Origin of the sequence: Halorientalis marina (assembly GCF_023028345.1) — an archaeon.
Taxonomy (GTDB): domain Archaea; phylum Halobacteriota; class Halobacteria; order Halobacteriales; family Haloarculaceae; genus Halorientalis; species Halorientalis marina.
The window spans coordinates 1,324,761-1,777,691 of sequence record NZ_CP095487.1 but is presented as its reverse complement, the minus strand read 5'-3'; the positions used below and the strand labels follow the sequence as shown (position 1 = coordinate 1,777,691).

General features: G+C 64.1%; 424 protein-coding genes, 4 tRNA genes and 9 pseudogenes (2 of these 437 running past the window's edge). 249 read left to right on the top strand and 188 right to left on the bottom strand.

From position 1 onward, the window contains the following. Together MUG96_RS08910 and MUG96_RS08905 are read right to left on the bottom strand one after the other, a co-directional pair. Window positions 1–398, bottom strand: partial view of an RNA methyltransferase gene (locus tag MUG96_RS08910; protein ID WP_246988486.1) — the 5' portion only. The gene continues 364 nt to the left of window position 1, outside the view; the window shows 398 of its 762 coding nt (coding positions 1–398); it begins with the start codon at window positions 396–398; the stop codon falls past the left edge of the window. Beyond that, window positions 398–925 carry a DUF8114 family protein gene (locus MUG96_RS08905; RefSeq protein WP_246988484.1) on the bottom strand — a complete coding sequence of 176 codons (528 nt, stop codon included), beginning with the start codon at window positions 923–925 and terminating at the stop codon, window positions 398–400. The genes MUG96_RS08910 and MUG96_RS08905 overlap by 1 nt, the downstream gene beginning before the upstream one ends. Before the next feature lie 115 nt (window positions 926–1,040). Here MUG96_RS08905 and MUG96_RS08900 point away from each other — a divergent pair, with 115 nt between their 5' ends. From MUG96_RS08900 to MUG96_RS08890, 3 genes are all read left to right on the top strand, one after another. Further along, window positions 1,041–3,212 carry a PAS domain S-box protein gene (locus MUG96_RS08900; RefSeq protein WP_246988482.1) on the top strand — a complete coding sequence of 724 codons (2,172 nt, stop codon included), beginning with the start codon at window positions 1,041–1,043 and terminating at the stop codon, window positions 3,210–3,212. Between the two features lie 48 nt (window positions 3,213–3,260). Beyond that, entirely contained in the window at window positions 3,261–4,409 is a 1,149-nt protein-coding gene (locus tag MUG96_RS08895) for a dihydropteroate synthase (protein WP_246988480.1), read from the top strand. 190 nt (window positions 4,410–4,599) lie between these two features. Beyond that, on the top strand, window positions 4,600–5,286 hold the full coding sequence (locus MUG96_RS08890) for a 6-hydroxymethylpterin diphosphokinase MptE-like protein (protein WP_246988478.1): 687 nt from the start codon (window positions 4,600–4,602) through the stop codon (window positions 5,284–5,286). 134 nt (window positions 5,287–5,420) lie between these two features. Here MUG96_RS08890 and MUG96_RS08885 read toward each other — a convergent pair. After that, window positions 5,421–6,091: pseudogene (locus MUG96_RS08885) on the bottom strand (DUF7509 family protein). A 111-nt stretch (window positions 6,092–6,202) separates the two neighbouring features. On the opposite strand from MUG96_RS08885, the gene MUG96_RS08880 reads away from it, so the two are divergent. Continuing rightward, window positions 6,203–6,595 (top strand): winged helix-turn-helix domain-containing protein, encoded by a 393-nt coding sequence (locus MUG96_RS08880; protein WP_246988474.1) that lies wholly within the window; start codon window positions 6,203–6,205, stop codon window positions 6,593–6,595. Between the two features lie 36 nt (window positions 6,596–6,631). Here MUG96_RS08880 and MUG96_RS08875 read toward each other — a convergent pair whose 3' ends face one another. Beyond that, window positions 6,632–7,603, bottom strand: a complete 972-nt coding sequence (locus MUG96_RS08875; protein WP_246988472.1) for a quinone oxidoreductase family protein — start codon at window positions 7,601–7,603, stop codon at window positions 6,632–6,634. A gap of 270 nt (window positions 7,604–7,873) precedes the next feature. On the opposite strand from MUG96_RS08875, the gene MUG96_RS08870 reads away from it, so the two are divergent. Further along, entirely contained in the window at window positions 7,874–9,415 is a 1,542-nt protein-coding gene (locus tag MUG96_RS08870) for a methyl-accepting chemotaxis protein (RefSeq protein WP_246988470.1), read from the top strand. Then, on the top strand, window positions 9,412–10,452 hold the full coding sequence (locus MUG96_RS08865) for an ATP-binding protein (protein ID WP_246988468.1): 1,041 nt from the start codon (window positions 9,412–9,414) through the stop codon (window positions 10,450–10,452). The genes MUG96_RS08870 and MUG96_RS08865 overlap by 4 nt, the downstream gene beginning before the upstream one ends. A gap of 86 nt (window positions 10,453–10,538) precedes the next feature. On the opposite strand, the pseudogene MUG96_RS08860 reads toward MUG96_RS08865, so the two are convergent. Next, window positions 10,539–10,814 (bottom strand): annotated as a pseudogene (locus MUG96_RS08860) (alpha/beta hydrolase family protein); the annotation flags it as partial. 328 nt (window positions 10,815–11,142) lie between these two features. On the opposite strand from MUG96_RS08860, the gene MUG96_RS08855 reads away from it, so the two are divergent. Then, complete coding sequence (locus tag MUG96_RS08855) at window positions 11,143–12,567, top strand: FAD-binding oxidoreductase (RefSeq protein WP_246988464.1); 1,425 nt, start codon at window positions 11,143–11,145, stop codon at window positions 12,565–12,567. Between the two features lie 353 nt (window positions 12,568–12,920). Here MUG96_RS08855 and MUG96_RS08850 read toward each other — a convergent pair whose 3' ends face one another. From MUG96_RS08850 to MUG96_RS08830, 5 genes are all read right to left on the bottom strand, one after another. After that, window positions 12,921–14,618, bottom strand: a complete 1,698-nt coding sequence (locus tag MUG96_RS08850) for a thiamine pyrophosphate-binding protein (RefSeq protein ID WP_246988462.1) — start codon at window positions 14,616–14,618, stop codon at window positions 12,921–12,923. A gap of 97 nt (window positions 14,619–14,715) precedes the next feature. Next, a complete protein-coding gene (locus tag MUG96_RS08845; RefSeq protein WP_246988460.1) occupies window positions 14,716–16,164 on the bottom strand; it encodes an ATP-binding protein in 1,449 nt (482 codons plus the stop codon). Window positions 16,165–16,260: 96 nt separating this feature from the next. Further along, window positions 16,261–16,923: an SdpI family protein gene (locus MUG96_RS08840; protein ID WP_246988458.1), complete on the bottom strand. Its 663-nt coding sequence runs from the start codon at window positions 16,921–16,923 to the stop codon at window positions 16,261–16,263. 47 nt (window positions 16,924–16,970) lie between these two features. After that, complete coding sequence (locus MUG96_RS08835; RefSeq protein WP_246988456.1) at window positions 16,971–17,972, bottom strand: TIGR04024 family LLM class F420-dependent oxidoreductase; 1,002 nt, start codon at window positions 17,970–17,972, stop codon at window positions 16,971–16,973. 103 nt (window positions 17,973–18,075) lie between these two features. After that, window positions 18,076–18,849: an SDR family NAD(P)-dependent oxidoreductase gene (locus MUG96_RS08830; protein WP_246988454.1), complete on the bottom strand. Its 774-nt coding sequence runs from the start codon at window positions 18,847–18,849 to the stop codon at window positions 18,076–18,078. Between the two features lie 267 nt (window positions 18,850–19,116). Between MUG96_RS08830 and MUG96_RS08825 the strand changes: the two genes are divergently transcribed. From MUG96_RS08825 to MUG96_RS08805, 5 genes are all read left to right on the top strand, one after another. Continuing rightward, on the top strand, window positions 19,117–20,103 hold the full coding sequence (locus MUG96_RS08825) for an MBL fold metallo-hydrolase (protein WP_246988452.1): 987 nt from the start codon (window positions 19,117–19,119) through the stop codon (window positions 20,101–20,103). Then, window positions 20,100–20,843 carry an HAD family hydrolase gene (locus MUG96_RS08820; protein WP_246988450.1) on the top strand — a complete coding sequence of 248 codons (744 nt, stop codon included), beginning with the start codon at window positions 20,100–20,102 and terminating at the stop codon, window positions 20,841–20,843. Before MUG96_RS08825 ends, MUG96_RS08820 begins: the two co-directional genes overlap by 4 nt. A gap of 91 nt (window positions 20,844–20,934) precedes the next feature. Next, entirely contained in the window at window positions 20,935–21,711 is a 777-nt protein-coding gene (locus tag MUG96_RS08815; RefSeq protein WP_246988448.1) for an SDR family oxidoreductase, read from the top strand. 125 nt (window positions 21,712–21,836) lie between these two features. Next, window positions 21,837–22,472: an IS6 family transposase gene (locus MUG96_RS08810; RefSeq protein ID WP_246988446.1), complete on the top strand. Its 636-nt coding sequence runs from the start codon at window positions 21,837–21,839 to the stop codon at window positions 22,470–22,472. Window positions 22,473–22,534: 62 nt separating this feature from the next. Continuing rightward, the gene (locus MUG96_RS08805) at window positions 22,535–23,089 is read left to right on the top strand and encodes a response regulator (RefSeq protein WP_246988444.1); all 555 of its coding nucleotides are present in this window, start codon (window positions 22,535–22,537) and stop codon (window positions 23,087–23,089) included. Between the two features lie 7 nt (window positions 23,090–23,096). Here MUG96_RS08805 and MUG96_RS08800 read toward each other — a convergent pair whose 3' ends face one another. Together MUG96_RS08800 and MUG96_RS08795 are read right to left on the bottom strand one after the other, a co-directional pair. Beyond that, window positions 23,097–24,071: an LLM class flavin-dependent oxidoreductase gene (locus MUG96_RS08800; protein WP_246988442.1), complete on the bottom strand. Its 975-nt coding sequence runs from the start codon at window positions 24,069–24,071 to the stop codon at window positions 23,097–23,099. A gap of 57 nt (window positions 24,072–24,128) precedes the next feature. Beyond that, on the bottom strand, window positions 24,129–25,295 hold the full coding sequence (locus MUG96_RS08795; protein ID WP_246988441.1) for a CaiB/BaiF CoA transferase family protein: 1,167 nt from the start codon (window positions 25,293–25,295) through the stop codon (window positions 24,129–24,131). Between the two features lie 127 nt (window positions 25,296–25,422). On the opposite strand from MUG96_RS08795, the gene MUG96_RS08790 reads away from it, so the two are divergent. From MUG96_RS08790 to MUG96_RS08780, 3 genes are all read left to right on the top strand, one after another. Next, complete coding sequence (locus tag MUG96_RS08790) at window positions 25,423–27,042, top strand: long-chain fatty acid--CoA ligase (RefSeq protein ID WP_373222111.1); 1,620 nt, start codon at window positions 25,423–25,425, stop codon at window positions 27,040–27,042. Between the two features lie 75 nt (window positions 27,043–27,117). Further along, window positions 27,118–28,344: an acyl-CoA dehydrogenase family protein gene (locus tag MUG96_RS08785; protein WP_246988439.1), complete on the top strand. Its 1,227-nt coding sequence runs from the start codon at window positions 27,118–27,120 to the stop codon at window positions 28,342–28,344. A gap of 69 nt (window positions 28,345–28,413) precedes the next feature. After that, window positions 28,414–28,863, top strand: coding sequence for a universal stress protein (locus MUG96_RS08780; RefSeq protein WP_246988438.1), 450 nt, complete (start codon window positions 28,414–28,416; stop codon window positions 28,861–28,863). A gap of 267 nt (window positions 28,864–29,130) precedes the next feature. Here MUG96_RS08780 and MUG96_RS08775 read toward each other — a convergent pair whose 3' ends face one another. The 3 genes from MUG96_RS08775 to MUG96_RS08765 form a co-directional block, all read right to left on the bottom strand. Next, window positions 29,131–29,379 carry a DUF7385 family protein gene (locus MUG96_RS08775; RefSeq protein WP_246988437.1) on the bottom strand — a complete coding sequence of 83 codons (249 nt, stop codon included), beginning with the start codon at window positions 29,377–29,379 and terminating at the stop codon, window positions 29,131–29,133. Between the two features lie 81 nt (window positions 29,380–29,460). Continuing rightward, entirely contained in the window at window positions 29,461–29,697 is a 237-nt protein-coding gene (locus MUG96_RS08770) for a DUF2249 domain-containing protein (RefSeq protein WP_246988435.1), read from the bottom strand. A gap of 188 nt (window positions 29,698–29,885) precedes the next feature. Next, window positions 29,886–30,182 (bottom strand): Htur_1727 family rSAM-partnered candidate RiPP, encoded by a 297-nt coding sequence (locus MUG96_RS08765; RefSeq protein ID WP_246988432.1) that lies wholly within the window; start codon window positions 30,180–30,182, stop codon window positions 29,886–29,888. Window positions 30,183–30,353: 171 nt separating this feature from the next. Between MUG96_RS08765 and MUG96_RS08760 the strand changes: the two genes are divergently transcribed. Continuing rightward, the gene (locus MUG96_RS08760) at window positions 30,354–31,616 is read left to right on the top strand and encodes a helix-turn-helix transcriptional regulator (RefSeq protein WP_246988430.1); all 1,263 of its coding nucleotides are present in this window, start codon (window positions 30,354–30,356) and stop codon (window positions 31,614–31,616) included. Window positions 31,617–31,648: 32 nt separating this feature from the next. On the opposite strand, the gene MUG96_RS08755 is transcribed toward MUG96_RS08760, so the two are convergent. Then, window positions 31,649–32,008 carry a hypothetical protein gene (locus tag MUG96_RS08755; RefSeq protein WP_246988428.1) on the bottom strand — a complete coding sequence of 120 codons (360 nt, stop codon included), beginning with the start codon at window positions 32,006–32,008 and terminating at the stop codon, window positions 31,649–31,651. Window positions 32,009–32,130: 122 nt separating this feature from the next. Here MUG96_RS08755 and MUG96_RS08750 point away from each other — a divergent pair. The 5 genes from MUG96_RS08750 to MUG96_RS08730 all read left to right on the top strand — a co-directional run bounded on the left by MUG96_RS08750 (window position 32,131) and on the right by MUG96_RS08730 (window position 35,868). Beyond that, window positions 32,131–32,205: transfer RNA gene (locus MUG96_RS08750), tRNA-Glu, on the top strand. Window positions 32,206–32,399: 194 nt separating this feature from the next. Next, on the top strand, window positions 32,400–33,503 hold the full coding sequence (locus MUG96_RS08745) for a tyrosine-type recombinase/integrase (RefSeq protein WP_246988426.1): 1,104 nt from the start codon (window positions 32,400–32,402) through the stop codon (window positions 33,501–33,503). Between the two features lie 119 nt (window positions 33,504–33,622). Beyond that, on the top strand, window positions 33,623–33,892 hold the full coding sequence (locus tag MUG96_RS08740; protein WP_246988424.1) for an AbrB/MazE/SpoVT family DNA-binding domain-containing protein: 270 nt from the start codon (window positions 33,623–33,625) through the stop codon (window positions 33,890–33,892). An 11-nt stretch (window positions 33,893–33,903) separates the two neighbouring features. Next, window positions 33,904–34,383: a type II toxin-antitoxin system VapC family toxin gene (locus MUG96_RS08735; protein WP_246988422.1), complete on the top strand. Its 480-nt coding sequence runs from the start codon at window positions 33,904–33,906 to the stop codon at window positions 34,381–34,383. Between the two features lie 300 nt (window positions 34,384–34,683). Next, window positions 34,684–35,868 (top strand): hypothetical protein, encoded by a 1,185-nt coding sequence (locus MUG96_RS08730; RefSeq protein WP_246988420.1) that lies wholly within the window; start codon window positions 34,684–34,686, stop codon window positions 35,866–35,868. Between the two features lie 258 nt (window positions 35,869–36,126). Here the strand turns inward: MUG96_RS08730 and MUG96_RS08725 are convergent, their stop codons facing one another. Further along, window positions 36,127–37,335 carry a tyrosine-type recombinase/integrase gene (locus tag MUG96_RS08725; protein ID WP_246988418.1) on the bottom strand — a complete coding sequence of 403 codons (1,209 nt, stop codon included), beginning with the start codon at window positions 37,333–37,335 and terminating at the stop codon, window positions 36,127–36,129. A gap of 210 nt (window positions 37,336–37,545) precedes the next feature. Continuing rightward, window positions 37,546–39,360 carry a hypothetical protein gene (locus MUG96_RS08720; protein ID WP_246988416.1) on the bottom strand — a complete coding sequence of 605 codons (1,815 nt, stop codon included), beginning with the start codon at window positions 39,358–39,360 and terminating at the stop codon, window positions 37,546–37,548. Between the two features lie 426 nt (window positions 39,361–39,786). On the opposite strand from MUG96_RS08720, the gene MUG96_RS08715 reads away from it, so the two are divergent. The 3 genes from MUG96_RS08715 (at window position 39,787) to MUG96_RS08705 (ending at window position 41,866) form a co-directional block, all read left to right on the top strand. Next, a complete protein-coding gene (locus tag MUG96_RS08715) occupies window positions 39,787–40,656 on the top strand; it encodes a ParA family protein (RefSeq protein WP_246988414.1) in 870 nt (289 codons plus the stop codon). After that, on the top strand, window positions 40,653–41,138 hold the full coding sequence (locus MUG96_RS08710) for a DUF8115 family protein (RefSeq protein WP_246988412.1): 486 nt from the start codon (window positions 40,653–40,655) through the stop codon (window positions 41,136–41,138). The genes MUG96_RS08715 and MUG96_RS08710 overlap by 4 nt, the downstream gene beginning before the upstream one ends. Before the next feature lie 575 nt (window positions 41,139–41,713). Continuing rightward, entirely contained in the window at window positions 41,714–41,866 is a 153-nt protein-coding gene (locus MUG96_RS08705) for a DUF7837 family putative zinc-binding protein (RefSeq protein ID WP_246988410.1), read from the top strand. Between the two features lie 433 nt (window positions 41,867–42,299). On the opposite strand, the gene MUG96_RS08700 is transcribed toward MUG96_RS08705, so the two are convergent. After that, a complete protein-coding gene (locus MUG96_RS08700; protein ID WP_246988408.1) occupies window positions 42,300–43,610 on the bottom strand; it encodes a hypothetical protein in 1,311 nt (436 codons plus the stop codon). A gap of 623 nt (window positions 43,611–44,233) precedes the next feature. Between MUG96_RS08700 and MUG96_RS08695 the strand changes: the two genes are divergently transcribed. From MUG96_RS08695 to MUG96_RS24210, 6 genes and pseudogenes are all read left to right on the top strand, one after another. Further along, window positions 44,234–45,121: a hypothetical protein gene (locus MUG96_RS08695; protein WP_246988406.1), complete on the top strand. Its 888-nt coding sequence runs from the start codon at window positions 44,234–44,236 to the stop codon at window positions 45,119–45,121. Window positions 45,122–45,123: 2 nt separating this feature from the next. Then, window positions 45,124–46,044, top strand: a complete 921-nt coding sequence (locus MUG96_RS08690; protein ID WP_246988404.1) for an AAA family ATPase — start codon at window positions 45,124–45,126, stop codon at window positions 46,042–46,044. Between the two features lie 177 nt (window positions 46,045–46,221). Beyond that, window positions 46,222–46,974: an ABC transporter ATP-binding protein gene (locus tag MUG96_RS08685; RefSeq protein WP_246988402.1), complete on the top strand. Its 753-nt coding sequence runs from the start codon at window positions 46,222–46,224 to the stop codon at window positions 46,972–46,974. Continuing rightward, entirely contained in the window at window positions 46,967–48,205 is a 1,239-nt protein-coding gene (locus MUG96_RS08680) for an ABC transporter permease (protein WP_246988400.1), read from the top strand. Before MUG96_RS08685 ends, MUG96_RS08680 begins: the two co-directional genes overlap by 8 nt. Then, window positions 48,202–49,428, top strand: coding sequence for an ABC transporter permease (locus MUG96_RS08675; RefSeq protein WP_246988398.1), 1,227 nt, complete (start codon window positions 48,202–48,204; stop codon window positions 49,426–49,428). Before MUG96_RS08680 ends, MUG96_RS08675 begins: the two co-directional genes overlap by 4 nt. 352 nt (window positions 49,429–49,780) lie before the next feature. Beyond that, window positions 49,781–50,084: pseudogene (locus MUG96_RS24210) on the top strand (UTP--glucose-1-phosphate uridylyltransferase); the annotation flags it as partial. Window positions 50,085–50,162: 78 nt separating this feature from the next. On the opposite strand, the gene MUG96_RS08665 reads toward MUG96_RS24210, so the two are convergent. Beyond that, window positions 50,163–51,143 (bottom strand): GDP-mannose 4,6-dehydratase, encoded by a 981-nt coding sequence (locus tag MUG96_RS08665; RefSeq protein ID WP_246988396.1) that lies wholly within the window; start codon window positions 51,141–51,143, stop codon window positions 50,163–50,165. A gap of 113 nt (window positions 51,144–51,256) precedes the next feature. Next, entirely contained in the window at window positions 51,257–52,276 is a 1,020-nt protein-coding gene (locus MUG96_RS08660; protein ID WP_246988394.1) for a glycosyltransferase family 4 protein, read from the bottom strand. 140 nt (window positions 52,277–52,416) lie between these two features. Here MUG96_RS08660 and MUG96_RS08655 point away from each other — a divergent pair, with 140 nt between their 5' ends. The 5 genes from MUG96_RS08655 to MUG96_RS08635 all read left to right on the top strand — a co-directional run bounded on the left by MUG96_RS08655 (window position 52,417) and on the right by MUG96_RS08635 (window position 58,298). After that, on the top strand, window positions 52,417–53,379 hold the full coding sequence (locus tag MUG96_RS08655; RefSeq protein ID WP_246988392.1) for a glycosyltransferase family 2 protein: 963 nt from the start codon (window positions 52,417–52,419) through the stop codon (window positions 53,377–53,379). Window positions 53,380–53,481: 102 nt separating this feature from the next. After that, window positions 53,482–54,591: a glycosyltransferase family 4 protein gene (locus tag MUG96_RS08650; protein WP_308220120.1), complete on the top strand. Its 1,110-nt coding sequence runs from the start codon at window positions 53,482–53,484 to the stop codon at window positions 54,589–54,591. A gap of 166 nt (window positions 54,592–54,757) precedes the next feature. Then, window positions 54,758–55,978 (top strand): sulfatase-like hydrolase/transferase, encoded by a 1,221-nt coding sequence (locus tag MUG96_RS08645; protein WP_246988388.1) that lies wholly within the window; start codon window positions 54,758–54,760, stop codon window positions 55,976–55,978. A 395-nt stretch (window positions 55,979–56,373) separates the two neighbouring features. Then, a complete protein-coding gene (locus MUG96_RS08640) occupies window positions 56,374–56,691 on the top strand; it encodes a hypothetical protein (RefSeq protein ID WP_246988386.1) in 318 nt (105 codons plus the stop codon). 212 nt (window positions 56,692–56,903) lie between these two features. Next, the gene (locus MUG96_RS08635) at window positions 56,904–58,298 is read left to right on the top strand and encodes a hypothetical protein (protein WP_246988384.1); all 1,395 of its coding nucleotides are present in this window, start codon (window positions 56,904–56,906) and stop codon (window positions 58,296–58,298) included. Between the two features lie 159 nt (window positions 58,299–58,457). Here MUG96_RS08635 and MUG96_RS08630 read toward each other — a convergent pair whose 3' ends face one another. Then, window positions 58,458–59,567 (bottom strand): glycosyltransferase, encoded by a 1,110-nt coding sequence (locus MUG96_RS08630; RefSeq protein ID WP_246988382.1) that lies wholly within the window; start codon window positions 59,565–59,567, stop codon window positions 58,458–58,460. A 167-nt stretch (window positions 59,568–59,734) separates the two neighbouring features. On the opposite strand from MUG96_RS08630, the gene MUG96_RS08625 reads away from it, so the two are divergent. Continuing rightward, window positions 59,735–60,781, top strand: a complete 1,047-nt coding sequence (locus MUG96_RS08625) for a Gfo/Idh/MocA family protein (protein WP_246988380.1) — start codon at window positions 59,735–59,737, stop codon at window positions 60,779–60,781. Continuing rightward, the gene (locus MUG96_RS08620) at window positions 60,778–61,686 is read left to right on the top strand and encodes an NAD-dependent epimerase/dehydratase family protein (protein ID WP_246988378.1); all 909 of its coding nucleotides are present in this window, start codon (window positions 60,778–60,780) and stop codon (window positions 61,684–61,686) included. Before MUG96_RS08625 ends, MUG96_RS08620 begins: the two co-directional genes overlap by 4 nt. Window positions 61,687–61,856: 170 nt before the next feature. Here MUG96_RS08620 and MUG96_RS08615 read toward each other — a convergent pair whose 3' ends face one another. Further along, the gene (locus MUG96_RS08615) at window positions 61,857–62,657 is read right to left on the bottom strand and encodes a formyltransferase family protein (protein ID WP_246988376.1); all 801 of its coding nucleotides are present in this window, start codon (window positions 62,655–62,657) and stop codon (window positions 61,857–61,859) included. A 34-nt stretch (window positions 62,658–62,691) separates the two neighbouring features. Here MUG96_RS08615 and MUG96_RS08610 point away from each other — a divergent pair, with 34 nt between their 5' ends. The 3 genes from MUG96_RS08610 to MUG96_RS08600 all read left to right on the top strand — a co-directional run bounded on the left by MUG96_RS08610 (window position 62,692) and on the right by MUG96_RS08600 (window position 66,776). Then, window positions 62,692–63,759, top strand: coding sequence for a glucosamine inositolphosphorylceramide transferase family protein (locus tag MUG96_RS08610; RefSeq protein WP_246988375.1), 1,068 nt, complete (start codon window positions 62,692–62,694; stop codon window positions 63,757–63,759). Window positions 63,760–64,002: 243 nt separating this feature from the next. Continuing rightward, entirely contained in the window at window positions 64,003–64,854 is an 852-nt protein-coding gene (locus MUG96_RS08605; RefSeq protein WP_246988373.1) for an FkbM family methyltransferase, read from the top strand. A gap of 482 nt (window positions 64,855–65,336) precedes the next feature. Beyond that, window positions 65,337–66,776: a flippase gene (locus tag MUG96_RS08600; protein ID WP_246988371.1), complete on the top strand. Its 1,440-nt coding sequence runs from the start codon at window positions 65,337–65,339 to the stop codon at window positions 66,774–66,776. 139 nt (window positions 66,777–66,915) lie between these two features. On the opposite strand, the gene MUG96_RS08595 is transcribed toward MUG96_RS08600, so the two are convergent. The 7 genes from MUG96_RS08595 to MUG96_RS08565 all read right to left on the bottom strand — a co-directional run bounded on the left by MUG96_RS08595 (window position 66,916) and on the right by MUG96_RS08565 (window position 76,884). Next, window positions 66,916–67,749 (bottom strand): IS5 family transposase, encoded by an 834-nt coding sequence (locus MUG96_RS08595; RefSeq protein ID WP_246988369.1) that lies wholly within the window; start codon window positions 67,747–67,749, stop codon window positions 66,916–66,918. Window positions 67,750–67,811: 62 nt separating this feature from the next. Continuing rightward, complete coding sequence (locus tag MUG96_RS08590) at window positions 67,812–68,603, bottom strand: FkbM family methyltransferase (protein WP_246988368.1); 792 nt, start codon at window positions 68,601–68,603, stop codon at window positions 67,812–67,814. 117 nt (window positions 68,604–68,720) lie between these two features. Then, entirely contained in the window at window positions 68,721–69,533 is an 813-nt protein-coding gene (locus tag MUG96_RS08585) for a polysaccharide deacetylase family protein (protein ID WP_246988366.1), read from the bottom strand. Further along, window positions 69,530–71,011: a sulfatase-like hydrolase/transferase gene (locus MUG96_RS08580; protein WP_246988364.1), complete on the bottom strand. Its 1,482-nt coding sequence runs from the start codon at window positions 71,009–71,011 to the stop codon at window positions 69,530–69,532. The genes MUG96_RS08585 and MUG96_RS08580 overlap by 4 nt, the downstream gene beginning before the upstream one ends. Window positions 71,012–71,458: 447 nt before the next feature. Further along, window positions 71,459–72,994 (bottom strand): alkaline phosphatase family protein, encoded by a 1,536-nt coding sequence (locus MUG96_RS08575; protein ID WP_246988654.1) that lies wholly within the window; start codon window positions 72,992–72,994, stop codon window positions 71,459–71,461. A 40-nt stretch (window positions 72,995–73,034) separates the two neighbouring features. Further along, complete coding sequence (locus MUG96_RS08570; protein WP_246988362.1) at window positions 73,035–74,678, bottom strand: alkaline phosphatase family protein; 1,644 nt, start codon at window positions 74,676–74,678, stop codon at window positions 73,035–73,037. Beyond that, the gene (locus MUG96_RS08565) at window positions 74,671–76,884 is read right to left on the bottom strand and encodes a DUF2206 domain-containing protein (protein WP_246988360.1); all 2,214 of its coding nucleotides are present in this window, start codon (window positions 76,882–76,884) and stop codon (window positions 74,671–74,673) included. The genes MUG96_RS08570 and MUG96_RS08565 overlap by 8 nt, the downstream gene beginning before the upstream one ends. Window positions 76,885–77,018: 134 nt before the next feature. On the opposite strand from MUG96_RS08565, the gene MUG96_RS08560 reads away from it, so the two are divergent. From MUG96_RS08560 to MUG96_RS24485, 8 genes are all read left to right on the top strand, one after another. After that, window positions 77,019–77,468 (top strand): DUF1616 domain-containing protein, encoded by a 450-nt coding sequence (locus MUG96_RS08560; RefSeq protein WP_246988357.1) that lies wholly within the window; start codon window positions 77,019–77,021, stop codon window positions 77,466–77,468. A 39-nt stretch (window positions 77,469–77,507) separates the two neighbouring features. Next, window positions 77,508–78,044, top strand: a complete 537-nt coding sequence (locus tag MUG96_RS24490; RefSeq protein ID WP_505465476.1) for an OB-like fold-containing membrane protein — start codon at window positions 77,508–77,510, stop codon at window positions 78,042–78,044. Then, window positions 78,037–78,549, top strand: a complete 513-nt coding sequence (locus tag MUG96_RS08555; protein WP_246988355.1) for a metal-dependent hydrolase — start codon at window positions 78,037–78,039, stop codon at window positions 78,547–78,549. The genes MUG96_RS24490 and MUG96_RS08555 overlap by 8 nt, the downstream gene beginning before the upstream one ends. Window positions 78,550–78,596: 47 nt before the next feature. Further along, window positions 78,597–78,827: a hypothetical protein gene (locus tag MUG96_RS08550; protein WP_246988353.1), complete on the top strand. Its 231-nt coding sequence runs from the start codon at window positions 78,597–78,599 to the stop codon at window positions 78,825–78,827. 13 nt (window positions 78,828–78,840) lie between these two features. Further along, a complete protein-coding gene (locus tag MUG96_RS08545) occupies window positions 78,841–79,986 on the top strand; it encodes a glycosyltransferase family 4 protein (RefSeq protein WP_246988351.1) in 1,146 nt (381 codons plus the stop codon). A gap of 7 nt (window positions 79,987–79,993) precedes the next feature. Then, window positions 79,994–80,932 carry an NAD-dependent epimerase/dehydratase family protein gene (locus tag MUG96_RS08540; RefSeq protein ID WP_246988349.1) on the top strand — a complete coding sequence of 313 codons (939 nt, stop codon included), beginning with the start codon at window positions 79,994–79,996 and terminating at the stop codon, window positions 80,930–80,932. Next, window positions 80,929–82,197, top strand: a complete 1,269-nt coding sequence (locus MUG96_RS08535) for a sulfatase (protein ID WP_256465440.1) — start codon at window positions 80,929–80,931, stop codon at window positions 82,195–82,197. Before MUG96_RS08540 ends, MUG96_RS08535 begins: the two co-directional genes overlap by 4 nt. Before the next feature lie 62 nt (window positions 82,198–82,259). After that, window positions 82,260–83,141, top strand: coding sequence for a hypothetical protein (locus MUG96_RS24485; RefSeq protein WP_505465475.1), 882 nt, complete (start codon window positions 82,260–82,262; stop codon window positions 83,139–83,141). A gap of 238 nt (window positions 83,142–83,379) precedes the next feature. On the opposite strand, the gene MUG96_RS08530 is transcribed toward MUG96_RS24485, so the two are convergent. Next, the gene (locus tag MUG96_RS08530) at window positions 83,380–84,621 is read right to left on the bottom strand and encodes a glycosyltransferase family 2 protein (RefSeq protein WP_246988346.1); all 1,242 of its coding nucleotides are present in this window, start codon (window positions 84,619–84,621) and stop codon (window positions 83,380–83,382) included. A gap of 382 nt (window positions 84,622–85,003) precedes the next feature. Here MUG96_RS08530 and MUG96_RS24250 point away from each other — a divergent pair, with 382 nt between their 5' ends. The 4 genes from MUG96_RS24250 to MUG96_RS08515 all read left to right on the top strand — a co-directional run bounded on the left by MUG96_RS24250 (window position 85,004) and on the right by MUG96_RS08515 (window position 89,031). Continuing rightward, a complete protein-coding gene (locus MUG96_RS24250) occupies window positions 85,004–85,216 on the top strand; it encodes a helix-turn-helix domain-containing protein (protein WP_373222096.1) in 213 nt (70 codons plus the stop codon). 129 nt (window positions 85,217–85,345) lie between these two features. Beyond that, on the top strand, window positions 85,346–86,941 hold the full coding sequence (locus MUG96_RS08525; protein ID WP_246988345.1) for a transposase: 1,596 nt from the start codon (window positions 85,346–85,348) through the stop codon (window positions 86,939–86,941). A gap of 136 nt (window positions 86,942–87,077) precedes the next feature. Next, a complete protein-coding gene (locus MUG96_RS08520) occupies window positions 87,078–88,349 on the top strand; it encodes an RNA-guided endonuclease InsQ/TnpB family protein (protein ID WP_373222095.1) in 1,272 nt (423 codons plus the stop codon). Window positions 88,350–88,464: 115 nt separating this feature from the next. Beyond that, on the top strand, window positions 88,465–89,031 hold the full coding sequence (locus MUG96_RS08515; RefSeq protein ID WP_246988343.1) for a metal-dependent hydrolase: 567 nt from the start codon (window positions 88,465–88,467) through the stop codon (window positions 89,029–89,031). A gap of 156 nt (window positions 89,032–89,187) precedes the next feature. Here the strand turns inward: MUG96_RS08515 and MUG96_RS08510 are convergent, their stop codons facing one another. After that, entirely contained in the window at window positions 89,188–89,433 is a 246-nt protein-coding gene (locus tag MUG96_RS08510) for a DUF1616 domain-containing protein (RefSeq protein ID WP_246988342.1), read from the bottom strand. Window positions 89,434–89,502: 69 nt separating this feature from the next. On the opposite strand from MUG96_RS08510, the gene MUG96_RS08505 reads away from it, so the two are divergent. Beyond that, the gene (locus tag MUG96_RS08505; RefSeq protein WP_246988341.1) at window positions 89,503–90,621 is read left to right on the top strand and encodes a transposase; all 1,119 of its coding nucleotides are present in this window, start codon (window positions 89,503–89,505) and stop codon (window positions 90,619–90,621) included. Window positions 90,622–90,810: 189 nt separating this feature from the next. Here the strand turns inward: MUG96_RS08505 and MUG96_RS08500 are convergent, their stop codons facing one another. After that, window positions 90,811–91,977, bottom strand: a complete 1,167-nt coding sequence (locus tag MUG96_RS08500; RefSeq protein ID WP_246988340.1) for an RNA-guided endonuclease InsQ/TnpB family protein — start codon at window positions 91,975–91,977, stop codon at window positions 90,811–90,813. Window positions 91,978–91,979: 2 nt separating this feature from the next. Next, the gene (tnpA, locus tag MUG96_RS08495; RefSeq protein WP_246988338.1) at window positions 91,980–92,369 is read right to left on the bottom strand and encodes an IS200/IS605 family transposase; all 390 of its coding nucleotides are present in this window, start codon (window positions 92,367–92,369) and stop codon (window positions 91,980–91,982) included. A gap of 895 nt (window positions 92,370–93,264) precedes the next feature. On the opposite strand from tnpA, the gene MUG96_RS08490 reads away from it, so the two are divergent. The 3 genes from MUG96_RS08490 to MUG96_RS08480 are packed head-to-tail and all read left to right on the top strand — an operon-like array spanning window position 93,265 to window position 96,175. Then, entirely contained in the window at window positions 93,265–94,704 is a 1,440-nt protein-coding gene (locus MUG96_RS08490; RefSeq protein ID WP_246988335.1) for a DUF58 domain-containing protein, read from the top strand. After that, window positions 94,701–95,291 (top strand): DUF8163 family membrane protein, encoded by a 591-nt coding sequence (locus tag MUG96_RS08485; protein ID WP_246988333.1) that lies wholly within the window; start codon window positions 94,701–94,703, stop codon window positions 95,289–95,291. The genes MUG96_RS08490 and MUG96_RS08485 overlap by 4 nt, the downstream gene beginning before the upstream one ends. Then, complete coding sequence (locus MUG96_RS08480) at window positions 95,288–96,175, top strand: DUF7982 domain-containing protein (RefSeq protein WP_246988331.1); 888 nt, start codon at window positions 95,288–95,290, stop codon at window positions 96,173–96,175. Before MUG96_RS08485 ends, MUG96_RS08480 begins: the two co-directional genes overlap by 4 nt. A 52-nt stretch (window positions 96,176–96,227) precedes the next feature. Here MUG96_RS08480 and MUG96_RS08475 read toward each other — a convergent pair whose 3' ends face one another. The 5 genes from MUG96_RS08475 to MUG96_RS08455 form a co-directional block, all read right to left on the bottom strand. After that, the gene (locus tag MUG96_RS08475; protein WP_246988329.1) at window positions 96,228–98,234 is read right to left on the bottom strand and encodes a hypothetical protein; all 2,007 of its coding nucleotides are present in this window, start codon (window positions 98,232–98,234) and stop codon (window positions 96,228–96,230) included. A 101-nt stretch (window positions 98,235–98,335) separates the two neighbouring features. After that, complete coding sequence (locus tag MUG96_RS08470; RefSeq protein ID WP_246988652.1) at window positions 98,336–99,439, bottom strand: AAA family ATPase; 1,104 nt, start codon at window positions 99,437–99,439, stop codon at window positions 98,336–98,338. Window positions 99,440–99,500: 61 nt separating this feature from the next. Further along, window positions 99,501–100,577, bottom strand: a complete 1,077-nt coding sequence (locus MUG96_RS08465; RefSeq protein WP_246988326.1) for a DUF4350 domain-containing protein — start codon at window positions 100,575–100,577, stop codon at window positions 99,501–99,503. Next, entirely contained in the window at window positions 100,577–100,852 is a 276-nt protein-coding gene (locus MUG96_RS08460) for a DUF8044 family membrane protein (protein WP_246988324.1), read from the bottom strand. The genes MUG96_RS08465 and MUG96_RS08460 overlap by 1 nt, the downstream gene beginning before the upstream one ends. Window positions 100,853–100,916: 64 nt before the next feature. Further along, window positions 100,917–102,056 carry a hypothetical protein gene (locus MUG96_RS08455; RefSeq protein ID WP_246988321.1) on the bottom strand — a complete coding sequence of 380 codons (1,140 nt, stop codon included), beginning with the start codon at window positions 102,054–102,056 and terminating at the stop codon, window positions 100,917–100,919. Window positions 102,057–102,227: 171 nt separating this feature from the next. Here MUG96_RS08455 and MUG96_RS08450 point away from each other — a divergent pair, with 171 nt between their 5' ends. The 4 genes and pseudogenes from MUG96_RS08450 (at window position 102,228) to MUG96_RS08435 (ending at window position 108,645) form a co-directional block, all read left to right on the top strand. Then, complete coding sequence (locus MUG96_RS08450; RefSeq protein ID WP_246988319.1) at window positions 102,228–104,183, top strand: PGF-CTERM sorting domain-containing protein; 1,956 nt, start codon at window positions 102,228–102,230, stop codon at window positions 104,181–104,183. A gap of 119 nt (window positions 104,184–104,302) precedes the next feature. Next, window positions 104,303–104,568 (top strand): annotated as a pseudogene (locus MUG96_RS08445) (IS6 family transposase); the annotation flags it as partial. Window positions 104,569–106,043: 1,475 nt separating this feature from the next. Then, window positions 106,044–106,967 carry a histidine kinase N-terminal 7TM domain-containing protein gene (locus tag MUG96_RS08440; protein WP_246988317.1) on the top strand — a complete coding sequence of 308 codons (924 nt, stop codon included), beginning with the start codon at window positions 106,044–106,046 and terminating at the stop codon, window positions 106,965–106,967. Continuing rightward, on the top strand, window positions 106,951–108,645 hold the full coding sequence (locus MUG96_RS08435) for a PAS domain-containing protein (protein ID WP_246988315.1): 1,695 nt from the start codon (window positions 106,951–106,953) through the stop codon (window positions 108,643–108,645). Before MUG96_RS08440 ends, MUG96_RS08435 begins: the two co-directional genes overlap by 17 nt. A 575-nt stretch (window positions 108,646–109,220) precedes the next feature. On the opposite strand, the gene MUG96_RS08430 is transcribed toward MUG96_RS08435, so the two are convergent. Together MUG96_RS08430 and MUG96_RS08425 are read right to left on the bottom strand one after the other, a co-directional pair. Beyond that, window positions 109,221–109,580 (bottom strand): nitrilase-related carbon-nitrogen hydrolase, encoded by a 360-nt coding sequence (locus tag MUG96_RS08430; RefSeq protein ID WP_256465439.1) that lies wholly within the window; start codon window positions 109,578–109,580, stop codon window positions 109,221–109,223. Window positions 109,581–109,590: 10 nt separating this feature from the next. Beyond that, on the bottom strand, window positions 109,591–110,547 hold the full coding sequence (locus tag MUG96_RS08425; protein WP_246988311.1) for a haloalkane dehalogenase: 957 nt from the start codon (window positions 110,545–110,547) through the stop codon (window positions 109,591–109,593). Window positions 110,548–110,650: 103 nt separating this feature from the next. On the opposite strand from MUG96_RS08425, the gene MUG96_RS08420 reads away from it, so the two are divergent. Both MUG96_RS08420 and MUG96_RS08415 read left to right on the top strand, forming a co-directional pair. Next, on the top strand, window positions 110,651–111,286 hold the full coding sequence (locus MUG96_RS08420) for an IS6 family transposase (RefSeq protein WP_246988309.1): 636 nt from the start codon (window positions 110,651–110,653) through the stop codon (window positions 111,284–111,286). Window positions 111,287–111,464: 178 nt separating this feature from the next. Continuing rightward, entirely contained in the window at window positions 111,465–112,910 is a 1,446-nt protein-coding gene (locus tag MUG96_RS08415) for an amidase (protein WP_246988307.1), read from the top strand. Window positions 112,911–113,619: 709 nt separating this feature from the next. Here the strand turns inward: MUG96_RS08415 and MUG96_RS08410 are convergent. Further along, window positions 113,620–114,107: pseudogene (locus tag MUG96_RS08410) on the bottom strand (RNA-guided endonuclease InsQ/TnpB family protein); the annotation flags it as partial. A gap of 433 nt (window positions 114,108–114,540) precedes the next feature. Here MUG96_RS08410 and MUG96_RS08405 point away from each other — a divergent pair. Beyond that, window positions 114,541–114,615, top strand: a pseudogene (locus MUG96_RS08405) (hypothetical protein); the annotation flags it as partial. Window positions 114,616–115,111: 496 nt separating this feature from the next. On the opposite strand, the gene MUG96_RS08400 reads toward MUG96_RS08405, so the two are convergent. Together MUG96_RS08400 and MUG96_RS08395 are read right to left on the bottom strand one after the other, a co-directional pair. Beyond that, window positions 115,112–115,909, bottom strand: coding sequence for an enoyl-CoA hydratase/isomerase family protein (locus MUG96_RS08400; protein ID WP_246988306.1), 798 nt, complete (start codon window positions 115,907–115,909; stop codon window positions 115,112–115,114). A gap of 1,151 nt (window positions 115,910–117,060) precedes the next feature. Then, window positions 117,061–117,828 (bottom strand): IclR family transcriptional regulator, encoded by a 768-nt coding sequence (locus MUG96_RS08395; protein WP_246988305.1) that lies wholly within the window; start codon window positions 117,826–117,828, stop codon window positions 117,061–117,063. A 756-nt stretch (window positions 117,829–118,584) separates the two neighbouring features. Between MUG96_RS08395 and MUG96_RS08390 the strand changes: the two genes are divergently transcribed. The 4 genes from MUG96_RS08390 (at window position 118,585) to MUG96_RS08375 (ending at window position 123,575) form a co-directional block, all read left to right on the top strand. Further along, on the top strand, window positions 118,585–119,379 hold the full coding sequence (locus MUG96_RS08390) for an IclR family transcriptional regulator (protein WP_246988304.1): 795 nt from the start codon (window positions 118,585–118,587) through the stop codon (window positions 119,377–119,379). 530 nt (window positions 119,380–119,909) lie between these two features. After that, the gene (locus MUG96_RS08385; protein WP_246988303.1) at window positions 119,910–121,052 is read left to right on the top strand and encodes an acyl-CoA dehydrogenase family protein; all 1,143 of its coding nucleotides are present in this window, start codon (window positions 119,910–119,912) and stop codon (window positions 121,050–121,052) included. 145 nt (window positions 121,053–121,197) lie between these two features. After that, window positions 121,198–122,169, top strand: coding sequence for an LLM class flavin-dependent oxidoreductase (locus MUG96_RS08380; protein WP_246988302.1), 972 nt, complete (start codon window positions 121,198–121,200; stop codon window positions 122,167–122,169). 236 nt (window positions 122,170–122,405) lie between these two features. Next, the gene (locus MUG96_RS08375; RefSeq protein WP_246988301.1) at window positions 122,406–123,575 is read left to right on the top strand and encodes an MFS transporter; all 1,170 of its coding nucleotides are present in this window, start codon (window positions 122,406–122,408) and stop codon (window positions 123,573–123,575) included. A gap of 72 nt (window positions 123,576–123,647) precedes the next feature. Here the strand turns inward: MUG96_RS08375 and MUG96_RS08370 are convergent, their stop codons facing one another. From MUG96_RS08370 to lpdA, 6 genes are all read right to left on the bottom strand, one after another. After that, on the bottom strand, window positions 123,648–124,610 hold the full coding sequence (locus MUG96_RS08370) for a branched-chain amino acid ABC transporter permease (protein WP_246988298.1): 963 nt from the start codon (window positions 124,608–124,610) through the stop codon (window positions 123,648–123,650). Then, window positions 124,607–125,494 (bottom strand): branched-chain amino acid ABC transporter permease, encoded by an 888-nt coding sequence (locus tag MUG96_RS08365; RefSeq protein ID WP_246988296.1) that lies wholly within the window; start codon window positions 125,492–125,494, stop codon window positions 124,607–124,609. Before MUG96_RS08365 ends, MUG96_RS08370 begins: the two co-directional genes overlap by 4 nt. Window positions 125,495–125,496: 2 nt before the next feature. Continuing rightward, window positions 125,497–126,195 (bottom strand): ABC transporter ATP-binding protein, encoded by a 699-nt coding sequence (locus tag MUG96_RS08360; protein WP_246988293.1) that lies wholly within the window; start codon window positions 126,193–126,195, stop codon window positions 125,497–125,499. Further along, on the bottom strand, window positions 126,195–126,947 hold the full coding sequence (locus MUG96_RS08355; RefSeq protein ID WP_246988291.1) for an ABC transporter ATP-binding protein: 753 nt from the start codon (window positions 126,945–126,947) through the stop codon (window positions 126,195–126,197). Before MUG96_RS08355 ends, MUG96_RS08360 begins: the two co-directional genes overlap by 1 nt. 15 nt (window positions 126,948–126,962) lie before the next feature. After that, window positions 126,963–128,225, bottom strand: coding sequence for an ABC transporter substrate-binding protein (locus MUG96_RS08350; RefSeq protein WP_246988290.1), 1,263 nt, complete (start codon window positions 128,223–128,225; stop codon window positions 126,963–126,965). Between the two features lie 298 nt (window positions 128,226–128,523). Further along, on the bottom strand, window positions 128,524–129,939 hold the full coding sequence (gene lpdA / locus MUG96_RS08345) for a dihydrolipoyl dehydrogenase (RefSeq protein ID WP_246988288.1): 1,416 nt from the start codon (window positions 129,937–129,939) through the stop codon (window positions 128,524–128,526). A gap of 209 nt (window positions 129,940–130,148) precedes the next feature. On the opposite strand from lpdA, the gene MUG96_RS08340 reads away from it, so the two are divergent. Continuing rightward, entirely contained in the window at window positions 130,149–131,165 is a 1,017-nt protein-coding gene (locus MUG96_RS08340; RefSeq protein WP_246988286.1) for a thiamine pyrophosphate-dependent dehydrogenase E1 component subunit alpha, read from the top strand. Then, window positions 131,162–132,142, top strand: a complete 981-nt coding sequence (locus MUG96_RS08335; RefSeq protein ID WP_246988284.1) for an alpha-ketoacid dehydrogenase subunit beta — start codon at window positions 131,162–131,164, stop codon at window positions 132,140–132,142. Before MUG96_RS08340 ends, MUG96_RS08335 begins: the two co-directional genes overlap by 4 nt. Here MUG96_RS08335 and MUG96_RS08330 read toward each other — a convergent pair. Then, a complete protein-coding gene (locus tag MUG96_RS08330) occupies window positions 132,139–132,879 on the bottom strand; it encodes an SDR family NAD(P)-dependent oxidoreductase (protein ID WP_246988282.1) in 741 nt (246 codons plus the stop codon). The two genes, MUG96_RS08335 and MUG96_RS08330, sit on opposite strands and share 4 nt — an antisense overlap. A 102-nt stretch (window positions 132,880–132,981) precedes the next feature. Next, on the bottom strand, window positions 132,982–133,749 hold the full coding sequence (locus tag MUG96_RS08325; RefSeq protein WP_246988280.1) for an enoyl-CoA hydratase/isomerase family protein: 768 nt from the start codon (window positions 133,747–133,749) through the stop codon (window positions 132,982–132,984). A 171-nt stretch (window positions 133,750–133,920) separates the two neighbouring features. On the opposite strand from MUG96_RS08325, the gene MUG96_RS08320 reads away from it, so the two are divergent. Next, entirely contained in the window at window positions 133,921–135,372 is a 1,452-nt protein-coding gene (locus MUG96_RS08320) for a dihydrolipoamide acetyltransferase family protein (RefSeq protein WP_246988278.1), read from the top strand. On the opposite strand, the gene MUG96_RS08315 is transcribed toward MUG96_RS08320, so the two are convergent. Together MUG96_RS08315 and MUG96_RS08310 are read right to left on the bottom strand one after the other, a co-directional pair. Further along, window positions 135,369–136,445, bottom strand: a complete 1,077-nt coding sequence (locus MUG96_RS08315) for a zinc-dependent alcohol dehydrogenase (protein ID WP_246988276.1) — start codon at window positions 136,443–136,445, stop codon at window positions 135,369–135,371. The genes MUG96_RS08320 and MUG96_RS08315 overlap by 4 nt on opposite strands. A gap of 105 nt (window positions 136,446–136,550) precedes the next feature. Beyond that, window positions 136,551–137,570 (bottom strand): alcohol dehydrogenase catalytic domain-containing protein, encoded by a 1,020-nt coding sequence (locus MUG96_RS08310; RefSeq protein ID WP_246988274.1) that lies wholly within the window; start codon window positions 137,568–137,570, stop codon window positions 136,551–136,553. A gap of 100 nt (window positions 137,571–137,670) precedes the next feature. Between MUG96_RS08310 and MUG96_RS08305 the strand changes: the two genes are divergently transcribed. Then, entirely contained in the window at window positions 137,671–138,507 is an 837-nt protein-coding gene (locus MUG96_RS08305; protein WP_246988272.1) for an enoyl-CoA hydratase/isomerase family protein, read from the top strand. Here MUG96_RS08305 and MUG96_RS08300 read toward each other — a convergent pair. Both MUG96_RS08300 and MUG96_RS08295 read right to left on the bottom strand, forming a co-directional pair. After that, window positions 138,504–140,093 (bottom strand): long-chain-fatty-acid--CoA ligase, encoded by a 1,590-nt coding sequence (locus MUG96_RS08300; RefSeq protein ID WP_246988270.1) that lies wholly within the window; start codon window positions 140,091–140,093, stop codon window positions 138,504–138,506. The two genes, MUG96_RS08305 and MUG96_RS08300, sit on opposite strands and share 4 nt — an antisense overlap. Before the next feature lie 57 nt (window positions 140,094–140,150). Beyond that, window positions 140,151–140,582: an acyl-CoA thioesterase gene (locus MUG96_RS08295; RefSeq protein WP_246988268.1), complete on the bottom strand. Its 432-nt coding sequence runs from the start codon at window positions 140,580–140,582 to the stop codon at window positions 140,151–140,153. A gap of 84 nt (window positions 140,583–140,666) precedes the next feature. Here MUG96_RS08295 and MUG96_RS08290 point away from each other — a divergent pair, with 84 nt between their 5' ends. Further along, the gene (locus MUG96_RS08290) at window positions 140,667–141,467 is read left to right on the top strand and encodes an enoyl-CoA hydratase/isomerase family protein (RefSeq protein WP_246988266.1); all 801 of its coding nucleotides are present in this window, start codon (window positions 140,667–140,669) and stop codon (window positions 141,465–141,467) included. Between the two features lie 95 nt (window positions 141,468–141,562). Here MUG96_RS08290 and MUG96_RS08285 read toward each other — a convergent pair whose 3' ends face one another. Further along, a complete protein-coding gene (locus tag MUG96_RS08285) occupies window positions 141,563–142,624 on the bottom strand; it encodes a 2,3-butanediol dehydrogenase (RefSeq protein ID WP_246988264.1) in 1,062 nt (353 codons plus the stop codon). A 108-nt stretch (window positions 142,625–142,732) separates the two neighbouring features. Between MUG96_RS08285 and MUG96_RS08280 the strand changes: the two genes are divergently transcribed. The 8 genes from MUG96_RS08280 to MUG96_RS08245 all read left to right on the top strand — a co-directional run bounded on the left by MUG96_RS08280 (window position 142,733) and on the right by MUG96_RS08245 (window position 150,856). Continuing rightward, on the top strand, window positions 142,733–143,485 hold the full coding sequence (locus MUG96_RS08280) for an SDR family NAD(P)-dependent oxidoreductase (RefSeq protein ID WP_246988262.1): 753 nt from the start codon (window positions 142,733–142,735) through the stop codon (window positions 143,483–143,485). Window positions 143,486–143,567: 82 nt separating this feature from the next. Beyond that, window positions 143,568–144,719 (top strand): acyl-CoA dehydrogenase family protein, encoded by a 1,152-nt coding sequence (locus MUG96_RS08275; protein WP_246988260.1) that lies wholly within the window; start codon window positions 143,568–143,570, stop codon window positions 144,717–144,719. Window positions 144,720–144,822: 103 nt separating this feature from the next. Then, window positions 144,823–146,469, top strand: a complete 1,647-nt coding sequence (locus MUG96_RS08270; protein WP_246988258.1) for an AMP-binding protein — start codon at window positions 144,823–144,825, stop codon at window positions 146,467–146,469. Between the two features lie 98 nt (window positions 146,470–146,567). Next, the gene (locus tag MUG96_RS08265; RefSeq protein WP_246988256.1) at window positions 146,568–147,476 is read left to right on the top strand and encodes an alpha/beta fold hydrolase; all 909 of its coding nucleotides are present in this window, start codon (window positions 146,568–146,570) and stop codon (window positions 147,474–147,476) included. 100 nt (window positions 147,477–147,576) lie between these two features. Next, window positions 147,577–148,353: an SDR family NAD(P)-dependent oxidoreductase gene (locus tag MUG96_RS08260; protein WP_246988254.1), complete on the top strand. Its 777-nt coding sequence runs from the start codon at window positions 147,577–147,579 to the stop codon at window positions 148,351–148,353. Window positions 148,354–148,496: 143 nt separating this feature from the next. After that, on the top strand, window positions 148,497–149,261 hold the full coding sequence (locus MUG96_RS08255) for an enoyl-CoA hydratase/isomerase family protein (RefSeq protein WP_246988252.1): 765 nt from the start codon (window positions 148,497–148,499) through the stop codon (window positions 149,259–149,261). 166 nt (window positions 149,262–149,427) lie between these two features. Then, the gene (locus MUG96_RS08250; protein ID WP_246988250.1) at window positions 149,428–149,733 is read left to right on the top strand and encodes a putative quinol monooxygenase; all 306 of its coding nucleotides are present in this window, start codon (window positions 149,428–149,430) and stop codon (window positions 149,731–149,733) included. A 133-nt stretch (window positions 149,734–149,866) separates the two neighbouring features. Continuing rightward, window positions 149,867–150,856 carry an MBL fold metallo-hydrolase gene (locus MUG96_RS08245; RefSeq protein ID WP_246988248.1) on the top strand — a complete coding sequence of 330 codons (990 nt, stop codon included), beginning with the start codon at window positions 149,867–149,869 and terminating at the stop codon, window positions 150,854–150,856. A 40-nt stretch (window positions 150,857–150,896) separates the two neighbouring features. Here MUG96_RS08245 and MUG96_RS08240 read toward each other — a convergent pair whose 3' ends face one another. Together MUG96_RS08240 and MUG96_RS08235 are read right to left on the bottom strand one after the other, a co-directional pair. Next, a complete protein-coding gene (locus tag MUG96_RS08240; RefSeq protein WP_246988246.1) occupies window positions 150,897–151,874 on the bottom strand; it encodes an alpha-ketoacid dehydrogenase subunit beta in 978 nt (325 codons plus the stop codon). After that, entirely contained in the window at window positions 151,875–152,855 is a 981-nt protein-coding gene (locus MUG96_RS08235; RefSeq protein ID WP_246988244.1) for a thiamine pyrophosphate-dependent dehydrogenase E1 component subunit alpha, read from the bottom strand. A 109-nt stretch (window positions 152,856–152,964) separates the two neighbouring features. Between MUG96_RS08235 and MUG96_RS08230 the strand changes: the two genes are divergently transcribed. From MUG96_RS08230 to MUG96_RS08215, 4 genes are all read left to right on the top strand, one after another. Further along, window positions 152,965–154,623 carry a dihydrolipoamide acetyltransferase family protein gene (locus tag MUG96_RS08230; protein ID WP_246988241.1) on the top strand — a complete coding sequence of 553 codons (1,659 nt, stop codon included), beginning with the start codon at window positions 152,965–152,967 and terminating at the stop codon, window positions 154,621–154,623. Window positions 154,624–154,729: 106 nt separating this feature from the next. Continuing rightward, window positions 154,730–155,866 (top strand): acyl-CoA dehydrogenase family protein, encoded by a 1,137-nt coding sequence (locus MUG96_RS08225; RefSeq protein ID WP_246988238.1) that lies wholly within the window; start codon window positions 154,730–154,732, stop codon window positions 155,864–155,866. Between the two features lie 223 nt (window positions 155,867–156,089). Then, window positions 156,090–156,893 carry an alpha/beta fold hydrolase gene (locus tag MUG96_RS08220; protein WP_246988236.1) on the top strand — a complete coding sequence of 268 codons (804 nt, stop codon included), beginning with the start codon at window positions 156,090–156,092 and terminating at the stop codon, window positions 156,891–156,893. 551 nt (window positions 156,894–157,444) lie between these two features. Continuing rightward, complete coding sequence (locus tag MUG96_RS08215; protein ID WP_246988234.1) at window positions 157,445–158,515, top strand: phosphotransferase family protein; 1,071 nt, start codon at window positions 157,445–157,447, stop codon at window positions 158,513–158,515. A 121-nt stretch (window positions 158,516–158,636) separates the two neighbouring features. On the opposite strand, the gene MUG96_RS08210 is transcribed toward MUG96_RS08215, so the two are convergent. Together MUG96_RS08210 and MUG96_RS08205 are read right to left on the bottom strand one after the other, a co-directional pair. Next, entirely contained in the window at window positions 158,637–160,241 is a 1,605-nt protein-coding gene (locus tag MUG96_RS08210; protein ID WP_246988232.1) for a class I adenylate-forming enzyme family protein, read from the bottom strand. A gap of 1 nt (window position 160,242) precedes the next feature. Further along, window positions 160,243–161,010, bottom strand: coding sequence for an IclR family transcriptional regulator (locus MUG96_RS08205; protein WP_246988230.1), 768 nt, complete (start codon window positions 161,008–161,010; stop codon window positions 160,243–160,245). 506 nt (window positions 161,011–161,516) lie between these two features. On the opposite strand from MUG96_RS08205, the gene rdfA reads away from it, so the two are divergent. Both rdfA and MUG96_RS08195 read left to right on the top strand, forming a co-directional pair. Then, the gene (gene rdfA / locus MUG96_RS08200; protein ID WP_246988227.1) at window positions 161,517–162,116 is read left to right on the top strand and encodes a rod-determining factor RdfA; all 600 of its coding nucleotides are present in this window, start codon (window positions 161,517–161,519) and stop codon (window positions 162,114–162,116) included. 96 nt (window positions 162,117–162,212) lie between these two features. Next, the gene (locus MUG96_RS08195; RefSeq protein ID WP_246988226.1) at window positions 162,213–164,147 is read left to right on the top strand and encodes an archaea-specific SMC-related protein; all 1,935 of its coding nucleotides are present in this window, start codon (window positions 162,213–162,215) and stop codon (window positions 164,145–164,147) included. Window positions 164,148–164,903: 756 nt separating this feature from the next. Here MUG96_RS08195 and MUG96_RS08190 read toward each other — a convergent pair. Further along, a complete protein-coding gene (locus MUG96_RS08190; protein WP_246988225.1) occupies window positions 164,904–165,239 on the bottom strand; it encodes a hypothetical protein in 336 nt (111 codons plus the stop codon). 36 nt (window positions 165,240–165,275) lie between these two features. Then, a pseudogene (locus MUG96_RS08185) lies at window positions 165,276–165,560 on the bottom strand (cbb3-type cytochrome c oxidase subunit I); the annotation flags it as partial. 362 nt (window positions 165,561–165,922) lie between these two features. On the opposite strand from MUG96_RS08185, the gene MUG96_RS08180 reads away from it, so the two are divergent. The 4 genes from MUG96_RS08180 (at window position 165,923) to MUG96_RS08165 (ending at window position 169,117) form a co-directional block, all read left to right on the top strand. Then, window positions 165,923–166,219, top strand: a complete 297-nt coding sequence (locus tag MUG96_RS08180; protein WP_246988224.1) for a PadR family transcriptional regulator — start codon at window positions 165,923–165,925, stop codon at window positions 166,217–166,219. Window positions 166,220–166,510: 291 nt separating this feature from the next. Continuing rightward, the gene (locus MUG96_RS08175; RefSeq protein WP_246988223.1) at window positions 166,511–166,816 is read left to right on the top strand and encodes a DUF5658 family protein; all 306 of its coding nucleotides are present in this window, start codon (window positions 166,511–166,513) and stop codon (window positions 166,814–166,816) included. Window positions 166,817–167,108: 292 nt separating this feature from the next. Next, a complete protein-coding gene (locus tag MUG96_RS08170) occupies window positions 167,109–167,654 on the top strand; it encodes an HTH domain-containing protein (RefSeq protein WP_246988222.1) in 546 nt (181 codons plus the stop codon). A 458-nt stretch (window positions 167,655–168,112) separates the two neighbouring features. Continuing rightward, a complete protein-coding gene (locus MUG96_RS08165; RefSeq protein ID WP_246988220.1) occupies window positions 168,113–169,117 on the top strand; it encodes an NAD-dependent epimerase/dehydratase family protein in 1,005 nt (334 codons plus the stop codon). Window positions 169,118–169,220: 103 nt separating this feature from the next. Here MUG96_RS08165 and MUG96_RS08160 read toward each other — a convergent pair whose 3' ends face one another. Beyond that, entirely contained in the window at window positions 169,221–171,362 is a 2,142-nt protein-coding gene (locus MUG96_RS08160) for a hypothetical protein (protein ID WP_246988218.1), read from the bottom strand. 295 nt (window positions 171,363–171,657) lie between these two features. On the opposite strand from MUG96_RS08160, the gene wecB reads away from it, so the two are divergent. From wecB to MUG96_RS08130, 6 genes are all read left to right on the top strand, one after another. After that, window positions 171,658–172,722, top strand: coding sequence for a non-hydrolyzing UDP-N-acetylglucosamine 2-epimerase (gene wecB / locus MUG96_RS08155; RefSeq protein WP_246988216.1), 1,065 nt, complete (start codon window positions 171,658–171,660; stop codon window positions 172,720–172,722). Between the two features lie 235 nt (window positions 172,723–172,957). Continuing rightward, window positions 172,958–174,472, top strand: a complete 1,515-nt coding sequence (locus tag MUG96_RS08150; protein ID WP_246988214.1) for a lipopolysaccharide biosynthesis protein — start codon at window positions 172,958–172,960, stop codon at window positions 174,470–174,472. A gap of 178 nt (window positions 174,473–174,650) precedes the next feature. Further along, on the top strand, window positions 174,651–175,901 hold the full coding sequence (locus MUG96_RS08145) for a sulfatase-like hydrolase/transferase (protein WP_246988212.1): 1,251 nt from the start codon (window positions 174,651–174,653) through the stop codon (window positions 175,899–175,901). Window positions 175,902–176,016: 115 nt separating this feature from the next. Beyond that, a complete protein-coding gene (locus tag MUG96_RS08140) occupies window positions 176,017–177,204 on the top strand; it encodes a glycosyltransferase (RefSeq protein WP_246988210.1) in 1,188 nt (395 codons plus the stop codon). Then, window positions 177,201–178,391 carry a glycosyltransferase family 4 protein gene (locus tag MUG96_RS08135; RefSeq protein WP_246988208.1) on the top strand — a complete coding sequence of 397 codons (1,191 nt, stop codon included), beginning with the start codon at window positions 177,201–177,203 and terminating at the stop codon, window positions 178,389–178,391. The genes MUG96_RS08140 and MUG96_RS08135 overlap by 4 nt, the downstream gene beginning before the upstream one ends. Window positions 178,392–178,444: 53 nt before the next feature. Continuing rightward, entirely contained in the window at window positions 178,445–179,428 is a 984-nt protein-coding gene (locus MUG96_RS08130) for a glycosyltransferase family 2 protein (RefSeq protein ID WP_246988207.1), read from the top strand. On the opposite strand, the gene MUG96_RS08125 is transcribed toward MUG96_RS08130, so the two are convergent. Continuing rightward, window positions 179,395–181,095, bottom strand: a complete 1,701-nt coding sequence (locus MUG96_RS08125; RefSeq protein WP_246988205.1) for a right-handed parallel beta-helix repeat-containing protein — start codon at window positions 181,093–181,095, stop codon at window positions 179,395–179,397. The two genes, MUG96_RS08130 and MUG96_RS08125, sit on opposite strands and share 34 nt — an antisense overlap. Before the next feature lie 241 nt (window positions 181,096–181,336). On the opposite strand from MUG96_RS08125, the gene MUG96_RS08120 reads away from it, so the two are divergent. From MUG96_RS08120 to MUG96_RS08110, 3 genes are all read left to right on the top strand, one after another. Next, window positions 181,337–183,085, top strand: a complete 1,749-nt coding sequence (locus MUG96_RS08120; protein ID WP_246988203.1) for an asparagine synthase-related protein — start codon at window positions 181,337–181,339, stop codon at window positions 183,083–183,085. A 263-nt stretch (window positions 183,086–183,348) separates the two neighbouring features. Next, on the top strand, window positions 183,349–184,278 hold the full coding sequence (locus MUG96_RS08115) for a polysaccharide deacetylase family protein (RefSeq protein WP_246988201.1): 930 nt from the start codon (window positions 183,349–183,351) through the stop codon (window positions 184,276–184,278). 229 nt (window positions 184,279–184,507) lie between these two features. After that, the gene (locus tag MUG96_RS08110) at window positions 184,508–185,563 is read left to right on the top strand and encodes a GNAT family N-acetyltransferase (RefSeq protein ID WP_246988198.1); all 1,056 of its coding nucleotides are present in this window, start codon (window positions 184,508–184,510) and stop codon (window positions 185,561–185,563) included. A gap of 117 nt (window positions 185,564–185,680) precedes the next feature. Here the strand turns inward: MUG96_RS08110 and MUG96_RS08105 are convergent, their stop codons facing one another. Then, window positions 185,681–188,632, bottom strand: coding sequence for a hypothetical protein (locus MUG96_RS08105; RefSeq protein ID WP_246988196.1), 2,952 nt, complete (start codon window positions 188,630–188,632; stop codon window positions 185,681–185,683). A 382-nt stretch (window positions 188,633–189,014) separates the two neighbouring features. On the opposite strand from MUG96_RS08105, the gene MUG96_RS08100 reads away from it, so the two are divergent. Beyond that, complete coding sequence (locus MUG96_RS08100; RefSeq protein WP_246988194.1) at window positions 189,015–190,424, top strand: sulfatase; 1,410 nt, start codon at window positions 189,015–189,017, stop codon at window positions 190,422–190,424. Between the two features lie 66 nt (window positions 190,425–190,490). Here MUG96_RS08100 and MUG96_RS08095 read toward each other — a convergent pair whose 3' ends face one another. From MUG96_RS08095 to MUG96_RS08045, 11 genes and pseudogenes are all read right to left on the bottom strand, one after another. After that, entirely contained in the window at window positions 190,491–192,014 is a 1,524-nt protein-coding gene (locus MUG96_RS08095) for an ArnT family glycosyltransferase (protein ID WP_246988192.1), read from the bottom strand. A gap of 256 nt (window positions 192,015–192,270) precedes the next feature. After that, the gene (locus MUG96_RS08090; RefSeq protein WP_246988191.1) at window positions 192,271–193,104 is read right to left on the bottom strand and encodes a sugar phosphate isomerase/epimerase family protein; all 834 of its coding nucleotides are present in this window, start codon (window positions 193,102–193,104) and stop codon (window positions 192,271–192,273) included. A gap of 192 nt (window positions 193,105–193,296) precedes the next feature. After that, window positions 193,297–194,946 carry a GMC family oxidoreductase gene (locus MUG96_RS08085; protein WP_246988189.1) on the bottom strand — a complete coding sequence of 550 codons (1,650 nt, stop codon included), beginning with the start codon at window positions 194,944–194,946 and terminating at the stop codon, window positions 193,297–193,299. Continuing rightward, window positions 194,946–195,458, bottom strand: a complete 513-nt coding sequence (locus tag MUG96_RS08080) for a gluconate 2-dehydrogenase subunit 3 family protein (protein WP_246988187.1) — start codon at window positions 195,456–195,458, stop codon at window positions 194,946–194,948. The genes MUG96_RS08085 and MUG96_RS08080 overlap by 1 nt, the downstream gene beginning before the upstream one ends. 73 nt (window positions 195,459–195,531) lie before the next feature. Next, entirely contained in the window at window positions 195,532–196,347 is an 816-nt protein-coding gene (locus tag MUG96_RS08075) for a hypothetical protein (protein ID WP_246988185.1), read from the bottom strand. Window positions 196,348–196,386: 39 nt separating this feature from the next. After that, window positions 196,387–197,778, bottom strand: a pseudogene (locus tag MUG96_RS08070) (glycosyltransferase family 39 protein); the annotation flags it as partial. A gap of 266 nt (window positions 197,779–198,044) precedes the next feature. Continuing rightward, the gene (locus tag MUG96_RS08065; RefSeq protein WP_246988181.1) at window positions 198,045–198,488 is read right to left on the bottom strand and encodes a GtrA family protein; all 444 of its coding nucleotides are present in this window, start codon (window positions 198,486–198,488) and stop codon (window positions 198,045–198,047) included. Continuing rightward, on the bottom strand, window positions 198,485–199,234 hold the full coding sequence (locus MUG96_RS08060; protein WP_246988179.1) for a glycosyltransferase: 750 nt from the start codon (window positions 199,232–199,234) through the stop codon (window positions 198,485–198,487). Before MUG96_RS08060 ends, MUG96_RS08065 begins: the two co-directional genes overlap by 4 nt. Before the next feature lie 134 nt (window positions 199,235–199,368). Continuing rightward, window positions 199,369–200,502, bottom strand: coding sequence for a beta propeller repeat protein (locus MUG96_RS08055; protein ID WP_246988177.1), 1,134 nt, complete (start codon window positions 200,500–200,502; stop codon window positions 199,369–199,371). A gap of 78 nt (window positions 200,503–200,580) precedes the next feature. After that, window positions 200,581–202,548, bottom strand: coding sequence for a hypothetical protein (locus MUG96_RS08050; protein ID WP_246988175.1), 1,968 nt, complete (start codon window positions 202,546–202,548; stop codon window positions 200,581–200,583). A gap of 71 nt (window positions 202,549–202,619) precedes the next feature. Continuing rightward, entirely contained in the window at window positions 202,620–203,624 is a 1,005-nt protein-coding gene (locus MUG96_RS08045; RefSeq protein ID WP_246988173.1) for a DUF1616 domain-containing protein, read from the bottom strand. A gap of 303 nt (window positions 203,625–203,927) precedes the next feature. Here MUG96_RS08045 and MUG96_RS08040 point away from each other — a divergent pair, with 303 nt between their 5' ends. Together MUG96_RS08040 and MUG96_RS08035 are read left to right on the top strand one after the other, a co-directional pair. Beyond that, window positions 203,928–204,149 carry a hypothetical protein gene (locus tag MUG96_RS08040; protein ID WP_246988171.1) on the top strand — a complete coding sequence of 74 codons (222 nt, stop codon included), beginning with the start codon at window positions 203,928–203,930 and terminating at the stop codon, window positions 204,147–204,149. Between the two features lie 167 nt (window positions 204,150–204,316). Then, window positions 204,317–205,492 (top strand): FG-GAP repeat domain-containing protein, encoded by a 1,176-nt coding sequence (locus MUG96_RS08035; protein ID WP_246988169.1) that lies wholly within the window; start codon window positions 204,317–204,319, stop codon window positions 205,490–205,492. A 21-nt stretch (window positions 205,493–205,513) separates the two neighbouring features. Here the strand turns inward: MUG96_RS08035 and MUG96_RS08030 are convergent, their stop codons facing one another. Then, window positions 205,514–206,713 carry a Gfo/Idh/MocA family protein gene (locus tag MUG96_RS08030; RefSeq protein WP_246988167.1) on the bottom strand — a complete coding sequence of 400 codons (1,200 nt, stop codon included), beginning with the start codon at window positions 206,711–206,713 and terminating at the stop codon, window positions 205,514–205,516. Window positions 206,714–206,917: 204 nt separating this feature from the next. Between MUG96_RS08030 and MUG96_RS08025 the strand changes: the two genes are divergently transcribed. Then, window positions 206,918–208,006 (top strand): DUF354 domain-containing protein, encoded by a 1,089-nt coding sequence (locus MUG96_RS08025; protein ID WP_246988166.1) that lies wholly within the window; start codon window positions 206,918–206,920, stop codon window positions 208,004–208,006. A 29-nt stretch (window positions 208,007–208,035) separates the two neighbouring features. Here MUG96_RS08025 and MUG96_RS08020 read toward each other — a convergent pair whose 3' ends face one another. Further along, a complete protein-coding gene (locus tag MUG96_RS08020) occupies window positions 208,036–209,055 on the bottom strand; it encodes a glycosyltransferase family 2 protein (protein ID WP_246988165.1) in 1,020 nt (339 codons plus the stop codon). Window positions 209,056–209,490: 435 nt separating this feature from the next. On the opposite strand from MUG96_RS08020, the gene MUG96_RS08015 reads away from it, so the two are divergent. From MUG96_RS08015 to MUG96_RS07990, 6 genes are all read left to right on the top strand, one after another. Beyond that, complete coding sequence (locus tag MUG96_RS08015) at window positions 209,491–210,075, top strand: metal-dependent hydrolase (protein WP_246988164.1); 585 nt, start codon at window positions 209,491–209,493, stop codon at window positions 210,073–210,075. 54 nt (window positions 210,076–210,129) lie between these two features. Further along, complete coding sequence (locus MUG96_RS08010; RefSeq protein ID WP_246988163.1) at window positions 210,130–211,029, top strand: polysaccharide deacetylase family protein; 900 nt, start codon at window positions 210,130–210,132, stop codon at window positions 211,027–211,029. A gap of 144 nt (window positions 211,030–211,173) precedes the next feature. Continuing rightward, window positions 211,174–212,178 carry a lipid II:glycine glycyltransferase FemX gene (locus MUG96_RS08005; protein WP_246988162.1) on the top strand — a complete coding sequence of 335 codons (1,005 nt, stop codon included), beginning with the start codon at window positions 211,174–211,176 and terminating at the stop codon, window positions 212,176–212,178. Further along, window positions 212,175–213,701 carry an alkaline phosphatase family protein gene (locus MUG96_RS08000; protein ID WP_246988161.1) on the top strand — a complete coding sequence of 509 codons (1,527 nt, stop codon included), beginning with the start codon at window positions 212,175–212,177 and terminating at the stop codon, window positions 213,699–213,701. Before MUG96_RS08005 ends, MUG96_RS08000 begins: the two co-directional genes overlap by 4 nt. Window position 213,702: 1 nt before the next feature. Beyond that, entirely contained in the window at window positions 213,703–214,995 is a 1,293-nt protein-coding gene (locus tag MUG96_RS07995; RefSeq protein ID WP_246988160.1) for an antibiotic ABC transporter permease, read from the top strand. Next, the gene (locus MUG96_RS07990) at window positions 214,985–216,103 is read left to right on the top strand and encodes a glycosyltransferase family 4 protein (protein ID WP_246988158.1); all 1,119 of its coding nucleotides are present in this window, start codon (window positions 214,985–214,987) and stop codon (window positions 216,101–216,103) included. Before MUG96_RS07995 ends, MUG96_RS07990 begins: the two co-directional genes overlap by 11 nt. Before the next feature lie 9 nt (window positions 216,104–216,112). Here MUG96_RS07990 and MUG96_RS07985 read toward each other — a convergent pair whose 3' ends face one another. Continuing rightward, on the bottom strand, window positions 216,113–216,694 hold the full coding sequence (locus MUG96_RS07985; protein ID WP_246988156.1) for an acyltransferase: 582 nt from the start codon (window positions 216,692–216,694) through the stop codon (window positions 216,113–216,115). 147 nt (window positions 216,695–216,841) lie between these two features. Further along, a complete protein-coding gene (locus MUG96_RS07980) occupies window positions 216,842–217,054 on the bottom strand; it encodes a hypothetical protein (protein WP_246988154.1) in 213 nt (70 codons plus the stop codon). A gap of 547 nt (window positions 217,055–217,601) precedes the next feature. Here MUG96_RS07980 and MUG96_RS07975 point away from each other — a divergent pair. Together MUG96_RS07975 and MUG96_RS07970 are read left to right on the top strand one after the other, a co-directional pair. Continuing rightward, the gene (locus MUG96_RS07975) at window positions 217,602–218,810 is read left to right on the top strand and encodes a hypothetical protein (protein ID WP_246988152.1); all 1,209 of its coding nucleotides are present in this window, start codon (window positions 217,602–217,604) and stop codon (window positions 218,808–218,810) included. Between the two features lie 116 nt (window positions 218,811–218,926). After that, window positions 218,927–220,279 (top strand): nucleotide sugar dehydrogenase, encoded by a 1,353-nt coding sequence (locus MUG96_RS07970; protein ID WP_246988150.1) that lies wholly within the window; start codon window positions 218,927–218,929, stop codon window positions 220,277–220,279. Window positions 220,280–220,297: 18 nt separating this feature from the next. Here MUG96_RS07970 and MUG96_RS07965 read toward each other — a convergent pair whose 3' ends face one another. After that, a complete protein-coding gene (locus tag MUG96_RS07965) occupies window positions 220,298–220,573 on the bottom strand; it encodes a winged helix-turn-helix domain-containing protein (protein WP_246988148.1) in 276 nt (91 codons plus the stop codon). A 318-nt stretch (window positions 220,574–220,891) separates the two neighbouring features. Between MUG96_RS07965 and MUG96_RS07960 the strand changes: the two genes are divergently transcribed. After that, window positions 220,892–221,098, top strand: a complete 207-nt coding sequence (locus MUG96_RS07960) for a DUF7563 family protein (RefSeq protein ID WP_246988146.1) — start codon at window positions 220,892–220,894, stop codon at window positions 221,096–221,098. A gap of 8 nt (window positions 221,099–221,106) precedes the next feature. Here the strand turns inward: MUG96_RS07960 and MUG96_RS07955 are convergent, their stop codons facing one another. After that, complete coding sequence (locus MUG96_RS07955; RefSeq protein WP_246988144.1) at window positions 221,107–221,652, bottom strand: DUF7344 domain-containing protein; 546 nt, start codon at window positions 221,650–221,652, stop codon at window positions 221,107–221,109. A gap of 374 nt (window positions 221,653–222,026) precedes the next feature. Here MUG96_RS07955 and MUG96_RS07950 point away from each other — a divergent pair, with 374 nt between their 5' ends. The 3 genes from MUG96_RS07950 to MUG96_RS07940 all read left to right on the top strand — a co-directional run bounded on the left by MUG96_RS07950 (window position 222,027) and on the right by MUG96_RS07940 (window position 225,045). Then, window positions 222,027–223,163 carry a DegT/DnrJ/EryC1/StrS family aminotransferase gene (locus tag MUG96_RS07950; protein ID WP_246988142.1) on the top strand — a complete coding sequence of 379 codons (1,137 nt, stop codon included), beginning with the start codon at window positions 222,027–222,029 and terminating at the stop codon, window positions 223,161–223,163. Further along, on the top strand, window positions 223,156–224,103 hold the full coding sequence (locus MUG96_RS07945) for a Gfo/Idh/MocA family protein (RefSeq protein WP_246988140.1): 948 nt from the start codon (window positions 223,156–223,158) through the stop codon (window positions 224,101–224,103). Before MUG96_RS07950 ends, MUG96_RS07945 begins: the two co-directional genes overlap by 8 nt. A gap of 312 nt (window positions 224,104–224,415) precedes the next feature. After that, on the top strand, window positions 224,416–225,045 hold the full coding sequence (locus MUG96_RS07940) for a DUF7344 domain-containing protein (RefSeq protein ID WP_246988138.1): 630 nt from the start codon (window positions 224,416–224,418) through the stop codon (window positions 225,043–225,045). A 76-nt stretch (window positions 225,046–225,121) separates the two neighbouring features. Here MUG96_RS07940 and MUG96_RS07935 read toward each other — a convergent pair whose 3' ends face one another. Next, the gene (locus MUG96_RS07935) at window positions 225,122–225,826 is read right to left on the bottom strand and encodes a Rossmann-fold NAD(P)-binding domain-containing protein (protein WP_246988136.1); all 705 of its coding nucleotides are present in this window, start codon (window positions 225,824–225,826) and stop codon (window positions 225,122–225,124) included. A 395-nt stretch (window positions 225,827–226,221) separates the two neighbouring features. Here MUG96_RS07935 and MUG96_RS24395 point away from each other — a divergent pair, with 395 nt between their 5' ends. Then, window positions 226,222–226,539, top strand: coding sequence for a DUF7344 domain-containing protein (locus MUG96_RS24395; RefSeq protein ID WP_443984566.1), 318 nt, complete (start codon window positions 226,222–226,224; stop codon window positions 226,537–226,539). 12 nt (window positions 226,540–226,551) lie between these two features. Here MUG96_RS24395 and MUG96_RS07930 read toward each other — a convergent pair whose 3' ends face one another. The 4 genes from MUG96_RS07930 to MUG96_RS07915 all read right to left on the bottom strand — a co-directional run bounded on the left by MUG96_RS07930 (window position 226,552) and on the right by MUG96_RS07915 (window position 229,311). Next, complete coding sequence (locus MUG96_RS07930; RefSeq protein WP_246988134.1) at window positions 226,552–226,869, bottom strand: HalOD1 output domain-containing protein; 318 nt, start codon at window positions 226,867–226,869, stop codon at window positions 226,552–226,554. A gap of 124 nt (window positions 226,870–226,993) precedes the next feature. Further along, window positions 226,994–227,287 carry a PadR family transcriptional regulator gene (locus MUG96_RS07925; protein ID WP_246988132.1) on the bottom strand — a complete coding sequence of 98 codons (294 nt, stop codon included), beginning with the start codon at window positions 227,285–227,287 and terminating at the stop codon, window positions 226,994–226,996. Window positions 227,288–227,429: 142 nt separating this feature from the next. Further along, complete coding sequence (locus MUG96_RS07920; protein ID WP_246988130.1) at window positions 227,430–228,578, bottom strand: DegT/DnrJ/EryC1/StrS family aminotransferase; 1,149 nt, start codon at window positions 228,576–228,578, stop codon at window positions 227,430–227,432. A gap of 190 nt (window positions 228,579–228,768) precedes the next feature. Continuing rightward, on the bottom strand, window positions 228,769–229,311 hold the full coding sequence (locus tag MUG96_RS07915; protein ID WP_246988128.1) for a DUF1684 domain-containing protein: 543 nt from the start codon (window positions 229,309–229,311) through the stop codon (window positions 228,769–228,771). Between the two features lie 72 nt (window positions 229,312–229,383). Here MUG96_RS07915 and MUG96_RS07910 point away from each other — a divergent pair, with 72 nt between their 5' ends. Next, window positions 229,384–230,394, top strand: a complete 1,011-nt coding sequence (locus MUG96_RS07910; RefSeq protein ID WP_246988126.1) for an alcohol dehydrogenase catalytic domain-containing protein — start codon at window positions 229,384–229,386, stop codon at window positions 230,392–230,394. A gap of 45 nt (window positions 230,395–230,439) precedes the next feature. On the opposite strand, the gene MUG96_RS07905 is transcribed toward MUG96_RS07910, so the two are convergent. Both MUG96_RS07905 and MUG96_RS07900 read right to left on the bottom strand, forming a co-directional pair. Then, window positions 230,440–230,946: a hypothetical protein gene (locus tag MUG96_RS07905; RefSeq protein WP_246988123.1), complete on the bottom strand. Its 507-nt coding sequence runs from the start codon at window positions 230,944–230,946 to the stop codon at window positions 230,440–230,442. A 62-nt stretch (window positions 230,947–231,008) separates the two neighbouring features. Then, complete coding sequence (locus tag MUG96_RS07900) at window positions 231,009–232,907, bottom strand: ABC transporter ATP-binding protein (protein ID WP_246988121.1); 1,899 nt, start codon at window positions 232,905–232,907, stop codon at window positions 231,009–231,011. Window positions 232,908–232,992: 85 nt separating this feature from the next. On the opposite strand from MUG96_RS07900, the gene MUG96_RS07895 reads away from it, so the two are divergent. Beyond that, window positions 232,993–233,157, top strand: a complete 165-nt coding sequence (locus MUG96_RS07895; protein WP_246988119.1) for a hypothetical protein — start codon at window positions 232,993–232,995, stop codon at window positions 233,155–233,157. Between the two features lie 69 nt (window positions 233,158–233,226). Here MUG96_RS07895 and MUG96_RS07890 read toward each other — a convergent pair whose 3' ends face one another. Continuing rightward, window positions 233,227–233,556, bottom strand: coding sequence for a hypothetical protein (locus MUG96_RS07890; protein WP_246988117.1), 330 nt, complete (start codon window positions 233,554–233,556; stop codon window positions 233,227–233,229). 229 nt (window positions 233,557–233,785) lie between these two features. Here MUG96_RS07890 and MUG96_RS07885 point away from each other — a divergent pair, with 229 nt between their 5' ends. The 3 genes from MUG96_RS07885 (at window position 233,786) to MUG96_RS07880 (ending at window position 235,921) form a co-directional block, all read left to right on the top strand. After that, complete coding sequence (locus MUG96_RS07885) at window positions 233,786–234,622, top strand: bacteriorhodopsin (protein ID WP_246988115.1); 837 nt, start codon at window positions 233,786–233,788, stop codon at window positions 234,620–234,622. 106 nt (window positions 234,623–234,728) lie between these two features. Continuing rightward, on the top strand, window positions 234,729–234,851 hold the full coding sequence (locus tag MUG96_RS24145) for a hypothetical protein (protein ID WP_256465438.1): 123 nt from the start codon (window positions 234,729–234,731) through the stop codon (window positions 234,849–234,851). A 68-nt stretch (window positions 234,852–234,919) separates the two neighbouring features. Continuing rightward, entirely contained in the window at window positions 234,920–235,921 is a 1,002-nt protein-coding gene (locus MUG96_RS07880; protein WP_246988113.1) for a DUF5784 family protein, read from the top strand. A gap of 6 nt (window positions 235,922–235,927) precedes the next feature. On the opposite strand, the gene MUG96_RS07875 is transcribed toward MUG96_RS07880, so the two are convergent. After that, a complete protein-coding gene (locus MUG96_RS07875; RefSeq protein ID WP_246988111.1) occupies window positions 235,928–236,422 on the bottom strand; it encodes a DUF2237 family protein in 495 nt (164 codons plus the stop codon). Continuing rightward, on the bottom strand, window positions 236,419–236,856 hold the full coding sequence (locus MUG96_RS07870; protein ID WP_246988109.1) for a DUF5796 family protein: 438 nt from the start codon (window positions 236,854–236,856) through the stop codon (window positions 236,419–236,421). The genes MUG96_RS07875 and MUG96_RS07870 overlap by 4 nt, the downstream gene beginning before the upstream one ends. Window positions 236,857–236,976: 120 nt before the next feature. Here MUG96_RS07870 and MUG96_RS07865 point away from each other — a divergent pair, with 120 nt between their 5' ends. The 4 genes from MUG96_RS07865 to hepT all read left to right on the top strand — a co-directional run bounded on the left by MUG96_RS07865 (window position 236,977) and on the right by hepT (window position 239,028). Then, on the top strand, window positions 236,977–237,828 hold the full coding sequence (locus tag MUG96_RS07865) for a shikimate kinase (RefSeq protein WP_246988107.1): 852 nt from the start codon (window positions 236,977–236,979) through the stop codon (window positions 237,826–237,828). Continuing rightward, complete coding sequence (locus MUG96_RS07860; protein ID WP_373222094.1) at window positions 237,786–238,091, top strand: chorismate mutase; 306 nt, start codon at window positions 237,786–237,788, stop codon at window positions 238,089–238,091. The genes MUG96_RS07865 and MUG96_RS07860 overlap by 43 nt, the downstream gene beginning before the upstream one ends. Window positions 238,092–238,164: 73 nt before the next feature. Further along, on the top strand, window positions 238,165–238,599 hold the full coding sequence (gene mntA / locus MUG96_RS07855; protein WP_246988103.1) for a type VII toxin-antitoxin system MntA family adenylyltransferase antitoxin: 435 nt from the start codon (window positions 238,165–238,167) through the stop codon (window positions 238,597–238,599). After that, window positions 238,600–239,028 (top strand): type VII toxin-antitoxin system HepT family RNase toxin, encoded by a 429-nt coding sequence (hepT, locus tag MUG96_RS07850; RefSeq protein ID WP_246988101.1) that lies wholly within the window; start codon window positions 238,600–238,602, stop codon window positions 239,026–239,028. Window positions 239,029–239,402: 374 nt separating this feature from the next. Here hepT and MUG96_RS07845 read toward each other — a convergent pair whose 3' ends face one another. The 6 genes from MUG96_RS07845 to MUG96_RS07820 form a co-directional block, all read right to left on the bottom strand. Next, window positions 239,403–240,083: a carbonic anhydrase gene (locus MUG96_RS07845; protein WP_246988099.1), complete on the bottom strand. Its 681-nt coding sequence runs from the start codon at window positions 240,081–240,083 to the stop codon at window positions 239,403–239,405. Window positions 240,084–240,161: 78 nt separating this feature from the next. After that, entirely contained in the window at window positions 240,162–240,539 is a 378-nt protein-coding gene (locus tag MUG96_RS07840; RefSeq protein ID WP_246988097.1) for a hypothetical protein, read from the bottom strand. A gap of 73 nt (window positions 240,540–240,612) precedes the next feature. Further along, window positions 240,613–240,858 (bottom strand): DUF7120 family protein, encoded by a 246-nt coding sequence (locus MUG96_RS07835; protein WP_246988095.1) that lies wholly within the window; start codon window positions 240,856–240,858, stop codon window positions 240,613–240,615. A 106-nt stretch (window positions 240,859–240,964) separates the two neighbouring features. Next, complete coding sequence (gene surE / locus MUG96_RS07830) at window positions 240,965–241,774, bottom strand: 5'/3'-nucleotidase SurE (RefSeq protein WP_246988093.1); 810 nt, start codon at window positions 241,772–241,774, stop codon at window positions 240,965–240,967. Between the two features lie 84 nt (window positions 241,775–241,858). After that, window positions 241,859–243,304 carry a small ribosomal subunit Rsm22 family protein gene (locus tag MUG96_RS07825; RefSeq protein WP_246988092.1) on the bottom strand — a complete coding sequence of 482 codons (1,446 nt, stop codon included), beginning with the start codon at window positions 243,302–243,304 and terminating at the stop codon, window positions 241,859–241,861. Then, on the bottom strand, window positions 243,301–244,056 hold the full coding sequence (locus MUG96_RS07820; RefSeq protein WP_246988090.1) for a prephenate dehydrogenase/arogenate dehydrogenase family protein: 756 nt from the start codon (window positions 244,054–244,056) through the stop codon (window positions 243,301–243,303). The genes MUG96_RS07825 and MUG96_RS07820 overlap by 4 nt, the downstream gene beginning before the upstream one ends. Window positions 244,057–244,140: 84 nt before the next feature. Here MUG96_RS07820 and MUG96_RS07815 point away from each other — a divergent pair, with 84 nt between their 5' ends. After that, window positions 244,141–244,932 carry a DUF7537 family lipoprotein gene (locus MUG96_RS07815; RefSeq protein WP_246988088.1) on the top strand — a complete coding sequence of 264 codons (792 nt, stop codon included), beginning with the start codon at window positions 244,141–244,143 and terminating at the stop codon, window positions 244,930–244,932. 18 nt (window positions 244,933–244,950) lie between these two features. On the opposite strand, the gene MUG96_RS07810 is transcribed toward MUG96_RS07815, so the two are convergent. After that, window positions 244,951–246,147: a M24 family metallopeptidase gene (locus MUG96_RS07810; protein ID WP_246988086.1), complete on the bottom strand. Its 1,197-nt coding sequence runs from the start codon at window positions 246,145–246,147 to the stop codon at window positions 244,951–244,953. A 124-nt stretch (window positions 246,148–246,271) separates the two neighbouring features. On the opposite strand from MUG96_RS07810, the gene aroA reads away from it, so the two are divergent. After that, complete coding sequence (gene aroA, locus MUG96_RS07805; RefSeq protein ID WP_246988083.1) at window positions 246,272–247,564, top strand: 3-phosphoshikimate 1-carboxyvinyltransferase; 1,293 nt, start codon at window positions 246,272–246,274, stop codon at window positions 247,562–247,564. Window positions 247,565–247,774: 210 nt separating this feature from the next. Then, window positions 247,775–248,977 carry a chorismate synthase gene (aroC, locus tag MUG96_RS07800; protein WP_246988081.1) on the top strand — a complete coding sequence of 401 codons (1,203 nt, stop codon included), beginning with the start codon at window positions 247,775–247,777 and terminating at the stop codon, window positions 248,975–248,977. Window positions 248,978–248,983: 6 nt separating this feature from the next. Here the strand turns inward: aroC and MUG96_RS07795 are convergent, their stop codons facing one another. Both MUG96_RS07795 and MUG96_RS07790 read right to left on the bottom strand, forming a co-directional pair. Beyond that, window positions 248,984–249,601 carry a class I SAM-dependent methyltransferase gene (locus MUG96_RS07795; protein ID WP_246988079.1) on the bottom strand — a complete coding sequence of 206 codons (618 nt, stop codon included), beginning with the start codon at window positions 249,599–249,601 and terminating at the stop codon, window positions 248,984–248,986. Between the two features lie 37 nt (window positions 249,602–249,638). Continuing rightward, window positions 249,639–249,845, bottom strand: a complete 207-nt coding sequence (locus MUG96_RS07790) for a hypothetical protein (protein WP_246988077.1) — start codon at window positions 249,843–249,845, stop codon at window positions 249,639–249,641. 104 nt (window positions 249,846–249,949) lie between these two features. Here MUG96_RS07790 and MUG96_RS07785 point away from each other — a divergent pair, with 104 nt between their 5' ends. Next, on the top strand, window positions 249,950–250,582 hold the full coding sequence (locus tag MUG96_RS07785) for a uracil-DNA glycosylase (protein WP_246988075.1): 633 nt from the start codon (window positions 249,950–249,952) through the stop codon (window positions 250,580–250,582). A 33-nt stretch (window positions 250,583–250,615) separates the two neighbouring features. Here MUG96_RS07785 and MUG96_RS07780 read toward each other — a convergent pair whose 3' ends face one another. After that, on the bottom strand, window positions 250,616–250,825 hold the full coding sequence (locus tag MUG96_RS07780; RefSeq protein WP_246988074.1) for a hypothetical protein: 210 nt from the start codon (window positions 250,823–250,825) through the stop codon (window positions 250,616–250,618). 92 nt (window positions 250,826–250,917) lie between these two features. On the opposite strand from MUG96_RS07780, the gene MUG96_RS07775 reads away from it, so the two are divergent. From MUG96_RS07775 to MUG96_RS07745, 7 genes are all read left to right on the top strand, one after another. Then, complete coding sequence (locus MUG96_RS07775) at window positions 250,918–251,673, top strand: hypothetical protein (RefSeq protein WP_246988072.1); 756 nt, start codon at window positions 250,918–250,920, stop codon at window positions 251,671–251,673. Window positions 251,674–251,713: 40 nt separating this feature from the next. Beyond that, a tRNA-Ser gene (locus MUG96_RS07770) sits at window positions 251,714–251,797 on the top strand. A gap of 120 nt (window positions 251,798–251,917) precedes the next feature. Then, complete coding sequence (locus MUG96_RS07765) at window positions 251,918–252,220, top strand: DUF5785 family protein (RefSeq protein WP_246988070.1); 303 nt, start codon at window positions 251,918–251,920, stop codon at window positions 252,218–252,220. Between the two features lie 88 nt (window positions 252,221–252,308). After that, a complete protein-coding gene (locus MUG96_RS07760) occupies window positions 252,309–252,656 on the top strand; it encodes a DUF7344 domain-containing protein (protein ID WP_246988068.1) in 348 nt (115 codons plus the stop codon). 26 nt (window positions 252,657–252,682) lie between these two features. Further along, on the top strand, window positions 252,683–253,444 hold the full coding sequence (locus tag MUG96_RS07755; protein ID WP_246988066.1) for a GTP cyclohydrolase III: 762 nt from the start codon (window positions 252,683–252,685) through the stop codon (window positions 253,442–253,444). Between the two features lie 113 nt (window positions 253,445–253,557). Further along, complete coding sequence (locus tag MUG96_RS07750; RefSeq protein ID WP_246988065.1) at window positions 253,558–254,133, top strand: CBS domain-containing protein; 576 nt, start codon at window positions 253,558–253,560, stop codon at window positions 254,131–254,133. 111 nt (window positions 254,134–254,244) lie between these two features. Further along, on the top strand, window positions 254,245–255,471 hold the full coding sequence (locus MUG96_RS07745; protein WP_246988063.1) for an ABC transporter substrate-binding protein: 1,227 nt from the start codon (window positions 254,245–254,247) through the stop codon (window positions 255,469–255,471). A 26-nt stretch (window positions 255,472–255,497) separates the two neighbouring features. Here MUG96_RS07745 and MUG96_RS07740 read toward each other — a convergent pair whose 3' ends face one another. The 4 genes from MUG96_RS07740 to MUG96_RS07725 are packed head-to-tail and all read right to left on the bottom strand — an operon-like array spanning window position 255,498 to window position 259,570. After that, on the bottom strand, window positions 255,498–256,244 hold the full coding sequence (locus tag MUG96_RS07740) for an ABC transporter ATP-binding protein (RefSeq protein ID WP_246988061.1): 747 nt from the start codon (window positions 256,242–256,244) through the stop codon (window positions 255,498–255,500). Further along, window positions 256,241–257,098, bottom strand: coding sequence for an ABC transporter ATP-binding protein (locus MUG96_RS07735; protein ID WP_246988059.1), 858 nt, complete (start codon window positions 257,096–257,098; stop codon window positions 256,241–256,243). Before MUG96_RS07735 ends, MUG96_RS07740 begins: the two co-directional genes overlap by 4 nt. Then, a complete protein-coding gene (locus tag MUG96_RS07730) occupies window positions 257,091–258,464 on the bottom strand; it encodes a branched-chain amino acid ABC transporter permease (protein WP_246988057.1) in 1,374 nt (457 codons plus the stop codon). Before MUG96_RS07730 ends, MUG96_RS07735 begins: the two co-directional genes overlap by 8 nt. After that, complete coding sequence (locus tag MUG96_RS07725) at window positions 258,461–259,570, bottom strand: branched-chain amino acid ABC transporter permease (RefSeq protein ID WP_246988055.1); 1,110 nt, start codon at window positions 259,568–259,570, stop codon at window positions 258,461–258,463. Before MUG96_RS07725 ends, MUG96_RS07730 begins: the two co-directional genes overlap by 4 nt. A gap of 131 nt (window positions 259,571–259,701) precedes the next feature. On the opposite strand from MUG96_RS07725, the gene MUG96_RS07720 reads away from it, so the two are divergent. The 3 genes from MUG96_RS07720 (at window position 259,702) to MUG96_RS07710 (ending at window position 261,460) form a co-directional block, all read left to right on the top strand. Beyond that, entirely contained in the window at window positions 259,702–260,892 is a 1,191-nt protein-coding gene (locus tag MUG96_RS07720) for a phosphoglycerate kinase (RefSeq protein ID WP_246988053.1), read from the top strand. Beyond that, on the top strand, window positions 260,889–261,374 hold the full coding sequence (locus MUG96_RS07715) for a GNAT family N-acetyltransferase (protein WP_246988051.1): 486 nt from the start codon (window positions 260,889–260,891) through the stop codon (window positions 261,372–261,374). The genes MUG96_RS07720 and MUG96_RS07715 overlap by 4 nt, the downstream gene beginning before the upstream one ends. Window positions 261,375–261,386: 12 nt before the next feature. After that, window positions 261,387–261,460 (top strand) — tRNA-Thr (locus MUG96_RS07710). A gap of 1 nt (window position 261,461) precedes the next feature. On the opposite strand, the gene MUG96_RS07705 is transcribed toward MUG96_RS07710, so the two are convergent. Further along, on the bottom strand, window positions 261,462–263,081 hold the full coding sequence (locus tag MUG96_RS07705) for a long-chain-fatty-acid--CoA ligase (protein WP_246988049.1): 1,620 nt from the start codon (window positions 263,079–263,081) through the stop codon (window positions 261,462–261,464). A gap of 164 nt (window positions 263,082–263,245) precedes the next feature. Then, complete coding sequence (locus MUG96_RS07700; protein ID WP_246988047.1) at window positions 263,246–263,779, bottom strand: HalX domain-containing protein; 534 nt, start codon at window positions 263,777–263,779, stop codon at window positions 263,246–263,248. A gap of 205 nt (window positions 263,780–263,984) precedes the next feature. Here MUG96_RS07700 and MUG96_RS24140 point away from each other — a divergent pair, with 205 nt between their 5' ends. Together MUG96_RS24140 and MUG96_RS07695 are read left to right on the top strand one after the other, a co-directional pair. After that, entirely contained in the window at window positions 263,985–264,116 is a 132-nt protein-coding gene (locus MUG96_RS24140) for a hypothetical protein (RefSeq protein WP_256465437.1), read from the top strand. A gap of 57 nt (window positions 264,117–264,173) precedes the next feature. After that, complete coding sequence (locus tag MUG96_RS07695; protein ID WP_246988045.1) at window positions 264,174–266,132, top strand: AMP-dependent synthetase/ligase; 1,959 nt, start codon at window positions 264,174–264,176, stop codon at window positions 266,130–266,132. Between the two features lie 20 nt (window positions 266,133–266,152). On the opposite strand, the gene MUG96_RS07690 is transcribed toward MUG96_RS07695, so the two are convergent. Then, complete coding sequence (locus MUG96_RS07690; RefSeq protein WP_246988043.1) at window positions 266,153–266,632, bottom strand: redoxin domain-containing protein; 480 nt, start codon at window positions 266,630–266,632, stop codon at window positions 266,153–266,155. Window positions 266,633–266,744: 112 nt separating this feature from the next. On the opposite strand from MUG96_RS07690, the gene MUG96_RS07685 reads away from it, so the two are divergent. After that, window positions 266,745–266,984, top strand: coding sequence for a glutathione S-transferase N-terminal domain-containing protein (locus MUG96_RS07685; RefSeq protein ID WP_246988042.1), 240 nt, complete (start codon window positions 266,745–266,747; stop codon window positions 266,982–266,984). A gap of 21 nt (window positions 266,985–267,005) precedes the next feature. Here the strand turns inward: MUG96_RS07685 and MUG96_RS07680 are convergent, their stop codons facing one another. Further along, the gene (locus MUG96_RS07680) at window positions 267,006–267,413 is read right to left on the bottom strand and encodes a cupin domain-containing protein (protein WP_246988040.1); all 408 of its coding nucleotides are present in this window, start codon (window positions 267,411–267,413) and stop codon (window positions 267,006–267,008) included. A gap of 58 nt (window positions 267,414–267,471) precedes the next feature. Beyond that, a complete protein-coding gene (locus MUG96_RS07675) occupies window positions 267,472–268,239 on the bottom strand; it encodes an NAD-dependent deacylase (RefSeq protein WP_246988038.1) in 768 nt (255 codons plus the stop codon). Window positions 268,240–268,375: 136 nt separating this feature from the next. Here MUG96_RS07675 and MUG96_RS07670 point away from each other — a divergent pair, with 136 nt between their 5' ends. Next, window positions 268,376–268,708 carry a hypothetical protein gene (locus MUG96_RS07670; protein WP_246988036.1) on the top strand — a complete coding sequence of 111 codons (333 nt, stop codon included), beginning with the start codon at window positions 268,376–268,378 and terminating at the stop codon, window positions 268,706–268,708. Here the strand turns inward: MUG96_RS07670 and MUG96_RS07665 are convergent. From MUG96_RS07665 to thyX, 4 genes are all read right to left on the bottom strand, one after another. Further along, on the bottom strand, window positions 268,705–268,974 hold the full coding sequence (locus tag MUG96_RS07665) for a DUF7538 family protein (RefSeq protein WP_246988034.1): 270 nt from the start codon (window positions 268,972–268,974) through the stop codon (window positions 268,705–268,707). The genes MUG96_RS07670 and MUG96_RS07665 overlap by 4 nt on opposite strands. A 426-nt stretch (window positions 268,975–269,400) precedes the next feature. Further along, window positions 269,401–270,054: a helix-turn-helix domain-containing protein gene (locus tag MUG96_RS07660; protein WP_246988032.1), complete on the bottom strand. Its 654-nt coding sequence runs from the start codon at window positions 270,052–270,054 to the stop codon at window positions 269,401–269,403. Between the two features lie 71 nt (window positions 270,055–270,125). Next, a complete protein-coding gene (gene cysK, locus MUG96_RS07655) occupies window positions 270,126–271,079 on the bottom strand; it encodes a cysteine synthase A (protein ID WP_246988030.1) in 954 nt (317 codons plus the stop codon). Window positions 271,080–271,153: 74 nt separating this feature from the next. Then, window positions 271,154–271,897, bottom strand: coding sequence for an FAD-dependent thymidylate synthase (gene thyX / locus MUG96_RS07650; protein ID WP_246988028.1), 744 nt, complete (start codon window positions 271,895–271,897; stop codon window positions 271,154–271,156). 239 nt (window positions 271,898–272,136) lie between these two features. Between thyX and MUG96_RS07645 the strand changes: the two genes are divergently transcribed. Beyond that, entirely contained in the window at window positions 272,137–272,478 is a 342-nt protein-coding gene (locus tag MUG96_RS07645) for a cupin domain-containing protein (protein WP_246988026.1), read from the top strand. Between the two features lie 12 nt (window positions 272,479–272,490). On the opposite strand, the gene MUG96_RS07640 is transcribed toward MUG96_RS07645, so the two are convergent. Continuing rightward, entirely contained in the window at window positions 272,491–273,147 is a 657-nt protein-coding gene (locus MUG96_RS07640) for an RAD55 family ATPase (protein WP_246988024.1), read from the bottom strand. 2 nt (window positions 273,148–273,149) lie between these two features. After that, complete coding sequence (locus tag MUG96_RS07635) at window positions 273,150–273,734, bottom strand: HalX domain-containing protein (RefSeq protein ID WP_246988022.1); 585 nt, start codon at window positions 273,732–273,734, stop codon at window positions 273,150–273,152. Between the two features lie 193 nt (window positions 273,735–273,927). Here MUG96_RS07635 and MUG96_RS07630 point away from each other — a divergent pair, with 193 nt between their 5' ends. Beyond that, the gene (locus tag MUG96_RS07630) at window positions 273,928–274,509 is read left to right on the top strand and encodes an MBL fold metallo-hydrolase (protein WP_246988020.1); all 582 of its coding nucleotides are present in this window, start codon (window positions 273,928–273,930) and stop codon (window positions 274,507–274,509) included. A 25-nt stretch (window positions 274,510–274,534) separates the two neighbouring features. Here MUG96_RS07630 and MUG96_RS07625 read toward each other — a convergent pair whose 3' ends face one another. The 3 genes from MUG96_RS07625 to MUG96_RS07615 form a co-directional block, all read right to left on the bottom strand. Beyond that, window positions 274,535–275,341 (bottom strand): ATPase, encoded by an 807-nt coding sequence (locus MUG96_RS07625; protein WP_246988018.1) that lies wholly within the window; start codon window positions 275,339–275,341, stop codon window positions 274,535–274,537. Then, window positions 275,338–275,610: a DUF5827 family protein gene (locus tag MUG96_RS07620; protein ID WP_246988016.1), complete on the bottom strand. Its 273-nt coding sequence runs from the start codon at window positions 275,608–275,610 to the stop codon at window positions 275,338–275,340. Before MUG96_RS07620 ends, MUG96_RS07625 begins: the two co-directional genes overlap by 4 nt. A gap of 71 nt (window positions 275,611–275,681) precedes the next feature. Then, window positions 275,682–278,720 (bottom strand): FAD-binding and (Fe-S)-binding domain-containing protein, encoded by a 3,039-nt coding sequence (locus MUG96_RS07615; RefSeq protein WP_246988014.1) that lies wholly within the window; start codon window positions 278,718–278,720, stop codon window positions 275,682–275,684. Window positions 278,721–278,870: 150 nt separating this feature from the next. On the opposite strand from MUG96_RS07615, the gene MUG96_RS07610 reads away from it, so the two are divergent. Further along, window positions 278,871–279,266, top strand: coding sequence for a histidine kinase N-terminal 7TM domain-containing protein (locus MUG96_RS07610; protein ID WP_246988013.1), 396 nt, complete (start codon window positions 278,871–278,873; stop codon window positions 279,264–279,266). Between the two features lie 234 nt (window positions 279,267–279,500). On the opposite strand, the gene sod is transcribed toward MUG96_RS07610, so the two are convergent. From sod to MUG96_RS07595, 3 genes are all read right to left on the bottom strand, one after another. Next, window positions 279,501–280,106, bottom strand: a complete 606-nt coding sequence (sod, locus tag MUG96_RS07605; RefSeq protein WP_246988011.1) for a superoxide dismutase [Mn] — start codon at window positions 280,104–280,106, stop codon at window positions 279,501–279,503. A 148-nt stretch (window positions 280,107–280,254) separates the two neighbouring features. Continuing rightward, complete coding sequence (locus MUG96_RS07600) at window positions 280,255–281,946, bottom strand: sensor histidine kinase (protein ID WP_246988009.1); 1,692 nt, start codon at window positions 281,944–281,946, stop codon at window positions 280,255–280,257. 99 nt (window positions 281,947–282,045) lie between these two features. Continuing rightward, complete coding sequence (locus MUG96_RS07595; RefSeq protein ID WP_246988007.1) at window positions 282,046–283,503, bottom strand: cryptochrome/photolyase family protein; 1,458 nt, start codon at window positions 283,501–283,503, stop codon at window positions 282,046–282,048. 111 nt (window positions 283,504–283,614) lie between these two features. On the opposite strand from MUG96_RS07595, the gene MUG96_RS07590 reads away from it, so the two are divergent. The 12 genes from MUG96_RS07590 (at window position 283,615) to MUG96_RS07535 (ending at window position 295,367) form a co-directional block, all read left to right on the top strand. After that, a complete protein-coding gene (locus MUG96_RS07590; protein ID WP_246988005.1) occupies window positions 283,615–284,382 on the top strand; it encodes an SDR family NAD(P)-dependent oxidoreductase in 768 nt (255 codons plus the stop codon). 109 nt (window positions 284,383–284,491) lie between these two features. Further along, window positions 284,492–285,286, top strand: a complete 795-nt coding sequence (locus tag MUG96_RS07585) for an enoyl-CoA hydratase/isomerase family protein (RefSeq protein ID WP_246988003.1) — start codon at window positions 284,492–284,494, stop codon at window positions 285,284–285,286. A gap of 124 nt (window positions 285,287–285,410) precedes the next feature. Continuing rightward, window positions 285,411–286,784, top strand: a complete 1,374-nt coding sequence (locus MUG96_RS07580; RefSeq protein WP_246988001.1) for an ABC transporter substrate-binding protein — start codon at window positions 285,411–285,413, stop codon at window positions 286,782–286,784. A 24-nt stretch (window positions 286,785–286,808) separates the two neighbouring features. Next, window positions 286,809–287,669, top strand: coding sequence for a branched-chain amino acid ABC transporter permease (locus MUG96_RS07575; protein ID WP_246987999.1), 861 nt, complete (start codon window positions 286,809–286,811; stop codon window positions 287,667–287,669). 4 nt (window positions 287,670–287,673) lie between these two features. Continuing rightward, the gene (locus MUG96_RS07570; RefSeq protein ID WP_246987997.1) at window positions 287,674–288,831 is read left to right on the top strand and encodes a branched-chain amino acid ABC transporter permease; all 1,158 of its coding nucleotides are present in this window, start codon (window positions 287,674–287,676) and stop codon (window positions 288,829–288,831) included. Continuing rightward, the gene (locus MUG96_RS07565) at window positions 288,821–289,624 is read left to right on the top strand and encodes an ABC transporter ATP-binding protein (protein WP_246987995.1); all 804 of its coding nucleotides are present in this window, start codon (window positions 288,821–288,823) and stop codon (window positions 289,622–289,624) included. The genes MUG96_RS07570 and MUG96_RS07565 overlap by 11 nt, the downstream gene beginning before the upstream one ends. Next, the gene (locus tag MUG96_RS07560; protein WP_246987994.1) at window positions 289,621–290,364 is read left to right on the top strand and encodes an ABC transporter ATP-binding protein; all 744 of its coding nucleotides are present in this window, start codon (window positions 289,621–289,623) and stop codon (window positions 290,362–290,364) included. The genes MUG96_RS07565 and MUG96_RS07560 overlap by 4 nt, the downstream gene beginning before the upstream one ends. A 119-nt stretch (window positions 290,365–290,483) precedes the next feature. Beyond that, window positions 290,484–292,100, top strand: coding sequence for a long-chain-fatty-acid--CoA ligase (locus MUG96_RS07555; RefSeq protein ID WP_246987992.1), 1,617 nt, complete (start codon window positions 290,484–290,486; stop codon window positions 292,098–292,100). A gap of 45 nt (window positions 292,101–292,145) precedes the next feature. Beyond that, the gene (locus MUG96_RS07550) at window positions 292,146–293,333 is read left to right on the top strand and encodes an acyl-CoA dehydrogenase family protein (protein ID WP_246987990.1); all 1,188 of its coding nucleotides are present in this window, start codon (window positions 292,146–292,148) and stop codon (window positions 293,331–293,333) included. A 154-nt stretch (window positions 293,334–293,487) separates the two neighbouring features. Further along, window positions 293,488–294,315, top strand: a complete 828-nt coding sequence (locus MUG96_RS07545) for an alpha/beta fold hydrolase (RefSeq protein WP_246987988.1) — start codon at window positions 293,488–293,490, stop codon at window positions 294,313–294,315. Window positions 294,316–294,356: 41 nt separating this feature from the next. Beyond that, complete coding sequence (locus MUG96_RS07540; RefSeq protein ID WP_246988650.1) at window positions 294,357–294,875, top strand: Lrp/AsnC family transcriptional regulator; 519 nt, start codon at window positions 294,357–294,359, stop codon at window positions 294,873–294,875. A 141-nt stretch (window positions 294,876–295,016) separates the two neighbouring features. Further along, complete coding sequence (locus tag MUG96_RS07535; protein ID WP_246987986.1) at window positions 295,017–295,367, top strand: hypothetical protein; 351 nt, start codon at window positions 295,017–295,019, stop codon at window positions 295,365–295,367. A gap of 1 nt (window position 295,368) precedes the next feature. On the opposite strand, the gene MUG96_RS07530 is transcribed toward MUG96_RS07535, so the two are convergent. The 3 genes from MUG96_RS07530 to MUG96_RS07520 are packed head-to-tail and all read right to left on the bottom strand — an operon-like array spanning window position 295,369 to window position 298,271. Next, window positions 295,369–295,812, bottom strand: coding sequence for a MaoC family dehydratase (locus tag MUG96_RS07530; RefSeq protein ID WP_246987983.1), 444 nt, complete (start codon window positions 295,810–295,812; stop codon window positions 295,369–295,371). Next, on the bottom strand, window positions 295,809–296,312 hold the full coding sequence (locus MUG96_RS07525; RefSeq protein ID WP_246987981.1) for a PaaI family thioesterase: 504 nt from the start codon (window positions 296,310–296,312) through the stop codon (window positions 295,809–295,811). Before MUG96_RS07525 ends, MUG96_RS07530 begins: the two co-directional genes overlap by 4 nt. Beyond that, complete coding sequence (locus MUG96_RS07520; protein WP_246987979.1) at window positions 296,313–298,271, bottom strand: 3-hydroxyacyl-CoA dehydrogenase/enoyl-CoA hydratase family protein; 1,959 nt, start codon at window positions 298,269–298,271, stop codon at window positions 296,313–296,315. It lies immediately after the preceding gene. Between the two features lie 164 nt (window positions 298,272–298,435). On the opposite strand from MUG96_RS07520, the gene MUG96_RS07515 reads away from it, so the two are divergent. The 6 genes from MUG96_RS07515 (at window position 298,436) to MUG96_RS07490 (ending at window position 303,406) form a co-directional block, all read left to right on the top strand. Beyond that, entirely contained in the window at window positions 298,436–299,440 is a 1,005-nt protein-coding gene (locus MUG96_RS07515; protein WP_246987977.1) for a hypothetical protein, read from the top strand. Beyond that, window positions 299,437–299,856 carry a Zn-ribbon domain-containing OB-fold protein gene (locus tag MUG96_RS07510; RefSeq protein WP_246987975.1) on the top strand — a complete coding sequence of 140 codons (420 nt, stop codon included), beginning with the start codon at window positions 299,437–299,439 and terminating at the stop codon, window positions 299,854–299,856. Before MUG96_RS07515 ends, MUG96_RS07510 begins: the two co-directional genes overlap by 4 nt. 55 nt (window positions 299,857–299,911) lie before the next feature. Beyond that, complete coding sequence (locus MUG96_RS07505) at window positions 299,912–301,069, top strand: thiolase C-terminal domain-containing protein (RefSeq protein ID WP_246987973.1); 1,158 nt, start codon at window positions 299,912–299,914, stop codon at window positions 301,067–301,069. Window positions 301,070–301,145: 76 nt separating this feature from the next. Then, window positions 301,146–302,273 (top strand): PGF-CTERM sorting domain-containing protein, encoded by a 1,128-nt coding sequence (locus MUG96_RS07500; protein WP_246987971.1) that lies wholly within the window; start codon window positions 301,146–301,148, stop codon window positions 302,271–302,273. Window positions 302,274–302,312: 39 nt separating this feature from the next. Then, the gene (locus MUG96_RS07495) at window positions 302,313–302,939 is read left to right on the top strand and encodes a ribulose-1-phosphate aldolase (RefSeq protein ID WP_246987969.1); all 627 of its coding nucleotides are present in this window, start codon (window positions 302,313–302,315) and stop codon (window positions 302,937–302,939) included. A 38-nt stretch (window positions 302,940–302,977) separates the two neighbouring features. After that, window positions 302,978–303,406, top strand: a complete 429-nt coding sequence (locus MUG96_RS07490) for a VanZ family protein (RefSeq protein ID WP_246987967.1) — start codon at window positions 302,978–302,980, stop codon at window positions 303,404–303,406. A 132-nt stretch (window positions 303,407–303,538) separates the two neighbouring features. Here the strand turns inward: MUG96_RS07490 and MUG96_RS07485 are convergent, their stop codons facing one another. After that, window positions 303,539–304,561 carry a carbohydrate kinase family protein gene (locus MUG96_RS07485; protein WP_246987964.1) on the bottom strand — a complete coding sequence of 341 codons (1,023 nt, stop codon included), beginning with the start codon at window positions 304,559–304,561 and terminating at the stop codon, window positions 303,539–303,541. A 109-nt stretch (window positions 304,562–304,670) separates the two neighbouring features. Here MUG96_RS07485 and mtnA point away from each other — a divergent pair, with 109 nt between their 5' ends. Further along, window positions 304,671–305,741 carry an S-methyl-5-thioribose-1-phosphate isomerase gene (gene mtnA / locus MUG96_RS07480; protein ID WP_246987963.1) on the top strand — a complete coding sequence of 357 codons (1,071 nt, stop codon included), beginning with the start codon at window positions 304,671–304,673 and terminating at the stop codon, window positions 305,739–305,741. Between the two features lie 3 nt (window positions 305,742–305,744). Here the strand turns inward: mtnA and MUG96_RS07475 are convergent, their stop codons facing one another. Further along, on the bottom strand, window positions 305,745–306,023 hold the full coding sequence (locus MUG96_RS07475) for a UPF0058 family protein (protein WP_246987961.1): 279 nt from the start codon (window positions 306,021–306,023) through the stop codon (window positions 305,745–305,747). A 128-nt stretch (window positions 306,024–306,151) separates the two neighbouring features. Beyond that, complete coding sequence (locus tag MUG96_RS07470; RefSeq protein WP_246987959.1) at window positions 306,152–306,370, bottom strand: ribbon-helix-helix domain-containing protein; 219 nt, start codon at window positions 306,368–306,370, stop codon at window positions 306,152–306,154. A gap of 205 nt (window positions 306,371–306,575) precedes the next feature. On the opposite strand from MUG96_RS07470, the gene MUG96_RS07465 reads away from it, so the two are divergent. The 3 genes from MUG96_RS07465 (at window position 306,576) to menD (ending at window position 310,501) form a co-directional block, all read left to right on the top strand. Beyond that, complete coding sequence (locus MUG96_RS07465) at window positions 306,576–307,172, top strand: sulfite oxidase-like oxidoreductase (protein ID WP_246987957.1); 597 nt, start codon at window positions 306,576–306,578, stop codon at window positions 307,170–307,172. Between the two features lie 104 nt (window positions 307,173–307,276). Next, entirely contained in the window at window positions 307,277–308,713 is a 1,437-nt protein-coding gene (locus MUG96_RS07460) for an isochorismate synthase (RefSeq protein WP_246987955.1), read from the top strand. Between the two features lie 3 nt (window positions 308,714–308,716). Beyond that, window positions 308,717–310,501, top strand: coding sequence for a 2-succinyl-5-enolpyruvyl-6-hydroxy-3-cyclohexene-1-carboxylic-acid synthase (menD, locus tag MUG96_RS07455; RefSeq protein ID WP_246987953.1), 1,785 nt, complete (start codon window positions 308,717–308,719; stop codon window positions 310,499–310,501). Between the two features lie 2 nt (window positions 310,502–310,503). On the opposite strand, the gene MUG96_RS07450 is transcribed toward menD, so the two are convergent. Next, entirely contained in the window at window positions 310,504–311,439 is a 936-nt protein-coding gene (locus MUG96_RS07450) for a DnaJ domain-containing protein (protein ID WP_246987951.1), read from the bottom strand. Between the two features lie 136 nt (window positions 311,440–311,575). Here MUG96_RS07450 and MUG96_RS07445 point away from each other — a divergent pair, with 136 nt between their 5' ends. From MUG96_RS07445 to MUG96_RS07415, 7 genes are all read left to right on the top strand, one after another. Beyond that, window positions 311,576–312,451, top strand: a complete 876-nt coding sequence (locus tag MUG96_RS07445; RefSeq protein ID WP_246987949.1) for a 1,4-dihydroxy-2-naphthoyl-CoA synthase — start codon at window positions 311,576–311,578, stop codon at window positions 312,449–312,451. Between the two features lie 281 nt (window positions 312,452–312,732). Next, window positions 312,733–313,680 (top strand): 1,4-dihydroxy-2-naphthoate polyprenyltransferase, encoded by a 948-nt coding sequence (locus tag MUG96_RS07440; protein WP_246987947.1) that lies wholly within the window; start codon window positions 312,733–312,735, stop codon window positions 313,678–313,680. Further along, window positions 313,680–314,702 (top strand): o-succinylbenzoate synthase, encoded by a 1,023-nt coding sequence (gene menC, locus MUG96_RS07435; protein ID WP_246988648.1) that lies wholly within the window; start codon window positions 313,680–313,682, stop codon window positions 314,700–314,702. The genes MUG96_RS07440 and menC overlap by 1 nt, the downstream gene beginning before the upstream one ends. Beyond that, the gene (menE, locus tag MUG96_RS07430) at window positions 314,702–316,219 is read left to right on the top strand and encodes an o-succinylbenzoate--CoA ligase (protein WP_246987945.1); all 1,518 of its coding nucleotides are present in this window, start codon (window positions 314,702–314,704) and stop codon (window positions 316,217–316,219) included. The genes menC and menE overlap by 1 nt, the downstream gene beginning before the upstream one ends. A 99-nt stretch (window positions 316,220–316,318) precedes the next feature. Then, window positions 316,319–317,059, top strand: coding sequence for an NRDE family protein (locus MUG96_RS07425; RefSeq protein ID WP_246987943.1), 741 nt, complete (start codon window positions 316,319–316,321; stop codon window positions 317,057–317,059). A gap of 28 nt (window positions 317,060–317,087) precedes the next feature. After that, window positions 317,088–317,432, top strand: coding sequence for a helix-turn-helix transcriptional regulator (locus MUG96_RS07420; RefSeq protein ID WP_246987941.1), 345 nt, complete (start codon window positions 317,088–317,090; stop codon window positions 317,430–317,432). A gap of 40 nt (window positions 317,433–317,472) precedes the next feature. Continuing rightward, window positions 317,473–318,138, top strand: coding sequence for a DUF8127 domain-containing protein (locus MUG96_RS07415; RefSeq protein WP_246987939.1), 666 nt, complete (start codon window positions 317,473–317,475; stop codon window positions 318,136–318,138). On the opposite strand, the gene MUG96_RS07410 is transcribed toward MUG96_RS07415, so the two are convergent. After that, a complete protein-coding gene (locus MUG96_RS07410) occupies window positions 318,135–319,661 on the bottom strand; it encodes an FAD-binding domain-containing protein (RefSeq protein ID WP_246987937.1) in 1,527 nt (508 codons plus the stop codon). The two genes, MUG96_RS07415 and MUG96_RS07410, sit on opposite strands and share 4 nt — an antisense overlap. Window positions 319,662–319,765: 104 nt before the next feature. On the opposite strand from MUG96_RS07410, the gene MUG96_RS07405 reads away from it, so the two are divergent. Continuing rightward, on the top strand, window positions 319,766–320,071 hold the full coding sequence (locus tag MUG96_RS07405) for a HalOD1 output domain-containing protein (RefSeq protein ID WP_246987935.1): 306 nt from the start codon (window positions 319,766–319,768) through the stop codon (window positions 320,069–320,071). Between the two features lie 40 nt (window positions 320,072–320,111). Here the strand turns inward: MUG96_RS07405 and gatA are convergent, their stop codons facing one another. After that, entirely contained in the window at window positions 320,112–321,401 is a 1,290-nt protein-coding gene (gene gatA / locus MUG96_RS07400; protein ID WP_246987933.1) for an Asp-tRNA(Asn)/Glu-tRNA(Gln) amidotransferase subunit GatA, read from the bottom strand. 3 nt (window positions 321,402–321,404) lie between these two features. Further along, on the bottom strand, window positions 321,405–321,680 hold the full coding sequence (gene gatC, locus MUG96_RS07395; RefSeq protein ID WP_246987931.1) for an Asp-tRNA(Asn)/Glu-tRNA(Gln) amidotransferase subunit GatC: 276 nt from the start codon (window positions 321,678–321,680) through the stop codon (window positions 321,405–321,407). Window positions 321,681–321,919: 239 nt separating this feature from the next. Here gatC and MUG96_RS07390 point away from each other — a divergent pair, with 239 nt between their 5' ends. Next, window positions 321,920–322,900 (top strand): transcription initiation factor IIB, encoded by a 981-nt coding sequence (locus tag MUG96_RS07390; protein ID WP_246987929.1) that lies wholly within the window; start codon window positions 321,920–321,922, stop codon window positions 322,898–322,900. A 45-nt stretch (window positions 322,901–322,945) separates the two neighbouring features. On the opposite strand, the gene MUG96_RS07385 is transcribed toward MUG96_RS07390, so the two are convergent. Genes MUG96_RS07385 through MUG96_RS07375 form a run of 3 tightly spaced genes read right to left on the bottom strand, consistent with a single transcriptional unit; the run spans window position 322,946 to window position 325,344 of the window. After that, window positions 322,946–323,524: a plastocyanin/azurin family copper-binding protein gene (locus MUG96_RS07385; RefSeq protein WP_246987928.1), complete on the bottom strand. Its 579-nt coding sequence runs from the start codon at window positions 323,522–323,524 to the stop codon at window positions 322,946–322,948. 51 nt (window positions 323,525–323,575) lie between these two features. Further along, window positions 323,576–324,661: an asparagine synthase C-terminal domain-containing protein gene (locus MUG96_RS07380; RefSeq protein WP_246987925.1), complete on the bottom strand. Its 1,086-nt coding sequence runs from the start codon at window positions 324,659–324,661 to the stop codon at window positions 323,576–323,578. Next, a complete protein-coding gene (locus MUG96_RS07375; RefSeq protein WP_246988646.1) occupies window positions 324,661–325,344 on the bottom strand; it encodes a PHP domain-containing protein in 684 nt (227 codons plus the stop codon). The genes MUG96_RS07380 and MUG96_RS07375 overlap by 1 nt, the downstream gene beginning before the upstream one ends. 205 nt (window positions 325,345–325,549) lie before the next feature. On the opposite strand from MUG96_RS07375, the gene MUG96_RS07370 reads away from it, so the two are divergent. The 3 genes from MUG96_RS07370 to MUG96_RS07360 all read left to right on the top strand — a co-directional run bounded on the left by MUG96_RS07370 (window position 325,550) and on the right by MUG96_RS07360 (window position 326,645). Continuing rightward, a complete protein-coding gene (locus MUG96_RS07370) occupies window positions 325,550–325,927 on the top strand; it encodes a winged helix-turn-helix domain-containing protein (protein WP_246987924.1) in 378 nt (125 codons plus the stop codon). Then, complete coding sequence (locus MUG96_RS07365; protein ID WP_246987922.1) at window positions 325,924–326,208, top strand: DUF7521 family protein; 285 nt, start codon at window positions 325,924–325,926, stop codon at window positions 326,206–326,208. The genes MUG96_RS07370 and MUG96_RS07365 overlap by 4 nt, the downstream gene beginning before the upstream one ends. Window positions 326,209–326,312: 104 nt before the next feature. After that, the gene (locus tag MUG96_RS07360) at window positions 326,313–326,645 is read left to right on the top strand and encodes a DUF7521 family protein (protein ID WP_246987920.1); all 333 of its coding nucleotides are present in this window, start codon (window positions 326,313–326,315) and stop codon (window positions 326,643–326,645) included. A gap of 36 nt (window positions 326,646–326,681) precedes the next feature. On the opposite strand, the gene MUG96_RS07355 is transcribed toward MUG96_RS07360, so the two are convergent. After that, a complete protein-coding gene (locus MUG96_RS07355; protein WP_246987918.1) occupies window positions 326,682–327,488 on the bottom strand; it encodes an SCO family protein in 807 nt (268 codons plus the stop codon). Window positions 327,489–327,648: 160 nt separating this feature from the next. Here MUG96_RS07355 and MUG96_RS07350 point away from each other — a divergent pair, with 160 nt between their 5' ends. Next, window positions 327,649–328,083 carry a universal stress protein gene (locus tag MUG96_RS07350; RefSeq protein ID WP_246987916.1) on the top strand — a complete coding sequence of 145 codons (435 nt, stop codon included), beginning with the start codon at window positions 327,649–327,651 and terminating at the stop codon, window positions 328,081–328,083. Here the strand turns inward: MUG96_RS07350 and MUG96_RS07345 are convergent. Together MUG96_RS07345 and MUG96_RS07340 are read right to left on the bottom strand one after the other, a co-directional pair. After that, entirely contained in the window at window positions 328,080–328,970 is an 891-nt protein-coding gene (locus MUG96_RS07345) for a haloalkane dehalogenase (protein WP_246987914.1), read from the bottom strand. The genes MUG96_RS07350 and MUG96_RS07345 overlap by 4 nt on opposite strands. A gap of 48 nt (window positions 328,971–329,018) precedes the next feature. After that, a complete protein-coding gene (locus MUG96_RS07340) occupies window positions 329,019–329,261 on the bottom strand; it encodes a hypothetical protein (RefSeq protein ID WP_246987912.1) in 243 nt (80 codons plus the stop codon). A gap of 158 nt (window positions 329,262–329,419) precedes the next feature. Here MUG96_RS07340 and MUG96_RS07335 point away from each other — a divergent pair, with 158 nt between their 5' ends. Beyond that, window positions 329,420–329,899, top strand: a complete 480-nt coding sequence (locus MUG96_RS07335; protein WP_246987910.1) for a universal stress protein — start codon at window positions 329,420–329,422, stop codon at window positions 329,897–329,899. Between the two features lie 63 nt (window positions 329,900–329,962). On the opposite strand, the gene MUG96_RS07330 is transcribed toward MUG96_RS07335, so the two are convergent. From MUG96_RS07330 to MUG96_RS24135, 3 genes are all read right to left on the bottom strand, one after another. Next, a complete protein-coding gene (locus tag MUG96_RS07330; RefSeq protein ID WP_246987908.1) occupies window positions 329,963–330,901 on the bottom strand; it encodes a ferritin family protein in 939 nt (312 codons plus the stop codon). Between the two features lie 116 nt (window positions 330,902–331,017). Further along, entirely contained in the window at window positions 331,018–331,656 is a 639-nt protein-coding gene (locus tag MUG96_RS07325; protein ID WP_246987905.1) for a helix-turn-helix domain-containing protein, read from the bottom strand. Next, window positions 331,653–331,787, bottom strand: coding sequence for a hypothetical protein (locus MUG96_RS24135; RefSeq protein WP_256465436.1), 135 nt, complete (start codon window positions 331,785–331,787; stop codon window positions 331,653–331,655). Before MUG96_RS24135 ends, MUG96_RS07325 begins: the two co-directional genes overlap by 4 nt. Window positions 331,788–331,802: 15 nt before the next feature. Here MUG96_RS24135 and MUG96_RS24130 point away from each other — a divergent pair, with 15 nt between their 5' ends. From MUG96_RS24130 to MUG96_RS07310, 4 genes are all read left to right on the top strand, one after another. Further along, window positions 331,803–331,928 carry a hypothetical protein gene (locus MUG96_RS24130; protein ID WP_256465435.1) on the top strand — a complete coding sequence of 42 codons (126 nt, stop codon included), beginning with the start codon at window positions 331,803–331,805 and terminating at the stop codon, window positions 331,926–331,928. A gap of 68 nt (window positions 331,929–331,996) precedes the next feature. Then, entirely contained in the window at window positions 331,997–334,366 is a 2,370-nt protein-coding gene (locus tag MUG96_RS07320; protein ID WP_246987904.1) for a DEAD/DEAH box helicase, read from the top strand. A gap of 78 nt (window positions 334,367–334,444) precedes the next feature. Further along, complete coding sequence (fdhF, locus tag MUG96_RS07315) at window positions 334,445–336,508, top strand: formate dehydrogenase subunit alpha (RefSeq protein WP_246987902.1); 2,064 nt, start codon at window positions 334,445–334,447, stop codon at window positions 336,506–336,508. Window positions 336,509–336,593: 85 nt separating this feature from the next. Next, a complete protein-coding gene (locus MUG96_RS07310) occupies window positions 336,594–337,625 on the top strand; it encodes an NAD(P)/FAD-dependent oxidoreductase (RefSeq protein WP_246987900.1) in 1,032 nt (343 codons plus the stop codon). Here the strand turns inward: MUG96_RS07310 and MUG96_RS07305 are convergent. Both MUG96_RS07305 and MUG96_RS07300 read right to left on the bottom strand, forming a co-directional pair. Then, window positions 337,622–338,842, bottom strand: a complete 1,221-nt coding sequence (locus MUG96_RS07305; RefSeq protein ID WP_246987899.1) for a TIGR04347 family pseudo-SAM/SPASM protein — start codon at window positions 338,840–338,842, stop codon at window positions 337,622–337,624. The genes MUG96_RS07310 and MUG96_RS07305 overlap by 4 nt on opposite strands. Continuing rightward, entirely contained in the window at window positions 338,839–339,066 is a 228-nt protein-coding gene (locus MUG96_RS07300; protein ID WP_246987896.1) for an Htur_1727 family rSAM-partnered candidate RiPP, read from the bottom strand. The genes MUG96_RS07305 and MUG96_RS07300 overlap by 4 nt, the downstream gene beginning before the upstream one ends. Window positions 339,067–339,447: 381 nt before the next feature. Here MUG96_RS07300 and MUG96_RS07295 point away from each other — a divergent pair, with 381 nt between their 5' ends. The 3 genes from MUG96_RS07295 to MUG96_RS07285 all read left to right on the top strand — a co-directional run bounded on the left by MUG96_RS07295 (window position 339,448) and on the right by MUG96_RS07285 (window position 342,338). Further along, window positions 339,448–341,145, top strand: coding sequence for a histidine kinase N-terminal 7TM domain-containing protein (locus MUG96_RS07295; protein WP_246987895.1), 1,698 nt, complete (start codon window positions 339,448–339,450; stop codon window positions 341,143–341,145). A gap of 220 nt (window positions 341,146–341,365) precedes the next feature. Continuing rightward, window positions 341,366–342,019, top strand: coding sequence for a GNAT family N-acetyltransferase (locus tag MUG96_RS07290; protein WP_246987893.1), 654 nt, complete (start codon window positions 341,366–341,368; stop codon window positions 342,017–342,019). A gap of 55 nt (window positions 342,020–342,074) precedes the next feature. Further along, window positions 342,075–342,338 carry a DUF7520 family protein gene (locus tag MUG96_RS07285; RefSeq protein WP_246987891.1) on the top strand — a complete coding sequence of 88 codons (264 nt, stop codon included), beginning with the start codon at window positions 342,075–342,077 and terminating at the stop codon, window positions 342,336–342,338. A 45-nt stretch (window positions 342,339–342,383) separates the two neighbouring features. Here the strand turns inward: MUG96_RS07285 and MUG96_RS07280 are convergent, their stop codons facing one another. Further along, window positions 342,384–344,084, bottom strand: coding sequence for a methylmalonyl-CoA mutase family protein (locus tag MUG96_RS07280; protein WP_246987889.1), 1,701 nt, complete (start codon window positions 344,082–344,084; stop codon window positions 342,384–342,386). A gap of 97 nt (window positions 344,085–344,181) precedes the next feature. On the opposite strand from MUG96_RS07280, the gene MUG96_RS07275 reads away from it, so the two are divergent. Further along, a complete protein-coding gene (locus MUG96_RS07275) occupies window positions 344,182–345,000 on the top strand; it encodes an enoyl-CoA hydratase/isomerase family protein (RefSeq protein ID WP_246987887.1) in 819 nt (272 codons plus the stop codon). 95 nt (window positions 345,001–345,095) lie between these two features. Beyond that, complete coding sequence (locus MUG96_RS07270; protein ID WP_246987885.1) at window positions 345,096–346,706, top strand: class I adenylate-forming enzyme family protein; 1,611 nt, start codon at window positions 345,096–345,098, stop codon at window positions 346,704–346,706. Window positions 346,707–346,738: 32 nt separating this feature from the next. On the opposite strand, the gene MUG96_RS07265 is transcribed toward MUG96_RS07270, so the two are convergent. The 7 genes from MUG96_RS07265 to MUG96_RS07235 all read right to left on the bottom strand — a co-directional run bounded on the left by MUG96_RS07265 (window position 346,739) and on the right by MUG96_RS07235 (window position 353,636). After that, the gene (locus tag MUG96_RS07265) at window positions 346,739–347,182 is read right to left on the bottom strand and encodes an acyl-CoA thioesterase (protein ID WP_246987883.1); all 444 of its coding nucleotides are present in this window, start codon (window positions 347,180–347,182) and stop codon (window positions 346,739–346,741) included. A 37-nt stretch (window positions 347,183–347,219) separates the two neighbouring features. Next, entirely contained in the window at window positions 347,220–348,017 is a 798-nt protein-coding gene (locus MUG96_RS07260; protein WP_246987881.1) for a CBS pair associated ParBc domain-containing protein, read from the bottom strand. A 90-nt stretch (window positions 348,018–348,107) separates the two neighbouring features. Continuing rightward, on the bottom strand, window positions 348,108–349,700 hold the full coding sequence (locus MUG96_RS07255) for a DHH family phosphoesterase (protein WP_246987879.1): 1,593 nt from the start codon (window positions 349,698–349,700) through the stop codon (window positions 348,108–348,110). An 88-nt stretch (window positions 349,701–349,788) separates the two neighbouring features. Continuing rightward, entirely contained in the window at window positions 349,789–350,163 is a 375-nt protein-coding gene (locus MUG96_RS07250; RefSeq protein WP_246987877.1) for a hypothetical protein, read from the bottom strand. Window positions 350,164–350,304: 141 nt separating this feature from the next. Continuing rightward, window positions 350,305–350,733, bottom strand: a complete 429-nt coding sequence (gene lrpA1, locus MUG96_RS07245) for an HTH-type transcriptional regulator LrpA1 (protein WP_246987875.1) — start codon at window positions 350,731–350,733, stop codon at window positions 350,305–350,307. Between the two features lie 76 nt (window positions 350,734–350,809). Beyond that, on the bottom strand, window positions 350,810–351,745 hold the full coding sequence (locus tag MUG96_RS07240) for a thiamine pyrophosphate-dependent enzyme (protein WP_246987873.1): 936 nt from the start codon (window positions 351,743–351,745) through the stop codon (window positions 350,810–350,812). 1 nt (window position 351,746) lies between these two features. Further along, window positions 351,747–353,636: a 2-oxoacid:acceptor oxidoreductase subunit alpha gene (locus tag MUG96_RS07235; RefSeq protein ID WP_246987871.1), complete on the bottom strand. Its 1,890-nt coding sequence runs from the start codon at window positions 353,634–353,636 to the stop codon at window positions 351,747–351,749. A gap of 232 nt (window positions 353,637–353,868) precedes the next feature. On the opposite strand from MUG96_RS07235, the gene MUG96_RS07230 reads away from it, so the two are divergent. Then, window positions 353,869–354,585 carry a DICT sensory domain-containing protein gene (locus MUG96_RS07230; RefSeq protein ID WP_246987869.1) on the top strand — a complete coding sequence of 239 codons (717 nt, stop codon included), beginning with the start codon at window positions 353,869–353,871 and terminating at the stop codon, window positions 354,583–354,585. A gap of 36 nt (window positions 354,586–354,621) precedes the next feature. Here the strand turns inward: MUG96_RS07230 and MUG96_RS07225 are convergent, their stop codons facing one another. From MUG96_RS07225 to MUG96_RS07210, 4 genes are all read right to left on the bottom strand, one after another. Then, on the bottom strand, window positions 354,622–355,770 hold the full coding sequence (locus MUG96_RS07225) for an acyl-CoA dehydrogenase family protein (RefSeq protein ID WP_246987867.1): 1,149 nt from the start codon (window positions 355,768–355,770) through the stop codon (window positions 354,622–354,624). A gap of 162 nt (window positions 355,771–355,932) precedes the next feature. Then, on the bottom strand, window positions 355,933–357,594 hold the full coding sequence (locus MUG96_RS07220) for a long-chain fatty acid--CoA ligase (protein WP_246987865.1): 1,662 nt from the start codon (window positions 357,592–357,594) through the stop codon (window positions 355,933–355,935). A gap of 90 nt (window positions 357,595–357,684) precedes the next feature. Continuing rightward, window positions 357,685–358,278 (bottom strand): chemotaxis protein CheC, encoded by a 594-nt coding sequence (locus MUG96_RS07215; RefSeq protein ID WP_246988644.1) that lies wholly within the window; start codon window positions 358,276–358,278, stop codon window positions 357,685–357,687. A gap of 128 nt (window positions 358,279–358,406) precedes the next feature. Continuing rightward, entirely contained in the window at window positions 358,407–359,075 is a 669-nt protein-coding gene (locus MUG96_RS07210; RefSeq protein ID WP_246987863.1) for an O-methyltransferase, read from the bottom strand. 264 nt (window positions 359,076–359,339) lie between these two features. Here MUG96_RS07210 and MUG96_RS07205 point away from each other — a divergent pair, with 264 nt between their 5' ends. Beyond that, a complete protein-coding gene (locus MUG96_RS07205) occupies window positions 359,340–359,882 on the top strand; it encodes a DoxX family protein (protein ID WP_246987861.1) in 543 nt (180 codons plus the stop codon). Between the two features lie 5 nt (window positions 359,883–359,887). Beyond that, window positions 359,888–360,181, top strand: coding sequence for a hypothetical protein (locus MUG96_RS07200; protein WP_246987859.1), 294 nt, complete (start codon window positions 359,888–359,890; stop codon window positions 360,179–360,181). 81 nt (window positions 360,182–360,262) lie between these two features. On the opposite strand, the gene MUG96_RS07195 is transcribed toward MUG96_RS07200, so the two are convergent. Then, window positions 360,263–360,829, bottom strand: a complete 567-nt coding sequence (locus MUG96_RS07195; RefSeq protein WP_246987857.1) for a thioredoxin family protein — start codon at window positions 360,827–360,829, stop codon at window positions 360,263–360,265. Between the two features lie 145 nt (window positions 360,830–360,974). On the opposite strand from MUG96_RS07195, the gene MUG96_RS07190 reads away from it, so the two are divergent. Both MUG96_RS07190 and MUG96_RS07185 read left to right on the top strand, forming a co-directional pair. Then, on the top strand, window positions 360,975–361,454 hold the full coding sequence (locus MUG96_RS07190; RefSeq protein WP_246987855.1) for a hypothetical protein: 480 nt from the start codon (window positions 360,975–360,977) through the stop codon (window positions 361,452–361,454). A 61-nt stretch (window positions 361,455–361,515) separates the two neighbouring features. Next, window positions 361,516–363,183 carry an acetate--CoA ligase gene (locus MUG96_RS07185; RefSeq protein ID WP_246987853.1) on the top strand — a complete coding sequence of 556 codons (1,668 nt, stop codon included), beginning with the start codon at window positions 361,516–361,518 and terminating at the stop codon, window positions 363,181–363,183. Window positions 363,184–363,195: 12 nt separating this feature from the next. On the opposite strand, the gene MUG96_RS07180 is transcribed toward MUG96_RS07185, so the two are convergent. The 3 genes from MUG96_RS07180 to MUG96_RS07170 all read right to left on the bottom strand — a co-directional run bounded on the left by MUG96_RS07180 (window position 363,196) and on the right by MUG96_RS07170 (window position 365,660). Continuing rightward, the gene (locus MUG96_RS07180) at window positions 363,196–363,648 is read right to left on the bottom strand and encodes a CocE/NonD family hydrolase (RefSeq protein ID WP_246987851.1); all 453 of its coding nucleotides are present in this window, start codon (window positions 363,646–363,648) and stop codon (window positions 363,196–363,198) included. 65 nt (window positions 363,649–363,713) lie between these two features. Beyond that, window positions 363,714–364,028, bottom strand: coding sequence for a hypothetical protein (locus MUG96_RS07175; RefSeq protein ID WP_246987849.1), 315 nt, complete (start codon window positions 364,026–364,028; stop codon window positions 363,714–363,716). Between the two features lie 72 nt (window positions 364,029–364,100). Continuing rightward, the gene (locus MUG96_RS07170) at window positions 364,101–365,660 is read right to left on the bottom strand and encodes a cyclase family protein (RefSeq protein WP_246987847.1); all 1,560 of its coding nucleotides are present in this window, start codon (window positions 365,658–365,660) and stop codon (window positions 364,101–364,103) included. 206 nt (window positions 365,661–365,866) lie between these two features. On the opposite strand from MUG96_RS07170, the gene MUG96_RS07165 reads away from it, so the two are divergent. The 9 genes from MUG96_RS07165 to MUG96_RS07125 all read left to right on the top strand — a co-directional run bounded on the left by MUG96_RS07165 (window position 365,867) and on the right by MUG96_RS07125 (window position 375,664). Continuing rightward, window positions 365,867–366,355, top strand: a complete 489-nt coding sequence (locus MUG96_RS07165) for an Lrp/AsnC family transcriptional regulator (protein ID WP_246987845.1) — start codon at window positions 365,867–365,869, stop codon at window positions 366,353–366,355. Then, entirely contained in the window at window positions 366,352–367,491 is a 1,140-nt protein-coding gene (locus tag MUG96_RS07160) for a pyridoxal phosphate-dependent aminotransferase (RefSeq protein ID WP_246987843.1), read from the top strand. The genes MUG96_RS07165 and MUG96_RS07160 overlap by 4 nt, the downstream gene beginning before the upstream one ends. Before the next feature lie 204 nt (window positions 367,492–367,695). Further along, entirely contained in the window at window positions 367,696–370,251 is a 2,556-nt protein-coding gene (locus tag MUG96_RS07155) for a type II/IV secretion system ATPase subunit (RefSeq protein ID WP_246987841.1), read from the top strand. A 3-nt stretch (window positions 370,252–370,254) separates the two neighbouring features. Further along, window positions 370,255–372,291, top strand: coding sequence for a type II secretion system F family protein (locus tag MUG96_RS07150; RefSeq protein WP_246987839.1), 2,037 nt, complete (start codon window positions 370,255–370,257; stop codon window positions 372,289–372,291). Between the two features lie 12 nt (window positions 372,292–372,303). Beyond that, window positions 372,304–372,840, top strand: coding sequence for a DUF7287 family protein (locus tag MUG96_RS07145; protein ID WP_246987837.1), 537 nt, complete (start codon window positions 372,304–372,306; stop codon window positions 372,838–372,840). 1 nt (window position 372,841) lies between these two features. Next, on the top strand, window positions 372,842–373,459 hold the full coding sequence (locus MUG96_RS07140; RefSeq protein ID WP_246987835.1) for a DUF7288 family protein: 618 nt from the start codon (window positions 372,842–372,844) through the stop codon (window positions 373,457–373,459). Beyond that, a complete protein-coding gene (locus tag MUG96_RS07135; RefSeq protein ID WP_246987833.1) occupies window positions 373,453–374,436 on the top strand; it encodes a DUF7261 family protein in 984 nt (327 codons plus the stop codon). Before MUG96_RS07140 ends, MUG96_RS07135 begins: the two co-directional genes overlap by 7 nt. Then, a complete protein-coding gene (locus MUG96_RS07130; RefSeq protein WP_246987831.1) occupies window positions 374,436–374,897 on the top strand; it encodes a DUF7266 family protein in 462 nt (153 codons plus the stop codon). Before MUG96_RS07135 ends, MUG96_RS07130 begins: the two co-directional genes overlap by 1 nt. Window positions 374,898–374,899: 2 nt before the next feature. Continuing rightward, window positions 374,900–375,664, top strand: a complete 765-nt coding sequence (locus tag MUG96_RS07125) for a DUF7289 family protein (protein ID WP_246987829.1) — start codon at window positions 374,900–374,902, stop codon at window positions 375,662–375,664. A 493-nt stretch (window positions 375,665–376,157) separates the two neighbouring features. Here the strand turns inward: MUG96_RS07125 and MUG96_RS07120 are convergent, their stop codons facing one another. Beyond that, window positions 376,158–380,126: a DUF7289 family protein gene (locus tag MUG96_RS07120; RefSeq protein WP_443984565.1), complete on the bottom strand. Its 3,969-nt coding sequence runs from the start codon at window positions 380,124–380,126 to the stop codon at window positions 376,158–376,160. 417 nt (window positions 380,127–380,543) lie between these two features. Continuing rightward, window positions 380,544–380,615: transfer RNA gene (locus tag MUG96_RS07115), tRNA-Ala, on the bottom strand. 316 nt (window positions 380,616–380,931) lie between these two features. Between MUG96_RS07115 and MUG96_RS07110 the strand changes: the two genes are divergently transcribed. The 5 genes from MUG96_RS07110 to MUG96_RS07090 are packed head-to-tail and all read left to right on the top strand — an operon-like array spanning window position 380,932 to window position 384,282. After that, on the top strand, window positions 380,932–381,501 hold the full coding sequence (locus MUG96_RS07110) for a DUF7287 family protein (RefSeq protein ID WP_246987825.1): 570 nt from the start codon (window positions 380,932–380,934) through the stop codon (window positions 381,499–381,501). Between the two features lies 1 nt (window position 381,502). Then, on the top strand, window positions 381,503–382,087 hold the full coding sequence (locus tag MUG96_RS07105; RefSeq protein WP_246987823.1) for a DUF7288 family protein: 585 nt from the start codon (window positions 381,503–381,505) through the stop codon (window positions 382,085–382,087). Continuing rightward, on the top strand, window positions 382,075–383,040 hold the full coding sequence (locus MUG96_RS07100; RefSeq protein WP_246987821.1) for a DUF7261 family protein: 966 nt from the start codon (window positions 382,075–382,077) through the stop codon (window positions 383,038–383,040). Before MUG96_RS07105 ends, MUG96_RS07100 begins: the two co-directional genes overlap by 13 nt. Then, entirely contained in the window at window positions 383,033–383,521 is a 489-nt protein-coding gene (locus MUG96_RS07095) for a DUF7266 family protein (protein ID WP_246987819.1), read from the top strand. Before MUG96_RS07100 ends, MUG96_RS07095 begins: the two co-directional genes overlap by 8 nt. After that, complete coding sequence (locus MUG96_RS07090; RefSeq protein WP_246987817.1) at window positions 383,518–384,282, top strand: DUF7289 family protein; 765 nt, start codon at window positions 383,518–383,520, stop codon at window positions 384,280–384,282. Before MUG96_RS07095 ends, MUG96_RS07090 begins: the two co-directional genes overlap by 4 nt. A 275-nt stretch (window positions 384,283–384,557) precedes the next feature. On the opposite strand, the gene MUG96_RS07085 is transcribed toward MUG96_RS07090, so the two are convergent. Further along, window positions 384,558–386,129, bottom strand: a complete 1,572-nt coding sequence (locus tag MUG96_RS07085) for a DUF7289 family protein (RefSeq protein WP_246987815.1) — start codon at window positions 386,127–386,129, stop codon at window positions 384,558–384,560. Window positions 386,130–386,426: 297 nt separating this feature from the next. Between MUG96_RS07085 and MUG96_RS07080 the strand changes: the two genes are divergently transcribed. From MUG96_RS07080 to MUG96_RS07065, 4 genes are read left to right on the top strand one after another with little or no spacing between them, the layout of a single operon-like run. Next, window positions 386,427–386,894 carry a 30S ribosomal protein S15 gene (locus MUG96_RS07080; protein WP_246987813.1) on the top strand — a complete coding sequence of 156 codons (468 nt, stop codon included), beginning with the start codon at window positions 386,427–386,429 and terminating at the stop codon, window positions 386,892–386,894. Window positions 386,895–386,897: 3 nt separating this feature from the next. Then, the gene (locus MUG96_RS07075; protein WP_246987812.1) at window positions 386,898–388,073 is read left to right on the top strand and encodes a hypothetical protein; all 1,176 of its coding nucleotides are present in this window, start codon (window positions 386,898–386,900) and stop codon (window positions 388,071–388,073) included. Next, on the top strand, window positions 388,070–388,300 hold the full coding sequence (locus MUG96_RS07070; protein WP_246987810.1) for a KEOPS complex subunit Pcc1: 231 nt from the start codon (window positions 388,070–388,072) through the stop codon (window positions 388,298–388,300). The genes MUG96_RS07075 and MUG96_RS07070 overlap by 4 nt, the downstream gene beginning before the upstream one ends. Further along, on the top strand, window positions 388,297–388,989 hold the full coding sequence (locus MUG96_RS07065) for a 30S ribosomal protein S3ae (protein ID WP_246987808.1): 693 nt from the start codon (window positions 388,297–388,299) through the stop codon (window positions 388,987–388,989). Before MUG96_RS07070 ends, MUG96_RS07065 begins: the two co-directional genes overlap by 4 nt. Before the next feature lie 159 nt (window positions 388,990–389,148). Here the strand turns inward: MUG96_RS07065 and MUG96_RS07060 are convergent. Then, window positions 389,149–389,568, bottom strand: a pseudogene (locus MUG96_RS07060) (plastocyanin/azurin family copper-binding protein); the annotation flags it as partial. Window positions 389,569–389,696: 128 nt separating this feature from the next. On the opposite strand from MUG96_RS07060, the gene MUG96_RS07055 reads away from it, so the two are divergent. The 4 genes from MUG96_RS07055 (at window position 389,697) to MUG96_RS07040 (ending at window position 397,156) form a co-directional block, all read left to right on the top strand. Next, window positions 389,697–390,416 (top strand): protein sorting system archaetidylserine synthase, encoded by a 720-nt coding sequence (locus MUG96_RS07055; RefSeq protein ID WP_246987806.1) that lies wholly within the window; start codon window positions 389,697–389,699, stop codon window positions 390,414–390,416. 57 nt (window positions 390,417–390,473) lie between these two features. Next, a complete protein-coding gene (locus MUG96_RS07050; protein ID WP_246987804.1) occupies window positions 390,474–392,246 on the top strand; it encodes a HEAT repeat domain-containing protein in 1,773 nt (590 codons plus the stop codon). A 100-nt stretch (window positions 392,247–392,346) separates the two neighbouring features. After that, entirely contained in the window at window positions 392,347–395,397 is a 3,051-nt protein-coding gene (locus tag MUG96_RS07045) for an FAD-binding and (Fe-S)-binding domain-containing protein (RefSeq protein WP_246987803.1), read from the top strand. Between the two features lie 76 nt (window positions 395,398–395,473). Beyond that, window positions 395,474–397,156, top strand: coding sequence for a phospholipase D-like domain-containing protein (locus MUG96_RS07040; RefSeq protein WP_246987800.1), 1,683 nt, complete (start codon window positions 395,474–395,476; stop codon window positions 397,154–397,156). On the opposite strand, the gene han is transcribed toward MUG96_RS07040, so the two are convergent. After that, window positions 397,157–399,067 (bottom strand): Hef-associated nuclease, encoded by a 1,911-nt coding sequence (gene han / locus MUG96_RS07035; protein WP_246987798.1) that lies wholly within the window; start codon window positions 399,065–399,067, stop codon window positions 397,157–397,159. Window positions 399,068–399,240: 173 nt separating this feature from the next. On the opposite strand from han, the gene MUG96_RS07030 reads away from it, so the two are divergent. Together MUG96_RS07030 and MUG96_RS07025 are read left to right on the top strand one after the other, a co-directional pair. Beyond that, window positions 399,241–399,732, top strand: coding sequence for a Mov34/MPN/PAD-1 family protein (locus MUG96_RS07030; RefSeq protein WP_246987796.1), 492 nt, complete (start codon window positions 399,241–399,243; stop codon window positions 399,730–399,732). A gap of 21 nt (window positions 399,733–399,753) precedes the next feature. Beyond that, window positions 399,754–400,191 (top strand): FAD synthase family protein, encoded by a 438-nt coding sequence (locus MUG96_RS07025; protein ID WP_246987794.1) that lies wholly within the window; start codon window positions 399,754–399,756, stop codon window positions 400,189–400,191. Between the two features lies 1 nt (window position 400,192). Here the strand turns inward: MUG96_RS07025 and MUG96_RS07020 are convergent, their stop codons facing one another. Together MUG96_RS07020 and MUG96_RS07015 are read right to left on the bottom strand one after the other, a co-directional pair. Then, window positions 400,193–400,708: a hypothetical protein gene (locus MUG96_RS07020; RefSeq protein ID WP_246987792.1), complete on the bottom strand. Its 516-nt coding sequence runs from the start codon at window positions 400,706–400,708 to the stop codon at window positions 400,193–400,195. A gap of 84 nt (window positions 400,709–400,792) precedes the next feature. Continuing rightward, window positions 400,793–400,942, bottom strand: coding sequence for a hypothetical protein (locus tag MUG96_RS07015; protein WP_246987790.1), 150 nt, complete (start codon window positions 400,940–400,942; stop codon window positions 400,793–400,795). A gap of 277 nt (window positions 400,943–401,219) precedes the next feature. On the opposite strand from MUG96_RS07015, the gene MUG96_RS07010 reads away from it, so the two are divergent. Continuing rightward, entirely contained in the window at window positions 401,220–403,208 is a 1,989-nt protein-coding gene (locus tag MUG96_RS07010; RefSeq protein WP_246987788.1) for a cadherin-like domain-containing protein, read from the top strand. Between the two features lie 32 nt (window positions 403,209–403,240). On the opposite strand, the gene MUG96_RS07005 is transcribed toward MUG96_RS07010, so the two are convergent. Beyond that, a complete protein-coding gene (locus MUG96_RS07005; protein WP_246987786.1) occupies window positions 403,241–404,389 on the bottom strand; it encodes a pyridoxal phosphate-dependent aminotransferase in 1,149 nt (382 codons plus the stop codon). Next, entirely contained in the window at window positions 404,386–404,790 is a 405-nt protein-coding gene (ribH, locus tag MUG96_RS07000) for a 6,7-dimethyl-8-ribityllumazine synthase (protein WP_246987784.1), read from the bottom strand. Before ribH ends, MUG96_RS07005 begins: the two co-directional genes overlap by 4 nt. Window positions 404,791–404,962: 172 nt before the next feature. Between ribH and MUG96_RS06995 the strand changes: the two genes are divergently transcribed. From MUG96_RS06995 to MUG96_RS06915, 17 genes are all read left to right on the top strand, one after another. Beyond that, window positions 404,963–406,753: a flippase activity-associated protein Agl23 gene (locus tag MUG96_RS06995; protein ID WP_246987782.1), complete on the top strand. Its 1,791-nt coding sequence runs from the start codon at window positions 404,963–404,965 to the stop codon at window positions 406,751–406,753. A gap of 161 nt (window positions 406,754–406,914) precedes the next feature. After that, window positions 406,915–408,081: a 5-(carboxyamino)imidazole ribonucleotide synthase gene (locus MUG96_RS06990; RefSeq protein ID WP_246987780.1), complete on the top strand. Its 1,167-nt coding sequence runs from the start codon at window positions 406,915–406,917 to the stop codon at window positions 408,079–408,081. Next, the gene (locus tag MUG96_RS06985) at window positions 408,078–408,719 is read left to right on the top strand and encodes an AIR carboxylase family protein (RefSeq protein ID WP_246987778.1); all 642 of its coding nucleotides are present in this window, start codon (window positions 408,078–408,080) and stop codon (window positions 408,717–408,719) included. The genes MUG96_RS06990 and MUG96_RS06985 overlap by 4 nt, the downstream gene beginning before the upstream one ends. A gap of 70 nt (window positions 408,720–408,789) precedes the next feature. After that, window positions 408,790–409,593, top strand: a complete 804-nt coding sequence (locus tag MUG96_RS06980; protein WP_246987776.1) for a hypothetical protein — start codon at window positions 408,790–408,792, stop codon at window positions 409,591–409,593. A gap of 188 nt (window positions 409,594–409,781) precedes the next feature. Beyond that, on the top strand, window positions 409,782–410,195 hold the full coding sequence (locus MUG96_RS06975; protein ID WP_246987774.1) for an NADH-quinone oxidoreductase subunit A: 414 nt from the start codon (window positions 409,782–409,784) through the stop codon (window positions 410,193–410,195). Beyond that, on the top strand, window positions 410,192–410,878 hold the full coding sequence (locus MUG96_RS06970; RefSeq protein ID WP_246987772.1) for an NADH-quinone oxidoreductase subunit B: 687 nt from the start codon (window positions 410,192–410,194) through the stop codon (window positions 410,876–410,878). The genes MUG96_RS06975 and MUG96_RS06970 overlap by 4 nt, the downstream gene beginning before the upstream one ends. Continuing rightward, complete coding sequence (locus tag MUG96_RS06965) at window positions 410,875–412,560, top strand: NADH-quinone oxidoreductase subunit D (RefSeq protein ID WP_246987770.1); 1,686 nt, start codon at window positions 410,875–410,877, stop codon at window positions 412,558–412,560. Before MUG96_RS06970 ends, MUG96_RS06965 begins: the two co-directional genes overlap by 4 nt. An 8-nt stretch (window positions 412,561–412,568) precedes the next feature. Further along, the gene (locus tag MUG96_RS06960; RefSeq protein ID WP_373222110.1) at window positions 412,569–413,636 is read left to right on the top strand and encodes a complex I subunit 1/NuoH family protein; all 1,068 of its coding nucleotides are present in this window, start codon (window positions 412,569–412,571) and stop codon (window positions 413,634–413,636) included. Window positions 413,637–413,670: 34 nt separating this feature from the next. Further along, window positions 413,671–414,132 (top strand): NuoI/complex I 23 kDa subunit family protein, encoded by a 462-nt coding sequence (locus MUG96_RS06955; protein WP_246987766.1) that lies wholly within the window; start codon window positions 413,671–413,673, stop codon window positions 414,130–414,132. Between the two features lie 374 nt (window positions 414,133–414,506). Further along, on the top strand, window positions 414,507–414,779 hold the full coding sequence (locus MUG96_RS06950) for an NADH-quinone oxidoreductase subunit J (protein WP_246987764.1): 273 nt from the start codon (window positions 414,507–414,509) through the stop codon (window positions 414,777–414,779). Beyond that, window positions 414,776–415,174, top strand: a complete 399-nt coding sequence (locus MUG96_RS06945) for an NADH-quinone oxidoreductase subunit J family protein (protein ID WP_246987762.1) — start codon at window positions 414,776–414,778, stop codon at window positions 415,172–415,174. Before MUG96_RS06950 ends, MUG96_RS06945 begins: the two co-directional genes overlap by 4 nt. Continuing rightward, complete coding sequence (gene nuoK / locus MUG96_RS06940) at window positions 415,171–415,476, top strand: NADH-quinone oxidoreductase subunit NuoK (RefSeq protein ID WP_246987760.1); 306 nt, start codon at window positions 415,171–415,173, stop codon at window positions 415,474–415,476. Before MUG96_RS06945 ends, nuoK begins: the two co-directional genes overlap by 4 nt. Window position 415,477: 1 nt before the next feature. After that, on the top strand, window positions 415,478–417,553 hold the full coding sequence (gene nuoL / locus MUG96_RS06935; protein WP_373222093.1) for an NADH-quinone oxidoreductase subunit L: 2,076 nt from the start codon (window positions 415,478–415,480) through the stop codon (window positions 417,551–417,553). Beyond that, window positions 417,554–419,086: a complex I subunit 4 family protein gene (locus MUG96_RS06930; protein WP_246987758.1), complete on the top strand. Its 1,533-nt coding sequence runs from the start codon at window positions 417,554–417,556 to the stop codon at window positions 419,084–419,086. It begins immediately after the preceding gene. Next, entirely contained in the window at window positions 419,087–420,625 is a 1,539-nt protein-coding gene (locus MUG96_RS06925; protein WP_246987756.1) for an NADH-quinone oxidoreductase subunit N, read from the top strand. It begins immediately after the preceding gene. A gap of 70 nt (window positions 420,626–420,695) precedes the next feature. Continuing rightward, window positions 420,696–421,667 (top strand): phosphomevalonate decarboxylase MvaD, encoded by a 972-nt coding sequence (gene mvaD / locus MUG96_RS06920; protein ID WP_246987755.1) that lies wholly within the window; start codon window positions 420,696–420,698, stop codon window positions 421,665–421,667. A gap of 86 nt (window positions 421,668–421,753) precedes the next feature. Next, a complete protein-coding gene (locus MUG96_RS06915; protein ID WP_246987752.1) occupies window positions 421,754–422,992 on the top strand; it encodes an NAD(P)/FAD-dependent oxidoreductase in 1,239 nt (412 codons plus the stop codon). A gap of 9 nt (window positions 422,993–423,001) precedes the next feature. On the opposite strand, the gene MUG96_RS06910 is transcribed toward MUG96_RS06915, so the two are convergent. The 9 genes from MUG96_RS06910 to MUG96_RS06870 form a co-directional block, all read right to left on the bottom strand. After that, window positions 423,002–424,138, bottom strand: a complete 1,137-nt coding sequence (locus tag MUG96_RS06910) for a chemotaxis protein CheW (RefSeq protein WP_246987750.1) — start codon at window positions 424,136–424,138, stop codon at window positions 423,002–423,004. Then, window positions 424,135–425,040, bottom strand: a complete 906-nt coding sequence (locus tag MUG96_RS06905) for a ParA family protein (RefSeq protein WP_246987748.1) — start codon at window positions 425,038–425,040, stop codon at window positions 424,135–424,137. Before MUG96_RS06905 ends, MUG96_RS06910 begins: the two co-directional genes overlap by 4 nt. Before the next feature lie 82 nt (window positions 425,041–425,122). Beyond that, window positions 425,123–426,604 (bottom strand): cysteine--tRNA ligase, encoded by a 1,482-nt coding sequence (cysS, locus tag MUG96_RS06900; protein ID WP_246987746.1) that lies wholly within the window; start codon window positions 426,602–426,604, stop codon window positions 425,123–425,125. Window positions 426,605–426,671: 67 nt separating this feature from the next. Next, window positions 426,672–427,169, bottom strand: a complete 498-nt coding sequence (locus MUG96_RS06895; protein WP_246987744.1) for a DUF7523 family protein — start codon at window positions 427,167–427,169, stop codon at window positions 426,672–426,674. Between the two features lie 49 nt (window positions 427,170–427,218). Continuing rightward, entirely contained in the window at window positions 427,219–427,671 is a 453-nt protein-coding gene (locus MUG96_RS06890; protein WP_246987743.1) for a universal stress protein, read from the bottom strand. 129 nt (window positions 427,672–427,800) lie between these two features. Continuing rightward, complete coding sequence (locus MUG96_RS06885) at window positions 427,801–430,359, bottom strand: calcium-translocating P-type ATPase, PMCA-type (protein ID WP_246987741.1); 2,559 nt, start codon at window positions 430,357–430,359, stop codon at window positions 427,801–427,803. Between the two features lie 64 nt (window positions 430,360–430,423). Continuing rightward, entirely contained in the window at window positions 430,424–431,308 is an 885-nt protein-coding gene (locus MUG96_RS06880) for a universal stress protein (RefSeq protein WP_246987739.1), read from the bottom strand. Between the two features lie 111 nt (window positions 431,309–431,419). Next, on the bottom strand, window positions 431,420–431,905 hold the full coding sequence (locus tag MUG96_RS06875) for a pyridoxamine 5'-phosphate oxidase family protein (RefSeq protein ID WP_246987737.1): 486 nt from the start codon (window positions 431,903–431,905) through the stop codon (window positions 431,420–431,422). Between the two features lie 124 nt (window positions 431,906–432,029). Then, window positions 432,030–432,929: a CBS domain-containing protein gene (locus MUG96_RS06870; protein WP_246987735.1), complete on the bottom strand. Its 900-nt coding sequence runs from the start codon at window positions 432,927–432,929 to the stop codon at window positions 432,030–432,032. A 190-nt stretch (window positions 432,930–433,119) separates the two neighbouring features. Here MUG96_RS06870 and MUG96_RS06865 point away from each other — a divergent pair, with 190 nt between their 5' ends. After that, window positions 433,120–433,740 (top strand): universal stress protein, encoded by a 621-nt coding sequence (locus tag MUG96_RS06865; RefSeq protein WP_246987733.1) that lies wholly within the window; start codon window positions 433,120–433,122, stop codon window positions 433,738–433,740. A gap of 16 nt (window positions 433,741–433,756) precedes the next feature. Here the strand turns inward: MUG96_RS06865 and MUG96_RS06860 are convergent, their stop codons facing one another. The 4 genes from MUG96_RS06860 to MUG96_RS06845 are packed head-to-tail and all read right to left on the bottom strand — an operon-like array spanning window position 433,757 to window position 437,927. Then, window positions 433,757–434,320 carry a hypothetical protein gene (locus MUG96_RS06860; protein WP_246987731.1) on the bottom strand — a complete coding sequence of 188 codons (564 nt, stop codon included), beginning with the start codon at window positions 434,318–434,320 and terminating at the stop codon, window positions 433,757–433,759. Window positions 434,321–434,368: 48 nt separating this feature from the next. Further along, complete coding sequence (locus MUG96_RS06855) at window positions 434,369–436,126, bottom strand: b(o/a)3-type cytochrome-c oxidase subunit 1 (protein WP_246987729.1); 1,758 nt, start codon at window positions 436,124–436,126, stop codon at window positions 434,369–434,371. Beyond that, the gene (locus tag MUG96_RS06850) at window positions 436,127–436,660 is read right to left on the bottom strand and encodes a cytochrome c oxidase subunit II (protein ID WP_246987727.1); all 534 of its coding nucleotides are present in this window, start codon (window positions 436,658–436,660) and stop codon (window positions 436,127–436,129) included. 13 nt (window positions 436,661–436,673) lie between these two features. After that, window positions 436,674–437,927 carry a halocyanin domain-containing protein gene (locus tag MUG96_RS06845; protein ID WP_246987725.1) on the bottom strand — a complete coding sequence of 418 codons (1,254 nt, stop codon included), beginning with the start codon at window positions 437,925–437,927 and terminating at the stop codon, window positions 436,674–436,676. 234 nt (window positions 437,928–438,161) lie between these two features. Between MUG96_RS06845 and MUG96_RS06840 the strand changes: the two genes are divergently transcribed. The 7 genes from MUG96_RS06840 (at window position 438,162) to MUG96_RS06810 (ending at window position 445,721) form a co-directional block, all read left to right on the top strand. Continuing rightward, complete coding sequence (locus MUG96_RS06840; protein ID WP_246987723.1) at window positions 438,162–438,353, top strand: DUF8131 family protein; 192 nt, start codon at window positions 438,162–438,164, stop codon at window positions 438,351–438,353. 72 nt (window positions 438,354–438,425) lie between these two features. Next, window positions 438,426–440,816: a heavy metal translocating P-type ATPase gene (locus MUG96_RS06835; RefSeq protein WP_246987721.1), complete on the top strand. Its 2,391-nt coding sequence runs from the start codon at window positions 438,426–438,428 to the stop codon at window positions 440,814–440,816. Beyond that, on the top strand, window positions 440,813–441,649 hold the full coding sequence (locus MUG96_RS06830; protein ID WP_246987719.1) for a sulfite exporter TauE/SafE family protein: 837 nt from the start codon (window positions 440,813–440,815) through the stop codon (window positions 441,647–441,649). The genes MUG96_RS06835 and MUG96_RS06830 overlap by 4 nt, the downstream gene beginning before the upstream one ends. A 78-nt stretch (window positions 441,650–441,727) precedes the next feature. After that, a complete protein-coding gene (locus MUG96_RS06825; RefSeq protein ID WP_246987717.1) occupies window positions 441,728–442,603 on the top strand; it encodes a CbiX/SirB N-terminal domain-containing protein in 876 nt (291 codons plus the stop codon). 98 nt (window positions 442,604–442,701) lie between these two features. After that, window positions 442,702–444,951, top strand: a complete 2,250-nt coding sequence (locus MUG96_RS06820) for a PAS domain S-box protein (RefSeq protein WP_246987715.1) — start codon at window positions 442,702–442,704, stop codon at window positions 444,949–444,951. 90 nt (window positions 444,952–445,041) lie between these two features. Continuing rightward, window positions 445,042–445,410: an ArsR/SmtB family transcription factor gene (locus tag MUG96_RS06815; protein ID WP_246987713.1), complete on the top strand. Its 369-nt coding sequence runs from the start codon at window positions 445,042–445,044 to the stop codon at window positions 445,408–445,410. Next, window positions 445,410–445,721 carry a DUF7521 family protein gene (locus MUG96_RS06810; RefSeq protein ID WP_246987711.1) on the top strand — a complete coding sequence of 104 codons (312 nt, stop codon included), beginning with the start codon at window positions 445,410–445,412 and terminating at the stop codon, window positions 445,719–445,721. The genes MUG96_RS06815 and MUG96_RS06810 overlap by 1 nt, the downstream gene beginning before the upstream one ends. Before the next feature lie 119 nt (window positions 445,722–445,840). Here the strand turns inward: MUG96_RS06810 and MUG96_RS06805 are convergent, their stop codons facing one another. Further along, window positions 445,841–447,055, bottom strand: coding sequence for a LolA family protein (locus MUG96_RS06805; protein ID WP_246987709.1), 1,215 nt, complete (start codon window positions 447,053–447,055; stop codon window positions 445,841–445,843). A gap of 416 nt (window positions 447,056–447,471) precedes the next feature. On the opposite strand from MUG96_RS06805, the gene MUG96_RS06800 reads away from it, so the two are divergent. Then, entirely contained in the window at window positions 447,472–448,560 is a 1,089-nt protein-coding gene (locus MUG96_RS06800) for a DR2241 family protein (protein ID WP_246987707.1), read from the top strand. Here MUG96_RS06800 and MUG96_RS06795 read toward each other — a convergent pair whose 3' ends face one another. After that, window positions 448,561–449,145: a DUF7524 family protein gene (locus MUG96_RS06795; protein WP_246987705.1), complete on the bottom strand. Its 585-nt coding sequence runs from the start codon at window positions 449,143–449,145 to the stop codon at window positions 448,561–448,563. A gap of 66 nt (window positions 449,146–449,211) precedes the next feature. Next, entirely contained in the window at window positions 449,212–449,406 is a 195-nt protein-coding gene (locus MUG96_RS06790) for a methytransferase partner Trm112 (protein ID WP_246987703.1), read from the bottom strand. Window positions 449,407–449,507: 101 nt separating this feature from the next. Here MUG96_RS06790 and MUG96_RS06785 point away from each other — a divergent pair, with 101 nt between their 5' ends. Beyond that, a complete protein-coding gene (locus MUG96_RS06785; protein ID WP_246987701.1) occupies window positions 449,508–449,903 on the top strand; it encodes a truncated hemoglobin in 396 nt (131 codons plus the stop codon). 3 nt (window positions 449,904–449,906) lie between these two features. Here MUG96_RS06785 and MUG96_RS06780 read toward each other — a convergent pair whose 3' ends face one another. Continuing rightward, a complete protein-coding gene (locus tag MUG96_RS06780; protein WP_246987699.1) occupies window positions 449,907–451,232 on the bottom strand; it encodes an adenylosuccinate synthase in 1,326 nt (441 codons plus the stop codon). A 259-nt stretch (window positions 451,233–451,491) separates the two neighbouring features. Here MUG96_RS06780 and MUG96_RS06775 point away from each other — a divergent pair, with 259 nt between their 5' ends. Next, a complete protein-coding gene (locus MUG96_RS06775; RefSeq protein ID WP_246987697.1) occupies window positions 451,492–451,797 on the top strand; it encodes a hypothetical protein in 306 nt (101 codons plus the stop codon). Here the strand turns inward: MUG96_RS06775 and MUG96_RS06770 are convergent. Continuing rightward, window positions 451,794–452,931, bottom strand: the 3' portion of a protein-coding gene (locus MUG96_RS06770; RefSeq protein ID WP_246987696.1) for a DUF7527 domain-containing protein. The gene runs 1,289 nt beyond the window's last position; only the last 1,138 of its 2,427 coding nucleotides appear in the window; its start codon lies off the right edge, out of view; the stop codon is at window positions 451,794–451,796. The two genes, MUG96_RS06775 and MUG96_RS06770, sit on opposite strands and share 4 nt — an antisense overlap.

The following is a 452,931-nucleotide window of genomic DNA, read 5'->3' as shown; positions in this document are numbered from 1 at the left end:
CAGACCTCGTCGAGGCGAGCGAGTTCGTCGTTCGTGAGGCCGACCCGTTCGCGGCCGAAGACGACGGCGGTGTCGGCCTCGACGCCCCTGAGGCTGTCGGCGAGTTCCGCCGGCGTCCGGAAGGGATAGCGGACGTGTTTGGTCGCGTCCTCGTTCGTGATGGCCGTACAGCCGACGGTGTGGTAGTTCTCGACGACGTGGTCGAAGGTCACCTCGCGGGCCTCGGGAAGTACGTCCTCGCGGGCCTGGCCGGCGAAGCCGTAGGCCTCGCCGTCGGGGTCCAGTTCGGGCGGGTCGACGAGCAACAGGTCCGTGAGCCCGAAGTTCTTCATCGAGCGGGCGATGGTGCCGACGTTGCCCGGTTCGCTCGCGTCGACGACGACGACGGTGACGCTCATCAGAGGTCCAGGTCGTCGAAGTCGACACCGAGCGCGTCCAGTTCCTCGTCGTCGAGTTTCTCGATTTCCTCCTCCAGCGTCGGGAGTTCCTCGGCGGCGTCGGGCACGTCCGGCAGATCCTCGGGGTCGGTGTTGACGTGGTCGACGCCGCCGTAGTCCTCGGGAGCGCGGCCGCCCTCGGCGAACCAGTCGTGGAAGGCGTCCTGGAGTTCGGTGTCGCCGGCGTACTCCTTGCCGCCTTCCTCCCGGAACCAGTAGAGGAAGTCGGCCTCGTGGTCGGGACAGAGCAGGACCTCGCCGATGGGTTCGCCGTAGATGACGCGGGCGACGTTGCACTGCTGGATGTCCTCGTCGCCGTGGATCAGGTAGCAGGCGTCACAGGGTTCGCCCATGCTCGAGGCCAGGCGGACGATCCGCTCGCGGGTGTCCGGCTCCATGAACTCCAGCGGGCGGAGTTCGCCCTCCTCGTCGAAGACTTCCTCCTCGTCGAACCGCCAGCCGCGGAGACCGATGTTGACCTTGCCCATAGCTGACCGTTGCCCGCTCGCAGACATAAGCGACGCGGACTAGCGTCCCGGACTCTATCGGTTGGTATTTCAATTTCGAGAACGTAGACGACGTGACTGGTCGTTCCTATCAAGAATGAGTCGGCAATTCAGTGTCCTGTACGTCGGTTCTGACAGTGACGTCCCGACCCACCTCCAAGATGGTATCGGTTCTGATACCGTGCGTGTCGTGGAGGCGCGGGCCACAGCGGAGGCGCTCTCCCAGTTGTCTGAGGCGTCGTTCGACTGCGTCGTCAGCGACGCCGACCCGCCCGAGGGAGACGGCTTCGCGCTCCATCAGTCCGTTCGGGAGCGCGTGCCGCGGCTCCCGTTCGTCTTCCTCGTCGGCGACGGCGACGCGGATCGGGTCCCGGACCTGCTCGACGACGACGCGACCGAGTACGTGCTCGTCGACGCCGAGCCAGCTCCCTACGCGACGGTCGCCAGTCGTGTCCGGAACGTGGTCGGGCACGGCCGTACGGGCGGTGGGGGGTCGGACGAACTGTCGGCCGCGCTCCTGGCGGAGACGACAGGCGCTATCTGTGTCGTCGCGGAGTCGCTGCGCATCGAGTACGCGAACCCGTCGGCCGAGCGGCTCCTGGGGTGTGGGACGTCGGCGCTGGTCGGCGAGGACGTGACGGCCTTTGTTCACCCTGACGACGCCGACAGCGCCGAGAGCCTGTTCGACGCCGTCCTCGCGAACCCGGAGCGGACGGTCACCGGCGAGTTCCGCGTCCTGGCGACGGACGACGAGCCACGGTGGGTCGAGTGTCGGTGTCGTAACCAGCTGTCGAATCCGTCCATCGGCGGCGTCGTCCTGACGCTGACGGACGTGACGGATCGGAAACGCAAAGCCCGAGACCTCCGTCGCTTCCGACAGGCCGTCGAACAGGCGGGCCACGCGGTCTACATCACCGACACCGACGGGACGATAGAGTACGTCAACCCGGCCTTCGAGGAGGCGACGGGCTACTCCCGGACGGACGCGGTCGGCTCGAATCCCCGGATCCTCAAGTCCGGCGAACACCGGCCCGAGTTCTACGCCTCGCTGTGGAACAAGATCCTCGCCGGCAACGTCTGGAAGGGCGAGGTCATAAACGAACGCGCTGACGGCCAGCGGTACGTCGCCGAACAGACCGTCGCTCCCATCGAGGACGGAACCGGCGAGATCGACCGGTTCGTCGCTATCAATACCGACATTACCCAGCGGAAAGCCTACGAACGCCAACTGGAGCGCTACGAGACCATCGTCGAGAACCTCCCGATCGGTGTCTTCCGGACGACCCCCGACGACGGCGGTGAGTTCGTGGAGGTCAACTCCGGACTCGTGTCCATCTACGACGCCTACTCGAAGTCGGAGCTGTTGCGCCGGGACGTCCGGGAGTTCTACGTCGACGGTGACGACCGCGAGGAGTTCAGCCGGCGGCTCAGGGAAAACGGCCGCGTCACCGACTTCGAGGTCGAACACGAGACGCTCTCGGGCGAGCGGATCGACGTCTCGCTGACGGCGATCCTGACAGAGGACGACGGGGACGTCTACTTCGACGGCGTTCTCAAGGACGTCACGGACCGCCGCCAGCGCGAGCAAGAACTCGAACGCAAGAACGAACAGCTCGAACAGTTCGCCAGTATCGTCACCCACGACCTGCGCAACCCCCTCAACGCCGCTCAGTCCAGACTCGAACTCGCCCGTGACGGTGACTGCGACCACCTCGCGGTCGTCGACGAACAGCTCGTTCGGATGGAGGAACTCATCGAGGACGTGCTCGCGATCGCCCGACACGGACAGGAGGTCGAGGAGACGGAGCCCGTCGACATCGGCCGGCTGGCCGAGAGCTGTTGGGCGACCGTCGAGACCGGCAACGCCGAGGTGATCGTCGACACCGACCAGACGCTCTCCGTCGACACGGGTCGACTCCGGCAACTGTTCGAGAACCTCTTTCGGAACGCTGTCGAGCATGGCTCGACAGGCAGCCAGAACGCGGAGCGTTCTGGCGACGCGATCGAACACGGGGGCAACGACGTGACCGTCCGGATCGGGACGCTGACGGACGGCTTCTACGTCGAGGACGACGGCCCCGGCATCCCCGCCGAGGATCGCGACCAGGTGTTCGACCACGGGTTTACCACCGACGAGGACGGGACCGGATTCGGGCTCAACATCGTCGCGGAGATAGTCACAGCGCACGGCTGGGAGATCAGCGTCACGGAGGGGACGGAAGGCGGTGCTCGATTCGAGATAACGGGGACCGACGCCACCCGCGAATAGACTGCCCAGAAGCACGGCGTTTTAGCCGCTGGCTCCCTTGGCCTGGGTATGCGCAACGTGGACGCGGCCGGCCTCGGGATCGGCGACGACTACCCGCCCCGCATCATGGGCGTGTTGAACGTCTCCAGCGAGTCGCCGTACAAGCCCAGCGTCTACGACGACGCCGGCGAGGCCGCAGCCTACGTCGACGAGGAACTGATCGACCAGGGCGCCGACATCGTCGACGTCGGTCTGGAGTCGGCGAACAAGAAGTTCGAGGTCCTCTCCGCGGAGGGGGAACTCGAACGGCTCGATACGGCCATCGAGACCATCGAGAGCGTCTCCGGTGACGCCGTCTTCTCCATCGAGACGCGCTACCACGAGGTGGCCGAGGAAGCCCTCAAACGCGGCTTCGACATGGTCAACGACATCTGCGGGTTCGCCGACCCGGAGATGCCACGCGTCTGTGCGGACTACGACGTAGCGGTCGGGAAGATGGCGTCACCGCCCGATCTCGAACGGCCGGGCGCGGTCGAGGACCCGGACGACATCTACGACGCGCTCGAACGGAACGGCTTCACGGACAAGACGATCCTCGATCCGGCCTTCGGCGGCTGGAGCGAGGACAAGACCCTCGAGGACGACCGCGAGACCTTCCGCCGACTCCGGGAGTTCCGGGGATACGGCTACCCGATTCTGGTCTCGATCAACCGGAAGAACTTCCTCCGAGAGATCGCCGGCCGCGACACCGAGGGGGCGCTGCCGGTCAGCCTCGCCGCCACGTCGATGGCCGTCGAACGAGGTGCCCACGTCGTCAGGACTCACGACGTGGCCGAGACGCGGGACGCCGCCCTCATCGGCGACGCCTTCGCCCGGGAGCGCGTCCGGGACGGCGCCGTCGGCGTCGAGGAACTCGACGTGACGACCGCCGGCGAGGCCTCGCGACACCTGGACCGCATCGGTGCCGACACGGCATACGCCGAGGACGCGGCGCTTCGCGTGTTCGAGCTGTCCGGTCTCGACGCCACGGCGACCGAGGCGCTGGCCGACGCCGCCGGCGTCTACGGTGCCACGGTCGCCCGTGGCGATTCGGGCCTCCTCCTGGTCGGGACAATCGGGACCCTGAACCGGCTCGCCGCCGGCTTCGAGGGGCCGGAATCCGTCGAAGCCGCACTCGATACAGTCGGCGAACGGACCCGAACGGAAGATTCCGAGTAAACAACGAGGAAAACAGACGGAGGGCGGCGGGGTGTTCGATTTCCGAAATATGTCCGACACGAAGAGAAAACTTATGCCAGATGCGCCTGAATGGACGTGTGAAGGCCGAAAGGGCACCCGGGTAGGGGTACCAGGTTGTGCCATTTCGGCTCACCTCGATTTATTTCGGGTCACTCGTTGAGCTACAGCCATGGACTTCACCACGTGGGAGCCGGTCTACGAGGCAATTCTCGCCGACTTCGGGTTCGACCGCGCCGCCGACGAGCGAGCCCGCGATATCCTGGCCGACCTCACCGGCCCGTTCGACACCTCGCAACTCCCGCTGAACGGCCGGACCGTCGCCATCGCCGGTGCGGGGCCGTCACTGCCCGCGGAGGCCGACCGCGCCGCCAGCGCGGACGCCGTCGTCGCCGCCTCGACGGCCGCAGACCGCCTGCTCGACGCCGGCGTCGACGTCGACTGTATGGTTACCGACCTCGACAAGACGCCCGGGACGGCCCGCGACCTGACCGAACGCGGCGTCCCGGTCGCGGTCCACGCCCACGGCGACAACGTGCCAGCAGTCCGGGAATACGTTCCTACCTTCGAAGGTGACTGGGTACTCCCGACCACACAGGCCGCGCCGGTCGGACCGGTGGCGAACGTCGGGGGGTTCACCGACGGCGACCGCGCCGCGTTCCTCGCGGACCACCTCGGCGCGGCAGAACTCCGGTTCGTCGGCTGGGACTTCGACGACCCCGACGTGGGACCGATGAAGCGCCGGAAACTGGTGTGGGCGGAGCGCCTGCTCTACTGGCTGGAGCGGCGGCGCGGCGAGCGGTTCGCGGTGCTCGACGGGCGACGGGACGGGATCGACACGGCGGCCGTGCCGGAGTGAAAACGGACGGGTCGAGACACAGCAGGGAGACGGGGACCTCCCGCACCGACGACGGGCCGGTAGCGCCGGTCGCCGTGTCGTCGGCGCCACGTTCGACCGAAGTCTGCCCCGGGGAGGACGCGTCCCGCGTCGACTCACCCGGTTCGCTCGTCGAGGCCCCCGTATAGTTCCCCGTTCGCGATGTGGGTACAGAAGGTCGCCGAGAGCCGGCAGAGGTCGTCCGTATCGGTGAACGTCCGGACGCTGGCGTCCCAGCGCGCGTTGACGGCGCCGAGCATCGCGCTCCGCACGTCCGGTTCCGCGGCGACCATGAGCCGGCGCGCGGCGTCCGGCGGGTCCGCCTCGGCCGCCGGCCCCGACATACCGTCGGTTCCCAGCAGGGCTTCGAGGACGCTCCCGATCTCGACACCGACGCCGAGGTTGTCACCGACCTGCGGCGCGACGAACACGACCGCGTTCGCCGCCCGAGCGAACGCGATGCTCTGTGAGGCCGCGTCCATCTCGTCGAGCGGAATCCCCACGTCTATCGCGAGGAAGGCGTTGAATCCACGCTCACGGAGACAGCCCCGTGTCTCGCGCAACAGCCGCAACACGTCGTCCTCCGAGTCCTCGCCGGCGTCCTCGTCCCACGTCGCGAACGACGGCGCCGCCGCCTCGACGTCGGCGTCGGCCGGTAGCAGCTCCTCGACGTCGAACGACCGGTACGGCCCCATCAGATAGACCAGGAACCGCTCGCAGCGTACCGTACCGAGCGCCTCGGAATCCCCACTGGACGCGGCAGGTTCTCGACGATCCGCTGGCGCATTCGGTGACTCGTTCGATCCTACCACTTATAAAAACAGGCGTTGTCAGCAAATACCTACTCGACAACGGCTAAGTGACGGCGGTCGCAAGAAGGAGGTAGAGGCGAATCACGATGGGCGAAGCCGACCGGCACGCCGGCGAGGACGTGCGTCGACCGGACCCGCCGCTGCCCGACGAGAGCGGGCTCACGCTCGAGGAGTACCTGGCGATGCAGCGGGCAATCGGCCACCCGACGCGGTTTCAGATACTCCGAACGCTGACCGAGAACGAGGAACTGAGCGCGTCGGAACTCAAGCGGGGGGTCGATGCCGAATCCCACAATTTCCACTACCACCTCAACCAACTGGTGGACGTGGGACTGGTCGACAAGCGAAAGCGCCGGACTGCGGACAGCCAGGGGTTCTACACGTACTATCGCCCGACGGCGATGGGCCGTGGTATTCTCGACCACGGCGTCGAGGAACTGATGCGGCGCGAACGCGAGTTCGACGAGGCCTACGCCTGACGAGCCTCGGGGGGCCGGGCGCCTCCGGCCGGCCGTTCAGGGCTTCAGGACGACCTTGCCGCTGGATTTGCGGTCCTCGATGAACTGGTGGGCCTCGGCGGCGTCTTCGAGGTCGAACTCGTGGCCGACGATGACCTCGAGGTCGCCGGATTCGAGTGCACCGTTCAGCTTCGGCACGGCACCGAACACCTTGCCGGGCGTCCGGAGCATCGCCTGTCCGAGGTGGTAGCCGATGACGGAGTGGTTGTTGAAGAGGAGGTCGGCGGTGTTCGGCGTGCCCGGTTCGCCCGAGGCGGCGCCGTAGGCGACGAGCCGGCCCATGTGAGTGAGCGCTTTCAGGCTCTCGGTGGTGGTTTCGCCGCCGATGCCGTCGAGGACGATATCGACGCCGTCGCCGTCGGTGATGTCGTTCACCTGCTCGACGAAGTCCACCTCGGTGTACTGGATCGGGTGGTCACAGCCCAGTTCCTCGGCCAGGGAGAGCTTCTCCTCGGTGCTCGCGGTGCCGAAGACCTCGGCGCCGGCGTTGCTGGCGAGCTGGACGGCCGCGGTGCCGACCCCGCCGGCAGCGGCGTGGATGAGCACCTGCTCGTCTTCCTCCAGGTCACCCCACTCGAACAGGCAGTTGTGAGCGGTGAGGAACTGGACGGGGAAGCCGGCACCCTCGGCGTAGGACATGTTCTCGGGGAGGTCGAACACGCCGCTGGCGTTGGCGATGGCGTACTCGGCGTACCCGCCGTGGTTGACGAAGCCCATGACCTCGTCGCCCACGTCGCGGCCGACACCGTCACCGACGGCGTCCACGACGCCCGCGACCTCCATCCCGGGCACGTACGGCGGTTCGGGACCGCCCTGGTAGTGCCCGCGGCGCTGCATGATGTCGGCGAAGTTGATGCCCGCGGCCTTCACCTCGACGCGCAGTTCCCCGTCGCCGGGCTCCGGCTTCTCGTGGTCCGTGACCTCGACCGTGCTGCTGTCTCCAAACTCTGTAATCTCAGCTACACGCATGGGTTTACAATGGTAACAACCCCTCATAAACCCAAGTGGTTCGGGGCCGGTGTCACGTGGCGGAACCGGGGGCTCGACGGACAGTGCCTCGTGTGGCAGTCGTCAACCTTCACTCCAAAAATCATTAAGGGATTTAATCGTAACCCACCATCGATTTTAATAATGCTGAATCGTGCTACCTATTCGAGAAGCATTAGAGCCAATTATGAAACGTTTGAACAGCATTAACCAGGCGGTCGGGAGTTCTCGTCACAAACGAGGAGTCGTCGAATGAGCGGCGACGCGGACGGGGCGGCGGACCGCCGGACCCTGATGAACGCACAGGGGGCACTCGAGGTGGTCCGGACGGCGTCGGAGACTGTCGACGACGAATTGGCGAGTATCGACGAACGAATGACGGTTCAGGCCGAGGAGATGCAATCGGTTCTGGGCGACGTGTCGGACCTGAGCGCGACCGTCGAGGAGATCGCGGCGAGTGCCGGGGAGATCGACGAACGGACGACACACGCCGTGGAGCGCATCGACCGTGGCCGTACCGCTACGGCGGCGGCGATGAACGGAATCGCGTCGGTCCGCGAGACGAGCGAAGCGGTGACGGCCGATGTCGAGCGACTCCAGACGCGGATCGACGAAATCGAGGACGCGCTCGCCGGGATCGACGAGATCGCCGACCAGACCAATCTGCTGGCGCTGAACGCCTCGATAGAGGCCGCACGAGCCGGCGGCGAGGGCGATGGCTTCGCGGTCGTGGCCGACGAGATCAAGACGCTGGCCGGCGAGTCCCAGGCGCTTTCGGACGAAATCGCAGCGACGCTGGCGGAGGTGCGTTCGGCGACCGACACGACGGTCGAGCGCCTCCGAACAGTAGTCGAGGAGATCGAGTCCAGCGCCGAACAGGTCGAACGGGCCGCGGACAGCCTCGACGACGTCGTCGACGCTGTCGAGGAGACGTCCGACGACGTCTCGGCAATGTCGGCCGCGACGGACGAACAGGCACGCGTCAGCGAGGCCGTCGCGGACCGGTGTGAGGACGCGGCCGACCGCGCGGAGCGGATCGAGGACCGGATCGCGGAGATACGCGCGGCCAGGGCGGAGCAGACCGGGATGGTCCACGAGATAGCGGACACCGTCGAGACGGCGACGCCACCCTTCTCGCCGGCGACTGTCGAGACCCTCCCGACGGGCATCCCGACTGTGGACGACCGGACGGCTGGGCTCGTCCTGGGCGGTCGCGTCGTGCTCCGGTATGCCGATGTCTCGGTAACTGATTTCGTGGCACAACTCTGTGCGACTGCGGTCGACTCGGGACTGGCCGTCTCGCTCACGCCACCGCCGGGTCTCGACCGGGCCGTCCTTTCGAGCGCCTTCGAGACCGACCTCCGGACGGCCCGCGAGGCAGACCGGCTGTTCGTCCTCGACGCGTTCGACGAGTGGCGAGACCGGTACAACGTGTTCGACCTCGGTTCGGAGTCGCTGTCGAGCGTCAACGGAGCGACGGTCGACCGTCGGGAGGACCCCCTCCTCGTCGTTGGAAACATCGATGCCGAGGTGCGCACGCTCGGCGAGCAGGCGGCCCGCGAGGCGCGCTACGAGAACGACTCCGGTGTCTTCGACGCCGGCGACACCGTGTTGAACGTCGTCGACGACGACGCGGTCGCGGCGACGCTCGGTGCGTTCTACGCCGGCGCTGCGGATCAGGTCCTCGAAGTGGCCTCGACGGGCGAACAGCGACGACTCCACGTCCACCAGTCACCGACCGATGATGGGAGTCGGACAGTTTCCCTTCCGGACCGTGTCGCCCCGGAACCATGATCGACTCGACACCGGAAGACCGGTTCGGGCACCTCTTCGAACTCATCGGTGACGCGGTCGTAGAGATCGAACTCGTCGACGAGACACCCATCGTTCGCTCGGTCAATCGGGGGTTTGAGGACGCGTTCGGGTACGACCGGGACGAGGTCCTGGGCGAGTCGCTCAACCGGTTCATCATCCCCGACGGCGACGGTGGGCGGGCGACCCGCTTCGACGAGCGCACGGCTGCGGGAAAACCGAACACGGCCCTCGTGACCCGGGAGACCGCGACCGGTTCACGGGAGTTCCTGTATCGCGGCGTTCCGTACCAGCGCGACGGTGCACAGTTCGGGTTCGCGATCTACACCGACATCACGGACGAGCGGCGGTACGAGCGGCACCTGGAAGTGGTCCACCGGCTGTTCAGACACGACCTCCGCAACGATCTACAGGTCATCCTCGGGACCGCTGCGCGGATCGAAACCCGGGCGACGGACCCGGAAATCGAGCGACTCGCGGCTACTCTCGTCGACCGTGCCGAGCAGATCGCCGAGGTCGGGGAGGACGCACGGATCATCGAACGGACCCTCCTCGACGACCGCGAACCCACGCCGGTGGATGTGGGGCACCTGTGCAGGCGTGTCGTGGCCGAACGGGAACGGACGGAGCCGAGCACGCGGATCGACGTGGAGGCGACTGAGGACGTCGTCGCCCTCGGTATCGAGAACCTCCGAGCGGCGATCGCGGCCCTCGTCGACAACGCGGTCGAACACGGCGGGGATTCCGTGGTCGTCTCGGCCAGCGAGACGGACGACGCCGTCGTCGTCGCGGTCGCGGACGACGGCCCGGGTATCCCGGCGGAGTTCCGTGCGCCCGTCTTCGAGAACAGCGACATCACCGACCTCCAACACAGCAGAGGACTCGGCCTGTGGCTCGTCCGCTGGGTCGTGGAGCTGTCCGGTGGACAGCTACACTACTACCGACGTGACGGGGTCACGACGATAGAAATCGAACTCACACCGGCGACGGTTCGCACGAGGCCCGGTATCGCCGAATGACCGGCTGTCGCGGCGACGGCGGACGGTCACGGGGCGACGTGGATCGGGCCGCCGCCGACGAAGAACCCGGCGAGGACGAGCGACTCCTACCCGTCGGGGTGGGCGCGTGCGCCGGCCAGCGACGAGTAGCCACCCATCGAGTGGCCGACGAGACCGACACGTGACTCGTCGACGGATTCCAGCGACCGCAGCGTGGCGAGCCCCGCCGGGCCGCCCCAGCCGTCGGCGAAAGCCGGCGGGTCGGAGGTGCCGTGGCCCGACTGGTCCATCGCCAGCACCACGTGGCCCCGGCGGGCGAGTTCCGTCCCGAAGCTTCCCATCGTGCCGCGCGACCCGGTGTAGCCGTGGACCGCGAGCACACCCGGCCGCGGGTCTCGGTCGAGGCGTCAGCTGGCAGATACACCGTTCCGTCGAGTTGGACGCCTGACGCCGTCTCGAAGGTCGTTTCCCGTGTCTCCACCTCGCCACCGGCGGTGTGTCCGTACCAGCCGAGAGCCGTCCCTGCGATCACCAGCCCGACCCCCAGTACCAGAAGAAGTGTCGTGCGACGTTCGTCCGTAGCTACCTACGCGTTAACACTGGTAGTCATTACACGAATTCCTCGCAAACAAAGGTTACGAGTCGCCCGATATGACTGGCCGTGTATCTGACGGCGTACCTTTTTGTCGGGGCGGACCCCCCGTTACGGACATGAGCCACGACTGTTCGTTCCTCACCGATGTCGTTCCGGAGGACAGGGTCTCGTTCGGCGACGCGGCACGTGACAGCCACGCCGCGGACTGGGCGGCCGACGAGGCCGGTACCGGCGTCACGCCCGACGCCGTCGTCTTCCCCGAGTCCACCGCGGACGTCTCCGCGGTTCTCGAAGCCGCCAACGACCGCGGCGTCCCCGTCACACCCTACGCTGCTGGGACTTCCCTCGAAGGTAACGCAGTCCCCGAGTACGCCGGTATCAGTCTCGACATGAACCGGATGAACTCGGTGCTGGCGGTCCGCCCCGACGACTTCCAGATCGACGTCCAACCGGGCGTGATGGGCGACGAGATCGACGACGCGGTCGCGTCCGAGGGGCTCTTCTTTCCGCCGCTCCCCTCCTCGGGGGACATCTCGACCATCGGCGGGATGATCGCCAACGACGCCAGCGGGATGCAGACCGTCAAGTACGGCGAGATCGCCGACTGGGTGCTCGAACTGGAGGCGGTGCTTGCGGACGGCTCGGTCGTCGAGGCTGGCTCGAAGGCGGTCAAGACGTCCAGCGGGTACAACCTCAAGGACATCCTCATCGGGAGCGAGGGGACCCTCGGCGTCGTCACACGGGCGACGCTGGAACTGGAGGGTATCCCCCAGCAGATTCGTGGGGGCAGAGCCATCTTCCCGACGCTGGACGACGCCGCAGAGGCGGTGTTCGACGCCGTGCGCTCGGGCGTGGACGTGGCGAAGATCGAACTCGTCGACGGCATCAGCGCGACGATGGCGAACGACTACCTCGGCACCGACCTCCCGGACGCGCCGATGGTCTTTCTGGAGTTCCACGCCAACCACGGCATCGGGGAAGAAATCGACTTCTGTCGCTCCATCTTCGAGTCCCACGACGTGGACCGCTTCGAGATGGCCGACGAGGAGGAAATGGACGAGCTCTGGCAGGCCCGGCGGGAACTGGCCTTCGCCCTCCAGACGTGGGACCCCGAGCGCGGGCCGATCCACCCCGGCGACATCACCGTCCCGATCAGCAAGCTCCCGGAGGTCATCCGCTACGCCAAGGACCTCGGCGAGGAACACGACATCGTCGTCCCCTGCTTCGGCCACGCTGGCGACGGGAACGTCCACTACACCGCGATGGTCGACCGGAGCGACCCCGACGAACTCGCCGCCGGCCAGGAGATCTACAAGAAAGTCGTGGAGAAGGCAATCGAGATGGGGGGCACCTGCACCGGCGAACACGGCGTCGGTCGCGGAAAGCGGGAGTACCTCGAACTCGAACACGGCGCCGACAGCGTGGAGGCAATGCGGAACCTCAAGCGCGCGCTCGACCCCAGGGACACGCTGAACCCGGGAAAGATATTCCCGGAGACGGCGACTGGCGAGCGCGTCCAACTGGAAGCCGACGACGACTGAGGCCCGCGACGAGCCTCGCGAGTCGCGGCCTTTTTCGCCCACGTTTTTGTGACGAGCGGTTCGCGACCATCGGGAGCGAACCCGAGGAACAAAAAGGTGGGAGACGGCGACTGGCGAGCGCGTCCAACTGGAAGCCGACGACGACTGAGGCCCGCGACGAGCCCCGCGAGTCGCGGCCTTTTTCGCCCACGTTTTTGTGACGAGCGGTTCGCGACCATCGGGAGCGAACCCGAGGAACAAAAAGGTGGGAGACGGCGACTGGCGAGCGCGTCCAACTGGAAGCCGACGACGACTGAGGCCCGCGACGAGCCTCGCGAGTCGCAAATGGGGCCGGGGACGGCGACGACTGCCGCTCAGTCGTGGACGAGCACGTCGAGCACGTCCACGCCGTCGCTGTGGAGGGCCTCCTCGAACGCGCCGGCGATCTCGTCGGGCGTCTCGACGCGGCGGGCGTCGGCGCCGTGGCTCTCCGCGTTTTTCACGAGGTCGACCGGCGGCTCGAAGTCCATGCCGACGAAGTCGTAGTCCTCGTCGGAGCCGCCCATGAGATTGACGGTGTTGTCCTTGAGGATGCGGTAGTTGCGGTTGTCCGGGATGACGACCGTCAGGTCGAGGTCGTGGCGCACGGCCGAGTAGATGGCGTGTGGGTAGTAGAGGTAGGACCCGTCGCCGATGTAGCCGATCACGTCGCGTGGGTCGTCGGTCATCGACTCCGCGAGCGCCGCGCCGACCGAGGCCGGGAGGCCGTACCCGAGGCCGCCGCCCTTGTTCGAGATCATCCCCTCCGCCTCCTTCTCCCAGCGGATCAGGAGCGGGTACTTGGCGGTGATACCCTCGTCGACGACGTACGCGTCGGGTGCAACCGACCGCAGGGAATCCACGAGCTCGGCCTTCGACGCGCGGGTGTCGCCCTCGGGCTTCTCGTCCTCGCTCATCGACCAGATGGTGTCCGAGAGCGACGCTTTCATCGTTTCCACCGTCTGGAGGCGCTGTTCGCGGGTCTCGTCGTCGAGCCGCGCCGCGACGCGTTCGGTCAAATCTTCCAGCACGAGGCCGGGGTCGCCGATGACGGCGGCGTCGGCGTGTTCGTTCTTGCCCACCTGCCAGTCGTCGTCGGAGATGTGGATGCAGGTGGTGTCGGAGTCCACGAGGTCGTCGTCGTGGCCCATCAGCGTCGTGTTGGTCGAACACCCGACGAAAATCAGGGTGTCGCTGGACATGAGCATACTCGCCAGCCCCTCGTCCGGCGGGATGTAGGAAACCCACTGGTCGTGGCCGGTCGGGAAGTTCACCTCGCAGGCGAGGATTTCGCCGTGGACACGCGCGCCGACGGTCTCCGCGAACTCGACGGCCTGGTCGACGGCGTCGGACCCGGCGCGGGCGACGTGGTCGCCGAGCACCAGGACGGGGTCGTCCGCCTCGACGAGCAGGTCCGCGGCCCGGTCGATCTGGGCGGGGTCGCCACGGCCGGCGTTGGGGATGGGACCGAGCGGTTCGATCTCCTCGGGACTGGTCTCGTCCATCATCACGTCGACCGGAAGCCCGAGGAAGACCGGTCCCGTGGGGGGTGTGAGCGCCGTCCTGAAGGCGCGCCGGAGCATCGTCGGGAGGGCGTCGACGTGGAGGACCTCGTCGCTCCACTTCGTGAACTGGTCGACCATCTCGATGAGGTCGCCGTACAGGAGGGGTTCCTCGTGGCGGAAGTCCCGCTCGTGGTTCCCGGCGGTGACGACCAGTGGCGTGCCCGCGAACTGCGCGGCGTAGATGTTCCCGATGCCGTGTGCGAGGCCGGGCGTGATGTGGAGATTCACGACGCCGGCGGGATTGATACTGTCGTCGCGGTGGCTGTGGTACCGGCGGGTGCTGGCGTATCCGGAGGCCATCCCGACCGCGATGTCCTCGTGGAGGCCGAGCACGTACTCCAGCTCGCTCCCGCTGAGTGCATTCATCACCGGTAGCTCGGTCGTGCCGGGGTTTCCGAACACGTGTTCGACCCCGTACTGTTCGAGCGCGTCCACGAACAGGTCCGCGCCCGTGTATCCGTCTGTCATATGGATACCGTCCCTGCGTGGGCCACGCTCAAAATAGTTAACCCCACGAACCGAGGCCTTTCAGCTGTTCGAGCATTCCCGACAGCGCCGTGAGTTGTTAACTGCTGCCGAACACCGACTCGCCATCGTGCGCCTTTCGCTCGTGTATCGGCAACTCGACGACGAACTGCGCCCCGCCGAGGTCGGCGTCCTCGACCCGGACGGACCCGCCGTACTGCTCGACGAGCGTGTGGACGAGATAGAGTCCGATCCCAGTGCCGGGGCTCTCCGGTCCCATCTCGCCTTTGCCGAAGATCTCGTCGCGGCGGTCCTCCGGGACACCCGGCCCGTCGTCGGCGACGACCACCCGGGCTGTCGAGGCGTCTGTCTCGGCGCGCACCTCGACGGTCGGCTCCGAGGCGTCGTTGTGGCGGACGGCGTTGCTCAGCAGGTTCCCGAACACCGAAGCGAGTAGTTCGTTCGCCCGGACCGACATCGAGGGCAGGTCGCCGTCGACCCGGAACGTCGCGTCCGCGAACGTGTCGCGTTTCTTCTCGACTTCGCTCTCGAGGACGGCGTCGAGGGCTACCGGTTCCATGTCGACCGACTCCTCGTCCTCCAGCGACTCGACGAAGTCCCGGGCGATGGCGGTCAGTTCGGCGATGTGATCACACGTATCCTGGATGCGCTGGACGTACTCCACGCCGTCCTCGTCGACGCTGCTGGCGACGCCATCGGCCCAGGCCATCAGCAGTTGTACGTCGTTGTTGATGTCGTGGCGCACGATACGGTTGATGACGGCCAGTTCCTCCGTCTTCGTCTCGAGTTCGCGCTCGTGGTGTTTCTGCTGGGTGATCTCCCGGGAGATGAACTGGATCGTCTCGTGCCCGCCACCCTCGACCAGCGGTACCGCGATGTTGTGGAAGTGACGGACGCCGATGTTGTCCTGGAACGTGACCGCGCTCCCGGCGGTGAGAGCGCGCCGACCCTGTTCGAGGCGGTTCGCGGCGACTTCCCTGGGGAAGATCTCCGATAACTGCTCGCCGATGAGATCGCCGTGGTCGACGTTCAGAGCCGTGGTGATCGCGTCGTTGACGGCCAGAATCTCGCCGTCGGTACCGACTTCGGCGATCTCGTCGGGCGTGTTGTCGAGGAGCCGTTCGTACTTCCGACTGGTCCGGTACTGGGAGACGACGTTCTCGATCCGGTTTGCCAGCAGTTCGAACTGCTCGGCGTCGACGACCGCTTCCTTCCGGAGATAGTCGTCGACGCCCGCGCTGATGGCCTCGCTGGCGACCGCCTCGTCGCCCTCGCCGGTCAACAGTACGAACGGCACGCCGAAGCGCTCGTCGACGCGCTCGTACAGCTCCAGCCCGTCCATCGCGGGCATCTGGTAGTCGCTGACGACACAGTCGACGCCACGGTGCTCCAGCGCCGACAGTGCGCCGTCCGCGTCGGTCGCCGTTCGCGTCTCGAAGCCGTGCTCCGCCAGTTTGTCCGCCGTCACGTCGAGAAAGAAGTCGCTGTCGTCGACCACCAGCACGTCTATCGAGCCTGCACGGTCCATCTCGTGTCCTCGTCGTTGACGTCGCTACTTAGTCGCAACTGCCGAATTATCGCGGCCGATAACTACCGCCGGCGCTGGACAGGGGCCGGCAACGGGTCAGCCGGCCCCGACGCTGTCGTCGCCGTCGCGGCTCGCGTAGAGGTAGTAGGAGTACGCGGTCAGGCCAAGCGCGGAGAGGACGAGTGGGCCGACGACGAGATAGATCGCGTACGGGCCGGTGAACGCACCAACGACGGCGAGCAGGCCCGAGAGCCGGAACAGCCACGCGCCGACCTCGTGGGTCCGGTTCCAGACGTTCTCGTCCGAGAGCGTCCAGGGCGTTCGGATGCCGACGACCCAGTTCTGTTCGGCCCGCCCGATCAGGGAGCCGAGATAGAACACGAGCAGCCCGACCGCGCCGAAGACCACGGTCTCGATGGGCAGGTCGTAGCCGAGATTGACTGCGAGCACGACGCCGTGCGTGAGCGCGAGGAAGGCCGCGAGGACGACCAGGAACTCGTTGTAGGCGTCGCGGAAGGCCTCGATGTTCCGTCGCTTCGGGTCGATCTTCGGCGCGAGGAAGGTCAGTGCAAGGACGCCGGCCGTGATCGCGGGGACGGCCACCTGCCCCCAGAACTTCGGCATCGTGTCGTTCGCCGTCCCGGTCGCGTCCCAGTGGGTGACCATCGTCTCCGGGAGGCGAGGCCCGACGACGAAACTCGCGGCGAACATCGCAGCGACGATACCCGCGGACAGGGCAACCGCTGGTTTCGTGCGCATATGTGAGGGTACGTGACAGCGGTCCAAAACGATACCGAAGCGTCGGGTTACTGCGGTGCCAGCGCCTCGACCGTCCGGAGGATGTCGTCCTGCTCGGCGGCTCGCGGGAACGAGATGCTCGCGGACGTGACACCGTCGATGCCCTCGAACTCGGCGAGTTTCTCGCGGCACTCATCAGGGGTGCCAGCGACGGCGAGTTCGTCGAGCAGGTCGTCGGGGAAGTCCGCGACCAGCTGTTCGCGGTCGCCGTCGTCCCAGTTGTCGTGAATCTCGTTCGCGAGGTCCTCGTAGCCCTGCCGGGCGAGTGCGTCGCGGTAGAACGTCCCCATGCCGCCGATGTAGAAGCAGATATGCTGTTTGACGAGTCGGCGGGCACGCTCGCGGTCCTCGTCGACACAACAGGTCAGCGAGAGTGTGACCTCCTGTTCGGAGCGGTCGCGGTCGCCGAGGTCGGCGCCGTGGTCGAAGTCCTCGAGGCGGTCGCGGATGCCTTCCTGCGTGAGCATCAGCGCGTGCCAGCCATCGGCGAAGCGGCCCGCGAGTTCGACGGACTTCGGCCCCATCCCGGCGGCGTCGATGGCAGGCATCGGCTCGGGCGGGTCACAGCGCAGGCGGAACCCCTGGAGGTCGTAGTACTCGCCGTCGTAGTTCACCGTCTCGCCCGAGAGGACCTCCTTGATGACCTCGACGGTTTCGCGGGTGTACTTCAGCGGGTTCGCGAAGTCCTTGCCGTGCCAGTTCTCGATGACGATGGGGCCGGAGGGGCCGAGGCCGAGCCGCAGGCGGCCGTCGGAGACCTCCTGCAGGGTCGCGGCGGTCTGCCCGATGAGCGTCGCCGACCGGGAGTAGATCGGCATGATGGAGGTGCCGATACCGATCTCCTCGGTACCGTGGGCGATGCTCGTGAGGACGGTCACGGCGTCCCGGCCCCAGGTCTCGGGGAGCCAGGCGCGGTCGTAGCCGAGGTCTTCGGCGTTCTGGGCCTGCTCGACGAGCGTCTCGACGCTTGGCTGTGCTGCGACCGGGAGGAACACGTCACGTTTGGTCATACCGACCTCGCGCGCGCCGGCGACTAATAGTTTAACCTTCCGGGTGCTGTCGCCCGTTTCTACCCACGTGGGAAAGCGTAGTGAACCGCCGTCGTCGTCCGCCTCAGATGTCGGGCGATTCGTCGATCTGCGGGACGCCCTTGGCGGTGATCGTCTCGCCGGTCATGTAAGATGAGGCCTGACTGGAGAGGAACTGTGCGATGTCGGCGATCTCCTCTTCGAGGCCGATCCGGCGGTGGGTGTCGTCGCGGTCGAGTTCGTCCGCGGAGACGCCCATCTGACTCTCGACGCCGGGCGTGGCGACGAACCCGGGCGCGATGCAGTTGACCCGGACCTGGTCCTCGGACCACTCGAAGGCCAGCGTCTTCGTGAGGTTGACGACGGCGGCCTTGGCCGCGGCGTAGTGGCTCATGTACGGCGCGCCGTTCTGGCCGGCGACAGAGGCGAAGTTGACGATGGTTCCGCCACCGTTCTCGCGCATGTGTTCGCCCGCGACCTGCGTGCAGTGGTAGGTCCCGTGGAGGTTGATGTCCACGATGGTCTTCCAGCCGTTCTCGCTGATGGCCTCGAAGTTCGCCATGAAGGAGGCGCCGGCGTTGTTGACGAGGACGTCGACGCCGCCGAACTCCTCGACTGTGGCGTCCACGAGCGCCTCGACGGCGTCGCGGTCGGTCACGTCACACTCGATGGGAACGCACTGCCCGCCGTCGCCGTCGTTGATGTCGGCGGCCACGTCGTCGACTTTCTCCTGCTCGCGCGAGCAGATGACCACGTCGGCGCCGTCGTCCGCGAACCGCGCGGCGATGGAGCGCCCGATCCCCTGGGACGCCCCCGTCACGATGGCCGTCTTTCCCGCGACACTGAACTGCTCTAGCATACTGCCACCGCGCCCGTCGTGGACGCTCGGCACTCGTAACTTACCATTGTTAACCTCTATCCCCTGCCTTCGAGAGCATCGTTAATAAAGTATGGTGTGCCGCCGGCGTCTTTTCACCCTCGTCGCGTCGTTCCCGCGGTGGGAAAGCCCGGGCGAGAGCGGCCGATACTGAAAAAGCGCCGGTTTATGCGGGCTACTGTTCGGAAACAGCGGGTTCGTGTCGCGGAAGCCCAACGCTTAACAGATTCAGGATTGTTATCCGGGACAATGAGTGAGCAGGACGCGAGAGAGCGAAGCGAGGCGGCGGTCGTCGAGCGGATCGAGGGCAACGTCGACTGGCCGCCCGGCAACGTCGCGGCGTACCTCATCGATTGTTCGGAGCCGATCCTGATCGACGCCATCATGACCGGCGAGGACGCCCGCGAGGAACTCGAAGTTGGCCTGGCCGAGCGCGATCTGACCGTCGCCGATATCGAGCATCTGGTCATCACCCACCCCCACGTCGACCACGTCGGGCAGGTGCCGGCCATCGTCGAGGAAGCCGACCCCACCGTCTACGCGCCGAAAGGCATCGACGAGCGGTTCGACCGCGACCCGGACGACCTGAGATCGACGGTCGAGCGCAACGCGACCGCGGCGGGTCTCCGCGGCGAGTACCTGGAGAAGGCCGTCGAGATGTCCGTCGAGTCCCTGGAGCGGGACAGCAGTCTCCTGTCGAGCGAGCGGGTCGACCACTGGGTGCCCCGCGGCGGCGAGATCGAGGTCGGCCCGTTCACGTTCGAGACGACGCACACCCCCGGCCACCAGGCGGACCACCTCGTCTACCGGACCGACGTCGGCGGGGAGTCGGTGTTGTTCGCCGGCGACACCGCGCTGGAGACCTTCCGGCCGGTCGCGATGCACGTCGGCTTCGACGACGGCTACGAGGAGGCCATCGACGCCTACTACACGGCACTCGACCGCCTCGCCGAGATCGACGCCGACAGAGTCTGTACCGGGCACGACCCCGCCCACACCGACCTGCAGGGCGCGGTCGCCGACGACCGGGAGAGCCTCGATCACCTGATGGCAAAGACCGCCGACCTCCTCGAGGACGAGGGCAGGACCGCGGTCGACGTGGCCTTCGAGCGCTCCGGTTCGCGGGATATGCGGTATCTCGTCATCGAGACGATGAGCGCGCTCGCCAAACTGGAGCGTGACGGCGAGGCCGAGAGCACGACAGAGGACGGCATCCGGCAGTTCACGCACGCATGACCGACGATCTCCCCGACTCGTGGGACGCGGTCTTCTACGACATCGGCGGCGTCATCGTCAACCTCCCCTCGATCCGGCAGGGCTACGCCGACTACCTCCGGGAGTTCGCCGCCGAGCACGACCTCGATCCCGACGAGGCCCTCGCGACCTGGCGCGAGGCGCTGGGCGACTACTTCAAATCCGGCGAGGGCAGGGAGTACAAGACTGCCCGCGAGGGCTACCGCCGGGCCTTCCGGGCGCTGGTCGAGGACATCGACGAGGAGGCGTGGCGTCCCGGCTTCAAGCGCGCGACCGCAGCGGCGCTGGAGCCGGAGCCCAATATCGTCGAAACCATCGAGCGACTCGACGAGGCCGGCCTCTACCTCGGTATCGTCTCGGACATCGACACCTGGGAGGCCCACCGGATGCTCGACCGGTTCGGCCTCGGCGACACCGTCGACGGCATCACCACCTCTGAGGGCGTGGGCTTCAAGAAACCCGACGAGCGGATGTTCGCGGACGCGCTCGGGAAGGCGGAGGGAGTCGCACCCGAACGGTCGCTGTACGTCGGCGACCGCTACGAACACGACATGCAGGGCGGCACGGCCGCGGGCCTGTGGACCGTCGCCTACGGCGGCACTGCGGCCGAGGAGATCACGGACGCCGAGCGCGACGGATGCTGCGTCGTCGGCGACGACGCAGTAGATTTCCACGCCGAGGACCACCGCGACCTGCTCGAAATCGTCGGTATCGCGGACTGAACGAACAGCGTCCGCAGTCCCACGAGTGGACGTGGGCCTCGCTTCTGAGGCCGAACGCTTATCGCAGAGGGGAGTGAGTGAGTCCCTTGCAATGGATTTCGGACTCGACGACAAGACGGCCCTCGTGACGGGGGGCGCAGGTCGTATCGGAAGCGAGGACTGCCGTATCCTCGCAGCGGAAGGGGCAGAGGTCGTCGTCCTCGACGTGGACGAGGACGGCGCGAAGGAGGTCGCAGACGAGATCGAAGAGGATGGCGGGGACGCCATCGCCGTCGAGTGTGACCTCACGGACCGCGACCGGGTCGCCGAGACGGTCGAGGACCTCCAGGACGAAACCGGCGGCGTCGACGTCCTCGTGAACAACGCCGGGATGGTCGACGCGGTCGGCCGCGCCGGCGACCTCTCCGAGGACCTCTGGGACCGTGACATGGAGATCAATCTCACGGGGACGTACAACATCACCCGGGAGATCTTCCCCAACATGTGCGAGCGCGGCTGGGGACGGGTCATCTCGATGTCCTCGATGGCCGGTGCTTTCGGTGGCTACGGGCAGCTCTCCTACTCGACGACGAAAGCCGGGCTCATCGGCTTCGGAAAGACGCTCGCACTGGAGGGCGCGCCGGAGGGCGTTACCTCGAACGTTATCACGCCCTCTATCGTCGTGGGCGACCTCGCCGACCTCCCGCCGGAACAGATCGACAACATCAACGAACACTGGGCGGACATCGCTCGTGCGACGCCGATGGGCAACCTCGGCCGCGAGGAGGACGTGTCGAACCTCATCGCCTACCTCGCCAGCGAACAGGCCTCCTACATCACCGGCCAGGTCATCGGCGTCACTGGCGGCGTCGACCTGTTCACGTACTGACTGGTTTGCGGTGTCGGGACCGCGGGTCGCCGGATCGGGCGGCTAGCCTCCCCGTAAACGCGGCGTCGGAGCGGTAGTGTTCAGATAAGGATGAAGAGTGAGGCGGTGTGTTTTCTGAGTGGTCTATGCCCGAAAACACACGCCTCGGCGGTAGTATCGCCCAGATCGACTTAGAGTTTGTTGAACGCGAGGCGACACCGCGACTGCTGATGAAGCTCGGTATTCAGTTGCATCTCGCTGGTCTTTCGCTTTCGAATACCGTTTCGATTCTTGAGGTATTCGGTGTCCAACGAGCGCGGTCCACCGTCCATAATTGGGTTCACAAGGCAGATCTACAGCCCGAAACTGGACGCTGCCCGGATCACGTTGCGGTCGATGAGACTGTGATCCGACTCAACAACGAGCAATATTGGCTGTACGCTGCGGTCGATCCCGAAACGAACGAATTACTCCATACAAAGCTTGAGCCGGTGAGAACAAACGCGCTCGCTCACGCGTTCTTTGCTGAACTCCGCGAGAAACACGACGTGGACGACGCCGTGTTTCTCGTCGATGGCGCAGCACCGCTGAAAGACGCCTGCCAGCGACACGGCCTCGATTTCAGATACGAACGCCACGGAAATCGGAACAGCGTCGAACGTGTCTTTCGTGAGGGAAAACGACGTACTTCTTCGTTCTCAAACTGTTTCAGCAACGCCGAGCGAGACACAGCTGACGACTGGCTCCGATCGTTCGCCTTCGCATGGAACCAGCTAATCTGAACACTACCGTCGGAGCGGGGCCGGGTTTTATTTCTGGTGGCCGACAACGAATCGAGAAATCGATGAGCCACGAGGATGGGTCAGCGCCGACGGTGCTGGTCGTCGACGACGAGGAACGGGCGGCCGACACCTACGCGAGCGTTCTCGACGCGGAGTACGACGCACGGACGGCCTACGGAGGGGAAGCGGCACTCGAACGGTTGGCGGCGACCGAGGTCGATGCCGTCCTGCTCGACCGTCGTATGCCGGAACTGTCCGGCGACGACGTGCTGGCGGCGATACAGCGCCGCGGCATCGACTGTCGCGTGGCGATGGTGACCGCGGTCAATCCGGACTTCGACATCGTCGAACTCGGCATCGACGACTACATGGTGAAGCCGGTCGGGAAAGAAGCCCTCCGCGAGACCGTCGACCGACTGCTGGCGCTCGAGACCTACGACGAGCGACAGCGGGAACTGTCGTCGCTGAAGATCAAACGCAACGTCCTCGAGATCGAGAAGCCGAACGCGGCGCTGTCGAACAGCGAGGAGTTCGCCCGCCTGGGGGCACGCATCGAGGAGCTGGAGGCCGAAATCGCGGACATGGCCGCCGAACTGGACGTTCCGGATCGGCGGTGACGAGTACTCACTCCGGCGCGAGCGCCTGGATCGTCTCCAGGGCGAGGTCCGTCGCCTGCTGTGGGACGGTCACGATGGGGAGGTCGACGATGCCGTCCTGGAGGGCGGCGAGCTGTGCACGCGCCTCCTCGGGCGTGCCGGCGACGCCGAGTGCTTCGATCATCTCGTCGGTGACGGCGCCGCGGGCGGCCCCGCGGTCGCCGTCGGCCCAGTGACTCGCGATCTCGTCGGCGGCGTCGGGGAACGACTGCGCGACGGCTCTCCGGTATCCCTCGCCACTGCCGACGTAGTAGGCGACGTGGCCGCGGATGGCGTCGCGGGCCTCCTCGGGGCCGTCACTGACGGCGGCGGGGACGTAGGGCGCGACGGTGATGTCGTCGGGGTCGCGGTCGGCCTCACGTGCCGTCTCCTCGATTTCCTCGAAGGCCTCGTCCAATCGGGTGAATGGGACGTTGTGGGGAATCCAGCCGTCGGCGAGGCGGGCGACGACCCGGCGGTTCGCGGGGCCGAGTGCGGCGTGGTAGACCGGGACCTCGGCGTCCAGCGCCGGGAAGTCCTGTACGGAGACGAGTTCGCCGTCGTACTCGACGCGGTCGTCGCCGGCCGAGAGGTAGCCCTTGGCGACGGCGATGGTCTCGTGGGCGCGCCGGACCGGCTGTTCGTAGGGCACGCCGTGGCAGTCCTCGATGGCCTTCGGCGTGCTGACGCCGGTGCCGAGGATGGTGCGGTCGCCGCCTGCGAAGTCGTCGACTGTGGCGGCGGCCATCGCGAGGACGGCCGGCGACCGCGAGAAGACGTTGGCGATGGCCGTGCCGAGCATCACGTCGTCGGTCTCGCAGGCGAGCACGCCTAGCTGGACGAAGGCGTCGCTGCCCCAGAGTTCGGGCAGCCAGACCGAGTCGTAGCCGATCGATTCCGCAGTCTGTGCGATTCCGACCGGGTCGAGCACGTCCGCCGGTGGCAGGAGCACGCCTGTTGGCATAGCTCCGGAGACGACGGCATGCTACAAAAAGTTCCGTTTGCCGGCGGGTCCGAGCCGCTACTGGATGACGCCCGCCTCGCGGAGGTCGGTACGGGTTTCCTCGTCGTAGCCAGCCTCGCGGAGGACGGCGTCGGTGTGTTCGCCGTGCCCCGGTGCCGGGCCGCCGGCGTCGGCCGGCGACTCCGAGGCGAGCGCGGGGAACCCGACGCGAGGTCCGCCCTCGCCACGTTCGACGAGGTCGCGCGCCTCGGCCCGGTCGCTCGTCAGGGACTCGGCGGCCGTCTGGACGGGTGCGACCATCGCCTCGACCTCGCCGAGTTCGTCCTCCCACTCGTCGCGCGTGCGCTCGGCGAAGACCGATTCGATTTCCTCCCGGAGCGCCGCCAGTTCCGCCGGGTCCTCGGTCATGTGCGTGTCGGTGAGGTCCGGGCGGTCGACGGCCTCGCAGAAGGTTGCCCAGAACTTCGGTTCGAGAGCGGCCAGCGTGACGTAGCGGCCGTCGGCACACTCGTAGACGTCGTACCACGGGACGCCGCCGGTCAACGGCGTCTCGCCGGGCCGCGGCTCGTCTCCGTCGAGCGCGTCGTAGGCGACCGCCTGCGAGAAGGAGTTGACCACGTCGGTCATGGCAACGTCGACGTACTCGCCGCCCGTGTTGCCGAGTTCGCGGGAGAGCAGGGCGCCGACGATGGAGAAGGCGGCGAACAGGCCGCCGGCCATGTCGCCGATGGGGTAGCCGGGAATCTGTGGCTGGCTGTCCGGGTCCTCGCGGGTGAGGTCGAGCAGGCCCGCCATGCCGACGTAGTTGAGGTCGTGCCCGACGCGGTCGGCCTCGGGACCGGTCTGGCCGAACCCGGACAGCGAGCAGTAGACGACGTCCTCGTTGACCTCGCGGACGCTCTCGTAGTCGACGCCGAGACGGTCGACGACGCCGGGGCGGAACTGCTCGAACACCACGTCGGCCGTCTCCGCGACCGCGAGGAGCGCCTCGCGGCCGCGGTCGTCCTTGAGGTCGAGCGCGACACTCTGCTTCCCCCGATTGACGGCGTCGAAGACGGCGCCGACTCCCTCGTCCGTGTACGGCGGCATCATGCGCGCGTAGTCGCCGCTGTCCGTGTCCTCTATCTTGACGACCTCCGCGCCGGCGTCCGCGAGCAACTGTGTCGCGTACGGGCCGGGCAGGAGACGCGAGAGGTCGAGTACGCGTACTCCATCGAGTCGCATACGCCCCCTGCCCCCGCGAGCGTCAAAAACCCCCCGGGCGTTCACGGTACTGCTGGCCCCCCGCCGAACCACCCCGGCAGGGGCGAAACTATTTGTTTCTTCTGTTGCATGGTATCGTACCACTATGATGGACGCGCAGTTGACGGTCGACAAGATACTGGACCGGGCGGACGAACTGTATCCGGACCGCGAGATCGTGACGAAGCGACTCGACGGGTCGCTCCACCGCTACACGTACGGGGAGATGGCGGACCGGGCGGCACAGTTGGCGAACGCCATGGACGAACTGGGCGTCGAGCGGGGCGGCCGGATCGCGACGGTCGCGGTCAACACCTATCGGCACCTGGAGCTGTACTTCGCGCCGGCGATCTCGGGGCGGAGCATCCACATGTGCAATATGCGGCTGCCCGACGACCACTTCCAGTACATCGTCAACGACGCCGAGGACGAGGTGCTGTTCGTCGCGCCCCCCTTCCTCGAGAAGGTCGAGGCGAACGCCGACGCCTTCGAGACAGTCGAGCAGTACGTGGTCCTCGGCGAGGAGGTACCCGACACCGACCTCGACCCCGTCGTCGCCTACGAGGACCTCATCGCGGACCAGCCGACCGAGTACGACCGGCCGGACCTGGACGAGGACGAGGAGTGTGGTATGTGCTACACCTCGGGGACGACGGGCAAACCGAAGGGCGTGGCCTACACGCACCGCGGCATCTACCTCCACAGCATGATGGCGAGCCACGTCGACACGACGGCGGTCAGTCAGGCCGACACGGTCCTGCCGGTGGTGCCCATGTTCCACGCGAACGGCTGGGGGATCCCCTACACCGCGACGTTCGTCGGCGCGAAGCAGGTCCTCCCGGGCGTCCACAACGACCCCGAACCGGTCGCGAAACTCATCGATCAGGAGGGCGTGACGCTCTCTGCGGGCGTCCCGACCATCTGGCTCGGGATGGCCGAGTACCTCGACGAACACCCGGAGGTCGACATCTCGAACATCGACCGCCTGACTGTGGGCGGGTCGGCCCCACCGGAGTCGCTGATCCGGACCTACGACGAGCGCTACGACGCGCCCATCCTCCAGGGGTGGGGCATGACCGAGACCTCGCCGCTCGGCACCGTCTCGAAGCTCCGCCGAGAGACCGAGGAACTGCCCCCCGAGGAGCAGTACCGGCTGCTCTCGAAAGCCGGTATCCCCGTACCCGGCATCGAGATCCGCATCCGCGACGAGGACGGCAACGAGGTGCCGAAAAACGGCGAGGACTTCGGCGAACTCGAAGTCCGAGGGCCGTGGGTGGTCGACGAGTACCACGGCCGGCCGGACGCGAACGCGGAGTCGTTCACCGAGGACCAGTGGCTCAAGACCGGCGACATCGCGACGATGGACGAACACGGCTACATCGACATCGTCGACCGGAAGAAAGACGTCATCAAGTCCGGCGGCGAGTGGATCTCCTCGGTCGACCTGGAGAACGAACTGATGGCCCACGAGGCGGTGGCGGAGGCGACGGTGATCGCCATCCCCCACGAGAAGTGGCAGGAGCGGCCGATGGCCGTCGTCGTCACCCCGGGCGATGCGGCCGTGACCGCCGACGACCTCGAAACCCACCTCGCCGAGTCGTTCCCGGACTGGTGGCTCCCCGACGAGTACCAGTTCGTCGACGAGATTCCCAAGACTTCGACGGGGAAGTTCGACAAGATGGCCCTGCGCGACCGGTTCGACGAGGTCGAACTGTCCGCCGAGGAGTGAGCGGAGCGGTCGCGGGGGTGGCCGCCACGGTCGAGAGGGGATAAATTGATACACGCTCGGTCGATTTACTGTGGTATGGCAACACAGGACCAGACGCCACAGGCCGGCGTCAGTTTCGAGACGGACGAGGAGACGCGGCTGATCCTCGACAGCCTCGACGACTTCATCGAACAGGAGGTCGAACCCCTGGAGAGCGAACTGGGGGAGACGTACGCGAACCCACGACTCCGCCACGAGCCGGACGGTCGGCTGGTGCCCGAGGTGCAGGAAGCCATCGAGACGGTCCGAAAGAAGAGCGCGGACGCGGGCTTCTACGCGATGAACCTCCCCGAGGAGTACGGCGGCGAGGACGTGTCCAACGTCACCTGGTACCGGGCGAAACGCCACGTCGCGAGCCACGAGACGGGGCTGACCGAACACGTCCTCGCGGGTCCCGAGGGGCCGAAACCCCTCCTCCTGCAGGCCGAGGGCGACCAGGTCGAGACGTACCTGGAACCGACCATCGCCGGCGAGAAATCGACGGCGTTCGGGCAGACCGAACCCGGCGTCGGCTCGGACTCGCCGAACATGAGCACGACCGCCGAGAAAGACGGCGACGAGTGGGTCATCAACGGGCAGAAACAGTGGATCACGAACGCGCCCTACGCCGACTTCATCCAGGTGTTCGCGCGGACGACGCCACAGGAGGACGCTGGCCGGTACGGCGGCATCACCTGCTTCATCGTCGAGAACGACGAGTACGAGATCGGGTCGATGAACAACGCCGTCGGGCTGGAGGGAATGCAGGCCGAGGTGCTCCTCGACGACGTGCGCGTCGGTGTGGATCGCGTCCTCGGTTCCCCGGACACGGCCTTCTACAACGCGATGGATTTCCTCTCGCTCGGCCGGCTCGAACTCGGCGCGGAGGCCGTCGGGATGGCTCAACGACTGATCGACGCCGGCGCGGAGTACGCGAACGACCGCGAGGCGTTCGGGCGCCCCATCGGGAAGTTCCAGGGCGTCTCCCACAAGCTCGCCCGCGGGCGGGCGAAGACGTACGCGGCCGACGCGGCGGGGCTCCGGCTCGCCTGGCAGATGGACGAGGGCGACCAGGCCATCGAGGAGTCGTCGATCTTCAAGTGGCTGGCGACGACGACGGCCTGGGAGATCGCCGACGACGTGGTGCAGGTCCACGGCGGCAACGGCCTCTCCGAGGACAACCCCTACATGGACAGCCTGCTGAAATCGCGCATCCTCCGGATCGTCGAGGGAACGGACGAGATCCAGCTCAACACCATCGCCAAGCAGATGGGCGTGCTGTGATAGGCGCGCAGTCGGGCCATCCTTGCCGTCGCCCCCGTGTTTATCCCGCGGGCCGCCAAAGCCCGGAGCATGACACTGCTCGTTCCGTACGACGGCTCCGATCTGTCGACGACGGCACTCGACCGTGCCGAGGAGTTCGCGGACTACCGCGACGAGCCCATCGTCGCCCTGACGGTCGTCCCCGACGACGAGGGGTTCGCGCTCGAACGCGGTTGGATCGATGCCGGTGAGGACTACGACCACGAGACCATCTGCGACCGCTTCGAGCGGGCGGTCGCCGAGCACGCCCCTCACGCGGAATTTCGGTGTGAACGACCCAGCGAGAGCGACTCGATGACCGCGACGGTCATCGACGACATCACCCGCACCATTCGAGAAGTGGCCTACGACGTCGACGCCTCCATCGTCTTCATCGGCAGCGAGAACGCGGGTCGGGTCTCGACGCCGATCTCCAGCGTCGGCAGCCCCATCTCGAAAGACCCGGAGTACGACGTTCACATCGTCCGCCACGCCGACTGACCGCACGTTTCGACCGGAGATTATTGCTGGTTCTCGTCGGTCCCGTCCAGCGGATTTCCAGCGGAAGTTCCGGGGATGCGGTGGGTCTGGGTACGCGAGAGCGACGAGTCACCCTGCCGCTGTCGGGCACCCGTTCTGTTCCGTGTGCGACAGGACTCCGGTTCTATGGGGGGCGTTTCGCCCGGAGATTCGGCGGTCCGGTCGCGGTCTTTGCGGGGAGTTCTCCAGTCGAAGACCGCGGGTCCGAAGTGGGACTGTCCAGTCGTGTTAATGCCGGAACATGAGTATCCGGTCCGGTTCGCGGACGATGCAGAACGGCGTCGCGTCGCCCGGTGTGAACGTGTTGTGGCGTTTCTCGGAAGTGAACAGTCCCTCGAAGGGCTCGCCGCAGGCGGGACAGGCGAAGGGTTCCTCGTTCGTCCAGAGGCTCGTTTCCCGGGTCTGTTTGCGGAGTTTCAGCCCGTACCGGTAGTCGTGGAGATCGATGGGGCCGTCACCGTTGCCCAGTTGCTCCATGCGGGAGGAAAGCGGTGGCTCCGTGATGAATGTCGGGGCCGTGGGGGAGCAGTGCCCGCCGACCGCCACGGCTTGAGTGGGTCACGCGTGCTCGATACGGACGTGCCACTCGTCGTCGGCGACCTCTGTGGTCTCGTGGACGAAGCCGCGACGGTCCAGCACGTCGTACAGCGGCACGGGCTCGAAACTGTTGACGAGCAGGAGTGTCTCGTCGGAACCGAGGTCGTCGAGCGCGTCGGTGATCGGGTCGAACGGCTCGCCGTCGACGGTTCTGACGTCCAGTTCGCGGGTCGGTTCCGAGTGGGGGTCGACTGCCATACGAGTGCGTTCGGCGGAGACTGGGAAGGGTATTTTCGCGATGACGTTCGGTCGAATGGGTTCGGGGAAACCGTCGATTCGCAGGCCCGTGACTGTATCGACGGTGACGGCCACGCGGGGCTGTCACGTTTCGGCACTACCGCGTTACCCGGGGCACTGGAGCCATCGCCCCGTTTTTTCCGAGCCAGTCACTCGAAGCTCCGCGGTTCTCCCTCCGTCTCGACCGCGACGGCCTCCGCGTCGCGGTCCAGGTCGTGTGTCGAGAACCGGTGGATCGGGTCCGCGGGGCAGAGCCACAGGTCGTCGGCGTACCAGGCGAACAGTTTCGTCGCCTGCTCGTACGCGACCTCGGCGTCCGGCGCAGTGATGCTCCCGACGTGGCGAAGCGGGTCCTCGGTGTCGTCGCGGACGAACACCTCCCACTCGGTCTCACGGTCGCTCCGTGGGTGATCGCCGATGCTCGCACGCTCGTGTCGTTCGACCATACGTGGATCGTCTTATCCGATGGGGAAAACGATTTCTCCGAACGGTTTCGGCCTCTGCCGGCAGGACTGCCGGCACACCGGGTGACTGACGCGAGACCGGTCCGTGACGGCCGGTCGGGACAGGGAGTAGCACAGTGTTTTTATCAATCGGGGCAGTCCAATCACGGGTAGATGTCTCGCTCGCTGTCGGTGATGCTCGTCTGTGTTCTGCTGGTCGGGACGGTGCTTGTCGGCGGATTTGCCGTGGGCATCGACCAGGCGCGCCCGACAGACGACGCCGAGGCGGGTGAGCGAGACCCCGCCGAGTCGGTGTCGCCGCCGTTGGCCGTCGCCACGCAAGGCGAGTTCGCGCGCAGCACCTTCGAGATCGAGGTGTTCCGGAACGGGTCGGCACGCTGGACCTTCCTGTTCGTGCGCCCGCTGGCAAACGACAGCGAGCGCGAGCAGTTTCGTACGTTCGCCGACCGCTTCGAGTCCGAGGAGACGGATTTCTACCGAACTTACCGTGAGCGGTCGCGAGCGCTCACCCGCACTGCGAGTAATACGACGGGTCGCGAGATGACCGCCCGGAACTTCTCCCGGAGCGCCCGCGTCGTGCCACCGGGCAACCGCGGCATCGTCGAGGTGTCGTTCGTCTGGACGAACCTGGGCGTCGTGGAGGACGACGGGGTCCGGATCGCCGACATCTTCGACGGCGGCTTCTACATCGCGGGGGACCAGTGGCTCGTGTTCGAGGCTGGCCCCGGGCTGGCGTTCGACGCCGAGCGAACCGAGCCCACGCCCGACGAGGTCTCCGGGAGCACCCTCGCCGACAGCGAGACGCTTACCTGGATCGGCGAACAGCAGTTCACTGATAACCACCCACGGGTCGTCCTCGTCCCGGCCCAGGAGACCACCGACTCGGGTGGAACCGGTCCCACGACGACGGGCGAATCGGCGGTGACACGGAACACGAGCGCGGGCGGCAACGACGGGTCCGACAGTTCGTTCCCCATGATGCTCGCGGGCCTGGTCGTGCTCGTTGTCGGGCTCGCGGCAGGTGCAGTCTGGCGGTCGGGCGCGTTCGGCTCGACCACCACGGATTCGGGATCGAGCGCCGGGGCCGCGGAAACCGCCGATGCCGAGGCGGCCGACACCGACGCGGCGGCTGCTGGCGGGGCAGCGGCCACGTCGTCCGAACCGGCAGTCCCCGACGAGGAGTTGTTGACCGACGAGGACCGGGTCCTGCAGATGCTCGAAGACAACGGCGGCCGGATGAAGCAGGCCAACATCGTCGACGAGACGGGGTGGTCGAAATCCAAGGTGAGCATGCTCCTCTCGGACATGGAAGACGAGGGCGACATCAGCAAACTCCGTGTCGGTCGCGAGAACATCGTGAGCCTGAAAGGCCACGAACCGGACGCCGCGGGCTCGCCGTTCGACGACGACTCCTGACACGCCCGGTATCGACCGGCCCCTTCTCCGGGTCAAACGTCCAGCAACGCGGCGATGGCGCGCCGTTTCAGCAAGACGGACCCGAGGAAAATGACGGCGAACCCGACCAGCGACACGGGCGCGACGTACTCGTCGAGCAGGACCACGCCCGCGATGAGGAACACCCCGGCCGCGAACACCGCGAACCGGTCGGCCTGTAGGGTCGGTAACCACTCCCGACCCGGCGAGCGGACGGACGCCGCCCCGAGCAACAGCACGGCGGCCACGTCGTCCCGGAAGGCCGTGAACAGGACGGGGAGAAGTGCCTCCAATCCGATGCTGATGGCAGGGAACGAGAACCCCGACAGCGAGGCGAAAAGGAGGAACGGAGCGACGGCTCGAATCCGGGGCACTGCCACGCGTAACGGAGGAGACGCGTTAACGCTGCTGGTCCGGTCCACGGCCTGGCACATCGCCACACGGCGGGCGCGAAACGGAACTGTTAAACATCAATCGTGGCTATCAAACGGTGTACGCTCCGATGGTGTAGTCCGGCCAATCATATTGCCCTCTCACGGCAATGACCAGGGTTCAAATCCCTGTCGGAGCACTCCTATCCCTTCGCTGTCCCGTGGTTTTTGCCTGCGACCCACTGGTGTATTCACCAATGTCAGTGACCAATGTGATTCGCAGGAATCGTGGAACCGGCTGCCGTATTGCGATTAGCGTTATTGCCAGACCATGTGGACTCGAAGGATTCAAACGATTAGTGACAAATCGCGGGTGGCCGGAGCGTGATCATGCATGACGGATCTGTCGGACTTCCCAGTCGTAACAGAACCGTCTGAATCGTATCTCAATCAGCGTCAGCTACTGGACTACAGAGAAGAACGAACGGACTGTCTCCAGTGGCTACTCACGTTCGGGAAGAATCCCGATCGGGCTGAGGGATACGCCGAGGGAACCGTCAAACCTCGATCATACCGCATGGACCAGTTTTACCGCTGGGTCTGGGACGCAGAAGGCGGATACACTGTAAATATCTCCCACGATCACGCCGATGCATGGATGGACCATCTCGCGCGGAGTGACTACAGTAACACCCACAAGACGAACTGCATGAAATCGGTGAAGATGCTGTTCAAGTGGCGCCACCACAAGCGCGGTGATGGCGAGTGGGTACCCGATTTCACATTCGCTAAAGACAAGAGTACCCAACCTCGGGATTATCTCACACAGGACGAGCGGAGTCAAATCCGGGACGCGGCCCTCGAGTACGGAAGCGTTCCGAGCTACAACAACTTACCGCCAGCGGAGCGAGAGCGGTGGAAAGAATATCTCGCCCAGCGGTTCGAGAAACCGAAATCTGATATCGCACCGTCGGACTGGGACAGAGCAAACGGCTGGAAAATTCCTTCGCTGGTCTGGACCAGCCTGGATGCTGGACTCCGTCCGACAGAGGTTGAACGCGCAGTTACTGACTGGGTGGATGTCGAGAATGCCGTCCTTCGGATTCCAAAGGAAGACAGCGCAAAGAATTGCGACAACTGGATCGTCGGTCTGCGTGAGCGAACTGCAACGTTCCTCAACCGGTGGCTGGCCGAGCGTGAGACCTACTCAGATTACGATGAGACGGATGCACTCTGGCTGACCCGCGAAGAGAACCCGTATAGCGGGTACGCATTGCGATATCTGCTCCACCAGCTTTGTGATATCGCAGGCATAGAGACGGACAACCGTCAGATGAGTTGGTACACTATCCGTCACTCCGTCGGGACATACATGACCCGTGAAGAGGACTTGGCTGCCGCACAGGCACAGTTGCGACACAAGTCGCCCGAAACGACGATGAAGTACGATCAGACACCGGTCGAGGATCGTCGAGATGCATTAGATCGGATGGGCTGAATCTCTCAAACAGCGGGTCTCATGAGTCCTCGCGCTCAGTGGGTATACGGACGTCTCGCTACTCCGTGGGCACAACAGCTTTGTATATCAGTATAGTAGTGGGTATTAGGTGATGAAAAATGGGAAAAACGTCGATCGATGGAAGCCACGAGGAAGAGCTGACACTCACCGTGGACGATAGGGGCCGAGTCACCCTCCCGAAAGAGGTCAGAGATCGGTTGGGAATCGAATCGAACGATGAGCTCCCGGCGAGGCTCGTCGGCTCCGTCCTCGAAGTCAACCCACAGCCGAGTTCGAAGCTTGAGCTAGCAACAGCCAATCGAGATGACTGGGATGAGACGACACCAACCGATGCGGGAGACGCACTCTTTGGGCCGATGGATCAGTGATCGGAGAGCCGATGACTGATTCGCTCCCGACCGAAGTAACGGTGCTCACGGACGTGAACGTCCTCGCTATCGGTCTGACCGACGATCATCCGGCGCACGACGATGTGTTTCCGTGGATCCAGAACGCTCTTGATGGGCCGAACGTCTTGCTCGTCTTCGACTACTATCCGCTCCGGGCACAGTATCTCATGACGAATAACTTCGGGGTGGACGCAGTTGCTGCTCGAAACGCAATCCAATCGCTCGTTCGGAGTCCGGCACGAATTGTTGGTGCAACCGAGACCACGCTTCTGGAGGCATACGAGATCAGCGCCGAGAAAAATCACGATGTCTACGATTCGTTCATCCTGGCGCTCGCACGGACATATGATGCTGACTACCTGATTACGACTGATGATGACTTCGACGAGTTGTGCGACAGTGAGGAGGTTTCGTACACTAATCCCATTCCGCCCGACGAGCGCAGCAAGTTAACATACATCCAGGGGTAGCGGTCCGTGGATGCTCTGTACCGAGTGGTGACACGTTCGTAGATTGAACACTTGATCTGCTCAGTGTGCCTGCCAACCTACCGCTGTCAATTCTACCAAATTGCGTTAGTGTTCTCGGAGTGCTGCTGAATATAGAGCATAGGTTCAGTAGAACAGGTGTTCTCAATCCAGTTAGTAGCTATCTACGAAAGAGTTCATTGCTGCCTTCCACTGTTTGTGGGCCGCTTGGAGAAGGACGCCGCGGTGACTTACGGGCATTCCCACCAGATTATTACTTCTTGATATAGATTAGTAAAGTAGATGCAGCCCAGTTGGACAGTTTATGGACAATTAGATCAGGATATACGTGATGAGGAGACGTTCAACAATTGTTTTGCTGACCTGGTTGATGACTCACTTGCCCTCGACGCGGGATTCCTGAATCACCTTCTCGGAAACGAAGTCACCTTTGAGGATGACGCGAAGGTGGAAGGAACCGACCTCGAACCACTTTCGTATCGAGACGAAGGCACCGATCGAAAAATCGATTTCACCATTGGTGACTCCTCGAAGATTGTCGGCTTTGAGTCTAAACGACGAGATTCCCTCAGTAAGAGCCAACTGGAAGGCGAACTGGCGAAATTAGAGCACAATGCAGACGGTCGAGAACCTATACTCATTGCAATCACCGAGGATATTCGAAGACCGTCTCTCATCAAGGAGTTATCCACGGATATTCGCTGGACAAGTTGGTTCAAAATTTCTCAGTTTGTGTTCAGCGGAGGCGGATTAGGTGAGGAGTGGCAACCAACGATTTCACGAGCAAAAAAGATGTTCAGGGAATTCGGCTACGAGGGATTCGATGGTATCGACACAGAAGAATTTCGTGTGAGTGTATGGGAACTCTGGAAACAGGCCGCCACCCAGATTGACGGCCTCGACACCGGCGAACGGTGGCCATATCAGGCAATCAAGGAGCCGAAAGGTACATCGACCGGCTGGAAACCAATCGACCCAGATTGGATGTTGCTCACGTTCAGCGATGGTGCATCTGGTGATTCGAACGAGACGTGCTATGCGATGCTATCGAATAAGCGCTCACAGGAGCTGAGAGTCGGACTTGCGATCCGACCTTGGCAGGATAAAGCTCTACAAGAGTTTCTGTGCGACAATGCAGAAGCACTCGCTGATCGGGTCATCGAGGCAGAACTGGAGGTAGTGCAGTTCCCGCTCAACTGGTTAGTCGGTCGGAAGAACCTCCCAAAGGGCACAAAAAAGGCGGTGACGGCTGATAATCCCTCATCTCGTGAGGAGTTGGTCTCGGCGTTTAGCGACCGAGCTGGAATGGAAGACGATGGGGCAAATCGCTTCGTTCTCGGGTATCCTGTCGAACTCTCAAACGCGCTTGAGGAATCAGTTACATCCCTGAAGAAGCTCCGCGACTTATTCGAGACGAATGACGGACCAGCAATCGAGGCTCTACTAAGCGAGAACCAGTCGCAGTAATCCTCATTGAAGAGGTTGGATTTACCGAGAATCCGCCTCGAACCAGCAGTAATCGAATGCCCTGCTATTGAATATTCTTAGTGCGAGACTAGCGCCCTGTATTCAGCACGCAGTTTGTGACAGATATTAGGCAGAAGGCCGTTCAACGTGATAGCTCAATCCCCTGTCCTGAGCGGGCCGAGAGAGTGAAAAACGGGTGGATGAACCGTTGTATAATACTCCCGATTGAATCAGTGAAACGTTCAGACCAGCGTCACATCAGAGATGTGATGCAGCCTGCTCTTTCATCTCCTCAGGAACGTGGACGTACCGTTCGGCAGCTGACTTCGTTTTCTGGCGGAGGACCTCGGCCACCATTTTCAGATCGCGGTATTCCTGGTAGGTGTACGTCGCGACGTAGTGGCGGAACGAATGCCAGGTAAGCTTGCGCCCATTGGGGTTGATTCCGGCCTCATCTATGAGATCGTTCAGTAGTCTGTTCAGATTTTCCGAGGAGTACGGATTGGATTCCCGGTTGAGCCAAATCTCGTCACGACCATCGTATTTCGTCTTATTTTTCCGCTGGTCAAGCCACCGCTCAAGTGTATCGGCAGCCTCGTCTGAGAGTTTCTGCCGCCACTGTACGTCATTTTTGACTGCATCCTCTCGCGGAATCACAATTACCTGCGTCTCAGGTTTGTACCACTGGATTTTCAGACGGGCAACCATAGCGCAGCGCCAACCAGTTTCCCTCGTGGTGCGAATGAGTGCGGGGATTTTCCAACTGGTATTCCGCTCTGTCCAGTGTTCCGGTGTGACATCTTCTTTAGGAATCCCCAGTTCCTGAGCGATATGAGCCTTCCAGCGGTCACGCTCCTCAGGGCCAACGTTGTTGTATGTCGGGATTGATTTGTAGTCAAGAGACGCCTGCCAAAGACGCTCCATCTCGCCTTTCGTGAACGGATCAGAATTATCTCTTGGTCCGTCAGATTCGAACGTAACTGCCGGCTCCCAGTCCTCATTGTTCCATTCAAACCAGCAACGAAGTACGTCGTTGAACTTACGTTTGGAATCGCCATCGTACCGATCCCCGTCGTTCCGTCGGATTTCATCAGCACTCAACGCGTCGATGAAGTCGTCTGCCTGATCCTGTGTGAGGTCCGTCGTTGTATGACCCTGATTTTCCCACACGTACTCGAAGACCTGTTGGATTAATCGGGCCATCGGTTTAACTGACCCCTCAGCGTAACCGACTTCTTTGTATTGGACTTTCCCCTTCTCTCGAAGGTATTCGATGAAACGCGTACGCTTCTGACAGTATATCTGCTTCTGGCGATGGTTAAGCGGTTCAACTTTCTCTTGTGAGATAAACTCGAAATCAAGCCGTGAATCAGCCGTACCTGCTGCGACTGCGTCAGTGTCAGTGCTACGATTCGTGCGATCCTCTGACTGCTCTTGGCAGTCATCGGCGTGATTTTCACTACTCATGGTGGGACCGCGGGCGCGCACCGGCCACTGGCCGAGGAGGTCGTTGGTCCTCGTCCCAGGGCGCGGTGAGAAGGCGTCACCCGCACTGCGACTCTGCTAGGGTGACGCCGCCGGGGCTGCGGTTGCTGAGTAGGTAGTAGAGTCTTCCGTAAGGATTCTACAAGAGAAATTCGGCGAGCTTGCTATAGCAACTCGTGCAGCAGTTTGAAATTAGCGGCTAAAATCCGTTACAGAGAGTTTGACTCGTGCAGTTGGAGAAACTCTGCGTAGAGAATCAGTTGCCTTCCAGATGATTCGATGCTGATCACCCTGTCTGTCGACTACCTGCTGCTCCTCTAATTCCTTCAACTGGTTTCGAACCGTATCAGTGCTGAACGGAGTATGATCCGCGATCTCACCAGTACTCGCTTCTTCACCAGACTCTAGTGTCCGAAGTACGGCCTGTTCTCCATCTGGACGTGGTTCAACTGATGCCGACTTGCAGATAGCATGCATCCATTCCGGCACAGCCGATGTGTGAACGAAGACTGTCGCACCGTCCTGGCGCCCAAATCTAAGGATCGCTTGGGCCACGCTATTTTCACGAACGTGGTTCAGATACGGTTCAGCCTCTGAGACGGGTTCACGACGACTGTAATGGTGGCCGTCCCGGGTCTCTTCCACGACTTCGGTATCGAAGATGTCACCGTTGAGTCCGGCTAACAACCGGAGTTCGTCTGGACCAGGATGTGGACTACCGATAATGACGCCAATCTGCACCTCGTCACCTTCGAATTCGTTCGATCCCTTGATGTTCCGGTAGTGACCGACCAACTCGTCTGGAATCGCAACGTCATTCTCGTCCTCGTAGCTCAGGAGCCTGGTTTTGGCCCCCTTAGTTGTGATCAGGCCGACTTGGCTGTCAGCACGACGCTGAACCTCGTGCAACAGACCCCGATCCTTCTCAAAAGAGATTCGCTTCGGTTGTGCCCCGCTATATGGTTTGACATATGACGATGTCTGGATCAGCTGGTACCCGAGAACGTCTGAAAGATACTTTTGCCGGCATTCATCGCAAAGTACCTGTACATGTGATAGCTTGTCGACGCCGAGTCGCCCTTTCCAAAGTTCTGGGGTTGGTGTCCCGTCCAGACCAACTAAAGCAGCTGTTCGCGAGAAATCAGGCGAGTTTCGAAGTGCCAATTCCCCACTCTGTGGATCGTACGCGACGACGACTGAGTCGGCCAGGTGTATGTGTTCAACATCGTTTTCTAATACTACCCGATACGTCTCAGACCCTTCCTCGAGGCCTTCTTTCTCGTCTACTGTTGGTTCCAGCAGTGCCTGTACGACGAGAGCAGCATCTACGTGCCCATGTCCACTCTGAACGATATCGCCCCCCAGATCGAACGGATCAACATCGCTAGCATACTCATGGATCGTCTCTCGTGCATCTCCGAACGTAGACTCATCCTGCCGGAGCAATTTCAATGAGTCCAGATCCTTTACTGGGAGATCATCGTCTCGCTTCAGAAACTGACCCACTAACTGGTGTAGTTCGCTCGCGCTGAATCGCGTTTGAAACGCGTCACCAGGATCCTCATCAATGATCACCACTCTCTCGTCCACAATCTCTGGTACATACGCGTGCGAGAGGTGGCCGATGAAAACGTCGCTAGATTCGTCATTGGTCCACCAGTCCAGATAAGGACACTCGGTCCCTCCACAGGGAAGTCCAATCTTCTGATTCCGGTGAAGCGAAGCCGGAGACAGGCCTTGATCGCGGAGCGAGATGAGACGACTTTGCCATCCACTTCCATGGTCACCTCGTGCTGTTGGACAATCATCCTCAAGTACGGGCAGGTGAACCATATCGGTTACCGACCCGTCACTCACATGCTGGCGGATCATTTCCTCGAACTGCTCACGGTTCGCCGTCCGATGCGTTAGATAGGTCAGCTTAGTATCCCTCTCACCCTCGCAAAGTTCAGCTGCAAACTGCGCGGCAGCACTCGTCTTTCCTATCGTTGGAATCGCGTCAACCAATGTCGGTATTGGCGTATCTGAAATGAGTTGAGAAGTGACGCTATCGTATAGAGTTTCCTTACAAGCAGATCGGGCATTGTCGACGCATTTTCCACCTTCGAAACAGCATCCCATGCTTCAAACAAGCCGTGAAATGACACGGATATCAAATTCGGTTCCGTTTCGAAGCCCGACCCGAGGAATCGGATTTAACCACGAGGTGTTTCGCCATCCTGCGATTTCCAATCTTTCCGACAGTATACCCTGATAAATTCCCGATAATTAGACCGATCTGAGTTTCTTTTTAAGCAGACCTTTAGATATTGCCTGTTTGTGTGAATGTCTGGCTGAGGTTTTTCCGTGAGATCCCCCTACTTTCAGATGATAGGTATATAGATATGAATGACAGTCTGGATACGCGATGTCCGAACAACGAGGTGACACCCCTTGAGTGAGACACTCCGGGCGGCTACCTTTATTGACAAGGGCGGCACAGGAAAAACGACCGTTGCAGCCCATCTAGGTGTCGCTGCTGCTCGCCAAGGCCATGACGTGTTGCTGGTTGATCTTGCCGGCAAACAGGGCGATCTCGCCCAGGTATTCGGGATCTGGAGTCAGTATCAGCAGGCCATCGAAGAGGATGAGGCCTGGCCGAACATTTCCACCGTATTTCAGGACGAGTGGCCAGCAATTGCAGACAGGATTGGTAAACAGCCAGTTGAGGAATTGATATACTCAACGGGTGAACTCGTGGATCTGCTTCCGGCACACCCTGGCCTTGACGGCGTCGAAGCTGAATTGGCCAGAGTCGACGATCCACAAGAGCGGTATTCCCGGTTCGCGAAGTTTCTTGACGATTACGTAGACCCGTTACGGTACGATATCGTTCTGATTGATCTCCCAGGTCACTCAGACAACATCACGTACAACGGGCTATGGGCAGCAGGCAACGTGATTGCGCCGGTAGAAATGGGCACATTCGAGGAAGGACAGGCGCAGCAACTGCGGACCGATATCGGTGCAATGCGCGAAACACTGTCGGCCGATATGGAATTGACAATGGTCGTGCCCAGCATGGTTGACATGCGGACACGGTTGGCGCGCGAGTACCTGAACACCTTCCAAGATGAGTTCTCCGAGACTATCGCACCGCGGCATATTCCGAAGAGCCAAGACATTCGAACTGCCGCTGACAGAGGTCACACAGTGTTCCGAAAGGATAGCCCCTCAGATACAGCAGAGCGTGCCCGATCTGCGTTTATTGCAAATGCAGAGGCACTCATCGAACGTCTCAAACCGTCGGTGATTCAGGCATGACTGACGCTGATGAGATGAGGTTAGACGAGTTTCGTGACCGGGCAAAAACTGGCAGCCGAATAGACCAAGCAGCAGAGAACATGGAGTCGGATTCAGGCTCTCCCTCTGAGACGAATGCTGGCGATGAACAGTCGTCGGAAGAGACACCACCTTCCACAAGCAATGATCGGAATTCGGATGAGGCCACCGAGCTGATGGATGCCCTTGATGCTCGTTTAGAAGACTTGGAAGGGAATGATAAGGTAATCAGTGTGTGGGATGAGCAATTCGCGGCAGTGTTGGACACTCTCGAGGAACATCCTGATATTGTCGGGTCTACCAGTAATGATCTACAGGAAGCACTCTCTGTACAACCGGAGGAGTCTAACTCACAGAGTGAAATCGTCCGTATCATCCTATATGCAGGCCTAAATGAAGTAGCGCCAGATGTTACATCAGCCTTGGAAGAAGTCATCAAACGTCGAGCCGTCTCCGATTTATAGCCTAGCGATACATTCTCTGAGCAAGGATCCTGTATCCATGAAACTGGGTGACTCCCACACACCGGGGAGGTGGAATTCGTGTCCAGTCTCCATCACAGACGCGGTTGATACAGGGCTCTCACTGATCGGCGAAGTCATATCGTCTGCGGAGAATCGTGTCCCTCAGTCGAGGTAGATAGTGGATGAGATCAGCCGTTGTGAGGATACCAACGAGGGCGCCATCATCGGTGCCGCGGATTCCAAGTTACCCGACGACCTATTCCGGTATCTCGTATCGAGAGAACTCGGTGTCCCCACAGTCTGGACACTCTTCGGTCCCCGGCGAGACGCTCGTTCCGCAGTTGCGACACTCAACGACTACGTTCGACCCGCCTCCGGGGAGTAGCCGAGTGAGGACTGTGCGGACCCCCATCGTCTTTCGAACTACAGGTGACAACGGATTAACTGTGGCGGACGACTTGTTTCAGTGGAAACCCGGTGTCTGTGACCGACAATCCCGCCGAAAACTTACCTTCGAGGACTCCACAGGGACGCACGGAAGGAAGGCTGTCACACGCTCCTTCCATTCCCCTTCCATGAACACCGATGAATCTGCTCTCGGTCGGTGCCCGGACTGTGGTGAGTCTATCCCCGAAGCGTGGCTACTGGTCGAGTACGAGAAGGACGACGGTACTGACGGTGTCTGGGCTGAGTGTCCGGTGTGCGAAGACGTTGTAGCGCCGGAATGAAGCCGGGTTTTGTGTCCTTTCGGGACCGCATAGATGACGACCGGCGTGGGCGAGTATTTCTCTTGGCTAACGATAGTGGTATCAGATTAATCAAAGTATACGCGAAGTGCCGTTCCCTGTTTTGAACGGGATTCTATAGAGTGTGATAGAATGTACTGGGTTTTCACAGGTAGTAGTTGAGTGATTCGGATCGGTCCTACGGCAGTACTGTAGGCACCCATACAAGGATTCATACAGCGGTTCATATATGCAAAAACATACAGTTACCGACAATTATTTTGGTCATTGGCTTAGTTTCCCGGCAAAAACCAACTGTGGAACGGGTCACACGGCTTGATATCGGCGTAGGCAGTACCGGCATAGAAGACCAGTAATACACTAGTGATGTACCCCCATTAGAGGGGGTTAGCAGTGATACTGGGAAATGGGTCACCTACCACGTGAGTGATATTACATCGTCGCGGTTGATTGTGCGGTCACTCCCGATGGAGTTGCGCCAGAGCCACTCGGTCGTCCACCAGTCTGCGATGTTACAGAACTTTGGTCCCAAGTTGTACGCAGTTTGGATCTGGTCACGGCCATCATTGATGTTGAACTCCGTGTCGAATGTCCCATGGGGGAGGATCGCGAGATCCTGATTGTGCCAGTGGTTGAGAATCTGGTAAGCTGTTTTGCGGGAGTCGAACGCGACCAGTGGTGTTCCGTGATCGCGCAGGTCTGAGAGTTTCCGATATGTCTCACGGTGTAGCTTCCAGTTGTTGTGGCCGGTCATGACCTCCACGAACTTCCGTTCGCCGGGCCTGGTTGCGACGAGATCGACATTGTAGTCACCGAACGAGACGTAGGTGTCGATGTCGTACCCCTCGAATGTGAGGTAGACAGCGGCGAGACCGACGGTCACGCGATGTTCAAGCCCTTCCATTGGGTCACCCCGGAAGCTGGGGAGGTCATCACGTGCGTTCACGAGTTTCTTTGCGGCGAGAGTGGGTGCATACCAGACCTTCTTTCTGAGGATTCTCTGTGGCTTGAGAAAGACCGATGCTTCTTTTTCGAACCAATCGTGATCGCGGAATCTCTCGATGATTTCTGGCGGCCTGCTCGGATCGGCATATAATCGGTACAGTTCGTCATCAGGGATGTCCCCGAGAATTGTCATGACATCTGGGAGTTTGTCGAAGAGAATGTGGGCGCCGCGGACTTCTCTTCCGTTGTAGAAGTTGACCTCGCGCCGAAGCCCCTCTTTTCGGTGCTTGGTGAGTTTCATCCGCGGTGCGGACGGTTTTAGTTTGACAGTTCCGCTGAGCGACCGTTTGTCTGGTTGCCTCCACCGTGGGAGGTTCTCGTATGGGACTTCCACCGCGGTGTCGTTGTATTTTGCTCGCTCAGTAATGTACTCGTCTGTGACCCACTTGACGTGTGGTATAGGGAATGCAGACATGCGACAGTTCAGGTCGTGCTTGGTGAGAGACCCGTCACCGGGTGCCCCTGGGTCATATTTTTCAATCGGCCAGAGTGACATATCGGGCCCGTTTTTATTTGGGTTAATGTCACCGAATCGTGATGGATGACTTTCTGGGACATCATACCCTCCTATCGCATACGGATCTCTGAAACAGTAGACCTCGTGCCCGTCCGCATCGACATCAAGCTCTACTGCGTGGCGCTGCCAGTCGGGAATCGGGACTGAACGTTCCTCGTACTCCTCATTCTCGCGGGGGTCAAGTTGGGGTGGAAAGACGGTCATAGGCTTTCGTACCCACACCTATTGAAAAAGGGTTAGCCCCCGGTTCGGGACCGCGCCGCTGTTGGTGAGTCACTGGAGTCCGTCGGCGCGCTGGTAGCCGACGAAGGCATCGACAACGCGCGGTTGAGTGCCTGGGAGGGCCGCAACTATCCCGACGTTGCTGCCGTCGGTGGTGAAGAGTACGCGTAGCCAATCCCGTTCACCTCCGCAGGGGTAAAGGCAGTCTTCACCAGCAGTGGGGACGGGGCCACTGACAGTGTCGATTTACTGCGACGGCCGGTGGTTACACATCGATATCTTCCTGCTTCTCGTTCTGCACACACTGCGCGAATCGGCGTGTGCAATCCCCCATTCGCGAGTATTGACGGACCTGCCCGTCGGCACGAACAGATCTCGGAAAATGAGGTGTGTCAGTGTGTGGGACGGCAGTGCATTCGCTTTCGCTACCCTCACCCGCGTTTGCAAGACTTCGCTGGTGGCAACCCACCTGCTCCTCGGCTGTTTTGCGACTTTTTATACTAGTGCAACTTCTACTCATGGGTGGAGAAGTCCGGTCCCATCGGGGCGTTAACGCCCGGGTGTTGCAGCACCCGGGCCGGGTTTCTCTCAGGAGAGATCAACCCATGCAAAACGACGTTACCTGCGCCCATCAATCGCACGGTCACGATCACAACCACGTAGTACAGAATCCAGCAGAGCCACCTGCAAATCCAGACCCGGACTACGCGATCGTCCTTGAAGAAGCAATCGACCAAGGGCGCTTCCGCGATGGTGAAGCAATCGTCCTCTGCCCGGGATGCGGCGAGACAGCAAAACGGCTGTACACCGGACTCTCCGAGGAACCGGTGCGAATCGACATCCCCTGCTTCGAGTGCGACATGCAGCTTCACCGGTGGTCCGCGGTCATCGCTCCTAACATTCGCACCGCGCCGCCGTCAGTCGAACAACTCAGAGAAATCGTCCAGGCGCATTGGGAGCACAAGTTCCGGATTGGCGTCCAAAATCTCGGACTCCCGCATACGCGTGAATTCACGGAGGAAGTCCAGGAGCTTGCCGAGGAGTGGGACTGGGAGTGGAGCGTCACGTGCCCGCTCTGTGACCGCTCCCTCGACGAGCTCAACATGGACCATCTCAGCTACCACCACTGGTCCTACACGCCCGACATCGGCACGAGCCTCTGCCTGCACTGCCATGACTTCATCCATGGCGGCGACGACGATGACCAAGCCAGCAAGCAGGACTGGCGAGCACAGAAGCTCGGTCTTCGAGATTTCAGAGACCTGGCGGTGATTCGCCTCGCACTCCGTGATCAGGAAACCCATGATGTGACCCTCTCTGAAGGCGATCCGGCGTACGCGCGCCGGCTCCGAACACGGTACAATATCCCCCTGAACGTCGATCGAATCGTTGAGCTCGTCAGTGACGTCGGAGAGAAGCGAGGCGTCCGGGAGATCATTGAGAAACACGGAACCTCTCCGACAGTTGCTGCCCACGATATCCGCCCGGTGTAACCATGACGGCAACAGACACACCGTCTCAACCCAGTGACGACGACGCGGGTGACCCCGTCGGCCTGCAATCCGAGGTCGACATCGACCTGTCGTTCCCGTGGCGGACTGCACCCGACCGCAGCTTGGACGATGTGGGTGGCCTCGACCAACTCAAACGAGAGCTTCGACGTACTGCCGTGCGTCCACTCGGTCCGAAACGCAGCGAGTATCGTCGATTCAACGTCGACGTGCCGAATCTGCTGTTCGCGGGGCCACCCGGCACAGGCAAGTCTCACTCTGCAACTGCGTTGGCCGGCGAACTCGGCTACCCCTACGTAGTCGTTACGTGCGGTCGATTACAGAGCCGGTGGCTCAATGAATCGACAGACCGCGTTCAACAACTGTTTCGCGAGGCTGCCCACATCGGGCAGCGATATGGCCACGCGGTGATTCTCGCGGAGGAAATCGACACACTGCTCCCCGCTCGCGGCGGGACCGAGCAGCACCAAGAGGATAACAAGGTCACTTCGGAATTCCTCGCATACTTGGAGCGGACCACCGAGAACGAGACACTGTTCGTGGGGACGACGAATCGCCGCGATGAGCTTGACCCTGCTGCGGTCCGAAGCGGACGCATTGACCGCGAATTCCAGTTCGCAATGCCTAGCGAGGAGACGCGTGCTGCAATCCTCAAGCAACAACTGGCCAATCGACCATCAAAGGTCCCTGCGGAAGACGTGTCGCGGATTGCAACGGAAACAGAAGGGGTATCAGCGGCCGCTCTCACGACTCTTGTCACGGAAGCCGCGCGGTATGCCGTTGAACAAGGAGACAGCGAAATCAGATCGAAACACCTGGCAACCGCTGTCTCAGAACATCTCAACGACACAAATAGCACCTTCCGAGCTTCGCAACCCGTGACTATCTGTCCTGATCGACGCTGAGGGGATCAATCCGTGGAGAAGATCCCCTAACGTATCAGGTCGAGCCCGCTTACCGATGATTCGCTGGGTGAGGACGGAGACTTCTCGCCCAAGCTGCCAACTCAAGAACTCGTTCCATCAACGGCATGGGAGTGGATTCCAAAAAGATATACCCTCGTTGTATCGATAGACTGTAGTGTGACGGAATCTCGGCCATCCGATCATCAGCCCTCCACGAGATCGATACCCGTTGTCGCCTGTGACTCGCTCGTTCGCGAGTACACCCGCGGCACTGGCTCAAGATTTTTCCGTTCGGCTGATGCGCCCGTCGTTCGCGCCCTTGACGGGGTCTCGATCAGCATTGACAGCGGCGAGTTTGTCGGGATTGCCGGGCCGAGCGGCAGCGGGAAGTCCACGCTGTTGCACTTGCTTGCAGGACTTGATACGCCGACTGAAGGCACAGTCACGCTCGGAGGCGACGATATCAGTGATTTGAGTGAGCGGGCGCGGGCACGCATCCGGCGCGACCGTGTCGGCATTGTCTTCCAGCGGTTCCACCTTTTGCCATCGTTGTCGGCTCTCTCGAATGTCGCACTCCCGCTGGTCGAACTCGGATGGTCGAAAGCGCGGCGTCACGATCGTGCGGAAACGCTGTTGTCAAAGGTCGGGCTTTCTGACCGGATGAGTCACCGTCCAGGAACGCTCAGCGGTGGGGAGCAACAGCGTGTGGCGATCGCTCGTGCCTTGGCAACTGAGCCGGCGCTCGTGATTGCAGACGAGCCGACCGGAGAACTTGACTCGAAGACGAGTGCGCGCGTGCTGGACTTACTCGAGAGTGTTGCAGACAACTGTGCGGTGGTGCTCGCGTCTCACGATCAGCAGGCGCTTGATGCGACGGAGCGACGCATCCAATTGCAAGACGGCGAGGTTATCCACGACAGTCATGGTTAAGCGCTGGTTCCATCGCACGATCGGTGTCATTGGGCTTGCAGCACGCCGCGTAGCCGGGCGGGTGCAGACGTCACCGCAACGACTGCTGTTGAGTGTGCTCGGGGTGGCAGTCGCTGTCGGGTTGATGATCGCCGTCACTGGTGTCTCGCTCGGGCTAGCATCCGAGTCGGTCATTCAGAGTGAGGGCGTCGATTACTGGATTGTCCCGGAGAAAAGCACGGTTTCGACAGTTGCGGTTTCGAGTGGCAGTGTACAACTTGGCGCGGCCCACTCGATTAGTGACCGGCTTGAGCGCGACGAGCGTGTTGATCACGTCACGCCTGTTTCACTCGAGTTAGTACCAGTCACTGATCGCGTCACTGGCGACCGCGAGTATATTTTGGCCGCGGGAATCATTCCCGCTGCGGACGCGCCAGTGTTCTCCGGCATGTCGACGCGCGGGCTTGCGCCCGGTGACCCGTATTATGCGAATGGCAGCTACAACGGGTCGTGGACTGGTGGTGTTGTTTTGAATGAGGCCGCAGCCACATTGTTGAATGCGTCCACGGGGGATACGCTCCGGTCGTCCCGCGCCACACAGAATCAGTCACTCCGGGTTCGGAACGTGACGGTGAGTGGGCTGGGTGTTGCTGGCGGGTCTGCGCCAGTGATGATCATGCATCTGAGTGAGCTTCAGGCGTTGAGTGGCGCGACGAGTGGTGACCAGGCCGATCAAATCTTGGTGAGTACGAACGACCCGAGTGTGCGGTCAGAGCTCGAGACCGTCTATCCGCAGACGACCGTCGTTACGAAAAGCGGGCTTTCGGCGCAAGAAACGTCGCTGTCGAACCTGCCGCTGGCTGTCGCCGTCGCGGCCCTCGCTGTCGGTATCGTCGTCGGCGTGCTGTTCGTCGCGACACTCATGGGCCTGGAAGTAAGTGCTAGCGAACAGGAACTCGCGGTCCTGGGTGCTGTCGGTTACAGCACACGCCATCGGATGCTCCTGATCGCCACCGAATCAGTCCTGGTCTCAATCGCCGGTGGCATCGTCGGCTCCGGATTCGGCGTCGCCGGTCTGTACGCGATCAACAACGTCATCGCGCCGCGTGTCGGTCTCGAGACCGTCGCGCGGTTTGACCTGCTCCTGCTCGGGTATGCGCTGGTCGTTGCCCTCGTTATCGGTATCTTGGGCATGATTTACCCCGCGCTGCTCAGCCGCCGCACGGACATTCTGGAGGGGTTGACCCGATGATCGGGAGCCGCTTCCGGGCTGTTATCGGCCTCTCGATCGCCGAACTCCGGCACAATCGCCGGAAAGCCGCGATCGCAATCATCGGCATCGCTATTGCCGTCCTCGGCACCACGATGTTGCTGAGTGTTGGCTTCGGGGTTGTTGACTTCGGCCAGTCCAAATTCCAGTCCTCCGGGCGCGACCTCTGGATCGTCGGCGGACCAACCGAGTTCGAACCAGGGACGGTCGGCGGCCTCAAAGGCGGCATCGTGGACTCACACGATGTCGCAGCCAGCCTGAGCACGCGTGAAGAGGTCGCCACGGCCGTCCCGCTCATGTTCCAAACTGTTTACGCCAGCCCCAACCAGTCGGAATTCAGTACGATTGTGGGCGTTGGCGGGCCGGCCCGCGGCCCAAGCGTGAATATCGTCTCTGGACGTCAACTCAACAGGTCTCGGCATTACGCGAACGGCACGTACAGCGGGCCGATGACACATCAAGTCGCGATCGATCAGCGAACAGCCAATCTCTACGGCGTCGGCGTCGGTGACACGCTGCATATCGGTGGCACGCTCGCGACTGCACGAGAACACAACTTCACGATAGTCGGCATCACGAATACGTACTCGCAGTTCGTCGGCGCACCGACGATCGTTATGGCCCACAGCGAACTACAGACCATCACCGGCAAAACCGCGAGCGACCGCGCGACCTTCATTTCGGTCCGCCTCACGGACAGTGCGTCTCCCGAGCAAGCACAGGCCGGACTTCAGCGTGCCTACCCTGAATACACGGTGCGCACGAACCAGGATCAGATCCGAGCACTGTTGCGAGACAAAGCTGTCGTCATCGCCAGCGGTGTCAGCCTAATCGGCCTTGCGGTCATCGCCGGCATCGCCCTGACACTCAATCTCCTGTTATCGATGATTCTCCAACAAAAGCAGGAATTCGCCGCAGCAAAGGCGGTCGGCGTCTCATCATGGACTCTGGCCGGAACTGTCGTCGTGCGCTCATTGCTGCTTGCAATCCTCGGCGGCGGGATTGGAGCGGCACTGACCGTACCCGGCGTGATCGCTGCGAATGCTGTAGCCAGTGCCGTGACCGGCTTTGAAGGGCTCGCGTCGGTGTCACCAGAGATTATCGCCGGCGGCTTCCTCATGGCGGTTGTTATTGGATTCTTTGGTGCGATTGGCTCTGGGATATATCTCTATCGTGGGGCGACGCTGCAACAGCTAACTGACTGAGGCCTTTGTGGCTCACTCCTGCCTCGTAGTTTCTCATCGGTGGTTGTCGGCTTAGGTTCTGGGAGGAGCCCATAGGCATGCCCGTCATGGCTGAATGGTGGTTGCTATTGAACACACTGGAGGCGTCGGGTCGGTGCAATCAGCTGTGTGGCCAGCAGTAAGTCCACCGAGTGATGTGAATCACTCTGGTACAGTTGTCCGCACAGCCTGACCACACTCGAATTCACGGTCACTCTGTTGTCCATCGAGTCTCTATTCATCGCTCGATTGCAGTAAATACCGTCGAATAGACGTCGAGAGGATGGAGTGAGGATAACCCAGGGTCGCTGCTTTCGGTCGCGGATAGGGGTTCGTGGAAGTGGTTGAAAAGCCCGACGAGCCGCCAATGAATCTCGGGATGACTGGCTTCGATACGTTCACACCTGAATCTTCCATGCCTGTCATCTGGTCCGCCCATCAGACCGGAACGAATACGAACTAAGTGACGCTATTGACCTGTTGATTCAGTCCGAACGAGCCATCAACGCGAGCGGACTGGACGGCTGACGAATTAAATCGGGTACCCAGAAGACAGGGACACAGCCGAGCAACGCCTGCAAAACCGGGACACAGCCAGCGAGAGCAAGAGCAGTACCGAAGCGGACGATAGAGCCTGACTGTGAATATTTAGCGTACTTCACTGAAAACTCATCTCTGAGTGAAAATTAGACAACACAAGCTGATAGTATCACACGTCACCTGATCAGGGGTTCGTACCAATCACGGTTGTCGCGGTACCATTCCGTGAAGCGTTCAACGCCCTCACGGATTGTTGTTGTCGGCTCGTAGTCAATAAGGTCACGGGCTTTCGACGTATCAGCGTGTGTGTGTTCTGCGTCAGCATCGTGGCGCTCGTCGTATTCGATATCCAGCTCTGGTGCGAGTTGATTGCGGACTTCCCGGGCGAGTGTTCTGATTTCGATGTTGTCGGTACTGCCGATGTTCAGGACCTTGCCGTCGGCCGCGTCGGTCAAGAGAAGCGTGCGGTTGGCCTGCACGACATCCTCAATGTAGGTGAAGTCCCGAGTCTGTGTCCCGTCACCGTAGACGACCGGTGGCTCACCGTTCAGACACCGGGAGACGAAATTCGAGATGGCCATGTTCGGACGCATCCGGGGCCCGTAAACGGTGAAATAGCGAAGCGCAACCACTGGCAGGTCGTACACGTCGCCGTAGGCCATTGTATATCGCTCGGCGGCGAGTTTCGAGGCACCGTAGGGACTGACCGGCTGTGTGGGGTGGTCCTCTTCGTAAGGCAATGAATGAGGTCTCCCGTAGACTGACGATGAACTCGCGAGGACGACCCGCTCAGTCTCGGAATCCCGCGCGGCATCAAGGACATTCAGCGTCCCGTCGACGTTAATTTCGTCGTACTTCCGGGGATTCTCCACGCTTGGACGAACACCCGCCTGTGCAGCCTGGTGGAAGACAACCTCCGCGTTCGAAACGAGGTCGTCCACGACAGTTGCGTTGCGAACGTCACCCTCAACGAGACGGTAGGAACCGTCGCCTTCGTTTGCGGCGGCACGTCCCTGTTCGACGTTGTGCTCTTTGATTCGAGTATCGTAGAACGGTTCGAAATTGTCCAGTACAGTAACTGCATGCCCGTCCTTGACGAAGTGCTCAGCGAGGTGACCGCCAATGAATCCCGCCCCACCAGTCACGAGTAATTGCATATCTGATGGGTGCTACGGTTGAATGAAAAAGGTATCTCTGTCACCTCACGAATGTTCGTGCGATAGAAGTGCTGAGGATTGACCTCGGGGACGAGGAAACGCAGTCCGATAAGTCACCGCTGCTGGATGATCTCAAGATACTGTTCGGCCACTGCAGGCCAGGACGGGAGAGAGACGGCGGATCGCTCATTCCGGTGGGTTGCAATTGCCTTCGCAATCTCAGCAGTATCGTCAGTGATGAGCGAACCGGCAGCATCGTACGTTTCGACGAGATGTCGGTGTGAGGGGATATCCGAAAGGACGACCGGAAGGTTGAACGACAGCGCCTCGGCAGTCGCAACAGGCATTCCTTCGTACGCTGAGAGGCTGGCGAAGATATCGGCATCGCTGAACCAGCGCCACTTCTCGTTCTCGCTGACGTAGCCGATTACCCGGAGCGACTCCGATGCGTGAGACGACACAGCCTCACGGAGTGGCCCATCACCGGCCATGACAACGTACGTATCGTCGAGGGTTTCAGCCGCGGCACGCAGGTGTTGCGCACAAACTTCAGGCCGTTTCTGTGGGGTCAGACTCCCGATATTGAACACGAGTGTCGCGGTCTCGGGAATTCCGTACTTTGAGCGAATTGGCTCGAAAGAGTCTGCTTCCGGCGTGAAGACGCCATTTGGGATGTAGGTTGAAGTCTCGATGCCGAATTGATTGATTTCGTCTCGGAGGTGGGGAGAGACGACGGTATAGTGTGGCCCTGCGGCGTCAATGGTCGCGAGTGACTGGTGAAAGTGTGCCTCGCCTGTTTTGGCGAGCCAGTAGTAGGGCAGCAGTCGAGTCGGGTATACTCCCTCTCGAACGAGTTCATACTCTCGGTGGAGCGTCGTGTGCGTGGTCGCGATTACCTTGTTCCAGAAGGTGCTATCGGTTGTTGGAAGTAGTGGTGCGACTGGTTGGTGCGTCCAGATCAAATCGTACTGTTGGTGGTTGGCGGCGATTTCTTTGAGTGTCCGGTACCACCAGAGAGCAATGCCGGGGACACCGATTGTGATCGTGCCGACCCGGGCAGCAGCGCCTTTAGCGAGGATGTAGTCGACATCATGGCCCAGCGCCCCCCATTCCTCGCCAACGCGTTCGGCCATCTCACGGATACCGAGTCGGTGGGGAGTGATGACAAGACAATCCATAAGATAGTCAGTGTTTGTGTCTACCTCTCGTCGGGTAAATTAGTCCTTTGACTGAAAATTGAACACATAAGTTGGAGGGTATCGTGGCCTTCGGCATGCCGAGTCTTTCCGTCGTTATTCCAACCTACAACCGCCCCGAATTTCTTGACGGGGCCATCAAGTCTGCGATCCATCAGACACACGACAATCTTGAGATTGTCGTCGTGGATGACGGATCAGAAAACGCGTACGCCAACGAGATTGTCGCGCAGTATCCCGAACAGGTTCGGTGTATCGTCCACGAAGAGAATCGGGGACTTTCCGCGGCCCGCAACACGGGTATCGAACAATCCGACGGCGAGTACATTGCGTTTCTGGATGATGACGATCGATGGCATGAAGGCAAACTTGCAAAACAGGTGAGCGCGCTAGAGGCTGATTCGGGGGTGGGGTTGGCTACGTGTCGCCTCGCTTCGATTGACGGGGACGGGAACTTACTCCGATGTGACGGCACAGTCGTAGATGGCGACCTCTCGGATGTGATTTACACACGGAATGTCATTGGAACTCCCTCACGGGTGGTCGTTCGTCGGGATGCTCTGCCTAGTGAGCGTCCTTTTGATGAGACGTTACCGACGAAACAGGACTGGGACTTCTATATCCGACTCTTCCAAGAGTGGCGTGTAGTGGGAGCCGAGGAGATTCTATGTTTTCGGACCCGTCACGGAGGGATGGCAAGCGACCCTGAAGACGCCAAAGAAGACAACATACGGGTGATTGAGAAACACCGAGAGGAGATCGAACGGCGCGGCCTCTGGTCCGAGACGATGGCAAACTACTATGAAAAAGTCGGTGTGACATACCTACTTGACGGGCAGCCCGCACCAGCCCGTCGGTTCTTACGACGTTCGATATCGTACGAGTCTTCGGTGACGAGGTTCGCGATGATGGGGCTCGGCTTTGTACCAGCTTTTGTTTTTGAGTATGTTTTGTCATTCAAACGACGGTACGAACGCACTACTAGGGGGTGTGAATCAAGCGTTGAATGGAAGCGCGTTCACGGGTTGGAGATAAAATGAAATTCGGGACTCTAATTAATCACCGAGATTCATTACCGTATTGTAACTATGTGTCTCTGAACCTCTACTGGCTTGCGAGTGAATGACAGATAAATATATAATATGAATGTGGCATTTGTAAACCGGTCTCTCGGGATGCGACGAGGTGGCGGAGAAATATGGGACTTGGAGATGGCCAGGAGCTTGCAATCTATGGGTGTGAATGTTACTATTTATACCGGAAAACCCATGACAAAAAATCTTGACAAACCCATTGATTTGCCAGTAAAGAATGTCGTGTCGCCATTTCTATACGATCTTGGATACGCTGCACCTGTCGGCGTCGGTGGTGTGATTACTGATCTTGATCGTTTCTTGTTTTATATTCGACTGACGCGCTGCCTGGGTGACGAACATGACGTGGTTCATCTCAACGGATACCCCGAACTGCTCCGAATCAAATCACGTGTTGACGTTCCGGTGACCATTAAATTGAATGGGCCACCGCACTCCCTATTTTATGATTATATACATCCCCTGAAAAGTTCGTATTCGTGGCTGGAACAGGCCGACGAAGTAATCGCGACCGGTGTGACTACTGAAGCAATTCGGTCAGAAGCTGGAATTGATGCGGTCACTATTAACCCCGGTGTGGACACTGATCGGTTCGCTCCTGAGGGACCGGAACGAGATACATCGGGTCCGACAATTTTGTGGGTGGGTCGTTTCGTTCCCGCAAAGAACCTGCTTGATCTTGTCAAAGCTTTTGAGACGATAAAAGACGAGCGACCGAACGCCAAACTGTGGCTAGTCGGAGAGGGTCCCCAGAAGAGTAGAATGAAAAACCATGTTGAGCGCCGAAACCTCGGAGACGCAGTGACTTTCTGGGGATACGTCCACAACGATAATCTTCCGCCATTCTACCGCGCTGCTGATGTTTTTGTACTTTCGTCCAAGACCGAAAACCATCCTATCGCGCTCATGGAGGCGATGAGTTGTGGCACGCCGTCTGTCGTTCCTGAGGTCGGCTGGATTCCGAAGATGTGTGACGAAACTGCCAGTTGCAGACTAATCCCTCCAGAAGACCCGGATGCGCTCGCCTGCGCGCTGGAGCGAACGCTTGAAAAAGAACCGGCAGTGGATGGTGATTCGAGACAGCGATCCGTCGAGTCATTCTCGTGGGACCGACGAGCGGAGATGTTGCGTACTGTTTTTGAGCGAGTAATTGAGTGATCGTCAAGACGGGTGGGGTAGATAAAACTCCCTGAGACGGTGGTGTAGGTGGTTGTCCAAACCACGCTGACAGCACCTTGATCTATGCAGGAGACACGAAAGTGGTCTCGCGGAACTGAACCCGGGAATCTTTTTAGACCGACCCTCATTCGCTTCTAGATAGTTCATGGATTCTCCTCTCCCTCTCCAGACACAAACCGACGCCGACACCGTCACGAATGTCGTTATTTTCATTGCCGACAGCCTTCGACGTGACGCGACACCGGATCGTGTTACGGAGCGGGGCATCAGCGCCGAGGCCATCGCTCCGAGTACCTATACCGCGTCCAGCGTTCCGTCTCTTTTGACAGGACTCTACCCGAGCGAACATCGCATCTGGGACTTTTCGGGACGGTTGTCGCAACCTCCATTGCTGTTCCGTTCGCGGGACAACGTCGGATTCAACGCCGAGACTATCTGGACACACGTCGAGGCGGCGCAGAAACCCCCATTGAAAATGCTAGGGCTCTCTCCGGGAGAGGATCTCGCTGATCTCAGCGAGCCGTTCGTCTACGTGGAACACGACAAGGGGGGGCACGCACCGTATGGCTATTCGTTCGAGGAGTGCGACTCCGTCCACGAGTTCTACGATAACCGCGTCGAGGACCCGGACGAAATCGGGGGCCTGTATCGAGAAAGCGTCGACCGATCGCTGGAGAGATTTCTCGAGGTGTTAGAGACACTCGAACGGCGCGAACTCTTGGAGGACACGCTTGTCATCTACACCTCGGACCACGGTGAGCTACTCGGTGAACGGGAGTACGGCTATATGTACGGGCATGGGTCCCCCGTGACGCCGGCACTCGTTCGGACACCGCTCGTATTCATGGGAGCAGGGCTCCCGTCAGCCGTTCAGTGTGAGCAGGTGGTATCCGGAACGGGCGTGGCGCCGACGGCACTCGGTGCACTCGGCATTGATGTCCCGCAGTACGTGTCCGGGACGGACGTCTGGAACACACGAGTCTCATCACAGGTCCATCGGTCGGAGTTGTGGACGAAAGCGAATCTCAACGGTCGACACGTCGCGACCTACAAGGCTACCTCCGCGTGGAACGGGACTGGTGGGATCGTTCGACATCGGGGGCCACGGTGGCGCCGCGCAGCGATGGGATTCATTAGTCACAATTTCGGCGCGCCACACGCCGAACTGGTCAGGGATCGGTTGTCGCCGAGGGCTCAATGGAACTTGCTTCGCTCGTACACACCACACGAAGTGAGGTACGGTGACGGGAGCTGCCCGGACCCCGGCCTCGGGGCGATCGTCGACGACTTTCAGCGAGATGGACCCGAGATGGGCACAGTTACTGCCGAGACGACAGAACACCTCGAAAAGATGGGGTATCTGTAGGAGTCGAACGTTCGGTGTTCAGCATCGACGGATCGTGACCACGGCTCAACCCACGAAATGGAACAAATTTAATCAAGAAACAGTGTCATTATGACCGGTTTTCAGAGACTGTACGTTCCGATTTGATATCGTGGCCCGATGGAGTTTGGACAGTGCTTATAGATCATACGGGAAACAATTATCGACCGATGCTGATAAAAGACTGGACTGTAGAGGTTTCGATTAACTAGTGAAGTTCTGGTATCCCCCATACACCAGAATAGATAAACGAGTGTTGGCAAAAGATAATTTACGATGACACGTAAGAGATGCCCAATTCAAGGGTGTTCCGCCATGAAGAAGACGTTCGTATCTGGTATTGCCTACAGAAAGTGACGGATACTTATAAATATTGTATGGAAACCATCCGGAAACTCACAGGTGGGGGAAAAACAGGTGAACTAAACTTATCAAGCCCTCTATTCATCGATCTAACTCGTGAATGTCATACTACTGAAAATACCGGTCTAGCACTTTTAAACGCATTGGGGCATTCTGTCTCAAAGAATGTTGGCGGATCGGTGCAGCATAACACATTCTTCAAAATTTCTGAAGTACAGTGGCGAGACCAGATGGCGTCAGGATTGGAATATAATCCGACAAATATGGTTGAAGTAGTTCTTATACAGAATATAGAACAACTCGGAGACACCAAAGAAAACTTCGAAGAATGAACGAAAATATTTATGTTCTCTCACTAATCCTCGTCGGCATTAGTCTCCGAACACTCCCAGGTATATTTCGTACTGAACGGTACGCTGCTGACGAAGCTTTTCATATCTACCTCACGGACAAGATTCGGCAAAATGGGCACCGTATTCCCGACAGACACGACCAACTTATCCCGCCGACAAGAGTGAACTATCCCAGCCTCGTTCACTGGGTCATGTCATTCTTCCCGCGAAGTATGGTGGTTTCGTTATCACCATACTTTGCTGCACTCGTGGATGGGATGCATGCTCTCGTGGTTATGATATTCACTTATTGGATATTTTCGGAATTCTCGACAGGCATTCCAACAACCCAAGCAACGCTTCTTGCCGGTGCGGTTTTCGTCCTAATGCCGAAACTGGTTACAGGTCGACCACTAACTGCTCGACTTCGACTCGGCGGGCGAGCTCCGGGTGCCTTGTTGTTGACAGTCTCTGTTATGGGGTATGTTGGATATTCTCTCACTGGACAAGTCCTGTTATTAGTAACAGCACTCGTCGGAGCAGGATTGGTTGCTCTCACGAGTTCGTTCTCTACACAGACCCTAGTCCTTCTCTACATCGCGTTTAGTATCCTGTTTTTTGACCCTGTCCCAATCGTGATATTATTCGGTGGAGGCTCGGTTGCGTTACTTCTTTCGAGAGGGAAATATGTAGGAATGTTTCAAGCTCACGTGGGCACACTACGATATTACTATAATATCCTCGAACAGGAACGTGCGGACAGATTCATAGATAAGATACAAAACATCTTTTATATCAAGGCTCGCCTTCGCAATTTTTATTTGGTCTTGCGGGAAGGCCCCCCTCTGTCTCAACTAAAGTCTAAGCTAATGAACCTGTTCCAGTACGTGTACACGCACCCGGTTGTCGGGGCATACTTACAATTGCCCATTATTATTTTTATTCCTCTCTTGGTATCACGTGACATTCAGCCTATCTGGAATCACCTATTGGTCTGGGTTCTGGTCCTTCTTGTCGTGAACGTTATCATTGCGATCCCCGGCGTGCCGGGAAAGCCTGCGCACCGATACACTGAGTACCTCGTCGCTCCCCTCTCAATTCTGGGGACGTACGCTTATTTCACTGTCAGTGGCGAAGTTTTGATTCCGTTTGTGGGGTCTGTTCCATACATATTTCTAGTGGCTGTCTCGCTTGCCCTCTACTCATTGGGTGTTATTGTGATCAATTCTGCAATAGATGTTCTCATTTCACCACCAGATAATCTCACTCACGCTATTGATTATCTGGCCAAAGTAGATGATAAATGTCACATTCTCGGCGTCCCCAGTACTTACGGCAAACGATTACTCCCCGATACTGACCACGTACAAATGCAATGTATCCATGACCACTTTGCGACAGCTGACGGCCGATGTGAATGCGGCAAGGTGTTTGCCTTTATTGGCGGGAGAGATAGAGATGATCTTCAGACTATTCATGACCAATTCAGGATTGATTATATTCTGGGTGATATACAACAGGTCAAAGAACAATTTGGAGATGAGTTTGAACTCCTCTTTGAGAGCGGCAGTATCGGTGTATACGCATACGAATCTGCTGATCAATAAAAGGGTCAAATTGCTCATATTTATACTAATACGCCTCCCAACCGTAAATTCTTAGACAGACTTGATAAAAATATAACTTATATGTGATTATTATATTGGTATGAGAGTCCCTCCCGTCAGTAACCGTCATCCTGTATTGAGAGAATAAACCTGATATTTTCATTCTGCGGCTGACGTACCAACGAGATCAGCCCACTTGGCTTTGTTTCTGTGTTTTTTGTAGGGTTTCACTGCTTTGCGTAGTTCGCTCTGAGTCGCATGAACTCCCTCTCGTTCAAAGTCTTCGACCCTATTGATCAAATTATCGACCCCAGGTTCGTACAATAATCCGTTTTCTCCTTCAGTGATAATGTGGGGTGGATATCCAATATTGGCTGATATGACGGGTGTACCAGAGGCCAGACTCTCTACGATTACACGCCCAAATGAGTGATCTGCAGGATTGATGAGTGCATTCGCGTTTGCGAGTAATTCTCGTTTCTCGTCTCCAGTCACATAACCTGTGAATTCGATCGAATCGTAACCCTCGGATTCGAGCTCTTCCTTTTGTTTCCCATCTCCAGCAATTTTTAGATGGTATGGGAGTTGTTTGAATGCACGAACAACCTCTTCGATACGGTGCAGAGCGTCGATTTTCCCCATATAGAGATAGTAGTCATCAGATGCTTTAGTCTGAAAACTGGGATCGTAGGTATCCAGAGTCATTATTGGATAAATGATTTCGTCAACCTCGATATTGTATAGACTTTGAACGAGTTCTCCCGTCCATTCCGAGTTTACAACGACGGTATCCACTGTACGTACTGAGCCCTGAATAGCTGTTCGGAAATAATGACGAATCGGTGCTATACACACCTGTTTTAAATTCGAATATTCGAGAAACTCCTCATATTTGTCTTTATGAAAGAAAAATCCACGATAGCTCCCCTCAAAATAGTGGATGTGGCGCTGGCCGATCCGCTGAACGGTATGGATAGGTTTGGGACCGCGCGTTACGAAGGTATTGTACTGTTTCGGAGGTTTCCACGTTGCGTACTGCGCATTTTTGTTAATCTCCTCAAGCGGAGTCTTGTTTATAATCAAATCAAGCAGTGATTTGCGACCGAATTCGTTGAAACGAACCCCATTATACTCTTCGGATAGTAATTTTTCCGGGCAACTCTGTGTATATATCGGGCCGTTAATTGCGTCTGCAATTTGTAGAGGGAGCTCTAGCGCAGCCTCGTTAGTAGTCTCGATTGGAGCCCAGACGAGACAAGCATTGGCCATACGATAGCCATCTCCCTGGTATATTTATTTTTTCTGAAAACGACCACCGTATAGAGGATGGGCAGGACGGCACTACATCAAGCTCTCATGTGTCGTACCAGGTTGCCAAGGCTCTCGTATAAGGGAAAAACCGGTGGTTTGAAATCGAACGCAGAGGGAGGTCAGGTATGCTCAAAGCAGGTATAGTAGGTGCGGGTGCTGTTGCAAATGGGACTCATGCACCTGCGTATACCGAAATCCCGAATGTTTCCTTAGAGGCCATTGCGGAGTTAGATGACGAAAGACGGGAACAATTCGGTCGAAAATTCAACGTAAAGCAACGATATGCCGACGCGGAGCAGATGTTCGAGTCCGCTGATCTTGACTTGGTCAGTATATGTACGCCTCCTCACATGCACGAAGAGCTAGTCATAGCTGCGGCCGATGCGGGGCTCGCGATACTCTGTGAGAAACCGATTGCAACGACGGTAGAGGCAGCGGAGAATATGCTAGATGCAATTGAGGAAGCGCAGGTAGATGCGGCGGGTGGATACTCGTTACCATACTACAAACCGTTTGAGCGAGCCAAGAAACAGATAGAAAACAATATTATTGGATCGATTCGACGTATTGATGTCTCGTATTACACCCTGAATGAGGCGGTAAAAAGCTGGCGTATGGACCCGACTAAAGCGGGGGGAGGAGTTCTAATGGACTTGGGGCCCCACGTACTTAGTGGGTTTCTACAACTGCGACGGGACGAAATTACGATCGATTCCGCGGAGGTGCACAGATTTGCTGCGCATAACGTCGAATCGGACGTTACTTTGGAAGGCCACCTGGGAGAAATACCGTTTACGATAAAAACCGGCTACCGGACCAAAGGGGGACCGACACGTATCCATTTCTTTGGGACTGATGGGCAGGTACAGATGACACGGAGCGAAGTTATACTTGATGCGCATAAATTCAATTTACAATATGCTCAGTCGGGACTGCCTAAGATTTCTTTTGCGTTGGCAGAACGAACGGTTGGACCTGATCCTGTCCCTGCACTTGAATGGTTTTCACAGTATGATGGGGACGATTCTTTTAAGCGTGTACAATCGTTTGTCGAGACTGTTGCAGAATCGGAACCGAACAGAGTGCCATTCGCTGATAGCGTTGAAATTCTTTCGGCAATCAAAACAGCGTACATGGAACTTGGAATTGATACACCTATCACACAACAATGAGAGTAGCAATTACGGGAGCGGCGGGACAGATTGGTCATCAACTTGCCCACAAACTTGTCAATGAGGGTCACTCGGTTTCGGGCCTTGTGCGGAGTGAAAACGGGGAAAACGTCCTCCCGGAGGAAGCAGATGTCCTCGTCGGAGACGTTCGAGACAAAAATGTCATCAACGAACTGGTTAGTGAGTGTGATGGCATAGCACATCTCGTCCATGCCAGAGGAAAGGTAGGTGACTCTGTTTATATCGAAGGCACGAAGATAGTCCTCAATGCAGCCAAGGAACACGGCTGCGAGACATTTGTCTTCACGAGCTCGATCACAGAGCATCCGGAATTAGTGAATACAACTGGAACCAAAGGCTCCAAATTGCGAGCCGATGAGTATATAAGAGAAAATTCTGGCGACATCTCGTGGCTGGTAATCTATCCCTCAGGAGTAATCGGACCTGGGGACTACAAAATGAACAAGTTGGCTCCGTATGTGACGGTAGTTTCAAATAAACTTGTTATTCCCCCACTTTATCGATTTGGGTATCAAAACTACGTTCACATCGACACGGTTATTGATGCTATTGTTTCGGGATTGTCTGGCGAATGTACGGGTAATGAGCCGGTATGTGGGAAAAATTTGACTGACCATGAATATCATTCTTTAATCGCAAAACACTCACCCAGAGACCACTGGATACCACGGTTATATGGGATGCAGAGACTGTTACCATCACTTTTGAACATCGCCTCGAAAATCAACTTAGTTCCGAAAAAAGATTATACCGAAATGAATACAACTGAGAACTCGTTTTCGGTTCCCGAGCACTGGCAAGACCGAAGCCCGGTTCCAAACCATGGGACAGAGAAAGCGGTGGCCGATTCGATCGAGTGGTACGAGCAGGCCGGGCTCTTGTGAATTAGAAAACTGAATATTGGTCGATTTTGTGGTTTAGTTGGAAATAACATGAATATATAGCTCTCAAACCGAGGTCAGGAATCCAGAAAACGAATGTGGTAGTCAAATCATCAAATTAAAAAAGTGATTGTTGAAAACACGAATATGTAAACCCTTACCCATTTAAACCTTCATTTCAAAAGTCTCTGTCTGGTCCTCCCCTTCATTTCCTTATAAAGATATAACGCTGTCACTTTCCAACGTTGCCGCTCTTCTTCCTTATACACTTTACCAAGGCTGTCAGGACGTTTTGCAGAAAAATCCTCATCCTGTAATAGAAGTATGCCTTTTTCTAGCATCTTCTCAGAGATCGTGCGATATCGAGAGCGGATTTCGCCCAACGTACAGGCGTCTGAAATGTCCACAGATTCAAAAACAACAATCTCACCAGCATCAAGTTCGGGTTGTAATCGTTGTAGTGTAATCCCCATCTCCTCCTCTCCATGGAGGAACTCCCAGAACCCAGCACTTGAACCTCGATATTGTCTGATATCTCCGTGATGAAACCCTAATATTCCGTATTCAGGGGCTGTCAAAATTTCTCCTTTCAAAATTCCAACCCCCATATGTATCCCTACATCAATCTCCTCAAACTGTTGAACGACTTTTTCTGGGAGTTCAATACCAAGGCCTTCTTGTGGAATAATATCACACTGTTCTTGTTTCGTATCTTTAACACAGTCGAGCTCGTCGAGGGGACGTGGAGGCTGTCTACTAGAACCGAACAGAGAATTTTTTACCGAATTAATTAAACTAAGAGGTCCAGTTTTTCCCGATTCTGACGTTTCATCTTTTGAAGTGGGTGTTGCAACCATTATTATACTTATTTCTGCATTTGTGTTCTCAACCAGTCTTTCAATACCGGTTGCAAACCACTCCGGTACCTCATCCATACCCAAGAGAAGTCCAACTTGAAAAACGTCGTCCCCCATATATACTTAGGTAGTGCGGTGCTGTGTATAAAACATGTGGCTGAAAGGTAGCGCAAAGAATATTATAGCTATAATGGTTGATAGATTTGTGGATCAAGTACATTATAGAATACCTGAATCCACGCCGAAAAAATTCAAATCCTCGGTATTTGGAGGGTTGAAAAATAAGGAAAGGGGAAATTTTGAGGATGTGTTAGAAAATACCATATATCAAAAAAGTGGTTGTAACACAAACGGATGTGGCAATCCAGTTTTAACTTCGGATGATGTCACGGATTTTGGTGACGTAGACTTTGTAGCAGATCCGTTTCTGTTACCATTAAAAGACGAAATCCATCTATTTTTTGAAGTGATGAACCGCGATAAAAAACCGAATAGCGCGATCGGCCATGCAACCAGTGATAATGGACATGAATGGGCTTATGATCAGATTGTTTTGGAAACTGGTAGACATGTGTCATTCCCCTTCATTTTCGAGAATGAAGGAGATTATTATATGCTTCCAGAACAATCTGACCCCAAAAGTGATATAATTGAATTATACAAAGCGAACTCATTTCCAACCGAATGGAAACGATGTTCTACTCTTCTTGAACCCGAGTTTGACGTCCAGGATGCAATTTTATTCCAGTGGGATGAATACTGGTGGCTCCTCATTGGTTCTGGACACTATGACGAAATCCATCTTTATTATTCCAATTTTCTTGAAAGAAATGAATGGCATGCACACAAAAATAATCCTGTTGTTACTGATCGACAATCCGGGGCAAAACCCGCAGGTCGACCGATAATAACTGAAGAAAGAATCATCCTATTCCTTCAAGATTGCGTTAGAGAATATGGGGATAAAGTCCGTGTTTACACAGTAGACCAACTAAATCCTACTGAATATTCAGATACTGAATCACCGTTTTCACCAGTCATAGAGGGCACTGGGGGAGTGGGATGGAACTCTGGTCGAATGCATCATATTGATCCTCATTGGATTGGAGGAGAAAAATGGATATGCGCTGTGGATGGTGATATTGGATTCCCTCGTGGATATGTGACAGGAGATCACTGGTCAATAGGAATTTACCATGCTGTCGGTCGGAACATCTGACCACTTCAAAGGGCTGTATGATTTAGATCCCGCGAAAGTCCTGTTACTGAATTGGGGTATCTCCACAGTTATGTTATACTAATGATGTATTATATCTCTTGTGCTTATTGTACGATACCGATCTACACCGCTTACAGGGGCCGTCCATTTTATGAGTGTACGTTGAGATGACGACATCGGTGGAGATCGCCAGGATGCTACCTCATCCAAAGGAAATTATGTGTGGCGAGATGAGTGGTATCCATGCCTGCACAGAAGATATTAGACCAGGTCAGAAGGACAGTTTATAATAGTCCAATATATACAATACTTGGTATTATTGGGTTACGATCACCAGTTACAAATTTGTATTGGCGACTTCAGTTTGCCTTGTCAGATGATACAATTACTCGAACTGTAGGCCCCAGTACAGCAAAGTTTCATATACTGACCCGTCATGAGTTTAGCCGATTCAACGATCCAACCTTACACGGAGAGATTGAAGTATTGTCGGAAATCATTGAATCTTTGGAATCAGATAATGTTTTCTACGATGTTGGTGCGAATGTCGGACTACACGCTTGTTTTGCAGGGCAGATCACCACTTCCGGCTCCATTGTTGCGATTGAACCCCATCCGAAGAGCGCGAAACGTCTGAAAGAAAATCTCGAATTGAACAATATTACTGGAGAAGTTTGTGAGTATGCACTTGCGTCCGAGTATGATACTGCGGTATTAGAACTTTCAGAAGATCGAGCGGGTGCAGTTGGAAGTGTCGAAATGGATGAAAGAGAGAACGGAACCAACGTTGAAATTGACTTAGTACCTGGTGACAATGTGATCAGATCTGATGAAATTCCTGCACCTGATGTGATGAAAATTGATGTTGACGGTGGGGAAATGGAGGTTCTCCGTGGTCTAGAGGACACACTACGTAACCAGTCATGCAGACTCATCTTTTGCGAAATTCATCCTGATGCCCTCCTCAACTACGGAGCAACGGAAGAGGATGTCCGTGACTTGTTGATTGACTTGGGATACGAAATCTCGGAGCGGGATGTTTCTCACGATTCAAGAGAGGGTGCGTATTTCGTACGTGCTGAAAAGGATATCTGAAAGATCTGTCTAGTTTTGCATCCCCTCAGGGTGAGTGTTACCATTAGTTCTTGATGGGCCGCTTGCGATTGTAGTAGTGACTGGATCAGTAAAGTCAGCGTTTCGTACTGGTTTGACTACCCCCTAAATGAGTGAAAGCAGTTGACTTCGCAAGAGATTCTTGGAACCCGTTCAGGCGCTCATACGAAAAGCACGCTTATCGCTTCCAAAGCATTGGGATGCTTCTAAACGACGGGATCAATGAACGGACTATGAAGTATAAATAACCGCTGATGTCACACTCTCCCTTAAAGCGCGTGTTTGAGTATCGTTTGTTCTTGGCTCGCTATCCGGAACATACCGACGGCATTATTATTTACCACCCGATATCGGCATTGTGTCTGATGGTGGTATCTCTAGCCTGCGATCCTATTACTATAATCCATATATGATGCCGCTTTACCGGAACCATCAAAAATATACCTTACAGTATCCATAGTATAATGGAACTGAAAATATCAACCATAAAGGTTTTTGTGGCTAAGAATGGAATGACGATTCTCAGCTTTGCGGGTCTTGCGTTCTTCGCTCAGAAATTAGGCGCGTCTCAGATGGGTGTTTTCTTTCTGTTCCAGGCCCTCCTTGGAGTGGTTTCGCTTCCAACTAGTCTCGGCTTCTCGCGGTCGGTTGAAAAGCATGTCAGCTCTAGCAATAATCCGGAGCTGTACTTTGTTTCCGGCCTTGCCGTCCAGTTTACGATGGTGGTTGTGATGATTCTGATTGCCTTCGTGTTCAGCGACAGAATAACCGATTATCTTGGTCGGGATCTGATTACGTACTTCATCATCGGGCTTGTCTTGAAACCACTCAGTGGGATTACATTTTCGGCGCTCAAGGGGGAGTTGCGAGTCGGTGAATCTGCCTCGGTCGAACTCGCCAAGCAGTTTGCCTGGGTAAGCGTCGGTGCCGGACTGCTGCTACTCGGATTTGACGTCACTGGCATCATCATCGGATTACTCGCTGGGTTTGGAGTCAAGTTGTTCTGGAGTGCATATAAACTAGACATGGGGTGGCGATCGTTGCGCTACAGGCCCACCGAAAGGTCGGTCCGGTCGCTTTTAAGCTTCGCCGGCCGTGACCTTGTGGGGCAGCTCGGACCGTTCCTGTATAGTTGGACCGACATCCTCCTGCTCGGTTTCTTCTTGTCGAGTGCTCAAGTGGGTGCCTACGAGATTGCCTGGCGGGTCGCTGGTACTACGAACCAACTGACGCAGGCACTCACGACGACCGTGTTCCCACAGATTAGCTCCTGGAGCGAAGAGAACGCCGTTGAAAAGATTGAGGAACTGCTTCCTGATCTCGTCTTGTCATCAGTAATTCTCGTGATACCTGCCTTTTTCGGGTCCATTCTACTGGGTGAAGAGGTACTCACCTTTGTGTTCGGTGCAGAGTATGCGACTGCATGGCTAGTCTTGATCGTATTTATGCTACGACAGATAATCTCCGGATTTACATCTATCTTTGATGTTATTCTCGCGTCAATGGATTATCCGGAACTGAGATCGATTGCAACAGTCATTGGCGTCCTTTTGAATATCGTTTTCAACACCGTATTTATTATCCTATTTGGATTGATAGGGGCGGCTGTTGCGACGACACTCTCAGTCATTTTTCACACTGTTCTCACTCTCTACTTCCTTTCGGACAAAATACAGTTTAAAATACCAAAATTCCAGATGGGCTGGTGTATTTTTTCTTCTCTGGGCATGACTCTGATACTGTTTCCTATTGTGAAATATGTCAATATTAGGACGCTGGCTTCGCTATCTGCTGTGGTTCTCTTTGGTGTTATTGTTTATGGGATATTTATAATGGGTTCTCCGACAATCCGTAACAAAGTTATAAACAACTCTGTTGAGTTGATTCCGAACAAACTATATTAATTGAATATGCTATTTTCATGTATGGAACGTTGATCAAACCTCAAATTCGAGTCGAAAACAGACATTTACAGTCTTCGTCAGAGAACAACTTTATGATTCATATTGTTCTGCTTTGTTGAATCCAGTGACAGCGTAGCGATCACTGTTTGATGGCTTGTTCGAGGTTGTAGACGGCGGCGGTCAGCACCAGTTCACGAAACTCGCGGTACCAGACGCTCGGCCTGACAGCGGAGCCGTATCGGCGCTTGATGGCCGAGAAGGCGGTTTCGGCCATCCAGCGCTGCCCGTAAGCCTCGCTGTCCAACCGCGCGTTGTGGGCGTGATCGCAGTGGGCGAACAGCCGGTGTTTGATCAGTGGCCGGACGCCTTCGGCGCGGAGGGCGTCCCGGAGCGACTGGTCGTCGTAGCCCTTGTCCCCGGCGAGACTCGCCAGGTCGTCGGTGTTGCGCAACGCCACCCGACGGCCCACCTGGGTATCGTGAGGCCAGTGTGCCGAGACGTGGATGTCCAGGATGGCACACGACTCCGTATCGACCAGCGCCGTCGTTTTCAGCGTGCGTATGTCGCGATCCGACCGTTTCCGGTAATGACTGGATGCCGCTTCGCGGTCGAAAAACGTGGCATCCACCGCGCCGTGGTCGCCGGGATCGCAGCGGGCCGCTGACCGATCGAGCAGTTGCCGCCAGATCCGGGTTGGCACCAGCTCGAACGAGCGGCATAGCGTCGAGGGTGCCGGGAATCCCCAGCGGGACAACTGCAAGAGAGCGCGAACACGATCCATCTCGCTCGCCCAGTCGACGAGTTCGCGGTAGGTCGCGTCCATGTGAACGCGCAGAAAGTACAGCGTGAGGTGCTTCCAGTCGGCAAAGCCGTTGCCAGCCGGGTCGCTCACCACCGCCGTGGGGCTGGCAGCAGAGCGCTTTTGAGCCAGCGATGCCGCTTGCTTAACGGGGCGGAAGAGGAGTTTAGGCACATTTCCCCTCTCCGCTTCGCTTCCACCTTCAGAGCGACGCTATCCTGCTGCCGTCATCGGATTCAACAGAGCATATTGTTCCAGATCATGTACATCGTGTTTGTTGATAGATCTTCCATCATGTTCCGCTGAACCTTCGAATCATCTACTCGGTGGTCAAAGTTTACCCAATCGTAACCGTGTCTCTCAAGCAGGGTGGCAATATCTTTTGGTTCAACCCCGTACTCCTGCAGATTCTCTGGGTGAATTTCTAAAAAGAGCACGTCAGGATGACCGTTCTTTAGGAGTCCTTCCGCGCCCTGCAACACGTTGTATTCGTATCCTTCGACATCTACTTTCATTACGTCCGGCGGTGAGTGGCGCTCTGCGTAGTCGTCCAGCGTGATCGACTCGGCCGCCGTCGGTTCCCCATCATCGCTAACTTTTGTACTTGATCCGGAGCTAGTATACGACAGTGTGTCGCCCGATTTATTGGAAACGGCTGCCTGTACGATTTCGACACTGAATTCGTTGCGGTCCACGGTCCGCTTGATGGCCTCGACGAATCTCGGTTCAATCTCGAACGTATGAACGTCTCCGTCAGTACATTTTGTGGCACCGAACGCGGTGAAGTATCCGACGTGGGCACCCACGTCGTAAAACGTGGAGTCGGAATCGAGTTCCTGAAGCAAGCGGCGGGTGAGTGCTGGTTCGTGTAGACTACCGTCATAGTACCGTGGATAAAACCACTCCTTTGCGGCCTCAGTTGTAGTGTCGAACGTGACGCAGGTGTTGTCACAATCGATAGTTATCGAACGCCGAAACTGGCCTCTGATTGTTTTCGTGTGCCGCAGTCCGGCCTTGGCCAGTTCCATCCAGCCGTCCTGCTTTCGTATCTCATTCGCCTCGGCCGTCAGATTTGTCAGTGATTTCATAAGGTTGCCGAGATGTACGTGGTTATCCTGTCAACTAGAACGATTCCGGCCGGCTTTTTACTTGCGGATCGACTCGACAACCGAGTTTTCCCAGAGCCAATTGCTGAAATCAGTGGTTTCCCACCGGACGAGCGGTTCACTTTCGTGTGCCCCGACACGAGGGAGTCGATAGGCATCCTCGGTCTGGTCGGGTGTTCCGTGCTTGGTGGTCACCGCGAGTTGATGGCTATCTTGAACCGTCCGAACGATCTCTGGCGAATTGAACCCGTGGGGGTACGAGAACTGGTCGACGGTGATATCGAAGCGTTCTTCCAAGTCAGTTTTCGCCCCGACGATCTCGTCAGTGGGCGAGCGGTTGCCGGCGTGTTGATTTCCGAAGTTGGGGTGCGTTCGTGTATGATTCCCGATGGTCACCAGGCTGGATCGCACCAGTTCCTCGATTTCCGAAGCGCCGAGCATGACATCGGGGTTCGCCACGTCAATGCTGAGACGAGAATTAATCAATTCGACATCATCAGTGTCGACAAATCCCGCGATAACGAATACGGTCGCCGGGGCGTCGTACTCCTGTAAGATGGGAAAGACGGTGTCGTAAAAATTCCGATAGCCGTCGTCGAAGGTTAAAGCGACTTGTTTCGTTTGAGGATTCGAACCGATTTCGGATAGCCCGACGACTTCGTATCGGTCGGAGAGGAACTTGAGATCACGGCGGAACCGTTCGGTGGATATTGCGGGGGTACCAATCTGCTCTCCAACAGCGTGGTATCGTAAAATCACGTCTTCCGACTGAGGTAGCCACTGTGATATGCTCGTGTGATAATCTATGTGAGCAGGAACACCACGAATGAAGTTCCACGCTTGACGTTTCATAGGTATCCGAGTTCTTCGAGATGCTCTGCTGTTCCTTGGTCTAGTTCAGTATGTTTCCCCGAGTCGAAGAACGCCTCCAGTTGTTCGTGGCAAAAGTCGTATAGAGACATCGGCACGTCATCCGGACTAACCTCATTTCCGTTCTTTATCGCCCAATCGTCGCCTTTCGACGTGTGAACAAGTTTGTATTGCTCCGAGTATCCAACAACGATGTGCCGGTCAATCACGACATCTGAGAGCGACGGGTACTTTTCTTTCAGCGTATCCCTGTCATAACCGATCCACGGATACTGTCCTGCGACGAACTCTTCCTCTGGAGTAAGGAGGTCGGTTACTGCTTCGGTTCCACCGTCTGGTACTTCCTCGGCGTTTGCGAACAGATCAAACAGGTTCTTGAGCGAAACGTAGTCGTTGTGTGTTGCCGTGGAAATCCAGTCACCAGCGACTATGAGCGGAGTCCGATACAGTTCGTCGTAGGCGTATAGGCGCTCGCTGATCTGTTCTGGGTCACCACTCTCCAGCCGTGAACCGACAGTGGCCACCTCTTCGCCGTGGTCTGCCGTGACAACGAGGAGCGTGTTCTCCCATGCCCCGTTGCGCTTGAGAGTATCGACGATACGCTGGAGATGTCTATCGACCGACCGAACCTCTGCGTGATAGAGGTTCGCGGCCGCCGATAATAAATCTGGATTGACACCATTGCTTACGGCCCGATTTTTGAACTTCAGCGGTTGACAGACCTCGTGAACTTCTTTCAATTCAGACAGACTAAACGCCTCCCCGCAGTATTCCCGCTGGAGGTCCTTCGGAGGCACGTACGGGTAATGTGTGTCCATGTAATTTGCAAACACAAAAAAGGGCGTCTCGTCGTCAGCCTCCGCCTCAATCGTGTGCTCGATCGCCCGTGTGTTCAGTTCTGGGGAATACGTGAAGCCGTGTTCCTGAAAGAGCGAATGTGGAATCCGTCGAAAGGCGGGATGTGTCCCACCAATCTTCGACAGTACGCCGGCAAACAAGTTCGACAGACTTCCGGTGAGTCGTTCGGCGTTCATTGTTTCCGTGACGAGTTCCGAAAGAGAAAATCCACCGTCTGAAGACAGCCGGTGGAGATCGACACCGTGGGTAGACTGCATCGGTCCGCGGGTGCTCAGAAACTGATCGAAGTTCTCGTCGAACCCATACTCGTAGGACGCGAATCCATTGGCAGAGAAGCCGTATCGACGGTATCCCTTCTCGTCAAGGGTCCGCCCCAGTGGAGTTTCCCCAATCGTGTCCGTTCCGGTGTACGTCCCGTGTTCATGAGGGTACTGACCGTTAAAAAACGACGTGTGAGTAGGGAGCGACCACGCGGAGGGACTTATCGCGTTCTCGAACCAGATATTTGACTCAGCTAAGGAGTTCAATGTGGGGGCGTGGTCTCGTGCCGCCTCAAAATCACAGGAATCCCAGATTAAAAATACGATGTTTGGCTGTGTCATACTTTGATTGGTTTCCTTCCGTGATTTATAGGTAGCGAAGTGGTCCTGCCGACAGTTAGAGGGGCACTGTCAGTGAGATGTTCACAGTTTTCACCCATCGGCAGGTTCATATGCCTATACGTGAATCTGCCGCTCTCAAAGAGTTAGTTGAACCTGCCACCGAACCGGTATGAATTTGCTGCGTGTCCTCTAAGCAGCAGTTAATCCCGAGACCCTCGGGGGTGCAGTGTACGTGACTCGGATAGTGAATGACTGTCTGTGGAATGAGCGTGTTGTATTTGTTTAGGATACGGTGACCCTTTTGTCGGATTTCGTCGGCGAGATAGATGTGAAATGCTTCGTCGGCAGCGTACCGTTCAGTACGGAATATCCCTGGTAATGCACGGAGAGCTGTGATGGCGAGCACTACGGGGACGAGGTAGAGTAACCCGTCCATGCCCCCGAAGATCATTCGATGTATCCGAGTTGCTTCAGCGTCTCTTTTACCTCCTCTTCACTGACACTGGACGCGCTGTGGGTCTGTCCCGACGACAGGGGGTCTCGCCACTGAACTACATCCTCGACGCGATCGGAGAGGATATCGTCTCTGACCGACCCATCGACATCGTTTGGTACGGGCCGCTCCATCGCGTGCAGTAGTGTCGGCGCGACGTCCTGAATATCGAGAGTGACCTCGCTTCGGTCCTGGAACGCTGGTCCGTGTCCGACGAACACGCCGGACATCTCGTGGGCGGCTATCCACGCGTTTTCGGGGTCGAAAAGACTGCCGTCAACTGAGAGGCCTAATAGCTTGTAGTCGTCCGAAATCGGGATTAGGTCCGGCGCAGCATCGGTGTATGGACCGTTATACACGTCGTCGGTCCGGTGTACCTCGTCAATTACCTGGTGTCCGTCGTCCCGGAACGAGAGCAATTCCCGTTCTATTTCATCCATTATCTCGTCGCGTCTGGATTCGTTCAATACGTAGATCCCGCCCATGAGAAAGACCGCGTCCGAACAGTCCCAGTCCGTGGAGTTGACGACGGAAATCCCACCTTCCGATGGGAGCGAACGATTGACCCGCTGGACTAGTGATTCCGGGAGGAGATCGACCACTCGTTCGACGCCCAGAGCGCGTACGAGTCCGGCGGCGTTGTCTTTCGTAACCCCAATCTGCTGGAGTAGCGAGGGATCGGTATCGGCCGTCTGACGCCGCTCGAGGAATCCCTGCTGTTCGAGCCAGGTGTCGAGGTACACGGCCCCGCGGATTGGTTGGAACCCGTGGTCGGAGACGACCACGACGTTCCACTCGTCGTCGTCTTCATCGAGGAGCGTCAGTAAATCCTGGAGCTCACGGTCGATACTGCGGTACGTTTCGAACACTTCCCGCTGGTCCCAGAAGTGGTGCTGTACGGGATCAGTACAGTAGATGGTCAGATTGAAGAAATCGAACTCCTCGTCTGTCAACAACTGTCGAGCTGCCCCGAAGCGGGACTCGAGTATCGTTTTCGCCGTAGAGATCGTTTTTTCGCCACCCGATTTGAACGCGAGCCGGTGGCCGCTCGAGAGGGGCACGTATCCCGACTCGAGGAGTTCTGGTTCACGCTCTTCCGGGTAGACGAGCCCGGAATCACCGCTGTTCGGCCCTGCAATCATTACACCGTTCACCTCGTGTGGCGGGTAGGTCGTCGGCATGTTGACGACGCCCACCCGGTCACCTTCGTCGGACAGGTAGTCCCACAGTTCGGGGCTGTCGAAGTGTGTCGAGTCGTTCTGCCTGTTTGTCTGGCGCTCCCTGTCGAAATTGACGAACCCGAACACGCCGAGTTTGCCCGGATTTTTTCCGGTCGAGTAGCATTTCCACGCCGGGTACGTGATCGGGGGCAGAGACGAGGTGAGTTCGCCGACGGTTCCGCCGCTCGTGAGTCGCTGGAATCCCGGGAGCTCCAGCTCGTCGAGAATCCGCCAACTTCCGCCGTCGATGCCGAGTACGAATGTTTTCATCATATTTTCAGACACCTTCGAAGCAACCGTGAATTACGAATCACTTTAGATACCCCATCGCTTGCAGGCGGTCTTTCAACTCGCCCTCGTTCTGCTCAGTCCGACCGGCGGCCGGTTCGTACCGGTCGTACTGTCTCATATTGGGGTCCCGGTCGTCCGTGACTAGCGGTTCGTGTATAGTCCCATCGATCCGTGTGTTTACCGGAACGTCCTGGAGGTACAGGAGTGTCGGTGTCACGTCCATGATCGAGGGCGGTTCCTCGGGCGACCAGTCGTCGCTAATATCCGGCCCGGTGGCCGCAAAGATCCCGTGACGCGTGTGGTCGATGCGGCCCGGTTCTGCCGGAATGAACGTCTGTCCCCTGAGGTTCTTGCTGCCGATGACGTAGCGAGGCGCCTGTTCCAGTATGATATCCGGCGCGTACTCGACTCGGGGACCATCGTACACTTCCTCGCGAGTGAGGATTCGCTGGAACGGCTTTCCAGTGGGACCTTCGAGTGACCTGATCTCTTCGATCAGGCGGGATCGAACCTCGTCGTATTCCGCTTCCGTCACTGCACCGTCTGGATAAAAACGCTCGTCGTTTACGATAACGCCGACGTCGACGCCGCTGAAACCCATTCCCTCGTAAAACGCTTCGCTTCGTTGTCGGTCGATCGCTTCCTGCGCGACCATGTCCAGCAGTCGATCAGGGGCACGGCGTGCGGCGACGTTGTACAGACCGAGGGCAGACAGGATCCGTTCGACTCCCTGTTTTGTGATCCCGGCACGACTGGCGAGTTCACCCAGACGGTCGAAGATGGTGCCATCCCCGGCATCCTCCGACGAACTCGAAGTCTTGCGGTCGATCCACGACCCGTCGTCACCACCTCCGTCAACGGAAGTCTTTATGTATCCACGCTCCTCGAGCCAGGTGTTCAGTGCGATGGACCAGTCCTTGGTCTGTCCGATTCCGTGGTCGGAGACGAGTACCACGTTCGGTTCGTCCTCGACTGCTTCCAGAACGTCGCTCATGCAGTCGTCGACTCGCTCGAAAATCGCTCTCATATTCTCGCTATCGGAGAATTTGTGGACGGCGCCGTCGGTCTTCTGGAATTCCAGAAAGAGAACATCCCAGTCGTACTGCGCCATCAGCGCGAGTGTGAGGTCGCGTCGCGACTCGGTCAGGTTGAGCCACTCGTCGCGTAACTGTTCCTCCTGGCCCATGTCGGCCTCCGACTCTGCGTAGACGGAGTAGTCTTCGAACCCCAGTTCTGTAAGGAGACCATCGGGATACGTTGCAACATCGTTGTCAGCCATGTATCCGGGGACGAGCGCGCCGTCCAGTTCGCGTGGTGGATGAGTCACCGGGACGTTAACGACCAGCGATGTCAAATCTGACTCGGAAGTGTAGTCCCACAGACGTCTCGCGTACACGTCGGTGTCCGACACGGGATAGAGATCGTAACTCCCCTTTGTACGACTGTAGAACCCGAAGATACCGTGCTTTCCTGGGTTCACACCCGTCGTCAGGGAGGTCCACGCGGGTGGCGTCGTCGCAGGAACACAACTCTCCAGTTTTGAAGAGACGCCAGTATCAAGTATCTCGTTTATTGTCGGGATATGCCCATTTTTTATCCAGGGTCGTATCAGGTCGAAACAGGCACCATCAAGTCCGAATATGATTAACGGGTGGTCACTCATCAGTAGCCCCAGAGACTGTCCTGTTCATATAGATGATGCTCCCCTCTGACGCGTATATCTTATCCATATTATTTTCTTCGAACGGTGGTCCATTAGCACACGTCCCTTGGTTCACAACCGGTTCTCGGGACACACCCTCACAGTCATATAATCCAAGTAACACCCGAGAACTGTGTAACCTCTCATACCGATCTGGTGGTCTTGCGTGGTTATTCATCCATTCTTCACTCCTGATATCAAAGATGCTATGCACGTACATTGAGGCAAAGTACTTCCTTTCGGACAAACTCCCTGACTCAATCACTCGTTCCTTATCAATTAGAATATTCGGATGGTGTTCTTGTGCAACAATCGATCCGAACAGTCCAGTATTCAACACAAAATAAACAAGGACAATTGCTACAGCCGTTCTTGTTCCGAGTTGTTTTATTAGGTCAACATTGATGTAGTTGCCAGCCACAACCATTGGTCTCGTTACTCCAAGAATAAACAGTGGTGCAAAAAAGAACATAGCTGGCGGGAGCGTTCGTGCCGTACTCAATTTGGAAATTGGGCCGAAAGTCGCTACAAACAATCCTGTGAATCCTGCCGTATAGAGCAGATATTCAATTTGAACAGTGTCTAGCACGTTTCCAGGAATGTCCTTGTTCAGGAACGGTATACGAGACAGCACTGTCGGTAAGAACAAAATAGCATATCCTAGTCCTGCTACAGCCCCAATTCCGATATTCAATGATTGTAGCGTTCGTATGGTATAAGAAGTATATCCCTTTGTTGCGTAGTTTAGCGTAGTTGATCCAGCGCTGGCAGTCTCCCCCAGTATATATTGGGTCCATACATCAATAAAGAATGAAGGCAAGAAGGTAACGAAGAAAGTCGTACCTCCGGCATCTTCGATGGCATACGTATACCACGCAACTAACAATACGGCGTATATTATTGCTAGCAGGGGCCCTGTAAGCATCCGAGAATGGCCTCGCAAGGAGCCAAATAGCCATCCGCCGACGACAACCAGTGGAAGAGCGAATAGCGTCATGTACGCAACTGCGTAGTGTGAAATTAGGATCCCGAACATGAAGACTATAGCAAGCAAAATCTGTTTCCGCCATTCGAGATATCTATCAGTAATTAACAGGACAAGCAGGGAAAGAAAGAGTAGAGCACCACTCGTTCTGCTGTTCCAAGAGAGAACTGTGAAAAAGGAAAATAGAGAGATCGGGAGGAATGCGGCCAACATGGCGTCCTTCTTGTCTACAAATATTTGATAGCTCTTATAAAACGCGACTGGGGTGGCCGAGAACAACAGTGGGCTGATAGTTTTGAATTCCCACATTAAATCGACATCAGCGAGTAGAGCGTAGATCGAATGAAGCACGGTAATCCGCAACATCGCCTGTTTTTTTGTCTTGTACTCAGCAACACCAAGCTCCCAGAATCCATTTTCAATTACATTCCCTGCCAACCGGAATTCTGCGTGGCGTACGTCCCAAGCCAACCAATGTGTGAGTACTGTGTTATGGAGGAGTAACGCCAGCGCTGCTGACCAGACAATAAGTGGAAAAAGATTACTGGGAATATAATTCCAGTAGGCCAGCAGCATCACGATAGCAGTCATCATCAGGAGGAACAGCAGCAATATGTTGTCCCCAAAGCGAGTAACCATACGTGCACCAAGTATGGCTAAAAATGGAAGTGTAAGGACTCCCAACGTAGACGGACGCCAAAAGTAAGACTGGACTTTCTCAACGGCGATTTGTTTCTGATTATTAATCATGATGTGAAAAGCAAACAACACAATGGCAACCATCGAAACAGCAAAAAAGAGCGGCATCTCGGCCACAGGACGTGAAATACCTATCGGGGGTAAATAGAGGCTCATTCCTGCTCCCAATATCATCAAAATACTAGCACTCATGCCGAGAGAGTAACACACCGTTCTTACCACACTCTGTGGGTCTATCTGGAGAACTCTGAGAAAGAGATACCCAAGGACAAGAGTTATATATAATACTACGATGACTGGTCGTAAGAGGGACAATTCGAGGTTGGCAGCCTCAAGACTGATACTACCAATAAAAAGGAGGGTCAGCGTGGCCAGAACAGCATTTTCTTTAATCTGTCCATCACGTAAGTATACCTCAGAGAGGAACGTTAAATTGGAACTCAAAAATCGGTATACTATATTCCGGTACAGATATTGTCTCATCAGGCGAAGTTGACTGGGACTATTCAATAATCACACTAATGATTTACGTATGCCACCCAGGGAGTCAATGAGCAATCTTCGTTGAAGAAACAACAATAACAACACATAAATCGGGACCCACCGTGAAATTTTGTGTGCAGGACCATAGACGGGTGCTGACGTGGATTATGGCCCTCATCTTGGGCAGTTTGATCGCTACTGTAATGGCTCTGGCAGTGAACCCAGCGGTGACCAACCCTCCATCTACTGAATTGTACGTGCTCAACAACAGCGAAAATAGTTCGGATTACCTGGATTCTCTCCGGACGGGTGAAGAGACTGGGATTACCATTGGTGTCAATAATCATGAACACCATCCAGTTACCTATCGGGTGGTCGCGAAGTGGAACGAATCGACAACGGCCGAACGGCGGCTGCGTGTGTCGAACGGAGGCACGCGCGAGCTTCAGATGCGAGTCACAGCGCCAAACCAGTCAGGCCGCTATCGACTTCGGTTCCTATTGTTCAACCCGGCACAGAACCAAACAACGCCAGACCTGACGACGCGTCTCTGGATTCACGTAAGCGATAATGACGACAAATAAAACAAGAACGGGACAACGATCAGCACACAGCGAAACGGCATGATCACGAGTAGACGGGCACGAATTATCGTCGTTGTTCTGTTGCTTTGCGGTCATGCAATTCTGCTCCCCCACTATCCCCAGCAACCACGGAATCCTGATGCATGGGTCCTGCCTCGGTCGGGCGAGTTCATTGAATCCCCTGATCAGTACATAGGTGACCGGGTCGTCACTGGCGGCATTATCCAGCGCGTCTCTCCGGTAGTCATTGAGATTACAACGAGGACCGGATCACACGAATTGACAATCACTGGCGGGAACTGGGCAGCACCAGCTGTTGGCGACAAGGTCCGAGTTTATGGAATTCTAACTGGGCCACGAACTATCCGGGCAATTAACGGCTTTGTCGTCCCGCAGGAAGGTCTCTGGTATACTTGGAGTGTTTCGTTCATTGCAGGGATTTGGGTCCTCTTTCGATTGATTCGTGACTGGCAACTCTCCTGGACAACGCTCAGTTTTCGCCCACGTGATGCAGAGCTATCGATCCAAAATTGGCTGCCAGTGAGAGACATAGATGGAGAGCAAGACGATGCCTGACCTGCTCGCACATGTCTTCATCGCGTATGCACTGTGTCGAAGCCTCTCGTTTCGCTGGGAGTGGATCACGCGCCAGTACATCACCGTCGGGATGGTCGGGGCATTCATTCCAGATCTCACGAAGATCAAACTCGTCGTCTCAAAACGAGTGGTCGAACAGACCATCGGCTATCCATTCGATTGGGGCAGTCTGCACACTGGCGGCGGTGTTTTCCTGAGTGTGCTCATCGGTGTCGTCCTGTTATCGACGGATGAACGACGCCGTGGTGGCCTACTGCTGGGAATCGGGGCGGGCAGTCATCTCCTAGCCGATAGCCTGCTTCTCACGCCGACGAGGCATACACAGCAACTGTTCTGGCCATTGTTCCAGTATCGTGTGCCGAGTCCGGGGCTGTATCTCAGCACGCAGCCCGAGCCAACACTCGTCACGGGAGGTCTCGCTGCGCTTGTCTGGGCTGTACACCGGCGGACGACGCACAGCACAACAATGACCGATGCTGACTGACGCAGAGTATCACCATCTCTTTTACCTGTCGGTTTTTACCCCAGCGCATGAATGAGAGCCGAGAGCTTGAGTCAGTCGACATTCCGTCTGACGTGCTCGCTCGCATTGAAGACCGTGTCGGACACACTGAATTCGATGACGCGAACGAGTACATCATCTACGTTCTCGAAGAAGTACTCCACACCGTCGCACAGGAGACGGACACTGCGACTGACGCCGACGTCGACGAACAACAGGTCGAAGAGCGTCTCAAGTCACTTGGCTATCTGAACGAGTGAAAACATAACTCAAATGAAAATTGTATTCGTCTATGACGCCGTCTATCCCCACGAGAAGGGAGGGGCCCAGAAACGGATCTGGGAACTCGCACGTCGGCTCGCAGACGACCACGATGTCCATCTGTATGGGATGCACTACTGGGACGGCCCAGAAACCATTGAGCGCGAGGGGGTGACGTTGCACGGAGTTTGCGAGCCCAAAGAACTCTACGTAGATGGCCGGCGCTCAATTCCACAGGCGCTGTACTTCGCGGCCAACGTCGCACCGGCGTTGCTCAAAGAGGATTTCGACCTCATCGACTGTCAGGAATTCCCCTACTTTCCGTGTTTCGTCTCGAAGGCACACGAACTGCTGCGTGACTCCACGCTCGTCATCACCTGGTACGAAGTCTGGGACGATTACTGGTACGACTATCTCGGCAAGAAAGGGGTGTTCGGGAAACTCGTCGAGCGCGCAACACTGAACCTGGCAGACACCATCATCCCAATTTCTGCGTACATCGAATCTGATCTCCGCGATCTCGGCCGCACACACGGGCTCGAAGTCGTCGAAAACGGAGTCGATTATGACGGCCTCCAGTCAGTACCCGAAGCAGATGCCGAGTGGGACATCATCTATGTGGGGCGGCTCTCCGAACACAAGAACGTCGACCTGTTACTGGATGCAGTCGCGGACGCCTCTAGCCAGATGGACGAGGACCTCTCCTGTTGCATCATCGGTGACGGACCCGAGCGGGAATCCCTGGAGGCACACGCAACTGAAGCGGGCGTGGCCGACCAGGTGGAATTCCTCGGCTTCGTCGAAGCGGACGACGATGTCATCGCGAATATCAAAGCTGCCTCGGTGTTCGTCCTGCCGTCGATTCGCGAGGGGTTTCCCAATACGATCCTCGAGGCCAACGCCTGTGGCGTCCCGAGTATCGTCGTCGACCACGAGGAGAATGGATCGACGGCAGTCGTCGACGACGGCGTCACTGGATACATCACCGAGGTCTCGGCAGACGCGATTGCACACCGCCTCGTCGACTGTCTGACTGACGACGTGACGCTTGCCTCACTCTCTGCTGGCGCCCGCGAATTCGGACAACAACACGATTGGGACGTGATTGTCGACGAGTTGGAAGAAGTATATTCAAGTGCCGTGCAAGCGGACCAGTAAGCAACTGATGCTATCGAATCGGAAGGTGCTGGTTACTGGCGGGGCGGGCTTTATCGGCTCACAGCTGGTACAGACACTCACAGAGCAGGGTGCAAATGTTCTCGCGATTGACAATTGCTTCTCGGGATCGCCTTCACTCGTGCCAGACGACGCGCAGTTCGAGGAAGTTGATATTCGTGATGAGCAACTCCACGACATCGTCGCCGAGTTCCAGCCGGACGCGATCGTCCATCTGGTTGCGCTTCACTACATCCCATACTGTAACGCAAACCCCGAGGAAGCGTTCGAGGTGAACGTGATGGGGACGCGGAACCTCCTGGACGCGGCACGCGAACTCGACAGTCTCGAAACGATGGTGTTCACGTCTTCGGCGGCCGTCTATCCACCTCGCGAGGGGCCCAACAGCGAACGCTCAGAGACTGGCCCGACAGACATATATGGGGAGACAAAGCTCGTCGGTGAGGATCTGATGCGTCTGTTCCAGCAGGAGACGGGCGTTCCCACAGTGACTGCGCGCCTGTTCAACGTGTATGGACCGAACGAAACCAACGAGCACCTGATCCCGGCCGTGCTGACACAGGTTCGAAGCGGCGACCGTGAGATTGAACTCGGGAACCTCACGCCGAAACGCGATTTCATCCACGTCTCTGACGTGGTCGACGCACTCCTGACGCTCCTTACCGAGTTCGAGGACGGATACGCGGCGTACAACGTTGGAACTGGAACAGAGTGGTCAGTCCGTGAGGTCGTCGAGAAGACGAGCGCGGCACTCGGTGAAGAAATCGACATCGTGCAGGCTGACGACCGCGTCAGAGAGAGTGATCGCCCCCATCTGCAGGCAGACATCTCACGGATGCAGTCGGACTTCGGCTGGGAACCCGATGTCGAGTTCGTGGCGGGACTCAAAGCCCTTCTCCAGCAAGACGAGGAGGTGCTGGTCACGTGACGAACCGAAACATCGTCGCGGTAACGTACGACAGTCTCCGTGCGGATCACTGTGGATACATGGGCTACGAGCGGGACACGACACCCCATCTTGATCAGCTGGCGGACGAGGGTGTCGGGTTCACGAACGCCATCTCACCGGCCTCGCGAACGAATCCGTCGATGGCAGGTATCTTCACGGGTGAACCGATGGTCGCCAGAGGCCAGGTCGCGAATCCGGAACACGCCCGCCGTCATCTGTCACGGTATGGAACCCTCGCTGAATCCCTCTCACAGCGCGGCTACCAGACAGGTGCATTCAACCCGAACGCGTATGCCTCACGACATTACGGCTTCGATAGGGGCTTCGATTACTTCGAAGATTTCCTTTTTTCTACCGACCGTTATCAGGACGTGTTCCAGAAGCACCTCTCGGATTCTACGCTCTATACGCTCGTCCGGAATTTTCGGAACTATTTACGACGAGAAGAGGCATTCAAAACGTGGGACCGATACATTGACCAGATAGAAGACTGGGTCCACCAGCAGTCTGAGCCGTTTTTTCTCTGGGTGTTCTCACTCGATACGCACTTCCCACATCTCACTCCCCGCAAATACCGCAAGTGGAGTTCGCTTTTCGATCAGTACTACTATAACTGGCGCTGCAACCAGCTGATTGACGATATGGACCCAAATCTCTCGGAGAAAGAAGTCCAGAAAATCATCAATATATACGATGACTCGATCAGATTCGGTGATGTTCTCCTATATGAACTCCAGGAGCGACTCGCTGATTTTGATCCAGTCTATATCGTCTTTGGCGACCATGGGGAAGCCTTCGGCGAACGCGATATCTACGGCCACTTCTACCCGTCATTGTACGAGGAAAACATTCACGTGCCACTCGTCGTTTCCGAGCCCGTCACCGGAATCCAGGACCCGTCACAGCCGCTCTCACTCACACACATCCCGACAATATTAGAACAGTTCTCGGGCGGCGACGCAGTTCCTGAACTCGGAGAATGGGCAATCGCTTCAGACTACGACGGGCGCAACGATCGTAATTTGATTGCCGTCAGGACGGCTGCGGCAAAACAAATCGCTACCTGGGAAGATGGGCAGCGCACACGTCAGGAGACATATGACCTACAGGGAAAAACAATTGAAGGGTTACCGAAATCAGAAAATAGCCCGGTAGGCGAATGCTTGGAATCAGTCATTCAACGACGGCATACTCACGAAAAAGAACTACAATTGATTCAGTCGAAGGCGACTGAATTAGTGTAGATCGTTGATGGTGCAAACGGTGCGGCGGATGTCACTAGATATTAGGTACCGGTAATCATACAATGCTGTCAGCATATAATAAAATATCAATGGTCTCCGCTCGCATCGCCGGGAGTCTCTTTCTGCTCGCACTGCTCGCCTGCGTAACGCCGGTTGCAGCCAGCGCGGCCCAGACAGCTGGCTTCGAAGGAGTGAATGTGACGGCAACCGCCGACGCAGACGCCGATGGACATATTTCTGCCGGTGTCCTAACTATTGATCTGGGCACAAACTGCGCAGCGTGCTCCCAATCTGCTGGGTCGCTAACTAACGCAGGGGGAGGGGTTGTCGTCAAGGTGAATACCACTGCCGGGGGAGCGGTCTGGCTGCGTCCATCTCAACCCACCAATGAAACTATTCATCTGAACCTGGTCAAAATCGTGGACTTCACTGAGACAGAGCGCACAAACGTGACCGTCACACTTTACGACGACTCCACGGATGAGAGTGAACCCCTCGCGTCGGAAACGATCACTGTGAACGTCGAATCACCAGCCGCAGACCACGCACCGAACAGGACAGACGCAGAACCAATGACCGGATTGCCAGCTGCGGGGACATCACGCGCTACAGACCACTTTCGATTTGCATACAATAGAACGCAACCATGCGGATTACTCTGTCGTGATACCACTGGCCAGATTACCACAACCGACAATACAACCGCAGAAAACGTTTCTGTCAGGGTACGACTCCGGTCGGGTCGCTCCATTATCTGGTCGGGTTCTGAGCCGGTTGGAGTACTCACAGCTGGTGACACATATACTTCGACACAACGCATCAACCTCGGAACGCATGCGCTCAATACGATCGGTCAAAACGACGGCAGAGTCGCTCTCGTCGTTGAGATACGGTCAGACAAATGGCATGAAGTGATCACCTTTGGTCGGCAGCTTGGAATTTGACACTCGAAGTCAGGTCGGAAGCGTGGACGAGTCAAACGTATCCTGAGTGTAATGACCACGCTGACGTATCCGTGAGGGTTCGATGATCATGCCGACATTACGGTGCCAGAGTCGTTTTTTCTGGAAAACAGCGGTTGCGAAGTCAGGTCGGAGTAGGAGGACCACAAGTGGGTGGGGAAAACCACACCTCCAGCGAAGGTACCCTCACGCTTTAGCTGGATTTACCGCCATGATAGTGTCAATTATTTGAGTTGGCAATCGCGCTCAAAAAGAACGTCATAAAAAAGAACTGGATACCGAGTACCACGACTGTTAGTCCGAGCACGTCTGGACCAAACGACGATAGGGAGGTATAGCCGTGGGTGAGCCAGCGACTCAGCCGTAGGGCCGTGTATCCCACACCGATGCCAATCAGCGTGAGGCCAGCTGCTGCGCCGCGTTCGAGTGTGACGCGATTAATTATCATACTTGTGAGTGGATCTGACTGCTGACGGATAGGATCACTCGCGACTGTTGAGAACAGCCCGAAGCTGGCAACTTGGAATCCAACGAGCATCAGCAAGCTGCCAGCGATCATCGTTCGGACGCCGAACGACGCGCCGGCGATCGAGATGTCGAATATTGACAAGCCAGTAAACAGTAATCCGATGAGTCCAAATGCGATACCGGGCACGCTGAAGAGATAGCCGGGTGCGTTCAACAGCATGAACCGAACGTGACGCCACCCGTCGCGGAAACTATCCAGTGTCTCTTCGCCCTCGCGCTCGTGATACACGATGGGAACTTCCTCAATGCGCAACCCGCGTGCGCCAGCGTCCATGACCATTTCGCTGGCGAACTCCATGCCGTCACTTTCGAGATCCATCCGGTCCAAGGCGTCCCGCGTGAACACCCGAAAGCCACTGTGAGCGTCTGACACGCCGGCATCGTAGAATGTATTGAGGAACTTCGTCAGCAACGGGTTTCCGATATACTTATGCAACATAGGCATTGCGCCAGGCTTGATCTCCCCATCGAGCCGACTACCCATGACGATATCTGCCCTGTCTTCGAGAATCGGGTCAAGCAGCCGCGGAATCTGCTCGAAGTCGTATGTCGTGTCAGCATCGCCCATGACAATGTATTTGCCCCGCACGTGCTCGAACCCGTAGCGGTACGCGTATCCATAGCCTGGTTTATCAGGTTCGACGACGATTGCGCCCATTTCTCGGGCAATCTCCGGCGTTCGGTCCGTCGAGCTGTCGCTGATAATGACTTCAGTTGGGAGCCCCAACTCCATGACGGCGCGTTGAACACGCAGAATGCACTCTCCGATTCCTTCTTGTTCGTTGAGTGTCGGCATCACCACGCTCAAGACTGGCTGCTGATCACTATCAGCATCCAGTAACAGGTCTGATGAGGGATGTTGCTGGGTTGATGGGTGGTCCGTCTCGATCGACTCTGCCCGTTCAGGTTGACCTAGAGACTCATCTGTCGACATTAGTTAATGTGAATATTGTTTGTGCTGGAGGAGTTTTTGAAAACTAAGTGATTATTTAGCCCCTCTATAACATCTGGATTGAATCCAGTTGATTGGTCCAACAAACTTCGTCTGGTTTTCGGGTTTCCCACACCGCTTTCCATTGGGTCATACTGTCTATTCAACTCTAGGCACTTACTTATTTCTGTTAAAGAGATCATTAGGTACAACTATATTTGCTACAGCTATCAAAAGAATGAGGGTTCGCAGTTGGGCGAGAAGCCTCCGTCCTCAAGGAGCAACGCAGGCCGAAGGCCCAGTAGCGCAGTAGGGCGGAGATGAATCGCCCTGCAAGGATGCCTTACATTTAACTTGCTACAGGTGAATAATCAAGGTACGGCGCATGGATTACACCCATAAATACCGGTTGTTTCCTGACGGGGATCAGCGGGAGCAACTGGACTGGGTGCGTGATACCGTGCGGCAACTCTATAACCACATAGCCTATTACACGTGTTCGATTCATAGTGCGAAAGACCCTCAATTTTGCCGGTATCGATGTACGGATCCCATCATTGACGATCGAATATGTCCGCTCAAACCCGACTTGAATTGAACATGCAACGGGCTAAATAAGTATACCATAGCCCGTTGCACGGTTTCGAAGTAAATTCAGACTTGTCGGATAACCATCACTAACGGTTAGAATAGTCACTTTCACTAGATAGGAAGTCGGATCGATGGTATGGCAACCAAAGGATCCGACGGCCAGAACAAGTCCAGCTCAGAATATAAACGCACCGTTCGTAAGTACCTCCGAGAACACGGTGAGGTCGCATCCAAGGGTGAACTCCGCGCCGGCACCGACGTGCCGGCGTGGTACATCACCCAACTCGCCTCACAGGACACGTTCTACACCTCCCTGAACCACAACAGCGAATACGTCGCCAGCAAGCACGTTGTCGGCCACCGCTCTACTCACGACGGCTTCTGGCGTCCCGAGGTGGATGACGGCATCGCCGTCTTCCACCGCAAAGAAACCACCAAAGCCACCCTCAAACACCTCGCATTCACCCGTCCGTCCGGGCTCACTACCCCCGAAGCAAACGACTTGCTTGGTCGCCGCTGCTACCGGCCACTCCAGAAACTCGCCGAACAAGACGAAGTCCACGCCGCTGACCGGCGAGATACCACGGTCTATGTCCACAGCTGGCCGTCCCGACGGGACGACCAGCTGACCCAGCGGGAAACCGACCAGCCGACCGATATCACGCCAGACAATCCGGCTGAAGACGGCTACCTCTACCGCGACGAACTCGTTGCGACGTTCCTTTCGGTAGCAGTCTCACAAATCCAGTCCATCCCACCGGAACGGGCTGCTGCACTCGTATTGCGGCAGTTCGAGGGCGACTCGTTCGACGCCCTCGAACGCCGTCTCCGGCGCAACCACTCGTTCCGTGAGGCGCTGGAGTACACAGAGCCAGAGGATGTCCCCGACGGGACATCCCTCTGGCGGGCCTTCGACGATCTCCAACCGGAGGAACTCCGTAATTGCCTACAGTCGATGTGTGGCGAGTTGCTCGCCGATCACGAGCATGCTGGTGAATTCATCGTGATCGACGGCACGCATATCGCCGCCTGGGCGAATACGCGCGAAGAAATCGAAAACGGCGACGTTGAAGGTGCAAGCTGGGGCAAACACGAAGGTTCGTTCTACGGGTACAAGGTGTTTCTCGTCGTTGATGCCGCGAGTGAGTTGCCGGTCGCCATCACGATGGAGACCGGCAAGCGGAACGATACTGCGGCGTTTGAACCGCTGATCGAGGACTTCGAGGAACGGTATGGCACCGACGATCTTCAGGCCGCACTGGCCGATGCTGGCTTCGACAGCCAAGACAACCGCGAGTTCTGTCAAGAGGAGCTTGACTGTCCGCTTTTGACAGCGATCAATCCACGCAGATCGTCGTCTCTGAAGCAGATCAGAGACGACATCAAGGAGCTATTCAAGGAACGCGAGGATGAGTTCGACAGTCCGTACGAAGCACTGGAAGAACTTCCACAGCAGCTACTCTCGGACTACGGTGTTGAGGCTGGGAGCGTCGAGGAGACGTACATCTTCCAGGCGATCAAAGAGCGAATGCATCGACACCTGCGGGCAGGTGTCGAGCGGGTGTTCTCTCGATTGAAGTCGTTCACCGGTCTTGACCGCGTCCGCGCACGCAAGGAAGCCAACGTGGAGACACACGTCGTTCTGTCGGCAGTCGCACTGGTTGCAGCGTCACTGACCGCAAAACGCTACGACAAGCCAGGACTGATACGATCTCCAAGCCGACTCATTTGACTGGTCCGGGCAACCGGCCAGATAGCGCCGCCTGAGAGGCATCGCTCTCAGGCGGCTCGTATTCGTGATTGAATACTGACTGGTTGGGGTAGATAGTTGGGTTATTCAGGCGTATCTATCAGATTGTGCGTAACATATGTGGCCGACTCATCACCGCTGGGCCAGATTCAGGCTCAACTGTGCCCTCTGGCGAATTAATTTTGAACGTGCAACAGGGTACCACAGTCTGCACCGCTACAACCGGATTCCCGAAACGGCAGGCACGGTGAAACAGCGCGTCACGAAGGTCCGTGACGAGATTCCGGATCTGAAAGACTGGTGGACCGACCTCAACAACGTCTACTCGACAGTGCTTCAGCAAGCCGTCGAGCAGATCGCCACCAACATCGAAAATCTCGGCAAACTGAAAGAGAACGGCTACTCTGTCGGATCGTTGAACTGGAAGAGTCCCGACGAGTACCGGAGTTTCACGTATCGCCAGCGTGGTTTCGAACTCGATGAGAAGAGTGGCCCCAACGGACGTGGAACGCTGACGCTCAAGAAAGTGAACGGTGATAACATCGACGTTCCTATCCGACTTCACCGACCGCTCCCAGACGACACTGACGTGAAACACGTCACGGTGAAGAAAGACCGGACTGGTGCGTGGTACGCCTGTCTCAACGTCGAACAGAAAGCCCCCGAGAAACCCGATCCAGCAGAGATAGACACCGATGATACTGTCGGGATCGACCTGGGCATCCTCACGTACATCCACGATTCCGATGGACGGCAGATCAGCCGCCTCGACCTATCCGACGACCGTGAGCGCTTGGAGTGGGAGCAACGGACTCTCTCCCGGAAAGAACACCGGTCGAACAACTGGGAAAGTCAGCGCCGGACAGTGGCTGAAGTCCACAAGCGGATGCGGCAGAAGAAACTGGACTTCAAGCACAAACTTGCGGCGTTCTACACCAGCGAGTACGACGCCGTGTTCGTGGAAGACCTGAATGTGAAAGGGATGCTGGAAGGTAAGCGGAACGGGCGGAACACCCACGAAGTTGGGTGGCGAGACTTCATCACCATCCTCGAACACCACGGTCGAAAGCGTGGGTGTCACGTCGTGGAAGTTGGTCCGGAAGATACGACGAAAGAATGCAATCAGTGTGGTGTGAACACCGAGAAACCGCTGTGGGTGCGAGAGCACAGCTGTCCGAGTTGCGGGTTTGAAACCGACCGTGATTACAACGCCGCGTTGAACGTCTGGGAGCGTGGTCTGGAAAAGCTAGGAGTGGTTCACTCCGAAGCGACAACGCCTGCGGAGACTGCGACCGCTGTGGATACTGATGACTTCCGAGAGGTGTCTGCAAGTCGCGTCGTCGAAACAGGAAGCCCCTGCCTCAAGGAACCCGCGGTAGCGGGTGAGTAGGCAGGGGTAGTTCACGTCCCGGTGACCGGATGTCACGAGCGTCAGGCCGCAGAGGGGGTCATCTGGGTACGCGTCAGACAAAAGGGTCACAACCCTTGGTTAGAAAGAAACGGGAATGTGGCCGTGGGGGCACTTAGCCGTCGCGTATCTGTCATACGTCGCAATCGTGCGGTTGCGCGGGGATGAGCAACGATGGTGGCCATTGATCTCTGTCGTGCTCGGTAGCCAACTGCCTGATCTCGTCGACAAGCCGCTGGCGTGGACGTTCGCAGTGTTGCCGTCCGGCCGGTCATTAATGCACTCCTTATTCACGGCGCTGGCTGTTGTGGCAGTCACCTACTGGATCACTCGCCGTATCCAGCGCGAAGAGGTTGCTGTTACGCTGGGTGTCGGAATCGTGTCGCATAACTTGGTAGATCTCGGTCCAGATGTGGTAATCGGGTTGTTACAGGGTCAGTGGGGACAGATACAATGGACGACATACCTGCTATGGCCGCTGCTGGCTGCACCTCCGTACTCGAACGACAGTTCCTTCGCGCAACATTTCCTGGCGTTTACTCTGGACCCGTACGTATCATTTCAATTCGGGTTGTTCGTGGTCGCGATAGTTGTGTGGGTTAAATCAGGAACTCTTGGGATTGGAGCCGTTCAGCGTAGTGTTCGAGATCGTCTGGACAGTTGAGCTCCTAACCTCAGCCAGACCGAGAGGCCATTGACAAACCTCACCGTTCACTGCGAGCTAGCTGAATTCCCCGAAGAGTAATTAAAGAACGTACGATGCTCCCTGTACATTGTAGTAGGAAATAATTTCCTTCCACGGCCATCGTCCTGTAGCGGATCAACTATCAGTCACGTTGATCCACAGGTGTATCTCCCGATACGCGTTCTCCACGGACGGTGCAGCCGGCACTGAGCCGCGATAGAGGAGAAATGCAAGCCGGAGCCGTTGGCCGGGCATCGTCGGCTGGACCGCATACTCGCGCTGACAAGAATCGGTGTGTGCGAGCGTCGTCCCGGACCGCCGTAGACGCTGGGATTCGAGCACTGTCGTCGAGTTGTTCTGAACTTGCACCCGCTCTGACATCCTCCCACGGCTAACCAGTAGTTGCTGAAGTGGGAGAGAAGCGATTGTCGTCGCGGTCGTTGTCTCGATATGGTCGAGACAAGCGAGGCAAAACAGGTGAGTCGAGCGGCGTCGTCACTGCTGTTGCCGGAGCTTGAGTTCGATGTTGCGGACAACGGCACCTATCCGAGCGAGGACTTCCAGCGAGTCCTCGCTCGGATTGCCTTCGACAACGAGTTTGCCAACGCTGGCGCGAAAGCCTACCAACTCGCTCGTGGTGACGATGTAGATGTTGGAGCCGAGTCACGGAATCCACTAGCAAGAGCGCTGCTGTATCATCTTCGTGGACTTGACGCGGACGCGGTCGACGATCAGTTCGACCGCGTCCGCGATGCTGTCCTCGCCGAAGCAGCCCGCAACCGCCTGTTCACACGTCCCGTCGACGTTGCGATCGACGTTCACGACTGGCTGTACTACGGCGACACAGAGACACCGCACGTTTCACGGACTGATCCCGACCAGGGAACCGACTGTGCCTACAAATTCGCCACCATCTGTATTGTCGATCCGAGCGTCCGATTCACGCTTGGCTGGGTAGCGCTGGACGGCGATGATACCGACGAGTTGGCGGACGCACTCCGCCAACTCGTCTCCCAGGCGCGGGAGTACGTCGAGATCAATCGCGTCTACCTTGATCGCGGTTTCTACCGCGTCCATCTCGCGTTGACGCTCGAGGAACTGGGCGTCGAATTTGTGATGCGTGCGCCACAGACACGGAAAATACAGCGGTTCATCACCGACCACGACGACGACACATTCGTCACAGAGTACGAGATGGCGCGGTCGAACCCACCGACGGGCCGGACGACAGTCCGGCTCGTCGTCGTTCCGCATCGCTCCCGTGCGGACGATCACTTCTGCCTGGTCACCAACCGCGAGGTCACGCGTGACCTCGCTCAACCGCTGGCAGAAGCCTACCGCCGTCGGTGGGGCATCGAAACATCCTATCGAAAGGTCACGGAGTTTCTCCCGAGAACGTCGTCACCGACGTTCTCTGTTCGGCTATTCTACTTTCTGTTTGCCGTGGCACTCTACAATCTGTGGGTGGTGACGAACCTGCTACTCACATCGGATCGGGCGGTCGGGAGCACTCCCGTCCTCCCGACCGCCCTGTTCCGGCAGTTTCTCGGCCCAATTCCGGACGGATAGCGTGTCACTCGGCGGCTGACTCGGGTCGTCTGCCCGAGGCAGGACGCCGCTGGCTACTGGCGAGACTGCCAGAACAATCCTCGTCGGAGGTTCTTGGCCGGCAGTCAGCAACCGCTCTCCTCGGACGATAACGTCGATCGTGAATGAGCCTGAAGACACGACGCCTCTCCAACAGCTCTCGCGGTCGAATCAGCAACTACTGTAACGCCGTGGGGTTCCCCCACTGGGGGTTGAGCCCACGGATACGGAGAGGTTCGCAGGTTCCTCGTCACGGTGGACGATGACCTGCGTTTCGGGCTGTGCCAGTACAGCCCCCGCCTCGGACAGCGGTTTCGAGAACTTGCCCAAGGCTCGTTTGCCAATATTCAACGCACCGTTCTTGTCCGCATTGTCGTCCAGTCCACACTCGGGACACTCGAAGCGTCCCTGCGTCTCACGGATGCCCTCGCAGGCACAGCAGTTGCATGTCTGCGACGTGTCGTATTCTTCGACCAACTGCACGTCGATGCCTGCGTCGTGGGCTTTGTACTCGATGTAGTTGAGCAGGCGGGCGAACGGCATCTTGTGGGTCTTGTCGTTGACGTACCGCCCTTTGTCGTTGTCTTTGCGAATCCCACCGAGGTCGCCCACGACGATGACCGCGTTTCGCTTCTCAGCGTCCGCCACAATCTGGCGAGCAATCTTGTGGAGACGGTCGTCCACCTTCCGTGCTTCAGCGTCACCGATACGTTCCACCACCTGCTGCCCCTGTCGGGGTTTCGCCTTCCCGATGGACTTTCGCAACTGCTTGTAGTGTTCGCGGATACGACGGACTTCCTCCCCGTAGAAGGTGGTGTTGCGGTCGGAGAGGAACGCGCAGGTGGCGGCCCATCGTGCGCCCATGTCGATCGCCAGCACGTCGTCATACTCGTCGGCAACGGTCACAGACCGTTTGACGACGAGGTGGACGTACCAGTCACCGTCACGGCGCACCAGTTCGCTGTCCCGAACGTTGCCCTCATGGACGAGTTGTTCGTCCTTGTGCGGGACGTAGGCGGGACACCAGATGGAGTTGCCCCGTCCCCGCTCGGGGTCGTAGACGGGGACTTTCACCCACCACGACGAGAGAACGGTATCTTCGTCGTGAGCCGTGTCGAACACGTCGTTGCGAAGGACGACGGGTTGTTCGGTGTCGTGGTTCGGGTCTTTCTGTCGCTGGACTTTCGACGCCTGCTGGTCGGTCGCGGAGTAGAGGTTGGCGTCTCCGCCGTGAACCGCGGTCTGGAATGCCTTGTACTCACGGGCGAGCAGATCGGCTTTCCTGTTAGTCAGCGAGTGGAGTTTGACCCGCACCGTGGTCGAGACGGTCCGTTGCATCGTTATTCACCTGCTTGGGCGTCGATGTATTCCTCGATGACCTCACTGGATACGTCGCCCGCACTTGAGACGAAGTACGAGCGTGTGCACAGCGACGGCAGGCCGAAGTCGAACTCGTCGCGGAGGTGGCGCGAGGAGTAGCCCTTGACCTGTTGCATGATCTTGTTTGGGGCGAGCGGCGGGTCGCCCGTGATGAACAAGTGGACGTGGTCAGGACGAATCGCTAACTCCAGTATCTCTAACCCGAGTTCGTCGGCTTTCTCCTCGATGAGTTCTTCGAGACGGTCGCGTACCTCGCCGTCAAGCACCGATTTGCGGTACTTCGGGCACCAGATGAAGTGGTACTGGAGTTTGTGGACGGTGGTACGTTCCCTGTCGAACCCACGAGGCATCGTCAGTATATAGAAACCATTCACCTAATGATATTATGAAGTATCCAACCCCAGCCGTGGCTACGAGCGTCGAGAGTTTCGGAGTTGTAACCCGGATATAGGCTGCCTACTGACTGGCAGTCCGGAATATAGCCATCGTAACAATAGCTGAGGATGACCACGGTTGACCCACGGAGAGACTGCCCACTCACAAATTCCATGTTTCGACGTTCATTCATGCAGGGGCTCGCTGGAATGGCAGGAGCGAGTCGGTCACAGCAACCCGGCAGTGGCCCGACGGACACGGACCGCCACCGACTACCCGCCCGATCAAAACCATGCAGTTGGGTAGTTGACCGGTTAGATGACCGATTTGGTTTAGACGATATGTTTCACTGGCGGTTCCAACAAGACCGGTACCTGTTACCCGAGGACGGCGAGCAGGCGACGATGATGGCGCGTGTCCTAAACCAGTTGATCGACGCACCGTATCGCTATCAAGAGTACGACTGTAACGGATTTTCGCTACAACTACTCTCCCTACTGCTGCGGTCGGGTGTTGATGCTGGTATTATCAGCAATGGCGATCATATGTGGGTTGTCATGGTGGCGGCTGACGGGAGAGTCGTTGAGTGGGAACCCATAACGAACCAAGAAGTTGCAGAGTCAGATCGTGCATCGTATACCACAAACGATGGACTCGTCCTGTATTGATTCAGCAGGCCCAAAACTGGTTACACCGCCCACGAACATCGTGATTTCGTTCGCCTGAAGCTCGCCAGGCGATTCCAACAGGGAATCTACCCGTCGGATTGTTTCTAACGCCCTCGGTGGTCAAGGAGTCCCCGTGACGGTATTTCCAAGACGGTAGTCTCGTACCAACAGGTTGAATGGGCCGCTGTGCCGGACCTACGCCATGGACCCGACGCGCCGATTCTGGCAAACTGTTCTCGCCGGCACACTGCTGGCCGGCGGGGCGGTGCTTTTTCAGCGTCCGCTCTTGCTGGTGGGCGCGGCGCTGATCGGCGCGTTTGTGCTTGCCGCGCAGTTCGACGTCGTCTGGTCGTTCCAGCAAACCAAAACAGATCTCAACATTGGCCAGACGGTCGCCCCGCGTCGCGTGCCCGTCGAGGAGTCAGCACAGGTGACGCTCACCGCCGAACGAGACCGGACATCTCCGGCCACGCCCGCACTTACTGCCCGGTTGTCGCCACCAGCCGGTATCAGGATCCCCGAGACCGAACAGACGGCAGTCGATCTCGCGCCCGGCAGGACCGAGGCAACGACCACAGTCGCGGTCGAATCACCGGTCGCGGGCCGACATACGTTCGAGTCACCGACAGTCACGCTCACCGACGCCCATGGCCGGTTCAGCGAAACCGTCACGTCCGGGCCGACGGTGACGCTGGCGACGGCACCGCGTGCACCCCGGAACGTTCACGTCGGCCGGGGTGGCGAGCAGCTCGCGACGGGGTTTGGCGAACACGAGAGTGGTCAACTCGGCTCCGGACTCGAACCGGCGGAACTCCGGACCTACGAACCAGGTGATGCGGCGAGTCGCATTGACTGGAAGGCAACGGCACGGCTTGATGAGCCGTACGTACGAGAGTTCGAGACCGAGACCGACCGCACTGTCGCACTCGTGGTCGACCACCGCGCGCCAATGAGTAGCGGGCCCGCAGGCGAGACGAAACTCGCCTACGCTCGGGAGGTTGCCCTCGCAGTCCTCGCCCGTGCCAGCGAGGCGAACGATCCGGCTGGGCTCTACACCGTTGGTGATGCAGGCGTCACGACGGCCGCGCAACCCGGTGCTACCGCCGACCATTACGAGCGCCTCCGGGACCACCTAGCTGCTGTTGATGCCACGGACGGCCGGACCAGACAGTCCGTGATGACCCGGTCACCGCGGGATGCCGCGCGGAGTGCAAGTCGTCTTGCCGATGCTGACACTCAGTTCGCCCGTACGGTCGCACCGTTTTTCCAGACGACCGAACAGTATGTCGAACGTATCCGTGAGGACCCGCTGTTCGGGACCGTTCAGTCGCGTATTCGTCCCGAGGGCGGGGCCGTCTGGACGATGCTATTCACGGACGACACGAACCGGGCGGAAGTCCTTGAGGCAGCAACGCTGGCCCAACAAGACGGGAATTACGTCATGGTGTTTCTGACCCCTTCGGTCTTGTTCGGGTCGGACGGGTTGGCCGATCTCGATACGGCCTACGACCAATATCGTGACTTCGAGTCGTTCCGCCAGCGTCTCGATCGCCTCTCGCGTGTCAGCGCCTTCGAGGTCGGGCCTGGCGACCGTATTGCAGCGATCCTTGACGACCGCGCCGAACGGAGGGAGCGCGCATGAGTGACGACCCAATGAGTGCGGACCAGCGTCCTGCCGAGACAGGAACTGTGGGTAGGCACGATGCGAGTCAGGAGTCAACGGAAACGACCGAACGCCTCGCTGCGGTCCCGTGGCTCCAGACTGAAACAGTCGCCCGGCTCCAGGCGCTCTCACCTTCCGCGTTCGGCGTCGCGGCTGTGTGTCCGCTTGTACTGTTCGTGGTTTCTGGCCTCGGTGGGGGCGTCATCGGCATGGTCGGCGTGAGTCTCTGGCTGTTCGCGCCAGTCAACGCGTTCGTGGTCGCACAGCTGGGCGTCCTCTTGTTACTGCCCGGATGGCCGGGCCTGCTTACCGGCGTCGGCGTTGAGGCCGGCCTCGCGATGCTGTTGTTCGCGGAAGTCGTTCACGAACACGGCTACCGTTGGACGCTGGGCGTGTTCGTCGTGCTGGCACTCCTGATGGGGGGCGGAACGCTGGCCGCACTCCGCTCAGACGCGACGCTGTGGCAGGTCGCACTCGGACTCGCCGTGACGACGGCACTCGCCAGCTACGGGCTGCATCGCTACGAACTACTGCAACTGGGGTTGCTTGCGGAAACAGATACATGAGCACGGAAAAACACGACGAAACGGACGGTACCGAGAGATCACCAGCAGAAGTCGGCGACGACACGACGGAGAAGGAGCGACTCCGGGCACGGATCGCTCTGCTCGAAACCGAGACCGAGCGATTGCGGACGGAGTACGCCCGTGCCCGGCAGACGCAGTATCGCCGGTCGGCACTCGCCTTGGTCGGCCTCGGCGTGCTGGCACTCGCTGGTGCTGGACTGTTCCCAGCCGTCAGGACGGTACTCATCGCTATCGGAAGCATCGGCCTGTTCGGCGCCGTGTTGCTCTACTATCTGACGCCCGAGCGATTCGTCGCCGCGTCCGTTGGCACGCAGCTCTACAATGCGTTTGCTGACAGTTTCGAGGCTATTACCGCTGATCTTGGCCTGTCCGACGAACGTATTTACGTCCCGCTTGATGATGAGGCCGGGCCGGTACGTTTGTTCGTCCCTCAATCGGCGGCCTACGAAGTGCCCGAATCGGCCGCACTGGAGGCGCCGTTCGTTGTCACCGAGGATAGTCGGGCTCGCGGCCTTGCGGTCCATCCGGCTGGACAGGGCCTCTTCGAGGAGTTCGAGCAGGCGCTGTCGGGACCCATTGCCGACGACCCGGACCAGTTGGGCGACCAGTTGATCGATGCGCTGATCGAACAGTTCGAACTCGTCGACGCTGCCGAGGTGGATACATCGACCGATCAGCTGACAGTTGCGCTCGATTCGGCCGTGTACGGCGACTGTACCCGGTTCGATCATCCCGTGGTCTCGTTTCTCGCCGTGGGTGTCGCACGCGCCCGACATCAGCCCGTCTCGGTCGATGTAGCTGCCGGTGATGACCGGTTCGAATATCTCATCACGGTGCGCTGGGATATCCGAACCGACGATTGACATTCTTGCCGCGCTGAATCGCGAGGTTTTCGCCTTGAAGTGTCGGTAAGCGCTACGATATTTCGGCCGGCACCGATTCCCAGACGAGATCGTCGACGGTCTCAAGGACGCGCTCACCTGTTTCGGCGTCGACGGCGTCAGCGAAGACAGCGGCTTCGTACCAGCTGGTCAACTCACGCAACTGGTCCCGTTGCTCGTCCGGTAGGTCGTCGCCGAGGTCGTGATAGAATTCCCAGTGTGTCGCAGCCGTGTTGGTCTGGTCGTCGAATTCGTTGCGAACGGCCGCGTACGCGAGTTCGACCGCGGTTCGGACGTCGCCTGTGTCGAGTGCGGCACGCGCCTGTCCGCGTAACTGTAAGCTCTGGGTGTCGCCATCGGCGTCAGCGGCATCCTCAGCCAAGACAGGTTCATCAGTCGTTTTGGGAACCGACTCGCCCGTCGACATGTCTCGCCGCCGAATCCAGAGTCCAGCGGCACCGACTGCGAGTGAGCCGAGTAGTGCAGCAGCGACGAGTACGATTGGCAGGGAACCGTTACCGGTCAGCGCGAGGGTCGTCGTTTCAGTGGCTGGCGCCAGGTTTGATCCCTCAGTTTCGAGTCGAGCTGTAATGTCAACGGGTGATGCTGATTGGATATTTTCGGGAAGCTTGACGGTCGTCGTGTACACGCCCTGGGCGTTCGTCTGTGCCGTGCCGACGTGTGTACCATTAACGACAATCGCAATCTGTTGATTTGGAATCGGACGCCCAGCTGCCGTAGTTAACGTTCCGGTCGCAGTCACAGCCGAGTCTCGGCTCACTGAGAGCGATAACGCCGTTGGCTGTTCCGCGACGGTGACGGTGGTCTCGGCCGTTGCCACGCTGATCGCCCGCCCCTGGACAGCGACGCGGGAAGTAACCTGCTGACTGCCATCCGAGACCCTTGCTGGGACCCGCTCGGTGAGCGAAAACTGCCCGCTCCCGATGGTGGTAACGGTCCCGAGTCGTTGCGAGCCCAGCCGGATTTCTAGCGGCAGGTTTGGAACAGATACGTTCGCAGCGGTTACCCGCCCCCTGATGGTAACCTGATCCCGATACTGGAGGCGTTCCTGATCGGTACTGACGGTCACGGTCGGATCGGTCGGCTGCACGTCCACGGGAATCGACGTTTGTGAACCGAGATATGGCGCTGTCAGTCGGGGGCGATACGTGACACGCAGGGAGCCGCGTGCGGTCTGGACGAGGGTGGGGCGATACGGGATGGTGAATGTCCCCTCAGTTGTCGTCGTGGCGCGGAGTTGTTGTCTGCCGACAACGAGTCTGATCGTCCGGTTCGAGACAGCACTCCCGTTTCGTGTAACGAGTCGGCCACGAAGTGCTAGCGGCGACGCGAACGAAACCGGCTCTGTCGGTTCCTGTATGGTCAGCCGCGTCGCTGAGAAGGACATGTTCCGGACGCGCCGCTGTCGGTCCGTAACGTTCGACACCGCGCGCTCGACAGAGCGGTTCGCTTGCGTCAGGTTCGTGCCGGTAACGGCAGCGACGCGTCCATAACTCCGCGTCACGTTGCGGCTGACAGTACTGACGTTCTGTGCAAGTCGGTTTAGCTGGCGAGCGATACGGCGGGCGCGCTGTCCGTTGCCGTTTTCGCGCGCTTGGACGTAGCGCTGATACGTCCGGTTGTACCGCCGTGTCGCGTTCACGAACCGTTGCTGTTGCTCGCTCGCATTGCGTAGTGCCTCTGTCGGTGAGGTGTCGCTCTGTCCACCCGATCCATCCGTCCCCGATGTTCCGTCTTGCCCAGTGGAGCCATCCGTCTCGCCTGCGACATCGACGTATTGGCCCAGCAGTGACTGGAGATCGTCGTTCACCGCCTTGTCGGCCTGTTCGTACTGGCCTTGACTCACCTGAAGACTGCTCTGTTCGAAGCGTTGTGCGATCTGGTCGCCGAGCCATACTCGCACGCCGCTCACGTTCCCGTCCTCATTAACCGTCGACGGATCGACGTGGCGGACGGTGCTGTTGTTGCGCTCCTGGTCAACCTGTACGCTCTCGAAATCGTTCCACGCGTCGGCGGGCATTGACGGCCCTGTGCCGGCAGCTGTTCCGGCAATGCACCCACCAACCAGTGCGAGCATTGCAACGAAGAGGGTGATACGCACCGTCGCGGTGAAACGGGTCGTCACTGGTTGTCGTCCATGCCGTCCGTGTCTGTCGTCTCGCCTGCCTCAGCGGCCTCGCCGGTCTCAACTGCTGTGTCGTTACCAGCGTTGTCGTCGGTCGCTCCGCCATCGCTGATTGCTGCCGACGAGTCAGTCTCGGAGTCAACATCGGCGACCGCCTCAGCACTGGGCGGCACGACCGAGTCTAGGATGTCCTCAAGGACGTCCTCGGCGTCAATGTCGCTCAGCGACGCGTCCGTCGAAAGGACGAGCCGGTGGATAAGCAGTGGCTTGGTAAGCGCTTTGATGTCGTCAGGAATCACGTAATCCCGGCCGTGAATCGCCGCGCGTGCCTTGCTCGCATTCAACAGCATGATCACGGCACGGTGTGACGCTCCGTGTTCGATTTCGCTGCGTCCTCGTGTTTCCGCTGCGATATTAAGCAAATAGTCTCGCACTTCATCGGCGACGTACTGGTCGGTGACCGTCTCACGAGCTGCGAGCAAATCCTCGGGGTCAACGACACTCTCGACGTCGTCCGGTCCCAATTCCGGTGTGGTGTTAAATTGATCGATGAGTTCCGTTTCATCGTCGCGGTCGAGCAGGTCGATATCGATCTTGAACTGGAAACGATCCCGCTGTGCCTCGGGCAGTTCGAAGGTTCCCTCCATCTCGATGGGGTTCTGTGTTGCAACGACGATGAACGGCGTCGGGAGGTCGTGCGTTTCGCCCTCGATGGTGACCGTCTCTTCTTGCATTGCCTCCAGTAGCGCTGACTGGGTTTTCGGCGTCGCACGGTTGATCTCGTCGGCGACGACGACATTCGCGAAGACGGGCCCTTTCTGGACCTCGAACTCCCCGGTCTGCTCGCGATAGACGGTCGTACCGGTAATGTCGGCCGGAAGCGTATCGGGCGTCATCTGGATACGGCTATACGCCAGGCCCGTCGCCTGGGCGAACAGACGTGCAATCGTCGTTTTTGCGACACCCGGGACGCCTTCCATCAGTACGTGTCCCCGAGTCAACAGTGCGATCGTCAACTGTTCGATCGCGTCGTCGTTGCCGATCAGAACGTCCCCAACCTCATCCTGAATCGTCTCGTGGACCGACGCCGGCTCGCTCATTGGATAGCGGGTATGAGCGACGGGATTAAAACAGCTTTCCTCGCCGCTTCGGGCCGATTTTTTATTTTTGCCTGTCTCGCAGAGCCGAGTCGGCGATGCGCCGGATCCGGTCGTCGTCCCAGTCCGGGTGTTCGCGTCTGAGATGCGCGACGATGTCGTCGGCATCAACCTCGATTTCGGTTCGTGCCGCCCGCTCTGACGTTTGAATCGAATCGACGCCGTCCGGCAGTCGCGCGAATGCGTTCCGGCGCCAGCCAACGATGAGCAGGAGTCCACTCAGCCCCAGCGAGACCTGAAGCAATGGCGATTGGCGAACCGTCAGCAATGCGGCCACCAGTGGTGGAACCGTCCCTCCATGTGAGTAATCGAGGAGTAGGCGCTGATGAGTCGTCAGCAGGGTCCGAGCGAACTGCCTGTTGCCCGGGCGCTCCAGCATCGCGTTGATAAAGACGCTGGGGTCGGACACCGTTACGACGGTTCCGTTGCCGAGTGACTCGGCCGTCACTACCGGATACCGGGCTAACGTCTCATTACCCGTTATCGATGCGCTGCCGTCGCGGTCCAAATAGCCAAATTCCGAGGTCCTGACGAGTACTGTCCCGTTTCCGGGGCGAACTGCCGTTCCGTAGTTCAGCGTGAGCGACTCGACGCCGCGGGTGAAGGTGTGATTGGTGACGTTCTGTGCGACGGGCATCGCTGGCGACCGGTAATTGTGCTGTTCGTCACGGAGTGTCGCATTGTCGATTCGGGCCGAGACTCCGAGCGCGGCGAGCAGGCGGCTATCGGCCCCCGTTGATACTGGGTCGTCTGCGACGACGAGCGTTCCGCCGCGCTGAGCGAACGTGCGGAGTCGAGTCACGTCTCGGTCAGAGTAGGGTGTCGTCGGAGCCAGTATGAACGCGATAGTCCCGTTGGCACCCATCGACTGGTAGGTGGTCGTGTTGCGGGCGATGCGGACGTCGGTATCCTGCTGGTCGGCGACCGTCCGAAGCGTCGCGGACCCGTCCCAGCGGGCGTTGTACGCGCCGAAGGCCGTCCCCGACGTACTCGCCGCAAAGACGAGTGTCAGAGCAAGCATGATTGCGAGCGCGTAGACCAGTACGCGTCCGTGGTTATCGACGAGCGAATCCGAGGTCATCACAGAACACCCGGCGGGAGGATAGCGAGAATACGTCTGATTACGATCGCCCCGAAGACGACGAGACCGATGGCGATGAGCCATTTGAGACGGCGGCGCCATGCTGGCGTGATATTGAACGGCGCCGTGAGTTCGACGATGACGAGGAATCCGATCAGTGAGACGACGAAAAAGAGTTCCAGCGTGAGCGAGCTGAGCAGGCTCAGCACCAGGACGGCAGCGAGCATCCAGGCGAGCTGGGCATGGATGAACCGCTGGCGCCGTCTCGTGACCATAGACGATGAGACTCGACGGCCGTCCCTTAACCTTTCGAGATTGTGGACGACCACTGGATCGCGGTTATCGGCGCTGGCGACGGGCGAGACTGACAGCACCGACGAGGGCGGCTATGCTGGCCAGCCCTGCCCCGAAGCCGGGGCCAGTCGTGGTTGTGGTCGACGACGCGACACTCGTCGGGGACCGTGGCGTGATGGCGTTGCTCTCGGTTGTCGTGGTTCCAGCCGAGGTTGTCGTCATCTCCTGTCCCGAGGCGGTCGGCGTCGCAGTGTCTGGTGTCTGTGCCGAATCACTCGCTGCCGTCGTGTCCGGCGAGGTTTGCTGCTGGCCCGTGGCAGTGGTGTTCGTTCCGGATACGGTGGTTGGTATTTCGGTCGGCGTTTCCGTGCTCGGCGCGACTGCACCGCCGCCATCACTGCTCCCACTACCGCCACTGCCATCACTTCCACTATTCCCACCGCTGCTTCCATCACTTGTGGTGGTCGATTCCTCGCTGATCGTCAGCGACTGTGGTTGACTGAGACCAAGTCGAACTTTGTTGCCTTCGACCTCTTCGGTTCCACGAACAGTTGCGTAGACGGAATACGTTCCCGCGTCTAACGAACTGAGATCGGCCGTCGCTTGATACGAGTCACCGTCGCCGGTGGCGTCGACGCGCAGTGTCTGGGCGTCATTCAGGATGACGAACTCGACCCCGCTCATCGATTCCGACTGAAGCTGGGTAAGTGTTGCCGAGAGTTCGATCGTTTCGTCGGTCGTGGCCTCGCTCGGTGCTGTCATGGAGACATCGTATGCCCGGATTACTAATGGATGGACGGCTTGTGTCTCACCCGAATGCTGGACCACAAACATGTATGAACCGGTCGATATACTCGACAGGTCAAACGAGACAGAACCCGACCCGGCCTCAGAAAGCGTCTTTTGTTCCACTATCTGGCGATCCGAATTGTAGAGGAGCACTTTGACAAGTCGGTCAGAGGGCGCTTCGACATTAACGGTAGCTGTATCGCCTGAATCGGCTTGTTTGACAGCCGAGACATGGTATGAATCCCCCTCAAAGGTAATCTCTCTATCCGGTGTATCGATACTTCCATCGACCGAAATATCATATTCCTCCGACTGTCCAGCGACCGGCTGTCCTGCGGCCAAAAAAACGAGCACGGCGACACTCACGACCGCCGACACACGGACCCAGCTTTTCATACGGTAAAGCCACAGCAGGCGTTCGTAAAACAGTTTACATACAGAACGAGGAGGGATGGTGGCCTCGAAGTCGGTTCCTAATAACGGTTGGAACCTATCAGCCTCAACTAGTAATTCGATGCTGTCAGTCAGAAGAACTAAGAAGGAAGCATTTAATGATACAGACAACTGATGAAAAAGGAGTCGTACCTGAATAGAATCCTCGTTGTACTGGTGGCCTGTTTCGCAGTCGTCGGCATGGCCGCAACACCCGGACTGGCGACCCCAACCAGTGGGAGCGGTGGTCCTGGGCCGAGTGGGATTGATACGTTTGATCCGTCGACAGACACGGACAGTGTCCACGTTTGGAAACGAGTGGCGTACCCACTTCGGAGTGATAACACTGACGCCGCAACCCAGATAGAACCCCCCCAGGTAAGTGGTGAAGTTGAAGGACTGGGCGAAAAATCGCTCGTCTTCACACGGGGAAGTCAGCGAAACCCGCTCGGGGTATTCAACCCCGGAGACACGATCAATTTCGACTTCGACGCGGACAGGGCCAACGCACCGAGCGATCTGAATGGCCAGAACAATATCGAAGTGGTCCGTGCGCGGATAACCGGGTCCGGGAGCGACTCCGGACTCCCGGATACGTTCCAAGAAGCTGGTAACCTCCTGACCGAGTCAGAGGGGAACGCGAATGCCGAATTCAAGATGATTCTTGACGGCAGCGCTGGCAACACGGACTACTCGCTCACCGACGTGTCAGGTGACGGTGATGCTGACGAACTCGAATTCAGTGACAGTCCCAGCCAAGCCGGGCACTACGTGTATTTCACCGTAATCAGAGAAGACGGTACTGATGGGATCGAGGTCGATAGTAACGGAGATTTCCAGGCAAACGGTGAAATTACCGTTCTGGGAATGACCGGGCTAACCGTCCAAACTGGCTCACCGAGCGTGAGCGCGCCATCGAGTGTCGTTCAGGGCAACGACGCGTCGTTCTCCGTAAGCGACACGACTCTCGGTAGCTCAACCGACGTCACACACGTCGTCGCGCTCTATGAGGAGAGCACATTCACCAGTGCGACCTTCCGCTTCCTGATTGAGGACGGCTCACTCGGTGAGAACTTCGACTTCCAGAACGACGCCGAATTACACCACAGCGTCCAAGAGATCAGGGGCGTTGCAGACGTTCCCGATGGAATAACCATCGCCGGTGTGGACATTTCCGATGGGTCCATCGACAAGGGTATCAGTCCTGCCAGCATGATCGACTTCTTGGCATCGGACCTCTCGACGACGAGTCCGACAGTAATCAATGACGAAGGCTCGCAAACGCTGTACGCGTCAGTCGAGGCGGTAACAGCTGACAACCCCAGTTCAATTAACGTCCCGACAGGCGGTAGCTTCGGTGAATTCCCGACGGGGACGTACCGGTATGTCTACATTGCGAAAGACGAGAACGATGATACGCGGATGGCCACACGAACTGGAACGATCTCCGTTAGCTCCACCGGCGGCGGTGGCGGCGGTGGCGGTGGTGGTGGCGGCGGCGGCGGTGGTGGCGGCGGTGGCGGCGGTGGCGGCGGTGGCGGCGGTGGCGGCGGCGTCGCCGGCCCGGCCGAATTCGATTTCCAACTCTCCGCGAATCCTCAGCAGGCTACCGTCGGTGAACAGGTGCAGTTCACGGCTCAAGTTACGAACCTCGCCGAGGTGGACGACTTGTTCGTCGCCAGGTGGCAAGTGAACGGGCAACTCATCAAACGCGAGTCAGTGACTGTCCCTGCCGAGAGCGCCGTGTCAATCCGGTTCAATCGGACGTTCACAGAACCGGGCACCTACAATGTGACTCTCTCTGACGAGCTCAGTACGACTGTTGTCGTTACGGAGCAGGGAGAACAGACGACAACGCAACCGCCAACGACAGTCCAACCTACGACACAGCCAGGAACTACAGAAGATATGACGACACAACCTACTGGCCCTGTTACTACAACGACGGAGCCACCTGAAGGCGGCGAAACACCGACAGACACCGGTGAAACGACAGACACTACGACCACGACAAGTGGGCCTGGTTTCGGAGTCCTCGTAGCCGTTGTGGCTCTGTTAACGGTCGGTCTCGTCAGACGGCGCAAACAGTAGTCACGCGTCCACGGGACCAAGATTCCCGACTTCAGTGGATACAGCTCTGCTAAAATACGAACTTTTTTCGCCGCCTTGACACCATCTGCTTAAGCGAATTTGAGAAGCAAGAAGTGCTTATACAACTCGAAGACCGCCGCAGTGAGACGTTAGACGAGGACAGCCAAGACTTTTAGAAGAACGAGCGCACTCCAATATCCGTCCGGCGGTTTGAGGTGTGCCTCACACCGGGGCTATCGATCAGGGAGGCGATCGCTATCTTAGACCTGCTAGGTGTTGTCGCTCCCGCGACACTGTCTGGAACTAGATGAATACACTCACTGAAGTCCAGAGCGACCCGCCGACGGTCTCCCCGTCGCGGGTCGCAGTTTACGAGAACCAATTGAATCATTTGAGTCCAAGTTGCCGAACAGACAATGGACTGGGTGTTTTTTATGCATTGGCCAGTATAGATGATACTGAAGCAGGTAAAAACCCGGAGCGAAAGGGAACAAAAACGCCCGACATTGGTCGTATCGTTCCGAGTCGGGCAGGCCTCTAGAGGCAGGAGATGGGGATCAACTCCCACCGATCTCCTACCTCGTAGTTCCAGGTTGGGTTGGCCTCTCACGGCAATGACCAGGGTTCAAATCCCTGTCGGAGCATTACAGCGAGCGTCACATTGTGACGCGAGCGAGACGCGCACAGAAGGGATTCGAATCACGCAAACGCGAGTCGTAGCGAGCGTTTGCATTCGGGTTCAAATCCCTGTCGGAGCACTCCGTTCGTTTCGCAACCTGGTGGTTTTCGATGGTACGCGTTGGACTCCGCAACCAAATCCAGGGGGCAATGTGATTTCCACGAATTGGGAATACCGTTGCAGTACTGCGGATTCGATTGTTGTACTCTGTTGAATCCGGAGGAAGCGACAGGATTGATCCAATCATAACCGGCTGTCTCGAACTGTCCGAGAGAGATCATCACGCGACGGTCACAGCACTTGACCATCTCGCTTGATGGTTCAGTGTGAACATGAGGTTCGTAACCCTCAAAGCGTTCGCCGTGTCTCAATCCCAACGCCATCCGCGGATGTAACAGAGCATTGGAGTGAGATTACGATGGTCACCGCTGGTCGGGAATACAGTAATGTGGGCGTTCCACATTCAGAAACTACTATACTGAAAGCCAGAAGTTCGTGAAGAGGTAGGTCGATGGTAGAACTGTTTCAACAGCGCTAAGCCGGGAACTCGCTGGCGGAATATCCGATTACTTTTGGCATCCAGTATAGTAGACACGACTCTGCTGGGAACCGCCAGAAAGTGACCGATCCGCTCAACCTAGCTTCTCGATCTCTGATCGGATCTCGGCGGTCTGCTGCATACAGGGCGCATATATAGCAGAAACTCACCCCGCAAACGTAGATTTGGAGCCAATGCGATACCTGCTAAAGCAGGCTAATTCCCGGAACACGTCGAAAAAAATGACCGGCCGGACTGGGACACAGATCATCCGTTTCCTTGACGAGTAACTGTGGGTTTTCCCCGGTAGTAAACATGAGTTCCGATGTTGCCTCAAGTTGGCCAGTTCGCTGACGGATCTCCATACCGAGAGCCACGGCTGACTACTGCTCGTCGATGATCTCATCGATACTGCTGTCGGGTTCCCCATAGAGTATAGTGCCCGCGCTAAGGGTGACGGACGGAGCCGATCGTAAGATTCGAGGCACCGAATATCTTGGATGGACTGTGGATAATCGAGTTGGAATTTACCAGAAATTATATTATTTTGACACGTATGTTTCATGCGGCGTGGTGCTCCCCTCTGAGTTAACGCCATCCAATAACTACCCCAATTTATTTGTAATTTGTCTCAGAACCTAAGATGTCTACTGTGAGCGGATTTCAACTCCACTTTCCGCTTTTACTTATCGTGGTTGCAACTGTGGTCGGGATTCTCACAGTCTCTTACGGAATGTACTACATCAGGCGGTATGGGCGAACTCAGCAGGTGACTACATTCACTGTTCTGGCCACAACCATCACTATCTGGACCGTTTTCGCCATGTTACAGTTGACCGCTACATCGTATTCCCTCTCCTTCCAGGCGTACAAACTCCTCCACTTCGGCTCGTTTACAACCTCACCCGCAGTGTTCTTCTACGCACTGTCGATGGGGGATGCACGGCGGTGGGTGAACTGGAAAACTGTATCGGTCGCCGTTCTATTACTGCTTCCAGCGTTTGGCTGGTTGTTCACCGATCCTGTGCCAATTCTCATTCGTGACCCCCAACTCGTTTCATTTGGCGCTTTTTCGGTCATCGAACACGGCAATAGCCCCATTTACACTGCGTATCTCTCGTCTTTCTACATCTTAGCAACAATTGGACTCGCATACATCGTGTATCAATGGCACTTCAACGAGAGTATCAGTTCGATGCAGGCGGCGATCCTAGTTCCTGCCATCTTCGCCCCGATGTTGCTGTCCGTCGCACAGACGTTTCACCTTCTGCCCATCAGGACGCCGGGCACGATACTCACGCCCACGTCGTTCTCTCTTGGGATGACCGGAATCGGATACGCAGCATTTCGGTACGAAATCTTTGACACGAAGTCGTTGGCGCGATCCCAGACGATTGCGAAAATGAATGAGGGGTACCTGCTCGCAAACACAGACGGGGAAATTATCGATGCGAATCGCAGCGCCGGTTCGATGCTCGAACCCCGAACCCCACTTGTGGGAACGCAGGTCACAGAGGTCTTTCCTACCGTTGACGACTATATCAAGTTCGATGGGGGGGGAAGATGAATTATTTGATAAATCTATCGAAGCGGAGGCCGGTTCACGGACGTATGAGTTCACGGTGTCCAATTTCGTGAATAACGGTCAACCGCTGGGATCATTGTTGGTAATTCGAGATATCACTGTCCGGAAACAGCAGGAGCGTGCACTCAAAGCCCGAGAAGAGAAGTATCGTACCTTGTTCGAAGGCACGCGGGACGCACTGATGGTATTCGACAGAGACGGATACCGCGACTGCAACGAGGAGACGCTGGAACTATTCGGCATCGATTCGGTCGAAGACTTTCTGGAATACACACCCTGGGAACTGTCTCCGCCAACGCAACCCGATGGCCGGGATTCGAAGGAAACAGCCCAAGAGCGGATCGAGACTGCGTTCTCGGAAGGAGAGGCCTTCTTCGAGTGGACACACCAGCGAATCGACGGCACAGAATTCCCCGCGGAGGTAAAACTCAGCAGGTTCGAGTACGAGGGTGAACCGGCCATCCACGCGCTGATCCGTGATATCACTGATCGGAAACAACGCGAGCGCGAACTGCAGGAACGCGAAGCGAAATACCGGAATCTGTTTGAGGATACCCGCGATGCCCTCATGCTGCTGGATCGGGATGGATTCTTCGATTGCAACCAACGGACGCTCGATCTCTTTGGTGTTGACTCCGTCGAAGCGTTCACTAACTACCAGCCCTGGGAGCTCTCGCCATCGATTCAACCAGACGGGGCTGACTCGAAAGAAGCGGCAGACGACCATGTCGAAACGGCATTCGAAGAGGGGGAAGCGTTCTTCGAGTGGACGCACCAGCGAGCTGACGGCTCGGAATTCCCCGCGGAAGTAAAACTGAGCCGATTCGAGCATGACGGAGAGCCAGCATTACATGCCCTGGTACGGGACATCACAGAGCGTAAAGAGTACGAACGGCGGTTAGAAACCCAACGTGACAACCTCAATATCCTCAATCAGGTTCTCCGCCACGACATCCGCAACGACATCCAGCTAATAACTGCCTACGGCGAATTGATTGAAGACCAGTGTGACGATGATGAACTACAAGAACACGTTGAGACAGTCCTTGAAAACGCCGATCACGCGGTCGAACTCACCAAGTCGGCACGGGAGATGGCCGACGTGATGCTCTCGACAGATAAAGAGCTACAGCAGGTAAGCCTCCCTGCCGTGCTGGAAAGCGAAATCGAGGATGTACGAGATTCGTTTCCTGAAGCCGTTATTACCAAGGAGGAAGCGCTTCCAATCGTGTCGGTCCGGGCTAACGACATGCTGGGGTCCGTCTTTCGAAACCTGCTGAAAAACGCCATCCAGCACAACGACAAGGAGCTTCCGAAAGTTACTATTTCGGCGACAGACCACGACGAAACCATTGTCGTCCGGGTTGCGGACAACGGTCCTGGAGTCCCAGACGTTCAGAAAGAGACCATCTTTGGCAAGGGCGAGAAGGGACTCGACAGTCAAGGGACTGGCATTGGATTGTATCTCGTGAAAACACTCGTCGAGAGCTACAGTGGCAAGATCTGGGTCGAAGACAGAGAAGGGGAGAACTTTGCTGCCGACCGGTCGGAAGCCACCGACAGGACGGAGCGGGAAGGCAGAGACACTGGAGCGGACTCAGGAGGTGAACGGGAGGGAGCAGTCTTTGTCGTAGAGTTGCCGAAAGTAGAGGATGGGTGAAGCACGAAAGCAGCGTTCAATTCTGCCCAATCACCTGAAACAGCCGTGAGTGCAACTGTGTATCACCCGGCGAGGTTGGACTCGGAATCCTCGTTGGCGGAACTCAGCGACGACAGGAAACTTCCAGCAAGTCTAATTACCCGATTACGAGTGAGGTAAGGTCAATCGTATCCGAGCTACCCAATCCACTGGCTTCAATTTGGACTGCCCAGTTCATCCTCTGAGGGCACCGTAAGAAGGGGGGTGAGATGGGAAATCCCCCTCCCCCTAATATTCGCCGGTAGAGCGTTTGGTTCTCATATTTCGGCCCGGAAAGAGAATTTTTACTGCGTCCTCAACCCCTGTATCAGTCACGTTATTTCTGACAGACGCCGGTACGTATCTACCGCGCCGTCAGAGATGAACTACTAGCAGTCCCCAGGTTTGGTGACCGCACAGCTGGAGAGGGACCTCTCGGGAAACGGCGTTCATTAGCGTCGTCTTCCCGACTACGTAGCAAAGTCGGCCACCGTTATTTAGAGAGCGGATTTACCTGATACAGCCTGTTCTCGGAACGGAATTGGCAGTCCGTTGTATCAATAGCCACCAGAGGCAAACAGCCGGTCTACGAGCGGCCAGTTGTCCGGCAACGACCACCAGTGGTTGCCCGTGATCGCATACCGGACCTGCCCCGCCAATCGGTCGATGGTCTGCTGGCGAATCAGTTCCCAGCAGACAGCGAGGCCAGCGTTCCCGTGTGGCGTCTCGACGACGCCGTCGTCGCCACCACCCACGTAGAAGCAGTTCTCCCACATCGTGGGGATGTCCTTGTCGTGGGTCTGGATGGTGCCATCGGGAGTGGCAAGGCAGTACGTGTTGTAGACATCACCATCCCGGGTCAGGAGCATCGACCCACCGACCGTCGCGTCATACTCGGTTGCGAGGCCGATCAACACACGCTACCTCTCAATCGAGAGGTGTCCTATCGACGAAGTCGATGATACGCTCGGCTACTTCCTCCCCCTTGTTCTCCTGCAGGAAGTGCCCGGCATCGGTCACTGTTTCTGATTCCGCATTCGGAATGAGTTCCCGGAGTTGTGTCTGCCCGGGGGCCGTAATCACATCGCCGTCACTGAACAGGACAAGGGCTGGCTTCTGCCACTCCTGGATCGCCTCGGCAGCTGCCCCAATGGGTTCAGCGGCGGGGCCAGGCTCCGCGGGGAGCGGGACCATGAGCGGCCACTTCTGTGCGCCGGCCTTGTAGGCCACGTCCGGGAACGGTGCTTCGTACGCGGCGAGTTCGGCGTCGTCGAACTCCGTGACGTACCCGCGGTCGCTCCCGATCGCCAGCCCCTGTTCCATGGTTCGACCGATGGGGACGTCCGGATTCTCCGCGACGAACGACCGCCACTTCTGAAACGGTTCGGGCATCGGTATCGTCCCGGCCGGAAGAGCCGTGTTCATCGGGATGAGGCGAGAGAACCGGTCCTGGTGATTCATCGCTGTGGCGAGGCCGACCGGCCCTCCCCAATCCTGACAGACGAGGGTGATATTGTCGAGATCGAGGGTTTCGATTAAGGAGCTGAGCGCGTCGTGGTGCATCTCGAACGTGTAGTCGTCCATCCGCGTCAGTTTGTCGGACCGACCGAAGCCGATGAAATCCGGTGCGATCACACGCCCACGGTCTGCGAGGACAGGGATCATCTTCCGGTAGAGGAACGACCACGTGGGAACACCGTGTAAGCACAGGAACGTCTCCTCACCGCTTCCGGTGTCAACGTAGCTCATGAGCGCTTCCGTGATTTCGTCGTGGGCGCTCGTTTCGACGGCCTCGCTGACATCGACGTACTGTGGTGTATACGGGAAGTCTGGGACGTCTTTGAATCGATACGAGGGTGTCCTGAGTAGTGACGGCGATGGCATGGATGAGTGGTATTATCTTGCAATACTTGTAGGCGTTTGCCCGGAAAACAGGTCGTGTTTAATTAAGCGTGAAAAGTGAGGCGTGATGATTTCCGAGTGATCCATGCCCGAAATCACACGCCTCAGCGGTGGTAGCGACTGGAGCGATTTGGATTTTGTGGAGCGTGAACGGACACCCCAGCATGCGATGTGGCTCGGTATTCAGATGCACGTGGCCGGTCTTTCACTTTCGAATACAATCTCTGTTCTTGATAATTTGGGTGTCCAACGCAGTGGAAAAGCGGTTCATGACTGGGTACAGAAAGCCGACTTACAGCCCGACAGTGGTACCAGCACGAATCACGTCGCGCTCGACGAAACCGTGATTCGGATCAACGATCAGCAGTACTGGCTGTACGCCGCCGTCGATCCTAACACAAACTGTTTCCTCCACATTCGTCTCTTTTCAACGTTTACGACCGCGTTGACGGAAATATTCCTCCGTGAACTCTGCGAGAAACACGCCGTCGACGACGCCGTGTTTCTCGTCGATGGCGCCGACTGGCTCAAAACAGTACTACAACGCCACGGCCTCGATTTCAGATACGAACGCCATGGAAATCGGAACAGTGTCGAATGTGTCCTTCGAGAAGTGAAACGTCGTACCTCTTCGTTCTCAAACTGTTTCAGTCACGTCGAACCAGACACCGCCGAAACGTGGTTACAGACCTTCGCGGTCTGGTGGAACTCGCTAAACTAAACACGATGCGACTGCCGCGCCGAACATTCAAATACGAGAGCGGGACCACGCCGCTTCGATGCCAGCTGACGAGCCGGATCAATCAGCAAAATACCTGGATGGCTGGTCCATCACCGACCCCGAATGGAGTCAGAGACTGGGACGAGTCTTTATTCACTCGACGCGAGATCAATGAGGTATGTCATCGTTTAGGGGGCAGTCGGCCCGCGAACTCGCAGGCGCGGTTCGAGATGGGACGCTGTCCTCGCTGGAACTCGTCGAGACGGCACTGGAGCGAATCGAAGCGAACGCGGCGTTGAACGCATTCATCACGGTCATAGAAGAGACGGCCCGTGAGCGCGCTCGTGCGGCCGACCGGGCGGCCAGCCGTGATGAGAGTCTCGGTCCACTGCACGGCGTCCCGGTTGCGATCAAGGATCTCCGGAGTCGGAAAGCCGGCGTTCGAAATACGATGGGGCTGGCGCCGCTCGCGGAGAACATCGCCGACGAGGATTCCATCGTGGTCGAACGGGTGGAAGCTGCTGGCGGAGTCATCATCGGGACCACCAATACACCAGCGCTCGGCCATACCATCAAGACGGAGAACCGCATCGCTGGCGCAACGCCGACACCGTTCGACCACGACCGGTCCGCAGGGGGCTCCTCCGGTGGATCGGCGGTTGCACTCGCGGTCGGTGCGGTGCAACTGGCGACCGGGTCGGACATCGGAGGGTCGCTCCGGGTCCCGGCTTCCTGTTGCAACACCCTCGGCCTGAAACCGACGTTCGGGCTCGTCCCCGAGCGCGTCCCGAGTGACGGATTCAGTACCCATTCGCCGGCGTTCGTCAGCGGACCGATGGCCCGGACGACCGAGGACCTGGCGGTGTTTCTCGACGTCCTTGCAGGCCATGACAGCCGCGACCCGTTCAGCGTGCCACGGCCGGAGTCGGACTACGTGGCAGCGACCGACCGGCCGACAGACGACCTCGCGGTGGCATACAGCCCGAATCTGGATCTGCAACCAGTCGCACCGTCGGTGCGTGAGACGGTCGATACCGCCGTCGATGAGCTCGCAGCTGCCGGAGCGACAGTCGATCCCGTGGACGTGTCACTCCCACCGTCCGAGGAACTGTCGATGGCGTACGTCGAGCAAGTTGGGGTCTTTTTCACCTCGTTCGCCACGCAACTCGCGGATCAATACGAGATCGATTTCGAGCGGGCGGACATCGAGGAGACGGTTCGCTCGACGGTCGCGCTCGGAACGGGGATCCATGCCACTGCCGAGCGCCTGCAGAACGTCCCCCGGACTGCTGCATACGACGGTATCGAGGACGCACTCACGGGCTATGATGCCCTCGTGACACCGACGCTTACTGTGCCACCGTACAGCAAACACCTGGCTGATGGGTACCCGACAGAGATCGACGGTCAGTCGGTGAAGGGCGTTCCGACCGACGTGATGCTGACGTGGGTATTCAATCTCACTGGACATCCCGCAGTGTCAGTGCCTGCCGGGTTCACTGACGACGGCCTTCCCGTCGGACTTCAAATCGTTGGGAGACGGTTTGCTGAAACTGACATACTGAGTGTCGCCGCTGCGCTCGAACGAGCACGACCCTGGGTAGACCAGTATCCCGAGCCCTGAGCGGCACAACCTGTCTCGGCTCCACGGACGGCCGTTTCAGTAGACGGCCAACAGACCGCCCGAGCGGTTACGGTTCGCTCAGTGCGGATCTGCCCCGAACTCGTTCAGGCTTCGAAGACAGCCAACCATGGGGTTTTCAGCCCATCGAGATACTGTTCGGCCATAGCGCGACCCAATCTGAGCACTCTGTACTGAGCACCAGCATCCGCCGAATGAGCGGAGTGAGTGAGGCGGTTCACCGTCAGAACAAACGCTGACGAGCGCACACTCGTTCCCTGACAGTGGGCAATGGTGATGTGCAGTGTGTGGCATCCCCCAGTCCCCTGGTTCGGTGCCACCCCTATTCAGCGACGAGTGACCAGTTCGCGCCGCACCGATCACATTCCAGCGACTCGCCTAGATTACTCTTCGGGTGGTCCCCCGACTGTGCCCCACCGCATTTGGGACAGTAAATCTCTACCATCCAACAACCAGTTTATTCATATCAACGTATAATATTTTCCCTCTTATATTTCACCAGTACGTGGTTCTAGTAAACACACGATCGGAAGAGAACCTGCGATACCCGTCCAAGTTGCTTACGAACAATAGAAGCAAAGCAGAAGTCCCAGACCGAGAGATTCTCCGGACAGCAGTACAAGTCTGCCAACTGTTCTATGACACCGTGATTGACGGAGTTTGTCCAACGGCCGTCGTGAACTACCCCTGCCTACTCACTCACCCCCACCGCGGTTCGGTCCTTGAGGCAGGAGCTTCCTGTTTCAACGGCGCGCTTTGCAGGAACAACCGCAGGTCCCGCAGGGAGCGCAGTCTCCACAGGCGTTCCTCCGGAGTGACCCACTCCTAGTTTCGAGAGTCCGCGAGAACGAATATTCCACGCCGCGTTCGCGTCCCTGTCCGCCTCGAAGCCGCAGGCAGGACACGAGTGCTCACGCACCCACAGCGATTCGTCCGTTTCCACGCCACAGGACCCACACTCTTTGGTTGTGCCCTCCGGTTCGACTTCCACGAAGTGCGTCCCTTTCCGTTTGCACTTGTATTCGAGCATACTCGTGAAGGTCTCCCACGCCGCTGACGCTGCGTTGCGGCTGTACGGAGCGATTCGAGCATCTCTTTCACGTCGAGATCTTCGACGGCCACGAGATCGTACTCCAGGGCGTAGTATGCCGAGAATTTGTGCACCCAACTTCGCAGTTTTGTATAAATTAAACTTTTATCGACATGAAGTAAGAGATATTGAAATCCGAAGTTTGCAGACCGTATAGAGTGTCAATACTCACAGATGTGTATATATCTCTCTGGATCCGTTGACGGGTTTACTGCTCGGCCGCCGCGTTCACTGTCTACCAGCTAGAATGATGATGTCCTCCAGAGAGGAGTTGATGAAAACCGACACACAAACTGTTTTATCGACGTTGACGTTATTTTAACTAATGTCTGTCACATCTCAGCGAGAAATTCGGGTTCTCCACGTTGACGATGAGCCATCTCTCACGGACCTGCCCGCGACGTTTCTCGAACGGGAGGACGACAGGTTCACTGTTGAGACGGCGACCAGCGCCGACGAGGGGTTGGAAACGATCGATGACGCCCGCCCGATTGTGTCGTCTCGGATTACAACGTGCCCGGCATGGACGGCCTGGAATTCCTGCAGGCTGTCCGGGAGGACAACCCCGAACACCCGTTTATTCTCTACACCGGCAAAGTCAGCGAGGCCGTGACCAGCGAAGCCATCGCCGCAAACGTGACCGACTACCTCCAGGAGGACTCGGGTTCTGAACAGTACGAACTGCTGGCTAACCGAATTCGGAACGCCGTCCGGGCACGACGCGAGTCCAGGCGGGCCGACAGACAGGGACAACTGATGCGTCTCACGGAGTTTGTCGGCGACACCGGCGGTTTCGAAGTCAACACGGAAACCGGAGAAATGGTCCTGACTGACGGAACCCGCCGGATTTTGGACGTCCCCGAGGACGCAACCTTTCGTGCAGAAGACACGCTCGCGATGGTTGACCCTGAAGACCGTAACAACATCCGCCAGACAATGGACCAGGCGATGAGACGGGCGAGCAGACGAACGGCGTATGGCCTATCAAATACCGGTGTCGACCGTCGAGGGACGACGATGCGCCCGGCGGTACGCTGGAGGATGACCGGACTGCTCGTCTGCGAAGCGTGTGGTCCGACCGGGACTGCCGTCGCTACCGCCCCTCGAACTCCGGATCGCGGTCCTCCCCGAAGGCGCGGACGGCCTCCTCGTGGTCGCGAGTCTGTGAGCAAATTCGCTGGGCGCGGGTCGCGTCCGAGAGCGCGCGGTCGAGGTCAACTTCGAAGCTCTCGTTGACGAGGTGTTTGCTCTGTCCCAGCGCGATGGGCGGGCGGTCGGCCACCTCCTCGGCGAACTCGGTGGCCGCGTCGAGGAGTTCCGCGGCGGGGACCTGTTCGCGGGCGAGGTCCCACTCGACGATCTCCTCGCCGGCGAGTTTCTTCCCGGTGAAGATGAGTTCCTTCGCGCGGGCCTCACCGATCAACCGTGGGAGGAGGTACGCGCCGCCGTCGCCCGGGACGAACCCCACGTCGATGAACGTCTCACCGACGACGGCCTCGTCGCTGACGACGCGGAAGTCACAGGCCAGCGCCGTGTCACAACCGGCGCCGAGGGCGTAGCCGTTTACTGCGGCGACGACGGGCGTGTCGACGGTCCGGAGCGTCCGGACGACTTCCTGGAACATGCCCAGTCCCGTCTCGTACTCGGCGAAGTCCATGTCCGGCGTCAACGGCATGTCGTTCAGGTCGACGCCGGCACAGAAGGCCTCGCCGGCGCCGGTGAGGACGATTGCCCGCACGTCGTCGTGATCGTCGAGGCGCTCGAGAGCCGTGACCGCACCGCGCAACAGCGGTTCCGTGTAGGCGTTCATCGCGTCGGGCCGGTCGTAGGTGACCCGAGCGACGTGTTCACTGGACTGCTCGACCCGTAGTGGGGCGTCGATATCGAACATCGCTCCCAGTGACGACGCGCTGGCCCTTCAGTCATCGGCCCCGAGGACGACGATAGCCGGCCACGGACAGGCGAAGCTAGCGACGGCAGCGGACGGTCTCTCCGCCTCCTCGCGACGGACCGACAGCATCCCAGCGGCGTACCGGCAGCAACAACAGGGCCTGATAGCGGACCTGGAACGGGCGTATGGCGAGCGACGAGCCGACGAGCGGGCGACCGTCGAAGAGTCGAGACGACGGATGAGATCCGTTCGTGATTTCGTTCCCGGTTCCGTTTCGGGGACGGAGAGCCGATCGCGCTCGGCGGTCAGGCCAGAGCGACACGGAGTCGGCAGCTTTCCCACCGCCGAATTAGAGGTTCGCCCGTGGCGTCGAGAAATATATGAAATCTTTAAATTGTCTCGATATTCTATATTAAGTATAATTCCGAAGCAGACGGCTAGTACCGATAATGGGCAGGAAGCAATGGCGATATACGAGAGCACTGGCAGTTCCCGCAACCAGTGAGACACATCGGATCCGTGGTGGCACGTTGTTGAATCCTGAGAAAATATTATAAATATTGAACTGTATTTATATATTAGTTTATATAGTAAGCTAAATATCGATTTATTTCGAGAAATAGCGTAACGATCCTCGCTAACCGCCTATTCGAATCGCCGTTTCGTCGACCACGATCTCTCTCGAGAGACTGGTGCCGGTCGAAAGGCAGTCGGCCGTCAGAACCCCGAGTGAGTCCTCTAGTGACTTAACTCGGTGCATCTCATACCATATTCCAATACATGATTTAAATATGATAGTAATGCCACTGACCGCCGTCGACGCGAGTGTGTTCGAGAAGTGGGTCGGTCGCAGACCTCCTTCGTGGGGCCATCCACTGCCGTCACGGACCGAGCGATCTGCCCGATTGTTTTTCGGAGCGATGCGGTTCCGGCGCTACCCCGGCGTTACCAGAACAGCTGCCGGACTCACAGGACATCCGCCCAAGCGCAGGGGCCGAACGATCCCGACTGATTAGGGGCCCAACGGTGACGGCAGCTGGGAATAACAAGACTAGGAGTGTGAGCTGGTTTGAGAGCAGCGGAGAGACGAGCGTGAACGGGGAGCGAGGATATCGAGACTGGAAGCGAGAGAAAGGCTGGGAATAACAAGCCTAAGAATGTTTGAGTTCGAGTTCGAGCGCGTTTGCGGCACCTTTCACGGCTTCTGGAATGCTCTCGTAGAATCGGTCGCCGTGGAGGCGCTGTTCGGGGCCCATGACGGAGACGGCAGCGAGGGCCTCGCCCTGAAGGGTCACCGGAGAGGCTACCGATCGGAGGGATTCGACCGCCTCGCCGTCGTTCAGCGCGTACCCGCGGTCCCGGATCTCTTCGAGTTCCTCCTCGAGCGTCTCGCGGTCCGTGATCGTGTTCTCCGTGGCGGCCGGTAGTCCGTGCCGCGACAGGATCTCGTCCACGCGGTCGTCGGATAGCCCCGAGAGGATCGCTTTGCCCGCTGCGTGGAAGTGCAGGTGGGTCCGCAGACCGACCCGGTCCGCCGTCCGGACTGCGGAGTCGCCGGTTGCCATCGTCAGATTGATCGCTTTCCCGTGTTCCTCGACGACGATCCACGCGACCTCTCCCGTCTTCTGGGCCAGAGTATCGAGCGTCGAACTCTTGATATCCGAGACAGGGAGCCGTTGAGCCGCGTGATAGCCGTGGTCAAGGAACTTGAGTCCGAGATGGTACTTGCCACCGGCCTCGATGAGGTAGTCCATCCCGACGAGCGTCTTGACGTGGTTGTGGACCGTGCTCCGGGCCAGTCCCATGTGGTCGGCGATCTCCGAGACCGACGCGCCCCCCAGATGCTGTACCGACTCGATGACGCCGAACACGGTCTCCGCCGTCTTGACGCCCCGCCCCGGACGTTTTTTCTTTGACATATGTTAACGCTGATTCCGTCGATAAATAAGCCTTGTTCTCTCGCGTACCGATAGTCCGCCGGATGCGACTACTGTTCACTAATCGTGAACACCAGTTGATATACCAATAACTACGGAACGGAGCACTCGCGATTGGCGCTGAGAAGCAGAAGATGGGTGGCCCCGAAGTGGCCGAAACAGCTATCATCGCCGCTTCGGTCGAGGGGCACCCACGCCAGCTCGATTCAGGAGGATCGACCAGTCCGGCCGTTATATCGACAACTGCGGTAAATTACGGACGGTATCGTCCGCTCCGTCGAGGGCGGTGGCACGGAATACACTCCCTACCGTGGTCACGATGCGACCCGGATCGTCTCCCCGTTGGTCGGTGATGCGAGCGATATCGAGGCACGGTCAGAGCATATGAAGCGACTCGCTCTCGCCGGCCCCCGGAGCCCAGATTCGGGTCCCTAGTCCACGACAAGCCCCCTCACACACACCTGGTGTGACGGTGACTATTTTCCACACAGCAGAACGTCTTTGTGCGTCTAATAATGGCGTCAGAGAGAGTATATGCGCCTGTTACTAAATTAGAGCCTCCAAAGAGTCCGTTTTGAGTTGTTATGGGGGTAGTTCTTGAATTCCACTATGCGAAACAGCTTTTGAGTGGTATTAGCGCCGGTATGCGAGAATGAGTCCCTTCTATCGAATACGAAGCGGATTTTCGAATGTTCCGCTCTCCGAAACACTTTTTATCAAGTGTTGAGAGAGGTCGGTATGGACGACCCCCCGAACGAACCCCTCGCCACGACGGAACGAACGTTCACGATCATCCAGTATCTCCAGAACAGTGGAAAGGCGTCGGTCTCACAGATCGCCGACGACCTGGACCTGGCGAAAAGTACCGTTCACCGACACCTGGCGACGTTACACGATCTCCGGTACGTCTCCCGGAACGGGCAGGAGTACCAGCTCGGCCTCCGGTTCACGCGGTTGGGATACGCGGCACAGACGCAAGAGAACGCCTTCAGGAAGGCGGAGAAACAGGTCCGGGAGATCAGCGGACAGACCAGCGAGCGCGCCCAGTTCATCGTCGAAGACCACGGGCTTGGCATCTACCTGTACATGGACCGGGGCGAGCAGGCGATCGACACCGGAATGCGGATCGGGCAGCAGATCCACCTCCACTGCTCGGCGAGCGGGAAGGCGATACTAGCGAACTACCCTCGCGAGCGCGTCGACGAGATCGTCGATCGGTGGGGGCTACCGAAACAGACGGCGAACACGATCACGGACCGCGAAACGCTGAAGGAGGAACTTGACCAGATCGAGGATCGGGGCGTCGCGTTCAACCACGAGGAGCACATCGACGGCCTCACCGCCGTCGCCGTCCCGGTGGAAAACGACGACGTCGTCTTCGGCGCGCTCTCGGTCGCCGGCCCCACGGGCAGGATGCAGAGCGACCGCATAGAGGAGACGATCCCCGAACTCCTGCTCGGGTCGGCGAACGCGCTGGAACTGGAACTCGTCCACGGGCAGCGCAACAGCGCCAACACGTTCGTCGTGGAGTGAGCGGGGAACCCTCCCGGAGCGCTGCGACGCCGTCGGGAGGTGGTACGAGGGTGGCGAGACCCCACCTGCCGGCGGCCACGACGGTCGCGGACCTCCGTTCCGGACCGGCGCTGGCGATCACCGATCTCGGGCTTCGGGGGCGTCCGAGCCGCCGCGTCCCGCCACGACTCGCCTTCGAGTATCGACCGCGACTGCGACGGGGACCGCGGACACGCCGCACTGAGCGGACTCAGGGGTACGAACCGCGATCCGCAGGAGGACGGGACAAATTTCCCCCTGCGTCACATAGAGAACTGATTCAGTGGGTTGCGACGGGATGGCACCAGTTCTGACCCGAGTCACACGTAGTGTTCGGGCCGTGTGGCCGTTGCGTGTCGGAGCACATAATACCTTATGTCGAGTCCGGCTGGCAACCGCTCTCCGGCCGACGGCGAGCCGACAACGGCGAGTCGCGGCCCCGGCGGGAAACCCCCTCGAGCGAGTTACGCGGGCGGAGAAAGCATTAACTTGACCTGGACTCTTGGTCGGGTATGGTGAGCCTCACCGAGGAACAGCAGTTCGTGCTAGAGTCGATCGACGAGATGGCGAAAGAGGAGTTCGCGGACCGGGCGTTCAGCTACGAGGGCGGCGACTACCCGAAGGAGAACATCGAACTCCTCGCGGACCGCGGGTTCCTCGGGATCAACTTCGCCGAGGAGTACGGCGGCGGCGGGATGTCCGAGTTCGAGGCGATGCTCATGACCGAGGTCATCGGTCGCGTCTGTCCGGACACGGCCACCTATCTGGGCGAGCAACACCTGGTCGCTCCCCGGGCCGTCTCGATGTTCGGGACCGAAGCGGCGAAGGAGAAGTACCTCCCGAAGGTGACGAGCGGCGAGGCGGGCTTTGCAATCGCGATGTCCGAACCGGGAGCGGGGTCGAACGTCAAGGAAATGAACACGACGGTCGAGGAGGAGAACGGCTCGCTCGTCCTGAACGGCGAGAAGATATGGGTCAGCGGCGCGAGCCACTACGAGTACGCGGTCGTCTGGGTGAAGTTCCCCGGCGAGGGATTCGGGTCCGTCATCCTCGAGTTCGACTGGGACGGCGTCGAGACCCAGCAGCGGTACACCAACATGGCCGGGAACAAACAGACCCACTTCTACATGGAGGACGTCACCGTCCCCGAGGAGAACGTCCTCACCCGCGGGAGCGAGGGGTTCAAAGAACAGCTGAAAGCCCTCAACTGGGAGCGCATCGGAACGGCGTCGATCACGAACGCCACCGCGATGTGTGCCATGGACAAGGCCCTCGAGTACGTCGAGGACCGCGAGCAGTTCGGCCAGAAGATCGGCGAGTTCCAGGGCCTCCAGTGGAAACTGGCGGACATGGCCAAACAGGTCCAGGCGGCCCGGGCACTGATCCACTCCGCGGCCGAGGACGCCGTTTCGTCCGACAGGGTCGCGGACCCGCTCCAGACCTCCATCGTCAAACTGTACTCGGCCGAAATTGCCGAGTCGGTCGTCAGCGAGGCCCTCCAGCTCCACGGCGCGAACGGCTACCAGCAGGGACACCCCCTCGAGTACCTCCACCGGTACGTCCGCGGCTTCAGGATCGCCGGCGGCACCGACGAGATCATGAAAAACACCATCGGAAAGATGCTCCGGAAAGAGGGGCTCCCGTCGCTGGTCTGAGGGCGACGCGCGACGACCACGGCGACGTGACGCCGGCGGACGCGGAACCAGTGTCAACCTCCGGTCCCGCCCGTTTCGCACGGTCACGCGGCCGGCGCTCCGGACCGCCAGCAAGGTATTTGTCCCTCTGTCGAGAACACCGGGTATGCGACTCGGTACGACCATTCCGACGTACTGTACCGGCGATCAATTGGTCCCGTCGCCCGCGATAGACCGCTGGGTACGCCGGGCGGAAGGGATCGGGTTCGACGGCCTCTGGGTGCTCGACCACATCGTCAAACCGGACCTGTACAACACGAGCGTGCTCGACGCGCTCTCCGCACTGAATTACGCTGCGGGAATCACCGACGACATCGACCTCGGTACGTCGATCTACATTCTCCCGCTGCGGCGGACGGCGGCGGTCGCCTCACAGGCGCTCACGCTCCAGCACCTCGCGAACGGCGACGTCACGCTCGGACTCGGCATCGGGTACGTCCCCGAGGAGTTCGAGGTGACGGGCGTCGACATGCGCGAACGCGGCCCCCGCCTCACCGAGGGCATCGAGGTCCTGCAGGCGTTTTTCGACGGCGAGACCTCGTTCGACGGCGAGTTCCACGAGTTCACCGACGTCCGGATCGATCCGGTGCTCGACGACCCGCCGGACATCCTGGCCGGTGGCGGGTCCACGCAGGAAGACGACGGCGAGCGGACCGTTCCCCGCCCGATCCTGGACCGAATCCTCGATGCCGGCGGCTGGATCGCACCGCCGTCCCACCCCGAGAAGGCCGCGGCCGAGTGGGACCTCATCAGCGAACACGCGCGGCGCAACGACGTCGATCCGGAGTCGCTGGACCGGGTGATGCTGAGCTACGCCCACGTTCCCGACGCCGCGGCGTCGGACCCGCGTTCCGAGCAGCGGAGGGTATTCGAGGAACTGTTCAGCCCGAAACGTGGCTTCGATCACGCCGAGCAGCACTGCCTGGTCGGCTCGGTCGACGAGATAACGGATCGACTGGAAGCCTACGAGGAGATCGGATTCGACGAAATTATCCTCGGCGCCGCCGCCAGCGATCCCGACACCCTCGACGAACAGCTCGACCGGTTCGAGGAGGATCTCCTCCCGCGGTTCGAGTAAGACAGGCTCGACGTCCCGCCATGGGCCGAGCGCGGTCGGTTCGGGCGCGGTGTGTCCGGGCCGCGCCCCCGGGCGTCGAACCCGGAAAACAGGCCGCGGGCGGCGGAGATATCTGCTTTGAGGGCTGGTTTTTTGCCGACCCGGAGTGACCGAGCAGTCGTGAGCGAACCCCAGACGAGTCACACGTTGGTACGGCCTCGAGCGACACCGGGAACGGCGGACCGAACGGGACCATGATGCGGTCGCTGCGCAGCACCCGTCCGTTCCTCCTGCTGGCGGCGTGTTTCGTGTCCTCGACGGGGATCAACGCGTACCTGATCGCGCCGGCGAGCGTGGTCCCGCTCCTCATCGAGACCTACGGGATAACGAAGACGGCCGCCGGGTTGGCGGTGAGCGTCCCGCTTTTCGGCGCCGTCCTCCTGCAGATCCCGGGCGGGTACCTGATGGACCGGTACGACAACCGAGCGCTCCTGTTCGGCGGGACCGTCGGGTTCGCGGTGGCGACGTCCCTCGGCGTCTTCGCGGGGAGTTATCCGACGTGGCTCGCCACGCGGTTCGTGGCCGGGGTCTGCTCGATCTTCCTGTTCACGATGGGTGCGAAGGTGATCGCGGAGACGTTCCCCCCGGGCCGCCGCGGGTTCGCGACGACGGTCTTCACCGCGAGTGCACCGCTTGGCGTGGCGCTCGGGCAGTTCGCGACCCCGCGGTTCGCCACCACGCTCGGTCTCGACCCCTCGTTCGTGGTCTACGCCGGCCTCTCCGTCGTCGGCTCCCTGCTGTTTTACCTCTCGACGCCCGACCCGATTCGGAGCGACGGTGACATCGGGATCGAGACGATCCGACGCGTCCTCACGGACCGGAACATCCTCTTCATGTCGGCCTCAGCGGCCTGTACGTACGCGCTCTACTTTTTCCTGAACTCGTGGATGCCGACCTACGGGACGGAGGTGCTGTCGCTGTCGCTCCAGAACGCCGGCGCGATCGCCGCGCTCGTCCCGGTCATGGGCGTGCTGGGCCGGCCCGGCGGCGGGTGGCTGTCGGACCGTCTCGGCGGCCGGCGTCGACCGGTCGTCGCCGGTGCGATTATCGTCGTCCTCCCGGTACTCGCGGCGATCACGCGTGCGCCGTCGCTGCTCGTCTTCGCGCTGTCGCTCCTGCTGATCGGGTTCGTCCTCCAGTTCGCGATGGGTATCTACTTCATCTACGTCCAGGAGCTCGCCGAGGACGGGACCGGCGGCACCGCGCTCGCGGTGTTCGGGACCGTCGGATTCTCCGGCTCGCTCCTGTCGCCCATCCTCGGCGGCTGGCTCATCGAGACGCTCTCGTGGTCGCTCGCGTTCGGCGTCTACGTCCTCGTCGGTGTCGCCGGTATCGCACTCGTCGCCCTCGTCGTCGAGTCGGGCTGACCGGCGACGGCGGCCGCCCCGTCCGGACAGGAGCAGGAGAAACGAGCGGCGAAAACGGCCTGGCCGACGGCGTTACTCCTCTTCGAAGTAGTTCCGGATCTCTCCGATGACGCCGTCCTGGGCCAGCAGGATGATGCCGATGAAGATGACGCCGGTCAGGATCGTCCCGATGTTCGCCAGCTCTCGGGTCCCTTCCCGGAGTAGGACGAGGATGAACGAGCCGATGACCGGGCCGAGAAGCGTCGTGCTCCCGCCGATAATCGTGACGACGAGCGCGTCGATGGACTGCTGATAGAACAGGGTGCTCGGCGAGACGAAGATGTTACTCACTGCCTGCAACATCCCCGCGAGGCTCGCCAGCGTCCCGGACATGACGAACACGGTCAGCTGCACGCGCTTGACCGGATAGCCGACCGCGCCCGTTCGCTCGTCGTTCTTTCGGACCGCCGCCATCACTTTCCCGAACGGCGAGTTGAGGAGGCGGTACATCCCGACGATGAACACGGCGAGGAGTACCAGCGAGATGTAGTAGACGTTCACCGGCCCGGAAATGGAGAACCCGAAGACGGTGGGCGCAAACAGGATGACGCCGTCCGAGCCGCCGGTGAACTCGGTCCACCGGAACACGACCTCGTAGAGGAACTGCGCGAACGCGAACGTCAGCAGCGAGAAGTAGATACCCTTCCCGCGGAGCGATGCGAGTCCCATGATCACGCTGAGCACGAACGCCGCGAACAGTGCGACGATGAGCGGGATGAAGATCGACCCCGGCTCCAGGTACTCCATGGTCAGGGCCATCCCGTAGGCACCGACCCCGAAGAAGGCCGCGTGCCCGAAAGACGGGAGGTTCGTGAAGCCGAACGCGATGTTGAACGCGAGCGCGAATATCGCGAGGATCAGTATCCGGGTGAGGATGCCCACCTCGAACTCGCCGAGAAACAACGGGAGCGCGAGGAAGAGGACGAAGACGGCGATCCCGATACCGATCGTCGGCAGGCCGACCTCCCCGTCGGTGACGGCAGTGCGGACGCTCATTCCTGCATCACCCCCTGGACACCGAACAGGCCACGGGGTTTGATGAGCAGGACCACGAGGAGCGCGGCGATGATGGTAATGCCACCCAGCCGGAACGAGACGTACCGGACAACCAGGATGTCGAGCATCCCGAGTCCGAGTCCCGCGATGACGCTCCCGCGGTAGCTACCGAGGCCACCGACGACGACGACGATGAACGCCTGGAGCAGGATCGTCGCACCGGTTCCGGGCCCGATACCGCGGATCGGCGTCATCAGCGCCCCGGCCAGCGCGGCAGTCGCGACGCCGCCGGCGAACACGAGCGTATAGATGGTCGGGATATCGTTGCCAAACGAGCGAGCCATCTCCTTGTCGGTGAGGCTAGCCCGGATGACGAGGCCCACGCGGCTCCGCTGAAGGAACAGCCAGACGGCGACGATCACGATAGCTCCGATCGTCATGATCGTGAGTCGGTAGATCGGGTACGTCACGCCGAGGAAGCTGACGGAGCCCGAGAGCAGGTCCGGGATCGAGACGCCCTTGCTCTGTTCTCCCCAGATCAAGACCACGGCGCCCTCGATTATCAGGGCCACGCCGACCATGATGAGCAGTTGTGTGATGGGCCCGAAGTCGTACGACGGTTTCAACACCAGTCGTTCGGTCAGGACCCCGAGCAGCGTGATCACGACGATCGCACCGAGGACACCGGGGACGAACCCGAAGCCAGCGTTGACGGAGACGAACGCCATGTAGCCACCCAGCATGTAGTAGCCGCCGTGGGCGAAGTTGACGACCTCGAGGAACCCGAAGATGAGGGTCAGTCCCATCGAGATGAGGACGAGCATGACGCCCCAGCTGAGCCCGTCGAGAAGCGGTGTGATGATCAACGGATGGAGGGTCGACATCGTCACTGCACCCCCAGATACTTCTCTTGGAGGTCGCCGTCGGAGGCGACCCCCGCCGCCGAGTCCGAGTGGACGATCCGTCCGTTTTCGATGATGTACGCGCTGTCTGCCAGTTCGAGTGTCTCTTCCGTCCGTTGATCAGCGATTAACATGGCAACGTCTCCTTCGGCCAGTTTGGCCAGTGCGTCGGCGACGTCGTCGACGAGCGTGGGCATCAGGCCCTCAAACGGTTCGTCGACTAGTATGAGGTCCGGGTGGCTAACGAGGGCGCGCCCGATGGCCAACATCTGCTGTTCGCCGCCGCTCAGCGTTCCGGCCTGCTGGTCGAGGCGCTCCTCGAGGCGCGGAAATAGGTCGAACACCTCCTGGAAGCGGGACTCGCGTTCCGACCTGTCGGTCAGGCCCATCTCGAGGTTCTCCTGGACGTCGAGATTGGCGAAAATCCGACGCCGCTCGGGGATCCAGGAGATGTTCCGGTTGTACACCTCGTCCGGGGGCAGTCCCGTGATATCCTCGCCGTGCATCGTGATTCGCCCCTCGATCCGGGGGAGCACGCCCATGATCCCGCGGTAGGTCGTCGTCTTCCCGGCCCCGTTGCGGCCGAGCAGGGCGACGATTTCGTCGTCGCCGACCTCGAGGGACAGTCCCTTGAGGATATGACTTTTCCCGTAGTAACCGTCAACGGATTCTATTTCCAACATCATTCACCTCCCAGGTACACTTCCTGTACCTGGTCATTTTTCGTGATCTCGTCGGGCGTCCCCTCCGTCAGGACCGCTCCCTGATGGAGCACGGTCACCTCGTCGGCGATATCCATGATGAAATCGAAGTCGTGCTCGGTGATGACGATTGTCAGCGAGGGGTCCGCCGATATTTCCGAGAGGACTTCGAGCATCTCGTGGCGACCTTCCTCGGACATCCCGGCGATCGGTTCGTCGAAGAGGATGACGTCAGGCTCTGTCGCGAGCGCGATCCCCACTTCGACCTTTCGCTGGAGGCCGTGTGGCAGGTCACTGGCAGTCCGGTCCCGCTCGGCGTCGAGTCCGAGCCGCGATAGAATCTCCTCCGTCCGTTCGGTAACCGAGGTCAGGCTGTCCGCCCGTGCCCACATATTGAAGGTCGTCTCCTTCATCTGGGCCGCGATGCGGATGTTCTCGAAGACGGTGCTCTCCTCGTAAATGTTCGTCTGCTGGAACGTTTTGATCAGTCCGAGCCTGGCGATCTCGTGTTCCTTTTTGCTAGCGATCGGCTCGCCGTTGAACGAGACGTTCCCGCTCGTCGGCGACAGAACACCGCTCACCAGGTTGAAGAACGTACTCTTCCCGGCGCCGTTTGGCCCGATGATCGCTTTCGTCGCCCCTGCGTCGACACTCCAGCTGACCCCGTCGACGGCGACCAGCTCGCCGAACTTCTTGGTGAGGTCTTCTGTGTGCAGGACTGCTGAGTCACTCATGTCCAGGTTCTGGGATTAGAGCTGACACTCGATGTCGGAGCAGGAATCGGTGTACTCCGCGCTGTCGAACTGATCGACGATTTCGTGGGTCCCGAGGCCCACCTCTTCGTCGACGCCAGTGACTTTGGCGATGTACAGCGGCGGCGTTCCCTGGTGGTCACACTCCCGAATCGTGTTGGAGCCACGCGCGCTCTCGACCGTGAAGCCTTCGAGGGTGCTCCGGGCTTCCTCCACGTCGAGCGTCCCCGCCTCGTGAAGCCCTTCACCCAGGAACCGGCCGACCATGTATCCCGTTTCGGAACTGTAGTTCGGTGGGTGGCCGTGCATCTCCTCGAAGGCGCTGACGTGTTCACTGTTGCGCTGGGTGTCGATCTCCCGCGTGTAGAGCGCCGGTGTCCGGTAGAGCTCGCTGAACTGGTTGATGATGTCCGGACCCACCTCGCCGGTCGCGTACGAGGGGAGACTCTGATTCCCCATGGGTATGTCGAGGCCGCGGTTGGCCGCCTGGGTCAGGAACGCGGTCGACCCGCTCCCGGTGATGCCGAACAGCAGCCAGTCGATGTCGGTCGATTCGATGCGGTCGATGACCGACTGGAACTGCTGGTTCCCGAGCGGGACGGCGGCCGTGTCGACGACCGTCCCGCCGGCCTCGCTGATACCCTGTTCAACCGCGTCGCGGGTCGCGGTCCCGTAACTGTAGTCCTGGTGCAGAATGAACGCACGCTCGCCGAACTGGTCCGTACACCAGTTCCCGGCGAGTCGTCCCGCCTGGTGGGTGTGGGGGTTCGGTCTGTAAGAGCTCGCCCGACAGTTCTCGCCGGACGTCAACGCCCTGTCCGCCGACTGGATCATCGAGAAAATGATGTTGTTGTTGTTGGCGTATTCGCTGACCACGGACGCGACGGAACTGCTCGTACAACCGGCGAAGACGTCGATGTCCTCCTGCTGATACAGCCGGCGGGCCTCGGACAGCCCGGTGTCCGGGTCCGTCTCCGTGTCCCCGCGGACCAACTCGAGCGTCGTGTCCGGGAAAACCTCGTCCGACGAGTTTAGTTCCTCGAAGGCGAGTTCCATCCCCTGGCGCTGGAATTCCCCGGCAAACCCGTACGCGCCCGAGAGCGGAGCTAGTAACCCGATGGTGAGGGTGTCTCCGATCTCGCCCCCACCACCACCGCCGCCGCCGCTACAACCCGCGAGCAGTGACGCCGCACCGCCGGCCCCGAGAGACTTGAGAACAGTTCGTCGATTTAGCCCGATGTGCTGACTTCCGTCTGTCATGGTACCGTCTATCAGTCTTTGCTGATGTCATCCATATAAACATGTTTGATGGAAATTTTATACTTTCGCTCGAGCTTCGGAAATCCTGAGATCGACAGATCGGAAGGGTGCGGGGCAGAGCGGCGACCAGAGGAGCGAATCAGCGGGAAATACGCCGCCAAAAAGTGAGGGAGTGACAACATTACTTCGGCGTCGCCTTCCGGGTATCGGCCTCGTCGGTTCCGTGCGTCGTTCGCGTGGCGAGGGCGGCAACGGACGGCCGGCGTTTCGAGTCCGTTGGGCCTGAACGATGGCGATATCAGCGGTTCATGGCGTGGATCGCTCTGCCGGTGACCTTCGCGGCCGCTTCGCGGACCGCCTCCGCGAGGGTCGGGTGCGCGTGGACCGTTGACACCACGTCCGTCACCGTGGCACCCATCTCGACGGCGAGCGCAAGCTCGCCGATCAGTTCGGACGCCTCGGGGGCGACGATCGCGGCGCCGAGCAGGAACCCGTTCTCGGTGTCGGCGACGACGCGGACGAACCCCGTGTCGTCGCCGCGGGTGAGGGCGCGACCGTTGGTTCCCATCCGGACCTCGCCGACGGCCGGATCGAATCCGACCGTTTCGGCCTCGTCTTCGGTCATGCCGACCGTCGCAATCTCCGGGTCCGTGAACACGACCTTCGGGACGGCCTGCCGGTCCAGCGCGGCGGGTTCGCCCGCGATGACCTCCGCGGCGACCTCGCCTTCCATCATGCCCTTGTGTGCCAGCATCGGCTCGCCGGCCGCGTCGCCCACGGCGTAGACGTGGTCGACGGTGGTCCGCGCGCGGTCGTCGGTCACGAAGAACCCGTCGTCGTCTCTCTCAACCCCCGCGGCGGCCGGATCAACCGTGTCCGTTACCGGCTCTCGCCCCACCGCGATGAGGCACTTTTCGGCGTCGTACTCCGCGGTCGCCCCGTCCTCGTTCTCCGTGACGAGGGTGAGACCGTCGTCGGTCGCCGACCAGTCGCTCGCGACCTCGCCGAAGGCGAACTCAATGCCGAGGTCCGTTGCGCGGTCCTGGACGACCTGCGTCAGGTCCCGTTCGTACTGGGGCAACGCCCGGTCGAGCATTTCCACGACCGTTACGTCGCTGCCGGCCTTGGCGAACACCGTCGCCAGTTCCAGCCCGATGTACCCCGCACCGACGACGACGATGCTCGCGGGCATCTCGTCGAGCGCGAGCGCGTGCTTCGAGGAGAGGATGCGGTCGCCGTCGAACTCGAACCCCGGGATCTCGATCGGCCTGCTCCCGGTCGCGAGGATCGCGTGTTCGAAGGTCATCGACGTCTCGTCCCCGTCGGACTCGACGCGTGCGGTGTGCGCTCCGGTGAACGCCGCCCGCCCCTCCATCAGGGTGACGCCGCTCCCCCGACAGAGTTGCTCGACGCCGCCCGTGAGCCGGTCGACTACGTCGTCCTTCCAGTCCGTCATCGTCCCCATGTCGATGCTGACCTCGGCGTCGATGCCCATGTGGTCGCCCTCGCGGACGCGGTGGGTCAGGTCGAGCGCGGAGATGAGTGCCTTCGACGGAATGCATCCCCGGTTGAGACAGGTCCCGCCGTAGGCATCCTTCTCGACGAGCGTCACGTCCAAGCCCAACTGTGCTGCGCGAATGGCCGATACGTAGCCGCCGGGGCCGCCGCCGACGACCAGTACATTCGTTTCAGTGGTGTGGTCACTGTCCGCCATGGGGCTGCCAACGACGGTCGGGGTGTTGAATCTACGGGTTGTCGCGTCGTCGGTGTCACGGGCGATTCGGACGCCGAGTTCGGCCCGAACGGGCACCCTCCCCCGAGGGGACACGACCCATTCGCGACCGCACCGCGACGCGCAGCGCGGTCGGGTCCCGACAGGGGACAACCTATTTCACGCCACGTCGACGTTGGTTCTACTATCGCATGGAGACAGACACCGATCCGGTCACGGTAGCGACGGATACCGCTATCGACCTTCTCAGAGAGATGCTTCGGATTCGGCGCTTCGAGGAGGCCGCTGAGGCGGCCTCCGACGAGGGCGATATTCCGGGGTTCCTGCACCTCTGCCGGGGCCACGAGGGGTCTCACGCCGGGATGTGTGGCGCGATGGACACCGACGACTGGCTGGCGGTCGGCGGCGCCCGGCTCCACGGCCAGTACCTCGCCAAGGGGCTCCCGATGGACGAAGTGATGGCGGAACTGTTCGGGAAAGAGACGGGCTCGAACGGCGGCAAAGGCGGGTCGATGCACGTCTCGGACGTGGACCGACACCTGTACGGACACGCGGCGACCATCGGCTCCGGCCTGAACCCCGCGGTCGGACTGGCCCTGGCACAGCAACAGCGCGAGACGGGGTCGGTCGTCGTCTGTACGGTCGGTGACGGCGGGACCTCCCGCGGCTCGTTCCACACCGCGCTGGTGTTCGCCGCCTACTGGAACCTGCCCGTCGTCTTCGTCATCGAGAACAACGAGTGGGCCATCTCGACGCCGGCGGAGGCGCTCCCGCCGGAGCAGCTGTCGGACTACGGCGACCCACACACGATGCCGACCGAGACCATCGACGGGACGGACGTCGAGCGCGTCTACGAGGCGGTCTCCGACGCCGTCGAACGCGCCCGGAACGGCGAGGGCCCATCGGTCATCGAGTCGCGCGTCCATCGCCTCGTCGGCCACTTCGGCGGCGACAAGGAGACCTACCGGAGCGAGGAGGAGCGAGAGCGGATCCGCGAGGAGGGTGACCCGCTCGAGAACTACCGCGAGCGGCTGCTCGCGGACGGCGTGCTGACCGACGACGAGTACGAGGACCTCGACGCGGAGATCAGGACCGAGGCCGAGGAGGCCGTCGCGTTCGCCCGCGAGAGCGAGTACCCCGACCCACAGACGGCGTACGACGACCTGTACCAGCGGCCGCTGTACGGGCAGGGAGGTGAGGACGCGTGACACGGACGCTCCGCTATGTAGACGCGATCAGGGAGGCGCTCGACGAGGAACTGGCCCGCGACGAGTCGGTGTATCTCGCCGGGCAGGACGTCGGCGACTTCGGCGGCAACTTCGGCGAGACGCGCGACCTCCAGGAGAAGTACGGCACGGACCGCGTCAGGGACACGCCGCTGTCGGAGATCGGCATCGCCGGCCACGCGCTGGGTGCTGCGGTCGGCGGGCTCCGGCCGGTCGCACAGCTCCAGTTCGCGGACTTCGTGGCGACGGCGGGCGACGAGACGTTCAACCAGATCCCGAAGATGCCCTACATCAGCGGCGGGGACCTCGAGGCGCCGCTGACGCTCTTTGCGCCGTCCGGGGCCGGCATCGCCTCGGGCGCGCAACACTCCCAGTCCGTCCACGCCTGGCTGGGGAACGTCCCCGGTTGGGTCGTGGTCACCGCGACGACGCCCTACGACGCGAAGGGGCTGCTCAAGAGCGCGATCCGGGACGACAACCCGGTGGCCTTCTTCTTCCACAAGTACCTCACGAGCACTGAGGGCGAGGTCCCCGACGAGGAGTACACGCTCCCGCTCGGCGAGGCCGTCGTCGAACAGCCCGGCGACGACGTGACCGTGGTCGCGACGCAGTTGATGTACCACCGGGCGGTCGAGGCGGCCGAGGAACTGTCCGACATCTCCGTCGAGGTGATCAGTCCGCGGACCTTCTCGCCGCTCGACGTGGAGACGATCGGCGCGAGCGTCGAGAAGACGGGCCGGCTCGTCGTCGTCGACGAGACGCCGCTACAGTACGGCGTGCAGGGATACGTCGTCGACCGTCTCGTCGAGGAGCAGTTCTTCGACTTCGACGGGCCGCCGGAGACGGTCGGGGTCGAGGACGTACCGATCCCGTTCAGCCCCCCGCTGGAAGACGAGGTGCTCCCGTCCGTGGCGGAGATCGCCGACGCGATCCGGTCGCAGTTCGGCGTCCCGTACTAGACGTACCCGCCGTCGACCTTGATCGCCCGCCCCGTCACGAACGAGGCGTCGTCGCTCGCGAGGAAGGCGACGCAGGCGGCCACCTCCTCCGGCTGTCCGTGTCGATTGAGCGCGTTCTTCCGCCGCATCGTCTTTTTGACCTTGTCGCCGTAGAACGTCTCGAACATCGGCGTCTCGATCGTCCCCGGACAGACGGCGTTGATACGGATTCCGTCCTGGCCCAGTTCCTGCGCGACCGACCGGGTGAAGTGCAACACCGCCGCCTTCGTCATCGCGTACGTGGTTATCTCGGCGGGCACCCAGCCGGCCATCGAGGACGTGTTGATGATCGAGCCGCCGGAGCTGTCACGCATGACCGACTGCACCGCGTGACAGCCGTTCCAGACGCCCGTGACGTTGATGTCGAACAGCCGGTCCCGGTGCTCGGGAGTGGTCTCCTCGAACGATTTCGCCTCGCCGACCCCGGCGTTGTTGAACAGCACGTCGACGCCGCCGTGGCGGTCGGCCGTCGCCTCGATCAGGCTCTCGAACGCCTCGTAGTCCCGGACGTCGAGTTCGTGAAACGTCGCCTCGCCGCCGACGTTCTCGACCTCCGAGACCGTCTCGCGGCCGCCCTCCTCGTCCACGTCGGTCACGACGACTGTCGCTCCTTCCTCGGCGAGTCGAACGGCGGTCGCCCGGCCGATTCCGGACGCGCCGCCGGTGATGAACACAGTACTGTCTTCTAGTCCACGCATAGTAGTCGCGTTTCGCCGCTCCTACATAGATTTGTTCCCGGTCGGTTCCGGCGAGGGCCGCGACGGTGCCGACAGTCCCCCGCTGGACGCCTCCGGCGCCGGCTACGCTTCGAACGCCGGCCAGTCGTCCATCGCGGCGAGCCCTTCGAGTGCCAGACCGTGAACGAGGTTGTCCCTCGTTCGCGCTTTCAGCTCCTTGAGGATCGCCTCTCGCGTGAGACGAACCGTCATCGGTGCCCGTTCCAGGAGCGTGTCGGCGAGTTCGTGGGCGCGCGGCAGCAGTTCCTCCCTGGGCATCACCTCGGCGACCAGACCCAGGTCCTTGGCCTCCTGGGCCGACAGCTTCTCGCCCGTCAGGAGGAAGTACCGACCTCGGTTGATCCCGAGAAGCATGGGATAGATGACCTGCACGCCGTCGCCGGGGACCAGGCCGTCGTTGTAGTGTGGCTTGTCCTGGAAGTGCGCGTCCTCGGCGCACAGCACGATGTCGCAGTACAGCGCGATCTCCGAGTGGACCAGCGCGTCACCGTTGACCGCCGCGATCATCGGTGCCGGGATTTCGAGCTGGTTGTACGCCAGCCGTTTGGCGTCCTCGATGACCTGCAGCCAGTCCTGTGGGTCCGGGACCTTGTTCGCCAGGTCCTCTTCGGCGATGAAGTTCTCTCCGGCGCCCGTGATGATCACGACCTCGTTTTCCGTATCGGCCCTGATCTCGGCGAACAGGTAGCCGAGTTCGTGATGCGGCTCGAACCCCCAGACGAGTTCGTCCCCATCGGTGTTGAGCGTGACCTCTAACACCCCGTCGTTTCGCTCCAGGTCCGCGTACTCGTAGTCGTCCCGATACTCGTCGAGTGTGGGTTGTGTACTCATATCACACCCATTATTAATGATGAATGAATGACTAAATAAGCCTTGTCCCACCGAAGACTCCGTTCCGGGTCGTCTCCGGGCCGAGGTGCGACCGTCTCGCGGCTCCGGAGGGCGGGCCGCAGCGTGCTGCGGTAGTAAAAATATAAATACGAGACGGTCTCTCTTTTCATCGTGCCTGATATCGTCGGAATACCCAAGCTCGGCCTCAGCGATTTCGGCGAGCTCGTCTCGTGGGAGGTCTCGGTCGGGGAAGCGGTCGAAGCGGGCGACCTGCTGGCGATAATCGAATCGGACAAGGCCAGTGCGGAGGTCGAGGCCCCGGTCGACGGCGTGTTGCTGGCGGTGTACGTCGAACCCGGGACGGAGATCGAGATCGAACCGGGCCGGCCCATCGCCGTAATCGGTGAGCAGGGCGAAGAACCGCCGCCGGCGTCGGCCGTGTCGGCCGCGGACACCACCACGGCGGGGCCGGGCGAGGACACGGACGATTCGTCCACGGAAGCTCCCGCCGCCGGCGGCGGGGCGGACGCGGCGAGTACCGGATCATCGGACGTGGCGGCGCCTGACGCGGACGCCGGAGCGCCCAAGGTCTCCCCGCGCGCCCGACGCGCCGCGGCCCAGGCGGACGGGCGCGTCGACTTCGCGGCGATTCGTGGAACGGGGCCGGAAGGGTCGATCGTCGAGGCCGACGTGCTGACGCACCTCGACGAGACGCGGGGCGGGGCGGACAGTGCGGAGACCGGCGTTCCCGACCGGGCGGTACGCGCGACGCCATCCGCGCGTCGACTGGCGCGCGAGTCCGGTATCGACCTCGATTCGGTCTGGTCGGCGACCGGCGGTGCGGGGACGATCACCACGACCGAAGTGCGGTCCCGGATCGAGGGTGGCCGCTCCGACGGGACCGCAGCGACACCGGCGACGCAGTCCGGGAGTGACCTCACCGTCACCGAGACCCGGACGCTGTCGGGAACGCGGCGGACGATCGCCGACCGGCTATCGGCGAGTGCGCGCGAGAAGCCCCACGTCATGGGGACCCGGGAGATCAGCATCGAGCACCTCCGGCGGGTGCAGGAGCGACTCGCCGACGCACACGGCGTGGACGCCTCGATCTCGGACCTCGTCTTCTACGCCGTCGGCCGGACGCTCCGGGACATGCCGGCGTTCAACGCCCACTTCGTGGACGGCGAACACCGGCTCTTCGAGGAGGTGAACGTCGGATACGCCGTCGACGGGCCGAGCGGGCTAGTCGTCCCCGTCGTCGAGAACGTCGCCAGCCGCCCGTTCGCCGACGTCGCCGCGGACCGCTCGGCGCTCGTCGAGCGCGTCCTCGACGGCGAACACTCGCCGGCGGACCTCAGTGGCGGGACGTTCACGGTGACGAACGTCGGCGCGTTCGACATGGACGTCTCCTACTCGATCATCAACCCGCCACAGGTCGCCATCCTGGCGATGGGGCGGGTGAAAGAGCGGGCCGTCGAGCGAGACGGCGACATCGCGCTGGAGGAGGTCGTCACCTTCAGTCTCACCATCGACCACCGCGTCCTCGACGGGGCCGACTCCGGCCGGTTCCTCGACGAACTCGCCGACAACCTCGAGTTCCCCGGCCGCGTGTTCGAGGTCTAGGGTTCGATCAATATCTTCACGGCATCGCTCTCGGGGTCCCTGAGCCGGTCGAAGGCGGTGTCGACCTCCGCGAGCGGGAGGACGTCGCTGAGAATCGGCTCGGGGTCGAGCCGTCCGTCGGACAGCAGCTTCAGGACGGCGGGGAACTCGCCCCGGTCGCGCTGGTGACCACCCCGGAACGCGAACGACCCGACGACGGTCCGTTCGGCTTGCATCACGTCGTTGGGGTGGATGGACGCTTCCTCGGTGAACACGCCGAGGACGACGACCGTCCCGCCGTAGGCCGCGCTCCGCACCGACTGGGTGAGCGTTGGTTCCTTCCCGACGGCCTCGACGGTGAGGTCGGCGCCGCCGTCAGTCCGGTCGCGGACGAACGAGATGGGGTCCCGCTCGGTCGGGTCGACGACCGCGTCGGCACCCATCGCCTCTGCGGCCTCGCGTCGCGCGGCCCGCGGTTCGCTGACGACGACCTCCTTGGCACCGGCGGCGACGGCCGCGCCGACGACGCCCAGTCCGATCGTCCCCGCGCCGAAGACCGCGACCGTCTCACCCGCGGCCAGTCCGCCCTGCCGAATCCCGTGGAGCGAGACGCTCAGCGGTTCGGTCAGCGCCGCGTGGCGCGACGGGACGTCGTCGGGGACGACGACGGCCGTCGAGGCGGGGACGACGATCTCGTCGGCGAACCCGGGCGTCGCGACGGGGCCGGTGATCCGCTCACAGCGATGGTAGTCGCCGTCGGCGCAGTACCGGCAGTCGTCACACGGCAGGATCAGACAGGGCGTGATCCGGTCGCCGACCGCGATGCGGTCGACCCCCTCGCCGACCTCCGTCACCGTCCCGACGATCTCGTGGCCCATCGGCATCGGGAGGTGGTCCGACCACTCCGACTCCGGAATCACGTGTCCGCGGTCCTCGGCGCGGAGCGGTGCCGGTCCGTGTTCGAACTCGTGCAGATCGGACCCGCAGACACCGCAGTACTCGATGTCGATGCGGACCGATCCCGGACGCATCGACGGCTCGTCGACCTCGTCGACGGCAATCTCGCCCGGTTCGTGTAACCTTGCTAGACGCATACGCCGACGAACACGGCCCGCTTACAAAAGCGTGCGGTCGTCGGCTGCTCGAAAACGCGTGTCGGTGCCCGCGAGCGCGTCAGTTCCGCTGCCGTCGCGGGGCCGTCACTCGGCGTCCGGCGTGACGACGAGCTTCCCGAACGCCGACCGGTCGCTCATGTCGGCGAACGCCTGGTCGGTATCCGCGAGCGCGTACGTCTGGTCGACGACCGGTTCGAACTCCCCGTCGGCGACGAGGCCGACGACCTGTTCGAGGTCGCGCTGTGTCCCCATCGTGCTCCCGATCACCTGTTTGTTGTTCAGGTACAGGTCACTGAGCGTCAGTTCGGACGTGGGACCGGCCGTTCCCCCACAGATCACCATCTTCCCGCCGCGCCGGAGCACGTTCATGCCCACGTCGGAGAACTCGCCGCCGAGGTGGTTGAGCGTCGCATCGACCGGGCCGATCTCCTGGACCGCCGACTGGATGGTCTCGGGGTCGCCCGACTCGATGGCGTGGTCGACGCCCAGGGACTCCAGGCGCTCCAGTTTCCGCGCCGAGGTCGAGGTCCCGATCGAGTTAGCACCGAGCGCGTCGATCAACTGGGTCGCGGCGACGCCGACGCCGCCGGTGGCACCGGGGACGAACACCCGGTCGCCGACCTCGACGTCGGCCATCTTGAGCATCCGCAACGCGGTCATGTACGCGACGGGGAGGGCCGCCGCCTCGACCAGATCCATGTCGTCCGGTACCTGGACCAGCCGGTCCGCCTCGACGGGGGCCTTCTCCGCGAACCCGCCGTGATAGAGGTTGAACCGCTCACAGAGGTTCTCCGGCCCCTCCCTGCAGTACCGGCAGGACCCGCAGGTCTCGCTGGGGTTGAGGAGGACCCTGTCGCCGGGTTCGACGTTGCGAACGCCGTCGCCGACTGCCGAGACCGTCCCCGCCACGTCCATCCCGGCGACGAAGGGCAGGTCGTCCTCACCGATCCAGAGGTGCCCCTCGAGAATCCAGAGGTCGTGGTGGTTGAGCGAACAGGCTTCGACGTCGACCACGGCCTCGCCCGGCCCCGGCGACGGATCGTCGAACGACTCTACCGAAACGTGTTCCGGGCCGCCAAACCCGGTAAATGCTGCTGCACGCATCCGTTGAGGGTTCGGCCATCCGCCACAAATAAATGTGGGTTCGGCCGCCGGCCCCGGCGGACAGAAGGGTTTTCTTTGGGGGGCCCACAAGATAGGCTGCATGGCAGACACTGTCAAGTACGAGACTCGCGAGGAGGGCGCGATGGCGCTCCTGACACTGAATCGACCGGAGAAGATGAACGCGCTCAGCGGCGAGCTGATCACCGATCTGCGCGACGCCATCGAGCGGGCCGAAGCGGACAAAGACGTCCGTGCCATCGTGCTGACGGGTGCGGGCGACGCCGCCTTCTCGGCCGGGTACGACATCGAGCCGGGCGGGGACGACGACGATCCGGTGCCGACGGTCGACAATCTCATGGACAAGTTCGAGGACTCGACGGTGCACGTCCACGCGATCTGGGACTGCAACAAGCCGGTCATCGCGGCCGTGAACGGGTACTGTCTCGCCGGCGGCAGCGACATCGCCATGGCGTGTGACATCGTCATCGCCTCCGAGGACTCCGAGTTCGGCTATCCGGGCCTGCGGATGGCGGGCGTGCCGCCGACGCTGATCTATCCGTTCGTGATGAACCTCCACGAGGCGAAGGAGTTGCTGTTCTCCGGGAAAGTCGTCGACGCCGAGCGGGCGAAGGACCTCGGCATGGTCAACCGGATCGTCCCCGGGGAGGACCTCATGGACGTCGTCGTCGACGAGATCGAGGAGATACGGAAGATGCCCGGGAACAACGTCCGCATTCTCAAACACGTGGTCAACGGCGTCGCCGAGATGCAGGGCGCGAAGCCGATGATGAAGTACAGCGAACTGTTCGACTCGCTCGGACACCACACCGAATACGGCAAGGAGTACTACCGGATCGCCGAATCCGAGGGGATCGAGGCAGCCCTGGAGTACATGAACGAGCAGAACAAGGGAATGGAAGAGCCCGGCGACGACTAGTTCGCCGCGTCCGCAGTCTGCTCGCGGAGCTTGAACTTCTGAATCTTGCCGCTCGGGTTCCGCGGGAGCTCGTCGACGAAGTGGTACGTCCGCGGTCGCTTGAAGTCCGCGAGTTCGTCGTGGTCCAGACAGAACGCCTCCAGCGTTTCGGCGTCGAAGTCACCGTCGGCGACGACGTACGCGGTCACGCGCTCGCCCCACTCGTCGTCTTCCTCGCCGATCACGGCCACTTCGACGACGCCGTCGTGCTGGTAGAGCACGTTCTCGACCTCGGTGGGGTAGATGTTCTCGCCGCCCGAGATGATCATGTCGTCGATCCGGTCGACGAGGAAGAGGTAGCCGTCCTCGTTGAAGTAGCCCGCGTCGCCGGTGAAGAACCACTCGTCGCGAATCGCGTCGTCGGTCTTCTCGGGCAGGCCCCAGTACTCGCGCATCCGCGGCGGGCCGCTGAGGATGATCTCGCCGGTGTCGCCCTGCGGGACGGTGTCCTCGGGCATGACGGGGTCGGCGGGGTCTTCCGTCTCGGTCGGTTCGACGATTCGGACCTCGTGGTTCGGGGCGGCACGGCCGACGCTGCCGAGTTGTTCCCGCACCTCGTCGGGGCGGATGAACGTCGCACAGGGCCCCATCTCGGTCATTCCGTAGGCCGTCGCGTAGTCGTCACAGAACACCTCCATACACTGCTCGAGCAGCGACGGGGGCATCGGTGCCGCGCCGTAGACGCCGAGTTCGAGGCTGCTCCCGTCGAAGTCGTCGCGCCGTTCGGCCTCTTCGAGCAGGCCCGACCAGGTCCGCGAGGCGACGAACAGGTGCGTCGCCCCCTCCGCGTCGATCAAATCCAGGACGCGTTCGGCGTCGAACTCGTGGACGATGGCGGTCTTCGCGCCGAGGTTCACCCGCGGGAACAGCCCGCAGTTCAGTTCGGCGTTGTGATAGAGCGGCATCGCCGAGATGCCGACGTCGTCGTAGTCGAGGTCCATTCGGCCGAAGTACATCAGGTTGTGGTAGGTCGCGTCCCGGTGGGAGTGAAAGACCCCCTTCGGGCGGCCGGTCGTCCCGGACGTGTACATGATGGCGTACTGGTCTTCGGGTTCGAGCCCCACGTCCACGGGATCGGCGGCGGCGTCCGCGACGGTGTCGTGGAACCCGTCGGCGTACTCCGGAGTTTGCTCCACGTCGTCGTCGATGTAGATGTACTCCTCGACGCTCTCGAACTCCTCGCGTGCGTCCTCGACCGTCTCGCGTGTCGCCTCCTCGAACACCATGACCTCCGATGCCGAATCGTTGACGATGTAGGCGACTTCGCCGGCTGCGAGACGGTAGTTGATGGGGTTGAACACTGCCCCGGCACGAAGGAGTCCGAACACCGCTACCGCGAACTCCGCGGAGTTGTACAGGATGAGCGAGACCCGGTCGCCCTTCTCGACGCCCGACGCACGAAGCGCGTTGGCGAACCGCGTGACTCGCTCGTCGAACTCCTCGTAGGTCCACCGGACGTCCTTGCGGGGATACACGATGGCCTCGCGCTCCGGATACTTCCGTGTCGTCCGTGCTAGCGTCTCGGGAACTGTAGGCAGGTAACCCATACCAGACATCTCGCCCGGTTTCCTGTTAGAGTTTTCGGCTGCCTGGTGCGACACCGGTCAGTCCGCCGTCCCGTCCCCCGGCGGAATGTCCTCGTACGCCGCGATGCCCTCCCGCCAGTCGTCGGGGATCGGTTTCGAGGTGTCGTTCTCGGTGTCGAGCGCGACCTGGACGGACCTCGCGGTCGCGGCCGTCTCCTCGCCGTCGAGAAAGCGGTACTCGAAGGGAAAACTCGACCGTCCGAGTTCCGGGACCCGCATCTGCACCGTCAGTTCCCCGCCGTGGCGGACCTGTCGCTCGAACTCGATGTGGCTGGTGACGACCGCCATCTCGATGTCGTCGAGACCGACGTCGAGGACGTCCTCGAAGTAGTCGACTCTCGCCTGCTCCATGTAGGTGGCGTACACGGCGTTGTTGACGTGTTTCATGTGATCGAGGTCGCGTACCCGCACCAGCATGGCTGTCTCGTATCCGTACTCGTCGGCACCCATACGCTCCGCAACTGGCGTCACGCACTTAGAATTACCCGTCCCAAGCGAACTTTTATTACCGAACCATTCGACGAACGAGACGCAATGGACCAGTACGATCACCTGGACGTGAGTCTCGACGACGACGTTCTGACGATCGCGATCGACCGGCCGGACAACCTCAACGCTGTCAACGACCCGCTGCACGCGGAACTCTCCGAGGTCTTCGGCGAGGCCTACGAGACGGACGCGCGGGTCGTCGTCCTGACCGGCAACGGCGACGCCTTCTCGGCCGGCGGGGACGTAAACTGGATGCAGCGGAACATCGAGGACCCCGAGAACTTCCACAAGACGATGCGAGAGGGCGAACAGATCATCGAGGACATCGTCAACCTCGAAAAGCCCGTCATCGCGAAGGTCAACGGGGACGCCACCGGACTCGGTGCGACGCTGGCGCTGTTCTGTGACATCGTCATGATGAGCGAGGAGGCGCGGATCGGCGACCCGCACGTCAGCGTCGCGCTCGTCGCCGGCGACGGCGGCGCCGTCATCTGGCCCCTGCTCACGAGCCTCAACAAGGCGAAAGAACTGCTGATGACCGGCGACCTCGTCTCGGCCGAGGAGGCCGAGGAACTCGGTCTCGCGAACCACGTCGTCCCCGACGACGAACTCGACGAGGCCACCGAGGAGATGATCGACAAACTCGCCTCCGGGCCACAGACGGCGATCCGCTACACCAAGAAGACGCTCAACGCCTGGCTCGAACTCGGCAACACCGTCGCGCTCAAGGAAGGCCTCGCGCTCGAGGGCGTGAGCCAGCAGCATCCCGACCACGAGGAGGCCGTCGACGCGTTCCTCAACAACCGCCGACCGGACTTCCCGAGCGGCCGCGACACCGAGGACTGAACCCGCTCGCGAACCCGAGACGGGGGTCGCCCCTCGCGGAAGTCACGCGTTGACCGTCCCCCCGCCGCGGCCGGCTCACGGCCGACCGGTGGGCGCTAGCATTCCACCAGTATTTTGATCTGCTCGTCCTCGGGGGTCCCGAGCGACCGGAACCCGGACTCGACGTCCGCGAGCCCGATCGTCTCCGTCACCAGCCGCTCGGGGTCGAGTCGGCCGGACGCGAACAGGTCGACGACCGAACGGAACTCCCCGTCGGAGCGCTCGCTCCCCAGATAGGACATCGTCCCCTTGACCGTCCGCTCGGCCATGACGACGGTGTTCGGGTGCGTCCGAATAGCCTCCTCGAACATACTGACGACGACCACGGTCCCGTCGCGGACGGTGCTCGAGATTGCGTCGTTGTACGTCTGTTCGATGCCGGCCACCTCGAACGCCACGTCCGTCCCGTCCCCAGTGGCGCTTTTGATCCGTTTCACGGCGCCGGTCTCGGTCGGGTCGATCGGGGTGGCCCCGAAATCGGCGGCCAGCTCGCGTCTCGCGTCGCGTGGCTCCACCGCGAAGACGTCGGTCGCGCCGGTCGCCCGGAGCACCTGAAGGATCGCCAGTCCGATAGGGCCACACCCGAACACGGCCGCGGAGTCGCCCCCCGCCAGTTCCGACTGTCGAACGGCGTGGAGGGCCACGCTGAACGGTTCGACGAGCGCCCCGATTCGCGGCGGGACCGACTCCGGGAGCGGGACGGCGTTTCCGGCGGGGACGACAGACTGCTCTGCGAACCCGCCGCCGTCGGCGGACACGCCGACGAGCGCTACCGACTCACAGAGGTGCTGTTTCCCCGCCCGGCAGTACCGGCACGTACCACAGGACCGGATCGGATTGATCGCGACGGGGTCGCCGACGGAGAGGTCGGTCACGTCCGCCCCGGTCTCGCTCACGGTTCCGGCGAACTCGTGGCCCATCCTGAGCGGGATCGCCGCACCGGTCATCGGATGCGGGTCCTCGGGGACGAAGATCGGTCCCGCGGTGTATTCGTGCAGGTCCGAGCCACAGATGCCACACGCGGACACGTCCACCCGAACGGCATCCGGCCCAAGCGGTTGGGGATCGGTCGATTCGACGCGAACGTCTTCCTGCCCGTAGTAGAGCGCTGCCTGCATACCGGCACGTTGGACCCCCCGTTTAGTAACAGTTCCCCCGGCCCTCACCCGGCGGGAACGGGCGCCCGTCCACCGTCTTTATTATGACCGGTCGTGTCTGCTCACTCGATGGTCACAGACACCACAGCCGTCGTCACCGGCGGTGCATCGGGTATCGGACGCGAAATCTGTCGAGCGTTCGGCGAGGCGGGCGCGAACGTCGTCGTCGCGGACCTCCGGGAGGAACCGTTCGCCGACGCGCCGTCGGTCGGTGAACTGTTCGAGGAGTTCGAGGGCGAGGCGCTGTACGTCGAGACGGACGTGACCGACGAGTCGTCCGTCGAGGCGATGTTCGAGACGGCCGAAGACCGGTTCGGGAGCGTCGAGACCCTCGTCAACAACGCCGGCATCGCCAGGTTCGGCTCCGTCACTGAGACCTCCGCCGAGGACTGGCAGGCGGAACTGGCGGTCAACCTGACGGGGATTTTCCACTGCTGCAAACACGGGATTCCGGTCCTCGAAGAGAACGAGTCCGCCGCCATCATCAACATCTCGAGCGCCTACGGGATCCGCGGCGGCATCGGCAACTTCGGGTACAGCACGACCAAAGGGGGCGTCGTAGCGGCGACCAAACAGGTCGCCACGGAGTACGCCCGCGACGGCGTTCGGACCAACGCCGTCGTGCCCGGTTTCATCGACACGCGGATGTTCGAGGAGGACACCCCCGAGGGCACCGAGGAGTTCGCCATCAAGCACACGCCCCAGCGGCGACTCGGCGAGGCGTCCGAGGTCGCGAGCACCGTCCGGTTCCTGGCGAGCGAGGACGCCAGTTTCGTGAACGGACAGATTCTCGCCGTCGACGGCGGGTTCACCAACACCTGACCCGTCGGTCGCGAACGCGCCGTTCTCGCGTCGAGTCCCCGCCGGACAAGATATATATCGGGCGCTTCTGTAGACCGTGGTAATGACAGGTATCCTGTCAGCCGAACACGAAGCGGTGCGTAGTGCCGTCCGCGAATTCGCCGAAGACGAGGTCATCCCGCGATCCCGAGACTACGACGAACCGGGAGTGGTCTCGTTCCCATGGGAAATCTTCGAGCAGGCCGCCGACCTGGACTTCCTCGCGCCACACTACCCTGAGGAGTACGGCGGGTCCGGCATGGACTTCCTCTCGACGATCCTGGTCCACGAGGAACTCAACCGTGCTGATCCTGGGATCGGGACCGCGGTGCTGACCGGGAAGTTCGGGACGGAGATGATCCTCGAACACGGCGACGAGTGGCAGAAAGAGGAGTTCGTCAGGCCAGTCCTCGCCGGCGATGCGGCCTGTGGCACCTCCATCAGCGAACCGGACGCGGGCAGCGACGTAGCCGGGATGCGCACGACCGCCGAGAAGGACGGCGACGGGTACGTCCTCAACGGCTCGAAGACGTGGGCGAGCACGAGTCCGGTCGCGGACTTCATGCTCGTGATGGCGAAGACCACGCCCGACGCGGGACACGGCGGCATCAGCGCCTTCATCGTCCCCACCGAAACGGACGGGTTCACGATCGAGAAGGACATCGAGAAAATGGGCCTCCGGGCCAGTCCAACGGCGGAGATCAGCATCTCCGACGCCCGGGTCCCGGCGGACCACCTCGTCGGGACGGAGGACGAGGGCTTCTACCAGCTAATGGATTTCTTCAACGAGAACCGCATCATGGTCGCCGCGAACGCGCTCGGCGCGGCCGCCGGCGCGTACCGGTACGCCTACGAGTACGCCCAGGAGCGGGAGGCGTTCGGTCAGCAGATCGGCGAGTTTCAGGGACTGCAGTGGATGCTCGCCGACATGGCGACGAAGGTCGAGACGGCGCGGTCGACGGTGTACCGCGCGGCCCGACAGCACATGGCCGGCGAGGACCCCCGCCAGCTGGCCTCGATCGCGAAGTACCACACGAGCGAAATCTGTGAGGACGTCTGCTCGGACGCGATCCAGATTCACGGCGGCTACGGCTACACCAAGGACTTCCCCGTCGAGAAGTTCTACCGCGACTCCCGGGTCCAGAAGATCGTCGAGGGGACCAGCCAGATACAGAAGAACATCATCTACGACAGTATCACGCCGGGCGACCTGTGACGCGAGGCGGTTCGACGGGCCGGCCGACCGAGCCACGGCCATAACCTACGATGGTTGTCACTTTGCACAAATCATATTAAAATCAGCTCTGACCTTGTCAACTATGGGAATCGACGACGTAACGCTTCCACGGCTGACCGAAGCATATCGCAACCGGTACTACGACAAGGGCCACTGGCGCGACGAGACGCTCGTCGACCTGTTCGACGAGGCCGTCGCCGAGCGGCCGGAGTCGACGATCGTCGGCCCGAACCGCACGGTTACGTACCGCGAACTGGAAGACGAGGTCCGACGGGTCAGCGCCGCGCTCCAGGAACTCGGCATCGAGGCCGGCGATGTCGTCTCGTACCAGCTCCCGAACTGGGTGGAGTCGTGTGTCGTGCACCTCGCCGTCGCCAACGTCGGGGCGGTCGCCAATCCCATCATCCCGATCTATCGGGAGAGCGAAGTCTCGTACATCCTCGGCGACTCCGACGCGAAGTGCGTCGTGGTTCCCGCGGAGTACCGGGGATTCGACTACCCCGAGATGATCGCCGAACTGGCTCCCGACCTCCCCGCGCTGGAGACGGTCGTCACCGTCGGCGGGGAAGCGGACGGCCACGAGTCCGTCGACACGAGGACCTACGACGACATGGCCGCGACGAGCGCGGAGGGCTACGACCGCCCCGAGATGGGTGCCGACGACATCCACGCGCTCCTGTACACGAGCGGGACGACCGGCGACCCAAAGGGCGTCCTCCACACGCACAACACGACGCTGTTCGAGTTGCGCAAGACGGTCGAGATACTTGGGCTGTCCCACGAGACGACCGTGTTCATGCCGTCACCGGTGACGCACGTGACGGGGATGCTGTACGCGCTGGAGTTGCCGTACACGCACGGCATGGACCTCGTGTTGATGGACGAGTGGGACGCCGCCGAAGCGGTCGACCTCGTGGAGACACACGACTGCAACATGACCGTCGGCGCGACGCCGTTCCTGCAGGGGATGTGCGACGAGGTCCCGGACGACTGGAGTTCCCCGCTTCGCTTCTTCGGGTGTGGCGGTGCCGAGGTCCCGCCGGACCTGGTCAGACGGGCGACCGACCGGCTCGACTGCACCGTCCAGCGGGTCTACGGGTCGACGGAGTTCCCGACGGCCACCTGGTCGCCCCTGGACGCCCCGCTTGAGAAGGCCGCGGAGACGGACGGGCTCCCGGCCCCCGAGGTGAGCGTCGAAATCGTCGACATCGAGACGGGCGAACGGCTGCCCCCCGGTGAGAAGGGCGAACTCGTCGCCCACGGCCCCGAACTCATGGTCGGGTACCTCGGTGACGAACTCAACGAGGCGGCCTTCGACGGAGAGTGGTTCGAGACCGGCGACCTGGCTATCCTGGACGAGGACGGCTACGTCGAGATCGCCGGCCGGAAGAAAGACATCATCATCCGCGGCGGCGAGAACATCCCGGTCAAAGACGTCGAGGACCGCCTCTACGAACACCCCGCGATCGAGGAGGTCGCCATCGTCGCCATGCCGGACCCCGAGATGCAGGAGAAGGGGTGTGCGTACGTGAAGGTCAAAGAGGGGCACGAGTTCACCCTCGAGGACATGACCGAGTACCTCGACCAGGAGGGGATCGCGAAACAGAAGTACCCCGAGCGGCTCGAGATCGTCGACGAACTCCCGATGACGGCGAGCGGAAAGATCCAGAAGAACGTTCTCAGGGATCGGATCGCCGACGAACTCGGGATGGAGCCCGTGACGCGGTGAGCAGGGCGACGCCGGGCGATTCCGGAATCGGCTGACGGTCGGCGGACGATCCGGTGGTCGGGGCGGGGTTTTTCATTTCCGGGTGCGGTATACGCGCTATGACCGGGAACAGTCACTCGGCAGTCACGGAGACGACCATCGAGGCGAACGGGCTGACCTTCGACGCCGTCCGCGCCGGCGACGGCGACCCCCTCGTCGTCCTGTTACACGGCTTCCCGGACGACGCTGGCTCGATGGCCGGGCTGACGGCCGCGCTCGGCCGCGAGGGATACACGGCGGTTGCGCCCGCACTGCGCGGGTACGGGACGCCCGAGAACGAGTCGATCCCGGACGAGGAGTACCACGTCGCCCACGTCGTCCGCGACGTGCTGGAGATCGTCGACGAACTCGGCTTCGAGACGGCGACACTCGTCGGCCACGACACGGGCGCGATCACGGCCTACTTCGCGGCGAAGTTCGCCCCGGACGTCTTCACGCGGATCGTCACGATGGCCGTCCCCCCGTTGTTCTGGCAGCACGTCGCCGACCACCCACAGCAGCTCTTCCGGAGCTGGTACATCGCGTTCTTCCAGCTCCCGGGACTGCCGGAGGCGGCGCTGCGAGCGGACGACTTCGCGCTGATCGAGCGCATCTGGCGCGACTGGAGCCCCGGCTGGGAGTTCCCGGAGGATCGGCTCGAGTCGGTGAAGTCGACGTTCCGGACGCCCGGGACCGTCGAGGCGGCGCTGTCGTACTACCGGCACATGTTCCGACCCGTGTCCGAGATCGACGCGTTCCGGCAGGACGATCGGCTCTCACCGACGGACGCCATCGAAGTCCCCGCGCTCGTACTCGGCGGCGAGACCGACGGCTGCGTCGGCCCGGAGATGTTTCGGGACATCGGCCGGGCGTTCGCGGGCGAGTGGGAACGGGAGATCGTCTCCGACGCCGGGCACTTCATGCATCACGAACGCGCCGACCGCATCGAGTCGCTCGTCGTCGACTTCCTGCGCCGGACCGAGGCCTGATTCCGGAGCGCCGGAGGGTAGTCCTGCGGTCGGTGCCGTCCCGCGACGGCGAGGGAGGGGGTGGGCGAAGATTGAAGTCGCTCGTGGCTGTCGGCCACGTATGGACGACCGAACAGCGATCGTCACCGGCGCAGCATCGGGTATCGGACGGGCGACTGCGGTGCAGCTCGCGGAGCGGGGCGCAACGGTCGTCGCGACTGATATCGACGCCGACGGGGTGCGAGAGACCGCCGACGAACTGGCCGACGCGGGCGCCGAGACCGCGTCCTACGAACTGAACGTCGCCGACGGCGACCGCTTCGACGAGGTCGTCGACGACGTGACGGAGCAGTTCGGTGGCGTCGACGTGCTCGTCAACAACGCCGGCGTCCTCCGGCTGTCGCGGTTCGAGGAGACGGCGGAGGCGGATTTCGACCTCCAGCTCGAGGTGAACCTCAAGGGGGTCTGGAACGGCTGTCAGGCCGTCGTGCCCGAAATGATGCGAAGCGGCGGGGGTTCGATCGTCAACACGGCCTCCGTCGACGGGATCACCGGGTCGCCGTTCCACGCGCCGTACGGCGCGGCCAAGGCCGCCGTTATCAACCTCACGCGGACGCTGGCGGTCGAACTGGGCGGTGACGGCATCCGCGTCAACGCGGTCTGTCCGGGGTTCGTGGCGACACCGCCCGTGGAACACCACATCGAGTCCCAGGACGACCCGGAGGAAAAGCGAGCGGCGATGGCGTCCGAAAACGCCCTCGGACGCCTGTCCGATCCGGCCGAGATCGCCGAGTGCATCGTCTTTCTCGCCAGCGAGCGGGCGTCGTTCGTCACCGGCGAGGACTTCGTCGTCGACGCCGGCTACCGACACGCACACGAGACGCACTTCCGACCGTAGTCGCGCGGGCATCGCCGCCGCCGAGTCGTCGACGGTGTTCCGTCGTCCGTCGCCCCGCGGCGACCGCGCGTCGCGGGCGATCGACGGGTGCTGCCGTGCTCCGGCGCCAAGCGTTTAATAGGGAGCGCGGGATGTGCGACCGTATGGAGTACGACGAGATATCCGTCGAGTCATCGGACCGAGGCGTGACCATAGTCCTCGACAGACCCGAAAAGAAGAACGCGCTGACGGGGACCACGTTCGCCGAGATCGGCGACGCGGTGGAGACGGCCGTCGCCGACGGTGACACGGGCGTCGTGACGATCCGCGGTGCCGGCGGGGACTTCTCCGCGGGCGTGGACCTGAACAACGTCCCCGGGTGGATCGACCAGAAGCCCCTCGAGGTCCGCGAGCAACTCGAGGAGATTCACGAGGTGCTCGATCTCCTCGAAACGGTGGACGTCCCCGTCGTCGCAGCCCTCGAGGGGTACGTCCTCGGTGGCGCGCTCGAACTGGCGATCAGCTGTGACCTCCGCGTCGCGACGCGCGACGCGACGTTCGGCCTCCCGGAGTCGAAACTCGGCCTGGCGATAAACTACGGCGGTGCCCAGAAACTGCCGGGACTGATCGGTGAGGGGATGACGAAGCGGTTGATCATGACCGGCGAGAACATCGACGCCGGCCGTGCACACGAGATCGGACTGGTCGAGGAACTCGTCGACGGGGACGAACTCGACGACGCGGTGACGCGCCTCGAACGGACGCTCGCCGAGAAACCCCGGTACGTCCACGGGTTCGCCAAGCGACAGGTCCGCTCCGTCAGACCGCCGACCGTCGAGGAGGGCATGCAACAGGCGATCCATCACGCGATCGCCGCCTATCAGGAAGAGGAGACCCAGCAGCGGTCGCTGGAGGCCCTCGACGAGTAACCGGGGGACGACTCGGGCATGGGGTCTCGGCCGCCAGTCGCCCGGTACGACGGGGCCGGAGCGATCGCTCAGGCCGCTTGCCGAAGTATCGCACGCGCCGGTGAATTCGCCCTGCAGCCGTGTCCTACCAATCTTTTTGTACCACAGGGTCGTTGCACCTGACGCAATGCTTGTCGTACACGCGACCTTCCCGATAGACTCCGATAGCCGCGACCGCGCGCTCGACCTCGCGCACGAACTCGTCGAGAGTTCGCGGGAGGAACCGGGCGTCATCTCGTACAACGCCGCGACGGACGTGGAAGACCCGAACGTGCTCCACTTCATCGAGGGGTACGAGGACGAAGCCGCGTTCGGCGAACACGCACAGAGCGAGCACTTCCGGGAGTTCGAGTCGACCCTCCCGGACCTGCTGGCCGGCGAACCCACAGTGACGCGGTTCGACGTCGACGAAGTCACCGACGTCGACCTGTAAGACCGGTCTCACGGCGACGGGCGGCGACGGGAGGCGGTCGACCCCCGCGGTAGCGGCGCGTCCGTCGCCGCGAACCCGATCCGCAGTCGAATCGGGGCAAAAGTTTCTGTACGTCGCAACCATGGGTCCCCCCATGGACCGACTCCCGCTGTCGAACTCCGCGTTCGAGGGCGACAACAACGCGTACCTCTTCGACACGACCGAGACGGTGCTCGTCGACACCGGTGACTGGATGGAGACGACCCGCGAACAGCTCGAAAGACACCTCGCCGAAAGGGGTCTCGCTTTCGAGGACATCGACAGGATCATCCTGACACACTGGCACCCCGACCACACCGGACTCGCGGGCGAAATCCAGGCGGCCGGTGGCGCGACGGTGCACGTCCACGCCGACGACGCACGACTCGTCGAAGGCGACGAGACCGCCTGGGCGGAGATGCACGACCGCCAGGAGCGGTACTTCGAGGCGTGGGCCATGCCAGAGGAGAAACGGGCGGTCCTCCGGGAGATAATGGCCGGCCCCGAGATCGGTGGCCGAGCGCCGGACGTCGAAACCTTCGAGGACGGCGACGTGTTCTCGATCGGCGACGTCGACCTCGAAATCGCCCACACCTCCGGCCACGCCGACGGCCTCTGTCTCGTCGAGTTCGACAGCGAACGGGGGCGGGAGGTCCTCTCCGGCGATACACTGCTCCCGGTCTACACCCCCAACGTCGGTGGTGCTGACATCCGCGTCGACCGACCGCTGGTAAAGTACCTCGACGCGCTTCACGGCATCGTCGCGGCCGACTACGCCCGCGCGTGGCCGGGGCACCGAGATCCCATCGACGACCCCGCCGGCCGCGCGTCCGAAATCGTCCACCACCACGAGGAACGCGCCTGGCGCGTCCTCGACACGCTCCGTCGTCTCGGTCCCTGCACCGTCTGGGAGGTCTCCGCGGAGCTGTTCGGCGAACTGGACGGGATACACATCCTGCACGGGCCCGGGGAGGCCTACGCACACCTCGATCACTTACAACGGGAGGGAGCGGTCGTCGCTGACGGGACGACCTACCGCCTCGCTGAAGGGGTCGCGGACGAACTGGCCTCGTTGTCAGGGGAGCACTGGGATCTCTCGGCGTAATTCGACGGTTGGCGGGCGCCCGACTGGTCCACGGGCCCACTCAGAGCCGCGGCATCTCGCGGATCGCGTTCTCGACGTCGTCAGGGCCCGGAACGACCGCGTCGACGAGGTCGGGCGAGAACGGAATCGGCGTGTCGTCGACGCCGAGGACCTCGACGGGCGCTTCGAGGTGGTAGAACGCTTCCTCCTCGATGACGCGCGCGATGTAGGACGCGGGTCCGTTCTGGATCAGTGACTCGTCGGCGACGACGACGCGCCCGGTCTTCTTGGCGCTCTCGACCAGGGTCTCGGTGTCGAGGGGCTTGAGCGTCCGCGGGCTGACGACCTCGACGCTGATGTCACCCTCGAGGGAGTCCGCGACGTCGAGGGCGTGGTGCAACATCATCTGGGTGGCGACGACGGTCACGTCCTCGCCCGGCCGCTCGACCGCGGCCTCACCGAGCGGGACGGTGTAGGACTCCTCGGGGACCTCCCCCTCGCGGTTGTACAGCCCCATGTGCTCGAAAAAGAGGACGGGGTCGTCGGCCCGGATCGCGCTCTTGAGCAGGCCCTTCGCGTCGTAGGGCGTGCTCGCGACCACGACGCGAACGCCGGCCATCTGCATGAACAGCCCGTGAAGGCTCTTCGAGTGTTGCGGACCGGCGTTGAACGTCGGCCCGCCGTTCAGCGTCCGGATGGTCAGCGGGACGGACGTGTCCCCGCCGAACATGTACTGGAACAGGCCGGCCTGGTTGAGTATCTGGTCGACCGCCAGCCCGATGAAATCCGCGTACATGATCTCGGCGATCGGGCGCGACCCGGTGAGTGCCGCGCCGGCGCTGCTCCCGACGATAGCGCTCTCGCTGATCGGGGTGTCGATAACCCGCTCGCCGCCGAACTCGTCGTAGAGGCCACGCGTGACCGCGAACGTCCCGCCCGCCTCCGCCACGTCCTCGCCGATGAGGTACGCGGATTCGTCGCGGGCAAGTTCCTCGTGGAGCGCATCGTTGATCGCCGCTCGCATCGACTCCTCGCCCATCTAGATCTCCTCCGTGTAGACACCCTCGAAGGCAGACGCTGGGTCCGGGCTGTCGCTGTCTCGTGCGAACTCGACCGCCTCGTCGATCCGCTCTTCGGCGTCGTCGTACATCGCCTCGACGTCGCTCTCGTCGAGTTCGTCGCTCTCGACGAGCGACGCCGCGAGGGTGTCGACCGGGTCGCGCTCCTTCCACTCATCCAGTTCCCCGTCCGGACGGTAGTCCATCTGGTCGCCCTCGTAGTGACCGCGGTACCGGTAGGTCTCACAGATGAGCAGCGACGGCCCGCCGTCGTCCCTGGCCCGGTCGACGGCGTCGGAGACCGCCTCGTACACGTCGTCGACCGCCATGCCATCGACGCGTTCGGCCGGCATGTCGTAGACGTCACCGCGGGCCTCGAACCCCTCCACGTGGTGTTGCTCCTCGGCGGGCGTCATCTCGCCGTACCCGTTGTCCTCACAGATGAAGACCACCGGGAGGTCCATGACGCCGGCGAGGTTCATCGCCTCGTGGACCGTCCCCTGGGCCATGGCGCCCTCGCCGAAAAACGAGAGACAGACGCCGTCGGAGTCGGCGTTGCGGATCGAGAGCCCCGCGCCGACGGCCAGCGGCTGTCCCGCCCCGACGATGCCGTTCGCACCGAGCATCCCGCGGTCGACGTCGGCAATGTGCATGCTCCCGCTTTTCCCGCCGCAGTAGCCCGTCTCCTTGCCGAACAGTTCGGCCATCATCCGATCCGGGTCGAGCCCCTTTGCGATGGCGTGTCCGTGCCCGCGGTGTGTGCTCGTGATGTAATCGTCGTCCGTGATCGCCGAGCACGCACCGACAGCCACTGCCTCCTGCCCGAGACAGAGGTGGACGAAGCCGGGGAGTTCGTTGTCCGAGAAAAGCGACTGGACGCGAGACTCGAACTCCCGGATGAGAATCATCTCTCGCAGTTGCTCGGCTAATCGGTCGGCGTGCCTGTCGGCTGCCTCTGACATGAGTTGATACCCTCTTTCCACGTTCAAAAAGTTATGTGTGTCTGTGGCCGGCACCGGAAACGCCGGGTGAACGTTTTTCATACCCCGGTATCAATTGTCCATCGTTCAGATGGTCCAAGCAATTCGGATGCCGATGATGGGCAACACGATGGAGAGCGGTCACCTCGTCGAGTGGCAGGTGGCCGAGGGGGACGCCGTCGAGGCGGACGACGAACTCGTGCTCGTGGAGTCGGAGAAGGCGTCGAACGAGATCGTCGCCGAGCAGGACGGCGTCCTCGCACGGGTCGACGTCACGGCGGGCGAGGAAGTCCCGCCCGGGACGGTGCTGGGAATCGTCGCCGGCCCCGACGAGAGCCTCGACGACGCCCCGGCCCCACGGAGTCGTATCGAACCGGACTCCGCAGACGAGTCGCCAGACACGGACACCGACGCAGGAACGGACGGAGAGGCGGCTACAGAGGCCGCAGCCGACACCGACGATGGCGGGGCGGGCGCGGAATCCGCGACAGCCGGCGGAGACGCCCCCGACGCGAGTGGTGACGAAACCGACGGCGAGGCCGTGCCGACGGCCGACGGCCACGCGTTCGCGAGCCCGTCGACCCGGCGGTTGGCACGGGAACACGGCGTCTCGATCCGCGAGGTCTCCGGAACTGGAATCGGGTCCAGAGTGACCGACTCCGACGTCCGGGCGGCCAGCGGGGAGACCGACCGTCCGGGAGCGACCGGTGTCGAGGCGCCCGACGCGACGGGCGGGCGGCGGGAGGCGCGCGACCCGGGGACGCTCGGCGTGACGATCGAGCGGGAGCAGGAACTCTCGTCGATGCGGCGGACGATCGCGGACCGGATGAGCCGGTCCTCGCGGGACGCTCCGCACGTGACCAACAAGCGGGAGGTCGCCATCGGGGACGCGCTGGCGGCGGCCGACGACCTGGCCGACGAACTGGACGCCCCGATCGGGTTCACGGACGTACTCGTCGCAGCGGTCGTCCGGGCGCTCGACCGACACCCGGAGTTCAACGCGTGGTTCGAGGGGGGGCGCCTCCGGTTCGTCGCCGAACGCAACGTCGCCGTCGCCGTGGATACCGACGCCGGACTGGTCACGCCGGTCATTCGCGAGGCGGCGGGCCGCTCGCTCGCCGGCATCGCGACCGAGCGGCGTCGGCTCACCGATACGGTCCTCGAGGGGAACTACACGATGGACGACCTCAGCGGCGGCACGTTCACCATCACGAACCTGGGGATGTTCGGCGTGGACTCATTCGACCCCATCATCAACCCACCACAGGTGTCGATCCTCGGCGTCGGTCGGATTCGGGACGATGACGAGGGAAAGCAGTGCACGCTGTCACTCTCGTTCGACCATCGGGCCGTCGACGGCGCCGACGCCGCGCGGTTCCTCGACACGATCGCGGAAGGGCTCGCGGCGCCGAGCGTGCTGGCCGCGGAACGGGCTCGACTCGGCGCCGACGCCGCCGGTTCGTCCCGATTGGCCGCCGGGCGGAGCGCCGAGGCACCGGACGGTGTCGGCGCTGCCATAGCCAGCGACATCCGCGAGCGGGCGCTCGAGATTGCGACCACACACGACTGGCCGGTCCCGGAGTTCGAGGTCGACCTGCGCGGTGATCGGCCCGCCGTCGCGGTCACCGCCCCGGATACCGCCTCGCCGGCGACGATGAAACGGCTGACCTACGCCGCCTGCAGGGAGTCGTCGTACGCCGGGACGATCACGGAGCTCCACGACCCGGCGCTCACCGTCGACTGCGGATAGCGCCGACACCAGCTCACCGGCGGCGTCGCTCACGGGGGTCGTCGCAGTGGCCGTGTGCCGGCGCGACGCCGAGAACACTTACAACGACGGCCCCGAACACTCGGGTATGCACTCGCTCACCGCAGAACAGGAACTGCTCGTGTCGTCGCTGGAGGAGATGGCGGAATCGGAGTTCGCCGCGGACGCGTTCACCTGGGCGGGCGAGCCCCCCTGGCCGAACGTGCAGCGACTGGCGGATCGCGGCTTTCTCGGCATCAATATCGACGAGGAGTACGGTGGCGGTGGGATGGGCGAACTCGAGGCGATCCTCGCCATCGAGGCGGTTGGCCGGGTCTGCCCCGACACCGCCGAGTTCCTCTACAACCAGCAGCTTGTCGCCCCGCGCGCCATCGAGATGTACGGGACGGAGGCGGCCAAGGACCGGTATCTCCCGCCGGTCACGGCCGGCGAGGACAGCATCGCCGTCGCCATCTCCGAGCCGGAGGCAGGGTCGGACGTCGCCTCGATGCGGACGAGCGTCAGGGAGGACGATGGTGAACTCCGCATCGACGGCGAGAAGACGTGGGTCAGCAACGTTCCACACTCGAGCGCCGCGCTGGTCTGGGCGCGCTTCCCGGAGGGGCTGGGATCGGTGATCGTCGAGTTCGACTGGGACGGTGTCGAGATCGACCAGCACTACACGAACATGGCCGGCCACACGCAAACGCAGTTCCGGCTGAACGACGTCCGCCTCCCGGAGCGAAACGTCGTCACGCGGGGCGAGGACGGCTTCAAGAAGCAACTGCAGGCACTGAACTGGGAACGCCTCGGCAGCGCGACGCTCGCGAACGCCTTCGGCCGCTGTGCGCTCGACAAGGCGCTGGCCTACGCCGAGCAGCGCGAGCAGTTCGGCCAGCCGATCGGCGAGTTCCAGGGGATCGAGTGGAAGCTCGCGGACGCGCTGAAACGGCTCGAAGCCTCGCGCGCGCTCACACACCGGGCCGCGGTCGCCGCGGCGGACCGGGGCCGGGTCCCCGACCGCCTCGACGCCGCGATCGCCAAGCTGTTCGCCTCCGAGACGGTCGAACGCGTCGTCAGCGAGTGCCTCCAGATTCACGGCGCGAACGGCTACCAGCAGGGACACCCCCTCGAGTACCTCTACCGGCTCGCGCGGGGTCGTCGCCTCGCGGCCGGGACCGACGAAATTCAGCGAAACCAGATCGCGGACGCGCTCAAACGTGACGGCCTCCCGGACCTGGCATGACCGCGACGCCCGCCGGCACACGGGGCGCGAACAGGGAGGCCTCGACGGGGCGGACGGCCGCCCCCGCGACCACCGACATCGGCCACATCTTTACAATCACGGCGACGTATCCCACCGGACATGGACACCCATTCATCGGCGCTGAAACCGGACGGACTCACCACACCGAACCGCAGACCGGACGAGCAGGCGGCGGCGACGTGAACGGAGGTGTCGAGCAGGAATGCCGACTGAGACCGTAAACGGCGTAGAGCTGTACTACGAGGCCGACGGAGACGGGACGCCGATCGTCTTTCTCCACGGCGTCATGATGGGGAGCCGGTTTTTCACCGAGCAACAGTCCGGGCTGGCCGACGCGCATCGACCGATCGTCCTCGATTTCCGAGGCCACGGTCGGTCGGAGAAGACCGAATCCGGACACACGCTCCCGACGTACGCCGCGGACGTCGAGGCGTTTCTCGAAGCGCGGGGACTGAACGACGTCGTTCTCGTCGGCTGGTCGATGGGCGCGCTCGTCGGGTGGGAGTACGTCGACCGGTTCGGGACCGACCGCCTCCGCGGATTCGTCGTCGTCGAGCAGCAACCGGCCGACCTCGAACGCGAGGGGTACGACCACGGGTCGTTCGATTTCGAGGGGTTGGCCGAACTGCTCGAACTGACCCAGACCGACCCACACGAGATCGCCGACCTGTACATCGACCGGATGCTGAAACACCCGCCGGACGCCGGTCGCAGACGGCACCTGTTCGACGAGATCGCTCGCGTTCCCCCTGGCGTGAAAACCGCGATCCTGTTCGACCAGTCGGTCCGTGACTACCGGGACGTCCTGGACCGGGTCGACGTCCCCACGCTGGTCTGTCTCGGGGAATCCGAAGCCGTACTGACCGTTGAGAGCGTCGAATACGTCGCCGAACACACCCCGGACGCCGAACTCGAACGGTTCCCCGAGAGCGACCACTGCCCGTTTTTGGAACAACCGGACCGGTTCAACGGCGCGCTCGACGCGTTCGTCCGGTCGCTCGAGTAGAACGCGGCGGTATCGGCTCGCCACAAGGTTTATATTGTCCGTCTCGGAAATTCACCTGCTCGGGCGTCAGTCGTCAGTACAGACGACACCATCGTTAACCACGTCTCGTCCGGGCACCACACAGGTCTGTCGAAACGCGGGCGGGCGTCCCTCGCGAGAGGTTGCCAGCACTCCCACGCCTGCCCGGTTTTCGACGCGAACGGAACCGGCGTTCGTGTCTTCGACCGCAGGCGTTCCCTGCAGGCGGTTCTCGCGCGGCATCGGCGCGCCGCCGGTTATGGAAAACCTAACCGACAGTCGTGGGTCCCTCGTGAGCAATCGGGCGATAGGCGCCAGGCAGGCGATCACAGTCTCGTTGCGACGGTCGGTCGACGACTGGTGATCGCGCTCACGGCACTGCCGGCGGCCTGCGATCGAAAACGAGCGAACGGTCCCGGCGAACCCCGGGAGTTTTGTGGATACCCGGGCAACGAACACGTGGTCACCGTGCCGAAATCGACTATGCACGCAATCAGTTCGACGGCAACACGCCGATCCACACGAGGGGCACTATGACTGCCGACGGAGACGACTACCTGAATCGAATCGTCGACGAAGCGTCGCTCTCGACGTACCTTGAGGAGCACCTCGGGCCGGTCGACGACTACGGGATCCGACACCACCAGGAGGGACACTCCAACGAGACGCTGTTCGTCACCTGGGGCGACCGGGAGCTCGTCCTGCGGCGTCCGCCGCCCGGCGAGACGGCCGATACCGCCCACGACGTCCTCCGGGAACACCACGTGACGGACGCGCTACAGGGGACCGACGTCCGGGTCCCGAAGACGGTGCTCGCCTGCGACGACCACGACGTCCTCGGCTGTGACTTCTACCTGATGGAGCGAGCGGCGGGCGACGTGGTCCGCGAGAGCGAGCCGGAGCGGTTCGCGACGCCCGGGCGACGCGAGCGGATCGGCGAGGAACTCGTCGACCGCCTCGCCGAGATCCACCGGGTCGACACCGAAGCCGTCGGCCTGGACGATATCGGGCACCCCGAGGGGTACACGGAGCGACAGGTGCGTCGCTGGCACGAGCAGTTGGAGTGGGCGTTCGAGGTCACGGCCGAGGAGCGGACGGTCCCGACGATCGCCGCGGTCGGTGACTGGCTCGACGACAACGTCCCCGACTCGCACCCGAAGACGCTGGTCCACGGGGACTACAAGCTCGACAACGTGATGTTCGCGCCGGCGGACGACCCCGAGATCGTCGCCATCTTCGACTGGGAGCTGAGCACGCGCGGCGACCCGCGGTTCGATCTCGGGTGGCTGCTCACGTACTGGCGGGACGCGGCCGACCCCGAGCCGGCGATCCCGGAGCTCGTGACGCGCATCCCCGAGCGGGAGGGCTACATGACTCGCGGCGAGCTCGTCGACCGGTACGAGACGGTCGCCGGCATCGACTTCGACCACGGCCGATTCTACCGAGCGCTGGCCGTGTACAAACTGGCTGCGCTCTGTGAGATGTTCTTCCGGCGCCACCTCGAGGGCAACGCCGACGACCCGATGTACCCGAAGATGCGCGACCGAGTGCCCGCCATCGCGGACTGGGCCCAGCGCATCATCGACGGTGAGGAACCGCTCTGAGGGCGTCGCCGCCGGTCGCGTCCGGCCCCCGACGGTCGGTCGACGACCGCCGAAGAGGGCCGCGACCCTGCGACGCCGTCCCTCGGTCCGAGGGCAGTGAACTGCAGTCGCAGTGCGGCCGTCAGCGGTTCAGGTCGTACCCGCTCTTTCGGTCCCAGACGTCCGCCGACGAGGTATCGGCGAGCCCGTCCCGTCGAATCTTCCCGGACCCGGTGCGTGGCAGTTCGCTCCGGACTTCGATGTACCGGGGGAGTTTCTGGTGGGTTAACTGCTTCTCGCAGTGGTCGTTCACGTTGATAGGGCTCACGCTCGCTCCCTCGTGAGGGACGACGACGGCCTTGATGGACTCGCCGCCCGAGCCCGTCGAGACGCCCAGGACCACCGACTCCTTCACCGCGGGCTGGGATTCGATGACGCTCTCGATCTCGAGCGAGGAGATGCGACCGGCGACGCGACCGAGGTGGATGGTGTTGCGCTTGCTCGCGACGAAGTGGAGGTAGCCGTCCTCGTCGACGTACCCGATGTCGTTCGTGTGAATCCACTGGTTGCGACAGACCTCGGCGGTGAGTTCGGGGTCTTCGTAGAACCCCTGGAACATGGTGTTCGGTTCGGTCGAGCGAACGAGTATCTCGCCGGTTTCGCCGGTCGGGACTTCCCAGTCGTCCTCGTCCACGACCGTGACCTCGACGTGCGAGAACGGTTTCCCGACGCTCCCGAACCGCTGGTCGTCGAGTCGGTTCGCGGTCCCGAGGGTCGCAGTCGGGGTGATACCGTAGGCCTCGAACACCGTGACGTCGAACCGGTGCTCGAAGTCCGCGATCAGTCGCCGGTCGCGCTCGAACCCGAACCCGTGGCCGAGGGCGTACGCCGCCGGGTTGTCGGCGTCGTCCGCGCTCTCGGCCCTGTTGTTCAGGACCGATAGCATCCGGCCCAGATAGAGGAAGTGCGTCGCGTCGTATCGTCGGATCCAGTCCCAGAACAGCTCGCTGTCGAACTGCTTCTCGAAGGCGAACTCGGCGCCGGCGAACAGCGCCGCTGCGATGCCCGACTGGATCGGGTAGCTGCTGTACAGCGGTAACGTCGTGAAGAGACAGTCCTCCGGGCCGAGATCGAGCAGATCGCGACCCGTCTTCTCGGCCGTGTGGACGTAGGAGTAGTGGGGGAGCACGACGCCCTGGGGGGTCGGTTGCTGGTACCGCTGTACGTACAGCACCGAGCAGGCGTCGTCGCCGGCGACGGCGACGTTCGGGGCCGTCGACTCCTCCCCTTCCAGCAGCAGATCAAAGTCGTTGTACGGGCGGTCGTCCGGTTTCTCGCCGACGAAGAACTCGGTACCGATCGTGCCGAAGTCGTTTCTGACAGCGTCGTACTCGGGTTCGGTATCGGCGTCTAGCACCACGATCTCGGAGTCCGTCTCCGTCAGCACGTGCGTGAGCTTCTCGTCGATGAGTCGCGTGTCGATCGGGACCGCGACGGCACCGAGCTTCGCGAGGGCAAACAGCGTATAGAGGTACTCCGGGCGGTTGTACATGTAGAGCGCGACGGCGTCGCCCGGGCCAACACCGTTCGTGTACAGTTCGTTCGCGATCGCGTTGGCCCTCGCGTCGAGGGCCGCGTAGGAACATGTCTCGCCGGAAAAGCGGAAGATCGTTCGGTCGCCATACGTCGCGGCGCGACGCTCGAGGAGGCCCCCGAGCGTCCGAACCGAGTCCGCGTCGGCGCCCATCTCAAGCCCCTCCGTTCGGAAGCCGCTGTTGCATGTCGTCGACCGTGTCGACCAGTCGGCGACCGATACTCTCCGCCCGGTCGCCCACGAAGTTCCGCGAGTGACCGAAGACGCCGATGGCGTGCAGCCGGTCGTCGCCGTCCCGATAGGCCACCCCGACCGACAGAATGCCCAGGAGGGTCTCCCCTTCACTGACGGCGAACCCGCGCTCGCAAACCTCCGCGAGGTCGGCACGGAGTTCGTCGAGGTCGGTCGTCGTCTTGCGAGTGTGTTCCGGGAGCCCGTGATGCTCCGCGATTCGCTCAACGTATTTGTCGGCCGCGAGGCCGAGGATGGCCTTCCCGGGCGCGTGGGTGTGCAGGTACGACCGCTTGCCGACACTGCCGTAGAGGGGCGAGGCGGCCTCAGGGACCGCCTTCTCCACGAAGTAGCCTCGGCCGTACTCCTCGGTGACGTACCACGTCGGCTGTGATACCTCCTCGGCGACCGCCTCCAGCGTCTCGACGACGGGGGATTCGACCCTGACCATGCTCTTTGCGGCTTCGCCGTGGGTCAGAAACCGGAGCCCGAGCCGGTAGGTCCCGTCGTCGTTGACGACGTAGCCATCCATCTCGAGCGTCGCGAGGTAATTGTGGACCGAACTCCTCGAGAGCGGGAGTTCCTCGGCCAGTTGCGCCGACGTCGCCCCACCGAGCGCCTGTAGCCGGTTGAGGAGCTCGAAGGCCGTCCGGACCGAGTTGATCTGTCGCGACGGTGTGTTCCCGAGCATTGGATGATACTCACGTGTCGCTGACTTAGCTTTTTTGCTCATTGTAAACACAGACTAGTCGAGGCCTCGCCTCGTCGCACGGTCCGTCTCCTTCCGGAGGGAGCGGACGCCGCCGTCGGACGGGAACCGCGCCGGACCGATCACGCTCGCTGACCGCCCCTCTCAAGCGGTCGAAAGTCCATTAGAACGCCGAATCAGTCGAGTCGCTTCGTCACTCGGTCCCGCGTTCGACACCGACTGGCAGTGCAGGTTTCCGACCGACATTGTTCTACAAATAGTAAATTCCCATATCGTAGCCGTTTCGGCACTTCCAGTATTAGCAAAACCCGTGCGACCGTTCCGCTCGGCCACCGGCGTATACGGTGGTCCGGGGTGACCGGGGGACCGGCCGGCGGCTGGCGGGCAGCGGGGTCGTACCGTCCCTCCCGGCTCTCGCCGCGACCCGGCTCCCCGGTCGCCCGGTCACTCGCGCAACACTTTCAAGGACGCCACATCAACATCGTCCAATGACGGACGGAACGTCGCGGTCCAAGGTCGGACGGTTGATCGAGGAGTACGAGCTGGACAGTGTCGGTCTCGAACTGGAGACGCGGTGGACCCGGCAGGACGACCGATGGAGCCTTCGCGACCTCGCGGACTGGTTCAACCAGCAGTTGCTGAAACAGGCGATGGCGAGTGCGGGCGTACAGCCCGTCGACGGCGAGGTGGCGAACAACTACCGGGTGCTGGCGGACGACGCGGTAAGCGAGGGGGACCGAATCCAGTTGCGACGGCGACTCGAAGGGGCTGGAATCGACGTCGATGCCCTACTGGACGATTTCGTCACGTATCAGGCGATCAGGTCGTACCTCAAAGACATCCGCGACGTCACGTACGACCACGAGTCGGCGACGACGACCGAGAGCGTTCGAGAACGAGTCGACCGACTGGTGGGGCGGACCGAGAGCGTCGTCGACGGACAGATCGCACAGCTCCGAAGCAACGGCGACCTGCCGATCGACGACTTTCGCGTTCTGGTCGACGTGCAGGTGTACTGTGAGGGGTGTAACACCCAGTACAAGATCGCGACGCTCCTCGAGGACGGCGGATGCGATTGCGAAGAATAGGATAACAACTGTATATTTGTTATTTGCAAGTCGGCATTCGCGCAAGTCCGATGTTTTTATTTACAATACCATTCAAGGCCTGATAGGACTATCATTATGACAGAAGATATTCGACTAACCGCGAGGAATATCGGTGGTATCGAGGAGACGACGGTAGTGCTCTCCTCGGGCGTCACCACGCTCGTCGGGCAGAACGCGACCAACCGGACGTCGCTCTTGCAGGCGATCATGGCCGCCTGTGGGAGCGAGGACGTCTCGCTGAAAAGCGACGCCGACGAGGGGGCCGTCGAGATGGAGATCGACGGCGAGACCTACTCGCGCACGATCCGCCGTGCCGGGTCGGGGGCGAGCGTCCGGTTCGAGGGCGAGCCGTATCTCGACGACACCACCGACGCCGACCTCTTCGCGTTCCTGCTAGAATCGAACGAGGCCCGACAGGCAGTCGCGCGGCAGGAGGTCCTCCGCGACACCATCATGCGGCCGGTCGATACCGACGAAATCAACGCCGAGATCGAGCGCCTGGAAGCGGAGAAACGAGAGTTCGACGAGCAGATCGACGAGCTCGACGAGCTCGAGGACCGCCTCCCCGACCTCGAGGAGGAGCGCCACCGGCTCGAATCACGGCTCGAGGACAAGCGGACGGAGCTGGCGGCGAAGCAGGACGAGGTCGAGGCTGCGGACGCCGAGGTCGACGAGTCACGCCGGGAGCAGTCCGAACTCGAGGCGAAACTGGACGACCTCAGGGACGCGCGGTCGGACCTTGAGTCCGCACGGTACGACCTCGAAACCCAGCGCGAACGGCTCGCCTCGCTCCGGGCGGAACAGGAGGAGGTGGAGGACGAACTGGCGGCGCTGCCGGAGACGCCGGCCGGCCGCCTCGCGGACATCGAGAGCGAGATCGACCGGCACCGGGAACGAAAGCGCCGCATCGAGAGCGAGGTCAACGAACTCCAGAACGTCATCCAGTTCAACGAGTCGCGGCTCGACGGGACCGACGGCGACGCGCTGGTGGCCCTCGACGGCGGCACGGAGACCCAGGAGTCGGTGACTGATCAGTTGCTCGACGACGGGACGACGACCTGCTGGACGTGTGGCTCAACCGTCGAGACGGAGCAGATCGAGGAGACCGTCGACCGTCTGCGGGAGCTCTCACAGCGGAAACTCGGCGACGTGAACGACATCGAAGCCGATCTCGACGACCTCCGGTCGGAAAAACAGGAGCTTGAAACCCAACAGCGCGAGCGCGAACGGCTCGAACGACGCTTGGAGCGGACAGCCGAGCAGATCAGCGAGACGGAGGGGACTATCTCGGACCTCGAAGCGCGACAGACATCGCTCCAGGAAACCGTCGAAGAGCTGGAAGCCGAGGTGACGGAACTCGAGAACGACGAGTACGAGGACGTGCTCGAACTCCACCGGGAGGCCAACGAGCTCGAGTTCGAGATCGACCGGATCCAGAACGACATCGCCGATGTGACCGACGAAATCGAGCGTATCGAGCGCCGAATCGACGATCGCGAGGAGCTGCAGGCCGAGCGCGACCGCGTCCAGTCAGAACTGACCGACCTGCGAACGCGGATCGACCGCCTCGAGAAAGACGCCATCGAGGCGTTCAACGACAACATGGATACGGTCCTCGAATTGCTCGGGTACGCGAACATCGACCGCATCTGGATCGAGCGGGTCGAGCGGCAGGTACGAGAGGGGCGGCGGACGGTACAGAAGACGTCCTTCGATCTCCACGTCGTGCGGTCCTCGGCGTCGGGCTCGGCCTACAAGGACACGATCGACAACCTGAGCGAGAGCGAGCGCGAGGTGACGGGACTCGTGTTCGCGCTGGCGGGGTATCTGACCCACGACGTGGCCGAGGAGTGTCCGTTCATGCTGCTGGACTCGCTCGAGGCCATCGACAGCGACCGCATCGCGGCTCTCGTCGAGTACTTCGCCGATGAAGTCCCACATCTGGTCGCCGCTCTCCTGCCCGAGGACGCCGCCGGCGTCGAATCCCAGCGACGAATCGAAACGATCTGATCGGCGAGTCGGTCGTCGCGCCGCCCGCTGGGTCATGTTCACTTGACCGAATTCTGCGGAGACGAACAGTTGAAACTCGTCAATAGTTTCTCGGTGCGCCATAATACAATAGCTCTAAAAAATATAGGTATCCTATATTATCGAATAAGGTATGTTCGATACTGGAATGGTCTCTGTGTGAGTGTTTCCGAGACCCGGTCCAAACCGCTAACAGGCACCCCCCGATTCCCACCACATGAAACCGCCGTTCATTAAAACGATACCACGGATAGACTCTCAGAAGCGTGGAGCGCCGTTACCGAGGTGGCGGGGTTTCTTTACCAATATTTTCAGAATACCCTATTTTTAGCATCTATTTTAATATATACATACCCAATAAACGTTATTTTTATAACTCACACGCACCCCACACAGCCTTTTCAATGCAGGAGGTCGCGGTTCCATCGACGGCAACGCGATCCGGGTCTTACACGACCTGGGGGAACTGTCGACTGTCCCTGGAAACCAGATCGTGAACAGTCGATCGTACAGTGGACGCCAAATAATCAGAAAGCGATATAGTTTATAAATATTATATATTTTAGATATAGTCGTGGTTTGGACTTTGTAAATGTTTTCGGTGTTTCTCGTCGTTTTTCGGCTCTCACTGGAACTGGTGGTGACATCGTTGACGGTCGCTCCAGCATCGGTCGTTGCGAGGATAATATCGCTTGCCTCCCCAGGTATACACGTGACCTCAGTTGACTGCGTGGCGGATTAGGGCGCGCCGTTCTCTTCATCAGAACAAAAGAACGAATCCGCATCGTCACCCGCTCGGAAATTGATTGTGCGGCCAGATTCATCGGAAATTGACTCGAATACTGTCGCCTCGATATCCCGTGCAGGAGCACACGCCAGTGCCACAGATTCGCCGTTTCCGTTCGCATCGAAACGGAGTTCGGCCTGTTCCGGGTGCGCCTGTACCCGCTCGTGACCCGATGTGGATATAGTACGTTTGACCATACCATATGACAATTTAGCAACACGAATTTGCTTTGCTGGCACCACCAAATCCAGTAATGAACGGCAACTGAGTTCGATTATCACTGCCATCAGGACCAGAGTTTATCAGCAGCGCCAGCGTCGGCAGACGACGAACTTGAACCCGAACAGCTTCCGCCCACAGAACCGCAGGAGGATGTAGCTGATCAGCCCCATGGGCGGGAGTACGAGGATGTACACCTCGGGGTGGCCGAAGAACCAGAACAGATGTTGCCACAGTATCGGACTGCCACCTTCGACCGCGAAGAGGGTCGTGGCGAAGTTCCGGTCCAGCAGCAGCATGAAGAGCGCACTGCCCAAAAGCGGGAACGCGAAGAATATCTGCGCGGACTGGACCAGCACGGTCCAAGAGAAGATGTCCGTCGTCAGCCAGCGGCTGATTCCCCGCGGTTTCTCGCGGTGTTCGTACTCGGAACGGTCCAGCAGTCCGCCGTCACCTCTTAGACCGGGGAGTACGACCGCCAGTCTTCGACCCGGGAGAGCCACGCGGCGACGACGAGCAAGAGTCCACACATCACGACCGCACCAGTCCACGACGGCAGTGCCATTTTGCGGTTGGTTCAGCGGTTGCCGATGCGATCGTTGTCCCGAATAGATTCGGACCGGTACCGGGATACCCACGGAACCACAGCAAGGGGCGGGCGTCCGTGGCCGAACGGCGGGCGGTTCGGCAGCGACTACCCGGATAGTCGGACCATAACAATATCTGAAGGGACATAATGGTTTGTCGAACAATGTTCGATTTGACAGGATTCCAGCGGGACATCATGTACTTGGTAGCGGGGATCGACAGCCCACACGGACTCGCAGTCAAAGACGAACTGGAGAAGTACTACGAATCGGAAATTCACCACGGGCGACTGTACCCCAACCTCGACGAACTCGTCGAGAAAGGGCTGATACAGAAAGGCAAGAAAGACCGTCGAACCAACGTCTACTCGCTGACCGATAGGGGTCTCCGGGAGTTGGAGAGTCGCCGCGAGTGGGAGAACTCGTACGTCGAGGACGAACAGGCAGTGTTGGCCGATTGACCGCCGCCACCGGCCGTGGGACTGACACGGAACCGTCGAACTCGGACCAGTCGAGGACCGCTTGGTCTAGCGTAGGCGATTCGTACCTGCCCCAGGACCTGCATGGTCAGCGCTTAACAAAGCCCTCTCGCGGGGATGGGACTGACCATGCAGCCTATCCACACGACCGATCGTTCGCCAGTAGCGAGGGACGCGTCACCGCGTCCGGCCCGTGGCTCCCAGTAGGGGTGGTACCTGGTGGCACCGTCCCAGCGGTTTCGACCCATTTCGGATTGGGGGATTACGGCACTCGTGCTCACGAAGGCTGGCGACCTATTGACGACGCTGTACGGGTTGCAGGCAGCCGACGGGTTCGTCGAGGCCAATCCCGTCGCAGCGTCGATCATCGACCGGGCCGGCCTGAGCGGGCTCGTCCTCACGGGGCTAGTCGGAACTGTCCTCGTCGTCCTCGTCGTCGAGTGGGCGACGAACGTCTGCCGCCGGGTTGGGGCCGGTGACGGAACCGTATCGTTCCTCTACGTCGGTGGATATGCGCCGCTGGTCCTCGTCTACAGCGTCGCCGCGCTCCACAACGCGACGCTGGTCCTGACACACTGACCGCCGCTACTCGGCCCCGCGAACCGCCCGGCACCGGACCCGTGGCGGATGGTGCACAGGACGGTATTAGGGAAGGTATAACCCCTGGAGTTGGCGTGTTCGCACTTCGCTACAACGGCCGATGTACGTACAGAGACTGGTCTTGTGGGTGATAACGACTGGTCGACTACCGGGCAAAACCCACAGCCCTATCGTACCACCCGTAGTGTAATATAATGAACATAAACAGTGTGTGAGGTTTTTATCCGGTAGTCGCGCTGTTTCGCATGGACCGATCGTTGGGTCGAACAGTATGACAGCACACACTCCAAATATTGACGACGAAATAACGGATCGGTACGAGCGGCTCGCGGCCGCGGAGCAGATACGCGTCGAAGTGTACGTTCGCTCGCTGGCCCCACCGCCGGGGCCGAAACAGCAACAGGAGACAGTCCTCAACCGACTGGACCGTCTCGAATCGGCGGGGATCGTCGACGAGACCACAGTTAGCGTCTGGGGGAAGGCAATCTGTCTCGACGGCCCGTACAGGAAGACGGCGGCGTGCAGGCGGATCGAGGACCGGATCGACCGCTTCCGGGAGTGGGCGGCCAGCGCGGGCGCCACGATCGAACTCCCGTTCGAGACACAGTCGGTCACGTCGAGCATCTTCGACGACGAATACGAGCGGCTCGTTCCGCCGCAGGTGTGTCTCGCCGTGCAAACCGAGGACGGGATCGCCCTGGTTCTCCCCTGTGAGATCGACGACAGGCCGCTATCGGTGGTGGGCACCCTGGAGCGCCTCGGCGCGATCGCGGAGGCGCCCGCCGATCCCCCCAGCCAATCGACTTCTTCGATCTGAGTCGGACACCGGTGCTCGTTCAGTATTTCGTGATTCGGTTTCGTTCGGTAGGGGCTTGTCGTGTCGTAACGTCGGGTTCGTCGTAGACCGAGTGGGCGTCGTTCGGTGTCGGCGAGCGATCTGGAATCGGAAGGGGGCGCTCACCGACACATAGTGGGACCCGCAGAGGGTCGATAGTCGTGGTTGCAGAGAAACACTGCGAGGGCGACGTGGCTCGGACAGCCGTCGGTCGCCACGATTCACACCGATATGGGGGCCGTGCTGCGTGATGCCCCAAGCGGGGGATGGCTCGGTATCGGAACGGTATGCGCGTCTTACCGCTGGACCGGATACAGCCGTGCCGCCGGCGAGCCTGCCGGTGCATCTCGGCGCGTCAGACCGAGACCTCGGCCACCGTTCCCGGCCAGTTAGCCGCGGTTTTCGCCGCGCCGACGTCCGGCAACAGGAGTCGAATAACAATGTGTTCCCCAGGCGAGGCAGTGATGGACGGAGACGACCACCGCCCCATGCACACCAGCGACCAGATCAGCGGCGAGACGGTACTCGTCACCGGCGGTGCTGGATTTATCGGGAGCCACATCGTCGCCGCGCTCGATTCGAACAACCGCGTTCGCGTGCTCGACAACCTCACGAGTGGCTCCAGAGCAGCGCTCCCGGACGACGTGGAGTTCGTTCACGGTGACGTCAGGGACGAACACCAGGTGAAACGGGCGCTGGCTGACGTGGATGTCGTCTTCCACGAAGCGGCGATGGTGGACGTCCCGGAGTCGACCGAACGGCCGCTGGCCTGCCACGATCGGAACGCGACGGCGACCGTTGGCCTCCTGGACCAAGCCCGACGCGCTGACGCCCGCGTCGTGCTGGCTTCCTCTGCAGCGGTGTACGGCGACCCCGAGTCGGTGCCGGTCTCCGAGGAGGCCCAGACTCGACCCCGCTCCCCGTACGGTGCGTCGAAACTGGCCAGCGATCACTACGGCCGTGTGTTCGCCGAGCGCTACGGCCTCCCCGTCGTCAGTCTCCGTTATTTCAACGTCTACGGCCCTCGCAGAACACCGACCGAAGCGTGCGGGGTCGTCGGTCAGTTCGTTCGCAAGGCGCGGAACGGCGACCCCCTGTCCGTTCACGGCCAGGGCGACCAGACGCGGGACTTCGTCCACGTGGCCGACGTCGTGAGAGCGAACCTCGCGGCTGCCACCGCAACCGAGACACCGGCCGTCTACAACGTCGGAACCGGCAGGTCGATCACGATCAGGGAACTCGCTACGCTCGTGGCCGAAGAGTCGTCCGCGGACGTCACGGTCCGCCACGAACAGGGGCGAGACGGCGACATCCAGCGCAGTCGTGCGGATATCTCGAAGACAACGGCCGAACTCGGCTTCGAACCGCAGGTCGGTATCAGGGACGGTGTGGCGTCGCTCCTCGGGGACCACGAGACCTGGTCTAGTTCCACGATCGACCCCTAGTGGCCCCGAACCGCGTCACCTGTGAGTGGCTTCTCGGACCGATCCGCTCCCGGAGTGCGGATGGGCAGGTCGCCGGACCGAGCCTCAATCGGCCAGCCCCGGTTTAACGGTATCGAGACCAGCCGACGACCGCGACCGTTATCGAGAACAGCAGCAGCACAGTACTACTTACCAGGATCGCATCGGAACTACCCGACGCGTCGGAGACGGGTGTCCCGCCGGTTTCCGCCGCCGGCGCCGGTGTCGGTGTCGGGTCGTCCGCGGCCGACGACACGTCGGTCGGACCGTCGACAGCAGTGGCGGTCACCCGGTCAAGAACGGTCACCGAAGCGGGCGTGGATTCGTTGCCGACACGGAGCTGGTACTCGCCGGGCGAGTCGAGAGCGGTCCGGAACCGGATGCGCTTGCTCTCGTTGACGTCGAGTTGGACGGTCCGGGTCGCCATCACGCGACCGTTCGTGGTGAGAGCGATCTCGTGGGACCCGTTTCGGAGCCCCTCGTTGGACACGTCCCCGAAGACCGAGAAGTTCGTCCCGACGGGGACCGTGGCCGTGTCGGCCGAGACGTTCTCGACGGTGATCGCCGGCCGGCGCTCCACGGCGACGAACTCGCCGGATCGGTTGACTGTTGCCGCGAACCGATAGCTGCCAGCGGTTTCGTCGGTGAGCGTCGCACCCGCGGGCCGCCACTCGGAGGAGCCGTCGGCGGCGTAGTACAGTTCGACGTCACCGGCAGACCCGTCCAGTGCATAGCGCAGAACCCGGAAGTCGACAGTCAGCGCCCCGACCGCACTGTCGGGGACCGACCGGGCGGTCTCGACGTGCAGGCCACCGAGGGGGTACGCGCCCGTCGGGAGCGACGCTGTCGGACTCTCCCGAAGCGTCCCATCGGGTGCGGAACGATCGGTCGCATCGATCCGCAACAGTCGTGTCGTCGTGTCCACTCGCACGCTCAGTCGGTCGAAATCGACGACGGTAGTCCCAGACCCGGCGAGCGGCACCTCGTAGGTCGCGTTCGTCTGCCCGTGTGAGAGTGTGGCCCGTGTCGTATCGTCACTATCGGAGACGACCAGTTCCGGCTCGGGTCGTGGCAACAAGTTCACCGACCCAATCGGTTCTGGTCCGATGAAGAAGAAGTGCTCGCCGGACCGGTTGAGAGACCCAGTGATCTCGATAGTCTCGGTCGCCGTCGGCTCGATGTCCTCTACGGTGGACGCGATCCGTGTCCGGTCTGCGATGAGGATACCGGTGAAGTCGCCTTCCACAGTCCCCGTATTGGTAACGCTTGCACGGACCGTAATCGGCGTCCCAACGTAGGCCGTCGTGGTGTTGATCGTCGTCCGGCCGATCTCGAATTCCGAGTACTCCTTCCGGTCCCGGGCGTAGCGCTTCTCTCGACTGAGTTCGACGGTCTCGATGTCTCGATTCTCGACGGACAGCCGGTACGGGAACGAGCTGTCGTCGTCCTTGCTCCCCACGACGATGGTGTACTCGCCACCGCTGGGCAATTCGGTGAGGAACGACGCAGTCCGGCCACGCGTGTCTTGGGTGTCGACGTTGAGACGTTCCCGGTTCGGCCGGATAATCCGGACCGACGATGCAGCCGGCGAGTCCAGTTGCACGGCGATTCGCTGCCCGCGTTCGGCGTCGAGAGTCACGTTGTCGTAGTGCCCGTCGAAGCGAGGCAAACTGCTGTCGGACTCCTCGATGCTCCCGGTGACGGTCTGGCCGACGCGTATCGGTCCGGGGTCTTCCTCGTACCTGTCCAGTTCCGAAATCGACAGCGCGTACTCGAACGTGTTCACCCGGTTTCGACTGGTCACGAGGAACCGGTACTCCCCGTCCCGCGGGAGACGAGCGACGACCCGGGAGTTCCTGTCGGCACCGCCGTTCTCGTTGACGGTGATAGTCTCACCGGTCGGGCCCTTCAAAACGAGGACCGTATCGGCACCCGGTGCGCTGAGGTTCGCCTCGATGAGCTGCCCAGCAGCGCCCTCGAACGAGACGGTCTCGTAGTACCAGGTACCGACCCGGTCGTCGTTTCGCGCCGGTGCCACGAGAAGCGTCGCGTCGGTCGTGTCGACGGCACCGACCGTCGTTTCACCGACCGCTCCCGACCGATTGTCGGCCGTTGCCGTCGGTTCGGCCGCGACGACTCCACCAGCGAGGACACCAAGCAAGAGGACGACGAAACAGCTACCGAGGCCGGCGAACCGACGGTAGTCGTCGAAGACTAGGGGGCTCATCGACCCTCCACGGCGGCGAACTCGCTTGTCACTGCCCTCGACCGAGACGAATCCATGTCGAATGGGTTGGGAAGGAGGCGATGTTAGTTACAAATCGCCTTCTCCGAGTAGCATCGTTGTATCGGCGCAAGCGGCCGGGCCGAACCGTCAGTGATCCGGACCGTCACAACCGACGACCGCCGGTTTCTGCCGTATTACTCCGGACAGTCGGCGTATAACAAACATCCGAACACGCTGGATTCCCAGACATGGTTTCGGCGTCGTGTCCCAGCACTAGCGGCACGGGAGCGAGCAGATGAACGTCCTCTCGATCGTCGGCGCGCGCCCTCAGTTCGTCAAGGCGTTTCCTGTCTCGAACGCGCTTCGACCGGATCACGAGGAGATACTCGTTCACACCGGTCAGCACTACGATGCGGAACTGAGCGACGTGTTCTTCTCGGAGCTCCCGATCCCGGAACCGGACTACAATCTCGGGATCGGCTCCGGCACGCACGCCGAACAGACCGGCACGGCGACGATGGCCATCGACGAGACGATCCGGGACCACGACCCGGATGCGGTCGTCGTCTACGGCGATACAAACTCGACCCTCGCGGGCGCACTCGCGGCAGCCAAACGTGATACGACACTCGTCCACATCGAGTCCGGACTGCGGAGCGGTGATCGCTCGATGCCGGAGGAGATAAATCGCATCCTGACCGACCACGCGGCCGACCTCCGTTGTACTCCGTCGCGGCGTGCCGACGAGACCCTCGCAGCGGAGGGGATCACCGACGGGGTCGCTCGCACCGGCGACGTCATGTACGACGCGCTGTTGACCGTCCGGGAGCGGGCGCTGGCCGAGAGTACGGTACTCGATCGACTCGGATACGCCGACGGCGAGTACGTCCTCGCGACGGTCCACCGAGCAGCCAACACGGACGACCCAACACGGCTCGAAGCCGTCGCGACGGCCCTCGGGGCCGCGCCGTTGCCGGTCGTGTTTCCCGCCCACCCCAGGACCGTCGATGCACTGAAACGGGAGGGCCTGTACGCGGACCTGGCTGCGGCGGTCGATCTCGTCGACCCCGTCGGCTACCTCGATTTCGTCCGGTTGCTCGACGGCGCCGAGCGCGTGGCGACGGACTCCGGCGGCGTCCAGAAGGAAGCGTTCTACCTCGAGACGCCCTGTGTGACGCTCCGGGACCGGACCGAGTGGGTCGAGACCGTCGACGCGGGCTGGAACGTGCTCGTCGGTGCCGACCCGGCCGCGATCGGTGCGGCGCTCGAACGGGAGTTCGATCCCGACCCGAAAGCGGAGCCTTACGGTGACGGGAACGCGGCCGCCGCGATACGGTCGGCGATAGAGGAGTACTGCTGACGCATCCGACGTCGCTCACCGGTCCACGCGGTCGTCACACCTGCTCGTCCCTGTATTCGAGTCGGTAGAAAGGGTCTCGGCGGGGCCAAGTCGCCGCTCGTGGGTACGGCGACCGCAACGAGCGATCGCCCAGGAACCGCACGCCCGTCGGAGACCGGCGGTAGCCCGGTCATAACAATTGACCGAACATCACTGTGGTAGCGTAGCGACTCCCGAAGTCGTTCCACCGATCACAATGCTCGACACACTGTTGGCAAAGCTCAGGAGCGTGGTTGCGTCGCTGGTCCCAGGCGGAGGGCTCCGAGAACGGACGGTCAAGAGCGGTATCTGGGTGACGGCGATGAACGTCGGCGACAGGGTCCTGCAGTTGGGCTCGCTGGTCGTCCTCGCCAGACTCCTCTCGCCGGCCGACTTCGGCCTCATGGGGATCGCACTGGTCGCCATCCACGGCCTCCAGCGGTTCACCAATCTCGGCCTCGACGAGGCCCTCATCAAGGACAGGGACGACGACGTCGACGACTACCTCGACACCGCCTGGGTGCTGAACCTCGGGCGTGGGCTCCTCATCGCCGGCGTGATGTTTCTCGGCGCGCCGCTCATCGCGTCGTTCACTGGGGAACCCCGAGCGACCCCCATCCTTCGCGTCATCGGCATCTCACCACTGCTCCTACAGCTCCGGAACCCCGGCACCGTGTACTTCAAGAAGGACCTGGCCTTCGAGAAGCAGTTCCTCTACACGATGGGGGGATCGATCTCGAACTTCGCGGTCGCGGTCACGCTGGCGGTTCTCTGGCAGAACGTCTGGGCGCTCGTGTTCGGGTACATCGCCTCCGACCTCATGCGGACGGTGATGTCGTACCTGCTGCACGACTACCGCCCGTGGCCGGCGTTCGATCTCGACATCGCTCGGAAACTCGTCGACTACGGGAAGTGGCTGACGGGATCGCGAATAGTATTGTTTTTAATTAATGAAGGCGACGACGCCATTGTCGTCTGGCTGCTCGGTGCCGCTTCGCTGGGCTTCTACCAGATCGCGTACCGCTTCGCCATGGCGCCGGCCAGGGAGCTCACACAGATCGTCTCAAGCATCATGTTCCCGGCGTACTCGAAGCTGCAGGACGACGTGGGCGCGCTCCGGAGCGCGTTCTTCAAGACGGTGAAGATGACGACCTTCATCTCCTTTCCCGTCGGCTTCGGCATCATCGCCGTCGCACCGACGTTCGTGGCTGCGTTTTTCGGCCAGCGGTGGCTGCCGATGGTCCCGGTCATGCAGATCATCGCCGTCAACGGCATCCTGATCTCGTTCACCTCCGCGTTCGGGTCCGTCTGGATGGCGCGTGACCGCCCGGACTACCTCGTGAAGGTCGGCCTGATTCGCCTCCCGCTGATGGTCCTCGCAATGATACCGATGACCAGGGCCTTCGGCATCGCGGGGGCCGCCGCCGCGGTCGTCGGCGTCTACGTCTTCCCGATGCTTCCCATCGACATCTACCTCGTCGTCAAGACCGTCGAGACGACCTACTGGCGCCTCCTCTCGGAGGTGGTCTACCCGCTGGCCGCCAGCCTCGTCATGGGAGCGGTCGTGTGGATCGCGGAGCGGTCGCTGGACCTGGGTATGCCCTTCGTCGAGTTCGTCCTGCTGACGCTGCTCGGCATCGCCGTCTACGTCGTGGTGGCGTTCGCCCTCGAACGGCAGTTCGACTGGGGGATCGAGCGGAATGTCCGGCAGATGGTCGACGCGGTGAAGTGATTCCGACACCAGCGAACACGACCCTCGCTGCCGCCACCACAGCGAACCAGTACTCCGGCGGCCTCGAACCTTCGACGGGATAGCTCGACCGACTGTCGCGGGTGGAAGGGCGCCGTCCCCCCTGCTGGCGTCCGTAGTCGATCAATAACAATCACCGGGAGCGACCTCGGTAGCAGCCATGTCAGGGCGTCCCGATGTCGTCTTCCTCACAATCGATTGCTGGCGGTACGACGCTGTCACCCAGATGCACCGGCTCCGTGCGATGGCATCGGAGTCGCTCGACCGTGGCGAAGCCATCTGCCAGTCGGCGGCGACCCCTGGCGTGTTCCCGGCGATCCTCGGGAGCACGTACTACTCCTCGGCCTATGACGAGTCCGGTGCGCTCGACCACGGGCCGACGCTCCCTGCCTTGCTCTCCGACGCCGGGTACGAGACGGGTGCGGTTGTGGCGAACAACCCCTTCCTGGAGAAGTTCCGCGACGAGTTCGACCACTTCTGGAACGGCGGGTCCGGAACCGGGGAGTATCGGCGCGTGTACCACTACGCGCGGCGCCGACTCAGGCGGACTGTTCGCCGCCGGTCGTCTGTCTCGGCTCCCGACGTGGCAGACCATGCGCGCGAGTGGTTCCGGTCCACTTCGGGACCGCGCTTCCTGCTCATGCACCTGATGGACCCCCACGAGCCGTATTATCCGGGACTGAAGCGCTGGCTCGGCGTCGGTCCGCTCCGCGCTCGCCGCGCCCTCGCCCAGTTCTCCGAGGACCGTCTCGCGATGACCGACACCCAGCGCGCGACCATCGAACGCCTCTACCGGGGCTGTGTCGAGTTCGTCGACGCACACGTCCGTTCGCTTCTCTCGTTCGTCCCCGACGACGCGCTCGTCGTGGTCGTCGGTGACCACGGCGAGGAGTTCGAGCACGGAGCCTACCGGCACGCACGCCTCTACGACGAGTGTGTCAGGGTGCCACTTTTCACCCGGAACCTCCCCGAGGTGGCCGCCACGGACCGGGTGCGCCAGCTGGACCTGCCTCCGTCGGTCCTGCGTCACGTGGACGCGACGCCCCCGGACGAGTGGGACGGACGGCCGTGTGACGGCACGAACCGGGATTCGTTCATGCTCAATCACTCGCCACACCGCGGCGAGAGCTACCTCGGCCTCCGGACCGACCGTTACAAACTCATGCGAACGGTCGACCACGACCGCAGTACACACCTCGACACGGAACTGTACGACCTCGCGACGGACCCCCGGGAGACCCGCGACCTCGCCGAAACCGAACGGGGGGCGGCACGAGTCGACCAGCTCTCGGAGCGACTCACCGCGTTCGTCGACGAGAACGACGTGGAGGCCGGCATCGATCGCGGAACCGGGAGTCACCCCGAGTCCGGCGCGCCCGAGGAACGGCTCGAGGCGCTCGGGTACGTGTGAGACGCGGTTCGGCGGTCCAGACCCTGGGGACGACGCGGTCCGGTGGTCCCGACTCCGGGCCGCGAGCCGTGGTAGTCGGTGTAAAACTATACCCGACAGGCCCCGGACTCCAGGCGTGCGAAACGAGAGCCGTACCGATGCTGACCGGAGTGCCGAACCGGCCGCATCCAGTGCCGACGGCGAGACGCTCGACGTCCTGCTCGCGCCCGACTACACGAGCTCGAACCCGTACCAGGCCAACCTGGCCGAGGGGCTCGCGAACGGGGGTGCGACGGTCAGCCTGGGGTCCGGTCGCGGGTACCTGCTCCCGCTCTCGCGTCTCGCAGCGGATGAGGGCCTGCCGGACGTCCTCCACCTGCATTTCTTCACGCCGTTCATGATCGTGGGCGACGAGCGGCTGGAGCGGTTCGGACTCGGGGCGCTCGTAACGCTCGTGCTGGGGCTCAGCCTGCTCGTCGACCTCGCGCTACTGCGGCTCCGTGGTGTCGTGACGGTGTGGACGGTCCACGACCTCGTCAACCACGAGCGCCGGTACCTCCGCATCGAACGCGCGGTCAAACACGTCGCCGCGCGGTTCCTCTTCGACCGGATCGTCGTCCACTGCGCGACCGCCGGCGAGGAGTTCCGACGCGCCTTCTCGCTCCCCGCGTCGACGAGCGAGAAGACGGTCGTGATTCCGCACGGGCACTTCCTCGACGATTACCCGAACGAGGTCGACCGCGAGACCGCCCGGGACCACCTCGACCTCCCGTCGGAGAGCACCGTGTTCCTCTTTTTCGGTTGGATACGGCCGTACAAGAACGTGCCGCGACTCGTCGAGCAGTTCAAACGACTAGATTCCGACCGCGCACGGCTGCTCGTGGTGGGGAGCGCACGGTCGGCGGCACTCGAACGGACCATCCGCGAGGGGAGCGCCGACGACGACCGGATCGAGACCGTCCTCGAGTTCGTTCCCGACGACGAGGTGCAGTACTACATGAACGCCGCCGACGCCGTCGTCCTCCCGTTCCGGACCGAGGAGCGGAGTCTGCTGACGTCGGGGAGCGTGCTCCTTGCCATGGGGTTCGGAAACGCCGTCGTCGCCCCGGCGATAGGGTGCATCGGTACCCTCCTCGACGACGAGGGTGGGGTCTGCTACGACCGCGGGGCGACCGACCAGCCGCTCTCGGGGATGCGGGCGCTGCTCGATGCCGACACCGACGCGATGAGCGAGCACAACAGGCGCACGGTCGAATCCCTCGACTGGGACACCATCGGGGAACGGACCCACCGGACCTACCAGCGGGCGGTGGCCGAACGATGACGACGGACGAGACCGACCTCACGGTCCACTTTCTGCCGGATTACACGCCGACGAACCCGTACCAGGAGCGACTGGCCGACGCGCTCCGTCGGCGGGGTGTCGCCGTCCGGGTCAGCGATGGGGGTGGCAGTGGCCTGCCCATCCTCCGCGCGATGTGGGGGCGGGACGTGCCCGACGTCGTTCACGTCCACTTCCTCCACCAGTTCGTGACTTCCTCATCGACGCGGTTCCCGACCCTCGTCGCCCTGGTCCTCAGCATCCGCACCCTCCTCGAACTGGCCGTCCTCCGGCTGTTCGGTGCCTCGCTCGTGTGGACGGCCCACGACCTCGTCAACCACGAGCAACGGTCCACGGTCGTCGAGGTGGCGTTCAAACACGTCCTCCTCAGATTCCTCACCGAGGACGTCATCGTCCACTGTGACGCCGCGGTGGACGCTGTGATCGACTTCTACCACCTCCCCGAAACCGTGGCCGACCGGATGACCGTCGTGCCACACGGGACCTTCGCGGGGGATTACCCCAACGAGGTGGACCGCGAGACCGCACGGGACCGCCTCGACCTCCCGCAGGAGGAGTTCGTGTTCACCTTCTTCGGGTCTATCCGCCGGTACAAGAACGTTCCAAACCTCGTCGAGACGTTCGGGGAACTGGACGGAGACGCACGTCTCCTGGTCGCCGGGAACCCCCGGACGGAGGCTATCGAACGCGACGTGCGCGACGCCAGCGAATCGGTCGACGGAGTCCGGACGGCCCTCGAGTTCGTCCCCGTCGAGGAGGTACAGCTGTACCTGAACGCTGCGGACGTCGTGGTCCTGCCCTTCCGCGCGGACGAGGCCAGCATGCTCACCTCCGGGAGCGTCCTGCTGGCGATGAGCTTCGGCCGGGCAGTCATCGCCCCCAACATCGGCTGCATCGCGGAGTACGTCGGCGGGGACGGGGGATTCGTCTACGACCCAGCCGAGGACGGCGAACTCCGACGGGTGATGGCGGCCGCGCGTTCCGCGGACCTCGAGGCGATGGGCGAGCGCAACCGAGAGCGCGCGGCGAAACTGAACTGGGATCATATCGCCGCTCGCACACACGCCGTCTACGCCGATAGTATCGACACCGAAGCGAAAAGTGCACGACTCGCGGCCGGACGACCGAGTGGACTCGGACTGAATCAGGGGTCGGACCGCCGGCGGTAGGAGGGTCGTAACAATGCGATCCAAAGTCGGTTCTTCCATTCGTGAGCGGTTCGATGACCGACGACCAGGGTGACCCCCGACGTACGGAGTCACTCGTCAGCGTCGTTGTCCCGACTTATGGCCGCGATACGATCCAGTTCCAGGACGCTATCGAAAGTGTCCGTGACCAGACTTACGGGCACATCGAGCTCGTCGTCGTCGACGATTCTTCTGACGACATCTCGTCGTGGCTCGATTCCCATGATGATTGGTTCACTGCGGTAAAACGAATCCGTGACCGAGACCACGACGGAGCGGCGGCGGCCCGTAACACGGGTATCTGGAACACCAGGGGCGAATTCATCGCGTTCCTCGACGACGACGACCGCTGGCACCCCGAGAAAATTGAGCGACAGGTTGCGACGTTCCGCTCGGCCGGCGAAGAGACAGGCGTCGTCTACACGGCACTTGAGTACGTCAGAGAGGGAGAGGTCCTACGCCGGGCGTCGGCGACGACCAGCGGTGATGTCACCAAGCGCATACTTATGGGGACGAGTCTGGGAACGTTCTCGACGCTTATGATCCGATCCTGCCTACTCCCGGTCGCGGGATTCATCGACGATCGATTCCCGGTGCTGGAGGACCGCGAGTGGTGCCTCCGCCTGTCGAAGCACTGCCAGTTCGAGGCGATTGACGACCAACTCGTCCGCTACCGACAGGGCGATCACGAACAGCTAACGGACGACTTCAGGGCCCTCCGGGACGTCGCAGTACCTCTCTTTGAGCAGAAACACCGACCACTTGCCGCAGCCTACGGCCCGGCCTGTGAACGTGCCTTTCTCGCATCACTCTACCAGACCTGTGTAACGTCCGGACTTAGCAGTGGTCTCTACGGGGAGGCCCGGCGATTCGCCCTTCGGTCGCTCGCGTACGACCCGACGAACCGGCAGACCTGGATGACCTTAGTTGCGGCTCTTGGCGGCAAATACACGTATTACCCGCTCCGGCGGGCTCGCCGCACAGTTCACCACCTGGCGAACCAGTTTACGAGCGACTGAGGAGTCTCCTCGGTGTCGCCTGTACCCGAGGACCCGTTCCAGTTCTGGCCGCTACACGAGGCCGGAAGTGTCGGTTCAACCCCTTGTTCCGATTCGAGTGTCACGTTCGGGGCAATCTGTACTGAACAGGTGTTTGGCGAATCGGACATCGAGATCCGTATCGGAGTGGCCACCACGGAAATATCGGTATCGTTGATTATTCCGTTCGGAGAGTCGATCGCAATAATTCCGGTCCCCGCACTCTCAAGATTGACCGTCGTCCCATCGACAACATAACCCGCCGCATTCTCGAACGTGATGCCGTCACGATCTCCCTGGAAGTCGATACGGGAGTTCGCGATCAGTACCGATTCACGGTCGGAGACATCGATGACGGCCTCCCGACCGCTGGATTGGCCAGTGATCCTGACGTTCAAGATGTCCACGCGCGGGTTATCGGGAACTCGGCCCCGTGTACGGACGCGTGACCCTGATCGTCCCGGTTTGTTGATATCGACCGGACGGACGTTGCCACTTCCAACGTAGATATCTGTGTTACTGATGGTCGTCTGCCCCGCGGATCCATCGACTTCGATAGCCCTCGTCAGGTCCGGCACATCCCTGAGAGTAACCTGACAGCGGTCCATCATTCCACCGGCCTGCGTTCTAAACCCGGACTCGAACCACATTCCCGAGGAGACCGACGTGAATACGTTCCCGAGCGTCCCCTCTATGACCTCCGAGCGATCGAGGATAATCTCTGAGTCGCGGATGTACGACCCAGTCCCCGAGATACGCACGCCTGCCCCGTTATTGTTCTTGAACGTCGTGTTCTCGATTCGGATGTTGCCTCGGGTACGCGAGGCGTATATCCCGTGTGAACTCATGTTTTCTATGTGGGAGTTTCGGATGTAGAGCGTTCCCACAGTCTCGGCCGGGCCGACGAAGATACAGGAGTGGCCGCCCGGGTACTCGGCGTGGTGGGTCGGACCACTGCGGACGAGAGAATCGATGATACTTACGCCGTCAGGATCGGTGACGTGAACGTGGAGCGGTCCCTGAACGCTCGTCGCGGGTTGAGCCTGGCGTGCGGTCACGTCGGACGCATAGAAACCGGCGTATTCGACGTTGTTAAGCCTGAGCCCGCCAGCCAGTTTGAATGTGTTGGTGAGCCACTCGTGCCGCCCCTGCCGGACGTCGAACGTGAGGTTCTCTACGAGAACATCACGTCCCGAACGGATGTTGATAAAGTGGTGACCAGCTTCCTCCTGTGGGCGGATTCGAACGTCCGTCCGGTCCGACGAACGCCCCCGGATGCCCCATCGCTTGAGGTTTTCGACGCTGTGTATCGTCTTTGTCAGGTACTCTCCTGGCGGAAATTCGATGAGCGTGCCGTCTTCGAGGTTCGCGGCGAGTGCCTCATCTATGGGAATCTCTCCACTATCGTCCATTCCGATATCGTCTACAGCATCAAGAACTCGATCGAACTCGATCTCCGCGCGATAGCTCGTTTGCATCTGTTCCGGCGTTTGCGTCGGCACCCCCTCAGACGTCGTCCGGTTTCGACTTACCGAATCACCTTTTCTCATACTAACAGGTTCATTTCCGTCGGAGAAAGAGGAGAAAATGGTCAGCGCACCGACAGTACCCATCGCTCCGGACAGTTTGAGAAATTTCCGGCGGTCCATGATAGTTGTCCCACAGTCTGAAAAACATCTAAGTATGACCTCCTTACTGGAACCCGGTAGTCCAGGTATAACTAAGCCCGAACTCGAGTGAGGGTACACCCATGCGGCGATTCACAACGTGTATCCCCCCCACTGAGGCTATCACACCTGCAGACATGTCGGTCAGTTATAGGTCTGTTCCTGGACTCGTCGGCTCGCAATCCTGTGGTAGAATCCTATGACAGGGGTATGCGGTGGGGCAGTGACGGGTTCATCGCTCGAAATCATGCTGGAGGGGATGCGTTCCGAATCATGGTACGGGAGAGAGCGACTCGAAGCGTCTCCGATGGGGACTGGACTCGTGACACACGGGAAACGGGACCCAACGGGGACGGAGACACTGAGCGATGGATCTCGATTTCTCGCCATTTACGGTACCCTCACGAACCGCTCGGAACTGGGCTGGTCATTACGAGATACCTGTGACCGTGTACTATCGGAACCGAAACAGGCTCTGAAAGTATTAGACGGTCCGTTCATTCTCGTCGTCGCCGACGCGACAGCGGATCGCCTCGTCGTCGCGACCGACAAACTCGGAACTCGGCGCTGTTATTTCACGAACGAGGAGCGGTTCGTATTCGGAACGTCCGTCGAACCCCTCCTCACGCACGTTTCGAGCCCGACTATCGACCACAGAGGGTTAATTGACCTGGTCACGATCGGGCAGGTGTGGGGCGGCCGAACCCTCATCGAAGAGGCACAGTCAATGCCGCCGGGTACGGTCCTCGTCTACGATGGGGAGACCGAAAACGTGACGCTCAACCGCTACTGGGAGCAGTCGTTCGACGACTCTGCCCCGCCGTCTGTGTCGGACCTCACCACGGAGTACCGACGAGTGATACGCGATATCGCCGGAACAGTCGGGACCGACCAGCAGATCGGTGTGTGGCTCTCAGGTGGGCTTGACAGCCGGACGATGGCGGCAGCACTGTGCCGTCATCGGAATCTCAGAACATACACCTATGACGCGAATCCCCCCACGGGGACGAACCCGGAACTCGCCGGTCGCGTGGCCGACACTCTGGGGGTCCCGAACGAACAGGTCACGCTCTCAGCCGATAGGTTCGTCCCTGTCTTGGAGGACGGGATCGAGATTGTCGACGGGATGATACCGTGGACGGCGTTTCTCAACCTCTCAGCAAGTTTCCAGTTGCCCGATCAGCCCGACATCATGCTCGAAGGGTCGGGACAGGGTGGACTTCTCGGGAACGACGTCTGGCAGAGCGACCTCGAACGTGGCACGTCACCCGCGGACGCCCTGTACCGGAGCCATCACTTCGTCGACAAAGAGACGAGCAAGGACCTGCTGTCGGTCGGCATCGACCCAATGCGGACGTACGAGGAGGAAACGAGAATCGGCGGTGCCACGGAGTTCAACGGACAGGTGCTTGGCGCGTACCGGCGGAACTTCTATCCTTACGGTGAGTTCGCGAGTAACGCCGTCGCACGCAGCCAGACCGGAACACGGGTCCCGTTCGCCGACGGAAAGTTTCTGCGAATGGTCTCACGACTCCCTCGCGACGCACGAACCGGAAGTATCCCCTTCACCCGTGGAGTGGTACCGTACGGAACCGCCCGGTTCAAACTCGGACTAGCGAGGGAACTGAACAGTGGTCTCGAACGGATTCCGTACGAACGGACAGGCGTCCCACCAGCACGTCCGCTCTGGCAACATGCTGCAGGGTTCGTACTCACGACTGCCGTCGATAGGCTCCGAGGCGAGGCAACGTATGGAGGAGACACGCTCGCCGGCGAGTGGTATCGCCATCACGACGGCCTCAGACGGAGAGTGAACGCTCTTATCGACGATGTTTGTGACCGCGAGTGGGCGAGCGAGGACGCGATTCGCCACCTCCAACAGCAACACCTCGACGGTGTAACAGACCACAGCAAACCGCTGTCGTGTCTAACTACTGCCGAACACTGGATTCAGACAGTTCTCGACAAGTGATCGTCCGGAACACAAGCCCCCCGGACCGGTTGCTACCGAGAGTCTACAGTAATTGCCTCGTATAGCTCCGGACTATGCCCCACCTGCTCGTGCCATCCTGCTCTTCCTGAATACGGTTCTCCCACGAATCGTTTACCGATAGCCCGACGACTGAGCAGGGTTGTCGACTAACACATAATAAATCACATCTTTAGACCTATTTAAATATGAATTTATTATTTAAAAGGGTGAATAACAATAAGTATAACCTCATTGTTCAGACTATGGGTTCGTTCGTCGTCTCGCTTGATGCGGAACTTGCCTGGGGCTACCACCGCTACAGCGATGACCCGAGTGAACGAATCGGTTCGGGCCGTGATGGCTGGTTCCACCTTATCGACCTCTTCGATCAGTATCAGATTCCAGCCACCTGGGCCGTCGTCGGACACCTCTTTCACACCGCCTGCGGCGGTCATCACCCCGACCATCCAGTCCCCGAAGGTTGGTTCGAGAACGACCCTGGCGGAACCGAATCCAGAAATGGGGATTGGTTCGGGAATGAGGTTATCGAGGCTGTCCGTACGGCCGATGTTGATCATGAGATCGGGTGTCACTCGTACTCTCACGTCGTGTTTGGCGCCCCAGAAACGAGGTCTGAGACCGCAGCGGCCGAATTACGAGCCTGCAAACAGTTGGCCAAACAGCAGGATATAAAGCTCAATTCTTTTACATTTCCTCGGAACGAAGTCGGGCACTTGGACATCCTTGCAGATCACGACTTCGTGGCGTATCGATCTCCGAATCCACCCGGTTGGTTTGAGCAAACGCCGCTGAGCAAACCCGCTAAATTAGTCAATATGCTAACTAGATTCCGCCGGGCACCGCTCATGACGCCCACGATCAAGCGAGAGGGGTTGGTCGCGATTCCTGCCTCGCTCCATCTGTTCACGTTCGAAGGGGCCGTCCGTCGAGTCGCCAGTCCCGTCGCCTCACAGCCGGTCGTCGATATCGCGAAAAAAACTATCGATGCGGCCACACGCAAGGATGGGGTGTTTCACCTCTGGTTTCATCCGCACGCGGTCAGCACCCAGGCGAACGTAGATCGTGTAAGGTCAATACTCTCGTATGCACGCGAACGTTCGGACTCAATCGACTTCCGGACGATGGGTGAGATTGCACGGGAGCGGCTGACAGCAGAATCCGGAGAACAGTAATCCCGCTTGAGGAGTGCTCAGTAAGAGGCATTGTTTATTCATCCCGACGCAGGAGGAGAGAAAACAGTTCATAACAATACTCAAAGCCGGCCCAGCGACACCAACCCGTGATGAACAAGTGCCAGCGGCGACGCGACGTGGGACAGTTTCGTTCACCGGCGCAGGGCTCGGACACGTCGGCTGTTGGATCTCCTGTAAGACTGGATGCCAGTCGGTCTGAACGTCACCGATGACCGAACGTAGCACCACCGTTCACAGTTCGATCGAATCAGTGAACGAGAACCAGTGGAACAACCTCGTCAAGCAGGCGGAACTCGGTTCTGTCTTCCACCGGTACGGCTGGCTCGAAACGATCGAGCGAACGCTCAATCTCGAACCCAGGCACGTCGTCGTCTCGAAAGGTAACAATCCGATCGCGGTCTTCCCGAACTTCGTCCGCCCGCTGGATCTCCCGGTCGAATCCACAGCCATCGGCCGGCTTCCTCTCACGGAACTCGTGTCTATTGACCCCGGCTACGGCGGTCCAGCGATCGTCACAGACGAGGGCGAATCTCTGGAATTGCTGTTCGAGGGGCTCGAAAGCATCGGGGGTCCAAGCCTTGTCTACCATGCCGTGGTCGCGAACGACCTCAATTATATCCGCTACGGGAAGTTCTTCGAAAAGAACGGCTACCGACAGACATCGATGGGCTGTCGCTTCGAACATCATCTTGCCCGTGGGTGGGAAGCCATTCGTAACGAGATGCACAAAGAGCGGCGCCGTGCCCTTAGAGAGGCCGACGACCTGGGTGTCGAAACACGGGTTCGAGACCTGAGTGATGGACTGGATGATCTCTACCGATCGTACGAGGCGAACATGGCGCGTATCGAGGGAGGTACTTTTCCGAAATCGTTTTTCGTGGGGATTCGAGACAGCCTTCCGGGCCGCCTGTTCGTTATCACTGCGTCCATCGACAAGCGAGATATTGGGAGTTATGTGTACGTTCTCAACGACGAACGCGGGGCTATCCATCACCTGTTCTCCGCTATCCCAGACACCGATGATTTTCAGTATTATCCTTCGGAGGTACTCCATGCTAATGCAATCAATTGGGGTATCGACAACGACTACCACGTGTACGACTTCGGTGGCACAGGAGCAGCCTTCGACAACAGCGTCTTCCGGCATAAAAAGAAGTTCGGTGGCAAGACAGTCCCTATTCTTCGCTGGCAAAAAGGGCTGTCACCGATTACCTGGCGAGCGTTCAAACTCGGACGCCGTGTCTATCAGAAGTGGGCGTACTGAATATCGACTGGTCCGCTTCTCTTTGGACCGATCGCAGGGCGCGTTCCACCGAGACCGATAGCAGTGCAGTCGGCACTCGTGATGATTGACCGACGCTCAAAAAACCGCCTGTGCGTGTTAGCCGTCGCTGTCGTGGAAGTTGACGTTCGCCGTCCCGTCGAGGAGTAGCCGGTCGATGTCGCCGGAGAACCGGAACGCGTCCACGTCGCCGTCGACGGAACCGGTCACGGAGTTCGCAGTCACTTCCTCGTCGCCTTCGATTGCGGCGACGTCGGGACTCACGGCAACTTCGCCGGTCACTTCGAACTCGTAGTTGGACTCGGCAGTACGGCCGTCGATGCGGAGCAGGTGGTCGAGCGTGGCGTCCTCGCTCGTGCCGAGCACGGCATCGTCGACCTGCGTCCCGTTCACGTACACGCCTGCTGTCCCCGACAGTTCGAAGGTGGTGATGGCACCGGAGAAGACGTAACTGTCGGTGCCGCTCCCGACGCTGCCGGTCGCCGTCGCCCCGTCGATGGTGTCGCCACCGTTGAAGTCGTCGGCCTCGAGGTCGGCCGCGATGTCGCCATCGACCGCCACCTCGTAGTCCGCGGTGTCGACGCCAGCCCCGTCGATAGTGAGCGTGTTCGGGAGTCCGACGTTCGAGAGGTCGACGAGCGCGTCGTCGACGTAGACGCCCCCGGTGTCGGGAACGGCAGCGTCGATCAGGCGGCCGTCGAAGTGGAAACTGTCGCCACCGCCACCGCCGACGATGCCGGTGATAGTGCAGGTCCCGTCGTCGTTGGCGGTGACGGCTTCGCCGACGCCGTCCTCCTCGGGCGTCGCGGCGTACTCGCCGTCGGTATCCAGTTCCGCGTCGCCGGTGACACGGAGACTGTACTCGAAGGCGTCGACACCGGCGTCGGCCATGACCCGAAGGTCGTGGTCGTAGCCGTCGTTAGGGTCCCGCGTGGAGGGCACGCTGCTCAGGTCGAAGGTCGACCCGTCCACGTACACCGTGCCAGGACCGCCGAGGTCGGCTGCCAAGATGTCGCCGTCGAAGTGGAAACTGTCGCCACCGCCGCCCGCGACGATGCCCGTGATGGTGTAGGTTCCGTCGTCGTTGGCGGTGACGGCTTCGCCGACGCCGTCCTCTTCGGGCGTCGCGGCGTACTCGCCGTCCGTGACGAGTTCGGCCGCACCGCTGACGGTGATGCTGTACTCGAAGGCGTCGGCACCGGCGTCGGCCATGACCCGAAGGTCGTGGTCGTAGCCGTCGTTCGGGTCCCACGTGGAGGGCACGCTGCTCAGGTCGAAGACCGACCCGTCCACGTACACCGTGCCGGGACCGCCGAGGTCGCCGGCGAGGATTTCGCCGTCGAAGTGGAAACTGTCGCCACCGCCGCCCGCGACGATGCCCGTGATGGTGCGGGTTCCATCGTCGTTGGTGGTGACCGCTTCGCCGACGCCGTCCTCCTCGGGCGTCGCGGCGTACTCGCCGTCGGTGTCCAGTTCGGCCGCACCGCTGACGGTGATGCTGTACTCGAAGGCGTCGGCGCCGTCGTCGGCCATCACGCGGAGGCCGTGGTCGTAGCCGTTGGTCGAGTCGGTCGAATCCGTCGTGTTGTCGGTCGAATCCGTCGTGTTGTCGGTCGAATCCGTCGTATCCGTCGAGCTCCCGTCCAGCGAACTCGGGAGCGAGCAGCTCTCGCCGTAGGTCAGGTTACTCGTGTCGACGGACGCGTCCTCGATGACCGTCGCGGACCCGCCGACGTTGATGTTCGAGTCGGAGATGGTCCCTGTCGGACTGTTGAACTTGCCTTCCCGGATACCGACGCCGTCGACGGTCCCGTCGACGTCGATACAGCAGTTCTTCACGGTCGCGTCCCGGCCCCGGATGTCGAGGGCGGGGTCGTTGCCGTTTGCGGACCCGGTGATGGTGAGTCCGTCGAAGACCACGGACTGGTCGTCCGGGAACCCGTCCGGGAGGGAGATGCGGGTCGTGTCCAGCGCCCTGACGATGGCGTGGTCGTCCGTCTCGCAGTGAACACTGACGTTCCGGTACTCCGTGTGGCTGGCGGCCCCGTCACACTCGATGAGGAAGGGTCGGTCGCCGTCGAAGTCCGGGACGCTCTTGCAGATGATCTCGGTGTCCTCGACCAGCCCGCCGTTCTGGGGCGGGTCGGTCTGGGAGACCGTCCAGATTCCATTCGCGAGTGAATTGTACTTCCTGGACCCGTCGGGGTAGATGTTGTCCGGGTGCGCGTTGTCGACGTCGATGACGACCTTGCAGTTCCGCACGACCGCTCCGTCACCAGAGACACGACATTGTTGTCCATTGTTATTCTCGAACGTGCAGTTCTCGACACGGATGGTACCTGGGGACTGTGAAGCGTACATCGCGTGCGAGGACATATTCGCGATGTAGCAGTCACTGATGTTGAGTTCGCCGTAGACGTCCGTGCCGATGTAGAGACAGGAGTGACCGTTCGGGTACGGCTGCATATCCGAGGGCCCCTTCTTGACGATTCCGGAGATGTTCGAGACACCGTCGGAATTCTGCTGGTGAAACCGGATCAGGTTCTGTGCAGTGCTGGTAGTCGGTTTCTCCGGGGGATCGTCACTCGGGTTGAACCCGGCGAACTCGATGTCGTGAAGTTCCGCGCCGGTTGTGACGTCGATGATGAGCGAACTCCACTCGGGAATAGTGTCGTGCTGATCCAGAGTGAAGTTCTCGAGGAGGATATTGGCTCCCCCTTCGACTCGAAGGAACTCGTACCCCTCGTACCGCGGCGGTTTGATGACGACGTCCTCTTTGGTGTCACCGGTACCACGGATACCGAAGTTCCGCAGGTCGTGGTATGTCCGGTCCCCGGTGAAGAGATATTCGCCCGGGGGGAACTCGATGAGGGTATCGTTCGCGATTGCCCCGTCGAGGGCGTCGTCGATGGGTTCGCTTCCTGTCGGGTCCATCCCGAGGTCGTCGACCGCGTCGACGACGCGTTCGAAAGCGATCCCACGCCGCGATGTGCCTGCGGTGGCAAGCGTCGACCCGGTCGCGACACTCGTCGCAGCAGCACCGGCCAACATTAGGTACGATCTTCTATCGAGTAGGGAGTCTCTATCACTCTCTGCGGCTTGGTCGTCGGTATCGACTGAGTCTGTGCTTGGTCGCATACATTTCGGTAATAACTACTTACCTGGTAAGAGTGTTATTTCCACTTACATTTTTTTGCCCAATTATTGGCCAATATTTGCTTACCAAGTAGTGTCAGAACCGTTCAGAGAAGAGTATGTTCACGGCTCGAGGGGGTTGGAAAGTATCGCGCCCAGTAGATACATCCTTCTCGGATAGTGGACGTCGAGGCGATGCCGTCGAGAGTGGTAGGAATCTATTACACCCGCCTCGAACGGGCACCTGCGGGGGCCGACGGTGGAAGTAGGCGAGTAACAAACCGACATCCGGGTAGTAATGCCCACGATGTCCGAGTCCTCGTCACGTCGACCGCCCGTTCTCTTCCTGGTGCTGGATTCGATGCGGACTGACCGGCTAGCACTCTACGGGCACGACCGATCGACGACGCCGAACCTGGACCGGCTCGCGGAGCGGGCGACGGTCTACGAGAACGCCGTCGCGCCCGCCTCGTGGACGCTCCCGTCGCACTCGTCGATGTTCACCGGCCTGACGCCGTCCGAGCACGGCGTCACCAACGGGTTCCTCGACACCACCGGCGCCCTCCGCCTCCCCGACGGAACGACACCGCTGGCGGCGGCCCTCCGGGACCGGGGCTACCGGACCGCCGGGTTCTCCAACAACCCGTGGGTCGGACAGCTCTCCGGGCTCGATACCGGGTTCGACGAGTTCCTGGAGTGGAACCTGGAGATCGGTCGCGACGGGGGGACGGACATCCACACGCGCCGCGACCGGCTGTACTCCCGTGGCCACTCGCTGCTCGGCCACGCCGCCAGACAGCCGCTGTTCCTGCTCAAGCGGCGCTTCTTCACGTCTAACCTCGTCGACCGAGCGATTCGGTGGCTCGGCGCGACGGACGAGTACCCGGACGCGCCGTCGTTCACGTTCCTGAACCTGATGGAGGCACACAGCCCGTATTTCCCGCCGAAATCCGCGTTCCGCGAACTCGACCTCCCGGTCCCCGGCCCCGTCGAACCCCGGCTGCTGAACACCCGTCTGCTGGCGTACGTGATGGAGAAGACGGCACTGACCGAGGAGCGCCGGGAGCGCGTGCTTGAGTACTACGACGCGAGCCTGCGGTATCAGGACCGGAAAGTCGGAGACCTCCTCGCGGCGTTCGAGGCCCGGGTCGACTTCGACGACGCCCTGATCGTCGTGTGTTCGGACCACGGCAAGACCCTCGGCGAGTACGACCGCGACGGCACGCCGCCACACTACCTCCGTGATATCAACGTCAACGTTCCCCTGATCGTGAAGTACCCAGGTCAGTCCGAGGGGCGGCGTGTCGACGATCCCGTGGAACTACGACGGCTGTACGATCTCGTCCGCACCGGCGGCGCGCGGCCCCTCGAAGCCGACGCCGGGATCGACGAGTACGCGCTCGTCGAGGAATTCGTCCCGCACACCGGCCGAGAAGACACGGAAGTGGTCCGGTGGCGTGCGCTGGTCGGTCAGGATTACAAATACATCAGGAACGAGGACGGGGATTCGTTCCTCGTCGAACGGACCGGGGTCGGGCAACGTGAACGCCCCTGCGACGCGAGCGAGGTGAAACAGGAACTCGCGACCGACCTCGACGCGCGCGTCGCGGACCTATCGACCGGGCCGGCGACGGAGGACCAGTCCCAGACCGAGCAGGAGTTCGGTTCCGACGTCGAGGCACAACTCGAGGACCTGGGCTACCTGTAAACGGTAGTGGGACGGATTCGAGATATCGGTTTGCAGGGCCGTGTGCTGGAGGGGACCGTTCTCGGGTCAGGTTTCGGCTCTTCGGTAGATGACGTACTGGTCCGTTCTCTCGACCGGTTCGTAGTTCCGATTGAGATACCCGACGAGCGGTTCCTTGGTTTCGGCCCAGTACCGATCCTTCGCTTCGATAGTGCCGTCCTCAGACGTGTAGCTGCGTAACACGGCCACGTACTGCACGTTACGTTGATCGAGGTCGGTGACAGTCCGGTCGACCAGTACGTCCGCGTACGGCGGTCCGATCCACGTCGAAACCGGTCTGATATCGTCGGTAAAGTAGAAGACGTGGTTTCCGGGTGGATACATGTACACGGGACCGTCGGCGTGGGCGGCGATGTCGCGTGCGTCGGCGGCATCCACGGACATGTCGGTATCGAGCACCGCTTGCGCGTACACCACGTTCACCCCGGCGGCGCCCACGACGCTGACGAGAAAGAGCAACGTGAGTATCGTGGACCGAGAAGGAAAGCTGCCGAGGAAGTCGCGAATCCGGAGTGGGTTCCGTCCGAACCGTGCCCAGCCGTCGAAGAGCGCGACGGTTGCGAGGAGTGCGAGCGCCGGAAACGCGAACAGGAATTTGTGGTCGCCCGCGAACGCCGTGGCACCGGGTATCGATAGAATGGCGCCCCACGATGCGACCAGCAGGTGCTCGTCGGAGAGCACGCGACCCCGTGCGATTGCGATGCCGGTTCCGAGGAGCATCCACCCGGCCAGTAACCAGACCGGAAACAGCGATAACAGCGCCAGAACGTGCTGGTACAGGTCGAACGGGGTGGAGTATCCGACCAGCGGCACGTACGCGGAGTAAAACAGCGTGGCTTCGAGTATTCCGTTCAAATAGAACGCTCCGAACGCGACTGCCAGTAGACAGAGGAATCCGACCCCGATGGTCAGGATTCGGCGCGCGGATCGATACACGTACTCACGGGTGCGAAAGTTCGGATACCGGAGCTTGAGTGCGTGAACTGTGATTATGGCGGCCCCGAACAGGAACACCGTCTGGTTGAGGAGGACACCGATCCCGAGACTGGCACCCGCGAGGGCGTCCGAGATCGCACGGTCGTCGAGGAGCCAGAGGGCTGCGGCCAGAAGTGTCAGGACTGCCCACGGCTCCGTGAGGAAAAAGAACCCGTCGAAGTGGGGTAAATAAACCATCACCAGATACAGGAGGCTCGCAATCATCCCGACCCGACGATCACGGAGTTGCCGACCGAGTTCGAATACGAGCAGTCCGGAGACAGCGGTGACCGCGTAGGTTAGGAGTCTGAGAGCCCGGAGCGGCTCGGAAAACAGCTCGAAAGCGGCGACACCGATCAGAAAAATACCTGGTGGCTTGTGGTCGGCTATATCCACGTAGAGTGTCTGACCGTTCGCCACCTGCTCGGCGACCGCCAGGTAAATCGCCTCGTCGAAGTGTAGCGGTTGTGAGAGATACACGAGCGGGAAACCGACGGCGAGGGCGAGAAACGTCACGACGAACCAGCGGTCGTGATTCGCCACCAGCACACGCCGGACAGTGGATCGTTCGCTCACGACTTCCCCTCCTCGCCAGAACCGCCTTGGACTACCGTATATCGTCTTGGTGTGGACAGCACGTGTAACTGGGCAAATAGTTAGCTCGGAATAAAGTTAGATGGTTATTATACACTCGAGCAGCGAATTCTCACTACGATTAGAAAGTTGAGACGCACGGTTGCTCGCCTGGTCGACCGGAACGGAACGAGAAATCGCCAGGGATCGACCCGCACAGTACCGGGTTGGGGCCCGCACCTCTAGAACCGGGGGGAAATCAAGGGTTTGCGGTCGCGTGACCGAACCCGAGTGACGGCCGGTGTCCACGGTCACCTCGGTCGGGGGCGGTCTCGAGTTCGGAAAGAGCACGCTCGAACGCTTCGGTGGTTTCTGTCAGTGTCTCGCCCGCATCCTCGCTTTCGACGATAACCCACTCGATGTCCCGGTCAACCGCTGTTCGCAGAGACGCCTCGACATCGACGAGGCCGTTCGCGAGACCGCTACCCCGGTACGCCGGCGGGAACCGCTGTGTTCGCGTCGCGTTGCTCAGATGCATCGCTTGTACGCGACCGGCGACGAGATCGAGGACGGCGGCCAGGTCACGGCCGGCGGTCCTCACTTCTTTCGTGTCGATTTCGAAGGTCACCTCGGGTGCCGTCCGCTCGACGAGTCGTTCGAAGGCGGTTTCGCCGCGTAACCGTCTCGGTGAGATTTCGTCGAGTGCCCAGGCGGCGTAGTGTCCGGCACCCTGAGGCGTGACGCTTACGTCGACGAGCGCGTCGAGGCGGTACCGGTCGAGCGGCGGAAAGTGCATCGCTCTCGTGTTGTGGACGAGCAACTCCAACCCGTGGTCGGTGAGTCGATCGGAGATTCTCAGTAGCCGTTCCGCGAGTGCGTCGATGCGGTCACGCGTCACGAAGTGAGTCGAGCCGATATGTGGAATCACGAGTCGGGTACAGTCGACCGACGTGTACAGTTCGACCAGTTCCCCGAGGTCGGATTCCAGCCGCGAGAGCGACACGTGGGCAGCGACTGGGTCGATTCCCGACTCGGCGAGTGCCGACCGAACCGCACGAACGTCCGCCTCGTGAATACGGTCTGCGAATTCCACCCCACGATAACCGAACTCACCGGCTCGACGAATGCTATCCGGAAGTGTCTCGCTCGATTCGTCCAGCGAGTAGAGCTGCAGTCCGATACTGGTGGTCGGCTGATTCCTGGACATATCACCACCAAGCCCCGACCTCATTTGGTTAGTGACAGTCTAAGAACGTCTGGTCACGATTCTTCTCGCCGAGTGGTATTAGGATAGTCGTTCGTGGAGGTCGTCGGCGAGTCTGCGAGTCAGCGCTGCGATGGTGAGCGTGGGGTTCGCAGCGCCCGACGTGACGAAGGCGCTGCTCGAACTGACGTAGAGGTTCGAGAGTTCGTGAGTCAAAAGCGTCGGGTCGACGACGCTCTCGGACGGTTCGGTTCCCATCCGGGTACCGCCCATGTGGTGTTTGGCCGTCCAGGGGCTGTCGGGACCCGATTCCGTGGTGATGTCGACGGCGCCCAACTCCTCGAAGATATCGTGGATGCGGTCTTCCACCCGGCCGAGACACGCACGAGTACGGTCGTCGATACTGTAGGTCACCTCGGGAACCGGGTTTCCGTGGGTATCCGTCGTCGACCGGTCTATCCCGATCCGGTTCGCTGAGACGGGCAGCTGCTCAGTCCACGCGTTGATCGACAGTTTTCGAGTGGACCGTTCGGCGACGTCTTCGTGGAGGGCGTTTCCCCAGTCGTCGCCCGCTAAAACGCTCTCGACGTCGCCGCGGGCGAGGCGTCCCGATACCGGGCTCTGGTCGAGCGCGAGTTCCGTCGGCCGCGGTCCCGCCGTGTTACTCAGTTCAATCACGAACGTCCCGCGAGGGCCCTCGTCGTATTCGTAGAACTGCTCCGTGATCCGCGTCGAGTACCCGATGAGGTGCTGTCTCGTCGGTTCGTCGAGCGTCGCAGTCACCGTAATCCCGGGATGCTCCATGAAATATCGACCGAGGGTCCCGCTCCCGTTCGCGAGGCCATCGGGATGCCGTGGGGACGCCGAGAGTAGCAGCAGTCGGATCGTTTCGACGGCACCACAGGCGGCGACGAAGTACGTTGCCCGCTGCCGGTGGGTCCGGCCGTCAGGGGTCGAGTAGACCGCTTCGACGATCCGTTCACCGCCCTCGTCGTGGACCAGTCGCCGGACCGGCGCACGGTCGATGATGCGTGCACCGGCTTCCTCCGCACTCTCGACGTGAATCGATGCGTCGTATTTCGCCCCGGACGGACAGACCGGGTCACACGTTCCGAACCCGATACACTCGCCTCGGTCGTTGTAGGGTTCGATGTTGATAGCCCGAGGTGCCGAGTGTGTCTCGATACCGAGTGCCGCACAGGCCTCCTCGATTAGCCCGTCGGAGTACGACGGCGGGAACGCCGGCTGTGGGTACGGTTCGTCGCGTGGTGCGGCGAACTGATGGGGGGCACCGGAGACACCCATCTCCCGTTCGGCTTCGAGATAGTACGGTGCGAGGTCGTCGTACCCGATGGGCCAGTCCCTTCCGAGACCGTGGCGGGACCGCATCTCGAAATCCTCCGGGTGGAGACGGGGCGTCAGCGCTCCCCAGTGGAGCGTCGAACCACCCACTCCTTTGACGCGGGATTCGTTCAGGTAGTAGCGGTGTGTGCCCGACGAGACGAACGCGTCACGGGGACCGCCCATCTCCCAGACCGCACCGCGCCCGTACTCCGGTCGAAGCTCCATTTCCATCTGACCGAGACGTTCGTCCAACTCGAATCGGCGCCCGGCTTCCAGCACCACGACGTTCCACCCCCGCTGGGCCAGTGCGTCGGCGAGAATCGCCCCGGCGGGCCCGGAACCGACGATACAGACGTCCGCGTCGGCGCTCGGCTCACGCGACGACATCATTGGTCCGGCCCCCGCTGATACGCGTCTCGGCCGCCGGGATGCCCGGGCGGGTTCTCCATGTTCAGGAGGCGACCTCCAACGGGCGACGTATATAACGCGTACAGGAGTTCGTGGACGAGGTAGTATCGGATCCGCTGGGGCGTCGTACCGTCCGGGTCGGAGATCGCCCTGTCGACGCCCAGAGCCCTGAGGACCACGTCGCGACGGTCCGGAGAGAGCGACCGGAACGACTGGCCAAACTTCCTGCGCGCCGCGCGGTCGAGTTCGGTGACGGCATCGGTGACTGCACGGTCGTACCGTTCCTGTGCGTGACGCCGCCCGAGGAGGTACGTCCGCACGAATTCCGCGTCAACCTGGACCGAAGACGGATAGACCAGTTCCGAAGTCGCGACCATCGTCGCGACGATTCGCTCGGTCGATGGGTCGGTGTCGTCGACCCGTCCGAGCACGGCCGACCCGACGCCCAGTACGGCGAGCGCCGCAATCGCATCACGGCGTGTGAGACGCATTTTCCCCCGCTATCGGTGGCACCCGCTTAGTTAAATAGGCTGTACTGCGAGGGCACTCCCAGTCCGAGACGTATCACTTGCGGACTGCGACCGTGAGGAGGGCTCCGACGAGGAGCGCGAGAAACGCCTGCACTAGTGGATACGAGCCGCCGGCTGCGGCGAGCCCCAGCGGTTCGACGACACCGGGGAGCATCTTCGCGAACTGTTCGCGGGCCTGCGGGACCGACGCGACGTCGTGGTGAACCAACCCGAGAACGAACGCACCGCTCAACCAGAGCAACGAGAGGAGGACCACGAACGCCTGCCCCGTCAACCAGTCCGACCGACGACTCGTCGGTGTGTATGGTCCGTCCGCTGCGACGGCGACGCCTAGGAGAACGAGCGGTCCGAGGACGACCTGGGGAACGAACCGGGCAGTGAATAACACGGGGACGGCTGGGACAAACGAGAATGCGGTCAGGAGTGGACCAGTGACGAGAAACCAGGCGACACTACAGGCGGCTGCGGCGAGCGCGGTGGAGAGATAGACGCCGCCGCTGGCAAAGACACCCTGCCAATCGTCGAGGCCCGGGAGCGGCCAGGCCTGCCAAATGACGGCCCAAACCAGAACGAGGACGGCGTCGCTCGTAACCCGAACGAGGACGACGGGGCCGGCCTGGGCGGCGGCCAGTTCCCGGAAGAGCGACCCGAGAGCGAATCCGAGTACGCCTGCGCTCCCGAACAGGATTCCCAGTGGAGCGGCGAACGCGTAGACGAAGTGCCCCGCACCGAAGAGCGTGGCGAGGCCCCCACCAACCGAGGCCGTACCGGCGCTGATCGCGACCACGAGCCACGCTCGGCGACTCCCCGGATCCGCCGTCAGGTGGCCGAGTGTGCTCCCCTGACTCATACCGGCGCGTCATACCGAGGCTGTGTAGTTAGAAACAACTTACCCAGTTTGAGTGGCATTAGTCGGAGAGAAGCGCAACAGTTCGAGTGCCCAGGGCGTCCCCTCCCGTTCGCGGAGTTCGTGCGTCGAGTTCAATTGTTCGAGGAGAGCGTCGTTGTGCGCGGGGGCGGTGTGCGAGAGGACCAACCAGACGGTGTCGTGTCCGGTTGCAAGTTCGCCTACGTGACCGGACGGGGCCGACTGGTAGATAGGATGCAAGCCGACTTCTTTCGCCGAGTTCTCGGCGACCGTTCGGACCGTGGCCGGCGAGTCCTCGGCGTAGTACGCGTAGGCGACCTGTGTATACTCGTCCGTAATGAGAACCAGATCGTCTTCGTCGGCGTGGCGGTCGATGCGGTCGGTCACCTGCGACCACGGTTCCTTGGAGTCCCGGGCGTAGTACCCGGGCAAGGGGAGCAGTAATCCGGCGACGAGGAGGACCGCGACGAGGTGGCCAGCCGTGAATCGACGAGTCAGACTGACGCCGCGTGCAAGCAGCACGTAGAACCCGATCGCAGGTATGATCGTGAATCGCACGTCGTAAATCGGTCGCACTGCGTACGAGAGCGAGACGCCGAGGGCGAGCGGACCGATGAGCAAGAGCCCGAAAAGGATCCCTCGCACACCGGAGAGGGAAGTGACGTGGCGAAACGACCCTTTATAAACGGGCAGACCGGCGAAAACGGTCCGCGGACGGGCATCGTCGGAATTGACTACCGTCTGGAAGATCCAGAATCCGACCGTGAAAACAGTAATCGAAACGACGAGTGCGAGCGAAACGCGCGTGCGACTGCCGATAATAAGTCGATCGCCGGTTATCCACTGGACTGGCGTCAACAGTAGGTCGACCATCGAGGGCTCCGAAAAAGCGGCGATAACCGAGTTGCCGTGCGGGAGAAACGCCCGCCAGAGAAGGACACCGAGCCACGGTGACAGCAACAGTCCGATTGCGAGATAGGAGACGATCCACGACCGCCACGGCGCGGACTGGTGGTCGTTCCACCGTTTCCACAGAACAACAGCCACATAGACTGCGTGTGCGCCCAGCACGAAGAGTCCCCAGACGTGCGTATATCCGAGTAACACGGCACTCGTGACGTACGCGGCGAGGTGTCGGGAACGCATCGAGTCGACTGACCGGTACAGGAAATACGTCGCGAGGACAGTCAGGAACACCGCCAGCGCGTACATCCGTGCCTCCTGTGAGTACCTGATGTATACCGGCGAGACGGCCATCAATAGGGACGCGAGTACCGCAGTGTATCGGTCGAAAACGGCATCGGCGAGGAGATACAACGCACCGACTGCAGCAGTACCGAAGAGAACTGACGGGAACCGAAGCGCTAGTTCTGACCTCCCGGCGACCTGTGTCCATCCATGCAGGACCACGTAGTAGAGGGGGGGTGCGGGTCAGTGAGCGGCAGCGAAAAGAGAACGTCTTGGAGTGACCGCGACGTGACGAAGTGATACGACAGTGCCTCGTCGAGCCACAAATCGTGCTGTCCCGCACGGTAAAGTCTGAGGACACCGGCGATCGCGAGAACGGACGCTACCACGCTGTCTGAAAACTTCTCTATTCTCCCCACCATGTATCGAAGAAAATCACAACAGACACTAAAGAAAAGGCTCTATACTGTGTCGACTGACCGATATTTTCGCTATCGGATCACGCGCCACGTGAACCGACTCTCGAGCACGTAGTTCACAACGAATCCGACCCCGATTCCGGCGACGTTGGCGGCCAGGTACCAGACGCCGAACTGCTCGTGGAGGACGTGGAGGACGACCAGTGCGGTCGCGGCGCCGCCGATACGGACGGTGTTCGAGGTCAGGAACCGTCGCGCGAGCGCGGCGTAGCTGACGGTTCCGGTCTCGGAGAACGTCCAGTTCTCGTTCAACAGGAACATGAGGACGATTGCCGCCTCCGCGCTGGCGATTTTGGCGAGAGTCGGCTGGACGGCAGCGAACTCTACCACGGCGACGAGGACCGCGTTGTCGACGACGGCCCCGAGGATTCCGACGGAGAGGAACTGCCCCATCCGAACGACCGACAGGAGTTCGCCGTACGTCCCCTGGAAAACGTCCTCGACGATGGATTTCATATCTCCGGCAGGCCGTCACGAGCTCGCGAGACGAAGCGATGGAACTGATTGCCCGAGACGAGTTTCATCCGGTGGTTAATAGAAACGAGTGCGACCCCGAGTTCGAGCGCCGTCCGTATCGGATCGACGGTCGAGCCGGGCTGGTCTTCCCACGTGACTGGAACCTCGGTCACCTCCATGCCGTACGCCTCGGCCATGCCGATGACCGCGAGGTCCCACGCGAACCCCGGTTCCTCGACGTGCTCTCGTATCGTCGTCCACGCTTCGCTCGTGAGTGCCTTCGCACCGCACTGGAAGTCGTACAGGTCGACCCCGAGGAGATTGCGAGCCATCAGGGCGAACACGTCCCCCATCCGCTGGCGAACTAAGCTCTGGTTGCTCGCGATGGTCGCGTCCGGGTGCCGCCGTGAGCCGACACTCACCTCCGCATCGCGGGTCCCCTCGATGACGGCACGGAGCGAGGCCGGCGGCGTGCTCCCGTCGGCGTCCGCGAACGCCAGCACGTCGGTATCGAGGGCGTCGAAGCCGTGCGTAATCGCGGCCCCCTTCCCCCGCCGGGTCGGAGAGACGTTGACTGTCGCATCCAGTACCGAGAGTCGTTCTCGCATCGAGTCGGAGTCGGGTGCATCGAGTTCGATGCGGACCGAATCGAGAGGGATCTCCGCGCGGACCGACCGAACGTACGAAATCGTCTTCTCGACAGCGGGGTCGTACGCCGGTACCACCAGCCCGATGGAACGGGTCATCGCTCGCACGCAGGGAGCAGAGAGGCATAGTTAGTCGCTGTATATATCACCAACCCGCGACGTATCGAGCTGTTATACGGCGTCGAGCAGGCCACTTTCCGTGGTCTCCGGTGACGGGCCCGGCCACGGGCGTTTCACCCCGAACGCCCGTCGGTGAGCGATGCGAGTCGTGTCGGCGACACCACCAGCACCCGACCGTTTGCAGTGTCCGTGTTGAACGGGTTCACGAGGAGACCGTTCCGTGAGTGACTCGCGAGGTATACGTAGGCGTTGGCACTGGGAACCCCTGGGATCGCATCGGCTATGCGTGTCCGTCGCTCGAACCGTACCACGTCGTACCAGTCGTTGTAATCGGACTCCGAGGACGCGACCACGACGCGCGCGGTGTTCGTACCCGCAGTCTCGCGGTCGGGGGCGGTTCGGTCCCGTCCAGTCTCCACGGCTGTCGCGAACGCGACCCAGTACTCGCCACCGCTCTCGACGGTCGCAGCGTAGTAAACCGAGTTGTCGGTCGCCCCCACGGTGACGGGCGTCGCGTTACCATCCGCATCAAGAGCGTCCCGGTCGAGTCGGTAGAGTCGGTTCCGGGACGCGTAGCCACAGTCCATCCCCCACAGCACCGCAGTCGGCGTGAACGCCAACTCGACAGCCCGCCACGTCTGGTCGCCGCCGCCGACCCGTTCGAACGTCGGTTCGCCGTCGGTGCCCGGTCCGTTCCGGAGGCGGCCGATAGCACACTCGCTGTCAGCGTCACCGGTCGTCACCCAGATATCGCCGGTAAACGGGTCAACCTGGACTGCGTGAACGTGGCGCGCCCTCGGCAGTCGACACGCTGTTTCCCAGCTCCGACCGCCGTCCGACGACGCGAGGACCCGCGGGACTTCGGTTCCGAGCGGGTATTCGCCGAGGTACACGCGCTCATCGGTCCGACAGAACGCGCTGGGAAGTACCCCCATCGGTCCCGACGAGGGTGGCAGGTCGAGGCGGTGCGTCCACGTCTCGCCGGCGTCGTGCGACGAGTACAGTCGCGGCCCGACGGTGACGATCCAGTCCGAGACGGAGACCCGGAACACAGAGGCCGTCGTCACGTCGCCGACGAACGGGCGAACGAGCGACCGGAACCGACCCGTCGACAGTCGTCGGATCAGTCGCGGGTCGTCGGGTGACGGTATCCGACCGACTTCGCTGAACGTGTCGAACACCGTCGGTACGACCGGCTGGCTGTCAGCCACGTCGGTCGCCACCCCCTCGTCGATCCGCCCAGACACGATGGTGGTCCCGCTGATACCGTAAACAGTGTCCCGATGAACGCCAGCGAGCCTCACTGAATCCCCCCAGTTACCCCACTAGCCACCGTGTGAGAGTTTCAGTGGGCTGTCCGTTCGCTGTTCTTCGGTCACATTGTAGAGTTCGCCGGGCGGCGTTGGCAGGTCGATGTAGTACGACCGGAACTGCCCGTTCGTCTGGACCCGGTGGACCATAGGCTGGGTCCTGACCGCCTCGAAGCTCGCGGCCGAGTAACGGATTCCGTCCTGTGCCTCGATCGCCCGCCGTCGGTCGACCTCCGTAATTAATAAATGACTGTCACTCCGCTCGGCCCAGTAGGCCGACGCGACGCGGTCCCGGAGGTCCCACATACCCGACTCGGGTACCTGTTCACCTAACACCGGCTCTGGAGTGACGGGACCGGGGTACCACGGCGTCCCCGGCCTTGCGGAGAGTGCCCGCTCGTATCTGGCGATGACGAGCCCGGTATTTCGGAAGAGGACGGGCTTGGGTTCGTTGGTCGGTTGGTTCGCGAACGACTCCTCGAATCCCGACATATGCTGCTCGGAGACGTGGTGGTTGTGGCGGAAAATGTACGGCGAGGGGTAGATAGCGATGACCGAGAGGATCAGAGCGAAACTAAAGAACACGACCAGAAGCGGCTGTGCGAGTCGATTTCTCTCCAGCCCGGACCAGAGGTGGTAGAGAGCGATTGGCGCCAGGATACTGACGACGACGAAAACGAAGCCAATGTGTCTGAAGAAGTGGTGGGCGACTTCACCGAGAAACTGTGAAAAGAAGTACGGCGCGAGGACGATGCCGGCGATAGTGAGTACGGTGACGGCTGTATCCGCCTCGGTCTTGAGCCTGACCCACCCGACGAACTTCGCGACGACGAGGGCCAAAACGATCACCGCGAAGACTGTCTCGACGGTAAACAGCTTCGCGAACAATTCGAAGAGGGTGATCCCGATCTCACGGGCTGACTCCTGTCGACTTTCGACGTTCGGAGCGATGTCATCCCTGCCGAGGAAGTACTCGACGAGGTTCTCCTGCGTTCGCTCTACGACGACCGACGCTTCCCACTGGTTCGAGTTCCAAAGGTAAAACAGCCCAGAGAGCAGAGCCGACTGACCATACACGGTACGCGTCCTACCGATTGGGTGTTTCCAGTCGGTCCGCCGGACTGCGAACTGCAATCCTGCGAGGACGAGGAAGATGACGATTACGTCGAACGCCAACTGCGGGTGATACAGGATGAGCACCAGCCCGACGAACGGCATGAGGAGACTCACTGGGGTGAGCGAACCGGGCAGGCTCGTATCTCTGGCCCCGCCGTAGATGTGCACGACGAGCAGGTAGAACACGAGCGGCGAGAAAAGTGTCGCTAACGAGAACGGGTGGAACTGAATGAACGTCCCGACGTTGGTCACCGGCATGAGTAGGAACCCAGTGAAACCCGCGAGCACCACTGCCCGAGGATCCCGGACGATCTCCCGGACGGTCAGCGGCACGAATGTGATGAATACGAGCGTACACACGGTGACGACGAATAGCATCGCGCGGGGGATGCTGATACCCGCTACGCCGCTGATAAGGACCGCAGTCGAATGCCCGCTGGGGTACAGCATATCGAAGAACGGCAGGAGGCCAACGGCCAGGTTCCTCGTGAAGGCCAGATGATTCAGACCGTCGGACAGTCCGTAAAACTGGTACCCGCGAATGATCGGGAGGGAGATAATCGAAAGGATACACATCCCACCGAGGACTAGGGCGAGTGACCCGAGTGTCGCCTCCGAGTGTCGAATCGAAACCAGGAGTGCGATCAGGGTCCCGAGGCCGATGAGAACCCAGAACAGCAACGGAGTTGCCCCGTAGATCGACACCTCGTATCCCGTCGCCGGCGAGTTGTGCGCGACCAGGGTCGCGATAGCCGTGGAGAGGAACCCGATCACGAGGCCGACTTTACCGATTCGATATCCGGGACTAAACAAGCGGTCCCACCGACTGGCTTGTTCTTTGAGGATGTGATCCTGAGGGAGTGCCACGGTTCATCGAACCTCCGTTTCGATATTTGTTATGGATCTTTTACCGGGACAGGGTACCAGTATGAACTCGGTCATTGTCTGTCTGGCGCGGACACGTTGGTCCAGAAGTACACTGTTCGATACGCGTTGTCTATCGCGGGCTCTGAGGGTACCTCATTGCGGTAGACGAGGTAGACGACCCGCTGGTCGTCCCCGACACGGGGCAGGGAGAGATCGTGACTGAGACTCCGGGTTTCGTTCCCGGGAACCGTCGTCTCGAGTCGCCGTAGCTCGCTGGCCGCGCTGACACCACCCGTATCGACGGTCTGGGCTTGGACGACGATCGTGTAGTCCATCCGCTGGTCCTCGCGGTTCTTCACCGAAAGTACCAGATCCGTCGGCTCGTCTCGCGTCATGTTCGTCGGGTATCCGGATGCGGAAAGTTCCCCTGATCCGTCCTCCGTCAAGAGAGAAACCTGCGTGTACGCGTTCCCGTCTTGGGGTGCAACCAGTGTGAATGTGAGTGCCCCGACGGTCAGGAGAACCGCCGCCGCGAGTGCGATGTTCAACCAGCGGTCGACGCCGTCTCGCCCCGGGAACACTCTGGTCAGGAGGTCCGAGACGCTGGTTCCAACCGCGTACCGTGCCGTGGCGGGTGTTCTGAGTCGTCTAACGGTGCCCGCAACGAGTACTGGGACTGTGAAACTCGTCACCACGCTGAAGACGACCGCCGAGGTGTAGGGGAGTGATAGAGCCGCTATCACCATGGCAACGAGGGGGAGCACGACGACGCTCAGTCCGAAAGCCAGCGCGAGACGGTTCGTGAAGCGAAGAGAAGCCGGTCCGCTACTATCCGGATTCTCGTCTTTCCAGAGGGGTGTCGCATCGTCTGCCGTGGCACCGTCCGCGGCTGGAAATGCGAGAAGCGTCAGAGCGTAGCCCGGAACGAATAGGATCGCACCCATCGTAAGAACCGTCCGGAGTGGATGTCCCGACGACAACGTCGTCGCGAGGCCCGCGGCGAGGAGTACGGTTAATGCCCCGATAGTGTCGACAAAAACCGAACCGGATTCAGCGTTCGGTGAGTGGGTCCCCATTTAGTCGTACAGACCTGTGAGACCAGTTTTGTTATGACGTACATAACGCTGGACGGTGGCAATGAAACAGTACTCTATCGCATCCGTCCGCCAATCCGCGGCGTCCGCTGACGGACGAGTATCGAGCAGGGAATCGACGACACGGTTGATTGCTGTTCCGGCGCGAGTACCGTCTTCGGCGCGTATGGTGCGTTCGATGAAGTGCAGAGACAGTTCGCCTATGCTGGACGAGAACGTGTCGTGCGACCAGCCGCCACTGAACGATACCGTGATTATATTCCGGTCTGTCGCGATTGGGTATCTGTGTCGCCCGACGAGTCAAACCCGACCAAAGCAGACCAGTACGATCATCCCGACGGTACGCTGGAAGTGGTCTTCGCCGTCGAGGACGGAAAAGTTCTCACGATCCGTGAATACGACAGTGTTTCACAGTTCGAACGAAACACCAGCGAAGCGACGTACGCCGGGTCCCACCACGGTGTATTGAATATCCCGGACCTGGAGTCCTTCCGAGAAGACGAATAGATATCGGAGCTGGTGTTCCGTTCAGGTCCCTGACCGTGACACGGCTTCACGCCGGGGACTCACGTGCTCATAGGAGTTACCAACCCGTGTTTCCGCAGCAGGCGCTCGAATCCACGTGACGGTACCAACCGAATAACAATGCGCGGTCTCCTCGGTCTATCGGGGTAATGGCATCTCTCGACGACCTGCCCCAAATCCTCGATTTCAGACACGAAGTCATCGACTCCGACCCCCCGTCGCGACGGTTCGGGTTCTGTCGAACGACGGACCTCACGGGCAACGGCCGCCCGGACGTCATCGTCGGCGGCACCGGAATGAAGGACAACCTCCAGATAAACGGCAAAGGGACGCGGTTCCCGAACTATCCGCGCATCCTACGGGACCTCGTAGGGTACAAGTCGGCCAACGTCTTCTGGTACGAGAACCCCGGCTGGGAGCGCCACACCATCTCGACCACCAACCGGATCGGCGTCGGGTCGGACCTGGCCGACATCGACGGCGACGGACGCGTCGACCTCGTCGCCGGCCAGGCGTGGGACGGGTCCGACGTGTACTGGTACGAGCAGCCGTCCGACCCCCGCGAGCCGTGGCCCGAACACCGCATCACCGACGAGTACAGCCAGTACCACGACGTGCGAGTCGCCGACATCGACGACGACGGCGAGCCCGAGGTGATCGGCGTCGCACAGAGCGAGGAGGTACTCTTCTACTACGACATCCCCGAGGACCCGACGGAGTCGCCCTGGCCCGACTCACACAAGCACGTCGTCACGGACTCGGCCCGGGGGTCAGGAGCGGAGGTCGTCGACATCGACGGCGACGGCCGGAGCGAGTTCCTCTCCGGGACCAGCGTGTACCACCGCGAGGACGACGGCTGGCGGCGCGAACAGTTTGTCGACGGGTGGGACGACGTACGCATCGCCGTCGCGGACTTCGACGGGGACGGCGCGCCCGAGATCGCCCTCGCGGAGGGTGACTCCCCGGTCCACGGAACGCACATGGGCCGGCTCGCAGTGTTCGACCCCACGGACTGGTCGTGGAACATGCTGGCAGAGGACCTCTTTTGCCCACACAGCCTCCAGGTGGCCGATTTCACCGGGAACGGCTATCCCGACGTCTTCGTCGCCGAGCAGGGGATGGGCGAGCACGAGTCCCCCCGGCAGCTGCTCTACTGCAATCTGGGCGACGGCCGGTACAAGAAGCGGGTCGTCGCGACCGGGGTTCCGACCCACGAGGCCAAGATCGTCGATCTGACTGGCGACGGTCGACTCGATGTCGTGGGCAAGCCGTACCACCCCGGCAAGCACGTCGACGTCTGGTACAACGAGTCGAACTCGGAGTGAGTTTCGTCGTCGGGTTCGGCGTCAATCGTCGTCAGTACGCGAGCCAAGCGGCTGTTTGATGTCCCCATCGCCGTCGGCATCGTCCCTCCCCACGGGGAGCATCCCGGCTTCGACCATCGCTTCGAGCGGGTTGTCCTCGATGTCGAGCGGCAGGTCGACCCGACCGCGACGACGGGCCGATTCCCAGCTCGCGAAGACGAGTTCCGTCGATTGGAGAGCGTTCTTCGCGGAGAGTGGTGAAACGCCGTCGCGGCGGACGGCGTCGACGACCGACTCGATGGCGCGCTCGACGTGGGACGGTTGCGGGAACGGTTCGTCCGGGAAGCCGGGGAGGGCCCGCGAGACCTTCGCGACGGCCGCCTTCCAGGTCGGATGGAGCGTGTCGCCCCACATGTTCTCGCCGGTGTCGATCCGGCTCCACCCGAGCGTTCGGCCGTGTCGCACCCGCAGCGGCGGCCCGTCGTCGACGCCGATCTCGATACGGCCCTCGGTGCCGATCAGGCGGACGTAACACCCGACGGCGTCGCTCCCTTCGCCGGTCGAGGCGAGCCCGTGGACCCCGTTCTCGTAGCGCCACTGTGCGATCGCCTGGTTCTCGTTGTGGGCACCGAACCAGCGGTTCTCCTCGCGGTAATCGACGTTCGCGAGGACCCAGTCCGGCGTCGCCTGGTCGGTGAACATCCCGGCGAGGTCGAAGACGTGCGTGCCGGCGTCGAAGAGGTTCATGGCCGAACACTCCACTCGCTGAAGGTCGCCGATGGTCCCGTCGTCGAGGAGTTCCTTGGCCCGTTCGTACGTCGGTCCAACGCGGCGCTGGTGATTGATAGTCAGCTCGACGTCGGCGTCCTCGCAGGCCCGGGCCATCTCCTCGCAGTCTGCCCAGGTCGTCGCCATCGGCTTCTCACAGTGGATAGCGTCCATGCCACCGTGGTCGGCACAGCCGGTGACGATCTCCGCGTGGACGGCCGGCGGGACGGTGACGCTGACGATGTCCGGGTCGGTCTCGGCGAGCATCCGCTCGTAGTCCTCGTACACCCCGTCGACGTCGAACTCGTCGGCGAACTGCCGGGCGTTCTCCGGAACGATATCGGCACAGGCGACGATCTCACAGTCGTCGAGACGCCGGTAGCCGGCAGCGTGTCTGTACGCCATCGCGAACCCGTCACTGTCCGGGTCCTCCGGTGACTCCCCGGCCCCGACGATTGCGATGCGGTATGTCATCCGACTTGGAATCCATCGGCATCCAAAAAAGTAGTCGCCGGCTACACCGGTCCCCGTATGTTGAGGGCTCGACGAGCGGCTGTGACGACGGATATCGCGACTCAATGGTCGTTTCCGGCCGAAAGTCAGGTCAGAGAAGCACGGATACCACCGCGGTAGGAACCGAGTAGTTACCACGACACGGTTCCCGGATTCGGAGCAGTTATGAGATACGTCGTATTTACCAACACGCCGGCCCACGTGCACCTCTATAAACACGCTGTGCGGCGGTTACAGGACCGCGGCCACGCGGTTCGCGTGCTCGGGCGTGACTACGGCTGTACGAAAGCGCTGTTGGAGTACTACGATCTCCCCTACCGGATCTACGGGCACTGTGGGACGTCACAGTCGTCGCTGTTCGCCCGACTCCCGAAGCATTACCTCCGCATCCTCCGTGCCGTTCGTCGCTTCGACCCGGACCTGCTCTTCGGCATGGGCGGGTACGCCGCCCACGCCGGGCTGCTCTCCCGGACCCCGGTCGTCCTCATTCTCGACTCCGAGCCGACGACGCTCGACCATCTCGTCTCGAAACCCTTCGCACGCGCTATCCTCACACCCCATCCGTTCCGGAAGCACCTCGGGGACAAACACTACGAGTTCTCGGGATTCAAAGAGACGGCGTACCTCCACCCGGACGTGTACGAGCCGAACGACAACGTCCGCTCGCAACTGGGGGTCGGGCCCGACGAGCGGTACGTCCTCCTCCGGTTCAACGCGTGGGGCTCGCACCACGACGTGGGCGAGGGCGGGTTCTCGCCGACACAGCGCCGCACGTTCGTCGACAGGCTCGCCGAGTACGCCACCGTCTTCGTCTCCGACGAGGGCGGCGAGTTCGAGTTCGCCGACAGTCCTGCGCGACCGTTCGACCTCCATCCGGCGCTCCTACACGACGCGCTGGCAGAGGCCGCCCTGCTCGTTGCCGACTCACAGACCACCGTCACCGAGGCGGCGTTGCTCGGGACGCCGTCCATCCGGTCGAACTCCTGGGTCGGCGACGACGATATGGGGAATTTCGTCGAACTCGCCGACGAAGGACTCGTGCACAACATCGCGGCGTTCGAAGAAGCCGTCGAAACCGCAGAGGCCATCCTCGAAGACCCCGGCGCGAAGGCTACCTGGCGCGAGCGACGGCGCGAGTACATCGAGTCGCACGTGAACCTCACCGATCTCATCGTGGACACCGCCGAGAACCTCGGGAGCGTCAGCGAGTTCGAGCAGGTCGAGTCCAGAGTGTCGGGAAGCGAATCGCTCTGACGGCGGTCCGTCGACGGGACACCGCTCGCTTACTGTTGGCTCGGTTCGGGCCGGGGGTCGGACTGGTACGCGCGTCCTGCGTTGTACTGGATGTCCAGCACGACCCCGACGAGACAGAGTACCAGCCCTAACACGAGGAGCGGCACGGCGAACTCGGCGAAGAGGAGGCGGCCGGCCGTCAGGAGCGCACCGATGCCGTTGGCAACGCCGAACAGCAGCACGAGGAAACCGATACCGTAGCAGACTGCCGTCACATGCACCTCCTCGGCAACGTATTGCATCCGGAGCCGATGGAAGAAGTTCCGCAGCAGGAGCAGAGACACGGCGGGGACGAACGACGAGTATTCGATACCACTCTCCTCGTCGTCGTACACGGCCGGATGTGGCACTTCCGCGATACGGAAGCCCCCGATATTCAGCATCGTGAGGATGTCGTTGAGAAAGCCGTACCCGTCGTAGAGTTCGTCGATCGGGATGCCCTCGAGTGCGGTCCGTGAGATGGCAGTATACCCGTTCTGGGAGTCCAGCAGCCCCCAGTAACCGCTTGAGAAGTTGGTGATCACAGAGAGCAGGACGTTGCCGAACAGCCGCCAGTTGGACATATCGGCGACGTGATCGCCGTCCTGCAGGCGGGTGCCTTTGGTGTAGTCGGCCCGCCCCTTGAGTATCGGCTCGATGATACGGTCCAGTTCGTCCGGATCCATCTGACCGTCGCCGTCCATGACCGCCACGACGTCGGCACCGTCTCTGAGCGCCATCCGGTAGCCTGTTTTGATGGAGTGACCACGGCCACGGTTTTCCGCCTGCCGCAGCGCGACGATGACGGGCCCAGCGTCAGTCACGGCATCGACGTCGGGCAGCTCCGCCGTCGGGTCCGGGCGGACGTGGGTGCTGTACCGTTTTATTTCGTCCCACGTACCGTCCGTCGAACAGTCGTCGATGGCGTACACGTAGTCGACGAACTCCGGTATCGTCCGGAGGACCGTCCCCACGAGCCCTTCCTCGTTGTACGCCGGGACCACCACGGCGACGCGAGACTGATCGTACATCGGTTATCCGGCCGCTCCCGTCCGAGGACTACACGGACTAGAGACAGAGTCCAGTTCCGTCAGTACCACGTCGAAGCCACCAGCATTGACCACAAGAAGACCCGATGCAGGCTTTGTTATGGACAACTTGCGACCCGGTGGGTACGTTTCATGACGGATTCGCCGTGCGCGACCTTCCCCGATTGGACTGTAACGGCATCGCCGCCCCGAAGCGCGACCGACTTCCGATCTGACACATCGCCACATCCACCACTCCAACCGTGACGACGGGGCGCTGTTGCCCAGGAAAGATGCTCCTACCGACCTCGCCGTGCTGGTATTGACTATCTAACCAAGCACGCGTAGCGTCTGGGTGCGAGCGTGCCGACGCGTTACGCACCATCCGTCGCCAGTCTCGTAACTTCTGTCCGGGGCCGTTCGTGGGAGGCCGACTGAATGTGGCCGTGGGAACACTTCGCCGTGGGGTACATCGTCGTTTCGTTGCTGGGGCGACGCCGCGCGTGTCGCGTCGACGACCGGCTATTCGCAGCCGTGCTCTTCGGGTCGCAGTTCCCCGACTTGGTCGACAAGCCACTGGCCTGGACCTTCTCGGTCCTCCCGAGCGGGACGACGCTGGCACACTCGGTGTTCGTCGCCGTCCCGCTCAGTCTGGTTGTCCTCGCCTGGGGGCGTGGCCGCGGCGACCGCCGCCTCGCGGTCGCGTTCGTGGTCCCGTACCTGTGCCACCTACCGGGTGATGCCCTCTACGCGGCGCTGACGGTCGGTGGACAGCCGTCGTTCGATGCCCTCCTCTGGCCGCTGGTCCCGAAGGCACCCGGTGGGACGTCCGCCGGCCTGATCGGTGAGACGCTGTACTACCTCGGGCGGTACCAGACCTTTCTCGCCCGCCCCGAAGCGGTCCGGTATCTCCTCCTCGAGACAGGGTTGCTGGGCACTGCGCTAGCGCTGTGGGTGGGTGACGGGCGGCCCGGGCTCGGCCTGTTCGGACACATCGTCAGCCGGTTTCGCTCCTGGCAGTAGTGGTAGTAGTCTCATAACAAAACAGGGCGGAACGATGGGGCCGAGTAGACGGGTATGCAATCTCTGTCGAAGTTCGCAGCGTCGGTGCCCGGCGAGTTCGCACTGTGCCTCACCCACGACGTCGACCGGCCGTTCAAGACCTATCAGGCAGTCTACGATGCGGTTCGAGAGCGGTCGATCGACCGTCTCCGGGACCTGCGACCCGGCGTGAACCCGTACTGGCAGTTCGAGACCATCACCGACATCGAGGACCGCTTCGGCGTTCGCTCGGCGTTCTACTTCCTGACCGAGCCCCCCCTGTGGGCCCACGAGCCGCGGTCGTGGTTCCGCCTCAAGAACTGGATCGAACACCTCGGCCGGTACGACCTGACCGCGTCACCGATTCGTGGGGTCATTCCCGACCTAGACGACCGCGGCTGGGAGATCGGCCTCCACGGGTCCCGGAGGGCCGCGTCCGACCCCGAGCGGTTCGCGGCCGAGAAACGTGTGCTCGAATCGGTACTCGGCCACGAGGTCCGGGGCTGTCGCCACCACCACATGACGCTCGACGAACGGACCTGGGACCACCACCGAGCGGCCGGGCTGACGTACGACGCGACGCTCGGCGACGCCGACAGCGTGGGATTTCAGCACGGCTATTACCCGTTGACCGACGACGACGGTCGGTTTCTCGTGTTCCCGCTGACCGCGATGGAGGTCGCGCTCCCGGACCCGTCGGACCGGCCTGGGGACGCGCGCGCGACCGTCGACCGCCTGCTGGAAACGGCCGCACGCCACGATGCCGTGATGACCGTTCTCTGGCACCCGCGATACTTCAGCGAGACGGAGTTCCCGGGTTACCGTTCCCTCTACCGCTACCTGCTCCGGCGCGCGGTCGAGGCGGACGCGTGGGTCGGGTCGCCCGGCGAACTGATCGCCCTGACCGACCGGAATGTCCCCCTGCAGTCCGGATAGGAGCCATCGCTGGACGGACGAACGGCCGAATCCGTCGGAGCGGGTGTCGAGGGTAGCGAGAGTATAACCAAGTCGTTCCCAGGACCCCTCACAGGTAGCTATTCATGACAGTCGCTTCGGGTCCCCAGGCGACAGGGGGTAGGCATGAGCATTGAGGTGGAACGCGTCGCGGACAGGGAGTCGGTCGACTGGGACGACCACGTGGCCCGCTCCGAGATGGGGACGGTGTTCCACCGCTCGGCGGTGCTCGACGTGCTCGAAACGCACGCGGACGCGACCGTGCACTCGCTTGTCGGGTACAAGGGACAGGAGATGGTCGGCCTCTTTCCGGTCTTCGAACTCCGGAAGGGACCCGTGTCCACGGTGTTCTCGCCGCCGCCGCGGCACGGCGTCCCGTCGCTGGGACCGGTGTCGACCAACTACCGGAAGCTCAAACGGAAGAAACGCGACCGGCGGAACAAGCGGTTCGTCGACGGCTGCCTCGACTGGCTCGCCGACGAAATCGATCCCAAGTACACCCACGTCGAGACCGTGCCGGCGTACGACGACGTACGGCCGTTCCAGTGGGCTGGATACGACGTCTCCCCGCGGTTCACGTACGAACTCGACCTCACACAGGGGCGAGAAGCCGTGTTCGAGGGGTTCAGAAGCAACCTTCGGTCGCACATCCGCCGGCACGAGGACGAGGACTACGAGGTGTTCGAGGGCGGTGTCGACGCGATCGACTTCATCCTCGAACAGGTAAGGGCGCGATTCGAGGCCCAGGACAAGTCCTACGAGATCACGACAGAATACGTGGCCGATCTGTACGAGGCGCTGCCCGACGGCCAACTGCGTCCGTACGTCGGCTCCTACGACGGGGAGTGGCTCGGCGGCGTGATCGTACCGTCACTCGACGACAGGATGTTCTACTGGCAGGGCGGTGGCAAGCCGGACGCCCAGGTGCCTATAAACGACCTCATCCACTGGCGGGCGATCCAGGACGGTATCGACCACAGCGTCAAGACCTACGACCTCACGGGCGCGAACACGCATCGCATCTCCGAATACAAGGCGAAATTTAACCCCGATCTCGTGCCCTACTACGAGATCGAGCAGGGGACCCGGACGATGAACGTCGCCTCGGACATCTACCGGAAACTACGATGACCGAACTGCTCTCGCTCGGCCTCGACGGGGCTGCCTGGCACAAGCTGACCAATATGATAGCCGACGACGAACTCCCGGCACTGGAGCGGCTGGTCGAGACCGGTGCGACCGGGACGCTCGAGAGCGTCCACCCGCCGGTCACCTGTCCGGCCTGGCGGTGTTCGACGTCCGGGAAGAACCCCGGCAAGCTGGGCGTCTACTGGTGGCTCGACCTCGACCGCGAGACGGGGGCGATGACCTCGCCCGACGCCCGGTCGTTCGACACCGCGGACGTCTGGGACTACCTCTCGGAGGAGAACCACCGGTCCGCTATCGTCAACGTCCCGATGACCTACCCGCCGCCAGCCACGGACGGGCTGATGGTGGGCGGGTTCGGGGCGCCCTTCGAGTTCGACGTGGCGGACCCCATCACGCATCCGCCGGCGTTCGAGGACGAACTCAGGGACCGCTACGACTGGCGAATCGGAATCGACGACGTGACCGCCAGCGGCGGCCTCGAAGCGACCTACGACCTCATCCGATCCCGATTCGAGTTCCTCCTTGACCTCCTCGAAGCCGACGAGTACGACTACGTCCACCTGACGCTGTTCTACATCAACGTCCTCCAGCACAAGTTCGGCGACGGACCGGAGACGGCGGAGGGGTGGCGCATCATCGACGAGTACCTTGGACGGCTCCCCGACGACCTCACGAAACTCGTCTACTCGGACCACGGCCACGCACACATCGACCAGACCTTCGTCGTCAACAAGTACCTCGTCGACCAGGGCTACCTCGAGTTCGAGGATTCGGCTGCTGACGGGGTGACCGGACGAATGTACGACACGCTGAAACGGCTCGGTATCTCGCCCCGGACCGCAGCCAGAGTCGGCGGTGCGGTACTCCCGGACCCGTTGTTCGAGCGCATCGTCGAGTCCGGCTACCCGGTTCCGACCTTCGAGCTGGCCGACCGCGTCGACTGGGCCAACTCGAAGGCCCTCGCCCTCAGCCAGGGGCCGGTCTACGTCAACCGCGACCTGCTCGGGGCCGAGGCCGAGTCGTTCAGGGACCGGCTCCGGGATGAGCTCGCATCCCTCACCTTCGACGGCCAGACCCCGCTGAAGCGCGTCCACGAGGCCGCCGAGGTGTACCACGGCGACCACTTATCGGCGGCGCCCGACCTGATGCTCGTCCCGGCCGAGGGATGGGAGATATACGGCGGGATCACGCCGTCGCCGGTGGAGCGACAGGTCACGTCCTGGACCTCCGGGAACCACAGGGACGGCATCGTTCTCCTCCACGGGCCGGACATCCAGGCACAGGAGTTGGCAACACAGTCGCTCGTCGACGTGATGCCCACCGTCCTTCGGTACTTCGGCTGTCCGGTGCCGCGTGACGTCGACGGGACGGCCATCGAGTCGGCGTTCGAGACCGGCCTTCCGGATTCGGGAACGCGGCCGCCGCTGGACCCGGACGCCGCGACAGCGACCGAAGAGAGCGACGAACTCGAACGGCGACTAGCCGACCTGGGGTACCTCGAATAGTATGGGCGTGGACTCGCACTCCGGCGTCCGTCGAGACGCCGTCGATGGGACCGATTCGGGAGCGGGTTCGGGTGGGAGTGACGGCGAGTCACTGGCCGAATCGCAACTGCTGAAGGTGCTCGCGTACGGACGCGAGCGCGACTACACCGGCTGGGACCTCTACGACGGCGAGAGCAGCCGTCTCCTGGGACTGCTCCCGATCGAGAGCAAGTGGGTGAACCTGTGTTTCCAGCAGGTCGTCCGACGCGCGCCGGTGAACCTCCGTCGCCCACTGCTCGTCGAGAAGCGGCGGAACTTCATGGGCGGTGCGCTGTTCGCCCTGGCGAACTTCGCGGCGTACGACTTGACCGGCGACGAGACCTTCCGGTCGGAGGGACTGGGACTCGCCGACTGGCTGCTCACGGAGGCGCCCTCGGGGTACAGCGGCTACTGTGGCGGCCACAACCACCCGGTACAGGGGCTACACAACCGAACGCTGCCGGAAGTGCCTGGAGTCGTCGGGACGGCACAGGCAGTCCGGGCCCTGCTGGCGGCGGCCGAGTACGGTGACGGGCGCTACCGAGAGACCGCGCGCTCCGCTGCCGAGTTCGTGTACGAGGACCTGGATTACGAGCGCGTCCCGGCGGGTGCCCGTATCAAGTACAAACCCAACGACACAGGGGAGATGTATACGCTAAATGCCAACGCGCTCGGCGCGCGCTTGCTCCTCGACCTCCATGCCGTGTTCGGAGACGACCGCTACCGGGAGTCGGCGACCCGAATCCTCGACTACGTGGCCGCGAATCAGACGGCTGCCGGTGGATGGCCCTACACCGAGGACCCGTCGTCGTCGCACCTGTCGATGGATAACTTCCACAACGGGTTCATCATCGACGCCCTGCTCCGGTACGAGGCAGTCTGTGACGACGACCGATTCGCCGAGACCATCGAGCGTGCGGTCGGGTTCTACCGGGGCCTGTTCGACGATACCGGAGCCCCTCACTGGGACGAGAGTTCGGTCTACCCCCGTGATATCCACGCCAGCGCCCAGGGGATCGTCACCTTCAGCCAACTCGGTGACAGTGCCCATGCCGGCCGAATCCTGCGATGGACTGTCGAGAACCTCTCTGACGGTGACGGCCAGTTCTATCACGAACAGCGCCGCTTCTACACGAAGCGTATCACACTGATGCGGTGGTGTCAGGCCTGGATGGCTTACGCACTGGCGACGCACGTGCGACACACGAGCGGTATCGCGACCGACCACGTCCTGCGACCGGACGAACGGGAGTACCCGATAGCAGATGGCGACTGAGGGTACAGCCGTCAGCGGTGGGACGGAGCGCGACGAACGGGTAGCGAACGCGTCCGTGCTCGTCGTCTCCGATCATCCGAACCCCGGAAAGATAGCGCGTCACTGGGAGCCGCTGGCGGATATCGCGGGCGAAACGACGATGGTCTGTATCAACGACGCGGACGACGTGGACGGGATTTCGTTCGTGACGGTCCCGGACTTCGGCTACCGGCTGCTCGGGATTCCGCTTCTCCTCCTCGTCGGTCTGCGCGAGGCCATCGGGAACGAGTACGACGTGGTGGCCTCCATCTCGCTCGTTCCCTACGGGACCTTCGGTCTCGTCATCGGCGCGCTCACCGACACGCCGACGCATCTCGGCATCATCGGAGCTGACATCGACCAGCACGCTCGGGCCTGGTACGGCGCGGTTCCGCGGTGGCTCATCCGCCGGTTCGATTCCGTCTCGGTCCCCGGAACGACCCACACGGACAGACTCGTCGACGCCGGCGTCGACCCGGAGCGGATCTTCATCCTCACGAACGCCATCGACGTGGCGGAGTACTCCCCACCAGAGGAGGACGCGGTGCGGGCCTACGACTTCGTGTGGATCGGGCGTTTCAGTCGGGAGAAGGCACCGACGCGGTTCGTGGAGGCGCTCGCAGACCTCCGGGCGCGCGGCCACGTGTTCTCGGCGGTCATGATCGGTGACGGGGACCGTACCGAGGCGACCCGCGAACTCGTCGAACGGTACGAACTGACGGACTCCGTCACCTTCACCGGCTGGGTCGACGACCCGGCGACGTACTACCACCAGTCTCGCGTGTTCGTGCTCACGTCACGGCGTGACGCCATGCCGTTGACGCTGGTCGAGGCGATGGCGACCGGCGTCGCGCCCGTCGTTCCGCGCATCGGTTCGATTCCCGACGTCGCGGAACACGAGTGGAACGCGCTCGTCGTCGAGAAGCGAACTGCCTCGGCGCTGGCCGACGCGATGGAGCGGCTGTTGGAAGACTGCGAATTGCGTCGGGAACTCACGGCGCGGGTCACGGAGGTTCGGTCGACACATTCCTACGAAGCGGCGCGGAACGACTGGCGTCGGATTCTCGCGACGCTCCTCGCAACCGGGTGAGCGGACGCGTCACCGCCGGTTCTGTCCGCTGAGTGGTTCGGGAAGTGGCCGGGTCTCGGCGGGGACACCGACAGCCAGGGTCTCGGGTGGGACGTCGTCGGCGACGACGGCACCCGCGGCGACGAACGCGCGTTCGCCGACGGTCACGCCAGGGAGGACAGTCGCGTTCGCGCCGACCGAGACGTCGGCCTCGAGTGTCGGGCCATCGAGGTCACACTCCCGTCGGAGTGGGTGTGGGTCGTTCGTGAGGACCGCGTGTGGGCCCAGGAAAACGCGGTCGCCGATCGTCGTCTCCGGCGGGACGTAGACGCCGGTCTGCATGCTCACGTCCGAGCCGACTGACGTGTGGCCGTCGATGACGGTATCCGTGCCGACCACGACGTCGTCGGCGATGGTCGTTCGTTCGCGGACGAGCGCCCGATGACCAGTCACGAAGCGATCGCCGATCGTCACGTCGGGATAGACAATAGTATGTGACCGAATGTGCGCTTCGTCACCGATCTTCGGCGGTGCCGACTCGCCCTCTGGCGAGCGCAGTTCCGCCAGGTCGCTCACGATACAGTCCTGTCCGAGTGTAGGAGTGTCAGGCATTCGTCTCGACCGAGCTCTCGCTCACAGGTAGACCAGCGAGTGGAGAATGGTTGTTAAGAGTATCCTACCGGATCCAGGTGCGGTCTACTCGGGACGGTTGGGTCGTGGCCACGGGAGAAGCGGCCGGGGGCGACAGCACCGCTGTCGCTAGACGTGATCGATGAGGTCACACACGGCGTCGGTATCAGCGATGATGAACATCTCGTCGTGAAGCATCGCGTCGTCCTGTGGGAGGATCACGTAGTGGCCGCCGTCGGCCGCCGACTCGGTGATGTCCAACTGGAGGAGGTCGTACCCGAGATCACTCGGCGCCGGGTCCGTCGGAACCTCCTCCCATTCGTCCGATTCAGTTCCGAGCATTACAGTTTCCCCGCTCGGTACATCTGCTCACGGAGCCGTCTCTGTGGCGACCAGACACCCGTCGGGCACGGCTCGTCGCCGCGCCGGTTCACTCGTGATTCAGCGCGGTATGATGTGTCATCTCGACATGAGTCATCGTCCGAACGACGGTGCATGAGTAAGTAGGAGATAGCTACTCTTATAATAGTATTCCAGAGATCGCCCCCACTCGGCAGTAGTTACGTACTAGTTAATTACCAGCTACCAATGCCAGTCCACGAGATGGGGACTCATAGTAAGACAATCATACCGGGCGTCGGGCACCGATCGAGCTACCCGCTACCGGCGTAGAAATGAGTAGGATCACCTTTCCAGCCGCTTTTCCGTGACCTAAGGGAACCGGCGCATCGTCGGTGGGAGTTGGGTAGCGGTCCCACCTTCGCGCTCCGACCCGAACCGTGTCTCTAACAATATCGCTTCTGGCGCTACCCGAGAGTATCCGCGCATGTGGGTCGCGACGGGTGGACGGGCGGTGTGACGAATGCCGGATAGATGGAGACCACGAACTATGCACGAACATACGGGCACGCGGCGGTTGGTGGCGGTTCTGTGTGTATTGGGGCTCGTGACCGCCGGCACGGTCGGTGCAACGGGGGCGGCGGCCGGGACGGAGACGTCGGCCGACGGCGGCCCCGACATCGAGCGCGCGCCGGTCGCGTTCACGGCGCTCGACTCCGGTGACCGCCACATTGAGGTGCACTTCGAAGGATCGATCAGTCTGACCAGGTACGACTTCGTCGTACGGGACAGTGACGGCGACACCGTCGCAGAGCCGACGGTCAACGGCTGGTACAGTGACCCCTCCGAGGGATACCTCTGGTTCGACCAGATTGGGAACCTGGGGGCGGAGAGCGTCTCACTGGTCCTCGAAGACACCTGGACCGGTGAGACACACCGATACGAGATCACGACGACCGATGCGTTCGTCCAGGCCGGCGAGTCGACGACCACGACGCTCGACAGCGAGGGCAGCGCCGAGGTGGCTGTCCTGAACATCCCGGGTCGGGACCCGACTGACCTTGGTTTCGAGATCATGTCGGGCAACGATTCCGTCGCGGCTGACTCGACCGGTGCGGAGACGTTCTCGACTGTCGTGGAGATCGACGCGGCCGCGGCCGAGAGGGGCTTGATGGTCGAGTTCGAGTCGGGAGACACCGTCTCGATAAACGGAGGTGAGTCGGCGGTCGCACAGACTGACTCGGCCGACTCCGAGCCCGACGACAGCGAACGGTTACCCGAGTTCATCGAGTCACGGAAAGTCGAGACCGTCACGGATACGAACTCGTTCGAGGACGGCACGAACATCCTCTTCAGACACGGTCTCGGGATGGGAGAAATCGTCCTCCACAGCTACGAGCACACGTCCGAGGAGATGACGATCGATCGGCTCGATCGGATTCCCGACCGGACCGTCCCGACGCGCGACGGCGAGTCGATACGGGTGTCCGACCCGCCGGGCGAGTTCGTGACGGCAGCCAACGTGTACTTCGAGGACGGCAACGAACCGCTGACGGTTCGGCTGCCGGTCGAGATCGGACAGGCCGAGTACGATCCCGCTGACCTACAGGTCGTCCACTACCACGACGGGACCTGGCAAGAGCTGAACACGACAATCGCCGACCAGGGGCGGGCATACGGCTACCACCAAGTGGTCGTCGAGGGGCACGCACGGAACGCGTCGGTGTTCGCCGTCGTCGCTCAAACAGGCGACGGATAACAAAACCGCTGCCCCACCCTCCTGTGGATGATGGGAGCTGACACCGCGCTACCGGAGCGGCAGGCACGGAACGCGACCTCGCGGAATCGGGATGGATGGAACCAACGGGGCTGGCTATGAGTTCGAGCCATCGACGCCCGGAACTGTACGGCAGTGACGCGGATGCGGAGGCACTCCGGGACGCGTTACGAACGGGTGAACTTCCAGTCGCGGTGTACGGGCTCGGCAAGATGGGGCTCCCGCTGGCAGCCGCGTTCGCCGAACTGACCGGCGACACGATCGGTGTCGACATCGACCCGGATCGCGTCGATCGAATCAATCGTGGCGAATGTCCTGTCGAGCGTGAACCGGGGCTGGCAGACCTGGTCGAACGGACGGTCGAGACGGGCGACTTCCGCGCGAGTATCGACCCGAGCGACGCGTGGGCGGCCAGGATTCACGTCGTCCTCGTTCCGACGTTGCTGGACGAGGCCGACCACCCGGACCTCTCGATGCTCGAAGCCGCGGTCGATGCTGCCGGGGCTGCGCTCTCACCGGGCGACCTCGTGGTCGTCGAGTCGACCGTGCCACCCGGCACCTGTCGCTCGGTCGTCCGTCCACGTCTGGAAGCGGCGAGCGGGCTTTCGGCCGACGAGTTCGGTGTCGCACACTGTCCCGAGCGCACCGCGAGCGGGCGTGCACTCCAGGACATCCGAAGCGCGTACCCGCGTATCGTCGGCGGCGTCGACGAAGCGAGTACCGACGCCGGCTCGCTCGTCTACGACGAACTCACGGACAACGACGTGATCCCGGTCGCGGACGCGAGGACTGCGGCCGCAGTCAAGGTGTTCGAGGGCGTCTATCGGGACGCGAACATCGCCATCGCGAATGAACTCGCGGGGCTGGCGGACGAACTCGGAATCGACGTAAGAGAAGCCATTCAGGCTGCGAACACGCAACCGTTCTGTGAAATCCATCGACCCGGGCCGGGCGTCGGCGGACACTGTATTCCGGTCTACCCCTACTTCCTCGTCAACGGGTGTGAAACCGACACGCCGCTCCTCCGCACGGCCCGTGAGGTGAACGAAGGGATGCCTGCCCAGACCGTCTCGCGGTTGGCGGACCTTCTCACCGACGCGGGTGAGGAAGTAGCGGGCAGTCACGTCTTGATCTTCGGCGTGGCGTACCGCGCCGGTGTCGACGAGACGCGGTTCTCCCCTGGGCTGGCCATCGCTGCTGAGCTCGCCGACAGGGGCGCGTTCGTCGTGCTCGCCGATCCGGTCGTCGACTGTACGGAGTTGGATTACCCGGCCGTAGACGTCGATAGAGTTCAGCTCGCGGACTTTGATGCTGCGATAATCGCGACAGACCACGAGGACGTGGCGTCGATCGACTGGAAAAAGGGCGACCTCGTCGTCCTGGACGGTCGAGGTGCACTCAACGTCGAGGCCGCACACGTGCATACGCTGGGTAACGGCCGGCCGGACTGAACACCGGTTGCGGCGCTCTCAGATCAGACTCTCGGCTGTGATCGTCTCCCAGATCGCGCTCCCGTCCTCGGTTATGCCGTAGACCCGCCCCTTGCGTCGCTCTTCGGAGACGAGGAGTTCGACCAGTCCCTCGTCGCGGAGTTCGCCCAGAGCACGGGAGATGTGGGCGATGCCGACATCCGATTGTTCGGCGATCTGCGAGGGCGTCGCCGGCCCGTCTACGAGGTTTCGGAGGACTACCGAACGGTACCGCGAACTGATGACGAAGCTGACGGTATCCCAATCTGAACTCATTGGGCGGTCCTGCTATCACCAGTTCGCCAGTGGCCGACCGCGAGCCCCGACCAATTATTGCGATGTGCTTCGTTCATACCAGGTGATCTTGCTCGCTTATTTCGTTTCCTCAAGTTTAATTCTGAACTCCCTACTTCTCAGTAATTCTCTCCTTACCCCTCGCTCACGGTACAGGACGGGTGTCGACGGTGGTCATTGTGCCACCGTTCGTCGGGCCAGTTGGCCGGGAACGACACGCCGGTCCAGGGCGACCCTGACAGAGACTACCGGAGGTCGTTCGATGTAATCGTTCTATACTGAAATATATTCGTACTTTTGATGCGGCCAGGCATGGACAGCAGTTTCAGCGCCGAAGAGAGCGAGCAGTCCCCCCAAGTCAAACGACGGTGTCGCGGGTGTGGCGAATACGTGACCGTGCAGTTCGTTCGTGTTTTCGGGGGAAACAACGACGAGGTACACGCGTGTCTCGCCTGTGCGACGATGCGTGAGCTACAGGCGGGACGCGGCGTCTTCGACGAGGGGTAAGTGGCGGTTCAGAAACGTTGGCTGAACTCCTCCGGTGGGCTTGATGTCCGGGATCGCTCGTAGGCGTACTGGATCAACGCCGTCGTCGCCACCGCCACACTGATCAGAATTCCGACAAGCAACGGCGGAATCTGCGGGATCGCCTCGATGTCCACCCACACGAGTACCGACAGGGCCACACTTGCGAGAGCCAGGCCGAGGTAGATTCGCTGCCAACGGATGTCGTCCGAAGAGTCCCCCAGAAACCGGTCTATGCGATCCGCTTCGTCGGTCAGGGCGACGAGATTGTCGTCTTCGGTGTACTCGACGATCCCGAGTGATTCGAGCTTTGGAATATGGCTCTGATAGAGTGAAACGTACACTCGTTTGGATTGCTGGTCGGTCAGCTCGTCGGCCTCGATGTCGTTCTCCCAGGCAGCCACCTTTTCCGCGAGTTCGTTGATGTGGACCGGCCCATCGGCCTGTTTGAGCAGGGAGAGAACGTATCTCCGGCGGCCGTTGCTCAGAATGTCGAATATCTCGTCCTGCGTGAATGCTTCCTGCCCTTCTGTCATCACGGAATCGTTCCTGTGGGAGTGGTGTGGGGTGTGGACATCTGACCGGGTTAGTACGCTACCGTTACGGAAGAGGAGAGACGCCCTTTGTTACACCCCTGCTATCGCCAATAACAGCCGTCTAATATGCAGGGTAGTGGTAGAATCACAGACGAGCACCGCTCGCCGTAATCAGTTCCCCGTCGGCCGGTTTGCGCCGGTGGTGCCGTGCCGGCCGTCGGTCAAGATGTGGATAACAAAGACCGTTCTTCGCTTTCGTTGTCTGTGATTGAGATGACTGATGCAACCTTTCGATGGACGCCGGAACGCCATTGTGCGTGGGGACCCGCCCTGGGGCGGGACTGCGGGCCGTCCGGACCGGTCCGGGGGCAGAGATGACGGAGGATACGGGGGCCACCGTTCCGCTGGTCGATGTCGGGGTCGGAGACCGGGAAGCCGAGGTCGCGGCCGAGTCGGTCCGGAGCGGTCAGCTTGCCAGCAACGGACAGGTCGAGGCCTTCGAGGACGCCTTCGCCGCGTTCTGTAACGCGGACCACGCGGTTGGGACGAGCAACGGCACCACCGCACTCCACACTGCGTTGACGGTGCTTGGCATCGGCGATGGCGACCGCGTCCTGACGTCGCCGTTCAGCTTCGTCGCGACGGCGAACGCGATCCGCCTCGCCGGTGCAGAGCCGGTGTTCGCCGACATCGATATGGAGACGTTCACGCTCGACCCCCACGCAGTCAGGCGTCGAATCGCGAGCCTTGACGGAAGCATCGATGCCATCCTCGCCGTCCACCTCTACGGTTTGCCGGCCGCGATGGACGAACTCAGTGAGATCGCAGCAGAGGAAAACGCCGTGCTCGTGTCGGACGCCGCACAGGCCCACGGTGCGACGTACGAGGGTGACCCGGTCGGCTCGCTCGCCGACGCGGCCTGTTTCAGTTTCTACCCGACAAAGAACATGACCACCGGGGAGGGCGGCGCCGTCGTCACCGACGACCCCGCGGTCGCCGAGCGCTGTCGGCAGTTCATCAACCACGGACGCGGGCACGAAGGCCGGAAGGTTCAGGTCGGCCATAACTTCCGGATGACGGACGTCGCCGCGAGTATGGGGCTCGTGCAACTGGAGAAGCTACCCAAATTCAACCGACTGCGCCGAGCACACGCCGGACGACTCACCGACGCGCTCGAAGGGACGGAGCTCATCCCGCCCGTCGAACCCCGAGACCGGCGCCACGTCTACCACCAGTACACGCTCCAGACGCAGCACCGCGATGCACTCGCCGAGCATCTGGAGGCACACGGCATCGAGACCGGTGTCTACTACGACACGCCGATCCACCGGGAACCGGCGTACCGTGACTACGACTGGGAGTTGCCAGTCGCCGAGCGGATGGCCAGGGAGGCACTCTCCGTCCCGGTACATCCGGGGCTCTCACAGGACGAGCTCGAACGCGTCGCGTCGGCGCTGAAGTCGTTCAGTACGGCCGAGACACGGGCACGGAGTGTTCCGACCAATGAATGAGGCCCCGGTAGACGCAGGCGTCATCGGGGTGGGAACGATGGGGAGCCACCACGCGCGTGTGTACGCCGAGCTACCCGACACGACGCTTGTCGGGGTGGCCGATCAGGACGAGACCCGCGCGGAGTCGATCGCGGACGACTACGGGACGACCGCTCGCTCCCGGCAGACTTTGTTCGAGCGCGCGGACGTCGTTTCGGTGGCGGTCCCGACCAATTTTCACGCCCAGGTGGCCGAGGAGGCTATCGACGCGGGCACATCCGTTCTCATAGAAAAGCCCTTCGTCCGTGACCCTGACCGGGGAGTCGAACTCTGTGAACGGGCCGACGGGGCGGACGTCACGCTTCAGGTGGGACATATCGAACGGTTTAATCCGGTGGTACGTATGCTGAAGCGAATCCTCGCCGGCGAGGTGCCGATTTCGTTCGACGCGCGACGCCTGGGCCCGCCGATAGATCGCGACCCGACCGACGGTGTCGTCCTCGACCTGATGATTCACGACATCGACGTGATGCTCACACTGGCCGATTCGCCGGTGTCAGACGTCGCGGCGACGGGTGCGGCCGACGGGCAGCGTGTCTCCGCATACATCGAGTTCGAGTCCGGCGCCTTCGGCTCGCTGGCGGCCTCGCGCGTCACACAGAAGAAGGTGCGAGATATCTCGGTAACCACCGAGGAATGTCATATCGAATCGGACTACAACGACCAACAGATCGAGATACATCGCCACTCGCTGCCCGAGTTCGTCGACCACGATGGCGACGTCCGGTTCAGACACGAGAACATCATCGAGCGCCCGATGATCGAGAACAGGGAGCCCCTGAAGGCTCAACTGTCGGACTTCGTCACGAGCCACCGCGAGGGAACCGTCCCCGAAGTGACGGGCCAAGACGCACTCCGTGCCCTCCGGATCGCCCGTCGCATCCGGGCCGAAACGACGTAAATCACGAGCTGCGGTCACTTCGTGCGCGACGGGCGGGCCACCAGTTCAGAAAGCCGCGAGCGAAGAACAGTCGGGAGAACCAGTACACTCCATAGAGCGGCCCGACCACCACCCAACGTGACTAGGTTGTGCCGTAGATACGTATTACTAGCTTCCACGTAAGGTAATGACTATCTTACCGGTGCGAGGTAGAATAAGTATAGTATTTACTATAGATAGATATTATAAGGATGATTCTTCTATTGACAGGATGCCGGTGAGGCGGGTGGAGTCGAAGCGGTCAACGAGAGATTCACACGAGAAACAATAGAAATGAGTACCGATTCACGACGCAGTCCGGAATCACGACCTGGGGCACGGGAAGAACAGCAGAAGACGAGTGCGGAGTCGGAAGCCGAGGAGATGGAAGAGGGGGTAGAGCTGTCACTAGACAACGTTTTTGCAATCCTGAAAAACGAACGCCGGCGGCGAGTGCTCCACTATCTACGGGACGAGGAGCAGCGCGTGACGCTCAGTGACCTCGCGGAGCACATCGCCGCGATCGAGAACGACACCAGCGTCCAGTCGATCACCTCCAGCCAGCGCAAACGGGTGTACGTGGGGCTTTACCAGTGTCACCTCTCGAAGATGGACGACATGGACATCATCGATTTCAACAAGGACCGTGGGATCGTCGAGATCGGTGACAACGCCCCACAGCTTTTCGAGTACCTCGACGGGACCGACGAGGAACCGGCAGACCACACTCGACTGTTTCTCGGCATCGGGCTCCTGGGTGGGGCGGCGCTGCTGGCTCTCGCCCTGACTGGTGCCTCGTCCGCTGCCGTCTTCGCTGCCCTCGTCGGACTGACAGTCCTCCTCAACTGTGCTGTCGGCTACTCGCTCGTCACGCGAACCGACGAGCCGCTACTCGATAGCGTGAGAGGAGTTCCGCAGGACTGAGTGGGTACTTCAGCGTTCTCCGACGTGAGCGAGCAGTTCTGCAGCGTCACTACAGTAGCCATCAACCGGCACTGAATCAGGCGAGTTCACGGACCAACTGGACCCGCTCTGCCGTCGTCAGGTCGGACACCGCGACCACGGGGCCGTCCGCAGCGAGTTCGTACACCCGCCTCGCTGTCCGCGTGCTCTCTCGGTCCCGTCCCGCGACGAGTCGGCAGTTCCGTTCGGGGCCTCCGGCCCACCGTGGACAGTATGCAACGCCGTACTGACTTTCGTCGACGGACGCCTCGCGCGCGAGGAGCGGAACGACGGACCGCCGAACCGTCCCCGGTGGCGTCGGCGTGGTGATACAGACCAGGTCACCCGGTCGGAGACCCCCAGCGACCGCCCGGAGCAGTTCCCGGAACTGTTCGTCGACGGGGACAGGTGTGGAGCCCGACGAGACGGCGACGACGTGGATCGTCGCCCAGTCCGCCACGACGGAGTGGTTCGATATCACGCGAAGCGACTCGTCAGCCAGGCAGCCGGTGACGCGCTCGGCGACTGCCGCCGGTATCCCGACCGGTACCCGTGCGTCTTTTAGCGCACGGACGATGCTGCCGTCCGTATCCGCGCCCACGGTGTCGCCGGTGAGCGTCGCGAACCGGCTCGCTTCCAGAAGTCCGCTGGTCCCCAGCCCATAAATGCCGACGGGGACTTTTCCACCAGTGACGGCAGCCTCAAGCACCTCGCCGGAGCTATCGCCGGGCCCCCCGTCCGTGTGGACTCCTGTCCCGTTCATGTGTAAATCAGCCGCCCGGTAGCGGGCGCCGACGGGACGCACAACCCGCCGTTGGAACTACTCCGCCTCACCGTCGTCCGGAACGAGCGCCTCGGGCGTGCGTTCGTACGCCGGTGTTTTCGCGAACTGCTCGATTCGCCGCATTTCCTCTTCAGTGAGCTTGATCCCCATGTCTCGTTACCAGTGAACACGTAGGAATAGTAATTGGTATACTATCCTGAGCGTAGTTAGTGAATACTCACGAGGGTGCCCCGGCTTTCACCTGGCGGCCAGCAGACGAGCGGTTTTGGACGTGCTCTACCCACGCTCGAGACGATTTTCTGCTTCTCAACAACCACCGCGTGTCGGTTTTAGGAGACTAATAACTACTAAGGATATGTTTTAATCCGTGTACGATGACGGGTGGGAGCGAAAACGACACCGGAACTCCGACGAGTGGTGCGCTCGATAGCCGGACGGCTCCCTGTCAGCGGCGGCAGTATGTGATTCAAGTCCTACAAGAAGTCGACAACCCGGTCGGACTGACGGAGATCGCTCGACACGTCGCAGCTATCGAATCCGGTCGTGCGGTTGGGGAAGTGTCGTCGGCTCACCTCCGGGCCACGTACTTGAACCTGTACGATCGTCACATCCCGGCGCTCGTCGCCTCGGACCGCATCACGTACTCGCATTCGGACGGGACCGTCAGTTTACAGTCCGAGCCGAAGCCGTGAGGTGAGGGAGGGTCACACCGTGTCGGATTCGGCGGGTCGGACCACGAGGAACCCGTCGCTGTGAACGGTTACCTCGTATCCGGCGAACCCGAACATAATGCTGGGACCCGAGCTGTCGGTGCTATCCGCTTTCATGATCGCGTCCAGTCCGTCCGTGTCCACCACCTGCTGGAGGATTTCTAGGTCCCTCGGATCGCGATCCGCGGCGAGTGCGACCGACCTGACCACTGCCACACTCGGTTTCGTCGTCGACCAGTCGTACTCGTGTCGCATGACCCTGTCAGCGTCCTGTTGGGCGTTCTCACCGCTTCTGCAGTCCGCTGAGTTCATCAACAAGAATTGTGTCGAGCCCGGAGTTATAAATAGGTTTTGTGAGTATCAGAGGAGATTACTGGCACCGTCGGTGTGATCACGTCGCTGGTGGTCCACCTGCCGTCTCTCGTATCGACTCTCCCTATCCGATGACGGCCTGGCTCTTTCTGAGGTGTTTGTTCTCCCACTGGCGCCGCTCTCGTAGGGCGGTGATCCCCCGGTCGCTCAGTTTGTAGATATTCGCGCGGTCGTTCTTGGCCCGTTTCACCACCAAATCAGCGTCGACGAGCGTATCGAGGTTCGGGTAGAGACGCCCGTGGTTTATTTCGACGTCGTAGCACCGACCCAGTCCCTCCTTGACTGCGACACCAGTCGGGTCTTCCCGCCCCGCGATGACGTAGACGATATCACGCTGGAAGCCAGTCAAATCGAACATACCGTCGAATAATCCTACATAGTCGATTGTAGTTATAAACTTGATACCTAGCCGAAAGGTCAACCTTGGACAGTCACCGATCGGGTAGACCGACCGTTCCGGTCGGTCTAAAGCGGATTTTCACCACTTTCTCGACGTTGGATTACTCCGTGGTTCCGTCGTGCCGGTCTCGCAACAGTCGCCGACGGTAGTGTACCTCGATGGTGAGACAGATGTTTCGGACGGTCGTGGCTCCCGTCGCCGACGATACCGGAAGCGCGAGCAGATGGTCTGCGAGCTCTTCAGCACGTTGTCTGGTGGTATCGGATGCGACCTGCGCCGAGCGGGACGGGTGTCGGTGGTACAGGTACTGGAACGGGAGACGGATATCGAAGCCGTTGTCGACGAGGGACGCCCGAACCGCCGGCAGGTCGGGGACCCAGAGAGCGTAGGTGGTGAATACGTGCTCGGTATCACGCCGACGTTGTGGCGGCCTGACCGGAGTGATATCGGAGAGCCGCCGGGTGTATGCGTCCGCGAGCTCCTGACGGTGTTCGATCCGCGTTTCCAGCCCGGACAGTCGTTCGAGACCGGTAGTGGCGGTTCGTGCAGCTGCCGTCCCGTCGCTCGCTACGGGCTTTCCGGCTCCCGTGGCCGCAGAGAATTGTGTCCACCGACACCGTCGGGCGAGTTCGGCGTCGTCGGTAACGACCGCGCCACAGGGCTGTGACGTACCCGGTTCGGAGAGGTCGTAACAGCCGACGTCGCCGATCGTGCCGACGGACTCGCCCTGGTAGGTCGCGCCGATCGATCGCCGCGCGTCTTCGATCACGTGGAGATCATTCGCACGGGCCGAATCCCGAATCCGGTGCATCTCTGCCGGTTGTCCGCAGGAGTGTGTCGGAACGATCGCCGCAGGGTCGGCCGTCGCTTCGATCAGTTGCTCCAGACGGAGGGTGGCCATCGTGTACGTGATCGGGTTCACGTCGACCACGACCGGGCGTGCGCCAACCGCGATGATAGATTCGAACGTTGCACGGGGTGCGAACACCGACACGAGAACAGCGTCGTCCCGGCCGACACCGGCGCTGCGTAACGCGAGTTCCAATGGGTCTACACCAGGTGGGGCCGTGATCGCGTGCTCGACGCCGAATCTCGATGCGAGTGTGTCCTCGAACGTCGACAGTAATCCGGTCGAAATTCGCTGGGACGTGTCCCATCGATGACCGCCAGTCGACGTCCGGCCACGCCGTCCTCGATCCGGCCGATCGCTGTCGGACGACGTGACCGTCGACGGTCGCGGCTCTTCCATGCATCCGCTCTCCGCGCGTCGAGGTTCGTTATACAGTACATATTGGCAGTATCGTCGATTAAGACGGTTCTAATCGCTGTTTTCCGTCTGTATCGTCGGGAGACCTGTCACTATCGGAGCGGCGCGTGCCTGTTGGCAGACTGCGTTCTGTCGGTCCGCTCGTAGATTGACGGGAGTGTGCCGGCGGAACTCACTCGCGCGTCCGCTCGCCGGCCTCGACGGTCGTCTCGAGCCAGTTCTCCGCGGGCGGCAGCGGACAGTCGAACGTCTCGCTGTAGGCACAGAACGGGGAGTACGCGAGGTTGAAATCGAGCGTGACCACGTCGCCGTCTTCGAGCGGGCGGTCCGGCTCCAGTTCCATGTACCGGCCCTCCTCGTACGTCTGTTGCCCTGTCGTCTTGTCCCGAAACGGGACGAAGACGGTCAGGGAGTCGTCGTCGGGCTGGCGATAGCCGTGAAGGTCGCGGGACTCGCCGTCGAGGTCGAACGCGAACGTCACGACCCGCTCGTACTCGATGGTGCGGCCGGTCGTCGTGTCGAGCGACCGCGACTCGGGGTCGTCGTGGACGGTGACGGTCGCCTCGACCTGGTAGGCGGGGTCGGGGTCGAAGTACGCGAGGCCGTCGAAGCCGTCGCGTTCCTCGGGCGGAATGGGTGACTGGCGGTGGTCCGCGAAGAAGCGGTCCTTCTCGTCGCGGTGCTCCCGGAGCTGTGTGGCCCAATCGTCGGTCATGCCCTGGCGTAACGGGGCGGGGAATTTGAGTCCGGCGCAACGCATAAGCGGCGACCGCCCGACTCGGTGTGCATGCGCGCAGCCGCGTTCAGCGATCTGATCGGACCGGACGGCGTCGAGATCATCGAACAGGACGACCCCGAACCGGGGGCCGGCGAGGCGGTCGTCGACGTGCGAGCCTGCTCGATCAACAGACACGACCTCTGGATTCTCCAGAACGACTCGGCGATGGTCTCGGAAGGGGCGACGCCGTTCGTCTCCGGGCTCGACGTGGCCGGCGTCGTCTCGGAGACCGGCGACGGCGCGGGCGTGAGCGAGGGCGACCGCGTCCTCCTCTGCCCGAACCAGACCTGTGGCACCTGCGAGTACTGCCGCGAGGGGCCGGAGAACCTGTGTCAGTCGTTCATGCTGTTTCACGGCGGGCTGGCCGAGCAGGCGGCCGTCGACGCCCACCGGCTGATTCCCCTGCCCGACGAGGTGGGGTTCGCCGAGGCGGCGGCCCTGCCGACCTCCTACCTGACCGCGTTCCACATGCTCCGGAAGGCCGAGGCGGGCGCGGGCGACCTCCTGTTCGTCCCCGGCGCCGCCGGCGGCGTGGGCGTGGCGTTGGTCCAGCTCACCGACGTGATGGGCGCGCGAACCATCGGCACCTCGACCTCGGCGGAGAAGCTCTCGCGGCTCGAATCACTGGGCTGTGACCACACGGTCCAGTCGGCGGACGTCGACGAGATCGAGAGCGCCGTGTGGGAGATCGGCCAGGTCGACGCGACGCTGAACCACCTCGCCGGGGAGTACACGAAGCTCGGGCTGAAAGTGCTGAAACGCGGCGGCAAGCAGGTCATCTGCGGGCGGACGGCCGGCCCGAAATGCGAGTTCGACGCCGCCCCCTTCTTCCTCGGCCACAACGAGGTCATCGGGTCGACGATGGGGACCCAGCCGGAACTGGCGACGCTGGTCGACCTCGTGGCCGACGGCGGCTTCGAACCGGTGGTAAGTAGAACCTACTCGCTCGAGGAGACCGGCCGGGCGTTCGCTGACATGGAAGACCGCGAGGCGTTCGGGAAACTCGTGGTCGAACCCTGACAGTCCCTGGGAACGGCGGTCACCTCGAACCGCTCGCCGGCCGAACTACTCCAGTACGGTCCCGGGCCGCTTGAGGTAGTACTCCTGCTCGCGGACTCGCTCGAAGACCGCAGCGAGAGTCTCCACGGCGGGCACCGGCGGGTCGAACCCCACGTGAGGCGCGACGTGGTAGGCCCTGCATCCCCCGAGGAAGAAGTACAGTGTCCGGTGGTGGGCGGGCGTCGCGTCGACGACCCCGATGGACTCGCCGCCGAGGTCGTCGGAGAAGTCGTTGAGCATCCCCGCGATGTCGTCGTGGAGGCGTTCGTCGGGCCGCTCCAGTGAGGTGCCGAACGTCTCCCGGAGGAACTGGCTCGTCGCCTGCAAGACGGGGTTCGTGTCGATACCGGTCGGGTCGACGGCGACGAAGACTTCATAGAGGTCGAGCAGGGCGTCGAGTTCGTCGCTCGTGAGCGCGACCGGCATCACCGGGTCGCCCTGCGGGATCGAGGGGTCGGGAAACGTGTACGACCCCGGGTCGGGCAAAGTGGCGAACGCGGCGTCGAGTCCCATAGGCTCGTCCACGTGGGGCAGTCCCTTACCGTTGGTGTCGCCCGAAACAGTAGCGCAGGGAGTCAGTCGTCGGCGACGGCGTCGCCGCGGTCGGACTGGGCGTTCCAGAGGGCGGCGTAGTCGCCGGCGGTCGCCAGGAGTTCGTCGTGAGTGCCGCGCTCGACGATTTCGCCGTCGTCCATCACGACGATGCGGTCGGCGTCCTTGATCGTCGAGAGGCGGTGGGCGATGACGAAGGCGGTGCGGTCCTCGACCAGCCGCGAGAGGCTCCGCTGGATGCGCTCCTCCGTTTCGGTGTCCACGTCGCTCGTGGCTTCGTCGAAGACGATGATCGCCGGGTCGTTGACGAGTGCCCGCGCGATGGCGATGCGCTGGCGCTGGCCGCCGGAGAGTTTGACCCCGCGCTCGCCGATCTGGGTGTCGTAGCCGTCGGGGAGGTCGGTGACGAACGCGTGGGCCTCGGCGGCCTTCGCGGCCGCTTCGAGGCGCTCCCGCACCGCGTCCTCGTCCCGTTCGAGCGCGTCGAGGGCCTCGCTGTCGCCGTAGGCGACGTTCTCGGCGACCGTCCCGGAGAACAGGTAGGGGTTCTGCTCGACGATGGCGATCTCGTCGCGGAGCGCCTGGAGGTCGTACTCGCGCACGTCGCGCCCGTCGACCCGCACCGCACCCGCGTCCACGTCGTGGAACCGGGAGACGAGTTTCAACAGCGTGGACTTCCCGGCCCCGCTCTCGCCGGCCAGCCCGACGGTCTCGCCGGCGGCCACGTCGAGCGAGACGTTCCGGACGACCGGACCGCTCTCGTCGTAGCCGAAAGTCACGTCGTCGAAGGCGACGTCACCGTCGATACCGTCGGGGAGGTGGGCGTTCGGCGGGGACTGGACCGCCGGCTCGCGACCGAGCAGACCGAAGACGCGCTCCGCACTGGATTTGGCGAGCTGGTACTTGTTGGCGGATTTGCCGACCCGGCGCATCGGCGAGTAGAGCCGCCGGAGGTAGAGAAAGAAGGCGGCGAACGCGCCCGCGGTGATCGCGCCGGATTCAGGGCGGAGGATGATGTCCCGGCCGGCGACGAAGAGGACGATCACGAACACGACGCCGGTCAGGAGACGGAGCGCCGAGAAGAAGCCGCGGCGAATCCGGAGCGCGCCGACCTTCTCGTCGTGGTACGTCTGGCTCTGGTCGCCGACGCGGTCGCCCTCGTAGTCGTGGCGGCCGAAGGCTTTCACGACGGCGACGCCGCTGAGGTTGTTCTCCAGCCTGGTGTTCAGGCGGGCGACCGTCTCGCGGATGGACTTGTAGCGGGGTTCGATCCAGGAGAGAAAGAGGTAGCTCGCGAGCCCGATGATCGGCACCGGCGCGAGCGCGATCAGCGCGATCCGCGGGGAGTAGTACGTGAGGACGATTGCGATACCGCCGACGGTCGCGACCACCCGGATTACCTGCCTGAACTCCGTGTTGAGGAACTGTTCGAGGCGGTTGATGTCGGAGGTGAGAATCGACATCATCCCGCCGGTCTGGTGGTTGGCGAAGAAGTCCATCGAGAGGTGCTGGAGGTGGTCGTAGGTGTCGTCCCGGAGGTCGCGCTGGACCTTCTGGGCGGTCGACTGGAGCAAATATCGGGAGGCGAACCGCGTCGCGGACCGGAGCAGGTACGCGAGCGCCGCGATGACGACCAGCTGTCGGAGGAAGGCGAGCCGTGCCGCCTCGCCGACGATGGGGTCCGCGGGGACGATTCCGATGTCCGCGAGCAGTCCGGGCTCGCCCCGGCGCATGATGAGGCGGTCGATGGCCGTCGCGACGATGATCGCCGGGACGAGACGGGCGAATCGGGTGAGGAAGGCGGCGACGACGCCGAGGGTCAGCCGCGGCCAGTAGGGCCGTGCGTAGCCGAGCAGGTTCAGGATGGGGTGGCCGTCGACGTTCTCGCGAACGTCCTCGAACCCGCCGTGGTCCTCTCCCATGCACTGATGAAGGGGCTTGAGCCCGATATATGACCCGGAACGGTCCGGGGGTGGCTTTTTGCGTGCCGGCGTGGAACGTCAACACGTGCCGTCGACCGCGGCGGTTCGCGGCCAGCCGATCATGACCAAAATCGCCTGCGAGAACTGTGGCCGAAAGGTCACGGTCGACAGAGAGGGTCAGGAGTCCCGCGCGCCGATGAAGTACTGTCGGCGCTGTGGCGAAGAGCTTCCACCGCACGACGAACGGTAGGCCCACGGGGGACCGTGGCGAGTCGCTGCTGTTCGCGGCCGGAGTGATACGTCCATCTAGCGACGCCGATCACTCCAGCACGTACGACTGGTGGTCGCCGCGAGTGCGCACGTCGACGAACTGGTGACGGTTCGCGCCCGCGATAGCCCCCGAAAACGACCGCGAGTCCTCGCTCACGTCGTACACCTCGTTCGCGCCGTAGAGGTCGTACTCGGCGAGCCGGTCCGGGAGTTCGTCCGGGAGCGTCGCGTCCGGCTCCAGGTCAACGACGAACAGCCGGTCCGTGAAGCTCTTCGCCAGCCACGCGTCGGCGACCTCGTCGTGATCACGGAGGTCGTCGGCCAGGTCACGAAGGCGCGCCTCCCTGTCGGCCGCGTCGGAGTGCTCCCCATCGGTCATACACGGGAGAAGTGTTCCGGCGCCGAGGGACTGGTCCCGAACCTGTTCGGCTTCGACTGTCGGCACGCGCCGGGCGCGGTTGACGTGCTTGGCCGGCGGCCGGCACGGGTCGGAACGGGGGTCCGGCGGCCGTCGGGTTTGACGAACCGACACTTTCCCTTGCCGTTGCCGACCGATTCCCGCGCCGGTATTTATATTATTCTGACGCCCCAGTATCTGTACGCTCCGTATGATAGAGACCACGGCTACGATACCGACCGCAGTTTCGGTACCACTACAGACACAGGGAGAGGTGCTGAACCAGGTTCAGGGGAACACGTTACTGAACGCGTCGTTGTGGGTGAACATCGCGCTGGCCGGGTTGTCGACGCTGCTTTTCGTCTACATGGGACGGTCCGTCCGCGAGAGTCGGGCGAAACTGATCTTCGGTGCGACGATCATGATCCCGCTGGTCTCGATTTCGAGCTACCTGGGGATGGCGTCGGGGCTGACGCTCGGCCTCATCGAGATGCCGGCGGGCCACGCGCTCGCGGGGCAGGAGGTCCTCAGCCAGTGGGGACGGTACCTCACGTGGGCGCTGTCGACGCCGATGATCCTGCTCGCGCTCGGGCTGCTCGCCGACGTGGACGTGGGAGACATGTTCGTCGTCATCGCCGCCGACATCGGCATGTGCGTGACGGGGCTGGCGGCGGCCCTGACCACCTCGTCGTACGCGCTCCGCTGGGCGTTTTACGGCATCAGCTGTGCCTTCTTCCTCGTGGTGCTGTACGCCCTAATCGCGGAGTGGCCGGCGAAGGCGAAGGCCGCGGGCACCGACGACATCTTCTCGACGTTGCGAATCCTGACGGTCGTGCTGTGGCTGGGCTACCCCATCGTGTGGGCCGTCGGTGTCGAGGGACTCGCGCTCGTCAGTACCGGGATCACCTCCTGGGGCTACTCGGGGCTCGACGTGCTGGCGAAGTACGTGTTCGCGTTCCTGCTGCTGCGCTGGGTCGCGAGCAACGAGGAGACCGTCGCGGCGTCGTCGAGCATGTCGGGCGCGGTCGGTGAACCCGCCGACGACTGACAGCGTTCCGCCGGCGCCCGCGTGTCGGAGAGATGCCGGGCGTCCGGTCACCCCGCCGCAACGATTTTTTACCGTGATTGGACTAGCTAGGAACGGAGGCGGTACCATGCCACTGGTCCCGCACTACCCGTCCGACGAACACGACGACGGGGACGCACCGAACATCGACGACGTGGTGGACCGCATCATCAGCGGCGGTCGCGACCCGTCCCCGACGGTTCGGGTGTGACGGCGTCCCCGTCTCGCACCCGCGCGTTTTACCAAAGGCGTAAATCGCTCCGTGCGGAAGCGGCGAGTGTGGCGACACCGCTTCGCTTTCGCCGGTCGAACGAGCACTGGACGGAGGGACGGGTCCGCTCGGACCTCCTCCAGCCCCTGCAGTCGAAGTTCGGTGCCAGCCTCGACGGGCCGTGGTACAAACCGCCGGCGGGCTACGAGGCCCGTCGGCTGGAGATGGGCAACGGCGACCTCGCGCTTTTCTGCTGGACCGACGACCACGCCTTCTGGCTGGGCAACACCGAGACGCCGAAGACCCTCTGGCGGACCGAGAAGTACACCTTCGCGGAGGTCGACGACGGAGTCGCGGAGTGGGCCGAACGCGAACTGCTCGCGACGCTCTACGAGGAAGAGCCCTGGCTCGAGTCGTTCCCGAACCTCGCGCGCTTTTTCCTGCCCGTGCTTCTCTCGAAGGACGGCCGACACACCGCCCGCGAGTTCTTCCGGGACTACGCCGCCGGCTTCCCCGACACGGACCGCGACGCCGGCCTGACCTTCTACGAGGACCTCCTCGACCGGGGGATCATCGACGACCGCTACACGATGGCCGCGAAGCTGGGGACGAGCGAACAGCTGAACCTCGACCGGATGCGCTCGTCGATGAGCGAGTTCACCGTCGCGCGCCTGCTCGACGACGCCGACTACGACCTCACGCCCGAGATCGAAGTCGCGACCGGTCACTCCATCGACTTCCGCGCGATCAAAGACGGCGACGGCACGCTCGTCGAAGTCACGCGCCCGCGGCCGCCGGGCCGTCGGTCGGCCAACTCGGCGGTGAAAGCGATCCGGGAGACGGCCGAGACGAAATCCACCGGACAACTCCAGGAACACGGCGGGGGCATCACGCTGTTCGTCGACTGCTCGTCGTTCCCGGAATCCGACTGGGGGGGCATCGTCGCCGAGAAACCCGAGGTACGACACCGTCCGGCCGTCGTCTTCCGCGCGTGGCCCGAGGGGTACTTCGAGGGCTACACCAAAGGGAGCGTCCCCATCGACCTCCCGGAGACGTTCACGGTGCGCTGACGGGGATCACGTCTCGGCTTCGCCGTCCGCGTTGGGACCATCGTCGTCCGAGTCCGTACCGCCATCGCCGTCCGCGTTGGGACCGTCGTCGCCCTCGTACTCGTACTCTCTGAGCGTCGACTTCGGGATCCGTGAGAGGGCGGCCTTATTGGTCGCTTCCAGCACGACCGGCGGCGCCGTGCCCGCTTCGTGGGCCTCCAGCCAGCGCCCGACACAGAGACACCAGCGGTCGCCCGGCTCCAGCCCCGGGAAATCGAACTCAGGGCGGGGCGTGACGAGGTCGTTCCCCTGGGCCTTGCTGTACTGGAGGAACTCGTCGGTCACGACGGCACAGATCTCGTGACACCCCGTGTCCCGGGGATGCGAGCGGCAGTAGCCGTCCCGCGCCCAGCCGGTCGTGGGGTCGGTCCCGCACGGCTCGAGGTCGCCGCCGAGGACGTTCTCCTGGTCGTCGGTATCGGTCCCGCCGTCCGTCGCGGCGTCGGGGTCGGTGTCGCTCACGACCCATCACCCTCGGGGACGAGTTCGAAGGAGAACTCCTGCATCTCGTCCTCGGCGAAGACGAACACGCGGCCGTCGAGGGAATCGAAATCGGCCTCGACGTGGACGCGGTGTTGCTCGTTGGTGACGGAGACGCCGGGGAAGACGGTCGTCTCCTCGTCGAGATCGAGCAGGACGCGGCCGACGCCGGTCTCGTCGAGGATGTCGTCGTGGGTCTTGCGGTCGTTGACGTAGACGAGGACGCCCTGCGTCTCCGTCGCATCGGTGACGAGGACGTGGGTTTCCTTGCCGGGCGGGGTCCGGAGGTCGCCCTCGCGTTTCTCCGGCACCCCGCGGTAGAACGTCGTCCGGCCGTCCGTGTACTCCACCTCGATTCCGTCGTCGGTGAGCGAGACGGGGAGGGTTTCCGGGGACACGTCGCTGTGATATGTCATACCTTTCGGTAGCGCCGAGAGCGGGAAAAGCGTCACCGTTGGCGGTTGCCAGCGCTCCCACGCCGACCCGTCGACCGGCAACCACCACAGGTAAGTACCGAGGTCTGCGAGAATCGGGTGATGGACGGCCGGGCAGTCGCACCCGCGGCAGGGACCGTACTGAACGCCCTCGCGACCGGCACGGGGTCGGCGTTCGCCATCGATGCCTACACCGAGGCGACCGTCGAACTCGACGCCGGCGGCGAGGTCACGGGGGAGATCACCGGCGCACCGGACGCCGACACGCACCTCATCGAGCGGTGCGTCGAGTCCGTCGTCGAGCGGTTCGGCGACGGCCAGGGCGGTCACGTGCGCACCGAGAGCGAGGTGCCGATGGCCTCCGGGCTCAAGAGTTCGAGCGCCGCCGCGAACGCGACGGTGCTGGCGACGCTCGACGCGCTCGGCACCGCGGACGAGATCTCCCGCGAGGACGCCTGTCGCATCGGCGTCGACGCGGCCCGGGACGCGGGCGTCACGATCACCGGCGCGTTCGACGACGCGAGCGCGAGTATGCTCGGCGGCGTCACCGTCACGGACAACACCGAAGACGAACTCCTCGCCCGCGACGAAGTGGACTGGGACGTGCTCGTGTGGACGCCACCTGAGCGCTCCTTCTCCGCGGACGCGGACGTGGAGCGATGCAAGCGGGTCGCGCCGATGGCGGACCTCGTTGCGGAGCTCGCGCTCGACGGCGCGTACGGCCGCGCGATGACCGTCAACGGACTCGCCTACTGCGCGGCGCTTGGATTCCCGACCGACCCGCTGATCGAGGCGATGGACCGCGTCGCCGGCGTGTCCCTGTCCGGCACCGGCCCGAGTTTCACCGCGGTCGGCGACCGCGCCGACCTCGAAGCACTGCAGGACGACTGGAACGACAGAGAGGGTAACACATGGCTGACGACAACACAGACCGACGGCGCCCGGACGACATGAGTCTCGATGAACTGCGCGAGGAGATACAGACCATCGACCGCGAACTGGTCGAACTCATCGCCCAGCGCACCTACGTCGCCGAGACTATCGCCGCCGTCAAAGCGGAGAAGGGGCTGCCAACCACCGACGAGGATCAGGAACAGGCCGTCATGGACCGCGCCGGCGAGAACGCCGAACGGTTCGACGTGGACTCGAACCTCGTGAAGGCCGTCTTCCGCCTGCTCATCGAGTTGAACAAGGTGGAGCAGCGTGAGTCCAGGTAGCATCTAACGGAGATGGCGGCGGAGTCTGCTGGGGGACACAAACGTCTTAGTGACGGCTCTCGAACGGACTCGTATGGCGAGTGCGGGCGAGCCGGCCGTTGAGGGCGTCGACCTCGATGAGATGAGCGATTACCTCGCCCAGACGGAGGTTGTCTTCGCGGTGCTGTTCGGCTCGCACGCTCGGGGTACGGCCGATGCTTCGTCGGATGTGGACGTTGCCCTTCGATTCCCCGAGGAGATGGATGCCCACGAACGGTTCCGCCTTCGCAACCGCATCGATGCCCATCTACAGGAGTACGCCGATGGCTTCGTCGATGTGAGTGACGTCGGCTCGCTCCCGACGCCAGTCGCTCACGCTGCACTCCGAGACGGAATCGTTCTCGCTGGCGACGAGCAGACCGTCGAGTCGTACCGAGAACGAGTGAAACAGGACTACGAGGCCAGCGCAGACGAACGGGAGCGGGAGCGCCGAGAGTTCATCGACCGACTGGCTCGGGGAGATACGTAGATGGTCGATGAGGATGTCATCGTCGATAAACTGCGATACATCAACCGGTACACTGACGACCTGAAGCAGATGCGCGGGATGTCGAAGGAGGAGTACGTCGAGGACATGGTGACGCAACGAGCTGACGAACGCACGTTGCTGAACCTCGTCCAAGCGTGCATCGACCTCGCTCAGCACATTCGCTCGGCAAAAGGACTCTCCCCAACCGGAACGGCAAAACAAGAGATGCAGGCCCTCGGGAACGCGGACATCCTCTCACGCGAAACGCAGGAGAAAATGGAAGAAGCCATCGGATTCCGGAACATTCTCGCCCATCGATATGGCGACATCGACCACGAGGTCGTGTTCGACGTTCTCCACGACGACCTCCGTTGGTTCGAACAGTTCCAGCAGGAAATCGCCCGATGGTTTCAGCAGTTCCAGACGTGACCGTCCGCTCGGCACTATTCCACCCCATACAGACCGGTGGCTCGCCGATTTCCTCGTTCAGACTCGTTTTCGCGTCGGCGAGTTCCGACTATCCGTACCCTTCCGCCGAGACCAGCAGCGATGGGTAGTCACCCCACTCACGCGTCGTAGCGGTGCCTGTACCGCTGCCACGATTGATGCTTTTCGTTGGATAGCGACAATCGAAGCAGAATCTGTAACACCAGTCAATGAACAAGGTGGAGCAGCGCGAATCGCGGTAGCGTCACGGAGACGCCCCTGCTGGGCAGTTCGAGTCCGTAGACACGCCCCGGCGTCTTCCCGCTCGTCGGGACGGTCGGCGTGGAGCGTCGTGACCGCTAACGAGGATGCTGGAGTCAGTACGTCCAGAGGCGGCGAATCCGGTCGTCGACTTCGGAGTGAGTATCGCGAAGCGCCGCCACGTCCCGCTCGCCGTCGACGTTGATCACGTGGACCTCGCCGCGGTGGTCGCTGTACACGTCCTGGAAGTCGTAGACGGCGCCGACGACCGTGGCAGCCTCAGGCACGTCGTGGCTGTCCAGCAGGAAGTCGACCTGCCGGTCGACGTTGTACTCGACGAGGTGGTTGACGGCCGTCTCGCGGTCGAGGCCGTCCGGGAGGATTTCGATACCGGGTTCGATCCGGGGTTTCAGGATATCGACGCAGTGTTCGATTCCCGGGGCATCGGAGAGGTCGCCGGTCACCGCCTCGTAGGTCGCGGTCACCGCGCCACAGCCGGTGTGGCCGACGACGATGGCCGTGTCGGTCTCCGTGTGTGCGATAGGGTAGAGGACGTCTCCGGAGACGGCCTCACCGGCGGTCGTCCGCTGGACGACGCGGTTGCCGATGTTCCCGACGGTGAACACCTCACCGGGCGTCTCATTTCCCCACAGCGCGTCCTGAAGGACGCGCGAGTCCGAACAGCAGACGGAGACTGCGCCAGGGTGCTGTGCGTGTTGCAGGTCGTCGAAGCGGTCGCCGAACTCCTCGGCGTGTTCGCCGTTGCCGGCGAGGAGATCGACGACTGTCTGGTCCATCGTGTATCGCCTCCTGCCGCCCAGTTCTGGTGTCGGCTTCAAAAACCCGCCCCATTGTGGGATTCGTTCCGGCGGCGGTCAGTCGGTGTAGTGCTCCCGAACCAGAAAGAAGTACACGAGAATCAGCGCGCTGAATAGCAGCGACGGGGCGCTCCCACTGAACAGGGAGAAAACGACCGAGAGCCCCTGCATCACGACTGCCAGGAGCCAGCCCCACGACACCACACGCCAGAGCCCGACGAGCGAGACGGCGTGGACGATACCGAGCAGCGTCGCGATCAGCGCGGCGACCAGCCCCCCGACGCCGGGGACGAGGCCAGCCATGAGCGGTATCCTGATCGCCAGAACGACGAGGCCGACCACGCCGAAAACGCAGTAGATTTTGATTCCGAGCGGCGGACTCTTCGCGTTCCCCGACCCCCGCTGTGAGAGGACGGACGACGAGCTCCGTGGCATACCCTATCGGCAGGGAGTGGGGAGGAAAAAGTGTCCGCCGATTCGAATAAACGAGCTGGATTTTCGCGTCCGCTTAGAAGCCGTAGTCGTCTTCCTGGGGGTCGTCCATCGCGGCGGGGTCCTGCTGTTCGGCGGTCGACTGGGTGAACAGGTCCTCGCCGGGGGCGTCCTCCTCCTCTTCGACGGGGCCGTACGCGGCGACGCCCTGCTGGAGCAGTTTCTCGACGGCCTCGTCTTCGTTGACGAACTCGCCCTGCTGGACCATCTGTTCGATATCGTTGACAATGCGATCCGGCAACTCGACCTCGACTCTAGCCATATGCGGGGTTGAGAGAGCGAACCGTTTAAGTCTTGTTCGCTGGCAGACCGGCGAGTCCCGCGCTCACAGGGGCCCACGCCTCGACAGCGTGCCAGAGGAGTATCCGTCAGTCGGTCGACGAGGGGAACGTCTCCGCGAGACCGTCGAGTGCTTCGTGGTGTTCGGTCGTGTGCGGGGCTGTGAGTGGCGAAACCGAGACTTTCCCCTCGACGATTGCCCGTCGGTCGGTGCCCTCGGCGTCCGGGATGTCGCCGGTCGCCATCCGTTCCCAGATGCGGTCGTGGAGCATGACCCGGCCTTCCTCCTGTGAGGCGTCCATCATGTAGACGGTCGAGGGTTCGGTGATTGCCATCTCCGGGCGGTCGTCGCCGGGGACGGTATCCGGGACCGGCGCGTTCACGTTCAAGTAGTCCGCTTGCTCGAAGACGCCGGCCGGAATGGCGTGTTCGGCGAGGTACGTCGTGGCCTGCGTGGCGTTACGGTACGCGTCGTATTCCACGTCGACGTCGGTGTAGGCGGTGTCCTCGCCGACGGGAACGTACAGCGAGACGGCGATCGCGGGCACGTCGAAGAAGGTGGCCTCGACGGCGGCGCTGACCGTCCCGGAGCGCCCGAGGACGTACGCCCCGAGGTTCGCACCCCTGTTGACGCCCGCGATCACCATGTCCGCGTCGGGAGCCAGCGAGCCCAGTCCGGCGACCACGCAGTCCGCCGGCGTCCCCTCGATGGCGAACCCGAGTTCGTGCTCGTGGACGCCCACGTCGTGGTTCATCGCCCGGCCGACCGCACTCTTGTCCTCGGCGGGTGCGACGGCCGTCACGTCGGCGGTCTCCGAGAGCCCATCGTAGAGCGCACGGAACCCCGCGCTCTCGATGCCGTCGTCGTTGGTCAGGAGGATGTTCATGTCCTCGGTCATGTCACGCCCTCGGTGTGGAACCCGCAAAAGGCCACCGGCGACGACGCCGGTACATGGCCGGCACTGACACCGACACTGGCGCCGTCACTCGCCGGCCGGCGCGTGGTCGACGACCGTCTCGCCGTCGACCACGAGGTTGTACGCCCGCTCGTCGTCGTTCCAGAGGACGAGGACGTTCTCGAAGAAGAGGAGGTCGCCGTAGGCCGCCGATTCGAGGGGGCGGTTCAGCGCCGACGGTTTCGTGAGGACGGCGTAGTGTGACCGCTGTTGACTGCCGTCGCCGATCTTGAACACGGGGTTCGCCTCGTCGCCGTCCGAGAGGTCGTGGCTGAGTTTCACGGCCACAACGTCGATGCGGTCGGTGACGTGGGACTCCGAATCAGCCAACCGGGCGAACGACGACGGGTCGGGCGTGAACGCGATCCGCTCGCGGCCGTCGGGCCGCCAGAGCCCGTAAGCGTACTGGACGACGGTGTTGACGAACTCACCGGGGTCGTGGTCCGGGTCCGGGGTAGCGCGCTCGCCCTCGTCGAGTCGGCGCTGGACGTTCGGCACCGCGATGTCGGGCTTGCGGTCGAACGACCAGCCCTCGTCGGTCGGCCGCGCGTCGGGCCACAGTCGGACCGTCGGCGCGTACACCGTCAGCCCGTTCTCGACAGCGCGCTCGACCTCGCGGAGACCGATGGCCGTCTCGCGGTCGGCCGGGGCGATGGCGACCATCGTCCCGTCGGCGGCCAGCCACTCCTCGTAGCGCTCGACGACGGCGGCGGGGTCGTCGAGTTCGCTCAGCACGTTCCCGAACAGGACGAGATCGAACGTCGCGTCCGACCTGACGGTCTCGCCCGCATCGAACGACTCGGCCGTCGTCCGGTGAATCGTCGCTTGGAAGTTGCGTCCGGTCTCGTCGAGCATCGCCGTCAGCACGTCCGCGGCGTCGCTCGGCTCGACGGCGTGGTAGTCAACCAGCGCGTCCGCGGGGAGCAGGTCGTGAAGGCCGAGCGCCGGGCCACCGACGCCCGCACCCACGTCGAGGACGCGGAGTTGCCGGTCGAGCAGGCCGTCCTCGGCCAGTATCGCGAGGACGTACTGGACGGTCGCGTAGTAGTCCGGCAGGTGGTAGCACGCGTATGCCAGCGCGGTTTCGTAGTCGTAGGTGACGTCGTTGTTCCAGAGGTAGTCCGTTTTGAGGTCACGAACTCGCTCGCGGATGGCGTCGCCCGTCTCGCCGTCGACCCAGCCCGCCCCGTACTCCGCGACGAGCAACTCCTCCAGTGCCATGGCGTAAGCGGTCGGGAACTCCTCGACGCCGTCGAAGTCGGGCGCCACCGGCTCGTCGGGGACCGGCTCGAAGGTCCCGTCCTCGCGTTCGAGCAGACCCAGCTCGAAGGCGTCCTCGCGGAGGACCTGCCGGATCGCGGCCGGATGGGGCTGGCCCTCGACGTACTCGGTGATTTCCTCGGGGTCGATGGGACGGACCTCGCGGAGGTACTTCGCGTTCGAGCGGACGCCCTCGCGCTGGGACTCGTTCATCGTCGCTCGCCGACCTCCTCGTAGTAGTCGACGAACGTCTCGGGGTCGGCTTCGGCGAGGTCGCGGGCGGCGGCGGCCACGTCGTCGGCGCCGTCGAAGGCGGCCTGGATGTCGGCGTAGACGCGGGCCTCGCCGCCGCTGACCTGCTCGACGAGATCGAACAGGGCGTCGGAGACGGGCGTGCCGAACTCCTCGGGCACGTCCTCGGCCGCGAGGCCGAACGCGAGGACGGCGACGTGGGCGCGGGCCTGAATCGTCTCCATCGCCCGGTCGTGTTCGGCGGCCGTCGTCTCGAAGCAGTGGTTGCCGCGGTTGCGGAGCGCCGTGAGGATCGCCTCGCTGACGGGGCCGCGTTCGTCCGCCACGACCGCGACGTTGCCCGGGGCGTTCGCGGGGGCGAAAAGCGGGTGGAGGCTCAGGCGTTCGTGGTCCGGCGCGTGCTCGGCCATGGCGGCGACCGGCCCCTCGGCACTGCCGGTCACGTCCAGCACGGCCCGCTCGGCGCGCTCGGCGTGGGTCGCGATGGCTTCCTCGGCGACCGGAATCGGCACCGCGACACAGACGGCTTCGAACCGCTCGTCGGTGTCGGCGGGGACCGCCCGCGCGTCGGCCGCGACGCTCGCGGCGGCGTCGGCTGCCGCGTCGGGGTCGGTGTCGCTGAAGGCGACGGCGATCGGTCGGTCGAGCCCGGCGTCGAGGGCATCGGCGAACCACCGACCCATCACGCCGGCGCCGACGACCAGTACGTTCATCGCCCGTGGATTGCCGGGCACCGCTCAAAAGCCGTTCGGGTCCGGACCCAGAGGGCTTTTGTCCCCTCACAGTCGCTATCGAGTATGGATAGGCGGTTGCTGCTCGGGGGGGCACTCGCCGCGCTCGTCGTGCTCTCGGGGTGCTCGTGGGTCCAGCAGACCGACACGCCGACGCCGGCAGCGGGGCCGACGGAAGACGGCACCACGGTCCCCACGTTCCGACTGGAGAATCACTCGCGAGCGCTCGCGAACACGAGCTACGCGGTCGAGATGCGGATCAACGTCTCGACGAACCGGACGCGGCTGAACCGCTCGTTCGCCGTCCGGAGCGACCGCGGGACGGCACGTCAGTTGATCGAACTGCAGGAGGGGCCACTCCGTGCGGATCGGTACGTCGCGAACGGAAGCATCTACACACGCTCGCGAGTCGACGGCTCGGTAGCATACGACAACCGCAGCCTCGGCTCGGGGAACGACACGTTCGACGCCATCCACCGGCGTAGTGTGTCGGCCGACCGACTGGCCGGCATCTACCAGTTCGGCGAGTTCAACGAGAGCGGCACCGTCACCCGCGAGGGGCGGACGCTGACGGAGTACGAACTCGTCGAGACCGCGATCGGTGACAATGCGACCGTCGACAGCGCGAGCGGGCGCGTCCGCATCGATGAAGCGGGAGTCATCCGACTCGCTCGAGTCGACATCACCGGCACGCAGGACGGTGACCCGTTTTTCGTCCACGCCGACTACCGCGTGACCGCGACGGAGGCCGTCACCGTGGGCCAACCCGACTGGCTGGACGCGGCACGGCGGAACGCGACGGCAAACCGCAGTCGAGCGACGCCGACCGCAACAGCGACCGCGACGCCGAGCGACTGACGACCTGCAGGAGACCAGTCACTCGACGACCAGCCGTTCCGGGTAATCGGTCAGGTTCTCGTAGCCGTCTTCGGTGACGACCACGATGTCCTCGATGCGGACGCCGCCCACGTCCGGGTCGTACAGTCCGGGTTCGACGGTGACGACGTGTCCGGGTTCGAGTTCGTCGCCGCCGGGACCGACCAGTGGCTGTTCGTGCACGTCGAGCCCGACGCCGTGGCCGGTGTTGTGGATGAACCCCGTCTCGGCGTTCTCGTCGTCGCGAAGCGTGGGTTCGCCGGCGTCCTCGTACACGTCACAGACGGCGTCGTGAACGTCTTCGCCGGTCGCGCCGGGTTCGAGGGCGTCGAGGGCCGCCGCCTTCGCCTCCGCAGTCAGGTCGTACCACTCGCGGACTGCCGGGGACGGCTCGCCGACGACGAACGTGCGAGTCATGTCGGCGTGGTACTTCGTCGCCTTGTCCTGCGGGAAGATGTCGACGATGATCGGCTCGTCGGCCAGTAGCGGGCCACTCCCGCGGTCGTGGGGGTCGGCCGCGTCAGCGCCACAGGCGACGATGGTCTCGTCCAGGGCACACCCCTCGCGGAGGAGTGTCACCTCGATCTCCTCTTTGACGCGCTCGCTCGTCAGCGGTTCGCCGTCGTGGACGAGCGGTCCGTCCTCGACGGCTGCTACCGAGAGCAGGCGCTCGGCGGCGGCCATCGCTTCCTCGTTCGCTTTCTGTGCCGCGCGGACGTGTTCGATCTCCGCGTCGGTCTTCGTCGCACGGATGTCCTCGATGACGTTACCGTCACCGCGGCCGATGGGTGGACTCTCCGGTGTTCGGACGTCGATTCCGCGGTCGCGAAGGCCATCGGCGGTCGCCAGCGGGAAGCGAGCGGGGACGGCGACCGACGCCACGTCACGTCGGTCGAGGAACTCGGCGAGAACCCGGCGCGTCCCGTCGAGGCGGCCGTACTCCTCGACCTTTCGGCGCATCTCGTAGTCCGCGTGGCGATCGACCGAAGCGGCGTGACTCTCGGATTTCGCGCGGCCGTACTCGAGGCTGGAGACCAGCAGGTGGACCTCGCCATCGTAGAGGGCGTGGAACGGGTCCGGTGCGTCGAACCCCGAGAGGTACAGCTGGTCGGAGTCGTCGCTGGCGGCGTCCACGAGGAAGCCGTCGACGCCGGCGTCGTCGAGGGAATCGTCGAGGGCCGAGAGGTCGGGTTTCATGGCCGGAGTCAGGGGCGGGATACCCTAAACCCCAGTGGTCGTCGCGAACGGGTACAGCCGTGGGCGCTCTCGGCCACGAACCGGGTTCGGTACCCTCATGACCGCCCCCGCCGACGAGGCGGATATGAACGTGCAGATCACGCGGTCCGGAGTGGGGGGCGACGTGCAAGCCCCACCCTCGAAGAGCTACACGCACCGGGCGATTCTCGCGGCGGGGTACGCCGACGGCGCGAGCGTCACCGATCCGCTCGTCAGTGCCGACACGCGCGCGACGATGCGGGCCGTCGAGGCCTACGGGGGCCACGTCGACCGCTCCGATGTCGACGATGTCCTCTCGGTCGAGGGGTTCGCGGGGCGGCCGGCGGTCCCCGCGGACGTGATCGACTGTGCGAACAGCGGGACGACGATGCGACTCGTCACCGCGGCGGCGGCGCTCGCCGACGGCGTGACCGTCCTGACCGGCGACGACTCGCTCCGGTCGCGCCCGCAGGGACCGCTCCTGGACGCCATCGAGCAACTGGGCGGGCGCGCCGAGAGCACGCGCCGGAACGGCCAGGCACCGCTCGTGGTCGAGGGGCCGGTCGACGGCGGCACGGTCTCGATCCCCGGCGACGTGTCCTCGCAGTACATCACCGCGCTGTTGATGGCCGGTGCCGTCACCGACGACGGTATCGGGATCGAACTGGAGACCGAACTGAAGTCCGCGCCGTACGTCCAGATTACGCTCGAGGTACTGGACGCCTTCGGCGTCGACGCACGCGAGACGGACGAGGGGTTCGCCGTCGACGGCGGGCAGTCATACGCCCCCGCTGGCGGCGAATACGCGGTGCCCGGGGACTTCTCGTCGATGTCGTACCTGCTGGCCGCGGGCGCGCTGGCGGGCGACGACGAACTCCGTGTTCACGGGGCACAGCCGAGCGCACAGGGTGACTCCGCCATCGTCTCGATCCTCGAAGAGATGGGTGCGGACCTGGAGTGGGACCGCGATGCCGGCGAGATCACCGTGCGACGGTCGGCACTCTCGGGGATCGAGGTCGGCGTCGAGGACACGCCCGACCTGCTCCCGACCATCGCCGTCCTCGGCGCGGCGGCGGACGGGACGACGACCATCACGGACTGCGAGCACGTCCGCTACAAGGAGACCGACCGCGTGAGCGCGATGGCCGAAGCGCTGACGAAGATGGGCGCGTCCGTCGAGGAGGAACAGGCCACGTTGACGATCCACGGCGGCGACACCGAACTGCAGGGCGCGACGGTGGACGGTCGCGCGGACCACCGGATCGTCATGTCACTGGCCGTCGCCGGCCTCGTGGCAGACGGCACGACCGAGATCGAGGGCGCGGAGCACGTCGACGTGTCGTTCCCCGGTTTCTTCGACGTGCTGGCAGGCGTCGGCGCGGACGTGACTCGGGTGTGAGCCACGGCTGACGGCTCGGGCGAACAGACGGCCCGGTCGCACGCGGCGCAGGGGGCCGTACTCCCGCGGACTGCGCCGCGTCGGTCGGTCAGGACACGGGTCGGTCTGGTCGCGGTTCCGTACTTGAAGCTTCGGCCGGGCGGGGCGGCGGAATCGGGAGTCCTGACGGGAATGTAAGCTTGAAATGCCCAGGTCACTCAGGAGGGAGTAATGAACGGGAACAGTTTCGGTCGGCTCTTCCAGGTGACGACCTACGGGGAGAGCCACGGCGAGGCGATGGGGTGTACCGTGTCGGGGTGTCCGGCCGGGGTCGAACTCTCCGAGGAGGACATTCAGGAGGACCTCGACCGCCGCAAGCCGGGTCAGTCGATGATCACCACCTCGCGGGGCGAACCGGACAAAGTGAAGATCAACTCCGGCCTCCAGGACGGCTACACCACGGGGACGCCAATCGGGATGGTCATCCAGAACAAGGACGCCCGCTCGGGGAAGTACGAACCCTTCGTGACCGCGCCCCGTCCCTCCCACGGCGATTTCACCTACTCGGCGAAGTTCGGGACGCGCAACTGGGGCGGGGGCGGTCGCTCCTCGGCCCGGGAGACGGTCAACTGGGTCGCCGCCGGCGGGGTCGCAAAGCAGGTCCTCGCACAGTCCGACTACGACGTGGAAATCAAGGCCCACGTCTGCCAGCTCGGTGACATCGTCGCCGACGACGTAACCTTCGAGGACATGCTCGAACACAGCGAGGAGAACGAGGTCCGCTGTGCCGACCCCGAGGTGGCGGAGCAGATGCGCGAACTCGCCGACGAGTACCAGACGAAGGGTGACTCCATCGGAGGCGGCATCTACTTCGAGTGTCGCGGCGTCCCCCGGGGATTGGGCGCGCCGCGGTTCGACAGTTTCCCCTCGCGGCTGGCACAGGCGATGTACTCCATCCCCGCGGTCAACGACTTCGAGTACGGTATCGGCCGCGAGGCCCGGACGACCGCCGGCAGCGACTACAACGAGGACTGGGAATTTGACGAGAACGGTGACCCGGTCCCCGTCGGCAACGACCACGGCGGCATCCAGGGCGGCATCACGACCGGCCAGCCCATCTACGGCGAAGTGAGTTGGCATCCGCCCGTTTCCATCCCGAAGGAGCAGACGACCGTCGACTGGGAGACGGGCGACGAAAAGGAGATTCAGGTCGTCGGCCGCCACGACCCGACGCTCCCGCCGCGTGCAGTCCCCGTCGTCGAGGCGATGCTCTACTGCACCGTGCTCGACTTCATGCTCCTGGGCGGCCGCATCAACCCCGACCGCCTCGACGGTCGGACGGGGGAGTACGACACCGAGTATCACCCCTCCAGCCCACGGACCGACCCCGAAGACGCCCCGACGCGGGCCGAGCCGACCGAGGACGACGACTGAGTCGCGCTACGCTCTCGGCGCGACGACGGCGTAGAACGGGTCCCGACCGGGGTCGGTCGCCGCGTGGACCGTCGACTCGGCGAACGCGCCGGTCGCGTCGACGTAGTCCCGAACCAGCGCGGCCCGACCGTCCATATCCCTGTTTCGCCACGCACGGATCGCCTTCTGCGGGAACATCCGGTTCGAGAAACTGACGACCAACACCCCTCCCGGCCGGAGGATGCGGGCGAACTCGGCGAAAACCGGCTCCGGGTGCTGGAGGTACTGGACGGAGACGGCGACGAGGACGGCGTCGAACGCCGCGTCGTCGAGTGTGAGCGACTGCGATTCGTTGAGGTTCCGGACGAACCAGCGGTCCAGCCGGTCGTTCGCGTCGAGTTCCTCGGCGTTCATACCGTGGCCGACGACGGTGCCTAGTTCGAGGTCCTCGGGCAGGTGTGACACCCAGCTGCTCATGGCGTCGAACACGTCGTCACCGGCGTCGAGGACCTCGCGGTAGAGGTCGGTCAACTGTTCACGAAAGGCGTCGTCGACGTGGTGGACGAACCGCGGTGACCGGTAGAACCGGTCGTCGTCGCCGTCGAGGAGTTTGGTGCGGTCGGCGTCGTCGAGGACCCGCTCCATAGTTCGAACCGGGCCTCGTCCGGCATCCGTCTGTCGGTCACGTCACCGTCAGTTCGACGCCTTCCTCACGGATTTCCGTCCAGTAGTGACGGGCACAACGGGCCGTCCGAACCAGAATGGCGAGGACGACGACCAGCCCAGCCCACATGAGCAGGGGGTAGTCCCGGAAGATCGCAGTCTGTGTCTCCACGAACGCGAACCCGATCAGGTAGCCGAGCATGAAGATTCGGGAGGCGTGGCGCATACCATCGGTAGGGGTCGGGACACCGTCACTGTGACGCTTGGTTCCACGCGCTGGCCGCCGAAACGACCCGGCCGCTTATTCCGATCCCGGACCACCGTCGACACATGGACGCGAGACAGGAGGAGCGGGCGAACCCCTTCGGGATGGACGAGACGTGCCGGAACTGTCCGGCGCTCTGTGAGTCGCGCTCCCAGGTCGTCCACGGCTACGGCGACGTGGCCGGCGACTTCGTCTTCGTCGGGGAGTGGCCGGGCGAGGGCGCCGACCGAACCGGCGTCCCCTTCACGGGTGACGAGGCGGGAGAACTGGTGCAGGGCATCCTCGCCGACCTCGGGCTCAGCGAGTCAGCGCCGGAAAGCGAGGAGCCGGCCGTCGACAACGTCTTCCTGACCTACGCCGCCCGGTGTCACCATCCCGAGCGCTCACCGACCGACGAGGAGATAACGAACTGCGAGCCGTACCTGAACGGGGAACTCCGGATGATCAACCCCGAGATCATCGTCCCGGTCGGCCAGCGGCCGCTGTCGGAGTTGGCACTGGAGTACACGACGCGAAAACCCGAAGAACTGGACGTCACGGAGTTGCACGCGACGACGATCCGCGGCCGCGGGTTCGAGATCGTCCCGATGCGCCCGCCGGCCGAACAGTCCCCCGAGGATACCGAGGCGTTCCTCGAACATATGTCGGAGCTGATGGGGCGGGATTACCGGCAGACGAAGGGCCGGCGGGAACGCTGAGTCCGGTCACCCGGGCGCGGTCGTCGCGGACCGTTACCAGTACGGATTGGCAATCCACTCGCGGTTCTTGGACGCGAGCGCGGAGACGGCCCCGAGCGACACCAGGACGAGCGCGAGGACGATTCCGGCGGCGACCTGAAACTCGGCACCGAACGTCTCCAGCACGAGGATGATACCGGCACCGACGACCATCACGAGCCCGAGGAAACTGGCGAGAAAGCCCAGCATCTGTTGCCAGATCATACCTCCCCTTCGCCGGACCGGCACATAAAAACCCCCGGTTCGGCGCGTTCCGGAACGGCGGTTTCAAGGACGCGCCCCGCCGAGTGGCACTCATGACCACCGTCGCCGTCCTCGTGGACCCGCCGCGGCCGGGCCTGGTCCTGGAATCGCTCCCCGACTCGACGCCCCTCTCGACGGGTGAAGCCGCCGAACTGTACAGCGCGATGTGCCGTGACGTCTGCCGGGCGGTGGAGGCGAGCGGCGGGGAGTTGCTCGTCAACTACCGGGCCGACGAGGACCTTCCGGCGGAGTTCACGGGCGAGGAATCCGCAGAGGCGGAGGTGCGAGCGATGCTCCGGCCCGTACTCGAGTCGCCCGACGACGCGCGCTTCGAGGTACAGGTCGGGTCGACGTTCGCCGGTCGCGTCGGGAACACCATCACGCACCTGCTCGACCAGGAGGAAGTGACGACTGCGGCGGCCGTCGAACCGACCGCGGCACTGCTTTCACGGCAGACCGTCGACAACGCCGCCATGAAGCTCCGCCGGCACGAGGTCGTTCTCGGCCCGGCATCCGGCGGGCGGGTGTACTACGCGGGCTTTGGCGAACCGGTCGATTTCGCGGACGCGTACGCGCCGCCGGCGGTCGAGACGCTGACCGAACGCGCGCTCGACGCGGACTGTTCGGTCGATTTCCTGGAGATGCAGCCGGTCGTCGAGACGGGAGCGGACCTCGTGACCGCGCTCGCGCAGTTGCGGGCGCGGGAGCGTGCGGGTCGACTCCGGCCGGAACACGTCACGGCGTACCTCGACGAGATCGGGCTGACGGTGACTGAGGGGGCAGACGGGCTGGAACTCGACCGGGAGTAACCGACAGGTCTTAGACGAGTCGGGCGGAACTATCGCGTGCGGTGGGATAGCGAAGTGGCCTAACGCGCCTGCCTTGAGAGCAGGTGTCCTCACGGACTCAGGGGTTCGAATCCCCTTCCCACCGCTTCCGTGCGAACGACAGTGAGCGCACAGCGGTGCATGGGATTCGAATCAGGGAACCGGTCGCCCGCCGGGTCGGCGACGGAAGGTAACGTTTTTGCGTCGTTCGGACCGAGTCCGAGGTATGAGCGACTGGCCGCACGACCCGGATGGCGAGGAAGGCAGCGAGGGGCGCCGCAAGTACGGACAGGCGATCATCGCGAAGAAAATCGACGAGGACGAGGACTTCCCGCTCGACCGCGACGAGTTCGTCGAGGAACACGCCGACGAGCCGATCCGTATCGACTACGAGACCGTCGTCAGCGTCGAAGACGTCTTCGAGGCCGTCGATCAGGCGACCTTCGAGGACTTCCCGGACTTCCACAAGACCGTCGGCCAGGCCATGCGCGACGAGGGGTACTGGCCCTACGAACTCGAGCACGCCTGACGACGCCTCGTTTTCCACGCCAGTTCTCGCCACCGCGAGGGTGTGTGACCGCGACACATACTTGTAGGGGTACGGTGTACAGTCGCGTATGGCTACGGATCAACGGACGACCGCCGAGGAGCGGACCGATGCGTTGCCCCCGGGCGTCATCGAGGAACTGCTGAGGTCCCCCCGGCGCCGGGCGCTGCTACGCGTGCTGGTCGACCGCGACGGGCCGGTTCCGGTGAACGACCTGGCGCGAGCGCTGACGGACGACGGGGCGTCCCGGGCGGAGCGGCGGGCGACTCGGACGGAAATCTACCAGGAACACCTCCCGAAACTGACGGCGACGGGCATCGTCTCGTTCGATTCGATGCTCGGGACGGTGGAGTTCCTGGGCGACGACGCGTTGACTGCGCGGCTGTCGGCCCTGGAGGACGATTCCAAAGACAAATAGCGAGTCGGGCCGAATCGCCGGGCACCGTGACGAACACGCAGGTGACCCACATCCAGATCGACAACTACGGCCCGTGGACGGTCACCCCGGAGCCGAGACGGGAGGTTGACCTCCAGACGCTGCAGTCGCGGCTGTACGCCGACCTCTCGCAGCTGTTCGGCAACCGCGACGGCTACGTCTTCTTCTCGCGGTTCGACAACATGATCGCGGTCACGAACGGCCTCGACATGGACGCCCACGCGCTCGTTCAGGAGTCGGTCAGCAACCGCTACCCGGTGACGATGAGTATGAGTGTCGCGACGGGGACCGACCCGGCCCAGGCGCTCGGGGACGCCACCGAACAGCTCCAGGCGGCCGGCAGCGCCCAGGACCAGAGCCGGCGCGAAATCCTCCGCGGCCGGGCCATCGACGAGGAGTTCCGCGAGCCATCGGACGTCCAGATCGCGCACTTCGACGTGAACGACGCGACCGGAAAGTACACCGACGAGCTCAACGAGTTCGACACCTTCATTCACATCGAGCAGGGGTACGCCGAACTCATGCGCTACATGCGCCAGGCCCACGACTCCCTCTCGTTTTTCGTCGGCGGGGACAACATCATCGCGGTCTGTCCGGCGCTCGACGCCGACGACTACCAGGACGCCGTCGATCACGTTCACGAGGCCGTCGACGTCGAACTCAAGGTCGGTGTCGGCCGCGGCAGGAACGCCCACAGCGCCGGCTTCGCGGCGAAACACGCCCTCGAGGACTGCCGAGCGACCGGCGCGGACGTGGAACTGGACTTCTGACCGACCGTCGGTCCCGCTGTCTTTCTCCCCGCCGCAGAGTTCGACTGTTTCTCTCCATCGGTCTTAAACGTGGTGGAGGTAGCTTTTAGCTGGTGTGGCTGATACTCACACACATGAATGGAGACGTGACAGTCAGGGAAGTGATGCGGCGGGAGTACGTGGCCGCGAGCGAGGGGGACTCGCTCCACGAGACGGCGGCGTTGATGCTCGAGGAGAGCGTCGATGCAGTGGTGGTGTTACGGGGCCAGGAGCCGGTCGGGATGCTGACCGAGCGCGACGTCCTGGAACGGGCGGTCGAGACGGGATCGCTCGATGGGCTAACCGTCGCCGACGCGATGGCGACGGACCTGCCGACGGTCACGCCCGACGAGTCGCTGTCCGGAGCGACCGAACTCATCTCGGGAGCGGACACGCGGCGGCTGCTGGTCACGGAGGAGGGACAGCCGGTCGGCATCGTCTCGGAACACGACGTCGTGACCGCGTCGACGCTCAGCCCGGACATGAACGGCGCCCGGAGTGTGGAAACCGACGAGGCGATGATGACCGACGCCGTCGCCCCCACCGCCGAGAGCGCGACCGCCGACACCGAATACTCGAACCAGGGCATCTGCGAGGTCTGTGGCTCGCTCACCCGTGATCTCTCCACGTTCAACGGGCAACTGGTCTGTAACGACTGCAAGGACGTGTGACGAACGCGACGGGTGACCTCCCGAACGGGGCACTCGGGCCCGAAAGCATGTCAAAATAGGACAGTGGATTGGGCACTTTTAATACGTTAAGCACGATAGTTGCTATCGAATATGTCACGCAACGTACGTCGACGCGACGTAGTGAAGGGACTGGGCGCAGCGGGGACCATCGCACTGGCGGGCTGTACCGGCGGCGGTGGCGGTAACGGCGGCAGCCGGACACTCAGTCAAGGTGTCCTGATGCCGCTCACGGGCGACCTCGGCAACCTCGGGCAGCCGATCCGGGACGGTGCGACGCTCCCGTTCAAGGTCCTCGACGGCGAGACCGACTTCACCATCGACAGTCAGGTCGAGGACACCCAGACCGACCCGAGTCAGGGGCAGTCGGCGGCACAGACGCTCGTCGACGCGGGCTATCCGGCGGTGACCGGCGCAGCCTCCTCGGAGGTCACGATCCAGGTCGCCGAGAACGTGTTCATCCCGAACAACGTCGTCGGGTGTTCGCCGGCCTCGACGTCGCCGGCGATCACGGACCTCGACGACAAGAACCTCATCTGGCGGACGCCGCCGACCGACCGCCTGCAGGGGCAGGTGCTGGCACAGGTCGCCGCCGAGCGCGAGAGCGCGGAGACGGCGGCGACGATGTACGTCAACAACTCCTACGGGCAACTGCTCTCCGAGAGCTTCGCCTCGGCATTCGGCGGCACCGTCCAGAACCAGGTGTCGTTCCCCAAGGGCGCGAACTCCTACAGTTCACAGCTGAACCAGGCGCTGGGCGACGACCCCGACGTGATGGTCGTCATCGGCTACCCCGAGAGCGGCGTCCAGTTGTTCCGTGACTACTACACGGACTACCCGGGCGAGACGCCGATCTTCGTGACCGACGGCCTGCGGAGCGCGGACCTCCCGAGCAACGTCGGCAACGCGATGTCGAACGTCCGCGGGACCGCGCCGCTGGCCGCCGGCCCCGGGAACGAGTACTTCACCGAGCAGTACCAGAACGAGTACGACAGCGAACCCGGCGTCTTCACCTCGCAGGCGTTCGACGCCACCGCGGTCTGTCTGCTCGCCAACGCCAAAGCCGGCGAGAACGCCGGCCCGCCCATCGCCGAGCAGATGCAGGCCGTCGCCAACCCCGGCGGCGAAGAAGTGACGCCCTCGACGCTCGCCGACGGCCTCTCGATGGCCGCCGAAGGGACCGAAATCCAGTACGCGGGCGCCTCCAGCGCCGTCGACTTCGACGACAACGGCGACCTCCGGGCCGCGACCTACGAACTGTTCGGCTTCCAGGAGGGCGGCGGCGTCGAGACCATCGAAGAAATCCAGTTCTCGGCCTGACCGGACTCCGGTTTCGTTTTACTGGCTCACCCGCCGAGGAACTGCTGGCGCACTTCGGGGTCGTTCAGCAGGACGTCACCGGCTTCCTCGTAGCGGTTCTGTCCCTGGACGAGGACGTAGCCGCGGTCACACCGCCGGAGGGCTTCTTTCGCGTTCTGTTCGACCATGAGGACGGCCGTCCCGGCCTCGTTGATGCGGTCGATCCGGTCGAACATGTCCTCGACGAGGTCCGGCGCCAGCCCGGCGCTTGGCTCGTCCAGGAGGAGGAGGTCGGGTTCGAGCATCAGCGCTCGCCCCATCGCGAGCATCTGCTGTTGGCCGCCCGACATCGTCCCCGCTTTCTGGTCGTTGCGCTCCTCCAGGATGGGAAATCGGTCGTAGACGGCCTGCATGGCGTCCTCGGGAACCGAATCGAGGATGTACGCACCCATCTCCAGGTTCTCCTCGACGGTCAGGGAGGCGAAGACGTTCTCGTTCTGTGGGACGTAGCCGATCCCGTGATGGATGATCTCCTCGGGACGGAGCCCGTGGATCGACTCGCCGTCGAAGGTGACCGACCCGCCCATGTACGTGGTCAGCCCGAAGACCGATTTCATGACGGTCGATTTCCCCGCGCCGTTCGGGCCGACGACGGTGACGTACTCCTCGTCGGCCACGTCGAGGTCCACGTCCTCGAGAATCTGGAGGTCGCCGTAGCCTGCGTCGAGGTCCCGGACCTGCAGGAGGCTGTCGGCGTAGGTGTCCACGTCGACGGTCGCGCTCGTCTCGCTCATATGTCCTCCCCGAGGTAGGCCTCGATGACACGGTCGTCGTTCCGAATCTCCTCGGGGCGGCCCTCCGCGAGGACCTGCCCCTGGTGCATGACGATGACGGGATCGCAGTTGTTCATGATGAGGTCCATGTCGTGTTCGACGAGCAGGAAGGTCAGGCCCTCCTGTTCGCGCAGCGCGTGGATGCGGTCGAGCAGTTTCTCCTCGAGCGTCGGGTTGACGCCAGCGAACGGTTCGTCCAGCAACATCATGTCCGGGTCGGTCATCAGCGCCCGCGCGAGTTCGAGCAGTTTCCGCTGCCCGCCCGAGAGGTTGCCCGCCTCCTCGCGGGCGAGGTGGTCGATCTCGAAGAACTCCAGGGTCTCCCAGACCTCCTCGCGCATCTCCGTCTCCTGCTCGCGGACGTCGCCACGGAGGCCCGGCAGCACCGACCGGTAAAGCTGTTCGCCGAGCTGGTCTTTCGGCGCGAGCATCATGTTCTCCAGGACGGTCATCTCGGCGAGTTCGCGGGCGATCTGGAAGGTCCGAACGAGCCCGCGGTTCGCGACGGCGTTGGGCGAGAGCCCGGTGATCGACTCGTCTTTGAAGTAGACGGCACCGGCCGTCGGCTCGTGGACGCCGGTGATGCAGTTGAACGTCGTCGACTTCCCGGCACCGTTCGGCCCGATCAGGCCGGTCAGTGACTCGGCTTCGACCTCGAAGGAGGCACCGTCGACGGCGGTCAGCCCGCCGAAGTCCTTTCGAAGGTCTTCGATCCGGAGCGGAGCATCGGGGGACGTGGTCACACTGTCGCCGGCGACCTGATCGCTCGCAGCCGTCTCGCCGTCTTCCGCCGTGACTTCCTCGGATTCACTCATCGGTCTCACCTCCGGACCCACCGTCGGCCGCCGGACTGCCGGCGGCGTCGGCCGTGGCGCGCCGCTCACTCAGGTCGATGGTCGACGCTTCCTCCCCACGGTGGCCGAGTACCCCTTCGGGGCGGTTCTGTATCAGGTAGACGAGGATGACGCCGACCAGGACGAACCGCAACTGTGGAATCTGGCCGAGGATGTAGCCGACGAGCGGCGCGAGGTTGCCGGCCGCGACCGGTCCGACCGCCTCGACGACGTTGTTCGGGCTCGCGCCGATGGCGAAAGTTTGCGTGACGATGTTCGAGAGGATCGGCGGGAACAGGAAGAGGATGTTCGCGAAGATCGCCCCGCCGAGGACGCTCCCGGTGTTGGAGCCGGCCCCGCCGATGATCAGCGCGATGAAGACGTAGAACGTGACCCGCGGGCGGAAACTCTGCGGGTAGACGGCGCCGATACCGTAGCCGAACCAGGCGATGCCGGCGACGCCCATCAGCGCACAGCCCAGCATGAACGTCTTGATCTTGAACATGTTGGTGTCCTTTCCGAGGGACTTCGCCGCCATCTCGTCCTCCCGGATGGCCTTCAGGACGCGTCCGAACGGGGAGTTGCCCACGCGGGCCAGCAGGGTGTAGACGAGAGCGACGAGGACGACGAGGACCAGCGCGTACGTGAGATCGAGTGCGAGCGCCGGGCGATAGATCGACAGCGAGTTCTCGAAGAATGTGAACACTGCGTCGCCGAAGGCGGTCGGCTCGGAGGCCGCGTCCCCGGGGTTTCTGTAGTAGAGGGCCCTGACCGGATTGATCGGGAAGTCGCCGATTCCGCTCGCGCCGCCGGTCCCGAGCGTGACACCGCCGAGGCTGAACGTGCTGAGAGCGGGGGAGTTGAACGTCAGCCGGATGATCTCGGAGATGGCGACGGTGACGATGGCGAGGTAGTCGGCCCGGAGCCTGAGTGCCGGCAGAGCGGTGAGCAGGCCGATGAACGCCGCCGCGAGCATCCCGCCGAGGATTCCGACCGGGGCGGGGAGTCCGAGGCCGGGCGGGGACCCGGAGACCGGCGCCGAGAGCATAGCCATCGTGTAGACGCCGACGGCCATGTACCCGATCACGCCGATGTTGAACAGGCCGGCGTAGCCCCAGTGGAGGTTCAGGGCGAGCACGACCAGCGCGTAGACGGCCGTGAAGAAGGTGACCTGCTGGACGAGCGAGAACATCCCCGCGAGGTCGCGGCCGAGATACATGCCCGCGAGCAGGAAGAGCGCGTAGATGGCCGCCATCGTGACCGCGACCATCCGGCGGTCGGTGGCGGTGACGACCGCCCGCAGGCGCCCCGCCACGTCCCCGGCCGACCCGGACGCTTCGGAGCTCATGCCGTACTCACCCCGCCGAAGATGCCCTCCGGACGGAACAACAGCACGAGGATGAGGAGCACGAAGGCGACGGCCTGGCTGAAACTCGAGAAGTCGTTGGTGAGCCAGACCAGCGAGACGCGACTGGCGAGCCCGATGACGAGCCCGCCGACGATTGCGCCGTAGATCGACCCGATCCCGCCCATGATGACCGCCGCGAAGATGAGAAGCAGGAGGAGCCAGCCGAGGTCGAAGGCGATAGTCCCCTGTGTGAGGACGACGAGATACCCCGCGGCACCGGCCAGCCCGCCGCCGAGGATCCAGGTCGTCCTGATGACCCGCTCGGTGGGGATGCCGGTGACCTGAGCGAGGTCGCGGTTGTCGGCCATCGCTCGCATCGCCTTCCCGAGTTTCGTGTACTGGAGCAGGAGGTGGACGCCGAGCATCAGCACGATGCCAATGATGACGATGGTGAGCTGGTGGGCCGTGACGGAAATCCCTGCGACGTCGTACTTCGGAACCGACCCGAGGTCGGTGACGCCCTCGCGGCTGTTGAAGAAGAAAAAGACGATGAGATAGCGGAGGGCGAAGGCGACGCCGATGCTGGCGATGAGCAGCGAGATGCCGTCGGCTCCCCGGATCGGTCGGTAGACGACGCGGTCGATCAGCAGCGAGAGCCCGACCGTGAACGCGACGGCGACGACCAGGCCGGCGACGATACTGCCGGGCGTCGTCGCGATACTGATGCCGACGTCGGCAGGTGCCGGGCCGTCGCCGGCACCGATGAGAAGCAGGCCGCCGGCGTCGAAGCGACCGAGGCCGGCGATGAGGTAGGCGACGGCCCACCCCGAGAAGGCCCCCCAGGAGACGTAATCCCCGTGTGCGAAGTTGGCGAAGCCGAGAATGCTGTACGTCAGCGAGAGCCCGATTCCCGCGAGCCCGATGATGAGTCCGATGACGATGCCGTTCCAGACGAACCCGCCGAGCGACGCGACCGTCAGTGAGCCGACCAGGAGCTTTCGCACGAGATCAGCGAACAGAAGCAGTGCGCCGAACCCGACGACGAGCAGTCCCGGCTGCTCGATCACCAGCCGTCGCCCACGTGCGTACGAATCGCTCACACCCATTGGGAGGAGAAGGCACTCGCTAGTAAATGAATCTTCTCACAACCGCTCGCCGAGGCCGTCGGCGGACCGCAGCGACGAGGGCAATCAACGAACAACAAAACACATATCCACTGCGACGCGGGAGGTGGGGTATGGGGATATCGACGCTGGACGACCTCACCGTCGAGGACGCGACGGTGGGGGTGCGCGTGGACATCAACAGCCCGCTGACGGCGGACGGACGGCTCGCCGACGACGCCCGTCTGGACGCGCACGTCGGGACGCTGGACGAGCTGCTCGACCGGGGCGGGAGAGTTGCCGTCCTCGCCCACCAGGGCCGCCCCGGCGGCGACGAGTTCGCCGGTCTGGAGGACCACGCCGCACGGCTGGACGAGATGCTCGAATACCCGGTCGCGTACTGTGACGCGACCTTCTCCGCGGAGGCGCGCGACGCCATCGCCGCCCTCGACGCCGGCGAAGCCGTCCTCCTCGAGAACACGCGCTTTTACAGCGAGGAGTATATGGAGTTTCCGGCGGAAGAGGCCGCCGAGACCTTCCTCGTCGACCGGCTCGTCCCGGCGTTCGACGTCTTCGTCAACGACGCGTTCGCCGCCGCGCACCGCTCCCAGCCGTCGATGATCGGCTTCCCGCCCCGGCTCCCGAGCTACGCCGGCCGGGTCATGGAGCGGGAACTCGACGTCCTCGGGCACATCGAGGAGACGCCGCGGCCGCGGGTGTACGCCCTCGGCGGCGCGAAGATCGCCGACGCCCTCGACGTGGCCGAAAGCGTCCTCGAACGGGACCTCGCCGACCAGATCCTCACGAGCGGGATGACCGGCAACGCCTTCCTCGAGGCCAGCGGCGTCTGGATCGGGGACCCGTCACACGATGCCATCGTCGACCGGGACGCGACCGCCATCGACGACGCGAGCGCCCTGCTGGAGGAGTACGGCGACCGAATCAACGTCCCCGAAGACGTGGCGATCGGTCGGGACGGCGAGCGCGTCGAGGTCGCCGTCGAGGACCTGCCGGTCGACCAGCCGGCCCTCGACGTGGGCGACCGGACCATCGCGGCCTACGCCGACACCTTCGAAACCGCGGGCACGGCCATCCTGAACGGACCCCCGGGCGTCTTCGAGGAGGAGCGGTTCGCGAAGGGGACGAAGGAGGTCTTCGCCGCGGCGACGCGCGCCGAGTACAGCATCGTCGGCGGCGGTGACACCGCGGCGGCGCTGCGCCGACACGGTATCGAGGGGTTCGACCACGTCAGTACCGGCGGCGGTGCGGCACTGCGGATGCTCACCGGCGACAGCCTGCCGGCAGTCGAAGTCCTCCGAAGGTGATCGTCGAATCGCCCGATCCGAGCGCGGTCGACCGCCTCACCGACTACTGGGTGGACCTCGCGACCGAACAGCGCGACCACGACTCACACCTCGTCGCCGAGGGCAACCGCGCGGAGATGCGAGAACGGATCGGACGCGCCATCGTCAGCGACAACGTCCGCGTCGCCCGCTACGAGGACGACGGCATCGTCGGGTTCGTGATGTTCGACGTGGAACTGGGCTCACTCGCCACGGTCAGGACCCGCGGGCTCGTCCACAACATCTACGTCGAACCAGCGTACCGGGGCGAGGGCGTCGGTAGCGAACTGCTGGCGGCGGCCGAGCGCGAACTCGCGGATCGCGGCGTTGAGACGATCACGCTTGAGGTAATGGCCGGTAACGAGGCCGCGCGGCGGTTCTACCGTCAGCACGGCTACGACGCCCACCGCGTCGCCCTGGAGAAACCGGTCGAAAACGACACTCACTCAAAGGAGAACAAATAATCCACCGCTGGTGCCAGGGGAGCTTGGGCGGTTCAAGCACTCGACTTGTAATCGAGACTCCCTGGGTTCAAATCCCAGCCCTGGCTTCTATCCCTGTCCGACCATCCGGTCCTCGTCGTCCCACTCGCGCCGTCGCAGTTCGTACTTCTGGACTTTCCCGGTCGAAGTGGTCGGCAACTGTTCGACGAACTCGAACCGGCGGACGATCTTGTAACGGGCGAGGTGTTCCTCACAGAACTCCACGAGTTCCGCCTCGGTGACGCCCGGGTTTTCCGGGTCGCCGTTGGCGGGGACGACGAAGGCCTTGGGCGTCTCACCCCACTCCTCGCTCGGCGACGGGATGACGGCGGCGGCACCGACGGCTTCGTGCTCGAACAGCGTATCTTCGAGTTCGATCGAGGAGATATTCTCGCCGCCGGAGATGATGATATCCTTCTTGCGGTCCTTGATCGAGACCATCCCGTTGTCGTCGACGGTCGCCAGATCGCCCATGTGGTAGTACCCCTCGAGGCGGTCGTCGAACGCCTCCTCTGTCTGTTCTGGCTTGTTCCAGTAGCGGTCCATGACCTGGTTGCCGCGGACGACGATCTCGCCGAGGGTCTCGTCGTCGCGCGGGACGTCGTTCCCGTCCTCGTCGACGACGCGCACGTCGGTCCCGAGGTAGCCCAGTCCCTGCCGTTTCTTGATCTTGAACCGGGCGTCGCTGTCGTCGTCGAACAGGCGTCGCGCGTCGGAGGTGGTGATCAGCGGTCCCGTCTCGGTCGCCCCGTAGACGTGTTTCAGGTACCAGCCGAACTCGTCTTCGACCTGGCGAATCGTGGCCTCCGGCGGGGCACTGCCGGCGGTGGCGATCCGGACGTCGTTCTCGCCCTGCGTCCGCACCTCGCCGTCGTGGTCGTCGTAGTAATCGACCAGCATATTCAGCACGGTCGGCGCGCCACAGAGGTACGACACGTCCTCGGCGACGACGGTGTCGAGAATCCACTCGGCGTCGACGCCGCGGGTGCAGACGTGTTTCGCGCCGAGGCCGGTGACGGCGTAGATGTGTCCCCAGCCGTTGACGTGGAACATCGGGAGCGTCCAGAGGTAGACGTCGTCGTCGGAGAGTTCCTGGTGGACGCTCACGAGGTAGGCGTGGATCGTTTCCGTCCGGTGAGTCCGGCAGACACCCTTCGGGTCGCCGGTGGTCCCCGAGGTGTAGTTGATGGTCACGATGTCGTCTTCGGCCATCTCGGGGCGGTCGTAGTCGGTGCCGGCCGCGTCGAGGACGGCGTCGAACGATTCCCAGTCGCCGTCGACCGCGTCGGTGTCGTTCGTGATGAACGTCTCAGTGGGGACCGACTCGCGGACCGCTTCGATCCGGTCGGCGTACTCGTAGTCGGCGTAGATGGCGTCGACGCCGGCGTCCGCGAGGATGTACTCGAAGTCGTCGGGCGTGAGTCGGTAGTTCAGCGGCGTGTGGACGGCACCGACCTGGATACTGCCGTACGCCGCCTCCAGGTGGTAGTGGGTGTTCGGATCGAGGACGGCGACCCGATCTCCCTTCTCGATACCCCGTTGTTGAAGCGCGGCCGAGAACCGGTCGGCGCGCTCACCGAGTTCCGCGTAGGTGTATCGGTCCCCCGTCGTCGCGACGACGGCTTCCTGTTCGTCGTAGTAGTCCCGTGCCCGATCCAGAAAGTCCGTGACGAGCAGTGGTTTCTCCATCTCGGGGGGAGAAACGGAGATAAATCCAAAAACCGTTGCGGTCCGTTCCCACCGTTCGAGAACGCCACCGGCCCGACCGGGTGGCGTGGCACACCGGTGCCGATCACCGCGCGGCGGCGCTCGGTCCGGCCCTCCGAGCGACGGTCGCGAGGGAGCGAGCGGACTCAGGCGAGTTGGTCGCCCACGTCGTCCAGCGAGCCGTCGGCGCGGTCCCGCAGGGCGTCGATGCGCTCGGTGAGCCGATCGTACTCCTCGCTGGACTGGCGCTCGGAGGGCGAAAGCTGGAGTTCCAGCACCGCCTGCGTCGCGGCGAGGGAGACGTACTCCCGTTTCTGGACCTCCTCCTCCGAGAGGGCGGCAACGCGCTCGACGGTCTCGAGGAGGGTGGCCTCGTCGGTCGGCGTCACGAGCGTCTCCGTGAACCTGACCGCGAGCCCGTCCGCCTCCGGTTCCGACTCGCACAGGAGGACGACGGGGCGGTCGACGCCCCGCTCGCGAATCCGGTCGAGCAGTCGCTCCGGTGGCGAGTCGCCGAACGATTGTTCGATGAGGACGACCGCTGCCTCGCCCTCGACCGAATCGAGTAACGCGTCGTCGTCGGATACCGATTCGACGTCCCACCCGTCCAGCCAGTCCCCGTACTCGTCCGCGCGCTCGGCCGTCGCAGCGGCGATCACACGTCCGTTCTGGGATGCCATACCCGCCTGTCACTCACACACATTCATAAACCGACTCGCCCGTTCGGACCGTTCAATCCGTTTATTCCCCCGGTTCGATCGGTAATTTTGTCCTGAGTTCGAATCGCGTTCGCCGCCGGCCGCGGCGGTGCGGCGGGGGCGGGACCGGAGGTGTAACGGGTCGCTACGCGTGAGACTCAAGGTCGGGGGCCTCCTGTCTCCGGACATGACGCTGTTGGTCGATATCGACTGTCCCGACTGTGGCCGCTCCGAACCAGTGCGGAAGGTCGGTATCGGGACCTACCGGTGTGGCGAGTGTGGGCGCGAGTTCACCGAATCGGACGTGCTTCCCTCCTGATTACGGCGCTGGACGGGTCCACAAGTTCTTTTTAGACACCTTTCGTTGACGGTGACAATGGTGACCACCGATGATTTGCTGGCGGCGGAGGCGGCTTACGAGGACGAGGTGACGGGCACGGGCACGATTCCGGCGCTGTTCGAGGACAGCGCCGAGCGGCACGCGACCCTCCCGGCGCAGCAGTACAAGGGCGGGATCTACGACCGGTCGCTGGCGGACGAAGTCGTCCCGGAACCCGCGGACGGCGAGTTCGCGCTCCTGCGCTACGAGGAGATGCGCGAAATCGTCCGAAACCTGGCGGCGGGCTTTCGTGACCTCGGGCTGGAACACCGCGACCGGGTAGGCATCTTCGCGAACACGCGCATGGAGTGGGCACAGACCGACTTCGCGCTGCTCGCGGCCGGCGGCGTCGTCACGACCATCTACACCGAATCCTCGCCCAGGCAGGTCCGGTACCTCCTCGACGACCCGGACGCCGACGGCGTCGTCGTCGAGAACGAGGAACTGCTCGCCCGGGTGCTCGGCGTCGAGGACGACCTCGACCTGGAGTTCATCGTCATCATGGACGACGTGGACATCTACGACGAGCGCGACGACATCCTCACGCTCGGAGAGGTGTACGAGCGCGGCGCCGACGCATTCGACGCCGAGACCTACCAGTCCTGGATCGACGAGACCGACCCCGACGACCTGGCGAGTCTCATCTACACCTCGGGGACGACCGGCCAGCCCAAAGGGGTGAAGCTCACGCACGCGAACTTCCGTGCCAACGTCAGCCAGGTGCGGAAACGCTACGGCCCGCGACCGGACAAGGACGACGACGTGCCGGTGCTGGACGAGGACTCGAAGTCCCTCTCCTTTCTGCCGCTGGCCCACGTCTTCGAGCGGACCGCCGGCCACTTCCTCGCCTTCGGCTCCGGCGGGACCGTCGCCTACGCCGAGAGCCCCGATACGGTCCAGGAGGACCTCCAGAAGGTCCAGCCGACGACGGCGACGAGCGTCCCGCGGGTCTACGAGCGCGTCTTCGACGCCATGCGCGAGCAGGCCTCCAGTTCGGGCGTCAAGGAGGCCATCTTCGAGCGCGCGCTGGAGATCGGCCGCAAGTACGGCCGCACCGAGAACCCGAGCACGGCGCTGAAGTTCCGCTACTACGTCGCGAACAAACTCGTCTTCCAGCAGGTCAAAGACCAGCTGGGCGGCAACATCGACTTCTTCGTCTCCGGCGGCGGCAGTCTCAACAAGGAACTCGCGGAGCTGTTCCGGGGGATGGGGCTGGAAATCTACGAGGGCTACGGGCTGACCGAGACCTCGCCGGTCGTCTCCACGAACCCACCGGACGATGCCCGCCCCGGAACGCTCGGCATCCCGGTCGTCGACATGGAGACCAAACTCGACGATACCGTCATCGGCCCCGACCGGAAGGGGAAAGCCGACGGCGAGATCGGCGAACTGCTCGTGAAGGGACCCAACGTCACCGAGGGTTACTGGGAGCGCCCGGAAGAGACCGAGGACGCCTTCACCGACGGCTGGTTCCGCACCGGCGACATCGTCGAGCGCGACGAGGACGGCTACCTGATCTACCACGACCGGCTGAAGCAGTTGATCGTCCTCTCGACGGGCAAGAACGTCGCGCCCGGCCCCATCGAGGACGCCTTCGCGACGAGCGAGCGGGTCGACCAGATCATGGTCCTGGGCGACGAGGAGAAGTTCATCTCGGCGCTGATCGTCCCCAACTTCGAGGCCGTCCATCGGTGGGCCGACCGAAAGGACATCGTCGTCCCCGAGGACCCCGTCGACATCTGCGAGGACGAGCGCGTCCGCGACTGGATCGGCGAGGCCGTCGAGGAGATCAACGACGACTTCGAGAAACACGAGCGGATCAAGCAGTTCGAGCTGATTCCCATCGAGTGGACGCCGGAGAACGACCTGCTCACCTCCTCGATGAAGATCAAACGGCGCAACGTCGTCGAGCGGTTCGCCGGGAAGATCGACCGGATATACGGCCGCGAGGAGTAGTCGCGGCGACAGCCCGCCGGTCAGAGGTCGGCGACTGCGTCCTCCACGTCCTCGTGCGGGAGCGGACCGATCCACTCGTCGGCCACGTACGCGTACTGGACTTCCCGGTCGGGATCGAGGACGAACACGGAGCGCCACGGCGTCGAGATGTTCGCCATGTGGTCGCGGTCGGTCATCAGGTCCAGTGCCTCCGTGACGCCGCCGTTCACGTCGGCGAACATCCGGAACGGTGGATTCCCCAGCCAGCGGAGGAAGTCGTTCTGGGCGTAGGGACCGTCGCGGCTGATCCCGATGACCGGCGCGTCCTCGAACTCGTCCCAGCCGTACTTCTCGAAGCGTTTCCACCAGTTCTGTGCGATGGCGCTGTAGACGAACCCGGTGCTGACGAGGACGCCGCCCCGGTCCCCGAGCGCCGCGGAGAGAGTCGTCGAGCGGAACGTCTCGCCGTCACACAGCGTCGCCTCGAAGTCGTCGATGGTGTCGCCCTCGGCCGGTGGCATACCCGGGCATCGACCGGCACCGACAAAAAACCACCTTCGTCGGCAGGGACGGCCCGACGGGCGTCCGGCCGACGCCCCGGGACTTTAGACGCCCCGGGCCCTACGGGGAGGTATGTCGCTCACGCTGTACCGGCTGGAGGGCTGTCCGTACTGCGAACTCGTCGTCGACCGGCTCGAGGAGCTGGACGTCGACTACGAGAGCATCTGGGTCGAGGGACTGCACTCGAAGCGCAACGAAGTCGCCAGGGTCTCGGGCCAGCGGCAGGTGCCCGTCGTCGTCGACGAGGACAGCGGTGTGACGATGGCCGAATCGGAGAAAATCCTCGACTATCTCGACCGGAGTCACGCCTGAGACGGCGTCACCGCGGGCGGCCTACTCGTCCTCGTCGAGGCTGTGGGGGTCGAGTCCTGGGTCCTCGACGGCCGGCGCGCCGATAGCCAGGATCACACCCTCGTCGTCGCCGGTGTAGCGGTGGCCGTGGCCGATCTCCGGGCCGGCGGCCCAGAACGCACCGGGGCCGACCTCGACGAACTCCTCCTCGCCGGAGCGGCCGAGCTTCAGCGAGAACTCGCCCTCGATAACGTAGTAGAACTCCTCCTGTTCGCTGTGTGCGTGATACTGGATCTCCTCGTCGGGCTCGAAGTACCACAGCGTGACGTGGAGGTTGTCCAGTCCCATCTGCTGGCCCACCGGCCGGATGTCCAGGTCTGGGGGTACGCCTTCGACGTCGGAGAGGTCGGTAACTGGCACGTCCTCGGTGTCGAGTACCTCGTACTCCATAGCACCGGAGGCCACGACGGGATGGGTCAAAAACCTATGGGGCGGCAGGGAGGGAGTGTCAGGACTGGACGGCGTCGGCGAGTCGCGGCAGGGCCTCAGTCACGTCCGCCCGGAAGTCGAAGTCCGCCTGGTCCGACAGCGGCGTCGATTCGAGGTTCACGAGGACGAGCGTGGCGCCCCGCGTAGCGGCCTCCCGGGGGAGCGAGGCCGCCGGTTCCACCGTCAGCGACGACCCCGCGACGATGAAAGCGTCCGCGTTCTGTGCCTTCGCGTGGGACTTCATCAGCGCGTGTTCCGGCAGTTGTTCCCCGAAGAGGACGGTGTCGGGCTTGAGAGTGCCGTCGCCACACTCCTCGCAGGTCGGCGGCAGTTCGCCGTCGCGGGCGCGCTCGATGACCGGGTCGGCGTCGTAGCGATGCTTGCAGTCCCGGCAGACGGCCCGTGCGGCCGAACCGTGAATCTCGATCACGTTCTCGGAACCGGCCTCCTGGTGCAGGCCGTCGATGTTCTGCGTGATGACGGTATCGAGGTGGCCGGCCGCTTCGAGGGCCGCCAGGGACTCGTGAGCGGCGTTCGGACCGATAGCCGCGTCGTCGAAGATGGCCGCCTGCAGGTCGACACGGTCCTCCCAGAACCCCGCGGGGTCGGCACGGAACCGGTCGATGTGGAAGTCCATCGGGTCGTGGCGCTCCCACAGGCCGTCGTCGCCACGGAAATCGGGAATCCCCGACGCCGTACTCACGCCCGCGCCCGTCATCGCGACCACCGAGTCCGCCTCCCTGATCGCCGTCGCCGCCGACGTTATCGCCCCGTCGCTGTCGCTCATGTGCCACCCCTGGCGGGACAGGAACAAAAACCCGGCGTCGGAATTTGCCTTCGTGGGAACACCGAGGCCGGCCGAGACCGGCGGCAGACGAGCGTCTGACGAACGCTTAAGGTCGAGAGCGTGTCATGTTATGACAATGGCCGACGGGCGACTCGACGACCTAGAGCGGCGGATCAGGGAACTGGACGCTCGAGTCGCGGGTCTCGAAGCGGAGAGCGCGGCGGTACGTGGCTCGCTCGCCGACCTCACGGGCGACCGACGGCTCGTCGACGACGGGCCCGGCCAACGTGAGGAGGCCGATGCTACCGCCGACGGAGAGCGCGGCAGTGACGCGAGCGGCGAGGACCGCGAGGTCGTCATGGCGCCGCCGACGGGGGCGAGCCAGGCGGCGGTGGAGGCAGCAGTCGACGCGGTGGACGAGCCCCGAGATCGGGAGAACGGGCTCGTACTGCGCGGGCCACGACCCTAGAGGGACCGCGATTCGATCTCGGGGTCGATATCGGCCGCCGCGAGGTCCTCCCGGACCCGTTCCCGGAGCGGCGACGGGACCGTCCCCCGTCCGACTGGAACGGCGAGGTCGCCGTCGGGGTCGACCTTCCAGTAGAGGACGCAGTCGCTCGGTTCGTAGTACTCGATGCTGTAGCGGTCGGTCGCGCCCTCGTAGTGGACCCGTGCCGCCCGGCCGTCGACGTGCCACCCTTCCCGGTTCGCGAGCGCGTCGAGTCGGTCGCTCATACCCACACCCACGAGCGGGGTCGGCCTACGGGTTTCGGAAAACGGCAAAGGCCACGCCCCGTACCTGACCAGTGCATCTGGGGTGAGTGGGCAGGTTTCGGGCGTGTCCGTCCGTGAGTAGGGAGCCACACCAGTGAGTGGGGTGCAGTGGGGAGCCCATTGACCTCACTGGCCATCCGATGAGTCGCCCCTCGCCGTAGTGTAGTTTTACCCTCTCATACCAAGTTGTTTTTAACACTCGGAGCGGTTGACCTGCTCCACTTGAATTGCCACAGAATGATGGGTGGATCTTCAATACCGAAGCGAGACCAGTGGATATTGGGACCGCCGACTCCGGGCGATTGGCCGGCCGGTCCCGACTGGGTGTCGACACGGGCCATCCCGGGCCCCCTCGTGTCCTCTACCACACCGTTTTCGGCGGCCGATTCACACGGCGTCTGACGTGGCGAGCAGGGATTCCAGGACCTTGGTCTGGGCGCGCGAGAGGTGTTCGACCGTCGTGGCGACCGAGATGTCGAGTTCCGCCGCCACCTCGGAGGCGTTCGCCCCCTTCGGTCGCTCGAAGTAACCCATCCGAAACGCCGTGTCGAGGACCTCGTACTGTCGTTCGGTGAGGCGGCCGCGGTCGATGCGGACCGGGTCGCCGCCGGCAGTGTCGCCCGACCGACGGAGCTGGGTCAGCCGGACCTTCCCGTAGCGCTCGCGGAACTCGTCGACGATCTCGCGGACCCGCGTCACGTCCGCGACGTAGAAGGTGACGTACAGCGACCCGTCGCGTGCCCGGACGTCGGTGACGGGGACCCCGAGCGACTCGATCCGCTCACACGGGCAGGTCTCCGGGTCCGGCGTCCGCTCGAACCGGTATCGCGTTCGCGTCCCGGTGTCGAACAGTAGCTCCGACTCCGCCGCCGCGCCGTCAGTGTCGGCCTCACCGTCGACGGAGAACTCCTCCACGACGGTCCCGTCGGGCTGTTCGCTCCACGACACCGACTCGGCCACGCCCTGCTCCGCCGAGGCTGTCGCAACCGGACACACCTCCCTGGCGTCGACGGCGAGTTCGACCTGCGTTGTGTCGCTCATACGTGATCGCACTCACCCCCGGTTCAAATTTACTCGGGGAAACACGTTCGCCCAGTCCCCGACCGAGGCGCTCAGTCGTCGGCCAGTGCGGGCTCCGCGTCGATCATCGTGGCGGTGTCCTCGTAGAGGTCCGTCGAGAGATACCGCTCCCCGGAGTCGGGGAGGACGACGGCCACGAGGTCGTCGGCGTGAGCCTCGCGGGTCGCGACCTCGACGGCCGCGTGGAGGGCAGCGCCGGCCGAGATACCGCTGACGAGCCCCTCGTCCGCCGCGAGTTCGTGCGCCCGTCGTTTCGCGTCGGCCTCGGTCACGGTCACGACCTCGTCGAGCAGGTCCGTCCGGAGTACCTCGGGCACGAATCCCGCGCCGATACCCTGGATGCCGTGTGACCCAGCCTCGCCACCGGTGAGGACCGGCGAATCGGCCGGTTCGACGCCCACGCTGTGGAGTGACTCGTCGCGCTCACCTTTCACGTACTCGGAGACGCCGGTGATGGTCCCGCCGGTGCCGATTCCGGCGACGAAGGCGTCCAGCTGGCCGTCAGTGGCCGCCCAGAGTTCGGGGCCGGTCGTCTCGCGGTGGGCCGCGGGGTTGGCCTGGTTCTCGAACTGCTGGGGGACGAAGGCGTCGTCGACCGTCCCCGCGAGTCGCTCGGCGGCCTCGATGGCCCCGTCCATCCCGCCGTCGGCGGGCGTGAGCCTGATGTCGGCTCCGAGCGCCGAGAGCAGTTTCCGGCGCTCCTCGCTCATCGACTCCGGCATCGTCAACACGAGGTCGTACCCCTTCGCGGCACAGACGACGGCCAGCCCGATCCCCGTGTTGCCGCTCGTCGGCTCGACGACGGTCGTGTCCGCGTCGAGATGCCCCTCGCGTTCCGCCCACCCGATCATCCCGCGGGCGATCCGGTCCTTGACCGAATAGGGATTGGCCGCCTCGACTTTCGCCACGAGATTGTCGGCGAACGAATCGAGGCGTACCAGCGGCGTCTCACCGATCAACTCCGTCGCATCGGCTGCGATCTCCATACGGGACCGTCCGCGCTCGCCGCCGATAGGCGTCCACCCACAGTACTGTGGGCCTTCAGGAGGCGAGACTCGATTCAGGGCGCCAGCCGGTTTTTCCGACCTTTCATGTGCTCGTTGTAGTGCTCGAAGGTGATCGGACACCACTCCTCGGCGAGGTCCAGCACTTCCTCGGTCATGTTCCGGATCTCCCATTGGCTGTCTGCCGCGGCACGCATGTCGGCCACGTGCATCAGCATCCGGGCGTTCATCGACATGACCATGTTGACCTTCGTGCCGATGGGGAGGACGAAACGGGCGTCCTCGGGGGGCATCCCGAGGTCGAGCAGTTCCTGGTAGGACTCGACGGCGTGCTCGATGGCGTCGTTGAACACCTCCTCGCGGCGTTCAGCGGTCTCCTCGCCGACGGAGCCGCTCTCCTGGTTGCGGCCGACCCAGTCGGGGTCGGTGGCCGACGGCGGCGTGACGACCAGTTCGCCCTCGCGCACGTCGGCGGGATCCACGTCGTCGAAAGAGACGTAGCGCATGCTCTGAATATCGAAACTGACGTGGCGGTGCCGGGTGATCTGGGCCATGCAGGAGCGACTGATCCCCTTCACCGCGAAGGTGGCCTGTGGGTGCTCGAAGGGACCGAAGTGCCCGTGGTCGAGCAGGTGGCCGATGAGCGTCTCCTGTTTCTCCTCGATGGTGTCGCCCTCCGCCGTCTCCATGATCTCGTCGAACGAGCAGTCGCCGACGAACTCGCTCATGTAGTCGTTCCGCGCGGCCGTGCAGATGACTCGCTCCGGGTCCTCGGTGGCTTCGAGCAACTGGACCTCCATACTCACCACCCCGCGGCCGAGACGCAAAAGCGCTGTCGTCGCTGCAAACCAGAGGGGTTCGGGACGAAACCCACTGCGTGGGCCGCACAGGCCAACATATTCGGCGCAATGTAGTTCCACCGTGGGGGTATATCGTCGTCCCGAGCGGGACAGCTCTCACATCCCCGCTCCGTTCTCCTGCCTGGCGCGTCCGGGAGTCCAGGCAATAGTTTGAGGGGACCTGGCGTGGACGGTCGGGTATGGGCTACCGGACAGCCTCGACGGCGGACGTGGAATCGGTCGTGCCCGAGGAGTACGGCGGCATGTGGTTCCTGAAGGATGCACTCGACACCAGCGAGGTGGGCGTGACGATTCTGGAACTGGAGCCGGGTGCGAAAGGCAAAGAACACGACCACTCTGGCGACGGGCAGGAGGAGGTGTACGTCTGCGTGTCGGGGGCGGTCGACATCGAGTTCACTGACGACACGGTGACGCTGACGGGGGACGACGCCGTCAGGATCGACCCAGGAGAGACGCGACAGATACACAACCGCGGGGACGAGCGGGCACGGCTGGTGCTGGTGGGTGGCCCGCTGGAGTGACGGCCGGCGGCCTCAAAGCGCGGCCCAGGTGGTCGGACCGTCGGTGAGGCCGAGGACGCGGGCCTCGCGGCCGGCGTCGCCGTCCCTGATCTCGACGAGGCCGTCGAAGGCCTGCTTGATGACCTGGAGGGTCTGTTCGTCGTGTGCGCCGGTGTCGATGGTGAAGACGCCGAGGTAGCCGGCGGCGTCGAGCCGCGAGGACAGCACGTGACAGAACTTGAACACAGTCTCGCGGTCGGTGTAGGTGAGCATGGTCGACAGCGACATGAGCGCCATGCGGCCGCGGTCGGCACCGGCGCCGTGGAGCGATTCGAGCGCCTTCGTGATGCCGATCCCGATGCCGGTGAGGTCGCCGGGCGAGGAGACGTGGTGGACGTAGAGCCCGTCGCGGCTCTCGAGGGAACTGGAGCCCTCGGCGCGACAGTCGACGACGCCGAGCTGGAGGTTGTCGATTCCGGCGGCGCGCTCGCGGTAGTCGGCGACGACGTTCTCTGCGCCGTCGCTGGTCGAGACGACGAGTGCCCCCTCACCGCGCCGGGACCCGTCGGCCAAGATGTCCTTCGCGAGGTTCTCCTTGCCGGTCATTGCCGGGCCGGCGATCAGGACGCTCGTGCCGGGCCGAACCGACGAGACCGCGTCCGTATCGAGTACGTCTGATAGATCGTACATTGCTACGTGTCTTCTCCCCCGCCGATCCGTTGGATGGCGGTAATGAAATCCGCGTCGTCTTCGACGCCACCGAGCGTCCGCGAGAGGTCGTCCTGGAGCTCGTCGACACGGTCCGTGAGCCCCTCGTACTCCTCGCTTTCGGCCAGTTCGGCGCCGCTCTTTGCAGTCTCAAGTGTGGCCTGCTTTTCGACCAGTGCGTAGTACTCCTGAAGGAGCGAGTCGTACTCCGACCGTTCGAGGAGTTTCTCGACGGTGGAGTGGAGTTCGTCGCTCCGGATCGGTTTGCTCAGGTAGGCGTCGAACCCCATCTCGAGGATATCGAAATCGGGCTCGACGGCCGTCACCATCGCGACCCGACAGCCGAGTTCCCGGTCACGAATCCGCTCCAGCACCTCGTCACCGGACAGACCCGGCATCATCCGGTCGAGAAGAACCACGTCCACGGCCCCGTCGAGTTTCGCCAGCCCCTCGTCCCCGTCCTCGGCGATGCGAACGTCGTACTCGTCCGCGAGCCAGAGATTGTAGGTTTCGGCGACGTCGGGCTCGTCCTCGACGATGAGCACGACAGGCGCTGTCGAGTCAGTCATTCTGCTCTCCGTAGCCGATTACCATTCCACATACATAGCCCTGTGGGTCGTTTCTCGCCTGATACCCCGTCCGGGCGTGGGGATGCGGTCCGGCCGTCCGACCGCGGCCGCCGAGCATGTTCGGCCCGGCCCGACGACGGGCGGGAGGGACGGAAACGATACCTCCAAGACGCGGGTCGGTCTACGAGTCGACATGATCACGAACCTCGCACGCGGGCAGCGCGTCTTCACGAGCAACGCCTTTCTCGTCGAGGGCGAACGCACCGTCGTCGTCGACGTTGGTAACGACTTCGACGTGGTGAGCGAGATACGCGAGCGGGTCGACGACATCGATGCCGTCGTCCTCACCCACACACATCCCGACCACGTCGGGAACCTCGCCGCAGTGGTGGACGCCTTCGGCGTCGACGTATGGGGGTTCGACCCCGAGTTCGCGGGCGTCGATCACGCCATCGCCGACGAAGGGGCGGTCCAGCTGGGCGACGACGACTACCGCGCCCTGCACACGCCCGGCCACAAGGACGACCACCTCTGTTTCTACGCCGCCGACCCGGGCGTCTGTTTCGCCGGCGACCTCGTGTTCGCCAACGGCGGGTTCGGTCGCACCGACCTCGCCGGGGGCGACCGCGCCACGCTCGTCGAGAGCATCGACCGCCTGCTCGACACCGCGGACGAGGACCTCGCGGCGATGCACACGGGACACGGGCCCTCGATAACGACGAATCCCTACCAGGATATCGAACTCGCCGCGCAGGCCGCGCGAATGGGCGTCTAACCGGCGTCGCTGGCGCAGGCCGCGTTCAGTCAGCCCGCGCCACGGTCAGCAGCGCCTCGTACGCATCGTCGTATGCCCGGGCGACCGTTGCGGGGTCGTCCCGCTCGTCGCTCCCGAGCGCGGGCAGTTCGACCGCGCCCGCTGCGTCGATCAGGTCGATGACGTTCGGAACGCGTTCCTCGAGCTGCCCCTCCTCGGGACTGCCAGTGGCGACTTCACAGGCCTTCGCGTACCGCCCCCCGTCGTAGACGCGTGCCCGACCCGGCTCGACGACCGCGACGGCGTCGGGTTCGAACGCCGAGAGTGGCCGTGCCACGTCGCCGTAGGACTCGACGACCGCCCGGTCGCGGTCGGCGATTCGTCGGGCGATGCCGTCGAGGGCAACGACGTGGAGCTGTGCCATCACGTCGTTGAAGCCGTCGAGGGAGTCGACGCGAACGGCGTCGTCGAGCGGGAGGTGCTCGCGTGCGCCGTCGGGGACAGCCACGGTGTCGTTGACGACGAAGTTCTCAGCGACGCGGTCGACGACGAACTGACGGTCCTCCTGCCCGAGCATCCCCGCACCCGACCCGGGCGACGGGCGCCACAGCCGGTGGATAGGATTGATGTCCTCCGGGTCGAGGTCACCGGGACTGGCGGCGGCGAGTCGCTTCGCGTCTTTCCCGAACAGTCGTCCCTGCTCGACGGCGTACCGGTAGTCGTCGTGGTGGAACCAGTAGTCGTTCCCCGCTCTCGGTTTGAAGCCGACGGCGCCGAGGCGGGAAAGCAGGCCGACGGTGAAGGTGGTCTTGCCGGCGTCGACGCGGTCGGCACCGGCGACGAGGAGCTTCATGCGTCCTCGGCGAGGCCGTACAGGCCAGGATCGTCGTCGGCGGCCGGTTCGGCGAACACGAACCGGTCGGCGTGATACACCATCCACGGGATGGTCCAGTCGAGCAGGATGGCTTCGGTCTCCGGGTCGAGGTCCTGTCCGGGGTCGAGTCCCTGGAACAGGCGCGAGATCTCGTAGACGGTGTACATCTCGTCGGGGTCGAGCACGTCCTCGGGTTCCTGGAACTCCAGCGGCCGCAGATCGTCGAACTCGGACTTCGGAACGGGCATTGCCGCTCGGTTAGCCGGCCCGGGAGTAAAGGGTGCGGATTCGCCGACGAGGGGGGAGTGGTGCGGACCGATCAGGCAAGCGCCTCGCGCAGTTTCTCGACGGGGTGGGCCGGGTGTTCCCCCTCGAAGTCGTCGTCGGCCAGCTGTGAGCGACAGGACGCCCCGGGCGCGACGACGGTCTCGCCGTCGCTGTCCTCGATCTGGTCGTAGAGGATGGTCCCGATGGCCTTCGAGAGGTCGTAGTGTTCGGCCTCGTAGCCGAAGGAACCGGCCATGCCACAGCACGAGGAGTCGAGGTGGTCCACGTCGTAGCCGGCTTCCCGGAGCGCGGCCGCGGCGTGGAAGTCGCGGTTCAGCGCCTTCTGGTTGCAGTGGCCGTGATACGCCAGCGACTCTGCGGGCGCGTCGAAGGTCAGGTCCTCGAAGACGGCGTGGGTGTTGACGTACTCGGCGACGCCGTAGGCCGCCGTCGCGAGGTCCGTCGCGCGGTCGTCGTCCAGGAGGTCCAGGTACTCGTCCTGGAACATCACCGCGTCGGAGGGCTCGACGAACAGCACCGACCAGCCGTCCTCGACGTAGGGAGCCAGCGCGTCGAGGTTCGTCCGGGCGCGCTCCTGGGCGTCGTCGAGCAGGCCCATCGAGAAGGCCGCGCGCCCGCTCGGCGCGACCTCGTCGCTGTCGAGCACCTGGACGTGGATGCCGGCCGCCTCCAGCAGTTCGACGGCCGCCTTCCCGGGTTCGGGGTAGCTGTAGTTCGTGTAGGTGTCCGGGAACAGCAGCACCTTCGACTCTGCCTCCGGAAGCGGGACCTCTGGGCCGCGTGCCGCGAACCAGTCTTCGAGCGTCTCACCGGTGAACCGCGGCAGGTCCCGCTCAGGCGCGATGCCGAACAGTTTCTCCGCCAGGAAGTCCGAGCCCGGGAGCTTCTGCGCGACGTTCGAGAGCGGCGCGAGTTTGCTCCCGATGGCGGAGACGCGGTCGACGTTACCGAACAGTTTCGAGCGGCGACTCGTCCCCTCGCGTTCGTGGTACTCGTGTTTGACCTCCGCTTTGAGCTTGGCGAGGTCGACGCCGGTCGGACAGTCCGATTTACACCCCTTACAGCCGACACAGAGGTCCAGCACTTCGGACTGGAACCGCTCGGAGTAGAGTTCCTCCTCGGGGAGTTCACCGCTGATGGCCGCCCGGAGCAGGTTCGCGCGGCCGCGGGTGGCCTGGATCTCCTCCTTCGAGGCGCGGTAGGTGGGACACATCGTGTTTTCGCCGGTCTGCCGGCAGGTCCCACAGCCGTTACAGAGTTCGACGAGGTGGGAGAAGCCGCCTTCGTCGGCGAAGTCGAGTTCGGTCTGGGGCTCCAGTGACTGGTAATCGGCACCGTACCGGAGGTTCTCGCGCATGTCCGCGCCGACGCCCCGGTCGCTGTCCGGCCCCACGTCGCTCGGACTCTCCCGGTAGACGACGTTGCCGGGGTGCATGAACCAATCGGGGTCGACGGCGGTCTTGACCGCCTTGAACGCCTCCCAGAGGGCCTCGCCGTACATCTTGGGGTTGAACTCCGTGCGGGCCATCCCGTCGCCGTGCTCGCCGGAGAACGCCCCGTGGTGCTTGAGGACGAGGTCGGTCACGTCCTCCGTGATGGAGTGCATCGTCTCGATGTCCTCGCCGGTCTTGAGGTTGAGGATGGGCCGGATGTGCAGCGTGCCGCTCCCGGCGTGGGCGAAGTAGGCCGCGGAGGTGTCGTGGTCCTCGAGGACTTCCTCGAACTCCATGACGTACTCGGCCAGTTCCTCTGGGGGCACCGTCGCGTCCTCGATGAACGGGTACGGCTTGGGGTCCCCTTCGAGGCTCATCAGGAGTGGGATGGCGGCCTTCCGGAGCGCCCAGATGTCGTCCTGTTCGCCCTGGTCGTAGGCCTCCAGCACGTCGAAGGCGTCGCCGTTCTCGACGAAGTGTTCGTTCGTGGCGGCGATGGCCGCCTCGAAGTCGTCGTGGAGTTCGGAGTCGAACTCCAGCATGAGCGACGCGGCGGTCCCCTCCGGGATGGGCTCGACGTACTGGTCGTAGCCGTCCGATTCGGCCGCGAGCCGGAACACCTCGTCGTCCATCAGTTCGACGGCGCTCACGTCGAACTCCAGGGCCTCCGGGACGGCCTCCATCGCGTCCACGAGGTCCTCGAAGTGATACAGCGCCAGCGCAGTCTCCTCGGGCACCGTGACGAGGCCGACAGTGGCCTCGACGAGGACGCCCAGCGTCCCCTCCGAACCGACGTACAGTTTCGCGAGGTTGATCACCTCCTCGCCGTCCTCGTTCTCGTAGATGACGCGGTCGAGGTTGTACCCCGAGACGCGGCGCTTGAGGTCGGGGTAGCGCTCCTCGATTTCCGCCTCGTGGTCCTCGACGAGCCCCCTGACGGTCTCGTAGATCTCGGCCTCGCGGTCGTCCTTCGAGACGATCGCCTCGTACTCCTCGCCGTCGAGGACGACCTCGCGGGCGTGGAGCAGCGTCCCGTCGGGGAGGACGGCCTTCACCGCCTCCGTGTAGGCGTCGGTGATGCCGTACCGGACGGAGTGTGCGCCCGTGGAGTTGTTCCCGATACCGCCCCCGACCGTCGAACGGTTCGAGGAGGCCGGGTCCGGGGCGAACTTCAGGCCGTACTCGGCGAGGTGGTCGTCCAGGTCGTCCTGGACCACGCCGGGCTGGATGGTCGCCGTCTGCCCGTCGGGGTCGACCGAGAGGATGCCGTCCATGTGCCGCGACATATCGAGGACGACACAGCCGGGGCCGACGGCCTGCCCGGCCAGCGAGGAGCCGGCACCGCGGGGGAGGATCGGTACCTCGTGGTCGACGGCGGCCGTGACCGCCGCCTGTACGTCCGCGATGTCCTCCGGATAGACGACGCCCGCGGGCCGTGCCTGGTAGATGCTCCCGTCGGTCGCGTACAGGAGCTGTGCGTACTCGTCGAAGCGAACGTCGCCGTCGACCGCCGCCCGGAGGTCGGCCGCGAGGTCGACGTACTCGGCGATGGTCTCGTCCGGGCTGCGTGCCAACGCCGTCGGGTCGCCCGGCGGCTCCGACGGTCGCGTGATCGGTGTCTGGTCTTCGACGCCCATGTGCCCCCAGTCGTAAGCGGTCCGGAATAAAAGGTGTGGCGAGGTGTCACACGGACCGACAGTCGGCTCCGTGGAGACGTTAGAGAAACCACTCGGCGGTTCACGACCGCGAATCGGCCCGAGGGTCTTCTACCGCGGTTCCCCTTCGATATGGAGATAGCGGCCCAGTTCTCCCCTCTCCAGGCGGTCGAACTCCTCGGTGCCGTTTTCGCCCTCTTTCTTGGAGGCTACGCCTGGCGAAACCGCTCGGAATCCGGTGCGCTCCCACTCGTCGTCATCACTGCCGGGGTCGTGAGTTGGCTCGTCGGTGCCGTCGGCGTCGGTTTCGCCTCGTTCCGGGATCACGCCCCGCCTGCCGCCGTGGTGCTTTTTTTCGGCGTGACGACGACCGTCGCCGGCTGGGGGGCGTTCGCGCTCGTGTTCAGCGGTCGTCGGGAGCGGGTGGGTTGGCGGCGCTGGGCACTGTTGTCCGTCGAACCGCTCGGCGTCGTTCTGGTGCTGCTTAGAACCGGTACCACCAGTGGTTCTACCAGTTCGACCCGGTGACGGGAGAGTACGCCGGGCTCGGGATCGCCTACTGGCTCCACGCCGGGTACTCCTAACTGGTCGTGCTGGGCGGTGACAGTGACCGGAGGCGAGAGCGGCGGCGCACGGTTCGAGTTCCGCAACGTCGGCGTCGTCTCGGCATCGGCAGTCTCGGAGACTGCCGACGATTGATAGCCGCGGGGCTGACGGGTGTGTGCGAAAGAAAAGTCGAGGTTTGCGCTCGGGCGACTGACTCTACTGCTGGGTGGCCTTCTGGTACTGGTCCGCGACCTCGTCCCAGTCGACGACGTCGAAGAAGCCGTCGATGAAGGAACCGCGGTCCGGGCCGTAGTCGTAGTAGTAGGAGTGCTCCCAGACGTCGCAGGCGAGGATGGGGTGTGAGCCCCACAGCGCGCCCTGGTCGTGCTTGTCGACGACGATGTTGCGCAGCTGATCGGCAACGGGGTCGTAGACCAGCAGGGCCCAGCCGCCGGCGGCACCGGCAGCGGCCTCGAACTCGCCTTTCCAGCCCTCGTAGGAACCGAAGTCCTCCTCGATGCGGTCGGCGAGTTCGCCGGACGGCTCGCCGCCGCCGTTGGGATCCATGTTGTCCCAGAACAGCGTGTGCAGGTAGTGCCCACAGCCGTTGTGGGTGACGTTCCGGATCGCGCCCGCCGAGGAGCCGAAGTCACCGCTCTCGCGGTTCTCGGCCAGGGTCTCTTCGGCGCTCTCGAGGCCGTTCACGTACCCCTGATGGTGGGTATCGTGGTGCCACTCGAGGACCTGTTCGCTGATCGACGGCTCGAGCGCGTCGTAGTCGTAGGGCAGTGGCGGCAGTTCTGGTTCGGAATGCTCGGGCATAATGTAACCTCCAATAGATACACTCGGCCGGACATCTGTTAAAGGTTTAGAAGGCGGTCGTTTTCGTGCAAACAACGGGCAATACGTAACCGTCAACGGCTAGGGGCACGCTCGTCCCCGTCCGACCAGCGTCCCGACGGCCGCCCCGTCACTGGGCGGCCGTCGAGGGCGACGCCGTCGCGACCGGGACTTCGACGGTGACGACGCTTCCCCCGTCTTCGGGACACTCGACCGTCACCGACCCGCCCATGGTCTCCGACCCCCAGTTGACTAACCAGAGGCCGAGGCCACTCGAGTGTTCCAACGGCGTCTCCTCCCTGGTCCGCAGGACCGACCGCTCCCCCTCCGGGATGCCGGGGCCGTTGTCCGCGACGGCGACGGCGACGGTGCCGTCCGCCCGGGTGACGGTGACGGTAACGGTAGGCTCCGGGCCGTCGTTGTGTTCGACCGCGTTCTCGAGGAGGTTCCGCAGGACCGGGCCGAGCGTCCGGGAGACCGTGACCGGCGCGTCGACGGTCTCGACCGCGAATTCGGTGTCGGGGTAGGTCTCCCTGGCGCGGTCGATCTCGACCGAGACGATATCGTCGACGGGCATCGGGTCGCCGGCGACCCCGTCGTCGAGGATGCGGTCGATCTCGCGGGCCTTGTCGCCGAGGTCGACCATCCGCATCGCCTTCTCCTGGATGCGGTCGACGGCCGCCCCGTCGGCGTCGAGTTTGCCGGCGTAGCCGTGGACGACGTTCATCTCGTTCCGGAGGTTGTGCCGGAGGACACGGTTGAGCACGTCGAGTTGCTGGATGCGGTTGCGTTGCTCCGTTACGTCGTGGAGGACGACGACCCGTCCCTCGCGGCCGGGGCTGTCGGCGCGGAGCCCCGTCATGCTGACCTCGTAGTAGCGGGTCCCACTGGGACCGTCCATCTCGACGGTCTCGCAGTGGTCGGGGTCGTCGGCTGCCTGGAGCCGTTCGTAGGCCGGTACCAGGTCGGACGCGGCGCTCTCGATTGCGGCGTCGCGGTCGACGCCGAGGACGCTCGCGGCGCGGGGGTTGATGTCGACGATGGCGTCGTCGCCGTCGACGACGACCACGCCGTCGTCCATGCTCTCGACGACCGACTCCCGGGCGATGCGGCTGGAGACGGGGACGGATTCGAGGAGCTTGAACTGCGTGAGCGCGGCGATGCCCGCCGCCCCGGAGATGAGGAACATGAACGGCGTGAGATCGAGGTTCTCGACCGGCGAGTAGCCGGTGACGAAGATGAGGTTTCCCGTCCACGGCGCGACGACGGTGATGAGGAGCGCGAGCGCCTGGCCCCGGTAGAGCGAGCGGGCGCTGACGACCAGCTGGAGGATCAACAGGGTGCCGGCCCCGAGCAGGGCGTAGGCGTAGGCCGTGTATGCCCAGAACCAGGGGCCGTAACTCACCTCGACGATGCTGATGGTCCCGTAGACGTTGACCGTTCGAGCGACGTAGACGAGGTCGAAGGGGGTGCCGGCCCAGACCGCTCCGAGGGTGATGCCGGGGACGAATCCGAGCGCCGCGACGGTCCGCCTCGTCACGTACGCATCGCGGCTGGTGTACTCCAGGGCGAACAGCAGCCAGGCGACGGGGATGACGACGAGGCCGAGCCACTCCAGTCGATGGAGGAGCAGTCGGCGCGCGGGGTCGGTGGTGAACAGACCGATGGAGGAGGTGGCGACCCACCACGTCCCGGCGGCCATCAGCGTCGCAAAGGCCGTCGCGCCGGGTTTGGGGCGCTGGCGCCAGGCCAGAACCGTCAGGCCGAGCGCGGCCGTGATCGACCCCCAGACGAGAGCGAGCGAGAAGAGTGAGGAAACCATGCGCGTCCGTCGTCCTGCAGTGGATTCGACCCCCCGGAATGATAAGGACAGTGGTGATTTCGGCAGGTGACGGGCGGCCCGCGCCGTGGGGGGCGCCGCTCAGTCGTCGCCGCGTGCGCGCTCGAACATCTCGATGGCCGCCTCGCGCCGCTCGCTGTGGTCGACGATGGGCGCGGGGTACTCCGGCGCCGTCCGCTGGCGCTGGGTCGGCGAGAGCGTGTGCCAGTCGTGGATCAGCGCGGGGTCCACGTCGCGAAGTTCAGGGACGTACGCTTTGATGTACTCGGCGTCGGGGTCGTAGCGCTGTCCCTGTTTCATGGGGTTGAAAATCCGGAAGTACGGCTGGGCGTCGGTGCCGGTGGAGGCAGCCCACTGCCAGCCGCCGTTGTCGTTGGCCGTGTCGTGGTCGACCAGCCGCTCTCGGAACCAGTCGTACCCCTCGCGCCAGTCGACGAGGAGGTCCTTCGTGAGGAAGGCCGCGACGATCATCCGGACGCGGTTGTGCATGTACGCCTCCGCGCGTAACTGTCGCATTCCGGCGTCGACGATGGGATAGCCGGTCTCGCCGTCCTTCCAGGCCTGCAGGGCCTCGGGGTCGTGGGTCCACTCGATGTCGTGCTCGTAGTCCTTGAAGTTCGCCGTGACGACCTCGGGGTTGTAGAAGAGGACCTGCGTGTAGAACTCCCGCCAGGCGAGCTGGTCCTGGAACTCGTGGACGGACGCGCGGGCGTCCTCGTCGGGGGCGTCCGCGTGGGCGCGGTCCGTCGCCGCGTACACCTCGCGGACCCCGATGGTGCCCCACTTGAGGTCCGCGGAGAGCCGCGACGTGCAGTCGTCGGCGGGGTAGTCGCGGCGCTCGTCGTAGCGATAGATGTCGTCGGCACAGAAGTCGTCGAGTCGCTCGCGTGCGGCATCGGTGCCGGCCGCAGGGATCTCGGCCGCGGGCTCCTCGAAACCGAGGTCGGCGAGGGTTGGGAGTGGTTCGTCGTCCGAGACTGCGGCGAGGTCGGCGGCCGCGGGCGGGTCGTAGGGGTCCGCCTTCGGGCGGTCGTGCCACTTCTTCGAGAAGTAGGTGAACACGGAGTAGAAGTCGCCGTCGTTGGTGGTGATTGCGCCGGGTTCGTGGTGGACGGCGTCGTGGAGGGCCTCGCGAGCGACGCCGGCATCGTCGAGGGCCTGGCGCACGGCCGCGTCGCGCTCGCGTGCGAGCCCGGAGTAGTCCTTGCACCAGGTGACGCCGTCGGCGCCGAACTCCTCGGCGACGGCGGGGACGACCTCGCGGGGGTCGCCGTGGCGGACGAGGAGGTCGCTCCCGCGCTCGCGGTACCACTCGCGGAGGGACTCGAGGGCGTCGAGCATGAAGGCCACCCGTGGCGGCGCGCCGTGGTCCAGGACGTCGCGGTCGAAGACGAACAGGGGCAGGACGCCGTCACCGTCGTCGGCGTCGTCGGTCTCGGAGGCGCGGTCGCCCGTGTCGGGTGACGCGGCCGCGACGGCGGCCGCGAGCCCGCGGTTGTCGCCCGCGCGGAGGTCTCTGCGGTGCCAGTGGACGTACATACGCGTCGTAGTGGACACGGCCTCATCAACACCGGCCCTGACCTATTGGGTACCGCGGACCCGTCCGGCACGGGCCACATTCTTATCCCACCGCCGCGACGATGCAGGGGTATGCAGGCTCAGTTCGACTGTTCGGACCGTGTCGCTATCGTGACCGGCGGCAGCCGCGGAATCGGCCGCGCCATCGCTGAAGGATTGGCGGCGGCGGGCGCGTCGGTCGTGCCCGCAAGCCGGACGGAATCGGACGTGGAAGCAGTCGTCGAGAGCATCCGCGAGGACGGCGGCGAGGCACACGCGGCGACCGTCGACGTGGCCGACCGTGACAGCATCGACGCGCTGGTGTCGGAGACGGCCGACGCCTTCGGCGGCGTCGACGTGGTCGTGAACAACGCCGGCATGAACCCCGACTCGGCGCTCGGGAAGCCGGAGTCCGTCGACCCGGAGGGCTTCGACGGCACGCTCGAGGTGAACCTCCAGGGCGCGTTCGCGTGCGCGCAGGCCGCGGCGGAGCACCTCCACGAGAGCGACCACGGCTCGGTCATCAACGTCGCGAGCGTCGGCGGCGTGGTCGGCCTCCCCCGCCAGCACCCCTACGTCGCCTCGAAACACGGCCTCGTCGGGATCACGAAGAGCATGGCGCTCGACTGGGCGCCCGAGGTCCGGGTCAACGCCATCGCGCCGGGCTACGTCGCCACCGAGTTCATCGAGGGCGCAATGGAAAACGAGAAGATCAAGCAGTCGCTCATCGACCGCACGCCGCTGGACCGGTTCGCCGACCCCGAGGAACTGGCCGGCCCGGCCGTGTTCCTGGCGAGTGACGCCGCCTCCTACGTCACCGGCTCGGTCCTCAGCGCCGACGGCGGCTGGACGGCGAAGTAAAGACCGGGACGGCCGAATTTTACACTGTTAGCTTTCGCGCCGGACTCGATTCCGTTGGTAGTGGCTTCGGGAAGTTTTTTGAACGCTTCCGCCGTGCGTGATGGTAGCCATGTCAGACGACGCAGTGCTACTCGACATCGAGGACGCAGTGGCGACGATCACCCTGAACCAGCCCGACAGCCGGAACGCGCTCACGGGCGAGATCAGCGACGGGCTGGAGGACGCACTCGACGAAATCTATGCCGACGGCGACGCACGGTGTGTCGTCATCCAGGGGAGCGGCGGCGCTTTCTGTGCGGGCGGGGACATCAACGCGATGATGGAGGGGCTCTCCGGGATGAACGAACCCCACGAGAAAGTGGAGAAGGTCGAGGAGACGGGCGCGACCCTCCAGCGGGTCTACGAGTTCCGCCTGCCGGTGATCGCGAAGATCGACGGGACGGCCTTCGGCGCTGGCGCGAACCTCGCTATCGCGTGTGACACGCAGGTCGCGAGCGAGAGTTCGCGCATCAGTTTCGGCTTCCGGCAGGTCGGCCTCTCGGTCGACGCGGGCACGTCCTACCTCCTGCCGCGGATCGTCGGCGAGAACCAGGCCAAGGAACTGGTCCTGACCGGCGAGATGCTCGACGCCGAGGAGGCCCAGGATCTGGGGCTGTTCACGACAGTCTACGCCGACGACGAGTTCGAGGATTCGGTCGCCGAGTACGTCGAAACCATCGCGCAGGGTCCGACGGTCGCGCTGACGGCCGCAAAGCGCGTCATGCGCCAGGGTCTCCAGAGCGACATGGAGCAGGCAGTGACCAACGAAGCGGCGGCCCAGGCGGCCGTCTTCGAGACCCACGACCACGAAGAAGGCGCCAGCGCGTTCATGGAACAGCGCGAGGCCGAATTCGAAGGACGGTAACGACCCTCACGAGGTATGTGAGACCGTATCAACCTTTTTAATACCCCAGTAATAAAAGACCGGAAAACGCCGGGGAACGGCATCAACATTTATTACCCTCGTTTCCCATATCAGAGCAGACACCATGGTTAACGATGGTAGTGACAGCCCAGACAGGGGTTATAACGGAAGCAAAGATGCGGCAGGGGAAAACAATGGAAAGTCGCTGGGAGTCGGTCGGCGGAACTTCCTGAAGGCAGCAGGGGCGGGGGCGGTCGCGACGTCCATCGCCGGGTGTTCCGGCGGCGGCGGCGGTGACGGTGCGGACATTCCTCTCTCGGACCGTGACGAGATTCGAGTCGGGGTACTCGCACCCGTTCCCTCGGAGAACCCGATCGGCGCCTCCATCGCCAACGGCGTGAAGCTGGCGGCCCAGGAGATCAACAACAACGGCGGGATCGACGGCACCGACGTTTCGGTGACGGTCAAAGACACCAAAGAACAGCCCCAGACGGGGCGGAACCGGTACGGTGAACTCGTTCGTGACGAGAACGTGGACATGACGACGGGCGTGTTCACCAGCGAGGTCCTGCTGGCGATCATGGACGACATCGCCGGCTCGCAGACGCCACACATGACGACGGGCGCGGCGACGCCGGACGCCAGCGCGCGCGTCAACAACAGCTACGAGGACTACAAGTACCACTTCCGGACGGGGCCGATCAACGCCCACCACCTGGGCGAGAACCTGGTCGACTTCATGGAAGCCAGTCAGAGCGACCTCGGGTGGGAGTCGGTCGCCGTCCTCGTCGAGGACTACAAGTGGACGGAGCCGGTCTCCGAGGTCCTGAACAACAAGCTGTCCGACACCGGCGTCGAGGTCGTGTTGAACCGTCGGTACCCCTCGGGAACCGAGGACTTCAACCCGATTTACAACGAAGTGGAGAACTCCGGTGCCGACGCGGCGTTCATCTCGATGGCACACACCGGGACGGCGGCCGTCATCCAGTGGGCCCAGCAGCAGCGGCCCTTCGAGTTCGGCGGCATCCACGTCCCGATGCAGTTGCCCTCCTACTACGGCGCGACCAACGGGGCCTGTGCATACGGCGTGACCCAGAACTCCGCGACGCCGACCGCGGAGGTCACCGACCAGACCGTGCCGTTCGCGAACTCGTACAACGAGGAGTACGGCAGTTACCCGGTCTACACGGGGTACATCTCCTACGACGCGATGAACCAGTTCGCGGAAGTCGTCGCGAACGCGGGCGATCTCGGCGCGGACGCGGTCGTCAGCGGCCTCGAAGAGAGTTCCTACACCGGAACCGTCGGGACCGTCGAGTACTACGGCCCGGACCACGAGTTCGCCCACGACGTGAAGTACGAACAGGACCTGGTCTGGCCGGTCTTCCAGCAGTGGCAGCCCGACGACCCGGAGAACCCGCAGCAGGGCGGCACGCAGGAGGTCATCTTCCCCGAAAACCTCCAGACGGCCGACTATCAGTCCCCTCCGTGGGTCTGAACTGACCGGATCTTTTTATCAAACATGGCAGCAATCTCACAGTTCATCGTCCAGTCGACAATACGGAGTGGACTCTACGCGCTGATCGCGATCGGGTTCACGCTCATCTTCGGCGTGGGCGGTGTCTTGAATCTGGCACACGGTGCGAGTATCGTCCTCGGAGCGTACGGCGCCTACCTTGCGGCACAGGCCGGCCTCGGTGTCGCCGGCGCGGTCGCCGCGGCGGTAATCATACCCGCGCTCTTTGGAGCAGTCATGTATCTCACCATCATCAAGCGGTTCGAGCACGAGCCGATCATGGTGATGATACTGACGCTGGTGACCTCGGTAGCGATGGAGCAGGTGATACTGAACTCCTTCGGCGCCCAGCCCGTCGCCATTCCGCAGTTCATGGCGGGCAACTTCTCGATAGCGGGCACGAACGTCCAGTTCAACCTGCTCGCGGTGTTCATCCTGTCCTGGGCCATCATCATCGGCCTGTTCCTGTTCATCAACTACACGAACTTCGGGAAAGCGATCCTGGCGACGAGCATGTCCGCGAAGGGAGCGTCGCTCGTGGGCATCAAGAGCAACCGGATCAACCTCGCGACGTGGGTCATCGCCGGCGCACTCGCGGGCATCGCGGGCATGGCGCTTGGCTCACAGCTGGGCGCGACGTTCGCGATGGGGCGGAATCCGCTCGTCCTGTCGTTCTCCATCGTCGTCATCGGCGGCATCGGCTCGATCCGCGGCAGCGTTATCGGCGCGTACTTCATCGGCTTCCTCGAGGTAGCGGTCATCCAGTACATCAGCAGCGACCTTGCGGGCATCGCCCCGCTGCTGGTGCTCATCGCGGTCCTGATCGTCAAACCGGAAGGCCTGTTCGGCCGGGAGCTCGCGGAGTGATACCATGAGTGATAAAAACGTCAGTCGAAGTCGACGGTTGCTCGGGCGGCTGAACCCCGTCGAGATGAGTCTGCGGTACAAGCTCGGGCTCGTGGGCCTCGTCGGGCTCGCGGCCCTGCCGATGGTCATCGACGCGACGATGGCCCTGATGTTCGCGACGGCCTACTTCTTCGGCGTCTACGCGATGAGCTGGGACGTCGTCTCGGGCTACACCGGCCAGATCAGTTTCGGACACGGGGTGTTTTTCGGCGTCGGCGGCTACACCGCGGCGCTGCTGAACCTCGGCCACGGGCTCGATCCGATCACGGCCGTTCCGTTCGGCGTCCTCATGGCAGCCGTCGCCGGCATCATCATCGGCGTGCCGGCCCTGCGGCTCAGAGGGCCGTACCTGTCGCTGGTGACGCTCGTGGCGCCGCTGATCCTCGTCCAGATCTTCATCTACCGGAGCGACATCTTCAACGGCGAACAGGGACTGTCCGGCACGGACGCCCTGTTGGGGCTCCAGACGTTCGGCGACGAGATGATGTTCTACTACATCGCCTTCGGGCTGTTCGTCTTCGTCCTGATCGTCCTGTTGATCATCACCCGCACCGACGCCGGGTCGATCTTCACGGCGATCCGCGAGGACGAGGACACGGTCGCGTCGGTCGGACTCAACCCGGCGAAGTTCAAGATCATGGCGTTCGTGCTGAGCGCGGCCATCGGCGGACTCGCGGGCTCGCTGATCGTCTTCACGCCCAGCGGGAACGCAAGCCCGACGACACTGCTCTCGATCACCGTCAACGTCGAGGTCATCATCGCCGCCATCCTCGGCGGCATGGGGACCATCGTCGGCGCGGCCATCGGCGGCGTGGCTCTGATCTTGATCCGCGAGCAGTTGACCGGCATCAACGCCGAAGTGCCGCTGTTCAACACGCCGGTCTCGGACATGGACTTCCTGATCTTCGCGGTGATCACGCTGATCCTCCTCTTTACCCTCCCGGGCGGTATCGTCCGGTGGGCGATCGGCATCGGCAGGAAGGTTCTGGAACGGGCCGGATTCGACACGCCGGAGGTCGCCGCGGACGGTGGCGAGCGGACGAAGACGCCGGCGGAACAGGTCTACGAGAACTACACCGAGGAACTGCGCGATATCCTCGGAGGTGACGACGATGAGCGCTGAAATGGAAGACAACAAAAGCGAGAGTCTCGAGGGGCGTCAGACGGAGTTCGGGCCCGAGGACGGGATGCTCGTCCTCGACAGCGTGACCAAGCGGTTCGGCGGCCTCACGGCAGTCGACGACCTCTCCTTTGCCGTCCAGGAGGAGGAAATCCTGGGCTTCATCGGTCCCAACGGAGCCGGCAAGTCGACGACGTTCAACTGCGTGACCGGCCGGTTTCCTCCGACAGAGGGAACGGTCTACTACAAGGGCAAGGACGTGACCGGCTCCACGGCCTACGGGATGGTCAAGAAAGGACTGGCCCGGACGTTCCAGGAGTTCCGCCCACTCGAGGACCGAACGGTAGTGAAAAACGTTGCACTGGCGCTCATGCCCGACAAGATGTTCTCGATGCAGGGGCTGAGCGGCGAAACCCAGCGCAAGGCGGAGCAGATCTGCGAGCGCGTCGGTCTCGGCGATCGCAAGCACATGCTCCCCGACGAACTGCCCCACGCCGGGTTGCTCCGGCTGGAGCTCGGGCGGGCGCTGGCGACCGACCCCGATATGCTGCTGGTCGACGAGCCGTTCGCCGGTCTCTCGGGGCCGGAGGTCGAGAGCGTCTCGGACCTCCTGCTGGAACTGCGCGACGAGGGGCTGACCCTCGTCGTCGTCGACCACAACATGCGCGGCCTGCTCTCGCTCATCGACCGGGCAATCGTCATCCAGTTCGGGTCGATGATCGCGGCGGGGCCGCCGGAGGACATCAAGAACGACCCCGTCGTGCAGGAAGCGTACCTCGGAGGTGACGAGCTGTGAGCTCCGAGAGCGGATCGGCAGCGGCGACCGGCACGTCCGGGACGCCGGTGCTTTCCGTGTCGGACCTGCGTGTCAACTACGGGAAAGTCCAGGCGCTTCGGGGCGTCGACCTGACCGTCGACGAGGGCGAGATCGTCTCGGTTATCGGCCCGAACGGCGCCGGAAAGTCGACGCTGGCGAACACCATCTCGGGGTTCAAGGAGTACGACGGCCGCGTCGAGTACCGCGGTCAGACCGTCAGCGACCGAATCCCGGAGGATCTGGTCGAGGACGGCCTGATCCACTGCACTGAATCCCGTGATCTCTTCGGGTTCATGAGCGTCGACGACAACCTCGACCTGGGGTCGTATCGCCGTGGCGACGTCAAGGAGCGAAAGTCGTTCGTCTACGACCTGTTCCCGCGGCTCGAGGAACGCCGCGACCAGGAGGCGAACACGATGAGCGGCGGGGAACAGCAGATGCTCGCCATCGGACGGTCGCTGATGAGCGACCCCGACTTCCTCGTGCTCGACGAGCCCACGCTCGGCCTCGCGCCGGTCATCCTCGAGGACATCAGTGAGGGGATTCAGGCGATTCAGGACGCGGGCGTGACGATCCTGCTCTGTGAGCAGAACGTCACCTTCGCGCTGAAACACGCGGACCGCATCAATCTCCTGGAGAACGGCGAGTTCGTCCGCCAGGGACCGCCCGAGGAGATCAGAAACGACGACTACATCCGCGAGTCGTATCTCGGCGGGTAGCGACCGACGTTAACCTCTTCCCTCGCGTTCGTACCACTGTTAACTATCCACACGTTTTTCGGAAACGCTGGACGATTCAAAAACAACTATTTTAACGGGGTCGTCCATTGTGGCAGGTGATGACGAACCTCGTCAGAGACGTCGCGGAGACGGTAGAGAGCTACCCGGAGCAGACGGCGATCAAGTTCCAGGACCACGAGGTATCCTACGAGGGGTTCTGGCACCGGACGGGGCAGCTCGCGCAGGCGCTCGCCGACGCGGGCGTCGAGCCCGGGGATCGCGTCGGGGTCTACCTGCCGAACCTGCCCCAGTTCGTGACATCGTACTACGGCGTCCTGCGAGCCGGGGCCGCCGTCGTCCCGATGAACCCGCAGTACAAGGCCCGCGAGATCGGCCACATGCTGGAAGACAGCGGCGCGACGGCGGTCATCGCGCTCTCCGACCTCGTCCCGTTCGTCACGGGCGTCCAGGACGAGACGTCTGTCGAGACCATCGTCAGCGTCAACGGTGACGCCGAGGGCGCGACGCCGTTCGACGAGTTCCTGGCCGCGGACTCCTTCGACGGGTACGTCGAGCGTGACGACGAGGACGTGGCCGCCCAGCCCTACACCAGCGGGACGACGGGCACGCCGAAGGGCGTCCTCCTGACCCACGGGAACCTGGGCTGGATGACCCGCCACGCGGGCGACATCCTCGAAGAGGACTACGGGCCCGAGGACCGCCTGCTGGGCGTGCTCCCCCTGTTCCACATCTACGGCATGACGGTCGTGATGAACGCGGGGCTGTACAACGGCTCGACCTACTACCCCCTGCCCGAGTGGGACGCGGAGACGGCCCTCGGCCTGATCCAGTCCGAGGAGCTGACCATCATGCACGGCGTGCCCGCGATGTACAACGACATCGTCAACACGCCCGGTGCCGACGAGTACGACCTCTCCAGCCTGCGCTTCGTCAACTCCGGCGGGAGCAGCTGCCCGGTCGAGGTCATCAACCGCTTCGAGGAGCTGTTCGGCGTCCAGCTCAACGAGGGGTACGGCCTCACCGAGACCAGCCCGATCACCCACGCCAACCGCCCCGACGCGCGCCGGAAGGGTTCGATCGGCCAGCCGATCCCCGGCGTCGACGCCAAGGTCGTCGACGAGGACTTCGAGGAAGTTCCCCGCGTCGAGGAAGGCCCCATCGACGAGGGCGAGTACGACCTCGACGAGATCGTCGGCGAGATCGTCGTCTCCGGCCCGAACGTCATGAAGGGCTACCACGACCGTCCGGGGGCGAACGAGGAAGCGTTCACCGAGGCCGACGGGAGTCCCGCGAGCGAAGCGAGTGGGACGTCGGAAGCGGGAACCGCTTCCGGAAAGACCTGGTTCCACACCGAGGACCTGGGCTACTGGGACGAGGACGACTTCTTCTACGTCATCGACCGGGAGAAACACATGATCGTCACCGGCGGGTACAACGTCTACCCCCGCGAGGTCGAGGAACTCCTCTTCGAGCACGAGGGCGTCGCCGACGCCGCCGTCGTCGGCGTTCCGGACGAGCGCCGCGGCGAGACGGTCAAGGCCTTTATTGTTCCGAGGCCGGACGCGGACGTGACCCCCGAGGAGATCAAGGAGTACTGCCTGGAGAACATGGCCGAGTACAAACACCCCCGCGAGGTCGAGTTCGTCGAGGAACTGCCCCGCACGACCACCGGGAAAGTCCAGAAGTTCGAGCTGCGCGGCGAAGAAGCGGAGTGACGTAGCGCGCCCGAATCTTTTTTCCCTGGCGGGCCAAGGGAGTGCATGGCGTTTCAGCTTTCGGCAGAACAGCGGGCCATCCGCGAAGCCGTGCGGGAGTTCGGCGAGAGCGAAATCAGGCCGGTCGCCCAGGAGTACGAGGCCGACGAGCGCTACCCCCACGAACTGCTCTCGGAGGCGGCCGACCTCGACTTCGTCGCGCCGGCGGTCCCCGAGGCCTACGGCGGTGCGGGCATGGACACCGTCTCGGAACTGCTCGTCACGGAGGAACTGTGGCGGGCCGACCCCGGTATCGGCGGCTCGATCTCCGCGGCCCGCTTCGGGACCGAGATGCTGCTGGAGTACGGCGACGAGTGGATGAAAGAGGAGTGGCTCCCGAAGATTACCGCCGGCGAGACGCCCATCTGTACCGGCATCTCCGAACCCGCTCACGGCTCGAACGTCGCCGGCATGGAGACCCGCGCGGAGAAAAGCGAGGCGGGAAGCGCCTCGGATCGGAGCAGCGCGGCCGCGGAGAAGGACGGCGACGAGTGGGTCATCAACGGCCAGAAGATGTGGATCACGAACGGGACGGTCGCTGACGTGGCGATCATCATGGCCCGTACCAAGCCGGAGGGCGGCCACGACGGCATCTCCGCGTTCCTGACGCCGACGGACGTCGAGGGGTACGACGCGACCCGGATCGACAACAAACTCGGCATCAGGGCCCAGGACACGGCCGAGATCGTCCTCGACGACCTCCGGGTCCCCGAGGAGAACGTCGTGGGCGTCCTCCACGAGGGCTTCTACCAGCTCATGGAGTTTTTCGCACCCGCACGGGCCGACGTGGGCGCACAGGCCGTCGGCGTGGCACAGGCGGCGCTCGACGCCGCCGTCGAGTACGCGGGCGAGCGCGAGCAGTTCGACCGCAAGATCGGCGAGTTCCAGGCCATCCGGCACAAGCTCGCCGAGATGGCGACGGCGATCGAGGCCGCGCGCTCGCTGACCTACCGGGCGGGTGCGGCCATCGAGGCCGGCGACCCGGAGCGTGCGACACGGCTCGCCAGCATGGCGAAACTGTTCGCCTCCGAACACGCTGTGGACGTGACCGACGAGGCCCTCCAGGTCCACGGGGGCGCCGGCTACGTCTCGGACCACCCCGTCGAGCGCTTCTACCGCGACGCCCGCATCACGAAGATCTACGACGGTACGAGCGAGATTCAGAAGAACATCATCGCCGACCATCTCCTGTAGGTCGGCGACAGACCTGTTAACGCTGTTGCCAGTGGGGGCAAACTTATTTTGCATTGGAAACTGAAGGCCGCGCTATGGTAGGTCAGTCACGTGTCCGTATTCGGTCACAACGGCCACGAACGACGAATCTACGGGCGAGCCGGAGGTGTCGCCCGTGAACCACGAGGCGTGGAGCACGGACCAGCAGGAGACGACCGTCACCGTCGACGGGCACGACCTGACGGTCGCGTACCGCGACGAGGGCGAGGGACATCCCGTCGTCCTTCTGCACGGCATCCCGACGTGGTCGTTCCTCTGGCGGGACGTGGCGCCCGCCCTGGAGGACGACTTCAGGGTCATCGCGCCTGACCTGGTCGGCTACGGGAACTCGGCGATGCAGGACGGGTTCGACCGGTCGGTGCGGGCACAGGAGCAGATGCTCGCGGACCTGCTCGGCCAACTGGGCGTCGACTCGTTCTCGCTCGTCGCCCACGACATCGGCGGGGGCGTGGCGGTGCGGTACGCCGCCCACGAACCCGACGCCGTCGAGAACCTCGTGATGTCGAACGCGGTCTGTTACGACTCCTGGCCGGTGGAGTTCATCACGAACCTCGGCCTGCCCCGGACGACCGAGATGCCGCTCGACACGCTCGAAGAGCAGGTCGGCGGCGCGTTCTCCGAGGGCGTCTACGCCGACGAGGCCGACCCCGAGTTCGTCGAGGGGATGACCCAGCAGTGGACGACCGAGGAGGGGCGCACCTCCCTCAGCAGGAACGCGGTCTCGACGAACACGAACCACACGACGGAGATCGACTACGACGCGATCACGGCGGACCTGCTCTGTCTCTGGGGCGCTGACGACACGTTCCAGCCCCTCGAGTACGGCGAGCGACTGGCCGAGGACCTCGACGGCGAGGTCGTCGAACTCGACGCCTACCACTGGGTCGTCGAGGACCGCCCGAACCGCTACGCGACCGAAGTCAAGGAGTTCGTAGGACAGTGAGCGATGATTTGGGCACGGACGACTACGAGGGGGAAATGATAATGCGAGACGAAGCACCGGACTGGGAGTTCAAGGAACGGGACGTACTCATCCTGCGGGAGCTCTCGCGGGACCCACAGCTCTCCTCACGGGACCTGGCGCGTATCCTGGAGGACGAACACGGCATCGAGGTCTCACACGTCACGGTCAGCGAGTCGATCCGCGGGATGCGCGAGGAGGGCGTCTTCCGCGAGGCCATCATCCCCAACGAGGAGTACTTCATTTTCGGGATGTTCGAGTTCAAGATCAACCCGGAACACTTCGACGAGCACTGGCGCGAGGCGATGGAGGCGATCCGTGACTCGCCGAACACGCTGATGTACTTCCTCTCCGACGGTGAGTACCAGTGGAAGTCCGTCATGATGTTTCCCGACCGCGTCTCCGAGTCGAAGTGGATTCACGACTTCTACAAGGAACACGGCCGGATCGTCCAGAACATCCGCAACTCCGTGGTTCACAACGTCCTGAAGTTCCGGACCGACCCGGAAATCCTGGAGACGCTCCACGAACAGGAGGACTGACGGCCGGCGACGGGAGGGTCCCGGACTGCCGGCACGCACCGGCGAGCCGGGAGCCGAGACTCCCGGCGGGCAGTGGCGCGGTGGAACACCGGGTGTACGAGGCACAGGCCTTTTTCCTGTCGAATGCTAACTTACACCAATATGGTGACCGTCGAGGTCGACCTCGAAGAGGAGACGGTACAGGAACTCTCCGAGGAGGCCGCGGAGTTCGAGTTCCAGGGGTCGGAGCCGTACGTGCGCTGGCTCATCGAACACCGGGGCGTCCTCGTGACCGAGGCCGCGGAACTGGGCCGCAGGCTGGAGCACGTCGAATCGCGGCTGGTGGAACTGGAGGAACGCGTCGAAGCGGAGCCCGACGAGCGCACGAACGGCGGCTCGGTGCGAGCGCAGATCGACGAACTGCTCGCGGTGACCAACGGCTCGGACGACGACGAGATCGAGGAAGCGGTCGCGACGGTGGAGGGGACGGTCGACGAGGATTTCCGGCTCTGAGCTACTTCATCAGCGACAGGAACTCACACGAGATGACGACCTCGTCGTGCTGGTTCTTGATCTCGGCCTCGAGGTGGACGACACCGCTGGCGATGGGGTGGTCCGGCTTCTCGCGCGTCTCGGTCACCTCGGTCTCGACGTGGACGGTGTCGCCGATGAAGACCGGCTGACGGAAGCGCAGGTCGTTGATGCCGTAGAAGGCGACGACCGCCTCGCGTTCCTCCTCGCTCCGTGACTGCCAGAGCAGGCCCGTGGCGACCGAGAAGACGAGCATCCCGTGGGCGATGCGTTCGCCGAAGCCCGACTCCGACATGCGCTCTTCGTCCATGTGGAGGTGGTTGAAGTCGCCGGAGACGCCGGCGAAATTGACCACGTCGGCCTCGGTGATGGTTCGGTTCTCGGTGCGCGTCTCCTCTCCTACGTCGATGGTCTCGAAGTAACTCATAGGCTCGAATCCGTGAACAGTCGGTAGGTCGTCGCGCCGATGGCGACCTCTTTCGTCTCGCCATCGGGGTCGGTCCCCAGGACGGTGACCCGGGTGACGCCGGTCGAGGTGCCCGCGCGGATGACCTCGGCCTCGACGTGGAGGTCGCCGGTCGCGGGCCGGACGTACTTCACGTCCAGGTCGGTCGTCGCCAGCGTCGTGTTCATCGGGTCGTCCAGACGGGTCCGCAGGGCGAAGGCGCTACACGTGTCGATCAGCGTCGCCGTCACGCCGCCGTGGACGGTGCCCGTCACCCAGTTGGTGAGTTTCTCCTGGTACGGCAGGGTCATGACCGCACGCCCGTCCTCCAGTTCCTCGAGGGAGACCCCGAGCCACGAGAGGAAGCCGTGCTTCTCGATGACCTGCGAGGCGTCCTCGACGCTCAGGGGCTCCTCGATGTGGATCGGGGCGTCCCCGTCCTCGGCGTCGGCGGTCGTGTCGTCGCCCGCGCCGTCGCTCATCTATTTGCCCTCGAACTCGGGGTCGCGGTCCTCCATGAACGCCGTCGTGCCTTCCAGCACGTCTTCGGTGCTCATCAGGAGGCCGAAACTCTGACTCTCCATCGTGAGCGCGGCTTCGAGGCTCGCGTCCTCGCCGCGGTTCATCACCTTCTTGGCGAAATCGAGCGCGATCGGCGGGCCCTCGACGCAGTCCTCGACGAACTCCGCACAGACGTCGTCGAACTCGTCGCCGTCGACGGCGCGGTTGATGAGCCCCCAGTCTTCGGCTTTCTCGGCGCTGATGCGCTCGCCGCGGAAGACGAGTTCCTTCGCGCGGGCCTCGCCGATCATCCGCATCGTGCGCTGCGTGCCGCCGCCGCCGGGCAGGAGGCCGAGCGAGATCTCGGGGAAGCCGAACTGCGACTCGGTCGTGGCGATGCGCATATCACAGGCCAGCGCGAGTTCGTGGCCGCCGCCCAGACAGAAGCCGTCGATCTTGGCGATGGTCGGCCGCGGGAAGTCGTTGACCGTCTCGAACATCGAGGTGACGGTCCCGGCCTGCCACGGCTCGGTGTTGGCGAAGCCGCCGATGTCCGCGCCGGCGGAGAACGCGCGGTCGCCCGCGCCCTCGAAGGTGACACAGCGGACGGTGTCGAGGTCCGCCGTTTCCAGGACGTGCTCGATCTCGTCCATCAGGTCCTCGTTGAGCGCGTTCATGCGCTCGGGACGGTCGAGTTCGATGGCGAGCACCTCGTCCTCGCGGAGGACGTTCAGGGTGCGGTACTCGCGGTCGCCGTCCTCGCCGCCGTACTCGTAGAAGCCCTGGCCGGCGTCCTCGCCGGTGTGGCCGCCGTTGACGAGTTCGACGAGGTAGTCCGCCGGGTCGTAGCGCTCCGCCTCGGTCTGCTCGTAGTGTGTCTCCAGTTTGTCCAGGATTCGGTCGAGCCCGATCTTGTCCGCGCGGCGACACGGGCCCTCGGGGAAGCCGGCGCCGAGGCGCATCCCGGTGTCGATAGCGTCGGGCGTCGCCACGTCGTTGCCGATGAGTTTGGCGGCCTCGTTGACCATCCGGGCCTCGATGCGGAGCCAGTCGAAGTCCTCGGAGACGTCGTCCGGGCCGTAATCCGGACCGTCACCGTCCTCGTAGTCGTAGTAGCCCTTGCCGGTCTTCCGCCCGAGTTCGTCTGCGTCGACCTTCTCCTGGACGATGGGCGGGATGGGGTCGCCGGCCTCCTTCCGGACGGAGTAGCCGATGTCGATACCGGTCATGTCGCCCAGTTCGAACGGTCCCATCGGGTAGCCGCGCTCGTGGACCATCGTGGCGTCGGCCTCCTTGACCGTCGCTTCGTCGCCGCTGACCATCCAGGCGGCCTCGTCGCCGAAGGGACCGAGTACGGAGTTGACGACGAACCCGCGCACGTCTTTCTTGACGTAGATGGGCGTCTTGTCGATGGACTCGATGAACTCGTAGGCGGTCTCGGCGGTCTCGTCGCTGGTCTCCTCGCCGTAGATGACCTCGACGAGGTCCATCTTCACCGGCGGATTGAAGTAGTGGGTGCCGACGACCTGCTCGGGGCGGGTCGTCGCCTCCGCGATGTCCGTGATGGGCAGCGAGGAGGTGTTCGTCGCGAGGATGGCGTCGTCGGGCGCCATCTCGTCGAGGTCCTCGTAGATGTCGTGTTTGAGTTCGAGGTTCTCGGGCGCGGCCTCGACGACGAGGTCGACATCCTCGACGGCGGTTTCGAGGTCGACCTCGGTGTCGATGCGGCTCATGACCTCGTCGGGGTCCTGGTCGACGAGTCCCTTCTCCGAGAGTTTCTGGAGGCTCCACTCGATGTCCTCGTAGCCCTCGTCGACGATCTCCTGCTCGATGTCACGCATCACCACGTCGTAGCCCCCGAGGGCGATGACTTCGGTGATACCGTGACCCATGCTGCCGGCACCGAGTACTGCCACTCGGTCGATGTCTTCGACTGACATGGACGCGCCTGCGTCCGCAATCGGTATAATTCCACCGGAGAGCCGTTACAGGTGTATCTCTGCTGGCATTCATCTCTTCCATCGGTAGATATTACACCCTGTAACTCCCACACCGTTAATGGTATGTCGAGCCACCCCACGAGGAACGGACGGAGGTGTCGTCGATGGTCGTAATCGACGGTGCGGGCGGGTACGTCCCGCTGTACCGCATCGACAGGGCGGCGGTCGCGGCCCAGCACGACGGCCGCGGGAGCGGCGAGAGCGCCGTCCCCGCGCGCGACGAGAATCACGTAACGATGGCCTGTGAGGCCGCCGAGAACGCGCTCGCCCGGGCGGACGTGGCGGGCGCCGATCTCGACGCCGTCTTCGCCGCGAGCGTCACCGACCCCTTCGCGGAACACGGCATCGCCGCGCACGTCGGCTACCGCGTCGAGGCGACCGGCGACGTCCGCACCGGCGACTTCCGCGGGACCCCGCGCGCGGCCACGGACGCGCTCGTGACCGCCATCGAGTACGTCGAGGCGACCGACGGCGACGCGCTCGTCGTCGGCGCGGACGTGATGCCAGCCGAACCCGGTCACGACGAAGAGGCGACCGCCGGCGCGGGTGCCGGCGCGCTCGTCCTCCGGGCCGACGCCGACGACCCCGCCGCGACGGTCCAGGGCGTCGGCCAGGAGACGACCGGCTTCGTCGAACGCCATCGCGAGCACGGCGAGCCCGCGGTCGCCGGCGACGGCAAGTTCGAGGGCGAACACGGCTTCGGCGCGGCCGTCGAGCCAGCCAGCGAGCGCGCGCTGGCCGACGCCGACGGCCTGCCGGACCGCGCGGTCGTCGGCGTCCACGACTCGCGGATGGCCTCGGGCGCGCTCCGCGAGTTCCCCGACGTGAACCACGTCTCGACGTTCGACCGAGTCGGCTACGCCGGCGCGGCGACCGCCCTGCTCGATACGGCCCACCTGCTCGAAACCGCAGACCCCGACGAGACCGCACTCGTCGTCGCCTACGGTGCGGGCGGCGCGGACGCCGTCGCGCTCGCCACCGAGGCCGGCGTCGGCGGCGACGGCGCTCGGACCGTCGAGACCTACCTCGACGCCAAGGAGGAGGTCACCTACGCCAAGCACCTCGAATACCGCGAACCCGTGGAGTACGAGGGGGTGAAGACGCCATGAGCGGTCCGCGCTACGAGCGCACGAAGCGACAGGACCAGCACCTCGTCGGCTTCGAGTGCCAGGACTGTGGCTGGGTGTCCTTCCCCGAGGAGAAGCGCATCTGCAAGCGCTGCGGCGACGCGCCAGCCGACATGGAAGAGGTCGACCTCGCCGAGCGCGGCGAGATTCAGACCTTCGTCGTCCAGGAGTATCTGCCGGACGACATCGAGACGCCACAGCCGGTCGCCATCCTCGACATCCCGCAGACCGACGGCTCGGGCGAACCGGCCCGCGCCTACGGCCTGCTGACCGAGACCGACCTGGAGGAGATCGAGGTCGGCACCGAGGTCGAGGCGCGCTTCCGCGAGATCTTCAGCGACGGTGAACGGCCGATAAACTCCTTCAAATTCGCGGTCCCACGGGAGGACAAAGCATGAGCACGCCCAGAGCGAAGCACTGGTCTGGTCACACTCGCCACCGGAGGTGGCTCGCGTGACGAGCCCACACGTCGTCGGCGCGGGAATGATCGATTTCGGCGAACTGAAAGAGCAGTCCTTCGACGACCTGCTGGAGGAGGCGTACCTCGCCCTGCTGGAGAACGTCGACAAGGGCGCGGAGCCGTCGGACATCGACGCCGCGTGGTACGGCACCATCGACATCGCCAACGAGGGGTCGTCGGGTGCGTCGGTCGCTCACGCCACCGGACTGTTCGAGACGCCCATCACGCGCGTCGAGAACGCCTGTGCCACGGGTAGCGACGCCTTCCGCAACGCCGTCCAGGCGGTCAAGGCCGGCGACGCCGAAGTGGCGCTGGTCATCGGCGCCGAGAAGATGACCGACTCCACCGAGGGCCTCATCGCCAGCGCCGCCCTCGAACGGCTCTGGCGCGGGCGCGGCGTGACCATGCCCGCCTACTTCGGGATGCGCGCCACCCGGCACATGGACCAGTACGAGACCACGCGCGAGCAGATCGCCGAGATCAGCGTCAAGAACCACGAGAACGGGACGAAGTATCCCCATGCCCACCAGCAGTTCGAGTGCTCGGTCGAGGACGTGAAGAACTCGCCGACGGTGAGCTACCCGCTCAATCTCTACGATTGCTGTCCCGTCACCGACGGGGCGTGTGCGGTGCTGGTCACCAGCGAGGACCGCGCCCACGAGTTCACGGAGGACCCGATCCGTGTCGCGGGCTACGGGCTCGCCTCGGACACCTTCCAGCGCGGCAACGAGGCGGCGCTGACGAACTTCCCCGCCACGCGCCAGGCCTCCAGTCAGGCCTACGAGCGGTCGGGCTACGGCCCCGGCGACATCGACGTGGCGGAAGTCCACGACTGCTTCTCCATCACGGAGCTGATCACCTACGAGGACCTCGGCTTCTGTGAGGAGGGCAAGGGCGGCCAGTTCGTCGACGACGGCAAGCCACACCTCGACGGCGACCAGCCGGTGAACCCCTCCGGCGGCCTGCTGTCGAAGGGCCACCCCATCGGCGCGACCGGCGTCGCCCAGATCGCCGAGATCTTCGAGCAACTGCGTGGCGAGGCCGGCGACGTACAGGTCGACGACCCGCAGGTCGGCCTGCAACACAACATCGGCATCGGCCGGAACGCCACCGGCGCGGTCTCCTGTGTGAACATCCTCGAACGGCCCTGAGGTCAGGCCGTCGGTTCACGCGCCGGCTCCGGCGGAGGGCAGATGATTTATCATCGGACCGCTGTCAGAAGCTCGTATGCCGGACGAGACCCAGATTCGAGGAGCCGTTCTGATCGGACTCTGTGTCGGTATCGCTGCGGTCGTCGCCCTCGTCGCCGTCGGGACAGCGCCCGTCGCCGCCGAGGACACCGGGGTCGTGGGGACCGCCGACGCCAACGCGTCCGGGTCCGACGCCATCCAGAGCAGCCGCCGGTTCGACGCCCGGATCACCGCCGGAAACAACTACTGGCAGGGACAGCGCCTGCTGTTCAACGGGACGGCCGTCGTCGAGAACGAGATCGATGAGGACGTGAGCGGCGGGACACCATCGGAGCGTACCTTCGAGCTCCGGCGCGTCGAGAACGGGCGCGTCGGCAGTCTCGTGACGCAGTTCGTCGTCGCCCGGGACGGGCTGGCGGTCCTGAACGTCACCGAGACGACCGGCCGACTCGTCGTCGTCTACCAGGGTGACGTGGTGAGCGCCAGCGAGGGGCTCGGCCAGGTCGAGGGCACGATCGGTTCCGGGGTCGTCCCGGAGAGTCAGTGGGAGGTCAGCCAGCAGGAACTCGCGGTAGCCTTCGAGGACGGGCGGGTCCGGCGGGGCACGGCGGAAGACCTGACTTTCGAGTCCAACCGCGGCGAGTACCGGCTGCGGGTCCGCTCTCCCACGCTCGACGACGACGCACTCGCGGCCCTGTTCGGTGACCGCGTCGTCGAACGCGACCGGCGCGGGGACGCGGTGGTACTCCGGACCGGCGGGAGCGAGACGGTGACGCTGCGGCCCTCCTCGGCCGTCCCGTTCGGCACTCACGAGTTCCGATTCAGCGTGCCCGACGCGACTGCACGCACGAACGCCACGCTGACCGTCGCGCGCTCGCGGGCGACCACGGCCGAGCCCCGGACCGAGACGGCGACCGACGGACCGGCCACGACGACCGCGGGTCCGACGACCGAACCGACCGACGTGCCGACGACTGAGTCGCCCACGCCCGGCACCGCGACGACGACAACGGTCGGTGACACGACGACCACGCCGGCGCCGACCACCACGGCCCCCGTGACCTACGGGGGAACCGGATCCGCCGCGGACGGCCCCGGGTTCGGCCCCGTCGCGGCGGTACTCGCGCTGGTCTGTGCAGCACTGTTGCTGCGTCGGGGCGCCTGACGGCCACGTTCATGTGTCTCGCCGTCGAAGAGCGGACCGATGCTGGACGGAGAACGGCGGGCCGTCGTGGAGAACCTGCCGGACCTGGCGGCGCTGACGCCGGGCCGGACCGGGAACCTGAGCGCCCGTGACGGGGATCGGTTCGCCATCACGCCGACGGGCGTCCCCTACGCGGACGTGACGGCCGAGGACGTGCCAGTGCTGACGCTAGACGGTGAACAGGTCGCCGGCCGGCCGGCCCCGTCGAGCGAGACCCCGATGCACGGAGGCATCTACCGCGCGATGGACGTGGGTGCGGTCGCACACACCCACTCGCCGTGGGCGACGACGCTTTCGGTCCTCGGGGAGTCGCTGCCGCCGGTCCACTATATGCTCGCGCTCGCCGGCGGCGAGGTACCCGTCGCCGACTACGCCACCTACGGAACCGAGGAACTGGCCGCGAACGCCGTGGCCGCGCTGACCGAGGCCGACGCGTCGGCCTGCCTCCTCGCCCATCACGGCGTCGTCGCGACCGGCGCGAGCCTCGCGGACGCCGTCGAGACCGCACTCGCCGTCGAGTCGGTCGCTCGGCTCTACTGCCAGGCGCGGACGCTCGGCGATCCGGAGCCGCTCCCCGAAGACGAGATCGAGGCCGTCGCCGACAAGTTCGACGAGTACGGGCAGTAACCGATAGGGTAAAGACGACTATCGATGGAATGACAGCTATGTGCGGACGTGGCAGCACACGGCGACAGCGATGGTTGCGAGCCGTGACCGCCGGCGTCGGACTGCTCGTCGGCTCGATAGTTCCGGTGCCGCTCGCCCGGCACCCCGAACTCGGCCGATTCGGACCGGACAAACTCCTGCACTTGCTGGGTCACGGCGGCCTGGCGGCGGCGCTCGCCGACGCACTCGTCGCGGACTGTCGGGACCCCCGCCTGGCCGGTCTCCTCGCGGCGGTCGGGTCCACCGCTGTCGGCGCCGTGGCCGCCTACATCCAGCAGTACGTCCCCGGACGAGCGCCCGAGCGCGCGGATACCGTCGCCGGCCTGCTGGGGACGGCCGTCGGCATCTACTGGTGGGCGACGGCGAGCGACCGCACCGAACCTGCTGCCGGGCGGCCCGCGGACGCGGACGGCCGCGAATCGTCGTGAAGAGACCGGTCGCGATTTCGGCCGCTCGGGTCCGAACGAAGCGCTCCACTTCCCGGACCACCCGACCGTTGGAGCCTCGTTTGCCGCCGGACGTGACGGCCGCCGACCACTGGGCGACCGCTCGGCGAGGCGTCACGCCCCGTCGTCGGCCGCTCGTCGGGCAACGTCGACGAGGGACTCGATGTCGGCGGTCGCCGCGGTTTCGACGAACCGTGAGGCACAGACGTTCCCACAGGCCAGCGCGAGTCGCCAGTCCCACCCGGCGGCGAGCGCGTACGTCAGTCCACCAGCGAAGTGGTCGCCACCGCCGGTGTGGCGCGCGGGCTCGTCGACGGCGAGCGTCGGGACACGCAGGTCGCCGTCGGGCGTCGCGGCCGCCGCCACGTCCGGCGCGTGCATGACAGCGGCCGTGATGTCGGTCGCCCCTCGAATCGCGGCCAGCCGAGCGGCGTCGTCGGCGTACGAACCCGGCAGTGTCGAGGCGATGGCCCGAATCTCCGTCCGGTTCGCGTCGAGGACCACGTCGAACGTGTCCTGGAGCGCACCGAGCGCGCGCTGGAGGGCATCGATCCCCTCGTCCGGGGCGCCGAGGAGGTCGCCCGGGTCGAGAACGAACGGCACGCGCGGGAGCGTCGCCGCGCCCAGTTCGTGAAACGCCGCCTCCAGACCGGGGACCGAAATCCAGTTGCCACAGCAGACCGCATCGACCCCGAACACGTCGGAGAGATCGGCGACGGATCGGAGGTCGTCGAGCGTCCAGTCCGCTATTCCACGGTTTTCCGCCAGCATGACGTCACCGTCGACGAAGTTGAAGGCGTAGACTATCGATGGAGTGCCCATCGAGACGGTCTCGAACGGGAGCGAGGCGAAGAGGTCGTCGTCGAGGTGCCCGTAGCAGGTCACGTCGCTCCCGAGGGCGTGGAGTTGTTCGGCGGCGTTGACGGCCTGGCCGCCGGGTTCGGTACTCTCGACGTCGATCTGGAACGAGGACCGACCCTCGTGACCGATCTCTTCCCGGAGTGTCGAACGCGTCCGAATGTCGTCGAGCGATCCGCTCCCGATACTACAGAACCGGTCGATACTCCCGTCGGGTAACGTCGTCACTGTCGGGGTGAGCCGCTTCGCGAGCGCGTCCCTGAGACGTTCGTACGGCACCGACAGTAACTTCGAGGAACCACGTCAAAGATAGCTCGATTCGGATCGACCGGGACGGGGCGGCCGCGCCGGAGGAAACCACTTGTATCGGCAGGTTCGATTCGTACGTATGCGCACCATCGAATGGGACGGCGATCGCGACGCGGTCGCGATGGTCGATCAGACGAAACTCCCGGGGACCTACACCACGTACGTCGCCGAGACCGTCGACGAACTGGTCGAGAGTATCCGAAAGCTCCGGGTCCGCGGTGCGCCGGCACTCGGCGGCGCGGGCGCGCTCGGCGTCGCCCTCGCGGCCCACCGCAACGACGCGACCGACTGCGAGGCGTTCGCCGCCGCGGTCCGCGACGACGCCGAACGGGTCGCCTCCGCGCGCCCGACGGCGGTCAATCTCTCGCGGGAAGTCGAGACCGTCCTCGCGGAACTGGACGCGGCCGAGACGGTCGCCGAGGCGCGCGAGCGAACGCTGACGCGAGCGAAGGCGGTCTGTGACCGCGACGTCGAGCGCAACAGGCGGATCGGCGAGCACGGCGCGACCCTGCTCTCGGACGGCGACACGGTGATGACCCACTGCAACGCCGGCGCGCTCGCGACGGTCGACTGGGGGACCGCGCTCGGCGTCGTCTACTCGGCCCAGGAGGCCGGCAAGGAGGTGTCGGTGATCGCGAACGAGACGCGGCCGCTGAATCAGGGGTCGCGGATCACGACCGTCGAACTCCGCGAGCGGGACGTGGAGACGACACTGATCCCGGACAACGCCAGCGGCCTGTGTCTGCAGGAGGGGCGCGTCGACGCCGTCGTCGTCGGTGCGGACCGGATCGTCCTCGACGGAGCGGGCGAGTTCGCGGACGGCGCGGTGTTCAACAAGATCGGGACCTACAAGCACGCGGTGCTGGCCGACCGCCACGACGTTCCTTTCGTGGTCGCGGCGCCGCGGTCGACCATCGACCCGGAGACTGCCGCCGAGGACGTCGAGATCGAGGAGCGCGACCCGTCGGAGCTCAGGGAGATCTACGGGACGCAGAACGCGCCGGCGGACGTGCCGGTGTACAATCCCGCGTTCGACCCGACGCCGATGGGACTGGTCGACTACGTGGTCACGGAGACGGGCGTCTTCGAGCCACCGCTCGATCGTGCCGACATCGCGCCCCCCGACGCGACTCCGGCAGCGGACGACTGACGCCTACAGTTTGCTCTCGGCGTCGTCGGCGAGTTCCTGCATCCGTTTGCTGATGCGGCCGGCGTCGGAGAACTCGTCCTCGCTCATCGCGGTCGCGAGGGCGTTCCCGAGCACGAACACCGCGTGTTTGTGCTCGCTTTTCGATTTGTGGACGTCGTTGGGGGTCACGTCGAGTTCGTCGTAGCCCTCGAACAGCTCCGAATCGGTCTCCTCGAGGCTCTTGAAGTACTCCATGATCGTGACCATGTGCTCGTGGAGTTCGAGCAGTTCGTCCTTGTGCATTTGTCGTATCGTTTGTGAGACACCCGTTTAAGCGTTTTCGACGGCTCACCGGGATGATCGAGGCGGTGCTGTCGACTGCCACGCCGACGGGGAGTCCCGGCGACGCCAACATCCGAATGCCACGGCGCTCAGAACACGTACTCGTCGTCGTGGCCCATCATCCCGTCTTCCTCGAACCCACCCGGCTCGTCGTCGTCCTCGATCGGGCCACTCGTCTTGTACGCCTTGATTCCGGTCGACAGAAGGTCCTCAATGGCCTCCTCGCGGTTGAGGAACTCACCCTTCTCGACCATCTGAGCGATCTGCATTTCGAGATGTTCCGGGACCGTGATCTCTACTTTCGGCATCTAATCACTCCCGACTTTGACTGAGGGGTATTTAAATTTGGCGGGGAAATTGCAGTGGAGGCGAAAAACCAGTCTCCGAACGCAAACGATAGTTGCGAAAACCCCTATCGACGTTTGCCTTTCACGATTATTGGTCGGTATCGTTACTGGTTCGGCGCGCACGGGGTCCGTCACGTCCTTGAGTCCCCGGCCCCTCCACTGGTGTATGACCGACCGGGACGTGACGGACCTCTACCGGGAGTTCGGGGACGAGCGACTGCCGCCGGGACAGCGGGAGACGAGCGACTTCCCGGTCCTCTCGAAGGGGAACCGGCCCGACCCCGACATGGACGACTGGGAGTTCACGGTGACGGGGGCCGTCGACGAGCCGCTGACCCTCGACTGGGAGGCTTTCAGGGCGCTCCCGACCGAGACACAGCGCCAGGACTTCCACTGCGTGACGGGGTGGAGTCGCTTCGACTGCCGGTTCGCCGGCGTTCCCTTCCCGGCACTGGCCGAGCGGGCGGGCGTCCACGACGACGCCTGTCACGTCATGTTCTCGGCGCTGGACGATTACACGACGGACCTCCCGCTCGACCAGTGTCTGCGCGAGGAAGTGCTGTTCGCCTTCGAGTTCGACGGCGAGGCGCTCCCGCCGGACCACGGCGGCCCCCTCAGAGTCGTCACGCCCCACCGCTACGCCTACAAGGGGGCGAAGTGGGTGAACGGCGTGGAGTTCCTGACCGAGCCGGAACACGGCTTCTGGGAGGAGCGGGGTTACTCCGTGACGGCGAACCCGTGGGCGGAAGACCGGTACTGGTGAGACGGCCACAGGGCCGCCGGGAGGGTGCGAGCCCCCGGCTGTGGGCGTATCGTGTCGGTGCGGGAAGGACACTCTCAAGAGGGACCAACCCTGAGTGTTAGTAGATGGAACCGGCCCAGCGCGAGGCGACGGCGGCGACGCGTGACGGTGCGGTGCTGGTCAGTCGCACCCGCGAGGTCCCGGACGTATCCTACCGCGCGTTCCTGTCGAGCCAGCCCACGCCGCGAGTCCACTGGGCGGCACCCGACGGGCTGGAGATCGCCGGCAGCGGCGCCGCGGTCCGGCTCACCGCCAGCGGTGCCGACCGGTTCGACGAACTGCGGCGCGCCGCGAACGCCGTCTTCGAGTCGGTAGACCGTGCGGGTCCGACCGAGACGCGACCCCGACTGCTCGGCGGCATGGCGTTCAACGAGAACCACGAGCCGACGGGTCCCTGGGAGGGGTTCCCAGCGGCCGCGTTCACGCTCCCGCGCGTCCAGCTGACGCGTGCGGACGGCACCACGTGGCTGACCGTCCGCGAGTACGGCCCGGACTCGTCGGCCGAGCGCGTCGAGGCGGACCTCGACGACCTCGAAGCCGACCTCTCGTCCCTCCCGAAGATGTGTCCCAGTGGCGGCCCGCCGGGCGTCGTCTCGACCCGCGTCACGCCCTCGAAGGCGGTCTGGACGGACCAGGTCGAGCGGGCCATCGAGCGCATCGAGGCCGGCGACCTCCGGAAGGTCGTCCTCGCGACGGCGCTCGGGGTCGACCTCGGCGCCGAGGTGGACGTGCTCGCCACGCTCGAACGCCTGCGCCGGACCTACCCGAACTGCTATCGCTTCCTCGTCCAGCCGACCGACGACGGTGCTTTCTTCGGCCCGACGCCCGAGCGGCTCGTGCGGATGGACGGCCGGACCGTCAGGACGGAGGCGCTCGCCGGCTCGGTCCCGCGCGGGGGGACGCCCGAAGCCGACGCCGACTACGCCGAGTCGCTCGTCGAAAGCGAGAAGCTCCAGCACGAACAGCAGCTCGTCACCGACGCGATCCGCCAGCAGTTGGCGCCGCTTGGCCGCGTCGAGGCTGGCGAGCAGGGCGTCCGGAAACTGACGAACATCCAGCACCTCGAGACGCCGATCACGGCCGACCTCGACGCCGACGGCCACGTGCTGGACATCGTGGAGGCGCTCCACCCCACGCCGGCGGTCGGCGGCCTCCCGCCGGACCGCGCCTGGGACGTCATCCGCGAGACCGAGACGTTCGAGCGGGGCTGGTACGCCGCGCCCGTCGGCTGGTTCGACGGCGCCGGCGACGGCGAGTTCGCCGTCGGCATCCGCTCGGGCGTCGCCGGCGGCCGCTCGGCGACCCTCTTCGCCGGCAACGGCATCGTCGCCGACAGCGACCCCGAGGAAGAGTGGGAGGAGGTCCAGCCCAAGTATCGCCCCATCCTGGACGAACTGGAGAACGGTGGGGACGACGGGCACGGGACCGACGGCGTCGGTGAGGGAGACCGACGGCCGGACGGTACCGACGGGAGCGACCGCCGGACGAACGGAGCCGAGTGACGCATGGTCGCGCCCAACCGGAGCACGCTGTGGGGCCGTGTCGTCGCGGACGAACTCGCCGCGAGCGGCGTCACCGCGGCCTGTGTCTCGCCGGGCAGTCGGTCGACGCCGCTGACGGTCGCCGTCGACGCCCACCCCGACATCGAGACGTACTCCATCCTCGACGAGCGCTCGTCGGCCTTCTTCGCGCTCGGCCGCGGGCGACGTACGGGGGAACCGACGGCCATCGTCTGTACCTCCGGGACCGCCGCCGCGAACTTCCACCCAGCGGTGATCGAGGCCGACAGGTCGCGGGTCCCGCTGGTGGTCCTCACCGCCGACCGCCCGCCCGAGTTGCAGGACAGCGGCGCGAACCAGACCGTCGACCAGGAGAAACTGTACGGGGATTCGGTCCGGGCCTACCGGACGCTCCCCGAGCCGGCGCCCGAGGCGCGCCGACTGCGGTCGCTCCGGACGACCGTCGCTCGCGCCGTCGGGACCGCACGAGGGACGCCCGCCGGCCCCGTCCACCTCAACGCGCCCTTCGCGAAGCCGCTCGAACCGGTCGACGTGCCGGGCGACGTACCCGACGCGCTGGCCGATTCGGAGCCGCTCGCCATCGAGGGGCGGGACGGCCCCTTCGTGGAGACGACCCGGGGACGAGTCGAACCCGGGGCCGGAACCGTCGAGTCGCTCGCGGACGCCGTCGACGCGGCGGACCGCGGCCTGCTCGTCGCCGGGCCCGCCGACCCCGAGCGCGAGTCCGGGACGGCGGACGCACTCGCCGACCTCGCGGCCGCGACGGGGTTCCCGGTGCTGGCGGACCCGCTCTCCGATCTGCGGTTCGGTCCCCACGTCGACCGCGCGGACGTGACCGTCTGTGGCGGCTACGACTCGTATCTCGACGCCGCCGACGACTGGCCCGCCCCCGAGGTCGTCCTCCGGGTCGGGGCCTCGCCGACCTCGAAGGTCCTGCGCCACTACCTCCGGGACCACGCCGCCCGGCAGGTCGTCGTCGACCCGGCCGGCGGCTGGCGTGAGGCGGAGTTCACCGCGACCGACCTCGTCGTCGCCGACCCCACGCGGCTGGCGAAGCGCCTGACCGAGGCGGTCGAGAACGGCAGCACGACGGCCTACCGCGACCGCTTCGCGGCGGCCGAACGCGACTACTGGGACCTCGTGGCCGACGCTCGGGACGGGGACCCGTTCGAGGGCGCGGTGCTGACGGCCGTCACCGAGCGGGCGCCCGACCCGGCGACGGTGTTCGTCTCGAACAGCATGCCGGTCCGGGACCTCGACCGGTTCGGCCGGCCGCGCGCGGCGGACCTGACGGTGCTCGGCAACCGCGGCGCGAGCGGCATCGACGGCATCACCAGCACGGCGCTCGGTGCGGGGAGCGCGACGGCGGACCCGCTAGTGCTCGTGACCGGCGACCTCGCGTACTTCCACGACACGACGGGGCTGCTCTCGATCACGCGCTGTGGCGTCGACGCGACCGTCGTCCTCGTCAACAACGACGGCGGCGGTATCTTCCACCTCCTCCCCATCGAGGAGTTCGACCCGCCGTTCACCGAGCAGTTCGAGACGCCCCACGGCCTCGATTTCGCGCCGACGGGCGACCTCTTCGGCTTCGAGTACACCCGGGTGGAGCCCGATTCGTTCCCCGAGGCGTTCGCGCGCTCGGTCGGCCGGGACGGGACGCAGGTCATCGAGGTTCCGTTCGACGGCGAGGCCAGCCACCGCCGGCGGGAGGCGATTCACGAGCGCGTCCGATCCGCGGTCGGAACGGATAGCGGCGGCGAAAACTGAAATCAGGCCCGCAGCGCACTCCGGGCGAGCAGGGCCAGTCCGAGCGGGAACCAGGACGCGACGAGCGCGATCATTCCGACGAGCGAGAACAGCGACAGCTCCTGAACGGAGAGCAACAGGAGCGGTGCGAGCAGGCTCCAGGTGCCGAAGACGACGATGGCGACCTCGGGCATCGAGACGAGATAGGCGATGACGAACAGCGTACAGAGGCCGAGGACGACGTTGACCGACAGCGGGAAGCGGGGAAAGACCGCCGAGAACACGAACACGGGATAGAGGGCGAAGGTCGTGACCATCGTGATTGCGGTGCGGGGCGTCAGCGGAACACGGAGCCCGTCGAAGGAGGTGTGGGAGGTCGTCGTTCGAGTCGCGTACGCGGTCCCGGAGCGTTCGGCCTGGCGGCGCTGTCGCTGGGTCGCTCCCTGCTTGGCCCAGGATTCGGCCTCCGATTCCGAGACGTGGGCGTCCGTCCGCCTCGCGCTCCCGGCCGGCCCGGACGCACCGGTGGCGTGACCGGCAGTACCGCCGTCGGCGACACCTCCAGCATCGGCAGTCCCTGTCGCATCAGCCGCGGCGCTGTCGGCATCAGCCGCGGCGCTGTCGGCATCAGCCGCGGCGCTGTCGGCGTCAGCCGCGTCGCCGTCGGCGGCGTCGGACGCGGCCGCGTCGGCGTTGCCGGCGGTGTCGTCGGCATCGACCTCTGGGTTCACGATGCCGTCGACGTACGACTCGTGGCCGAGGCGGTCGTAGCGTTCCCGTTCGTCCTCGTCGGTGAGGATTTCCTTCGCACGCTGGACGCGCTGGAAGCGCTCGCGGGCGTCGGGTTCGTCGCTCACGTCGGGATGTGTCTCCTTGACCTTCGCCCGGTAGGCGGCACGGATTTCCTCGGGCGAGGCGTCGGGGGACACGTCCAGCGTCTCGTAGTAGCTCTCCGCCATTCCTGTCTCCGGGCCGCTCGATAGCGGACCCAGGCACCGAGACGTGAATAAAGCCACGCCCGTCGTTCTCGTCGCTGATACTGTCCGCGGCGGGTGAATCGGACATCTATTTGAGGCGGCCGGCCCCAGCGCCCGTATGGTTTCGGAGATTTTCGACCCGGACCGCTGGGAGCCCATCGAGGAGTTCGACTTCGAGGACCTCACCTACCACCGGGCGGTGGACACCGGGGCCGTCCGCATCGCCTTCGACCGCCCCGAGGTCCGCAACGCCTTCCGGCCGCCGACCGTCGACGAACTCTACGTCGCCCTCGACCACGCCAAGCGACAGACCGACGTGGGCTGTGTCCTGCTCACCGGCAACGGCCCCTCGCCGGACGACGGCGGCTGGGCCTTCTGCTCCGGCGGCGACCAGCGCGTGCGGGGTCCCGACGGCTACGAGTACGACGGCGAGGAGAAGACGGGGCGGCTCCACATTCTGGAGGTCCAGCGGCTCATCCGGACGATTCCGAAGGTCGTCGTCGCCGTCGTCCCCGGGTGGGCCGTCGGCGGGGGTCACTCCCTGCACGTCGTCACCGACATGACCATCGCCAGCGAGGAGCACGCGAAGTTCCTCCAGACCGACCCCGACGTGGCCTCCTTCGACGCCGGCTACGGCTCCGCCTACCTCGCCCGACAGATCGGCCAGAAGAAGGCCCGCGAGCTGTTCTTCCTCGGGAAGACCTACGACGCCGAGGAAGCCGCGGACATGGGCATGGTCAACGAGGTCGTCCCCCACGAGGACCTCGAAGACGAGGCGCTCGCCTGGGCCGAGACCATCATGAACAAGTCCCCCACCGCGATTCGGATGCTGAAGTACGCCTTCAACATGGTCGACGAGGGGCTGATGGGCCAGCAGGTCTTCGCCGGCGAGGCCACACGGCTCGGATACGCGACCGCCGAAGCACAGGAGGGCCGCGACGCGTTCAACGAGGACCGCGACCCCGACTTCGGGCAGTTCCCCTGGCACTACTAAGCCAAATTTTCCGCCTCCCATGTTCGCGGCCGGCACCGGGTGCCGGCCGCTCACAGGGTCGGGCAAAATTTGGCGTCAAAATCAGCCCTCGCTCCCGTGGTCGCGCGCCACTGGCGCGCTCCCGTGGTCACTCGGGCTGGCCGCTCGCGCGGCACGGCCACGCTCGCGGTCGCCCTGGTGGTGCCCCCGCGACCGCACCGCCACGCCGTCACGTGTTCCGTGGGAGCGTGTAGCGTCCGGTGGCAAAGGGTTCAGGAGTCTGGACGACCAACACAGTAGTAATGGCAACGGCAGATGCCGAGGTCTCGCGCACGAAGGCCTGGCTCATGGCCGCCCGTCCGCAGACGCTTCCGGCGGGCGCCTCGCCCGTGATCGTCGGGACCGCCGTCGCGGTCCAGGCGGGCGTGTTCGCGCCCCTGCCAGCGGTCGCCGCACTGCTCGGCGCGCTCCTCCTGCAGGTCGGCACCAACTTCGCCAACGACTACTACGACGCGGTGAAGGGTACCGACACCGCCGAGCGCGAGGGGTTCACCCGCGTCACCGCCGGCGGCCTCATCGAACCAGCGAGCGTGAAGCGGGCGATGGCCGCCACCTACGCCCTCGCGATGGTCGTTGGCCTCTATCTCGTGTGGGTCGGTGGCCTGCCGATCCTCGTCGTCGGCCTCTCCTCCATCGCGGCCGGCGTCGCCTACACCGGCGGCCCCTACCCCTACGGCTATCGCGGCCTGGGCGACCTGTTCGTGTTCGTCTACTTCGGCCTCGTCGCCGTCGTGGGCACCTACTACGTGCAGGCGGCGGCGACCCTGCCGGGCGTGGAGCCGCTGACGGTCGGGATTCCCGCGGGGACGGTCACCGCCGCGGCGCTGGTCGCCAGCCTGCCCGCCGCGGGGCTGTCGACGGCCATCCTCGTCGTCAACAACATCCGCGACCGTGAGAGCGACGCCGAGGCGGGCAAGAAGACCCTCGCGGTCCTGCTCGGCTACACGGCGAGTCGGGTCGAGTTCGGACTGCTCGTCGGGATGGCCTACGTCGTGCCCGTCGTCTTCGCGCTGGACCCGGGCTTCGGCCTGCCCGCGCTCCTCCCGCTCGTGACGCTCCCGCTTGCCGTCACAGTCGGGAAGACGGTCCTGACCCGGACCGACGGCGCGGCGCTCAACCCCGCCCTGGAGCGGACGGGCCAGCTCCTGGCGCTCCACTCGGTGCTGTTCGCCGCCGGGTTGATACTATGATCGAGATCGAGCCGTTCAGCCTGCCGCTCTCGCGGCCGCTCTCGACGGCGAGCGGGACCATCGAGGAACGCGAGGGCTTTCTCGTCCGCCTGGAGTACGGCGGCGTGACCGGCGTCGGCGAGGCCACACCCCTCCCGGGCTGGACCGAGTCTTACGGTGCGTGTCACGAGGCGCTGGCCCGCGCCCCCGACCTCGCCCGCGAGGAGGACTGGGGCGTGGTGCTGAGCGAGACGAGCGAGCCGGCCGCGCGCCACGCGCTGGCGCTCGCGCTGGCCGACGCACGGGCGAAGGTCGACAACCAGCCGCTCTACCGGTATCTCGGCAACGAGCGGCTCGTCAGGCGCGTCCCGGTCAACGCGACCATCGGGGACATGGACCGCGAGGATACCGTCGAGATGGCGCGTGCGGCCGTCGAGGAGGGCTTCGACTGTATCAAGGTGAAGGTCGGCGCTCGGAGCGTCGACGCGGACGTGGCGCGGCTACGGGCAGTCCGGGAGGCCGTCGGCGACGGCGTTGCGCTCCGAGCGGACGCCAACGGTGCCTGGGACCGCGAGCAGGCCGAGCGGGCGCTGCACGAACTCGCGGACCTCGATCTGGCCTACGTCGAGCAGCCGCTCCCGGCCGACGACGTGGCGGGCCACTCCGGGCTGCGCGAGAACGGCGTGCCCATCGCGCTCGACGAGTCGCTCGCCAGCCGGCAGGTCGCGGACGTACTGGCCGCCGAGGCCGCCGACTACCTCGTCCTCAAGCCGATGGCGCTCGGCGGTCCGGACCGCGCCCGACAGGCCGCCCGGAGCGCCCGGCAGGCCGGCGTCACGCCGGTCGTCTCCACCACGGTCGACGCCGTGGTCGCGCGGACCGCCGCCGTCCACGTCGCGGCCGCGATCCAGGAGGTGCCGGCCTGCGGGCTGGCGACCGCCGAGTGGCTCGCGGAGGACCTCGGTCCCGACCCCGCGCCGGTCGCCGACGGCGAGTGCGAAGTCCCCCAAGCAAAAGGGCTCGGGGTACGAGAGGTCGGGTGATGCGAGAGCCGGTCGACTGGCCGACCAAAGACCTGCTGGCCCACAGAGCACTGGCGACGCCCGACCGCACTGCCCTCCGAGTCGCCGAGACGGGCGAGGCGTGGACGTTTCGCGAGTTCGAGAGCGACGCCGAGGCGTACGTCCCCGCGTTCGAACGCGCGACCCCTGCCGCCGACGCCCGCGTCGCGCTCCTGCTCGACGACCCGCTCGCCACCGCTCGACTCCTGTTCGCCGCGATGCGACGCGCGATCACCGTCGTCCCGCTGAACACGCGGCTGACCGCAGATGAACTCGCGGTCCGACTCGACGCCGCCGATCCCGACCTGCTCGTTTGCGAGCGCGACACCGAGGAAACGGCCGTCGAAGCGGCCGGGTCGGCCCTGGCGGTCGCGTCGGTCGACCGCCCAGTCGACGGGACTGTCGACCGCGTCGACGGCGACGAGACTGCCGCCGCGGTCCCGACGACGATCCGGCGCGATACGGAGGCGCTCGTCCTCTTTACCTCCGGTACGACCGGCGAACCCAAGGGCGTCCGGCTGACCGTCGGAAACCTCGTCGCGAGCGCCACCGCCTCCGCGTTCCGACTCGGCGTTACGCCCGAGGACCGCTGGCTCTGCTGCCTGCCGACCTATCACATGGGCGGGCTCGCACCCATCGTCCGCTCGGTGCTGTACGGCACGACCGCGGTTCTCCAGCGGGGGTTCGACACCGAAGCGACCGCCACCGCCATCGCCGAAGCGGAGGTGACGGGCGTCTCGCTCGTGCCGACGATGCTGCAGCGCCTGCTCGACGACGGCTGGTCGCCGCCCGACCGCCTCCGGTTCGTCCTGCTCGGCGGCGCGCCCGCCACGCCGGACCTGCTCGCCGAGTGCGAGCGACGAGGTGTCCCGGTCCACCCGACCTACGGCATGACCGAGACGGCCTCACAGATCGCCACAGCCCGACCCGCCGACGCCTTCGAGCACGAGGGGACCGTCGGCCAGCCGCTCCTCTGTACGGAGGTGACGGTCGTCGACCCGGAGACAAGGGAACCACGGCACGCGGGCGAGCCGGGCGAACTGGTCGTGAGCGGGCCGACCGTGACGCCCGGCTACCTCGACGACCAGCGAACGGCGGCGGCGTTCACGGAACGCGGTCTCCACACCGGCGACGTGGGCTACCGCGACGCCGACGGCCGCCTCTGGGTGCGAAACCGGCTGGACGACCGCATCGTCTCCGGCGGTGAGAACGTCGACCCCGGCGAGGTGCGCGCGGCGCTGCGTGCCCACGACCGGGTCGAGGACGCCGCCGTCGTCGGCCTCGCGGACGATGAGTGGGGCGAGCGTGTCGCCGCGCTCGTCGTCCCCGTCGACGACTCGCTCACCGAACACATGATCGAGACCCACTGCCGGGAGCGGCTGGCGGGGTTCAAGCTCCCGCGGACGGTCGCGTTCGCCGAGGACCTCCCCCGGACCCCGTCGGGGACCGTCGACCGGGACGCCGTCCGCGAGCGACTGGCCGCCGAGCGCGACGGCTGAGTAGTGGCGGCGCGTCCGGCAGGACCTGGCGGCCCCGCTCCGGCGGCCGAGACATCCACGAGCGCGGGACTTAACAGCCGCCGAGTCCTACGAGCGGGCGTGTGTACACTCGTTCTCGCCTGGCAGGTGTTCGCCGATACGCCGGTCGCGGTGGCGGCCAACCGCGACGAGGCCGACGACCGACCGTCGCACCCGCCCGAGCGGATCGACGGTGACCCCGCCGTCGTCGCGCCGCGCGACGAGGAGGCCGGCGGCACCTGGATCGGCTACAACGAACACGGCGTCCTCGTCGCCGTCACGAACCGGTGGATCGAGGCCGACCTCGCTGGCGAGCGTTCCCGCGGCCTGCTCGTCCGGGACGCGCTCGGCCACGAGTCCGCCGAGGACGCCGCCCGCTTCGTCGAGCGCGCGGTCGGGGACGACGAGTACCAGGGGTTCAACCTCGTCATCGCGGACGCGAGCGCCGCGGTCCTGCTGGAGTGGGACGGCCGGCTGAACGTCCGCAATCTCTCACCGGGCGTCCACGTCGTCGTCAACGTCGGCGCCGACGGCGACTACGTGATTCCGTCCCACCGACCCGAGGTGGGCGAACAGCAGGCCGGGAACGCCAACGCGGTGCGAACGGCACTCAAGCCCGAACCTGGCGAGCGGGCGGGCGTGTGGCTCGACCGGGCGAAAGACATCATCAGCGACCACGAGTACGGCGTCTGCATCCACCGCGACGGCTTCGGCACGCGGTCGTCGTCGCTGCTCTCCATCGGCGACGAGGGTGCGAACTATCGCTTCGCGGACGGGCCGCCCTGCGAGACCGCGTACCGTCGCGTCGAAAGTCAGGTTTAAGCGGCCCACCCTCCGTAGGTAGGGACACATGGCAACGTCGGAAACGGAACTCACGGAGGGGGAGCTCGCGGGCCTGGAGCTCGTCAGGGAGAGCGGCGGCATCCACCAGAGCGATTTCTGGAAGGAACTCGACGTCACCTCCCGGAAGGGGAGTCGCATCGTCGAATCCCTCGCCGAGAAGGGCCTCGTCCAGCGCGAGGAAACCGTCTACGAGGGCCACAACACCTACTTCATCACGCCCGCACCTCGTGACCTGGACTTCTCGCTGCTGATGGCCGGCGATATGCTCTCACCGTTCATCGGCGACGAAGAGGTAGACCCTCACTCCGACGCCTTCTCGCAGTGGGTCATGAATCTCGCCTACGAGGAGTAGCCGGCAACGCTTTTGCACGCGACGGCCGAACGGCCGGCCGATGGTCGCCCGAGGCTGGTCCCCCTCCGACGCACAGCGGCGCGCCCTCTACGGCGTCGTCGGCCTTCTGCTTGTGTTCAACCCGGTGTACCTCGGACTGATGGGCATCGGCGGTCCGACCTATCAGTACGAGCGTGTCCCGGTCGAGACCCAGGAGCGGACGTTCGCGTACGACCCCGACGGCGCCACGAGTCTCGGGGAGATCCAGGGCGTCGACTGTACCGACTTCGTCGGCGGTCGCCGCTGTTACGTCGACAGGCTGCTGGCCGAGCGCGGAAACGTGACCGTCAGGGACGACCCCGGCGTCTCGGCCCGCCCGAAGGAACCGTACGTGGTCGTCGACCACCTGGTGTACCGGCGGACGGTCGAGCGCGTGAACGATTCCGCGGTCAGGTTCGGCGTCGTGCCGGTGACGGCCGAGAAAATGCTCCGGGACATCGCGGTGCCCGTCGAGCGCGCGCCGCCGCCGGTACGGCGGGCGGTCCGGACTGGGGAGACTCGTACCCGTACGGAGTACGAGGACCGGTTCGTCAGGACCGACGACGGCTACTACCTGTTCACGCTGGATGGGCGCTCCGCCGGGTGGCTCGGTCGGTGGGTGCTCTTCGGTGCCGGCGTCCTGGTCGGCCTCGGCGCGCTCCGCCGAGCCGACCGGCTGCGACCCTAGAACTCGTCCAGCCGCGTCTGTCCGCCGCCGGTTTCCCGGTCGCGTTCGTCGCTTCCACGGCCGCGACGCGAGAGCGACGCGCGCCGCCGGATGCGCGGGACTTCGTCGATAGCCTCCGTCGCCCGGTCGTGGAGTCGTGCCATCTCCTCGCGGGCGCGGTCGGCGCGGGCCTCGAAGTCGACGACCGGGTAGGGGTAGTCCTCGCCGACCTCGACGCCACACTCCGCCTGCACCGCGAGCGGGGCCTTCGCGGGCCGCGGCAGGTGTTCGTCGGGGAGCGGCGCGAGTTCGGGGACGTACTCGCGGACGAACGCGCCGTCGGGATCGTACTCCCGGACCTGCTTCGCGGGGTCGTAGACACGGATCGGATGGACGCCGACGAGACCGGCCTGTGACTGCCACTGCGTGTAGTTGATCGCCGGGTCGGCGTCGATCAGGTGGTGGTACATGAAGTCCGCGCCCCGCTTCCACCACTCCCGGAGGACGTAGGTGAAGAAGGAGGCGACCATCGCGCGCATCCGGAAGTTCAGGAAGCCGGTCTCGACGAGCGCCCGCATCGCGGCGTCGACCATCGGGAAGCCCGTTCGCCCCTCCCGCCAGGCCGCGACCAGCTCCGGGTCGTGTTCCTCGCGTCGGAAGCCCCGGAAGACGGGGTTGACGCTGCGTTCGGTCCAGCCCGGCCAGTCCGCGAGCTTCTGGGCGTAGTGGCGGTTCCAGAAGAGCCGCGACTCGACCATCGACTTCCCCCGGCAGTCCGGCCCGTCCTGGACCGCCCGGTAGACCTGCCGTACCGAGAGACAGCCGGCGGCGAGATACGGGGAGAGCCGCGAGGTGCCGTCCTCGGCGGCCGCCGGCGGCGAGACGACCGCGGGGTAGTCGGCGACGTTCTCCCGGAACCACGATAGGCGCTCGTTGGCCGCCACCGTCCCGCCCTCGGGGACGGCCCGTTTCGCCGGGTCCACGTCGTACCGGTCCGCGACGGCCTCGACGGTCACGTCGCTGTCGAGAGGATTCGACGGGAGGTCGTCGGGCCGCGGGTGCGGGTCGGCCTCGAAGTACGCCTCACACTGATCCTGCCAGTCGTCCCGGGTGTCGACGCGGACGGTCCCGTCCGGGGCGCGCTCGTCGGGACGGACGATGCCGTCGTCGGCGAAGAACCGGACGGCGTCCCACTCGCCGAGTCGCTGGTCGCGTTCGCGACCGCGCCGCGCGGTCACGTCGCGGTTGACGTGGATTCCGTCGACAGCCCCCTCGTCGAGCAGGGTTCGGAGTCGCTCGCGGGGGTCGCCGTGGAGGAGCGCGAGGTCGCCCCCGCGGTCCCGATACTGCCGCCGCAGGTCGCGAACGGACTCGTGGACGAACTGCCGGCGGGCGTCGCAGGCGAGCGAATCGGGGCCGTAGTAGCGCGGGTCGAAGACGAACGCGGGGACTGGATGGACCGCGTCGTCCGCGGCGGCGGCCGCGAGGGCGGCGTTGTCGGCCGTCCGGAGATCGGCGCGGTGCCAGACGAGGACGCGGCGCATACGCCCGTATGAGGGGCCCGGGATACATACCAGGCTCGGCTACCGCACCGTAGGATGGGCCAACTGGCAAGCAGCCCTTTCCGCACAGCTAATGAGGGAACAGTATGGCGAATGATACCGGCGGTAACTCCGAGGACGCCGTCGTTCAGCGCCGGGTCGATCCCGTCGAATCGGAGGTCAACTACCAGGTGTTAGAGACAGTGGCAGAGGCCGAGGGCGTCGAAATCACCGACCTGCCGTCGATTTACAGACGTATCGGCAACATCGTCGACGATCTGTTCAGCGAACCGCCCGTGTCGGAGGCACAGGTCGCAGTCACGTTTACCTTCCACGGGTACCGAATCACTGCGGAACAACGCGGGACGATCACGCTCCGGCGAATCGATCACGACATCCGGACGGTTGACTGACAGCCGATCCGAGATGAGCACCACAAACGGGAGACCTCCCTCAGGCCAGTGCGCTGCCCGCACGGATGATCGCGTGCTCGCCGAAGGCGGGGCCGACGAGCTGGAGGCCGACGGGGAGCCCGTCGTCGGTCTCACCGGCGGGCACGGAGATGGCGGGGAGATTCGCGAGGTTGACCGGCGTCGTGTTGGCGTCGGCCAGGTACATCGTGAGCGGATCGTCGAGGCTCTCGCCCATCTCCATCGGCGGGACGGGCATCGTCGGCGAGGCGAGCACGTCGGCGTCGGAAAGCGCCTCGTCGAAGTCCTGTTTGACCCACGCCCGGGCGTCCTGGGCCTTCTTGTAGTACTTGTCGTGATAGCCCGCGGAGAGCGCGTAGGTGCCCAGCAGGACGCGGCGCTTGACCTCCTCGCCGAAGCCCTCCTCGCGGACCGCCGCGAACTCCTCGTTCCAGTTGCCCTCGTAGTCCCCGTCCGGGCCGTAGCGGACGCCGTCGAAGCGGGCGAGGTTGGAGGAGGCCTCCGACATCGCGATGACGTAGTAGGCCTCGACGGCGTGTTCGACTGAGGGGAGGTCGACCTCGTGGTAGCTGGCACCCTTCGCTTCGAGGTCGTCGAGCGCCGCCCAGAACGTCTCGACGACGCCCTCGTCGGCACCCTCGACGAGTTCGGTAGGGACGCCGATCTCCATCCCCTCGACGTCGGCGTCGGCTGCGCTCGTGAAGTCGTAGAAGTCGTCGTCCCCGGTCGCCTCGCGGCCGTCACGGGTGGTCGCGTCGCGCTCGTCCGGACCGGCGATGACCTCCAACAGTTCGGCGGCGTCCGCCACGGAGGGAGCGATAGGACCGACCTGTTCCAGCGAGTTGGCGTAGGCGATGAGCCCGTACCGGGAGACGAGCCCGTAGGTGGGTTTGATGCCGACGACGCCACAGAACGCGGCGGGACACCGGACCGAGCCACCAGTGTCGGTGCCGAGCGCGTAGTCCACGTCACCGGCGGCGACGGCGGCGGCCGAGCCACCGGAGGACCCACCGGGGACGTGCCCCTCGGCGGCGGGGTTCTCCACGGGGCCGAACGCCGAGGTCTCGGTGGTGGTCCCCATCCCGAACTCGTCCATGTTGGTCTTGCCGGAGATGGCCGCGCCCGCGTCGGTCAGGCGCTCGACGACCGTCGCGTCGTACGGCGGGACGTAGTCGGAAAGCATGGCGGAGCCACAGGTCGTCCGGACGCCCTCGGTCGAGATGTTGTCCTTGACCGCCACGGCTGTCCCGGCCAGTGGCCCCTCGGTCCCCCCCTCGATTTCCGTTTCGGTGATGTATGCGTTGTATCCCATCGTTTACGAGACTTTCGGACCCTTGAAGAAGCCGTCCTCGCTGTCGGCGTTTTCCAGCGCCTCGGCCTGGCTCAGCGACTCGCGGACCTCGTCGGCTCGCATGACGTTGGTGAGGTCCGGTTCGCTCTCGACTTCCGGCACCTCGTCGAGCGTCTCGAAGTACGCGAGGATATCGGCGAACTGCTCGGCGAAGCGGTCGGCCTCCTCGTCGTCGAGGTCGACGCGGGCCAGCGAGGCCACGTGGCGGACTTCCTCGGGATCAGCGGCGGGCTCGCTCATGTCCGCGGCGAGGCCCGGCCCAGCGGTAAGGGTTTCGATTGCCACAGTCCGACGTCGTCGCGTGCCTCGCCGGATCAGCGGCGAGGTCCGCACGCGTGCGTGAGCGCGCGCGAGCAGCGCTGAAACGCCGATTTCCGCGTCTAGAGGAGTTCATACGTCCGAAAGTTTTAAGTCGGCGAGGCCACAACATAATATCGTATCAGACAGTTCTCCGGGCACGCTGCCCGCCGATTCAACCAATGACCGACACCACCATCAGAGAGTATTCGGGCGAACGCGCCCACGAGCGAGAGGAACCAAGCGAGGACGAAGCGGAAGAAGACGAGCAGCTCGTCTGTCCGGAATGCGGCGGTTCACTGGCGACGGATTCGGAACGGGGCGAGACGGTCTGTGAGGAGTGTGGCCTGGTCGTCTCCGAGGACGAGATCGACCCCGGGCCGGAGTGGCGCGCGTTCGACGCCAGCGAGAAAGACGAGAAGTCCCGCGTCGGCGCACCGACGACGAACATGATGCACGACAAGGGGCTGTCGACCAACATCGGCTGGCAGGACAAGGACGCTTACGGCAACTCCCTGTCCTCGCGCCAGCGCGAGAAGATGCAGCGCCTGCGGACCTGGAACGAGCGGTTCCGCACCCGCGACTCCAAGGAGCGCAACCTCAAGCAGGCGCTGGGCGAGATCGACCGCATGGCCTCCGCGCTCGGCCTCCCCGAGAACGTCCGCGAGACGGCCTCGGTCATCTACCGCCGGGCCCTCGACGAGGACCTCCTGCCCGGCCGCTCCATCGAGGGCGTCGCGACGGCGTCGCTGTACGCCGCCGCGCGACAGGCCGGCACGCCGCGTAGCCTCGACGAAATCGACGCCGTCTCCCGCGTCGACAAGGACGAGATCGCCCGGACCTACCGCTACGTCGTCCGCGAGCTGAACCTCGAAATCCAGCCTGCCGACCCCGAGAGCTACGTCCCACGGTTCGCGTCGGACCTCGAACTCTCCGACGAGGTCGAGCGTCGCGCCCGCGAACTCCTCTCGACGGCCAAGGAGAAGGGCGTCCACAGCGGCAAGTCGCCGGTCGGGCTCGCGGCCGCCGCCGTCTACGCCGCGTCCCTGCTCGCAAACGAGAAGGTCACCCAGTCCGAGGTCAGCGAGGTCGCCAACATCAGCGAGGTCACCATCCGCAACCGCTACCACGAACTGCTCGAAGCGGAAGGACAGGTCCTCTAGTCGGTTTCGGTTCTCCCGTCGTCTCCGTTCCGTCGCGAGTTCCCGTCAGCGCACGGTGAACGAGCCGACCATCCCGGCCCCGCTGTGTGGGCTGCAGTAGTACTCGTACTCGCCGGCGACATCGAACGTGTGGCTGTAGGTGTGCCCTTCGTCGTAGAGGGCTCCATCGTGGGCATCCCACGAGGCGCCGTCTGGTTGGCTGCTGACGCCGATATTGTGGCTGTTCGACTGCCACTCCCAGGTGACGGTCCCGCCGATTGCGAGCTCGAAGGTCTCCGGGCTGAACCGGAGTCGGTCGTCCGGGCCGACGGCGACCGTGACCGCCGACGGAGCAGGAGTCGGCGTCGCCGTGGGTGTCGACGTCGGTGTCGGCGTTCGGGTGGCGGTGGGCGTCGTCGTCGCCGTCGGCGTCGGCGATTCCGTGCGCGTCTCGGTCCGTGTCGGCGACGCGGTCGGTGTTGGTTCGGCTGTCGCTGACTCGGTCGGTGTCGGTTCGGTCGCCGACCGCGTTGCCGGGGCAGTCGTTTCCGTTCCAGTGGTCGCGTCGGAACCGTCCCCAGCACATCCGGCGAGCCCGAGGCACCCGAGCGGGGCGACACGGCGGAGGAATTGACGCCGATCCATAGCCGTTGCAGGGACTACTCGGGCTTCAATGTGGCTTCTGCATGGCCGAACTCACTCACAGCGCGACGCCACGTACTTCGAGACGTGGTCGTCCTGCCGGCGCTTGAACCCCGCCTGTCGGGCGAGCCTGTCGAGTTCCCGGGCGACGAGACTCCCGTACTGGACGGCCTTCTTCTCGCGGAAGACCACCCGGTCGGGGAGCCACGCGCGGGCGGCCAGCCTGAGCGCCCACTTGCGCTCGCCGCGGTCGGTGACGAGTAGCGCCCCCGGGAGCGCGAGGGCGGCCCGCACCACGTCGTCGTGCAGGAGTGGGGCGACGGGTTCGACGCCGGCGGCCCGGAGCGCGAGGACGTCCCGTTCGAGTTGGTCGGGAAGCGTCGCGACGGTCTCGCGGCGCGCCCCCCGAACCGTGTCGGCGTCGAGGCGGGGGTCGTCGGGCGCCTTCGCCACCTTGGCGTAGCCGCCGAACAGTTCGTCGGCCCCCTGCCCCACGGCGAGACGGTCGTAGCCGTCGGCGGCGACCCGCTCGGCGACGAGAGAGAGCGGGAGCGCGATGCTCACGTCCATCGCGTTGGTCCGGCCCGTGGCGCGGGCCACCGCTGGGACGGCGGCTTCGAGGGCGTCGTGGTCGAGTTCGACGACCGTGAGGTCGCGGTCGAGCCACTCGGCGGCCGACCGGGCAGCCTCGACGTCGTGACTGTCGGGAAAGCCCGCGGCGTACAGCGGCGCGTCGAGCCTGGCGGCCAGGAGCGCGGAGTCGACGCCGCCGGAGAAGGCGACGGCGAGCCCGTCAGTCTCGACACCGCCGACGCTCGTCTCGATTGCGTCACGTACTCCCTCGATGGCCGTTCGGCGGTCGGTGACTGGCGCCGGGTCGGGCAGGGACCAGACCCGCTCGTCGCCGTCAGCCGTCCGGACGTGTCCGGCCGGGAGCCGCGTCGGGTCGGTCAGTTCGGTCGGGTCGGCGGCCCAGCCGAGGGAGCCGTCGGCGGGAGCGGCGTCGGAGAAACAGGGGTAGCGGCCGAGTACGTCCCGGACGAGACGGTCGTCGAGCGGGCCGGCGAAGCCGCGCGTGCCGGGGAGCGGGTCGCGGTCGGCGAGCGCCCGGCGGACGGTCTCGGGGTCGGCCCCCTGCATCAGAACATCCCGCCGACGCGGGACTCGATGCGGCGTCTGACGCCGCCGGCGGCCTGTCGGAAACTGATCCGCCAGGGGGTCCGTTTGCCCTCGACAGTGGTGTGCCCCCCGCGGATGGCGTCGAGGATGGCCTGGACGGTCGGTTCGGCCGCGTCGATACGCGTGACGGCCTGGCCGACCATCTCGCTGATGTGGGCGTCGCTCCCGGCGGTCATGGGCAACCCGTTGCGCTGAGCGAACCGTTTGGCCTGGCGGTTCGAGCGCCCGGTCAACAGCCGAGAGTTGTACACCTCGATGGCGTCGGCCTCGGTCAGTTCCGCCTGCGAGATGTTCTCCAGAACGCCGCTTCGGGACTCCTGGAACGGGTGGGGGACGACAGCGATGCCGCCGAGGCCGCGGATGTGATCGAGGGTGTCGGAAAAGGAAAGACCGGCGGGGACCCGTTCGCGGACACCGAGGGCGAGGACGTGGCCGTCGGCGGTGGACACCTCCAGGCCGGGGATACCGATGAGGTCGTACTCCGCGGCCTTCTCGACGGCGGCGAGGCTGGCGTCGATTTCGTCGTGGTCGGTGACCGCCAGCGCGTCGAGCCCCACTGCCTGGGCCTGCCCGAGCAGGAGGTCTATCGGGTCCCGTCCGTCGTGGGAGAGTTCGGAGTGCGAGTGCAACTCGGCGGCAAGCACGTCCATCCATTCGTGTGGCCGTCTCAAAAGGGAATCGGTCCGGAACCGGAACCTGTCGGCCCGTACCGCCGGTTTCGTTCGTTCGTACTGATATGTGATCCACCGTGAACGCGGACCGCGCGGCTGTCGGCGGTGAGCGGGCGCGACCGGACCCCCGTCCGCGTGTCGGAGCGGTTATATGCCTCCGTCCGGGACTTCTCGGTACATGGTCCGTGATCCGTTCGCGGACGACGAGCAACCCGACTTACAGCAGGTCCTCGACGCGCTCGACGACCCGAAGTGTCGGGCGATCATGCGGCATCTGGAGGAACCGATGACGGCAGAAGAAATCGCGGAGGCCTGTGACGTGCCACTCTCGACGACGTACCGGAAGCTCGATCTGCTGACCGAGGCGTCGCTGCTGCGGGAGGGGATGCAGATACGGCCCGACGGCCAGCACGCCAGCCAGTACGAGGTCGACTTCGAGGAGGTGGCCGTCAGGCTCTCCGAGGACCGGGAGTTCGAGGTCGGGATCAGCCGCGTCTCTCGAACCGCTGACGAACGGCTACAGGACCTCTGGTCGGAGGTGCGCAAAGAAACGTGATCTACCCACTCGTCCACTTCCCGACGACGATCGTGTTCAAGACCGTCGTGTTGCTGCTCGGTGCTCTCATCACCTTCTTCGCCTACAGGGCCTACAGTCGTACCGGCGCACGGCCGCTGGGAATGCTGGCACTGGGCTTCGCCATCGTGACGCTGGGCAGTCTCCTCGCCGGCGTCATCGACGTCGGGCTCGGGGGGGGACGGCAGCTCGCGCTCGTCGTCGAGAGCGGCCTGACCGCCGTCGGGTTCGCGGTCATCGTCTACTCGCTGTACACGCGGTGACAGGTCCCAGCGGCCGTACACGGACCGGTGCTGTTCCCATCCCGTGGAAACGCGCGCGTCCTTATTTGATGGTCGACCGCGACGGTCCCAGTAGGAGAGGAACGATGTCCGAACGAGCACTGCTCCTAGTCGTCGCGAAAGCCGCCACGCTGACTTTCGGGACGCTCCTGACGTACTTTTCGTACCGCGCGTACCGGCGGACGAACTCGGGGGCGCTCCGCGCGCTCACTGTCGGAATCGGGCTCGTCACGGCCGGCGCAATCCTCGGTGGGGGCCTCCACCAACTGGCCGGCTTCCCGCTCCGGACGAGCGTCACCGTCCAGAGCGTCTTCACTGCCGCCGGGTTCGCGTTCCTGACGTACTCGCTATACACCGAACCCTCGCCCGAGCGCTCGGCCGAACCGGTCGGGCGCTCCGGCGGCCACGAGAACGGCTGATCGGCCCGATCGACCTGTCAAAACCGTCCCGGCCGCTCAGGATTCGACGAGTCGCTGTACGTCTTTCGTGAGCTGCGTCGTCGCGTCATCCCGGTCACGGTACGCCCGCTCGACGTAGTCGTCACCGTTGACGAGCAGTATCAGCGTCGTGTGGTTGAACATATAGCCGTCACTGCTCGCCCCGTCGGCGGTCGCCGTCCCGGTCGGCGCATCGGTGACGGTCGTCGGCGACGCCTCGGCCGTCCGCGTCCCCGCGGGCGTTCCGGGGTCGTCGGACTCGGGCCCGTCCGCCGTCGAAGAGGGCGTCGGCGTCGCCGTCTCGAAGTAGACACCGAACTCGCCGTCGACGACCTCGCGGGCGCGCGCTTCGGATTCGGGCAGGAGGAAGTACCAGTTACCGGCGTCGAGGTCGACGTGGCGCTCGTCGGCGTACTCGCGGAACGCCTCGGGGGTGTCCCGAGCGGGGTCGAACGATATTTCGGCGAAGTTCACGGCGTCGGCGTAGCCGCCGTCGATAGCGTCCCGCTGGGCGCGCTGGAGCGCGAGCGTCAACACTGGACACGCGGTCATACAGTTGGTGAAGATGAACGTCAGTGCCAGCGGCGTATCGAACTCCGTCGTCGTCACCGAGCGGTCCTGCAGGGCCGCCGGGAGGGTCACCTCGGGGAGCTGCTGACTCCACTGGGGATACGGGTACGCCTCCGGCTCCGCGTCCAGTTCCGGCTTCGGGAGGATCGTGTTCGGGTTCCCGCCACTGCCGCCCAGGGAGGCACAGCCGGCGGTCGCCGCCGCACCCAGCGCACCGGTCGCGGCGACACGTCGGAGGTACTGACGTCTTTCCATTACCGGCGGTTCGGCACCCACAGTCTTGAGCGTCACGTTCGCTCGCGCTCGTGTGAGGGAGGCACAGAAGCGGCGGCCTGCAGGTCCTGCCTCCGGCAACGGTTCCCAGCCGCCGGGAACGACAGGAGAGATTATGGGCAGTGGATGTGGACGTGGTGATATGAGCAACCACGTACTGGTTCCGTACGACGACTCGCCGCTCTCCGAGCGCGCACTCGAACACGCCCTGGCCGAACACGGCGACGCGGAGATTACGCTGTTGCACGTCCTCGATTTCGTCGAAGCAGGCTACAGCGCGCCCGTCGAGACGACGCTCCCGGGCTACTGGGAGGAGTGGTACGAGAACGCACAGGAAGAGGCCGAGGCGCTGTTCGAGGAGGCGCGAGCGACCGCCGAGGCGGAGGACGTCACGCTCGGGACCGAGACGCTCGTCGGCCAGCCGGCCCGGAGCATCGTGGAGTACGTCGAGAACGAGCCCGTCGACCACGTCGTCATGGGGAGTCACGGCCGGTCGGGCATCTCGCGGCTGCTTGTCGGGAGCGTCGCCGAGAAGGTCCTCCGGCGTGCGCCCTGTCCGGTGACGGTCGTCCGCTAGGTCCGGTCGACGAAGTCGACGATGTGGTCGGCACAGGCCCCGCCGGCGTCCTCTTGCAGGAAGTGGCCGCCCCCCTCGACCCACACGTCGGGCTGGTCCGTGGCGGTGGGAACGAGGTCGCGGAAGCGGTCGCGGAACGCCTCGGTTATCGGGTCGGCGTCCGAGAACAGCGCGAAAAAGGGCTTCCCGTAGTCCGCGAGGTCGGCCGCGAGCTGGCGGTGGGCCTCGATGCCGTTGTCACCGGGTTCCCGTGGCACCATCGGCGGCCAGGCGGCGGCCCCGGCCTTCGACGCCTCGGAGTGGAACGGAGCGCGGTAGGCGTCCGCGGCCGCCTCGGTGAGGTCGTTCGCACAGCCGGTGTCGATGACCCGCGCCACGTCGAGGTCGTCGGCCTCGACGACCATGTCCTTGAACTGGTGCCAGACGGCCGGGAGGTCGGTCTCGCCGTCGGTCAGCAGGGCGTTCATGGCGACGATTCGGTCGAACCGCGCGGGCTGGTCCGACACCGCCAGCGGCAGGCCGAGGATGCTCCCCCAGTCCTGACAGACGAGCGTGACACCCGTGAGATCGAGTTCCTCGACGAACCGCGCCAGCCACCCGGCGTGGCGGTCGTAGGTGTACTCGTCGACGGCGTCGTACTTATCCGACCGGCCGAAACCAACGAAGTCGGGCACGACGACGCGGCCCCGGTCGCGGAGCCGCGGGATCATCTTCCGGTAGAGAAAGCCCCAGGTCGGCTCGCCGTGGAGACAGAGGAACGTCTCCTCGCCGTCACCCTCGACGTCGACGAAGGCCATGTCGGGTTCGCCGACCGAGACGAAGTCGGGGTCGTAGTCGTAGTTCGGGACGTCCGAGAACCGGTCCGCCGGTGTCGACAGGAGCGCCATGCTGGCCGATGGATGGGCGTCCGGAAGACGATTGCGGCGAAAAGGGAGCTACCGCGGGCTCGACCGGTCGTTCTCGAAGGGGTCCTCCGCGGACATCGCACCGGTGAGGACCTGGGCGTCGGCCGCCTCCTCGACCAGATGTGACATCGTTTCGGCGTCGGCTTCCGCATCGGCCGTCGCCTCGAACGCGGCCGTTCCATCGGTATCGCCGCGTTCGTCGCCCGCATCGAGGAGCGCCTCTGCGATCTCGTCACGGAGCAACAGTTGCCCGGGTGGTATTCCGTGGCACATCGTTCGACCATGTGCTTGGTGCCTCGACCGTATAAGTTCGCCGGCCGTGACGAGCGGTGATATCACGACCTGAGTTCCGCCTAGCGCGGCCCGAAAGCCGTTCTCACGACGTGAAACCACGACGAACACCTATGAGGACGAGTGGCGAACTGGAAAGTATGACCTTCGCCGTGCCGTTCGACGGCTCGAAGTTGGCCGAAGCGGCGCTGGTCCGGGCCGACGAGTACGCGCGCGCCCTGGACGAGTCGGTGGTGGTGTTGAGCGTGATCTCGACGGGGCCCCACTACGCGATCCGCAAGGGATGGGTCGACTCCCGGGAGGCGTTCGACATCGAGACGGCCGCCCGTGGTCTGAGGGAGCGCGCCCGCGAACTCGTTCCGGACGCGGACTTCGAGTACAGGCTCGTGGGCCCGCGACCGCCAGCCGGGGCAATCGCCAAGACGCTGCGGAATATGCTCCGAAGCGAGAGCCCGAGCGTCGTGTTCATTGGCAGCGACAATGCTGGTCGGATCGCACGACCGGTCAGCAGCGTCAGCACTACCGTCGCCTCCGGGAAGGCCTACGACGTGTATCTCGTCCGGGACCCGAAACCGTCCGAAATCGCCGCACTGGACGGTCACAAGTCGTTCTACGACTGAAGAAATCGGCGACGTCCGCTCCCCCCTCACCCCGTCGTGACGCAGGGTCGAGGGACGACGCCGTCAGTCGGCCGCGGTCGCGTCGTCGGTGTCCAGCGCGACGAGGTCGTCGACGCCGGGAATCTCCGCGTCCGCGTTCGTGATGACGTCGAGCCGTCGCGTGAGCTTGTCACGGGAGTACTCGACGAGCGGCACCGCGTTGACCGCCTCGGTGAAGTCGTTGACCGTGTTGGCGACGTGGGGCATCAGCTCCTGGAGCGTGTCTTGGACCACCTGCTCGTCGACCTCGCCGCTGGCGAGGTACTCCTGGACCTTGTGCATCCCGAAGCCGACGTGGCGGCCCTCGTCGCTGCGAATCTTCGTGACGCCCTCGACGAGCCCTTCGAGGTGCGGGAACTCACGGAGACCGACCTCGTCGGAGCCGCGCGGGCTGAACGTCGATTCGATGCCGTAGTAGCCGGTCTGGGCCAGCACGGACTCCACCGTCAGGTGGTAGTGACAGTACGCGACGGTGCGCGTGTGGGGCGTGTCCTCCTCCAGCAGGCGCTCCATCGCGTCCTCGGTCTTGTCGAACAACTGGATGTAGCCGTCCGGGAAGTAGTGCTGGGCGGTCGGGTCCGTCACCTCGAACCCGTAGTGTTCGGCGACGGGGTTGATGACCTCGCGCCAGTAGCGGTCGAAAAACTGGGTGTGTTTGGCCTCCTCGTAGATCTGGCTGGAGATGAACATCTGGTCGTTGATGTCCTCCAACACCAGCGCCAGCGGCATCAGGTCCTCCGTCACCGCCTCCTCCCCCGCGCCGAAGCGAGCGAGCGTCTGTCGGAGTTCCTCGAACTCCGCCTCGGTGACGTCGTCCATCTCCATCAGCTTCTCTTTGTCCTCCTCGAACCCCTCGATAGCGTAGGGGTCCCAGTGGCGATAGACCGCGTTCTCGAAGTACCCCTGTGCGAACGAATCCCGGTCCAGCCGCATCTCGCGACTGGTGTCCTCTACCTGCGTCATGTTACGCCCCTACGTAAGGGGACGCACGACCTATAAATACCTCCGAACAATTGCGGGGGTTTATATACTACGTTCGCGGCGGGAAAGAAATTCGGCCGATCCGAAGGGAGCGCCCGTCAGTCCGAGGCGCCGAGGCGTTCCTGGACGAGTTCGTGTTCGGCTCGGCGGAGGCGCTCGGACAGCGACGAGCGGGAGATGCCGAGTTCGTCGGCGATCTCGGAGTGGGTAACCCGTTTCGACTCGTCGAAATAGCCCATCTCGTAGGCGGTCACGAGCGCCTCGAACTGCGAGTCCGTCAGCCGCCGGTCGTGGTCCTCGTCGACGGCCCGCCGGAGGCTATCGACTGTCACGTCGATATCGCGCTCGCGGAGGTGGTTCCAGACGCCGGTGAGCACGTCGCGTCCCGACACGCGCCCGGTTAACCGGAGACAATCCGGTTCGATGTAGCCCTGGGTGAGCGTGCCGTCGGCCAGCATATCGTCCGGTGGAATCTCGATGTTCGGGTGGATGGAGACGCGGTACAGACGGACCGATCCGACGTCGTTGACGACCGTCACCTCCGCGGCGTGGGAGAGCGCACGGAACTCCTCGGTGACGCGGTCGAGGTCCGCACCGCGAGCCCAGAGGAACCACAGTACCGTCTCCCCGGCGGGCCGCCACTCCTGGAGCTCCAGTGTCACGTCCGGGACGGCGGCCGCGACCCGCGTCATCTCGATGGGCTCGCCGGTGATCCGGAAGTCGACGACCAGACTCATCGCTGTCCTCCCGGTCGAGCGGTCACCGGTCGGTCGCCGCGGCCATCGCCCGCATCGGCCGGCCCGCCGAACAGCCACTGCCCCGTTCCGTCCATGCTCTCGCCGTCGATGTATCCGATTTGAACTGGCATCCCTGACCCCCGTCGATGCCGGTACTGCCCGAGCGACGGCCGGTTCGCGACCGGTCGCGGCGGGCGCCAGCCCCCGGCACCGACCGGACCGTCGCCGCGCAGCCACCGTATCTTGATTGGTACTGCGGGGACCACCAGTGATAATCTTTCGGCTCGCGACGCGGGAAACGAACGCCAACGGTTAGAACCGTCAGGACGCAACCTGGCGTGTGGACGAGACCATCGACTGGCTCCAGGACCGCCCGTACTACGAGGGCCAGCTCGAACATCGCGAGACGACGCCCGGCCGGGAGGCATCGTTGCGGGACCTCGACGTGGAGTCACGGCTGGCGTCGACACTCTCCGACCGCGGCATCGACCGCCTGTACGGCCACCAGGCCCGAGCCATCGAGGCGGTCCGGGGAGGCGAGAACGTCGTTCTCGCGACCGAGACGGCGAGCGGGAAGAGCCTCGCCTACACCGTCCCGGCGTTCGAGCGGGCGATGGACCACACCGGGACGACCCTCTACGTCGCCCCGCAGGTCGCGCTCATCAACGACCAGACGGAGACGCTCGAGGACCTCGCCCACGGACTGGGGTTCGGGAGCCGCGTGACCGTCGCCCAGTACACCGGTCGGCAGTCCAAATCGGAGAAGGCGGCCATCCGTGAGCGCCAGCCGACCGTCCTCCTGACGACACCCGACATGCTCCACTACGGCATCCTTCCCCACGCACACCGCCTGTGGGACTGGTTCGTCGAGCGACTGGAGACCGTGGTGATCGACGAAGTCCACGAGTACCGCGGCGTGTTCGGGAGCCAGGTGTCGCTCGTCTTGCGCCGACTGAACCGGGTCTGCGAGCGGTTCGACGCGGGTGTCGAGTCACACTCGACATCTCGGAAGACGCAGTCTTCCGGTGGCCCGGAGTACGTCTGCTGTTCGGCGACCATCGGCAACCCCGTCGAGCACGCGGCGACGGTCACCGGCCGTGACCCGTCGTCGTTCGCCGCCGTCACCGACGACGAGAGCGCGACCGGGCCGACCCACTGGCTCCTCTGGAACCCCCCGGAGTACGAGGACGAGAGCGGGTTCGGCGGCGGGCGGCGCAAATCGAGCCACACCGAGACGAAGCGGTTGTTCGTCGACCTCGTTGCCCGCGGCCTCCAGACGGTCGTGTTCACCGGCGCCAGACAGACCGCCGAACGGTACGCCGACGACAGCGCCGCGGAGTTGCGCCGTCGCGGCGACCACGACGCCGCCGAGGGCGTGACCGCCTACCAGGCCGCGCTGACGAACGACCGCCGCGAGGAGATCGAGAGCGGCCTCAAGGACGGCTCGATCCGCGGCGTCTGGAGCACGAACGCGCTCGAACTCGGCGTCGACATCGGCGGACTCGACGCCGTCCTCCTCGACGGCTTCCCGGGGACGCGGATGGCCGCGAACCAGCAGGCCGGCCGCGCGGGCCGGGGCACCGACCCGTCGCTCGTCGTCATGGTCGCCGGCGAGGACCAGCTCGACCAGTACTACACCCGCAACCCCGCCGACTTCTTCGAGACCCCGCCGGAGGAGGCCATCGCCAATCCCGACAACGAGACGCTCCTGCCCGGCCACGTCCTGTCGGCGGCCCGCGAGAACTGGCTCCGGCCGGCCGACGACCGGCACTTCGGGCCGCAGTTCCCCGACCTCGTCGCGGACTTGACCGACGCCGGCGACCTCGACCGCCGGGAGACCGACGCCGGCATCCGCTGGCTCTACGCCGGCGGGGCGAGTCCACAGCACGAGATGAACCTCCGGACCATCGAGGACCGGCAGATCCAGTTGCGGGACCGCCGGCGTGGCGACACCGTCGCGAAGCTCCCTTTCGCGGACGCGCTCCGGGACGCCCACCCCGGCGCGATCTACCATCACCAGGGCCGTACCTACGAGGTGGTCGACCTCGACCTCGACCACGACGTGGCCGAGCTGTCGCCCACCCACGTCGACTACTACACGAAGGTGCTCCACGACAAGACCATCAGCGTGGACCGCGACCGCGAGGAGCGGACGATGCCCGGCCGCGAGGATTCGGTCCTCCGGCTGGCGGACGTGACGATGACGAAGCAGATCACGGGCTACGAGCGCCGCGACGGCTCGACGGGGGAACCGCTCGGGGAGTTCCCGCTCGACCTCCCCGAGACGACGCTCTCGACGACCGCCTTCTACTACACCGTTCCCGAACCGGTCGAGATGGCGATGCGGGCCGCCGAGGGCGACTTCGACGGGGGCATCCACGCCGCCGAGCACGCGATGATCGCGATGATGCCCGTCGAACTCCTCTGTGACCGCCGGGACATCGGCGGCCTCTCGACGCCGCTGCACCCACACACCGACCGCTCGACGGTCTTCGTCTACGACGGCTACCCCGGCGGCGTCGGCCTTACCGAGCGTGCCTTCGAAGGAATCGGCGGCCTGACGGCCCGAACCCGACGGATGGTCGCCGCGTGTGACTGCGCGGACGGCTGTCCGGCCTGCGTGCAGTCCCCACACTGCGGGAACGCGAACGACCCGCTGGACAAGGGACTGGCTCTGCACCTGCTCGGGGAACTCGAAGCCGGCGGGTGAAGCCACCCACGCGGCCGTTCTCACGTCATTGGAACGGCGGCGGGGTTTATCTCGCCCCGGGCCTTGGTAACGACCAGCATGAGCGACAGCGAGGGACGGTCCCAGACCCCAACGCCGGCAAAGAGCGTCTGTCCGTTCTGTGGTGTCGGCTGCGGGCTGACGTACAGCGAGGCCAGCGGGAAGGGCACAGGTTGGCAGGCGCCGGTCAACACGAAAGGAGAGATCTGCCCGAAAGGGGCGGCGGCCTTCGAACCGGTCACCGACGACGACCGCCTCGAACAGCCGCTGGTCCGCGAGAACGGCCACCTCGTCACGGCGCCGTGGGACGAGGCACTGGGGCGGATCGCCACCGCCTTCGCGGACATCGTCGAGGAACACGGTCCCGACGCCCTCACGTTCTTCGCGTCCTCGAACTGCACCAACGAGGAGAACTACCTGTTCCAGAAACTCGCCCGGGTCCTGGGGACGAACAGCGTCGACAACTGCGCCCGGCTGTGTCACTCCTCGACAGTGGCGGCGATGAGCGAGCGACTCGGCGCGGGCGCGATGACGAACACGCTCGACGACCTGGGCGAGGCCGACGTGTTCCTCGCCTGCGGGGCCAACCCCGCCGAACAGCACCCCGTCATCTTCAGGTCGTACCTGTTGCCGGCCATCCGGGACGGGACGACACTGATCCACGTCGACCCGCGAGCGAACGACACCACCGACGCCGCCGACCTGCACCTGCCCGTTACCCCCGGTTACGACATCCCCCTGCTCAACGCGATGGCGAAGGTTATCGTCGACGAAGGGCTGGTCGACGAGGCGTTCTGTGACGAGCGCGTCGAGGGACTGGACACGCTGCGCGAACACCTCGCCGACGTGGACGTCGCGGCGAACGCGGAACTGGCGGGGGTCGACCCCGACGCCCTCCGCGAGGCCGCGCGCCTGTACGGCGAGGCCGACCGCGCCGCCGCGTTCACGGGCATGGGCATGAGTCAGCACCACTGCGGGACCGACAACGTCCACGCCCTGCTGAACCTCGCGCTCGTGACCGGCAACGTCGGCCGCCGCGGGACCGGCGTGAACCCGCTCCGCGGACAGAACAACGTGCAGGGCGCCGGCGACGTTGGCGCGCTCCCGAGTGTCCTCCCCGGGTACGCGGACGTGACCGACGGGGCGGCCCGCGCCGCCGTCGCCGAGGAGTGGGGCGTCGAACCGCCCGCGGAGCCGGGCCTGACGGAGGTCGAGGCGACCCACGCCGCCGGCGACGCGGTCCGGGGAGCCTACGTCTTCGGCGAGAACCCGGCGATCACGGAACCCAACTCGGGACGGGTCGCCGACGCGCTCGACGCGCTCGATTTCCTCGTCGTGCAGGACCTCTACGTGACGGAGACCGCCGAGCACGCCGACGTGGTCCTCCCGGGGAGTGCCTGGGCGGAGAAGGGCGGCACCGTCACGAACACCGACCGGCAGGTCATGCGGATGCGCCCGATGGCCGACCCACCCGGCGACGCACGCCGCGACCTCGACATCATCCAGTCGGTCGCGCGCCGCCTCGTCGGCGAGACGCCGGCGCGGTTCGACCACGACGGTCCGGAAGCAGTGTTCGACGAGCTAACCCGTGTCAACGACCTCTACGCGGGGATGTCCTACGACGGCATCGGCGAGGGAAGCCAGCGGTGGCCGTTCCCCGCCGACGCGGACGAGGGCGTTGGTGTCCTCCACGAGGACTCGTTCGCCACGGGCGAGCGAACGGCACCGCTCGCGCCGGTCGACCACGTCCCACCGGCTGACGACCTGGGCGACGACGAACTCGTGTTGACGACCGGGCGAGTCCTCCAGCACTTCAACAGCGGCGCGCTCACGCGACGGTCGGGGACGTTGATGAAGATGCGCGGCGAGGACGTCGTGGAGATTCACCCCGAGGACGCGGCGGAGCGCGACATCGCCGACGGCGACACCGTCGAAGTGGCGAACGGGCGGGGATCGGTGACGGTCGAGGCGACCGTGACCCCACGGACGACGCGCGGGACGGTCTTCATGACCTTCCACTACGCCGATCCGCTGGTGAACAGCCTGACTGGCGACACGCTCGACCCCGTCGCGAAAATCCCCGAGTACAAACACAGCGCGGTGCGGGTCGTGCCGGCGACGTGAGACCGGGTCTCGCGCCGGCCCAGGTCGCGGACATCGGCCGGTCTCGGCCCCGGTTTTCATACCACCCCACTGCGTACGCTCACGCATGACGGCGACGGTCGGCATCGTCGGCGGGGGTATCGCGGGGACGGCGGCAGCCTACGGCCTCCGCGACGCGCCCGTCGACGTGACGCTGTTCGAGGCGGTCGACGACGTGGGAGGGCGCATGGTCACGCGCCAGCGCGGCGGCTGTACCTACGACTACGGCGCGAACTTCCTGAAGGGCGCCGACGAGCGGTTCCGGACCGTCCTCGGAGAGGCCGTCGGCGGGGACCTGCAGACCGTCGACGGCGACGTGTGGGTGTTCGACGCCGACGGCACGATAGAGTCGGGCCGGGACGACCAGGCCCCGAAGTACACGACGCCCGACGGCGTCCGCGGGATCGCCACGGCCTTCGCCCGCGAGAGCGGCGCGGAGCTCCTGACCGGGACGCGCGTGGGCCACCTCGACCGGACCGGCGACGGCTGGCGGCTCTCGACGACCGGCGACCGCGAGGAGCGGATCAACGGCCTCGTCCTCGCGCTCCCGGCCGGGGAGACCGCGAGCCTGCTCGCCGACGCCGACTGGGGCGGCGAGTACTGCTCCGACCTCATGACGGCGGCGGGGCGCGTCCCCTACCGGCCGGTCGACAGTGTCGTCTGTCACTACCCGTTCCGGCTGGACCGGCCCTACTACGCCCTGGTCAGCCGCGACGACGACCACGAGATCGGCTGGTGTTCCCGCGAGGAGTGCAAGCCCGGGCACGTCCCCGACGGCGAGAGCCTGCTCGTCGTCCAGCTGAACCCCCGCTGGACCGAGAGTCGCCCCGAAGCCGACGACCGGGAGATCGAGCGCGTCGCCTGCACCGCGGCCGCGGACCTCCTCGACGACGACCGCCTGCGCGAACCGGACTGGGTCGATCAGGAGCGATGGACGGCGGCAGTCCCCGACCACGGCATCAACCCTGCACTGATCGAGCGGGCCCCCCGCTACGACCTCGCCATCGCCGGCGACTGGGTGGCCGGCACGGGCCGGACCTACGCCGCCCTCCAGACGGGACTGGACGCCGCCGACCGCATCCGCGAGCGGATCATCTAGTCCGCCGACCGCGGCCCCGTATCGACGATCGGGTTCGAGCCGTGGACCTCGTGTTCGTGGAGGTAACACTGCGGGTCGGGCGCGAACGGGTCGTCGTGGACCGACAGCGCGCGGAGCCGCGAACCGCCACGGCAGATGTCCTGATACTGGCAGTCCCCACACCGGCCCGAGAGCCGCTCCTCGCGGTCGCGCATCGCGCGCAGGAGGGGGTTCGAGTCGTCCTCCCAGATGGCCGAGAACGGGCGGTCCCGGACGTTGCCCAGCGAGTAGCCCTGCCAGAACTGCGTGAGGTGGACGTTGCCCTGGTAGTCGATGTCGGCGACGCGCTCGCCGGTGGGGTCGCCGCCGTTGACCCGGAGGTACTGGTAGACGCGTTCGGCGGTCTCCCGGCCGAGGTGCTCGCGAGCGTACTCGACGAGGTAGGCGGCGTCGGCGTAGTTGCCCACGAGCAGCGTCTCGATCTCGTCGCCCCGGGCGTGGTACTCGCGGGTCATGTCACAGACCGTCTCGACGGCCTCGCGGCGCTGTTCGGGCGTGAGGTCCACGTCCCGTATCTCGTCGCCGCGGCCGCCGTAGTCGAGGTGGTAGAAACAGAAGCGGTCCAGCCCCTCCTCGTGGAGCATCGAGACGATGGCCTCCAGGTCGTCGGCGTTGTGCTTCGTGATGGTGTACCGGAGGCCGGTCTTGAGGTCGGCGTCGAGACAGGCCTGAATCCCCCGGAGCGCAGCGTCGAAGGCGCCCTCCTGCCCGCGGAACTCGTCGTTGCGCTCGGGCATCCCGTCGACGGAGATGCCGGCGTACTTCAGGCCGGCGTCCCGGAGGTCGCGGGCGCGCTCCTCCGTGATGAGCGTCCCGTTCGTCGAGAGGACCGGGCGGATACCCTGCTCGTCGGCGTACGCGATCAGTTCCTCGAGGTCCTCGCGGACCAGCGGTTCGCCGCCCGAAAACAGAACGACGGGGGCGCCGTAGTCGGCGAGGTCGTCGAGCATCCGTTTCGCCTCCGCGGTAGAGAACTCCCCCGACGCGCAGTCGGTGTCGGCCGCGGCGTAACAGTGGTCACAGTAGAGGTTACACTGCTTGGTGCAGTTCCAGACGACGACCGGCCGGCGCTGTTTCTCCCGCCTGATCTGTTTCGCGTCGGCCTCGTCGGCGGCGTCGTAGCGGAGCCCGTCGCCCTCGGCGTCGAGGTCACAGAGGAGTTTACTGACGGAGATCATTGCTCGATTCCGACCCGTTCGACTTCCTCGGCCGGGCACAGCCACACGTCCGCCGTGGTCCAGCCGAACAACTCCGTCGCCCGTTCGAGAGCGGATTCGCGCGTCGGCGCGGTCAGGCTCCCGACGTGCCCGAGTGATTCGTCTGCCTCCTCACGGACGAACAGTTCCCACTCGCGGCCCGTCGTCGCCCGCGGGGTGTCTACTCGTTCGACCCGTTCTGACATACGTCCGGATTGGGCCGACCCGTTCTTACCCCTCCTGCCCGTTCCCAGTTCGTGAAAACGCCTCAGCTCACCACGAGGACGATCCCGCTGACGAACATCAGGATGGCGAGCCCCGCGAGTATCGCGAACAGGAGCTCTTTCTCGGACATGACCAGTGCTAGGGTGTGACCCGATTAATGGGTGTCGATGCGGCTCGATACGCGCCCGCCCTCGATCCATCAGTCAACCCTACACTGTCGAAATCGAAATGGGAATATCACGAGATCGAGACAGCAGCATCGAAGTACTGTATCGTTGTTTCGCAGTTATGTCCGCATTATTATATACAAAAGGAATAATATGATATGATAAAAATAATCGAGGCACATCGGTGGCGATAACATGAACTTCGGGGTGACGGCGGTTCTGTTCGCACCCCCGATCGTCGCGCTCAGCTACGTCGTGGTGATGGCGTTTCGGCGACGGTCAGCACCCGGCGGGCGGTATCTGGTGTACCTCACCGGCAGTAACCTCCTGTGGTTGTGTGGCTACGCCGTTCAATTGAACCTCCAGGTCCCGAAGTGGAACATTCTCGTCGCCCAGATCGAATTTTTCGGCGTGGCGACAAGCCCCGTGCTGTTTCTGCTGTTCGCAGTTCGCTACACGCAGGGGTATTCGCTATCGCGGCGGCAAGAGGCGGGACTGTTTCTCATTCCCGCGGTAACGCTCGTACTGGTCTGGACGAACCCCCTCCACGGATTGATGTGGTCGGACTACCAGATACGGGGCTGGTACGGGCTGGCACTGACCCAGCGACAGTTTGGCCCATGGTTTTTCGTCCACGGAGTGTACTCGTACCTAACCTTCCTGGCCGGCGTGATGCTCTTCGTGAACCTGTTGATGGGACGTAACTTCCTGTTCAGACGGCAGGCAGTCGCCATCCTGATCGGGACCCTCATTCCACTGAGTCTCGCAACGCCCTTTTTGCTCGGGCTGAGTCCGATTTCCGGCCTCGACCTCACACCATTCGGGTTCGCGGTTATGGGGCTCGCATTCGGCTATGCGTTCTTTAATACGGAGTTTTACGATGTCGTTCCGGCGATCAAGACCATCGGCTGGGAGAGCGTTGCTGACGAAATCGACAGCGGTATCCTCGTAACCGATATGGAAACGAAAGTGATCGAGGCAAACCGGACGGCCTGTCGAATGTTCGGTGTCGACTGGAGCGATATCATTGGCCGCCCGATTACGGCCATATTCAGGGACAACGACTCATTCACACAGGTGAACAACGGGTACGAAATCGTCCGCGACGAGGGTATTTTCGAGATGCAAACGACTAGTATTCGTGACGGGCGCGGCGAGCGGATCGGGTTCACGTTCACGGTCGTCAACGTAACGGATCGAAGACAACGGGAACAGCAACTACAAGTTCTCAATCGAGTACTCCGCCACAACCTTAGAAACAAGGCGATGGTACTTACGGGCAACGCTGAACGGATCGAGACGATAACGGATGTCCAGGCGAACGATGATCGCCTCTCGGAAATCAACGGACTAGCGACTTCGGTCGTGGACGCCGCAGAGCGGATCAGTGAGATGAGCAATACGGCCCGCGAAATCGATGGGATTATTCAGGAATCGAGTTTGGTAGTCCAGAACCTCACGGAAGTCGTCGAGTCCAGCATTACCTCGTTGGAGGAAACACACGAGACGGAAAACATACGCATCGACGGGAATTGTGAACTGGCTGTTCGTGCTTCGCCAAGACTCGAACAAGTATTCGTCCATCTCCTTCGGAACGCCTTCGAACACAATCCATCGGGAACGACGATATCGGTCCGTGCCTTCGAGCGAGAGGAGACAGTCGAAATCGAGATCGAAGACGACGGCAGTGGGATTCCGGAGCACGAACTCGAACCGCTCGAAAGTGGGGTCGAGACGGCACTCAACCATGGGAGTGGGCTCGGGTTGTGGTTCGTCAGATGGACTGTCGAGACGTCGAACGGGTCGATAGATATCGAGGTCGACGACGGAACGACAGTCACTCTGCGACTCCCACGCGCAAACCCGGACGGGACGACCGAGACCAGCGAATAGCTACCCTGTCACGGACGGGGGGTATCAAAGACGCCGTGGACGGCTGAATTCAGTCGGCGAGCCGAGAGAAGCGGCGAGTACGATCCCGATGTTCTCCTTCTGTTAACACATAAAATTAATAAAATAGACGTGTGATTCCGTTTTCATGGTAAGAGATGGCACGGAAGGAGATGGAGAGGGGAAGGAAGAGTCGAGTGTTCGATTCCGAACGATGCGTACGATGGTGCACGGGTTGGACCCCGAAGACGACGGGATGACGGCGTTCGTGGCCGACGCACTGAACGATCCGCGGGTCTTCCATACGTACAGTGACGAAGGACGAGAACCGATGACACGCGCTGATGTTCGTGAAATGTTCGCGGGTGACGACGCATACGCGTTCGTGGCACGCGAACGGGGAGGCGACGAGTACATCGGGGTCGTCGAAGTGAGCCGTATTGACCAGCGAACGGGGAGTGCACTGGTCGGCAATTTCCTGATGCCCGAGTACCAGGGACAGAAGTACGGCATGGAAATCCCGCTGCCGATCGTCGACTGGCTGTTCGAGACGATGCGCTGTCACCGGGTATGGTCGATCGCCGGCGAGAACGCCGACCCAGACGGGTTGGTAGGGACCTGGGGGTTCGAGCGTGAGGGGATCCTCAGGGAAGCCGACTACATCGACGGGGAGTACGTGGACAGACATATCATCGGTTGTCTTGAGGACGACTGGGAGGCCGCGAAGCGCGAGCGCGCGGACTTGATAAACCGGTTCAAGCCGACCGACGCCGTCTATCCGCGACTGCCGGACGAGGCGACCGAGACGGACGCGGAGGGGGGCACCGAGACCGTCGAGGCGAAACCGGACGCGGAGTCAATCGAGCCCTCGGAGTGATCCCCCGCCGGGCGAGACGGAAACGCTCATGCCCGTCGTGGACCTATCGGCGGCGATGGCAGACACACGCGCACGGCGCGGGAACCGGGTGGTACTGGTCGTCTATCTGGCTATCGTTGCCGTCGCCGGTGTGATGGGCTTCGTCATCGGTACCATCCGCCCCGAGAACCTCGACCCGAAGTTCCTCGCCGTCGTCGACCTCCCGCCGACGCCCCTCGGGATGGCGCTGTACGGGGTGCTCACCATCGCGTTCGTGCTCGGCGTGCTCCTCCTGCTCGTGCGGTACGTCGCCGACCGCTACGACACCGACTCGGTGTGACCGGGTGGCGGCCGGCCGCCGGCCCGGGCCGCCACCGAGTCCGCTTCAGGCGAGACCGACCGTCTCCTGGTAGGAGCCGTAGTGTTCCTCGAAGACGCCCATGATCTCACCCATCGTCGCGTAGGCTTTCACCGCGTCGATGATGGGCGGCATCACGTTCTCGTCGTTCTCGATGGCGTCGTCGATGTCGTCGAGCGCGTCCTGCACTGCACCGTCGTCGCGTTCTGCTTTGACATCTGCGAGGCGGTCGAGCTGGCGCTCCTGGACCTCCTCGTCGACGTGCAGGAGGTCGACGTCGGTGTCCTCCTCGATGGAGTACTTGTTGACGCCGACCATGATCTCCTCCTCGGCGTCGATCCGTTCCTGGTACTCGTAGGCCGCGTCCTGAATCTCGCGGTGGAAGTAGCCGTCCGCGATGCCCTTGAGGACACCGTCCCGCATCGAGCCGTCGCCCAGTTCCCTGATCTCCTCGATGTAGGCCATCGTCTCCGCCTCGACCTTGTCGGTCAGGGCCTCGACGGCGAAACTCCCGCCCAGCGGGTCGACGATGTCGGCCGCACCGGACTCCTCGGCGATGATCTGCTGGGTGCGGAGCGCGACCCGGACCGCCTCCTCGGAGGGCAGGGCCATCGCCTCGTCGAAGGAGTTGGTGTGGAGGCTCTGTGTGCCGCCGAGGACGCCCGCCAGGGCCTGGATGGTGACGCGGACGATGTTGTTCATCGGCTGCTGGGCCGTCAGCGACTGCCCGGCGGTCTGGGTGTGGAACTTCAGGCGCTTGGATTCGGGCGTGTCTGCTCCGTACCACTCGTCCATGATCCGCGCCCAGATACGCCGGCCGGCCCGGAACTTCGCCACCTCCTCGAAGATGGAGTTGTGGGAGTTGAAAAAGAAGCTCAACAGGGGAGCGAACTCGTCGACGTCGAGGCCGCGTTCCTTCGCGTCCTCGACGTAGGCGAAGCCGTCGGCCAGCGTGAAGGCCAGTTCCTGGATCGCGGTCGAACCGGCCTCGCGGATGTGATACCCCGAGACCGAGACGGGGTAGATTCCGGGCGTCTCCTCGACGGCGAACTCGATGGTGTCGGTGACGATGTCCAGCGACGGCTCCGGCGGGACGACCCACTCCTTCTGCGCGATGAACTCCTTGAGCATGTCGTTTTGCATGGTCCCGCGGAGTTCGTCGCGCGGGATACCCTGCTGGTCCGCCAGTGCGATGTACATCGCGTAGATGACCGGCGCGCTCGGGTTGATGGTGAAGGAGGTCGAGACCTCCCCGAGGTCGATGCCGTCGAAGAGGATTTCCATGTCCCGGAGCGTGTCGACGGCGACGCCCTCCTTCCCGACCTCGCCGTCGGCCATGGCGTGATCGGAGTCGATGCCCATCAGCGAGGGCATGTCGAAGGCCGTCGAGAGGCCGGTCTGACCCTCGTCGGTGAGGTAGTGGAAGCGCTCGTTGGTCTCTTCTGCGGTCCCGAAGCCGGCGAACTGGCGCATCGTCCAGGTGCGCCCGCGGTACATCGTCGGGTACGGGCCGCGCGTGTACGGTTCCTCGCCGGGGAAGCCGAGGTCCTCGTCGTGGTCGATATCGGCAACGTCGTCGGGGGTGTACAGGCGGTCGACTTCGAGGTTCGAGACGGTAGCGAAACGGTCCTTCCGTTCGCCGTGGGCGTCGAGAGCGGGGTCGAGTGTCTCCTCCGCCCAGCGCTCGCGCGATTCGCGGATGTCCGAAAGGTCGTCCTCGTCGTACATTCCCGGTAGCCTTCGGAGCGAGTCCCAATAGTTGTGTGGGTCGGTTCCCTCTCGAACGCGCCGTAGTTTTTATACGGGTGACGGCTTAGCACAGGGTATGACCTCGAACGTCGACAGCACGGACACCGAGACGTACGACGCCGTGAAAACGAGCCGCGACGGACACATCGGTCGGATCACGCTCGACCGGCCGGCAGCGATGAACACGTTCAGTACGGGACTGGCGACCGACCTCGACGCCGCCCTCCGTGCCTTCGACGGCGACGACGCGGTGCGCGCTATCGTCGTCGACGGCGCTGGCGACGCCTTCTCGGCCGGTATCGACCTCTCGGAACACGCCAGCGCCGAATCCGAGGACGAGTACGAGGAGTGGGTCGCGCGCATGGAGGAGCCGTTCCTGACGCTCGCCGAGATGTCGACACCCGTGATCGCCGCTGCACACGGCCACGCGGCCGCGAACGGGATCGGACTCGTCGCCGCCTGTGACCTCGCGGTGGCCGCCGAGGGAACACAACTCGGCGCGACTGCGCCGAAGGTCGGCCTGTTCTGCATGGGGCCGGCAGTCCCGCTGATGGGGACGATGACTCGCAAGCGCGTCCTCGAACTGCTGTTGACGGGCTCGCTGATCGACGCCGAGACGGCCCACGAGTGGGGGCTGCTCAACCGCGTCGCCGACGAGGGCGACCACGTCGCGGCGGCGATGGAGCTGGCCGAGACCATCGCGGAGAAGAGTCCCGTCGCCGTCCAGCGCGGGAAGGAAGCCTTCTACGAGATGGTCGAGATGGAGTACCCCGACGCGCTCGCCCACTCGAACGAGGCGTTCGCCGGCCTCTGTACCACCGCCGACGCCAACGAAGGTATCGCGGCGTTCCTCGACGGCGACCCGCTGGCGGCAGAGGAGTGGCCCGGGGAGTGAGCGCCGACCCACGGGCGGTCAGACGCGAGCGTTTGCAATATCTAGTGGTAACGAATAAGCCATGTGGCGCAATATCACTTCGACTGTGATCCCGTATGAAGCGTGAGATGCTAACACTGGATTTCCTCGACAGAGCCGTAGACCTCTACGACGACGTGACCGGCGTCGTCGCACACGACGGCACCGAGTACACGTACGCGGAGGTCGAAGAGCGCGTCAACCAGCTCGCTCACGCGCTGGCCGAACGCGGTGTCGGACAGGGAGACAAGGTCGCCCTCCTCTCGCCGAACACCCACTACTTCATCGAGACGCTGTACGCGACGAACAAGCTCGGTGCCGTGTTCGTGCCGCTGAACTACCGGCTGGTCCCCGACGAGTACGAGTACATCCTCAACGACTGCGACGCGAACACGCTGATCGCAGACTACGACTACGCCCACAAGGTCGAGGCCGTCCGCGACGAGGTGCCGGCCGAGCACTACATCGGCTACAAGGCAGCCGAGATCAGCGGTGACTGGGAGGACTACGCCGGCATACTGGAGGGACAGCCCACCGAGCCACCCGAAATCCCCGACATCTCCGAGGGCGACGACGCTTCCATCAACTACACCTCCGGGACCACGGGCGACCCGAAGGGCGTCGTCCGTACCCACCGGACCGAACACTGGCACGCGCTGGTGCTCAACCAGCACATGGAGATCCGGGACGACGACACGTACCTCTGGACCCTGCCGATGTTCCACTGCAACGGCTGGGGCCACACCTACGCCATCACGGGTACCGGCGGCACCCACATCTGCCAGCGCACCTTCGAGCCCGAAGGCACGCTGGAGCGGGTCCGCGACCACGACGTGACCTTCATGTGTGGCGCGCCGACGGTCCTCAACCGCCTCATCGAGTACGAGGAACGCCACGACAACATCGAGACCACGGGCGACCGCGACGTGCGCATCGCGACCGCCGGCTCCGCCCCCGCGACGGCCACCATCGAGACCGTCGAGGACGAGTTCGGGTGGCGCATCATCCACATCTACGGCCTCACCGAGACCGCGCCGATCATCACCACCTCCAACTCCCCGCGCCGTCTCGCCACCGAGGGCCGGGAGATCAAGGTCAATCAGGGCTCGGAGACGCTGTGTACCGACGTGAAGGTCGTCGACGAGGACGGCAACCCGGTCGAGCGCGACGGGGCCACGATCGGCGAGATCGTCGTCCAGGGCAACCAGGTGATGGACCGCTACCTCAACAAGCCCGACATCACCCACGAGGCGTTCAACGAGAAGATCGAGGGCTACTTCCACACCGGCGACCTCGCGACCATCGACGAGCACGGGATGATCTCGATCCAGGACCGCAAGAAGGACATCATCATCTCCGGCGGGGAGAACATCTCCTCAATCGAGGTCGAGGACGTGCTCTACGACCACGACGAGGTGCTGAAAGCCGCCGTCATCCCCGTCCCCAGCGACGAATGGGGCGAGACGCCCAAGGCCGTCGTCGTCCCGCGGAACGGCGACCCCGACAGCCCCGGCACCTCGGAGGAGGAGATCATCGAGTTCGTGAAAGAGCGACTCGCGAGCTACAAAGCCCCGACCAGCGTCGAGTTCCACGAGGACCTCCCGGAGACGGCCACCGGCAAGGTCCAGAAGTACGAGCTCCGCGAGCAGTACTGGGAAGACGAAGACCGGATGGTCGGTCAGGGGTAGGCAGGACGTCACCACACCGCGTTTTTGCGTACTCACGCCCCGCCAGCGGCCGCACCGTCGCCGCGCTCCACGACGCACTCGCGGACCGACTCGGGGAGCGGCGTCGCCTCGAAGTCCCCGTCGACGAGGACGAACGTCACCGACAGCGTCGCCGCCCGCTCGTCGGTGGAGCCATCGCTGCCGGTTCGGAACACCTCGAAGGTAACGGTGAGCGACGCCTCGCCGAGGTCGGTCACTTCGGTTTCGACGACCGCCCGCTCGCCCGCACGGAGGGGCGACTCGAAGGAGCCGCTGGCGTCGACGGCGGGGAGGACGAAGCCGTCCCGGCGCAGCGACTCCATGAGGTGCCCGTCCATCGCGGGCGCGAAGTAGTCGTTCAGGCCGACGACGGCGAAGTGGAAGAAACGCGGGAAGTAGATGAGCCCGCCGGCGTCGGTGTCGCCCCAGTCGACGTGGATGTCGGTAGTGTGTCCCACGACGGACGGGCGGCGCGTGAGCGCAAAAAACTACGCCTCACTCGTCCTGGAGTCGCTGTGTCGTCTGGACGAGCGGGTGGTGGGCGTAGTCGACGACCTCGATATCGTCGATGGAATCGAGGTCCTCCTTCTTGGCGGTCTTCGCCATCCCGAGGTCGACGCGCTCGTCGATGACGATGACGTAGGCGTCCATCTCCGGGATGCCGAGTTCGTCTGCAGCCTTGACACGGTGGTGGCCGTCGGCCAGCAGGAACTGGCCGTCGTTGTCGATGACCACGAGCGGTTCGGCGAGGCCACGCTCCAGTTCGTAGGTCCGCCCTTCGAGTTCGTCGGCGTAGACCCGACTCTGTGTCGGAGTGAGTGTTTCCAGTGGGATCTCCCGTCGGTCCTCACTGGCCTCGATCCCGTGGATGTTCTCGAGGGTCCGGATCAGTTTGTCCACCTTCCCGGGCGTGGCGCGCTCGATCTGGCTCCGAACCACATCGGCGTTGGAGATGATGCCGACGAGGTTGCCGGCGTCGTCGACGACCGGGAGCCGCTGGATGCCCGACCGGAGGATGACCCGCGCGACGTCGGTCAGTTTCATGTCCGGATGGGCCACCAGCAGGTCCGTCGTCATCACCTTGAAGATGAGGTCGTGGTCCTCGGCGAGCAGGAGGTCCCGAGCGCTGACGAACCCCTCGACGTGGCGGCCGTCGGTGACCGGATAGCCGCTGTGAGAGTCGCTCTCGGCGATGCGGAGTGCGACCTCCCCGACGGTGTCGTCGGGGGAGACCGTCTCCACCTCACGAGTCATGTAGTCCCTGACGGTCGGCTTGTCCGCCTGCTCGTCCATCGTTCGAAACGAGCACTGCCGAGCCCAAAAACCCCCCGCTGTTCCGCCGTCTCCCGCCGTCCGTGGGCTCGGCCGCCGCGTCCCTACCGGCTACCAGTCCGTCTCGTCCGTCGGCGGCTCGCTGCTCGCGTACAGGCCGACCCGCTCGCGGCGGGGGCGGGACTCCAGCGCCTCGAACAGCCGTCCGTTGACGAACGACTCGATCTCGGTCGCGAAGTCCACCTCGGACACGCCACCCGATGCGTCCCCCTCGACCGGTAAGTCGCCGTCCGCCTCCGGGTCGTCGACCGGCGTCTCGATATCCGCGGCGTCGCTCGCCTCGTCCTCGGCCGTCGTCGCGCCCCGTGCCGCCTCGGGGTCGAGCGTCGTGTCCGCCATCTGTATCTGTGCGCCGGCCATGTCGGCGTGGCCGCCGGCGCTCCCGATCTGGTCGAAGGCGTCCCGGAGCGTCTCGCCGAGGTCGAGGTCGGTGCCTCTGGCGCGCCCGGAGACGTAGATGGTCCCCTCCATCACACCGTAGACCACCGTCGTCGACACCCCCTCCATCGCCAGCAGGCGATCGGCGGCCTGCGCGAGTGCGTCCCGGTCGGTCACCTCGCCGACGTAGGTCGTCACGACCGACCCGCGCTGTTCGCGGTTGCGGATCGCCGCCGCGATCACTTCGAACGTCTCGCCGCTGATCGACGGTGACTCGATCCGTTCCAGCGCGTTCACGTCGGCCCACTGGAGCAGGTACGCCGCCGCCTCCAGGTCCTCGACCGACGTCTCCCGGGTGAAGTCGTTGGTGTCCACGCGGATGCCGAAAAGCAGGCCGGTCGCGACCGCTTCCGTGGGCGTGATGTCGAACTTCCGGAGGTACTCCGCCATGAGCGTACTCGTCGCGCCGACGTCGCTGCGCAGGTCGACGAACCGGGCGTCGATGGGCGCACGCGGCGGGTGGTGGTCGACGACGATGTCGACGGTGGTGTCGACCGGCAGTTGGTTGTTGACGCCGGGCTGTGAGTGGTCGACCAGGGCGAACGCGCCGTAGTCGCCCAGGTCCGCGTCGTCGTCGAACCGCGTCAGGTCGAATCCCAGTAGATTGACGAACGCGCGGTTTTCCTGATGGGTGATCCGCCCGTAGTAGCAGACCTCGCTGGCGATGCCGAAGGCGTCCGCGAGCTGGCGGAGCGCGACCGCGCTCGCGATGGCGTCCGGGTCTGGGTTGTCGTGGGCGACGATAGCGAGTGGTTCCTCGACCGCCCGGAGGATGCGGCGCAGTTGTCTGAGGCCCGTCCCGCCGCTCCCGATCCGGTCGAGCAGGCGCTCGGCCGTCGTCGCCTCCGGGTCGACGAGCCTGTCCGCCAGCTGGTCGAGTTCCGCGACGGTCGCGGCGTCGGCGTCGAACCCCGCGTACACCAGCAACATCGCGTCCGGGAACGCCTCCCGGAGCGCCCGGGCCGCGTCGAGATTCGCCGCGGGGTCGTCGGCCGCCGCGACCGCCGTGTCGACGGCCGTCGCGTGGCTCCCGACAGTTCCCACGTCGACGGTCGAGACGTGCTTGGCGTCGACCCCTTCCTCGCGGAACCGTTCGACACGACGCCTGTCGCGTTCGAGAACGAGGAGGTCACCTGGCCGCTCCCCGAGCCGGTCGACCAGCGTGTGCCCGACCGACCCACAGCCGACGACCAGCCGGGAGTGCATACCGTTCCTTCCCGGGCCGAGCCTCATAAGCCCCACTGACCGGTCGTGACACGCCCGCGCTCGGACGGGTTCGACGTTCCCGCGAGGGCTACCCGCTCTCGACCGACCTCTCCAGTCGTCCGTCGCCCTCGACCAGCGCGTCCGGGAGCCGGCCGGCGTCTGCGATGACTGCCTCCAGTACCGACTGGACCTCCGGGAACGCCGGGCCACGCTCCGCGACGAACGGCTCGGTCGACCACTCGACGTAGCCGTTGTCCGAAAGCATCGGGAGGTGCGTGTGGTGGAGACTGATACGGAGCTGTTCGCGGTCAATCACCCCATCGGGCGGGATCGCCGCCGCCGGCAGTTGCACTGCCTGGTCGCACCCAGCGTTCGACAGCGCCAGGACGATCTCGCGGCGTGGTTCGGCCGCGAGACCCCTGAAGACCGCGTTCCAGCGGGCCGAGACTGTCGATCGATCCATATTCTTTACCTTGCTATTCGTAATACTCTCCTTGTCAAGCATCAAAGTGTCGCTGATGCAGAACGAAAGGGGCCGGCGAGCGTGCGCGCGCTCGGCAGCAGCGGAGGTGCCGCGACGGGGCCGACGGAGGACTACAGCCTGTTACTTGAGCCGCTCCTGGAGAAACGAGGGGTGTGCGGCCGGGATACCGTCGATAGAGAGGATTCTGTCGTTGATGACGGCGCCGAGTTCGTCGCCGTCGCTGGCGTGGACCTCGGCCATGAGCATGTGGTCGCCGCTGGAGGTGTACAGCGCCTCGACCTCGTCGATGTCCTTGAGCTGGTTCGTCACCTCGACGTACTTCTCGCTCTCGACGTCCAGCCCGACCATGGCGATGGACTTCGAGGCGAGCTTTTTGGGATCGACGTCGGCGGAGTAGCCGACGATGACGCCCTCGTCCTCCAGTTTCTGGATGTACTTCCGCACCGTGGGCTTCGATACGTCGGCCCGCTCCGCGATCTCTGCGTACGAGGCTTTCGCATCCTCCTCCAGCACCGAGAGAATGCGATCCTCCGTCGATTCAGCGGCCATACTGGTATGTTTTGCATCCGTGAAAAAATATCTTCCGAACCCGAAAACAGTCGGGATAGATCGCTGACCGGCCGCGTTAGCGGTGGTACTCCATCAGATCGTAGGACCGCTCCCACTCGGCGTCCTCCTCGAAGTACCGTTCGGCGAGCGGCTCGTCGGGCATCTCACCGACGGCGTGTTTCTCGTCGCCGTACGAGAGTCGCTCCTCGTCGACGTAGAACCGGCCGGTCAGCACTTCACCCTCGTAGAGCTTCGACTCGACCTCGTACATCATCTTCCCGGCCTCCGCGCGGTCGGTGTGGTCGAACTCGTAGTCGTCGGAGTCCTGCACGTCGATGTAGGGGACGTACTGTTTCGCGTCCTTGTTCCAGGTGGGACACTGCGTGAGGAAGTCGACGTGGGCGAACCCGTCGTGCTGGATGGCCTCCGTCAGGATTTCCTTGGCCTGGTTGGGGTTGACTGCGGCGGTCCGGGCGACGTAGGACGCGCCGGCGGTCAGCGCCAGCGAGAGCGGCCGGATGGGGTCCTTGGCCGAGCCGTGTGGCTGGGTCTTTGACTTGTGGCCCTTCGGGCTGGTCGGGGAGGTCTGCCCCTTCGTCAACCCGAAGATCTCGTTGTTGAACACGATGTAGGTCATGTCGTGGTTCTCCCGGGCCGTGTGGATGAAGTGGTTGCCGCCGATGCCGTAGCCGTCGCCGTCGCCGCCGGCGGCGATGACCTCCACGCCGGGGTTGGCGAGTTTGGCGGCCCGCGCGACGGGCAGTGCCCGCCCGTGGATGGTGTGGAAGCCGTAGCTCTCGAAATAGGAGGAGAGCTTGCCGGAACAGCCGATCCCGGTGACCAGCAGCGTCTCGTCGGGCGTCCGGCCGACCTCGGGCATGGCCTGTTTCAGGGCCTTGAGGACGCCGAAGTCGCCACAGCCGGGGCACCACGTCGCCTGGGGTTCGATACCGGGTGTGAACTCCTCGCGGTCGATCTCGCGGTCGTCGTCGATTGCGCTGAACGTGCTCATATCAATCACCTGCTGCGGGGACGAACTTCGTGCCATCCGGCGCCTCCGAATCGCCGTCGATGGCGGAGTCGAACCCGTCGGCCACCTCCACCGGCTCGAAGGGTTCGCCGTTGTACTTCAGCAGACTGGTCAGTTTCGGCCCGAAGCGGCCGAGTTCCTTCTGGACCAGTCCGCGGAACTGTGCGGTCGCGTTCATTTCCACGACGAGACACTCGTCGACGGATTCGAGGAAGTCCGTGACCTCCTGCTCGGGGAAGGGCGCGAGGTCGCTGACGCCCATCGCCTTCACCGCGTGGCCCCGGGACTGGAGTTCGTCGACAGCCTCGAAGACGGTGTCCTGCTGGCTCCCCCAGGTGAGGATGCCGACGGGTGCGGATTCGTCGCCGTAGATCGTCTGATGGGAGTCGTCGGCCGCGTCCAGTTCCTCGCGGATGTGGTCGAGCTTGCGGAGCCGGCGGTCCATCTGTCGGACACGGTTCTCGGGGTCCTCGCTGATGTGGCCGACCTCGTTGTGTTCGTTGCCGGTCGCGAGGAAGCGGCCGCCGGCCTGGCCGGGCACCGAGCGCGGACTCACCGTCTCGGCGTCGTAGTCGAACCGCTCGAACTTCCCGGAGGCGTGGTGAGCGGCCTCGGCGATCTCGTCTTCGGTCAGCGTCGCCCCGGGGTCGCCGTTGGGTTCCCGGTCGAAGAAGGAATCGTCGACGTTGCGGAGTTCGCCCTGGAGCTTCTGGTCGTAGACGAGGATGGCAGGGATGTGGTACTCGTAGGCGAGCCGGAAGGCCTGGCGGATCTGGTCGTAACACTCCCGGACGTTGGCGGGGGCGAACACGACCCGCGAGGAGTCGCCCTGACTCGTGTAGAGGACGTGTTCGAGGTCCGCCTGCTCGGGTTTGGTCGGCATCCCGGTCGAGGGGCCGGCCCGCATCGCCTCGACGAGGACGATTGGCGTCTCGGTCATCTCCGCCAGCCCGAGCGGTTCGGACATCAGCGCGAACCCGCCGCCCGAGGAGCCGGACATGGCCTTGACGCCCATGTGTGAGGCTCCGAGCGCGAGCGCAGCGGCGGCGATCTCGTCTTCGACCTGCTCGGAGATGCCGCCGATCTCCGGGAGCCGCTGGGACATGATGGTGAACACGTCCGTCCAGGGGGTCATCGGGTAGCCCGAGATGAACCGACAGCCCTCGTCGATGGCGCCGTAGGCGATGGCGTTCGACCCGGACAGCAACACCTGCTGGTCGTCGTGCTCGCCCGTCGGCGCCCGGAGGTCGTGGGTGAACTCGTAGTTCTCTTTCACGTCGTCGTGGGCTATCTCCAGGATTTCGAGGTTGGCTTCGAGAATTTCGTCGGACATCGCCTCCGCCATCAGTTCCTCGATGTACGAGAGGTCGATATCGAGCAGGGCACAGGTCGCGCCGACGCCGGCGGTGTTACGCATGACCTCGCGGCCGTGCTCGCGGGCGAGGCCGCGGAGGTCCAGCGGGTAGACGTGCCAGTCGTTCTCCTCGACGCGCTCCTCGAAGTTCTCCACTTCGTCGGTGTCGACGAGGCCCTCGTCGTAGACGATGACCCCGCCCTCGTTGAGTTCGTCGAGGTTCTCGGACAGGGGTTTGACCTCCTCGTTGCCGTAGTAGGCTCCCTCCTGTGGGTTCCGGGCGAAGCTGTCACCGAGCGCGAGCAGGAAGTTGTAGCCGTTCCCCCGCGAGCGGACCGGGTCCTCGTCGGCCCGGACCTCGACGTAGGTGTGCCCGCCGCGTATCCGCGACGGATAGTGTCTGTGAGTGAATACGTGCAGTCCCGAGCGCATCAGTGCCTTGGCGAAGTTCTGGCTCGTGGAGTCGATCCCGTCGCCGGAACCGCCCGCGATGCGCCACATCAGTTCCCTGTCTGTCATGGTAGATCACCGGCCGAACGCGGCCGCCGTAACGGAGAAACGACCCCCAGAACAAAAAGGGTTTGCGACACGTTCACATACATTAATAGTGATGTTCCTGACACTTTATCACGAACGTTCACCGGAAACTCGGCAGTGGTTTCTGGGTGTCGAGAGGGTTCGGAACGAGCGGGGGCGAGGAGCGAGGGCACGCAAGGGCTATAGTGACGGAGCTTCGATTGCTAGTGAGCGGATGACCCTTTCGGAGCTCATTGCTGGTGTCGAGGAACACGAAAAGCGGCTCACGGTGTTCAACGCCGACGATGCCGTCGCCGAGGAGTTCCGCGAGTATTTCGCGGACCGGAACGTCACCGTCGCGACCGAGACGACGCCGAGCGGAAAGCCCGGCAAGTTCGTCACGCTCAGCGAGAACGGCGACGTGCTGACGGCGACCGGGATCGCTGACTTCGCGGAAATCGTCAACGACGACTCGATGCTCGGCGTCGAGCAGAGCCCCTACCGTCCGATCCTCGATCACCTCGACGAGACGATGTTCACGTCTTGGGGAATCGACCAGATGGTTTCCGCCTCCCGGGAGATCGAGGACCGCGCCTGGCGCGTCGGCGAGGGACAGCTCCACGCCGGCTTCCAGTACCTCTCGACGCTCCGCGGGGAGTTGCCCGTCTACGAACGCCTCGCCTCGAAGAACCTCGACGTCCACGCCTACGCCGCCCCCGACGAGGACCCGCCGAACCACGAGGGCTTCACCCTCCACATCGAGCGCGCCGACGAGATCGAGCGGTCGTGGTTCGTCGTCTTCGACGGGAACGGCGCCGACGAGAGCAAGTGCGCCCTCCTCGCGGAGGAACGCGGCGACCGCGAGTTCTACGGCTTCTGGACCTACGACCCCGACACCGTCGACTGGATCGTGGACTACCTCGACTCGACCTACGGCGTCCTCGAACAGTAGCGAGGTCCCGGCCCCCGACCCGGCGCCCTCACTGCCTCACCACTGACCGTAGATGAGGTTCCGCTGAATCTCGTTCGCACCCTCGTAGATGACCGGGATGCGCACGTCGCGGTAGACCCGCGAGATACGGTTCTCCTTGAGTACCGAGCGCCCGCCGTGGAGCTGCATCCCGCGTTCGGCGCACATGTCGGCCGTCTCCGTGGACTTGACTTTGGCCTGGGCGGCCCAGAAACCGGCGTTGTCGTCGTTGGCGACGTGGTCGGCCGCGCGCCAGTTGAGCGTTCGAGCAGCCTCGAACTCCGTGCGCATGTCCGCGAGGATGTGCTGGACCTTCTGGAACTCGCTGACGTTGCGCCCGAATGCCTTGCGCCCGTGGACGAAGTCGTAGGTCTCCTCGATGGCCGCCGCGGCCAGCCCGAGGCCGTGCCCGCCCACGACCACGCGCCCGTGGTTGAAGAAGTCCGCGAGCATGTAGAAGCCGGCGCCCTCGTTGCCGATGACGTTCTCGGCGGGCACCCGCGCGTCGTTCAGGTGGATGTGAGCCTGCTTGGAGGCGCGAAAGCCGATCTTTTCGGGGATGTGTTCGGCCTCGTAGCCGTCCGTGTCCGTCGGGACGATGAAAAGCGAGTAGTTACCGTACCGGTTGTTCTCGTCGTCGCCGGTCTTGGCGTACAGCGTCACCCAGTCGGCCTCGACGCCGTTGCCGATCCAGTACTTCTCGCCGTTGAGGACGTACTCGTCGCCGTCTTTCTCGGCGGTCGTTTCCATCCCGGCCAGGTCGCTCCCGGTGTCCGGTTCCGAGACCGCCAGGCCCGTGAGCTGGTCGTTCTCCGCGACCGGGCGCAGGTACTCCTCTTTCTGTTCCTCGGAGCCGTACTCCTGAGTGATCTCGGCCCCGAAACTCGCCAGCTGCATCGTCAGGGCGATCCCCGCGTCGGCCCTGTAGAACTCCTCGGCCATCGCCAGGATTTCGTGCAGGGAGAGCCCGCGGCCGCCGTACTCCTCGCTGATGTCCTGTGCGATCAGCCCCGCGTCCATCCCCGCCTCCAGCACCTCCCAGGGGTACTCGCCGGACTCGTGGTACTCCTCGGCGTTGGGCTCGATGTGCTCCTCGGCGAACTCCCGCGCCTCCGCCTTGACGTCCCGGGCGTCCGCCGGAACGACGTCCTCGGTCAGCAAATCCATACTCACCAACAGGAAGGGTCGTAGCCACAAATAACGTGCGGAACCCGATAAACTATAAACTAAATTTAAGTTTCTTGCGGTGCGGAACACCACGCACGGTTCCGGCGGTGGCCGCCGCTGGTGAGGTGGTGACGGCGAAAGAAAGCGGTGTATTCGGGTGCCTCAGTCGTCGTCAGGTGCGGCCTCGTCGGGCACCTGCCCTTCGACGAGGTCTTGGTCGGCGTACTCCTCGCGGAGGTCCTTCTTCGAGAACTTCCCCGTTGCGGTCTTGGGGACTTCGTCGATGTTGATGAAGTCGTCGGGCATCCACCACTTGGGGTAGTCCTCCTCGATCATCTCCGTGATCTCGCGTTCCAGTCGCGTCGGGTCGGCGCCCTCCATCGGCACGACGAACGCGACGGGCCGTTCCTGCCAGCGCTCGTGGGGCACGCCGACGACGGCTGCTTCTTTCACGTCGTCGTGGGCCATGATGGCGTTCTCCAGTTCGACGCTGGAGATCCACTCGCCGCCGGACTTGATCACGTCTTTCGCACGGTCGACGATCTTGATGTAGCCGTCCTCGTCGATGGTCACCACGTCGCCGGTCTTGAGCCAGCCGTCCTCGAAGTCCTCCTCGTTGGCCTCCGGCCGTTTGAAGTACTCCTTGGTCACCCAGGGACCGCGGACGTACAGTTCACCGAAGTCCTCGCCGTTCTCCTCGATCTCGTTGCCCTCGTCGTCGATGACCTTCCACTCCAGTCCCGGCACGGACAGGCCCTGCTTGGCTCGTTTTTCGACCTGCGTGTCGTAGTCGGCGTCCTCCAGGTCGCTTTTGAGGTGGCCGACGGAGCCGATGGGGGACATCTCGGTCATCCCCCACGCGTGGAGCACTTCCACGTCGCGCTCGTCGAACCACTCGATCATCGCCTTCGGCGCCGCGCTCCCGCCGATGATCACCGTGTCGAGCGTCGAGAGGTCCACGTCGTTACCGGCCTGGATGTACTCCTGCAGGCCCAGCCACACCGTCGGGACGCCGGCGGTGATAGTGACGCCCTCCTCCTCGATGAGGTGCGCGAGGTCCTCGGGCTCCGGGGACGGGCCGGGGTAGACGTGCTTGGACCCGGCCGCCGTCGCGGTGAAGGGCATCCCCCACGCGTTGACGTGGAACATCGGTACCACCGGCATCACCACGTCGTCGTCGGCCATCGGGATCCCCTGGGGCGTCAGGGTGGTCATCGTGTGGCTCCAGAGCATCTTGTGGGTGTACTCGACGCCCTTGGGCTTGCCCGTCGTCCCCGAGGTGTAACACATCCCGGCCGGTCGGTCCTCGTCCAGCGTCGGCCAGTCGTAGTCCGTGGGGTGACCCTCGATGAACGACTCGTAGTCGGTGACGGGTTCGAGGCCGGTCTCGGGCACCTCGTCGCCGATGACGACGAACTGCTCTACGTTGTCGAACTCGTCCGCACTCTGGGCCGCACCCTCCAGTTTCTCCAGTAGCGACGGGTCGACGAAGATGATCCGGTCCTCGGCGTTGCCGACGATGTACTGGATGTGCTCGTCGGGGAGCAGCGGGTTGATCAGGTGCAGCTGCTTGCCCGTCGTCGGAATCGCGAAGTAGGTCTCGAAGTGTCGGTTGTGGTTCCAGCAGAACGTGGCGACCCGCGCGTCGTCCGGGACGCCGGTCTCGTCCATCGCGTGGGCGAGCTGTGCCGTGCGTTCGCTGTACTCGGTGTAGTCGTACCGCTCGATCCCCTGGTGAGTGCGGGAGACGATCTCCGTGTCGGGATACAGTTTCTCCGCGCGCCACAAGAACGGCCGCAACGTCTGGTCAGTACCTCCTGGCATAGCGTAAACCAGAGGCGCATCGCTAATGTTTTTTCCCCAGGTGACGTGTTCACACGACTCAGTAGAGTTCTGGCGGCGGAATCGCCCAGCTCAGGCTTCGAGGCGTTGCATCAGATCGACCAGTTCGGCCAGTTGCGGGAACGTGTAGACCTTGACGTTGATGTCCGCGTCCTGGGCGTGAACGCGGGAGTCGAACATGAGTGCCATGTCGCCCTCGCGGTCGCCGATGATCTCGTCGACGGTGCCGCTGCCGGGACCGAACGTGAAGTTCGGTGTGGACATGTCGATGGTCGTCTCCAGAACGTTCGCCCACCCGTCGATGAAGCCGCTGGTCATGATGTTGCCGATCTCCTGGATCGCGCTTTTCTCCATCTCGGTGAACCCGTCGGCGTCCGGCTCGGCACCCCCCATCTCGCCGAGCATCCCGCCGGCGAGCAGTTTCGCGCTCTCGGAGTTGAACAGAAACAGGACGTGCCCGTGGGGCGGTTCGAGCATCTCGATGTAGATGCCGATCTGCTCCTCGTCGCCCACGTGGGTTTTGATATCCGGGATATCGATGAAGTTGATCTTCGTGATCTCCATCTCCGTCTCCATCCCCGTCATCTGGCTCATGTGGCTCGCGACCGTGTTCCCACCCTCCTTCGCCATCTTATTGAAAATACTCAACTTCCGGATGTCGATCATCAACTCGCTCATGGTGATCCGGTTACTCGTGACGTATCCGCGGAACCTATATAACTGGTCCCCAGCGAGTATCAAAACCTGTAACGTCCGGCGGTGGCGCCGGCGAGCGTCGCCGACAGCGGCCGGCCTCAATGGGTCCGGTGGCTCACCGCGACGCCTTCCCCGAGGGGCAAGAGCACGGTCTCGAAATCGGGGTCCGTGCCGACGTGGTCGAGGTACTCGGCCACGCCCCGCGTGTGCTCGTCAGTGTCGACGGACTCGCCGGCGACGAGCGCTCGGAGGGCCGCGAAGTCCATCGGGCCGGCGGTCATCGCGTTGTCCGCGACGACGACCCCGCCGGGCGCGACCTTCTCGCGGACGGCCGCGAACGCCTCCCGGTAGCGGTGTTTCTCGTTGTCGATCAACACTACGTCGAACGGGCCGTCGTAGTCGTCGACCGTCTCGATGGCGTCGCCGAGTTCGTAGCGCGCGTGGTCGTCGAAGCCGCCGCGGCTCATGTACTCGCGGGCCTGGTCGAGTTCGTCCGCGTCGACCTCCGTCAGCACGATTTCGCCGTCCACAGGGAGTGCGCGGGCGAACCAGTACGCAGAGTAGCCGAAACCGGAGCCGAACTCGAATACCCGCTCGGCATCGACCATGCGCGCGAGCAACTGGAGCCACCCCCCGACCGCCGGCCCGACCGTTGGAAACCCTTCCTCGTTGGCCTGTGCGTCCATCGCCTCGAGCACGTCGTCGGGTTCGGGGCCGAGAGTACGGGCGAACTCGGCGGTCGCGGCCGGAACGATCTCGTCGGTCATGGCCCGGGGTTCGGGCGGGGAGGGCAAAACGGTGTGGCCCTCGAACCGGGCCGGCGGCGACCACCGCGTCCGCAGTCACTCGGCCAGTCGTCACGCGGTTGTCCCTGGAGATGGGACGGGAGCCAGGTGAGCCCGAACGTGTTCACGATGGGTCTTAGTAAGTATCGAACAGTAGCTGATGGCTTAGCGATTCCAGGCTTCTGAGAACTGGGTCACTGATTCATACACGTCGGGGAGCGAGATGCACGTGTAGAGGTGTCGACGATGACTAACCAATTACAAACTCAAGACGTTCTCGGCAGGGACGTCACGTTCGAGCTGTCCGGCACGTGGACCGGGTACTGGGTCGCCATGCTACGACTGGTGACCGGGTACTGGTTCTTCCATGCCGGCCTCACAAAGTACGCCAACCTCTGGTACGCCGGGGCGGAGCCGTTCAGCGCGACCGGCTGGCTGACCGGTGCGACCCAGGGGACTATCGTGGCGCCCATCACCGTCTGGGCCGGGAACACCATCCCCTGGTTCGTGAACTTCATGATCCCGCTCGGTGAGTTGCTCATCGGGCTGGCGCTCATGCTGGGCGTCCTCGTGCGGTTCGCGGCCTTCTGGGGCGCGTTCCTGATGACGTTCTTCTACTTCGGGAACGCCGACTGGGCCCACGGGTTCGTCAACGGCGACCTCATGGCCCTGCTGCTGTTCGTCACGCTGATCGTGCTGGGCGCCGGTCGCGTGATGGGCCTCGACGCCTACCTGGAGGAGACGGACCTGGTACAGAACCACCCGCGGCTGAAGTACCTCTTGGGGTGATCACGATGTCCGAACCCACTACAGCTGACAAACTCGCCATGGTCGTCGGCGGTTCCTTCGTGCTGCTCGGAACCGTCGTCCTGGGAACGCTGGACGCACTGATCGGGAATCCGAGTCCGGTTCCCGTAACGAACGAGGCCGGTCAGGTCATCGCGACGACGACATTCCCGGTCGAGGTCCGGGCGTACCTGATCGCGCTGGGCCTGCTGGTGTGGTTCGCCGCCGCGGTCTACAAGGTGGCGACGCCGCGCCCGGCCGAAGAGCCCGCGACCGCGGCGACCGGCGCCGCGGCGAAATGACCTCGGAGGACCCGCCTGGAGTGCCGTGGTCCCACGGTGGGACCAGCCGGCCGATTCGTTTCGCCTGTCGCCGTCACGCGCTCAGTCGTCGGTCCACTTGATCGAACAGCCGCGACTCGGTTTGAACTCGTCGTCGATCTCCTCGCCCGCGAGCAGCCGGTCGATGATATCGCGCATCTCCATCTCGGTCGGCTCGTCGTCGGGATTCAGCGCGTCGTCGATGCGACCGTGGTAGGCCAGGCGGAACTCGCCGTTTTCGCGTGCGAACAGGAACGGGTCCGGCGTACAGACAGCGCCGTACTCGCGGGCCACGTCCTGGCTCTCGTCGCGGAGGTACGCGTCGTAGCGGATAGTGCCATCGTCGACCAGTTCCCGCATCCGTTCGAAGGAGTCGTCGGGGTACTCCTCGGCGTCGTTCGGATTGATGCCCACGACAGCGACATCGTCGTAGCGCTCGGCGATGCGGTTCAGTTCGTCGAACTTCGCTTTCGCGTACGGACAGTGGTTGCACGTGAACACGACGAGCAGCGCCTCGTGGTCCGCGAAGTCGTCGAGCGAGTACGTCGCCCCGTCGGTGCCCGGGAGCTCGAAGTCGGGTGCGGCTTCGCCACGCTGAATCGCGTCGTCCTCTGAGCCGAGAGCGACCATGCCCGCGAGTACGTCCACGTACACCAAAAGCCTTCGAGTCCGCTGGCCCACGCTATGCTGCTCGCCATCGAAAGAGTGTGTCACAGACCCTCGAATCGGTACCGGTTCCGGAGCCTTACTTCTCACAATTGAAAACGAGTTGTTAATGGTACGTCCGGATCCGACCCGGCGCCAGCTGTTAGCGGGCTGTGCGGGCACCGGAGCGGCCCTGCTTGCGGGCTGTTCGGCGAGCGGCGGGAGTACGACAACTGCTGATAACGACGAGCGGACGATGGCGACCGCGACGGAGGTCTCCGTCGAGTTCGGCGATGACGACCGGGTCGCCCTCGGTGCAGTCGAGAGCGGTGAGGGAGATTCCGTCGAGATTACCGTCGTCGACACCGACGGCGAGACGGTGACGGTCGACGGGCTGACCGTCACCGTGTCGGCGGGGAGTGCGACGCTCGAAGAGTCCATCGTCAGGCAGATCACCGCCGAGTCGGTGACTGTCGCCTTCGACGGCAGCCACGGGCTGGGCCTGGACGAGGGCCAATCCGGGGGGACGCTGTCCGTCGGCGTCGTGACGCCGCCGGGCAGTAACTACGTCGACGAGGAATCGAACCCCGAACTGGTCGTCGAGGCGTAGTCACGCCCACTGGACCGAAACCGAAAGGGAAACCCCGGCGGGCGGCGACGGTGCCCTCAAAATGACCTGGACCGTCATGCCGTCGTTCGACACGTACGAGCAGGCCCGCTCGGCGTTCGAGTGGGACCTGCCCGACTCGTTCAATCCTGCCGTGGATTTCGTACGAAAACACGACACCGACAGCGTCGCGCTGGAACAGGCCTACCCCGACGGGCGCCGCGAGTCCTACACCTTCGGCGACCTCGACCGCCGTTCCGACCGGCTTGCCGCGGGCCTGGCCGACCTCGGCATCGAGGCCGGCGACCGCGTCGGCGTCGTCGTCTCCCAGAAGCCCCAGAACCCGCTCACACATCTCGCGAACTGGAAACTCGGCGCGGTCTCGGTCCCCCTCACCGTGCTGTTCGGCCCCGACGCGCTCCGGTACCGGCTGGCCGACGCGGGCGCGAAAGCGGTCGTAATCGACCCGAGCGTGCGCGACGAGATCGACGCCGTCCGGGACGGCTGCCCGGACCTCGAACACGTCGTCGAAATCGAGACCGACGACCCAGCGGGCGACGCGCGCGCCTTCCGGGACGTACTCGTCGGCGCGGAGAACCAGTCGGTCGACCTCGACCCCTACGACGCGACGCCGGACACCGAGACGGCGATCATGTACACTTCGGGATCGACGGGGCCGCCGAAGGGCGTCCTGCACAGCCACGCCCTGTGGCTCGGCCGGGCCGCCGCGGCGTTCAACTACTTCGACCAGGGGCTCGGCCCGTCGGCGACGGTCTGGACCCCCGCGGACTGGGCCTGGGGCGCGGCGCTCGGCGGCACCCTCTTCGCCACCTGGCACCACGGGGGGACGGTCGTCGGCTTCCCGAAGCAGTCCTTCGATCCCGAGGAGGCCTTTGGCCTCCTGGACGAGTTCGGCGTGACCCACTCGTTCATGCCCCCGACCGCGCTCCGGATGCTGATGGGGGTCGCGGACCCGGCCGCGGAGTACGACCTCGACGTCGAGACGTTCGCCGCCGCGGGGGAGCCGCTGACTCCCGAGATCGTCGAGTGGGTCGAGTCGACCTTCGACGACGTGGCACTCAACGAGTTCTACGGGCAGACGGAGCTGAACCTCGCGGTCGGGAACTCCGCGACGTGGTTCGAGACCCGACCGGGGAGCATGGGGAAGGTCCTCCCGGGCTACGACCTGGCGATCATCGACCCCGAGACCGACGACGACGGCGAACTCGACCGACTGGGGACGGGCGAGACCGGCGAGATCGCCCTCCGGCCCCACGACCGCTCGGTCTTCTTCGACGAGTACTGGAACATGCCCGAAAAGACCGCGGCCAAGCGGGTCGGCGACTGGTTCCTGACCGGCGACCTCGCCGAGCGCGACGACGAGGGGTACGTCCGGTTCGAATCGCGCAAGGACGACGTGATAATCACGGCTGGCTACCGCGTCGGGCCGATGGAGGTCGAGGAGGCCATCCTCGAACACCCGGACGTGGCACAGGCCGGCGTCATCGGCGTCCCCGATGACACCCGCGGCGAGATCATCAAAGCCTACGTCGAACCCGCGAGCGGCGTCGGCGGCGACGACGACCTCCGTGCGGAGATTCGCGATCTCGTGCGCGAGAACCTCGCCGAGTACGAGTACCCCCGGGAGATCGCGTTCGTCGACGAACTGCCACAGACCACGACCGGCAAAATCAGGCGGCTGGAACTGCGCGAGCGGGACGGAATCGAGTGAGGGACGTACCGATCAGTTGTCCATCACCGGGAGTTGCAGCCGCGAGGGGCGCGCCTCGGAGTGGTGGATCGTCTGCGTTGCGGTCTCCATGTCGTCCTCGGTGGCGTCCGAGACCTGCATCGCCTGATTGGGGTTGCGGTCGATACGCGGGAAGTTACTGCTCGTGACCTGGACGCGGATGCGGTGGTCCGCCTGGAAGGTGTGGGCCGTCGGCCGCAGTTCCACGTCGAGTTCGTACACTTCCTCGGGCGTTAGCGGCTCTTTCTCCTCGAGGGAGTTGCGGTACTTCGCCCGGACGACGCCGTCGGTGCACCCGTCGTCGCCGTACTGGTCCCCCGTCCCGACTCCCCACAGCCGGCCACACCGCCCGCCGCAGCCAGGCTCAGCAGGGCGAGATACTCCCGCCGGTCGAACATCGTGTCGTCCTTGACCATCGTTAATTAACGACGTTAGAGACTGACACACAAATAATAAACACACGTTTACCAGCAACAGTTTCTCCCACCCACACGGCCGGCGGTCGGCGGCCGTCAATCGGAGCGGGCGGCGGAGACGGCCTCGCCGAACGCCCGGGCCGCGTCGAGAACGTCGCTGTCGGGGTTGACGCTGTAGGCGACTTCCTCGCCGTCGTCGTCGTGTTTCGCCAGCATCCCGAGTTCGACGGCGTAGGCCACGTCGTCTTTCAGGTGCAGCGTTTTCAGCGGAATCCCGCTCGCTTCGGCGATTTCCGACCGGGTGTAGGTCCGGTCGGTGTCGAGCGAGAGGACGGTGTCGATGATCGTCGGCAGTTCCTCGGCTTCGGCGACGACGTGCCAGCCGGAGTGCAGTCGCGTGTCTCCCTCCATGTGACGGCTACGGGGAGTAGCTCGACGGTCTAAATCCTATGGGCTGCTACGGCGCGCCGAACCGGGGACGGGTCACTCCGCGGGACCGTCCCGGAGCGCCCGGCCCGCGGCCCCCGCCAGCCCGGCGAGGCCCGCCGCCGCCGTCGCGATCCCGAAGCCGTCGCCGGAGGCCTGTGTCGTCCCGCCGCCGGTCCCGGTGTCCATGTCGGTCGTCTCCTCGCCGTCGTCCGCCTCCGTCGTCGTCTCGCCGTCGTCCGGTTCGGTAGTCGTCTCCGTCCCGCCACCGTTCATGCCGCCGTTGTCCGTGCCGCCCTCGGTCGCCTTCACGACGACGGGGTTGATCGGGCCGCCGGTCGCCATCTCGGCGTGCAGCGGCGCCGCCGAGAAGAGGAACTCGTAGATGCCGTCCTCGGCACACTGGGCGCCGAGTTCGGAGAGGTTCATGACCTCGTTGATGGTCAAGCCGAGGTCCCGCAGGAAGGCCCCGTGCAGCGGGAGCACGTAGGTCCCGGCGAGGTCCGCGCGGCCGTCACCGAGGTCGTCTTCGGTCACCTGGTGGGTGATCTGTTCGAGTGCGAGGTTGTCCGCGCCCATGTAGGGAATCTGCATGTCGTGGGCCCACTGCACGAGGTCGTCGCTGTAGGTCAGCCCCGGCTCGCCCAGCGCGTGCCACTCGGCGTCGGGGTCTTTCGTGCGCTCGATGGCGCCCGTCCTGATGAGGACGATGTCCCGTTCCCGGATTTCGACGCCCTGTGCCTCGGCGGTGTCCTGCAGGTCCTGGAGCGTGATCGACGCGTCCTCGTTCGTCCCGGCCGGGTCGAGTGGGAGCCAGTTCCCGTCGGGCCCCTCGGTCCCCATGTGTCGGCCCACGTCCAGCAGGACGCCACGGCCGACGACGCCGGCGTCGGCGGCCTGCGAGATGTCGGCCCGGCCGAGGCCGTAGGTCGTGCCGACGTTGCCGAGTTCGGTGTCGCCGGGGAGTGCGTTGATGTTGTTGATGCCGGAGACTTCCTCCTCGAACTCGCGGGCCGTGTGGGTGGTCGAGGCGTCGAAGCCGTTGTAGAGTTGGCCGTCGTACCAGCCGTGACCGAGCGCGTCGGCGTGGGTCGCCCCCTGGATGTACAGCGGGGCGGCGAACGCGTCGTCGGCGAAGGCCATCCCGCCCTCCTCGGGGGCGGTCGCGAGCGACCCCGTCTCGTCGCTGGCGTCGGCCCAGTTCGTCCGCCGAGCCGGGAAGCGGCCGGGGAACATCGGGTCGCCGGTGTCGGTCGTCGGGTTCTCCGCGCCGCTGACCAGCGAGTCGATGCCGTAGCCAGTAATCGGGTCCTGGAGCGTGATCCGAGTGGCGCTCTCGGGGTCGTAGCTCGTCACCGCCTCCATCCCCGCGGCGATCTGGCTGCCGCCGAGATAGTTGATGGCGCCGAGTTCGTCGTCGTCGCCCCACCGCCCCCAGTTGTCCGGCATGTCGTCGAGGAGCGGCCCGATGGGCTGGGGCCCCTCCTCCTGTGCGACCGCCGTCCCGATACCACCGCCGGCGATGGCGAACGCCAGCGTCGCGCCACAGCCGGTCATGAATCCGCGCCGACTCGTCCCGTCACAGCCACAGTCAGGTCCGTGTTCGTGTCCGTTCATGTTATCGCACACCGCGACAACAATCCACACACGGGCACAAATAAGTCGGTGTAGACATGTCAAGGTCGGGACCGACACGGGGGTGGAGTCGTTCGTGGTGACCGTCTCAGGAATCGCCCCAGTCCGTCCGCACGGCCGCGGCGTGTCGTGGACCGACGGGAGCGGGATGCAGAAAGCCTTTAGTCCGCGCTCGGATGGGTAACGGTATGAGCAGTCGCGGCGAGATTCTGGCCTTGCTCCGTGAGAACGCCCGGTACACCATCGAGGACATGGCGCGACAGACCGACCTCGACGAGGGCGAAATCGAGGCGGCCATCGAGGACCTCGAAGCGGCAGGTATCGTCCGCGGGTACACGGCCGTCGTCGACTGGGGCGAGACCGACGAGGAACGGGTCCGCGCGCTGGTCGAGCTCAACGTCACGCTCGACCGCGAGACCAGCTACGCAGACATCGCCGACCGGCTGGCGAAGTTCCCCGAAGTCACCGGCCTGCGGCTCGTCAGCGGCGACTACGACTTCGACATGGAGGTCGAGGGCGACTCCATGCGCGAGGTGTCGCGGTTCATCAGCGACAAGGTCGCGCCGGTCCCGGAGATCACCCAGACGGTCACCCACTACGTGATGGAATCCTACAAGGAGAGCGGCATCGAGTTCGGCGACGGCAACGACGACGACCGCCTCTCGGTCTCGCCATGAAGCTCTCGGACCGCGTCAACGACGTGCCGCCCTCGGGCATCCGGCGCTTCTTCGAGCTGGCCGAGGAGATGGACGACATCATCTCGCTCGGCGTCGGGGAGCCGGACTTCTCGGCCCCCTGGAGCGCCCGCGACGCCGCCATCGCCTCGCTGGAGCGGGGGGAGACCTCCTACACCGCCAACCGCGGGAAACGCGAACTCCGCGAGGCCATCGCGCGCGACCAGCGGCGGCGGTACGGGCTGGACTACGACCCCGACGAGGAGGTACTCGTCACGGCCGGCGCGAGCGAGGCCCTCGACCTCGCCTTCCGCGCGCTGGTCGACCCCGGCGACACCGTCGCCGTCGCCCAGCCCAGCTACATCTCGTACGTCCCGGGTGTCGTCTTCGCCGGCGGCGACCCTCTCCGCGTGCCCACGCGCGCGGAGGACGACTTCAAGCTTACCCGTGAGGTGCTGGAGGAAGCAGGTGCCGAGGACGCGGAGGCGCTTGTCTACTGCTACCCGAACAACCCCACGGGGGCGACGATGACCGGCGAGGAGCTGAAGGAGGTCGCCGCCTTCTGTCGCGAGCACGACCTGCTCGTGTTCGCCGACGAGATCTACTCGGAGCTCTCCTACGAACACGACCACACCTCCATCGCGACGTTGCCGGGAATGCGCGAGCGGACGGTCGTATTCAACGGCTTCTCGAAGGCCTACGCGATGACCGGCCTCCGGCTCGGGTACGCCATGGGGCCGGCCGAGGCCATCACGGGGATGAATCGCATCCACCAGTACACGATGCTCTCGGCGCCGACGACGGCCCAGCACGCCGCGCTCGATGCCCTGGAGAACTGCGACGACGAGGTGGACGACATGGTCGAACAGTACGACCGCCGCCGGAAGTTCGTCCTCTCGCGGTTCGCGGACATGGGCATCGAGTGTTTCGAGGCCAAGGGCGCGTTCTACGCCTTCCCCGAGTGTCCGTGGGACGACGCCGACGAGTTCGCCGAGGCGTTCCTCCACGAGGAACGGGTCGCCATGGTCCCCGGCGACGTCTTCGGCGAGGGCGGCGAGGGTCACCTCCGCGTCTCGTACGCGACGAGCCTCGGCGAACTCAAGGAGGCGATGGCCCGACTCGAATCGTTCGTCGCGTGACATTCTCACGTACTAGGACACCCGTGAGTGTGCGTACCATTATCATTGTTTGAGATAAGGAGGTGCCTAGTCGGTTAGCCCTTAGTTACGGTAGAGGAGCAACTGAGGGGGATGAGAACCCCGATGAATCGATAGAACGCGGGTTCTTTCATTTGATAAGGTGGACATAAGGTTTTTTCCCCCGTAACGTTAGAGAAGAGACTAATGGCAACTGATGACAAAGAGGGGGGCGAGTCAGACGGCGTGGAGACGGAGGCCCAGGGCGACGAGGCCGGTGATACGGAGGCGGAAGCCGTCCTCGCCCGCGTCGAGCGCGCCGCGGTCGGTGAGTACACGTGGGAAGACTTCCGTCGGGAGTTCCACACGGGCGGGCCGTTCGACAGGACCGAGTTCCTGGGTTTCGACCCGCGGAAGATGGAGGACAAGCTCCTGCAGGGCGCCAGCGCCGCCAAGGGGATCGACGAGCCCTGGCAGCGATACCTCAACCCCGATCAGTTCCCGGTCACCAAGGACGCCTACACCTGGGAACACTACAAGCGTGAGTACTACTACGACTCGGAGGGGCAGCCGCCGACGACGAGCGACGGGCAGAAAAAGCCCTTCCAGCCCGGGGAGGAACTCGGCTTCGACCCCACCGAGGTAGAGGGCGTGCTGAGTTTCGCCGAGGAACTGGCGAGTGAAGTCGACGATGTCCTCGACGAGCGGACCGTCGACGTCAACGAGGACCTGGACGAGGACGCCTTCTTCTCGACCGTCGACGGGCGAACGACGGTCGTCAATCGCTACGATCTGGAGAAAGCGGTGCCGCTGCGGAAGAAATCTCACTTTACCGAACTGGAACGCTACTGGGTAAACAAGCCCTACTCCTGTGTCGTTATCTTCCACTCCCGGAAGGAAAACGAGAAGAAGTACTACGTCATCGAGCCACACCTCAACTCTATCGAAAGCGAGCTGTTCGAGTTCCTCTCTGGAAAGCTCAAGACGGCGATCAAGTACAGCGAGGACGACGTCGTCGTCGAGGGCAGCGAGGAGGACCGCGCACAGGTCATCCAGCGCGAGACCGAACGCCTCCTCGAACGGTACGACCTCTACGAGGACGACGTGGGCCAGTCGGTCGGCACCATCGGGCAGATGAAACAGATGCTCGGCATGGAGGTCGAACTCCCGGAGAAGCAGGGCGACCTCGGCGGGATCAAGGCTCGCCCCGAGCCGGTCATCCTCGAAGAGGACCCCGATACGCTCTCCGAGTACCAGGTCGAGAAACTGCTCTACCAGCTCAAACGCGACTTCATCGGCTTCTCGAAAATCGACCCGATCAAACACGACATCAACGTCGAGGACATCTCCTGTAACGGGTACAACTCGCGTGTGTTCGTCTACCACACCGACTACGAACAGATCATCTCCAACGTCGAACACGGGAAGGAGGAACTCGACGACTTCGTCGTCAAGCTCGCCCAGCGGTCCGGGAAGGGCATCTCCAAACGACAGCCACAGGTCGACGCCACGCTCCCGGACGGATCGCGGTCACAGCTGACGCTCGGCAGCGAGGTCTCCGACCACGGGACCAACTACACCATCCGTCAGTTCAAGGACGTCCCCTTCACCCCCATCGACCTCATCAACTGGAACACCTTCTCGCTCGACCAGATGGCGTTCCTCTGGCTCTGTATCGAGAACAACAAGAGCCTCATCTTCGCGGGCGGGACGGCGTCGGGGAAGACCACCTCACTGAACGCCGTTTCGCTTTTCATCCCCTCCAGCGCGAAGATCGTCTCCATCGAGGACACCCGAGAGGTCGAACTGCCCCAGCGCAACTGGGTCGCGTCCGTCACCCGGCCGTCCTTCGGCGAGGACGACACGGGCGACGTCGACGAGTTCGACCTGCTGGAAGCCGCACTGCGGCAACGGCCGGACTACATCGTCATGGGTGAGATTCGTGGTGAAGAGGGGCGGACCCTCTTTCAGGTCATGTCAACGGGCCACACCACCTACACCACGTTCCACGCCGACTCGGTGGGCGAGGTCATCAAGCGGTTCACGACCGAGCCGATCAACGTCTCGAAGACGCTGTTTACGGCGCTGGACCTCGTCTCCATCCAGACACAGACGCGGAACGACGGCCAGAAGGTGCGCCGAAACAAGACCCTGACCGAGATCAACGAGTACTCCGCGGAACACGACGAAATCAACGTCAGGGACGTCTACCAGTGGCAGGCCGAGACGGACACGTTCATCCAGATGGGCCAGTCCAACACCCTGGAGGAGATCAAGTTCGACCGCGGGTGGAACCAGGAGAAACTCGACGAGGAACTGTTCAAGCGGAAGGTCGTCCTCGCGTACCTGATCAACAACAACATCAACACCTACCAGCAGGTGGCAGCGACCCTCCAGGCGTTCATCAACGACCCGGACACGATCATCACGCTGATCGCCCACGACAAGCTCTCCGAGAGCCTCGAGGACCTCCGGGAGATGGAGTCGGTCAAGATCGACATCGACCCCGAGAAAGAGGAGATGGTCCCGCGGCCGGAAGCGAACGAGGAAATGCTCGGGGACACCGACGAGATCCTGGAGAACGCCGAACCGCTGTTCGACCGGTTCAAGAGCAAGGAGACGCCCGAGATCGTCAAGGCGCTGTCCGGCATCGACACCCAGGATGACATCGAACCGGTCGAAGAAGAGGAGGCGGACGACGCCGAGATCGACTTCGGCCAGTTCGTGACCAAGGCGGGCGCCGAAGCCGAAGAGGGGGAGTGATCGATGAGCCTCGACACGCGTAGCGGGAAGACCGTCAGTGGGACGAGTAGTATCGGTGACACGTTCTACCCGCTCTACCAGTACCTGTTCGACGGCGAGGGCGATTTCGTCGCCTCCGTCGAGAACAAACTGGCCCAGGCGCGGATGCCCCAGAACGTCGAACTGTTCCTCTCGCGCGCGCTCGCGGTAGGCGCGCTGGCCGGCCTCGCGCTGTGGCTGGTCGGAACCATCCTCGGCTACGCCATCTTCACGATTTTCCTCTCCGATGCGCCGACACTGCTCGGGCTCGGGGAGTCCCAGATTCCGGAGATCCTGCTGACGCTGAAGGTCCCGATCCTCATCATCGTCACGGGTCTCGTGTTCGGGCTGATCGGCTTCGGGATCGGCTTCGGGTCGCTCGTGTCGATCCCCTACTTCCGTGCCGGCGCCCGGAAACGCGAGATCAACGTCCTGCTGTCGGACTCGATCTCGTTCATGTACGCCCTCTCGGTCGGGGGCCTGAACCAACTGGAAATCCTGCAGGCGATGGCGAAAGCCGACGACACCTACGGCGAGGTCTCCCAGGAGTTCCAGTCCATCGTCCTGGAGACGGAGTATTTCGATACGGACTACCGGACCGCCATCCGCAACCAGGCGCTCCAGACCCCGAGCGACGAACTCGCGCAGTTCCTGACGGACATGCTCTCGATCATCAACTCCGGGGGTGACATGACGAGCTTCCTCGAGGACCAGAAGGAGAAACACATGCGGACGGCCAAGCAGGAACAGGAGATGGTCCTCGAGACGATGGAACTGTTCGGCGAGATGTACATGACCCTCTCTTTGTTCCCTCTGCTTCTCATCATCATCCTCGTCATCATGTCGATGATGGGGCAGGCCCAGGACATGCTCCTCTATGGGACCGTCTACGGACTGATCCCGCTGATCAGCCTCGGCTTCCTGGTGCTCGTCTCGACGGTCACCCAGGACGAGATCGGTGACGGCTACCTCCGCCCGGACGAGGTCCGCGACGACGTTGCCGTCCGCGAGGGCCTCGACGTCATGAACCTCGGCCTCGTCGAGCGGTTCACCGGCGAGCGTGCCCTCTTCGAGAAAGTCAAGAGCAAAGAGCGGTCCTACGAACTCGGGCAGATTCTCGCACGCCCGCACATCTTCTTCCGCGACAACCCGACGATCATCCTCGTCTTTACCGTCCCGCTGTCGCTGATCGCGGTTGGCCTCGCGATCCTGTACGGCCTCGCGCCGCTGTCCATCGACGGGATGATCGCCAACCCGGTGGGCGGGACGTTCTTCTGGTTGTACGTCCCACTCTACATCAACTTCCTGCCGTTGGCGATCTTCTACGAGTGGAACGTCCGGTCGCGACGCGGCGTGATCGGCGACCTCTCCGAGAACCTCCGGAAGCTCTCCTCGGCCAACGACACCGGGATGACGCTGCTCGAATCGTTGCGCGTCGTCTCGGACACGTCCTCGGGGACGCTGTCCGACGAGTTCGAGACGATGCACGCGAAGGTCAAGTACGGCACCAACCTGAAAGACGCGATGCGGGAGTTCAACAACAAGTACCACATCCCGCGGCTGGCCCGGACGGTCAAGCTCATCAGCAAGGCCCAGGAGGCCTCGAGTCAGATCGAGGACGTCCTGACGACCGCGGCACAGGCCTCCGAGAACCAGGACGACATCGACCGGGAACGGAAGTCCCGGACCCGGATGCAGATGGTCATCATCATCATGACCTACCTCACCCTGCTCGGCGTGATGGCGCTGCTGAAAACGCAGTTCCTCGACGTGATGTCCGGGCTGGCGAACCAGGCAAGCTCCGCGGGCGGCAGTGGCGGGAGCGCGGCCGGTGGCGGGCAGTTCGGGAGCAACGTCGACACGGGGATGCTGTCGATGCTGTTCTTCCACGCCGTCACGCTCCAGGCGATCTTCTCGTCGTTCATCGCCGGGTACATCCGGGAGGTCGATCTGATCTCGGGCGTGAAGTTCGCCGTCGCACTGCCGACGCTGGCGCTGATCACCTGGATGCTGGTGGGGTAACGGGATCGAATCATGACACGGGATAGGGGACAGACGACGCAGGATTACATCCTCGGCGTGAGCATCATGCTCGCGACCGTCCTGTTCGTGTTCGGGTTCCTGCCGGGGGTGTTCGAGTCGTACGAGAGTTCCGTCGACGGAATCGATCAGGAACAGGCCGAACGAGCCAGTGAGTACATCGTCGCCGAGTACAGCGTTCCCGGGAAACAGAACATCCTCCGGAACGAGACTGGTGGTAGCTCGGACGACCTGTATTCGAACCTCTCGACCGACTTCGAGCGGTTCAGGCAACGGGCCGGGCTAAACACGCAGACCGAACGGCAGGCGAAACCGAACGTCAACGTAGCCGTGGTCAATGCATCGGAGTTCACACTCGAAGGTGACAGCGACATCCGTGAACCGGTGTATTTCGAGGGGCGTGGATTCTACGAGTTCGGTGACGACTACGACAACCAGTCCGCAGCGACACGCACACGTGTTGTCACGTTCAGCGAGGATCCGAGCAGCGAGTGCAGTCCGGCCTGCTATCTGGTGGTGAGGGTGTGGTAAAATGCGCGACGACAGATCACAGGCGTACACTCTAGAAGGCGTGTTCGCGGCGATAATCGTCCTCTCGGCGATGCTGTACGGACTCCAGATCGTGGACGTGGGGCCCTGGACGAGTGAGTCCGCAGAACGGACCGAGCAGCTCCGGAGCCAGGCCGCGGATACGCTCGATCTGGCTGCGAGCAACGGAACACTGAGCCGTGCCGTCAGATGCTACGGGACTGCCGGGAAACGGGCGTTCGACGGGGGCCGCCTCAATACGGGAACGCCACGGTCCACTACGCTCGAACGGATGCTGAACAAGACGTTCGACGAGCGGGATTACGAGTACAATCTCTACTTCTACTACTGGGACGGCTCCGGTGAGCAAGAGCGTGTCGTCGCATCACGTCAGTTCGAGACCAGCGGTGATATCGCGGCCCCCTCAGACGCCGCGGCCATCGTGAGTCGCCGGATCGCCGTCTACGACGACCAGTCGAGCCTGTACACCACGGAAACCGACGCCCGCGAGTGCGGCACCGAGTTCGACTCCCTGAAGGATACGTCCCCATTCTACATGCCCGATGCCGAACCCGACAAGCCACTGTACAACATCGTGGAGGTGCGTCTGGTCGTATGGTGACTGGCTCGCGTGACCGAGGGCAGTTGCTTCTGGTCGGTGGCATCGTCCTCGGGATCGTCATCCTGGGGACCGTCGTCCTGCTGAACGGGATGCAGTTCAACGACACCATCGGATCACAGGGGAACCAGCAGGCCCTCCAGAACGCCGAGCGGACCCAGGAAATGGTCAGACAGGACCTCCAGCGGATGGCGTCGCGCGTCGCCGCCGGAACCGACGTCACCGACTCCGGGAAACTGGAGAGTGCGTACCGGTCGAACGTCTCCACGTACGCGCAACTGTACTCGAACATGACCTTCGAGGACGGAATCGTGTTCGTCAACGCGACGTTCAACGAAAGCGCCTCGGAGAACGGGCGGTTGCTCGAACAGACGTCGACCGATACGTTCCAGCTTGCCGATCCGACGGTGGCAAACGACTGGATTGTCGGCAACGAGATGATGATCCTAGCGCCGATGGAATTCACAGTCGATGACTTTCCGGATAACAACGGTGCAAATAGACCGAACACGACGATCCGCGTAACAGGTAGTGACGGGAACGTGTGGGAGCTGCGGATTAACCGTTCCGAGACCGATCCGATAGATGGGCCTGCGTTCATTGCAATCGTGAACGGCGAGCAGCGAGCTGTCGAGTCAGTCGATCCCGGCGCGAGCGTGAACCTCGGGACCGGGGAACTGGAGGCGGACCCGGGTTCGGGAACGACGACCGTCCCGGCCTTCGAGTTCAACGAGTACGTCTCGCGTCCCTACACAGTGGAAATCGACAACGAGCAAAATGGTCTCGGTGCCGGAAAACTCCCGAAGGGCACGTACCGGATCGGCACCGACAGCCGCTATCTCGACACGCAGTCGGGCGGAGGCGTTCAACCGGAGATCACGAACCCGGTACTCCGTCCAGCGGTGGACCTCACCTACCGGCGACCGGAGCTGGACTATCGGACGACGATCTACCTCAACGCGACCGGAGGTGGGAGCTGATGTGGCTGCGTGACGATAGTCGCGGGGCGTCGATCCCGCTCACACACGCGTTGAGTCTCGGAATCACCGCGCTGTTGATCGCAGGTCTGTTGCTGGGAAGCGGGCAGTTACTCGACCGACAGACCGAACGCGTCACCGAAAAGGGGCTGGCAGACGTGAGCGAGGGCGTTACGAACGAGATTACCCGTATCGACCGACTCGCCACCACCGACGGGAACACGGACGCCGATCTCTCCTCGCGCGTGACGTTCCCCGCCCGGATCGCCGGCGAGGGGTACGATATCACGTTGCGAGAGCGCAGCGGGACGGCAGTCCTGTACGCGAACGCATCGGGACTCTCCCGGCAGGTACAGCTATCACTCGATTCCGACGTCTGCCCACGCTCTATCAACGGCGGGCCGATCAGAATCGTCTACGACAATTCGGACGACTGTATCTCGCTGCAACCGACCAGCAGGTGACAATGTCAGGAATTACTAGACCGACGGAACGGAGTGTCTCCGATCTGATCGGGTTCATCCTCATGTTCTCGATCATCGCCAGCAGTGTTAGCCTGATCTACCTCGTCGGATTCGATACGCTCGAAGACTTCAGCGACGACGAGGACGTCCAGACCGCCGATCGAGCGATGCGTGGCGTCGCGGAGACGTTCGAGGACATCCACAGGCAGGGCGTCCCGGAGCGATCACTCGACGTCGGCATCGATGGTGCGAACCTCGATCTCGTGGAATCCGGTATCGAGTTACGAGTGAAAGAAACGACCGGACCCGGTAGTCCACGCGAGTTCGACATCGAAACGAACGCACTCACGGTCAGTCGCAGTGGCTCCGCCGACGAGATCGCCTACGAGAGTGGGGCCCTGTTCCAGGTCGGAGAACAGGGGAGCATAATCCGGCATCGCCCCGTGTTCAGTTGTGAGGATGGCACGGCAATTCTATCCGTCGTCCAGCTCACGGGGTCGGTAAGTATCAGCGTCGAAGACCCCGTCCAGGTCACCGGACGTCAGACCGAGACACGTCGACTCTATCCGTCTCCCGGTAGTTCACCCAAGGCGACGGAAATTACGATCGACGTGACTGACTCGCGTTACGCGTCCGCGTGGGACAACTATCTCGACCGGCTGGGTTCCGAACAGGACTGGGTACAGGACAGCAACGGCGTCTATACGTGCAATGTCAACCGCGTCTACATCCGACAGACGACGATCAACGTCGAAGCGATCGACTGAACGAGACCACGTGCCCTGCCCAGAATCCCAGGTGCGGCCCGCCCGATCCGAACACGAGGTCGGCTGTGAGGTGCACGGCATCGTCCGTGTGGTGAGCTACACGGCTCCGCGGACGGCCGGGCGGGGTTCGACGAAACGGTTTCTCCCGTGGGGCCGCGATTCGCCCATGGTTCCAGGCGGTCCGTTCCGATCGGATTGGGCAGTGTTCGGGCCGCTCCGCCGTTCGGGAGGGGTGAGAGCGCGGTGACGACGAGCGGTCGCGCCGCTCGCGTCTCGGCACCGCCCCGTTTGCCCCAGTTCCGACGAGCGTCGAATGGCTCGGTCGGGTCCGGAGTTCGTGTTATCTCGAAAGGCCAAACCAGGAGCGGTCCCGGAAGAGGAGGCGTCCTATCAGGAAAGGAGAGCGAGGGTATCGCTCCGGGGTATCGGTCGGTAGACAGCCCAGGAGTGACCGACGAGATGCGGGTATGTGAGTGCCGGGTCCCGGTTGCTGTTACCCCAACTGGATTTTGTTGACATTGACCGAGATCAGGTCACTTTCGGCGGTTTCGTCCATGTCGTAACCCGACGGGTCGTCTTTGATCCTGATAGTGCCCTCGAACTCGTCGTCGTCGGTGACGATCCTGTAGTCGTAGATATCGGGCGTTGCGGACCCGAGTCCGGTGTCGAGGTCGACGGTCGTCGCGCTGTTTTCCAGTGTGACTGGTTCCGAATCCGGCAGGTCCTCGTAGGTCCCGTCGTCGTTAGCGTCGATCTGCAGTTCGACGTCCTGCGTATCGCTGATCGGTTCGGCGTTCTGGACGACGGCAGTGAGCTGGTCGATGCTCGTTCTGGTGATCGTGTCGCCACGGTCGTAGCGCTCGGTGCCGACGTAGACGGCATCGATCTCGAACTCCGGTTCGGTGACTTCGACGGTCCTGAACGCCGTCGTGTTCTCCGTCTCGATCTCGATGGTCGCCTCACCGTGGTCGGGGCCAGCGTCGAACGAGAAGACGTTCGTCCGCTCGTCGTCCCGGGGAATCGTCACGGGCCAGGTCGGCGACGAATCGAGCGAGACCGACGACCCGGAGTTGGCGACGGACACCTCGACGGTCTGTGTCCCATCCTCCTGTCCGATATTGTTCACGCCGGCGGTGACGTCGAAGTCCGTCCCGGGTTCGACCGCGTCCGGGATCGACTCGAACCCGGGGATGAAGAACGGCTGAACCTGGGTACCGACGTAGAGGTTCCGCCGCTCGCGCTGGTCCTCGTTGCTCGCCAGTCGGAACTCGACCTCGTGGAGTCCCTCCGAGAGGCCGGTCGAGGAAACGGGGACGGAGACCGTTTCGTTGCTCGTTCCGGGGATGGACCCGGTATCGACCGATTTCTCCAGCGAACCGTCGACGTAGACGTCGACCTCGGTGCTGCCATCTAGGCCGCCGTTGTTACGGATGCCGACCTCGAATCCGGCGTCGTTCGGCCGCGTGACCTGTGCCGGGCCGCTCGTGTTCAGGAGTTCGAACTCCGGTTCGGTCCTGGTCGTCTCCTGTACCTCGACGACCTCGAACAGCACGACGGCGTCGTTATAGTCCGGGTCGCCCGCCGTGTCCGCGTTCTCGTACTCGGCGTTGTCTTCCGAGAGTTCGTATAGCAGGAGACGCTGGTCGGGTTCGAGCTGGACGTGTCCCGTGCTGTTGATGTCGACGCGACTGCTCTCGGAGATGATGTCAGCCGCGCTCCGCTGGTCCGGTCGGGCTTCCTCGAAATTGGGGATCTTGCTGTCGGTCCGGTTCAGGATCTTCAGGTTCCCCTGATTGCTGCTCTTGCTGACGTTGTGCCACGCATCATTCGTGTCGAAATCGCACCGAAGTCGGTTCGCATCCTCGTATGTGTCGGTCGTCTCGTCGTAGTACGTCCTGACGCCGTCGTCGGGGGCGCCGACGCCCCTATCGAAGTCGATGTCAACGTCGTTGGAAGCACACGAAGTGCCTTGGTACGAAGCGGCGAATACGGATAGTTGCGTCCCAGGGCCAACGGTAACGGACTTGTTGAGCATCGGGCTCTCCTGAATCTGGCGGACGCGCATGGTCGGCGTGTTAAGATCAGTTTCCGGCCCCCACGCGTAGATCCGCTCGTTGGGGTTCGACTCGTTGCTGGTATAGATGTGCATGGTCACGGGACCTCGGTTGATATAGTGGGGGCCCTCCCAGTAATCCGGGGCGTCAAACCAGTAGCCAGTCCCAGTCAGAGCGGTCCCCAGAACCGTCAGGCTGGCCGTGATGTTGCGGGTCGTGTTGATCGTCGCGTTCCCGCTCCCGCCGATCCCGATCCCCGAACTGTTTTGATAGACGTTGAGCGTTCTCGAGAGCGAGGTATCGGCGGTCTCGACGGTGACCTCGTTGGCAACGATGTTCGCACTGTCGGTGTCGAACGTTAGATTCACGCGCTCGGAATTGCCGCTATCGACGGTTTCGTCCAAGACCACGTCCATCTCGGTGCCGTTGAGCGACGCCGTGACGTCCTGCGTGCCGGTCGTCGCGCCCGTGTTCGTGATGAGCGCCGAGACGTTGACCGTATCGCCCTGGATGGCCGGTTCCGGCGTCAGTTCTACCTCCGAGACGAGGAAGTAGGGACTGGTGGATTCGACGACACTGAAGCCGCCGGTCTGGGAGACGTTCGCGGTCTCCAGTGTGTAGACGTACTCACCGGGATGTTCGATACCGGAGAACGTGTAATCGAACGTTTCGGTGTTACCGGGGGCAACCACCCCTGCCTGATCGTCGGTCAGCACCGTCCCGCTCGTGCTTGCGTCCTCGACGAGTGTCCTGTTCCCGGCGTGCCGTATCTCGAACGTCACCCGCTCGCTGGCTGTGCCAGGCTGAGCGGGCGTACCGCCCGTGTTCTCTACGTCCGCTTCGACCGTTATCGACGTATCTTTCAGCGGCGTGTTCGACCCGGATAGACCGAGGTCGTCGATCGCGTAGTACGGGTTGTCACCGACCGAAATCCGTGTCACCGGACTCTCGGGGAGGTCGCCGTCCGGATCGAGAGCGGCAGTCCTGACCTTCGCATCGAGATTCGGGGCCTGTGTAACTGTCGGGATCGCGAAACTGAGAGTCCGGGTCGATCCCGCTGGGATCGTGGTCGCGTTTTTCACTTCGATGACATCGTCGGCGATACTCCCGTCGTCGTCAGTGTCGAAGTGGAACTGGAAGTCACGGGTGGTCGGGACGGCGCCGGTGTTCTCCACGTTGACGACGAAGTCCTCGTCGTCGGTCTGACTGACCGAACTGGGGGTGGAACTGTCGACGGTGATGTCGAGATCCGCGGGATCGTCAGTGACGTTGATGATCGTACTGCTGACCTCGTCACCGGTGTCGATTTCTATCTTGTAGTCCGTTCCCTCGTCCGGTTCGCCGTCCGCGTCCGCATCGAAGTTGGAGCCGGCAAACTGGAAGTCGAGTCGTTCGTTCTCCTCGACGAGGAGCGTCGACGTCGTTTCGGTCGAAGACGCCTGCTCGGACCATCCGTCGCCGTCCTCGACGTACAGTCGAGTTTCGACAGTACTGCTCCCGGGTTCCCCGCCGACGTTTCTGATCGCCGGATCGAACGACAGTTGCTCGCCTTCTTCGTGTGTCGGGGTGAGGTCACTATCGTTGACGGCGAACTCCGCTCGGCGCGTATCGCCGAGATCGAACTCGACCGTGAGCGGATCCGGGCCAGAGACGATCGACGCCTGGGGCCGTGAGTCCCATTGGTCGTTCGCGTAGTTACTCCACGCAGTCGAGAAGGGGCTCCCCGAAACAGTCATCGTGACCGAATCCAGGTCTTCGGGGGCACACTTGATGCCGGATGTCGACGAGCCGGACTGGAGTTCGTCGGCCGTCTCGTCGACGAACAGGGACTGGGTGAGATTCTCGTTGAACCGCCGTGTTTCGAGTCGGTCGAGTCGTGCCTGGATCTGGCTGTTCATCTGCCCCTCGACGTTCGCCATCGAGAGTTCGACCCGACCGTTCCGGTAGCTGATGGCCGGCGGCGATACCATCGTCGATCCGCCGTCCGGATAGCTCCGCCAGACACCACCTGCCTCGTAACCGACCAGCTCGTTGTCGCGGTTTTCGTAGACGAGCGTCGAGATCTGGACATCTCCGGTCGTGCACGTCGTTCCGCTCTCCGTTTCCGCGACGAGTTCGATCGAAGTTTGTCGGATGACCTCCGTGTTCCCCTGCATCCGATCCGGCAGACTGAACGATGCTGTCTCTTCGTCGCCCGTCTTCAGCCCAGACAAACGGCTCGAGAGAGCCTGCATCGACTGCTGGGCCACTTCCATGTCGTTCTGCTGTCGAACCTCGTCGGCCGCGCTCCCGCCCAAGGTAACCACCAGGAGAGCGCCGACGATCGCGATTCCGAAGAGGAGGACCACTGCTATCGTATTTGATACCGCTCGCTCATCACTTGTGCGTGCGGCCCCCAAATTTTTCATACGGCTTCCATTACTGATACGTACCTATAAATCCATCGTCAGTTTCCACCGTCGACACAGAGGTGCCAGTACCGGGGGTTTCAGGCGCCTCTACTGCAGATTGTCGAATCGCGACCCTCGACGAGTTCGAGTCTCGAATCCGAAAATGTAGTGTAATTGAACGCCGTCGTGGCTCGTTTGTCACAGATTATATACGAGACAGCAATCGAGTCGGCGGACGGGTTCCAGCGGCGTCGACAGCCGCGAAAGCCGTATTCCTGTGGAGTGAGTGGTACCCTTCACCAGTTTTTGATAGTATCACTGGTAGAAACGATGGTCAAGAGGCCGGCGCAACGAAGCTGGCACGCCGACGGGCCGGTCCGGGGACTCGAGTGCGTCTCACTCATTCTCGCCCCCTCGAAAACTCGGTCGCTCCGATGGACTCGCCGGGATTTGAACCCGGGGCCTTCCCCGTGCCAGGGGGATGATCTACCGCTGATCTACGAGCCCTCGCATCACCGGATACCCGGTGGGTTTTCTTAAACCCATCGAAGCGGTGAGACGGATGGGTGGTCGAGAGCCGACAGACCCCCGAACTGCCACGGTGTAAGGAGTCATTATCACAGGCGGTAGTTCGGCCAGAAGCATTATATCCCGGACAGACAATCACCCGATAGCAGACCGACGCAGTGCCGGGCCCGGGCAGACCCGGCATCGGATACAACGGACCAGATCGACGGTGTTGGCATCCCAATCATCGGGGTCTCGATCCGCCTCTGGGGCAGGCGGGTCGGCACGGTCGACCCCAGACGGCGGCGCTCGTAACGTGGGTGGTCGGGTCGCGGAGTCACGCGACCGTCGCGACCGGGCCCAGACGACGCTCGATTTCGCCGTCGGTGTGAGCCTGTTTCTGATCGTCTTCATTTCGGTGTTCATCTTCGTCCCGGGGACGCTCCAGCCGTTCGCGGAGGGCGGCCAGGAGGAGATCGTCTCCGCGAACCGGGTCGCCGACAGCCTCTCCGAGGGACTGCTTGGCGATCCGGCGGGTCCGCACACGCTGAACGCGACGTGCACGCGCGAGTTCTTCAAAGACGGCGGTGGGAGTCCGCCGGACGGCTGTGGATTCGAGAGCGGCGACCTGACGAAACGACTCGGCCTCAAGGACAGGCAGTTCGCGAACGTCACGATCCGGGGGAACCTCTCGAACGACGGCGACGGGGCGGACATCCTCTGTATCGAGTCCTCGGGGACGCTCGCCGAGCGCGACAACTGTAGCGGCGGGACGGAGTTACGGAGCGGGGCGTCCCCGCCCAAGCGGTCGGGAACGTCGGTCAAGGCCCGCCGAACCGTCGACATCGACGGCACGGACGCGACGCTGATCGTCGAACTGTGGTAACATGAGAGCACAGGTACACACACTCGAAGCGATCGTGGCCGCCCTGTTGATGGTGACGAGCATCCTCTTTGCGCTCCAGATCACGGCCGTCACGCCGCTGTCGGCGAGCACGTCGAGCCAGCACATCGAGAACCAGCAGCAGGCGAGCGTCGAGGGCGTCCTCTCGGGCGCCGCCGAGAACGGCGAACTGCGGCCCGCGCTCCTCTTCTGGAACAACTCCTCGGGCCAGTTCCACAACACATCGAGCGACGACTTCTACAGCAGTCGCGCCCCGCCGAACGCCTTCGGGGAGCGCCTGGAGCGTGCCTTCGGCGACCAGGGTATCGGCTACAACGTCTACGTGATCTACAAGACGGCGGGCGGCGGGCGGCGCGTCCAGGAGATGGTCTATCAGGGCGAGCCCAGTGACAACGCGGTCCGGTCCGGGCGGACGATGACGCTCACGGACGACGCGACGCTGTACGACCACGAGGGCCGGGAGACGGAGATTCCGGTCAACAGGTCGAACTTCTATGCCCCGGACGTGTCGCCGGAGAGCGGGACCTACAGCGTCCTCCGCGTGGAGGTGGTCGTATGGCGGATCTGAGGCGGCTGGCGCCGACGGACACCGAGCGGCGCGGGCAGATACTGCTGGTCACGGGCTTCGCGCTCGCCGTGGTGTTCGTCGGCCTGGCGCTCGTGTTCAACTCGGTCATCTACACCGAGAACCTGGCGACCAGAAGCGAGAGCACGACCACCTCGGACCCGGTCATCCACAAGCAGTCCCTCGAAGCGGGGACCGAACGGATCATCGAGTACGTCAACGAGTACAACGCGACGAACGCGAGCGGGTACGACCCGGTAGCGAAGAACGTGACGTGGGCGTTCGAGAACATGACAGCGGTGATGATAGACCAACAGTTAGAGGACGGCCAGGTCGTCGACGATTCGATCCGTGACTTCGAGAACGGAACCCTGGTACAGCAGACGAACGCTTCCCGGAACTTCACCAGTGCGACCAACGCGACCAACTGGACACCGATCAACGGCAGTGCGAACGGCGTCAGGGGGATGGAGTTCAACGTCACGGAGATCCACAGCGGAACCGCGTTCAACGTCACTGCCGAGGACGGCGACGGCGACGAGTGGGAGATGAAAGTCCGGAGCGGGGACGCGATACAGGTCGAGACGCCGTCCGGAACGACGACGGAGTGTGGGCCCCCCTCGGGCGCCACGCCGTTCCGGATCAACGTCTCGGCCGGGACGGTCGCGGACGGGAGCGGCGGGACCGAATCGTGTTCCGAACTCGCGTTCGAGGGTCTCGGGACCGTCGAAGCGGTCGAGTTCAACCACAGCGACAACGCGAACGGGAGTTACTCGTTTATCGTGAACAAGACCCGAAGCAACGTCGATACGTCCGGCGTCGACTACGGACCGAACTCCCGATGCCCGAGGATAGATCCGGCGATCTGGGGCGTCACGGTCGAAGTCGACTACGAGAGCGACGTGCTGGAGTACGTGACGGACTTCCGGGTGGTCCCGGGTGAGGCCGATGCGTAGGGCCGACCGCGGGCCGACAGATGGGCGGGCAAACGCGGGCGACCGCGGGCAGGCGGTCACGCTCAACTACACTATCGGGATCGCCATCGCCACGGTGCTCGTGACCGGGCTGCTCATCGCCGGAGGGGGATTCGTGAGCAACCAGCAGGAACAGGCGTCGCGGTCGGAACTCAGGGTCATCGGCCAGCAGGTGGCCGCTAGCATGGAGGCGACCGACCGGCTGGCGAACACGACGGAGCCCGGCGACACCGTCAACTTTTCCCGTGACCTCCCGCCGAACGTCGCCGGGTCGACCTACGAGATCGAGCTCGTGGAACGGGCGGACCCACACCTCCGGCTGACGACGAACAACCCGGAGCTGAACGTGACAGTCGAGTTCTCGAACCGGACGGCAGTGACGGGGAACACCGTCGACGGCGGGAAAGTCGTGTTCACGTACCGTGACGACGGCACGGTCACGATCCAGGAGGGTGACCCATGAACCGTCGCGCGGCCTCGAACGTGATCGGCTTCCTCCTGATATTCAGCCTCGTGGCGTCGGTCATCGCCATCGTCTCCGTGACCGGCGTGGACGCACTCAACGACATCAAACAGGGCGAGCAGAGCCGGAACGCCGAACGGGCGTTCGACGTGCTCAGCGACAATCTCAACGACGTCCACCGGGAGGGTGCCCCGAGCCGGGCGACGGAGATCAGCCTCCAGGACGCGCAGATCGACACGACCGGCACGGCAACGATCAACATCACGGGATGGGACAGCTCCGACCCGGACACCAACTTCACGGTCAATCGGACCGTCAATCCGATCGTCTGGCAGCCACGCGGCGGGGACGACACGCGGATCAGCTACGAGTTCGGCGCCGTCATCAGGGAGCAACGGCAGGGCGGAATCGTGGTCACCGAACCGCCCTTCCAGATGGCGACCGACCGGACGATCCTGCCGGTGATCGACACTGACGGGTTCGAGCCCTCGACGTACAGCGGGACGACGCTCCGCGTGCGCGGCGTTCGGAACACCCCCCGCATCATCACCACCGGCGAGGGGTCGATGTACGACGAGCTCGAGGTGGAGATAACCTCGCCGCGGGCAGACATCTGGGCGTCGTACCTGGAGCGCGAACCCGGCACCGACTGCTCGCTGGGCGACGCGCCGGGAGAGCGCGACCGGGTGACCTGTGACCTCGACACGCGCGACCAGCTCTACATCGCCGTCTACCCCGTCACCGTCGAGATCGCCAGGTGAGCGGCCGACGCGTTCGGGACACGTTTCTGGAGGGGAGGATACTGCCCGACGTGAGCGGCCGGGCCACCGCTCGCGGATTGCATCGGTGGGGAGCAGTGGACGTGTCGCCGATTGACTGCCGTCGGGACCGTGACCCCGTCACGGGAGCGCGTGTGGGATATCGTCCCGGTCCTGGACCGGGACGGTCAGCTCGTCGTGGCGCAGCGGGTACTGGACGGGTGGCAGGTGCTGGCCGAACGGTCGCAAAAACTACCAAGGTGCGTCAGGAGTCGGGTTCAGTCGAAGTCGACGTCGATCTCGTTTTCGGTGATGTGAAGGTAGGTAATGTACTCCGCGCCGGTGGCCTCCTCGTAATCGAGGAACCCGACGGAAGCGCCCTCTTCGATCATATCACTGCCTCCTCCGCTAGTTGTCGCGTCGCACTCCGCCGACGGAGTCGATCCCTGGCTGTCCCCGACCTTGAGTTCGTAGTTCGTTCCCATCTTTGAGATGTAGTGGCTCGTGGTCCAGTTTACCGACTGAGTGTGGCCCGACACCGGTGAGATCGTCGTGCCGGTGCCGGGATCCTCTGTGTGGTCGTCGATTTCTATACCAGAGTCCGGTGTTTCGTTCGGAGAGAAGCACCACTTGCCGCTGGCCGCGCCGTTGGCGGTCACGTCTTCGTATTCGGCATCGACGTCGGTCCCCGAGAGGTTGAAGTAGAGTCTCTCGACCTTGCTGGAGCCGTCGGGGACGCACTCATAAACGTCGGTGGTGTTAGGACTGATCGGAGGGGTCGACCACTCGCGGTACTCCGTCGGGCTGGTATAAAGATACGATATCGTAGCGTCCCGACAGCCACCGCTGTTTTCCATGGTGATGTGTATCTCCATCTCCCTGCTGTTCTCGGAAGCAAACATCGACCAATGGCTCTCTCCGTTGATGTTCTTGCCCGGTTCAAGCGAGAGAGTGAACTCCCTCAGCGGGTGGCCCTCGCCGACCCCACTGATCTCCTGGCCGACGCCCTCGTCCGGAATGGGGAATTGCCCGGGCGCGCCGCCGAGGCTGACCAGCGTCAGCCGGACCGTCTGGTTGTTGTCGTAAACCCTGACCTCGCCGCTCGTGCGCTGGTCGAAGTAGTTCGCCCAGCCCTGGTAGTACTCGCTGTGAACGAACACCCGGACCGTCCCGTTCTTGACCGGATTCCGGTAGTGGCGGTCGGTCCCCTGGTAGTCGTAGGGTGCACCGGTACCGTTGTTGCCAGCACCGAGGTCCGCGCTCGTGTTGGGGTAGACCCGTCTCGCGTCCCCGTCGCTGGAGACGGTGACCGACGGCGACCCGCTCGCGCTCGACTGGCCCTGAACCTGGATTATCGGGAGCGTCAGCGTCGCCCCGCGGTAGTGGAACTCCGGCGGGGAAACCATCCGGGCCTCGCCCCGCGGGTCCAGCCGCCAGACGCCACCGCCCTGGTAGGCGATCCGACGGTCGTTGTTCTCGTAGACGACGGCACCGAGAGACTGGTTGTACACCTCTTCGGTCGCTCCCTCCTCGTAATTGACGTGTTTGATAGAGATGTAGCCGGCGTCGGGGTCGGTCTCGAACTGCCCGCTCTGTTGTTTGACGTTCAGACTCTGGGTGTCGGAGGTGCCGAGTGCGACCATCGCCGCCCTGGAGTCGAACAGCGTCATCGTCTGCTCGGCGCGTTTCAGCTCGGAGACGCTGTTGGTCTGCTCGAGCGCGTCGGCACCGAGCACGACCACGAGCGACGTGCCGCCGATGATGATGGCGAGAACCAGGAGGTAGCCGACGACGTTCGACTGCCCACGGTCGTCGTCGGACCCGCGCCGTTGGGCCCTGCCCGGAGACATGGTAGATGAGGTTTCCCATCCCGAGACATAAGCGCACTGGTCGATTATTCCTCGTGAGACTCGCAGGGGCACGGCGGGGCCGAGTAGTAACCGTCAAGTGTCCGAACGAGCACGTACGGGTGGGAACAGCACGGCCGCAAATCCGACTCGCCGCAGGAATCCGCCACCGGGCGACAGGCCCGGGGCGGACAGTCCGCTTTCGCGGCTTGGGATTGCGGTAGTGTCTCGGCACGCGCGGGCGGCAGCCCCGTCCGTCGCACCGACTACGCCGCGGTCAGTGCAGTTCCAACCACAACAATGGCACGAATGCACACACGCCGCCGCGGCTCGTCCGATTCGGACAAGCCCGTGGCAGACGAACCGCCGGAGTGGAGCGACGTCGACGCCGATGCCATCGAGGAGCGCGTCGTCGAACTGGCAGAACAGGGTCACTCGCCGAGCGAGATCGGCATGAAGCTCCGTGACGAGGGCGTCCAGGGAACGCCGATTCCCGACGTCAAACTCGCCACGGACAAGAAAGTCACCGAAATCCTCGAGGACCACGACGCGGAGCCGGACGTGCCCGAGGACCTGCGGAACCTGATGGATCGGGCCGTCCGCCTGCGCGACCACATGGAGGAGAACCCGACCGACTACCAGAACAAGCGAGCCCTCCAGAACGCGGAGGCGAAGATCCGCCGCCTGGTGGACTACTATCGCGGTGACGAGATGCCGGTCGACTTCACGTACTCCTACGACGTGGCCGTCGACATCCTGGAGGAGTAGGACATGTCGACCGCCGACCGTTCCACGGGGACCGAGGCGGCCGCGAGTGCCGTCGCAGGCGCCTGTCGCGACGCCGGCTTCGTCCGGCTCGTCGCGACGGCCGATGGCGACGCACTCGCCGCCACCGGCGTACTCGCTCGGGCGCTCGCCCGCCTGGACGTGCCGTTCCAGGCGAGCGTCACCGAGCCGCCGGCATCCTCGGCTCGCGGGACGGAGGCGGACGTGACAGTCTCCCTCGGGAGTGCCGACGCAGCGGCCGACCACACCGTCACGGCCGACGGAACCCCGGTCAGCGAGACCGCGTTCCTGGTCGCCGACGAACTCGGCGGCGCGGCCGACCCGGTGCTCGCGCTCGCCGGCGCGACGGCGGCAGAGACCGGACCGAGCGCCACCCTCGTCGAGGCAGCGGAAGCGGCGGGCACGACGCGTCGACCGGGCGTCGCCGTCCCGACGGCCGATATCGCCGACGGACTCGGCCACTCGACGCTCGTCCACGCTCCCTTCTCGGGCGACCCCGAGACGGCGAAGGCCGCGCTCGCGGACCTGAACCTCCTCGCGGAGGCGACCGGTGACGCGACCCTCGACGAGGGCGCACACCGGCGGCTGGCGTCGATGGTTGCGATCCGAACGGTCGGCGCGAACGACGCCAGCGAACGGGCCGCCGAAACGGTCGAGCGCGTCCTGCGCCCGGTCGTCGGCGGCCCCTTCGAGACGGTCGGCGGCTACGCCGACGTGCTCGACGCCGTGGCGCGCGAGGAACCGGGAACCGGCGTCGCACTCGCACTCGGCCACGACGCGCGCGCGGCGGCACTCGACGCCTGGCGGACCCACGGCGAGCGCGCCCACGGTGCCGTCCGCTCGGCGACGACCGGCCGGTACGACGGGCTGTTCGTCGCACGCGGCGCGGCGGCCGACCTGGGCGTGACCGACCCCGGCGACGTGCCGGTCGGCACGGCCGCACGGCTCCTCCGGGACTTCCGCTCGCCGGAGCCGGTCGCGCTGTTCGTCACCGACGGACGGGCGGCTGGCGCGGCCGCCGACGACCGCGACCTCGCCGCGACGATGCGCGAGGCCGCCGACGCCGTCGACGGCCGGGCCGCGGGCGGCACGCGGCGCGCACAGGCACGCTTCGAGACGGACACCGCCGAGTTCATCATGGCCTTCAGGGAGGCACTATGAGTCGAACGGCGACGATCACGACCGACCACGGGAGCGCCAAGCGAGCCGCGATGGTCGCGGCCGCGCTCACCCCCGACAACACCGACGAGATGACGACGACGACGGACGGCCGGCAGGTGACGATGACCATCGAGCGGGAGACGACCGGCGGGCTGCAGGCGACCGTCGACGACTACGTCGTTAACGTACGGATCGCGGACGAACTCACGGACACGACACAATCATGAGCGAACGATCAGTTTCACGACAGAAGCAGGGCAAGCAGTGGTACACCGTGCTCGCTCCGGAGCAGTTCGAGCGGGAGGAGCTGGGCGATACCCCTGCGGAGGAATCGGAACAGGTCCTCGGACGGACCATCGAAACCACGCTGGGCGATCTCCAGAACGACGCCAGCGAGAACAACAAGAAGCTCACCTTCAAGGTGAACGAGGTCGCCGGCGACTCGGCTTACAGCGAGTTCACGAAGTTCGAACTGACGCGTGACTACACGCGCAGTCTCGTCCGCCGTGGCTCCTCGAAGATCGAGGCGTTCGTCACCGTCCTGACGACGGACGACTACCGCCTCCAGATTCAGCCGGTCGCGTTCACCACGAAGTCGGCCGACGAGAGCCAGGAGAAGGCCATCCGCCGGACGATGATCGACCTCGTCGAGGACGCCGCCAGCGACCGCACCTTTCAGGACCTCGTCGACAGCGTCATCAACGGTCGCATCTCCTCGGCCATCTACAACGAGGCGAAGACCATCTACCCGCTTCGCCGCGTCGAAATCCAGAAGACGACCCTCGAAGCCCACCCCGAGGAAGTCGCCGCCGAAGAGGAGACAAGCGTCTCCGTCAGCGAGGAGGACGTGGACGTCGAGGACGTGGCCGAAGAGGACACGGCCGCCGACGAGTCGGCCGAAGCCGACGAGGAGTAGCGCCGCGTTTCGTTTCGTTTTTTCCGAACGTGGACAGCCGCAGGGCCGTCTCGATTACTCGGTCGACGTCGCGTCCGGGGTACTCGCCGTGCCGTCGGTCGGCGTCCCGCCGCGGTCGGTCGTCACCGTTACGCGACCACCCTCTGGCGTCAGCGTGGCGTCCTCGCTGACGACGACGCTACCGACCATCCCGTTTGGCTCGTGGGGAATGCAGACGTAGTTGTAGGTCCCGGGAATCTCGAAGGTGTGGGAGTACGTCTCGCGCTGGCTGATGCTGCCGCCGCTTCGCGCGTTCCAGGCATCGCGGGCGGCGTCCTCGGAGTCGAAGCCGCCGGAGGCGAAGTACGCGGCCTCCTCGGGGATGGCGTTCTCGTAGGCGGTGACGGTGTGGCTGGACTTGCTCGTGTTCTTCCAGACGACGGTGGTGCCGGGCGCGACGGCCAGCTCTTCGGGCCGGAAGCGGGAGACCGACATCCCGACGTCGTACTCGCTGGCACCGCCGGTACTCCCCGAGCCGAGACAGCCGGCAGCGGCGACGGTCGAGGCGCCGAGCGTCGCGAGAAAAGCCCGTCTGCGCATACGTGACGGTCGGGTCCGTACGGATATATGTGGCGTGGTTCGGGGCCGGCAGTGCGGGGGAGGGACCGTGGGGCGGCCGTGACGACCGTATCGAACGGACTAAGACGGCGGTGGGCGGACCGGGAGGTATGAAGCCGCGGTTCGTCGGTCGCTTGGGAGTCGCCGACGTCGTCACCGTCGCCAACGCGATGCTCGGGTTCGGGGCCGCCGTCGCGGCGCTGGTCGACCCGGCGCTGGGCGCGCGCCTGGTCCTGCTCGCGGCCATCGCCGACGGGCTCGACGGCGTGCTCGCCCGGAAGTTCGGCGGCACGCCCGTCGGGGAGTTCGTCGACTCGCTGGCCGACGTGGCCTCGTTCTGCGTCGCGCCCGCGGTGTTCGTCTTCGCCGTCGCCCGCGCCGAGTGGGGGCTGACACTGTCGCCGAGCGACCCGCCCGCCCTGCTCGCCGTGGCCCTGCTCGTCCCCGCGCTGTACGTCGGCGCCGGCGTCGTCCGGCTGGCGATGTACACCGCCTACGACATCGGCTCCCGGGACACCGAGGGGGTCCAGACGACGCTCGCGGCGACCATCCTCACCGTCGTCTACCTCGCCGGCATCCAGCGGGCCGCGTTCGTCCTCGGGCTGACGGTCGTGTTTACCTACCTGATGGTGACGACCATCGAGTACCCGGAGCTGAACGACTCCCACGCCATCGGGATGGGCGCGGTCCAGGCCGGCGCCATCGTCGCGCCGACGGCTTTCTACCGCCTCTTTCCGCGGGCGCTGCTCGTCATGGCCGTCCTCTATCTCATCGGGCCGTGGTTCTACCGGCGCTATCTCGTCGACGAGCGGTCGGACGCGGGCGCGTGAGTTCGGCGACCGCCTGGAATGGAAACGCCTTTTGGCCGGACACACGCAGTGCCGACTATGAGCACCGGGGACGACGACGGCGAGAGCGCGGAGTGGCAGTCCGTCGTCGAGGACTTCCAGGCCCGGCTCGACGACGTCGAGGGAGACATCGACGCCGCCGAGTCGCGGGAAGACCTCGACGAACTCGAATCGCGGGTCGACGCAATCGAATCCGCAGTTGCCGACTCCGACGTGCCCGAGGACAGCGAGGCGGCCGACGACCTCCAGGCACGGATCGACGCGGTCCGCGAGGCCATCCCGCCCGAGTGGACGGTCGCAGTCTGGGAGTTCGAAGACGAGATCGACGCCGTCGAAGCCGATATCGAGGGCGCCGAGAGCCAGGCGGACCTCGACGACCTCCACGACCGGCTCGACGACATCCTCGGGGACATCGAAGACTCGTCGATCCCCGCCGACGCCGACGAGTACGACGGCCTCGAATCGCGGGTCGCGGACGTGCGCGAGCAGGTCCCGCCGGACTGGCACGCGACCGTCTGGGCGCTCGAGGGCGAACTCGAAGACATCGAGTCGGAACTCGAAGACGCCGAACTGGAGGCCGAACTCGACGACGTCGAAGCCGAACTCGACGACGTCGAGGCCGACATCGACGCCATCGACTGGGGCGGCGGCGCGGCCGAGAGCGAGGAGGCCGACGCGGAGGAAAGCGAGGCCGAAGACGACGGCGAGGACGACGAGGAAGACGACGAACCCGACGAGCCTGCCGAAATCGAGGCGCTTCGCGAGACCGTTGCGGACCTGCGGAGCACCATCGAGGACAAGCGCGGCCCCTACGCCGAGGACGTACAGGAGGAAATCGAGTCCGGGGAGGAGACCCTGACCGAGACCGACTGGACGCCGGCGGGCCTCGACGACGCGACCGTCGCCGTCGAGGAGTTTCTCGACCTCGCCGGGAGCGAGTTCGTCGACACCTTCGAGGCAGCCAGCGACTCCGGGGCCGACCTCGCGGCGGCGCTGGCCGACGTGCGCGGCATCGTCGGCGAGACGGGCCTCGACCCCGACGGCGACAGGGAGACGGTCGTGACACTGCTGGACGGCGCCGAGACGATGACCGACCAGCTCGACGCCGCGGAGGCCTGGACGGACCTGACCGTCCAGCAGGAACTCGACCGGAAGGGGCTGTACGACGTGTTGAACCCCGAGAACCGGAAGGACTTCCCGCCGGAGTGGAACGCCGTCAAGATTTACGAGAAACAGTATCAGGAGGGCGACGAGGAGGCAATCGAGATGATCCTCCTGGCGATGGAGAAGCTGACCTCCGACTTCATGGAGGAGAACGTGCTCGACAGCCTGGAGCGGATCGCGCCGCCGGAGGCGTTCGACGAACTCGAGCAACTCGCCCAGAAGCGCAACAAACAGCCGATCCGCATCCTCGGTCGCATCGGCGACGAGCGCGCGCTGGAGACCATCCACGAGTTCGTCGACGGCGGCGACACGGCGCTCCGGAAGGTCACGCTCCGGGCCATCGGGATGATCGGGAGCGAGGACTCGACGCAGATCGTCGCGAACCAGCTGGTCGACGACGACGCCGAAGTGCGCTCGACCGCGGCACGGGCGCTCGGCCTCATCGGTGACACCCGCGCCATCGAACCGCTCGCCGACGTGCTGGAGGCCGACGCGGCCGACGAGGTGCGCGCCAGCGCCGCGTGGGCGCTCAATCGTATCGGCACCGAGCGCGCCCGCGAGGTCGCCGCCGAGTACGCCGACGACGCAGCCTACATCGTCCAGGCCGAGGCCGAGAAGGCACGGGCTGCGACCGAAAGCGCGGCCTGACGACGGGTCGGGTCCCGGCTCGACGCCAGTTCTTTTCCGAGGCGACCGTATGGACCGCCGCGAGCGCCACGCTTTCTACGGCCCGGTCCAAAACCTGACTATGAGCGATACCGACGCCCGCGTGGACCCACGAGACGACGCGCGGGCGAGCTACGACTACGCCGGCGGTGACACGGCACGACCCGGTCTCGTCGACGATCTCGACGGCCTGGTCGACGGCGAGGTCCGCTTCGACGAGTACTCCCGGCAGCTGTACGCGACCGACGCCAGCATCTACTCGGTAACGCCCATCGGCGTCGTCTTCCCGACTTCGACGGCGGACGTGGCGGCAGTCGTCGAGTACTGCGCCGAGCGGGAGATCCCGGTCCTCCCGCGAGGCGGCGGCACGAGCCTCGCGGGGCAGACGGTCAACGAGGCGGTCGTCCTCGACACCACGCGACACATGGACGGCCTGGTCGAGTTCGACGCCGACGAGCGCCGGGCACGCGCGCAACCGGGCATCACGCTCGGCGAACTGAACGCCACGCTCGCCGACGCGGGCCTGAAGTTCGCGCCGGACCCCGCGTGGGGAGACAAATCCGTCCTCGGCGGTGCCATCGGCAACAACTCCACCGGCGCCCACTCGCTGAAGTACGGGAAGACCGACGCCTACGTCGAGGAGTGCGAGGTCGTCCTCGCGGACGGGACGGTCACGACGGTCGGCGAGATGCCCCGCGACGAACTCGACGAGCGTGCCGACCCCGAGGGCGACCTCGAAGCCCGCATCTACGCCGAAATCGGGCGACTGATCGACGACTACGGCGATACGGTCGAGACGGCCTACCCCGACCTCAAGCGGAACGTCTCGGGGTACAACCTCGACTGGCTGGTCGAGCGGGCCCGCGAGGAGGGCGTCGTCGACGTGCCGGGGCTGCTCGCGGGTAGCGAGGGGACGCTCGCGGTCGTCACCGAGGCCGAGATCTCGCTCGAACCGGTCCCCGAGACGAAGTCGATGGCGCTGCTCCGGTACGACGACTACCTCGACGCGATGGACGACGTGGTGCCGATCCTCGACCACGACCCCGCCGCGGTCGAGGTGCTCGACGACGTGCTCCTCGACCTCGCCCGCGAGACCGAGGAGTTCGGCGACCTCGTGGGCGAGATGGTGCCCGAGGGGACCGAGGCGGTCCTGCTCGTGGAGTTCTACGCCGACGACGACGCGGCGGGCCGCGAGCAGGTTGCGACCCTCCTCGCCGACCGCGTGCCAGGGGCCGACACCGCCGCAGACCCGACCGCGGACGGCGTCGACACGGGCGAGCCGATTCAGGCGGCCTCCGCGGACGAGGCCCACGACGACGCCGAGCGAAAGCGGTTCTGGAAGCTCCGCAAATCGGGCCTCCCCATCCTGCTCGGGCGGACGACCGACGAGAAACACATCGCCTTCCTCGAGGACACGGCAATTCCGCCCGAGAACCTCCGGGATTTCGTGGCTGACTTCCGCGAAATCCTCGCCGACCACGACACGTACGCCAGTTTCTACGCACACGCCGGCCCCGGCGTCCTCCACATCCGCCCGCTGATCGACACCAAGACCGAGACCGGCGTCGAGGAGATGGCGTCCATCGCCGACGAGGTGACCGACCTCGTCGTCGAGTACGACGGGAGCGTCTCCGGCGAACACGGCGACGGGCGGGCCCGAACCCAGTGGAACCGGAAACTCTACGGCGGGGAGATCTGGACCGCGTTCCAGGAACTCAAAAGCGCGTTCGACCCCGACTGGATTCTCAACCCCGGGCAGGTGGTCTTCCGCGACGACGACCCGACGGACCTGACCGAGAACCTCCGGTTCGATCCGGACTACGAGTTCGACGCCGGGTTCGAGCCGACGCTCGACTGGGACGTCGACAACGGGATGCAGGGGATGGCGGAGCTCTGTCACGGCTGTGGCGGCTGTCGCGGCCACCAGGAGACCACCGGCGGCGTGATGTGTCCGACCTACCGCGCGGCCGGCGAGGAGTCGCTGTCGACGCGCGGCCGGGCGAACATGCTCCGGCAGGCGATGGCCGGCGACCTCCCGGCGGACGAGCAGTTCTCCGACGAGTTCGTCACCGAGGTCATGGACCTCTGTATCGGCTGCAAGGGCTGTGCCAAAGACTGCCCGAGCGAGGTCGACATGGCGAAGCTCAAGGCGGAACTCACCCACGAGTACCACCAGCGCGAGGGCGCGAGCCTCCGTGACAGACTGTTCGCGAACATCGACAGCCTCGCCGCCGTGGGCAGCGCGCTCGCACCCCTCTCGAACCTCGCGAGCAAGGTGCCCGGTGCGCGGACGGTCATGGAGAAGACAATCGGAATCGCCGGCGAGCGAACGCTCCCCACGTTCCAGCGGGAGACGCTACGGGACTGGGCCGACGGCCGGACGCCGTTCGTCCCCGAGAGCGAGGCCGAGCGGAAGGTCCTGCTCCTGCCGGACACGTACACGAACTACACGAACCCCGAGGCTGGCAAGGCGGCGATCCACGTCCTCGAAGCCGCGGACGTCCACGTCCGCGTCGCGGACATCACCGACAGCGGACGTCCGGCGTTCTCGAAGGGCTTTCTCGACGACGCGCGGGCGACGGCCGCCGAGAACGTCGAGACGCTCGCACCGCGGGTCCGGGAGGGCTGGGACGTGGTCCTCGTCGAACCCTCCGACGCCGTCATGCTCCAGTCGGACTACCTCGACCTCCTCGGCGACGGCGAGCACGCGGCCGCGGCCGAGACCGTCGCCGCCAACGCCTACGGCGTCCTCGAATACCTCGACCGCCACCGACTGGACGAGGACATCGCCTTCGGCGACCCGGGCGAGCACCTGACCTACCACGGCCACTGTCACCAGAAGGCGACGAAGAAGGACCACCACGCGGTCGGCGTGCTTCGGCGCGCCGGCTACGGCGTCGACCCGCTCGATTCCGGGTGCTGTGGGATGGCCGGCTCCTTCGGCTACGAGGCCGAACATTACTCGATGAGCCGCGCCATCGGCGACATCCTCTTCGACCAGGTGGGCAACAGCGACGGCGAGCAGGTCGTCGCGCCCGGCGCCTCCTGCCGGACACAGCTCGGCGACCGACCGGACGCGGACGAGGAACCACCACACCCCATCGAGCGGGTCGCCGACGCACTCGCGGAGTGACTGGGCGCCACTGCCCATCCACCGACCGGCCCCTGTCCCCCGAGTTTTAAATCGGAGAGCGGGACCACGCCGTCACGTGACCGCTGTCGTCAGAGCCCTCGTGTTCGCACTCCTCGCGAGCGTCGCGGTTTCGGGACTCGTCGGCGCCGCCGGGCCGGGATTCGCCGGGCCCGGGGCCCCGGACCGGGCGGACAACGGGACGGACGCCGGGCCCCCGGTCGACATCACGGCCGTCTACCCGAATCCGGTCGCCGATGGCGACAGCGGCGAGTTCGTGGTCCTCCGGGCCCGAGAACGGACAGCACTCGGGACCTACACGGTCGCCGACGACGACGGCCGCGCCGCCTTGCCGAACGTCACCGTCGAGGGGCACGTCGCGCTCTCGCCCACACCGAACCGAACGCGGAACCGGACCGACGCGCGGGTGGTCCGAGCGGAGTTACCCCGGTTCGCAAACACCGGGGAACGGGTCACGCTCCGTCGGAACGGCCACGTAGTGGCAACACTGACCTACGCAGATGCGCCGGAGGGCGAACTCGCGCGGCCGGCAGACGGAGGGAGCGGGTGGCACCCCCTCGGTGCGACGGACCGGCCGGTCGTGACCGCCGACGGTGGAACGGTCCGCCCCTTCGTCCTCCCGGACGCGCCCGCGGTTCCGCTGGCGACAGTCAGGGACGCGGACGACCGACTCCTGCTCGCCGGCTACACGCTCACCTCGGAGCGAATCGTCACGACGCTGGCGAACGCGAGTCGGCGCGGGGTCGCGGTCAGTGTGCTGGTCGACGCCGCCCCGGTCGGCGGACTGACGCGACGGGAGGCGGCCGCGCTGGATCGGCTCGTTGCCGCGAACGTCTCCGTCCGCGTGCTCGGTGGCGACCGGGCCAGGTACGACTTCCACCACGCGAAGTACGCCATCGTCGACGACCGCGCGCTCGTGACGACCGAGAACTGGAAACCCGCAGGGACGGGCGGCCACAGCAGCCGCGGCTGGGGCGTCGTCGTGGGCCAGCAGGAGGTCGTCGCCGGACTCGTGGAAACCTTCCGAGCGGACGCGGGCTGGCGCGGTGCGACCGACTGGCGGTCGTTCAGGCGTGGCCGGTCGTTCGAACCGGCGGCGGCAGCACCGGCGAACGGAACCTTCCCGAGCCGATTCGAACCCCGGCGCGTCCGGGCCGAGCGCGTCGAACTCCTGGTCGCACCCGACAACGCCGAACGGCGACTCGTCGCGCTGCTTGACGAGGCCGACGACTCGATTCGAATCGAGCAGGTGTCGGTCGGGAGCCGGCACCAGCCGTTCCTCCGGGCGGCACTTCGGGCAGCGCGCCGCGGCGTCGACGTGCGCATCCTCCTCAGCAGCGCGTGGTACGTCGAGGAGGAGAACCGCCGGCTCGTGCGGTGGCTGAACGACCGCGCGGCCCGAGAGGACCTCCCGCTGGAGGCCGAACTCGCCGAACCCAACAACCGATTCGAGAAGGTGCACGCGAAAGGCGTCGTAATCGACGGCGAGCAGGTGGTTATCGGGAGCCTCAACTGGAACAACAACTCCGCGCGGGACAACCGCGAGGTCGCACTGGTCCTGCATGGCGAAGCGGTCGCGGGCTACTACGCCGCGGTCTTCGACGCGGACTGGGAGGGCGGAATCCGGCGGCTCCCGGCGGGACTGGCCGCGGCCGTCCTCCTGGCGGCGCTAGTGACCGTGGCAGTCGCTCGTCGAATCGAGTTCGGCGGGCGGAAGGGTGTGGGGCCGGAGCGGCGGTAGCTACTCGTCGGCGGTCGATGTCGCGGAGAGGGCAGCGTCGAGTTCCGCGTCGGCCATCTTCTCGACGAGGGCGTCGAGGACGTCCTCGCGGCGGCCCTTGACGAACTTGATGGAGCCGACGACGAGGTGGCCGCCGCCGGAGACGCCGCCACCGTCGATCTCCTCGGTGAGTTCCTCCACCATCAGGGGAATGTCGAGGCGGACGCCGTCGGACCGGAGGACGGAGAAGTCGGGGCCGTAGCCGATGGTGATGACGGGGTCGCCGGTCTCCTCGACCTTCCGGTCGTGGATCGCCCCGGTCGTCTTCCCGGGCGCGGGGTAAGTGAATCGGTGGGCGTAGTTCTCCACGTCGATGCGGTAGAGGTGGGCGTCGTTGTCGAGCCGTTCGTGTTCGACGTGGGGCATGGCGGCGTCGAGTTGTCGCTCCACGTCGCGCTCGGCGCGGGTGGCGAGGAAGTCGACGAGGTCCTCGTGGCGCTCGCGGTCGTCGCAGTTCACGTTCAGGGCGTCGTCGACGAGTTCGCGCCCGTCGTTGTACTTCAGCCAGTGGGTGGCGTAATCGAGTGCCTCGCCCACGTCTTCGAGGTCGGACTGATCGTAGCCTTTCTCGGCGGCGAGGTCGAGGAAGTCGGCCATTGCGTCGGCCTGCGAGCGGTCAGCGAGGCCGGCGACGGCGGGGACGTGGGTGAGGTCGTCGGTCAGCGACGGGTCGATCATCCGCGCGAGTTCGACGCACATCATCCCCGTCGTGATGCGGTAGTCCTCGTCGTGGAGATAGGGGTTGACGTGCTCGTCGACGAGCGGCCCCACGGCGTCCGGGTCGGGATGATGGTGGTCCACGACGACGATGGGAACGTCGTAGTGGGCGAGGTTGCGGTACGCCGGCGTGTCCTCCTCGGTGGAGCCGTTGTCGAGCATCAACAGGAGCGGGAGCCGCTGCCCGTGGCGCTCGCGGTTTTCGAGGGCGAAATTGAGGTCGCGTGTCACGTCCTCCATCTCGTAGAAGGGTGCCTTGCTCGGGAGGCGCTTGAGGAGGTGTCGCGGTGCCTCGGGGTCCTCGTGGTGGGCTTCGACGAACCGTTCGAGCGCGAGCTGGACGGGCACGGAGGCACAGATACCGTCGCCGTCCGCGTGATGTCGCATCCGGATCGGCCGGCCGTTCAGGGCCGCCTTCCGGAGTCGCTTGGCGACCGCCCGCAGGTCCGGGCGGAGCTTCTCGAAGGCCTCCCACTCGACGAGCGGGTCGACCTCGTTGGGTTCGGCGCGCTCGTCGAGGGCGGCGTCGAGGTCCGCGCGGGTCTCCTCGGCGTCGTCGTCCTCCAACCGGTCGAGGTCGTCGACCTCGATCTGGATGGCGTCGTCGCGGGTCTCGACGCGGCCGATCACGCGGACCACGTCGTCGATTTCCACGTCGGGGTAGGCCCGGACGCCGGGTTCGACGAACGCCGCACAGGGAACGACGCCGGTGTCGTCCCGGAGGTGAAAGATGGTCGGGCCGCCGGTCTGTTTGATCTGGACGACGACGCCGTCGAGTGCGATCGTCTCGCCGACGGCCTCGTCGAGTTCGGCGACGGACACGTCCGGGCCGGCTTCGACGTGTTCGGTGTCGTAGTCGTCGACCCCGGCCTCGGCGAAACTCACGTCGCCGTCGTCGCGGACTTCGACGAGTTCGACGACCAGTTCGTCGCCGACCGCGTAGTCGCCCTGGAGGTTCGATTCGTGGACGAGCCCGGAGACGGTCTCGGTGAGATCGACGAACACGCCGTAGGGAACGACGCCGTTGACTTCGGCGTGGTAGTACTCGCCTGCCTCGATATCGTCGAGCGAACAGCGGTCCGCGAGTCGGTAGACGACCGGTGTCCCGTCGGCGGATACGTCCGCCCCGTCGTCGGGAGTCTGCGATGGACTCATGTAGGTCGTTTTCGGCGCTCCGCCGTTTGAAGCTTTGGAAACACCACAGCGGGAGCAGTGGCGAAAGCGGCGAGAGCGGAGACGGTGGCTCCGGGAACGGCGAGGGCAGGAGCGATGCGGCGCCCGGCACGGCATCCGGAAGTCTTAGAAGGCAACCACACCGAGTTGTTGGTATGCGGCTGTTCCGGTCGAGTGAGATTCTCGGCATCGCCGAAGAGGCGCTCACCTTCGCGCGCGAGGCCTCGGAGGACTCCCACCCCGACGAGTACATGGGACTGCTCCGCGGCGAAGACGCGCGGAAACTCGACCTCGACCGCAAGGGTACCGTCATCACCGACGTGCTCGTCATTCCCGGCACCCAGTCCAACCCCGTCAGCGCCACGGTCAAAACGAGCATGATCCCGAACGATATGCGCGCTGCCGGCTCGATCCACTCCCATCCCAACGGCGTCCTCCGGCCGAGCGACGCCGACCTCGCCACGTTCGGGAAGGGGAAAGTCCACATCATCCTCGGCGCGCCCTACGGCCCGGACGACTGGCGCGCCTTCGACCAGGAAGGGAAACCGCGGGACCTCGACGTCCTCGACGTGGACCTCCCCGAGGACGACTTCTTCGATTTCACGCAGGCCGACATCGACCGCGAACTACGCGACAAGGAGTTCTGAGATGGCACCGGAGGCTACCGCATGACACGCGTCGTCGCACAGGGCACGTTCGACATCCTCCACCCCGGCCACGCCCACTACCTCTCCGAGGCCGCGGCCATGGGCGAGGAACTACACGTCATCGTCGCGCGACGGGAGAACGTCACCCACAAGGACCCGCCAGTCCTCCCCAACCGCCAGCGCCGGGACATGGTCGCGGCCCTCGACCCCGTCGACGACGCCCGCGTCGGCCACCCCGAGGACTTCTTCGTCCCCATCCGCGACATCGACCCCGACGTGATCGCGCTGGGATTCGACCAGCACCACGACGAGGAGGCCCTCGCCGACGCGCTCGCCGACGCCGGTATCGACTGCGAGGTGCGCCGCGCCTCCGGCCGCGAGAAGCGGTTCGACGGCGAACTCCTCTCGACCGGCCGGATCGTCGACCGGATCTGCGCGGAGCGTTGCGACTCCGACTGAGTCAGCCGTCCGTGCGCTCCCGGACGATGGAATCGTCGTCGACGTAGTAGGTGAACGTCTGCGTGAACCAGTCGGCGTGCATCTCGACCGGCGTGCCGCCCTCGTCGACGACCGTCTGCGTGTTCGAGTAGCCCGTACAGGAGACGACGACCTCGTAGCCGTCACCGGCGGGACTGCTGCTGTGGACCTCACACTCCAGGTTCACGTCGGAGGCGTCGCCGTACCACAGGCTGTTGTATGCGTAGCGGTACTCGTGTGTCTTCACGAACTCGCGGGCCGCGGACTCGGACCACTCGTCGGGACGGTCGGGGCGCTCTTTCGGGCCGTCGGGCCACTCGACCTCGCCGCTCTGCCGTGGCACGTCGGTGTCGGTCGGCGGCACTGTCGCCGAGTCGGTCCCCGCCGGCGTTTCGTCGGCCGTGCCGTCGGTCGCCTGCTGGCCGGGCCCGCTAACACACCCCGCCGTCGCGAGGGCGACGACGAGGACCGCGGTGAAGAATGTCCGTCGTTCGATCATACACGAAGGACTCGGCGGCACGTATAAACGCTTTCACGAGGGTCAAAGAGGTGTTTGAGGGTTCGGTTCCGGCGCCCCGTCGGTTCAGAGGTAGCCTTCCGAGGCCAGTCGCTCGACGCCCTCCTGCAGGCGCTCTTTGCTCGCGGCGTCGGAGAGGCGGGCGTAGCCGGGCGTGTCGACACGGGGAGCCGTAACCGGAGCGACCGCGATGACGCGCAGCGGTCGTTCGGTCATACGAACGACCGGGCGGCACCGGGGAACGCTCTCAGAAGACTCGAGGAGGCGTTCGATGTGCCAGCGTGAGCGGACGGTTCGAGGACGAGTATTGTCCGAACGATTTTATATGCCAGTAGTCGACTATGTGCATGCATCGTTCCTTTGGTGAGTCCGCTCCCGAGAAACGGTGGTACCGTACACGGGTGCCGGGCCGACTGGGGCCGACTCGCTGGAAACACTCGCTCGATCACGGACAGGGGGAACCGTGAAATCGAGTGGCCGGAAACTGCGGGCAGTGACGCTGTCAGTGCTGCTCGTCGTGTCGGTTCTCGGTGGCCTCACGGCGTTCTCCGGGGCGGCAGCGGCAGCGAATACGGCACAACTCGACTTCTCGAGCATCTACAACGCCGACGTCGTCCGCGGGACGGCAGACAGTACGGACGGTGACTTCGACAACGGCGGCTACACACTCGTGTCGTCGTCGACGGCCCAGAACAAGGGCAACCCCGCCGAGGACGGGGTTCCGGACGACGGCGTCTTCCCGGCGGTGACGGACGTCCACCCCGAGTTCGATCTCGCGGACTTCAACTCCGACGACAACAACGCCTGGCAAACCCTCGGCACCGGAAGCGTCACCGCGAGCGTCAGCAACGACCAGTACGAGACGGTTCACGTCGTCGCATCAGCGGGCGGTGCAGACCCCAGCACTCCAGCACGATTCAAGCTAATACTCCACTATGCCGATGGTTCGACGGTCACCTCCTCGGAGTTCACCGTCCCGGACTGGTTCGGGTCACCGCCGAGCGATCCCGGCTACGCTGTCCGGGACGACATGGACCGATACGGGTCCAGCTACGAGAACGCGAACGACCCCGCGATCTGGGGATACGCCGTGTCGGCGGATTCGAGCAAAACGCTCGAAGAGGTCACCATCGACGTGACCGAGAACCAGGCGGGATCGTTCAACTTCTTCGGCGGTGCTGCGACCACGCAGACGAGCACCGTCGTGAACGGAGCGCCGACGGCGAACGACGACACCGCGAGTACGGACGAGGACACGACCGTCACCGTCGACGTGGTCAGTAACGACGACGACCCCGACGGTGATCCGCTCGACGTGAGTGCGATCACGAACGGCCCGAGCCACGGGACGGCACTGATCACCGGCGCGAGCAACGACGAGATCGAGTTCGACCCCGGCACCGACCGGACCAGCGACGTGTCGATCACCTACGAGGTGAGCGACGGCAACGGCGGCACGGATACCGCGACGCTGAGCATCACGGTCAACCCGGTCAACGACGCCCCGACGGCGAGCGACGGCACCGGGAGTACGGACGAAGACACCCCACTCTCGGTCAGTGACGGTGCGAGTACCGACCTGTTGAAACTCGCCAGCGATCCGGACGGGGACACTCTCTCGCTCAATGCCATCGACGGGACGAGTTTCAGTTCGGGAACGCCGGTCACGCTCGAGAGCGGAGCGACGGTCACCGCGAACAGTGACGGGAGCTGGACGTACGACCCGAACGGACAGTTCGAAGCACTCGACGACGGCGACTCGGGCACTGACAGTTTCACCTACACCGTCGACGACGGGAACGGCGGCACCGATCAGGCGACGATCACGCTCACCGTCACCGGCGTCACCGCTCCTAGCGGGAGCTACGACCCGCCCGACGAGACGCCACCGACCGCCGACGCTGGCCCTGATCGAGCCATCACGGTCGGCGAGTCCGTTACCATCAACGCCGGTAACTCCTCCGACGACGAGGAACTGGGGACGATCCAGTGGGACATCGACGACGACGGCGGATACGAAAAGCGAGGACTGACAGCGACCCTGACGTTCGATAGCCCCGGCGAGCACCGCGTGTCCCTGCGCGTCTGGGACGAGAGCGGAAACAGCGACACGGACACCATGCGTGTGGCGGTCGCGGCGCCGACGACTGTGAGTGCCGAACCACCAGGGCCCACGACGAGAGTTCCGACCACGTCGACGGGACCCGCCACGACCCCAGGGCCGGGCGCGGGTACACCGCTCGAGTCCACGACGACACGGCCCGAGACGACCACTGTGCTAACCGGGACGACGGACCCGTCAGGTCGGACGACCGACGCGACGACAGTGGAACCCGACCGTACCGGTGACACGACGAACGGTCCCGGGACCGGAGACGGTGCACGGACGACTGCGTCCGGTCCCGGCTTCGGGATGATCGGGGCACTCGTGGGCGTGTTCGCGCTCGTGGCTGGGCTGGCGCACCGCCGTGACGGGAACTGAGGCGGGCGTCGGCCGCTCCCCAGCAGAAGTCGCTAGAGGTAGCCTTCCGAGGCCAGTCGCTCGACGCCCTCCTGCAGGCGCTCCTTGCTCGCGGCGTAGGAGAGGCGGGCGTAGCCGGGCGTGCCGAAGGCGCTGCCGGGGACGGTCGCGACGTGGGCGTCCTCGATAGCGCCCTCACACCAGGCCTGGTCGTCGTCGTCGACCGGGAGCATCATGTAGAACGCGCCGTCGCCGACGGGGACGTCGACGCCGTGGTCGGCGAAGAGGTCCGCGAGCATGTCGCGGCGCTCCTCGAAGGCGTCGCGCATCTCGACGACGGCCTCGTCGGTGTTCTCCAGGGCCTCGACGCCCGCGTGCTGGACGAAGTTGACGGCACAGGAGACGGAGTGGCTGTGGAGCTTCCCGGCCTGCTCGATGAGCGACTCGGGGCCGGCGAAGTAGCCGAGCCGCCAGCCAGTCATCGCGTAGGCCTTCGAGAAGCCGTTGAGCGTGAGCGTCCGCTCGCCCATGCCGTCGAGGGTCCCGAGGCTCGTCGGGGAGACGCCGTAGGTGACTTCCTTGTAAATCTCGTCGGAGATGACGGTGATGTCGTGTTCGACCGCGAGGTCGCGGACGCCTTCGAGGGCGGCGTCGGAGTAGACGGCGCCGGTCGGGTTCGACGGGGAGTTGACGACGAGCAACTCGGTGTCGTCGGAGACGGCCGCCGCGAGGTCGTCCAGGACGGGTTCGAGCTGGAAGTCGGCGGCCGAGGTGTCGACGCGGGTCAGCGTGCCGCCGGCCATCTTCACCATCGCCTCGTAGGAGACCCACGCGGGGTCGAGCAGGCAGACCTCGTCCCCGTCGTCGATGAGGGACATGAAGATCTCGAAGAGGGCCTGCTTCCCGCCGGGCGTGACGATGACGTTCTCCGGGCCGTGGTCCAGCCCGTCGTCGGCGAGTTTGTCCGCGATGGCCTCCCGGAGTTCCGGGATACCGTTCGAGGGGGTGTAGCCGGTGTGGCCGGCGTCCATCGCTTCCTTGCCGGCGGTTTTGATGTTCTCGGGGGTGTCGAAGTCGGGTTCGCCGACCGAGAGGTCGACGACGTCGACGCCGTCGGCTTCGAGTTCGGCGGCGAGGTTGCTGATAGCCAGTGTAGCGCTCGGTTCGACTCGCTGTACGCGGGCTGCGAAGTCCATGCTCATTGTAGTTCCTCCACGAGGTCGACGGCTCCTTCGAGGGCACTGGCGCCGTAGCCGGTCCGAGCGTGGGCTTCGTCCATGCTCATGCCGGGGCCGGTGACGCCGAGCGTGACTGGCGTGTCGCGGTCGAGGCTCACGTCGGTCAGCCCCTGTGCCATGGCCTCGCCGATGATGCGGTCGTGGTCCGTGTCGCCGGACTTGATCGCGCCGACGACGGTCACCGCGTCGACGTCATCGCGGCGGGCCAGGCGGTCGGCCGCCAGCGGCGCGTCGTAGGCACCGGGCACGTGGATGGTCTCGACGACCGCCACGCCCAGTTCCTCGGCGGCCTCCAGGGCCCGTTCCTCCATCGGTTCGGTGACGTCGCGGTTGAACTCCGCGACTACCAGTCCGAGCCGTACCATGTCCCGGAGATGGCGGCCACGACCTAAAGAAATACCGTTCGGAGACCGACTCGGGAACAACCGTGACGGATCGGTGACAGGGTGCCGTGGCGGCCCCAGGCCGGTGCGGAGCGGCCCGAAGCGCCAGCAGGAACCAGAAGGATTCTAAATCCCGGGGGCCTGTGAGCGGACGATGGCAACCCTCGAGGACGAGGATTCCCCCGCCGATTCGGAGACCGGCCGTGCCTCCGAGACAGCCCTCCCCACCGAGTACGGCATCGACCGGATCGTCCTCGCAGTCGGCGGCATCGTCGCGTTCGCGCTGTTTTTGCGCCTGTTCGCGCTCGGCGCCCGCGTCGCCCACTGGGACGAGGCACGTGTCGGTTGGTGGATTCTCGACTACATGCAGTCCGGAAACTACGAGTACCGCGCGATCATCCACGGCCCCTTCCACCACCACGTCAACAGGTTCGTCTTCTCCCTCTTCGGGGCGACCGACGCGGCGATGCGGCTCGTGACGGCGCTGCTCGGCGGTCTGCTCCCGTTCGTCGCGCTCGGTCTCCGTCACCGCCTCCGCGACGCCGAGATCGTCGCGCTCGCGCTCTTTCTCGCCGTGAACCCCCTCCTGCTCTACTACTCGCGGTTCATGCGCGGGGACCCCATCGTCGGCGTCTTCATGCTCACCGCGTTCGTCCTGTTCGTCCGCGCCGTCGACTTCGGCCAGGCGCGGTACCTCTTCGCCGGCGTCACCTGTACCGCCCTCGCCTTCACCGCGAAGGAGAACGCCCTCCTCTATCTGGTCACCTGGATCGGGGCGACGGCCATCGTCGTCGACCACCGGCTCCTGCGGGCCGAGGACCGCGACCAGGACTGGAAGGCGCTGGCGAAAGGCTACCTCAAGCCGGACCTCGGCTGGACGAAACGGTGGGCGCCGTTCCTGCTCCTCGCGGTCGTCTGGTTCGTCCTCATCATCGTGTTCTTCTACGCGCCGCGGTCGGGGACGCCGAACGAACTCGGTCTGTACAACGCCTTCGGCGCGCTCGGGGGCGGCGACCCGTCGATGCTGTTTTCCGTCGTCAACGAGGCGACCATCGGCTCCTGGAAGGAGTTCTACGGGCTGTGGGTCGACGGCGGCCACCAGGACCACGCCTACCTCCCCTACCTGGGTGACTTCGCGGAGACGCTCGGCTACGGGGCGCTCGCGCTCTGTCTCCTCTCAGTGGTCGGCTTCCTCGCGGACCGATACGCCGCCGGCGGCCCTCGTGACATCGTCGCGTTCTCCTTTTACTGGGGACTGGCCTCGGTGCTCGGCTACCCCATCGTCACCGACATCAAGGCGCCGTGGGCGGCCATTCACGCCGTCTTGCCGCTGGCGATTCCCGCTGCCGTCGGCTTCGCCATGCTCTTCCGGTGGGGACGGGAGGCCATGGCCCGCGACGACAGCATCGACGTCGGCATCGCGCTCTTGCTCATCGTCGTTCTCGTCGGGCAGATGGCCGGCGCGGGCCTCTGGACCGTGTACCTCGCTCCACAGGACCGGGAGAACAAAGTCGTCCAGTACGCCCAGCCCGGCGGTGACATCAAGCCGGTCGTCCGGGAGATGCAGGCCGCCTCGGCGTCGAACCAGGGGACCGACGTGCTGGTCTACGGGGAGTTCTACGTCGACGGCGACGAGAACGCGACCCGGTCGCCCGCGTGCGTGAAGTGGTTCAACGCCCTGCCCTTGCCGTGGTACTTCTCCGCGCACGACTCGGCAGTGGAGTGTGCCCAGAACCCGACGGAACTGCGCCAGCAGGCCGGGTCACAGCCCCCAGTGATCGTCACCCGGGACAAGGCCGGCGAGGACGAACAGCGCAACCCCGCGGACGTGGTCCGCGAGCAGTTCCCCGAGTACGAGGAGCGTTCCTACGAACTCCGGACCTACGGGACCGAGACGGCGTTTTTCGTCCACCCCGACTACGTCCGGAACGAGAGCGATTCCTGACCGGGCGGTACCCACAGCGAACCCGGGCCGGGGAAAAGCGACGGCGGAGCCCGACCGGGCGAGACCGCCCGGCAGGCACGGGACCGCGGCCGGGGCGGTAGACCCCACGGCTGTCACCGTGTGATAACGCTTAAGCGGGACGCTCGGGAAGCGGCGGACGAATGCCGCTATCCGTACCAGGCCCGACGCTGGGCGTCGTCGGCGGCGGCCAACTCGGCCGGATGCTCGGCGAGGCCGCGGCGCCGCTCGGCGTCGAACTCGTCGTCTCGGACCCGACACCGGACGCGCCGGCCGCGCCGGTCGCCCGAGACCAGATCGTCGGCGACTTCGACGATCCCGAGACCGTCCGCACCCTCGCCGAGCGGGCCGACTACCTCACATACGAGATCGAACTCACCGACCCCGACGTGCTGGAGTCGGTGAGCGAGGAGACCGGCGTCCCGGTCCATCCCGCACCCGAGACGCTCCGGATCATCCAGGACAAACTCGTCCAGAAAGAACGGCTCCGGGATGCGGGGGTGCCAGTCCCCGAGTTCCGCGCCGTCGGCTCCGCCGCGGAGCTGCGAACGGCGCTGGAGGAACTCGGCTACCCGGCGATGCTCAAGGCCCGAGAGGGCGGGTACGACGGCCGCGGGAACGTCCTCGTGGAGTCGCCCGACGAGGTGGACGCAGCCTTCGAGAAGATCGCCGGCCCCGCGATGGTCGAGGAGTTCGTCGACTTCGAGCGCGAACTCGCCGTGATGGGCTGTATCGGCGTCGACGGCACCGACGCGTTCCCGGTCACCGAGACGATCCACGAGGAGGAGATCCTTCGGACGATGGTCTCCCCCGCACGCACCGACGACGCGACGTTGTCGGCCGCACGGGCGGTCGCCGACGACGTGCTCTCCGTGATGGCGGGGCGCGGCGTGTTCGGCATCGAGCTGTTCGACACCGGCGACGACATCCTCCTGAACGAGATCGCACCGCGCCCGCACAACTCCGGCCACTGGACCATCGAGGGCTGTCACACCTCCCAGTTCGAGCAACACGTCCGGGCGGTCACGGGCCGGCCCCTCGGGTCGACCGAGCGCCGGGGGCCGACGGCGACGGCGAATCTGCTGGGCGACGTGAGCGAACGCCAGCCGGCCACGCTCCGCGGCGAGGAGGCTGTCTTCGGGACCGACCGGGCACACCTCCACTGGTACGGCAAATCCGAAGTGTACCGCCTGCGGAAGATGGGGCACGTCACCGTCAGCGGCGACGGTGGCACTGGTCCCGACGACGTTCTCCGGACTGCACGAGACCTGCGTGACGGCTGTACGTTCCACCCCGAGGAGGACCCATGACCGACGAGCTACAGACACTGATCGACGACTTCCACGAGGAGGCGGAGCGCGACCGACCGACCGAGGAGACCCCCGAGATCGGTATCGTGATGGGGTCGGACTCGGACCTCGACGTGATGGCCGGCTCCGAGACGGGCCGACCGGGGGCGTACGACGTCCTGACCGAGGAACTGGGCTTCGCGGAGCAGACGAGCTACGACGACCCCCCGGAGGCCCGCTTCACCTTCGAGACGTTCGTCGTCTCGGCCCACCGGACCCCGGAACTGATGTACGCGTACGCGGAGACCGCGGAGGATCGGGGACTGGACGCCATCATCGCCGGCGCGGGCGGGAAGTCGGCGGACCTGCCGAACATGACCGCCTCCATCGCCTACCCGCTCCCGGTGATCGGCGTCCCGGTCCAGGAGAAGTCGGTCGACTCGGTGATCGGGATGCCACAGGGCGCGCCGCTGACCGCGGTCGACGCCGGAAAATCGTTCAACGCCGCGCTCTCGGCGGTGCAGTTGCTCTCCCGGCAGCATTCCGAACTACGCGAGCGGCTCGTCGACTATCACGAGGGGCTACAGGGCGGCGTCGCCGAGGTGTCCCGGGACCTCCACGAACTCGGGACGCCGGCGTTCAGAGAACGGCGGGACTGACGGCCCGAGACCGGCCGGGTCTAGTTCTTTATCCCCTACTATTATATCAGTATTGAACATACGGCACGCCATGCGATGGCTCCCAAGCAGACAGGTGGCACTGACAGTGCTGTTGGTGTTGCTTGTCGCAGTCGCAGGCTGTAGCGGTGGTAACGGACCGGCGACGACCGAGGACGGGTCGGACGACGAGACTGACGACGTAACGGACACGGAAGCCGACGAGTCCACGATGACCGACGGTGGCTCGACGACGACGGCCCCGGAGGGAGGAACGACACCGGGTGAGGAGATGACGCCCGGCGAGGGGACGACACCCGGCGAGATGGCGTCGGGGTACGAGTGGACCGAGGGCGAGTCCTACACGTACGTCGCCAGTTCCCAGCAGGGCGATTCGACCTACACGTGGACCGTGACCGACGTCAGCGACGGGGAGGTAACCGTCGAACTCGCCGTCGAGAGCCCGCAGTCCGACGGTCAGCAGACGTCGACCCTCACCGGGCCGCAGGGAGACATCTTCGGCGGGGAAACCCAGAACCTGCAGGCGCTGACCTTCGTGTTCCTCCAGCTCCCGTCGCAGTTGACCGAAGGACGGTCGCTCGAAGTCGGGAACTCCTGGACGATCTCGAGTGACGAACTCGAGACCGGCACCAGCGGCGGACAGACGGCCACGCCACAGGAGATCACGGTCGAGGTGACCGGGACGTCCCAGATCGCCGGGACCCAGTGTTACAACATCGAGGCCTCGTCGCCACAGCAGGATGGGGCGATCCAGTCCTGCGTGAAGGCCGACTGGCCGTTCGCGCTGACGTTCTCCGCGACCGGCGGACAGATGAGCGGTGGAAGCATCGAGCTGACGGACTACGAACGTCCGTGAACGGCGTGGCGGGCCGAGGCCGGCCATTCGTTCGAAACTGACCGCCTGATGGCATCGGAACCGACCGTTCGTTTCGAAATCGCGACACCAGCTGTGGCGACACGTCAACGGACGTAGAGGCTGTGCGGGGCGATAATGAATCCTTATATGCAACCGTTCCTAACCCGCAAAACGATAGGTGCACACGGATGAGCAATCCATGGATAGCCATCGGGGCGCTGGCGCTGGTCGGAGTTCTCATCCCACTGGGGATGATGGCGATATCGAAGTTGCTCCGGCCCAGCGTGCCCGAGCAGGGAAAACGCTCCACGTACGAGAGCGGCGAGATTCCCACCGGTGACACGCGTATCCGGTTCAACATCCAGTACTACATGGTCGCGCTCCTGTTCGTCGTCTTCGACATCGAGACCGTCCTGATCTTCCCCTGGACGGTCATCTACCGGAGCGCACTGGACAACGGGGTCGGGCTAGCGAAGATTCTGGTACCGATGCTCGTGTTCATCGGGGTTCTCGTCGTCGGCCTCGGCTGGGCGTGGCGTAACGGCGCGGTCAAGTGGGTCCGCTCACCGCGGGCCAGCGAACAGGAGGTCGAACGTACATGAGTAGCGACAACACGGCCGGCGCGGGACAGTCAACACAGGAAGCCCGGATCGGGGAGGGCGTCGACAACCGCTTCAACTCCCCACTTCGGGAGGCCTTCGGGTCGACCCCGTTCATCCTGACCAAGTTCGACAAGTTCATGAACTGGGTCCGGGGCTCCTCCATGTTCATGCTGCAGTTCGGGATCGCCTGCTGCAGCATCGAAATGATTCACACGTACGCGATCAAGCACGACCTGGACCGCTTCGGGGCCGGCGTGCCCCGCGCGTCGCCGCGACAGGCCGACGTGATCATCGTCCCAGGGACCATCGTCTCGAAGTTCGCCCCGCGGATGAAGCGGGTCTACGACCAGATGCCCGAGCCGAAGTTCGTCATCGGCATGGGGTCGTGTACCATCTCCGGCGGCCCGTTCCAGGAGGGCTACAACGTCATCAAGGGCGCCGAGGAGGTCATCCCGGTGGACATCCACGTCCCCGGCTGTCCGCCCCGGCCCGAAGCCCTCATCTACGGCGTCGCAAAGCTCCAGGAGCGCATCGCCAACGGCGAGACCGCCCCGGTGACGGTCAAGCCCTACGAGATGGAGCAGTTCGGCGACCTCGAACAGGACGAGATCGTCGAGAAACTGGCCGACCAGATCGACGAGGACGACCTCGTCATGCGGTACAACTGGGTTGATTCGCCATGAGCCTTGAAGAACCCGAACCCGACGCTGACCTGCCGGCCGTCGGCGAGACCGCGGACGGCCTCGACTACGACGCGCTGGCCGACCTCGTCGGCGACGACCTCCTCGGTCGCGAGGAACACGTCAACGCCGAGGGGTTCGTCATCCGGCCCGACGCGGTGCAGGACGTGCTCTCGCGGCTCAAGAACGAAGCCGGCTTCGACCACTGTTCCTGCGTCACGGCCCAGGAGTACGGGGACCGCTACGAGTCCATCTACCACCTCAAGAAGTACGAGGACCCGACACAGGAACTCAGCGTCGTCGTCCCGACGAGCAAGGACGACCCCGTGAGTCAGAGCGCGAACGACGTGTTCCGGACCGCCGACTGGCACGAGCGGGAGGCCTACGACCTCGTCGGTATCGAGTACGAGGACCACCCGGACCTCCGTCGCATCCTCCTGCCCGAGACCTGGCAGGGACACCCCCTGTCGCTGGACTACGACCAGACCCAGCCACAGATCGTCTCCCTCCGCGAGCACGCCAATCCGCTGGCGGAAGACCAGCGTGCCGCCCAGGACGCGGACACGATGTTCATCAACATCGGTCCCCACCACCCCGCGACCCACGGCGTCCTCCACGTCGAGACGGTGCTCGACGGCGAGCAGGTGGCCGACATCGACCCGGACATCGGCTACCTCCACCGCTGTGAGGAGCAACTCTGCCAGCAGGGGACCTACCGCCACCAGATCATGCCCTACCCCGACCGGTGGGACTACATCTCGGCCGGCCTGCTCAACGAGTGGGCCTACGCCCGTGCGGCGGAGGACCTGGCGGACATCGAGGTGCCCGAGTACGCCCAGATCATCCGGACGATGGGCGCGGAGCTGTGCCGGATCGCCTCGCACATGCTCGCGCTCGCCACGTTCGCGCTGGACGTCTACGGCGACTTCACGGCGATCTTCCAGTACGCGATTCGCGACCGTGAGATCACCCAGGACATCCTGGAGGACCTGACCGGCCAGCGGCTGATGTTCAACTACTTCCGGCTGGGCGGGGTCGTCTGGGACCTCCCCGAGCCACGCGAGGAGTTCTTCGAGAAGACCCGGGACTTCCTCGACGAACTGCCGGCGAAACTCGAGGAGTACCACGACCTCATCACCTCGAACGAGATCTTCCAGATGCGGTGTGTCGACACCGGGATTCTCCCCCCGGAGACCGTCAAGGACTACGGCGCGACGGGGCCGGTCGCGCGCGGGTCCGGCATCGACTACGACCTCCGCAGGGACGATCCCTACGGCTACTACGACGAACTCGACTGGGACGTGGTGACCGAAGACGGCTGTGACAACTACAGTCGCGTGCTCTGCCGGATGCGAGAGGTCGAGGAGTCGGCGAAGATCATCGAGCAGTGTGTCGACCTGCTCGAGGACTGGCCGGAGGAGGAGCGGACCATCCAGGCCAACGTCCCGCGGACCCTGAAGCCCGAGCCCGACACCGAGATCTACCGTGCCGTCGAAGGCGCCAAAGGGGAACTCGGCATCTACATCCGCTCGGACGGCACCGACAAGCCCGCCCGGTTCAAGATTCGCAGCCCGTGCTTCTCGAACCTGCAGACGCTACCGGTCATGTCCGAGGGCGAGTACATCCCCGACATGATCGCCTCGCTCGGTAGTCTCGACATCGTGCTCGGGGAGGTGGACCGCTGATGGTCCTCCTGCAGAGCGCACCGCTTCCCGAGACCCTGGCGCGGCTCGTCGGGCTCAACCCGAACGACCCGCTGTCGTTGTTCGCGATGTCCATCGTCGGCGCGGCACTAGTCGGGACCTTCATGCTGACCAACACCGCGCTGGTCATCTGGGCGAAACGGAAGATCACGGCAGCGTTCACCGACCGGATCGCGATCAACCGCGTCGGCCCGTTCGGCCTCCTGATCATCGTCGCCGACGCCGTGCGCCTGCTCTCGAAGGAACTCATCATACCCGAAAAGGCGGACCGGCCGGCCTACGACCTCGCACCCCTCGTGCTCGCCAGTTCCGCGCTGCTCGGCTTCGCGGTCATCCCGATGGGCAACGGCATTCAGGTGGCCGACCCCGAAACGGGGCTGGCCTACGTGTTCGCCGTCGCCTCCATCGCGTCCCTCGGACTCGTGATGGCCGGCTACGCGTCGAACAACAAGTACTCCCTGCTCGGGAGTCTGCGCGCGGTCGCGCAGAACCTCGCCTACGAGATTCCGCTCGTGCTGACGGGCGTGTCGGTCGTCATCTTCGCCGGGACGCTCCAGCTGGGGAACGTCAACGCCCCCAACACGATCGTCGGGGTGCAACAGCAGACGCTATTCACCGTCGGCGGGATCTCGATCCCCTCGTGGTTCGCGTTCGTGAACCCCTTCGCGTTCGTGCTGTTCATGGTCGCGAACCTCGCGGAGGTCGGCCGGAACCCCTTCGACATCCCGGAAGCCCCGACCGAGATCGTCGCCGGCTACCAGACCGAGTACTCGTCGGTGTACTTCGTCCTGCTGTACCTGGGCGAGTTCATCCACGTGTTCCTCGGCGGCGCGATCATCGCGACGATCTTCCTCGGCGGCCCGGCCGGGCCGGTCCTGCCGGGGATCGTCTGGTTCGTCATCAAGATCTGGGCCGTGTTCCTGTTCACGCAGTGGGCGCGGTCGGCGCTACCGCGGGTTCGCATCGACCAGCTGATCCAGATCGGCTGGAAGGGGATGCTCGTGCTCTCCTTCGCGAACCTGCTGTTGACGGCGATCATCGTCGGGGTGGTCGTCTAATGGTCCCGCTCGCGACAGTCAGAGGTGATACGCTATGATCGGACTCCTCAAGTCGATGGCAACGACGATGAAACACGCGCTCGGCGGCGAGACGTTCACCGTCGAGTACCCGGACACCGCACCCGACGTCAGCCCGCGGTTCCGCGGCGTCCACAAGTTCAGTCAGGAGCGGTGCATCTGGTGTCGGCAGTGTGAGAACGTCTGCCCGAACGACACCATCCAGATCGTCACCGACGAACAGCGCAACGGCGAGCAGTACAACCTCCACATCGGGCAGTGTATCTACTGCCGCCTGTGCGAGGAGGTCTGCCCCGTCGACGCCATTTTGCTGACCCAGAACTTCGAGTTCACCGCGGACACGAAAGACGAGTTCGCCTACAGCATGGAGGAACTCAAAAACGTCCCGTGGTACAAGGACATCGACCCGCTCGAATCCCGCGAACCCGACCGCGGCGCGTGGATCGGCGAGGGCGACGGCGAAGTGGACTATCAGTAGTCGAGCATCCGCGCCCGTAGGGCGCGGTTCACGGAACCGAACGCAGTGAGGTCCCGCTTTTTCGCCCACGTTTTTGCCGCGAGTGGTGGCCGCAGGCCACCCGAGCGGAAAAAGGTGGGAGGGCGACGGCGAAGTGGACTATCAGTAGCTCGTTTTCGCGCACCGCGTTCCATCGCGCGCCGGCCGCGCGTCGCTGCCCCGTTTCTGCCGGCCTTCGCGGCTTTGTGCCTGGTTTGGTGCCACCTTCGGCCCGAACGGCCGTCGTCACCGGCCTAAATTCATTTTAGTTGTCACGATGGTGGCAAATCGTGCGCGTGTACGCGGAACCAGAAAGAAATCTTCAAAGGGCCACCGCGTAGAGTTTCGAGGTAACGATGGCATTGCCTGAAACAATCGCATTTGGGCTGTTCGCGCTCATCACTGTGCTGAGCAGTCTGGGTGTCGTCCTGTTGCGCGACATCTGGCGCTCGGCACTGATGCTCGGGGTCGCGCTGTTGAGCGTGGCAGTCCACTTCGTAATGTTGCGGGCCGAGTTCGTGGCCGCAATGCAAATCCTGGTGTACGTGGGCGGCGTGCTCGTCCTCATCACCTTCGCGGTGATGCTCACGCGGGACACGGACACGGACGAGGAGGAGGTGCCCGCATGACACGGCCGCGGCTCGTGAAGGCGAGCAATCAGCTCGTCACCGGGCTCGTCGCCGTGGCACTGTTCGCCGTGTTCGCCGGCGTGTTCCTCACGGCACAGCTGGGTTCACCGACGGGGTTCCCCGAGGACGGGTCGATTACGGCCTCCATCGGCTACCTCATGTTCAACCTCGCCGATCTGTCCACCCACAGCGGCGAGGAGTTCCTGGTGGCCTTCGAGATCATCGACGCGGTGCTCGTGGCCGCGCTCGTCGGTGCCGTCATGCTCGCGCGCCGCGAGGAAGATGGCAGCGTGACGAACGTGCTGGCCGACGGCGGCCGTGAACTCGGCAGGGCCGTCCGCGGTCGCAGGGACGATGGCGACGACGATTCCGACGAGGGAGGTGCCGACCCATGACGGTCCCCGTTCAGTACTACCTGGTGCTGTCGGCGGCCGTGTTCTGCATCGGTCTGTTCGGGATCCTGACCCGGCAGAACGCACTGATATTCCTGATGTCGGTCGAGTTGATGCTCAACGCGGCGAACATCAACCTCGTGGCGTTTTCCTTCCAGTGGGGCAACCTCACCGGACAGGTGTTCTCACTGTTCACGATGGCGCTGGCGGCCGCCGAGGTGGCGGTCGGGATCGGCATCATCCTCGTGCTGTATCGTAACTTCAAGGACGTGGACGTAACCGACGCGACGACCATGAGGTGGTAACATGGCCGAGGTAATCACAGCATACGAGTTCGTGCCGGCGATCGCGGCGCTACCGTTCGTATCGTTCCTGGTCGCCCTGCTCTTTGGCGACTACATGCCGAAGAAAGGCGCCCTCGCGGGCATCTTCGCGATGGGCTTCTCGCTGCTGCTGTCGTTCTGGGCCGTCCTGAACGTCGCCGGCATCTTCCCGTTCGGGCCGGGCGCTGAGACGGCCCACCACGAGACGATCTGGACCTTCGCTTCGGGGGTCAACACCTTCGACCTCCAACTGGGCTACTTCGTCGACCCGCTGTCGGCGCTGATGCTCACCATCGTCTCGCTGATCTCCCTGCTCGTGTTCGTCTTCTCGCTCGGCTACATGAACGACGAGGGCGAAGGCGGGCTCCCGCGGTACTACGCCGAGCTCTCGCTTTTCAGTTTCAGCATGCTCGCCTTCGTGATGGCCGACAACATCCTGATGGCGTTCATGTTCTTCGAGCTGGTCGGCCTCTGTTCGTACCTGCTGATCGGCTTCTGGTTCCGCGAGGACGGTCCGCCGAGCGCCGCGAAGAAGGCCTTCCTGGTCACCCGCTTCGGTGACTACTTCTTCCTCGTCGGCGTCGTCGGCATCTTCGCGACCTTCGGGACCGGCCTGTTCGTCACCGAATCGGGCTTCCCACACCTCGCGGAGCAGGCGCTCGCTGGTGAGGGGGCGGTGACCACCTACCTCGGCCTGGGCGAGCAGGCCTGGTTCACGGTGCTGGGCGTGCTCGTGCTCGGCGGGGTCGTCGGCAAGTCCGCGCAGTTCCCCTTCCACACGTGGCTCCCGGACGCGATGGAAGGCCCGACGCCCGTCTCGGCGTTGATTCACGCGGCGACGATGGTCGCGGCTGGTGTCTACCTCGTCGCGCGGATGTACGGCTTCTACCTGCTCTCGCCGACGGCACTCGCCATCATCGCGCTCGTGGGCGGTTTCACCGCGTTGTTCGCGGCGACGATGGGCGTCGTCAAGCGCGAGATCAAGCAGGTGCTCGCGTACTCGACGATCTCACAGTACGGGTACATCATGCTCGCGCTGGGGTCGGGCGGGTACGTGGCCGCGGTCTTCCACCTGACCACCCACGCCGTGTTCAAGGCGCTCCTCTTCCTCGGCGCGGGGTCGGTCATCATCGCCATGCACCACAACGAGAACATGTGGGACATGGGCGGACTCAAAGACGAGATGCCCGTGACGTACTGGACGTTCCTCTCGGGGTCGCTGGCGCTGGCGGGCATCTTCCCGTTCGCGGGCTTCTGGTCGAAAGACGAGGTGCTGTACGAGGCGCTCATCCACGGTCTCGGCACTCCGGTGCTGCTGGTCGCGTGGGCGATGGGCCTGCTGGCCGTCTTCGTGACCGGCTTCTACACCTTCCGGATGGTCTTCCTGACCTTCCACGGCGAGCCACGGAGCGAGACCGCGGCGGACCCCCACGGCGTGCGCTGGAACGTGAAGGTCCCGCTGGCGGTGCTCGGCGTCCTCGCGGCGACCATCGGCTTCATCAACATGGTTCCGGTCGCGAAGTTGACGGGGCTGCACATCGACTTCCTGCACAAGTGGCTGGTCGGCTCCGAGGCGCTCAACGCGGAGTTCCTGACCGGGCTCGAACACTACGAGCCGATTCTGAAAGACGTCGCCGGAATCGAGGCGACCTACATCGCGGGCGGCGAGATCCCGACGTTGTTGATCTCGGCCGCGCTCTCGCTGGGGCTGGCCCTGGCGGGCGCGGGACTGGCGTACAAACTCTACAACGTGGACGAACCGACCGAGCACACGGCCAAGCTCGGCGGGTTGCAGACGCTGCTCATGCACAACTACTACCAGGACGAGTATCAGGTCTGGTTGGCACGGGGTGTCACGGTGCCGCTCGCGAAGGCGGCGGACACCTTCGACCAGTCCATCGTCGACGGCGTCGTCAACAGCATCAGTAGCATCAGCCTGTTCTCGGGCGAGCGCCTCCGGCGCATCCAGACGGGCGTGGTGACCAACTACGCGGCCCTGCTGACGCTGGGGCTGGTCGTCCTGCTGGTCGCCTTCGGCGTCGTCGGGGGGTGGTTCTAGATGCAAATCGAAGCACTCCTCGCCGCCTCCCTGGTCGGGGCCTTCCTCGTGTTCTTCGCGCCCGACGAGTACGCGGGGAAGTTCGCGGCCGTCCTCAGCCTGGTCCCGACGGTTGGCAGCCTCTGGATGTACGCCAACTTCGACGGCAGCGGGAACGCCCTGCTCGCCGACGGCGAACTGGCCTTCGAGACGATGGCCCAGTGGATCAGCTTCGGTCCCTACACGCTGAACTGGCACGTCGGCCTCGACGGCATCTCCATGCCGCTCGTGGTGTTGACCACGGTGTTGACGACGCTGGCGATCATCAGCGCGTGGACGCCGATCGACGAGCGCCAGTCGCAGTTCTACGGCCTCGTGCTGTTCATGGAGGCGAGCCTCATCGGCGTGTTCGCCGCGCTCGACTTCATGGTCTGGTTCGTCTTCTGGGAGGCCGTGCTGGTCCCGATGTACCTGCTGATCGGGGTCTGGGGCGGCCCGCGCCGGAAGTACGCCGCGATCAAGTTCTTCGTCTACACGAACGTCGCCAGCCTGGTGATGTTCGTCGGCTTCTTCGCCCTCGTGTTCGGCCTCGGCGGGTCGATCACGACGCTCGACATGCCGGCCATCGCGCAGGCGCTGAACAGCGGCCAACTCGGCTCGCTAGCGGGGATCGGCCCGGCACAGCTGAAGCTGGTCGCGTTCATCGCCATGTTCGCCGGCTTCGCGGTGAAAGTGCCCATCGTCCCGGTCCACACCTGGTTGCCGGACGCACACGTCGAGGCACCGACCCCGGTGTCGGTGCTTCTGGCCGGCGTCCTGCTGAAGATGGGGACCTACGCGCTCCTGCGGTTCAACTTCACGATGCTCGCGGACGTGGCCGCCGTGAACGCGGAGATCATCGCCATCTTCGGCGTCGCGAGCGTCATCTACGGGGCGCTGCTGGCGCTGGCCCAGCAGGACCTCAAACGGATCGTCGCCTACTCCTCCATCTCGTCGATGGGGTACGTCATCCTCGGACTGGTCGCGTTCACCCCACACGGGATGGGCGGGGCGACCTTCCAGATGGTCAGCCACGGGCTGATCTCCGGGCTGATGTTCATGGCCGTGGGCGTCATCTACAACGAGACCCACACCCGGATGGTCGGCGACATGTCCGGGATGGCCGACCGGATGCCGGTCACCGTCGGCGTGTTCGTGGCCGCGGCCTTCGGCTACATGGGGCTGCCACTGATGAGCGGGTTCGCCGGCGAGGTGCTCGTGTTCATCGGCTCGTTCCGGTCGACGGTGCTCGCGGCCGCGCCGATCTTCACCGGGCTGGCGATGTTCGGCATCGTCATCGTCGCCGGCTACCTGCTCTGGGCGATGCAGCGCACGCTCTTTGGCGCGTACGAGCTCGAAACCGACTACGAGATCGGCCGCGCGCCGGTCCACGACGTGGCACCGCTCGTGGTCCTGCTCGTGCTGGTGATCGCGCTCGGTGTCGCGCCCGACCTGTTCTACAAGATGATCCAGGATGCCGTTGCGGGGATGCCCGCACTGGGAGGTGGTGCATAGATGTCGTCGATCCAGGTACTCGCACAGGCGGGCGGTGAGGCCGCCACGCCACTGCCCGACTGGACCGCGCTGGCGCCAGTCTTGCTGTTTGGCCTGACCGCGCTCGCCCTACTGGTCATCGACAGTGTCGACCCCGAATCGACGTATCCGGCCTTCCTGGCGGCCGTCGCCACGGTCGGGACGCTCGCGGCGACGCTCGTCTCGGGCTGGTACCTGATCGCGGGGACGGGGATGCCCGGAACCGGCGGCGCGATCGAACTGTTCGGCGGGCAGATCGTCGTCGACGGGATGAGCCTCTTTTTCACGTTCCTGTTCGGGAGCGTGGCGGCACTGGTCTGTATCGCCAGCTACGACTACCTGAAGGGGCAGCGGTACGAGGCGGAGTACTACGCGCTCGTGCTCATGGCGACGACCGGGATGGCGCTGATGGCCTCGGCCAACGGCCTCGCGGTCGCGTTCGTGAGCCTCGAACTGCTGAGCCTCCCCTCCTATGCCCTCGTGGCCTTCCTGAAGGACAACCGCGGGAGCGTCGAGGCGGGGCTGAAGTACTTCCTGATCGGCGCGCTGTCGTCGGCGGTGTTCGCCTACGGCATCTCGCTGGTGTACGGCGCGGTCGGGCGGCTCCAGCTCGACGCCATCGCCGAGGCGCTGACCACGGCCGGCCCGGCCGACGCCGGCATCCTCGGCGTCGGTATCCTGATGGTCGCGGGCGGCTTCGCGTTCAAGACAGCCTCCGTTCCCTTCCACTTCTGGGCGCCGGAGGCCTACGAGGGCGCGCCCGCGCCCATCTCCGGGTTCCTCTCGTCGGCCTCGAAGGCCGCCGGGTTCGTGCTCGCGTTCCGCGTGTTCACTATCGCCTTCCCGCTCGAAATCGTCGCGGCGACGCTCGACTGGGGCGTCGTGTTCACCGTCCTCGCCGTCGTGACGATGACCATCGGGAACTTCGCGGCGGCGACCCAGGAGAAGGTCAAGCGGATGCTCGCGTACTCCTCGGTCGGGCACGCGGGCTACGCGCTCATCGGCCTGGCCGCGCTGTCGGGCGCGACCGACAGCGGCTTCGTGCTCGGGGCGAGCATGATGCACCTGCTCGTCTACGGCTTCATGAACACCGGCGCGTTCCTGTTCGTCGCGCTGGCCGAGTACTGGGGCGTCGGGCGTACCTTCGAGGATTACAACGGCCTCGCGACGCAGGCCCCGGTGGCCTGTACCGCGATGACCGTCTTCCTGTTCAGCCTCGCGGGCCTGCCGGTCGGCGGGGGCTTCCTCTCGAAGTACGCCCTGCTGGCGGCCACGGCCAACGCCGGCGCGTGGCTGCTCGGGGCGGCCCTCGTCGTCAACAGCGCGCTGTCGCTGTTCTACTACACGAAGGTCGTCAAGGCGATGTGGATCGAGGACCCCGTCGACGGACTGGAGATCGACAGCTACCCGACGGGCCTGTACGCGGCCGTCGTCGCCGCCGCGGTGATGACGTTCCTGCTCCTGCCCGCGTTCAACCCAGTCTCCTCGACGGCCGTCGACGCCGCCGCGGCGCTGTTCTGAGCGGCCGGCAGTCGTCGTTTTTCGCCCGCGAACGAAAAGCGCCAAGTCGCGGGTCGCCGGAACTGGGAGTATGAAAGCGACGGCGAAAGCCCACCCGATCCAGGGGCTCGTGAAGTACCACGGGATGCGCGACGAGGAACTGCGGCTCCCCTATCACGACTCCATCAGCGTCTGTACGGCTCCGAGCCACACGGTGACGACCGCCGAGTTCGATCCGGGCCTGGACGAAGACGTGTACGTCATCGACGGCGACCAGGTCGGCGGCCGCGGCGCCGAACGCATCGACGCCGTCGTCGACCACGTCCGCGAGTTGGCCGGCATCGACCACCACGTCCGCTTCGAGTCGGAGAACTCCTTCCCGACGAACATCGGCTTCGGCTCCTCCTCGTCGGGTTTCGCCGCCGCAGCGCGTGCGCTCACGGCCGCGGCCGACCTCGATATGACACGGCCCGAGATTTCGGCGGTCGCCCGCCGCGGCTCCTCGTCGGCGGCCAGGGCCGTCACCGGCGCGTTCTCCCATCTCCGGACGGGGCTGAACGACGAGGACTGTCGCTCCGAGCGCATCGAGACCGACCTCGAGGACGACCTCCGGGTCGTCGCCGCGGAGGTGCCGGCCTACAAGGAGACCGAAGAGGCCCACCGCGAGGCCGCAGACAGCCACATGTTCGAGGCGCGGATGGCCCACATCCACGGCCAGATCGCCGAGGCGCGGGACGCGCTCCGTGCCGGCGACTTCGACCGGGCGTTCGAACTGGCGGAACACGACTCGCTATCGCTGGCGGCGACGACGATGACCGGCCCCGCCGGGTGGGTCTACTGGCAGCCCCGGACCATCGAGGTGTTCAACGCCGTCCGCGACCTCCGCGAGGCGGGCGTGCCGGTCTACTTCTCGGTCGACACGGGCGCGAGCGTCTACGTGAACACGACCGCCGACCACGTCGACCGCGTCGAGGCGGCCGTCGCGGACTGTGGCGTCGACACGCACGTCTGGGGCGTGGGCGGTCCCGCGCGCGTGCTCGAGGCGGACGAGGCGCTGTTCTGAGCGGCGTCCCGTTCCGGGCGTCGGGGCACCGGTTCGACACCCGCCGCGAGCGGCAGGTTTTACCGGACGGCGGCCTACCTCACGGTATGCGAGTCGCCGTGTTCGGGGCCGGCTACGCCGGTCTCACTGCCGCCCGACGCCTGGAACGGAATCTCCCTCCCGAAGCCGACCTCGTGGTCGTCGACCAGCACGACTACCACCTCGTCCTCCACGAGATACACCGGGCGATCCGCCGACCCTCGGTCGCCGACGCGCTCCGCGTCCCGCTCGAAGAGCCCCTCGACTGGGCGACGATCCGTGAGGCCCGCGTCACCGACATCGACCCGGCGGCCGGCGAGGCCACGCTCGACGGCGAGGAGACGCTCGACTACGACGCCGGTATCGTCGCGCTCGGCTCCGAGGCGGCCTTCTACGACCTCCCCGGCGTGGAGGCGCACGCGACGCCGCTGAAGAGCCTCGACGATGCGGCCGACATCCGGGCGGACTTCCTCGACGCCGTCGACGAGGGCGGCGAGACGACGGTCGTCGTCGGCGGAGCGGGCCTCTCGGGCGTCCAGACGGCCGGCGAACTGACGGCACTGGCCCGGGAGGAGGGTGTCGCGGAGGAGGTAACGGTCCATCTGCTCGAACAGGCGGCCGCGGTCGCGCCGAACTTCCCCGAGAACTTCCAGCGGACGGTCGCGGACGAACTGACCGAGCGGGGCGTGACGATCCGGACGCTCGCGACGGTCACGGAGGCGGACGAAAAGACGGTCACGCTCGACGATGGAACGGAAATCGACTCCGACGTCTTCGTCTGGACCGGCGGTATCCGCGGCCCGGACGCCCTCGACGGAGAGCGGCCAGTCGTGAAAGCACGGCTCCGGCTGGCGGACGACACGTTCGTCGTCGGTGACGCCGGGCGCCTGGTGGATGCCGACGGGTCGGCCGTCCCGGCCGCCTCCCAATCCGCGATCAGGGCCGCGCGCGTGGCCGCCGAGAACGTCGAACGGCTCGTCGAACACGAACTGGCGGGCGGAGCGGGATTCGAGCCCCGGCTGGACGCCTTCCAGTTCGACTCGCCGGGCTGGCTGGTCTCCGTCGGCGACGGCGCGGTCGCACAGGTCGGCGGCGTCGTGCTGACCGGTCCGGCGGCCATCGCGCTCAAGACGAGCATCGGCGCCGGCCACCTGACCTCCGTCGGCGCCATCGAGCAGGCCGTCGACCTCGTCACCGAGGAACTCGACCTCGCGACGGGCGCGAGTCCCGACGCGGACGTCCCCGACGACCCGGTCGACACCCTCGACTGGAACGACGGCGACGCGGAAAACGGCGGAGCGGAGTAACCGAGCCGATCAGGTGGATTGCAGTGCGAGTTCGGGTGTCGTCCAGACGACGAAGTCGTCCTCGTCCTCGCGGTTGATGACGCCGTTGATGTGTTCGGCGTCCTCGTCGGGCGATTCGTTGACCTCGTCCTCGGCGACGGGCGTGACCTGACGGACCTCGTCGACGACCCAGCCGAGATGGCCCTGTTCGTCCATCTGCTCGGAGTCGAAGACGATGATGAGTTTGCCCCGGCCCTCGTCGCCGACGTCGAGGGCGTCTTTCGGGTTGATGATCGCAGTCACCTGCCCGCGGAGGTCGACGACGCCCTCGACGTAGGACGGCGAGTTCGGCACCCTGGTCATGTTCTCCAGTTCGACGATCTCCTCGATGTAGTCGATATCGAGACAGAACCGCTCGTCGCCCAGCTCGAACTCCAGGACGCGCGTCCGGTCGTGGGTGGCGGCGGTCCGGCGGCCGGCCGCGGCGGCCGCGCGGGCGGCTGCGACGGTCCCTTCGGCGTCGATGGCCTCGTCGTCCTCGGCTACGGTGGTCGCCTGGTCCGGGATCGCGAACGTGGCGCCGCCGAGGCCCGCGACCGCGTTCTCCGCGTCGCCTGCGGATACCGACTCCGCGACCCCCGACTGCGTCTCCGCGATGTCCGCAGCGACGTCCGTCGGGTCGTCGTCGGTCGCGGCGTCTGCCGCCGCGGCATCCGATTCTGCGTCGACGGTGAGTTCGTCGGTGGCGTCGTCGGCCGCCGTCTCACCGTCGCCGTTCGACGCCTCGAACTCGAAGCCGCCGGCGTCCGTGGTGGTCTCCCCGACGGCGTCGGTCTCGCCCGACTCCGGATCGGTCGTCCCGTCGACCGTCGCCGACGACCCCACGTCGTCACCGTTCTCCGCGGCCGGGTCGCTCGCCGACTCGTCGGCCGCCGCCGACTCGTCGCTACCGGCGGCGTCGGCGTCAACGGTGGTACCGGCGTCCGCGGCGTCGCTCTCGGGGTCGCCGTCGTCGGGTTCCTCGACCGGCTCCGGGTCGCCGTCGTCGGACTCCCCGACCGTCTCGGTGTCGCCGGCGCCGTCCGTGCGAGAGCGGCGTCCCTCGCGCATCCGTCTGATTCGATCCGCCCGTTCCATTCGGTCGTCGTCTGAATCCTCGTCAGTCATGCTGTAACCTCCTCGACGTAGCCGAAGCGCTCGTCGAGCGTCGTCGCGATGTCGGTGAACACGTCCGCCATGTCGACCGTCGGGTCGTACCGGAACAGCGACTCGCCCTGCGAGAACGACCGCTGGAGGGCGACCCGCTTGCGGACCGCCCAGACCGGCACGTCCGAAAAGACCGTCTCGAGCCACTGGAGCATCTCCTCGTCCTCGTTGGTCGACTCGACGCGGTTCGCGACCACGCCGAGTTCGGTGATCGAGATGCCGGTCCGGTCCTCCAGGGCCGCGATCTGGTCGAACAGGAGTTCGATGGCCCGCTCGGAGGTGGCCTCCGTCAGTGCCGGAATCAGGACGTTCCGGGCCGCGTAGATGGCCGTGTCGGTCAACTGCCCGTAAAAGGGCGGGGAGTCGACGACGACGTAGTCGTAGTCGGTCTCCAGTTCGGCGAGGGCCAGGTGGAGCGCGTCCAGCGCGTGGTCACCCTCGACGGTCGACGGGCCGGCGTTGATCGTCAGCGGCGCCAGCCCCGCCGGGTCGCCATCGAGCGTCGGGTCCGCGGCCAGTTTCGCCATCACGTTCGCCAGCGTCAGCTCGTGCTCGGCCTGGAGCATATCGATGTTGCTCGGCACCACGTCCATCTCCGGGTGGGAGACGACGATATCCGACAGCGCGTCGCGCTGCTCGGGGTCGGTCAACACGTCGAACAGCGTCGGCGGCGCGGCGTCGTAGGCCTCGACCAGTCCGAGCCCCTCCGTGGCGTTGCCCTGGGGGTCGAGGTCGACGAACAGCACGTCCCGCCCTCGCTCGTTGAGCGCACCCGCGACGTTGATCGCCACCGTCGTCTTACCAGTCCCGCCCTTGGCGTTCGTCACGCAAATCGCCGCAGGACGGCCCTCGGCCCCGGTCATCTGTACTCACCGGGAGTCGGTCACGCCCGCTTATAAAAATAGGCTCCCGATTCTCAATCCTTGTACTGTCCCGCGGAGCGTGTCAGAACCGCGCGACAGGACCGTCGTCCGTGTCCTCGATACTGATACCGAGCGCCTGGAGTTCGTCGCGGAGGTCGTCGGCGCGCTCGTAGTTGCCGGCGTCGCGTTCGCGCTCGCGGACCGCCAGCACGAGGTCGGCCAGTTCCTGTGCGACCCGGACCTCGCCCTCGCTCGCGCCGCCGAAGACGAGGCCGAGGACGCCCTCGCCGAACTCCTCGAACGTCTCGACGGCCCGCCTGAGCGCGACGTAGTCGTACTCGTCGTGGTCGTCGACGTGGCGGTTGGCGGCGGCGGCGAGATCGAGGAGAGCCGTCGTCGCCTCGCGGGTGTTGAAGTCGTCGTTCATCGCGTCGACGAACGAGTCGCGGGCGTCTGCGACCGCGTCGCGGAGAGCCTCGTCCGTGACCTTCGTCCGGGCGTCGGTGCTGTCACAGACCTCGACGGTTCGTTCGTAGCCGCGTTCGAGTCGCTCCCAGCGTTCCGTCGCTTCGGTGATCGTCTCCTCGCTGTAGGTCGCGCTGTTGTTGTACGCCGTCGAGAGCAGGAAGGTCCGGGCGACGTTCGCGCCGTGGTCGCCGACGAACGCCGCGACGGTGGCGAAGTTGCCAAGCGAGGAGGACATCTTTTCGTCGGCAGTCTCCAGCAGGCCCACGTGGAGCCAGTAGCGGGCGAACTGCTGCCCAGTGGCGGCCTCGCTCTGGGCGATCTCGTTCTCGTGGTGGGGAAAGACGAGGTCCTGTCCGCCGACGTGGATGTCGATGGTGTCGTCGAGGTGGGTCGTGCTCATCACCGAACACTCGATGTGCCAGCCGGGCCGGCCCTCGCCCCACGGCGAGTCCCAGGTCTGGGCCGTCTCGCAGGCCTCCTCGGGCGGGGCCGCTTCCTCGTGCTGGTGGTCGGCGATGGCCCCGGGGTCGACGCCGCCGGCCTTCCACAGCGCGAAGTCGGCGGGGTTGCGCTTCTCCGACTGTTCGTCGGGGTCGCCCTGAGCGTCGATCTCGTCTATGTCCTGGTTCGAGAGCTTGCCGTAGTCCTCGAAAGTCGTCACGTCGAAGTACACCGACCCGTTGGCCTCGTAGGCGTAGCCCGTCTCGACCAGCGTCTCGACGGTGTCGACGATCTCGGGGACGTGCTCGGAGACGCGGGGGTAGACCTCGGCCCGGCGGAGGTTCAGCGAGCGCATATCGCGGATGACCTGGCCGATGTAGTGCTCGGCCACGTCGGCCTCGCTCTCGCCGTCCTCGCCGACGCGGGCGACGATCTTCTCGTTGACGTCGGTGAAGTTCTCGACGTGGCGCACGTCGTAGCCGAGCCACGACAGCCAGCGGTGCATGACGTCGACGTGAACCCAGCCGCGAGCGTGGCCCAGGTGCGGGGGGTCGGAGGTCGTCAGCCCGCAGTAGTAGAGCAGCACCGAGTCGGGATCCGCGGGCTCGAACGGCTCGCGCTCGCCGGTGAGCGAGTTCGTCACGCGAAGGGTCATTACCGGGGAGTACTCGGGCGAGCGTTTCAAGCTGGCGGTCCGTGAGTCGGGGCCTGCCGACGGCCTTTCACTCCCCGGACACCGTCTCCAGCGCCCGCTCGACGACCCGGACCGCGTCGGCCCCGTCGCGCCGACTCACGACGACGACCGCCGCGTCCTCGGTCGCGCCGGCGGCCTCGACCGTGATGTCCTCGGCAGCGAGCCCGCCGAGGACGTGTCGGAGCACCGTCGCGTCGACGGTCCCGTTCACGAGCAGTCCGGTGAACGACCCGCCACCGGCCGCGAACGCGGTGTCGCCGACCGCCAGGAGCGGGTCGGTTCCCTCGTCGGTATCGGCCCGCGCGAGACCGCTCTCCATCGAGACGCGGGCTTTTCGGCCGGCGGGGTCGTAGTCGGGCAGGTCCGCCGCGTACCGGCGGAGCGCGGCGACGACCGCCTCCTCGTCGTCGGCACCGAGATCGAGGTAGCGCGCGGCGGCCGTGTAGTTACAGACGCCGGCCCGCAACGCCTCGAAGAGGAAGGGGTTGGCCCGGACGGCCTCCCGAGTCCGCTCTGCGAGTGACATACCCGGACGCGGGCGCGCCACCGACAAAAACGCGCCGGGTATTCCGCGGTCACTCCTCGTCGACGGCCGTCTTGACGATAGTGACCGGTCGCTCGGCCATGTTCGCGACGCGGTCGGCGACGCTCCCCAGCAGGCGGCGGTACTCGCCGGACCGGTTTTTCGAGCCGATGACCGCCAGGCCGATACCGGCCTCGTCGATGTACTCGAGGATTTCGGCGTGGGGGACACCGTGCCGGACGACCGACTCCGTCGTCACATCAGCGGTCTCCGCGCGGTCGACGATCTCCGAGACCGCCTCCCGGCCGGCCTGTTCGAGCGCCGTTTCGAGACCCTCGAACTCGTGGACGTACTCGTCGCCGGGGTAGGAACTGTACGCATCGGAGTCGACGACGTAGAGAACGTGTAGCTCCGCGTCGTATCGCTGTGCCGCATCGATAGCGTGTTCGATAGCTCGGTCGACACCGGGGCTCATGTCCGTCGGGAGGAGGATTCGGTCGTACATCTCAGTCGAGAGTAGGGGCGAGAGTGTCAAATAACACTAGTGTCGTTCTCACGAGCCGGGAACCGGGAGCGACGTGGCGGCGGGCTACCACCGGGCTGGGGCCGACCGTCACTCCCGGCGAGATTCGCGTCAGCCCGCCGGTCGCAGTCGCCGGACGCCGATGGCCACGAGGAGATAGAGCGGGAGGCAGACGGCGAGGACGCCGACGAGGAGCGCCCAGTCGCCGAGTTCGAGCGGGACCGTCCCGAAGTAGCGGTTCAGCGGCGTGTACAGCACCGCCAGTTGCAGGAGTAGTGAGACGGACACGGCACCGGCGAGCCAGCGGTTCGAGAGCGTCGGCGTCTCGCGGAGCCAGCGGACCACGTACAGTTTCCCGAACTCCAGGACGACGAAGCCGGTGAACACCATCGTCAGCGCGTAGGGCGTGACCGCGGCCGCGCCGGCGAGGGTGTAGAACATCACACCGAGCATCACGGCGGTCGTGACGACCCCGGTCCCGCCGATCAGCGCGAGCATCTCCCGGTCGATGATCCCCCGGTCGGGGTCGCGCGGGGATCGCTCCATCACGTCGCCGCTTTTCGGATCGGCGCCGAGCGCCAGCGCGGGCAGGCCGTCGGTGAGGAGATTGATCCAGAGCAACTGGACGGCCGGCAGAATGAGATAGCCAAAGAGCGACGCGAGGAACACGATGGCGACTTCGGCGACGTTCGCCGAGAGCAGGTACGCGACGAACTTCCAGATGTTGTCGAAGATGGCGCGACCGCGCTCGACCGCTCGCTCTATCGTCGAGTAGTTGTCGTCGAGCAGGACTACGTCGCTGGCCTGTTTCGCCACGTCGGTTCCGCGGACACCCATCGCGACCCCGATGTCGGCGTTTTTCAGCGCCGGGGCGTCGTTGACTCCGTCGCCGGTCATCGCGACGACGTGGCCGTTGTCCTGGAGCGCCCGGAGGATACGCACCTTGTGCTCGGGCGACGTCCGGGCGAAGACGTCGACGGACTCGACCGCCTCCCCGAGTTCCGCGTCGTCCATCGCCTCGACCTCCGCGCCCTCCATCACATCCTCGCCCATGCCGAGTTCGCCGGCGATGGCAGCCGCGGTCCGAACGTTATCGCCCGTGATCATCTTCACGTCGATGCCGGCCCGCTTGGTCGCGGTGATAGCGTCGGCGACCTCCGCCCGCGGCGGGTCGATCATCCCGACCAGCCCGACGAACACGAGATCGTCCTCCATGCCCTCGGGGTCGTCGGTGTACGCCACCGCCAGCACCCGGAGGGCGTCGTCGGCGAACGCGGTCGTCCGCTCCTCGATGCGGGCCGCCACGTCGTCGGTGAGGGCGGCCGGCCCGTCCGCCGTGAGCACGCGCGATGCGTTCCCCAGAACGACTTCGGGCGCCCCCTTGACGTAGGCGCGGTCGCCGTGGACCGTCCCCATCCACTTCCGCTCCGAGGAGAACGGGACCTCGTCGGTCCGGGGATTGTCCTCGCGCAGCGTCGACACGTCGATGCCCGCGGTCTCGGCGCCGGCGACCAGCGCCCGCTCGGTCGGGTCGCCCTCCTCGGCCGTCGCGTCATTGCACAGCGCCCCGGCCCGGAGCAGGCGGTCGACGCGGTCGGACTCGTCGTCCGCCGGGCCGTCGGACACGTCGACGACGGTATCGTCGACCCAGACCCGCGAGACGGTCATGCTCCCTTCGGTGAGGGTCCCCGTCTTGTCGGTGCAGATGGTGTCGACGGACCCCAGCGCCTCGACGGCGGGGAGTCGGCGGACGAGGGCGTTCTCGTCAGCCATGCTCCGCACGCCGATCGCGAGCGTCAGCGTCACGACGGCGGGCAGCCCCTCGGGGACCGCGGCCACCGCCAGCGAAACCGCAGTGAGGCCGGTCTCGACGATGGGGGTTCCCCGGAACACGAGCAGGGGCACCACGACGACCGCCAGGAGAACGACCCCGATACCGAGGTTCCGCCCGAGGGTGTCGAGTTCGCGCTGGAGGGGCGTGTCGGTCTCCTCGGTCGCCGCCAGTTCCGAGGCGATCGCGCCCATCTCGGTGTCCTCGCCGGTCGCCGTGACGGCGACCGTTCCGTGCCCCCTGGTGACGTTCGTGCCCTTGTACACCATCGAGGTCCGCTCGGCCAGCGGCGTCTCGGGGTCGACCGCGTCCGACGACTTCCCCACCGGCATACTCTCGCCCGTCAGCGCCGCCTCGTCGACCTCCAGCCCCGTGGCGTCGAGGACCCTGCCATCCGCGGGGACGACGTCGCCGTCCGACAGTTCGACCACGTCACCGGGCACCACCTCGGTCGCGTCGACCGCCGTCGGCTCCCCGTCCCGTCTGACCGTCGCGGTCGGGACGGTCAGTTCCCGGAGCGCGTCGAGGCTCTGCTCGGCCCGGTAGTCCTGCACGAAGCCGAAGGCGCCGTTCGCGACGACGATGACGACGATGAGCACTGCGTCGACGGTGTGCCCGGCCCAGACCGAGAGGACCGCCGCGACGACCAGCACCCAGATGAGAGCGCTGTCGAACTGCGCGACGAAGATCCGGAGGGGCGACCGGGTCGTCCCGCGGGCGAACTCGTTGGGCCCGCGTGTATCGAGTCGCCGGCGAGCCTCGTCGGACGACAGCCCCTCCGCGTCCGTCTCAAGCTCGTCGAACACCTCTTCGGTGGATCGGCGATGTGCGTCGGTCACTGGTGGCTGGTCGCAGGCGATTGTCTTGTGATTTTTCCAACAGGCAGGCCGAAGACCAGGGCGGTCACTCCCGCGTGTTGACCGCGACGACCGGCACCTCGGCGTGTCTGATGACCCGCTCGGCCGTGCTCCCCAGGAGGTATCGATTGAGGCCGGTCCGCCCCTGCGTCCCCATCGCCACCAGGTCGACGTCGTTCTCGTCGGCGTAGGCCAGCACGTCGTCCGCCGGGTACCCCTCGCGAATCTCGGTGACGGCGTCGAGTCCCGCGTCACGTGCGCGCGCCGCTATCTCCTCGGTCGCCCGTTGGCCCGCGGATTCGAGGTCGGTCAGCAACTCCGTCGGCGGCGAGATACTGGGGGTCGTGGCCGCGTCACCGACGTCGATCACGTTGAGCGCGTGGACACGTGCGTCGGCGGCCGCCGCGATGGCGAGCCCGTGGTCGACGGCCGCAGTCGCCGACTCGCTGCCGTCGGTCGGGACGAGCACGTCGTCGTAGCCGTCGCCGACCCGGCTCCGGTCGGTCTCGCGGACCGTCAGGACCGGAACGGGCGCCTGCCGGACGACGCGTTCGGTCACGCTCCCCCAGACGTAGCGGCTGACGCCCGTCCGGCCGTGTGTCCCCATCGCGAGCAGGTCAGCGTCGTTGTCCTCGGCGTAGTCGAGGATCGCATCCGCAGGGCGCCCCTCGACGACGGCCGTCTCGATTCGGTCGCTCGCGTCCACCGTCGCCTCGATCTCCGCGACCGTCTCCCGACCTCGTTCGGTGAGGCGGTCGACGAACTCGTCGTCGACGCCGCCGGCCGCGAACGGCCCGGCCTCGGCCTGAATGTCGACCGCGTTGACGACGTGGACGACAGCGTCGAACGCGTCCGCGAAGTACAGTGCGTGGTCGGCCGCCCTGACCGCGTGCTCGCTGCCGTCGGTCGGGACGAGGATCGTGTCGTACATATGTTCCTCTACCGGACATTGCACACCGGCGGATTTATACCTACGTTGCCATTCCCGGACCGCGGGACCACCCGTGGGCCATCCGCCGGAGTGGCCGTCCCCCGCCGGCCGTCAGGCCGATTCGCCGCTGTCCTCGGCCAGTCCCGGCGGGAGGCCGGTGTGTCGCACCCCGGCCCACTCCTCGATCCTGAACTCGTAGATGAGCGTCTCCTCGCTCTCGCTCGCCGCCTGGAACAGTTCCGGCCGCCACCCCGGGATCGCCGCATCTTCGAGTTCCGCTCGCTTCCCGGTCGACAGTTCGTGGAGCGTTCCCTCCAGGAGCACGCTCTCCCAGTTGAACATCGTCTCGGCGCTGTAGACGAGGAAACTGGCATTGTCGGCACCCGCCGACAGATCCGCCTTCCGACTGTCTGCCCCGACTACGTAGAGAAAGTAGAGGCTCCTTCCCCCCGCGAACCCGTAGGACATCGGCAACAGGTACGGTTCGGCCGCCGTCGGGAGGCCGAGCACCCCCATGTTTCGCGCCGAGAGAAATCCCGTTATCTCCTCGTCGTCCATTCGATCCATTCCGTACTCACCGAGTTCGTCGACTGTCATCCCAGTCGATAGTTCGTTCTGACTGGTAAAATATGTGTGCACGCATGTGACATCGTGGGAGAGCACGCCCGGTTACCGGTGTGCGACGGGACACGGGGTTCGTCGGCGCGTGGCGGCCGGCGACTCAGGCACTTGCCACGGCTTCGACGGTGACCTCCCCCGTATCCGGCGTCTCGTCGATGAGGACGGCGGCCTGTCCCTCGACGACCGATTCGCCATCGGCGTCGACCACGTCCGTCGTGAGCTGGTACTTGTTCCGCCCGAGGTCGTCGACGATCTCACAGACCGCGGTCAGCCGGTCACCGATCTCGGCCGGGCCGAGAAAGGAGAGGTCCTGTGAGACGTAGATCGTGACCCCGGGGAGGCGTGCCAGCGCGGCGCTGATGAGGCCGCTCACGAGGGTCCCGTGGACGATCCGCCGGCCGAACCGCGTCTGGCTGGCGTACTCCTCGTCGAGGTGGAGACGGTTCGTGTCGCCGCTGGCGGCGGCGAAGGTCCGCACGTCCCCTTCGCGGATGGTCTTCGAGAACTCGACGCGGTCCCCGACGGAGACGGACTCGTCCGAGAGCCCCTCGCTCGTCACCTCCCAGTCGGCCTCGTCGTAGGCGGTCTCCTGGCGAGCGTAGAACTCGTGACTCCGGGGCTCGTCCCGACTGACTTCCGCGCGCTGGAGGATCTGTGGCACGTGCCGGAGGACGTCGTCGGTGCTGACGACCCCGGCCAGATCGCCGTCGTCGAGGACCACCAGGCGGGCGATGTCGTGTTCGAACATGGTTTCGACGGCGTCGCCGACGGTCGCGCTGGCCTCGACCGTCACCACGTCGGCCGACATGAACGATGACAGCGGTCGTGTTCCGGGGTCGGCGGTCGTGCCGAGCAGCGCCATGAAGTCGTCGCTCGTGACGATACCGGCGACGGACCCGTCGTCGACGACGACGAGCGAGCCGACTTCGGCTTCGAGACACCGATTCGCGGCGTCCCTGGCCGTGAGGTCGGGCGTAGCGGTTTCGACGGGACTGCTCATGACGTCGTTAACACGGATCGGGAAGGCCATATTTGGGCTTCGATTCCGGGGGAAAAGAAGTTATCTCCCTATCGGTTTGCTGCCGGGAACGGGCGAGCCGATAGGGGGGAGTCCCCGTACGGACGGTCACACGTTCGCCTCCCGAGCGAAAGCGGGGAAATATATGTACGTCGGCGACGACTCCCCGTCCGTGTACGAACGCATACTCGTCCCGACCGACGGCAGCGTCGGCTCGGCACACGTCGCGATGCAGGCCATCGACCTCGCCGAACAGTACGACGCGGCGATCCACGTCGTCCACGTCATCGAGGAACCTGCTTCGTCGCTCGTCTCGGGCGGAGAGAGCCGTGACAAACTCGAGGAGCGTGGCGAACAGGCCATCGAGCGCGTCGAGACGATGGCGCGTATCCACGGCATCGACGTCGAGACGGAACTTCTGGAAGGGAGTCCCGCGGACACGATCCTGAACTACGCGGAGGAAGCGGACATGGATCTCGTCGTCACGGGGACGCACGGCCGCTCGGGCGTCAAGCGCCACATCATCGGGAGCGTCGCGGAACGGCTCGTGCGTCACGCGACCTGCCCCGTCATGACGGTCCGGCTCCCCGGGTCCGACGAGACGGTCGACGGGAAGGAACACGCACGAGAACTCGCCGAAGAAGCGATTGCCGACGAGGGACACGACGCGGCGATCACGGGCGTCGACCGCCAGGTCAGCGTCTGGGTCGTCGAGGCCGAGTCCGACACGGAGTCGCTCGTCGTCTACGTCGACCCCGTGACCCAGCGGACGAGCGTCGTCGTCCGCGACTGAACACCGGGGCGGGGAGTCACCGACCCTGGACGGGAATCGGTGCGAGCCGGACCGTCTCGCGGCTGACGGTCGCGTTCCCGCCGACGTCCTCGACCGCGAGGACCTGGATGGCCCGGGGCCGATCGCCCGCCGGCAACGACCACTGACCGGTCACCGTCTCCGTCTCGCCGGGCGGGACGGTCACGCTCGCGGAGTTCGAGACGGTCTCTCCGCCGGTCGTCTCGACGGTCCCCAGCTGGAACTGGTAACTGCTGTTTGCCGTGTTGTTGACCGTGACCGAGAGCGTCAGCGTCCACGTCTCCCCGGTCGCCTGAACCGAGGCCGTCCTGAGCGTCTCCCGCTGTGGCGTGGCGGCGAGCAGTTCGTCGCCGACACCGACGCCCGCGGTCGTCGTCGCCGTCCCGTCCGGTGTCACTGTGCCACCGTCGTCGCCGCCGCCACCGAGGAGCGTGCTGCTCAACAGCCCGCCGAACGTCAGCCCCTCGATGACGAGGGGGACGGCGAGCGCGAGAACGACGACGATCCGGATCAGCCGCTTGCGCCGCCGTTCGTCCGCCGAATCCTGCGTATCAGTCGTCACGTGTCGAGTGGTGTGAATCGAATGGTCGTAAGTCGGTTCCCGAACGGGTCAGAGCAGCATCGGGACGGCCGGGACGCCCGGTGAGAGGACGCCGTCGGCAGCCATCGCCCCGAGCGGGAGGCCGTAGGTCAGCACGACGAGCAGGACGGCGATGACCGCCCAGAGTTTGAGGTTGTCGAGCACCTGCGGCGAACTCTCGGCCGGCGAGAGCGGCGTCGGAATCGCGCCGTTGACGCGGAGCCGCTCGCTCCGGGCGCTCAGCCACGTCGCGCCGACGACGTAGAGGAACATGAGCAGGGAGATGAAGAGGATCGTCCCGCCGATGGCGATCTGGAGACGCATCTCGCTGACGCCGCCGACGACGCCCTCGAAGCCGATTCCCTGGTTCGGGTAGGTCGGGTCCGCAGTGCGCCGCGGGATACCCGCCAGGCCGGCGCGGTGCATGGCGTTCGACATCAGCACCATGCCGACGAACCAGAGGTACGGCTGGATGGACGCCATCGTGTACTTCTGGAGACGCTTGCCCGTCAGCTGCGGGAGCAGCCAGTAGGTGATCGCCATCGCCGTCAGCGCGAAGGCGGTCCCCACGGTGAGGTGGAAGTGGCCGGGCACCCACAGGGTGTTGTGGATGAGGTAGTTGATGCTCATCCCGGCGTTGATCATCCCCGAGAAGCCGCCGGCCGCGAACATCAGCCCCGCGAGCGCACAGCCGGAGAAGGCCGGGTTGTCCCACGGGAGAGCTTTCAGCCAGCCGAACAGGCCCGTCCCGCCGCTCTGGCGGGCGCCGTGTTCGAGACTAGCCACGACCGTGAAGGCGGTCAGCAGGCTCGGGAGCAGGAGAAACATCGTGTTCGTCATCGCGACGAACTTGAAGCCCTCCGCGATGCCGGGGTCGACGTACTGGTGGTGGAAGCCGGTCGGCGTCGAGAGGACCAGAAAGAGGACGAACACGATCCGCGCGAGGCCGTCACTGAACAGCCGTCCACCGGCCAGTTTCGGCATGATCGTGTACCACACCAGATAGGCCGGCATCAGCCAGAAGTAGACGACCGGGTGCCCGAAGAACCAGAACAGCGTCCTGGTAAAGAGGGGGTCGACCTGGCTGATGATACCCAGCGACCACGGGATGAGGAAGACGACGACCTCGACCGCGACTCCGATGGTACAGAGGTACCACATCAGGAAGGTCACGAGGACCATGAACGACCGGAGCGGGATGCGCTCGTTGGGGTTCTCCTGGCGCCAGTCCCGATACATCAGGAAGTAGTTCGCGCCGGCGACCCAGGAGCCGACGATGATCAGCGCGGCGCCGATGTAGAAGATGACGTGGGCCTGCATCGGCGCGTAGAAGGTAAAGAGCACGTCCGCCGAGGCCGGAATCTCCTGGATCAGGCCGCCGATGATCGCCACGGCAGCCAGCACGGTCCCGAAGAGGATCAGTCCGAACCACGCCATCGAGAGTTGCGGGCGCGGGAGATCCATCTCGAAACTGTCGGTGACGGCCCAGAGGAACAGGCCGGCGATGAAGAAGGTGGTGAACACGAGCACCATCAACACGCCGTGGCCGGTCAGGATGGTGTAGTAGTCCGCGTTACTGATGATCTGCACGTAGCCCGTGCGGTGGAGCGCCTGGATGACGCCGAACAGTCCACCGCCCGCGAGCGCGGCGAACGCGACGGCGAAACACCAGCGGACGATCCGCGCGGAACTGGGGTAGCGGTGGACGAACGCCTGCCGGTCCTCCGGTGGTGTCGCGTACTCCTCGTCAGTGCCGGTTTCGGTCGTCGTGTCGTCTATAGTCGCCATCTAGGTTCCCTCCAGCGTCGATTCGTTGAACTCGGACTGTGGCACGACCTCGATGGTCCCCGCCATCGTGTGGTGGGCAGCGCCACAGTACTCGTGACAGACGATTCCGTGCTCGCCGGTCTCCTCGAACCGGGTGGTGAACTCCGCGACCTGGCCGGGGATGACCATCGTGTTGACGTTGGTGCCCACGAGTTGGAAGCCGTGGACCACGTCGGCGCTGGTCACGTAGAAGGTCACTTCCGACCCGGCCGGCACCTGGATGGGTTCGTTCGTACCCGGCTCGAACAGGAACTGCTTCGCGACGACGTGGACGGTGTACTCGTTTTCGCCCACCTTCCGAACGCCGGGCGACTCGAAGCCGTCCGTCGCGTTGTAGTTCGCGTTCTGAATGTCCGTCGAGTCGACCTGTCCGCCCTGATCGTTGACCATCGCGATACCCGGCCCGGTTGCGCCGTAGACGATCGTCACGATGAGGCCGACGATCAACAGCAGTCCAGCACCGAGCCACGCTTTCTCGAATCTGTGGATTTCCATATTGCGTCCTCCGTTAGCCGATGATCGTCGGTCCGTTCCCCAGGAACTCCACGAAGTACATGAACACCCATAGCAGGGAGATGATCGCGAAGTACACGATTATCAACCCTGCCGTCCCTGTGGGATCGAACGCGTCGTGTTCGATCTCCCGTTCCGGCTCGACCTCTTCGGCCTCCGCGGTCACGAGGTCCGGCGTCGGCTCGACCCGCCGGAGCCCGCCGCCGCCCGCGGGTTCGGGCTGACTGCCGATTTCCCCGCGACGCCACATCGTCACGATCGCGAAGACGATCGGTGAGAGCACGCCCAGCACGATCGCCACGCCGAACGCTCGCAGCGCCGGCGTGAACACGAGCTGGCCGCCCTCCTCCTCGCCGCCGCCCTCGCCGCCACCGGCGCCGGGTTCGGCGGGATCGACGATGAGGCCGCCTTTCATCCCCAGCGATTCGTGGGGCGTACAGTAGTAGGTCACGACCCCGGTTTCCTCGAAGGTCCGTTCGTAGGTCGTCCCCGCCTCGGCGACTGCCTCGCCGCTGGTGAAATCGCGGTTCTCGCCGACGACGTTGTGAGCGCCGCCCTTCCCGTTCCACTCCCAGACGACGGTCGTGCCCGGGCTGATCCGGACCGCGGGCGGGCCGAACGCGAAGTTGCCGCCGTTGCCCTGGGCGCCGACGGTGATCGTCACCTCGTCGCTGCCCCGCTCGTCGACGACCGTCCCGTCGTAGTTGTCCGCGTCGTCGAGGTAGCCGCCGAAGTCGGCCGGGATGGGTGTGGGGCCGCCCCCACCGCCGCCGGAGCCGCCAACGACGACGACGCCTTTCATCCCCAGCGACTTGTGGGGCGTACAGAAGTACTTCACCACGCCCTCGTCCTCGAAGGTCCGGGTGTAGGTAGTGCCGGCCTCGGCGACGGCCGAGCCGCTGGTGAAGTCACGGTTCTCGCCGACGACGTTGTGGGCACCGCCCTGCCCGTTCCACCGCCAGACGACCTCGGTCCCGGGGTCGACCCGGACCGCCGGCGGCCCGTAGGCGAAGTTGCCGTTGTTGCCCTGTGCGCCGACGGTAATCTCGACCGAGTCCTGGCCCGTCGCGTCGACGACGGTCCCGTCGTAGTTGCTCACGTCGTCGAGGTAGCCGTCGAAGTCGCTCTGTGCCACTGCCGTCCCTGTGGCGCCGGCTCCGAGCGCCGCCGTCGCCGCCCCCGCCGTCGCCGTCCGGAGGAAGCCACGGCGCGTCGGAGCCGTACTACCTGTCGAGTCGCTCTCACTCATACTTGTGTTTAGGATCGCTCTCGCTCTCGTATCCGATGTTACGACACATTATGGTTGTGGTCATCCCTACGCCAGAGACCTGGTGCGGGTTCTGAACCGACGGTCGATCCTGTCTCCGGCCCAGTCCCTCCATACTGTGGTGGATAGTTTGTTGTATCTTAAACGCGACCTGCGTTCTCACGCGGTGGGAATCCGCTCGCAGGGTTTACTTGAGTCGGTGTCCAAACCGTTGGTATGTCGCTACGACCACAACTGCTCGCCGGGCTCGGACTGCTGGCGTTGCCGGCAGTCCTGGCCTTCTTTCTGGTGAAAGGTGAACTCGTCATCGGATTCGCCGTCGTGAACGTCCTGCTCATCGTCTGGAGCGTCTACACGATGTTCTCGCCGGTCGAGACGGAGCACGGCCACGGCCACGCAGCGTCGTGACGCCCACGCGCGCGCTCGAAGTGGACCGTCACCCGACCCGCGAGTGCGGGCACTGACCAGGAGGCCCTCTCGATGACGTCCTGTACCCTCTGTGACCTGCCGACGCCCGACCCACCCGTCACGGAGGCGGGCGTCGAGGGGACCTTCTGCTGTCGCGGCTGTCTGGAGGTCGCGAAGACGCTCGACGATCCGGCGGAGACCGACGCCACGGCGGCACGCGAGCGACTCGCTGACGACGAGCCGGCGGCCGACGACGCCGACGGCGACACCGCGTTTCTCGCCGTCGACGGGATGCACTGTGCGACCTGCGAGGCGTTCGTCGAGGCGCGTGCGACCGACCACGAGGGGGTCGTCGCCGCCGAGGCGAGTTACCCCTCCGGGATGGCGAAACTGGTCTACGACCCCGACGAGGTCGACGCCGACACGCTCCCGGGCGTCCTCTCCGGGCTCGGGTACGACGCGAGCGAACTCGACCGCGGGGCGGACCGTGACGACAGGGAACTGACCGGCCGCCTGCTCGTCGGCGGCTTCTTCGGGATGATGGTGATGCTGTGGTACGTCCTCTTTCTCTACCCGACGTACTTCGGCGTCGACCCCGACGCGCTCCTGCTGGACGTGACGGGGACGGCCGGGTACTACCTGCTCGCGAACGTCCTCGTCATGTCCTCGGTCGTGCTCTTCTACACGGGCTATCCGATCCTCCGCGGGGCGTACGTCAGCCTGCGGTCGGGCCACCCGAACATGGACCTGCTCGTCGCGCTCGCGGCCTCGACGGCGTGGGTCTACAGCACCGCGACCCTCGCCGTCGGCGGGACGGAGGTCTACTACGACATCTCCGTGGTCGTCGTCCTCGTCGTCTCTATCGGCAACTACTACGAGACGCGGATCACCGACCGGGCGGCCGGCCACCTCACCGACCTCACCGAGGAACGGGTCTCGCGGGCCCGTCGCCGAACCGCGGACGGGACCGAGGAGGTACCGACCGAGGACATCTCGCCGGGCGACGAGGTGGTCGTGAAGCCGGGCGAGCGCGTCCCGGTCGACGGGACCGTCGTCGAGGGGACGGCCGCCGTCGACGAGTCGCTCGTGACCGGCGAGTCCGTGCCGGAGCGCCGGACCGCCGGCGACGACGTGATCGGCGGCGCGCTGGTGACCGACGGCGCCCTCGTCCTCGACCCCGACGAGGGGACCGAAAGCACGCTCGACCGACTCGTGACGCGGCTGTGGGAGATACAGAGCGCGCGCCCGGGCGCACAACGGCTGGCCGACCGGCTCGCGGCCGTGTTCGTCCCGCTCGTCGTCGTCCTCGCCGCGCTCGCGACCGTGGCCCACCTCCTCCTGGGCGCGACCCCGACCGGTGCGCTGTTGACCGGGCTCGCGGTGCTCGTCGTCTCCTGTCCCTGTGCGCTCGGACTGGCGACCCCCCTGGCGGTCGCGAGCGGCATCAAGGAGGCGCTCGACGCCGGCATCGTCGTCACCGACGAATCGGTCTTCGAGACGGCGGCCGACACCGACACCATCGCGTTCGACAAGACGGGGACGCTCACGACCGGCCGGATGGCGGTCGTCGAGACGCTCGCCGCCGACGACTTCGTGAGCGACGGCGGCGAGACCGTCGCGACCGGGGTGACCGCGGACCCCATCGCGCGTGCGAGCGCGGTCGAACAGTTCTCCGAGCACCCGCTCGCGGCCGCGGTGACCGACCACACGCCGCCACCCGACGCGGCCGTCGACGACTTCGAGCGCCACCCGGGCCGCGGTGTCAGCGCGACCGTCGACGGCGACCGGGTCGTCGTCGGCCGCCGGGACCTGCTGGCCGACGAAGGGTTGACGATCCCCGACCGGCTCGGCACGGCCTCCGACCGGGCGCGGGACGCGGGGCGGGTCCCGGCCCTGGTCGGCTGGAACGGGCGCGCTCGCGGCCTCGTCGTCGCCGCCGACGAACCCCGGCCGGAGTGGGAGGACGTGGCCGCCGACCTCGCGGCCGACCACGAGGTAGTGGTCATCACGGGCGACGACGAGCGGGCGGCCGCGCGGTTCCGGGAGTCCGAGGCCGTCTCGCGGACGTTCGCCGGCGTCCCGCCCGAGGCGAAAGCGGAGGTCGTCGACCGACTCCGCGCCGAGGGGACGGTCGTCATGGTCGGTGACGGGAGCAACGACGCGCCGGCGCTGGCGGCCGCCGACCTCGGCATCGCGCTGGAGAGTGGCACGCGGCTGGCCGCCGACGCCGCGGACGCGGTCGTGACGACCGACGACCTCGCGACCGTGCCGCAGGTGTTCGCGGTCACCGCGGCGACGAAGCGACGCATCCGCGAGAACCTCGGCTGGGCGTTCCTGTACAACGCAATCGCCGTCCCGCTGACGATGGCCGGCCTCATCAACCCCCTGCTGGCCGCCGTCGCGATGGCGACCTCCAGCCTGCTCGTCGTGACCAACTCCTCGCGGTCGCTCCTGGACGAATGACGCCGGCACCACCGACGAGTCTCGCCGTGTTCGCCCTCGTCGGACTGCTCGGCGGCGCGCACTGTCTCGGGATGTGCGGGCCACTGGTGACGATGTACGCCGACCGGCTGGCGGCCCAGCGCGACGGCGGAGCGTCGGCCGGTGCCAGTGCAGGGGGCGGCGCTCCGGCGGCGGCCGGAAGCAGCGGCAGTCGCCGCGACCGCCCGCTGCTCTCGTGGCACGACGTGCGCCAGCACCTGCTTTTCAACCTCGGACGGACGCTGAGCTACGCCGTCATCGGGGCGATCATGGGTGCGCTCGGCGCCGTGCTGTTCGACGCGGCGGCGGTCGTGGCCCTCGCGACGCCGATCCGGTCGGCCGCCGGCATCCTTATCGGTCTGTTCATCGTCGGCACGGGGCTCGTGTATCTCTTCCGCGGCTCCGTCGGGCACGGCGGCGTCCCCGGGTTCGGTGGGCTGTTCGCTCGGGCATACGGGGCGGTCACTGACCGCGTCGACGACTGGGTCGGCGGGCCGCGGATCGCGGCGCTCGGGGCGCTCCACGGGTTCCTGCCCTGCCCCATCCTCTATCCGGCGTTCCTGTACGCGCTGGCGCGTGGCTCGCCGGTCGAGGGCTTTCTCGCGCTCGGGACGCTCGGGCTGGGCACGCTCCCGACGCTGTTCGCCTACGGGACGGTGTTCCAGTCCGTCGACGCGGGGACGCGCGTGCGGCTCCACCGGGCGCTCGGCGTCGCCTTCGTCGTCCTCGGCTACCTGCCGCTGTCGATGGGACTGATGGGGCTCGGCATCCAGGTCCCACACCCCGACATCCCGATCTATCAGCCGTTCTCGTGAGCCGTCCCGGGCGTGGCGGCAGCGCGCTGGTTCCCGAGCATCCGAACCCCTAAGAACGGGACACGCCTATGGCTCGGTATGCAGGCGCTCGTCATCGCGGCCCACGGGTCACACCTCAACGCAGAGTCGAGTACGCCCACGTTCACACACGCCGACACCATCCGGGCGTCCGGCGCCTTCGACGAGGTCCGGGAGGCCTTCTGGAAGGAGGAGCCGTCGTTCCGGGAGGCCCTGCGGATCGTCGACAGCGACGAGGTGTACCTCGTCCCGCTGTTCGTCAGCGAGGGCTATTTCACCGAGCAGGTCATCCCCCGGGAGTTCCGTCTCGACGACTGGGACCCCGAGCAGTGGGATTCGGACGGCACCGCCGCGACCCACGCGACGCTGACGGCCGCAGACACCGGGCAGACGGTCCACTACTGCGGCCCGGTCGGGACCCACGACGCGATGAGCGACGTGATCGTCCAGCGCGCCGAGAACGTCACCGACGACCGCGACCTCTCCGAGTTCGGGCTGGCCGTCACCGGCCACGGCACCGAGCGCAACGAGAACTCCGCGAAAGCCGTCGAGTACCACGCCGACCGCATCCGCGATTCCGGCCGCTTCGCCGAGGTGAAGGCCCTGTTCATGGACGAGGACCCCGAAATCGACGACGTGACCGACTACTTCGAGACCGAGGACATCGTCGTCGTCCCGCTGTTCGTCGCCGACGGCTACCACACCCAGGAGGACATCCCCGAGGACATGGGCCTGACCGACGACTACCGGACGGGCTGGGACACCCCGACGGAGGTCGACGGCCACCGCATCTGGTACTCCGGCGCCGTCGGGACCGAACCCCTGACCGCCGACGTGATCCTCGAACGCGCCGCCGGCGCGGGCGCGGACGTCGAGGCCGCCATCGAACAGGTCCGCGAGGAGAGCGGCGGGAGCGGCGGCGTCGCCGGCGACTGACGACGCGGAGCGCGGCCGGACTCGGGCGCGCCCGAGCGCGCGGTTCGGCGCGCAAAGCCCGCGGAGGTTTTTTGTGTCGGACCCCGACAGGGGTTACCATGGCCGGTTCCCGCATCCTCCTCGTCGGCGTCGGCCACGCCCTCCCCGCCGGGACGACGGTCGAGGACTGTGAAGCAACGTTGGCTGCCGCGTTCCCCGACCGGTCGGTCGCCGTCGCTCCCACCGATCGCGAGGGTCGTGCGGCGCTCGACGCCGAGGACGAGGCCGAGGTCGACTGCGTCGTGAGCGGCCGCTCGGCCGACGAGGAGGGCCTGGCGTTTCTCACGGCGATCCGCGAGCGACTGGGCGACGTTCCCGTCGTCGCCCTGCTCGCGCCCGGGGTCGAACAGGTGCCGGCAGCGGCGCTCACCGCCGACGTGACGGAGTGGGTCCGGATGGGCGACCACGAGGACCCCGTCGACGCGCTGTGTCGAGCGCTCCCGCTCGCGAGCACTGACTCGGAAGCGGCAGCGGACCTCTCGCCGTTCGGGCCGGCGGTCGACCACTACCGACAGCTCGTCGAACACCTCGCCGACCCGGTCTACCTCCTCGGCCCGGCCGGCTACGTCGAGATGGTCAACGAGGCGCTGCTCGAGGAAGGAGGCTACGACCGCGAGGAGCTCGTCGGTGCCCACGTCAGCCGGGTGATGCCCGAGAAAGACATCGAGAAAGGCGCTGAAATCATCGCCGAGTTGCTGGCCGACCCCGAGCGCGCCTCCGAGACGGTCGAACTGGAGATCATCCACGACGACGGGACCCGCCGCGAGTACGAGGACCACATCTCCATCGTTACCGACGCGGACGGGAACCTCGCGGGCACGGTCGGGATCGTCCGCGACATCCAGGAGCGAAAGGAGCGCGAGCGCGAACTCGAACAGTACGAGACCATCGTCGAGACGGTGCCGGAGGGCGTGTTCGTCCTCGACGAGAACGCGAACATCCTGGCCGCGAACGAACAGTGCATGGAGCTCTTCGGGTTCTCGCCCGACGAGGAGTTCCCGTCGAATTTCGGCGAACTCGTCGCGGAAGGCCGCGTCGATGCGAACGTCATCCCCCGGTATCAGAGCGTCGTCCGCGACCTGCTGTCCTCGGACAGCGACACGGAACGGGGGACGTACCGGTACGAGGCCTACCCAGAGCTCGACGAGGACGACCCGCGAATCATCGAGGGACGGATCGCACTGCGACCGTTCGACGAGACGTTCCGTGGCACGATCGGCGTCATCCAGGACGTGACCGAACGGAAACAGCGAATCGAGGAACTCGAACGGTACGAGACGATCATGCAGGCGGTCCCGGACTCCGTGTACGCCACCGACGAGGACGGCTACTACACGTTCCTCAACGACGCCGGGCACGAGCGGTTCGGACTCACCGAGGCCGACATCGACTCCCGGTCAGTCCACGTGAGCGACGTGGTCGAGGACGACGACCTCGAGGCGTTCAACGAGGCCAACCGTCGGTTGCTGTCGGACCAGTACGACACGGGCGAGAAAGCGGTCGTGACGTACACGGCCGTCACGAAGGACGGGCGGCGGTTCCCGGCCGAGAGCCACTACGCGCTCATCTCCGTCGGCGAGGACGGGGTCGCCGGCGCCGGTATCACCCGCGACATCAGCGACCGCGAGCGGCGCGAACAGCGGCTCCAGGTCCTCGACCGTATCCTCCGGCACAACCTCCGTAACGACCTCAACGCCGTCCTCGGCAACGCGGAACTGCTCGAACGGCGGTTCCGGCAACACGACGACGAGTACGGTGTCGACATCGCCCGCTCGATTCAGGGACAGACCGACCGGCTCGTCGAGATGAGCCGAGAGATCAGGGCCATCCAGCACGCGCTCGAACGCGACCGGATGGACCGGCCGGAACTGGACGCCGTCGCCCTCGTCGAGCGCGTCGTCGCCCCGTTCCGGGCGGCCGAATCGGACGTCACTATCGAACTCGACCTGCCGGAACAGGCCCGGGTCGAGGGCAACGAGGCGCTCGAACTCGCCGTCTCGAACCTCGTCGAGAACGCCATCGAACACAACGACCGTCCGGAACCCGAGATCGAGGTCGGACTCCGCGAGCGCGACAGCGACCGCGGTGACTGGTACGAACTGTTCGTCGCCGACGACGGGCCGGGCATCCCCGAGGGAGAGCAGGTCGCCCTCCAGACCGACGCCGAGGTGACGCCGCTCAAACACGGGACCGGAATCGGCCTGTGGGCCGTCGCCTGGATCGTGAGTTCCTTCGACGGGACCGTCGACATCTCGGACCGCGACCCGCGCGGGACGGTCGTGACCCTGGGGCTCCGGCGAGTGGACTGAGTCCGAGGGGGTGAGGGCCGGTCGTCGCCGATTTTCTGATCATGAAAGCGTAGGATACCTTTTAACTCGGGCGGATTCCTCGACTCGACCGTGAGCGAGGAGTTGGACCTGGCTGCCGTACTCGACCTCTTGAGCGACGAGTACGCCAGGGACATCCTCGCGGAAACGAGCGTCGAACCCATGTCCGCGAACACACTCAGCGAGCGATGTGACGCGTCACTCCCGACCGTGTACCGTCGCATCGAACGACTCCAGAACTTCGACCTGATCGAAGAACAGACGCGTATCGACCCCGGCGGGAGCCACCACAAGGTGTACGCCGCGAAGCTCTCGAACTTCTCGCTCGACCTCGAAGACGGCGACTTCGGCGCCGAGATCGAGCGCCGCCGGACGGAACTGGCAATCGACGAGGAGGAGGACGTCGCCGACCGATTCACCGAGATGTGGGAGGGGCTCTGATGGCGCTCGCGAGTTCGCCCATCCAGTGGGCAATCATCGTCTTCGCCTTCGGCTCGACCGTCGTCGGCGTCTACATCGGGTACCAGGCCTACCGGGGCTATCGGCGCCACCAGAGTCGCTCGATGCAGTATCTCTCGATCGGCCTCTTCTTGCTCACGGCGGTCACCTACAGCGCCGCCTTCGTTGGCTCGCTGCTGCTCCGACAGGGCATCCTCCCGGGCACGTTCCAGGAACCCTGGCGGCTCACCGTCCAGATCAGTCAGTTCGTCGGTCTCGGGTTCATCGCCTACTCGCTGTACAGTCGCTCCTGAGTCGCGGCGACTCGACGCTCGTTCCCGTTTTCGCGTTGGCGCTCCGGTCACCTTCGCCGCTCGATTCCGTTCGCCGTCGTCCTCGCTCGTCGGTCCGGTCGAACCCCCGGCTCCCCGCCTCACCCACAGCCGACGGACCGCGCGATCTCGAAGTGACGGTCGCGGCTCAGTTCCCCTGTTGCCACGACGTAGTCGTACCGGTCACACTCCCAGGCCAGCAGGAGCGTCTCGCCGTTCGGACCGTAATCGAGGAACCGCGCCGTCCGGTTCCCGAGCGCGACCCGCTCGGGTTCGGTCGGGAACGACACGTCCGGTCGTTCGCTCTTGAGAACGACGGCGTACGACGAGCCGTTGCGGTACCTGAGAGTTAGTTCGCGGGGGTTGCGGTCCTGGTAGGTGCCGTAGTCGAACGCGAGGTGATCCGGGACCGCCGGCTCGGGAACGGTCGTGCGGGCCGCTGCCACCAGTTCGGCCCGCGAGCGGTAGTTCTGACGCCGTACCAGCGTCGGGTCCGCGTTCGGCACGTCCGTCTCGGGGTCGAACCGGAAGGTGGACTCGGGAATCGGGTCGAACGAGACGTTTTCGTAGCGGACACGGATGCGGTTGCGCTGGCCGTCGTTCGTCCAGACGTAGTGGTATGCGAGCGGGACGAAGTGCTCGCTGTCGAACCAGATCGCCTGCGTGAAGTTCTCGGTCACGTCCTCGCCGAAGAGATTGCCCCGAACGCGGACGTGGTAGGCCTCGCGACCGGCCACCTGCTCGGTCCCGACGTAGGTCACGTTGTACCCGGTGACGTTCGCCGCCGCGGGGTCCGGCGTCGGCGCCGAGCCGGCCGGCACGACCGGGAGCGGTGCCACGCCCGGCGTCGGCGTCTCGGCTCCCGAGACACCGCGCTGGGCGTTGATCTTCGCGAACAGCGGGTCGAGGCGCGCGCCGAGCGAGCCGTTGAACCGGTCCAGCCCGGTGATGTCCATCCGTTCCGCCGTGTTCGTGTCGTCGTCGTACGACCAGACGGTCGACCTGTTCACGACCAGGAGGTCGGGACCACTGGACGCGTTTTCGAGTGCCCGCCGGTAGTAGAACCGCTCGCCGGGCTGCCGCTGGACGCGGTAGACGGAGCGGTTCGTCCCGTTCCCGACCTCGCGGACGACCGTCATCCGCGCGGTGAACCCCTCGACTGCTGCGTAGCGGTCAGAGGCGTTCTCGCCGATGGCCGTCGGCGCCGCGTCCTCCCCACCGCCGGCGGCGAACAGGGCGTAACCGGCGACGAGCGCCAGCAAGGCGAGCACGGCCCCTGCGAGGACGATGCCCCGGGTAACCCCGCGAGATGACATCTGTCAGTACCTTCGCCGTTCGGTGGAAAAATACTACCGGTTGTCACGTAGGGTCGGCCGAGGCGGCCACCATCGTCAGCAACGCCTTCTGGACGGCGGTTTCGACGACCGGGAGCAGTGGCTCGGTCGTCGATCACCCGGGACACGAAACACGACGGTTCGCCACGGGGCGTCGGGTGGCGGGCCGAAACGGGAGGTCAGTCGGGGACGGCAGTGGGGACAACGGGGATCGCCAGCGAGCCGAGCGAGAGGGAGGGCCGAAGCCCGTCGGGGACCACGCACTCACCTCTTTGCGCCCAGCAATCATAAACCGAGAGCGCGACTTTCCGGCCGGGAAACACACCCTAAAATTTAAGTTAGTGATGCGACGCGTCGGAATGGCGTCCTTTATTCCGCCCGCGGCCCTCGGTTCGGACATGACTGCAACGGCGGTCGACGCACTGCTGGAGGCGGTCGACGACGGCGGCGGCGTCGCGTTCGACGGGCTAGAAGCGAGTGCGGCCGAGGACGGCTACGCGTTCTCGACACCCGATACCGACGAGCGCGGCCTCTCCGACGCGGACCTCCGGAGCGTTGCCGCAAACGACATCTACGTCGACAACTGGTACTTCTGGCACGCGGTCGCCCCGCAGAACGACGCCGAGTGGGCCTTCCTCCGGTGGCTGGAGGGTGCCGACGAACGGACCGTCGAGGAGCGGTACGAGGCACTTCGGGAGGGGTATTCGCGGTCGTGGGGCCAGCTCCGCCTGACCGCCCACCGTGACGACGACGGCCGGCGGTACGAACTCCGCCACGCGGACGACGCGGACCGGGACCGCGAGGCACTGCAGAGCCACGACGACTCCGCGGCGGCTCGCGAAATCGCCAAGTTCGACGACCGGGACCGCTACCGCCCGCTCAAGACCGCGCCGACGCTCCAGCGAGGGTGGGTCTTCACCGACCTGTCCGCGCCGGTGTTCGTCCGAGCGGTCGATTTCCTCTACCCAGCGACGGTCGCGAACTGGTACCGCGAGCGCGAGGGCGACCTCGACGTGACTCACTGGACCGAACACACGGAGCGACAGACCGGCATCTTCGGGCTGGTCAAGACCTGGAACCGGGGCGAGGGTCACGACCACGTCGACCGCGTCGCCGAGGCCTGCTGTGTCGACTCCCAGTGTGTCAAGCGCCGCGAGTGGGACTACGACGAGGACACCGACCTCGACGTCCCCCGCGGCGAGGGGGAGTTCCCCTGCCGGGAACCCTGCTCGGTCGTCCTCACCGCCGCGCGCCAGTGGACCAAACTGGAGAGCGAGGAGCCACGGACCTACGAGTTCGAGCTGACGCCGAGCGAAAAGGAACAGCTGGAGGACATCGTCGACGCCGTCGCCGACGGCGAGGTCGAGGCCATCCGGGAGGCCGACGTCTACGAGGGCGCGAACCAGTACCGCGCCCGCTACTTCCGGGCGAAACTGTTCGACGAGGACGGGAACCTCTGTGGCGTCCCGACCGACCCCGAGGAGTAGTCAGGTCAGCGCGAACGCGACGGCGGCGACCGCCGCGATGACGACGACGCCGGCACCGAGCGTGACGAGCTGGCTATCGAGGACGATAGCCGCACCGACCGCGAGGACGACCGCGAGGACGCCCAGTCCGACGACGGGCAACACGGGCTGGTCGGCCAGGAGCCCGCCGGATTCGCGGGACGGCTCGCCCTCGTCGGCCGTACCCGTCCCCGCGTCGTCGCCGCCGGAGACGGTGAGTTCGTCCCCGACCGCGACGGGACCGCCGTGGTCGGGTTCGGTGAGTTCGACGTCGACCCAGCGGGTCGTCGCCCCGTAGCCGACGACGATCTTGATTTTGCCGAAGGTCTCGCGGTGGTCGTGGACGCTAACCGGGATTTCGCAGGCACCCTCGGCCTCGACGTAGTAGTTGTTGTCAGCGACGGTCGCGATCTCGGCGAGGTCGCCGTCGAGATGCACGTGGACCCGTCCGGCCTCGCCGTGGTTCTTGACCGCGATCACGAACGAGTCGGTCGCCTCGAACGACGCGGGGACCTCCAGGGAGTGTATCCGCTCGCGGTTGACGTGGACGGGCAGCCTGTCGGGCACGGGTCGAGATGCGGTGGGCGCGGGCAAAAAGGTTCAGTTTACCACCCGGGTCGACGGCCGGTGCCGTCAGGCGGGGGACTCCTCGCGCATATCCGGCGGGAGGAGGTTCGGGATGCCGTCCTCGATGGGGTACTCCTCGCCACACTCCGTGCAGACGAGTCGACCCTCCATGATCTCGTCGTCGGTCCGCTGGACGACCTCCAGCTCCAATTCGTGTTTGTCCAGCGGACAGCAGATGATGTCCATCAGGTCCTCTTTCATACCATCCGTTCGGGGCGGGGCGCTCAAAAACGTGCCGGGAGCGTTCCCACGCTCCGAGGAGTCGGCGACCGCTTAAACGTCCCCACCCCCTCGACTCGACCGTGACCGAGAGCGAAACACTGTACGACAGGCTCGGTGGACGCGACGGCATCCGGGCGGTCGTCGACGAGTTCTACGACCGACTGCTCGACGACGACGACCTCGGCGCCTTTTTCGCGGACACCGACATGGAGGCACTGCGTGAGGACCAGACCGACCACCTCGTCGAGGCCGCTGGCGGCCCCGCGGAGTACACCGGGCCCCCGGTCCGGGACGCCCACCTGCACGTCCCGTTCACCGAAGCGCACATCGAGCGGGCCGTCGACCACCTGGAGGCGAGCCTCGCCGAGTTCGGCGTCGCCGGTGCCGACAGGGACGCAGTCGTCGGTGCGATTACGCGGTACGAAGACGATCTGCTGGCGTCGGACGCCGGGCCTGACAGGGACGGCGGGGAGTAAGGGTCAGAACGGGTGTTCGAGGACGGCGGTCTGTTCGCGGTTCGGGCCGACGCCGACCGCGTAGATTGGCGTGTCGAGTTCGTCGCTGACGTATTCCAGGTACTCGCGGGCGTTCGCTGGGATGGCGTCGTACCCCTCGTCGGCGACGAGGTCCCAGTTGGCGTCGGTCCAGCCGTCGAACGTCCGGTAGTTGGGTTCGCACTCGCCCCAGCGCTCGGTTGTCGGGGGCATCGTGAACGTCTCCTCGCCGTCGAGCGTGTAGGAGTGGCCGACCTTCACCTCGTCGAGGCCGGCGAGCACGTCGACGTGGTTGACGGCGAGACCGGTGAACCCGGAGGCCCTCGTGGCGTGGCGGAGCATCGGCATGTCGAGCCAGCCGACCCGTCGCGGGCGGCCGGTGACGGTCCCGTACTCGCCGCCCTCCTCGCGGATGTAGTGGGCGAGGTCCTCGCTCTCCTCGTCACCCTCCAGTTCCGTCGGAAGCGGCCCGGTTCCGACCCGCGAGAGGTAGGCCTTGACGATGCCGACGATCTCGCCCTGGCCGACGGTGGTCGGCGCGATGCCGGTGCCGGTACAGGCGCCGCCGGCCGTGGGGTTCGATGACGTGACGTAGGGGTAGATGCCGTGGTCGATATCGATAGAGGTGCCCTGTGCGCCCTCGAAAACGACGTTGTCACCGGCGGCGATGCGGTCGGAGACGAACTCGCCGGCGTTGATGGTCATCTCCTCTTCACGGAGCCGGCGACCGAACTCGCTGAACTCCTCGAAGAGGGCGTCGATATCGAGTTCCTCGCCGGCCTCCAGCTCGTAGACGTCCTCGACGATGGCGCGTTTCTGCGGAACGACGTACTCCAGGCGGTCCCGCAGTACGTCGGGGTCGAGCAGGTCGCCGATGCGGATACCGCGGCGGCCGACCTTGTCCTCGTAGGTCGGGCCGATGCCGCGACCGGTGGTCCCCGCGTCGAGGTCGGAGTCGGCTTTCGCCTCCTCCTCGATACCGTCGAGCCGGCGGTGGTAGGGGAGAATCGCGTGTGCGCGCTCGGCGACGCGAACGTCGGGGTCGAGCCCGCGCTCTCGCAGGTCGTCGATTTCGTCGAACAGCGTCCGTGGATTGACGACACAGCCGTTCCCGAGAACGCCGACCTTGCCACGGATGGCACCGCTCGGGACGAGCGAGAGCTTGTACTTCTCGTCGTCGTAGACGACGGTGTGCCCGGCGTTGTCGCCGCCCTGATAGCGGACGACGATGTCGGCCGCATCGCCATAGAGATCGACGATGCCGCCTTTGCCCTCGTCGCCGAGTTGGGACCCAACGATAGTTACGGTCATCAACGGGCTTTGCGCACACCCCGATAAAGGGGTAACGGTCGGCTCCCTCGTCGAGGTGCCGTCACGGTCCCGGCCAATCCTGCCACGGCCCGAAAGGTTACCATGGTACGCCGTCCAATCGATGACCTGGTCACGGTTTGCCGTGGTGACTCACCACGAAGGTTTAACAGAGGCGACCTAGAACCGGATTATCACGGTCGTTTTTTAAGTACCCGGGACAGCAACCTTTAAAACCCGCGAACACAAGTTAACAATTGCCATGATAGACAGGCTTGAGAAGGAAGTAGATATGCTCGAGCGCCATCTCCAGGTTCTCCGGATGGTGATCGAGAACGAGCCTATCGGCATCGTAAAGATGTCCAACGAGACGGGCTACCCACACCACAAGGTTCGGTACTCACTGCGCGTCCTCGAAGAGGAGAACCTGATCGAACCCTCGAGTCAGGGCGCGATCACGACCGAACAGACCTCCGAGTTCGTCGACGATCTGGACGGGAAGATCGACTCGATCATCGACAAGCTCGAAGAGATGAAGATCGAAGACGTCGCCGAGATCGAAGGCTAGATTTCCGGCACGGAGAGGTTGAACTGGGCTTCGCGGGCCTCGACCAGACAGAGATGGAAGCCTTCCTTTCTGGATAGTTTCACGAAACTCTCGCGTTTGTCGCGACTGAGCAGGCCGCCGCCAGTCGCCTGCGAGGCCGCTTCCATCGCCTCCGGTTCGAAGAAACTCGACGTGACCAGGAAGGCGCCGGCCAGTGACTCCTTCGACTCGCTGACCCGCCTCGCGGCTGTGATCAGCCCCTCCATCATTCCCTGACTCGCCGGGTCCCGGGACTCGTTCATGTTCGCCACCGCGAGGGGATTACCCATCCGGTCGCGCAGAACCACGTCGAACCGCTCCTGGGTGCGCTGTTCCTCGCCGTCCTCCTGGTAGACCACGCTGATCGTCCCGTTCAGCTCCGCACGGTCGATCCGCGGCATGGCGTCGTAGAGGTCCTTCAACGCCCCCTCGTGGCCGGTATCGCGTATCTCGTAGGGAAGCACGCGGACGACCCACTCGACGAACCGGTACTGGATCGTCCCTTCGAGGTACTCGTCGAACGGGTCGCCGTCGACCGCCACGTCGCCGGCCTCGAACTGCGTGTGGTACTGGATATCGAGGTTCGCGTTGACCTCCTCGCGGGTCGCGCTGCCGCCGTGGGCGTTCTCCAGTGTCGCCTCGCCTTTCGAGCCGTACCGGATGAAGAGGTTCGTCCCCTCGATGGCCTCCCCAGGACCCATCCGCCGCCGGTCGGCGATGGACTCGCCGCCCTCGCCGGTCCGGAGGTCGTCGATCCTGGACTCCATCCGTTCGAGCCGGTCCTGGAGGTCGTCACGCTCGGACCGCAGTTCCTCGAGTTCCCCCTCCAGGTCCTCGATCCGCTCGTCGCGTGCGTCGAGTTCCGCCTCCAGCTCGTCGATCTCCGCCTCGCGGTCGTCGAGTTCGGCCTCCAGGCGTTCGATTTCGCCAGGCTCCCCGCCGGTGCCGGCTCCCGGATGCCCACCGGTGTCCGCCGGCTCGCCTGCCCGGTCGTCGGCCGGGTCGCGGGCGTCGCCGGCGGCCGGAGCAGCGCCCTGGTTTGGGTCGCGGGACGGCTCCCGTCCCGGCGTCCCGCCGCGTGGCTCCGGTTCGGGCTGCGGGCTCGCGACACCCCCG

Bases quoted from the DNA above. Each gene is read 5' to 3' on its own strand.
- MUG96_RS07540 (WP_246988650.1), top strand. From the start codon at position 294,357: ATGCGAGACGAAGCACCGGACTGGGAGTTCAAGGAACGGGACGTACTC.
- MUG96_RS07685 (WP_246988042.1), top strand. From the start codon at position 266,745: ATGTCGCTCACGCTGTACCGGCTGGAGGGCTGTCCGTACTGCGAACTC.
- MUG96_RS07350 (WP_246987916.1), top strand. From the start codon at position 327,649: ATGAGCAACCACGTACTGGTTCCGTACGACGACTCGCCGCTCTCCGAG.
- MUG96_RS07465 (WP_246987957.1), top strand. From the start codon at position 306,576: ATGACCGACCGGGACGTGACGGACCTCTACCGGGAGTTCGGGGACGAG.
- MUG96_RS08855 (WP_246988464.1), top strand. From the start codon at position 11,143: ATGAGCCACGACTGTTCGTTCCTCACCGATGTCGTTCCGGAGGACAGG.
- MUG96_RS07510 (WP_246987975.1), top strand. From the start codon at position 299,437: ATGAGCGGTCCGCGCTACGAGCGCACGAAGCGACAGGACCAGCACCTC.
- MUG96_RS08830 (WP_246988454.1), bottom strand. From the start codon at position 18,849: ATGCTAGAGCAGTTCAGTGTCGCGGGAAAGACGGCCATCGTGACGGGG.
- MUG96_RS06775 (WP_246987697.1), top strand. From the start codon at position 451,492: ATGATAGACAGGCTTGAGAAGGAAGTAGATATGCTCGAGCGCCATCTC.
- MUG96_RS07985 (WP_246988156.1), bottom strand. From the start codon at position 216,694: ATGCCTGACACTCCTACACTCGGACAGGACTGTATCGTGAGCGACCTG.
- MUG96_RS07680 (WP_246988040.1), bottom strand. From the start codon at position 267,413: ATGGAGTACGAGGTACTCGACACCGAGGACGTGCCAGTTACCGACCTC.
- MUG96_RS08205 (WP_246988230.1), bottom strand. From the start codon at position 161,010: ATGCTCGGGAACACACCGTCGCGACAGATCAACTCGGTCCGGACGGCC.
- MUG96_RS08615 (WP_246988376.1), bottom strand. From the start codon at position 62,657: ATGGGGGACGACGTTTTTCAAGTTGGACTTCTCTTGGGTATGGATGAG.
- rdfA (WP_246988227.1), top strand. From the start codon at position 161,517: ATGACGGACGGAACGTCGCGGTCCAAGGTCGGACGGTTGATCGAGGAG.
- MUG96_RS08125 (WP_246988205.1), bottom strand. From the start codon at position 181,095: ATGGACCGCCGGAAATTTCTCAAACTGTCCGGAGCGATGGGTACTGTC.
- MUG96_RS07790 (WP_246988077.1), bottom strand. From the start codon at position 249,845: ATGCGCCACGCCTCCCGAATCTTCATGCTCGGCTACCTGATCGGGTTC.
- MUG96_RS08635 (WP_246988384.1), top strand. From the start codon at position 56,904: ATGTCATTCTTCCCGCGAAGTATGGTGGTTTCGTTATCACCATACTTT.
- MUG96_RS07160 (WP_246987843.1), top strand. From the start codon at position 366,352: ATGAAGCTCTCGGACCGCGTCAACGACGTGCCGCCCTCGGGCATCCGG.
- MUG96_RS06955 (WP_246987766.1), top strand. From the start codon at position 413,671: ATGATCGGACTCCTCAAGTCGATGGCAACGACGATGAAACACGCGCTC.
- MUG96_RS08870 (WP_246988470.1), top strand. From the start codon at position 7,874: ATGAGCGGCGACGCGGACGGGGCGGCGGACCGCCGGACCCTGATGAAC.
- MUG96_RS08525 (WP_246988345.1), top strand. From the start codon at position 85,346: ATGGCAACCAAAGGATCCGACGGCCAGAACAAGTCCAGCTCAGAATAT.
- MUG96_RS08360 (WP_246988293.1), bottom strand. From the start codon at position 126,195: ATGTTGGAAATAGAATCCGTTGACGGTTACTACGGGAAAAGTCATATC.
- MUG96_RS07330 (WP_246987908.1), bottom strand. From the start codon at position 330,901: ATGACGCAGGTAGAGGACACCAGTCGCGAGATGCGGCTGGACCGGGAT.
- MUG96_RS07705 (WP_246988049.1), bottom strand. From the start codon at position 263,081: ATGGAGAAACCACTGCTCGTCACGGACTTTCTGGATCGGGCACGGGAC.
- MUG96_RS07665 (WP_246988034.1), bottom strand. From the start codon at position 268,974: ATGAGCGACCGACTCGACGCGCTCGCGAACCGGGAAGGGTGGCACGTC.
- MUG96_RS08270 (WP_246988258.1), top strand. From the start codon at position 144,823: ATGGGAATCGACGACGTAACGCTTCCACGGCTGACCGAAGCATATCGC.
- aroC (WP_246988081.1), top strand. From the start codon at position 247,775: ATGAACGGGAACAGTTTCGGTCGGCTCTTCCAGGTGACGACCTACGGG.
- MUG96_RS08700 (WP_246988408.1), bottom strand. From the start codon at position 43,610: ATGACCGTCTTTCCACCCCAACTTGACCCCCGCGAGAATGAGGAGTAC.
- MUG96_RS08340 (WP_246988286.1), top strand. From the start codon at position 130,149: ATGGAGACAGACACCGATCCGGTCACGGTAGCGACGGATACCGCTATC.
- MUG96_RS08160 (WP_246988218.1), bottom strand. From the start codon at position 171,362: ATGAGCCCCCTAGTCTTCGACGACTACCGTCGGTTCGCCGGCCTCGGT.
- MUG96_RS08440 (WP_246988317.1), top strand. From the start codon at position 106,044: ATGTCTACTGTGAGCGGATTTCAACTCCACTTTCCGCTTTTACTTATC.
- MUG96_RS07015 (WP_246987790.1), bottom strand. From the start codon at position 400,942: ATGACCGAACGACCGCTGCGCGTCATCGCGGTCGCTCCGGTTACGGCT.
- surE (WP_246988093.1), bottom strand. From the start codon at position 241,774: ATGACCGAGGACATGAACATCCTCCTGACCAACGACGACGGCATCGAG.
- MUG96_RS08705 (WP_246988410.1), top strand. From the start codon at position 41,714: ATGAACACCGATGAATCTGCTCTCGGTCGGTGCCCGGACTGTGGTGAG.
- MUG96_RS07910 (WP_246988126.1), top strand. From the start codon at position 229,384: ATGCGCGCAGCCGCGTTCAGCGATCTGATCGGACCGGACGGCGTCGAG.
- MUG96_RS07810 (WP_246988086.1), bottom strand. From the start codon at position 246,147: ATGAAACCCGACCTCTCGGCCCTCGACGATTCCCTCGACGACGCCGGC.
- MUG96_RS08505 (WP_246988341.1), top strand. From the start codon at position 89,503: ATGGTCGAGACAAGCGAGGCAAAACAGGTGAGTCGAGCGGCGTCGTCA.
- MUG96_RS07765 (WP_246988070.1), top strand. From the start codon at position 251,918: ATGAGCGACTGGCCGCACGACCCGGATGGCGAGGAAGGCAGCGAGGGG.
- MUG96_RS08435 (WP_246988315.1), top strand. From the start codon at position 106,951: ATGGGGGGGGAAGATGAATTATTTGATAAATCTATCGAAGCGGAGGCC.
- MUG96_RS08530 (WP_246988346.1), bottom strand. From the start codon at position 84,621: ATGTCGACAGATGAGTCTCTAGGTCAACCTGAACGGGCAGAGTCGATC.
- MUG96_RS08075 (WP_246988185.1), bottom strand. From the start codon at position 196,347: ATGAGTCAGGGGAGCACACTCGGCCACCTGACGGCGGATCCGGGGAGT.
- MUG96_RS07745 (WP_246988063.1), top strand. From the start codon at position 254,245: ATGTCACGCAACGTACGTCGACGCGACGTAGTGAAGGGACTGGGCGCA.
- MUG96_RS07940 (WP_246988138.1), top strand. From the start codon at position 224,416: ATGAGTACCGATTCACGACGCAGTCCGGAATCACGACCTGGGGCACGG.
- MUG96_RS08385 (WP_246988303.1), top strand. From the start codon at position 119,910: ATGGTGAGCCTCACCGAGGAACAGCAGTTCGTGCTAGAGTCGATCGAC.
- MUG96_RS08790 (WP_373222111.1), top strand. From the start codon at position 25,423: ATGGACGCGCAGTTGACGGTCGACAAGATACTGGACCGGGCGGACGAA.
- MUG96_RS06980 (WP_246987776.1), top strand. From the start codon at position 408,790: ATGCGATGGCTCCCAAGCAGACAGGTGGCACTGACAGTGCTGTTGGTG.
- MUG96_RS07420 (WP_246987941.1), top strand. From the start codon at position 317,088: ATGGCAACGTCGGAAACGGAACTCACGGAGGGGGAGCTCGCGGGCCTG.
- MUG96_RS07490 (WP_246987967.1), top strand. From the start codon at position 302,978: ATGTGCGGACGTGGCAGCACACGGCGACAGCGATGGTTGCGAGCCGTG.
- MUG96_RS07890 (WP_246988117.1), bottom strand. From the start codon at position 233,556: ATGACCGATGGGGAGCACTCCGACGCGGCCGACAGGGAGGCGCGCCTT.
- MUG96_RS06855 (WP_246987729.1), bottom strand. From the start codon at position 436,126: ATGGCGACTATAGACGACACGACGACCGAAACCGGCACTGACGAGGAG.
- MUG96_RS08025 (WP_246988166.1), top strand. From the start codon at position 206,918: ATGAGATACGTCGTATTTACCAACACGCCGGCCCACGTGCACCTCTAT.
- MUG96_RS07220 (WP_246987865.1), bottom strand. From the start codon at position 357,594: ATGCCAGGAGGTACTGACCAGACGTTGCGGCCGTTCTTGTGGCGCGCG.
- MUG96_RS08600 (WP_246988371.1), top strand. From the start codon at position 65,337: ATGGAACTGAAAATATCAACCATAAAGGTTTTTGTGGCTAAGAATGGA.
- MUG96_RS08375 (WP_246988301.1), top strand. From the start codon at position 122,406: ATGCGGTCGCTGCGCAGCACCCGTCCGTTCCTCCTGCTGGCGGCGTGT.
- MUG96_RS07970 (WP_246988150.1), top strand. From the start codon at position 218,927: ATGAGTTCGAGCCATCGACGCCCGGAACTGTACGGCAGTGACGCGGAT.
- MUG96_RS07190 (WP_246987855.1), top strand. From the start codon at position 360,975: ATGGTACGTCCGGATCCGACCCGGCGCCAGCTGTTAGCGGGCTGTGCG.
- MUG96_RS07865 (WP_246988107.1), top strand. From the start codon at position 236,977: ATGGACGGCCGGGCAGTCGCACCCGCGGCAGGGACCGTACTGAACGCC.
- MUG96_RS08415 (WP_246988307.1), top strand. From the start codon at position 111,465: ATGTCATCGTTTAGGGGGCAGTCGGCCCGCGAACTCGCAGGCGCGGTT.
- MUG96_RS07130 (WP_246987831.1), top strand. From the start codon at position 374,436: ATGTGGCTGCGTGACGATAGTCGCGGGGCGTCGATCCCGCTCACACAC.
- MUG96_RS08190 (WP_246988225.1), bottom strand. From the start codon at position 165,239: ATGGCAGTGATAATCGAACTCAGTTGCCGTTCATTACTGGATTTGGTG.
- MUG96_RS06930 (WP_246987758.1), top strand. From the start codon at position 417,554: ATGCAAATCGAAGCACTCCTCGCCGCCTCCCTGGTCGGGGCCTTCCTC.
- MUG96_RS08250 (WP_246988250.1), top strand. From the start codon at position 149,428: ATGCTTGTCGTACACGCGACCTTCCCGATAGACTCCGATAGCCGCGAC.
- MUG96_RS08565 (WP_246988360.1), bottom strand. From the start codon at position 76,884: ATGAGACAATATCTGTACCGGAATATAGTATACCGATTTTTGAGTTCC.
- MUG96_RS07205 (WP_246987861.1), top strand. From the start codon at position 359,340: ATGACTAACCAATTACAAACTCAAGACGTTCTCGGCAGGGACGTCACG.
- MUG96_RS07045 (WP_246987803.1), top strand. From the start codon at position 392,347: ATGAGCGATACCGACGCCCGCGTGGACCCACGAGACGACGCGCGGGCG.
- MUG96_RS07635 (WP_246988022.1), bottom strand. From the start codon at position 273,734: ATGACTGACTCGACAGCGCCTGTCGTGCTCATCGTCGAGGACGAGCCC.
- MUG96_RS08285 (WP_246988264.1), bottom strand. From the start codon at position 142,624: ATGCAGGCAGCGCTCTACTACGGGCAGGAAGACGTTCGCGTCGAATCG.
- MUG96_RS07905 (WP_246988123.1), bottom strand. From the start codon at position 230,946: ATGGGACTCGACGCCGCGTTCGCCACTTTGCCCGACCCGGGGTCGTAC.
- MUG96_RS07750 (WP_246988065.1), top strand. From the start codon at position 253,558: ATGAATGGAGACGTGACAGTCAGGGAAGTGATGCGGCGGGAGTACGTG.
- MUG96_RS07230 (WP_246987869.1), top strand. From the start codon at position 353,869: ATGACCCTTTCGGAGCTCATTGCTGGTGTCGAGGAACACGAAAAGCGG.
- MUG96_RS07415 (WP_246987939.1), top strand. From the start codon at position 317,473: ATGGTCGCCCGAGGCTGGTCCCCCTCCGACGCACAGCGGCGCGCCCTC.
- MUG96_RS08010 (WP_246988163.1), top strand. From the start codon at position 210,130: ATGCAATCTCTGTCGAAGTTCGCAGCGTCGGTGCCCGGCGAGTTCGCA.
- MUG96_RS08485 (WP_246988333.1), top strand. From the start codon at position 94,701: ATGAGTGACGACCCAATGAGTGCGGACCAGCGTCCTGCCGAGACAGGA.
- MUG96_RS08135 (WP_246988208.1), top strand. From the start codon at position 177,201: ATGACGACGGACGAGACCGACCTCACGGTCCACTTTCTGCCGGATTAC.
- mntA (WP_246988103.1), top strand. From the start codon at position 238,165: ATGGCGAGTGCGGGCGAGCCGGCCGTTGAGGGCGTCGACCTCGATGAG.
- MUG96_RS07155 (WP_246987841.1), top strand. From the start codon at position 367,696: ATGGCAACTGATGACAAAGAGGGGGGCGAGTCAGACGGCGTGGAGACG.
- MUG96_RS08390 (WP_246988304.1), top strand. From the start codon at position 118,585: ATGGACGACCCCCCGAACGAACCCCTCGCCACGACGGAACGAACGTTC.
- MUG96_RS07025 (WP_246987794.1), top strand. From the start codon at position 399,754: ATGACACGCGTCGTCGCACAGGGCACGTTCGACATCCTCCACCCCGGC.
- MUG96_RS08825 (WP_246988452.1), top strand. From the start codon at position 19,117: ATGAGTGAGCAGGACGCGAGAGAGCGAAGCGAGGCGGCGGTCGTCGAG.
- MUG96_RS08510 (WP_246988342.1), bottom strand. From the start codon at position 89,433: ATGTCAGAGCGGGTGCAAGTTCAGAACAACTCGACGACAGTGCTCGAA.
- MUG96_RS07695 (WP_246988045.1), top strand. From the start codon at position 264,174: ATGGTGACCACCGATGATTTGCTGGCGGCGGAGGCGGCTTACGAGGAC.
- MUG96_RS08170 (WP_246988222.1), top strand. From the start codon at position 167,109: ATGACAGCACACACTCCAAATATTGACGACGAAATAACGGATCGGTAC.
- MUG96_RS24140 (WP_256465437.1), top strand. From the start codon at position 263,985: ATGACGCTGTTGGTCGATATCGACTGTCCCGACTGTGGCCGCTCCGAA.
- MUG96_RS08475 (WP_246988329.1), bottom strand. From the start codon at position 98,234: ATGCCCGCCGACGCGTGGAACGATTTCGAGAGCGTACAGGTTGACCAG.
- MUG96_RS06840 (WP_246987723.1), top strand. From the start codon at position 438,162: ATGTCGCTACGACCACAACTGCTCGCCGGGCTCGGACTGCTGGCGTTG.
- MUG96_RS08845 (WP_246988460.1), bottom strand. From the start codon at position 16,164: ATGGACCGTGCAGGCTCGATAGACGTGCTGGTGGTCGACGACAGCGAC.
- MUG96_RS24395 (WP_443984566.1), top strand. From the start codon at position 226,222: ATGACGGGTGGGAGCGAAAACGACACCGGAACTCCGACGAGTGGTGCG.
- menD (WP_246987953.1), top strand. From the start codon at position 308,717: ATGGTCGCGCCCAACCGGAGCACGCTGTGGGGCCGTGTCGTCGCGGAC.
- MUG96_RS08275 (WP_246988260.1), top strand. From the start codon at position 143,568: ATGACAGGTATCCTGTCAGCCGAACACGAAGCGGTGCGTAGTGCCGTC.
- MUG96_RS07150 (WP_246987839.1), top strand. From the start codon at position 370,255: ATGAGCCTCGACACGCGTAGCGGGAAGACCGTCAGTGGGACGAGTAGT.
- MUG96_RS06945 (WP_246987762.1), top strand. From the start codon at position 414,776: ATGACACGGCCGCGGCTCGTGAAGGCGAGCAATCAGCTCGTCACCGGG.
- MUG96_RS06880 (WP_246987739.1), bottom strand. From the start codon at position 431,308: ATGTACGACACGATCCTCGTCCCGACCGACGGCAGCGAGCACGCGGTC.
- MUG96_RS07210 (WP_246987863.1), bottom strand. From the start codon at position 359,075: ATGACCGACGAGATCGTTCCGGCCGCGACCGCCGAGTTCGCCCGTACT.
- MUG96_RS08580 (WP_246988364.1), bottom strand. From the start codon at position 71,011: ATGACACAGCCAAACATCGTATTTTTAATCTGGGATTCCTGTGATTTT.
- MUG96_RS08100 (WP_246988194.1), top strand. From the start codon at position 189,015: ATGCCCACGATGTCCGAGTCCTCGTCACGTCGACCGCCCGTTCTCTTC.
- MUG96_RS08570 (WP_246988362.1), bottom strand. From the start codon at position 74,678: ATGAGTGACCACCCGTTAATCATATTCGGACTTGATGGTGCCTGTTTC.
- MUG96_RS07125 (WP_246987829.1), top strand. From the start codon at position 374,900: ATGTCAGGAATTACTAGACCGACGGAACGGAGTGTCTCCGATCTGATC.
- MUG96_RS07870 (WP_246988109.1), bottom strand. From the start codon at position 236,856: ATGACATATCACAGCGACGTGTCCCCGGAAACCCTCCCCGTCTCGCTC.
- wecB (WP_246988216.1), top strand. From the start codon at position 171,658: ATGAACGTCCTCTCGATCGTCGGCGCGCGCCCTCAGTTCGTCAAGGCG.
- MUG96_RS08365 (WP_246988296.1), bottom strand. From the start codon at position 125,494: ATGTCGACCCTCCATCCGTTGATCATCACACCGCTTCTCGACGGGCTC.
- MUG96_RS07165 (WP_246987845.1), top strand. From the start codon at position 365,867: ATGAGCAGTCGCGGCGAGATTCTGGCCTTGCTCCGTGAGAACGCCCGG.
- MUG96_RS08785 (WP_246988439.1), top strand. From the start codon at position 27,118: ATGGCAACACAGGACCAGACGCCACAGGCCGGCGTCAGTTTCGAGACG.
- MUG96_RS07575 (WP_246987999.1), top strand. From the start codon at position 286,809: ATGGCAGCAATCTCACAGTTCATCGTCCAGTCGACAATACGGAGTGGA.
- MUG96_RS07815 (WP_246988088.1), top strand. From the start codon at position 244,141: ATGGATAGGCGGTTGCTGCTCGGGGGGGCACTCGCCGCGCTCGTCGTG.
- MUG96_RS07105 (WP_246987823.1), top strand. From the start codon at position 381,503: ATGAGAGCACAGGTACACACACTCGAAGCGATCGTGGCCGCCCTGTTG.
- MUG96_RS08230 (WP_246988241.1), top strand. From the start codon at position 152,965: ATGGTCCAAGCAATTCGGATGCCGATGATGGGCAACACGATGGAGAGC.
- MUG96_RS08420 (WP_246988309.1), top strand. From the start codon at position 110,651: ATGCCCGAAATCACACGCCTCAGCGGTGGTAGCGACTGGAGCGATTTG.
- MUG96_RS07660 (WP_246988032.1), bottom strand. From the start codon at position 270,054: ATGAGCGACACAACGCAGGTCGAACTCGCCGTCGACGCCAGGGAGGTG.
- MUG96_RS07020 (WP_246987792.1), bottom strand. From the start codon at position 400,708: ATGATCGAACGACGGACATTCTTCACCGCGGTCCTCGTCGTCGCCCTC.
- MUG96_RS07965 (WP_246988148.1), bottom strand. From the start codon at position 220,573: ATGAGTTCAGATTGGGATACCGTCAGCTTCGTCATCAGTTCGCGGTAC.
- MUG96_RS07670 (WP_246988036.1), top strand. From the start codon at position 268,376: ATGGCCGACGGGCGACTCGACGACCTAGAGCGGCGGATCAGGGAACTG.
- MUG96_RS07530 (WP_246987983.1), bottom strand. From the start codon at position 295,812: ATGAGTTACTTCGAGACCATCGACGTAGGAGAGGAGACGCGCACCGAG.
- MUG96_RS08290 (WP_246988266.1), top strand. From the start codon at position 140,667: ATGGACCAGTACGATCACCTGGACGTGAGTCTCGACGACGACGTTCTG.
- MUG96_RS08655 (WP_246988392.1), top strand. From the start codon at position 52,417: ATGCCGAGTCTTTCCGTCGTTATTCCAACCTACAACCGCCCCGAATTT.
- MUG96_RS07600 (WP_246988009.1), bottom strand. From the start codon at position 281,946: ATGGTTTCCTCACTCTTCTCGCTCGCTCTCGTCTGGGGGTCGATCACG.
- MUG96_RS08195 (WP_246988226.1), top strand. From the start codon at position 162,213: ATGACAGAAGATATTCGACTAACCGCGAGGAATATCGGTGGTATCGAG.
- MUG96_RS07145 (WP_246987837.1), top strand. From the start codon at position 372,304: ATGACACGGGATAGGGGACAGACGACGCAGGATTACATCCTCGGCGTG.
- MUG96_RS07370 (WP_246987924.1), top strand. From the start codon at position 325,550: ATGGTCCGTGATCCGTTCGCGGACGACGAGCAACCCGACTTACAGCAG.
- MUG96_RS24490 (WP_505465476.1), top strand. From the start codon at position 77,508: ATGATCACGAGTAGACGGGCACGAATTATCGTCGTTGTTCTGTTGCTT.
- MUG96_RS06850 (WP_246987727.1), bottom strand. From the start codon at position 436,660: ATGGAAATCCACAGATTCGAGAAAGCGTGGCTCGGTGCTGGACTGCTG.
- MUG96_RS08780 (WP_246988438.1), top strand. From the start codon at position 28,414: ATGACACTGCTCGTTCCGTACGACGGCTCCGATCTGTCGACGACGGCA.
- MUG96_RS07920 (WP_246988130.1), bottom strand. From the start codon at position 228,578: ATGGAAGAGCCGCGACCGTCGACGGTCACGTCGTCCGACAGCGATCGG.
- MUG96_RS06985 (WP_246987778.1), top strand. From the start codon at position 408,078: ATGACCGACGAGCTACAGACACTGATCGACGACTTCCACGAGGAGGCG.
- MUG96_RS08690 (WP_246988404.1), top strand. From the start codon at position 45,124: ATGACGGCAACAGACACACCGTCTCAACCCAGTGACGACGACGCGGGT.
- MUG96_RS06875 (WP_246987737.1), bottom strand. From the start codon at position 431,905: ATGACAGTCGACGAACTCGGTGAGTACGGAATGGATCGAATGGACGAC.
- MUG96_RS08020 (WP_246988165.1), bottom strand. From the start codon at position 209,055: ATGTACGATCAGTCTCGCGTCGCCGTGGTGGTCCCGGCGTACAACGAG.
- MUG96_RS08660 (WP_246988394.1), bottom strand. From the start codon at position 52,276: ATGGCCGAACGCGTTGGCGAGGAATGGGGGGCGCTGGGCCATGATGTC.
- MUG96_RS07440 (WP_246987947.1), top strand. From the start codon at position 312,733: ATGGCAACGGCAGATGCCGAGGTCTCGCGCACGAAGGCCTGGCTCATG.
- MUG96_RS08515 (WP_246988343.1), top strand. From the start codon at position 88,465: ATGTGGCCGTGGGGGCACTTAGCCGTCGCGTATCTGTCATACGTCGCA.
- MUG96_RS08725 (WP_246988418.1), bottom strand. From the start codon at position 37,335: ATGAGTAGTGAAAATCACGCCGATGACTGCCAAGAGCAGTCAGAGGAT.
- MUG96_RS07135 (WP_246987833.1), top strand. From the start codon at position 373,453: ATGGTGACTGGCTCGCGTGACCGAGGGCAGTTGCTTCTGGTCGGTGGC.
- mtnA (WP_246987963.1), top strand. From the start codon at position 304,671: ATGCGCACCATCGAATGGGACGGCGATCGCGACGCGGTCGCGATGGTC.
- MUG96_RS07760 (WP_246988068.1), top strand. From the start codon at position 252,309: ATGGCTACGGATCAACGGACGACCGCCGAGGAGCGGACCGATGCGTTG.
- MUG96_RS06990 (WP_246987780.1), top strand. From the start codon at position 406,915: ATGCCGCTATCCGTACCAGGCCCGACGCTGGGCGTCGTCGGCGGCGGC.
- MUG96_RS08330 (WP_246988282.1), bottom strand. From the start codon at position 132,879: ATGCGTGGACTAGAAGACAGTACTGTGTTCATCACCGGCGGCGCGTCC.
- MUG96_RS07475 (WP_246987961.1), bottom strand. From the start codon at position 306,023: ATGCACAAGGACGAACTGCTCGAACTCCACGAGCACATGGTCACGATC.
- MUG96_RS08300 (WP_246988270.1), bottom strand. From the start codon at position 140,093: ATGGGTTACCTGCCTACAGTTCCCGAGACGCTAGCACGGACGACACGG.
- MUG96_RS07860 (WP_373222094.1), top strand. From the start codon at position 237,786: ATGGCTGACGACAACACAGACCGACGGCGCCCGGACGACATGAGTCTC.
- MUG96_RS08775 (WP_246988437.1), bottom strand. From the start codon at position 29,379: ATGGAGCAACTGGGCAACGGTGACGGCCCCATCGATCTCCACGACTAC.
- MUG96_RS08315 (WP_246988276.1), bottom strand. From the start codon at position 136,445: ATGCGTCTAGCAAGGTTACACGAACCGGGCGAGATTGCCGTCGACGAG.
- aroA (WP_246988083.1), top strand. From the start codon at position 246,272: ATGAACGTGCAGATCACGCGGTCCGGAGTGGGGGGCGACGTGCAAGCC.
- MUG96_RS08665 (WP_246988396.1), bottom strand. From the start codon at position 51,143: ATGCAATTACTCGTGACTGGTGGGGCGGGATTCATTGGCGGTCACCTC.
- MUG96_RS08890 (WP_246988478.1), top strand. From the start codon at position 4,600: ATGGACTTCACCACGTGGGAGCCGGTCTACGAGGCAATTCTCGCCGAC.
- cysS (WP_246987746.1), bottom strand. From the start codon at position 426,604: ATGACCCTTCGCGTGACGAACTCGCTCACCGGCGAGCGCGAGCCGTTC.
- MUG96_RS08880 (WP_246988474.1), top strand. From the start codon at position 6,203: ATGGGCGAAGCCGACCGGCACGCCGGCGAGGACGTGCGTCGACCGGAC.
- MUG96_RS08555 (WP_246988355.1), top strand. From the start codon at position 78,037: ATGCCTGACCTGCTCGCACATGTCTTCATCGCGTATGCACTGTGTCGA.
- MUG96_RS08605 (WP_246988373.1), top strand. From the start codon at position 64,003: ATGCCTGCACAGAAGATATTAGACCAGGTCAGAAGGACAGTTTATAAT.
- MUG96_RS06790 (WP_246987703.1), bottom strand. From the start codon at position 449,406: ATGAAAGAGGACCTGATGGACATCATCTGCTGTCCGCTGGACAAACAC.
- MUG96_RS07260 (WP_246987881.1), bottom strand. From the start codon at position 348,017: ATGGACGAGCAGGCGGACAAGCCGACCGTCAGGGACTACATGACTCGT.
- MUG96_RS08500 (WP_246988340.1), bottom strand. From the start codon at position 91,977: ATGCAACGGACCGTCTCGACCACGGTGCGGGTCAAACTCCACTCGCTG.
- MUG96_RS07470 (WP_246987959.1), bottom strand. From the start codon at position 306,370: ATGCCGAAAGTAGAGATCACGGTCCCGGAACATCTCGAAATGCAGATC.
- MUG96_RS06910 (WP_246987750.1), bottom strand. From the start codon at position 424,138: ATGACTGACGAGGATTCAGACGACGACCGAATGGAACGGGCGGATCGA.
- MUG96_RS07405 (WP_246987935.1), top strand. From the start codon at position 319,766: ATGGCGAATGATACCGGCGGTAACTCCGAGGACGCCGTCGTTCAGCGC.
- MUG96_RS08675 (WP_246988398.1), top strand. From the start codon at position 48,202: ATGATCGGGAGCCGCTTCCGGGCTGTTATCGGCCTCTCGATCGCCGAA.
- MUG96_RS08450 (WP_246988319.1), top strand. From the start codon at position 102,228: ATGAAAAAGGAGTCGTACCTGAATAGAATCCTCGTTGTACTGGTGGCC.
- MUG96_RS08470 (WP_246988652.1), bottom strand. From the start codon at position 99,439: ATGAGCGAGCCGGCGTCGGTCCACGAGACGATTCAGGATGAGGTTGGG.
- han (WP_246987798.1), bottom strand. From the start codon at position 399,067: ATGAGTCCATCGCAGACTCCCGACGACGGGGCGGACGTATCCGCCGAC.
- MUG96_RS07835 (WP_246988095.1), bottom strand. From the start codon at position 240,858: ATGGCTAGAGTCGAGGTCGAGTTGCCGGATCGCATTGTCAACGATATC.
- MUG96_RS07845 (WP_246988099.1), bottom strand. From the start codon at position 240,083: ATGGACCAGACAGTCGTCGATCTCCTCGCCGGCAACGGCGAACACGCC.
- MUG96_RS07775 (WP_246988072.1), top strand. From the start codon at position 250,918: ATGACCACCGTCGCCGTCCTCGTGGACCCGCCGCGGCCGGGCCTGGTC.
- MUG96_RS07915 (WP_246988128.1), bottom strand. From the start codon at position 229,311: ATGACCGACGATTGGGCCACACAGCTCCGGGAGCACCGCGACGAGAAG.
- MUG96_RS07785 (WP_246988075.1), top strand. From the start codon at position 249,950: ATGGACGCGAGACAGGAGGAGCGGGCGAACCCCTTCGGGATGGACGAG.
- MUG96_RS07450 (WP_246987951.1), bottom strand. From the start codon at position 311,439: ATGGCGGAGAGCTACTACGAGACGCTGGACGTGTCCCCCGACGCCTCG.
- MUG96_RS07410 (WP_246987937.1), bottom strand. From the start codon at position 319,661: ATGCGCCGCGTCCTCGTCTGGCACCGCGCCGATCTCCGGACGGCCGAC.
- MUG96_RS08210 (WP_246988232.1), bottom strand. From the start codon at position 160,241: ATGGGCGCCGACGCGGACTCGGTTCGGACGCTCGGGGGCCTCCTCGAG.
- MUG96_RS07030 (WP_246987796.1), top strand. From the start codon at position 399,241: ATGCGGCTGTTCCGGTCGAGTGAGATTCTCGGCATCGCCGAAGAGGCG.
- MUG96_RS07340 (WP_246987912.1), bottom strand. From the start codon at position 329,261: ATGTGCCACGGAATACCACCCGGGCAACTGTTGCTCCGTGACGAGATC.
- MUG96_RS07500 (WP_246987971.1), top strand. From the start codon at position 301,146: ATGCCGGACGAGACCCAGATTCGAGGAGCCGTTCTGATCGGACTCTGT.
- MUG96_RS08045 (WP_246988173.1), bottom strand. From the start codon at position 203,624: ATGGGGACCCACTCACCGAACGCTGAATCCGGTTCGGTTTTTGTCGAC.
- MUG96_RS07250 (WP_246987877.1), bottom strand. From the start codon at position 350,163: ATGGATCGATCGACAGTCTCGGCCCGCTGGAACGCGGTCTTCAGGGGT.
- MUG96_RS08895 (WP_246988480.1), top strand. From the start codon at position 3,261: ATGCGCAACGTGGACGCGGCCGGCCTCGGGATCGGCGACGACTACCCG.
- MUG96_RS08865 (WP_246988468.1), top strand. From the start codon at position 9,412: ATGATCGACTCGACACCGGAAGACCGGTTCGGGCACCTCTTCGAACTC.
- MUG96_RS07590 (WP_246988005.1), top strand. From the start codon at position 283,615: ATGCAGGCTCAGTTCGACTGTTCGGACCGTGTCGCTATCGTGACCGGC.
- MUG96_RS08620 (WP_246988378.1), top strand. From the start codon at position 60,778: ATGAGAGTAGCAATTACGGGAGCGGCGGGACAGATTGGTCATCAACTT.
- MUG96_RS06810 (WP_246987711.1), top strand. From the start codon at position 445,410: ATGGCGCTCGCGAGTTCGCCCATCCAGTGGGCAATCATCGTCTTCGCC.
- MUG96_RS07585 (WP_246988003.1), top strand. From the start codon at position 284,492: ATGTCAGACGACGCAGTGCTACTCGACATCGAGGACGCAGTGGCGACG.
- MUG96_RS06975 (WP_246987774.1), top strand. From the start codon at position 409,782: ATGAGCAATCCATGGATAGCCATCGGGGCGCTGGCGCTGGTCGGAGTT.
- MUG96_RS08000 (WP_246988161.1), top strand. From the start codon at position 212,175: ATGACCGAACTGCTCTCGCTCGGCCTCGACGGGGCTGCCTGGCACAAG.
- MUG96_RS07090 (WP_246987817.1), top strand. From the start codon at position 383,518: ATGAACCGTCGCGCGGCCTCGAACGTGATCGGCTTCCTCCTGATATTC.
- MUG96_RS08820 (WP_246988450.1), top strand. From the start codon at position 20,100: ATGACCGACGATCTCCCCGACTCGTGGGACGCGGTCTTCTACGACATC.
- MUG96_RS07390 (WP_246987929.1), top strand. From the start codon at position 321,920: ATGACCGACACCACCATCAGAGAGTATTCGGGCGAACGCGCCCACGAG.
- MUG96_RS06970 (WP_246987772.1), top strand. From the start codon at position 410,192: ATGAGTAGCGACAACACGGCCGGCGCGGGACAGTCAACACAGGAAGCC.
- MUG96_RS06845 (WP_246987725.1), bottom strand. From the start codon at position 437,927: ATGAGTGAGAGCGACTCGACAGGTAGTACGGCTCCGACGCGCCGTGGC.
- MUG96_RS08900 (WP_246988482.1), top strand. From the start codon at position 1,041: ATGAGTCGGCAATTCAGTGTCCTGTACGTCGGTTCTGACAGTGACGTC.
- MUG96_RS07380 (WP_246987925.1), bottom strand. From the start codon at position 324,661: ATGCAGGGGGCCGACCCCGAGACCGTCCGCCGGGCGCTCGCCGACCGC.
- MUG96_RS08835 (WP_246988456.1), bottom strand. From the start codon at position 17,972: ATGACCAAACGTGACGTGTTCCTCCCGGTCGCAGCACAGCCAAGCGTC.
- nuoL (WP_373222093.1), top strand. From the start codon at position 415,478: ATGGCCGAGGTAATCACAGCATACGAGTTCGTGCCGGCGATCGCGGCG.
- MUG96_RS08575 (WP_246988654.1), bottom strand. From the start codon at position 72,994: ATGAAAACATTCGTACTCGGCATCGACGGCGGAAGTTGGCGGATTCTC.
- MUG96_RS07100 (WP_246987821.1), top strand. From the start codon at position 382,075: ATGGCGGATCTGAGGCGGCTGGCGCCGACGGACACCGAGCGGCGCGGG.
- MUG96_RS08680 (WP_246988400.1), top strand. From the start codon at position 46,967: ATGGTTAAGCGCTGGTTCCATCGCACGATCGGTGTCATTGGGCTTGCA.
- MUG96_RS08805 (WP_246988444.1), top strand. From the start codon at position 22,535: ATGAGCCACGAGGATGGGTCAGCGCCGACGGTGCTGGTCGTCGACGAC.
- gatC (WP_246987931.1), bottom strand. From the start codon at position 321,680: ATGAGCGAGCCCGCCGCTGATCCCGAGGAAGTCCGCCACGTGGCCTCG.
- MUG96_RS07300 (WP_246987896.1), bottom strand. From the start codon at position 339,066: ATGTCAGAACGGGTCGAACGAGTAGACACCCCGCGGGCGACGACGGGC.
- MUG96_RS08905 (WP_246988484.1), bottom strand. From the start codon at position 925: ATGGGCAAGGTCAACATCGGTCTCCGCGGCTGGCGGTTCGACGAGGAG.
- MUG96_RS07820 (WP_246988090.1), bottom strand. From the start codon at position 244,056: ATGAACGTACTGGTCGTCGGCGCCGGCGTGATGGGTCGGTGGTTCGCC.
- MUG96_RS07005 (WP_246987786.1), bottom strand. From the start codon at position 404,389: ATGAGCATGGACTTCGCAGCCCGCGTACAGCGAGTCGAACCGAGCGCT.
- MUG96_RS07630 (WP_246988020.1), top strand. From the start codon at position 273,928: ATGATCACGAACCTCGCACGCGGGCAGCGCGTCTTCACGAGCAACGCC.
- gatA (WP_246987933.1), bottom strand. From the start codon at position 321,401: ATGGGATACAACGCATACATCACCGAAACGGAAATCGAGGGGGGGACC.
- ribH (WP_246987784.1), bottom strand. From the start codon at position 404,790: ATGGTACGGCTCGGACTGGTAGTCGCGGAGTTCAACCGCGACGTCACC.
- MUG96_RS07995 (WP_246988160.1), top strand. From the start codon at position 213,703: ATGGGCGTGGACTCGCACTCCGGCGTCCGTCGAGACGCCGTCGATGGG.
- menE (WP_246987945.1), top strand. From the start codon at position 314,702: ATGCGAGAGCCGGTCGACTGGCCGACCAAAGACCTGCTGGCCCACAGA.
- MUG96_RS08235 (WP_246988244.1), bottom strand. From the start codon at position 152,855: ATGTCAGAGGCAGCCGACAGGCACGCCGACCGATTAGCCGAGCAACTG.
- MUG96_RS08465 (WP_246988326.1), bottom strand. From the start codon at position 100,577: ATGACCTCGGATTCGCTCGTCGATAACCACGGACGCGTACTGGTCTAC.
- MUG96_RS07520 (WP_246987979.1), bottom strand. From the start codon at position 298,271: ATGTCAGTCGAAGACATCGACCGAGTGGCAGTACTCGGTGCCGGCAGC.
- MUG96_RS08650 (WP_308220120.1), top strand. From the start codon at position 53,482: ATGAATGTGGCATTTGTAAACCGGTCTCTCGGGATGCGACGAGGTGGC.
- MUG96_RS08105 (WP_246988196.1), bottom strand. From the start codon at position 188,632: ATGTTGGCCGGTGCTGCTGCGACGAGTGTCGCGACCGGGTCGACGCTT.
- MUG96_RS07930 (WP_246988134.1), bottom strand. From the start codon at position 226,869: ATGAACTCAGCGGACTGCAGAAGCGGTGAGAACGCCCAACAGGACGCT.
- tnpA (WP_246988338.1), bottom strand. From the start codon at position 92,369: ATGCCTCGTGGGTTCGACAGGGAACGTACCACCGTCCACAAACTCCAG.
- MUG96_RS07645 (WP_246988026.1), top strand. From the start codon at position 272,137: ATGGGCTACCGGACAGCCTCGACGGCGGACGTGGAATCGGTCGTGCCC.
- MUG96_RS08640 (WP_246988386.1), top strand. From the start codon at position 56,374: ATGGAAACCATCCGGAAACTCACAGGTGGGGGAAAAACAGGTGAACTA.
- MUG96_RS06925 (WP_246987756.1), top strand. From the start codon at position 419,087: ATGTCGTCGATCCAGGTACTCGCACAGGCGGGCGGTGAGGCCGCCACG.
- MUG96_RS07255 (WP_246987879.1), bottom strand. From the start codon at position 349,700: ATGCACTCCCGGCTGGTCGTCGGCTGTGGGTCGGTCGGGCACACGCTG.
- MUG96_RS08625 (WP_246988380.1), top strand. From the start codon at position 59,735: ATGCTCAAAGCAGGTATAGTAGGTGCGGGTGCTGTTGCAAATGGGACT.
- MUG96_RS07355 (WP_246987918.1), bottom strand. From the start codon at position 327,488: ATGGAAAGACGTCAGTACCTCCGACGTGTCGCCGCGACCGGTGCGCTG.
- MUG96_RS07080 (WP_246987813.1), top strand. From the start codon at position 386,427: ATGGCACGAATGCACACACGCCGCCGCGGCTCGTCCGATTCGGACAAG.
- MUG96_RS07780 (WP_246988074.1), bottom strand. From the start codon at position 250,825: ATGATCTGGCAACAGATGCTGGGCTTTCTCGCCAGTTTCCTCGGGCTC.
- MUG96_RS08310 (WP_246988274.1), bottom strand. From the start codon at position 137,570: ATGCGTGCAGCAGCATTTACCGGGTTTGGCGGCCCGGAACACGTTTCG.
- MUG96_RS07200 (WP_246987859.1), top strand. From the start codon at position 359,888: ATGTCCGAACCCACTACAGCTGACAAACTCGCCATGGTCGTCGGCGGT.
- MUG96_RS07285 (WP_246987891.1), top strand. From the start codon at position 342,075: ATGGCAGACACACGCGCACGGCGCGGGAACCGGGTGGTACTGGTCGTC.
- MUG96_RS07960 (WP_246988146.1), top strand. From the start codon at position 220,892: ATGCGGCCAGGCATGGACAGCAGTTTCAGCGCCGAAGAGAGCGAGCAG.
- MUG96_RS07050 (WP_246987804.1), top strand. From the start codon at position 390,474: ATGAGCACCGGGGACGACGACGGCGAGAGCGCGGAGTGGCAGTCCGTC.
- MUG96_RS06965 (WP_246987770.1), top strand. From the start codon at position 410,875: ATGAGCCTTGAAGAACCCGAACCCGACGCTGACCTGCCGGCCGTCGGC.
- MUG96_RS08180 (WP_246988224.1), top strand. From the start codon at position 165,923: ATGTTCGATTTGACAGGATTCCAGCGGGACATCATGTACTTGGTAGCG.
- MUG96_RS07280 (WP_246987889.1), bottom strand. From the start codon at position 344,084: ATGTACGACGAGGACGACCTTTCGGACATCCGCGAATCGCGCGAGCGC.
- MUG96_RS08355 (WP_246988291.1), bottom strand. From the start codon at position 126,947: ATGAGTGACTCAGCAGTCCTGCACACAGAAGACCTCACCAAGAAGTTC.
- MUG96_RS08800 (WP_246988442.1), bottom strand. From the start codon at position 24,071: ATGCCAACAGGCGTGCTCCTGCCACCGGCGGACGTGCTCGACCCGGTC.
- cysK (WP_246988030.1), bottom strand. From the start codon at position 271,079: ATGGAGATCGCAGCCGATGCGACGGAGTTGATCGGTGAGACGCCGCTG.
- MUG96_RS08545 (WP_246988351.1), top strand. From the start codon at position 78,841: ATGAAAATTGTATTCGTCTATGACGCCGTCTATCCCCACGAGAAGGGA.
- MUG96_RS07360 (WP_246987920.1), top strand. From the start codon at position 326,313: ATGTCCGAACGAGCACTGCTCCTAGTCGTCGCGAAAGCCGCCACGCTG.
- MUG96_RS07990 (WP_246988158.1), top strand. From the start codon at position 214,985: ATGGCGACTGAGGGTACAGCCGTCAGCGGTGGGACGGAGCGCGACGAA.
- MUG96_RS07385 (WP_246987928.1), bottom strand. From the start codon at position 323,524: ATGGATCGGCGTCAATTCCTCCGCCGTGTCGCCCCGCTCGGGTGCCTC.
- MUG96_RS06870 (WP_246987735.1), bottom strand. From the start codon at position 432,929: ATGAGCAGTCCCGTCGAAACCGCTACGCCCGACCTCACGGCCAGGGAC.
- MUG96_RS08520 (WP_373222095.1), top strand. From the start codon at position 87,078: ATGTGGCCGACTCATCACCGCTGGGCCAGATTCAGGCTCAACTGTGCC.
- MUG96_RS07445 (WP_246987949.1), top strand. From the start codon at position 311,576: ATGGTTTCGGAGATTTTCGACCCGGACCGCTGGGAGCCCATCGAGGAG.
- MUG96_RS07175 (WP_246987849.1), bottom strand. From the start codon at position 364,028: ATGGAGGGAGACACGCGACTGCACTCCGGCTGGCACGTCGTCGCCGAA.
- MUG96_RS08305 (WP_246988272.1), top strand. From the start codon at position 137,671: ATGGCAGACACTGTCAAGTACGAGACTCGCGAGGAGGGCGCGATGGCG.
- MUG96_RS07955 (WP_246988144.1), bottom strand. From the start codon at position 221,652: ATGACAGAAGGGCAGGAAGCATTCACGCAGGACGAGATATTCGACATT.
- MUG96_RS08065 (WP_246988181.1), bottom strand. From the start codon at position 198,488: ATGAAATCCATCGTCGAGGACGTTTTCCAGGGGACGTACGGCGAACTC.
- MUG96_RS08145 (WP_246988212.1), top strand. From the start codon at position 174,651: ATGTCAGGGCGTCCCGATGTCGTCTTCCTCACAATCGATTGCTGGCGG.
- MUG96_RS08760 (WP_246988430.1), top strand. From the start codon at position 30,354: ATGTCTCGCTCGCTGTCGGTGATGCTCGTCTGTGTTCTGCTGGTCGGG.
- MUG96_RS07185 (WP_246987853.1), top strand. From the start codon at position 361,516: ATGACCTGGACCGTCATGCCGTCGTTCGACACGTACGAGCAGGCCCGC.
- MUG96_RS07515 (WP_246987977.1), top strand. From the start codon at position 298,436: ATGGTCGTAATCGACGGTGCGGGCGGGTACGTCCCGCTGTACCGCATC.
- MUG96_RS07495 (WP_246987969.1), top strand. From the start codon at position 302,313: ATGCTGGACGGAGAACGGCGGGCCGTCGTGGAGAACCTGCCGGACCTG.
- fdhF (WP_246987902.1), top strand. From the start codon at position 334,445: ATGAGCGACAGCGAGGGACGGTCCCAGACCCCAACGCCGGCAAAGAGC.
- MUG96_RS07840 (WP_246988097.1), bottom strand. From the start codon at position 240,539: ATGCCACGGAGCTCGTCGTCCGTCCTCTCACAGCGGGGGTCGGGGAAC.
- lpdA (WP_246988288.1), bottom strand. From the start codon at position 129,939: ATGGCGGACAGTGACCACACCACTGAAACGAATGTACTGGTCGTCGGC.
- MUG96_RS07535 (WP_246987986.1), top strand. From the start codon at position 295,017: ATGGTGACCGTCGAGGTCGACCTCGAAGAGGAGACGGTACAGGAACTC.
- MUG96_RS07270 (WP_246987885.1), top strand. From the start codon at position 345,096: ATGAAGCGTGAGATGCTAACACTGGATTTCCTCGACAGAGCCGTAGAC.
- MUG96_RS08350 (WP_246988290.1), bottom strand. From the start codon at position 128,225: ATGACAGACGGAAGTCAGCACATCGGGCTAAATCGACGAACTGTTCTC.
- MUG96_RS07825 (WP_246988092.1), bottom strand. From the start codon at position 243,304: ATGAACGAGTCCCAGCGCGAGGGCGTCCGCTCGAACGCGAAGTACCTC.
- MUG96_RS07070 (WP_246987810.1), top strand. From the start codon at position 388,070: ATGAGTCGAACGGCGACGATCACGACCGACCACGGGAGCGCCAAGCGA.
- MUG96_RS08490 (WP_246988335.1), top strand. From the start codon at position 93,265: ATGGACCCGACGCGCCGATTCTGGCAAACTGTTCTCGCCGGCACACTG.
- MUG96_RS08260 (WP_246988254.1), top strand. From the start codon at position 147,577: ATGGACGACCGAACAGCGATCGTCACCGGCGCAGCATCGGGTATCGGA.
- MUG96_RS08255 (WP_246988252.1), top strand. From the start codon at position 148,497: ATGGAGTACGACGAGATATCCGTCGAGTCATCGGACCGAGGCGTGACC.
- MUG96_RS08480 (WP_246988331.1), top strand. From the start codon at position 95,288: ATGAGCACGGAAAAACACGACGAAACGGACGGTACCGAGAGATCACCA.
- MUG96_RS08085 (WP_246988189.1), bottom strand. From the start codon at position 194,946: ATGTCGTCGCGTGAGCCGAGCGCCGACGCGGACGTCTGTATCGTCGGT.
- MUG96_RS08370 (WP_246988298.1), bottom strand. From the start codon at position 124,610: ATGAGCGTCCGCACTGCCGTCACCGACGGGGAGGTCGGCCTGCCGACG.
- MUG96_RS08840 (WP_246988458.1), bottom strand. From the start codon at position 16,923: ATGCGCACGAAACCAGCGGTTGCCCTGTCCGCGGGTATCGTCGCTGCG.
- MUG96_RS08110 (WP_246988198.1), top strand. From the start codon at position 184,508: ATGACCGAACGTAGCACCACCGTTCACAGTTCGATCGAATCAGTGAAC.
- MUG96_RS07885 (WP_246988115.1), top strand. From the start codon at position 233,786: ATGATAGAGACCACGGCTACGATACCGACCGCAGTTTCGGTACCACTA.
- MUG96_RS07730 (WP_246988057.1), bottom strand. From the start codon at position 258,464: ATGAGCTCCGAAGCGTCCGGGTCGGCCGGGGACGTGGCGGGGCGCCTG.
- MUG96_RS07275 (WP_246987887.1), top strand. From the start codon at position 344,182: ATGACCTCGAACGTCGACAGCACGGACACCGAGACGTACGACGCCGTG.
- MUG96_RS08770 (WP_246988435.1), bottom strand. From the start codon at position 29,697: ATGGCAGTCGACCCCCACTCGGAACCGACCCGCGAACTGGACGTCAGA.
- MUG96_RS07235 (WP_246987871.1), bottom strand. From the start codon at position 353,636: ATGACAGACAGGGAACTGATGTGGCGCATCGCGGGCGGTTCCGGCGAC.
- hepT (WP_246988101.1), top strand. From the start codon at position 238,600: ATGGTCGATGAGGATGTCATCGTCGATAAACTGCGATACATCAACCGG.
- MUG96_RS08550 (WP_246988353.1), top strand. From the start codon at position 78,597: ATGAATGAGAGCCGAGAGCTTGAGTCAGTCGACATTCCGTCTGACGTG.
- MUG96_RS06780 (WP_246987699.1), bottom strand. From the start codon at position 451,232: ATGACCGTAACTATCGTTGGGTCCCAACTCGGCGACGAGGGCAAAGGC.
- MUG96_RS08425 (WP_246988311.1), bottom strand. From the start codon at position 110,547: ATGCCATCGCCGTCACTACTCAGGACACCCTCGTATCGATTCAAAGAC.
- MUG96_RS08165 (WP_246988220.1), top strand. From the start codon at position 168,113: ATGTGTTCCCCAGGCGAGGCAGTGATGGACGGAGACGACCACCGCCCC.
- MUG96_RS07460 (WP_246987955.1), top strand. From the start codon at position 307,277: ATGGAACCGGCCCAGCGCGAGGCGACGGCGGCGACGCGTGACGGTGCG.
- MUG96_RS08400 (WP_246988306.1), bottom strand. From the start codon at position 115,909: ATGTTCGATATCGACGCCCCACTACGGGTCGAGCAGTCCAGTGAACAC.
- MUG96_RS08455 (WP_246988321.1), bottom strand. From the start codon at position 102,056: ATGAAAAGCTGGGTCCGTGTGTCGGCGGTCGTGAGTGTCGCCGTGCTC.
- MUG96_RS08590 (WP_246988368.1), bottom strand. From the start codon at position 68,603: ATGGAACTGGCCAAGGCCGGACTGCGGCACACGAAAACAATCAGAGGC.
- MUG96_RS06915 (WP_246987752.1), top strand. From the start codon at position 421,754: ATGCGAGTCGCCGTGTTCGGGGCCGGCTACGCCGGTCTCACTGCCGCC.
- mvaD (WP_246987755.1), top strand. From the start codon at position 420,696: ATGAAAGCGACGGCGAAAGCCCACCCGATCCAGGGGCTCGTGAAGTAC.
- MUG96_RS08265 (WP_246988256.1), top strand. From the start codon at position 146,568: ATGACCGGGAACAGTCACTCGGCAGTCACGGAGACGACCATCGAGGCG.
- MUG96_RS08460 (WP_246988324.1), bottom strand. From the start codon at position 100,852: ATGGTCACGAGACGGCGCCAGCGGTTCATCCATGCCCAGCTCGCCTGG.
- MUG96_RS06800 (WP_246987707.1), top strand. From the start codon at position 447,472: ATGACTGCAACGGCGGTCGACGCACTGCTGGAGGCGGTCGACGACGGC.
- nuoK (WP_246987760.1), top strand. From the start codon at position 415,171: ATGACGGTCCCCGTTCAGTACTACCTGGTGCTGTCGGCGGCCGTGTTC.
- MUG96_RS07975 (WP_246988152.1), top strand. From the start codon at position 217,602: ATGCACGAACATACGGGCACGCGGCGGTTGGTGGCGGTTCTGTGTGTA.
- MUG96_RS07945 (WP_246988140.1), top strand. From the start codon at position 223,156: ATGAATGAGGCCCCGGTAGACGCAGGCGTCATCGGGGTGGGAACGATG.
- MUG96_RS07195 (WP_246987857.1), bottom strand. From the start codon at position 360,829: ATGGTCGCTCTCGGCTCAGAGGACGACGCGATTCAGCGTGGCGAAGCC.
- MUG96_RS08815 (WP_246988448.1), top strand. From the start codon at position 20,935: ATGGATTTCGGACTCGACGACAAGACGGCCCTCGTGACGGGGGGCGCA.
- MUG96_RS07690 (WP_246988043.1), bottom strand. From the start codon at position 266,632: ATGCCACCGGCCGAGGGCGACACCATCGACGACTTCGAGGCGACGCTG.
- MUG96_RS08150 (WP_246988214.1), top strand. From the start codon at position 172,958: ATGCTCGACACACTGTTGGCAAAGCTCAGGAGCGTGGTTGCGTCGCTG.
- MUG96_RS07085 (WP_246987815.1), bottom strand. From the start codon at position 386,129: ATGTCTCCGGGCAGGGCCCAACGGCGCGGGTCCGACGACGACCGTGGG.
- MUG96_RS08610 (WP_246988375.1), top strand. From the start codon at position 62,692: ATGTGGCTGAAAGGTAGCGCAAAGAATATTATAGCTATAATGGTTGAT.
- MUG96_RS08015 (WP_246988164.1), top strand. From the start codon at position 209,491: ATGTGGCCGTGGGAACACTTCGCCGTGGGGTACATCGTCGTTTCGTTG.
- MUG96_RS06835 (WP_246987721.1), top strand. From the start codon at position 438,426: ATGACGTCCTGTACCCTCTGTGACCTGCCGACGCCCGACCCACCCGTC.
- MUG96_RS08875 (WP_246988472.1), bottom strand. From the start codon at position 7,603: ATGCGTGTAGCTGAGATTACAGAGTTTGGAGACAGCAGCACGGTCGAG.
- MUG96_RS08325 (WP_246988280.1), bottom strand. From the start codon at position 133,749: ATGAGTACACAACCCACACTCGACGAGTATCGGGACGACTACGAGTAC.
- MUG96_RS07980 (WP_246988154.1), bottom strand. From the start codon at position 217,054: ATGCTCGGAACTGAATCGGACGAATGGGAGGAGGTTCCGACGGACCCG.
- MUG96_RS08130 (WP_246988207.1), top strand. From the start codon at position 178,445: ATGACCGACGACCAGGGTGACCCCCGACGTACGGAGTCACTCGTCAGC.
- MUG96_RS08730 (WP_246988420.1), top strand. From the start codon at position 34,684: ATGCAGCCCAGTTGGACAGTTTATGGACAATTAGATCAGGATATACGT.
- MUG96_RS07310 (WP_246987900.1), top strand. From the start codon at position 336,594: ATGACGGCGACGGTCGGCATCGTCGGCGGGGGTATCGCGGGGACGGCG.
- MUG96_RS06890 (WP_246987743.1), bottom strand. From the start codon at position 427,671: ATGTACGACCGAATCCTCCTCCCGACGGACATGAGCCCCGGTGTCGAC.
- thyX (WP_246988028.1), bottom strand. From the start codon at position 271,897: ATGGAGGTCCAGTTGCTCGAAGCCACCGAGGACCCGGAGCGAGTCATC.
- MUG96_RS07595 (WP_246988007.1), bottom strand. From the start codon at position 283,503: ATGTACGTCCACTGGCACCGCAGAGACCTCCGCGCGGGCGACAACCGC.
- MUG96_RS06830 (WP_246987719.1), top strand. From the start codon at position 440,813: ATGACGCCGGCACCACCGACGAGTCTCGCCGTGTTCGCCCTCGTCGGA.
- MUG96_RS24145 (WP_256465438.1), top strand. From the start codon at position 234,729: ATGCCACTGGTCCCGCACTACCCGTCCGACGAACACGACGACGGGGAC.
- MUG96_RS06825 (WP_246987717.1), top strand. From the start codon at position 441,728: ATGCAGGCGCTCGTCATCGCGGCCCACGGGTCACACCTCAACGCAGAG.
- MUG96_RS08540 (WP_246988349.1), top strand. From the start codon at position 79,994: ATGCTATCGAATCGGAAGGTGCTGGTTACTGGCGGGGCGGGCTTTATC.
- sod (WP_246988011.1), bottom strand. From the start codon at position 280,106: ATGCCCGAGCATTCCGAACCAGAACTGCCGCCACTGCCCTACGACTAC.
- MUG96_RS07580 (WP_246988001.1), top strand. From the start codon at position 285,411: ATGGTTAACGATGGTAGTGACAGCCCAGACAGGGGTTATAACGGAAGC.
- MUG96_RS07345 (WP_246987914.1), bottom strand. From the start codon at position 328,970: ATGGCGCTCCTGTCGACACCGGCGGACCGGTTCTCGGACGTCCCGAAC.
- MUG96_RS07950 (WP_246988142.1), top strand. From the start codon at position 222,027: ATGACGGAGGATACGGGGGCCACCGTTCCGCTGGTCGATGTCGGGGTC.
- MUG96_RS08740 (WP_246988424.1), top strand. From the start codon at position 33,623: ATGGGAAAAACGTCGATCGATGGAAGCCACGAGGAAGAGCTGACACTC.
- MUG96_RS07120 (WP_443984565.1), bottom strand. From the start codon at position 380,126: ATGAAAAATTTGGGGGCCGCACGCACAAGTGATGAGCGAGCGGTATCA.
- MUG96_RS08710 (WP_246988412.1), top strand. From the start codon at position 40,653: ATGACTGACGCTGATGAGATGAGGTTAGACGAGTTTCGTGACCGGGCA.
- MUG96_RS07240 (WP_246987873.1), bottom strand. From the start codon at position 351,745: ATGAGCACGTTCAGCGCAATCGACGACGACCGCGAGATCGACCGCGAG.
- MUG96_RS08005 (WP_246988162.1), top strand. From the start codon at position 211,174: ATGAGCATTGAGGTGGAACGCGTCGCGGACAGGGAGTCGGTCGACTGG.
- MUG96_RS07720 (WP_246988053.1), top strand. From the start codon at position 259,702: ATGGGGATATCGACGCTGGACGACCTCACCGTCGAGGACGCGACGGTG.
- MUG96_RS07725 (WP_246988055.1), bottom strand. From the start codon at position 259,570: ATGGGTGTGAGCGATTCGTACGCACGTGGGCGACGGCTGGTGATCGAG.
- MUG96_RS24250 (WP_373222096.1), top strand. From the start codon at position 85,004: ATGGATTACACCCATAAATACCGGTTGTTTCCTGACGGGGATCAGCGG.
- lrpA1 (WP_246987875.1), bottom strand. From the start codon at position 350,733: ATGGCCGCTGAATCGACGGAGGATCGCATTCTCTCGGTGCTGGAGGAG.
- MUG96_RS08035 (WP_246988169.1), top strand. From the start codon at position 204,317: ATGGCATCTCTCGACGACCTGCCCCAAATCCTCGATTTCAGACACGAA.
- MUG96_RS07055 (WP_246987806.1), top strand. From the start codon at position 389,697: ATGAAGCCGCGGTTCGTCGGTCGCTTGGGAGTCGCCGACGTCGTCACC.
- MUG96_RS07525 (WP_246987981.1), bottom strand. From the start codon at position 296,312: ATGAGCGACGGCGCGGGCGACGACACGACCGCCGACGCCGAGGACGGG.
- MUG96_RS24130 (WP_256465435.1), top strand. From the start codon at position 331,803: ATGCCGGTACTGCCCGAGCGACGGCCGGTTCGCGACCGGTCGCGGCGG.
- MUG96_RS07215 (WP_246988644.1), bottom strand. From the start codon at position 358,278: ATGATCGACATCCGGAAGTTGAGTATTTTCAATAAGATGGCGAAGGAG.
- MUG96_RS08225 (WP_246988238.1), top strand. From the start codon at position 154,730: ATGCACTCGCTCACCGCAGAACAGGAACTGCTCGTGTCGTCGCTGGAG.
- MUG96_RS07620 (WP_246988016.1), bottom strand. From the start codon at position 275,610: ATGCCCGTTCCGAAGTCCGAGTTCGACGATCTGCGGCCGCTGGAGTTC.
- MUG96_RS07140 (WP_246987835.1), top strand. From the start codon at position 372,842: ATGCGCGACGACAGATCACAGGCGTACACTCTAGAAGGCGTGTTCGCG.
- MUG96_RS08115 (WP_246988201.1), top strand. From the start codon at position 183,349: ATGGGTTCGTTCGTCGTCTCGCTTGATGCGGAACTTGCCTGGGGCTAC.
- MUG96_RS08585 (WP_246988366.1), bottom strand. From the start codon at position 69,533: ATGAAACGTCAAGCGTGGAACTTCATTCGTGGTGTTCCTGCTCACATA.
- MUG96_RS07325 (WP_246987905.1), bottom strand. From the start codon at position 331,656: ATGAGTCTGGTCGTCGACTTCCGGATCACCGGCGAGCCCATCGAGATG.
- MUG96_RS08630 (WP_246988382.1), bottom strand. From the start codon at position 59,567: ATGGCCAATGCTTGTCTCGTCTGGGCTCCAATCGAGACTACTAACGAG.
- MUG96_RS08850 (WP_246988462.1), bottom strand. From the start codon at position 14,618: ATGACAGACGGATACACGGGCGCGGACCTGTTCGTGGACGCGCTCGAA.
- MUG96_RS08215 (WP_246988234.1), top strand. From the start codon at position 157,445: ATGACTGCCGACGGAGACGACTACCTGAATCGAATCGTCGACGAAGCG.
- MUG96_RS07555 (WP_246987992.1), top strand. From the start codon at position 290,484: ATGACGAACCTCGTCAGAGACGTCGCGGAGACGGTAGAGAGCTACCCG.
- MUG96_RS07170 (WP_246987847.1), bottom strand. From the start codon at position 365,660: ATGAACGGACACGAACACGGACCTGACTGTGGCTGTGACGGGACGAGT.
- MUG96_RS08695 (WP_246988406.1), top strand. From the start codon at position 44,234: ATGCAAAACGACGTTACCTGCGCCCATCAATCGCACGGTCACGATCAC.
- MUG96_RS08810 (WP_246988446.1), top strand. From the start codon at position 21,837: ATGCCCGAAAACACACGCCTCGGCGGTAGTATCGCCCAGATCGACTTA.
- MUG96_RS07095 (WP_246987819.1), top strand. From the start codon at position 383,033: ATGCGTAGGGCCGACCGCGGGCCGACAGATGGGCGGGCAAACGCGGGC.
- MUG96_RS07675 (WP_246988038.1), bottom strand. From the start codon at position 268,239: ATGAGCGACAGCGACGGGGCGATAACGTCGGCGGCGACGGCGATCAGG.
- MUG96_RS07925 (WP_246988132.1), bottom strand. From the start codon at position 227,287: ATGTTCGATTTGACTGGCTTCCAGCGTGATATCGTCTACGTCATCGCG.
- MUG96_RS07550 (WP_246987990.1), top strand. From the start codon at position 292,146: ATGGCGTTTCAGCTTTCGGCAGAACAGCGGGCCATCCGCGAAGCCGTG.
- MUG96_RS07935 (WP_246988136.1), bottom strand. From the start codon at position 225,826: ATGAACGGGACAGGAGTCCACACGGACGGGGGGCCCGGCGATAGCTCC.
- MUG96_RS08280 (WP_246988262.1), top strand. From the start codon at position 142,733: ATGGTCACAGACACCACAGCCGTCGTCACCGGCGGTGCATCGGGTATC.
- MUG96_RS07625 (WP_246988018.1), bottom strand. From the start codon at position 275,341: ATGAAGCTCCTCGTCGCCGGTGCCGACCGCGTCGACGCCGGCAAGACC.
- MUG96_RS07225 (WP_246987867.1), bottom strand. From the start codon at position 355,770: ATGGATTTGCTGACCGAGGACGTCGTTCCGGCGGACGCCCGGGACGTC.
- MUG96_RS07640 (WP_246988024.1), bottom strand. From the start codon at position 273,147: ATGTACGATCTATCAGACGTACTCGATACGGACGCGGTCTCGTCGGTT.
- MUG96_RS08745 (WP_246988426.1), top strand. From the start codon at position 32,400: ATGACGGATCTGTCGGACTTCCCAGTCGTAACAGAACCGTCTGAATCG.
- MUG96_RS07065 (WP_246987808.1), top strand. From the start codon at position 388,297: ATGAGCGAACGATCAGTTTCACGACAGAAGCAGGGCAAGCAGTGGTAC.
- MUG96_RS08080 (WP_246988187.1), bottom strand. From the start codon at position 195,458: ATGCGTCTCACACGCCGTGATGCGATTGCGGCGCTCGCCGTACTGGGC.
- MUG96_RS07615 (WP_246988014.1), bottom strand. From the start codon at position 278,720: ATGGGCGTCGAAGACCAGACACCGATCACGCGACCGTCGGAGCCGCCG.
- MUG96_RS07290 (WP_246987893.1), top strand. From the start codon at position 341,366: ATGGTGCACGGGTTGGACCCCGAAGACGACGGGATGACGGCGTTCGTG.
- MUG96_RS24135 (WP_256465436.1), bottom strand. From the start codon at position 331,787: ATGCCAGTTCAAATCGGATACATCGACGGCGAGAGCATGGACGGAACG.
- MUG96_RS06895 (WP_246987744.1), bottom strand. From the start codon at position 427,169: ATGTCACTCGCAGAGCGGACTCGGGAGGCCGTCCGGGCCAACCCCTTC.
- MUG96_RS08795 (WP_246988441.1), bottom strand. From the start codon at position 25,295: ATGCGACTCGATGGAGTACGCGTACTCGACCTCTCGCGTCTCCTGCCC.
- MUG96_RS08240 (WP_246988246.1), bottom strand. From the start codon at position 151,874: ATGGGCGAGGAGTCGATGCGAGCGGCGATCAACGATGCGCTCCACGAG.
- MUG96_RS07740 (WP_246988061.1), bottom strand. From the start codon at position 256,244: ATGAGCGAGACGAGCGCGACCGTCGACGTGGACACCTACGCCGACAGC.
- MUG96_RS08295 (WP_246988268.1), bottom strand. From the start codon at position 140,582: ATGGGTGCCGACGAGTACGGATACGAGACAGCCATGCTGGTGCGGGTA.
- MUG96_RS08380 (WP_246988302.1), top strand. From the start codon at position 121,198: ATGCGACTCGGTACGACCATTCCGACGTACTGTACCGGCGATCAATTG.
- MUG96_RS07610 (WP_246988013.1), top strand. From the start codon at position 278,871: ATGGAGATAGCGGCCCAGTTCTCCCCTCTCCAGGCGGTCGAACTCCTC.
- MUG96_RS07295 (WP_246987895.1), top strand. From the start codon at position 339,448: ATGAACTTCGGGGTGACGGCGGTTCTGTTCGCACCCCCGATCGTCGCG.
- MUG96_RS06905 (WP_246987748.1), bottom strand. From the start codon at position 425,040: ATGACCGGGGCCGAGGGCCGTCCTGCGGCGATTTGCGTGACGAACGCC.
- MUG96_RS07700 (WP_246988047.1), bottom strand. From the start codon at position 263,779: ATGGCATCCCAGAACGGACGTGTGATCGCCGCTGCGACGGCCGAGCGC.
- MUG96_RS07565 (WP_246987995.1), top strand. From the start codon at position 288,821: ATGAGCGCTGAAATGGAAGACAACAAAAGCGAGAGTCTCGAGGGGCGT.
- MUG96_RS08060 (WP_246988179.1), bottom strand. From the start codon at position 199,234: ATGACCCGTTCCATCGGGCTGGTGGTACCGGCGTACGACCCCGCTGTC.
- MUG96_RS07335 (WP_246987910.1), top strand. From the start codon at position 329,420: ATGACCTTCGCCGTGCCGTTCGACGGCTCGAAGTTGGCCGAAGCGGCG.
- MUG96_RS08395 (WP_246988305.1), bottom strand. From the start codon at position 117,828: ATGTCAAAGAAAAAACGTCCGGGGCGGGGCGTCAAGACGGCGGAGACC.
- MUG96_RS06950 (WP_246987764.1), top strand. From the start codon at position 414,507: ATGGCATTGCCTGAAACAATCGCATTTGGGCTGTTCGCGCTCATCACT.
- MUG96_RS07305 (WP_246987899.1), bottom strand. From the start codon at position 338,842: ATGATCTCCGTCAGTAAACTCCTCTGTGACCTCGACGCCGAGGGCGAC.
- MUG96_RS08030 (WP_246988167.1), bottom strand. From the start codon at position 206,713: ATGACATACCGCATCGCAATCGTCGGGGCCGGGGAGTCACCGGAGGAC.
- MUG96_RS07900 (WP_246988121.1), bottom strand. From the start codon at position 232,907: ATGGGAGAGGACCACGGCGGGTTCGAGGACGTTCGCGAGAACGTCGAC.
- MUG96_RS07735 (WP_246988059.1), bottom strand. From the start codon at position 257,098: ATGAGTGAATCCGAGGAAGTCACGGCGGAAGACGGCGAGACGGCTGCG.
- MUG96_RS07075 (WP_246987812.1), top strand. From the start codon at position 386,898: ATGTCGACCGCCGACCGTTCCACGGGGACCGAGGCGGCCGCGAGTGCC.
- MUG96_RS08220 (WP_246988236.1), top strand. From the start codon at position 156,090: ATGCCGACTGAGACCGTAAACGGCGTAGAGCTGTACTACGAGGCCGAC.
- MUG96_RS08245 (WP_246988248.1), top strand. From the start codon at position 149,867: ATGGACCGACTCCCGCTGTCGAACTCCGCGTTCGAGGGCGACAACAAC.
- MUG96_RS07570 (WP_246987997.1), top strand. From the start codon at position 287,674: ATGAGTGATAAAAACGTCAGTCGAAGTCGACGGTTGCTCGGGCGGCTG.
- MUG96_RS08735 (WP_246988422.1), top strand. From the start codon at position 33,904: ATGACTGATTCGCTCCCGACCGAAGTAACGGTGCTCACGGACGTGAAC.
- MUG96_RS06995 (WP_246987782.1), top strand. From the start codon at position 404,963: ATGGCAACCCTCGAGGACGAGGATTCCCCCGCCGATTCGGAGACCGGC.
- MUG96_RS08765 (WP_246988432.1), bottom strand. From the start codon at position 30,182: ATGGTCGAACGACACGAGCGTGCGAGCATCGGCGATCACCCACGGAGC.
- MUG96_RS08645 (WP_246988388.1), top strand. From the start codon at position 54,758: ATGGATTCTCCTCTCCCTCTCCAGACACAAACCGACGCCGACACCGTC.
- MUG96_RS06805 (WP_246987709.1), bottom strand. From the start codon at position 447,055: ATGTCATCTCGCGGGGTTACCCGGGGCATCGTCCTCGCAGGGGCCGTG.
- MUG96_RS06820 (WP_246987715.1), top strand. From the start codon at position 442,702: ATGGCCGGTTCCCGCATCCTCCTCGTCGGCGTCGGCCACGCCCTCCCC.
- MUG96_RS24485 (WP_505465475.1), top strand. From the start codon at position 82,260: ATGCTGTCAGCATATAATAAAATATCAATGGTCTCCGCTCGCATCGCC.
- MUG96_RS07795 (WP_246988079.1), bottom strand. From the start codon at position 249,601: ATGGAGCGGGTCCTCGACGACGCCGACCGCACCAAACTCCTCGACGGC.